The sequence below is a fragment of the Yersinia antarctica genome (assembly GCF_056636475.1).
Window position 1 is genome coordinate 1,725,687 of record NZ_JBSJQF010000001.1, and the last position, 461,373, is coordinate 2,187,059.

Below are 461,373 nucleotides of genomic sequence, written 5' to 3' on the forward strand. Positions count from 1 at the left end.
GTTGAATGCTATCCCACGTTAGTTCGGTATTGAGGAAAGCCTCAGTACGTTCAGTCAGCGATGGCAATACCGGTTTCAGGTAAGTCATCAGTACGCGGAACAGATTGATACCCAAGGAGCAAACCGCTTGTAGGTCGGCATCGCGACCTTCCTCTTTCGCTATCACCCACGGGGCTTGTTCATCAACATAACGATTGGCAATATCAGCCAGTGCCATAATTTCACGGATAGCTTTGCCTGATTCGCGGCTATTATAGGCATCTGCAATGCTGATAGCCGCATCAGTGAAGGTTTTATACAGCACTGGATCTGCCAACTGGTCGGCTAATTTACCGCCAAAGCGTTTATTGATAAAACCTGCATTACGCGAAGCCAGATTCACAACTTTATTGACGATATCGGTATTAACACGCTGGACAAAATCTTCCAGATTTAAATCAATATCATCAATGCGCGAAGAGAGTTTCGCGGCGTAGTAATAACGCAAGCAATCGGCATCAAAGTGTTGCAGGTAGGTGCTGGCTTTAATGAATGTGCCGCGTGATTTCGACATTTTCGCGCCGTTTACCGTGACATAACCATGAACAAAGATATTGGTCGGTTTGCGGAAATTGCTGCCTTCCAACATGGCAGGCCAAAACAGGCTATGGAAGTAAACAATGTCTTTACCAATAAAGTGATAAAGATCGGTTTCAGAACCCTCACGCCAGAACTCATCAAAGTCCAGGTCGCCGCGCTTGTCGCACAGATTCTTAAACGACCCCATATAGCCGATTGGGGCATCCAGCCAGACATAGAAATATTTACCTGGCGCATCCGGTACTTCAAAACCGAAGTAGGGCGCATCACGGGTGATATCCCACTGTTGTAGGCCAGACTCAAACCATTCCTGCATTTTGTTCGCAACTTGCTCTTGCAGCGCGCCAGAACGCGTCCAGGCTTGCAACATATCGCTGAAGGCCGGCAGGTCGAAGAAGAAATGTTCAGATTCGCGCATCACCGGAGTCGCACCAGAAACTGCCGACTTTGGATCGATAAGTTCAGTCGGGCTGTAGGTTGCGCCACACACTTCACAGTTATCGCCATATTGATCTGGCGCTTTACACTTCGGACAGGTGCCTTTGACAAAACGATCGGGCAGGAACATGCCTTTCTCAGGGTCATAGAGCTGAGAAATGGTGCGATTCTTGATATAACCGTTTGCTTTCAGACGGCTGTATATCAGGCTCGACAGTTCACGGTTTTCATCACTGTGAGTGGAGTGATAGTTATCATAACTGATAGCGAAACCGGCGAAATCCTGTTGGTGTTCCTGGCTCATTTCGGCAATCATCTGCTCTGGTTCGATACCCAGTTGCTGAGCTTTCAGCATGATCGGGGTGCCGTGGGCATCATCTGCACAGATAAAATGAACCTGGTTGCCGCGCATTCGCTGGAAACGGACCCAGATATCTGCCTGGATGTGCTCGAGCATGTGGCCGAGATGTATAGAACCGTTAGCGTATGGTAGCGCGGACGTCACCAATATTTTTTTCGCGACTTGAGCCATAGTGGGAAATTGCTTTCTTTATGTCGATTAAAGGGTCTTTGATGTTAACCGATATGCTGGCTTGCCGCTAGGGTAAGGCAACCTGCACTTTGCCTTAAGTCATAATCGGTTTACTTTGGTGACACAGGGGCAACTGAGTTCTGGTACACTATCATTGGTTAATAACGATAAATTCAAGGAGCCGGGATGAGCCCAAAATCCCCCGAGCAGACCACCCCTGACCTGCTGCAATCACAAATTTCAAAGGTTCTTACGGCCTTTACTCACCCAACCTTGCAAAAGGATCTCCATACCCTGCGTGCTATTCACCATTGCGCCTTATTGGACAATGTGTTGCATATCGAGCTGGTGATGCCGTTTGCCTGGCAATATGGTTTTGATGCATTGAAAGAGTCGGTCAGCGGGGAATTGCTGGCAGTGACTGGTGCTAAAGCTATTGATTGGAAACTGTCACATAATATCACCACGCTCAAACGTGCCAATGATCAGCCGGGTATCAAAGGCGTGCGTAATATTGTGGCTGTCAGCTCGGGTAAAGGTGGTGTGGGGAAATCCAGTACCGCCGTTAATCTGGCACTGGCATTGGCGGAAGAGGGGGCCAAAGTCGGCATTCTGGATGCCGATATTTATGGCCCTTCCATTCCCAATATGCTTGGAACCATGAATCAGCGGCCAACGTCCCCTGACGGCAAGCATATGGCACCGATCATGGCTCACGGTCTGGCGACTAACTCGATTGGTTATCTGGTCACTGATGAGAACGCTATGGTGTGGCGCGGCCCAATGGCCAGTAAGGCATTGATGCAGATGCTGCAAGACACCTTATGGCCGGATTTGGATTATTTGGTGATTGATATGCCACCGGGTACCGGTGATATCCAGTTGACGCTGTCGCAAAATATTCCGGTGACGGGAGCATTGGTGGTGACAACGCCACAAGACATTGCCTTAATCGATGCCATGAAAGGCATTGTGATGTTTGAGAAAGTGCATGTGCCAGTGTTGGGTATTATTGAAAATATGAGCATGCATATTTGCAGCAATTGCGGCCATTTGGAGCCTATTTTCGGCACCGGCGGGGCGGAGAAACTGGCGCAGAAGTACCATTGCAAACTGTTGGGCCAAATTCCATTGCATATTTCTTTGCGCGAAGATCTTGATCGCGGCGAACCAACGGTTATTAGCCACCCTGACAGTGAATTTGCTGATATCTATCGCCAACTGGCATCAAATGTGGCGGCAGAGATGTACTGGCAAGGGGAAGCTATCCCAACGGAAATCTCATTCCGCGCGGTGTAACAGCCGCTAACCCCCCTGCGGCGTCAAAGACGCAAAATTATGCCCAAAGTCATTGGCGTTGCAGGTAGGCAGCAAACGAATAAATCCCGATGAGCTGACATAAGTCAGTGATTCGGGTGCGTGAGAGCCGCTAACACCCCTGCGGCGTCAAAGACGCAGGGTATAGTGCTGGCATCAAACCCGCTAACTCCTTATAATTGCCGCGCTCGAAGCACCTAGCGTGCTTTGTCTCCCCTCACACTTCGTAATCAGGTCTTTAATTTTATGACTGACAAAGCACACCAGTGCGTCATTATCGGGATAGCGGGTGCCTCAGCCTCCGGAAAAAGTCTTATCGCCAGCACGCTGTATCGCGAATTACGCGAGCAGGTAGGTGACCAACATATCGGCGTTATCCCTGAGGATGGCTATTACAAAGACCAGAGTCATCTGTCAATGGAAGAGCGGGTCAAAACCAACTATGACCATCCCAGTGCCATGGATCACAACTTATTGCTGGAGCATTTGCAATCGTTGAAAGCAGGCCGGTCGATTGAGCTGCCGCTTTACAGTTACACTGAGCACACCCGCAAAAAAGAGACCGTCCATTTAGAACCCAAAAAAGTGATTATTTTGGAAGGGATCTTGTTGTTGACCGATATCCGTCTGCGTCAGGAGATGAATTTCTCGATCTTTGTTGATACCCCGCTGGATATCTGCCTGATGCGCCGTATGAAGCGTGATGTTAATGAGCGTGGTCGTTCGATGGATTCTGTGATGGCGCAATATCAGAAGACTGTGCGTCCAATGTTTCTGCAATTTATAGAACCGTCCAAACAATATGCTGACATTATCGTTCCTCGCGGTGGTAAGAACCGAATTGCGATCGATATTCTAAAAGCGAAAATCAGTCAGTTCTTTGAGTAATGTTCGTCTGGACCTTTGCTTCTTAATATGGCAGCTTGCGTAGTAGATAAGCTGTAACATGCGAATTTTGATGGAGATTTTAGCAATGAGACTGTGCGATCGTGACATAGAAGCCTGGCTGGACAGCGGTAAATTAGGTATTGATCCTCGCCCACCGGTAGAACGTATCAATGGTGCCACAGTCGATGTTCGCTTAGGCAACCAATTCCGTGTATTCAATGGTCACACGGCGGCATTTATTGACTTAAGCGGCCCGAAGGATGAAGTCAGCGAAGCGCTGGAACGCGTCATGAGCGATGAAATCAATCTGCCGGAAGGGGAGGCATTCTTCCTGCATCCAGGGGAGTTGGCGCTGGCAGTGACACTGGAGTCGGTGACAATCCCTGATGACTTGGTCGGCTGGCTTGATGGTCGTTCCTCATTAGCTCGCCTTGGATTAATGGTGCATGTTACCGCACACCGTATAGATCCGGGTTGGCAAGGCAGGATTGTGCTGGAGTTCTATAATTCAGGTAAGCTGCCATTAGCGCTACGCCCAGGGATGTTAATTGGCGCGCTGAGTTTTGAACCACTCTCCGGCCCGGCAGCGCGCCCTTATAATAGCCGTCAGGACGCAAAATATCGCGGTCAACAAGGCGCTGTAGCCAGTCGTATCGATAAAGATTAGCCATTTCTTGCGGAAAGTTTAGCCTGTTTGGACTTTTTAGCCTGATTAGACAAGAGGATGTCATGAGACGATTACTGACGACGTTAATTATCCTGCTGGTTGTGTTAGTTGCAGGGATGAGCGCATTAGTATTGCTGGTTAATCCTAATGACTTTCGCGCCTACATGGTCAAACAGGTAGAGAGAAAAAGTGGTTATCAGTTGCAACTGGAAGGGGATTTGCGCTGGCATGTCTGGCCCCAGCTTAGCATTATTGCTGGCCGGACCGCGCTGACTGCCCCCGGTGCGGCGGCACCGGTTGTCAGTGCTGAAAATATGCGCCTGGATGTCAAACTTTGGCCTCTATTATCACATCAACTTGAAGTAAAACAGGTGATGTTGAAAGGGGCGGTTATCCGCTTGACGCCCGACAGTGAAGCCCAACAACAGCCTGACGCTCCTGTTGCACCATCCGGTAATGTGCCTGTTAATGAGCACCGTGCCTGGAAGCTCGACATTAATAAAGTACAAATCGCTGATAGCCTGTTGATTTGGCAGCGGGCAGACAATGATCAAGTCAATGTACGTGATATCAATCTTGAACTTCAACAAGATGCCCAACGCCAAGTACATATCTCTCTCTCCAGCCGTGTTAACCGTAACCAACGTGATGTGACTTTCTCAATGGTCGCGGATGCAGACATGCGCCATTATCCACAGCAGTACAGCGCCAATATCAGCCAATTCAGTTATAAATTGGAAGGTGCGGATATTCCTGTTGGCGGCGTGAGCGGCGAAGGGACACTACAAGCCAGTTATCAACACGATATTCAACAATTATTGCTGAACCAACTGAGCTTCTCAGCTAATAACAACCAGTTGACGGGGACCGCCAAGGCCACCTTGGGGAAGGTACCTGATTATGTTATCAATTTGGCTGCCGACAATCTTAATCTGGACTCTATTTTTGGTTGGGAGTCTAAAAGTACGGTTGTCAGCAAAGAAACGGCCAAACAGCTTGCCGTGACAGCGCCGGTGATTGCGATTCAGGCTGAGGATGATGTCGGGCAGGACTTGCAAGCATTACGCGACTTTACCGCCCAAATATCGCTAACGGCGAATAACCTGGTCTATCGGGCGATTAAAATCAGTCAACTCAATCTTCAAGCCTCTAATCAGCGCGGGAATGTAGAGATTAGCCGCTTAACCGGTAGTGCGGTTGAGGGCGATTTTTCGTTGCCAGGCTCACTGGATGTGACGGGCAAGAGGGTTCTGGCTACCGTTAACCCAGTGATAAACCATATGGAATTGGGGCCGGTTCTATTGGCCGCCGGTTTGCCGCCGATGATGACGGGCAAATTTTCCATGAAAGCGCAGTTGTCTGGTGATGGTCTTAATGTTGAGGCATTCAACCACCGTTGGCAGGGGGATGCGCAGTTCGGCATGACTAATGCGCGGCTGGAAGGGCTGAATATTCAACAGCTTATTCAACAGGCGGTGACTCGCAGTTCCAGTGATGTGAAAGGTCAGGATCGTTATGAGCGTTATACTGAGGTTACACAGCTACAAGCGAGCCTGGCTTTGCACCGAGGATCAATGAAAGTCAGTAATCTTAGTGCCGATTCGGCGTTGATTTCCATTAAAGGTAACGGGTCACTTAATTTACCCGAACAGCAATGTGATATGAATCTGGCGGTACGGGTTATGCAAGGCTGGAGCGGGCAAGATAGCCTGGTAAAAATGTTGCAAGGTACTGATATCCCTCTGCGCATTTATGGTCCGTGGACTCAGCTTAGCTATCAATTGAATGTCGAACAGTTGTTGCGTAATGAATTGCAGCAACGAGCTAAAAAAGCACTCAATGACTGGGCTGAGCGTAATCAACAAAACCGTGCTAGCAAAGATCTTAAAAAGCTTATCGATAAGCTTTAATTACCCATTATCTCCGATAGGCATGGCTGTTTATCGGAGATAATGACGGCATACTGTTATCTATTTGTTGTGTAATTGTTCGCCAATCTCGCCATTCAAAACATAAAATCCTCTCTCTTGCTCACAAACTACTATTTGTTTCTAAAATCTCTGCGAATCATTGATAGATGTCATAAACTCGCCGATGGACTTTGGGCAGAGTGCAGAGCCATTTAAGTATTTTAACGATAATAATGCTGAAGCAATATTTAGCAACACACAGCAACAGGCAAGATTCAGAGAGGGTATATGTTAGATCTTTTGATTGGGATAGTCGTGGCCGTAGGTGTAGGCCGTTATATTATTAAAGGCTATTCAGCAACAGGTGTGCTGATGGTCGGTGGCTTACTGCTATTAATTATCAGTGCCTTAATGGGCAAGAATGTATTACCTGCCAGTGCGACCTCAACCGGCTGGCGGGCGACGGACATTGTTGAATATGTCAAAATCTTGCTGATGAGCCGTGGTGGCGATCTTGGCATGATGATCATGATGCTATGTGGCTTTGCGGCTTATATGACCCATATCGGTGCCAATGATGTCGTGGTTAAGATTGCCTCTAAACCACTGCAAATGATCAATTCCCCATACTTACTGATGGTTGCGGCTTATCTTGTGGCCTGCTTGATGTCGTTGGCGGTATCATCGGCAACCGGGTTGGGCGTGTTACTGATGGCGACACTGTTCCCAGTGATGGTTAACGTCGGTATCAGTCGGGGTGCCGCAGCTGCAATCTGTGCATCACCGGCGGCAATTATTCTCGCGCCAACCTCAGGCGATGTGGTACTGGCAGCGAAAGCCTCTGAGATGCCATTAGTCGATTTTGCTTTTAAAACCACCTTACCTATCTCTATTGCCGCGATTGTCTGCATGGCTATCGCTCACTTCTTCTGGCAGCGCTATCTGGATAATAAAAGTCAGGAAAAGCATGAGATGATGGATGTTAATGACATCACCACCAATGCGCCGGGTTTCTACGCCATTTTACCCTTTACCCCGATTATCGGCGTGTTGATATTTGACGGTAAATGGGGGCCGGAACTGCATATTATTACGGTGTTGGTGATTTGTATGCTGATTGCCGCCGTCATTGAATTCTTACGCAGCTTCAGTGCTAAAACGGTATTTACCGGCCTTGAGGTGGCTTATCGTGGCATGGCCGATGCGTTTGCTACTGTAGTAATGCTTTTGGTTGCCGCCGGGGTATTTGCACAAGGATTGAGTACCGTTGGTTTTATCAGTGGTCTGATTGGGCTAGCTCAATCTTTTGGTACCGGTGGCATTATTATGATGCTGGTACTGGTGGTGATTACGATGCTGGCGGCCATGACCACCGGGTCAGGCAATGCGCCGTTCTATGCGTTTGTTGAATTGATTCCAAAACTGGCAGCTCAGATGGGGATAAATCCAGCCTATCTGGTTATTCCGATGCTACAGGCTTCAAATTTGGGGCGTACTTTATCCCCGGTTTCAGGCGTGGTGGTTGCTGTTGCTGGTATGGCAAAAATTTCACCATTTGAAGTGGTGAAACGCACCTCGGTACCGGTTTTAGTCGGGTTGGTGGTGGTGATTGTTGCCACTGAGATTCTGGTGCCTGTGCACTTGTAATCACAATCTATCACGATAAAAAAGCCGGGCGAGTTTACCCGGCTTTTACGCCAAATCACGATGGTTTATTACACTTCATAATCTGGGTCAGGCACTTTCAGCGGTGTTATTTTTACCTTCAAGATACGATGGCTGCTGACTTCCAACGGCTCAAATAGGTAGTCACCAATTTTCATCTGTTCACCGACCTGTGGGATGCGCTGGGTATACTCCATGATTAACCCGGCCAAGGTGTGATATTCACGTTTATCATCGATAGGTAGCGGCAGATAGAGCACCAAATCTTCCAGCGGCATATAGCCATTCGCAATCCAGCAACCATCCTCGGTTTGCTGAATATCATGACGGGCATCCAACTCTTCACCGGCCACGGGCAGATTACCAGCAATGGTTTCCATCACATCGGTCAGGGTAACCACCCCTTCGATGGAACCGAATTCATCCACGACAAAGGCAAAATGCGTCTGTGCCTGACGGAACTGCTCTAATGCCATCAACAGCGAAACCTGCTCGGGGAAAATCAACGGTTGGCGAATCAATGCGCGTAAGTCGAGCTTTTCATCTGCTAACTGTTGCCTTAATAAATCAATGACGTGAATAACGCCCAAGGGTTCATCTGTCGAACTATCTTCAGTAACCACAATTCGGGTATGCAAATTTTTTGTCAGCAACTGAGTCAGTTTCTCTGGCGGATCGTTAAGATCCAGATACTCAACATCATGCCGTGATGTCATGATGCTGCTCACGGTACGTTGCGCCAGCCCCAACACCCGTTCAATCATGCGGCGTTCCTGCTCATTGAACACCTCTTGGCCGACACTGGTATTATCAGCGATCAGGTTAGCAGTATGGTTATCCAGCTCGGCCTCTTCGTGTTTGCCACTTAGCATACGTAACACTGCTTCTGCGGTTCTTTCACGTAACGGTCTAACCGTTGACAAAAAGCGACGGCGATTGAATTGTGCGAATTGATTGAGCGATTCAATAATGACGGAGAAACCAATCGCAGCGTACAGATATCCTTTTGGAATATGGTAACCAAAGCCTTCAGCCACTAAGCTGAAACCGATCATCAGTAAGAAGCTCAGACAGAGTATGACAATGGTTGGATGCGCGTTGACAAAACGGGTTAATGGCTTACTGGCCAACAGCATCAAACCTATGGCAATACAGACCGCAGCCATCATGACCGCGAGGTGGTCTACCATACCGACGGCAGTAATAACCGAATCGAGCGAGAATATGGCATCCAGCACCACAATTTGTGCGACGACCGGCCAAAATCGTGCACCTTTGCGCTGCTGACCTTGATGCTGGTCCTTGCCTTCAAGCCGCTCGTTTAACTCCATGGTGGCTTTAAAGAGCAGGAATACCCCACCGACCAGCATGATTAAGTCACGGGCGCTGAACGGGTGGCCAGATAAGGTGACCAAGGGAGCCGTTAATGTGGCCAGCCATGAAATACTGGCTAACAGCACCAAACGCATCAACAGTGCGCACAGTAAACCGGTAACTCTGGCTTTATCTCGTTGATGACGTGGAAGCTTTTCTGCCAAAATGGCGATAAATATCAGGTTGTCAATGCCTAATACAATTTCGAGCACTACCAGCGTTGCCAGTCCTGCCCAAATAGTAGGATCTGCGATCCATTCCATATATCCAATTTCACCTTTGATTTCTACGGCTTATGCCGCCAAAGTGAATAATGGGCTTATACTTGGGAATTTTCAAATCTAAATATAAAAATTGGATGAGATTGAAAATAAAAAGTATGCTAGAGAACTGCCGTAAACTTACATCTAAATGGTTGAAGTGGATATATTATTATGGTATTCGCATTCTGGTGAACATATAAAAATCACAGATGTTTCCTAGTTAAAGTCAAAGTTAATGCTATATAATAGCCATAAAATAAAATGATTAATTGGGTGTGTTTTCCTTGCTAAAATCATGCATTCTGCAATGCAAGATATGCGTAAACTATGCTGTAAATGTGACCCAATAGCTATTGGTAGCTGAAAAGCCAAGGGCGGTAGCATTGTAAAAACTAATTATTTAATAGCATATTATTTAAAGTGAAATGGTTTTCATTCTCACTTGTTGTGGCGGTACCTCTTTAGTTCAAACTTTATGGTGATTAAGGATATATGATGTTACTTCCCGTGATTATGGCTGGCGGTACGGGCAGCCGCCTGTGGCCGATGTCAAGAGAACTCTATCCAAAGCAATTTTTACGCTTGCACGGGGTGAATTCGATGTTGCAGGAAACTGTAAATCGTTTAGAAGGGATTTCTGTCAGAGAACCGGTTGTCATTTGTAACGAAGAACACCGTTTCCTGGTCGCAGAGCAGTTGCGACAAATTAATAAACTTTCACATAATATAATATTAGAACCCGTTGGCCGCAACACTGCCCCTGCAATTGCTTTAGCCGCATTAAATGCTATCTCTCAAGGCGACGACCCGATAATGTTGGTGTTGGCTGCTGACCATATCATCAATAACTGTAATGCATACCACCAGGCTATTATCGGTGCGATTCCTTTTGCTAAAAAGGATTGCCTGGTAACATTCGGGATTGTTCCGACCGGCCCAGAAACGGGTTATGGTTATATTCAGCGTGGAGAATCGACAGTCAAAGAGGCTTTGGAAGCTTTTAGCGTCAAGCGGTTTGTTGAGAAACCTAATTTAGAAACTGCTGAACAATATATCAATTCTGGTGAATATTATTGGAATAGTGGCATGTTTATGTTTCGGGCCAAACGTTATATTCAAGAGTTAGAGAAATTTAGACCAGACATTCTTGATGCTTGTAAAGCTGCGATGAAGGATTCTGATTCAGACAAAGATTTCATCACTATAGATAAAGATCAGTTCAGTGCCTGCCCTGATGAGTCAATCGATTATGCGGTAATGGAGAAAACAAATAACGCCGTAGTGGTGCCGCTGGATGCGGGGTGGAGTGACGTTGGTTCTTGGTCCGCACTTTGGGATGTGAGTAACAAAGATAAATCAGGTAATGCCACTACAGGTGATACATTCCTGCATGATACACAGAATTGCTATATCAATACTGATGAGAAATTAGTTGCTGCAGTTGGTGTGGATAATTTAGTCATTGTCAGCACTAAAGATGCGGTGCTAGTGGTAGATAAATCTAAAGTACAAGACGTTAAAAAGATCGTTGAATATCTCAAGCAGACGAAACGTAGCGAGTATCGCCGTCACCGAGAAACTTATCGTCCTTGGGGGCGCTGCGATATTGTGGTTAATGAACAGCGTTTTAATGTTAACCGGATTACAGTTAAACCTGGTGGCGCGTTTTCCATGCAGATGCATCATCATCGGGCAGAGCACTGGATTGTGTTATCAGGAACAGCAAAAGTGACGATTGGCGACAAAACATTTTTAATTACTGAAAATCAATCGACATTCATCCCTATTGGTTCACTTCATATGTTGGAAAACCCCGGTAAGATCCCACTTGAGCTTATTGAAGTCCAGTCAGGTTCTTATCTAGGCGATGACGATATTATTCGAGTTAAAGACCATTATGGCCGTTGCTGATTTAGAGGAAACAATGAATACCTTAACTTGTTTTAAAGCTTATGATATCCGTGGTCAATTAGGTCCAGAGTTGAATGAAGATATTGCTTACCGTATTGGTCGAGCTTTTGGTGAATATCTAAAACCAAAAACTATCGTTGTCGGTGGCGATGTTCGTTTAACTAGTGAATCATTGAAAATGGCATTGGCAGAAGGTTTGATGGATGCTGGTAGCGATGTATTAGATATTGGTTTAAGTGGAACAGAAGAAATCTATTTCGCCACATTTTATTTAGGTGTTGATGGTGGAGTCGAAGTAACAGCTAGCCATAATCCGATGAATTATAACGGTATGAAGTTAGTTAGAGAAAATGCTAAACCCATTAGCGGTGATACAGGGTTATGCGATATCCAAAAACTTGCTGAAGAAAATAACTTTACTGTACCAGTTCAAAGTAAAAGAGGGAGTTATAAGAAGGTATCGGTCCTTAATGAATATATTGATCATTTGATGGGCTATATTGACTTTAAAAATTTTACCAAGCCTTTGAAGTTAGTAGTAAATTCCGGTAATGGTGCGGCCGGACATGTTATTGATGATATTGAAAAACGTTTTACTGCAGCTCATCTCCCTATAGAATTTGTAACAGTTCACCATCAGCCTGATGGTAATTTCCCCAATGGAATCCCTAATCCGCTGTTACCTGAATGTCGAGCGGACACTGCAAGAGCTGTTACCGAATCTGGTGCAGATATGGGCATAGCATTTGATGGCGATTTCGACCGCTGTTTCTTCTTCGATGAGAGTGGGCAATTTATTGAAGGTTATTATATTGTTGGTTTATTAGCTGAAGCTTTTTTGAAAAAAGAACCTGGTGCCAAGATTATTCATGATCCGCGTTTGACTTGGAATACTATAGATATAGTAGAAAAAGCTGGTGGCATTCCAATTATGTCAAAAACGGGACATGCCTTTATCAAAGAAAGAATGCGTAAAGAAGATGCAATATATGGTGGAGAAATGAGTGCCCACCACTATTTCCGAAATTTTGCATACTGTGATAGTGGTATGATTCCATGGTTGTTAGTTTCTGAATTGCTTTGCGTCAAAAATATGTCTTTGAGCCAATTTGTGGGTGAGCGAATGAAAGCATTCCCGGCCTCTGGTGAGATTAACCGTAAACTCACTGATGCTCACAAACGTATTGCTCAAATTAGAGCTATTTACGAACCTGGTGCGACCAATATTGATTTAACCGATGGTGTCAATATTGAATACAGCGACTGGCGCTTTAATTTAAGAACGTCGAATACAGAGCCGGTTGTGCGCTTGAATGTTGAGTCTTTAGCTAATATTGAACTAATGAATGATAAGACTCAGGAAATTTTAGAATTACTAGGTAGGGAATAACAGTGAAAGAGATGTTATTGGCAATATATCGCTATCGAGGGTTTATTTTTGGCAGCGTAAAGCGTGATTTTCAATCGCGCTATCAGATGAGTATGCTGGGTATTTCTTGGTTAGTATTACAACCGTTATCCATGATTATCGTCTACACTGTCATTTTTTCTCAATTAATGCAAGCTAGGTTACCACAAACATCTGGATCCTTTTCATACAGTATATATTTGTGTTCAGGCATCTTAACCTGGGGGCTTTTTGCGGAGATTATATCTAGAAGTCAAAATGTATTTACCGATAATGCAAATTTATTAAAAAAATTAAACTTCCCTAGAATATGCTTACCAATTATTATTAGCATTTCATCACTACTTAATTTCATTATAATATTCACTATCTTTATTATATTTTTAATACTAAGTGGGAATTTTCCTGGAGTCGTTATTCTAGCAATGGTCCCTCTTCTTATACTACAGATAGTCTTTTCCATAGGTCTAGGAATGACCGTAGGTGTGATCAATGTTTTCTTCCGAGATGTTGGGCAATTTATTAGTATCTTACTCCAATTTTGGTTTTGGTTTACTCCAATAGTATATATGGTTGGAACACTACCCGAATGGGCGCAAAAATTAATTAGATGGAATCCAATGGCTGGACTGATTAATTCTTATCAGAACATTTTTGTTCATGGTCAATGGCCACAAGTGGGACCACTAAAATTAGTCATTGTATTATCTATTGTCTTTTGTTATCTAGGATTTAAGCTATTTAAAAAACACTCGGCAGACATGGTGGATGAACTATAATGAGTAGTATCATAGTAAATAATGTCGGAAAAGCTTATAAGCAATATCCGAATAAATTTAGTAGGTTTATCGAGTGGATCTCTATTCCGGCTAAAAAAAGACATACTGAAAAATGGATATTAAGAGATATAACCTTTACTATTAATCCTGGGGATTCTATAGGTATTATTGGCGTAAATGGTGCAGGGAAAAGTACGTTACTAAAGATGATCACTGGGACGACGACACCTACAACTGGCTCAATACACACTGAGGGAAGAGTTGCTGCGTTGCTCGAGCTAGGTATGGGCTTTCATCCCGATTTCACAGGACGGCAGAATGCGTATATGGCAGGGCAACTTTTAGGCTTCAGTCAAGAAGAGATCAGTGGCATTATGCCGGAGATTGAAAGCTTTGCCGCCGTGGGAGATTATTTTGATAAGCCAGTAAGAACTTATTCAAGTGGGATGCAGGCAAGAGTAGCATTCTCTGTTGCTACAGCCGTAAAACCTGATATTTTAATTGTCGATGAGGCATTAAGTGTCGGGGATTTGGCATTTCAAGCTAAATGTATGCAGCGAATGAATTCTTTATTAGCGGATAAAGTGACTATTCTTTTCGTAAGTCATTCATTAGCGCAAGTCAGACAATTTTGTAATAGAGCAATCTATATTGCTGATGGAAAGATTAAATCTATTGGTGATGCTGCGACTGTTTGTGATTTTTACCAAAATGATCTTGTTGAAAACAAATCTAGCAATAAAAATTCTAAAAATGTTGAGGTTAATTATACTGAGGTTGCAGCGAACGAGATTAAAGTCGATCCTAATCTACGGGCTAATTCATTACTTATAGACACAGGAACCAAGAGCCTAGAATTTATTAGTTTTGATATTCTAAACTCAGATGAGATTGAAAGTAATACTTTCTATGCCCAGGATGAGGTAGTATTTAAAGCTGTCATTCGTTGCAATGACGCTACCCCAGAAGGAGCCGTTATCGGATTATTAATCGGAGATAAGGCAGGTTTCCCTTTACTCAGCATGAATTCCAATTACTATAATAAGAGACTTCCATTAATGAATAAGGGTATGGTGTCTATTATAACTTGGCGATTTAAAATACCATTTTTTATGGGAGATTACAGAGTAGATATAGGTATAAAAGAGGACCCGTATTCCCCTAACTTTTATGATAGAGTTTTTTGTGCAAAGGTATTTACCGTGAATACCCCTAGTAATCTTTTAAAAAATAATTTTGGAGGGATACTTTATGTTCCAGCAGATGTTGAAATTTTTCAAAAATAATAAAGATACTACTAACGTAGATTATTCTCAGAATACTAGTGAAGTTAGCAATGTATCTGTTGAAGAATACTTAGATGAAACTAAAGATTATTCCCTTTATAGCGGTGAACGGCAGACCTCTAATACAATTGATGGTATTCGGCGTGATCATACGTCAAGATATGAGTTGGCTATAGAGATCATAAGACAGAAAAAACACATCATCATAAATGCGGCAGATATTTTTTGCGGGAATGGATATGGTATTTTTATGTTATCTTCTGAATTCGAACAGGCCAATTTTATTGGCCTTGATGGTTCTTCTGAAGCGATCTTAGAAGCTAATAAAAATTACGTTAAAGAAAATAATATTTTCGCGAATAAACTTTTTCCATTCACATTGCCCGTCAATGTATTTGATGTAATAACCTGCTTTGAGTCACTTGAGCACGTAGATAAAGATGAACAACTTTTTGACGAAATCAAAAAATCATGTAAAAAAGATGGATTGATTATAGTTTCTGTACCCAATCAGGAGAAACACAGTTTAGATCTGAATCCACATAAATTTCATTTTAGACATTACACTCATTTAGATTTTTTATCTAAATTCAGCGATGGTTTAGAATTGCTAACATGGTATGGCCAAGATGTTTATCAATTTGATGAGCATGGAATCAATACACATCAATTGTTGAATGAAAATGCAATGTTGCCTGTTGAAAAGGTTCAAGGCCAGGTAAATATATATGTATTCCAAAAAAGATAATAAATATATATTCTTTTGGTTACCTTATGATGTGAAATATACGCATAAAACTTTTTTAACTAGCTTATATTTAGCACTAGATAGGTTTCCAATCAAAAATGCTATTCATATAGGCCAAAAAAAAATTTTCGAACCTCCATCTGCTGATATACCTGATAATTGGTTAGCATCTTATGATGCTAACATCCCCACAGAAGATTTATTAACATCGATTGATAAAGTTTTAATCAATCCTGAAATATTTGATGAATTGGAGAAAAAATACAAATCAAAAAATATTGTTTGGGGAAAGTTATTAACTGAGCGGTATTTACCTCTTGAGATTTTACTAAATGACATTTTTAATGATTTAGTATCAAAGTATGAAATTTCTGCCATTGTGCTGTGGTGTAATATTCCTAGTGTTGCTTATATTGCTGAGCAGATGAAAATAAAAGTTATACACAATGAGATGGGGCCTCTGCGAGCACCTAATTATGTAGGAACTTGCTATTTTGATTTCAGCGGCGTGAATGGCAATACAGAAGCTAGTAAAAGGTTTACTTCTTTTAGCAAAGAAAAAGATTTTATTGAGATTACTCAGTTTGATAGAAATTACTTATTAAATTTACTTAAAATAGAAGGGCAAGAAAAAGAAAGATTGATTGAAGAAGTATATGATATTGGTGTTCCATTACAAGTAGAAGATGATTCAAATATTATTGCATTTTCAAATGGATTCTCTAATTTTGAGTTGATAAATTATTGTCGCTCTTTATCAAATGATATTTTGATTCGTAAACATCCTTCTGGATATATAAATTACTCTGAGATAACTGCAAATAGTGAGGTGTTAACTCCCCAAGATTTTATAGATAAATGTCGGAATATAGTGACTATAAATTCTAGTGTTGGTCTCGAAGCTATTTTATATGGAAAAAAGACAATAATCTTAGGTGATTCCCCATTCAAGTTATTAAGTGAATGTACGGATAGAGAATATGCTGGTAAATTTCTTGATTTTACTGTTCTAAATTATTTAATTCCATTAGAGTTTCTATATGATAAAAATTATTATGACTGGAGACTCTCAAATCTTAGTGAAAAGGAAATCCGCAATTTTCATCTTAACTATTATTTAGAAAAACTTATGGAGAGGAAAATGCTTTTTAATGAACTTAGAAAGGAAATTAGTGAGTTCACTAGTAAGCTTAATGAACTTAACCAAGAAGTTTGTGAGCTAAATAATAAAGTCAATGAAATTAAGGATGAATTAGATTGCTATAAAAGGGATAGCTCGCGAGAGGAAATTAATATAATAAAATTTTGTAAGAATATGATATCACTGATAGTCAAGCCTATAAAATATTTTATTAATTCAGTCAGAAGTAAAAAAACAAAGGAATGAAGTCATATATCTATAACAAAATGGTTCTTTTTTTTTGAAATGAGTATCCTCATTAAAATAAGTTATTATTTGAAGGTAAATATGAAAAGTAAGGTGCTTTTGTTAAGTACATATCCGTTAGTCAAACCACGGCATGGGGGGCAAATAAGATTAGCTAATATTAAAAAGGTATATGAAAGTAATGGTTTTGACATAATAAATTTTGCTTTATACGAGCCTGAAAACTATCCTAAAAGTGATGTTGATTCTCATGATCTACCTTTTGATTTTAATTCACCTTATAGGAAATTTGATGGAAAATTAGTTCCACTTATTACTGACCTTCAATGTGGCGAATATGTATCTAAAGATAGGGATTTTTTTGATAAACTGATAAAAATAATACCTAAAGATATTGATGTTATACATGTTGAGCAGCCTTGGTTATGGCCTTTGACTGAGCGATTAATTAGTGAATTTTTTGTTAGAAGGCCTATATTAATATATGGTTCACAAAATATTGAATGGATACTTAAAAAAGATATTTTAGAAAGTTATTCAATCATCGAAGCTGAATCTATTATCCAAAAAATAAAAGAATTAGAAATTAGTGCAGCTCAACAAGCTGATATTGTATGTGCTGTAACAGAAAGTGATTCAGATGTATTATCTACTTATGGTGCACAGAATGTAATTCTTGCCAGAAATGGAATTTCAAAATGGACAGCGGCAAAGGATCGACTAGATTATTGGCGAAGTCAATTACCAATGGTCCCTTGGATTTTGTATGTGGCTAGCGGACACCCCCCTAACTTTACGGGTTTTAAAGCCTGTATCGGTGATTCTTTAGCTTGTATACCTCCAGACTCCAAACTTGTCGTTGTTGGCAGTGTGTGCGAAAGTCTTTACGGTCAATTAGTTGATACTGATTACAATAGTATAAATAAAAGTAGGCTTCAGTTACTTTATATGCTCTCAGATGAAGATTTGGCTGCAGTAAAGGAACTTGCAACGGCTTTTCTTTTGCCAATTCCACATGGTGGTGGATCTAATATCAAAACTGCAGAAGCAATTTTTTCGAAAAAATATGTTATTGCCACTGAAACAGCATTAAGAGGCTATGAACGTTATAAAGATCTTGATAAAATAAAAATTTGTCATAATAGTCAGGATTTTACTTCATCTATCAGGTCTATCTTAAACGATAAATCGCAATGCACTACAACTGAAGAGCCGAATAACCTAGATGATTTACTTTGGGAACATTGCCTTCAGATTATTCCACAAACTGTAAAAAAAGTAATTGAGGGAAAATAAATGTCATCTATCTGGATGGACGTTACTACTATTAGTAAATGGAATCGTCCTGCTGTTGGAATAATTAGAGTCGAAGCTGAATGTGCAAAATATGCTATTGGACAAACTGATGATGATATAAAATTCTGTGTATATGATCCTCTCGTCGGGTATTATGAAGTTAGTCGGGATACTGTAAACTCCTATTTTGCTAATTTTTCTAAATATCAAAAAAAATCAATATTAATTGACGATGCATCTAAAATAGGATTTGAACAGAGGCTAAAGACTTTGTTTTTGAAGTATAACTCCAAACTACCTCGTTCTATTTCATCTTCTTTACATTCGTTTCTTGTCAGAAAAAAAAGTGCTTTTGGATATTTTCTTGGTAGTGCAAGGCACCTGAAGGCTGGTCTAAAAGAACTCTTCGCTAAACATGAAAAAAATTCTTCTCATGTAAAAGCTAAAGCCAATAAATTAGAAAGGGATTCTCCTTTTGCAGCGAATGATATTTATTTATCCTTAGGACTGGATTGGGATCAGAAAGACTTAACCTATTTATATTCTCTTAAAAAAGAGTTTTCTTTAAACGTTATATTATTTTGCTATGACGTAATTCCAGTGAAACTGCCTCACCTTTGTGTCGGTAATGTTTCAGCTGCCTTTAGGCATTATTTTTCAAATGTGGCGTGGTGTGCTGATAAAATATTATGTATCTCAGACTGTTCCAGAAAAGATCTCCGTGAACTTTTAGTTGAAATGGGTACACCAATTCCTGAATTAAATGTTATACAATTGGGATGTGATTTCCCTAATTTGAAAAATAATGAAGTAGTGGAATTACCAGCTGATCTTAAACATAGTGAATATATTCTTTTTGTGTCAACAGTTGAAAGAAGAAAAAATCATGAAGTTTTATATAAGGCATATATCAATCTAATAGAGGAAAAGTGTGAGAATTTACCTATACTCGTATTTGTAGGTATGCCCGGTTGGGGAGTTCATGATTTTCTTCAAGATATTGCTCTTGACCCTAGAGTAAAAGATAAAATTAAAATTTTCAATAATATTGAAGATAGCATGCTCTCACTTTTGTATAGAAACAGCCTCTTCAGTGTATATCCGTCGTTGTATGAAGGCTGGGGACTACCTGTATCTGAAAGTCTAGCATATGGAAAATTTTGCTTAGCTTCAAATGCAGCCTCTATACCAGAAGCTGGAGGAGACTTTATTGAGTATATATCTCCTTGGGATGTTGTTGGTTGGACTGAAGCGCTTAAGAAGTATATTTATAACAAAGAATTACTTGTGGATAAAGAGTACAGTATAAGGAATTATTATAAAGTTAACTCTTGGAGTTTATCTGCCGAGACTATTTTTGAACAAGTAAAAGCTATTAATAAATAAAACAGAGGTTAGAATGAAAACTGCAGTAATTACCGGTATTACAGGTCAAGATGGTGCATATCTGGCTGAATTGTTACTTGAAAAAGGCTATAAAGTTTATGGCACTTATCGCCGTACCAGTTCTGTAAACTTCTGGCGTATTGAAGAATTAGGTATCGACAAACATCCTAATCTCCATTTAGTCGAATATGACCTCACTGATCTTTCTGCTAGCATCCGTTTGTTGCAATCAACACAAGCAACGGAAGTTTATAACCTTGCTGCTCAAAGTTTTGTTGGTGTTTCTTTCGATCAACCTGTAACAACGGCGGAAATTACAGGTATTGGTCCACTGAACTTATTAGAAGCCATTCGTATTGTTAATACTAAAATTCGTTTTTATCAGGCATCTACTTCTGAAATGTTCGGAAAAGTTCAAGCTATACCACAAATCGAAGAGACTCCATTCTATCCGCGTAGTCCTTATGGTGTAGCTAAGTTATACGCGCACTGGATGACAATCAACTATCGCGAGAGTTACGGTATTTTTGGTTGTAGTGGTATTCTCTTTAATCATGAGTCTCCTCTGCGTGGACGTGAGTTTGTTACCCGTAAAATTACAGATTCAGTCGCAAAAATTAAATTAGGTAAACTGGATATTCTTGAATTAGGGAATATGGATGCCAAACGTGACTGGGGTTTTGCAAAAGAATATGTAGAAGGCATGTGGCGTATGCTGCAAGCAGATGTTCCTGATACTTTTGTTCTGGCGACCAACCGTACCGAGACTGTACGTGATTTCGTATCTATGGCATTTAAAGCTGCAGGTTTCAATTTGCGATTTGAGGGTAAAGATGACAATGAAGTTGGGATCGACATTGAAACAGGAAATACTTTAGTTAAAGTTAATCCGAAGTTCTACCGCCCTGCTGAAGTTGAATTGTTAATTGGTAACCCTCAAAAAGCCAAGGATATATTTGGTTGGGAGCCTAAAACTACATTAGAAGAACTTTGCCAGATGATGGTGGAAGAAGATCTCCGTCGTAATCAACAAGGTTTCTCATTCTGATGGTAATGAATGGCAAACGTGCCCTGATCACCGGTATTCAGGGATTTACGGGCCATTATATGGCAGCGGAGTTATCCGCTGCCGGCTACCGGGTATTTGGTTTAGGTTCACAGCCTTCAAATGAGCCTGATTATTTTCAAGTGGATTTACTTGATGCTAACGGGCTTACTTCTATTATTGAGCAGGTGAGACCGGATCTTGTTATTCACCTTGCTGCAATTGCATTTGTCGGGCACGGAGATCCTGGCGCTTTTTATGATGTCAATGTTGTTGGTACCAGGAATTTATTGGCCGCATTGAGTAGTGTTGCCGATACTATAGACGCAGTTTTGCTTGCCAGCAGTGCTAATGTTTATGGTAACACCCAAGCTGGTATGTTGAGTGAAACAGCTGTGGTGAATCCTGCTAATGATTATGCCGTCAGCAAGTTAGCCATGGAATATATGGCTAAATTATGGTCTGAAAAATTACCGATTATCATTGTTCGTCCCTTTAACTATACCGGTGTTGGGCAATCAAATAATTTCTTATTGCCTAAAATAGTTTCTCACTTCAAACGTAAAGCCGACGAAATAGAGTTAGGCAATTTAGACGTATGGCGTGACTTTACGGATGTTAGAGCATTAGTAAAAGCATATTTAGGCCTACTAACAGCCAAACCTATTGGCGAGATTGTTAACGTCTGCTCTGGTAGAACCTATTCATTACGTGAAGTAATTAGCATATGCGAAGAAATAACCTCACACAGTCTATCAATTCGCGTTAATCCAGCTTTTATTCGTGCTAATGAAGTAAAAACGTTATGCGGTGATGCGAGCAAATTACAAAGTATTGTTGATGGATGGAATACGCCGCCATTAGAGCAAACACTACGTTGGATGCTGGAAAGAAAATAATGAGAGTGGTTTTTTCTATTGACTCTATTAAATACCCACTGACGGGTATTGGCCGCTACACATATGAGTTAGCCCGAGAGCTGCAAAACAATGACGATATCTCAGATCTGTTGTTTTTACAGGGTAGAAAAATATCTCGGGATTTGCCTGCTGTTAAGGCTGAGTCGAGTGCTACTTCAGGGTTAAAAACTGCGGTAAAAAATAGTGCAATTGCGAGTGAGTTGTATCGGCTTTCTGCTCCGTGGCTAAAAAGTTTGGCATTAAAACCTTACCAGGGTTTTATTTACCATAGCACCAATTTTTATTTACCCCCGCGAGTTGATAATGCTGTCTCAACTTTCCATGATCTTTCGATTTTTAAATGGCCACAGTGCCATCCAGAAAATCGTGTACGATATATGCAAAAAGAATTATTACTCACGATAAAAAGGGCGAAAGTCTTAATTACTGACTCTGAATTTACTCGTAAAGAGTTAGCCGAGTATTTTGATTACCCTATTGAAAAAATAGTTTCAGCGCCGTTAGCCAGTAGTGGTGAATTTTATCCACGAGAGTATGTGTCTCTGCAAAATTTAATGACCCGATTGAACTTGGTTGCAGGACAATACACATTATTTACCGGTACTATCGAACCAAGAAAAAATATTGCAACCTTACTTGATGTTTATGAACGCATGCCTTTGGATCTTCGCTCTCGGTATCCCTTGGTAATATGTGGCTTCTCTGGATGGAACAGTGAGTCATTACATCGCCGTTTTGAATTAGCCACACAACAAGGCTGGTTACTATACCTTGGTTATTTAAGTTCGGATGATCTTCCTTTGCTTTTTTCTGGTGCAAGGACATTTCTATTTCCTTCATTATATGAGGGGTTTGGCTTACCCGTTCTTGAGGCTATGGCATCAGGTATCCCTGTCGTTTGTTCAAATGCGGCATCATTGCCTGAGGTCATAGGTGAGTCGGGTCTAATGTGCGATGCCTTGGATGTTGAGGGGCTGACTACCGCTATCGTTAAAAGTCTGCAGGATGAAGGATGGCGAAATAAGGCGATAGCAGCAGGGCTCGCCAGAGCTAGTACATTCTCCTGGAAACGGTGCACTCAGGAAACAATTAAAGCCTATAAGCAGGTATAATAATATAATGCTAAAAGTACTGCATTTTTATAAAACATATTACCCAGATTCTTTCGGCGGTATTGAACAGGTTATTTTTCAATTATGTGAAGGTGGAGCGAGTAAAGGTATTGATTCTACAGTGCTTTCTTTAAGTAAACGAGGTGGTATTATAAATAAAAAAATAGGAACACATACCGTATATTGTTCACCTGTAAATTTTGAAGCGGCCTCAACTCCTTTTTCTTTTCAAGCGATTAAAGATTTCAAAAAATTGGCGCAGCAGGCTGACATTATTCATTATCATTTTCCGTTTCCTTTTATGGATATGGTTCACTTTATATCTGGTATTAATAAACCAACGGTTGTTAGTTATCATTCTGATATTGTTAAGCAAAAAAATATTTTAAAGATATATACACCATTGATGAATCTATTTCTTGGTAGTGTTTCCCGGATTGTTGCTGCATCGCCAAATTATGTTGCCACAAGTGTAACTTTAAAGAAATTCTCTCGAAAAGTAAGTGTGATACCTTACGGTTTAGATGAGGATTCATATCCAACGCCACTCTCTGAACGCATTGATTTCTGGAAAAATAAATTCGGAACACGTTTTTTTCTGTTTATTGGTGCCTTTCGTTATTATAAAGGTCTTCACATTCTAATCGAAGCAGCTAAAAATTCATCTTATCCGATTGTGATTGTCGGAGCTGGCCCAATTGAATCAGAGTTAAAAAAACAGGCGGAAAAATTAGATATACATAATATCTATTTTCTTGGTGCCGTATCTGACGAAGATAAAGCTTCATTACTATCACTTTGTTATGCCGTAGTCTTTCCATCACATTTGCGTTCTGAGGCTTTTGGCATCACCTTATTAGAGGGCGCGATGTATGGTAAGCCTCTAATTTCGAGTGAGATTGGTACAGGTACGACATTTATAAATATTGATCAACAGACTGGATTAGTTGTTCCCCCATCGGATCCTGTCGCGTTGAGAACTGCGATGGATCAGTTATGGGATGATATTGAGTTATCAGAAAAGTTTGGCCGAAATGCCCGAAATCGCTATTTAGAAAATTTTACCTCCGAGAAAATGGTTTCGAGTTATATAGACTTATATAATGAAATTATCGATAAGTAAGCATTATTGCTAGAAAGTCTAAGACATTATTACTATTTTGATTTGGCTAAGATATTAATCTATAACTTGTTGAAATTATTATTGCTACATTTAAGAATGTAATCAAAGACGTTCTGATGTAAGCTTGTACAAAGTTAAAGGAATAATGAGTAATCATAGATTATTTGACTAATTATTATAGAGTTAATCCTGTAAGTTTTGCTGTCCAAAGTTGAAGAGGTCATAGTAATGAAGTGTTTAAAAGCGGTCATTCCTGTTGCCGGGCTTGGTACCCGAATGCTGCCAGCGACTAAAGCGATCCCAAAGGAAATGCTGCCGGTGGTGGATAAGCCTCTGATCCAATATATCGTTAATGAATGTGTGGCCGCCGGAGTAAAAGAGATAGTGCTGGTCAGCCATTCCTCTAAAAATGCGATAGAAAACCATTTTGATACATCATTTGAGCTGGAAGCTGCACTGGAATCACGTGTTAAGCGGCAGCTATTGCAAGAGATTAAAAATATCTGCCCGCCGGATGTCACTATCATGCAAGTGCGCCAAGGCCATGCCAAGGGCTTGGGGCATGCGGTATTGTGTGCCCAACCGATGGTGGGTGATAACCCATTTATTGTGCTGCTACCAGACGTTTTACTTGATGATTCAACAGCAGATTTATCTAAAGAAAATCTTGCTAGTATGATTAAGCGCTTTGAAGAGACCGGGCGTAGCCAGATCATGGTGGAGCCGGTGCCTAAAGCTGATGTTTCCAAGTACGGTATTGCTGATTGTGATCATGTAGCTTTGTCTCCGGGTGAAAGTACCCTAATGACGGCAGTGGTAGAGAAGCCCTCACTTGCTGATGCGCCTTCTAATCTTGCCGTGGTTGGGCGTTATGTATTGTCAAAAGACATTTGGCCGCTGTTGAAGAAAACGCCACGCGGGGCGGGTGATGAAATTCAGCTTACTGATGCCATTGCGATGTTAATGGAGCAAGAGGATGTAGAGGCTTTTCATATGACCGGTAAATCGCACGACTGCGGGGACAAATTGGGTTATATGAAAGCCTTCGTCACTTATGGCGTGCGCCATAACACCGAGGGCGAGAGCTTTACCGCCTGGCTGAAACAGCAAATTGACTAACTTCAGCTTAGCGGCTGAGTAGGAATAGATTTTAAATTCGCTTCAAGAAATCAGTAGGTTAATTATGACCAAATTGAAAGCAGTGATCCCAGTTGCCGGTTTAGGTATGCGAATGCTTCCCGCGACTAAAGCCATTCCAAAAGAAATGCTGCCTATTGTCGATAAACCATTGATCCAATATGTGGTGAACGAATGTGTTGCTGCTGGTATTAAAGAAATCATTCTGATAACCCATTCTTCGAAAAATGCGGTAGAAAACCATTTCGATACGTCTTATGAGCTGGAAGCCATGCTGGAAGCGCGTGTGAAACGTCAGCTATTGGATGAGGTACAATCTATCTGTCCACCGGGTGTGACTATCATGCATATCCGTCAAGGGCATCCTGAAGGTTTGGGGCATGCGGTGTTATGTGCCAAACCGCTAGTGGGTGACTCACCCTTTGCAGTATTGTTGCCGGATGTCTTGATTGATGACGCCAAGTCGGATTTAACCCGTGATAATTTGGCTCAGTTAGTTAAACGATTTGAAGAATCTGGTACCAGCCAGGTATTGGTGCATGCCGTAGAACCTGAAGCATTATCCAACTACTCGGTTATCTCCTGTGAAGTGTCAGATTTAGCACCTGGTGAAAGTAGCCGGATTAACGCGATGGTTGAGAAACCGCAAAGCCCGGCTGACCTCAAATCCAATCTGTCGGCTGTAGGGCGTTATGTTTTGTCTGCTGATATTTGGCCAATGCTGGAAAAAACCAAGCCTGGTGCTTGGGGTCGTATCCAACTGACTGATGCTATTGATGCATTAGCCGCTGAGAAACAGGTAGATGCCGTCGCTTTAACCGGTCAATCCTATAACTGTGGTGAGAAGCTCGGATATATGCAGGCTTATGTCGCCTACGGTCTGCGCCATCCAAAGCAAGGTGCAGAATTTAAAGCCTGGTTGAAAGAGTTTATGGGTAGCTAGGTTCGGTATCATTGAATGATAATCGAGTAGTCATTGGAAACTGTCTAGTTTAAACATCTTTGAGTATGCTACCTTCTGCAGTCAAAATATTTTTTATCGACACTAATCAATATTTATATTTGGTTGGTGTTTATGACATTATTTATAGCCTTTGAGTTACTTTGAGAAGTTGAAAATATAGAAATAAATCAGTTAAAATATCTATTTAGTTATATTCTGCAAAAGAAGTATTTTGGCTATTGAAGTCGTATTGTTAAATTTATCTAAGTAGTGATGGATGATTAAAATTTTTATTTATGGCAATATTTTAATTAAAATATTAAATTTACACATAAGAAAATTACGATATGATTTTTACCAAGCAATTTTTTATCTATATATCAATTGGTGTCATTTCGGCCTTGGTTGATATAGTAATGCTAAAAATTTCTATGTATTATTACAGCGGTATAATGGAATCAACGCTGATTGGTTATATATCAGGCTTGATAGTTAACTATATACTGCATAGCATTTTTACTTTTAAGACATCAATGGCTATTTCAAAGATTTTGAAATACCTTGTAGTTGTTTTCGTTAACTATTGGATAACAGTGTTTATTATATTTATTTCAGTTTTTTATTTTAGTGATGTTATATATGGAAAAATAATCTCCTTACCTATAATCGCTTTCATTGGTTATATCACAAGTAAGAGATGGATATATGTGTAGTGATCCGAAATTGCATCTGAATTTGAAAGGAAAGGTTGATTTATGATACATGGAAAAAATAAAAACTCAATTATTTTTTTTATTAGTTGTTGTGTGGCAACTATGTTGGTTATTTATCGGGGGCAGATACTTAATGGTTTTACATTTATTTCTGGAGATTCATATGATTATGTGATTTCTTCATCTATACTTGAACATTGGTATAATGTATTTAAAGGGCTATCTCATTGGGCAGAGACTAATTACTATTATCCTTATAAAAATACTATAGCGCAAACTGATGCTTATTTTATCGTGGCCATCTTTTATTCAGTATTTAGGTTCATTGGGATAGAGCCATTCCTTGCTTCAGAGTTATCGAGTGTTACTTTGAGGTTTGTTGGTTTTATATCAATATTTTTCTTTCTTAGAAAAATATTTCATATTCCTGTTGGCTGGGCTTTGCTTGGATCCATTTTATTTACTATAAATAATGCTATGGTAAGTCATAATTCACGGCTTCAATTAGCTACTGTAGCTTTAGCTCCACTGCTCTCGTACCTTATTTATAAAACAATAAATAACTTATTGATAAATAATAATAAGTTATTTAGATGGTATGGTATCTCTTTTGGGATTATGTATGGAGCATGGTGTTTAACCTGTTTTTATATGGCTTGGTTTTGGACATATTTTGTTTTGGTTTTTTTATCTCTCTTTGTAATTTTTAATTACAAAGATGTAATTTATGGTTTATCAAAAATAAAAATTGATAGGAATAAACTCATATCAATTTTTGTTGTTTTTGTTACGTTTATTTTATCAATTATACCTTTTTTATATGTTTTTTATCCTAAATCTCAAGAAGTAAAATTACGAACATATGATATGGTTCTAAACAATACTATACCAGTTTATGATGCTCTGCAGCTTGGGATAAATAATTATTTGTTTGGGAGTGTTTATAATAAAATATTGTTGTTTATTAATCCACAATATACTATATCTAGTGAGTATTATAATACTGGTGTTAGCCCGATACTATTCCTATTATTTTTATTTTCGTCAGCCTATATATTTAAAAATAGAAAAACATCTGTTGTTGGAAAAGTAATTTTTATTCTTTTTTTAACAACAAGTATTACATGGTTATCCGTAATGAATTTTTTCGGTCACAGTCTTTGGTTCTTTGTATATACCATAGTCCCTGGGGCTAAAGCTTTTAATGCTGTATCAACTTATCAGATTTTTTTAGCTTTCCCAATAGTAGTAATTGCCGTGAATTTCTTATCGGTTTTAAAAATTAAAAACATTTATTTATTTTTAATTGCAATGCTAGCTATAGCCTCAGAATTAAGTGCTCAGCATCTTGTATTTAATCGTCAAGAGGAAATTGAAAAAGTTACTGTTGCAACAGCACCTCCTTCTGACTGCCAAGCTTTTTATATCCTTGGCTGGAGTCCTGATAAGATCAGCAAGACATTTCCTGACTGGGTAAATAACATGTATTCACATAATGTTACTGCAATGATGATTGCTGAATTAGTTAATTTGCCTACTGTAAATGGTATCGCATCATTTAATATGCCTGATTGGAATTTTGCTAGTCCTGAGTTTTCTAACTATCCTGAAAGGATTCATGAATATGCTAAGAATCATAACGTAAAAAATCTATGCTCATATAATCCTAATACAAAACAGTGGAAATTAGATTAAATTTAATTAGGTAATTTTATTTTTCTATTTATTCAAATTGGAGTGAACATGATATACACTTCTAAAGTGGCGGTGGTACTTCCTTGTTATAAAGTAAAACAGCATATCCTTTCTGTACTTGATAAAATTGATAATTTAGTTGATAAAATCTATGTTATTGATGATTGTTGCCCAGAAAAATCTGGACAATATGTTGAAGAAAATTCACAAGATATTCGGGTGTCAGTTATTTATAATTCTGCGAATATGGGAGTTGGAGGGGCTGTACTTTCTGGTTATGCTGCCGCGATAAAAGACGGCATAGATATTGTTGTAAAGGTAGATGGTGATGGTCAAATGGACCCGCATCTTATTAAATACTTTATAGCTCCAATATCTAGAGGAGACGCAGATTACACAAAAGGAAATCGTTTTTATGATATTGATACTTTGAAGTCAATGCCGAAAGTTAGAGTTTTTGGGAACGCAGTTCTTTCATTTCTTACTAAATTCTCATCCGGATATTATAATTTATTTGATCCCACTAATGGATATACAGCTATTTCGATAACTGCACTAAAACGTTTGCCATTAGATAAAATTAGTAAGAGATATTTTTTCGAGTCAGATATTCTTTTCAGACTAAATGTAATAAGAGCAAAGGTTGTTGACATACCTATGGATGCAGTTTATGGGAATGAAGTGTCTAATTTAAATATAAAAAAAATAATGTTTCCTTTCCTTAAAGGTAACATAAATAACTTTCTTAAAAGAATTTTCTATAATTATTTTTTAAGAGGTTTTTCTATTGCATCATTAGAGCTGTTTTTTGGTGTGATGTTTTTTTCTTTTGGTGCAATTAATGGTCTTGTTTCTTGGTATAGTTCTTTGGCTACAGGTCAACCAGCCACTAGTGGTACAGTAATGTTAGCAGCATTACCAGTAATGTTAGGTGTTCAATTATTACTGTCTTTTATCCAAGCCGATGTTGAAAATCAACCCCAAATAGCACTGACACGTTTATTAAAAGATGAGCATCTACACTAAATATTCCTTATTACATACATAAAATATAGTATGTATTCTCACTTTACTCTCAGACTAAATATATTCTCTATTTAGTCTGAATTAATAAAAGCTCTCATGTTTTAAATAGAGTCCTAATGTATTTGAGGTTAAAGTAAAACTAATTTTAGATGTTCTAATAGGTGTAGATCTAGAAAAATTGATAACTCGATGTACAATCCTAGAACGGTTTTATTCCAGTTTTTCCTGCTGCGGTAACTAATTTTGAATACACCTATCCATTCTGATTATCTGATAGTTTCACCTGATTAACCATTGCGAACAGCAACTGGTCAGTTGTGCTATCTATCGCACCAATCACTACCCAGCTGACATAATCCTGAGTTAACATGTTTCCCACATCAAAAACCTGTTGGCCTCAAGGCCGGTAACAGGTGTCATCCTTCAGACAGGAGTTTTTTAATGTCCAAACAACAGATTGGCGTTGTCGGTATGGCGGTGATGGGCCGTAACCTGGCGCTCAACATCGAAAGTCGTGGCTATTCCGTTTCTATCTTTAACCGTTCATCAGACAAAACCGACGAAGTGGTTGCCGAGAATCCAGGTAAAAATCTGGTGCCGAGTTATACCGTGGAAGAGTTTGTTGATTCATTGGAAAAACCGCGTCGCATCCTGCTGATGGTGAAAGCGGGTGAAGCCACTGATAAGACTATCGCTTCACTGACTCCACATCTGGATAAAGGTGACATTCTGATTGATGGTGGTAATACTTATTACAAAGACACCATCCGCCGTAACCGCGAACTTTCTGCACAAGGCTTCAACTTTATCGGTACTGGTGTTTCCGGTGGCGAAGAGGGCGCATTGAAAGGCCCATCTATCATGCCAGGTGGCCAGAAAGAAGCCTACGAACTGGTTGCGCCTATCCTTGAGAAGATTGCTGCCCGTGCTGATGACGGTGATGCTTGTGTGGCGTATATCGGTGCCGATGGTGCCGGCCATTACGTTAAAATGGTTCACAACGGCATTGAATACGGTGACATGCAATTGATCGCAGAAGCTTATTCCCTGTTGAAACAGTCTTTAGGTTTAAGCAATGAAGAGCTGGCTAGCACCTTTGCTGAGTGGAACAAGGGAGAGCTGAACAGCTACCTGATTGATATCACCAAAGATATCTTCACCAAAAAAGACGAAGCCGGTAAATATCTGGTCGATGTGATTCTGGATGAAGCGGCGAACAAAGGCACCGGTAAATGGACCAGCCAAAGTTCTCTGGATTTGGGTGAGCCATTAACACTGATCACTGAGTCTGTGTTTGCCCGCTATTTGTCTTCTCTGAAAGATCAGCGCGTAGCTGCCTCTAAAGTACTGACTGGCCCTAAAGTGCAGCCTTTTGCCGGTGATAAAGCTGAATTTATCGAGAAAATCCGTCGTGCGTTGTATCTGGGTAAAATCGTCTCTTATGCTCAGGGCTTCTCTCAACTGAAAGCCGCTTCTGACGAAAATAACTGGGATTTGCATTACGGTGAGATCGCCAAGATTTTCCGTGCGGGTTGTATTATCCGTGCACAGTTCCTGCAAAAAATCACTGATGCATATGCAGAAAATGCAGATATTGCTAATTTGCTGTTGGCACCTTACTTCAAGCAGATCGCTGATGATTACCAGCAAGCACTGCGTGATGTAGTGTCTTATGCAGTTCAAAACGGTATCCCAACACCAACATTCTCTGCGGCGATTAATTATTACGATAGCTACCGTTCAGCCGTACTGCCAGCCAACTTGATTCAGGCGCAGCGCGACTATTTCGGTGCGCATACCTATAAGCGTATTGATAAAGAAGGTGTGTTCCACACTGAGTGGCTTTAAGTTAACGGCTACTGCGCGTTCGTATTTTGATATTGGGCAGTGCTCGTCATCCTCACGTACTGAGTGTACGCTCCGGTGACTGTGCGCTGTCTGCAATCAAACTCCTTTCGCTCGCGACGCCTCAGGTGGATAAGTTATTAAATTAAGTGAGTCGCCGAGGTGACTTTAGGTAGGGTAGGTTGGAGTAACCCGCTCGCTGATTTAAAAAGTTTGTCCTAATAAAAACGCCCTCGATGCTAAGTCGAGGGCGTTTTTATGCCAATAAGAAAGCTAACTCGAAAATTACTTCTCGTGGCGTTCGCGCAGGCGTCCAATCACTTTACTCAGATTCAAATCTTGGTCTTGCAGCAACACCAGTAGGTGATAGATCAAATCCGATGCTTCGTTGGTCAACTCTTCACGGTCATTCACTGTTGCGGCGAGGGCGGTTTCTACCCCTTCTTCCCCCACTTTTTGTGCGATACGCTTAGTGCCGCTGGCATATAGCTTGGCGGTGTAAGAACTCGCTGGATCGGCTGATTTACGTGAGGCCAATAACTGTTCTAACTGGTACAAGAAGCCCCAATCGCTGGCCGCCGGGGAGAAGCAACTGTTATTGCCTAAATGACAGGTTGGGCCAATAGGATTAGCCAGAATGAGCAGGGTATCATTGTCGCAGTCGGGATAGATATTAACTACATTCAGCACGTTACCGGAGCTTTCGCCCTTGGTCCACAAACGTTGTTTGGTGCGAGAGAAAAAGGTTACCTTGCCGGTTTGCTGTGTCACCGTCAGTGCTGCCTGATTCATATACCCCATCATCAGAACTTCACCGGAAATGGCATGCTGAACGATGGCTGGCATCAGATTGTCGACTTTATCCCAATCCAGTTGGGCAATTTGTTGTTCGCTTAACACACTCTTATCTCCACGCCTTGTTCAGACAAATACTTTTTCAATTCGCCGATATTAATGATTTGTTTATGGAACACCGAGGCTGCCAGCGCACCATCGACATCTGTGTCACGGAAAGCCTCAAGGAAGTGTTCTGGGGTACCTGCACCGCCAGAGGCTATCAACGGAACATGGCAGATGGCCCGCATCTGTTTCAACTGACGTAAATCGTAGCCGTTGCGCACACCATCTTGGTTCATCATATTCAGCACAATCTCACCGGCTCCACGTAACTGGACCTCTTTGATCCAATCCTCGGTCTGCCAGGTGGTGGCTTTGGTCCGTTTTTCATCGCCAGTAAATTGATAAACCTGATAACTGTCACTTTCCGCGTCATACCAAGTATCAATACCGACGACAATGCATTGTACGCCATAGCGGTCGGCCAAACGGGTAATTAAGGTCGGATCTGCCAGCGCCGGTGAGTTGATAGAGATTTTATCGGCACCGAAGGTCAGGATCTGACCTGCATCTTCAACGCTTTTAATCCCACCCGCCACGCAGAAAGGAATATCAATCACTTCTGCGACCCGCGATACCCAGCTTTTATCGACCACACGGCCGTCAGATGACGCAGTAATATCGTAAAACACCAGCTCGTCGGCACCTTCTTGTGCATAACGCTGCGCCAGTGGCACGATGTCGCCGATGATTTCGTGATTACGGAACTGGACGCCTTTGACCACTTGGCCGTCTTTCACATCCAGACAAGGGATTATACGTTTTGCCAGCATGCGATCGCCTCCTTCACGTTAAACTTGCCGTCCAATAGCGCGCGGCCCACAATCACACCTTGCACACCACTGCCACGCAGGCGGGCAATATCATCCAGACAACCGATACCACCGGAAGCCTGGAATGCCACTTGTGGGTAGCGCTGGCACACTTCCTGATACAGTTCTACATTGGAACCACTCAGGGTGCCATCGCGGGAAATATCAGTACACAACACATGTTTTAGGCCAAACGGCAGGTATTGCTCGACGATTTGTTCCAGCGTAGCATCTGAGTTTTCCTGCCAACCGCTGATAGCCACCTGTTTGCGGCCCGCCTCATTAATTCGGACATCCAGCGCTAATACGATGGCTTCAGCGCCATAGCGCTCAAACCACTGTTGCACCATTTCTGGCTGCTTAACGGCTGTTGAACCCACGACAACCCGTGTTGCACCGGCTTCCAGCAGTGCGACCACATCTTGTTCGTTACGGATGCCGCCGCCCACCTGCACCGGGACATCTACACCGGCCAGTAACTCGCGCAGCAAGGGGATCTGACGGGCTGCCGGATCTTTGGCCCCGGTAAGATCGACCAGATGTAACACCTGAGCGCCTTGCTGCTGATAATCCTGTAAGCGGGGCAGTGGGTGATTACCGTAATCACGCTGCTGGCCGTAATCGCCTTGATGCAAACGCACTACCTTGCCTTCGATCAAATCCAAAGCGGGAATAATCATGGTGCTCACATCTCCAGAAAGTTTTTCAGCAATTGGGCCCCAGCCGCACCGGAACGCTCCGGATGAAACTGCACGCCAAAGAAGTTGTCTTTTTCTACTGCGGCGGTAAATGGCTCGCCGTAATTGGCCTGGGCGATGGTATCTGGGCATATTGGCATTGCATATCCGTGCACAAAGTAGAAATAGGTCCCATCCGGGATCCCACGAAACAGATGATTACCCGCCTGTGGGGTAATCTGATTCCAGCCCATGTGTGGCAGCGGTAAACCAAAATCCATCATCTGTTTTACCGGCGTATCAATAATACCGAGAGTTTCAATACCGCCACTCTCCTCGCTGCTGGTCGCCAGCAACTGCATTCCCAGGCAGATACCCAATACCGGTTGAGTACAGCTCTTAATCAGTTCGATAAGTTCGCGTTCTTTTAACTGATCCATTGCCGCATGGGCAGTACCGACACCTGGCAGGAAAAGCTTATCTGCACGCAGTACAATCTCAGGGTCACGGCTGATAACTGGCGCGTACCCCAAACGCTGCACCGCATAGGTGACAGAGGAGAGGTTGGCGCACCCCGTATCCAGAATCACCACATTCATTACAGTACTCCTTTGGAACTTGGCAGGGTATTGCCCTCAACACGGATCGCCTGACGTAAAGTACGACCAAACACTTTAAACAGGCTCTCGACCCGGTGGTGATCGTTACGGCCTTTGGTTTTCAAGTGCAGAGTACAGGCCATGGCATAGGAGAGGGAGCGGAAGAAGTGCTCGACCATCTCAGTGCTCAGGTCACCCACGCGCTGGTAGTTAAATTCCGCTTTGTATTCCAGATGCGGGCGGCCAGAAATATCCAGCGCGCAGCGCGCCAGGCACTCGTCCATTGGTAAGACAAAACCAAAACGGCCAATACCGCGTTTGTCACCGAGCGCGTTGTTAATCGCTTCGCCCAGTGCCAGTGCCGTATCTTCTACGGTGTGGTGGTCATCAATGTAGAGATCACCGCTGACCTGAATATCCATACGGAAACCGCCGTGAGTGGCGATTTGATCCAGCATATGGTCGAAGAAGCCCACGCCGGTTTTGATCTTGCTGCCCCCTTCACGATCGAGCCACACATTTACGTCAATGGCCGTCTCTTTGGTGACACGGTTAACATAGGCATGACGGTCTCGCTGGGTTAGCTGCTTGGCAATCTGCGACCAGTTCAAACCATCACGCTGATAACGTAAGCCGCTGATGCCCATATTGTGAGCCAATTGCAGGTCAGTTTCGCGATCGCCGATAACATAGCTATTGGCACTGTTCATCACGCCTTCAGCCAGATAACTTTCTACCAACGCGGTTTTCGGCTTACGGCAAGTACAATTATCCGCAGGCAGATGTGGGCAAATTAGCACTTGCTCGAAATTGACGCCCTGCGAGCTAAATATTTGCATCATCAGGTTATGGGGAGGATCAAACGTTTCCTGTGGGAAACTGTGGGTACCTAAGCCATCTTGATTGGTGATCATCACCAAACGATAATCCGCTTTTTGCAGTGCCAGCAAGGCCGGGATCACTTCTGGCTCCAGCGCCAGTTTGTCCAGCCGGTCAACCTGAAAGTCTTCCGGTGGCTCGGCAATCAAGGTGCCGTCTCTGTCAATAAAAAGAAATTTCTGGCTCATATCGTTTCCTTACGGAGGCTGGAGGTATTAGTGCTATTGGGGCTATCAATACCGGGCAGGGGAGCAAGGGCGGCAATCACTCGCTCACATTCCTGACGGGTGCCTACCGTAATGCGCAGGCAGTTGGATAACCCCGGTTGCTTATTTTGGTCACGCAGAATGATGCCTTGATCCCACAGTGTTTTGAACACGCTGCTGGAGGCGGTAAACCGGGCCAGTAAATAGTTACTTTCACTGGTAAATACCTGCTCAACACAGGCACAGTCTTGCAGCGCGCTTTGTAACCATGCACGGTTAGTTCGTACTTCGTTTACCCGCTGGCGCATTTGCTCAAGACCTTGTGGGCTGAGCGCTTGTGCAGCAATATCGGCCACCGGTGTAGATAACGGATAGGGCGCGATCACTTTAAGCAACAATTGGATAATATCGCTGTTGGCCAAGGTAAAGCCACAACGTAAACCGGCCAATGCAAAAGCTTTCGATAAGGTGCGCAAAATGACTAAATTCGGATAATCTTTTAGCCAACCGCTGACCGAGGCCTGTGGGCAGAACTCGATATAGGCTTCATCGATAGCCACGATAGCGCGACCTTGCGCCAGTTCCAGCACTTCACGCAGAGAGGCTGGGTTGATTAAATTGCCAGTTGGGTTATTTGGGCTGCAAACATAGATCAATTTCACTCGATCCAGGTTTTCTTTAATTGCTGGTAGATCTAACTGCCAGTCCGTGGTGGTTTGCACGGTACGCAGTTCCACACCAAAGGTTTCGGCGCTAACGGCGTACATACCATAGGTTGGCGGGCAGAAGAGTATCGCATCCTTACCTGGTTCACAGAATGCACGGATCAGCAGCTCAATACCTTCATCGGCACCACGGCTGACTAACACTTGATCAGTTTCTAAACCGGCATAGGCGGCATAACGCTCAATCACCTGTTTCGGCTGACATTCTGGATAGCGATTGAAGTTTTGTGTCGTAAGTTGGTATTCGGTTGCTAGCGGGTATTCGTTGGCATTAAGCCATACATCGCCATTACCGCCCAAACGGCGGGCAGACATATAAGGGGTCAGGGCACGGACGTTGGCACGGGCCAAATCGGTGACGTTGGTAGATTGGCTCATGCTTGCTCCTCTTGGGCGGCTGTCAAGGCCGCAACACGTAGGGTAACGGCGTTTTTGTGGGCGGTGAGTTGTTCGGCTTGCGCTAAAATTTCGATAGTCGAAGCCAGACCCAGCAAGCCCTGTGGTGTTAATTGCTGTACTGTCATTCGCTTAACAAAATCGGCCAGACCCAAACTGGAATAAGTTGAGGTATAACCATAAGTCGGTAACACGTGGTTGGTGCCGGAGGCATAATCACCCGCAGATTCCGGCGACCAGTCACCCATAAAGACTGAACCGGCATTATCAATCTGATCGATAATGTCTTCCGGCTGACGGATTTGCAAAATTAAGTGTTCTGGGCCGTATTGGTTACTGATATCAATACATTGTTGCAAATCTTTGGTGACGATCAAGCGGCTGCTTTCCAGGGCCTGACGAGCGATATCAGCGCGCGATAACAATTTAAGTTGCTGCTCTACCTCAACAGCGACTGCTTGGGCAATGGCGGCATCCGGGGTCAGTAATACTACTTGTGAATCCGGCCCGTGCTCCGCTTGAGACAGCAAATCAGAGGCAATAAACGCCGGTGTAGCACCACTGTCGGCAATAACCAACACTTCTGACGGGCCAGCCGGCATGTCAATTGCAGCACCATCCAAACGTTGGCTTACCTGACGCTTCGCTTCAGTGACATACGCGTTGCCGGGGCCAAAAATCTTGTTCACTTTCGGTATTGATTCGCTACCGAATGCCATGGCCGCAATCGCTTGTGCTCCACCAATCTGGAACACTTCTTTAATCCCACACAGTTGCGTGGCATACAGTATTTCATCGGCAATCGGCGGCGGGGAACATAAAATGACCCGCTGGCAACCGGCAATGCGTGCTGGGGTACCGAGCATGAGTACGGTAGACAGCAGCGGGGCGGAACCACCGGGAATATACAAGCCGACGGAGGCAATCGGGCGGGTGATTTGCTGGCAGCGCACGCCCGGCTGAGTTTCAACATCTACCACTGGCATTTTCTGCGCGTTGTGGAAGGTTTCAATATTACGTACCGCTTGCGCCATGGCTTGTTTAATGTCGTCATTCAAGCGCCCGGCAGCGGCAGCTATCTCATCGCTACTGATGCGGATATCGGCAACCTGCGCCGTATCAAAGCGTTGGCTGAAATCACGCAAGGCACTATCACCCTCGGCTTTCACCCGATCAAGGATTTCGCTGACGGTTGCGGTGATTCTGTCAGAGGCATTAATTGCCGGGCGGCTAAGCAGCGCCTTTTGCTGCTCTTCACTGCATTGCTGCCAGTCGATTAGGGTATTGAAATTCGTCGGCTGCATCAGTTACTCCATCATTTTTTCAATCGGTAATACCAGAATGGAGCTGGCACCTAACGCTTTCAGCTTTTCCATTGTTTCCCAGAACAGCGTCTCGCTACTGACCATGTGCATGGCGACACGGCTCTTATCACCGGCCAATGGCAGAATAGTAGGGCGCTCGGCACCGGGTAGCAGCGTAATGATTTCGTCCAAACGTTCACTAGGTGCATGCATCATGATGTATTTGGATTCACGTGCTTGAATCACACCTTGAATACGGGTCATCAGGCGATCAATCAGTTGTTGCTTATCGGCTGGCATTTCGCCATCACGCTGAATCAGGCACGCTTTGGAGCGGTAAATGACTTCAACTTCGCGCAGGCCGTTGGCTTCCAGCGTGGCACCGGTTGACACCAAATCACAGATAACATCCGCCAAACCGGCACGTGGTGCTACTTCAACAGAACCGTTCAATAAACAGGATTTAAAGGTAACCCCTTGTTTGTCTAGGTATTGCTTTAAAATGTGCGGGTAAGAGGTGGCGATGCGCTTATTTTGCAGACATTGCGGGCCGGTATACTCGGTATCCAGTGATGCTGCCAGTGAGAGGCGACAGCCACCGAAATCCAGGCGGCGTAATGTGAAGTAACGGGGATCTTCGCCTTGAGCACGGCGGCTCAGTAACTCTTCTTCCAGCACGTTTTCGCCAATAATCCCTAGATCAACCACCCCATCCATCACCAGTCCTGGGATATCGTCATCACGTACTCGCAGGATATCGATTGGCATATTTTCTGCAAAAGCGATCAGGCGCTGTTGTTGCAAATTGATTTTAATCCCGCAGCGCGATAACAATTCATGGCAATCATCACTCAGGCGGCCTGATTTCTGCATCGCAATGCGTAAACGTGTTTTATCCAGCATGGTAAATCCTCAATCTATTAATTAATCATATAAAATGATGAGCAACAAAAAAGCCCTCGGAAGATAATCTTCCGAGGGCTTTCTCTATTGCGTTCTACCGCCACCTGGAAGATTCGTTAACCGTCTTCCAGCACACATCGGCCTGCAAGACTAGTCAGGATGATGGAGATGATGGTGATTAAATTGAACGCAGTTCATAATAATTTCTCTGTTTGGGCTGTTTTGAGCAAATCAAAATAGCCTTGATGTATACATATAGCCATACGTGGCATAACTTCTGTCAATCAACCTAAACCATCTGCTCGGTAGCGCGCAACCTTTTTTTCGCCTGATGCATTTATTTCACCCTGGAAGGGTGCGGCTTATCAACCAGTAATGGTTTTCTACTTAGTCATTATCACTTTGTTTTATGTCAGTATAAGCATGAAATATTTACCCAGCGTCATTACACCGATTTATAGAAAGAGGCCCATAATAGAGAGTAATTGTTAGGTAACAGTAGTTGGCGTAACTTATGCGTATTACGTGTGTTATCGGTATACACCCGTCATACTTCAAGCTGCATGTGTATTAGCCGCCTTCCTGCAACTCGAATTATTTAGGGTATAGGTTATCGGTATGAATCCGTGGAGAGCAATTGAAATGAAGAAAGTAGCCATTATTGGGTTGGGCTGGCTGGGGATGCCATTGGCGCAATCATTAATCCGTCGTGGAATACAAGTGGTTGGCAGTAAGACTACGTCAGATGGTGTCGATGCCGCCAGAATGAGCGGAGTTGATTGTTTTCAATTGCAACTGACACCAGAACTGATTTGCTCTCCAGACGATCTGGAGCAACTGATGACCGCTGATGCTTTGGTCATTACCTTACCTGCCAGCCGCACCGCCGAACGTGGGGAACAATATCTTCAGGCGGTACAGATGGTGGTCGATAGCGCATTGGCTTTCGGTATGCCGCGCATTATTTTTACCAGTTCTACCTCGGTGTATGGCGAAACCCGTGGCCGAATCAAAGAGAGTTCACCGCTACAACCGGTGACCACTGCCGGTAAAACGCTGATGGAGCTAGAGCTTTGGTTGCATAAGTTACCCAATACCTCGGTGGATATCTTGCGCCTTGCCGGGCTAGTGGGCACCGATCGCCATCCTGGCCGTTTTCTGGCAGGGAAATGCGGTGTGAAAGGCGGCTCATTGGGGGTTAATCTGGTGCATCAGGAAGATGTTATTTCAGCCATCGAGTTGTTGCTTAAGCTGCCAAGGGGCGGCCATATTTATAATTTGTGTGCACCACACCATCCCGCCAAGCGTGATTTCTATCCTGAGTGCGCGCGAGCATTACAATTGACGCCACCGGAGTTTGCTGCCGAGGATATTGAGGAAGCACCACGTGAGATTGATGGCAGCAAAATTTGTAGCGAGCTGGGGTTTGAGTATCAATATCCAGACCCAAATCGAATGCCTTTGAATTAATTATCTTATCGGCTACTGCGCGTTGTCATACTGAGATTGTGCAGTGCTCGTACTCCCCACATACTGCGTGTATGCTCCGGGTACTGCGCGCTGTACGCACTCAGTCTGACTTAGTTCGCTACGCCTTGAATGTATGAGTCGATAAAACATTCGAAATAAACATCAAATATAAGAGGGCCCCTAGGCGCGGCTCACCCTTTCACTCGCCCTATCACCGCTTTTGATGGATATAGGTCAGCGCCAGCGCCATTGCCAATACCAGCCCTTTGATGATATCCATGGCATAATAAGGTACTGACAGCATCACCAGGCCGTTTTGTAATACACCCAGGATCACCGCGCCAATTAAGGTGCCAAAAGCATTAGGCTTGCTAGAACCGGCCAAAGAGAAACCGATATACGCTGCTGCCACGGCATCCATTAGGTAGCCCCCCCCGGCGTTCACCTGCGACGAGCCGATACGTGATGCCAGCAGAATGCCACCCAGTGCCGCTAACAGGGAAGAGAGCACATAGGCCAGCACCCGATAACGCACGGTACGGATACCCGCTAATCGAGCCGCTTCTGGATTGCCCCCAATTGCATACATGCGCCGGCCATGCTTGGTTAGCGACAGATACAACTGCACTACAATTGTCACCGCCAGCATAATCAGCACAATTACCGGCACTTGGCCCAGCGCTGAAAACATCTCAGGAATGACGCCTTCCGCCATATCGCCGCTGGGTAGCAACATATTTTGCGTGATAGACCCGCCATAACTGTAAGTCATCGCCACGCCCTGAATCACAAATAGACTGGCAAGGGTGGCCAGCATGTCAGGGATCTTCAGTACCACGATCAGAAACGCGTTAAACAGGCCGACTAAGGTACAAATCAGTAGCGTTAAAATAATGGCGCCAGTGGTACCAAAACCGTACCAGACAAATAGCGATACCACGATGGCATTGGCCAACGAAGCGGTGGAACCCACCGACAGATCAAAACCACCAATCGACAGCGAAATCGACACTCCAATGGCAATCACCGTCACGATGGCGATAGAGCGCAAAATATTGATAATATTGTTTGGATCGAGGAAGTTATCCGATGCCAAGCCAAATAACGCGATTAGCGCCACAACGGTGAGTAACATCCCCCATTTGTAGAGAAAATCAAAGAGCTGATGACGCCATGGTTGTGCGTCGGCTAGGGGGATTTCTTTGTTCACTGAGGGGTTCCTCCAGTAGAGAATAGTAATAATGTCTCTTCATCAACATCGGCGGCGTTCAGTTCGGCGACAATACGCCCATCCCACAACACACAGATGCGAGAGCATAAACCGACCAATTCTGAGAATTCACCGGATGCATAAATAATGCCTTTCCCACTCTGGGCTAAAGCGTCAATCAGAGTGAACAGGTCTTGCTTGGCTTTGATGTCGACACCTTTAGTCGGTTCATCAAAAATCAGTACCTGCGCATCACCGCGCAACCACTTGCCGATCGCCACTTTCTGCTGATTGCCTCCCGATAGGCGCGCGAGTTTCTGTTGCGGTGAAGAGGTACGTATCCCAAGACGCTGAATTAACTCTTTGGCCCAATTTAGCTCCTGACGGCGGCTAAAAATACTCCAGCGGGAAAAACTGTCATCGGCCGCCACACTGAGATTCATCGCAATCCCTTCGTGGATAAAAATACCTTCTTTGCGCCGCTCTTCCGGTACCAATGCCAATCCTTGTGCGACAGATTGGTCGGGCGAGCGTGGTTTCCAGGCTTTCCCTTGTAATTCGCCACTGTCGACACGGCTGGGTGTTGCGCCAAACAACGCTTTGCACAGTTCGGTTTTCCCCGCACCGGCTAACCCAGCAATACCCAGAATTTCGCCTTCGTGCAGTGTCAGGGAAATATCGCGCAATTTGTGTTGATCATGTAAACCACGTACTGCCAGTAGTGTTTTACGGCTGACCGCCGCTCGTCGAGGGGGGAAAATATCATCCAGCGTATGGCCAAGCATTTTTTCCACAATCTGCTCGCCGCTTAGCTCACCCATGGCATCATGGCTGACACGCCGCCCATCACGTAACACCGTTAATTGATCGCAAATTTCGCGTAATTCATGGATGCGATGTGAAATGAAAACGATTGCCATGCCTTCCGATTGCAAACGGCGGACTACGCGGAACAAACGCGCGCTCTCTTCTTGATCCAGTGGTGCGGTGGGTTCATCTAAAATCAGGAAACGGCATTGGTGGGAAAGGGCGCGGGCTAATAACACCTGTTGTTTCTCTGCCAGCGTGCAGGATTCCAGACGTTGACGCACATTTAATTTAACATCAAGTTGCCCGAGTAGCGCTTCTGCCTGACGGTAAAGCTGCGGCCAGTTAAACAGATGTCCCTGCTCCGCCAGCGTATCCAGCATAATATTTTCCGCCACAGACAGGGTGGGGATCAGCGCGACATCAACCTCTTGCTGAACCACATGGATACCCTGTTGCTTAGCTTGTCGGGGGGAATGAATATCTACCTGTTGGCCATCAATATAGATCTCACCACGATAGTGACTGTGAGCGCCGGAAAGAATAGCCATCAAGGTTGATTTTCCTGCACCATTAGCACCGACCAGTGCATGGGTGGAACCACCTTCTAGTGTAAAATCAACTTGTTGTAGTGCATGGAATCCAGAAAACGAAATAGAGATATTGCGCATCTCAAGGAGGGAGGAACTGATGCTGGACATAAATTTCTGTGACTGCCCTATAAAGTATTTTGGCGACCTACCCCTTTTTGCTATTCAGAAATAGGCTTACGATTTTTCTCAGGTCAATCAACCGGAGAAACAGGCAGTCAATAATGCTGCTGATAGCTTTCTTTTTTAACACAGTTTCTATTATTCGCAACAAACTAAAGTAGTTAAGGTATATCAAAAAATTATTAAACATTGCTAGCTTACCCCTTAAGATGAGAAAAACAGCGATAAGAACGTAATTTAAAAGGAACGCGCGATGAGCACGAATGCAATCCGGGTACAGGTAGGTCCGGCCAACTATTTTTCTTTTCCGGGTGCTATCGACAAACTGAGTGAGTTCTACCCTCCGGCGGCTCTGGATAAGGCACTGTGGATCTTTGGTGAGCGTGCTTTGGCGGCAGCCAGTGATTACTTGCCCGCTGCGTTCCACGGGCCGCAAGCGGTGCGTGCTGCGTTTTCAACCCATTGCAGTGAGTCTACTGTTGCGGATTTGGTGAAAACAGCGGGCAGTGATCGCCAGGTGGTGATCGGTATCGGCGGTGGGGCAGTATTGGATACCGCGAAAGTGGTGGCACGTAAGCTGGGGTTGCCACTGGTCGCTATCCCGACTATCGCCGCAACCTGCGCCGCCTGGACGCCACTCTCCGTCTGGTATAGCGACGCCGGGCAGGCACTGAATTTTGAAATTTTCAAAGATGCTAATCACTTAGTCTTAGTTGAACCGCGCATCATTTTGCAAGCACCGGTGGAATATCTGCTGGCAGGTATTGGCGATACCTTGGCAAAATGGTACGAAGCCGTGGTACTTAGCCCACAGCCGGAAACTTTATCTCTCACCGTTCGCCTCGGATTACAGGCTGCGTTGGATATTCGTAATGTGCTGCTAAAGCAAAGTGAAGCCGCGTTACGAGCGGTTAAGCAAGCTGAACTGACACAGGACTTTCTGGATGTGGTGGATGCGATTATTGCCGGGGGCGGCATGGTCGGTGGGTTGGGGGAGCGTTATACCCGGGTGGCGGCGGCACATGCAGTGCACAATGGCCTGACTCTGTTGCCCCAAACCGAACATTTTCTGCATGGCACCAAAGTGGCCTATGGGATTTTGGTTCAGACAGCCCTGCTGGAGCAGGATGAGGCATTACAGTCATTGATTGTGGCGTTTAAAAAGTTGGGTTTGCCAACCCATTTAGCGGCGCTGGATGTTGATATTAATGATCGTGATGCTATTGAGCGGGTGATTGGTCGAATTATGAAGCCGAGTGAATCAATTCATTATCTGCCTATTGCATTGAATTCAGACAAACTGTGGGCGGCAATTGAGCGAGTAGAAATGGCCGCTCAGCGCTGATAGCACGCGGGAATAGCCGTTTAGATCAAACTGTCATAAGAATATTGTTTCAAGTGCTTTAACATCTTGTTTTTTGCTCTCAACTTAGGGCAGAATACGCGCCATGCAATAACCGACGTTTAAACGCGTCGGTTATTTTTTTGCATTCATGTTTTCACAAATCAAGAGGCCGGACAACGATCCGGATAGATAAACAGGTCCGCGAGCGATTATTCACATACTGAAATCGCCGTTATGAGGAAAGAAAGATGGGGCAATTATTCACACTGGCACCGGTGCCCACCGGTATGCGCTGCACATGCAGCGATTATGGCGCAGCAGGTATGGCAAATACCCGTTACTCCGCTCTTATTTCCCCACTTACGTATCCCAGGCAGATACGAAGTTTCCCCGTCACCTCTAACCTGTGCGCTACACTTGCGAATCGGGTTAAAGGTATGGGGAGGCTGAATCATGACGCATAACGCTACTGTTGCAGTCGGTACTAACCAAACGGGTACCAACAACCGCGTCCAACTCAGAAAAACACTGACACTGGTCCAAGTGGTGATGATGGGTCTGGCTTATTTACAGCCGATGACCATTTTCGATACTTTTGGCATTGTTTCCGGTTTGACCGATGGTCATGTCGCGACCTCTTACGCCATTGCGTTGATTGCGGTGCTGTTCACGGCAATCAGCTATGGCAAACTGGTTAAACGCTTCCCGTCTGCGGGGTCGGCGTATACTTACGCCCAGAAATCCATTAGTCCGAATGTTGGCTTTATGGTGGGTTGGTCATCACTGCTGGACTATCTGTTCATGCCGATGATTAATATTCTGTTGGCAAAAATTTACCTCGAAGCGATTTTCCCTGGTGTGCCATCGTGGATTTTTGTTGGCGCGCTGGTCAGCCTGATGACGCTGTTTAACCTGCGTGGCATCAACGTGGTGGCAAACTTGAACTCGGTTATTGTTGTGGTTCAGGTAGCTATCATGGTGGTCTTTATGGGGCTATTGATTCATGGTGTTTATCAGGGTGAAGGTGCGGGCACATTGGTAAGCCCACGCCCGTTCTATTCTGAAAATGCCCATTTGGTGCCGATGATAACTGGGGCCACGATACTGTGCTTCTCATTCCTGGGTTTCGACGGCATCAGTTCATTGTCTGAAGAAACTCCCAATGCCGGTAAAGTGATCCCGAAAGCGATTTTCTTGACGGCATTGATTGGCGGCGTGATCTTTATTGTGGTGTCTTATTTCTTACAGCTCTATTTCCCGGATATTTCGCGCTTCACTGATCCTGATGCGTCACAGCCGGAAATTATGCTGTTTGTTGCTGGCAAATTCTTCCAGTCAGTTATCTTGTGCTTCTCCTGTGTCACGGTATTGGCATCAGGGATGGCGGCACATGCTGGCGTTTCGCGTCTGCTGTATGTGATGGGCCGCGATGGGGTATTCCCAGAAAAAATATTTGGTTACGTACACCCGAAATGGCGGACTCCGGCAATCAACGTACTGTTGGTTGGTGGCGTGGCATTGTCTGCTATTTCCTTTGATCTGGTGACGGCGACCGCATTGATTAACTTCGGTGCGCTGGTGGCCTTTACCTTCGTGAACCTGTCAGTGATTTCACAGTTCTATATCCGTGAACGCCGTAACAAAACGTTTAAGGATCATTTCAGCTACCTGATTCTGCCAATGATTGGTGCAGGAACGGTGGGGGTGCTGTGGATGAATCTGGAAAGCAGTTCAATGACACTGGGACTAGTGTGGGGCGCGATTGGCCTGGCTTATATGGTCTGGAAAACCCGTGCTTTCCGTCAGGCTCTGCCTCAGTTTAATGGCGAACTGGCACAGTAATCGCATTTAATATTGCGCAATTGCTGACTAAAACGGAGCCTGATGGCTCCGTTTTTTATTGGATAATTTGCTGCCACAGCCCTAGCTCACTAAGCCTCTGGCATACTCAAACAGTGCTTTCAGCAGTGCCAGCTTCTCTTTATCATCTTCATACTGGTTATAGAATTGTTCCAGTTGCAGCACGTAGTCCTGCACTCTTTCAGGATTGAGGGCTTCGCGGCGATGTTCCAGCCAACGCTGTTGCTCACTGTCAGTCAGCGTATTGGGGTAATTACGGGCGCGAAAGCGGAAAAATAGCGCTTCCAGCCGTGGATCTTGAAAGGTCAAATCCAGTGCGGGCAGGTTTTGCGGTTCAGTTTGTAAAATGATCTTCATGGTGGCGCGGTCGGCATCGCTGAAGAAGCCATTATACAGTTGTGCATCGACATCATCGGATACCGCAAAAGGTTCGGCTTCGGCGAACAGTGCCACCACTTTTTCACGTACTTGCGGATTTTGCCGCAATAATTGCAAATTTTGCAGGCAACGTTGGCGATCAATGCCCAAACGATCAGCATTTTCCGGTAATAAAGTTTTAGCGGGAGCCAGTACCGGGCATTTATTGATGTGCACCAGTTTCAGTGGCACCGCTGCATCTTGTGCATTGAGTTTGTCGCGGCGGGTATATAGACGCTCGCGCAGTGTATCGCTATCCAACGCCAGCAATGGCGACATATCACCGGCCAGGTCACACATAATCACCGCATTTTTATTCTCAGGATGCCATGCCAGCGGCGCAACCCAACTGGTATTGCCTCGTGCCGCGCCAAACATGCCGGAGACATGAACCAACGGCGTCATCTCCGCGATATCAATCAGTGCGTTTATTTTATGCTTACTGCGGTGTTGATATAAATAGTCGAATAGGCGGGGTTGCGCCTGTTTGACCAATTTCGCCATCGCAATGGTGGCATGCACATCTGACATCGCATCATGGGCATGCAAATGCTCAACACCATTGGCTTTGGTCAGATGCTCAAGCTTGAAACTCGGCAGGCCATCTTCATTTTCCGGCCAGACAATACCTTCTGGGCGCAGGGCGTAACACGCCCGCATCACATCTAACAGATCCCAGCGGGAATTCCCTCCTTGCCAGCTATAGGCATAGGGATCGTAAAAATTGCGGTAGAAAATATTGCGACTAACTTCATCATCAAAACGAATATTGTTGTAACCGAGGATACAAGTGCCCGGCACATTGAAAGCCTGATGGATTTGGCGGGCAAATTCTGCCTCATTCACGCCATTGGCTAAGGCATGCTGTGGCGTGATACCGGTTATCATCACAGCCTCTGGCTGTGGCAGATAGTCATCGGCGGGAGCACAGTAAATGACCAATGGCTCTTCGATAATGTTGAAATCCAAATCGGTGCGCACCCCGGCAAACTGGGCCGGCCGGTCCAATGCCGGACGCTGACCAAAAGTCTCGTAATCGTGAATGTAGAAAGTAGGTTGCTTATTTTTATCTGACATTATTCGGTTTAACCCTTTTTACTATGGTCATTCTTTAGTGATGGGCCACCGTTTTGGTGGTAAGCCGCAGTGACCAATAACGTTAGTGTTAGAATATCATTTCAGGTGCGCCGAGACGTCAGGATTTATTTCGACATACTTATGTTTTGCCAGAAACATGTCGATCTAATTAGTATTTACCTACCGTTTACTCAGCTATTCATACAATTCGCCTACTAAATGACACGGTAGGACTCATGGTGAAAAAACTTCTGCTAACCGGCGCAACAGGGTTTCTGGGCGGGGCAGTGCTTGAAAAGTTATTGTTGGCAGACGCCGATTTTAATTATTTATTATTAGTACGGGCGACTACGCCGGAACAGGGGCTAAACCGTATCCGTGAAAATCTGGCGAAATTTTATCTCCCCAGTCAGCGGCTGAATAAAATAAATATCAACCATATTTTATTAGGCGATTTGGCAGAGCCGGATAGCTTTATTAATGACCCACGTATTGATGATGTGACCCATGTTATTAACTGTGCTGCTGTCGCGTCATTTGGTAATAATCCCTTAATCTGGAAAGTAAATGTAGACGGCACTCTGGCATTTGGCAAAAGAATGGCAAATGTAGTGGGTTTACAGCGCTTTATCCACGTGGGTACCGCCATGTCGTGCACACCAGATGCCGGAACGGTGGTTAGCGAGCAAGTATTATCAGCGCAAGATGATGCGCATTTAGTGGAATATACCAAGTCCAAATCAGCTATTGAGCGATTGTTGGCAGAGCAATGCCCGAATTTACCGCTGGTATTAGCCCGGCCATCGATTGTCGTTGGGCATACCCGTTTGGGGTGTCAGCCCTCTAGCAGTATTTTCTGGGTATTTCGCATGGCATTAATGCTGCGTAAGTTTATGTGCTCATTGGATGACTATATCGACGTTATCCCGGTCGATTATTGTGCGGATGCTCTGTTGTGTATTTTGTTCCATCCCCACTTGACCGAAAATATTTATCATATTTCTGCCGGAGAAAAAGACAGCGTCAGTTTTGCCGAAATTGATCAAGCCATGTCCTCGGCGGCACGGCAAAAACCGATGGGTACAGATTATTGCCAGGTAGACTACGGTGCTTTGGTGCAGATGCGTAACCAACTAAAAAGCATTTTCGGCCCCTGCAATGAGCGCTTAATGTTGAAAGCCATGCGTTTATATGGCTCTTTTGCCGTGTTAAATGTGCGGTTCAGTAATGAACGCCTGCTCAGTTTGGGTATGCCAAGATCACCACGCTTCACCGATTATATTGCCTGTTGTGTGGAGTCCAGCTATGGAATAACTATCCAGCAACAAATGGCGGTTGATTTTAAGTAAGCATCTCTCCCCGCGTGACGACAGACTGCGGGGAATAACTTTTCCCGTTTATGTCTCGTCACTGATTATTCGCTACTTTTGCTAACTTTTAACTCCGTGCCAGCCGGTTATAACTCAGCTAAACTTAGATTTTAGTGTTTTATTGGACGTAGGTATATTGTGCGCTTGAATAAAAAAATCTCGCCACTGGATAACTTGATTTATAGTCACTATCGCCTTACGCATGCTTTGCGAATTACGCTGGCATTTATCTTAACTTTCCTGATTATTCGCTTATTGGCCATCCCAGAAGGCACCTGGCCGTTGATCACGCTGGTCGTGGTTATGGGGCCGATATCTTACTGGGGAAATGTGTTATCCCGAGCGATGCAACGTATTGGCGGCACGGTGTTTGGCGCGATATCTGGCCTGATTGCCCTCTATCTTGAATCCTATTCGCTGACGTTCATGCTGGTCTGGTGCGGGGTTATCATGTTTCTGTGCGGCTATTTGACGTTGGGTAAACGGCCCTATATGGCACTCTTGATTGGTATCACGCTGGCGGTAGTTTGTGGATCTGCGCCGGGTGATATGAATACCGCACTGTGGCGTAGTGGCGATGTTATTTTTGGTTCCCTGCTGGCGTTAGTCTTTACCAGTGTTTACCCACAACGCGCCTTTACGCATTGGCGCATGCAGATGAGCGATAATCTGCGTGCTATCAGCCAGGTCTATGCCGCTTACCTGTCACCGAATGTGGTCGAACGCCCACGATTAGAACCTAAATTGAAAACCGTCCTGAGTCAGTCGGTTAAAATGCGCACTTTTATTGCTCCTGCCAGTAAAGAATCCCATATTAATAAAGATGTTTTTGAAGCCATCCAAACATTGAGCCGGAATTTAATATGCACACTGGAATTGCTGGTGGATGCTTACTGGTCGTCACGTGAAAGCCATTTTATTATGCTTAATGCTAAAGGGTTACGCAGCACCCAACTGATGACTATTCGCACTCTGAATACGTTGAGTGACAGTTTGCGTGATGGCTCACCAGCACGTGAGCGAGAGGTTGCCGCCGAGTTAAGTGAAATTGCGGCCGAACTGAAATCATTGATGCTGGCGGTAACGCAGGGGCAGCAGGTAGAAACGCCCATTTATGGCTATGTTTGGCTGAGTATGGAGCTAACCAAACAGCTTGAGGAACTCGACGATCTGATTAATATGACGTTGCGCAGGTGATCTCTCGCCGCTAAAGGCAGATGAAATTTCTGTCTGGCGGGTAAAGCAGGTAAGATAAGCCAATGAATCTTGTCACCAGGTACGACAAAGCGGTATGGTGCAGGTAGCCTGGTCACCAGCAATTGAATTTGTGTAAAACTTAAGTGAAGGTGTAAAAATGGATAATGCAATTAAGCCGACTTTCCAGGACGTTTTGGAGTTTGTGCGTATGTTTCGTCGCAAAAACAAGTTGCAACGTGAAATCGTTGATAACGAAAAGAAAATCCGTGATAACCAAAAACGCGTTCTGTTGCTTGATAACCTGAGTGATTACATCAAGCCAGGGATGAGTATTGAAGAAATTCAGGCCATTATCGCGGACATGCGTACTGCTTATGAAGATCGTGTTGATGATTACACCATCAAAAATGCTGATCTGTCTAAAGAACGTCGTGAATTGTCGAAAAAACTGAAAGCGATGGGCGAAGTTAAGTAACTTCACCACGGTTTAATAGCTTATTTTAACGCTATTAAGAGAAAGGCTGGCATCAATTGCCAGCCTTTTCTTTTGGCTAAAACGGCCTTAGCTTGACGGTTTGTTCTGCCGCAAGAAACTAAATGCCGGGATTTTCGCACCTTTGACAAAGATAAACGCCAGCAGTAACGAGCCCCACAGCGCCATAGTGATATAACTACTGACACCCATGATATTCAGCCCGCTTTCCAGCATTTGCAGCAGGAACAGCGCCAGTACAATGCCGAAAACTTTGCCAAATCCACCATCGGGGTTTACCCCACCCAGTACGGTTGCCAAAATTGTGATCAGCAACAGCGACTCACCGTAGGATGCTTTGGCTGAGTTCAGTTTTGACATCATTAGTAAGGCCGCTACCGCACACAGTAAAGATGAAATTACATACACCCAAACCAGTGTGCGGCGCGTGTTAATCCCAGAGAAGAAGGTGGCTTTCTCATTAGAACCGGACAAATAGATTTGGCGGCCCAATGGTGTTTTAGCCAGAATCAGCCAGATGGTCAGTGCTACCGCGACGAACAGATAAAGTGGCACTGGCACACCGAGAAAGTTGCTGCGATCCAGTGCCAGTACATAGTTCGGGAAGTTTGAGATAGCCGAACCTTTGGAGATAAGTACATTCACGCCTTTGAGCAACGTCATGATGCCCAGAGTGGCCAGAATAGGGGATACTCGTACCACCGAGATAAGTATCCCGTTGATAAGCCCCACAACCAATGCTACCGAGGCACCCGCCAGTAACATCAACATCATTGAACTAAAGGTTGGCGCAAGATGGGTACAAACCCATGCCATCACCAGGGCACTGGCATTCGCGGTAGCAATAATCGATAAGTTAATCCCACCGGTCAGCATAGTAATCGCCATTGCCAGAGTTAATACCCCCGCGACAGGGATTTGCGAAGCGATGGATTGGAAGTTAGCCGCCGACCAAAATACCTGTGGAATAAATAGGCTGAATCCTACGCCGACCAGCACCAGCAGGGCAACCAGCCAGCGTTCGGTATGATCACGTTGCGTTGTTTTCGACATAGTTATATCCCTACCTTATGGCGTTGGCCCCAGGCCGTCACACTGATACTGATGACAATTACCAGCCCGATAACCACGGTATGCCAGTACGACGAAATGCTCAGTAAATTCAAACCATTTTGTAATATTGCCAGCAAAATCACCCCCAGCAAGGTACCGGTAAGTGTTCCACGGCCACCCACAATACTGGTACCGCCGAGCACCACGGCTGCCAGCACTGTAAGCTCATAGCCCAGTAATGAATCAGGCGCTACGGTTAATACGGTATAAGACTGTACTACGCCGGCGATGCCGGACAAAAAGCCCATATAGCCATACACGAACAGTTGCAGTTTGAGAATACTGAACCCCATGCGTGACGCCGCTTCCTGATTGCCCCCTAAGGCATAGATTTGCCTGCCAATACTGGTGCGGGTCATCAGTAGAGCGGTAACAATAATGGTAATTAGCAGCGTTAGAATAGGGAGCGACAGGCCGTAGTCATAACCATCGGCAGCGGTAAAGGCGAACAGCATTGGCCCGTGTTCAAACCATTCAGGGTAGCTATACAGCCAAACACCACGGCTGAGATACAACAGTAAGCCATAGAAAATATTCAGTGTGGAAATGGTGATAATGATCGACGGTACGCGTAAGCGGTTAACCAGCAGGGCATTAACCAAGCCCAAAAGTAGGCCGATACCACCAGCCAGCGCAAAAGCTACCGGGAAGTTGCCACCAAACTTCACAATTAATGTCACCATGACATATTGCGAAATAATGGTCATCGCCGGGAATGAAATATCAATACCGCCAGAAATCAATACGATAAATAAGCCACAGGCCAAAATGGTTAACATGGCATAGTTATTTATCAGATCATAAATATTGGCAAGGGTCAGAAAATCCGGGCTGGTGAACGCAAGATAAGTCGAAATAAGCAAAATAGTGAATGCCAGCATCACTTCATGGCGTTTTAGTTGTTCTTTATTGAATAAACCTGTTTTACCTACCGCAGATTTATTAACTGCATGGGGGTTAGCCATTTACTACCTCCGCAATGGCTGCTTCGCTACTGTTACCCGGTAAAAACTCTTGTACCAGTCGCCCGGCCCGCATCACTAAAATACGGTGGCTATTGAAATAAGCTTCATCAATTTCATCGCAGACCATTAACACTGCGATACCGCGAGCTGCCAATGCATTGATAATATTATAGATACCGGCTTTGTTAGCGATATCCACACCTACGGTGGGGGAGTCAAGGATCAAAATTTGCGGATCGGTTGCCAGCCATTTAGCGATAGCAATGCGCTGCGCATTGCCGCCAGACAGCGTATTGACTGGAAGGTCGCTGTTGCCGATTTTGATCGACAGGTGTTTCACCATATCCTCGACCAGCGTATCGACCCGCTCACTACGCATCAGATGGAACACGTTTTTCAGGCGATGCAGAACAGTGGCACTGATATTGTCACGAATGGATTGTTCCATAATCAGCCCGGTGCTCATTCGGTCTTCTGACACATAACCGACCCCCGCCGCAATAGCATCACGGTTACTGCTGAAATACATCGGTTTATCGTTAATTCGGATGGTGCCTGACTCCGGCGAGGTCAAACCGAATAAACTAAGACACAGTTCAGTGCGGCCAGAACCGAGCAGGCCCACCAACGAGACAATTTCCCCCGGATGCAGCGTCAATGAGATGTTGTGATATTCATTACTACGGCAAAGCTCCTCCACGGCCAGCACCGGCGGGTGGGCGGCACTGTAGGGCGGTAGCACCTGAAAATCAAATTTCATGCCGGTCATCAGCCACGCCAGTCGCTGGTTGTCCACTTCGGTGGCCGGGTAAGTGCCAACCCAATCACCATCCTTTAGCACCGTGATGCGGTCTGAAATCTCCAACACTTCACTTAATCGGTGGCTGACAAAGACTACGCAGATATTGCGTGATTTCAGTTCATGTACCACCCGCAGCAAGCCATTAACTTCTTGTCGGGTGAGGGAGGCGGTAGGCTCATCCATCACAATCAACCGGGCATCCTGTGCCAAGGCACGGCAAATAGCCACCAGTTGCTTCTGGGCGATGGGCAAATTCTCAACCAGTTCATCCAGATTGAGATGCGCATCAATGCTGCTGATCACCTGCTCAGCCGTGGCGCGCATCTGGCGTTTGTCCACCCACAGGTGATGGTGATAATGGTTCATGGCGATATTCTCAGCCACAGTCAGGTTCGGGAATAACGACAAATCCTGATAAATTACCTGAATCCCTAAGCGAACGGATTCAATCGGGGTCAGGCTTGAGTAAGTTTTGCCATCAATGGTAATCGTGGCATCAGCATCGGGCTGATAGACACCGGAAATAATCTTGATGAGGGTCGATTTGCCACACCCGTTTTGCCCTGCAAGACAATGTACTTCACCGGGTAACAGGGTCATAGCCACTTTATTTAGCGCTTTGACGCCATAAAAGGTCTTACTAACATTTTCCAGGGTAATAAATGGCTGCATATATCCTGTGTCCTTTTGATTCTTAATTAATTAATTGCGGAACCAGACAGGGCGTCCGGCTCCGCAATAACTTAGTGAATCAATACAGCGAATCCACGTTGTCTTTGGTTACCCGTAATACATTGTGGAACTGGATCAGATGCTTATCTTGGTCAACTTCAGCTTTACCCACGCCAGGAATTTCCATACCTGACTCAATTTTTTCACCTTTCAGCACTTTATCCGCCACTGCGGTCAGTGCATAACCGGCAGAACCTGGGTCATAGGTCACGCCCATTGCGATATCACCGCTTTTAATCAAGGATGCAGCCTGTGAAGGGATCATCATACCGAACACATGGACGTTGTTTTTCGCACGTTTCTCTTTCACGGCACGGCCAGCACCGATCGGACCTTGCGAACCGAAGGCGACAATACCTTTCAGGTCACTGTGCGCTTTCATTAAATCGAGCGTGGTACGGCGTGAATCATCAATACTCTCGGCAACAGGCATGCGGCTGGTCACCTCAAACATATCGGGGTAGTGCTCTTTCTGATATTTAACAAACAGATCGGCCCACAGGTTATGCTGTGGTACCGTCAGGCTGCCGACATAAATCACATAGCCACCTTTACCACCCATGGCTTTTGCCATCTCTTCTACGTTATCTGCGGCAAATTTGGCGTTATCGATGATTTCGATATCCCAGTTGGCGCTGGGTTGCCCTGGAGATTCGTTGGTTAACACCACAATACCGGCCTCACGGGCTTTCTTGAATACCGGTTCCAGTACATCGGCATCGTTGGGCACAATACTGATAGCACTAACTTTTTTCGCGATTAAGTCTTCGATAATTTTAACCTGTTGCGGGGCATCGGTACTGGAAGGGCCGATTTGATAGGCTTTGATAGCCAGATCTTTACCGGCGCGATCCACACCTTCGCCCATGCGGTTAAACCACGGCATACCGGCGATTTTTGAGATATTAACCACTTCGACTTCCTGCGCCAGTGCACTGCCCGAGCACACCATCATGCTGAACAGACTGGCTGCCAACAGGGTTTTCACACTCAATTTTTTCATTTAAGGCTCCCGGAACTCATGTAGGTTGAGGTAATTGTTATTTAAGGTATTGGTGCAATAATCAGCATGCTGTATTACATGAATTTTATTTATGTTTTTAAAAAAATGAAGATTTAACAGGAAACAGATTTTACATCTTCACTACATTTCCTGCTGGTGGGATCTAATACCTTGATAGCAGTTTCCCCCATATACATGAATGCTATTTACATGGACAAAATAGCTGCATTCCCTGTTTGTGACTGAAGTCATGATTTTGAGGGGCAAGACAAACAGAATTACATAAAAATGGTAAGCGGCAGGTTAATAACAGTGAGGTTTACATGGATATTCTGGTTCAGATGATTCTTAATTTTTCGCTATCATGGCCTGATGCTGAATGACGGGCTAACGCACGCCCCCAGGCACCATGGTTAACAGGTGTTGGCGGGGGTAGTGGCGATTGATATTGCGCTGCTGCAATTGCCAGAACACCTGCTCCACGTCATGCCGTTGACGGTCAAGCAATAATCCAACCACACTGCCACTGTGGGCTACGTTCAACCCGTATAAATCCAACTCATCCACTAGCCTCAGCAGGGCGCTAAAGTCAGGTTTTACCAGTAAACGCTGGCTGGCTTGCGCACTCAATGTGGTGGCCTGACCCAGCAGTGAACAATCGTGGCGCTCGGCGGCTTGGATAAACAGTTGCCATGCCCGTTCCAGTGAGGTGGCACTGGCTAACAGCGCCGGTTGACGATCACGGCGGTGGTAATCCTCGGTTTTGAGAATCTGTGGGCTTTCCAGTAACAAAATATCTACCACTGGCTGCCAGTTATAAGAGATTTGTGTTGCGGCAGTTTGGTGGTCAAACAGTGTCAGTTGTTGAAATAGGGAGCTGTCAGTGGGTTCCAGCCTGACGCACAGTGCTGCCAGTGCGGCTTCATTGAGTGTTTCACCGAGATGGCGGGCGGTTGCCAGTGCGGTGGCGGCGATATCGGCGGTACTGCTGGCAAGTCCTTTTGCTACCGGAATGGTGGAATCAAAACTGATGTGCAGGCCATTAGCCATCTGTGCAGGTTGGCCAAAATAGGCCAGTACCGCCGCCAACATCTGGCGCATGCGTGGGCGTTCATTCTTGCCCGGTACGCCATCGGTCACCGAAACCGTACTAAACCAGTTGACCGGGCAGGAGATAAGCTTCTCCCCCCCCAGTATCCAACCCTGAATCAGTTCACCACAAGAGGCCGGGCAACGGGCTTCAGCCATGACCAAAGACCTGCTGTAAGGCACTGATCAGCCGTTGGTTATCTGCCGCGCTTTTAATGGCTACACGATAGTGGTCGCGGGTTAGACCGGGGTAATTAGCACAATGGCGGATCAGAATATGGTGCTTTAATAGCGCGTGTTGCAGATTAAGTTCAGGTTTAAGGCAGCGCAGGAAAATGTAATTGGCGCACCCTTGCCACACCTGCAACGCTGGCAGGGCGGCTAAATGCTGATATAACCAAGGTCGCTGCTGCGCCAGCCATTGATGTGTGGCTTGAATATAAGGTTGGTCGTCGAGAATAATCTCACCCGCCAGTGCGGCAAAAGCATTGATAGTCCAAGGCTCGCGTTGCTGTTTCATTTGCGCCAGCGCCGCCAGATCGCCACTGAGCAGATAACCGAGGCGCAACCCTGGAATGGCAAAGAACTTGGTCAGTGAGCGTAACAAGTATAAGTGTGGGAAATCCGCTAATTGAGGGGTAAGCCCCGGCGCATCTGGCAAGAAATCGATAAAAGCTTCATCGATAATTAAAGCAATATGGTACTGATGGCAACATTGCACAATGGCTTGCAGCAATTTGGCATCAGGCATCAGGCCGGTCGGGTTATTGGGTGTCGCCAGAAATAGGCAGTCTGGGCGCTGTTGGGCTAATAGCGCCAGTAGACGTTCATCGGGCTGATAGCCGTCTGACTCACTCATCTGATAATCATGAATCTGGCAGCCGACCCGTTGCAGGGCGCGGCGGTATTCAGCAAAGCCCGGAGTCAACAGTACCGCAGTGCGGGGTTGCAGATGCTGCACCACTGCGTAAATCAGCTCAGTGGCACCATTGCCTGCCATAATATTCTCTGGCAGGCAGTGGTGAGCACGGGCCAGCGCTGCATGTAATTGGCGATACTCAACATCAGGATAGTGTTCGGCACGGGCCAATTGTTCGATAATCGCCGTTTTCAAGGATTCCGGCATGCCCAGCGGATTAATATTGGCACTGAAGTCAACGATATTGGCTGCATCTGTGCCGATTTTCAGTGCCATTTCCAGCACATTCCCACCATGCTCACTCATTGCTACTCTATTCCCCTATATAGCTTGTGTGTTTAGAGTACCATACCCTTCGTCCTTGATGCTGTAGGGTTGTTCGCTACACTCACGCACCCGAATCACTTACTTGTCGTTGACCCTATATGAATAAGCTCATCGGGATGCGTTTACTTGCTGCCTACCTACAACGCCAATGACTTTGGGTATATCAGCGAGGGAATGGCGTTTAGCGACAATAGCTCCGGCGTGAAGGCGAGCACATCTCGTAGGCGAACCACGTCGCCAATAACAATCAGCGCCGGTGCCGATAAACCCTGCGCGGCAACCTGATCGGCTAATGTAAGCAGTGTGCCGCTGGCAACTTGTTGCTGCTGGTGGCTGGCGTACATCACCACGGCGGCAGGGGTGGTGGGGGCTTTCCCCCCGGCGACCAATTGCTGGCAAATGGTCGTCAGTTGTGTCATTCCCATCAGGATAATCAGCGTACCTTCCAGCTTGGCTAATGTTGCCCAGTCCTGTGGCTCATTGCCTTGGCGCAAATGGCCGGTTATCACATGAAAGCCTGAGGCATAATCACGATGTGTTACCGGAATACCGGCATAAGCCAACCCGCCAATGGCGGAGCTTATCCCTGGAACTACCTCAAACGGAATACCAGCCAACGCCAGTGTTTCAGCCTCTTCACCGCCACGGCCAAAGACATAAGGATCACCACCTTTGAGTCGCACCACATTTAGCCCACGTTGGGCGCAATCAACCAGAATTTGATTGATTTCTGTTTGTGGCACCAAATGGTGGTTGGGGTTTTTGCCCACGTTGATCATTTCACAACCATCAGGGGCTTCTGCCAGTAACTCAGCACACACCAAACGGTCATAGACCAACGCGTCAGCGCGACGAATAACATGTAATCCCTTCACCGTAATCAGCGCGGCATCCCCTGGCCCAGCGCCTACCAACCAAACTTTCCCACTTTCCATATTGCCTCTTATTGTGCGGCGAGGGCCGGTTGTACCGGCAGATTCAGGGCCACGCGAATGACATCACGGGCAATCATTAATTCTTCATTGGTATTGACGATAGCAATCTGTACCGGCGCAGAGTCATGTTGGATAAACGGCTGATTGTTGATATTTTTCTCTTCGTCCAACTCGATACCGAGAAAGGCTAAACCACGGCAGATTTGCTGGCGGGCTGTGCGGGCATTTTCACCGATACCGCCGGTAAATATCAGTGCATCAATTCCGCCCAGTTGCACGATATAGCTGCCAATCACCGCGCGGATACGTTCGGCAAAGAGGTCGAGCGCTACTTTGGCGCGCGGGTTGCCGTTGGCGGCGGCTTGTTCGACATCGCGATAGTCATGTGAGATGCCGGATACGCCCAGTAAACCGGATTGATTGTTAATTAAATGGTTAATTTCACTGGCATTTTTTCCTTCTACTTGCTGAATAAATGGCAGGATGGAGGGGTCAATATCACCGCTCCGGGTGCCCATCATGATACCGGCCTGTGGGGTGAAGCCCATCGAGGTATTCACCGACTGGCCGTTGCCGATAGCACAAATGCTGGAGCCGTTGCCAAGATGGCAGGAGACAATGCGCAGTTCTTCCAAGGGGCGCCCCATTCGTTCGGCGCAAACGGCACTGACATATTTATGACTGGTGCCATGGAAACCATAACGGCGAATACCCAGCTCTTCATAGTAGCGCCACGGTAATGGATACAAATAGGCCGTCTGGCTCAGTGTTTGGTGGAATGCAGTATCAAATACCGCCACCGCGCTGGCATGGGGTAGGGCATGTTGGAACACCCGGATACCGAGCGTATTAACCGGATTATGCAGGGGGGCCAGTGCGCCAAGCTGTTCTATCTTATCCAGCACCTCGGGGGTTATCACGACCGAATCGGCGAATGCTTCACCGCCGTGCGCGACACGATGGCCGACACCGGTAATTTCATCCAGTGAATCAATAATATTGTGTTCAATCAGCGCGTGAAGTAGGTGTTCAGCACCTTGGCGGCAATCGGCGATAGGCAGAATCTCGCGCCATTTCACATCTGTGGCGCGGAGGTTAAATATCGCATCATCCATACCGATACGTTCAATTAATCCCTGACAGATCACTTTTTCATCAGGTAAAGAAAACAACTGAAACTTCAACGAAGAACTGCCGGCGTTAATCGCCATAATCTTACCGGGCATGCGACTCTCCAGAATGATTCAAATAAGTAATAAGGTCGGTTAATCCCTCACCGCTCAGCGCTGAGGTCACAAATAGGTGTTGCGCCCCCGCCTGCGTGAGGCTGTCAGCAGCCCAACGCAATTGGTCTGGCTGGTTAACGGTGTCGGCTTTACTGATAATGCCAATTACCGGCTGGTTGAAAACCTGCGCCAACATCGGGGCAAACCAGCTTTGGGTCGCATCCGCATTTTGTACCAGCCCCACCACATCCGCTTCACAGGCGCTTGCCAGTAACGCACTGTATAAACAGCGGTTTTCCAGGTATTCACCGGGAGTATCAATGGCATTGTCCTGCCAGATAATGGCTTGGGTTTTCTGGTAATTAAGCGCCTCACCCTGCAAACGCTGGATAAGCGAGGTTTTGCCGCACTGGCTAGGGCCAATCAACATGATGCGTTGCATGGCATCAGGTCCGGGTCATCGGGCAGGCGGTAAATTTCATCATGTCGCCGAGGGTGTGGATCACCTGTTTCAGCGCATATTCCACCGCTGACACATCACCGGTAAACACCACCGCACCGGTGAAACGGTCGATAAAACCAATCTCAACCGCACCGGATTTGGTGGCGATATCACTGGCAATAATCGAGGCTTCGCTAGGGGTAATGGTCAGGATGCCAATGGCGCTACTGACATCATTCAGCCCCAGTTTTTTGTAAAGTGCCTTATTAGGATTGGCTATCAGATGTGCCAGGGTTATCTGTTTACCGGGAACATATTCCTGAATTACGCGCTCGGGGGTGCTGCTCTTTTCCATCATGCCTCCTGAACTAACTGACGCCATAGCGCCTCATGGGGCCGTGGGATCACTGAGCTGTAAACCAATAATCCCTTCTCACCGGCACACTGGCTGGCAACGTCCACGGCAGTTTGTACATCAGCAATATCGCCGCTGAGCACTTGATAACATTTGCCGCCGATGCCAAACGCCATATGGATGCGCACCAGCGTGACATTGGCCGCTTTAACCGCACGGTCGGCGGCAGTAATACAGGCCGGCACACTCCAGGTTTCCACCACACCCGCCGCTTGACGATTTTCCACCGTATTCAGGCCGCTGATCGCCGGCAATACGGATGGATGAAGGTTGGGCAGGACGATGCTATCGACCAGCAGATGCCCGCTGTGCCGCTCTCCGTTTTGTACCGACTGGGTGACGGCACCGATATCGCCACCGACCATCAACAGATATTTACCGGGGCACAGAGTTTTGCTCACCAATAGGCTGACGTTAGCGCTTTTCAGCATCAAGTCGCAGACCTCCATGCCCTTGGCGATACTGCTTAATTCAACAATTCCAATGGCTTGTGACATAGCCCTTCCTTTTAATAAACATCAGCCCGTTTAATGGTGATGGCATTTGCGCTGATGGCCGTGACCGTGCCGCTGATACTGGCATGCACCGGTGCGCCTAACGCGTTATTCGGAATTTGGCCAATAAGTTGACCGTGATCGACCCGTTCGCCGACCGTGACCACGGGTTCGGCGGCAGCCCCGATATGCTGGCGCAATGGCAATACCACCTGTTGTGGTCGGTAGCCTTGTTCGCTGAATGGCGCGGCCTGATACCAGTCGGTGAGATCCAGACGGGCAATCAGCCGTGATATCGGTACCATGCGGTAATTAGCCATCGGATCGGCCTCACGTAGCGCCCCTTGATAGCGGGCACCTTGCGCCCGCAACTGCGTTTTCAGCAGGCGGTTTATGCGCATCGGTGAGATATCTACCGGGCAGGCGTAGCTTTCACACAGCCCGCATTCCGAGCAGGTCAGAGCGCTGAGTAAAATGTCTGGTGTGGCAACTTGTTGATAGGTTATCGCGCGCACCAGCAGATGCGGGGGGAGCTCATGGCCAATCAAATGACGCGGGCATAACTCAGTACACATGCGGCACTGCTCACATACGGCACGAGCAATGGCTAACACATCCTGGTCGCTGCGGGCGCGGCGGGTAATCAGTAAGTGATCAGCGGGCAGTACCAACAGGCCGCCGGTAGTTTTGGTTACCGGTTGGTCAAGGTCATGCAGGGCATGGCCCATCATCGGCCCGCCATTGATATAGGCCGGATTGTTGATGGTAGCCCCTCCTGCCAGCGCCAGAACCTCGCGCAGCGGGGTACCCAGCGGTACCGTCAGGGTTAAGGGGTTCGCCACCGCACCATTTACGGTCAGGGTGCGGCGAGTCACCGGCCATTGCTGTTCCACCGCCCGCGCCACATTGAGTAGCGTTTGCACGTTGTTCACCACCACACCGATGCTGACCGGCAGCGCGGCAGGTGGCACCCGGCGACCGGTTGCCAGCCAGATAGTGATAACCTCATCACCGGCGGGATAGACATCGGGCAGAATGTGCAGCCGGATTTGTGATGGTAGCAAGGGGGTTAGTGCGGCAATCGCCTCACTATATTTGGCTTTCAAGGCGATGATGCCTTCGCGTGCGCCGGTGGCTTTCATGCCATACAGCACACCGCGCACCAGTCGGGCTGCCTGGCGCGGCATCAACTGCTGATCCACTTTCAGCATTGGCTCGCACTCAGCCGCATTGACCAGAAAAATCTCGGCCTGCGCTTGTAGCTTCACCGCCGTTGGGAAACCCGCACCTCCGGCACCGACCACACCCGCGTGCTGAACCCGTTGCTGAATAGTCACGGCATCACAATCAGCCAGTTCACCGTAGGCGGGTAGCAAGCAGGTATCCGCACTGTGTAGGTCACTCATAAAGCGCCTCGATAATCCCACGGATATCATTGCCGTCAGCCGCACGCGGGTTAGTGCGCAGTGTCACATCGGCAAGTGCGGCGGTAATTATGTCGGGAATACGTTGCTCTAACTGGCCCTCATTGATTTTCATCGCGGCCAGCGGCTGAGGTAATCCGCATTGGCGTTTGAGTTGTTCAATCTGATGGACCAATTGGTTAACTGCACTGCGCTCATCGCTATTTTCTGCACTGAAATGGCACAGTTTTGCCAATCGCGCATAGCGTTTACATGCCCGCGCATCAAGCGCGTTAAAGCGAATCACCGGCACCAATAGCAAGGCATTCGCCAAACCGTGCGCGATATGAAATTGCCCCCCCCAACTGGTGTGCGATAGCATGATTGATGCCCAGACCAGCCTGGCTGAATGCCATGCCAGCCAGCGTGGAAGCATTGTGCATCTTGCCTCGGGTAATTCGGCAATCGCCTTTGCGGCAAGCGGTGGGCAGATGGCGGAACACCAACTGCACCGCTTTTTCTGCCAGCGCATCAGTAAAGTCACTGGCACGTGGTGAAACATAGGCTTCCAACGCGTGAGTCAACACATCCAACCCGGTATTGGCGGTGATAACTGGCGGTACGGTAACCACCAGAGCCGGGTCCAGAATGGCGATGTCCGGGTAAATCTCATCGTCAAACAGGGGGTATTTAATACTCTTTTCCGGGTCGCTGATTACACAGGCACTGGTCACTTCTGAACCCGTGCCGCTGGTGGTTGGGATAGCAATACAGGTCTCGATCTCTATCCCCTGTTTACGACTAAACCAGACAATGGCTTTCGCCGCATCTAGCGCGGAGCCACCACCAAAACCAATCACCACATCGGGGCGCAAGGCATGCATCTGCTCAATGCCCTTAACCACGGTGTTAATGTTCGGGTCCGGCGTAATGTCGCTGAACAGACTGATTTGGTTATCCTCTGCCAGCACTTGTTTCAAGCGATCCAGCAACGGCGAGGTGGCCAGAAAACCATCGCAGACAATCCAGATTTTGCGCTGATGGAAGCGTTGCAGCACCTTAAGGCTGCCTTCCCCGCTGTAGATACGTGTTTGCAGGAAAAAAGTCTTCATACGTCCTCGCTCAGCGAATGGAAAAACCGTTAGTCAGCACACAGCGACGCTGGCGCGCAAAGGTGCGAGCCGAAGTGGTGCCTTCGCCGGTCGGGGTGGCGATGGTAAAGGTGGTAAAGCCTTCACCGCCGACGCCTATCCCGGCATAGGACGGGCCGTTTTTAACAAAAATAGAGGTTTGTAACAGTCGGGCGGCCAGATTCAGGCGTGAGACATTTTGTGAGTGCATGGTGGCGGTATGGTGCAGGCCACCTTCCACTTGCAGTGCCAGCGTCAGGCCGGCATCAAAATCCTTTACCCGGACCACCGGTAACAGCGGCATCAGTTGTTCGGTAGTGACCAGCGGATCGTCACCAGCCACTTCAACCAGCAGCAAGCGCGGTGCTTTGGCCGGACAAGCGATGCCCGCCGCTTTCAGCAGTTCAAGCGGGCTTTTACCCACCAGATTCTTATTGGCGTGGCCTTGAGGGGTCAGGCAGGCTTTGCGCAGGCTGTCGACCTCTTGCGGATTACTGATAAGTAACGCATCGAAGGCTTGCATCTGTTGCAACAACCGATCGGCAACACTTTCCACCACGATCAGGCTCTTTTCAGCGATACAGGGCAGGTTATTATCGAATGAGGCTCCTGCCACGATATCCTGCGCCGCTTTTACCAATTCAGCCGTTTCATCCACCAGACAAGGTGGGTTACCGGCCCCCGCCCCAATCACTTTTTTGCCGCTCTTCATGCCCATTGCCACAATGGCAGGCCCGCCAGTGATAGCCAGCAAGGCGATTTTGTCGTGCGCCATCATCTGCTGAGTGGCTTCAAAGCTTGGCTCTTTCACGGTCACCACCAGATTGCGAATGCCGCAACTGTTGAAGATGATTTCTTCAATTTGGGCGATTAAATCCAGTGATACCGATTTAGCGCCTGGGTGTGGGCTAAAATAGATGGCATTACCGGCAGCTAACATACTGATGCTGTTATTAATAATGGTTTCGGTTGGGTTGGTGCTAGGGGCAACGGAACCTATCACGCCAAAAGGCGAGTATTCGAATAACACCATGCCGCCATCGCCGGTCAGCGCCGTGGTAGACAAATCTTCAATACCTGGGGTGTTTTCTAACGCAGCTTTGTTTTTCAGCAATTTATCTTCTTTATTCCCCATGCCGGTTTCACTGGCACCGCGTTCTGACAGTGAAGGCAACTGTGCTTTTAGCTGTTCACGCAGGGCGCGGATAATCGCGCTGCGGGTTTTCATCGGGCTTTGTTGATAACGCAAAAATGCGTTATGAGCGGCATTGACAGCTTCATCCACGCTGGCAAAAATGGCGCTGGAGGCAGACGCGGGTGTGGGCGTCAGTTGCTCAATGAGGATAGTGCGAATGAGAGATTCAAGGTCATTGGTATTCATTATTCATTCCTCAGATGTAAAGCCGATATGGCCGCTTCTGCTATGTGCATATCTTGTTCGACGCTACCGCCGCTGATGCCTAACCCCCCCACCAATTGGCCGTTACGCCATAGCGGGTAGCCACCACCAAAGCTCACTACTTTGCCACCAGTACTGGCCTCAAGCTGGAACAGGTCGGCCCCCGGTTGTACGGCATCGCTAAGTTGGTGAGTTGCCGTTTTCATCGCCACAGCGGTCCAGGCTTTTTTCGGTGCCAGTTCGCTGCTGACCAGCAAGGTGTCGGGCATGCGGTAGGTCATAATCATGTTGCCGTGGCGGTCAGCCAGTGCTACGACCACGGCAATTTGTAATTTCATAGCGGCATCGACCGCCAATTTAACTAACTGATGAACATCAGAAAATCCCAGAGAAGCTGCTGTTTGTGGCTGACTTGTGGCTGGGGGGAGTGCTGTTGCCGCCAGATAACGGGCCACCACGGTTTGCGTGGTGTGTTGTAACTGTTGGCGCTGGTCTTCATCACGAGCCAGTGCATACAGGCAATCCGATAAACGGTTTAGGTATTGCAATAACACCGGGCGTACCGGGACTTGTTCAGCCAGTTCAATCAGCCGCCGTTCACAGCGCCGTGCCAGAGTGCGGGCAAAATGCAATCGGCTACCGGCTTCACTGCTACCCGGCAGAATAAAACCCTGTACCGGTGGCAGCCCCGCCATACAGCGGTCTACGGCTTGCTCCAGCGCTTGGATCTCGGGTTCATTAATACTTTTGCGCCCGGCAGGCGGTGTGGCGATACCTTCGCTTGCCAATTCAGCGCTGAAATAAAACAACTGATGTTGTATGGCATCGAGTAATTGACGGTTTTCCTCGCCCTGCGTCACGCGGGCACACAAGCTCAGTGCTGCATTGAGTTCATCCAGCGTGCCGTAAGTTTCCACCCGGGGATGGCTCTTTTTCACACGTTGTCCGGTGAACAGGGCAGTGGTGCCGGCATCGCCGGTTTTGGTATAAATGCTCATAAGGTCCCCGCTCAATCAGTAAGAACATTAATCATCAGTAAGAACATTCATCGACGATGGCGACAATCGCCAAATCGATGGCATCATTCGGCTCGGAAAATACCCGTCTGGCACTGGAACCACCTGACAGCAAGACCAAATCGCCCTGACCGGCACCGACGGAATCGACGGCCACTTCGTCCGGCGTTTTGCTGTCGGGTGGCAGTGAGCCATCACCGGCAACACGGCGTACCAGCAGCAGCTTCCTACCGATCAACGTGGGTGATTTTTGCGTTGAGACCACGGAACCTACCACTCTGGCCAGTTGCATGATTTACTCCTGCCTTAACAGTTGAATGTGACGGGCTGACACGGTGTCCTGCGCCAGCGGTGTAACTAGCGTGTGGCTTGCAATGAGTAGCCAGCCGGGGTCGAGAGCGGCGATATCGCGATAACTTAGAACCTTGCCCGCGTGCACCCGTATAGCAACGCCCTGACTGTCGCTGAAACTGAGCGGCAATGAGTGCAGTGCGGCACAAGGCAACGCAGCCAGCAGTTGGCGATGTAAGCTGATATGCACTTTCATGCCCCACGACCATGCCTCGTTTAGCGCCGCCACCGCAGGGCAGGTGGTATCGAACTGCGCCAGCCGGTGGATAAATGCCAGGTCTGGCAACATCAGATGCAGCGTGGCATGGTGCACGAATACCGATGGATCAAGCCCGGCGCGCAATTGAGGCAGTAGCAGGGCGTGAACCCGGCGTTCGCGCTCAACTAACCGCGTGACAATCTGGCTGACCAGTTGTTCGGTTTGCGCCTGAGTCAGATTCATGGCCGCGTTGTCCCTGATGACGTTAATATCGTGGCAAACGCCGCAGGGTCGTCGGCACCCGCCGCATTGGCCTCGTCGGTATCGATATGCATTTCCAGTTTCATTTGGGGTGAAACGCGGATCGCCACATCATCCAGTATCAGGCGACGGCCACTGCCCTGAATGGCAACTTGTACCCGGTCACCGTGTTTTACCCGATAGATAAGGGCATCCAGCGGCGACATATGAATATGGCGCAGTGCCACAATCACCCCGCGGGGTAACGTCAGCTCAGCGAACGGGCTGACTAACGTGATGGCTGGGGTATCGTCCAGATTGCCAGACATCCGCAGGGGGGCATTGATACCCAGCGTGCGTGCATCGGTACGGGAGATCTCCACCTGGCTGTGGCTACGCAACGGGCCAAGAATACGCACATTTTTCAGGTTGCCTTTCGGCCCGACCAGCGTTACCGTCTGTTCGGCGGCGTACTGGCCGGGCTGGAGCAGCGCTTTCTTTTCAGTAATCGGCTGCTGCGGGAACAGCCGTTGGTAGTCCTGCACCGAAAGATGCAGGTGTCGGTTAGAAACCCCAAGTGGGATCGGACGAAGACGCATTTCGTCGAGGATCTTATTGACAACGGGTTCCAGTAACGCTTTTTCCATCAGACTTTTCCTCGTTTACCCAAGTGGATACAGCGAAAGCGAGGCTCGCCTTTATGGCGTCGGCAAGCCGGATCGAGGCAGAGATTACAGCTCACCCGGGGAGCGATTAGAGCCTCACTTTCCACACTACTTTCTTCGGTGCTGATTTTTTCAGCACTAAAGACAGGTTCAGGTACATCATCTGTGGCGGTCGCCGCAGCGGGCTGAGGCTCTGCGGCTTCCGTCTCCTCGTTAATGGGGGCTGTAGCGACAACTGGCTCTATCGCCACGGCGATTTCGGGGGCCGCGACCTCGACAGTCTCTGTCAGCCAATAGGCCAACAGAGCTTTTGTTGGGCGAGCCAGTACCGCGCGCGACACCAATCCGTGATGCAGTTCGGCAAAGGCGGCACCAGTACTGATTGCCGCCTGCACCGAGGCCACATCACCGGTCAGACGAATTAACATCCAGCCAGAACCATTGGTTTTTTCTATACCTATCAGGTTGATAGATGCTGATTTTGCCATCGCATCCGCCGCACTGATCGCCAGCGCTAGACCGCTAACTTCAAGTAAACCCAGTGACGTTTTCACGCTGTGCTCCTCTTCTTACCCTTAGGCAGAGGTCGGTAAAATGGCTTCTACATCGCTGTGTGGGCGTGGGATCACATGGCAGGATTTCACTTCACCCACCGCGCTGGCAGCCGCAGAACCGGCATCAACAGCGGCTTTTACTGCGCCGACATCGCCACGTACCATCACGGTGACCAGACCGGAGCCGATTTTTTCGTAGCCCACCAGTTGTACGTTGGCGGATTTGACCATGGCATCAGCCGCTTCGATAGCAGCGACCAGACCTTTGGTTTCGACTAAACCTAATGCGTTATTCATGTTTCATTTATCCTTGTTATCAAGTAAGGGCTATCTTGTTTGCCATTTTGAACCAGGGCAGTGCTCGCCATCCTCACAAACCTTGGCTTTTACAACACCAGGTGTACGCTCCGGTGGCTGTGCGCTGGCCAAGTCCAAACTGCCTGCACCGACAACGCCCTGAGATTTGTATGGGGTTACTTAAATGGTAAGCCTTTGACTAACCGGGCCGCGTTATTGCCAAGCTGCCGTAGTTGGTCCTCGTTCTGCCCGCGCCGCTGCCGAAATAGCGGGTTGGCGGGCGGTAAGTTACGAAAATGTACGACTACTTCGTCGCCGGAACAGGCCAGCCCGACCAATAACGGGGAGCGGGTGGCGGCCTGCCAGGCGCGTTGTGCTACATCGCCGTCGTCGTCTTGTTGCCAGCGCCAGGGAATACCTTCCTCCTCAATACCCAGCAGCACCTGATGCCAGACGGCTTCGGGTGTCGGTGTCGTCAGACTGATTACTATTGCGGGGGCGTCATGGGTGAAATTCATCCGTGATTCTCCCGTTGATAGGCCAGAATCAGCCCGGTGGCTACCGCATTACGCGGCCCCTCGCTGGCGCGAATGTTGCCGCGCCCCGCCACCAATTTGTAGTGAGAGAGCGCATCGGTGACCAATTGCGGGATTTCAAAGTCCAGCGACGAGCCGCCAACTAACACCACGAAGGGGATATCGCGGATATTGCCGGTCGGGCTGACTTGACGCAGGGCGCGAAGCGCATTGGTAACAAACACCCGCTCTTTGGCTGAGCGGCGGATATTGCGCACTTTTTCCAGCGCGTAATCCCCCGGCAGTGGCACTAAACCTTCCGGCTTGACTACCACCAGTCGGGCAAAAACCTCTGGTGGCAGCGGTTGTGGGAAGAACTGAACGCTGCCATCTTCATGGCGCAGGTGGAACAAGCTTTCCACTTTTGCCAACGGATACTTTTTGATGTCCTCTGCCAGATAGCGGTCTTGTAAATCTAATTCAGAGGCGATGATCATCGTGACCATATCGCCGGCTCCCGCCAGATGGGTGGCGACGATTTGGCCCTGAGCATTGATGATGGAGGCGTCGGTAGATCCCGCCCCCAAATCGAGGATGGCGAGTGGCCGTTGCGTCCCTGGTGTGGTCAGCGCGCCGAGTATCGCCGCTTCGGCTTCCGCCCCCCCAACCTGAACATCAATATTCAGTGTCTTTTCGATTTCTCTGGCGATATGCGCCATTTGCAGGCGATCAGACTTCACCATGGAGGCGATGCCTACCGCTTGTTCAAGCGAGAATTCGCCCGCCAGACCGCCGGTGACATTGACCGGCACGGCAGTGTCTACTGCCAGCAAGTCTTGAATGAAGATCTCATTGGTTGGTTTATTGGTCAGTTCTGCCATGGTTTGGCGAACGTGTTCGAGCATGCCGCCGATATTGGTTCCTGCTTCACCACTGACATTGTCCAAATGACGGAAGCTGTTGACCGCCGTCATAATGGCTTCACTTCCGGTCGCCACATCCACCCGTACCGTGCGACCGTCGGCAAATAACTCCAGATGACCGGCCGGTATCGAGCGAGCTTTAACATCCCCTTCAGGGGTTTTCACTACCACCGCCGAGCGGGTACCAATCAACGCTCGTGCCACCGGCACAATGTTTTTGGTTTCTTCGGCACTCAGTTCAAATACGGTGGCAATGCCATAGGGGTTAGAGAGGGTTTCAATCACCTGACCCGGCATCGCAACTTCTACCGCCGCCAGCATGCCCATCGGGATGCGGTCGATATGTAGCACCTCATCAACGATCGGTAGCGGGTGCGCCAGCCGATTACTGACCAGCACGCCATCGTCCCGTTGCAAGATAACCGCAGTGATGCGGTAGCCAGCGCCGTTGGCGGCATTTACCACCGCCGCGACATCGGCGAAATCCACCGCTGATGGCACCACCAGAATGTAAGGTTGGGCAGGGTCACGGGTGACCAACTCGTCAATAGTAATGGTCAGTCCAACCCCCAACCCCAGTCCACCGGGGGTTTTCGCGCCAATTCCCAAACGAAATGCAACAAAGTGACCCACCGGTCAGGTACGGATAAAATAGCCGTATTGACCCTGTCGGAGACCCTGTTGCATGAAGGGAAAACATTTGACTCAGCATGAGCGCTTTTACATCGAAAAACGAAAAGCTGAAGGCGTTAATCAGTCCTGCATTGCCAGAGAGCTCGGCGTCTCTCGCTCTACCCTGAGCCGGGAGCTCAGACGTAATACGGACCCCGCCTTCAACGGACTTTACTCCTCCAGACGCGCTGATGCCTTAGCCAGACAACGGCGGGGCGCCACCTCGGCACACAATGCCTGTGTCCCTCTGGGCCAGCAGACACAAGACTTTCTCCGGCAGGCGCTGGCTGTACATACCTCCCCTGAGGTTATCTGTGGGAGACTGAAAATCCAGTTTGATATCGCCGTCAGCAAAAATACCCTCTACCGCTATATCCGTTCGGACAGACAGGCTGGCGGTAAGCTTTACCTTCAGCTCCCTCACCGGGGTAAACGCTATCGCTATGATACGGGTGAGCCCGGACGCACGCCCATCCCGGACAGGGTTGGCATTGAGCACAGGCCTGCTGAGGCTGAACTCAAACAGGTTCCCGGGCATGTTGAAATCGATACGATTTTTGGCAAAGACCAGAAGTCATTCCTGCTGACGGTCGTGGACAAAGCCACAAAGCAGGTCATTATCCGTAAACTCCCCAATAAGTGCGCTGAGAGCGTCGTGGAAGCGTTCAGGGACATCGTGGCGAATACTTTCTGCGAGTTTAAAACCCTGACGGCAGATAACGGACCCGAGTTTGCGAAACATAAGGACATCACTCAGGTAACGGGCGCAAAGGTTTACTTTGCCCGGCCTTATCATTCCTGGGAGCGGGGGTTGAATGAGCATACCAACGGTCTGATACGGCGGTTTTATCCGAAAGGAACCGATTTTAATGGCGTCAGCGATGAAGATATTGCGAGACTGGAGCACATCCTCAACACTCGGGGGCGCAAATCTCTGGAATACAGCTCACCGAATGAGGTATTTTTAGAGTATCTACTCGCTGCATAACGCATGATGGTTTGTTGCGTTTCGTTCGGGAATGGGGCTCGGGTTATGACCGATCATGGTGGATTCGGTGATGATGGTTTCGGTAATTGTCTCCATCGCCACATCACCGATCACCGGTGTGGCCTCGTTAATGCGGATCAGGCTGATATCGCTTAGTGCAATACCGGCCTTTTCCACCAACATATTCAGCGCCTTATTGATGCCGAAAATATTGCGTTGAGTCCCTTTGATACCCGTCGTCTCAGTCAGGGTACTGGTAATAAAGTGCAACTGACCACCAGCCGTGCATTGTGCTAATGCCACTTCTGTTGACGAGTTACCAATATCCACACCGACGATGTAATCCATATCCGATCCTTAAATGACTAATAACTGGATGTCGTGATCAACGGGGCTATCGTACCTAGGGGCGCTCCGGCGGCTTACGCCGCTACGACCCCCACGGCACGCTTCCCCTTGATTGATATCACTGCGTTAATCGTCGCCTTTTAGCTTCTTACGCTGGACATACAAAACGGCAGCTTCACGGACGAATGCCGCACAGATGGTCGCTTTGTAGGTCTGTTCCAGGTCGTCGGCGATAGCGTTCAGCTCCTCTTTGCTGGAGCGGAATGGACGTAGGGCGTTATAGATATCCAACACCTTGTCATCCGGTACTGCCGTCAGCTCGGCTGCACGCTCGAAGTTAATTGCCAACAGTGGACGACCTGCATCACGGGCAATAGATGCCTGAATACGCAGGATTTCCGGTGTAATCCGCAAATCTTGCGAAGTGACACTGCCGTTCAAAACGTTAGCCAGCGTGAGGTCATCCAGCGTTTTGTTAGTGGCCGTTTTGACCCAATCAGGGTGTTTATTTGCCAGCGGATAATCAGAGACTTTGGCATCATTGCGCGAACTGGCTGCTGGTGCCGCACAAGCAGCCGCAGGTGTCTGGCCTTGCAAGCTGTTCATCTTGCTCAGCACATCGCGAACCATGGATTCAATAGCTTCGGAATTCATTGTGTTTTCCTTTGTTAAAGCGCCACCCGGAGTTCCTGAGGATTCTTGCCGGTCACCACATATTTGGTTTCTTTAATATGCAGAATCGCTGATTTGGCCTGATATTTTGGCCGTGCCATTTGGTCGTTCAGGGTAGGAACCGGTTGTGGTGATTCCCGTTTGGCATAACGCGCGGCGTTTTTACCAATTTGGCGATAAGTTTCCAGCGTCAACAGCGGGGCCTGCGGGAACAACTCCAGATTGGAGAGCGGCGGTAAGCCTTGCTGATGAATCACCGTAGTGCCTTTGGATTGAATGCCGATGGAGATACCGGAACCACTCAGGCGGTTACCCTCGACGGCAACAAACGCCACGTCGGAGGATTTAAAGCAGCGGATAACCCGTGCTTTAATGCCTTCTTCTTCAATACCGGCGATCAGTTCGCGCAGAATATTTTTGTGCGGGATACCGACGATGTTAGCCGTTTGCGATAGGCCAAATGCCGGGCCGACGGCAATGATCACTTCATCCTGATTGCTGCCAGGGCGGGCTTCACCCACTTCGGTCAGGAAATTTCCTTCAGCAACAGTAGCCGTAGCCGCTGCGGGTTGGGAATCCTGCTTAAAGGAGACGGTATTTTTGTCTCCCTGCATTTCCTGCAATACGCCTTCGATAATTTGACGTAACAGTTTTTCGTTAATATCCACCATCTCGTGAACCCCTTAACCAAGCTCATTCGGATCAAGCGCGTTTGGAATGTTTTTGATCTCTTCCCAACGTGCACCTTCCAGCCGGTAACCGGTAGCTGGACCCGCGTAGTCATTGACGTCATTCACCGCTGACAGCACTTGGTTGTCACCTTTAATGATCGCCGAGGTATGCAGGTAGTCACCGGCAATTTTGGCTTTCTGGATGTTGAGCATGTCTTGCGCTACATCTTCGAAACCACCTTGTGCCAATGCTTTTACCACTTCCAAACCGGTGCGGTTTTTGCTGATGATTTCCTGAGCGAACTTGATGTCTTCAACGATGTTACGTTCCGGCATATCTTTCGAGCCGTGTGCATATGTCGCCGCAATCACTTCTTCGTCAGTAATGGGTGGCAGGCCCATACCGGCAAATACTGCTTGCAGCGCACGGGCAGCTTTATTACGAATCGCCACCACGTCAGCTTCCAGCACCGGACGCAAGCCACCATCAACTTTCAAGTCGCGCTGCAATACGTTGTAATCGTCAAAGTCTTCGGCATCTTCGTTGGAACCGGCGAACATGTTGTCGTAGTTAGGTACCGCAGAAAAACCAGAGGAGATAAAGTCAGTACCCGGCAGGAACTGCATCAGCAGACGGGCGGTACGGCGCATATCGGAGTGGGTAAAGGTCTGGTCGTTACTGGAGGCGCATTCCAAATCCAGTGCAGAGCAAATCAGGTTTTCTGCCAGGATGGCCCGGATGCCCGATGGCACAGCGGATGGCACACCGACACAACTGACTGAACCATTTTGCAGCCCCTGAACCCCGGCAGCTTTGGTGATATAGATACAGCGAGCTTCCAGATACAGCATGGATTTGCCTTCGGCATAACCCATTTGCACCTCGGAGCCTGAACCAGAGGTAAAACGCATTTTCAAACCGCGTGATGCATAGGACGAGGCGAGGAAGCCTTTGGACCACGGCGTGTCATCACCGTCGGTAAATACCGGCTCAGTACCGTAAACCGAAATGGTTTCGGCATAACAGGTATGGCCCAGCATCCCCAGCTTCAACTCGGTGGCTTCTTCCAGCGAACATTGCGTCAGCACACCAGGGCGACCCACTTGCGAACCGACTAACAGCGCGATGGCATTGAATGGCGCATAACGGGCCACGGCCACAGTAGTTTCCTGCTCATCGAAGCCACGGTATGCGCCTTCGGCGGCATCGGCGGCAATCTGCACTGGGTTATCTTTAACGTTAGTGACGTGAGCCTGTTGTGATGGGGTACGACGTGCGCGCATTTTCTGCATCGACATCATCATTTCCACCACGTTCATATGAGAAACCACCTCGACAATTTTGGCCGGGGTCATCGCTGTAGTGAGTGGCACAATGGTGCGGCGCGATACGTTAGGATCACACAGCATATTGGCCAACTTGATGGAGTCCATCTTCATCACTTCTTCCGCATGCGCCAGATTGATACCGTAGCGGGCGATAAAGTGGTCTATCAGGTCGAAACTGCTTTGTGGCTTACCGTCTAATTCGGTCACCACACCGTTAACAATCTTGATGGAAGGTTTTGGATCATTCGGGCTTTCCATGGCAATAAAGCCTTCCTCGATCCACTCTTTGACAAAGCCGTCCTGATTAACCGGGCGTTTCGCCAATGCTTCAAATCTTTTCGATTTCATGAAACAGCCTCACTGTGGCGTCAGATATAAGAAGGGCGGTCGTTTTTCGGTTCAGAACCCAAGGTCGCTAATACCGTTTTGCCAATCTCACGGGCAGAAATCACTGCCTGACGAACTGCGCCAGAATCACCGGAGATAACCAGAATCACTTCGTTACTGAAGCTGGTGCCATGTGCAGGGGAGCTGTAAGCCACCACGTCAACGTTGGCAGATTTCACGGCGGTATCCGCCATCAAAACACCAATCGACGCCGGTGCACCGACTATCACTCCGCAAGAACGGCCCAATGGCGCGCCAAATGCTTTTTCCAATGCGTGGCTGGCACGTGCGCTGTACTGCAATTCAATGTGACCGGCTTCATTGGCGTAAACATCGCCGAAGGTCCGATCCAGCTCTTTCAGCGCCACTTCGACGGCACGTTTCACATCAGAAACATCATCACCACCGAAGATGATCAGCGAGCCATGACCGGCACCGCCCTTGGTATCGCGGGGTAACTCAATACTGACCACTTCAGTATTAGTGGCTTTGACAGCTTCATCGGCCGCCATGATGTGCGGGCCAGCGCCGGTACGTGCGCCCAAAATACCGATGGAGCGATAGCGTTTTTCCAGCTTCATTGCGTCCAGTAGGGCGCTGTCGACGTTGGCGATCACCAGTCCGACCGTGTCACCGATCGCGGTACCAACAAATTCCGTTAAACTGCAAGTCTTCTCAGCCATAGCCGTATCTCGTTGTTTATAGGAGGGTTGTTTAGAAGACGCCGGAGCGTGTTCGCTGACTTTTGCTATCACCTGCGCCATGATTTGGTCGACCAGGTCATTGCTTTTCATTAGCTATTTCCCTTTGGCAAGAACTTCTCGACATCGGTGTGTGGACGTGGGATGACATGGGTCGATTTCACTTCACCCACTTTCGCAGCCGCACTTGCACCGGCATCAGTGGCTGCTTTAACTGCGCCCACATCACCACGTACGATGACGGTGACCAGACCAGAGCCAATTTTTTCATAGCCGACTAATGTCACATTGGCCGATTTCACCATGGTGTCCGCAGCCTCAATGGCTGCAGTCAACCCTTTGGTTTCCACCATTCCTAGTGCTTCTTGTTGCATAAATACCTCGACGGGGATGTCAGGAACCTGATGTTTGTGCGTTGGAAATGCAGCTATTACGGTTTCAAACGCGCTTCAGGTTCTAAAATAAAAACTGTCGTGTTGGTGCCATTCAGTAAATTTAAAAAAATAAATTCGGTAAGTTTAAAAATAAAGTTGTCAGGTTCGTGCTGAGAACGAATATACAAACAAGCAATGAAAAAGAATGGCTGTATTGAATTTACTGACGGGAATGGTTAGTGAGGAAATAACAAATTATTGTCATGGCTATAACTTAATATTATGTTTTAAAACGTTATTTCGTTGATATTGGGTGGTAATAACTGGCTATTGCATATTCAGAATTACAATTTATTAGGTGACAGTAGGTATTAAATCTGCTAATTGCGCACCCGCCCGATTAATAGTTCGCGTGATCGCGCGCATAAATATAATGATACACCTGAGGGGGGAGTAGCCACAAAAGTGCGAGCTTGATAACAATAACGGAAAGAATAAATGGCAAGAAAGTCATATAGCTGAATAAAGCATAAAAGTGCCTGTTAACACGGTGTTGGCGCTAACTTTTCTGCGCAAATGACAATAATTTGTTATTGAAGGTCTATTTTTTGTTTAATTAATGGCACATCACGACAACACTTTCATTTTTGCTCTCTTTATAGTGGCTGGGTCATGGGCCGTGCATTACTTCATCTATTTTGGATAGATTGATCATAATAATCACAAGCAGGGTAAATCTATGAACGACTCACTAAAAGCGCAGTGTATTGCGGAATTCCTCGGTACCGGGCTGTTTTTGTTTTTTGGTATTAGTTGTTTAGCTGCATTGAAAGTAGCAGGTGCCAGTTTTGGTTTGTGGGAAATCTGTATCGTGTGGGGGCTGGGTATTTCACTGGCGGTCTACCTGACGGCAGGAATTTCCGGTGCTCACCTCAACCCGGCCATTACTATCGCGTTATGGCTATTTGCCTGTTTCCCCGCACGGAAAGTCATCCCGTACAGCATTGCTCAAGTTGCCGGTGCTTTTGGTGGCGCGGCACTGGCCTATATGCTCTATCATAATTTATTTACTGATTTTGAAGCCGCACACCAGATGGTGCGTGGCAGCATGGAAAGTCTGCAATTAGCCAGTATCTTCAGCACCTTCCCATCACCGGCAATCAGCGTATGGCAGGCTGCATTTGTTGAAATTATTATCACCTCGATTCTTATGGGGCTGATTATGGCACTAACTGATGATGGTAACGGTGTGCCACGCGGTGCATTAGGTCCACTATTGATCGGTATTCTGGTGGCGGTTATTGGTGCTTCTACCGCTCCATTAACTGGTTTTGCCATGAATCCAGCACGTGATTTTGGTCCTAAATTATTTACCTTCTTTGCTGGTTGGGGAAAAATCTCAATGACCGGCGGCCGTGATATCCCTTATTTCATTATTCCGATTGTGGCGCCGATTATTGGTGCTTGCCTCGGGGCCGCAGTTTATCGCTTCCTCATTGGCAAAAATCTACCTTGTAATACCTGTAAGTTAGAGGATGAGAAAGTTAATTTATAAAGCAACGTGGATTTCCTCATCTGACACTGGGTGAGGAAATTTCGTGATCCATTCTGGTTAATGGCTCATTAATGGTCCCCTGACGTTTATGACTCTGGTAGAGTAAATTGTTACTTTACCTTTTCAGGGAAATAGATTTTAACCTGGTGAATAGGAATGACTAAATAACAATGTTCTAACATATTACTTATTACAGGGATGCTTTATAACAATAAAATAAAATTTAATAACAATAAATTAACTGAGAGGTTTTATCATGATTTCTGCCAGTTCTCTTAACTCAGAGCTCATAAATAAAATCGCCCAGGATTTTGCCCAAGCCACCGGATTGGCGGTGGTGGTGGTGAATATTCACGGTGAGGAAATCTCTGACCTGTTTAATTTCACCCCATTTTGTCAATTAATGCGTCAAGATCCGGTTAACCATCTGCGCTGTCGGATGAGTGATCGTTGTGGTGGCCTTGAAGCGTCCAAATCCAATGAGCCCTGCATCTACCGCTGCCATGCCGGATTAACTGATTTTTCTATTCCTTTGGTGATTGCCGGCCATCTGGTGGGCTTTGTGTTATGTGGTCAGGTCCGGCTGCATGCAGATGTTTACCTTATTGATATTCTGAATGTCGATAATAACTGGCAGCAGAATCCGGCGCTAATGGATGAGTTCCATAATGTACCGATAATGGATTTTTCTCGAGTAATAGCCTCGGCTGATTTGCTGAAGCTGATTGTTGAGAACTGCCTGAAAAAACACCTCAATTTTGTTGTAATCAATGACAATATGGGGAGTAAAGAGCCGGGCAGAATACGGCCGGTCCACCCGCATGACAGCAAAATGAAGAAAGCACTACGCTATATAGACACGCATTTGTCAGAAGAGCTCCGGTTGGAAGAAGTGGCTGGCAAGGTGTATCTCAGTCCTTACTATTTCAGTAAATTATTTAAAAAATATCAGGGGATCGGCTTCAATGCCTGGGTCAACCAACAACGCATGGCCAATGCCAGAGAGATGTTGCAGCACAGTGATTGGAGCATTGCCAGTATTGCCAAAAATCTTGGATTTTCCCAAACCAACTATTTTTGCAAGGTGTTCCGCCAGACCTATAATGTGACACCGCAGGTATTTCGTTCACTTTCTTCTGAACGCAGTGAAATGGAATGACAGTTATTGATCTAATAACAATTAGTCATGCTCTATGCTCACGTTTATATATTTAAGAACGGTGATGGGTATTAATATATTAAATAAATAATGACAATTTTTTGTTATGCTCTTAAATGCCATTGTCTTTCTAACTGATTGTTTTTAAATTATTTTTAATGATTTGGTGGCAATTATTTGCTGTGTTGACACCAAAAAATAATCCCCAAAAAATGAAATTAACCATTTTTTATTTGTGGAAAAGAGTATATTAACGTCAACCGGATTTAATAAATCAGTTGACGTTACAACTGTGTAAATAAAGAGATAAATTCTATAACGAAATAGAAATAAAATAATCTACTGTATTAGATAAATACATACCCCAACGTAGTTGGCGTTGCAGCAAGGTAGCAAACGAACAAACCCGTGGAGCTGACTAAGGTCAGTGATGCAGGTGCGTGAGAGTTGCTAACAACACTGTAGCTATCAATACGAGGGGAAGTTACTGAAATGGTTATGTCGTGTACGCATTGGCACTTAATACACGACAGGGAAGGGGGTGACAATCCCCCGCAGCCCCCGCTGCTGTGATGCCGACGAACCCGCTGAAACCACTGATCCACCGGATTGGGAAGGTGCGGGAGAGGATGACGCTAAGCCAGAAGACCAGCCAAATCGGTAAAATATATTCAACTCCTTCGGTGGGAAGTGGGTTGTCATTAGATGCGCGCTGCGGTGACGTTGCGCAGACGCACCTTTTTGACACTGCATATCCCGCTCGAAATGGCGGGATTTTTTATGCAACGGTCTGGCAAACAAGCATTTATTATCGCAGGTACCGGCAGTGGATGCGGTAAAACAACCGTGACGTTGGGTATTCTGCGGGCGCTGATGGCACGCGGATTATCTGTGCAGCCGTTTAAGGTCGGGCCAGATTACCTGGATACCGGCTGGCATAGCGCCGTCAGTGGTGTTACCTCGCGTAACCTCGATGCTTTTATGCTACCGGCTGCGACCTTGAATGGGTTATATAACCAGCACATGCGCCATGCTGATGTGGCGGTGATCGAAGGTGTGATGGGCTTGTATGACGGCTACGGCACTGATCCCGATTATTGCAGTAGTGCGGCGATGGCCAAACAACTGGGCTGCCCGGTTATCTTACTGGTGGATGGCAAGGCGGTATCCACCTCGGTTGCGGCTACCGTGCTGGGGTTCTGCCAGTTTGACCCAAATCTCACCATCGCAGGCGTGATTGTTAACCGTGTTAATTCAGAAAACCATTATCAGCTAATCCGCCACGCCATCGAGCATTACTGCGGTATTCCCGTGCTGGGGCGCTTGCCGGTGATGGATGATATCGCGCTGCCATCACGCCATTTAGGGTTGATACCGGTGCAAGAGCAGCGTGAGGGCGTGGCGGGTAGAACCCATCAGCCCGACAGCTCGCCCCGCTGGCAACGGCTGGCACAGCAGGTTGAAGCCTTTATCGATCTCGACCGATTACTGGCACTGACGCATTGTGCGGCACAGCCTGCCGGCACCCCGCCTTCCTTACCTCTGTCTACACTGGCTAACGGCCTGACACTGGCCTTGGCCGAAGATGAAGCATTCAATTTCTATTACCCCGATAACCTTGACCTGCTAGAGCAGGCAGGCGTGCGCATCCAACGTTTCAGCCCACTTCATGACCGCCGGTTACCCGATTGCCAGATGATTTATCTCGGGGGAGGTTATCCCGAAATTCACGTTGCCCGCTTAGCCGCAAATACAGCGATGCATGCAGCGTTACAGCAAGCGCATCGCCAACAGATCCCGCTGTATGCCGAATGCGGTGGCCTGATGTATCTCGGTGATGGCTTAACGGATGAGAGTGGTCAGCGCCACCCGATGGTTGGCATTTTGGCCGGTGAGAGCCGGATGGGGAAACGGCTGACTCGCTTTGGTTACTGTCAGGCACAGGCCCGCAGTGACACCTTATTGGCTGCACAAGGTGAAATTCTGCGTGGTCATGAATTCCATTATTCCGATTTTACTAGCCCATTGACGCCGGTATTTGATAGCAGCAAATGGCGTGATGGTGTCGCTATTCAGCGCTGGCACAGTGGCTATCAACTTCAGCGCACTCAGGCCAGCTATCTGCATATCCATTTTGCCCAGCGCCCCGGTTTGCTTGATGGCTGGCTGACCGCTGCCCGGAGCGTGCTATGACCCTGAGCGCATGGTTTGTTGCTTTCTTGCTTGATAGCTGGCTCGGCGACCCGCCGCACTGGCCGCACCCGGTGCGCTGGATAGGCAACCTGATCTCTGTCATGCAACGTGCTATCCGTGCGGTTTGTCACAGCGAACGGGCACTGAAGTGGGGGGGAGCAGCGCTGTGGTTGGTGGTGGTCGGCGTGACATGGCTGCTGAGTTGGGGGTTCTTATCACTGATGACACACATCAATCCGTGGCTCGGCTGGTTGGCGCAAGTGTGGATGATTTACACCCTCTTAGCCGGACGTTGCCTGAGTGATGCGGCGCTACTGGTATTTGATGCCCTGAAGCACGGTTCGCTGGCACAAAGCCGCGAGAAGCTGTCATGGATTGTCGGGCGTGACACCTCACAACTAGAGAAGCCACAAATCACCCGTGCGGTGGTAGAGACAGTGGCCGAAAACAGCGTTGATGGCGTGATTGCACCGCTGTTCTTTTTGATGTTAGGCGGCGCCCCGCTGGCAATGGCTTACAAAGCAGTCAATACCCTTGATTCGATGGTGGGCTACAAAACGCCAAAATACCGTGCGATTGGTTATGTGTCGGCACGGATGGATGATGTGGCGAATTGGCTCCCAGCCCGCCTGAGCTGGCTATTACTGAGCGCAGCCGCGTGGTTACTACGAGCCGATTACCGTCAGGCATTGCGCATCGGCTGGCGTGATCGTTATCAGCACGCCAGTCCTAACTGTGCCTGGTCTGAAGCCACGGTTGCCGGTGCGCTGGGCGTGCGGCTGGGGGGGCCGAATGATTACTTTGGCGTGCGGGTTGAAAAACCCTGGATCGGTGATGAACGGCGCGAGGTGGCGCTGGATGATATCCCGCGCACTATCCATTTGATGCTGATGGCGTCGTTATTAGCACTATTACTGTTTGCCCTGATTCGTCTGCTGCTGGTCGGCATTTAACAAGGATAACCTGATGAACTATATAAAGAACCCGCAGGAAATAGAGCAAAACAGTTTTGCCATCATCGGTGACATTATTGCCGATGAGCACCCGGACTTTCGCTTTGTCAGTGAGATGCAAGAAGCGGTGATCAAGCGGGTTATCCATACCACGGCGGATTTTGATTGGCTGGATATTCTGCATTTCTCACCGCAGGTACTAACCCATATTGCCGAGGGTATCCGCCGGGGTTGCACCCTTTATACCGATACTACGATGGCGATGTCCGGTATCAACAAAGTGCTGTTAAAGCAGATGGGATGCGAATGCCGTTGCTACATCAGTGACCCACGGGTGGTGGAGAGTGCGCCGCTACAGGGTATTACTCGCTCGATGGCCGCAGTGGATGTTGCTCTGGCAGAGTCAGGAGAAAAGCTGTTTGTCTTTGGTAATGCCCCGACTGCGTTATTCCGCTTGTTGGAACGCCACGCCACACCGATCGCGGTCATTGGTGTACCGGTGGGGTTTGTCGGGGCGGCTGAATCCAAAGATGCCTTGGTTGCCAGTGACCTGCCATGCATTGCAGCACTTGGGCGCAAAGGGGGCAGCAATGTGGCAGCAGCCATCATCAATGCCATCCTCTATCAGTTGCGGGGGGCGCTATGAGTGAGGCTACTGTCAATGACAGTCAGATGCTGCAAAACCAGCAATTAGACAGCATTTGGCATAACGGCAAACAATATCGCAAAGGTTACACCACCGGTTCTTGTGCGACGGCGGCGGCTAAAGTGGCGGCGCTAATGGTGTTGCGCCAGCAAGTGATTGACCAGATTTCAATTGTGACGCCTTCCGGTGTCACGTTATGCCTGAATGTAGAACAACCCCTCATTGAGGGCCAGCAAGCTACGGCGGCCATCCGCAAAGATGGTGGTGATGATGTTGATGCTACCCACGGCATGCTGATTTTTGCTCGCGTCACGCTGCGTGAACAGACGGAAATTACTCTGCGTGGTGGCGAAGGGGTCGGGACAGTGAGCCGTAAAGGTATTGGCCTCCCCGTCGGCAGCTCAGCCATTAATCGTACGCCACGCCAGACCATCGAGGCAGCAGTGCGCGAGGTCATCGGCCCGTTACGCGGTGCTGAAATAGAGATCTTTGCTCCCGAAGGGCAAGAGCGGGCGAAAAAAACCTACAACGGGCGGTTGGGGATCCTCGGTGGCATTTCCATCATCGGCACTACCGGCATTGTGACACCGATGTCGGAAGAGAGCTGGAAACGCTCGCTGGCATTGGAATTGGAGATGAAGCGCGCGGCGGGTGAAGATCGCGTCATTCTGGTACCGGGCAATCATGGCGAGCGCTTTGTTCGCGACCATCTGGGCCTCGACAGCCAGCGGGTGGTGACCATGAGTAATTTCGTCGGTTATATGTTGCAGGAAACCGTGCGACTGGGCTTTCGTCAGGTGCTGCTGGTAGGGCATCCCGGCAAATTAGTGAAAGTGGCCGCCGGTATCTTCCATACCCACAGCCATATCGCGGATGGGCGTATGGAAACATTGGTTGCCCATCTGGCGCTGATGGGGGCGCCGCATGCGCTACTGCTTGAAGTGAACCAGTGCAATACCACTGAAGCGGCGATGGAATTGATTGCTGAGCAGGGGTGGCAGGCGGTCTACAGCCGTATTGCCGAACGTATCTGTGAGCGAATTGCTGAAATGATGCGTTTCTCCGTTAATCCGCCGCAGTGCGATGCGATTTTATTCTCTTTCGATAATCAGGTGTTAGGCAGCAGTCGGCCTCTGGATGAAATTGTGGAGGCATTGCGATGATTACGGTTGTTGGCATCGGCCCAGGTGATATCGACTATCTGACCCCTGAAGCCCAGTGGGCTATCAGCCAGGCTGAGGTATTGGTGGGCGGGAAGCGCCATCTGGCAACATTTAGCAGCAATGTTCGTGAGTCCCGCTTGTTAGATGCGGATCTGCTGGGGTTACTGGAGTGGCTGGATAGCAACAAAACTCGCGCCATTGTGGTACTGGCTTCCGGTGATCCTCTGCTGTATGGCATTGGCAAACTGCTGGCGGCGAACTTCGGCACTGACGAGCTACATATCGTGCCCGGCATCAGCGCTATTCAATATCTGTGTGCCAAAGTGGCGCTGGATATGAATGACCTTTTTCTTACCAGCAGCCACGGGCGGGTACCCGATTTTGACTGGATTTTCCAGCATGACAAGGTGGCGATGGTGACTGACAGTATTATCGGCCCGCGTGCCATCGCCGATGCATTACATCAGCGTGGTCTGTCCCGCACCTTGATTATCGGTGAAAACCTGTCACAACCCAATGAACGTATTCACCGTCTGTCGCAACAACAGGTAGCGGCGCGTTATGACATGAATGTGGTGGTGATCCTCAATGAGAGATGATCTGTTCTTACGTGGGCAAAAAGTCCCGATGACCAAAGAAGCGGTGCGCGCATTGGCACTGGAACGGCTGGAGTTGCCTTGTTATGGCCACCTGATTGATGTGGGCGCCGGGACGGGCAGTGTGGCGTTGGAGGCGGCACTGCGCTTCCCCGATTTGCAGGTCACCGCGATTGAGCGCAACCCAGCGGCACTGGAACTGATTAGCGAAAACCGCCAGCGGCTGGGTTGCCACAACGTGGCGATCATCGCAGGCGTTGCCCCCTTGCCTAATACGGCCGCAGCCGATGCCATTTTTATTGGTGGCAGCGGCGGCCATTTAACCGATCTGATTGATTGGGCGCTGATGACACTTAAGCCCGATGGCCGTTTGGTACTGACCTTTATTTTGCTCAATAACCTTAATGACGCGTTGGCTCACTTACAGCACTGCGCTGTCAGTCAGTTAGATTGCGTGCAATTGCAACTCTCCACCCTGACCCCTTTGGGCAGCGGGCACTATTTTAAACCTAATAATCCTACTTATCTTATTTCCTGCCACAAGGAGGCGCGCAATGTCTGAGCATCCTGATGCTGCATCAACAGCGGTACTACAACCCTGGGATACACAAAAAATCTGGTTTGTCGGTGCAGGGCCGGGCGACAAAGAGTTGATCACCCTGAAAGGCTACCGGTTGTTACAGCAAGCAGAGGTGGTTATCTACGCCGGCTCGCTGATCAATACCGAACTGCTGGAATATTGCTCGCCAGAGGCGCAATGCCACGATAGCGCGGGTTTGAATTTGGAACAGATCATCACACTGATGGTTGATGGTGTGCGGGCTGGCAAGTTGGTGGTGCGATTACAAACCGGTGACCTCTCTTTATATGGTTCGATCCGTGAGCAGGGGGAGGTGTTGAGTGAGCACGGTATTGGTTTTGTGTCGGTACCGGGTGTCAGTGCTTTTCTTGGCGCAGCAGCGCAACTGGGGGTGGAATACACCGTACCGGAAGTGGCGCAGAGCTTGATTATTACCCGAATCGAAGGGCGAACCCCGATGCCGCCGCTGGAGCAACTGGAGGCGTTTGCCGCGCACCAAACGTCGATGGCGATTTTCTTGTCAGTGCAAGAGATGGACCGCGTAGCTGAACGTTTGATTGCTGGCGGATACCCAGCGACGACTCCTGTTGCGGTGGTGTACAAAGCGACATGGGCTGAAAGCCGCACTGTGCGCGGTACGCTGGCTGATATCGCCGAATTGGTTCGCGCCGCTGCTATTCATAAAACTGCACTGATTTTGGTGGGGGCGTTCCTCGGCGATGAATACCACTATTCCAAACTCTATGATGCGGGGTTTAGCCATGAATATCGTCAAGCCTGAATCCATAGCGGTATTTTGCCTGACTCCGGGCGGGGTGCGGTTGGCGCGGCGTTTGCAGACCCACTTGCCGCTGACCTGCTTTACCAGTGAAAAACTGTTGGAACCGGGTTTTCTGCCGTTCAATGGCAGTTTTGGCGACACCCTCCGTGAGGCATTTAAACAGTATTCGGCACTGGTGGTGGTCGGGGCTATCGGCCTGACAGTGCGGGTTATCGCCCCGTTGGTGAATGACAAAATGAGTGATCCGGCGGTGGTGGTGATTGATGAGCGTGGGCAACATGTCATTAGTCTATTGTCTGGTCACGTGGGGGGCGGCAATACCTTAACCCGTTATTTGGCGGGCATTCTCGGGGCCGATCCGGTGATAACCACTGCAACCGACGTTAACCAGATGGCGGCATTGGATACGCTGGCGACCCAACTGGATGGCGAAATGCAGGATTTTCGTCACGCCGTCAAAGTGGTCAATCAAATGTTGGTCAGCGAACAAAAAGTGGGTTTGTGGTGGGATACGCCTCTGCTGGCTGAGCGTGAACGCTGTGACACTCGTGGTTTTGTAGCGGTTGATTCGCTGGATCAATTGCCAAAACTGGATGCGCTAGTTTGTGTCACGTTGCGCGACAGCCTGCCTCCATTACCGTTACCGGTGTACAAACTGGTGCCACGCCGGGTGGTCGCGGGTATCGGTTGCCGCCGGGCCACCTCGCTGCAAACCTTGGTTGAATTGTTACAACAGCAAATGGCCGAGAATCACTTTGACCTCATGGCGCTGCGGGCTATTGGCAGTGTCACTATCAAAAAAGATGAACCCGCGCTACATCAATTGGCTCAGTGCTGGCGAGTACCGTTCGAACTGTTCAGTGTCGGCGAACTGAGCCGCCATGAGCAACGTTTCCCTGCTTCTGATTTTGTCCGCCAAACGGTGGGTGTCGGCAGCGTTTCACAACCGGTCGCCTGGCTGATGAGCGACGGTAAATTGGTTGGCAATACTCTGCGTCAGCAGGGCGTCACCATCACTCTGGGAGTATCGCATTAATGTTAACCGTAATTGGCATCGGGCCGGGCAGTGAATCGATGATGACGCAGGAAGCTATCGCCGCAATCCGCGAGGCGGAAATTATCGTCGGTTATAAAACCTATACCCATCTGGTGAAACCCTTGACCGGGGATAAGCAGGTGATCAAAACCGGCATGTGTAAAGAGATAGAGCGCTGCCAAACCGCCATTGATCTGGCGCTGGCGGGCCATAACGTGGCGCTTATCAGCAGTGGTGATGCCGGGATCTATGGTATGGCGGGCTTGGTGCTGGAGCTGGTAACGCAACAAAAATTGGAGTTGGAGGTGCGGTTGGTGGCGGGGATCACCGCCAGTATTGCTGCTGCCTCGTTACTCGGCGCGCCACTAATGCATGATTTTTGTCATATCAGCCTGAGTGATTTGATGACGCCGTGGGCGGTGATCGAAAAACGCATTGTCGCGGCAGCGCAGGCTGATTTTGTTATCTGTTTCTATAACCCACGTAGCCGTGGCCGTGAAGGGCATCTGGCCCGCGCGTTTGAGTTAATGCAGCCGTGGAAGCGGCCGGAAACGCCAGTCGGGGTAGTGAAAGCCGCCGGGCGTAAAAAACAGGAGAAATGGATCACTACGCTGGGTGAGATGGATTTCGAACCGGTGGATATGACCAGTCTGGTGATCGTCGGTAATCAGGCGACCTATTGCCGTGATGGGCTGATGATCACGCCACGGGGCTATTCATTGTGATGGGCCATCACCCTTATCCACCGATTCATGTCTTTGGCGGTACTAGTGATGCGCGGCTGATTTGCCAATTGCTGGATGCCGCAGAGCAACGCTATAGCCTGTCGGTTGCCACTGATGCCGGTAAACAACTGGCGGGAGATATTGGCGGTGAGGTCATGGTTGGGCGGATGGATGCAGGGCAGATGGCTGATTTTTTGGCGACCAGACAGGTCCAGTGGGTGGTTGATGCCTCGCATCCTTATGCCTGCATGCTCAGTGACAATGTGGTGGCGGCCTGCGAACAGTCAAATGTCACGCTGACCCGTTACCAACGGCCAAGTGAAATTGATGTTCTGAGCCACCCTCTGCTGCACAAGGTCGATAGCGTTGCTGCGGCCTGTGAGGTGGCCAAACGGCTGGGGCCGCGGGTGTTACTCACGACTGGCAGCAAGCAGTTGGCTGAATATCAACGTGGGCTGGTGGGTAAAACCTTACTGGTTCGGGTGCTGCCCACGGCGCAAGTGCTGAACCAATGTGAGGCGCTGGGGCTGGGGGTTGACCACATTATTGCGCTGCGCGGGCCATTCAGCGCGTCTTTCAATCAGGCACTGTATGAGTTTTGCCAGCCGGATGTGGTTATCACTAAAGAGTCCGGTGCCCAGGGGGGATATCAGGAAAAAGTTGCCCCCTGTCTGGCACTGAATATCCCCTGCATTGTGGTGTGTCGCCCCGCCAGCGTGGTATTGGGCGGTATCGGTCAGCAAGTGACGTCATTAGATGAATTTAGCCAACATCTGATCCACTGGCAGCAACAACGAGGACAATAAAATGAAAAAGGCACTGTTGGTGATCAGTTTTGGCACCAGTTATGAACAAACCCGCCAAAAGAATATTGATGCTTGCGAGCAGCAACTGGCGGCAGCTTACAGCGATCGTGATGTTTTTCGCGCGTTTACCTCGGAGATGATCATCCGCAAATTGCGCAAACGCGATGGTTTGCTGATCAACAACCCACGGGAGGCGCTAAAACACCTGGCTGAACAGGGCTATCAGGATGTCGCCATCCAATCGCTGCATGTGATAAACGGCGTTGAATACGAAAAAATTGCCAATGAAGTGCGCACCTTTAGCGACTGTTTCCATCGTCTGGTATTGGGTACGCCGTTGTTAAGCAGTTTTTCCGATTACCAACAACTGCTGGTGGCGTTACAGGCTCAAATGCCGGTGTTGGCCGCTGATGAGCGGGTGGTCTTTATGGGCCACGGTGCCAGCCATTATGCCTTTTCAGCCTATGCCTGTCTGGATCATCTGATGACCTCGCTGCATTTCCCGGCATTGGTGGGCGCGGTAGAAAGTTATCCAGAAATCAGCCATATCATTACCCGATTGCAACAGCAGGGGGTGCGTAAAGTGCACTTAATGCCGCTGATGTTGGTGGCCGGTGATCATGCCATCAACGATATGGCCTCTGATGAGCCGGACTCATGGCAATCGCAACTGGAGGCCGCCGGTATCTGTGCTCACTCCTGGTTACAAGGATTGGGTGAGAACCCATTGATACGTCAAATGTTTGTCGAACATCTGGACCAAGCCTTACAACAAAAACAGCAGGAGGCAGCGTAATGAGCGGCAGACTTTATGCATTGGGTGTTGGCCCAGGTGCTAGTGATTTAATTACTGTACGCGCAGCACGGCTGATAGCCAAACTCGATGTGCTGTATGCGCCTGCCGGGCGCAAAGGTGGCGACAGTCTGGCGCTCTCTATCGTGCGCGAATACCTTTCACCACATACCGAAATCCGCACCTGTCATTTCCCTATGAGCGCTGATGATAGTGAGAAGCAAGCGGTATGGGATGAGGTGGCACAACAGTTGCAATCTGAAGTGGCCAATGGCCGTCAGGTGGGATTTATCACCCTCGGCGATGCCATGTTATTCAGCACGTGGGTGTTTTTATTGGAACGCATCGGGCGGCCTGATTGGTTGGAAATCGTACCGGGCGTAACCTCATTTGCCGCCATTGCCTCGCGTGCGGCGCTACCGCTGGCGATGGAGCAGCAGTCACTGGCCATCATGTCCTGTACCGCGCCGGAGGCCGAATTGGAGCGCGCACTGCGGGATCACGACTGTGTGGTGCTAATGAAAGTCTATGGCCGTTTTGCTCGGATCCAAGCGCTGCTGGCACGGTTGGAGCTGTTCCCACATGCGCTGTTGATGTCGGAAGCCTCATTGCCTGGCGAAGTGTGCTGGCGTCAGCTTGATAGCATCGCCGCTGACCAGACATTGCCCTATTTCTCGACCATTTTAGTGAATAAGCAGCAACGAGTTAATGGATAACAGGTTAGTTAAATAGAGGGTTAATTAATTTTAAATTACTCCCCAAAGTGATTGGAGCAACTAATGGAAATGGAAAAAGAGTTAAAGAAACTGTCTTATAGCGGAGTGGCAATGGCAATCTTGCTCACGCTGGCACCGAATGACGTTTTTGCCATGCACATTATGGAAGGTTTTCTGCCGCCGATGTGGGCGCTGGCTTGGTGGGTATTGTTTCTGCCATGTCTGTTTATGGGGTTGGTGCGCTTAAAGCAGATTGTGGCTGAAGACAGCAATCAGAAAGTGTTATTGGCGCTGTGTGGCGCGTTTATTTTCGTGCTCTCAGCACTGAAAATTCCGTCGGTGACCGGCAGTTGCTCACACCCTACAGGGGTAGGGCTGGCTGTCATCTTGTTTGGGCCGGTGGTGGTGGCGGTGCTGGGGGCGATTGTACTGCTGTTCCAGGCGCTATTGCTGGCACACGGCGGGCTGACAACGCTCGGTGCTAACGGTATGTCGATGGCGGTGATCGGGCCGGTAGTGGGTTATTTGGTGTGGAAATTGGCCTGTAAAGCGGGATTACGCCGCGATGTTGGGGTTTTCCTCTGTGCCATGTTAGCGGATTTAACCACTTATTTTGTCACCTCAGTACAACTTGGCTTGGCGTTCCCCGATCCACAATTTGGTATCAGCGGTTCAGTTATCAAGTTTATGGGGGTGTTCTGTATTACCCAGATCCCGATTGCGATTGCTGAAGGGTTATTGACGGTCATGATTTACGACCAATTGACCAAACGGCGCTTAATTCACGCGGAGAGCCACTAACATGAAAAAGACCCTGATCCTGCTGGCAATGGTGATTGCACTGGTTATTATGCCGTTTTTTATTAATCACGGCGGCGAATACGGTGGCTCGGATGGAGAGGCTGAAGCGCTGATCCAGCAAACGGCACCGCACTATGAGCCCTGGTTCCAGCCATTATATGAACCTGCCAGTGGTGAAATTGAGAGTCTGTTGTTCACGCTGCAAGGTTCCATTGGCGCAGCGGTGATTTTCTATATCTTGGGTTACTACCGGGGGAAACGCGGTGAGCATGCTGGGGATTGATAAACTAAGTTATCAAAGCCGCTGGCGGCAGGTTGACCCAATAGGGAAACTGGTGCTGTATGGCGTTTTCCTGTTGCTGGCGATGCTCAGCCCGCCGCTCTATCAGGCGTTATTGCTGATATTTATCGCCGCGCTGACCTGCTACTTGTTACGCGTTGGCCCGCGCCGTTATCTGCGCTGGCTGGCTATTCCGCTGTCATTCCTGTTGGTGGGGCTGGTGACCATTGTGTTATCCCTTTCTCGTCAACCGGAGAGTATGTGGTGGAGTATACAAATCGGTAATTGGTGGTTCGGTATCGATAAAGTCGGTCTAACCACTGCCAATCAGACCTTGTGGCGTAGCCTGGCTGCATTGGCCGCGACTTTCTGGTTTGTGCTGAATACGCCATTCCCACAGCTTATTCAGATACTTAAACGCTGCCATGCCCCCCGTTTGCTGACTGAGCAAATTTTGCTGACCTGGCGCTTTATTTTTATTTTGGCTGAAGAGGCTGCTGCTATCCATCATGCGCAGTCCCTACGGTTTGGTTATATCTCATTGCGTACTGGCTACCATTCGCTGGCTATGTTGGTGAGTATGCTATTTACCCGCGTGATGATTCGCTATCAACAGATGGTTATCTCGCTGGATATGAAACTTTATCAGGGTGATTTCCACCTGTAAGGCAGGATTTGATGTTAGCCACCAGACAGTTAGGTTTCAGCTATCAGGATGAGCAGGTATTGCACGATCTGACGCTGGATTTCAGTCAGCACGCGGTCACTGGTGTCTTGGGCGCCAATGGCTGTGGCAAATCCACCTTATTTATGAATCTGACCGGTATTTTGCAACCCCAACACGGGACTGTGCTGTGGCAAGGAGAGCCGCTGAGTTATAAAAAGGCCAGCCTGCGAGAGCTACGCCAACGGGTGACAACGGTATTCCAAGACCCGGAACAGCAGATTTTTTATACCGATATCGACAGTGATATCGCGTTCAGCCTGCGTAATCTCGGCGTGGAGGAAACGGTGATCGCCGCGCGAGTGGATCGGGCGTTGACACTGGTTGATGCGCAGGGTTTTCGCCATAAATCTATTCAGCACCTTAGTCACGGTCAGAAAAAGCGGGTGGCAATTGCCGGTGCACTGGTGATGGAAGCAGAGTATCTGTTACTCGATGAGCCGACCGCAGGGCTGGATCCGGCCGGGCGTCAACACATGATTACCATCATTGAACGCATTGTGGCAGAAGGGAAACGGGTTATTCTCTCCAGCCATGATATCGATTTGGTCTACAAGGTTTGTGACTATCTGTATGTCTTATCTCATGGTCGCTTAATGATGGCCGGTGAAACGACCGAGGTGTTTCTGCAACAGGATAAACTGCGCGCTGCCGGGCTTATCCAGCCATGGTTGGTCAAAATGCACTGCGAGCTAGGGTTACCGTTATGCAAAACGGAAGAACAACTTTTCGCGTTGATGCGTCAGCGTGAAACCGAGGAGGCGCAATGAGTTTATCGGTGATGGTGCAAGGTACCGCATCTGATGTAGGTAAGAGCGTATTGGTGGCTGGGCTATGCCGTATTTTTATGCAGGATGGCTATCGTTGTGCTCCGTTTAAATCGCAGAATATGGCGCTCAACTCAGGTATTAGGCCACAGGGTGAGGAGATGGGGCGGGCACAGATTTTTCAGGCAGAAGCCGCAGGCATCACCCCTGATGTGCGCATGAATCCGGTACTACTCAAACCCACCAGTGACCGTAAGGCGCAGGTGGTACTGATGGGTAAAGTTGCCTGCAATATGGATGCGGTGGAATATCATCAATATAAGCCGCAATTGCAGCAACAAATCAGCGAGGTCTACCAAAGTTTAGCCCGTGAATATGACGTCATGGTGCTGGAAGGGGCGGGTAGCCCGGCAGAAATTAACCTGCGTGACCGCGATATCGTCAATATGGGGATGGCGGCAATGGCCGATGCACCGGTGATATTGGTGGCTGATATCGATCGCGGTGGGGTGTTTGCGGCTATTTATGGCACCTTGGCCCTGTTGCATCCGCATGAAAAAGCGCGGGTCAAAGGGGTGATAATCAATAAGTTTCGGGGTGACATTGCGCTGCTTAAACCTGGGTTGGAACAGATTGAAGCGCTGACGGATGTGCCGGTATTAGGGGTAATGCCGTGGCTAGATATTGATTTGGAAGATGAAGATGGTGTGGCATTACAAAATGGCAAATATCAGGATGCGGTGGAAAAAGCGCTGGATATTGCCGTCATTCACTTGCCACACATTGCTAACTTTACCGATTTTAATGCGTTGGCGGCTCAGCCAGATGTGCGCCTGCGCTATGTTTCGCAGCCTTCAGCCTTGGGGCAACCGGATCTGATTATTCTGCCTGGCAGCAAAAATACCTTGGGCGATTTACAGTGGTTGCATCACAGTGGGCTGGCCGCCGCGTTATTGGCACAACATCAACATCAGGTACCGGTGCTGGGTATCTGTGGCGGTTATCAGATGTTGGGAAAACGTATTATTGATGGTGTGGAGTATGGCCTGGAACAGATGGCGGGCCTTGGTTTGCTGGATGTGGAAACGCAGTTTGCACAGGACAAAGTGACCACGCGGGTCAGTGGCTATTGTCTGATGGGCCTGCCGGGGATGCTGGAAAGCTGCGGCGAGCAGCAACTGGAAGGCTATGAAATTCATATGGGTGCATCCCTGCTTGGAACGGCCGCCAAGCCTTTCGCACAATTGACATTGCGTAACGGGCAAGTGGAGCAATGGTTGGAAGGGGCGGTGAACGCCGATGGCAGTGTGCTGGGCAGCTATATTCATGGCCTGTTTGACAGCCACAACTTCACTCGCCCACTGCTGGACAATTTGCGCCAACGTAAAGGGCTGGCGGCGTTTGACGGTGTGACGGTGAATTACGCCGAACATAAGCAGCAACAGTTTGATATTCTGGCAGCACATATGCGACAAAATATTGATATTGAAAGTATTTATAAAATAATGAAAACACATCGACAGGAGAGCGCGCAGTGATTTTGATTACCGGAGGTGCGCGCAGCGGCAAAAGTTCGCTGGCTGAACGGTTGGCGGCACAGGCGGCTGAGCGGGTGTTTTACATTGCCACCTCAGTGGTAACAGATGTGGAAATGGCCGCGCGGGTTGAGTTACATCGCGCCAGTCGCCCGGCACACTGGCGTACCTGGGAAGGTTATCGGGATCTGGGAGCAGTGTTGGATCAGCAAGTGGAACCCGGCGAAGCGGTGATGTTGGAGTGTATTACCACCCTTATCACTAATCTGCTGTTTGAACAGGCCGGTGATACGCCGCCGGAGCAGATGGATTTCACGTTACTTGAAGTGGGGGTTCAGCAACAAATTACCGATCTGCTGGCCGCCTGTGCCCGAAGTTCAGCACCGATTTATTTGGTGACGAATGAACTGGGGATGGGCATTGTGCCTGAAAATCGTTTAGCGCGACATTTTCGCGATATCGCCGGTCGGGTCAATCAGCGCCTGGCTGCTGCCGCTGACCAAGTGTTTCTGGTGGTTTCCGGGATTGAGGTAAAAATTAAATGAGCCTGCGTCTATTTCTCGCCACCTTGCAGTTTATGACCCGGATTCCGGTGCCAGAGCGCTGGACGCAAGGGTTGGCGATGGATCAGTACGAACGCGGCATTATCGGTTTCCCGCTGATCGGGCTGATTGTCGGTATCATCGGCGCGCTGGTCTTTACCCTACTGGTACCTTGGTGTGGCATTCCGTTAGCGGCACTGGGTTATGTGCTGGCACTGGCGCTGGTCACTGGCGCTTTCCACCTTGATGGTTTGGCAGATACCTGCGATGGAGTGTTTTCCGCTCGTAAACGCGAGCAGATGTTGGAGATCATGCGTGATAGCCGCCTTGGGACTAACGGCGGTTTAGCCTTGATTTTTATCGTGGTGGCGAAAGTGCTGGTGGTGAGTGAGCTGGCACTGCGCGATGTACCGATGCTGGCAATACTAATGGCAGCTTCAGTGGCGGGGCGTACGGTGATTGTGTTGTTGATGTACCGCCAGCGTTATGCCCGCGCAGGCAATGGCTTGGGCAATATTTACATCGGTAAAGTTACCGGCCGGCAAACTGCCGTCACATTAGTGGGTGGCGCAATACTTACCCTGTTACTGGGGAAAGGGACTGCGCTGTTGGCACTGGTGATTACCATGGCGGTAGTGCTGCTGTTGGCAACCTATCTGCGTAGCCGTTTAGGCGGTCAAACCGGTGATACGTTGGGCGCGGCTGCCGAAATAGGTGAGTTGGTGTTTTTGCTGGCGCTGTTGTAGCTGTTTTGCAATAACAGCGTTATTTCCTGAATAATCTCAATATTGAGTCATTCTATGCGACTTTTTCTGGTACGCCACGGGCAAACCGAGGCCAATTTGCGTGGCGTTTTTTGCGGCCTGACTGATTTGGCGCTAACGCCACAGGGCGTGGAGCAGGCCGGATGGGTGGCCGATTGGTTAGCGGATGTGGATTTTAGTCAGGGCGTCAGCAGCCAGTTGCTGCGCGCCCGCCATACCGCTGACATCATACTCGCCGGGCACCGGGTGAGTGCCGATAGCGACGGGCAACTAAATGAAATGAATTTTGGTGACTGGGAAATGCGCCATCATCATGATTTACAGCGGGAAGACCCGGATGCATGGGCACAATGGGTGGCCGATTGGCAACAGGCAAGTCCCACCGGAGGAGAGTCATTCCCTCAGTTCTCTGCCCGGGTTGAAAAAGTTATCCAGCCACTGCTGTTAGCGTCGGGTACTTCACCACAAAGTAGTGATAACAATCGGCTACTGGTTGCTCATCAGGGGGTATTAAGCCTGATGTTGGCTCGTTTGCTGGCCATGCCAGCGGCGGCTATGTGGCATTTTCATTTTGATCAGGGGGCATACAGCGTATTAGAGATCCACGATGGATTTGTCACGCTGCGTGCGTTTAACAGTCGGGCTGTTTGGCAGCCTGCAATACGAGGTTAAGTACATGCAAACACTTTCATCGATTCTGCGCACGATTGCGCCGCTGGATAGCAAGGCGATGGCCCGAGCACAGGTGCGGTTGGATGGTTTACTGAAACCACCAGGTAGCTTAGGTCGCCTGGAACAACTGGCGGTTCAACTGGCTGGAATGCGGGGGTTATACGGGCATCAGGTTGAGCGCAAACAAATTATTGTGATGGCAGCAGATCATGGCGTCTACGATGAAGGCGTGGCTATTTCACCTCGAGTGGTCACGCTGGTTCAGGCGTTGAACATGGTGAAGGGGGTAACAGGTGTTTGCGTGCTAGCGGCTAATGCCGGTGTTGAAGTAAAAATTGTCGATGTGGGTATTGATAGCGAGACGCTACCCGGTGTGGTGGATATGAAAGTGGCGCGTGGCAGTGGCAATATCGCCCGTGAAGCGGCAATGACTCGCCAGCAGGCAGAGGATTTACTTTGTGCCAGTGCACTGCTGACATTACGGCAGGCGGCTGAAGGCGTGAAAGTGTTTGGCGTTGGTGAGTTGGGTATGGCGAATACTACGCCAGCAGCGGCGATGGTCAGCGTGTTTACTGACAGCGATCCTGAATTGGTGGTAGGGATTGGGGCGAATTTTCCTAGCGCGCAGTTACATCATAAAGTGGCGGTAGTGCGCCGTGCTATCGAAACCAATCATCCAGATGCCAATGATGGTATTGATGTGTTGGCGAAAGTGGGTGGTTTTGATTTGGTAGGTATGACCGGCGTGATGCTTGGTGCGGCGGCGGCGGGGTTACCAGTGGTGTTGGATGGTTTCCTCTCATATGCTTCTGCGTTAGCGGCTTGCCGTATCGCACCGGGAGTCCGTGATTATTTGATCCCCTCTCATCTATCAGCAGAAAAAGGTGCAGTCATTGCGCTAAGCCATCTGCAACTCGAGCCATACTTGCAAATGGGCATGCGGCTAGGTGAGGGCAGTGGCGCCGCAATTGCCATGCATTTAGTGGATGCAGCCTGTGCCATGTATAATAATATGGGGTTGTTGGCTGAAAGTAATATTGAATTACCCACCCCCCTTCGTCCTTGAAATTACAGGGGTGTTAGCTACGTTCATTCACCCGAATCACTTACATGAGTAAGCTCATCGGGGTTCATTCTCTTGCTGCCTACCTGTAATCACAATGACTTTGGGGGCCTTAGTCCTTGAAATTACAGGGGGTGTTAGCTACGTTCATTACTCGGCCCATCCTTGGGCCTCGTCTCGTTGAGGCCGCCGCAAGCGGCGTTCAAATCGGTTCCTGACCGATTTGTCACCCGAATCACTTACATGAGTAAGCTCATCGGGGTTCATTCTCTTGCTGCCTACCTGTAATCACAATGACTTTGGGGGGCCTTAGTCCTTGAAATTACAGGGGGTGTTCCCTTTATCCTTGACGTTGCAGGGGATTGGCTACATCTACCTGCAACTCGAATGGTTTTGAATTGTTCGGGTGGTTTTTAGTCGTTGAATAATCAGATAGTGTTATTATCAAAAGATAAGTTAGGTTACGCATTAACATAATTGGATAGTGGCATGCAGAAGCTTCTTTTTTCCGGTCGTATCAATTTGAAAATGATCCGCTATTTCTTAGCCGTATCAGAAGAACTGCACTTTGGAAAAGCCGCTGAACGCCTTCATATCTCGCAACCACCGTTAAGCCTGCAAATTAAAGAGTTGGAAGATGCTTTGGGTTTCCCTTTATTTATCCGGGACAGCCGTAATGTGGTATTAACTCTGGCGGGTGAGATGATGCAGGCTGAGATGAAAGAAGTCTTTGAGAATATAGAAAACTCATTAAGCCGTGTGTCTTATATTGCCCGCCATGAGCAAAGCCACCTCAATATAGGCATTATTGGTTCGGCGCTTTGGCACCAATTATTAGAGAAATTCAAACTTTTTAAAACGCTTAACCCTAACACCACGTGGTCTTTGCATGAGTTTCCGCCCAGCAAACAGTATGAAGCGCTATTAAGTAAGAAGCTTGATATCGGCTTCTGGCGTTGTGCTTCCCTAGAGCAAAGCCCGGCGCTGGTCTATCAGTGCGTTGAGAAGCAGCGGGTTGCGGTTGCGGTGTCTAATGAGAGCGTGCTGGCAGATAAAAAAATGCTCACTTTGAAAGAACTCTCCGGCCAGAACCTGATATTCCTCACTTTTGCTAACTCTGGCTACTCCAAAAATTTATATAATAGTTGCCTCGCCGCAGGTTGTAAGCCGCTGACTATTTATCAATTTGATGAACCACAGACCCAACTGGCTTTTGTAAACAGCAATCTTGGCATCGCTCTGGTTCCTGAAAGCATGCAGGAAATCCCATGGCCTAATATTAAATTCATCCCGCTGATAGACAATCTCTCCGCTGATCTGTTTGCCGTTTATCATCCCGGTAGCATGACGCGGCCGCTGGAACGGTTGCTTGCGTTATTTTAATGCCGCTGTCACTTAGCTTTAACCAACATGACCATCGCAATAACCACTAAAGTGACCCCAGCGGCGATCTCCTGCCAATTTATTGCCTGCCCTAGCACCACATTGGTCGCAATAACCGACAGCGGTATCAGATATACATAACCTGATACTTTGGCCGGAGAGAGCACAATGCAAGCTTTTTGAAACAGGAAGAAACTTAACGCGGTGGCAAAGGTTGCAAGATAGAAAACCCCACTCCAGGTTATAACGCTAATATTTCGCCATTCGATTTCTGGCAGTTGATAGGCGACGACTGCGGTTAACAATAGCGTGGCACAGATCAAACTCCAGCCAGTGAGAACCAACGCCAGTTCGCCACGATGTAACTTCTTTACTACGATGGGATTAAGTGCCATTCCTAAGCAGCCGAACAGGAATAAATAATCAGACGGCATAAGCGACAGATGTAAAAGCTGAGATAAATCGCCCTTAAAAATAATAAGCAACGCGCCTAAAATCCCCATTAATAAGGCCACCAGCACTGACCATGTCGATTTCGATTTGAGTAACAGCATGCTCATTATCAGGCTCATTAATGGCACGGTGGTATATAACGCACTCGAATTTAATGCGCTGGTGGTCTGTAGTGAAAATATCATGCAAGCAAAATAGAGTAATGGCGGCAAACTAATTAACGTGTAGCGGCCTAAATCGCGCAATTTAGGTAATTTAAATAACCTCTGACTCACCAGTAACACCATAAAAAGCAAGCTGGCGATAGCATATCTTAACCAAGTGATAACCATGGGGGGCAAGGCATTGCTGATGGTGGTGCTGGCAATAAAAGAACCTCCTAGCAGGGCGGTAAACCCCAGCATTTGCAGATGTGCTTTAACTATTTCTGTTGTCATGTGCATACTTATTACCCTCTTGTGATCGACGATAATTGCGTGGAAATGCACCATGAACCATTACCTTTTCAGTATGGATAAGCGGGATTTTAGTATTGGTTGTGTCATAACCCCCTGCATATGATGGAGAGGAATATCTATCTCGCTACCTATTTATTATTTAGCCGGTTTATTGGATGACCCGTTTATTTGATAAATAAAAAATAATTAAGGGGTTTTATTATGACGACAGTAAATTCAAACAGTAATGCTGATTTCAGTGAATTACCCTTTCAGGCTGCCGCGTATATTCAGAAAATAAAGCCCGGATTTAAGCCTCAGGCGGCGTTTATTTTAGGTTCAGGCTTAGGCGATTTGGTGGCACAAATTACCAATGAAACCACCCTCAGTTATGCCGATATTCCCGGCTTCCCGGTCAGCTCGGTGCACGGGCATGCGGGTGAATTGGTTCTCGGTGAGCTGTTTGGTGTCGCTGTGATGTGTATGAAAGGCCGTGGTCACTTCTATGAAGGGCAAGGCATGAGCATTATGACCAATCCGGTACGCACCTTTAAACTGATGGGATGCGAGTTCTTATTCTGTACTAACGCCGCCGGCTCATTACGGCCAGAAGTATTACCGGGTTCAGTGGTGATGCTTAAAGATCACATCAACACCATGCCAGGAACACCGCTGGTTGGGCCTAATGATGATCGTTTTGGCCCACGTTTCTTTAGCCTGGCGAATGCCTATGATAAAGGCTTGCGTGCCGAGATGGCCAAGATTGCCCAACAGCTTGATATCCCTCTGACCGAAGGGGTGTTTGTCTCCTATCCCGGTCCTTGCTTTGAGACGCCAGCCGAAATCCGCATGATGCAAATTATGGGGGGAGATGTGGTGGGGATGTCGGTGGTGCCAGAGGTCTTGTCTGCGGCCCATTGCGGCTTAAAAGTGATTGCGTTAACGGCAATTACCAATCTGGCAGAAGGCTTGTCTGATGTGGTTCTGTCTCACGAACAAACCTTAAAATGCGCCAAATTGGCCTCGGTTAATTTCACCAAACTAATTGAAGCTTTTTTGAAAAGCAAAGCATCAGCCGTTCGATAAATACACTATCAACCTTTTGGTTAGTCCCCTATTGGCGTCATTGCGGCTCGCAGGCAGTAGGGGATACCGCTGAAGAGGGAAGTACCCTACAGACTCAATAAGCAAATCATATTCCCTCGACACCTTTGTATCACGGAGAATAAAAATGATAATAAAAAAACGGCTTAAAGTTATGTTCTTCCTCCAGTTCTTTATCTGGGGTGCCTGGCTGGTGACCTTGGGTGCCTATATGATGAATACCCTCCATTTTACCGGTGCGCAGGTGGGGCTAGTCTATGGTGCGAAGGGAATTGCCTGTATTTTAATGCCAAGCATTATCGGTATTATTGCCGACCGCTGGATTAAAGCCAATATTCTCTATGCCTGCTGCCACCTATTGGGTGCTGTCGCGCTGCTAATTGCGGCCAATGTTTCCGATCCTAAGATCATGTTCTTAGTGATGCTGTTTAATGCGATGGTTTATATGCCGACAATTGCATTAGCGAATACGATTTCTTATATCTGTCTGGAAAAGGCCGGGCTGGATACGATTAAAGATTTCCCGCCGGTACGTGTTTTTGGCACGGTGGGTTTTATTTTTGCCATGTGGGCTATCAGTTTATCCGGTTTTGAATTGAGCAATATTCAACTCTATATTGCTTCAGGTGCGGCGCTGGTATTGGCTATGTATGCACTCTCATTACCCAGTTGCCCCACCTCTAATGCTAAGAAAGATCGCTCATGGGTTAACCTTTTAGGGCTTGATGCTTTTGTTTTGTTTAAACAAAAGAAGATGGCTATTTTCTTCTTATTCGCCATGTTACTGGGTGCTTCATTACAGATTAGCCATACGTTTAGCAGCCCATTCCTGCACGATTTTGCCAAGAATCCACTTTATCAGGATAGCCTCGTGGTGCAGTACCCGTCGCTCTTGTTATCGATGGCGCAAATTGCCGAAGTCTTTTTCATTCTGACCATTCCCTTCTTTTTATCTCGCTTTGGTATTAAGCGTGTGATGATGATCAGTATGATTGCCTGGACTCTGCGTTTCACCTTGTTTGCCTATGGTGACCCGTCCGCCAGCGGCATTGTTCTATTACTGTTATCCATGGTGGTCTATGGCTGCGCCTTTGACTTCTTTAATATTTCAGGGGCGATTTATGTCGAAAAAGAAGTCGACCACAATATCAGAGGTAGCGCACAAGGCTTGTTTATGACGATGGTAAACGGCGTTGGGGCGTATGTTGGCGCGATAAGCAGCGGGCATGTGGTTGATTACTTTACGGTCGATGGCGTAAAAGATTGGAATAGTATTTGGTTATCTTTTGCTGCTTATACTGTCGTACTGGCGGTTGTTTTTGTCTTTGCTTTTCACTATAAGCATGAACCGACTGAGTTGAATGAACGCCAGCTATCTCATTGATTATATATTATATTTTTACTATTTCTGGCTCTAATTGAGGGGCGTGGCATAGAAACAAAAAAAACCGCCAGGTAGGCGGTTTTTTTGTGCGGGTCAGGTAAGCGGCCTTTCCAGCAGGGCTTTGTTAGCAACGTAACGCAAGCGCGATCTAGTACCGATATTTGGTCTGATTGCTACTCACTGTCAATTTTAGTTCAAGAGAATAATTACTTACTCTTGTTCTGAATACCGCGTGCACCTAAGTTGTTATTATCAACTTGTGGCAGCCCAGTGGTTGCTGAAGAGGATAATAAACCGGTTTCAACATAGTTAAACAGCTTCTCACGGGTGTCGGTGATATCCAGATTACGCATAGTCAACTGACCGATACGATCATCAGGTGAGAATACGGAATCCCCTTTCTCCATGGTCAGGCGCTCTGGTTTGTAGGTCAGATTGTCAGATACAGTATTGAGAATCGAATAGTCATTGCCACGACGCAGTTCCAGTGTCACTTCTCCGGTAATCTCGCTCGCAACCCAACGTTGTGCAGAATCGCGCAGCATCAATGCTTGTGGATCAAACCAACGGCCTTGATACAGCAGACGGCCCAACACCCGGCCATTGGCATGATATTGCTCGATAGTATCTTCGTTATGAATACCGGTCAGCAGGCGCTCATATGCGATATGCAACAACGCCATCCCTGGGGCTTCATAAATGCCACGGCTCTTGGCTTCGATAATACGGTTCTCAATTTGGTCGCTCATCCCCAAACCATGACGGCCACCAATACGGTTGGCTTCCATCATCAGCTCAACACTGTCGTCAAACACTACGCCATTTAGAGCAACCGGATACCCACGTTCAAAACGGATAGAGACTTCTTCCGCTTTCACTACCACGTTTTCATCCCAGAACTTCACGCCCATAATCGGGTTAACGATTTTGACGCTGGAATTAAGGAATTCCAAGTCTTTGGCTTCGTGAGTGGCTCCAAGCATATTGGAGTCAGTGGAATAGGCTTTCTCCGTCGACATTTTATAGTCGAAACCGGACTGAATCATAAACTCGGACATTTCATGACGGCCGCCCAATTCATCAATGAAATCAGTATCCAGCCACGGTTTGTAAATTTTCAACTCAGCATTGGTCAACAAACCATAACGATAGAAACGCTCGATATCGTTACCTTTATAGGTACTACCATCACCCCAGATATTGACACCATCTTCTTTCATCGCGGCAACCAGCATGGTACCGGTGACAGCACGGCCCAGCGGGGTGGTGTTAAAGTAGGTTACACCGGCGGTGGTGTTATGGAATGCACCACATTGAATGGCTGCGATACCCTCAGCAACCAGTTGTTTGCGGCAATCAACCAGACGGGCTTTCTCTGCGCCATACTCCATTGCCTTACGCGGAATTGCATCGTAATCTTCTTCGTCAGGCTGACCCAAATTGGCGGTATATGCATAAGGAATTGCACCCTTTTTCTGCATCCATAACAGTGCTGCGCTGGTGTCCAGGCCACCAGAAAAAGCAATACCAACACGCTGATTAATAGGAAGGTGTTTGAGAATAGTTGTCATCAATTAAATCCTGTATGAATTAGGTCTGTCTGGCAAAGGTTTCAATGCCTACATTGATATCGCAAAACCCCTATTCTAGTCAAAGACATTTTGCATATTTATGTATGTTTCATTGCATAAGTATTTCATCACCACTTTGGTGAAATGATGTTTCACTAAAATTTATTGCATGTTCTATTATGAGATCTGCAAGGGTTTTTTACCGCGGACAAAACGTTAAAATTTAACGCGGGTAATCACCATTGTAAATCAGCGCATCGGGATGTTTCACCATAGTGGTGGAAAGCGTTGATGTATGCAAATGGACGTGATTCCAGGGACTGTTAAGTTGAAAATCTTTCACGCAAGCGCGTGGTATAAAAAGCGAAAATCCTATCGGGTACTGTTTTGGCGTGAGATAACGCCACTGGCTATCCCACTGTTTATTGAAGGGCTTTGTGTGCTGCTGATGGGGGTGTTTAGCACACTGCTGGTGAGTTGGTTGGGTAAAGAGGCCATGGCGGCGGTGGGGCTGGCGGATAGCTTCAATATGTTGATTGTGGCTTTTTTTGCCTCTGTTGCGCTGGGAACATCGGTTGTGGTGTCATTTAGTCTTGGTCAGCGTAAACGCAAACAAGCACAAACGGCAGCGCGTCAATCGATCTCTCTACTGGTGCTCATCTCATTATTTTTGGTGTTACTGGTGCATTTTACCGGTGAGACGATTATTAATCTGATGGCCAGTCAAGCCGATCCCTCCGTTAAGGCGATGGCGCTGACCTATCTGCATCTGACCGTCTGGAATTATCCCGCAATGGCCATCACCTTGGTGGGTTGTGGTGCACTGCGCGGAGCCGGTAATACCCGATTACCCATGGTCATCAATATTATGATGAACATTCTCAATATTGCTATCAGTAGCATATTGATTTACGGCCTATTTAGCTGGCAGGGCTTAGGCTTTATTGGTGCCGGTATCGGTATCACGCTTTCTCGCTATATCGGCGCGTTGGTGGTGGTGCTAATGCTAATTTTTGGTGCCAATCACACTCTGCGCATCCCGTTCAAAGCATATTTTATGCCGTTTACCTCGGCGATTATGTTTGAGGTGTTGAGTATTGGTATTCCCGCGAGTGTTGAATCAGTGATGTTTAGCATTGGTAAGCTGATTACTCAGCGTTTTGTGGCGGGGATGGGGACCGAAGTGATCGCCGGTAATTTCATCGCATTCTCAATTGTTGGGCTGATTAACTTGCCGGGCAACGCGTTGGGCTATACCTCGACGATTATTATCGGCACGCGGTTAGGGAAAGGGCAGATCTTGCAACCGATCCGCCAACTCAAGCATATCTTCTGGTTATCGACGGTTGGGGTGTGTTTTATCGCGCTATTATCGATCCCCAGCGCAGGTTTTTTGGCTTCGTTGTATACCAACGAGCCGGGCGTCATTACTGTCGTTAAACACCTCATCTGGATAAATGCACTGTTTATGCCGATTTGGGCCGCCTCTTGGGTGTTACCATCCGGCCTAAAAGGGGCGAAGGATGCCAGTTACACGATGTGGGTGGCACTGGCCGGGATGTGGGGTTGCCGGATTATCGCCGGTTACATTCTGGGTGTGACGCTAGGATTTGGCGTCATTGGCGTGTGGATGGGCATGTTCCTCGACTGGATAGTGCGTGGTGTGCTGTTTTATCGGCGAATGTCCTCTGGCCGTTGGCTATGGCGCTATCGGCCCACAGCCTGACCACTAAAGTTCATTTGCGCCCGTTTGCGGGCCAGCGCATGGCGACTTTTATCGCATTTCCCAGTGGACGCAGATGGTCGTTAAGTGATGTGCAGCGGCGACGTCAGGCAGTGTTCGGTGCCGCGTTTTTCTCTTAAGTCGAATTATTAAGCATTTTCTCCCACGTGCCGATAACACTATAAGTTCCACCATGGTGAGAATGAGAAAAGGCAATGGACAGACGTGGGACGAGAGGGCACCGTGCGTGCTGTATTTTCATGTTCCCGAATGAAAGGGTGAAGCATTAGTTGCCGCTGAGCAGAATGTTATTCCTTATTTTCCGAATGGCTGATATCGCCTTGTTATTGCACATCAACAATTATTTGCATTGGGGAAAGTATGGATAATTTTCAAAAAGAGATTGAAGAGAGAACAAATCTCACCTCATCAAACCGATTTGAACTTTTGTTGTTCCGACTGGGGGTATCTCAAGAAGAAGAGAGATCCGAGTTATTCGGTATCAACGTGTTCAAACTGCGCGAAATTGTACCCATGCCTACGCTGACCAAAGCCGCGGGTATGGCATCTCCGATGATGGGTATTGCGAATATTCGCGGAGAAATCATTCCGGTGATTGACCTCCCGTCTATCGTCGGTTGCGTGCCAAAAACTGGACTAAATATTCTGCTGGTGACTGAGTACGCCCGGAGTACACAGGCTTTTGCCGTGGAATCCGTTGACGATATCGTGCGCCTTGAATGGAGCCAGGTACTGGCTGCCGACGCGGGTGTTAAGAGCCGCAATATTACCAGTATCGCGCGCTTGGATAACGATCCTACGAGCAACCGATTGGCACTGGTGCTGGATGTTGAACAGATTCTATATGACATTATTCCTGCTAATCGCAATGTTCAAATCGACAGTGAGAAGACCAAGGCATTTGAACTTAAGCCAGGCTCAGTCGCGATTGTGGCTGAAGATTCTAAGGTGGCGCGTTCGATGCTTGAACAGGGTCTGAAGATGATGAATATCCCTGCCGTGATGCATATCACTGGTCTGGAAGCGTGGAATAAGATCAAGAAGATGGCCGATGAAGCGCGGGCCGAAGGGGTACCTATCTCGGATAAAATCGCCTTTGTGTTAACCGATTTAGAAATGCCGGAGATGGATGGTTTTACCTTGACGCTGAATATAAAACGCGATGAGTTCTTAAAAAATATTCCGGTGATAATCCATTCGTCATTATCGGGTAGTGCCAATGAAGACCATGTCCGCAAAGTGGGGGCAGATGCTTATGTGGCAAAATTCGAAGTCAACGAATTGGAAGCCGCCATCCATAGCGCTCTGGATTCAAAGAAAGCGATAAACGCTTAACCACCATGATACCTACGGCCTTTTCCTGCCTGCTCATATGAGCAGGAACGGGCCGACTGATCACTCTTGCCTAAAACCGTTATGGCACTGTGCTATTTAACGACCCGCGATACTTCCCTCTACTCACAATTTTAACTCTCGCACATCTTCTATCATTTTCTCCACATTTCTTTCTTCGCCAGAAATAGCCAATGGCAATAATTTGACCTTCATCACGAAAACAACAAAACAAAATAAAACAACAAAATGCCAATTTGTGATTTTTAATTTCTAATTATCTTAATTTAATGGAATATTGGTTTGATTATATGATTTTTTAATTAAATTATTGGTATTAATCACTGTTGTGTTAGTGGGGTTAATGGATGGTTTTATGTTGTTTAATGTTGCTTTGAATTATTATTTCTGTGATGGTGAATTGCAGTTAAAAACATAATAACACTTTCTAATATTTCTTATCTTTTGAGGCCCGACATGAAAAATGTAGCAATACTCGGAAGCAGCGGGGGAAATCTGTTCAATCTCGGTGGTGCCTACCCCGAAAGACTTCTACAAGAAATCTATACCCAACTCCACTCTGCTGGGTTAGGTGTCAGTGCGGTGCAATTTATTGCAGCGGAAGAGTCGATGGATGTGGCAAAGCCGACCACCGCCGCCGCCGTTTATTCAATAATCGCGGAAGAAGGGGATAAACCACGGATTAGCTTCCAGGGGAAACTCTCCGAGGTGAATGACGCGGTAAAATCATCGGATGCGGCCATTGCGGCACAAATTCGAGCCGGTGATATTGATGGCATCATTATCATGAGTGCCGACCCTGATCGCAGTAATAAAGACGCTATTTTGGCGGCGATAGAAAAGAAAATCCCTATTGTGGGCACTGGCGGCACCTCGATGGCAATTATCACCTCCAAAGGTGCCAATGTGATTGCCACCTCTGGCACAACTGGAACCAATAGCCGCACACGGGCTATCTCTTTTACCGCCTCGCTATGCAAACACTGGCAGATAAAATATACCCCAGTGCTGGGCAGTAGCGAGGCCAACATGCCGGGCAGTGACAAGAGCCTGCTAAAAAGAATCAATATCCGTAGCATCATGACCCCAGCTCTGCCTGGTTTTATCGCCATGGCTATTGTATTGGCGCTAAGCCATATCCCAGGGTTGCAATCACTCAATGCCATTTTTGAACTGTTGTTGAAGGGGTTGCCGGTTATTGTCGCGGTTATTGCGGCTAAACAGGTTTCTGAGCTAGATGAAGTGTCGATTGTGGCGGGGGTTGTCGCCGGGGTGCTGTCGGTAGAAGGTGGCTTAATCGGCGGTATTTTGGGAGGGATCGGCGCCGGTATTATGGTGCGTTACCTGTTCGGGCTCTGTCTGAGATGGCAATTCCCAATGACCACCATCAATATCGTAGCGGGTGGTTTGTCCGGTTTATTCTCCGGTTTAGTGATGTATTACCTGCTTAGCCCATTGGCATTAGCCGCTGGTGACTATATCAAATTGGCTATCGAAGCCACTCTGGCTTTTAGCCCGATTTTAGCCGGATTACTGGCCGGTCTGGTTATTTGGCCAGCTATTCTGGGTGGAGTTTATCACGCAGTTATATTGCCACTGGTATTACTGGAAATGGAAAAGTCCGGTGTCAGCTTCCTCGGCGCGGTCGATATGGTCGGGCTGGTGATGGTGGCAGCCGGTATTAATCTGGCAAACGTGATTGCTCCGCGCGAGAAAAGTGAAGCCGCAGTAGCTGCCCCAGGGTTGTTAATTAACCTCGGTTTTGGGACGTTCGTCGAATCTGCTTACCCGTTCATGTTTTCTAATAAAGTCGTCTTTGCTGGTGCAATATTCTCCGCCGGCGTTGGCGGCATGTTGCTGGGATTATTAAATATTAAAGGCGTGGCATATGTACCTGCATTCGCCTCCCCATTCTTGTCGAATAACGCTTTTTATATGGCGATAGTCATGGCGGTAACACTGGTGTTGACCTGTGTAATCACCCTATTAGCCAACAAGTTTGTCGCAATTAAAAAAGCAGTACCCGAATCACCAACACCAGGGATCTCGGGCTAAGAGTTAACAATTAAAAAAGCCGTTTTATATAAATCAAGTAGAGGTAAATATGTTCAACGCTGATATGAGTAAGAAACGTTCCGTCGCTATGGATAAAGTACGAAATGCAATTTCATTACATGGCGGTCAAACTATTCTCAGTACTGGAATAACCGGAGATGATGCTCGCTTAGCGAAAGCAGTATGCGATTCAGGTGTTAAATTATTGGAACCTAATCACCCGGCGTTGGCACTGGCTCGCGGCCATAATGGCGTGACGAATATGCATGCTGCGGAGCGTATTCGTCATGAGATAACCATCGGCCAAATGGCACAAGCCGTGCGGGGGGTGCGTAATGTGGTGGCTGACGATATTTTTATTACCGTCGGCATCGCCGGGGGCTTTACTGAAACTGTACCTACACCCGTGACAGAACAAGATATTTTATTGATAGCTCAATCAGGGGCTGATGGTTTACATACCCATAAGTCCAGTTTTGAAGATTTAAAGGAACTGGTGGATTTAGCCCATAAATATGGTCTGACGGTGGATGCTTATATTGGTCACCCGAATGACTTGCATACCTTCGGTATTGCCGCTGAAACCCCCGCTGATGTTGCGCAAGTGGCTAAAACGATGGAAGCACTGGGTGTTGATATGATTGGTTTAATGACTGGCATGAGCTACGAAGGTGTCAGTGCGGGTGATATTCCTGATGCTATCAAACAGCGGCTTCTGGCGTTGGTCGGTGCGGTTTCGGTACCAACATTAGCAGAAGGGGGGATCAATCTGGAAAATGCCAAAGCATTTAAAGATACCGGTGTAAATATTCTGGTGGTGGGCACCGCCATTGATAATGTTGTCTGCAACGCGGCAAAGGATGTGGTATCGCGCTTTATTACCCACTGATAGTATAATGTGAGCAAGGAGGGAGAGTATATTAGCAATAATATATTCTCCCTTTTTTATTGGAGTCAACGTATGTATAAGTTATTAGCACTTGATCTTGATGGCACGTTACTCACTCAGTAAAACCAGCAATCATTATTATGAAATAATGAAACATGGCATCAGTAAGGGGTAAGGATTGCATTATTTATCTCAGCACTTAAATATCAGTGCTCAAGCCATGGTCAGTATTGGCGATCAGCAGAATGATATCAGTATGTTTCAGTTTTCTGCTGTGGGTGTGGCAATGGGGGAATGCCAGTGATTTTGTCAAATCTTGTGTGGATAGGGTAAGTCAGGATAATAACCAACACAGGGTCGCTTTTATCATTAATCAACTCTGGCTGGTGTGATTGAATCGCCTTTTGTTTCATAAGATTATTCAGTAGAATGACACTATGTATCGCACAGTTTCGGGCCGCTATTCTTATGAATCAGATCAAACGTAAACAGTTTATTTTAGAAAAGCTGGATAGTCTTGGTGAGGTTTCGGTTATTGGTCTTTCCGAAGAGTTGGGTGTGACGTCTGAAACCATCCGCCGGGATCTTTCCTATTTGGAAAAGAGCGGTGAGGTCACTAAAGTCCATGGCGGTGCGATAAAAGTTCAGAATATACAAGAGGGCAGTTTTGCCCAACGAATGGATTTAAATCGCCAGGAAAAAATGCTAATTGGTCAATATGCTGCATCGTTGGTGACTGAAAACGATACTTTATTTATTGATTCTTGTACCACCACACTTATTTTTGCTTCATTCTTACCATTAGTGAAGTTTACTGTTTTTACTAATTCATCATTAATTGCTGATCAAATTAAAAGTAAAAATAATATGGCTGTCGTGCATGTATTAGGTGGTGAATATAATCATACCTACAAGGCTAACTTAGGCATTCAGACCATTGAACAAATGAACGATATTCATACTGATTTCACTTTCGTCGGAGTTGGCGGAATAGACAGTGATTTTGGCGTGATGGTAAAAAATTTAGATGAAGGGCGTATTGCCAAGAAAATGTTGGCGATGGGCAGACAGAAAGTTATTTTATGTGACACCAGTAAATTTGGCCAAAGTGGGTTAATGAAAATAAGTGACATCAATGATATTGATATTATTGTCACCGATAAAAAGAAGAATATTCATAAACAAGCAATTGAAGCTATCTATTCAGATAAAATCATCTACGCCAATTAATATTATTTTACAACACCCACCGCAATAGCGGGTGTCTTTATATGTATTACCTCAGCATTTTTCAACGTGCATTGCACTACGAATACCCGGTTTGAACCCGTATTGTTGAGCCTGCCAGACAATAATCAACCCAAGGAGTAATAACCCCAACACTGTCCACGGGAAACTTACTGCTCCGGCGCTTTGTAACAACAGGCCACCGATGATCCCGCCCCCTGCAATGGCTAAATTCCAAGCCACCACAATCATTGACTGCGCCACATCGGCATTTTGTCCTGCGGCATCCGCCGACGCGGTTTGCAATAGTGTGGATGCGCCACCAAAACTGAGGCCCCAGAGCAACATGCTGCCATAAATCGCGGAGGGGGATCCCCCGGCGATTGCCAATATCAATGCAGCCAGAATAAAGGTACCAAGACTCAGTAATACCGCGCCACGTAACCATCGATCCACGACTAATCCGGTGAAGCAAGTTCCCGCTAGCGCACTGACACCAAATACCAACAGCACTTTATCGAGCTGTTTTTCCAACCCGACTGGGGTGATAAAAGGGGCAATATAGGTATAAAGAATATTATGTGCCAGCATCCAAAGGACAATAACCGACAAAATGGGGCGTACGCCAGGGGTGGTGAACACTTTGCGCACCGGTTGTTGCTGTTTGGCCGATTGCCCTGGATAATCAGGTATTTTCACGATAACCCAGACAATCAGCAGCAAAGTTAATCCCGACATAATGGCAAATGCATTGCGCCAACTGAGCACCATACCCAGCCATGCCCCCAATGGTACCCCTAGTGCCAGGGCGATAGGGGTGCCGGTCATGGCGATCGCCATTGCGCGCCCTTGTTGATGAGGTTGTACCATACGTCGTGCGTAACCTGCGATAAGCCCCCATGCCAGTCCAGCGGCAGCACCGGCCATAAAACGGGCCAGTAAGGTTAAACTGAACCAAGGCGAAATAGTGGTTAAAGTATTGAATATGAAAAAACCGACAATGGCGCTGAGTAAGGCTTTACGCCGCCCCCAACTGCGGGTCAAAGTAATTAAGGGGATCGCAGCCAGTAACGAACCCAGAGCATAGAGTGTCACCAATTGGCCAGCCAATGCTTGTGAAACCCCCAATCCTTGGCCGATCTGCGGCAACAATCCAGCTGGTAATGTCTCGGTCATGATGGCAATAAAGCCCGTCATCGCGAGAGCCAATAATGCCGAGAGAGGAAAGGGCGCTGCTTTCATTATTGTTTCCCGACGCCATAGATGGCGTCCCGCAGATCGTTGACAAATTGCCCGGACATACCTTCGTATAGGGTATTAGTTAATGCGACTGCGGATATCCCTTGAATCCTATCAACAAACCATGAGTGACCATATGCACCTCCCCAACGCCATGTACCAACGGACTCAGGTGAATCAGCCTCGTGTGGATCGCGCAAGACCGAAAAGCCTAACCCGAAGCCCAAACCGGGAGAGTCAGGTAAGATAAGACCCTGAATTTGGTCTCGGCCCATCTCATCGACTAAAGCCGCTGGAAGCAGTGGTGAGCCACCCCGACGTAGCGTTTCCAGCAAGCTCAACAGGTCGTTGGCACTGCCTATCATCCCCGCACCGCCAGAAGGGAAAGCATGGCGATTGAGTGCACGGGCAGGGGAAAATCGAATACCGATGGTATCGGGGAACGCGGCGACAAGTTCATCTTCCTGCAAGGGGTGTGGCGCAGGTGTATCACTGACATAAGGCGTAGCTAGCCGACTGACATCATGGGTGAAAAAATCCGTGTCCTGCATATGTAGTGGCTCGGTGACCAATGCCCTTACTGCTTGATCTAATGGCCGACCACAAACTTGCTCGATAACTGCACCTAATACATCAATTGCCAATGAATAAGCCCATGCAGTTCCTGGGGCATAATATAGCGGCACATCGGCTAATCGACGTAAGTTCTCGTTGAGTGTGATTGCTGATCGATCCATGCCATCGGAGATCCCCGCGCGAGCATAGGGCCCATCCTCATCAGCTTCACAAAAGCGATAGCTCAAACCGGCGGTATGGCTGAGTAATTGGCGTATCGTAATGGTTGGTAATTCCTCATTTGCCAGCCGGGGTTGAAAGTCAGGTAACCAGCGCCGGATATCGCCATCAAGGTCGAGCTTACCCTGTGCGACTAATACCATTGCTGCTGTAGAAACGATCGGCTTACTGATGGATGCCAAACGAAACAGGGTATTGGAGGTCATCGGTTGTCCGGTTTCGCGATCCGCCCATCCTGCTGCCCGGCTGAAATGTGTCTCGCCGTTAAGCGCCACCATGACCACGGTACCCACCAAGCGCTGTTCGGTGAGCGCCTGATCAATCACTGTATTAATTCTGGCTGCCAGATGCACTGGCTGTATTGGCACTAACGAACTCGCAGACATAGTAATTCCTTAATCTGAATGAAGACTTAACCATAGATGGCCATCTAACAATAGAGAACTACGCAATCAGGAAAAAGTGGGGTAGATTTCCAGTATTAGAGGATATAAATGTCCGCAATCGGAGCCGTGATGGATAGCCTAAGCAGTCTGAGTGTTTTTGTTCAAGTGGCCGAGACCCGTAGTTTTGTGATGGCAGGGCGTATATTGGGTGTTTCCGCTTCGGCGGTTGGTAAGAATATCGCACGGCTCGAGGGGCGGTTAGGCGTGAGATTATTTCACCGCAGCACTCGCAGCATAGCACTGACTTCCGAAGGTGCGCTTTTTCTTGAACGTAGTCGGCGGATTCTTGCTGAGGTAGAGGCCGCAGAGCTTGAGCTGTTACAACTTACCGATAAGCCGCGCGGCAGGTTGCGGGTCAGTTTGCCACTGGTGAGCACATTGTTGTTACCCGTATTGGCCGATTTTATGCTCGCATACCCCGACATTGAGCTAGATCTGGATTTCAGTGATCGGATTGTTGATGTGGTCGAAGAGGGATTTGATGCCGTCGTCCGCACCGGTGAACTGACTGATTCCCGTTTGTCAGCACGTAAGTTGGGGCAGTCCACCATGCTACTGGTGGCATCGCCCGCCTATCTGGAGCAGCATGGTGAGCCTATGCACCCTGTTGAACTGGCGAATCATATCTGCCTGCATTATCGTTTCCCTAACAGCGGAAAATTGGAAACCTGGCCCTTGCCTAATGAGTCTGATTTGCGGATCCCAATCTCGATGGTATGCAACAACATTGAAACCAGAATGTGTTTTGCTTTAAGAGGATTGGGCATCGCCTGCTTACCGGATTTTTCGATGGGAAAGGCAGTAGCGGAAGGCAAATTACGAAGCTTGCTGGATAGTTATGTAAAGCGCACAGTGAGCTTGCATGTGGTGTGGCCTTCCGGGCGTTATATCACGCCTAAATTACGGGTATTTATCGATTTCCTTAGTGACAGGATGTTTGCGGGCAAATAGCCACTTAAGCTATAGGCGAAAAGTTTTTAGCACAGGATGATTGGCACCTTGATAATCCTGCCGTGGGGACATTACTTTTCTTCAGTCAATAAGACTTTTTTGGCTGCTTCAAGAAATTCATCCGACAACTTATCCCCGGCGGTGGCGCGCGCCAGTGTTAATGCACCGGACAACATAGCAAGCTGTGCCAGCGCGTGTTGCCTGCGTTGTTCTTCATTTTCTATATCAGAAACAGACATTAATCTGTCTAGCAGGGATCTCACGCCACTGAGATAAACCTCTCGCACCGGATTCTCATCATTCTCACGTGCCACATCGCTGGCTAGCGCAGTAATTGCACAGCCATCTTCTGCATGGTCACGGTGGGTGGTTGAGAGATAAAGTTCGACTAACGTGCGCAGATTATGATGCTCGGGCTGGCTGCTGATTTGCTGCCAACGGGTGCTGGAATCGTCGAGCGCTTTGCGACTGGCGATAGCCGCCAATTCATCTTTAGAGGTAAAGTGTCCATAGAACCCGCCATGAGTCAATCCGACCGCAGCCATTAAATCGTTGACGCTGACACCATTCAAACCCCGGGCACGGAAGAGTTGTGAAGAGGTCTGTACGATTGACTCGCGATTGAGTGCCATCTGTTGCTTTGATACTCGGGCCATACATTTCTCCTGATTGAACAGGCAGCATCATAAAGTATGCCATGCTAGCACATCAATAGATGTTGCCTCTCATCAATACAGATCTTGATTCATGCCCGCGGTGGTCGGGGGGCGATGATACGCGTACTATCGCCGCCCTGCGCCCGTGCCAGAGTGTTGGCGATTTGTTCGTGTGGCGTTCCCAGAGTAATGGCGCTGACCTTATCAAGACGTGCCACTTGTTCATCACTCAATATCACATCTAATGCTGCCAGTGTGTCATCCAGTTGGGCTTGGGTACGGGAGCCTAAAATAGGGATTAGGCTGGTAGGGGAGTTTGCGGCTTTATGGCGCAACCAGGCAACAGCAATATGTAATGGTTGCACGTGGTGTTCCTGTGCTATTGCGATAACTTCATCGAGTAGCGCAGTATCTTGCTCGGTATGCACCAATCGGCCCGCAAAACCAAGTAGACGACCTTCATCGCTTTGACGATATTTTCCTGTCAGCAATCCTCCCCCCAGAGGTGACCACAGTGTGGCTGCTAAGCCGAGTGCTTCGGCCATCGGCAGTAGTTCACGTTCAGCCGTTCGCTGTACCAAACTGTACTCTACCTGAATACCGGCAATACGTGACCAGCCGCGTAATTCTGCCAAGGTATCTGCCCGTGCAATGCGCCATGCCGGGAAATTGGAAAGCCCTGCATACTGTATTTTGCCTGCACGAGTCAGGTCGTCAAAAGCGCGCACAATTTCTTCAAGAGGCGTTAACTGGTCATCAAAATGGGCCCACAATAAATCAATGCGGTCGGTGTTAAGCCGTTTAAGGCTGCTTTCCACGGAAGCAATCATATTGCGGCGGCTGTTTCCGGTTTGAGCAATCCCCGCATCCGGTTGTGCTCCCAGCGTATATTTTGTTGCGACCACAAAACGATCACGTTCCGCAGCAATGAACTCTCCTACGATCTGTTCAGATTGACCGAATTGGTAAGTATCTGCGGTGTCGATGAAATTACCCCCGGCCTCGGCATAGCGGTCAAATACCTGTTTTGCTTCCTCTTTTTCCGAGCCATATCCCCAGGCAGTACCAAAGTTACCGGTACCCAGTGCCAGTTCGGAAACCCGTAGGCCGCTATTACGACCAAAAGTGGTGTATTTCATATTGATTCCCCATCCCAACAATTATTTATGATGACCAACATCTATTATATATGACATGCATAATCTATTTGTGCAAGTGAATCCTCTTTGACGCTTAGATGATGATTTTGGGGGGCTATTGTTATTATTGTTAGGCGACACATTTTATTAGAATAAACCCATCAATAAATTGTGGATTAATGACAGCGTAATCTTGCGTTACCGACAAGTTAGCCTATTATTTGAACAATTTAGCGTTGTAAGTGCTGCTTTGTCTGGTTTTCCCTCCATCCGACATTTTTTCCATCGATTATCAAAGTTTCCTTCAGAGGACGTCACGCACAACTTCGTATTCAAGCGTGGGGTGGATTTACCGTGGGCATTTGGATACCGAAGGCCAATGTTGAACTTGAATGCGACCTTAGCCAGCTTGAACGAGCTCCAAGCATCATAAAATCAAGATGACCTCCAGTATGAATAATGGGTCCGATCGTCGGTCTGGCACCGGAATTCGGTATATCAATTTATGGCGCGACGAAGACTTTTGTGTTGTTCCTCTCTCAGGGACTGAACCTGGAGTTATAAATAGCGCTAAGAGAATCACATATTTTAATCGGATAAAAGTGTCTGAATCGCCATGGAGCGAATACACTCTTCTACGATGCCGTTTTTTATTTGCATTACGTTCATCATCTAATTGTTGAGTGATATCACTGCCGTCCGAATGACGTTTCCTCTCTCGGGAACGCTCTGGTTTTAGTCGGTGACGATCCTGAGTCGGACTTTCTTTTATAGGCTGTTCGTTCGCGAACGGTCCCTGCATGCAACCAAGGAACGAAAGATGGCCTACGCAACAACCAATCCCTACACCGGCGAAACGATCAAGACGTTTTCTGACGCCACTACTGCCGATGTTGCTCTTGCTCTGGATCAAGGCGATGAGGCATTCAAGCAATGGAAAAATACTACAATCGCCGATCGTGTTGCCGTGCTGCAAAAGGCGGCCGACTTGCTCCGAGCCAAGCATACCGAATACGCCAAGTTGTTGACACTGGAGATGGGTAAGCTACTGGGAGAGGCCGAAGCGGAGGTTGAACTGTCGGCGGCTATCTTTGAGTACTACGTCGAGAATGCGCAGCAGCAACTGGCGCCGGAGAAGCTGCATTCTAAAGACCCTGCGGTAACCGAAGCGTGGCTGGTGCATGAGCCTCTAGGCATCATCCTGGCTATCGAACCGTGGAATTTTCCTTACTACCAGATAGCTCGAATCATCGCGCCGCAGTTAGCGGCCGGGAATGTCGTGATACTCAAGCATGCGTCTAACGTACCGCAATCCGCCGATGTGTTTGAGAAGCTAATGCTTGAAGCCGGCCTGCCGGTAGGCGGATTCAAAAACCTCTACGCTAGCCGTGAGCAACTCGAAACCATCATTAACGATCCGCGTGTACATGGTGTTGCGCTAACGGGTTCGGAGGACGCTGGCGCTGTGGTTGCAGCACAGGCCGGTAAGGCATTGAAGAAGTCAACGATGGAGCTGGGTGGTGCTGACGCCTTTGTGGTGTTGGAAGATGCTGATCTGGACAAGGCCGCTAAGTGGGCGGTGTTTGGCCGCCACTGGAATGCCGGCCAGGTGTGCTGCTCGTCCAAGCGTATTATCGTGGTCGAGGCTATCTACGACGCTTTCCTTGATAAGTACACAGCTGGCGTTGCCCAACTCAAGGCCGGCGATCCGCTGGACCCTGCCACGACTCTGGCGCCGCTGTCCTCACAGGGTGCGGCCGACGATGTGCGTAAACAGGTGAAGGAAGCTGTCGGCCACGGCGCGACCCTGACTGTGATTGGCGCTGAGGTGCCGTCGCAGGGCGCCTTCGTGCAGCCGGTGTTGCTCACCGGCCTGACTAAGGATAACCCGGCGTATTACTGGGAATTCTTTGGCCCGGTATCGCTGGTCTTTAAAGCCAAAGATGAAGCGGAAGCTATCGAGATTGCGAATGACTCGCCTTTCGGCCTTGGCGGTTCGGTGTTCACTCAAGACATCGAACGGGGCCGCAAGGTTGCAGCTCAAATGTCTACCGGCATGGTCTACATCAACCATCCGACTGCGGTGAAGGCTGACCTGCCATTTGGCGGTGTGCGCCGCTCAGGCTATGGCCGCGAGCTGATTGGTCTCGGACTGAAGGAGTTTGTCAATCATAAGCTGATTAGTGTGACGGATATCGATGGCGGCTTCTGATCTGCTCTGCAATTTTTAGTTATTCAGAATAAGATTTTATTAAATTGTTCGGAGATCAATAACGGTGCCGAAGCACCGTTATTGATGAGAGCTAATAACGATTAGAAGTTGTATTTCACCCCTAACATCACTGCAGTATCGCTGTAACCTTTGTCGCCCAATTGCTGGCCGACGTTACCCCAGACATTCAGTTGCTTGTTCAATTGCCCCTCAACACCCACTTTCAGTTCACCGATATTCTTCGCGCCAGCTTGTTTCACTTCAACCGCGTTCATATTGGTGCCAAAATCTTTGGTGTTGTGGATCCAGTTGGCTTCCACAAACGGTTGGAACTCGCGATCCTTGCCATTATCACTTTCGTGGTGGCCTTTCATATAAGAACGCAGCCCCAGACGGGTCTGGATATTACCGTCGCCTTGACCACTCACCTGAGTACCGTTTGCTTCACGGTGCTCGTCAGCCTTCACACCCATCCAGGTGATTTGGGCTTTCGGCTGGATAAAGTACGTTTCGTTCTTAGACTTATTCTCGCCGATTTTAAAGGTGTAGCCGCTCTCGACCGACGCGGTGATCCCTTTCGATTTATACTCTTCCGTCGCCAGACCGTCGCCCTGCACGCTATTGTTAAACCAGCTGTACTGCGCCCAACCGTCAACATACAAGCCCGACTTGTCTTCGTCGTTGGCATACCAGGTGCTGTACACCCCGGCGGTGTAACCATCAACCGAACCACTCGACTTATAGCCCGATTTCGCGTGGGTGTCGCTTTTGCTATTACCGTAACCGGCCATCACACCCAGGTGTAAACGGTCCAGACCATCGTTGCTCCACTGGGCGATATCGCCACCCAATTGCATCACATAGCGGTTGCTTTGGGTTTTCAACTGACCACTGGTGTCACGTGAACGGTTATGTCCGCCTTCGTTACGCAGCCACATGCTGGTCACTTTCTGCTCGCCAGTCAGGGCGTCGATATACTGTGTTTCACCCAAACGATCGTGCAGACGCGTCACAAACATAGTGTTGGCTGCGGCCAGGTTCGCGGTGTAGCTGCCGGCTTCAGGACGTTTAGTTTCCTCGCCTGGACCCACTGGATTTTCTGGATCAACCGGGTTCTCTGGATCAATCGGCAAATTACTCAGGCTGGTCAAATACCAGTTACTGGCGTTTGAACCCACCCCACGTACGAGTGAGTAATCATATGCACCCGCTACGATACGGCCAGGGTTCACAAACTCACCGTCGGATTGACCATTCACCTGAATGAGCTCAATACCGTTTAAGGTTTTAGCGCCCGTACCGCCCGCATTATCCACACTAACATTGGTGGTGCCGCTGGTGTTGCCGTTCACAATCATGCTGTCGGTGGCCGAGTTATCGTCACCCAGCGCGGTGTTGAAGTGCAGCAGACCGTTGTTGCCAATATAGTTACCGTTGACCACTAACTGGTTACCGGTGGTGCCGGAGCCGTCACTGGTCTTGTTACCGATAAATACCGTGCCGCTGTTGGTTAAGTCAGTGCCAACGGTAAAGATATTACTGGCCGGCGCCAGGCGAGCCAGACGGCCCATCGCCGGTACCATCGGTGCCGCTGGGTTGCCCACAAACAGCACGCCCTGGTTATCAACCGCGCCCGCTACGCCACCAAAACCGCCCATAAAGGCACCGCTGGCTATATTCAGCGTCATGGGGTCAGCACTGCTGCCTAACATCAGGCCACCCGCATTGATATCTGTCTGGCCGGTATAGGCCGCCGTTTGAGTCAATGACAGCGTACCGTTGCCGTTTTTAGTCAGGCTGCCACTGCCGCTAATGCTGTTGGCCAGCAACCAGTCACTCGCACTATTGAGCACCAATGCGCCGTCGTTGGTGACCGCCGCCGTCCCCAGATGTTCTGCCTGAGAAGCGGTTAACTGGCTGCCGTTCGTGATAGCAAACAGGCCGCTGAACAGGCTGTTATCACCGCTCAATGTGATGTCGCTGCTATCTTCCAGCACCACACTGCCGGCATCACTGATAGCATTTGCTAACTGGCCCGCAGCCCCTTTCAGTGTCAGCAGACCGGCGTTAACGATATTGCCATCGCCCAGACCCGCTGCATTGTTCAGTAACGCTTGTGCGCCACTGGCAATATTAGTCACCGCGCTCAGGCCAGTATTGGCACCCTTAACGCTCAGCACATTGGCGGCAATTGTCAGCGCGCCACTGCCGGTCAGTTCACCCTCAGACACACCGCCCTGACTCAAGGTTAAGCTGCCACCATTGAGATCAACCGTTGAGCCCGCAGTACTGTTCAGTTCGCCCACGGTTTGGCTGTGACCCTTCATGTCAAAGGCGGTATCTGCTGCCAGTGATAACAGCGAGGTATTCCCCAACACATTATCATTCAGCATCTGCAAGGTGCCGCTGCGTACATCGGTAGAACCGGTGTAATCATTGTCCAGATTGGACAGTGTTACCGTATTTCCTGCACTGGTATCAATCGCCAACTCACCACTGCCCGTCACTTTGGCACTCAAATCCGCCGCAGGACCGGTTTTATTGGTGGCATACAGCGCCAGTGCATCTGCACCGCTGCCCAGCAGTTCAACTTCGGTCAGGCCGTAACCGATATACAAACCGTCGTTACCCGTACCGCTGCTCAGGCGATAATCGTAAGTGCCTTTGGCGACCGTGGTGCCATTCTGTGCAATATCGGCCGTGGTGGCATCGGTAATGACATTACCATTCTGGTCTTTCAGCACCAGATTGCCGCCATTGCCTTGCACGGCCACATCACTCACCGCCAGTTGCAGCAGGGTATTGGCGTCATCCTGCTCCATGATGGGCAGCACAGGATTGACCGGCGTCTGGCTGTTGTCGACGCTGTCGATGTCCACCACCACCGTCCCGGTGCCCAGTAGGTTCATCTCTTTGGTGGTATGGATAGTGCTTTTCGCCACCGTCTCACCCGGAGTGCCGGTGTTAAATTTCACCGTACCGCCGTCAAAGGCCAACCCACCGATAGTTTGCACACCGTCACCGACGGTGGTGATACTGTCCGCGCCCAGTTTCAGGGTGGCATTCACTAATGCTGCCGTGTTATCCGCCGCCAGTTCAAAGGTGGCGTGACCTAATGCCAGTACCCCGTTAAAGGCGTTCTGTGCCGCATTGGCCGTAAAATCAAAGGCATTACCGGCGGTATTAACGGCCATCGTGCCGAGGCCGTTCAACTTGCTGTTAAAGCTCACGGCATTCAGGTTATTAACCTGCAGCAGACTGCCGTCACCCAGATTAAAACCGGTGTTGGCATTGTCATCCTGACTGTCACCCAGCGCCAGCAGCACATTGTCCAGTGTCAGCGTCGAGTTATTGATCAGGTTGATGTATTCCATATTCTGGATAGCATCAGCATCACTCAGGGTATACAGCGAACTGTCCAGCGTCAGCGTATCGCTGCCGGTACCGCCGTTCAGTGAGCTAAACACGCCGGTATCGGCTAATGTCAGCCCTTTCAGAATGAAGGCATCATCGCCGCTGCCGGTGGTGAAGTCAGTGCCGTTACTGCCTTGCATCAGGGTCACAGTGTTGTTGCCGGTTAACAGATTAACCTGACCGACAATGGTGCCGCCCGTCTGGTTGGTAAAGGCCAGACCCGTCCCAGTATTGGTTACGACAGCCTGCTGGGTGGCGCTGTTGGCTTGAATGGTACCGCTGTTGACGAAGCTGGTGACATAACCGTTATTGATGTCCACCACCGGGCTGGTGAGTGATGTTGATATCAGGTTACCGGACTGCTCGACACGGCCGGTAGTGCCTTTGACAATCAGGGCTGCACCGCCTGCGGCATCATTGACGTTTACGCTGGCACCGGTTTTCAGATCCTGACGGGAGTTGGTGACAATCCCTTTGCCCGCGGCTGAATTGACGTTAATCACCAGACCGGCCGAGTCGGACATGTCCAGCGTATTATCGGTGATGGTGTCGCCGGTGTTGGCAAACAGAATACCGGTACCGCTGCCGTTGACATTGATCGTGCCAGAGTTGGTTGCCGCCAGGGAGGCACCGGTACGAATACCAGCACCATTACCCACCGTCAGCGAGGTGTCTTTTAACTGAATACCGGTAATTTCCGCTTTGTTTTCAATCGCATTACCTGTACCGCCCGCCGTCATGGTGATGGTTGCGCCATCCACGGTCAGTGCTGTGGCACCGGTATCAAGCAGTACGCCATGGGCAGTGCCGCCCGCTTTGGTTTCACCGTTACCGGATAAGGTCAGGCTCGCCCCCGCACCCAGCAGATAAGCGGCGGTGCCGTCGGTTGCGTTGACGGTACCGCTGTTATTCACGGTAGAGTTAGCACCCTGAATATTGACCGCAGTCCCATTGACTGTGATGAGGTTTTGGTTGGTCAGAATCCCGCCGTCTACCAGCACGCCAGTACTGCCTGCTTGTGTAAAATCAATGGAGCCATTGTGGATAAGCTCACCGCCATTACGGGCGATATAGCCATAGGCACCAGACGCGGTGTTACCGGTGGTCAATACCGCCGAACTGGTTAAGACAGATTTTCCGGTAGCACCGGTGGCAATACCATCCAGGCCGTAGTAATTGCCATCGACGATCCCGGCAGTAGCCCCATCACCGCTCAATTCCAGGCTGGCATCTGCTGTGATGGTGCCGCTGGCGCCCCCCTCGACTTTTACCCCAGTAGAGCCCTCGCCAGACAGGACCATATCTAACTCGCCGGAGTTAAATGTACTGCCAACACCGGTGACTTGAATAAGAGAAGAATCTTTACCGGTGCGCCAATTCCCAAACGAAATGCAACAAAGTGACCCACCGGTCAGGTACGGATAAAATAGCCGTATTGACCCTGTCGGAGACCCTGTTGCATGAAGGGAAAACATTTGACTCAGCATGAGCGCTTTTACATCGAAAAACGAAAAGCTGAAGGCGTTAATCAGTCCTGCATTGCCAGAGAGCTCGGCGTCTCTCGCTCTACCCTGAGCCGGGAGCTCAGACGTAATACGGACCCCGCCTTCAACGGACTTTACTCCTCCAGACGCGCTGATGCCTTAGCCAGACAACGGCGGGGCGCCACCTCGGCACACAATGCCTGTGTCCCTCTGTGCCAGCAGACACAAGACTTTCTCCGGCAGGCGCTGGCTGTACATACCTCCCCTGAGGTTATCTGTGGGAGACTGAAAATCCAGTTTGATATCGCCGTCAGCAAAAATACCCTCTACCGCTATATCCGTTCGGACAGACAGGCTGGCGGTAAGCTTTACCTTCAGCTCCCTCACCGGGGTAAACGCTATCCCCCCATGTCAGGGTAGTTGTCGCCTCTAACTGAAAACATCCAAGGGGCTGGAGACAACAAGAATGAAAACGTATTCACCTGAGCTTAAAGCCGCTGTGATTGCCAGAATGATGCCACCACACAATCAGCCGGTTGTTCAGATTGCACGCTCTGAGGGGATCCCTGTCAATACGCTTTACACCTGGCGCTCCAAGGCAGGTATTTCGACCGCGAGCACCCACGTTGAGGTAAAAACCCCGCAGCAATGGTCCCGTGAGGCTCGTTTTGCCATCCTGGTTGAAACGGCACCTCTTTCCGCCCATGCTGTTGCTGAGTACTGTCGCCGTAAAGGGCTCTACCCTGAGCAAATTCAGCAGTGGAAGAATGAGATAATGCAGCCAGATCCGCGTGAAGAGAAAGCACTCGTCAAGAAACAGCAAAACGAAATTCATCAGCTTAAGCGTGAAATTGCCCGCAAGGATAAGGCGTTGGCTGAGGCTGCGGCATTGCTGATATTGCAAAAAAAGTTCAAGGCGTTGTTCGTCGAGGAAAACGGGGACGAATGACGCCGACTCCGGACAGGCTGCGATTGATGACAATCGTAAAGGAAGCCGTTGCTGCAGGCGCGAGGCTGAGCGAGGCTTGCCAGTCTATTGGGCTTAGTGAGCGAACATTACAGCGTTGGGGAAAAGGGACGCATGACCGCAGACCCACGGCGTCACGGCCCATCCCGAAGAACAAACTCACTGCCGAAGAGGAACAACAGGTTTTAGCCCTCTGTCATGAACTGCGGTTCGCCAGCCTGCCACCGACGCAAATCGTTCCTTTGTTGGCGGATGAAAAGCGCTATATCGCCAGTGAGTCAACGTTTTATCGGATACTAAGACGTGCTGGCGAAACAACGCACCGTGGTCGGCAGAGGGTAGCGCAAAGCAAGCCGCTATCGACCTGGAGGGCGACGGCACCGAATCAGGTGTGGTCATGGGATATTACCTGGCTGAGGTCGCTGACGGCAGGACACTGGTTCTATCTGTACCTGATAGAAGACGTGTTCAGCCGCAAAATCGTCGGTCACGAGGTTCACTTGGTTGAAAGTGGTGAGCATGCGGCAGAGCTGATGAATCGGACAGTGCTGAGCGAACGCTGTTGGCAGGAGCCGCTGGTACTGCATGCGGATAACGGAGCCCCGATGAAGTCACAGGTGCTGCAGGTAAAGCTTGCGGAACTTAAGATAACCCCGTCGCACAGCCGGCCACGGGTGAGCAACGATAACGCGTATGTTGAATCGCTGTTCAGGACGTTGAAATACGTGCCGAGCTGGCCGGAGAAGGGCTTCGCGACGCTGGAGGATGCGCAGGCGTGGGTAGAAACCTTCGTTGGCTGGTATAACGAAGAACATCGGCACAGTGGTATCCGTTACGTCACACCAGGGCAACGACACAGAGGTGAAGATCGGGCACTACTGGCGCAGCGTAAATCGGTCTATGAAGCGGCGAAAATGCAGAATCCACATCGGTGGTCAGGTTCAACGAGAAACTGGCACCGGCAGGATGAGGTCTGGTTAAATCCGGAACGTGAAACGTTGGCCGCATGAATTAACTGAGGCGACAACTACCTTGACACGCGCCGCTATCGCTATGATACGGGTGAGCCCGGACGCACGCCCATCCCGGACAGGGTTGGCATTGAGCACAGGCCTGCTGAGGCTGAACTCAAACAGGTTCCCGGGCATGTTGAAATCGATACGATTTTTGGCAAAGACCAGAAGTCATTCCTGCTGACGGTCGTGGACAAAGCCACAAAGCAGGTCATTATCCGTAAACTCCCCAATAAGTGCGCTGAGAGCGTCGTGGAAGCGTTCAGGGACATCGTGGCGAATACTTTCTGTGAGTTTAAAACCCTGACGGCAGATAACGGACCCGAGTTTGCGAAACATAAGGACATCACTCAGGTAACGGGCGCAAAGGTTTACTTTGCCCGGCCTTATCATTCCTGGGAGCGGGGGTTGAATGAGCATACCAACGGTCTGATACGGCGGTTTTATCCGAAAGGAACCGATTTTAATGGCGTCAGCGATGAAGATATTGCGAGACTGGAGCACATCCTCAACACTCGGGGGCGCAAATCTCTGGAATACAGCTCACCGAATGAGGTATTTTTAGAGTATCTACTCGCTGCATAACGCATGATGGTTTGTTGCGTTTCGTTCGGGAATGGGGCATCGATTTTGATATCAGAGATGCTCGAACAACCTATGTACCCTCTATTGTCGTCAGCTTGCCTTATTTACTTACTGCAATGGAATTAAAAAGCACCCCAATATTTAAACAGCAAAAAAAACGGATAGATAATATCTATCGGGTACAAGAAATACGGTGGCAAAAAGAACATATATTGACGGCACGTAGTGATTATTTCACCTCAGTTGCGCCATATCACGTTTACGATACGGTGTTCGCTAACGGTTATCATTGGAATACGATTAGCGAAGACGGGCAATTTCATCCTGACCTGGCGTTGGTATCAACCCGTGTAGTTTTTGGCTTATGGGTTTTGTGGAATAGCCCTTATACCGATGCATTAATGCAGTTGACTCAGATGCAGTATGATGAACAACGCGGATGGTATGAGGGGCGTTATGAAAATAATGGTGCCTATAACAAAACAATTAGTCTGACGACAAACGCTATGGTATTGGAAACGCTGCTCTATAAAGCGGCGGGGAGTTTAATTAATAGCGACTCTACCGCGGGATATCTGGATGTGCGCATGAGTGATATTTTTTCACGACCACAATTATGCCTGCCGCAAGAAAGAGTCATCCGTCGACAGGCGGCATCGAAATGAACATTAATTGCTGGTGCAGGGCTTCTATTTTAAGTTTGGGATTTCTTTTACAACTTATCTCGTCGGTTGTTGTTGCTCAGTTGCCATCCACTTTAGATTTGTCCGGTCAGTGGCGAATACGGGATGGCAATCCGCCAGCTTCTGACGCCTGGAGTGACACCCTGGATGACAGCCAGTGGCAACAGTTGAAAGTGCCCGCTAATTGGTACAGTGAGGGCGTCGATCATCAAGGCGTATTATGGTATCGCACCCGGTTTACATTACCGGTTTTAGATACCGATGATATGGCGACCTTGGTATTCGATGGCGTCGATTATCAAACGGATATTTGGCTCAACAGTCAACGAGCGGGGCAACATAAGGGGTATTTTCAGCGGTTCAGTATCGATATCACCGATATAGCCCGAATAGATAATGTGCTGGCTATGCGTGTAGATAGCCCTTACGAGACTCCGGGCAAAATTTGGTCATTTCGTAAGCAACTGATTAAGGGCGTGTTCAACCATCATGATACTCGGCCCGGTGGCGCGTGGTCGGATCACGGACAAGATGCTAATTCAGGCGGTATCTGGGCTCCGGTAACGTCACATATCAGCCGTGGCGCTGTTATAGACAATGTACTGGCCGTGCCTGACTGGTCACGGGGGCTTGCACATCCGATTCTGAAGGTGAGTTTGGATTATCGTGCTAACCACAACCGCCCCGTTGTTATGTTGCTACGCCTGATACCCGATAATTTTATCGGCCAATCTTATCAACTGGAGAAAAGTGTTTCATTGGTTGCCAGTCAGCATAATGCACAAACTCTCACCGCTAATTTTCTGCTTGATAACCCCGCATTGTGGTGGCCGTCTGGTCATGGGAAACAAAATCTTTATCGGCTGGAGGTCAGTTTCTCAGACCGTTTAGGCATGATGGATGTGACTCATGTTCGCACTGGCTTACGGCGAATTGCGATAGACCCCCAACAGCAAAGTTGGTCAATCAATGGCAAGCGACTATTCATAAGGGGGACGAACTATATTGGTAGCCCGTGGCTGGGAAGCCTGACACCGACAGATTATCGCCATGACTTACTCATGATGCAGCTGGCGAACATCAACGCCATAAGAGTACATGCCCATGTGGCTGGGCGGGCGTTGTACGACCTGGCTGATGAGATGGGGATACTGCTCTGGCAAGATTTTCCACTGCAATGGGGATATGACGATTCAGCCTCTTTTGCCAGAGAGGCTGCCAGGCAGGCCGCGGATATGACACAGCAGTTTGGCAGCCATCCAGCGATTGTATTGTGGTCTGGGCACAATGAACCGCCCTGGGATGCCACATGGATGCAATATCGTTATTCAGACTGGCGGCCTGACATCAACCGGGCGTTAACCGCGAGCGTCGCGCAGGTGCTCAGTCAGGACCATAGCCGGATCACTCATGCTTACTCGTCCACTGCTGAACACTACTGGCAAGGGTGGTACTCAGGGCAGAAAAGTGATCATCTTAAACCGGCAACTACCTCAATCATCAGCGAGTTTGGCGCACAAGCCTTACCTGACCTGGCAACGTTAAAAACGATAATTCCGCACGCTGAGCTGTGGCCCAAAACGGCGGATAAACAAGATGAAGGCTGGCGTATCTGGGCATACCATAACTTTCAACCTCATGAGACATTTGAATTAGCTAAAGTGACTCGCGGGCCAAATATCAATACGTTTATCAAGAACAGCCAACAGTATCAGGCAAGTTTAATCCAACTCGCCGCAGAGAGTTATCGACGCCAACGTTATCAACCCGTTGCTGCATTATTTCACTTTATGTTTACTGAAAACTGGCCGTCAATTAACTGGGGCGTGGTGGACTATCTCCGCCATCCTAAGCCGGGTTATTTTGCTTTGCAGCGAGCTTATCAGCCCGTTTTACCCTCTATAGATCCGAAAACAGAAAATTGGGTGCAGGGGCAGAGAGGGCGTATTGATTTATGGGCCATCAACGACCGTTGGTTCAACTATCAAAAGGCATCATTACATTGGAAAATATTGCAAAGTGGTATGATTTTATCTAAAGGATCGCGGAACATAAAATTAATGGCGGATAGCGGTCAAAAGGTGATTGAATTGCAAGTTATACCTCGTAGCGTTCAACCAATGAATGTAATGAGTGACATTATTAACGAACAGGGTGAGATATTAGGCCACAATGAACTACAAATTTACATTCAACCCTAACTAATACTGTTTATTATTAGCAGAGAACACTTAAGCTAGATTTGATTGTGGCCAATACTATCTTAAATTACAGAGTGATCCTATGCTTTAGCCAATAGTGATTATAAGGGTATAGATATTATATGAATCCTTCTCCATTCAATGCCCATACGCAGCAATTGTCCTCATCTTGGCTTTCATTTAAGTTACAACAAAATATTTTACTGCCACTGGTTATTTTCATTATTGGACTGGTTATTTCAGGTGCGGGAGCATGGTGGCTTTATAACGAAATTGAAGCCAATGCAAAAATCGATTTTCAACGTAATGTTGATAGGGTTTCTGGAGAAGTTGAGCGACGTTTCTCTCAGCCAATATATGGGTTGAATGGGATAAGAGGTGTTTATGCTACCAACAGTCATTTAACCCGCGAGCAATTTAATGCTTATGTCGCTTCGCGTAATTTGCCGGTGGAGTTCCCTGGCGTGAGGGGATTTGGTTTTATTCAACGGGTGTCGCGCAGCCAGTTAAATGCGTTTATTACTGATACCCGAGCTGACGGTGCGCCGACGTTTTCTTTGCGGCAACTTCAGGATAAACAGCATGATGATTTGTATATTATTAAATACATTGCACCAGCAGAAAAAAACCAAGGCGCAGAGGGGCTTGATATTGGCTCTGAGTCGGTCAGACGAGAAGCCGCATTGTTGGCAATAAACAGCGGAAAACCCACTCTTTCTGGCACTATTCATCTGGTTCAGTCTAATGTTAAAACTCCCGGCACATTACTTTTTGTCCCGGTTTATAAGTCGGGTACCTATCCTACGACACTTGCTGAACGGCAGGCGTCATTGGTCGGTCTACTCTATTCACCCATTGTGATTGCTGATCTATTACGTGATATTCCCGAGTTTATGAATGGGCGAGTGGATGTTGAATTGTTTGATAGTCTCAATGATTTATCTAATAGAACGATGATCTTCGATGCAGATGGCAGTAAATACGCCAATTTCATACCGGACGAAGAGCATGATGATGAAGCCATAGCTGCCAGAATATTTCACAATACCAGCGTCTTGCCACTACCTGGTCGAAAAATGACACTGCGAATCAGCAGCACACCAGTGTTTGAAGCGCTAACCGAACGTTATGCACCTTGGTTGGTGTTTGCTTTTGGTCTTTTGCTAAGTTCGGCATTGGCTTTACTTATTCGCCAGCAAATCAGTGGACGTAATCGGGCAGAGATGCTGGCGCGGAATATGACCGCAGATCTTGAACGTCTGGCTTTAGTGGCCAAGAACACCTCTAACGCCGTCGTTATTACCGATGTAAAACGTAATATCGTCTGGGTTAACGAGGGCTTTGAACGTATTACCGGATACAGTCAAGCCGAGGCTTTCGGCAAGTCGCCGGGGAAATTACTGCAATGTAGTAATACAGACCAAGGCGTAGCAAGTGAGATGAAAATTGCGTTAGATGCCGGAGAGCCATTTAAAGGTGAAATAGTCAATCGCGCTAAATCGGGGCAAGAATATTGGATTGAGCTGGAGATTCAACCGCGTTATAACGATAAGAGTGAACTTATCGGCTTTATGGCGATTGAGTCGGATATCAGTGAACGTAAAGCGACTTATCAACGTCTTGAAGCGGCCTTACGTGAAAATAATGCCTTACTCAGCACCCTTAATTTACACGGTATTATCTCTACTGCAGACCGGGATGGGATAATCACCGATGTTAATGACGCATTTTGTACTATCAGTGGTTACAGTCGCGAAGAACTTATAGGGCAGACTTACCGCTTAGTTGATTCTCATACACATTCGACTGATTTTTGGCAATCGATGTGGCATAACATTGCTAATGGGATCTCGTGGCGTGGAGAAATCTGTAATAAAGCTAAAGATGGCTCTTTATATTGGGTCGATACCACGATTGCTCCGTTTAACAATAGTACTGGCCAGATTGAGCGATATATTTCCATTCAAGTTGATATTACAACCAATAAAAATCAGCAAGCCAATCTGATTATTGCTCGAAATCAATTAGTCAGAGCGGCGGATGTTGCTGAGTTAGGTATTTGGACCTGGAACATTCCAGAAGGTACGCTTTCTTTCGATGAGCGGATGAATAATATCTATGGGATCCCTGAGGAGTTACACAATGCCGATATCCCGTTGGCGTATTGGTATAGCCTTTTGTATCCAGAGGATATTCCCGACGTTAAAAGTGCAATAAAAGCAGCGTTAGAAAATGAAAGTGTCTATCGTCAGGTTTTGCGTATTGTGGTGAGAAATGAAGTTCACTTTATTCAATCAACTGGAACGGTTGAACGGGATGAAAGTGGCAAAGCAATGTTGATGATGGGGATTAATCGGGATATTACTCAACAACGCGAGGCCGAGAATATCCTGAAAACAGCAAGAGAAGCTGCTGAAGAAGCCAATAAGGCCAAATCTGCATTTTTGGCCAATATGAGTCATGAGCTACGGACCCCGATGAATGCCATCCTTGGCATGCTGACATTGCTACGTAGGACGGGTCTTGATAGGAAACAAGCTGATTATGCGGTTAAAAGTGAAGCCGCCACGCGCACCTTGCTGCGCTTGCTGAACGATATCCTGGACTTCTCCAAAATCGAATCCGGTAAAATGGAACTGGAATGTATCCCGTTTGATATTCATGTGATGTTGCGTGATTTGGCGGTTATCTTATCGAGCAATCTGAAGGTTAAAAAGGTTGAGGTCTTATTTGATATTGACCCTTCACTACCCCAGTTTGTTGAAGGCGATAGCATGCGACTCCAGCAAATATTAACCAATCTGGGGGGCAATGCGCTGAAGTTCACCGAACTTGGTGAGGTGGTGCTTTTCATCAAAGTTATCACACAGGATAGCCATCACGTTACGTTGCATTTTGGGGTGCGCGATACCGGAATTGGCATTGCACCAGAGAATCAAGAAAGTATTTTTAGTGGTTTTACACAAGCAGAAGCCTCGACAACGCGCCGGTTTGGTGGCACGGGCTTAGGGCTAGTGATAAGTCAGCGCTTTGTTGCACTGATGGGCGGGACGCTCACCTTAGAAAGTGAACCGGGTAAAGGGAGCCTATTTCATTTCACCATAACGCTGTCGCTACCTTCTTATACCAATCTGGTTATTAATAATGAAACACCAAACACTTTGGTAAACAGAGCACAGGCATTGAATAATTTACGAGTCTTGGTTGTTGATGATAATCCGACAGCCTGTGACCTGATCAAACAGATGGGGGAATCACTAAAATGGACCGTTGATGTCGCAACCAGTGGCAATGATGCATTGCAATTGATGAGACAGCAGCATGATAGTGGTATTACCTACGGGGCGCTCTTTATTGACTGGCAAATGCCGGGGTTAGATGGTTGGCAGACCAGTAAATGTGTGCGTGAACTGATGCCAGTAGATAACGGCCCTATGATTGTCATGATAACCGCCCATGATCGCGAAATGTTATTACAGCGCAGCGAAGAAGAGCAGGCATTACTGGATGGTTATTTGGTTAAGCCGATCACAGCATCAATGTTGTTGGATTCAGTGATTGATGCATTAAGCGAACGCAAACAACCTGATGTTGCGAAACCGGCAATAACCGAATCTTTACACCGACTGTCTGGTGTAAGGCTATTAATTGTTGAAGATAACTTGAATAACCAGCAAATAGCACGTGAGTTACTTGAGGATGAGGGAGCAGAGGTCAGTATTGCCAATCATGGCAAAGAGGCAATTGAGATATTAGAACATCATCCGTCTTCATTTGATCTGATATTGATGGATTTACAAATGCCGGTCATGGATGGCTACAATGCGACGAAATATATTCGAAAAAGTCTTGGGTTAAAAAACTTACCGATTATAGCCATGACAGCTAATGCGATGGCCTCTGATCGTGATGCCTGCCTTGCTGCTGGAATGAATGACCATATTGGTAAACCCTTTGACTTGAATAATCTAATACACATCATACGGAAATACAGTGGGCAAACTGATGTTGTCGCTACGATTAGCCATATAACTCCTGTTTTGTTATCTGCTGAATTAAAAAATGTCGCGGCAACGGCAGGAATTGACGTTGATACCGCCCTTAATCGATTAGGTGGCGATATTACGCTGTACCAAAAAATGTTATCGCTGCTTAGTGAGGATTTGGCTAATTTCCCTACCCAGTTGGAGACATTATTGACTGAAGGTGACCATCTGTCGGCATCTCGTCTGCTACATACCATCAAAGGACTTGCCGCACAGCTGGGGGCCACTGGCCTTTCTTTGAGTGCGGGGCAGGGGGAGAAGTTATTTAGCCAGGGCGCTATACCTACGGCAGATACGATTAATCAATTACTGAGTGAGATGCGAAATAAAGTATCCGTTATACAATCTGGGATAATGATACTAATCCCAATGCTATCGAAAGATAACACTAGTAATGTTGTGGCAGAGGCAGTTGATATAAAACCTATCGAGTTGGAACTGAATCGTTTGATGCTGTTATTACAAAACTCAGATATGGCTGCGTTAGAGCTGATGAATAAATTGATGATGACTTTTGCTAAGCAACTTAATGGACAATTATCTCCTCTTAATGATGCAGTAAACCAACTAGATTTTGCCAACGCTATCAAGTTATGCCAAGCCTTGATGGTTAATCTTCCTACTCAGAGAGATAAGAAGATATGACTATAATCCATTCTTTTTCGCAAGATTTGACCTTAGATCTACCCGGCACGGGGAAGCCCAAGATCCTTATTGTTGATGATCATCCGATAAATATTCAGATGCTCTATCAAGCATTCTCTTCCGATTATCATGTGTGTATGGCCACCAGTGGTAAACAGGCACTCGACGTCTGTATTAGTCAACATCCAGACTTGATTCTACTGGATATTGAAATGCCCGGTATGAATGGTTTTGAGGTTTGTGCCAGACTCAAGGCATCGCCAGACACTCAGGATATTCCTGTTATCTTTGTCACTGCGCATATTGATGAAGAGACCGAAACTCGCTGCTTTAGCGAAGGTGCCGTAGATTTTATCAGTAAACCTATTAATAGGAACACCGTTCGGGCTAGAGTGAAAACACACTTATTGCTTAAAGCTCAATCCGACTTATTACGCCAACTAGTTTATTTAGATGGATTAACCGAAGTACATAACCGGCGTTACTTTGATAAACAGTTAGAATTGGAGTGGAAACTCTCAAATCGTAACCAGACTCCACTTAGCATGATCATGATTGATGTTGATTTTTTCAAAAAATATAATGATTTATATGGGCATCAGGCAGGGGACGATTGTTTACGGAGTATTGCAAAAGTTATCCGAGAAACTCTCCGACGCCCTGCGGATTTGGTGGCCCGCTATGGTGGTGAAGAATTTGTTTGTCTGCTCCCCGACACCGAGTTAGCCGGAGCAATGGATATGGCAGAAACTATCAGGCTGCAAATTCTTGAACAAAAAATTCCACATTCTGGTTCCACAGTTTACCCCTTTGTCAGCATTAGCCTTGGGGTTTGCTGCAAAGAAAATCAAAGCGTCGGTATGTCAACGGCACTTCTGCGTCAAACTGACCTGCAATTGTATCAGGCAAAGAAAAATGGCCGAAATCAAACTAGTGGTATGCTCTATCAACTGAACGAGGGGTAAATTAAATATATTCTCGGCATTGGATCAGGCACTTAGTGATTCGGCCTGATTATTTATCCATCTGTATTATTAATCAGAATATCGAAAGCAGTAAGGCAACTGGCAGGCTCAAGGGCCACGTTAATCCGATAAGAGATGATGATAAGCACCTTACTGCTAAGCTCTGATCACGTGTTAGTGGAAAGATGATGAGGGTAGAGGCAATAGCCCCAATTCCGTAAATGCAGAGCAGGATAAATCCGGTATTCATGGGGCAATTTTCCTTTTGACCATGTCATTTACTCATTATCGCTGAAAATACGTGTATTTTTGCAAGATAATTCAAATTATAGGGCTGCACTATTGTGGGTCTTCTCCAATATTTTAAAAGGGTATAGGATAATGACTTCTCTGAATTGGGGGATTGATGCTCAAGAAAATTCTAAACAGTAAGCTAGCAGGCTATATCGTGGGCGTTTTTATTGCGATTGGTTTTGGCGAAAGCTTCATCACTACTCACGAAGAAGCTGAGAAATTCGCTAAATAATTCAGGGGGACTGGAACTACAGGGTCTGCTGTTATCAAAGAGTTATCGGTCAGGCTGTTCCAGCCGTCTTATGTTGCGCATGAACGTATGATGCAACATATCCTTCTCGGTTTATATCCAGATAATCCGACCACTACTGCATCATCGCTTTACGGACATCGAGATATTCTGCTTTATGGGTGTAAGCCGCCCGCAGGCTGTTGGGTTCCTGATGACTCATCTGGCGTTCAACTGCATTCTATGACCACAGACCAGATTCTATCAGGGCACTACAGGCCATGGCATGGAATCCGTGGTCAATGGTCCTGATTCGGTTTGATATTTAAGATACCAGAAACGTGAACCGCTTGGATTGACTAAAAGGTATAGACCGTGGGAATCGGAAACTTTGAAAGGTTTTTCAGAAGGCTTGAGACTGCGGATTTTAGTGTCGTTCAGAGACATAGTGTGGTCACTCCATAATCGAACTGAAATGACCCCAAATCAGACCACCAGTCTTGCCCGATGCGGAGGGGGAAATGAAAATGCATCGGGAAGACTTTTCACACTAACTCGTTGAATCTAAATCTTATAAAGATTCGTAAAGATGCATGAAAACACAAATTTGGCTCCTCTGACTGGACTCGAACCAGTGACATACGGATTAACAGTCCGCCGTTCTACCGACTGAACTACAGAGGAATCGTGTGAACGAGGCGAATAATAGCGAGGGTGGTGACGTTTGTCAAAGTAGAAAAACACTAAAAATGTGCGTTTGCTGAGAGAATGAGCTTATTGGCTTGTTTTTCAGCAAACTTGTTTATTTTCCCGTGAGTTATCCCGCCAAATGAGGTTATTTTTAATAAGGCGGAGAGGCGAGTTTGTATTGGGGAAGGTGATTGGCTCGGTAGTGACCGAAAAGCGCACATTACACGCCGAGGTTATGTATTTAACCCCGCTAATCAGTAGGAAAGACACTTTTAGCAGTGTGTTTTAGTGACATAAGCAACATAAGTGGGACATGTGTAAAATATCCCCTAAATTCAATAGGGTAATAATTTCGCGGCGGGTAGCCAGCATTGTCAGAGGAATTACATGAGCGCTGCAATTCCTCTGCGATTACCCGTGAAAATAGCAATTCGTTACAACGTCACTTTTATTAACTGGCTGTTTTTTAGCTGATTACCAGCATCATCAAAATAAACATAGTTCAAGGTTACTTCACCATTGAGTGAGGTAGGCTGCTGTTCAAAATGATATTGGCGCTCAGCAAAGGGTGTGACCATCATGTCCATCTCTTGTGCTATCAGAAAGCGTTGTTGTTGGTTTTCTAGCTGAACCTGACCAAAAGATACATGGTATGGTGTGGGGTTATGGGCAGTGAGAATGTATTCTTTGTTTTTCTTCTTAAGGGTAAAACTGACTTTTTTCATTGCCTCAGCCGGTTTCGGCGTTAGCCCATCAGGCCGGTAGAATATTTTCATTTGGGTATTCATCGCCATAGCAACCTGGGCTTGAGCATCGATGTTGCGCCGGGATTTAGGCGGAATTTCATACAGATTGAGCCAATAAACAGACTCTCGATCTGTCGGCAGATTGTCACCTTTATTGATAATGCGCAGCCCTTGAGCCGCTCCTGCCTGCATTTTAAAAACAGCAGGCAAGACAATGAAAGGCGCTTTGCTCTGATCGGGAGTGCTGTCCACATCGCCATCATCAATCCAGGTCTGCACCACGACCGGATAATCATTGGTATTAGCCAACATCAGGGTGCGCTCACGCGATTCAGGCTGATAAATCATGCGGGTTGAACCTGCCACTAAACCGGCCATGGTGTGTTGGCTGATGCTCAACATCAGTAAAAATAGGCAGAGGAGTCTCATTGTATCTTCACCAAAACGTAAGCGGTCGCATCGACTTTGCCAGCAGTAGGCGTGCCGTTAGGTAATTTTTTCAAGGTGGCGACAAAGTGATGTGAATAGTTATCATAACCAGCACCATTGCTGCCATTAGCGCTGGCACCCGTGAGTACCGGGTACCAACCCGCGTTGGTATTGGCATTGCAATTACTGACACATCCTCCCCAACCAACAAAATTCATTGCCGCACCGCTGCTGTCACTCAGGCTGATTCCCACGCCGGTGGCTATATTTTTGTCAGTACCATAGTGGTCTGATAAAAGATAACTCACGCCGCCGGCTGCGTTTACTAACCCGAGTCCTTGTGCTTTCAGATAACCGGGTAATGAAGTTTGGATGCCCAGCCCCATTCCCGAACGAAACGCAACAAACCATCATGCGTTATGCAGCGAGTAGATACTCTAAAAATACCTCATTCGGTGAGCTGTATTCCAGAGATTTGCGCCCCCGAGTGTTGAGGATGTGCTCCAGTCTCGCAATATCTTCATCGCTGACGCCATTAAAATCGGTTCCTTTCGGATAAAACCGCCGTATCAGACCGTTGGTATGCTCATTCAACCCCCGCTCCCAGGAATGATAAGGCCGGGCAAAGTAAACCTTTGCGCCCGTTACCTGAGTGATGTCCTTATGTTTCGCAAACTCGGGTCCGTTATCTGCCGTCAGGGTTTTAAACTCACAGAAAGTATTCGCCACGATGTCCCTGAACGCTTCCACGACGCTCTCAGCGCACTTATTGGGGAGTTTACGGATAATGACCTGCTTTGTGGCTTTGTCCACGACCGTCAGCAGGAATGACTTCTGGTCTTTGCCAAAAATCGTATCGATTTCAACATGCCCGGGAACCTGTTTGAGTTCAGCCTCAGCAGGCCTGTGCTCAATGCCAACCCTGTCCGGGATGGGCGTGCGTCCGGGCTCACCCGTATCATAGCGATAGCGTTTACCCCGGTGAGGGAGCTGAAGGTAAAGCTTACCGCCAGCCTGTCTGTCCGAACGGATATAGCGGTAGAGGGTATTTTTGCTGACGGCGATATCAAACTGGATTTTCAGTCTCCCAGAGATAACCTCAGGGGAGGTATGTACAGCCAGCGCCTGCCGGAGAAAGTCTTGTGTCTGCTGGCCCAGAGGGACACAGGCATTGTGTGCCGAGGTGGCGCCCCGCCGTTGTCTGGCTAAGGCATCAGCGCGTCTGGAGGAGTAAAGTCCGTTGAAAGCGGGGTCCGTATTACGCCTGAGCTCCCGGCTCAGGGTAGAGCGAGAGACATCCAGTTCTCTGGCAATGCAGGACTGATTAACGCCTTCAGCTTTTCGTTTTTCGATGTAAAAGCGCTCATGCTGAGTCAAATGTTTTCCCTTCATGCAACAGGGTCTCCGACAGGGTCAATACGGCTATTTTATCCGTACCTGACCGGTGGGTCACTTTGTTGCATTTCGTTTGGGAATTGGCGCCAGCGCAGTTTGCCCACTATTAATGCCAGATTCCGTACCCGACTGGCATTCAATATCGACAGTGATATCCGCGCTGCGTGATTGATTATCATTAAGTTCGTTCACGGTGATAATAGGGAAAACCACATAAGGTGTGACGTTACGTACTACGCAGGTATTTTTGCGTGTCAGGACAGAGACCGGAGAGGTATTCATACCAAATGCCATATAGCGGCCACTTCCCCATGTTTGGTAATTGGTTGCTGAGTCATAGCCGGTTTCCGGTACTGGCATGCCAGGCCCTTTGAATACCACGTAACCGTTGGGTTGATTGCAGGAATAGCTACCCGAATAGTTATCAGCCGCAGGACCAGAACATCCCCAACTGGAAGGGCCGGGCGTGCGGTCTACAGAACCTACTTTTTTTAGCTCAGCACGAATTTGGCTGAAATGTTTACCCTTAATTTGAATTTTATTCCCGACTACGTCGTACTTTCTCAACGGGACCTGCTGCCAGATGCGGGTGAATTCGACGCCAGTATCAACATGAGTCAGTTTCAATGCGGTATAGGGGAAGAAAGTCTGAAAATAGTTATCACCCATATTGCTGTAGCCGCCGACATTACTGTCGCCATTAGTCGCAAAAACTTCAAATAAACTGTCTTTATCGGCCACATCACATTCATAGATAACCGCTTCTGGGTCTGACCAGAAACGGGCGGGTACCAAGCTGATAATGCTGGAGGCCAGGATTGAATCGACAGGCTGAATGTAATTACTGGTTATATTGATATTACCTAATTGCAAGGACGCACCGTAGTTATCACCACCGATATTGGCGCCTTTCCAAACACATTGTGCATAACTGGGTAAGCTGGTGCTCAGTAATGCGAGTGAAAAGAATAACCCCATATAGTGTGAGAATAGGGGCTTGTATCGGTATAACCTGGCGTAGTGAGTCGTTATAGGATTCATACTGTTTCTCTGATTCAATGCTGGGTAACGACACACAAGGCATCGAGTTTATATAACTGTTTATCGTTATTGGGCGTGCCTAAGTCATAATTTAACTGGCAGCGTTCATCGGTAGCATCGCCCCATACTAAAATGAGTGTGCCTCGGGTTCCTTCAGCCCGAACATAAGCCTGGCTGGCCTGACCAACCATACCAACCTCGTTCTTTTGCTGCTGAGCACTGTTGTCGCTGTCGGCAGTCGTGCTGTATACCACGGTGCCCATAGGTAACTGACTACCATCAGCCAGCCGGACGGTAATGAGTACCGGGTAACCGCTGAGAGTGCGGAAAGTGACTTTCACTGCTGAGCCGGCAAAGGGGGCAACTTGCCGCTCACCATCCTGAAGCTCTGTATTGAAATCCATGCCATCAGGATTGAGCGTAATGGTGTTGTAGCGATACGGGGTGAGTGTTGGCACCAGTGCATAGCCAAATCTGTCAATACTTGAACCTTGGCCATACATCACTTTGGCACCACTGGCGCCTTTGGCCTCGATCAGGGCAAAAGTATCACTCAGATAAGGTCCCAGTGTGACACCGCCACTATGGAAGGCCACTGCCCCACGGGCGCTGGCTGAACCTTGCCAATAACCAGGGCTGCTGGACGCACTGCCGCTCAGACTAGTGACAGGAAGCCGTTTTTGTAAACTGCCACTAAAGGTGTTTTCTTTCGTTTGTTCACTGCGGGCAAAATCCATACTGTAACTGGAGGATTGGTCCTCGCCCATCACACCGGATAATGAGGTCTGATAGCTGGCGCCACTGAGCTTACTGTTGACAGCACCGGCGGAGATATACGGCGCATGCGCACTACCACCTAATGGGAATGAGACCGACATTTGCACCACAGTCTCGCTGATGCCAAGAATATTTGCACCATTAGCCGCTGGCATGCCGCTACCGGGGTCGACAAAGGAGGTTTCGTTGCTGCCGCCCCCGGTTTTTTGTCGTGAGACCGCAATATTGAAACTGGTATCGCGCCACAGAGTATTGGCATAGCCTAATTGCAACTGTGTATCCCGCTTGCGGTCATTGCGATAATCCTGTGAAGACGCGGTCAAATACAGAGAACCGTAGCTGTTAAAACTCTGATTCATCGATATTTCTGCCCGGCTGCGTTGCCGGTAAGTATCTGAATTCCAGACTTTGCCATTACGGGCTGCACGTACCCCCAAAACATCACTTAAATCGCGATAACCCTCGGTAGAATAGCGGTAACCCGCCACGGATAATGTGGTATTGGTAGCTTCGAACGTGCGGCTGAAGGAGGCTCGCGCCATCCAGCCCTGCTGCCGTTCATCACCATCACTGTTGTCATCCGCTAGCCTGGCATTCGAATAGGTAGCATCCAGCCCTAAGGCACCAATATAGTGGGTAAAGACTCCCCCCAGCATGATGGCCTGATAACCTGATGCCACGCGTAGCCCGGTATTGGCGGTAATGGCGTTACTGACCCCTCGTTGATAAGTCAGTTCACTGAACACTTCATTACTGCTCAGATCCCGCACTTGCCCAGCGGCGAAGCTATAGCGGGAATAACCGGGGCGCAACGACTCCGGCACGGAAGAGAATGGCACCTGAAAGGTGCTTACGCTGCCATCCGCTTCCTGAATTTCTACCGTCAGGTCACCGCCGAAATTGGTGGCTGATAAATCATTAAATTCAAACGGTCCTGGTGACACAGTGGTTTGGTAAATAGACCGATTGTTTTGATAAACCGTGACTTTGGCATTGGTTCTGGCAATCCCTCGCACAATAGGGGCATAGCCGCGTTGCGATTCAGGCAACATGCGGTCATCAGTGGCCAATGCGATGCCGTTAAAACCCAAGCTGGAGAAAAACTGACCAGCGCTGAACGTTTGGCCCAAGGTCACTTCACTGCCTATGGCGGGCAGCGCGCGTTGGCTGTATAGCCGGTTAGAGGTCCAGTCGGCTCCTCGGGTAGGGTCATAGCGCAATGAACCCTGTTGACGCAAGCGCCACATGCCAGCATTGATACCATTAGTTAGGCTGAGATAAGTTGAGTTGGTTGAACGCTTAATTCCATCTTTGTTATAGCCCACGTGATATTGGTTCAAGTTGTAATTGCTGAAACCAATGGTATCCCCCGAGGTTAAATTATGGGGGTCAACATAGCCACGCGGCACTTTTTTAACGAACAGCTGTGGTACCGACAAGTCGAAGCGCAACTTGGCGTAATCAAAGCGATAGTCACTGGCCGGCAAGGTGGTTTTAAAATCCAGACAGTCATCTTTTGGGTCGCTGTTCTTCAGCGCCTCCTCAGTGACGCCGGCTTGTTGCAGTAGTGCGACTGACAAACAGGGAATAACCGCATCATTTTTTGCAATAAATATCATTTCTATACGATCAACAAAATTGTTGTTCATATAGAGATCAACCTGATATTTGCCTTCTTGATAAGAGTCTTTTTTATTAAAGCGGGAGATAGAGCCTAAGCCGAGCGCTGAGCCGCGGACTAACGCATCCTCAAATACATATTCGTCTTGATTACTCTGCTCTGCTGCTGACACGAAATGGCTCGCCAGTAAACCGTGCGTTAGCAAATAGGATAACCAGGGAGCAAACCTCACTGGTTATCTCTATAACTGGGCACCGTCTGGATTATCATCACGGCTGGACTACAAATGATAATTCGTGGAGATGTTGGTGCCATAATCATTAACCACGTTCAGCGTCAGCACTTCGCCCTTTTTGGCCTTAACCCCAGCGGGTAAGGCTAAATCAGTGGTCGAATTGGGCGAGAACATCTCACTGGTGGCGAACGAAATCGTTTTCCCATCACTGACCAATTTGGCATCACGCAGGCTGATATAATAACCCGTCGGGTTACTTATCTTGATTTTATCACCGCTAGTGCCATCCAGAGTAACGCGTATCTTTTCACCTAATGTATCGACATTTTCTTTTAATGCCGCAGGGCGGTAAAAAACTTTCATTCGGTTATTAACGATCAAAACCAGTTTGTTTTCGGTCTGCTTATCTGCTTTTAACGCGGGGATCTGCAAGAAGTTAAGATAGAAAACTGATTCACGATCTTTGGGTAAATGGCGCTCAATATATGACAACCGTACCACTTGCCCACTTTGGGCTTCCATACGGAATATCTGTGGTGTCAGTGTGAAAGGGACATCACTTTTTGATGGTGAAGACTGGTTATTACCGTCGTCCATCCATAATTGGACTAAATTCGGATGGTCATCTTTGTTACTGAGCTGTATTACTTTTTCCCGCGTACCTTCGGGATAAATAATACGAGTACCGGTCATGACAACACTGGCTTGCGTCCATAAGGGTACGCCGCTGAGCAGCAGCAACGAGCAGGCGATCATTCTGTGGGCAATCAGTGTCATAGCAATTACTTATCCTTGATACTTCTGGTTTGTTTCGGCTTCGTTACCGATTGGCAACGTATTCATGATATGGCTTGGATCTCATGAATAGTCAGGGATAGGTGATCGCGTATTGTGCGGAAGCAATAACGCTCCCGGCGGTCGCACGACCTTCTTCCGTAATATATTGAGCCGCCAGATCCTGTGATGCTGAGGTTGCACCGGCGACCAAGGTGATCCCCGGTACTTCAACACTGCCACCAGACATGCGAATTGGGGCACCATTGGTATCAAGTAACTGAATAGCAACATTTTGAGCTGTACCCACATTGCCCAAATTACCCGCCGAAGTGACGTTCATCCCCTGAAAAACCGAACTGATCTTGGTGTCTTGAATGGCGATATTGCAGCCGGTTAGGTTAATCGTAAAATTGGTTTTACCTGCAACTGAATTAACTTGATTCAGGTTGCTGGTCGAAACTGTTGGTAACAAAACTACCGGGGTGTTAGCTGTGCCATTGATATCCACCATGCAAGTCTGTTCGGCTACCTCTCCCTGAAACTTGATAGTGTTATTTGAGGTTGCAGCTAACGCCATACCCGGCAGGGTAAGTAGCACCAACGTCATTAGAGTCTTTCCCATTTAATTCCTACTTAATTTTATAATTTATATTTCGTTGTACGGAGACCTCTAGCATTCATCACAATGAGCGATCATTAAGTTGAATAAAGTCAGCCGCGATTGAGCTGTGCTATTTGGTATCCGGGCCGAGGCTAGTGTAGGGGGAAATAGAGACAGATAAAATGAGAGGCGTCCTTGTTTTATATGTGAAATTTCCCACAAAAGGTGTAGGAACTTAGTCGATTAAAAAAAGTAAAAACTATAAATTATTTTAATTTCAATATCTTATGTTGTTTATTTTAATTAAATATGAAATTGTGTTTTTGCTATCACGCAGGAATGATTACTTGATAAATAAAAAAGCCCACCAAGTATGTACTGGCGGGCTTTAGATGAAAGCACTCTTTAAATATTTATTTAATCGGGGGTATCGCTATCTATTTCGGCATATGAGGCAACCAGCTTAACTAATAACTGATTAGTCTCCGTTAACTGTTTCAGATAGTCTGCTCCAAGTGAAATGACTGCTGGCCTATCATGAGCGAGTAACAGGGATTCGAATTTGATACAACAATCTACCAGATCTTGCGCATCAATCAGTTGTACCGCGCCTTTGATCCGGTGCACCAACGTTGCCATTTCGTTATAAATATCGCTAGCATTCGTACTGCTATCATCCGTTATCAGATGGTCAAACAGTTTCGTTAGCGCGGCAGTATCCTGCACATTGCTTTCCAGCAACGATTGTAATAACTGCAACTCTACCTCAGCTCTGCCACCCGAGAGCGATTTCAATTTATCTTGTGCTGCGACAATAGGGGGCTGTTGCATTTTTGGGGTCTCACTGTTGTCCGCGGCTGAGTTCCTATTTTCCTGATGGCTCATCTCCATCGCATTGGGACCATCGTCGCCGGTAGTGTGATGATAATTCGCCTCGACATCGTTACCGACAATCTGTTGATGGAGCAAAACAGTGCGTAAGGTGTCAATAGTCACCGGTTTAACCATGCAATCATTCATACCAGCATCAGAACAGCGAGTTACGCTCTCTTCCCGCGCATCTGCGGTACAGCCAATGATTATCATCTCCTTCATTGCCGGACTATTGCGGATATGGGCGGCAAGTTCATAGCCATTCATCAGCGGCATGTTGTAATCGGTGATGACGATATCAAAACTGTAATGTTGCAATATTTTCCAGGCTTCTGCGCCATTTTCTGCGCTCATCACCTGTTCGATGCCGATAAAGGCCAATTGCTGCTGAAGTAACTGGCGGTTGGCCGGAAGGTCATCCACCACCAGAACACGTAGATTTTTCAACTGGTCCAACTGCTTTTCATCGGCATGCAGAATAGTCGCATCTGGCGGTAAATCCTCAGCAGTGGCAATCTCCAGTGGTAAAGTAATAAACAAACTGGTGCCTTTGCCGAGCTGGCTTTCCAAGCTGATTTGCCCGCCCATTTTATGAATCAATTGATGGCAGATCCAAAGCCCTAGCCCTGAGCCGCCAAAACGGGGTGATTTACCTTCATTCGCCTGGCTAAAGGGTTGGAACAGCGTGGCCTGTGCCGCTGGAGAAATACCAATACCGGTATCGGTAATATCGATATTCATTACGCCATGCTTATCATCCGTCGGCTCCCAAGTCACATCCACCGAAACACTACCTTGTTCGGTAAATTTCAACGCGTTACCTAACAGATTACCCATCACTTGTCGCACTCTGAGCATATCTGCCATCAGCAGGTGAGGGATTTGGTCATCCAGCCAACCCGAGAATTGAAGCCCACGCTCATCGGCGATGGGTTGATAGATAGTCAGCATCCGTTCCATTTCCTGGCGGAAATCTACCACCGCAGTGTGAACACTCAGTTGGCCGGCTTCAATTTTGGCAGAGTCGATGATGTCATCAAGCAGTAACATCAACGATTGAGCTGATTTGGACACGGTAATCAGTGTATCTTTATCAACCGGCTGGGAGCTGCGGATCTCCAGCTCCAATAAGCCCATAATGGCGTACATTGGCGTTCGCAGTTCATGACTGATTGTGGCAAGGAACGTACTCTTGGTCCGGTTGGCGCTTTCGGCTTCGACACGGGCCGCTTCTAACTCACGCTCAACGGTTTTACGTTGGCTAATGTCCAGCCAGCCGCCCAGTAAACTGCGTTCGGCATTGTCCAGTGGAATAATCCATAGGAAGATATCCCGTAGCTCACCATTGATTTCAAGAGATAAATCCACCATTTGTGGTTTTCTGTCCTGTAATACATAACGACAGTATTTATCTATCTCGCGATCAAGCGGACTGGTCATCGGCCAGTTGGCTTGTTCAATATCCTGATTGAGCAAATCGTGAAGCTTATCTTGGTGAGCCGCAGCAAAGTGGCTGTTATAAACGGCTAACTCGGCATTGGTTGTACGAATAAAGACCGCAAAGGGCAATGCATTGATAATCGATTCTTGCTGTAGCAAACGGGCATGTAGCAACTTGGCCTGGCGGCGCTTATTGAACACCAGATAGCACAGGTATAGACCGAAGACCAACAATAGCCCTGAACTTATTTTCAACGCCATCATCAGCCATTCATTATCTGATGAGTCTTCATCAAAACTTATTGGCTTAGGCTTGAAGGTACTCCATTCACTAATTAAGTTGTCTAACTCTTCTGGTGGAATAGATTCAATTACTTTATCAATAATGGCTTTTAATTCGGGCAGGTCTGGGCGGATGGCAAATGCCATCATCAGCGGTTCTTCACCTGCAACCGCGACCGTTTTTATATTCGGGCTAAAATTCTGAGCTGACAGGTAGTTGGCGGTCATCATATTCTTAACGACAGCATCCACTTTACCTTGCTGCAACCAACGCACCAGTGTCATGGTATCCGGGGCTTGGACAAAGGTAATCTTTTGAGCTAACAGGGGGTTACCAATAATCCCGCCAGAAGCACTACCCGCTTGTATCCCCACGCGCTTTCCTGCTAGATCTGCCACATTGTTGATATCCAGGCGATCTTCGCGCGTCAATATTCCCCATAAGGATTGAGCTACTGGTGAGGAGTAAAGGTTGTTACCATACATACCGTTGCGAACGGCTACAATCGGCAGTAAATCGGTTTTACCGGCGATAAAATCACGCACCCCTTCACCGGTATCTTTGGTATAAACCGGTTCAAATTTAATCCCGGTTCGGCGCGCGATAATATCGATAAGATCGACTGAGAAACCGGCCATTTGTCCGGTTTGACGATCGCGGAATATCAGTGGTGCCAGATCAAGTGGGGCGACATAAGTCACCACCGGATGGTGCTGAATCCAGCTCACCTCTTGTTCGGTCAACAGTAACTTGGCATCAATATTGTAATGATGTTTGCTACCAAACCAGCGTTGCTGAATATCACCGGTCGCGCGGGTCGGTAATAATTCTAAAATCTGATTAATGTAGTCAATCAGCTTTTGATTACTTTCCCTCGCCAGGAATGTGTAAGGGGCAGGGTGATAAGGCGCAAAGTTACGAATTTGCAACGTCAGCAATTGTAACTGATCAATCAGATAGTTAGCTGTTGTGGCATTCGCGACAAAGACATCGGCATTACCATAGGCGACAGCCAACAACCCCTGCAATTGGTTGGGGTAGGCAACAATTTTATCGGCATGATAATTAAATAAAAACTCAGGGGAGAGTGGCTCGTTATTAACGATAGCCACCGTTTCTGGGTGGGTACGTTTGGTCGGGTCCCAATTTTTGCTGCGAACTTCGACATGCCGGTTGGTAAAGAAGGCATGGGAAGCTATCAGCCCCGGCTGAGGGGGCATAGGTGTCCCGGCCATTAAGTCAATCTGGCCATTTTCCAATGCATTCAAAACTAACCCGTAATCGCAATAACCGATCATCTGGAAAGATAATTGGCTGGCATCACTGATTATTTTCAGGTAATCCGCAACAATACCTTCAATGGCATTATCATCACGGTTAACGACAAAAGGAGTATTGGCATCCATGACCACCCCCACTTTCACCGTGCGCCGGCTTGATTGGCGAGTGTCAGTGGAAGGTGTCAGTAATAGGTCTTCACTGTAGCTATTAGCGATACTGTGTATCGTCAATGGCTGCCCAGTATCGCACCCCTGACGACCGGTCATCATTGCGGCATTAAGCTGCCCGCTAAGCAACAGCAAACAGTAAAGAAGAATTCGCAAAGATAACCTACTCGGTAAAGATAAGATTGCCCGTGGTAAACCTGAGCCGCCTGAATTATACCAAATTATGGGTATGCGCATAATCTGCCAGTTCAATTACGGAACTTAGCCCTAATTTGGTCAAGATGCGGGTTTTATAGGTACTGACAGTTTTGTTACTGATAAACATTTCGTCGGCAATCTGTTTATTTGACAAACCATTCACCAGATAACGTAAAACATTAATTTCTCGTTCTGACAACAACCGCGCCCGATTGACAGGATCATGGCTGGAAGGTTGCCCGGCTAATTGGGTCAACGTTTCAGAGGGGAAGAAAGAATACCCACGTAATACGTTCTGTGCAGCAAAAAGAATTTCGCTAATATCTTTATTTTTACTGATGAAACCGTTGGCACCGGCCTGTAATGCCCGTACCGCAAAAACTTGCTCATTCTTGGCGGACAAGAATAATGATTTGCCTGTAAATCCACGTTGCTGTAGTTTTTTCAACAATGAGAAACCATCGAAGTTAGGTAACTCAATATCGATAATAACCAGATCAACAGGGTTGTTTTTTAAAATCTCTAAGGCTTCACTGCCATCAACCGATTCGTAAATGGTTGAAAATTCGTTACTTTGTGATAGTAATGCACGAATGGCGACACGAATAGCCGGGTGGTCATCAACTATCATCACTGATTTTGTCATGTTCTCTCCGTAAATCGTTATATCTTGGGATTCGCAGAGTTAATTCACTGCTCCTCACTCGCACCGATCGACTCCAAATGATTACCCAAGACGAGATAAACAAGAACCACGCTGCCGATGCCCAAAGTACTATTTCGGTGATTCTAATCTCTAATTATAGATTATCAAGAAAAGATTCTTACTCATGTATAGCCCGCTGAAGTCAACTCATCACCGCAACCTTATTCTGCCTAGTGAATTGATTATAAACGAATTAGGAATTTTTTTATTAAATTTAAAATAGATTATTCAGAAAAACAGAGAAGAAATAGTTAATTTATAATTCCAAATGTAAATATATACGACTTTTCAGAGTAGGGTGTAGGAAACTTCTATAATCTATTGTGTGGGTTATTCTAGTATGAATATCAGGGAGATAGGTCCTATCTGATAATGGTTTGCGGATGGTAACCTAATGCAATTAATGATAATACATTAACTATCGCAAAACTGCGGCGGAGCGTGAATCTACAGGATTAAAATAAAAAGCCCGCTTAGTTGCCTAAGCGGGCTTCTTTAATTTGGCTCCTCTGACTGGACTCGAACCAGTGACATACGGATTAACAGTCCGCCGTTCTACCGACTGAACTACAGAGGAATCGTGTGAACGGGGCGAATAATAGCGGGGTATGAGGAACATGTCAAAGGGGAAACAGTAAATTTGGATTGTTTGCTTACAGTTTGCGCAACTTATTGAGAATTTTGGCTTTTAGCTCAATCCTTGCGCAAAAAACGGCCGATTGTTTAACGAAAGAGCGAGCAACGTATTGTTACGCTGCTCGCCAACAAGTCTACTGGGGCGTATCAGCCAGAACAAACATGCCATAGGGATGGATTTGCAAATAATAACTGTCACCGGGGGCGGGTTGCAGTTGTGTGGCATTTACTTGCAATAGCAAAGATTGACCTTGCCAATCCACCAGTACCTCATATTGCGGCCCCATATAAGCCACTTTATTAATAGTACACCGCTGGCTTGGCTCACCTTGCTGACTTAGCGTGATAGCCTCTGGTCGTACACCTACGGTGGACTGTTGCCGTTGGGCGGCAAATCCCTGTGGTTTAGGAATGTGATAACCGAAGATTTCAACGCTACTGCTGTGAATAGTGGCTGGAAAGACGTTAGCGTCACCCATGAAACTGGCCATAAAATGCGAGGCGGGATGGCGATACAGTTCTTGTGGCGCACCAATTTGCATTATTTTACCTTTATTCATCACCAGCACGGTATCAGACACGGCAAAGGCTTCACTTTGGTCGTGGGTAACATACAGCGAGGTAATATTAAACTGCTGCTGCAATTCTCGAATTTTATCACGCATGCTGCGGCGCAAATTAGCATCCAGATTACTGAGCGGTTCATCAAAAAGCAGCACTTTAGGTTTGAGGATTAGTGCCCTTGCCAGCGCAACACGTTGCTGCTGCCCACCGGATATTTGATCCACGAAGCGATCGGCAAAGCCGTCTAAATCTACTAACGCTAAGGCTTCTTGTACACGATCTCGAATCTCATCTTTCGGCAGGCCCAGCATTTTCAGACCATAGCCAATGTTTTCGCCCAGTGACATGTGCGGGAACAAGGCATAGGACTGGAATACCATGCAGATATCCCGTTGCTGGATAGATCGGTCAGTCACATCTTCACCATCGATAAAGATTTGTCCACCGGACGGTTTTTCTAGCCCGGCAACCAGCCGTAATACCGTGGTTTTACCACAACCCGATGGCCCCAGCAGGGTGACCATTTCCCCTTTAGGGATAGCCAGATTGAGACTGTCAATCACGATATTGCTACCAAAACGCTTGGTGACGTGTTTTAGCTCGACGAAATGTTTCTTATCGCCAGTGGCTGTCTTTTGCTCTGACAGATTATTTTGAGTAGATACTGTATTTATAGTAGACATAGCATTCAGCCTTATCAGTACGTCATTATTCAGCATTACTGGCTTTCGAGCGGGCAGTACGCGCTTCGCCAACCAGATAATCAAACAGGAAGATGATGGCGAGCATGACCACAATCAGAATCGAACCATAAGCGATGGCAATACCGTATTCGCCATCTTCCACCCGGTTAAGGATGTAAGAGGTGGCGACCCGTGTATCAGGTGTTACCAGGAAGACGATGGCACTGACGGTAGTCATGGCGCGCACAAAACTGTAAATCAGCGCCGATAGAATCGCCGGGCGTAGCAACGGCAGTAGAATATAAATCACCGTACGCAGCGAACCCGCCCGCAGACTAAGTGATGCCTCATCCAATGATTTATCCAGTTGTCCCAGCCCGGCAATCCCCGCGCGTATCCCTACCGGCACATTACGCATCACCATAGAGATAATAACGATGGCGGCAGTACCGGTCAGGTACACCGGGGCACTGTTAAAGGCCAGAATATAGGACACCCCCGCGACCGTACCCGGTACCGCGAAGCACAACATGGTGCTGAATTCGATGGTTTTTTTACCACGGAACTGTTGGCGCACCACGATATAGGCAATCAGCAGACCAAAGGCGGCGGTGATAGGGGCAGCAATACCCGCATAGAGCAGCGTATCGAGCAGAGAAGGCCATGCGCCGTCACTGAAACCTTGACCAAATAGCTGATTAAAGTTATTCAGCGTCAGGGTGTAATCGACCCCCCAGTTGACGGTGAAACTGCCGTAGAAAATGCTGCCATACAGTAAGACGTTAAAGGCAATCCACACATACAGCATGGCGGTGGTGCCCCACACCAGTGATACCGGTAATGGCTGGACATCGCCCCGAGAAGACTTACCAGAAATGGTGACGTAAGAGCGTTTACCTATCCACATATACTGAATGCAGAAGATAAACAGTGAAAACATCAGCAAGATAACCCCCAGCGTGGAGGCTGCTGGATAGTCAAGTTGTGCACCAGTGATATAGAAGTAGATTTGGGTAGCCAGCACGTCAAAGTTACCACCCAACACTAATGGGTTACTGAAATCAGCCAGTGATTGCACAATGACGATTAGGAATGAGTTGGCCAATGCCGGTTTTAGCAAGGGTAAAAACACCTGCATAAAGGTCTGCCAACGGCTGGCCCGCAAGGTATAAGAGGCTTCCTCCAGCGACGGGTGGATAGTTTTGATTGCGCCATCGAGGATCATAAATGACATCGGCGTAAAGGCTAAAACTTGTGCCAGCCAGATGCCGGTGAAGCCATATAACCAGTTGGTATTGGTCAGTCCGAACCAAGTGACCATCAACTCTGTCACATAGCCGGAGCGGCCCATCATCAAGGTTACACCCAGCCCGACGACAAAGGGTGGGGTAACAATAGGCAGAATTGAGAAGATGCGCCCCAGCAAAGCGGAGCGTTTGGCAATACGCGTGGTATAGATAGCCAGCACCATACCGAAAAAGGTACAACCTATGCCAACCGCCACCGACAGCAGGAACGAATTCCAGATAACTTGCAGGATATGCGCTTGACCGAGGATTGCCATAAACTGCCACGGTGCAAAAGCGCCACTCTCATCGGTAAAGATCGGGATAAAAATGGCAATACTGGGGAACAGAATAAAAACGGTGATCAGGGCAATGATAGTCACCAGTGATCCGAGTACAAAACGGTCACCACCCAGCCATTCAAGGCGCGCCAGCGCCAGAGTAATGATTGCCCCCAGAGCGATAAACAGCCCGATAGTGGCAAATCCTAACCCGCGCCCGAGCCAGGCTGAGCTTACCACCACCAGCAGTGCGCAGAATAAGGCATAGCCTGCATCAAACAGATGGCGGTAGCGATGTTCGCGACCAACGGGTGACAATGGCCTGAAAAGCAGCAGTAACGGCAGGCCAAACCACAGCGTACTGATATTAAGGCCAGACCAACCATAAGAGGCCAGTAGCTCCGAACGACTGGCCTCAAGCAGGCCGTAATCCAGGCTAAACGCGGGCAATAGGGCAAAAGCAGCCACGGCGAAAGCCAGCCAATAGAAAATAGCATCCCGTGTCTGCGGGAGCCGCAGAGCATGTGCATGTGTCATGGTGTTCCCCAGATACCCTTTGTCCCTGGCGTTACAGCAATGTTCGCTTACCTTGCGAACCGGCATAAATGCTATGCAAACCGGTCCCCGACCGATCTGTTATTCATTTGCTGCCTTGCTGCAACGCCAATGACTCGGTTATAGAAATAAATTATTTATATGAGTCGGAGTCCTTTGTGGGCTTTTATTGGCCCATCTTGACGTCGTTGACCCACTTGGTGATCAGCTTCTTACGCATTTCTGTGGCACCATAAGTGTCCATGTCGTAGTTAATCAGCTTCAGATCATCCAACTTGAGCGAGTTAGGTGAGGTTGCCGCCGTGGTATTGGTCAGAATCTGGTAGGACTGGCCCTTCTGCCATGCCAGTTCTTGTGCCTCTTTTGACAACACCCAATCAACAAATAACTTGGCATTATCCAGATTACGAGCGCCCTTTAGGATACTGACTCCGCCGATTTCATAGCCGGAACCCTCACATGGCGAGATCAATTTCAACGGTGCACCTTTCTCTTTTTCCAGCGAGTAGTCGTGCAGGAAGCCAATACCAATTGTGGTTTCGCCACGGGCAGCATTCCGGGCCGGGGCAATACCGGATTTGGTGTATTGCGACACGTTGGCATTCAGTTTTTTCAGGTAATCGAAGGCGGCATCTTCACCCCATAATTGTGAAAAAGTTGCCAACGCGGTGTAGGCGGTACCGGAGCTTTGTGGATCAGCAATCTGAATTTCACCTTTGTAAACTGGGTTGGTCAGGTCTTTCCAACATTTTGGCTCTGGCAGACCTTTTTCTTTCAAGCGGTCGGTATTCACGCCCATGCCTAAAATGCCGATGTAAACCGCTGAAGAGTAGTTACCTTTGCGTTTGGCCGGATCACGGAACTGCGGCATTATTTGCGCCAGATTAGGTGACTGGTAAGGATAGAGCAGGTCCATTTCACCCGCTTGAGATTGTGGATCCAGAGTGCCGCCATACCAAACATCGGCCTGCGGGTTCTTTTTCTCAGCATCCACTTTGGCCAGCGTGCTGCCGGAACCATTACGAATAAAGCTGGTTTTTACATCGTATTTTGCCCCAAAGGCTTTGGCTTCTTCTTCACACATCGCATTGGTGGCACTGCAATAAATCACCAGACGGCCTTCGGCTTTGGCGACAGTAGTCAAGGCGCTCAGGGCGAGGCCGGCGGCAATCAGAACTGAGAGTGGTGCGAGTTTCATAACATTATCCTTTTATCCCTTTTTGTCGCCGATACGGGGTGACAGGTCGGGCTGATGTTGTAGGGTAGAGGTCGTGCTGACTTCACGTAACGTACTGTTTTATTTTCTTTTTTAGGTGCTACTCACCTGCGTTCCATTGCGGGCTAAAGATTATCTTTATCTTGTGGGGCGAATCTCTTTTGCGCGGGTTCCAACCCCGACAAATTCATACCGGTCATTAATAGCGGCATTAATAGCAACCCAACCCCGGCTGATGCCAACGTCAGTAAGGCAAAAAAGCCTTGCCAGCCATAATGTTGCAATACTTGCGCCAGTGGCCATCCCGCGAGTGCTGCACCGAGGTAGGCAAATAATCCGAGAAATCCAGTGACCGTACCGGCGGCGTCTTTATGGGTATATTCCGTTGCCGCCAATCCAATGAGCATTTGCGGCCCGAAAACAAAAAAACCGATACTGAAAAATGTCACTGACAGCAGCGGATAGTTATGTACCGGTGCCAACCACAGCGCGGTCATAGTCAGAAATAACCCCAGCGCGAATAACAAAATCATCGGTGCCCGCTGACCACGAAATAACAGATCTGATCCCCAGCCAGCAAACAGCGCGCCAAATAATCCACCTAACTCAAATAACGACAACGTGGCATTGGCACTGAGCAAATTGACCCCATGGCTCTCCGCCAGCCAGATATTGCCCCAGTCGTTGAGAGCAATGCGGATCAAATAGACCAGCACATAAGAGACCCCCAGCAACCAGATGGTGCGATTACCTAAAATGGCATCACGTAAAATACGCCCCATCGGCATCGGCGGGCTTTGTTGCTCCTGCCATTGATCCTGTGGATCGCGCCGCCATTGGCCGATAGTCGGCAAACCTTGCTGTTGCGGCTTATCGCACAACTGCCAGCACAGCCAAATCCCTAATACGATGCCTATCGCACCCGGTACCAGTAGTGCGGCTTGCCAGCCATAGTGCGAAGCCAGAAAGGCAGACAGCAGAGGCACTGCCGCCCCCCCGATGCTGATAGAGGTATTCCAGCATCCCCACCAGCTACCGCGCTCACTGCGTGAATACCATGTGCTGAGCAATTTGGCGCATGGCGGCCAGCCCCATCCCTGAAAGAAGCCATTCAAGGTCCACACAATTAACAGTGCGGGTAGGGTGTGGCATAGGGTGAACACCACATTCAGCACCCCGGTCATCATCAGGCCGATGCCCATAATCCAGCGGGCTTGAGTCCGGTCGCTGACGATACCGGAGACAAATTTAGAACCGCCGTAAGCCAGGTAAAACAGGGTGCCGAGTAAGCCGATATCCCCTTTGTCCAACCCCAGTTCCAGTTGCATCACTGGCATCGCGTAATTGACACTTTTACGCGTTAAATAAAAGGCGGCGTAACCCATCACCATGGCGGCCATCAGGCGCGGCCGCCAATAGCGATAACGCGCATTCACCTGTTCCGGCGTCAAAGGCTCGGGGGGTAAAGTCTTCGACGACGTGTGCGATGCAGGCATGGATTCCTCCAGTAAGTGAGTTGAGTGTAGGGAAGGTGAAAGTGAAAGAGATGAGACAAGGTTTTAGGCGGCTAGGAATAATGCTTATTTATGAAGACTTTTGATTCAATTTTGTGGGCAGGTTCACAGTGTCATTACTGCGGACGTGAGTGGGTAGATTGACCACCACCCGGGTACCTAGCCGGCGTTGCAGTAACCAGTCTCCCCCCAGTGCGCGCACCCGTTCTTCAATGCCACGCAGGCCAAAACCACCTCCAGGCGGTTGTACCGGAATACCCATGCCATCATCGCGCACGTCCAGCGTGATGATATTGTTACCGATGCGCAGGCTGACGTGAATATTGTGTGCCTTGGCATGCTTATTAATATTGTTCAATAACTCCTGCACCAATCGATACAGGGTGAATATCACTGCATCTTCACCAGGGTTGGGTGGCAGCGCATAATCCAGTTGGAAGTTGATACCTTGCTCGGCAAAAGCAAATTCTTCAGCCAGATGGTGCAGTGCTTGATCCAGCGGCATTTCATCCAGAACTGGCGGACGTAACTGGCGTAACAGTTGGCGCGTGGTTTGATGAATACGTTGCGACAGGGTGCTTATCTGATTTGCTGCGGATTGCGCTGCCGCGGAGGGGGCGCTGCGGTTGACTAACATCGCCTGGATTTGAATTGCAGTGATATTCTGACCAATCTCATCATGCAACTCGCGTGCAATCTCTTTGCGCACATCCTCCTCGGTATGCACCAACCGCTCCATTAGTTTGCGGCGAGTTTGTAATTCTTGTTCTAACTGATTGCGGTAACGGTGCAGATGTTGTGTCAGTTGCTGCTGACGGCTGATAGCTATACCCAGCGTCATCCCCAGCAGGGCTTGGGTCGAGAGGAACAGCTCCAGTTCCGCCAGGTCATGAAACGCGCCACTGGCCTGACGGGTGACTGTTATCATCAGGCTGCCTAATACCGCAGCCAATACCCCCCCTTGCCAACCGAATTTGTAAGCCATAAACACATTGGGCAGAAAAACAAAAATCAGCAACAGGCGCTCCATATTCGGCGTAATAGCAACCTGTATACACACGCCAATGGCAAAAATAAGCGAGCACCAAATCAGTAGCGAGGTACGCAGCGGCGGATCGGGCATCTGTTGGGAAAACAGGTTACGGATGTGCTGCTGCTTTAAATATTCATAGATAAGATAGGTAAAGGGGACTAGCAAAATACCGCCGGTAAAGGTGGCAAGCAGGGTCTGCGTTAACGATAAAGGTAGCCAAAAACCCAGTACGAAGCCGTGCAGTAAGCTGTTGCCCGTCACCGCAGTGAGTAAAAGTAACAGCCGTTGCCAATAAAGGGTGTAGTGATGCCAGAAACGTTGACTCAGCCAGGCGGGCAATAAACTCAGCGCCGATGAAAGCACAATTAAGGCCGTAACTTGTAACTTTTCGCTATACAACCACCACAACATCCCAGATTCGGCCAGCAGCAGTACCGGCCAATAACGGCGAGGTAGCAGAATCATTAAGGCCAGCCGTAGCCCTTGCGGCAGCAGTAAAACGGCGTGTAAACCGTCATTACTGAGATAAAAACTGATGGTCCACAGGGCGAGCCAACTCAGAGAATAGAAGATGGTCAGAAACAGCGATAGCCCCACCGACCGTAGCTGCAACATACTTAGTTACCTGCCAACAACTGATGCTGTAGGGCAAAATGCACTAGTTCGACAGTGGTTTCACAGTTGAGTTTGCCCAGAATATTGGCTCGATGGACGTGGACGGTTTTGTGGCTGAGTGACAATTGCTCGGCAATGGATTTAACACTGATTCCATTGATTAACAATTGGAAAACCTCTTTCTCGCGTGGCGTTAATATTGCCAGTTGTGGCGGATGTTGTGGTATATAACGCAGTGCTCGCAGTGCGTCGGCACACAGATAGAGGCCGCCGCCATTGACCGTCCTCAGCGCCTGAACCAATTCATCCGGCCCACAGCGTTTAGTCAGATAGCCGCTGGCACCCGCATCCATCGCACTTTGCACAAAGGCGGTGGTGTCATAAATACTCAGAATAATTGCGCGAAAATGAGGCATGGTTTGACGCAGACGTTTGAGCAGACTTAGCCCGCTTTCGTCCGGCATCGAAATATCCATAACGGTAACATGCACATCGATATTCGGTAGTTCGGCCCACGCCTGCGCTGCCGAACCATATTCACCAATAATGCGAATATCTTTTTCCAGCGAGAGCAGTTGGGCAAACCCAGAGCGGACGACAATATGGTCATCTATCAATGCAACATTAATCATGATTTTTCTGTATTACGGAACCTAGCCTGCATGATGCTCATCAATCTTTGTTGTAGCAATAATTGTTATCAAAAATGTTAGAGGCTTAACAGATGCAGGAAAAATCTGATTATTAACTAGGCAATTATTATCTGAGAAATGAAGCGCTCCACGTGATTGACGGTGGAACGCCTTTGCTGTCGAGTGGAGAGCCGTGCCAACTACGCTGATTTTTTACTGCGATAAATCCGCTGTGGCCGACCCACCTTGCCATAAATAATTTCTGCCTGTAGGGCCTGATTAGTGGCACAGAACTCCAGATAACGGCGTGCCGTAGTACGGCTTAATCCCAGAACCTGGGCGACAGTTTCTGCGGTGTACTCCGGCGTGTTATCACTGAATAGGGTTTGGATTTTGTCCAATGTCATCTGGTCTATGCCTAATGGTAGCGTCACTTTCTGTTCACCACGGGCATAGGTATTATACATTTCATCGATCTGGCGCTGATTAACCTTGGTACCATCTTGTAATACCTGATGGCGGTGGCTGTAACGGGCTAATGACTGCTCCAACCGCTCATAGGCTACCGGTTTAATCAGGTAATCAAAAACCCCATAACGGATTGCTTCAGATACCGTCTCACTATCGCTGGCAGCAGTGACGAAAATAATGCCACCAGAGAAACCCTGTAAGGTCATCTCACGCAGTAATTCCAGGCCACTACCATCGGGCAGATAGTTATCCAGCAAAATCAAATCAGGCTTGAAACGCGTCACCATGCTGCGGGCTTGTTGCAAGTTACCCGCGAGCCAAACTTCGTGGCAATAGCTGCTTTGTTTGATAAATTCTGCATGCATCTCTGCCAGCGGTGTTTCGTCTTCTACCACTAAAATATTAAGCCATTCCATGGGATCTCCTCATCTTTGAGATCAACGCGTCTTCGGAATAAAGACCGTAAATAAGGTGCCGCGCGGCGGATTTTCTTCTATCGTAATGGTGCCGCCACTTTGCTGAACATAGGTGGCTACCAGGTACAGGCCGATCCCGTGTTCGTCTGAATTTTTAGAGCTGATACCGCGTTCGAATAAGCTATCTTGCAGTTGTGGATCGATACCGCAACCGTGGTCGGCAACCTCCAAAATCAAGTTATCCCCTTCATCAGAGAGGTAAATCTCAACCTGTTTATCGCATTCCGGGTTCTTCAAGCTAGCCTCAAAAGCGTTATCCAGTAAATTCCCCATGATGGCAGCCAATTCGTTCTCCCCGATGGTGGGCGGCAGTATGCCCAACTGGCAACCGGGAATAAAGTTCAAGCTCAGCCCTAACTCCTTGGCCCGGTGGTATTTACCGAAGAGTAAAGCGGCAATTTGCCGGTTACTGAACGCGGTACGTAACATATCAATCAGAGCCTGATGGGATGAAGACTCGGTTTTTACCATCTCAAGCGCCCGATCAAACTCTTTCATCTGCAATAACCCACTGATGGTTGACATCCAGTTCAAGTGTTCATGGCGTACCGTGCGCAGATTCTCGACATATTGCTTAATCTGGCTCAGTTGGACGCTAAGAGTATGAATATCATCCTGGCTACGAAAGCTCACCACCCAGCCTTGAAACACCCCCTCTTCAGACCAAATACCCGCCCGATTGGCGATAGTATTCAAGCCATTAAAGGTACATAGCTCATCCTGACGGTTATCGCCGGTTTGATCGAGGAAGAAATGGTCAGGTGAGACCACTTCACTGACGTTGCAACCTATTAACTGTTGTGGTGTGGCGGAGATGTGCAGCATTTTACGCGCATTTTGATTGATTGCAGTGATCCTTCCCTCAGGATCAACCGCCAGCAGCCCTTCAAATACGGCACCAAACAAGGCTTCTTGTTGGCGCAATACCCGCGCTATCTCTTTCGGCTCCATTCCCATCATTTGTCGGCGGATGTGGTGTGCAAACAGCCATGACAGCAATAGCAATACAATCAGCACCATGATAAACGAGTGAGTGAGTGGCAGCAGATAAATGAGTCGCCAGTGGTCAATCTTGCTGATGAGGTAGCCCAGAGAAACGACCCCGATGATTTGTCCGTGTTCGTCACGGATCGGGGTTTTGGCCCGCATCGCTTCCCCCATCGAGCCTTTACCGAAAATGATATAACTTTCACCTCGTTCCAGCGCACCGGGTTTCGTCCATTGCATCGGATAACCAATCATTTGCGGATTAGGGTGATACAGACGAATCGACTGAGTATCGCCAATCACCAGATAATCAAGATCTGAGGTATCACCTAACCGCCCCACAATTTGTGCTAACTGAGCTTTATCGCGGCGTTTTACTGCATCCACCACCGAATCCATCGCGGCGATAATCTTGGCCTGATTCATCGCGGTTTTACTGACCTGATCCAGTAAATATTGTTCAAAACTGTGGCTCAGAAAACGATCAAGTGTACCAACCAAAATGATCGAGACGGTTAATAGCAGCAAAAATATACGCAGCGGGAAGGCAATATTCTTCAAGCGACTCCATTTCAGGCCGTGCCATTTTAATTTGCGTAATGGGGAAGAACCTGAAGAGGAACTGGGCATGCTACTCACCTTAATTAACATATGGACCATTAGCACAGGCATTAACATAAGTGAATTTAAGCAATAATTAAATAGCTAAGAGAAATAAAAAATAATATTAATAATTAAAGAAATTAAAACCATTAAATAACTTATATTTACTCTCTTATATGTGAAATAGGTCAATTAACCACGCTATTTTTATGTTTAGCATGTGGTCGTAAATTAATTGGAATTAAAAATCAGTTTTTAAATGGTTATTTTATATTGTTGTTTTTATGTGAATTTTTAATTTAAATCGCACGCTTTGACTTGCCTGATTATCGGGAGTTTAACTTGTGTTTTATTTGTTATATAAACGTTATGCTAGAGAGTGAATTATGGATACGGTATTTAGTCAAATTAATCGTTCAGAGCATCAGCAAATTGCAGAAATAACACGTTTCTTGCGTGCAAACGATCTGAATATAGATACCACTGTTGACGTATTTATTACCGTAAGCCGTAATGAACAACTCGTGGCCTGTGGCGGGATTGCCGGCAATATTATCAAATGCGTGGCAATCAGTGAGCAGGTTAGGGGGGAAGGATTGGCGCTGACCCTGGCGACCGAACTGGTCAATTTGGCCTATGAACGTCACCATAGCCATCTGTTTATTTATACCAAGACCAAGAATGAAGACTTATTTAAAACCTGTGGCTTTTATCCGATAGCCAGTGTCCCCGGTATTGTGGTGTTGATGGAAAATAGCGCCTGCCGCTTGCAGCGTTATGCCAAACAACTAAGCCAGTTACGCCAACCGGGACAAAAAATTGGCAGCATTGTAATGAATGCCAATCCGTTTACCCGTGGGCATCAATATTTAGTCCGCCAGGCCGCGGCACAGTGTGATTGGTTGCACCTGTTTTTGGTGAAAGAAGATAACTCGCGTTTCCCTTATGAAGATCGCCTGCAATTAGTGCTCAGTGGCACCGAGGATATTGCCAATCTTACCGTGCATCCTGGCTCGGAATATATGATCTCTCGTGCCACTTTCCCGTGTTATTTCATTAAAGATCAAGGTGTGGCCGATGACTGTTATACCGAAATCGATCTGAAGATATTCCGTCAATATTTGGCCCCGGCATTGGGTGTCACTCACCGCTTTGTTGGTACCGAACCGTTTTGTACCGTGACCGCCAAATATAACCATGACATGAGCTACTGGCTGGAAACCCCGTTATTAGTCTATCCCCCCATCTCACTGGTAGAAATTGAGCGCCTTAAATATCACAACACCGCTATTTCTGCCTCTTGGGTACGCAAATTACTGGCTCAGGGGGATGGCGAAACCATTCGTAAATTGGTCCCCCCCGCCACCTGCCACTATCTACAACGCCTGCTGGCGCAGCGGGCAAAAAAGGTAGCTTCAGCAAAGGATCCAGCCCTGTTTTAGTCGAATAAAGCAGGGCACAAAGATAGGTGCAGATACGTAGATCAGCAATCTCGAATTTGAAGACAAGTTAATCAGGTGAAAAATGAAAATTATCAGAGAGGCCGTCGCCGGAACACTGGAGTCGAGCGACGTGATGGTGCGCATTGCGCCATTAAATCCACCCGAAATAGATCTGCAAATACATAGCAGTGTGGATAAGCAGTTTGGTGAAGCTATTCGTTACAGCGTTTTGGCACTGTTGGAACAGTATCGGCTAAGCGGAGTGCAACTGATTATTGACGATAAAGGCGCACTGGATTGCGTGTTGCAGGCACGGTTGGAAACCGCGCTACTCAGGGCAAGTGACGAAAAAATTCTGCCATGGAGAGTATCGTGATGAAACCTGAAATGAAAAACAGAATGCGTCGCAGCATGTTATTTGTTCCTGGCGCTAATGCTGCAATGGTAAGCAATGCCTTTATTTATCAGGCTGATGCATTGATGTTCGATCTGGAAGACTCGGTTATTCTGCGCGAAAAAGATGCCGCCCGACGTTTGGTCTATCACGCCTTGCAACACCCGCTTTATCAAGATGTGGAAACCATTGTGCGAGTCAATGCGTTGGACTCAGCCTACGGACTGGCCGATTTGGAAGCGGTGGTCCGAGGGGGGGCCGATATTGTACGTCTGCCCAAAACTGACTGTGCGCAAGATGTGACCGATATGGCGCGCGAGATCAGCCGTATCGAGTCGGAATGCGGCCGTGACGTTGGCAGTACAGGTCTGCTGGCCGCGATTGAGTCAGCACAAGGGATTACTCAGGCACTGGCTATTGCACAGGCATCTCCGCGCCTGATGGGGATTGCATTAGGTGCAGAGGACTATGTGCGTAACTTGCGTACCGAGCGCTCACCAGAAGGTATTGAGCTGCTGTTTGCGCGCTGTTCAATTTTGCAGGCGGCCCGCGCTGTTGGAATTCAGGCTTTCGATACCGTCTATTCCGATGCCAACAACGAAGCCGGTTTTTTGCAGGAAGCCGCATTGATCAAACAACTGGGCTTTGATGGCAAATCGCTGATTAACCCACGGCAAATCGAACTGCTACATAACCTCTACGCCCCGACCGAGAAGGAAGTCCACCACGCACAACGCGTGGTCGATGCGGCGGCGGCGGCTGAAGCCGAAGGACGTGGGGTGGTCTCCCTGAACGGCAAGATGGTAGATAGCCCGGTGATTGAACGGGCACGGTTGGTTTTGCAACGTGCGGTCAGTGGCCTGCGTGAGGAATAAAAGATGAATAGGCAACAACGAGTAGAAAGCTTAAGTCGCACTCAGGATAACGGCCCGGCGTACCACCTGTATCAAAACACCTCGAAAGCGAATTTACAGGCGCAGAAACCCCGTGATATCAAAATATGTGACTCACTGGAGACAGTTATCCGCCGTTGCGGGTTGCAAGATGGCATGACTATCTCCTTTCACCATGCTTTTCGTGCTGGTGATTTAACCCTGAATCTGGTGATGGATACCATTGCCGCCATGGGATTCAAAAATCTGCGTCTGGCCTCCAGCTCGCTGAGCGACTGCCATTCACCGCTGGTGGATCATATCCGCAATGGGGTGGTCAGTGAGATCTATACCTCTGGTCTGCGCGGGCCGTTGGCAGAGGAGATCTCTCGTGGGTTACTGGCTAACCCCGTACAGATTCACTCCCACGGTGGCCGGGTTAATCTGATTGAATCCGGCGAACTGACTATCGATATTGCCTTTATCGGCGTACCGGCCTGTGATGAATTTGGTAACGCCAATGGCTTTAGCGGTAATGCCTGTTGTGGCTCGTTGGGCTATGCCAGAGTCGATGCAGAATATGCACACTGTGTGGTATTGCTGACAGAAGCGGTGGTGACCTATCCCCATCATCCAGCCAGTATTACCCAAGATCAAGTTGACCTGATTGTACAGGTTGAAAAGGTCGGTGATGCCGACAAGATCGGTGCTGATACCACCCGAATGACCTCGAATCCTCGTGAGTTACTGATCGCCCGCCGAGCTGCCGAGGTGATTGCCGGTTCTGGCTATTTTATCGATGGATTTTCTTTGCAGACCGGGACCGGCGGGGCATCGCTGGCAGTGACGCGCTTCCTTGAGGATAAAATGCTGCGGCGCAACATTACTGCCGCTTTTGCCCTCGGTGGCATTACTTCAACAATGGTAGAACTGCACGAAAAAGGGCTGATTACCAAGTTGTTGGATGTGCAAAGCTTTGACCGGCAGGCTGCCTCCTCACTGGCCCGTAATCCACGTCACATCGAAATCAGTGCCAATCAATACGCCAATTTTAGTTCGAAAGGTGCGTCAGTCGACCGACTGGATGTGGTGGTGCTCAGTGCTCTGGAGATTGATACCCGTTTTAACGTCAATGTACTGACCGGCTCGGATGGCGTGTTACGCGGTGCCTCTGGCGGCCATTGCGATACGGCGGTCGCCGCCCGACTCTCTATCATCGTCGCTCCCTTGGTTCGTGGCCGGATCCCGACGCTGGTCAATGACGTCACCACCTGTGTGACGCCCGGCTCCAGCGTCGATATTTTAGTGACCGATCATGGTATTGCGGTTAATCCAGCCCGGCCCGAATTGGCAGAACGCTTACAGCAAGCCGGTTTAGCCGTAGTCACCATCGAATGGCTGCATCAGCGCGCGTTACTGCTGACTGGCGTGCCACAACCTATTGCATTTACTGATCGCGTCGTAGCGGTGGTGCGCTATCGCGACGGCTCAGTAATTGACGTTGTGCATCAAATACAGGAGTAGGCGATGAACACTCTCTCTCCTGCGTTAGCGGCCAACCGGCCCATCAGCTTACCGGAGTTACTTACCAGCCGTGAGTCCCGTCAGAGCAGACAACAGGCGTGGCTGGCTCGCCATCAGGTGACGTTGATTTCACTGACGTTGGTGGCACCCGGTGCGGTGAAAGATAACCCATTGACGCGCAAATTATTTGCATTGGCATGGCAGGCGATCACCTCGCTAAGTCAACAGCAGTGTTGGCCAGTGTTGCAACAAGAGATTTTTCCACTGCCGACCGGCTGTGAAGGTTTGATTGCGGTGGATTTACCTGCGGAACAGGTGAAGGACGCCGCGTTGTTACTTGAGCTAAAGCACCCGCAGGGCCGGTTATGGGATATCGATGTGCTTGATGCATCGGGGCAAATCTTATCGCGCCGTGATGTGGGGTTAGCGCCGCGCCGCTGTCTGCTTTGTCACCGTCCAGCCAATGTCTGTGCCCGCGCGCAAACTCACAGTATTGACCAACTATTGGTTCAGATGGAGTTGATGCTCAATGCCACAACTGCAACGCACTGACAACAGGGCGGCTCAATCACCTGTCGCCTCCTCTGACTTTGCCAAAAAATATGGCGCACTGGCGTATCGCGCCATGCTGGCAGAGGTGAATCTGACACCGAAACCGGGCCTGGTGGATCGCTTCAATTGTGGTGCACATAAGGATATGGCGCTGATCGATTTTTATCACAGTGCCGATGCTATTGCGCCGTGGCTCCCGCGCTTTATAGAACAGGGCATCAACCACGCTCAGCTTGGTGGGCAGGCAGCACTGAACAGCCTGCGACCGCTGGGACTGGCGTGTGAAAATAGTATGTTCCACGCCACTGGGGGGGTGAATACCCATAAAGGTAGCGTTTTTTCGCTGGGATTAATTTGCTGTGCGTTGGGGCGGCTGAAAGCGCGAGGTGAATGGATTAGCGCTGATGCTATTTGCCAGGAGGCGGCACGTCTGTGCTCTGGGCTGACAGAGCGTGAGTTGTGTCAATCCAATCCACAACAAACGGCGGGCCAACGGCTGTTCAATCACTATGGCCTGACCGGCGCACGCGGCGAGGCCGAATCTGGCTTCGCTACCGTGTTGAATTATGCCTTGCCGGCTTACCAACGCTTATTAGTTAACGGGGCGGAATCCGACCATGCCTTATTGCACACTTTGCTGATTTTGATGTCCGTCAACAGCGATACCAATGTGGTATCCCGTGGCGGTATGGCCGGGCTGCAATGGCTGCAACAGCAGGCGACAGAGATTCTGGCCTCACTCGCATCGGCAGGGATGGGTTCTCCTCTCAGCCTGAGGCGGGTGCGAATGTTTGATACCCAATGTATCGCCCGCAACCTTAGTCCCGGCGGCAGTGCTGACCTGCTGATCCTAACCTGGTTTCTGGCGCAGTTCCCTCATCATCTCCCTCACAAAAATAATAGCGTTGTTATTGAACCAGTAACAGCTATAGGAGTATCTCTATGTTGAAGTCGCAAGAGAAATTATGGAAAGCGCTCGCGCCTTTTGTGGTGCTGGCTGTTCTGCTGTTGATTCCCACCCCGGAAGGAATGCCACCTCAAGCCTGGCGCTATTTTGCGATTTTTGTCGCCATGATTGTTGGGATGATTTTAGAACCGATTCCAGCCACCGCGATAAGCTTTATCGCCGTGACGATATGTGTACTGAGTTCAGATTGGGTGCTATTTAGTGCGGCTGAAGTGGCTGATGCCAGCTTTAACGGCGGTAAAGAGTCTTTAAAATGGGGGCTGGCCGGGTTCTCCAGTACCACCGTCTGGCTGGTGTTTGGGGCATTTATCTTTGCGCTGGGTTATGAAGCCACCGGACTTGGCCGCCGTATCGCCCTGTTCATGGTGAAATTCATGGGCAAACGTACCCTGACGTTGGGTTATGCCATTGTTATTATAGATATTCTGTTGGCACCCTTTACACCATCAAATACTGCCCGTACCGGGGGAACAGTGTTCCCGGTAGTAAAAAATCTGCCACCCCTGTTTGATTCATTCCCCAATGATCCGTCGTCACGGCGTATCGGGGGGTACCTAATGTGGATGATGGTGATCGGGACCAGTATCAGCTCCTCCATGTTTGTCACTGGCGCGGCACCTAACGTGCTGGGTATCGAGTTTGTCAATAAAATTGCCGGTGTCCATATTGGCTGGATGCAGTGGTTTTTGGCGTTCCTGCCCGTTGGGTTAATTTTACTGATAGTGGCACCCTGGCTCTCTTATGTGTTGTATAAACCCGGCGTGACCAAAAGCGATGAGGTAGCGGCTTGGGCGCAAACAGCACTGACTGAGATGGGGGCGTTAACGCGCAAGGAAGCAATCCTAATTGGTTTGGTGCTGCTGAGCCTGTGCTTATGGGTGTTTGGCGGTAAATTCATTGATGCGACGGCGGTAGGGTTGCTGGCAGTATCCCTGATGTTGGCACTGCATGTGGTGTCGTGGAAAGACATTACTAAATACTCAAGTGCCTGGAACACGCTGGTCAATCTGGCCACACTAGTGGTGATGGCCAATGGCTTAACGCGGTCGGGCTTCATTGATTGGTTCGCCAATACCATGAGTACCCATTTGGATGGTTTCTCGCCGAATATGACGGTGGTCGCGCTAGTATTGGTGTTCTATTTCTCTCATTATCTGTTTGCCAGCTTGTCTGCCCACACGGCAACCATGCTGCCGGTTATTTTGGCGGTCGGTAAAGGTTTAAGTGGTGTGCCGATGGAACATTTATCTATGCTGCTGGTGTTATCCATTGGGATCATGGGTGTCCTGACGCCGTATGCGACTGGCCCTGGTGTGATTATCTATGGCTGTGGTTATGTGAAATCGAAAGATTATTGGCGGCTGGGTGGCATCATGGGGGTGTTCTACATCTCAATGTTGCTGCTGGTGGGCTGGCCAATCATGAGCCTGTGGTATTGATGACAAAGTAACCGTGAGAAGGGCCGGTCAGCGGCCCGACTCATGATTATCGGTTTATCAGCCGGTGTACACGCCAAATACCCTTGGCAGCCACAGTGATATCTCAGGAATATAAGTGACCAACATCAGCACCAGGAACAGTGCGCCGTAGAACGGCAACATCGCTTTCACCACTTGTTCAATCTTCTGTTTACTCACCGCACTGGCGACAAACAGCACCGACCCCACCGGGGGAGTGATCAGACCAATTCCCAAATTGATCAACATAATCATACCGAAATGGACCGGATCAATACCTAATGAATTGGTCACTGGCATCAGTACCGGTGTTAGGATCAAAATCAGCGGTGCCATATCCATCAAGGTGCCAATCAGCAGCAGCATGATATTGATACACATCAGAATCACGTATTTGTTATCAGAAACCGAGGTAAAGAATTCAGTGATACGTTCTGGCAACTGCATGTAGGTCATGATAGCGCCGAAACTGGCGGCAAAACCTATTAAAATCATCACGATAGTGACAGTTTTTACTGTGCGATACATCAGTTTAGGCAATTCGGACCATTTATAGTCGCGATAGATAAACATAGTGACAAAGAATGACCACAAACAGGCAATCGCGGCAGATTCTGTGGCGGTAAATACCCCGGAAAGAATTCCTCCCATGATGATGACCACCGTCATCAACCCCCATAATGTATCGACAAAGATTTTGAGCGCCTGACGGAACGGCACTCGTTCGCCTTTAGGGTAACCTCGCTTATAGGCAAAGCCGACACACATTAGCATCAGGGTAAAACTGAGCAGCAAGCCCGGTAAAATCCCGGCAATAAACAGTGCCGCGATGGATACGGTGCCGCCGGTTGCCAGTGAGTAAATCACCGAATTATGGCTGGGTGGGGTCAATATCGCCTGCACTGAACCACTGGCGGTGACTGCGGCGGCAAAATCACGCGGATAGCCTTTTTTATCCATTTCCGGGATCATTACCGAGCCAATGGAGGCGGTATCTGCCACTGATGATCCTGAAATGGCACCGAAAAATGTTGAAGCCACAATGTTAACTAGCGACAAACCACCACGGATGAAACCAACGAAAATATAGGCGAAACTCACCAGCCGCCGTGCGATGCCACCTTCGGCCATAATGGCCCCCGCCAGAATAAAGAACGGAATGGCCAGTAATGAGAATTTATTGACGCCACTGGTGATTTGAATCATCACCGCTTCCAACGGTAAATCAATCCAAAATGCACCGGCGATGGCACTTAAACCGACGGCATAAGCCACCGGGACACCAATAGCCAGCAAGATTGCCAGCGTAAAAACTAAAATAAATGCGTCCATAAGGCAAAGTTCCCCAAATTATGAATTGCCGATCATCACTACCGGGCGGTGGGTCTGCGGGCCAAAAAATAGCCGCTCGATGATAAACATCAGCGTAATCGCGGAGCCGATTGGCAGAGGAATATAGCTTTGTCCTGCTGTCAGTAATGGGAACTCAGCCACTGGTTGTGACCAAAGCTCGCTACACAGAATGTAGCTATAGACCAAAATAAACAGGCTTATCAGCACCATCAGCAAATCAACCAATAACAGGCATACTTTTTTACCGGTCTCAGAGAGCCGATCAGTGACCATACTGACGGCAATATGTGAACCAGAACGATAACTGCAGGCAGCACCAATAAAAGTAAATGTCACCATACATAATATGGCGACGGGTTCTGGCCAGGATAAGCCATCGTTTTGGACATAACGGGCAAATATCCCCATAGGGATAACCACAACCATAATGATTAAGGCAATACCAGCGACCCAGATTGACAGGCGATATAACGCATCCATCGTTGATAGATAATAGCGAGCCATAGCGGAGACCTCAGTGTACCCAGGGTCATTGGCTACAACCCCCATGACCTTGGGTAAATATCAGTAGTATTAAAATATTTAATACTGTCGGAAAGATGTTATTGCACGGCTGCAATCTGCTTGATCAGTTCTTGATGATCCTTACCGAATTCATCACGAACGGGTTGAGTGGCTTTATAATAATAGTCATGGTCCATTTCATGATATTGCACGCCACCGGCTTTCATTTTGTCATGGGATTGCTGCACATAGGCTTGCCATAATACGCGCTGCTCAGCCTGTGCTTCTTTGGCCAATTTCAGAATAGTTTGTTGATCTTCAGCAGATAATTTATCCCATTTGGTTTTGGAATAAAGGAACAGCTCAGGAATAATAAAATGGCCGCTCAGGGTATAGTTTTTGACAACCGGCAGATAATTGTGGGCGATAAAGGTCGGTTCGTTATTTTCGGTACCATCAATCACCCCGGTTTGCATCCCGCTGAATACCTCGCTTACACCCATACTGAGTGAGTTGGCACCCATGGCCTTAAGGGTAGCCAGTGCAATCGGGCTGCCCTGAACGCGGATTTTCATACCTTTGAGATCTTCTGGTTTAACCACCGGTTCTTTGGTAATCAGATTACGGGTACCCGCATCCATCCAGCCGAGAAATACCAATTTTGAGTTCTTATTTTTAGTGATTTTATCACCGATTTCTTGGCCGATTTGACCATCAATAACTTTATGTAAATGGTCTTCGTCGCGGAACATATAGGGCAGGGTAAAGACACTGATCTCCGGCAGAATAGAGGCAACAGGGGTCATAGAAACACGAATAATATCAATTGCTCCCATTTGAGCCTGTTCTATCATTTGCTTTTCATCACCTAAGACACCACCTGGGAATGTTTTAATTTCCAGGCGACCATCCGTTGCGGTCTTTAGTTTGTCACCCATATTTTTAACAGCAACAACATTAGGATAATCTTTGGGGTGAACATCGGCAGCTTTAATTTGTTGAGCAGAGGCCATTTGACTAAATAATATGGCAGAAATAGCCAGGCACAGTGTGGGCAAAGGCTTTGGGAATTTCATTCAGTGTTCTCCAGAAGTCGCTATACAAAAGATAAAATGGATTATTTTTAATAATGGGATAGGTATATACCCAATAGAATTCAAGCAGCAGGTGCGTATCTGTAACCTGTAACCTGACGGATATATCAATATATAAAAAAAGGTTATTCCTTTATCCCTCTGGTAATTAACCTAGCTGTTTACTTTTTCTTTTAAATTGACCATTGTCACAGAAAAAGAAACGTCAGGAACTGCGTTTCAATAATTGTGAAGTGACATTTCATAATGAATTAAGTCGTATTGGGTTATTTGTTGATGGGATTGGTGTTTTGGCTTTTGGTAGCAACTTGCTTTCACTGATGTGTTTTAGCCATCGGGATAGGTTCGGATATTGTGGTGCTGTGGGTTAACTACTATTATAAAGGCCTATGAATCCAGATGATTAGGATAACGCGTGACGTCGGTATTTATTCGTAACTTTACCTTTGCCGCACTGCCAGCCAGCGGTTTAAATGGCCAACCATTGTTTCACGGCCTGTTGGCAAAATGTGATTTTGATGTCAATGAATACCGGGATGAGCTGTTTGCTGCTTATGGCATTGCGTTTCCCGGCAGTTTACAAAAAGCAGTGGCAAAACGGCGTGCCGAATACCTGGCGGGCCGTTTTGTCGCCCGACAAGTGCTGAATATGCTTGAAGTACGCAATTATCCGTTAGCGAATGGGCTAGATCGCGCGCCACTATGGCCCGCCGGTTTGATTGGTAGCATCAGTCATAACAACCAACGTGCTCTGTGCACTGCGCAAATTATAACGCCGGCTACAGAGTATTCTGATCAAAGTGCCCATGTCCACGGTGTTGGGCTAGATATTGAAAGCCTGATTGCAGTTGAAAGGGCGAATGATCTATGGCCCGGGATCCTTAGTGAGCAGGAGTACCGCGATCTTCAGGAAGGCCCATTAGTATTCAACCATTTACTGACATTGGCTTTTTCAGCCAAAGAGAGTCTATTTAAAGCGGTGTATCCACAGCTAGGGCGTTATTTTGACTTCCTGGAGGCCCGTTTCCTGAGTTATTCCATGGCATCAGGGCGTTTTGAGTTGCAGCTATTACGCGATCTCAGCAGTGACTTCCCAGCAGGCCGCATTTTTACGGGATGTTTCACTGTTAATGACAGTGATATTCAAACATTTATTGCTTACTAAGTTGGGGCTAGTCACTTGTTGTAATAACTTTTTATTTTTTTAAGTTGGAAATTTCAATCGATATAGACTAAATATTTGACTATCAACCATATTTATTTGATAGGACATCATGAAATATATAGTGCTATTCGCTTTTATCTTATGTGTAGTCTATGTGCATTTTCGTGGCAAAGTTCGCTACAAGTTCTGGCGTCAGCTCTCAGATCATTCGACATTTGTTTCACCAATCAATGTGTTTATGTATCTGTTTTCACGGGTACCCACCACGCCCTATTTAAAGCAGGATCTCTTCCCTGAATTGACCGTGCTGCGTGAAAACTGGCAGCAAATCAGGGATGAAGGTAAGGCGCTGATGGAAATCCAGCAAATCAAAGCATCGGATAAATATAATGATGCGGGTTTTAATTCGTTTTTTAAAACTGGCTGGAAACGTTTTTATCTGAAATGGTATGAAGATAGCCATCCCTCGGCGATGACACTTTGCCCCTATACCACCTCGTTATTACGCGGATTACCTTCGGTAAAGGCAGCGATGTTTGCTGAATTACCGCACGGTAGCCGCCTGCCTCGGCATCGTGATCCTTATGCCGGTTCTTTACGTTATCACCTTGGTTTAATCACCCCGAATGATGACCGCTGTTTTATTGATGTTGATGGCACCACTTACAGTTGGCGTGACGGTGAAGGCATTTTATTTGATGAAACTTATATTCATTATGCCGAGAATCAGAGTGGGCAGAATAGGCTGATCCTGTTTTGTGATATTGAGCGGCCAATGCGTTACCGCTGGGCGCAATGGATTAACCACTGGTTGGGGCGCAATTTAATGAGTGCAGCCACAGCCCCCAACGAAGAGGGGGATCGTACCGGTGGTGTCAATCGTATGTTTAAATACATCTATGCAGTGCGCAAGGTGGGGAAACGGTTGAAAGCCTGGAATCGTAGGATCTATTATTTGATTAAATGGATATTATTCGGTGGTATTGCCGTATTGATTTTTTATGCACTGTAAAAGAAAACAGCTCACAGAACAGACTATCAAATAGCGAAAGCCCCGCCCAACCTTAGCTATACGGGGCTTTCTCATCAATTATCTTGATCACTTTTCTTTTTTGACGCCCGCAACCCCGCCACAAATCCAGACTCAGACCAACATCACACCCAAAATTGATACTTAGAGTCGTCAAAAATAAATGAAATATTTTATTCTATTGATGGCTACTTTTGAAATAATATAGTTATCTAAGTCACAAAATTGTAAATTTTTTTGTAATTATAGCGTGAATAACGCATCAGTGCCGTCATCTATTCTAAGTATAATATTACTTATATATCAGTTAGGTAATTGTGTGTTTGATGATGAGGTACCTGTATTACCTGAAATTCCCCTCACCAAAAATGAAATTATAATGCCATGTTGTGATCGATATGGAATTTTAATTTCAATCAAAATGATATGTTGTGTCACAGTGAGTTAACATACTTATCAGTGATAACGCCAGTTGAGGATCGCCAGAAACCGCTAGCGAGCATTCATTGATAGTCTATTTTTGTCTCGTCAGGAGGATATAGATGAAAGAAGTCAGTGTTGGATTGATTGGTGGTGGTTATTGCAGCCAAGCCGTCGGTTGGTTTCAGGCCGCAACCTTTGTTTGTGCTGTCAGCAGAATGAGGGGCTGGGACGTCGGTTGAGGCGGGGTAGCAAAATATAACGTATTACCAGTACCACCATGGTAATCGGTACATTTTAAAAATTGGGAGCGCAAAAGGATCATGCAAAATAAAAACCGTAGCAAGAATCATATAATATCGCACTCTGGAATAAAACTTATTTGTCTTCAATAACTGCATTTATCTTATTAATAAATCAGAGTGTCAAAAAGTTCTTCATCACCTCCATGTTTTAAGGTGGAGAAGGAGTTACTTTTGTTTTTTGAAACCCTTTTTGACATTAAATGGATAATCAAATAAAAAGGTAATGATATGTCGTTAATGATGAATCTCAATGCACAACAGAGAAAACGATTACATCAAATAACATTAGTCGCTACATTTGGTGGCTTGCTCTTTGGTTATGATACCGGTGTTATTAATGGTGCATTTTCTTCATTGAAAGAAAATATGGCCCTGACGCCGACGACAGTGGGCCTGGTAATGAGTGTACTATTGGTCGGTGCCGCCATTGGTAGTGTTTTTGGCGGAAAATTGGCTGACTTTTTTGGTCGAAGAAAATACCTGCTCTATCTCTCCTTCGTTTTTTTCTTTGGTGCGTTATTGTGTGCATTATCACCTAATATCACCACTCTTTTAATTGCCAGATTTTTGCTTGGTTACGCGGTAGGCGGGGCATCGGTTACTGCACCTACATTTATATCCGAGGTTGCACCGACAGAAATGCGGGGCAAACTTACCGGGTTGAATGAAGTTGCCATTGTTATTGGACAATTAGCAGCATTTGCAGTAAATGCGGTAATTGGTATTGCCTGGGGCCATCTACCTGAGGTCTGGCGTTATATGCTATTGGTTCAAACTATCCCTGCTATTTGCTTGTTAGTAGGAATGTGGCGTTCGCCAGAAAGCCCCCGTTGGTTGATCAGTAAAAATAGGCGGGAAGAGGCATTAGTAATTTTAAAACAAATTCGCCCTGAGCCACGGGCTATTAAAGAATTTAATGATATCGTAACGTTGATTGATATCGAAAAAGAAAAGAAATTGTATGCTAAAAATGATTTGGCTATTATTTTTCAAACACCGTGGATCTTAAAATTAATTTTGGTAGGTATTGCCTGGGCAGCTTTACAGCAAACTACCGGTGTTAACGTCATTATGTATTATGGTACGGAAATATTAAAAACTGCCGGATTCTCGGAAAGAATGTCGCTAATCTGCAACGTGTTAAATGGCGTTTTTTCTGTCGGGGGGATGGTTATTGGGGTTATGTTCCTGGTTGATCGTTTTAAACGGAAAACACTGATTGTGTATGGTTTTGCCCTGATGGCAACGCTGCACTTGATTATTGCTGGTGCGGATTATTATCTGGTTGGTGAAATAAAGGCAACTGTTATTTGGTTGCTGGGTGCACTGTTTGTCGGGGTCATGCAGGGTACGATGGGCTTTCTGACTTGGGTCGTATTAGCAGAACTGTTCCCATTAAAGATTCGTGGCCTATCTATGGGGATCTCAGTATTTTTCATGTGGATCATGAATGCCATTGTGAGTTACTTGTTCCCCGTGCTTCAGGCGAAACTTGGCTTGGGTCCGGTCTTCTTGATTTTTGCTCTTATCAACTATCTGGCGATTATCTTTGTGATTACCGCCTTACCAGAAACATCCAATAAATCATTAGAACAACTTGAAGAAGAACTGTCTGCCGGTAATTAATAACATAATTTTTATATGAGATAAAAAAGATCATATCGCAAAGGGGACAGATAATGATAGATAATATTACCGTTGATAACCTACACTTAGGATGTCATGCAAAAAATAAAGCTGAAGTTTTAGCAATGATAGGAAAAGAGTTTAAATTAAAAGGTTATATTAACCAAGACTGTATCTCTTTTCTTAATGAAAGAGAACAACAAGTCTCTACATTCTTAGGGAATGGTATTACCTTACCTCATCTGCCTAAATCAGCCACAAATATCATTGTTAAAACCGGTGTTGAGATTTTTCAATTCCCTGATGGTGTCATCTGGGATAGAAGTAATGTTATGTTTATTGCCATTGGGGTTATTGCTAAAGAAAAGGAGCATATTGATGTGTTAAAAGATGTAGCCTCGATTTTTAGTGATGAAATTATTGCCAATGCGCTCTCATTAATCTCAAATAAACAGGATTTTCTCCGTATCCTTAATCGTAAATAGGGGGAGGGTCGTGTAAGCCTGGAGTTGTAGGGCTTATTAGCAGATTAAATAGTAAAAAGCTCACTTGAGGTTGCTTAAGTGGGCTTTTTTAATTTGGTAGTTGTAAAACCATCTCAATGTGCTGGCTGACGCTTAACAGTAGTGATTTTTATTAACCATTTCGGCATAAAGTTATTAAGGCGATTTGATGCCATTCGCGCATGTTCTCATCCTGAAAGAGAACCTAGGTACTCAGAAAAAGGTTACCAACGACAATAAAGGTATTGGTCCTTTTATTTTGGCAAGCAGTGAAATGAACAGAAGACAATAAAGAATTATTTTCAGTAACACTTTAGGTATTTGAACGCAAAACCAATGCCTAAAGTGGCTTCATTATAATAATCAGCCTTTTATTTATAGTTTTATGAAGTTCATTTTATAGAGTGTTAGACGACGCGGGCATGCCGAATAAACCGGAGTGGCAGGGTATCAACCCACCGGACAGTAACTCTGGAAGATAGCCGCGCACGTCTGGATCAGTTCGGGGAATTGCCGGTAAAGGCTATTCCCCGCAACCGCGGTTAATCTATGAGGGAGATGTATGATGAACGGCAATAACATCAGTAATGTCGATCTCGCCCCTATTAACTTGTGCGACCTTGCGTTCTGTCGCTGAGTTTGATTCTGCCGAGTTGTGTTGAATGGGGTACCAGTTATTCAGCCTATCAACGTAGGCGATGACATTTGTGTGTATTCTGTTGTGACTGAATGACATCTCAGGATGACTTATATCGTTGCCCTGTGTTGCTATCAGGTGTACCACCAAATACATGCATAGGGCTTGCGATACGTTACTGCGATAGTTGTTGTAGCCTTGAGCGTTGGAAAAGGACTGCTGAGCAGGCCCAGACATGTTGTAGTAGTACTCGTCGTTCTCATAATAGATGAAATACGGGGCTAAGCCTGGGCGGCTTATCATGACCTCCATGACCTTCCCACCAAACCAATTGCGTGGTCGGTCTTGCAAGCTGTCTGCCGTCATAACGACTTTCCCTGATTGCGTTATGAGGAGGACCGATGCCCCCATCTGCTCAAGATTAACTGCGATTTGTCTCTGAGTTTGCTCGACCTGAGACTCCCGCTTCCTGGCAGATAAGTCCATTTCGTTGGCATGACTCTCGCGTGATTCAGCTAATAATCCTGCATCCTCGATAAAGAACGTATCTATACCGCGAAGCGGCTGAGAATGCTCTCCGTAGGGTGATTTTGCAATGATATGTCCCACGATAGAGCAACGGGCCATGGCAGCGAGCTTTTCACTTACACCTGACGATCTCATCGCAGCATGTAACTGATTTAGGCCATCAACGATTTGATCCGCGGCTGAATCGGGTTTTAACCGGTTCAAACCCCCTTCGTAGAAGTCCTTGTTTATGCCAGTTCGCTTGACGAATGAATGAACGAAATCAAAATTGCTCATTGTGGCTGTATCCAATTCATAAGCGATAACGTCCACCGTAGCGCCGTATTTTCGGCAAATCACATCATAAAAGCGGGCGGCACAAACCATTATCGAATATATCAGGCTATCCCCAGAATTCGCGTCTTTGGCAAATTTAGCGAGATTATTTGCTCCAAATCCACCTCGATCCGCTGCCTCCAACTGCCAGAGAATAGCTTTGGCTCGAGGATGACCGGCTTCCGCTGCTTTATACCAACAGTCTGCCGCCAGATCGAAATCATAGGGTGTCACACTGCCTGACCCCCAAAGAAGAGAAAGATTGAATAATGCCGAAACGTGACCTCCCCGAGCAGCATTGCCTAAGTGTCTACTTGCAGCGTTGCAATCGCCTGCCCGTAAGGCCTCAACACCACAAACGTATTCGGCTTCCACGTCTTCTGATGTGCTGGTGAAAAACGGATCCTGAAACTCAGCCATATTCATATTCCTTCGCGTCGACTAATATTCATCTCGCACTTTTGTACGGATGTCTCCGTTGCACACAACGTTGTAATTTCCAGGATATCTAACAATTAACATATCAAAATGTCGGCCTGGTACGATAATAGCCGCACAGGATCAATCCAAATATAGGCTGGTGGATAACGGCAAACGAAGCAAAATAACGTATTCCAAACCGCCATTAGCAGTGGTGTAATCTGCTTTTTTTACGGCTAAAAAGCCAGTTTAGTACACTACACTTCTTGTTATTTGTTGAGCAAGGTGAGTTGCAGAAAATTCTGATTACAGGAAGGTTTAGTGGCCCCATTCCCGAACGAAACGCAACAAACCATCATGCGTTATGCAGCGAGTAGATACTCTAAAAATACCTCATTCGGTGAGCTGTATTCCAGAGATTTGCGCCCCCGAGTGTTGAGGATGTGCTCCAGTCTCGCAATATCTTCATCGCTGACGCCATTAAAATCGGTTCCTTTCGGATAAAACCGCCGTATCAGACCGTTGGTATGCTCATTCAACCCCCGCTCCCAGGAATGATAAGGCCGGGCAAAGTAAACCTTTGCGCCCGTTACCTGAGTGATGTCCTTATGTTTCGCAAACTCGGGTCCGTTATCTGCCGTCAGGGTTTTAAACTCGCAGAAAGTATTCGCCACGATGTCCCTGAACGCTTCCACGACGCTCTCAGCGCACTTATTGGGGAGTTTACGGATAATGACCTGCTTTGTGGCTTTGTCCACGACCGTCAGCAGGAATGACTTCTGGTCTTTGCCAAAAATCGTATCGATTTCAACATGCCCGGGAACCTGTTTGAGTTCAGCCTCAGCAGGCCTGTGCTCAATGCCAACCCTGTCCGGGATGGGCGTGCGTCCGGGCTCACCCGTATCATAGCGATAGCGTTTACCCCGGTGAGGGAGCTGAAGGTAAAGCTTACCGCCAGCCTGTCTGTCCGAACGGATATAGCGGTAGAGGGTATTTTTGCTGACGGCGATATCAAACTGGATTTTCAGTCTCCCACAGATAACCTCAGGGGAGGTATGTACAGCCAGCGCCTGCCGGAGAAAGTCTTGTGTCTGCTGGCCCAGAGGGAAACAGGCATTGTGTGCCGAGGTGGCGCCCCGCCGTTGTCTGGCTAAGGCATCAGCGCGTCTGGAGGAGTAAAGTCCGTTGAAAGCGGGGTCCGTATTACGCCTGAGCTCCCGGCTCAGGGTAGAGCGAGAGACGCCGAGCTCTCTGGCAATGCAGGACTGATTAACGCCTTCAGCTTTTCGTTTTTCGATGTAAAAGCGCTCATGCTGAGTCAAATGTTTTCCCTTCATGCAACAGGGTCTCCGACAGGGTCAATACGGCTATTTTATCCGTACCTGACCGGTGGGTCACTTTGTTGCATTTCGTTTGGGAATTGGCGGTGTTTATGGTTGCAGCATCATCGCCACCATTCTCTATTTTTAACCCTCTTTTTTCGGCCAACACTAACGTATTGATTTTATACAGGATTGGTCGAGAGTATTAAAAAAGCCTTTTTTACCCTCGCAGTCTATTTTTCTTTTACCATCAGCAAGTTATGTGTATTTTATAACTGTTCACTGCCGTATCGGCAGGCTTAGAGAAGAGGCTTCGGCCAGTAACACACAAAAACGATCAAAAAAACAAAAGCAAAAAGCCCGCTTAGTTTCCTAAGCGAGCTTTTCTAATTTGGCTCCTCTGACTGGACTCGAACCAGTGACATACGGATTAACAGTCCGCCGTTCTACCGACTGAACTACAGAGGAATCGTGTGAACGGGGCGCATGATATCTAGCATGCCCGATACTGTCAACGCTAAATTAGTACATTGCGATTGACTGCTCAGCATCTGAGCAAAGAGGGTGGATATAGCGGCTAAATAAGGCCAGTCCGCGATTTATTATTAACTATCGACTCTTTACTGCTTCAACGAAGGTATAGGTAATTAACTTAGTGGCTGCATATTATCGGTATTTTGATTATCCGCTAACCCATTTTCCCAACGTTTTAATCTGGCGAGTGGGTCCTGACGATAGAATGCGCAGAAATGCTGATAAACAACAGGAAAACGACTTTCTAATAGTTCAGGCGCACTGAAGAAATACTCTGATAATACCGCAAAACATTCCGCCGGATCACTGGCGGCATACGCATCCATACTGGCAGCCTCGACACCTACCATATCTATCTCATCTTGAATACTGTCCATCGCCTGATGCAGGTCATATTCCCATGCAGCTACATCACGCATAGCAATAGGAGGCACCCCGTTAGAATTGCCACCATTACGCATATCCAGCTTGTGCGCGGCCTCATGAATAACCAGATTAAAGCCTGATAAATCAAAGGAATCTTGAATATCTTGCCAGTTCAAGACAATCGGCCCTTGTTCCCAACTTTGACCCGATTGTACCGTTTGACCAGAGTGCACCAAGCCGAGATCATCTTGCCAGTCGTCGTCAACCACAAAAGGTGAAGGATAAATAAGGACTTCATGAAAGCCATCTAACCATTTGGCGCCGAGTTCCATCACTGGCAGTGCGAATAGCAGACAAAGGCGGGCTTGCATCAGCGGTGTTAGTTCTAACCCCTGCAATGGCACCAGCCGCTTTTGTTGCAGCAAATTACTGGCAACAGAAACCAGCCGCTGCTGCTCCTGCTCATTCAGCGGAGCCAACAGTGGGATGTTCAGTGCTTCCTGCCACTGCGCAAGCATCTCCGCTTGCGGTTGATTTGCTTTCCACAGCCACTTAATCATCAGGTTGCCCACAAAGTGATAATTCGAATATCTAAAGCAGGGAGGTGTTACCATAAACATGCCGTAAAAAGGTGCATGATCGCAACCGTTTCATGGAGAGATACCGGAGCGGCTGAAGAGGTTGCCCCGAAAACGACTGAGAAGATAACCTTTCTAAGGGGAAAACCCCGCTTGCTCCGCCATTATTCAAGCACTTATAGAAAAAAATTCAGCGATCCTTATCACACTAAGTTGGCGTGGCAAGATGATAAATAATAGATCAGGGTTGTTGATTGTTTGCTGCTATTTAGGCCTATATTTAATTATGACATCAGAGAGTTCTGACTGATGAATCCCAAATGCAGGAGAAGGCTATTCGCGGCTTAACCGGTTTCATTGTAATACTGACGGCACTACTGCTGCCGGGCAGTGTTGCCTATGCAGCGATGGCGGGTGATGCCAGCCCGATGTTCATGCCAATATCGAGTCTCCTTACCTCTGACCCGATTCGGGTCGCTCAACACCATTTTGAGCAGATTGAATCCTATCAGGTCATAATTCATTCTCTGTCAGCACAAGGCGAGGCTACGGTGATTCGTTATAGCTATCGTAAGCCGGGATATGTGCGTATGGATTTTACTGAACCCCACAATGGCGCCGCGCTGGTCTATAGCCCTGAGAGTGGCAAAGTTCGATTATGGCCCTTCGGTGTAAACACGCTACCTGTGCTGAGCCTTTTGCCCACCAATACCTTAATACGCGATAAAAATGGCCACCGGGTGGATCAATCAGACATTGGAAGGTTGTTAGACAACATCCAGCGCCTGCAACAAGGTGGAAAGACCGCAATTCTTGGTGAGGAGGTTTTCGCGCAACAACTGGTATTGCACCTCTCAATAACTGGCCCGGCCGGTTTCACTGTGGATAAGGTGCATCGCTGTGACATCTGGCTAGATAATCGATCCCATTTGCCTGTCAAAGTGATCAGTTATGGGGTGGATGAAAGGCAACTGGAAACGGTCATTATGGAGGCAATGATTATCAATTTGCATTTTCCTGAGCGTTTTTTCACCCCTTGATGCGGAGTTCGCTGGTATGGCTGAGTATCGGTTTTCCACCATTTGGCAGGTCAAGGCACCGCTTCAGGCAGTATGGGATATTTTATGCCACCCGGATATGTGGCCGTATTGGTGGAAAAGCCTGGAGCAAATCATTGAGATAGAAAAAGGCGATCTACAGGGTATCGGCGCATTACATCGTTATACCTGGAAAGGTGTACTTCCTTATCGGATAACCTTTGATATTCATGTAGTAACCATTATGCCTTTACATTTGTTAGAGGGGCAGGCGAGTGGTGAAGTTGAAGGGATTGGGCAGTGGTCATTATTTTACAATGGCAGCGACACCATTGTTCGTTACGATTGGCATATTCGAACCAATACGCGCTGGATGAACTGTCTGGCACCAATAGCTGCCCCATTATTTCGCTGGAATCATGATAGCGTTATGCGAGAAGGTGCCAAAGGGTTAGCGCGTAAATTAGGCACACAGGTGGAGATGAGGTGATGCTATCGCTCCATAAGATGGCATTACGTACTGGCTTACAATGATTGGCAGAGTCAAAAAAGATAACAGTAAGTGATAATTATTTCTGTTTATAAGATAATAAAAGTGGCTATTTTTGTTTCTTTTTGTCATGAGATTTGTTGATATTAATTTAATTTTTCGATAAATAGATATTTTTTCACTTAAATATTATAAATAATTTGTAAAGATCATTTTTGGCTAAATTTATGTTTGGCATTTTTTGATGTGTTATATCTAAGAATGGTATTTTTTTAAGATGTCCTCATCTATCAGCGAAAGAAAAGTCCCACAAGCCTGTTTTATATTGTTTTTTTATTTATGAGTCATTCACGTGTTTAATATCGAATATAACTTATTTTTATATGTTATCTATCGATTGTAGGTAATTTCCCACACGGAATGAGATATGTCCTGCCGTGAATTTCCACTCTTCTTTTGTTTGTATTCTGTGATTCTTATTATTTGGTAATGCATTTATAACATCACGTTTTGGACTGGATTGACAATATTTAAAATGCTGAAATAATAGCCGTACGAAATCGGATTTCACTGATTCAGGATATTAATCCTAATTAATATTATTGGCCTAAAACCTTATTTTAAAGCACAGGGAAATAAACATGAAAATTAAAACTAGCAATGCATTAATCGCTGCTATTGCAAGCGTATTTATTGCACAATCAGCATTTGCTGCTGATGGAACTATTACCATTAACGGTCAAATTACAGATACGACTTGTGGTGTCTCTGTCAACAACGGCACTAAAGATGGGACCGTTAACTTACCGACTATTTCTGCAAGCGCACTGAGTTCAGTCAACTCCGTTGCGGGTACCACTCCTTTCAATATCTCGTTGTCTGGTTGTACTGGGGCGACACTGAATAACGCTTATGCTTACGTCGAACCAGGTGCTTTTGTTGAGACCAGCACTGGCCGGTTGAACAACAATAGCGGTACAGCAACTGGTGTTCAGGTTCGTTTGTTAGACAAAAGCAGCACAGCAATCATGGTAGGCGGCGCTAGCCAGGGCGGCGTGGTGGAAGATATTTCCACTGGTGATGCAACATTGGGCTACTACGCACAATATTATGCGAATAGTGGCACTGTTGGTGCTGGTACCGTTGTAACACAAGTCGACTATACTATTGTTTACGATTAATCAAAGCGTGTGATATAGCGTAGCTGGTGGCAAGTGATTGTTATAGCTAATGTTATCTGTTGCCAAATGGGAGCTTAATGCTCCCTGTTTCATTCGCTCTATAATTGGAAACTCTTATGCGCAAAACATACTTTATAGCCTTTGCTTTTGTCACATTACTGGTTGCAGCAACGGTTACCCGTGCTGAAGTCATGATCACGGGTACGCGTGTTATTTATGACGAGAAGCAGCGTGAAGGTGTGGTTAAGGTTTCCAATACCGGTAATATGCCGGTTCTTCTTCAAGCCTGGATTGATAACGGTGATGCGAATGCGCGTCCTGATACCATCAAGGTGCCTTTTAGTGTTACGCCACCAGTAGTGCGTCTGGATCCTAAACGGGATCAGACTATTCGCCTGTTCCGTACTGGCAGCGGCTTAGCAACCGATCGTGAAACGCTTTTTTGGTTTAATTTGCTAGAGATTCCGCCTAAACCCACTAAAGGTGCCACGGGGGAAGATAATAAATTGCAATTGGCTTTTCGTACCCGAATAAAAATGTTCTATCGCCCAGCAGAATTAACGATGCCGATAGAACAGGCTATTACGAATCTGACCTTTTCTAAAAAGGGCAATCAACTGGTTATAAAAAATGCATCACCGTATTATATAACCTTTAGAAAATTGGAGTTACGGGCATCAAAAGAGAGCCCGGCGGTGGCGAACTTGAGTAAAATAAATAATAAGATGATTGCACCTTTTGCTGAGCTTAGCTTACCGGTTAGCGCTAACGGACCAATAAATAATACTACACAAGTTTTTTATTCTGTTATCAATGATCAGGGTGGCGAGACGCAGGGTGTTAAAAAGTTGGCGCAATAAAAACATAAATATAATTAATTAGTCTTTCTCTGCATCCACCGGGTGCATATTTATTAAATGGCCTCGATATAATGTTTAATTATTACATGTATTATCAAAAAAACGAGCGCCCGAAATATTTGTCGGCATTCTCCCTTGTTATTTTTAGCTTGGGCGGCATGCTATTTAATTTACCCGCCTGTGCTGAAGACCCTGAACATGTTGAGTTCAGTGATTCTTTCCTCCGTTTTTCTGTTGATGCCAGCCGCTATAGTGAGGGCAATCCCGTTGCTCCAGGTGAGCGTAGTATTGATATCTATTTGAATGAGCAATGGATCGGGCGTCAGGCGATACGCTTTGAGTTGCCGTCGCCAGAATCTAAAGTGGCTCTTCCGTGTTTTGACTTAAAGTTGTTTGATGAACTCGGAATTGATACCACTAAGCTCACGCCTGATGTACTGAAACAACTGGAAACTGCCAGTGTTTGCTCGTCATCGAGTACTCTGCTGGACGGTGGGAATGCCATTTTTGATGAGAATACCCAGCGGTTGGATATTCAGATCCCACAGGCTTCCTTAATCCGTCAGGCGCGTGGCTATGTTAATCCCAAATATTGGGATGACGGTGTGACGGCGGCAACGCTGAAATATGATTACACCGGTTATCGCAGTAATCAGAGTGATGCCAGTAGCCAGACTTATCAATATCTCGGGCTGCTAGGCGGATTCAACTGGCAAAGTTGGCGTTTATACTATCGTAGCGCATTAAATCGAAGTGACAGTCAGGGATTTGATTATCAAAATCTGGCCACCTACGCGGAGCGTGCGGTGCCATCGTTATATAGCAAAATGACGATTGGTGACTCCAATACTGATGGTCAGGTATTCGACAGTCTCAGCTATCGTGGCATTGAATTAAGCTCGGATGATCGTATGTTCGCTGACTCTCAGCGTGGTTATGCACCCGTAGTGCGCGGCATCGCCCGTACTAACGCCCGTGTCGTGGTGCGTCAACAAGGCCAATCTATTTATGAAACCACGGTGCCACCGGGGCCTTTTACCATCGACGATCTCTACCCTACAGGTCAGGGCGGCAATCTGATTGTCACTATTACTGAAGCTGATGGTAGCGAGCAGTCGTTTACCGTGCCATTTGCATCAATTGCCGAGCTATTGCGGCCGGGAACCACGCGCTATTCTTTAATGGCCGGTGAGTATCGTGATAATTCAATGGCGGAAAAACCGGCTCTCTTGATGGGAACCTTGCGCCATGGCTTATCCAATTTAATCACCGGTAACGGTGGAGTGGTTGCAGCCGAAGGGTATCTATCGGCCTCTGCCGGGCTGGCGTTTAATACCCCCGTAGGCGCGGTGGCATTTAGTTTGACACAAGCACAAACCAGGTTACCCGGTGAGAGTGATCAGAACGGTCAGAGTATGGGCATTACCTATGCGAACTCATTACCGGAAACCAATACCAGCCTGACCATCGCCAGTTACCACTATTCCAGTGACGGTTTTTATACGCCGTCAGAAGCGATGCGCATGCGTGACTATTTGCAACATGGCGAAGTTAATAACACTATTTTCAATTCAAGCCTGCCAGATGGTAATACTCGCTACGATGACAGTTTTAAGTATCGTCGCCGCAATCAGGCGCAAATCAGTATTACTCAAGGTTTGCCAGAGGGTTATGGTTCGTTTTATGCCAATGCGAATGCGCAGGATTATTGGGGCGGGCAGCGTCGCGATATGAATTTCCAACTCGGTTATAATAATAGTTATAAGTCACTGAGTTATAACCTAGTTCTTAATCGGCTGCGCAATATGTCCAGTGGGGATTGGGATAATCAACTGAGCGTCTCTTTCTCCATTCCGTTGGGCAGCAAACGGGGTTCACCGCGGTTGAGCACCAGTTACACCAACACTCGTGACAGCAGTTCAGTTCAAACCGGGGTTTCAGGTTCTGCTGGCGACGATAATCAATTTAACTATGGTGTTTCAGCGGCGAATAACCGTACTGACGTGAACGGTAACTACAACACTGTAGGCGTGACGGGCAGTTGGCTGGCGCCTAAAACGACTATTGGTGGCAGTTATTCGAAAAGTAATGATTACGAGCAGGCCAGTGTCAATATGTCTGGTGGCATCGTCGCCTACGGTGGTGGTGTGGTTTTTGCCTCCTATCTGGGCGATACGGTAGGGATTGTTGAGGCCCCGGATGCTGCCGGAGCCCGTGTGGCCAACTATTCGGGGATGCGTCTCGATAGCAGTGGCCGGGCGGTGGTGCCTTACTTAAGCCCTTACCGACAAAATGATGTAGAACTGGATCCAAAAGGCTTATCGTCGGATGTGGAATTTAAAACTACCAGTCAACGGGTTGCCCCTACTGCCGGTGCGGTGGCACTGGTGAAGTTTGAGACCTCCAGTGGCTATTCGATGTTATTGACCGGACATCGGGCGGATAACACACCACTGCCGTTTGGTGCCGAGGTGAAAGATGCCACTGGTGCCAGTGTGGGCTATATCGCTCAGGGCGGGCAAGCCATGGTGCGGGTGAACCAGCAAGATGGACATCTGCGCGTGATATGGGGTGAGGGCGTTGGTGATAGTTGCGGCTTTGATTATAAATTACCCAGCGGCGCATTGGTTAAGGGTGAATTCCGGCAGTTAGAGGTGATATGCAAATGAGTTCTTATCGGAATATAGCGCAATATTACATGGACAGGTTCTGTGGTGCAGCCAGTGATTCGATAGCGCGCGGCTGCCGTCAACTAAAACAACTTTTACTGTGGTTACTGGTGATGAGTAGTTTAGCGATCAGCCATAATGCTAATGCATTGGGCTCTGCCATGGATTGTGACTATAGCGGTACTTACTATATTTATGGCCCGACAACCACACTGCGAGTTCCGCCCAACACCGCGGTTGGTTCGCCGATTGGTTCATGGATAAGCTTCCCCGCAGGGGGCTGGGTGTGCAAGATATTATCCACCTCAATGAATGACAGTATTAAGGCTGGGGCAGGGCTGTTCTCGCCGTACAGCATCGACCGGACAATCAACATTGATGGCAATAGTCACAGTGTATTTTCTTATACCGGTAAAGCTGGCTTAGGCTATGCACTGCGTTTTCGCGTGACCGGCGCAGGTTTCAGCAGCGACTGGAAGCCGATGAATGGCTTTAGCGCGGCAAATATAGTTTATTCCTCACCGCTGTTAGGCCCTATTCCTTACAACAATGGGGCTAATTTTAACTTGAACGTAGAACTACAAATCAAGTTTGTTAAGATTGCCACGACATTAACCAGTGGATGGGTTGCCGCTTTTGACCCTGCTTATGCCTATAACTATCGCACCTATAACAATGGCGCCAGTAGTTATCTTGAATCAACCCGCTACCGATTATTTGATTTTGCGCCAAATTCCCTGAATATCCAGTTAATGACACAGACCTGCACCACACCGGATGTGATTGTCAATTTACCGGATGTCGCCAGCAATAAATTTACTGGGATTGGCAATATTGAAGGGTTAAGATCATTTAATCTCAATTTTAATAACTGCCCTGGTGGATTGGCGGGTATTAATTATACGTTTGGCGCGGCAACTAATGTGCTGAATGCGGCAAATGGTGTGGTAGCGTTGAATAGCGGATCTACTGCCAGAGGCGTGGGGGTATTATTGCGTAGCCAGACAAATACACCTATCGTGTTGAATACCGAATACACCTTGAGCGGCTATAATTCAGCGAGCACGCAGAGCTACACCGTGCCGATGAACGCCGGGCTTTATCAAACTGAAAGCACCGTGCAAAGTGGTTCCGTCAACGGCGCATTTACTTTTACGTTGATCTATAAATGAAAACGCTATCGTACTGGCTCATGCTGTATATCCGCAGGTTCACGCATCGGTATCACGTGTTTGCGGCGGTGACCCTTGCCTCCTTCTTGCTCAGTACCACAGCGCAGGCGGGTATTGCTATTGGTCTGACCCGAGTGGTGGTTACTGGAGATGATAAATCAGGCAGCGTACAGATCCTCAATAAGGGCAATCGCCCAGCTTTACTGCAACTGTGGGTTGATAACAATATTGCTGAAATGGATAAATCAATTGAGCAGATAAAGGTACCGTTTGTTGTTGATACTCCAGTGTTCCGCCTTGATCCCCAAACCAATAAATCTGTTCGCATTTACTATACCGGTACTGCCGGTCAACTGCCGTCTGATCGCGAATCGATGTTTTGGCTGAATGTATTAGAAGTGCCTCCGAAAAGCGCCTCGTCGCAGACCACCAACAATGAAGTACAAATTGCCTTCCGCTCACGCATCAAACTGTTTTATCGCCCGGCGGGTATTCCAGCCAGTTCAGAGGGGGTGCTTAACCAACTCTCTTTCAGATGGGTTCCAGAGGGCAGTGGCGGGGTTTTTCGTGTCACCAATCCGACGCCATTTAATGTGACATTCCAGACTGTGGAGATTGCGCAAAGTAAAAGTGCCGCGAGAACCCCGGTTAAGTTGGGGAATGACGATATGGTCGCGCCGAAAAGTAGCATCGATGGTGGGCTAGTCGGTAATCAAATTCCGGCTAAGAATATGACGGTATTCTTCTCAATTATTGATGATTTTGGCTCGACAGTGGAAGGTCAACAGCCACTACAATAACCCGTGTTGTTACTCCTTACTGCTGCGGCGAGACTAACGATAGCCCGCAAACAGGCAAACAACGTGGTCATAAGAAAAATCCTACAAATCAAACGGATACAATTCATTCCTGCTTTGCTTTTCCTATTGGTCTCTCCGGCCACAAGTGATACCTTTCTATTATCACGATGATAAACAGGCGTTTCGCACAGAATTTCAGCAGCGATTTATCATTTTGCAACAACTTGCCACAAGGAAAATGCCGTGACTCAAGGAAACCGTATCGCGCAGGAACTGGCGTTTAGCACCAGTGATAATGTTCCGTTATTCTACCGTTGTTGGGTTGGCCTGTTCGGTACAAGATGCTGATGAGTTTGTCCGTTTCGCCGCCATTAACTGACCTGTTCTTAGCGCGTTAAATCCTGAAAAAGCAGGCGGTGTCGCCTGCTTTTTTTTGCGTAAAATTTAGATAGTGGGTTCCTGATTACCTAACTGTGTGACCACCAGTTCTACCTGTTGTTGCTGCAACAGTGCGGCCAGTTGTGACGGGGGGGAAACATTGGTAAACAGCGCTGTAGCTTTGGCAACATTACCAATTTCGACGGCGGCGGAGGCGTGGAACTTGGTATGATCGGCTGCCAATAAGATGTGGCGGGAGTGTGCCATCATCGCTTTCACCACTGTCGCCTCATTAACATCAAACTCCAGCAGGCTGCCGTCGCTATCAATTGCCCCCATGCTGGTAATCAGATAGTCGGCGCGGAAACCTTCAACGAAAGAGACCGCACTGGGGCCAATAATGCCACCATTGTTTGGTCGTAGCGTACCGCCTGGCACCATCACTTCAAAATCGGTATTTTTATATAAAATGTGTGCCACCCTCAGGCTATTAGTAATAATCCGCAGGTGGCTGTGATTTATCAATGCGCGGGCGATATGTTCAACAGTGGTACCAATAGTGATAAACACCGTTGAACGATCGGGAATGTAATCAGCAATCGCCTCAGCAATGGCCATTTTCTCTTTAGTATATGAAAGCTCTCGCTGTTCAAACGCGGTATTCACGACGCTAGACGCTCGCCCGGCCCCACCGTGATGACGGGTAATCAGCCCTTGTTCGCTAAGCTTACGGATATCGCGACGCACGGTTTGAGTCGAAACATCCAGCAATTGTGCCAATTCATCAATATTCATATAGCCACGACTGGCGATCAGTTGAATCAGTTGATCGTGGCGCGGGTTACCGGTTAGTTCGGTCAGACTCATGCTTTGCTCTCTCTCATTCATCATACTATTGTTTATTTTATACAAAATGCGTCAGGAAAGAGTCAGTTTGATCACAATCAGGTATTCCGGCCCGCCCACCGGGGCGGGTACATTTTAATGCCGCCACGGCATTAGCATAGCGCACTGCCGCAGTAATTGTGTGTTGTCGGCCCAGCGTTACCGCTAATGCACCATGAAAAACATCCCCCGCACCGGTAGTATCGACCACGGCTACCTCAAATCCCGCTTGATGTTGCTGTTCGCCGTTCTCCAGCCAATAACAACCTTTTTTACCTCGGGTGACATACACCTGTCCGTTTGTGTCACTGGCGGCTAATAAGAGCGCAGCGTCAGTGTCATTTTTGCCCGTCATTCGCTGTAAACCCGGCTCGGAGAAGACCGCGTGGTCCGCAAGAGCGACCAACGGGCGGATATCTTGCGGCGTGACATCGGCATCAAGTAGGGTGGTGATACCGGTTTGGCGGGCCAGTGTAAATGCGGTTAGCGCCCCCTGATGCCAACGGACATCCGCCAACACGACATCATAGTGGCTGAAATCTATCCCCGTCAGCCATTGGGCATCTTCTGGCAGGTCAGGACTGGGATGGTTAATGATGATGCGCTCCCCATGACGGTCGACTAAGATCGCCGACTGCGATGAACGGGCATTGGCGTAGCGGCGGCTAAGGGCGGTATTTACCCCATAGTGTTCCAGCTCATCGAGCAGAGTATTGCCCGTGGCATCATCACCTACCCGGCCAATAAAATCGACTTGCGCGCCCAGTCGAGCCGCCGCTACCGCTGCTGTTGCCGCCGGGCCTCCACCAATCTCACGATAATCATCCGCCACATATTTACCGCCGCTATCGGGCAGTTTTGTCAGGTAATAGAGGCGGTCCTGCACCGCAATTCCTACACATGCAATCCGGGTCATGGTTTCAGTTCCTTGGTTAGCCAAAAAAGGGCTGTTGATCACGATGTGACCATTTTAATTCGTTCAAATGTTAAAAGAGTGACGGATGTCAATTTTTTGACCATAAATTACAAATACGATCAAAAGAAGACAAAATATTCCAATCAAGTGACGAAAAATGACATCAGGTGACAGGAGAGAATAATGGCACAGGTAGCATTCATCGGGTTAGGGCAAATGGGATCGCCCATGGCGCGTAACCTCATTAAACACGGGCATCAATTGCATGTTTTCGATACCAACCCCGGCGCGGTAGCGGCGTTGGCTGCGCTGGGTGCCACGCCATGTGGTAACGCAGGGCAGGCCGCCGAAGGAGCAGAGTTTGTTATCACCATGCTCCCTAACGGAGAACTGGTGCATGACGTGCTGTTCGGCAACGACGGCGTTTGTAGCCGCTTGTCACCAGATGCACTGGTGATTGATATGTCCACTATCCATCCGTTACAGACTGACCGTTTGGCGCAACAGATGCAGGCCAAAGGGTATGGCTTTATGGATGCGCCGGTGGGGCGTACCTCTGACCATGCACAGGTCGGCACCTTATTGATACTGGCGGGGGGAACGCAAGCGCAGGTTGAGCGGGCAACGCCATTACTGATGGCAATGGGATCTGAACTTATCAATGCGGGCGGGCCGGGGATGGGGATCCGCGTGAAGCTTATCAACAACTACATGAGTATTGCGCTCAATGCGTTGTCGGCGGAGGCCGCCGTACTATGCGAAGCACTGGGACTGTCTTTCGATGTCGCACTGCAAGTGATGAGTGGCACTCCGGCGGGTAAAGGGCATTTCACTACCACGTGGCCAAATAAGGTGCTGAAGGGAGATTTAACGCCAGCGTTCATGATTGATTTAGCACATAAAGATTTAGGTATCGCTCTTGATGTGGCTAACCAATTGCACGTCACCATGCCGATGGGGGCTGCTTCCCGCGAGGTTTACAGTCAGGCCAGAGCCTGCGGGCGCGGGCGCCAGGATTGGAGTGCCATTTTACAACAGGTTCGCAGTCAGTCTGGTCTGCCAACAACCGAATGATTTCCGATTAATTGATGGTTTTTAAAGCGGCTGTTATCAGCACGCAGAGGGAGAGAAAATGTCTTATGTATCCGGTAATACCTTAATTCAACACGCATGGCAGCATGGCTATGCCATCGGCGCTTTTAGTGCCCACAATGCTGAAACAATCCGCGCGATCTTGCTGGCTGCCGAAGAGGAGCAGGCGCCCATCATGCTGCAAATTGGGCAGAAAGTGATTAGCGTCATGGGGTTAAAACCCATGAAAGAAATGGTTGATGCCTTTATGCATGACATTACGGTACCGGTCTGTATCCATCTGGATCACAGCCGTAGTTTTGAGCAGACCATGGCGGCAGTTCAGGCCGGTTTCCAGTCGGTGATGTTCGATGGCTCTCACCTGCCATTCGATGAAAATGTGCGTATTACCCGCGCGGTGGCAGATGTCGCTCATGCCTTGAATATCGGCGTTGAGGGTGAAATTGGTAAAATCGGTGGTACTGAAGATGATATCTCAGTTGACGAAAAAGATGCCCTGATCACCGGTTGCGATGAAGCGCTACAGTTCGCCGAACTGACCACCGTTGATTATCTGGCGGTATCGATTGGTACCGCTCACGGGATGTATAAGCAAGAGCCGAAACTGGCATTTAAGCGCCTGCAAGAAATCCGCGAAATCGTCAAGAAACCTATCGTATTGCATGGCGGCTCTGGGGTGCCGGATGAGCAAATTCGCCGCGCGATTACCTTGGGGGTTGCCAAGGTCAATGTCGATACCGAACTGCGTCAGGCCTTTACCCAAGGGGTTAGCGAAGTATTGAATCAATCACCAGAGGAGTATGTCTTGGCGGTTTCGCTGGGCCACGGGCGTGATGTGATGAAACAAAAAGTGATTGAAAAAATCCGCTTGTTTGGCAGCCAGGGGAAAGCCGCTGCTTTTGCTGGCTAATCCTTTCTATCTATCGTACGGCATGGTGTTTTGCACTTGAACGGGCAGGCGACCAAAGCCGTACGAAATACGAGGTTGAGTGTATGACGACAATTCAACGCCAGCAATTTGGCGAGCATCAGGGGCAGGAAGTTTCGCTGTTTACACTAACTAACCGCAATGGTATGCGGCTCTGCGTGACCGACTACGGTTGTATCATCACCCAACTTTGGGCGCCAGACCGCCACGGGCAACTGGAGGATGTGGTGATGGGGTTTGATGATTTGACCTCCTATCAGGCCGGTCATCCGTTCTTTGGTGCCATTGCCGGTCGCTGTGCCAATCGCATTGCGGGTGGGCGCTTTAACATTGACGGGCAAGAGTATCTGCTGGCAACCAATGAACTGCCGACCGGGCAGCATTTGCACGGAGGCCAGCGTGGCTTTGATAAGTATGTCTGGCAGGCGCAGGAAGAGGGCGATGGTATTATTTTTAGCCGCACGTCGCCCGATGGTGAAGAGGGATATCCGGGGAATTTACAGGTGCGCCACCGTATCGGCCTGACGGATGACAATGTCATGACCTTCAGTTTCGAGGCGCAAACCGATAAGGCAACCATCGTCAATCTGGTGAATCACAGCCATTACAATCTGCGCGGTCACACTCATTTAATTCACGACCAGCAACTGAAAATTGACGCTGACTTTATCACGCCAGTGGATGAAAGCAGCATGCTACCGACCGGCGAGATTGTCCGTGTTGCAGGCACTGCATTTGACTTTCGTAATGCCCGCCGCTTGGGTGATGCGATGCAACAGCGGCCAGCGCAGGATTTTGACATCAACTATGTGCTGAAAAAAAACGATTTATCGCAGAAAAATAGCACCACTCTGCAACCGGCGGCCACGCTGATTTGCCCACATTCAGGTCGGGTGATGGCGGTTCATACCACCCTGCCAGGTATTCAGTTTTATAACGCATTCAAGCTTTCTAACAAGGTATGGAATGGCAAAGCGGGGCATCGCTATCAGGCATTTTCAGGAATATGTCTCGAGACACAGGCCTTCCCTGACAGCATTCATCAGGGGCACTTCCCCGATGTCATTCTGCGACCAAATCAAAATTATTCTAGCTACACCGAACACCGTTTCAGTGTTGTCGCTTGAGCTGCGCCAACCGATAAGTCATTAAATTCACTGGAAGCAATATGATGAATAAAAAAGCAAAAGTGGGCGTGTTGGCCTTGGGCCGTAGTACTTTTGATGTGCCGTATGCGCAGGAAATGCTGGCGCAGGCGTGGAATACCCTGAGAGCAATGGATATCGAGTTGATTGGGGAACCGGCATTACAGTTTGATGCCGAGTCTGCGTTACAAGCGTTGCCCGCGCTGAAGCAGGCCAATCTTGATTTACTGCTAATTTTACAGGTGACGTTTACCGATGCTTCGCTGACCTGTGAAGTGGTGCGTGACTTCCCGGTCCCAACAGCTATGTGGTCCTTCCCGGAGGCTCGTACCGGTGGTCGTTTACGGCTCAACTCCTTCTGCGGGGTTAATTTGGCCTGCCATGCATTGAGCCGCGAAAATATCAAGGTCCAGACTGTTCATGGACTGCCGGATGATGCCCATGTGGTCAGCGAGCTACAACAATTGGCGCAGGCTGCCGCGATCGTCAATCGCTTTAAGTGCGCCAAAGTGATGGTAATAGGCGAACATCCACTGGGGTTCGATGCTTGTAACTACAACCAACAACAACTGACACAACACTTTGGTGTCAGCGTTGATCGCCAACCCGTGTTGGAATTTATCGATGAAGTAAAAGCGCTACCGGACAGTGCCGCCGATGCACCCTATCAGCGCCGCGCTAAAGATTTCCCGAATTTGGCGGAAATGGACCAAAGTGCGACCTGTAAAACGCTGAAAGTCTACTCAGCGTTGCGTGAGAAAGCACAACAGCAGGGTTACTCCGGTATTGCGGTGCGCTGCTGGCCAGACTTTTTTACCGATTATGGGTGCGCTGCCTGTGGCGCATTGGCGCTGATGAATGAAGACCTCGTTCCATGTGGCTGCGAGGCTGACATGTTCGGTGTGCTCTCGTCATTAATGGCGCAGTGGGCCTCTGGTAGTGCCGCGTTCAATACCGACTTGGTCGATATCGACCCGGTGAGCAACAGTGTGGTGTTCTGGCATTGTGGTCAGGCACCGATTGAAATGGCTGATCGCGACGGGCCGGTGCAAGCCACCATCCACTCCAACCGCAAGTTACCCCTGCTATCCGAGTTTGCCCTTAAACCAGGCCGCATCACCCTATGCCGTATTACGCAGGGTGAAGGCAAGTTGCGTCTGATGCTGGCAGGCGGCGAGATGATCAAAGCTCCGCTGGCATTCTCTGGCACTGCCGGGACGGCAAAACTGGATATCGATGCTGATAGCTATCGTCAACGGCTACTGGATGCCGGAATGGAACATCATACCTCGCTGGTCTATGGCGAGCATCGCCCGCTGCTGCGCAAGGTGGCTCGTTTACTCAACCTTGAGGTGATTGAGCTGACCTGATAGGGCAACCATTCTGATAATAGGGGTTCTGATGAATGTTAAGAACCCTAACTAAATCAACAGTATTTATACTTTTTGGGGATTTTTATTATGACTTATCAAGCGGGCAACCTGCCGGGAGTGGTATTGGTTGAGCACGATGGCGGTTTCACTCTTTCATTCCAACAACGTTTGTTACTGCAACACAGCGCACAAACGCCGTGCCTGTGGATTGGCCGGGGTAAAGCGGACATCGATATGTTCCGTGGCAATTTCAGTATCAAAGATTGCTTGAGTGAAAAACTGGCATTGACCGATGCGGTTATCATCCCACAACAGCAGGGGTGGGAGATTCATTTTAGCCGGGGAGAGGTAGCCCAAGCCACATTACATATTACCTACGACGCGGCCGGACGGTTGGAGATGTCCCTGCGCAATGGTGATAAAGAGAATAACCGAATGTGGCTACGGCTCGCCGCGCAATCGGAGGACCATATCTACGGCTGTGGTGAACAGTTCTCCTATTTCGATCTCCGTGGCAAGCCATTCCCACTGTGGACCAGCGAGCAGGGGGTGGGGCGCAACAAGCAAAGTTATGTTACCTGGCAGGCCGACTGTAAAGAGAACGCGGGCGGTGACTATTACTGGACCTTCTTCCCGCAGCCCACTTTTGTTAGCAGCCAAAAATACTACTGTCACGTTGATAACAGTTGCTATATGAATTTCGATTTTTCAGCCCCTGACTATCACGAACTGGCGATTTGGCAAGACGTAGCGGTGCTACGGTTTGACTGTGCTGACAGTTATATCGGTCTGTTGGAGCAATTGACCGCATTATTAGGCCGCCAGCCTGAGTTACCGGATTGGGTATATGACGGCGTGATTCTGGGGATTCAGGGCGGGACCGAGGTGTGCCAGCAAAAGCTGGAGGTGATGCGTGAGCATGGGGTGAAAGTCAGCGGTATTTGGGCGCAGGACTGGGAGGGCCGTCGCATAACATCTTTTGGTAAACGCCTGATGTGGAACTGGCGCTGGGACAGCGACCTCTATCCTGAGCTGGATAAACGGATTGTGCAATGGAAGAAAGAAGGTGTGCGCTTCCTCGGCTATATCAATCCCTATGTGGCGATTGAAAAAGAGCTGTATGCCGAAGCGGCAGAGAAGGGCTATCTGACCAAAGACTACAGCGGCAATGACTACCAGGTGGAGTTTGGTGAGTTCTATGCCGGGGTGGTTGATCTGACCAAACCGGCGGCCTACGACTGGTATAAGGAAGTGATTAAAAAGAATCTGATCGCGTTTGGCCTTGATGGCTGGATGGCCGACTTTGGCGAATACTTGCCGACCGACACCGTGATGGACAATGGTGTCGATGCTGAAATCATGCATAACGCCTGGCCCGCGCTGTGGGCCAAATGTAACTACGACGCCCTGGCCGAAACCGGCAAATTAGGCGAAATATTGTTCTTTATGCGGGCCGGTTATACCGGTAGCCAAAAATACTCGGTGATGATGTGGGCTGGTGACCAGAACGTGGATTGGAGTCTGGATGATGGGTTGGCATCTGTTATACCTGCGGCGTTATCACTGGCAATGACCGGTCATGGTTTGCATCACAGCGATATTGGTGGTTACACCACGTTATTTGAGATGAAACGCAGTAAAGAGTTGTTGATGCGCTGGTGTGAATTCTGCGCCTTTACCCCACTGATGCGTACTCATGAAGGTAACCGCCCGGATGATAACTGGCAGTTTGATAGCGATGTCGAGACTATCCGTCAGTTTGCCCGGATGACCCAAGTCTTTACCACGCTGAAGCCGTATATCAAACAAGCCGTGGCGCTTAACTCACAATCTGGCTTGCCGGTAATGCGCCCACTGTTCCTGCATTACGAGAATGATGCTCACACCTATGGCCTGAAATACCAGTATCTGTTTGGCCGTGATCTGTTAGTTGCACCGGTATATGAAGAGGGGCGCACCGATTGGTCACTCTATTTGCCATCAGACAACTGGATCAATCTGTGGACCGGTGAATCACACTGTGGCGGGGCTGATGTAACTGTCGCGGCACCAATGGGACAACCGCCGGTGTTCTACCGGGCGGGCAGTGAATGGGCTGAATTGTTTGCATCATTACGGGCGTTATAACACAGGCAGAGGCCCGCGGGTGGCGGGCCTCTCAGGAGAGTGACATGAGTGAAATACATCAAGATCCAGTAAAATTGACACTGCCGCTGCGCGAGAAATTCTCCTACGGGATTGGCGATGTGGGTTCAAACCTACTGTTGTGTGTGGGTACATTGTACTTGCTTAAGTTTTATACGGATGTGTTGGAAATCCCCGCCGCTTGGGGAGGATTAATCTTTCTAATCTCGCGTTTCTTTACTGCATTCACCGATATTGGTACCGGTGTCATGCTGGATAACCGCCGCAATATCGGGCCAAAGGGTAAGTTCCGCCCCTTTATCCTCTATGCATCGATGCCGGTGGCCTTGCTGGTGGTGGCTAACTTTATTGGTACCTCATTTAGTATTACCGGTAAAACCATCACGGCCACGTTGATCTTTATGAGCTTTGGCCTGTTCTTTAGCATGATGAACTGCTCATACGGTGCAATGGTTCCCGCCATGACCAAAAACCCACAAGAGCGAGCTCAGCTTGCCGCATGGCGTCAGGGGGGGGCAACCGTCGGACTACTATTGTGTACCGTCGGTTTTGTGCCCATCTTGTCGCTATTTGAAGGGCAGGCGCAGACCGGTTATCTGGTGGCTGCATCCATCTTCGCTTTTGTCGGCATGCTGTGCATGTGGTGGTGTTATTCCGGCGTTAAAGAACGTTATGTCGAACTGCCAAAGCCGGGAGCAGCCAAACCTGGTCTGTTGCAATCATTCAAAGCCATTACTGGCAATAAGCCGTTGTTTGTCCTCTGTATTGCTAATCTGTGCACCTTGGCTGGTTTCAATATAAAACTAGCGATTCAGATCTATTACACCCAATACGTACTCAACGATGTCACGTTACTGTCATATATGGGGTTCTTCAGTATGGGGTGCATCTTACTGGGGGTGCTGCTGGTACCGACGGTGGTGAAACGCTTTGGTAAGAAAAACGTCTATTTGGGTGGGCTGAGCTTGTGGATCTTGGGGGATGCCATGAACTACATGTGGGGCAGCACCTCGACTTTATTTGTCCTGTTCTCTTGTCTGGCTTTCTTCGGCACTGCTTTTGTGAACAGCCTGAACTGGGCGCTGGTTTCTGACACGGTGGAATATGGTGAGTGGAAAACCGGCGTGCGCTCAGAGGGGACGGTATACACCGGTTTCACCTTCTTCCGTAAGATTTCCCAAGGGTTAGCAGGCTTCTTCCCCGGTGTCATGCTGGCGTATATCGGCTATGTGCCTAACGTGGCACAGGGAGAAAGAACGCTGGAGGGGCTAACGCAGCTTATCTTCTTGTACCCATGCGGGTTGGCGATACTTACCGCACTGACTATGGGGTTGTTCTACCATCTGACCGAGAAAAATTACATCAAGATTGTCACCGAGCTGGAAGAGCGCAAACGCGATGTCAGTCCGGCAATCTAGCCTTGATCTGTTTAATCAGATGAATTAACACCACCAAAACCCTACAACCCGCTTATGGCAGGATCCGGTGCGAGTGAGATTTAACCGGAGGTAAGCGGGTTAAAAAATAAAAAGGACCTGTCAGATGCCGAATTCAACTTACCAGGATCCCGTAACACTTCGATTACCGCTGCGGGAAAAAATAGCTTATGGAATGGGCGATTTTGGTTCTAACCTGATGCTGTGCATCGGGACACTTTATTTACTGAAGTTTTATACCGATATTCTGGGGCTCCCGGCTATTTACGGTGGCGTGATTTTTTTGATTGCCAAGTTCTTTACCGCCTTTACCGATATGTTTACCGGCGTACTATTAGATTCTCGCCGTCACATTGGTGTGAAAGGGAAGTTCCGGCCATTTATTCTGTATGCCTCATTACCTGTGGCATTGCTGGCTGTCGCGAACTTTCTCAATACCGGTTTTAGTCTAAATATCAAAACGGTATTGGCAACAGTGCTGTTTATGTTATTCGGTTTATTCTACAGTTTGATGAATTGCTCTTATGGTGCGATGGTCCCGGCAATGACCAAAAACCCAAATGAGCGCGCGCACCTGGCAGCCTGGCGACAGGGTGGGGCGACGGTAGGGCTATTACTGTGCACGGTAGCTTTTATGCCAATTCAACTGCTGTTTACGTCCTCACCTGAGATAGGCTATCTGGTTGCAGCGCTAATATTTGTCACGTTCGGCCTGGTCTGCATGTGGTGGTGTTATTCCGGTGTCAAAGAACGCTATGTGGAACCGGTATCGGTACACCATAAACCGGGTATTTTTAAATCATTTTGCGCCATCTTTAAGAACCCGCCGCTATTAGTGTTATGTATTGCCAATTTGTGCACGTTGGCAGCATTCAATATCAAACTGGCGATTCAGGTTTATTACACTCAGTACGTATTGCAGGATATTCATTTACTGTCCTATATGGGCTTTTTCAGTATGGGCTGTATTTTGATTGGTGTATTGCTGGTCCCCACGGCGGTGAAGTATTTCGGCAAGAAAACCGTCTACCTTAGTGGCTTAATGTTATGGGGCATGGGGGATGTACTGAATTATATCTGGGGCACCAGTTCGGTCAGCTTTGTTGCATTCTCCTGTATGGCCTTTTTCGGTACTGCATTTGTCAACAGCCTGAACTGGGCATTAGTCTCCGATACGGTGGATTATGGTGAATGGAAAACAGGGATTCGCGCAGAAGGGTCGGTGTATACCGGCTATACCTTCTCACGAAAAATTTCTGCCGCACTGGCTGGATTTCTGCCCGGTATCATGCTCACTCAGATTGGTTATATTCCCAATGTTGCCCAATCGACATCAGTATTGGAGGGGTTGCGCCAATTGATTTTTATTTACCCTTGCACTCTGGCAATGATTGCAGCCATAACCATGGGGCTATTTTATAAGCTCAATGAGCAGCGCTTTGTTAAAATTATTGCTGAATTGAATTTACGTAAAATGGCTACTTCGGGGTGATTTCTATTTTTAGTGGTAATAAGAAATGCTATTAAATATAGAGTGATGTGACGTTAAAAACTGGCATGTTGTTATTTTGATTGTGTTATTCCTCTACCGGTTATTTATGGCAGAGGAATAGCCATGATAACTATTCGTCATTTTTCATGATGTAAGAAAAATAATAAACCTTCATTTATTGTTATCAATAGGGATTTGTCATGAATAAATATAATTCAATTATCTTGATTACCTCGTTGGTTTGCTCTGCCAGTGCCTTTGCCGGTCGAGCTTATGTTGAAACCCGTGAAGCATATAATACGGCCTCTGAGCTGCATGAAGTTATCCTGCGCGGTGGGTATAACTTTGATAATGGTTCCGGCCTGATGTTAACGAATGCTTATAACACAGGGAAAATGGATCAATTCAAACATAGCTATAACGAACTGGAGGGTTGGTATCCATTATTTCGCCCGACAGATAAATTCACTATTTCCCCTGGCGGCTTAGTGAACTCCAATAGCTCAGGTTCGGGTGGTTCCGTCTATATGGATTTTAACTACAAATTCTTACCGGTATTTAATTTGACTGCGCGCTATCGTTATAATCACAATAACTATGAATCAAAAGATCTCAATGGTCATTATGCTCACAATGACAGCCATGAGTTTGCTACTTATTGGAATTTCAAACTGACTGATGCGTTGTCATATACTTTTGAACCTCATTACTTTGTGCGCGTCAATGATTTTCACGGTAAAAATGGCAAAAGTTCTCACTGGGAAATAACCAATAAATTCAGTTATAAAATTGACACTCACTGGATGCCCTATTTTGAATTGCAATGGTTGGATCGTTGGAATGAATACAACAGCGAGCAATATCGTTTCCGCTTAGGGTTACGTTACACCTTCTGATCGATAATGAGATTGTTATCACAAAAAAAGACGGCACAGTGATGCGCCGTCTTATTCTATCAATACCCGTCATACTTCAAGCTGCATGTGTGCTGGCTGCGCTCGTTACTCGGTCCATCCTTGGGCCTCGCCTCTGCGAGGCCGCTGCAAGCAGCGTTCAAATCTGCTCCCGACCGATTTGTATCTCGCTTGTCGCCTTCCTGCAACTTGAATTATTTAGGGTATATTCTGACAACTGAAAAGGTTAGCGGTCTTTCTTCTTACCAAAAATCCTCAGTAACGCGCCAACGGCACAACCAATAACCACACCCAATATGACCCATTCAGTAAATGACATAATCAGACCTTTTGATTTGTTTGGTCTGATTATATAAATTATTCCTCACTTGTCCATGTCAGGCCACCTCTGTCCTTACAGCTTTGCCAGCATCTCGCGGGTGACTAATACAATGCCACTCTCTGAACGATAGAAACGACGGGCATCTTCATCTGCATTTTCGCCAATCACCATCCCCTCGGGGATAGTACTGGCACGATCGATTACACAACGGTGTAGACGACAAGAGCGGCCCACATTGACGTCGGGTAGCAATACGCAAGAATCAATATTGCAGAAGGAGTTGACCCGCACTCGGGAAAATAGCACTGAGTTGACCACCACTGAACCGGAGATAAAGCAACCGCCGGAAACTAAGGTATTCATGGTCATCCCGTGACTGCCAGAACGATCCTGAACAAATTTCGCCGGTGGTAAGGGCTCGGCATAGGTACGTATTGGCCAATGAGGGTCATACATATCCAGCTCGGGTGTGATAGCTGCTTGATCGAGGTTAGCCTGCCAGTAGGCATCCAATGTTCCTACATCACGCCAATAATCAGGGGCATCGGGTGACGTTGAGACACAAGACAGTGAGAATGGATGCGCCCAGACATGACCTTGTTCAGTAATTTTCGGCAAAATATCTTTGCCAAAATCATGGCTACTGCCTTTATCTGCGTGATCGCTTTCCAGTAAATTGAACAGGAACTCAGCATTAAAGACATAAATTCCCATACTGGCCAGGCTGCGCTCAGGTTTGCCGGGTAACGTTGGCGGATCCTCCGGTTTTTCCCAAAACATTTTTACTTGTAGATCTTCAGACACTTCCATTACACCGAAGGCACTCGCTTCCTCTTTGGGTACTTCAATACAGGCTACGGTGCAGGCAGCGCCGCTTTCCACGTGATCCAACAGCATGCGGGAGTAGTCCATTTTATATATATGGTCCCCGGCGAGGATCACGACATATTCAGAACGATAACGGCGGATAATATCCAGGTTCTGGAAGACGGCATCAGCGGTGCCGGTATACCAGTGCTCTTGTCCTTGGCGCTGTTGTGCAGGTAACAAATCAACAAACTCGTTCATCTCTTCACTGAGAAACGACCAACCATGCTGAATATGTTGCACCAAGGTATGAGACTGATACTGCGTTATCACGCCGATTCGGCGAATACCTGAATTGAGGCAGTTAGAGAGTGCGAAGTCGATAATGCGGTATTTTCCGCCAAAGTGAACTGCGGGTTTCGCGCGAACGGACGTAAGATCTTTAAGGCGTGAGCCACGGCCTCCTGCAAGAATCAGTGCTACGGCTTTGTTTGGAAGTTGTCTGGCCGACATGACTCTGTCGATATCGCCTGTTTTCCGCATGTCAGACTCCTTATGATGTGTATGTATAGCTGCCGGATTACGGGCTATATTCTCCAATCCTAATGTGCCAAATGCTTTTATGCGCTTAATGCTTTTCGGACAATAGCCGGAATGATAAAGCGGATTTGTACCCTCCCTCCTTTCAATATAAATATTGTTAATGACATAATCGGCTAATTATCGTTCTAACACTGAGAAGCGAATCAAGTTTAGCGCCAATTGACATAATTTTTTGCGCTATAGCACTTATTAGCACTCCTACTGCTTATTGCTTTCGCACATTGTGGGGGCGTCGATCGTCGACCATACTCGTTGAGGCAAAAGTATTCGTAGTTTTAATAAGGATATAAAATTATGACAGTAACAGTAGATAGTCTGCGATTATCCGCACTGGTCTTGATGCTAAGTAGCAGCGCGATTAGTGCCGCACCGGTTGCTATCCCGCCTACCGGTTACACATTGGAGCGCGTGGTTATTTTGAGCCGCCATGGTGTCCGCTCGCCGACCAAACAAACACAGTTAATGAATGATGTAACCCCCGACAAGTGGCCGCAATGGCCGGTCGCCGCAGGATACTTAACCCCCCGAGGTGCACAATTAGTAACATTGATGGGCGGATTCTATGGCGATTACTTCCGTAGCAAAGGGTTACTCGCGCCAGGGTGCCCAACTGATACGGCTATCTATGCGCAGGCCGATATTGATCAACGAACGCGTTTAACCGGGCAGGCATTTCTTGATGGAATAGCACCGGGGTGCGGCCTGAAAGTACATTATCAGGCTGATCTGAAAAAAGTGGATCCGCTATTTCACCCGGTCGATGCGGGGGTGTGTAAGTTAGATTCGACACAGACCCATCAGGCTGTTGAGGAGCGACTGGGTGCGCCATTAAGTGAACTGAGCCAGCGCTATGCTAAACCCTTTGCCCAGATGGGCGAGGTATTGAACTTTGCAGCATCGCCTTACTGTAAATCACTACAACAGCAAGGAAAAACCTGTGATTTTGCCCAATTTGCAGCGAATGAAATCACGGTGAATAATACCGGGACAAAAGTCTCGCTCAGTGGACCATTGGCGCTATCATCAACCTTGGGTGAGATCTTCCTGCTACAGAATTCACAAGCGATGCCCGATGTTGCCTGGCATCGGTTAACGGGAGAAGAAAATTGGATCTCGTTATTATCGTTGCATAATGCGCAATTTGATTTAATGGCCAAAACACCTTATATCGCTCGTCATAAGGGCACTCCATTATTGCAACAGATCGAGACCGCACTCGTCCTTCAGCGCGATGCTCAGGGACAAACACTGCCGTTATCACCACAAACCAAAGTTCTTTTCCTTGGTGGGCATGATACGAATATTGCCAATATTGGCGGAATGTTGGGTGCCAATTGGCAACTACCACAGCAACCCGATAATACACCGCCCGGTGGAGGGTTAGTCTTTGAGCTATGGCAGAACCCAGATAATCATCAACGCTATGTCGCGGTGAAAATGTTCTATCAAACCATGGAGCAATTACGAAATGCTGAGAAACTAGATTTGAAAAACAATCCGGCAGGTAGGATTCCTGTTGCGATTGAAGGTTGTGAAAACAGCGGAGAGGACAAACTTTGTCAGCTTGAGACCTTCCAAAAGAAAGTGGCTCAGGCGATTGAACCGGCTTGTCATATTTAAATAACGCTGATCCGACGGGCGGCCATTAACACCCGCCGGATATATTATTGGGAGTTGATGATAATAAGTATTGGCTAGGATTCCACTCTCTATTGTTATAGTTTATGGCTATCATGGTTGTGTTGTTAAATGCCATAATTATATAAATAGCAAGGTTATATAAAAATGATGGGGCGACCTTTTAATACAGGTGCCCCAGCATATTAGTGCCACTGCTAATAAATTAGCTTTTCAATTTTTGCCAAGAAAGTCGCATGTCTAAATCTATTCATTATATGCACTCACGACTATTAGCCTAGTCTGACTAAATCGAAAGGCACATAACGTTCACCTGTTTGCTGCAATTCAACCACTCTTTCCCGTTCGGCCTGTACTGGGGCCAGCCCGTCGGCATGGATAGCTTTTGCCACGTCAATCTCACCGGTTTGTGCGACCATTACACGTTTTCCCGGGATAATTTGGTTTCTGTTTCTGTCATAGACCTTAACCATATTAACCTCCAATCGCTATCTGATCAGATTCCATGATTATAAGCTATATAATAAAACTGCTATCTAAAATCACAAACAGAGCAATAATATACCCTATATGGATTGTGCTCGATGAGGCTAATCTATTTACCTCAAGTAAAACCATTGCGGAGTTGGCTTACATAACGTGAGAAATTATATTTATTTTTTATCGAGGATCAAGCTTAACAATGATTTTTTTTGCTAATTTACTCGCGATATAACCGGTGCGGTTTGGCAATGATATTTTTAATCACTAATCCGCCGAGTTGGCGGATTAGTGGAATCTCTGTATGGATTATATTAGTGCTTTCTGTGTCAATGATTCCAGTATCTTTAACGGGGATTGCTCAGGGTGTTTCATGCCGGTAACCGGCAATAGGAAAGTTTGTTCTAACATATATTGCCCACCCATTGCGGCATGGGGGGTTTGATCAGAAAAACAGATCCAACTGCTGCCCGATGGGAAATCAATCGCTTGTTGTGAGCCATTCTTCTGATAATCCAAATCGGACTTCATTTTGTCGTGTAACTGAAGCATCAAATGGTCGTAATGGCTGCGACGGCGTTTAGTGATACCCACTTTATTTTGTAGCCAACTACTGATAGGGGAGTAGTCATCCAGTTGCGGTAAATAACGGCTGGCCAACTGGGTGAAATTTTCGCCAACACGCCATGACCGGGGTTCACCCTGAGGGTTGATATTGGTGAAGATACGGATGATACGTTCGCCATAATTGGGGCGTGAAGGGAATGCATCAACATGTAGGCGGCTATCGTCTTTACGCCATGATGTGTTATCACGCCAGGCCGCAACCGGGTGTAAACGTAAACTATTGGTTGGGCTGTGCAGGGCAGATTTATACTCTGGCAATAGTTGATTAATTAAATTTAAGCAACGTTGGTAATAGCGTTCAAGTAACTGACGGGTTAAGGTAATTTTGCTTTCATCAATAACACCCGTTAACGTGCCTTCCACTGGCTTGAAGCTGATATTTTTACGCTTAACATCAACCAATGCAGGGTTGAGCAGTTGTTTCTCCTGTTCACTTAGTGCAAAGGCCAGATGAGGTAAAAATAGCACTTTACCTTGTTCTAGAGCCTCAATAGCGCGGGCATTTTCTGTTTCACTCTGATCCCAACTGCTGTTGGGGAGTGTTAGAATCAATGACTCCGGCACCTGGCTTAGGGTTTCACTGCTCATCAACTATCCATTTTTTGATATCTATCTAATGGTAGGAAGCATAACTCTTTATTATAAATAAAGTGAGCCTGGAGGCACATATTTTAGATTTTTGTGCCCCTGATTGGCTGCATTAATGGGGGTAATCGCCGCATAATAGGGGATGATTTTACGATTGAGGTATGAATTTCGGCGTGTTCAGACCAATGGTCAGTGATGGCATCTAATTGCTCCAATGACTGAAGGTATAGACGGCTAATAAAGCAATCGCCACCGGTTACTTTGTCACACTCAACACATTCTGGTGTCTCCTGGATCATCTTTGCAACGCTATGCAGCATTCCCGTCAAGGGTTTGACCCGGACAATGGCTTGCAAGTTATAACCGAAAGCTCGCGGGTCTAAGTCTAGAGTGTAACTGCGGATGATATTACGTTCTTCAAGACGCCGCAGACGTTCGGATGTACTCGGAGAGGAGAGGTCCACTTGTTGTGACAGATCTTTTAGAGATATCCGAGAATTTTCCGCTAAAATAGCAATCAGTTGTTCATCAATTTTATCCATACCTATTAGCCTCTTTTTATTAGGAGCATTAACCTTATTATAGGCAACATTTTAGCGTATTAACGATATCTGCCTAACAAAACTAATGAGTATGCTGGATAAAAAGGCTACTTTGATATAACGATTAAAGCCCCATACGGGGCATAAGTGTTATGAATACGGGTATTTACTGCCCAATAACTGACGAACTGGCTAACGAGGAGGTGACGTTTGGTTCATTAAACCGTGAGGGCTTTTTTTGTAAATAAGCCAAATCATAGACATCATAAAAATCTATTTCGCCTTTATTATTAATAATATGCTTAAAGCGAAGTTTAAAGTCATCACTGATATTCTTGTTATTTAATATTTCATCAATTGCTTGTGTTGATAACGCACGACTAAAGAACCACTCTCCGTTGTAGCAAACGCGTAAGTCAAGAATGCCAATATCCTCAAACTTAAATACAGGTTTGATTTCCATCATAAGGATGGCTGACATCAGGACAAAGAAAGCGGTAAATGCAATCATGTAGCCTGTGCCAAAGTATGGCGTTAAGTACATCAAAACTAAGACGAAAAAATATGACACTAGCATTGCCAGGCAAAGGTAGGGATGTTTGTAGACAAAATCGCTGTTAAATTTTAACCGGCCATCTCTTTTTTCTTTTTGATTTATTCTTGCGATGTCGTCAATTAATATTTTTTTAATTATGTCCATAATTATGACCTTGTGATTAATGACTCATAAAAATTAAACCATAATGGTTTGTTATAGATTAACATAGAAGATCAAATCTAAAGTATATCAGTTCAATAAATTAGTTAGCTAAACTGTTATAGGCTGACAAGGGATAATAGTGATGTATATTATTTACTCATCCGCAGAAATCAACCCTTGAGTGTCGATTTCTGCGGATGAGTATAAATAATAGCGGTTTTTATCGTTTTGCATTGCTTTAAACGGTCAAAACAATTTTCCCGATATGTGTACTGCCTTCCATCAACTCATGCGCTTTCGATGCTTCTTCCAGTGGGAATGTCTGGCAGATTTGCGGCTTCATATTGCCCTTACCCAGTAAAGGCCAGACTTGCTTTTCCAGTTCTTGGGCGATCAGTGCCTTTTCTGCAACGCTACGAGAGTGCAATGTGGATCCGGTGTGTGTCAGGCGTTTTAGCAACATTAACATCAGGTTAAGATCTTTAGCATTACCATTTTGTGTACCAATTTGAACAATACACCCATTCATGGCCGCAGCTTCATAATTGCGCCCGACATACTCTCCAGCAATTAAATCAACAATAACATCAGCCCCTTTACCGGCAGTAGCGCGTTTAGTTTCAGTGACAAAATCTTGGGTGTGGTAGTTAATAGCAACATCTGCCCCTAACTTCAGGCACGCTTGACGTTTTTCCTCTGAACCCACAGTGACAATCACTGTCTGTGCGCCAAATGCTTTGCTCAGTAATATTGCGGTGGTCCCAATACCCGAAGATCCGCCGTGAATTAAGACTGTTTCGCCGGCGCTAAAATGGCCTCGTTGGAATAGGTTGGTCCATACGGTAAAGAATGTTTCAGGTAATGCCGCTGCTTCAATATCAGTAAGGGGGGAGGGAATAGGTAAGGCATTGGTTTCATGTATGACACAGTATTGCGCATAGCCCCCACCAGCTATCAGCCCACAGACTCTGTCTCCGATCTTAAAACGGCTCACATCAGCCGCAATGGCGACCACTTCGCCGGCAACTTCTAATCCAGGAATATCTGAGGCCCCCGGCGGCGGCGCATACTGACCACGACGTTGCATCACATCAGGGCGGTTAACACCTGCGGCTGAAACTTTAACTAATATTTCGCCCGCAGCAGGCATCGGTGTTGGACGCTGTACGGCTGCTAAGACTTCAGGTCCACCAGACTGAGTGATTTCAATTGCGACCATATTCGCCGGGAGGTGCGTTAACGCTGTCATAATATTCCTCTTGTCGCCTAAAAGTGGTAAGTCCGATGCTATGCCGGTGACTACGAGACTATCTTAGTCTGGTAATGGAAATAATTCATGACGAGAATGTGCTTAAGTGATGACAAAAATAAGCGTCAGAAAACATCAGTGAAGTAGAAAACAAAAAAAGCGCCCAACAGAGTGGGCGCACAAATTTGCAAAGGAGTCGTGCATGTATGGCTTACTTGCAGGGCTACAATCAAGACTAAGAGATGTTTGGAACGCTTTGATTGTATGAACATTACTTTTCTTACGCTATAGGTATAAATCTGAAATTGTGGACCAGGATAACCCGCGGCATACGGTGACGAGATAGCCACCGTACGCCGCGCTAAGCTTAAGCCTAACCCTTATAGTGCCAGCAGACCTGATAGTGATAGCTTTCATCCGTCAGCAAGTGATCAGCGTGAACACTAGGGCTCCATGAGTCGTCACCACCGACCCCCATATGAAAACCATCGATATTCAACCAGGTACCTTGATCGGGTTTTAGTAAGTGCTGGTGGCTGGTTATCATCAGTTGCTGCGTGCTGTAACGGCTGATACCAAAATGGAACCGACCGGTTAATTGCCAGTTTCCGTAACGCAGAGAGTGGGTATTACAGCGTAAGCCATTTTCACTCGGGAAAATGTAGGGTGTGTGCATCTGCTCAAGCGGCTGTGACCACTGACCATATTGTGCTGAAAGCTGCCGGTCAGGATAGTTTTCATGTGGCCCTAACCCTTGCCAGTCAACATATGGAGCGAGATCTGATAGTTGGCAGCACATACCGATTCTGGCCGGAGGGGGAAGTGATGTTGCCACTTCAACCTGAACATCAATGGTCATACGGCCTTGCTGATCAAAACGGTATAACCAATGTGAATGCAATAGCACTTCATTGGCAAACTCATAGCTGTAGTCGGCACAGATTTGTATTGAGTGGGAGAGGCTATCAGCGTGTAATGATAGACAACGTTGTTCCAACTGATACATTCCCGCCTTTTTCCAGCGTTCGACCCAGGCGTTGGGGTCGATACGGGTTGCTTCGCTAATACCGATATCGTTATCCAGTGGCGCCCGAACAAATTGATCACGCAGCGGGCTAAGTAACACCGGTAATTCACCCACCCACCATTGTTCCAGCAAGCCAGTCTGACGATTGAACTGCCAACGCTGTTGCTGGTGAGTCACCATAATCGAGTGCGCATCTTGGATGAGCTGAAGCTCGCTTGGCTCGGTACTATTTAGCTCAGTGCTATTTGGCACAGAGCGGCGGGGTATAGATAGCGCCCGAGGTAAACGCCATTGATGCCAGGCGCTGCGATGGTTGCTGGCTGCCCAAGGTGTTTCTGTTCTCAGCCTGACGTCAACGTTTAACCATAAATGGCCGGGTTTATCTGTCAGGGGTAATTGCTCTGCCAGCCTGTAGTGCTGCGTAGTCTCAGGAGATAAATCAAGAGAAAAGTCACCTTCCTGTATCAATTTGCCGTCTAATTCAATTCGCCAATAGAGCTGTTCATTATCACTGTGTCTGAACAGATATTCACTGGTGACACTTATCACCAGTGGCGTGGTACTCAGTAATGAAAATTGGAAAAACTGCTGCGCGCATTGTGCTTCGTACAAGCTGGGATGAGGGCTGCGGTCAGGGAAAACTAACCCGTTCATACAAAATTGGCGGTCATTGGGGCTATCACCAAAATCACCGCCATAAGCCCAGTAAGGTTCACCATTCTCATCATCGCGGATAAGGCTTTGATCTACCCAATCCCAAATAAAACCACCCTGTAACCGAGGATATTGGCGGAATGCCTGCCAGTAACGGGCAAACCCACCGAAGCTATTACCCATTGCATGAGCGTATTCACACAGAATCAATGGGCGAGATTCATCAGGCAAACCAATCCATTTCTTGATTGCCCACTTGGGCACCGCTGGGAAAGGTTGGTCCTCATCCACGCGAGCATACATTGGGCATACAATATCGGTCGCGAGCGTATTTGCGCCGCCGCCTTCGTATTGTACCGGACGTGTCGGGTCATTGGTTTTAATCCAGCGATAGAGGGCATCATGGGTTGCGCCATGGCCAGATTCGTTGCCCAAAGACCAAATAATGATACAGGCGTGATTACGGTCACGCTGAACCATGCGCGTAACCCGTTCGCTGAAAGCAGAGAACCACTGAGGATCGTCCGCGAGACGCCCCATCGGTTGCATACCGTGTGTTTCAATATTGGCTTCGTCCACAACATACAGACCATAGCGATCACACAGGCGGTACCACAATGGATGGTTTGGATAGTGTGAGCAGCGCACGGCATTAAAGTTATGCTGTTTCATCAGAATGATGTCTTGCCGCATGCTCTCTTCATCGATGGTCTGACCGGTTTGCGGATGATGTTCATGACGGTTCACCCCCCGAATCAATACCGCTTTACCATTAACTTTAAGCAGACCCTGGTGGATGGTAACTTGTCGAAAACCGACATCATAGGCTTCTGAGTCAATCAATTCTTGCTGCTGAGTGAGCAGCGAAATCACGGCGCGATACAGCGTGGGTTGTTCTGCACTCCATAAAGAGGGAGATTCCACCCGCAGCTTAAGATGGGTGCGATCAGTGTATTGCCCGCGTTCATCAATGGCTTGGGTACCTAGCGGTTGCTGCAAACTGCTAATTAACTTATCTGCCAGCCACAATTGTACGCGGACTTGATAAGCCCCAGTTATCTGTGGATCGTTGATGCTGAGTGGAGGAATATTTATCGCTGCCATTACCTCTAAATTGGCAAAGCTGAACTCCGGGGACAAATGTGTGGCGATATGGATATCCCGCAAATGGATCGCTGGTTTGTGAAGCAAACTGACATCACGGAAAATACCGCTCATGCGCCACATATCCTGATCTTCCAGATAACTGCCATCACTCCAACGTAAAACCAGAACGGCGATACGGTTATCACCCGCCTGTAAGTAAGGAGTGAGATCGAACTCAGCAGGCAGGCGACTGTCTTGGGAATAACCCACCCATTTCCCGTTACACCACAGATAAAATGCGGAACTGACACCATCAAAAATAATGCGTGTTTGGCCTGATGAGAGCCAATCTGGCTCTAAAACGAAATTACGCGAATAACAACCGGTCGGGTTCTGTTGTGGTACTCGCGGCGGGTCGACCGGAATAGGGTATTGGACGTTAGTGTAAATCGGGGTGTCGTAACCATGGCGTTGCCAGTTGGCGGGGACTGGCAGTAATCTCGCTCCCGATAAATCGTGCTCAACCCACTCATCTGGTACTCTTTCTGGCTGGTCGAAATAGTTGAATGACCATTGTCCGTTGAGTAAACACCATTGTGGCGAAGGGGTATCATTTTTTGCGCTGTCGCTATCACGCCAACTGTAAAAGGGAGGATGTGCTTCAAGGCGGTGATACTGCGTCACCTGCGGGTTCTCCCAATCTCTGCGTGACAAAATCTGCGATAGGGGCGGTTGAACCTGCTGTTGAACCTTCTGCTGTGACGTCATGATATCAGCCTCATTTCTGCGATGTGCGTGGATACTTTTTGTGCTGGTAAGTGATCAAAGGGTAAAAATGTTATGCGCTCACAATTGTGTTGGGGTAAAGATGAATTCAACGACAGATAAAGTAAATAGTGGTTGGATAAATAGTCGAGAGTGATCGCATTTATTCGTTTTTAAGGATAGAGCGCTTAAAGCGTGCTGTTGTTTGGCGTATTGTCAGTTCAGTGGCTAACAAGAGAGACTCAGAAGGTAGCTCAATTGAGTGGTGCAGCCTGACAATCAGGCGGGAAACGCTCTCTTCTCCTAATTGCTTGAAGTCCTGCCTGACAGTCGTCAGTGGCGGTTGGAAATAGGCGCTGTCTGCGGTGTCATCGTAACCAATGACCGAGACGTGCTCAGGGACATTGATATTATGCTCATGCAGAGCGCGTAATACACCAAGAGCCATTTGATCGTTAGCGACCAAAATGGCGCTAAAAGGGATGTTGCTGGTAATGAGTTGCAGTGTGGTCTGATAGCCGCTTTTGGCATTCCACTCACCGTGATAGACCGCCTGCGGTATTAACGAGGCATCATTGAGTACCTGTAACCAGCCCTGATAACGTAACTGGGCTGAAATGGCATTTTTGGGCCCACAGATAAGGGCAATCTGCTGATGGCCTAAGCTAATTAGGTGTTCAGCCCCCTGAACTGCCCCGACCTTGGCGTCAAACAGAACACTGAAGGCGGTAGATTGTGGATCAACATCCAAGAACAGCACTGGAGTATCAGCACACTGTTGGACAATTTTCTCGCAGCCTTTGGGCTTCAGCGGAATATTCACTAAGATCCCGTCCACCCGTTGAGCTAATAGCTCATTTATGGCTTGCTGGCAGGCTGGGCCAGTTTGATCATCAACCATGGCAATCACTATTGCGTATCCCAACTCGCGGGCTTTGCTTTTTATCGCTGCGGCTATTTGAGAGGGGGCATGCAACGCGAGATCTGCCGTTGCCAGCCCAAGCGTAAGGCTATGTTTCCCCGCTAATTGCTGTGCTACGCGGTTCGGAACATAGTTTAAGTCAGCCATGGCCTGTTCGACCTTGCTGCGGGTTTTTGGCGAGACATGAAGGGCCTGGTTTAAAACACGTGATACGGTTTGATATGACACTCCCGCCTGACGTGCAACATCATCTAAGGTGACAGACTTCGGCCTCATGTGTTCCTCTCAGGGGTAGGTGGCTGCATATTATAGCAAACTCATGAGATAAACTTTCAGTACCCATCGGAAAACATGACGTGAAACAGCCTATTTAATATATTTTGCTCTTTTTATTATCGCCAGCGTTTGGGCAGCAGTAGTTTAGTAACAATAAATTTTATGATTATTCTGCGTAAAAGTGGGCATCAAGAGTATAATTAATAGCTTTTTTGGTTTTATTTTAGCCATGCAAACAAGAATCTGTAGTTTGCCCGCTAAAAAGAGTTGCTATTAAAAGCCGGTCATGAGTTAATGCGTCTCGGCCTGTGGTACAGACCTATTTATGCACGACATCTTGAGTAAAGTGGTTCATATTTAAAGCGTTATCGTTGATAGCTCTTCACTGACGAATTTCCTTCATAGTGCCTCCATAAGTAACGACTGATAACCGGCTATAACACGCCCATGGTGGCAAATTTTTTTAATAAAGGAAATACACATGTCTAACATGATGAAAGGTCAAGTAAAGTGGTTCAACGAGTCTAAAGGCTTCGGTTTCATCACTCCAGCTGATGGCAGCAAAGACGTGTTCGTTCACTTCTCTGCAATCCAAGATCAAGGCTTCAAGACCCTGGCTGAAGGCCAGAATGTACAGTTCTCTATCGAGAACGGTGCTAAAGGTCCGTCTGCAGCAAACGTAACTGCAATCTAATTGGCCTTTGGCTGATTATAAAAAAACCCGCTAAGGCGGGTTTTTTACTTTCAGGCATCCAGCAAGATCCTCTGTTTTATCCCCTCGATTCTGATTAACTCAGCTTCTCTTACTCAGTAAGCCAATACTGTTCTGCCCTCGAATATATTCGCCAAAAGCATACCGTTGTTTATACGTAAACCTTATCATTCTCACCTTATTCTGTACTACACTAGCAGCATTGATTTAATTGAAGGTAATATCATGAAAGTGAATGATCGGGTGACAGTAAAAACCGATGGCGGCCCACGGCGTGAGGGGGTTGTGTTAGAGGTTGAGCAGTTTAGTGAGGGTATTATGTATCTGGTTTCGTTGGAAGATTACCCCGCAGGTGTCTGGTTCTTTAACGAGATTGATAGCCATGATGGCACCTTTGTCGAGCCGCTTCACCCCTAACATTGGTGTTCTGTCTGTTGTGCTGCGAGCGACGCAATAAAAAACCGGAGGAAGGTGAGTACACCTTGCCTCCGGTTTTGCTATCTAAATATCGTCACTATAGTTTGGTTGAACGGTTTCTGGTGTTAACTCAGAACGTTTCCCAGTTTAGTGAGTCGTCACCGGACTTCTTATTCCCGACCGCGCTCTTCTGTTTGGTGGACATAGGTGCCGGAGTTTTCAGTGACGGGGCAGGGTTGCCGCCTTTTAAATGGAATACTGCAACGGCTTGAGTCAAGATTTCAGCTTGTTGTTCCAAAGAGGCCGCCGCCGCTGACGCTTCCTGAACTAAAGAGGCATTCTGTTGCGTGACATTGTCCATTTCTGAAACTGCCTGGGCAACCTGACTAATACCACGACTCTGCTCATCAGAAGCAGAGGCAATTTCACCCATAATATCAGTTACATGACTAACGGCTGTCACGATCTCATTCATCGCTTTACCGGCATCGGACACCAGAATGGATCCATCACCAATCAGGTCAACCGAGGCCTCAATCAACGATTCTATCTCTTTGGCAGCATCGGCACTGCGCTGTGCCAGATTACGGACTTCACTGGCCACTACAGCAAAACCACGGCCTTGTTCACCCGCCCGGGCAGCTTCAACCGCAGCATTCAGAGCCAGAATATTCGTTTGGAACGCGATACTATTAATTACATTGGTAATTTCAGCAATTTTCATTGAACTGAGGGATATCTTATCCATCGTGCTAACAACATCATTAACGATATCGCCACCCTGGGCAGCTTTACCTGATGCGTTGGCTGCGAGCTGGCTCGCATGATGGGCATTCTCCGCATTTTGTTTTACGGTTGCGGTCAGTTGCTCCATGCTGGCGGCGGTCTGTTCAAGTGATGCGGCTTGTTGCTCGGTACGTGCCGAAAGGTCGGTATTACCCAGTGCAATTTCACTCGATCCTTGGTAAATAGATTCAGCACTGCTGCGCACAGCTTCCACAGTTAGGGATAACGAATCCTGCATTTGTTGAATATTGTTACCCAGCACACCAATTTCATTGCGGCCAAATGAGACCGAACTTTGTGTCAAATCCCCCTGAGCAATACGCTGAATACGTGCTACCAGCCAATTAATCGGCTTGATGATGACTTTGCTGATCACTAAAAAAGCAATTAATGTCAGTAAGATGGCCAGAATAAAAGCGCCTCCCATCAGCATATAACCAAGACGGGCTTGTTGTTGGGCGGTCTGATTAATCTGGTTAGCCCGTTCGGTACGATACTTAACTGCTTTCAGCAGTGGTTCATTATAAGCATCATCCAACTGATTAAGTTTTTCAGCTTCAAGGGAAATAACTTCTTCAAAATGACCTTCTTTCGTCGCGTCGAGCATGAGTTTCATTCCCTCGTCGCGATACTGTTCATAGGCTTTTTTCAATGGTGCATCTAATGCGCTATCCGTTTCGGATTTAACCGGACGGATATAGTAGAGATTAAACATTTGCTGCGATTGAGCGATACGGCTCTCAGCGTTTTTTAGCCCCTGCTGATAACCCTCGGTATCACCGATACGTGCCGCTGATGCTGCTTGAATCAGAATAAGGCGTGCAGTACGCAGGTGGTTCGAACTGTTAGACAGACCCAGGCGGATATCTAGTTCTTGCGTTGCCTCTTGCAGTGATTGGTTACTCTGTTTTAAGAAGTAACCTGACGTCCCAATCGCCGCTGCAAATAAAAGCAGTATTCCCGCCAAGATGGCGATAAACAACGTGACCAGACGCATATTATTAATAAACAATACTTTCGTATTTTTATTCTGTTCTGGCGCTATTTTTATATCCAATGGCTGATGCGTACTTCCACGTTTCATTGTTAGTTCCGTTTCTATAGTCGCTCGAGGAAAGGTCCTTGCCTGATGTACCCGGTATGGTTGAAGCTATAGCCTGGTTCGCTGTAACGCCGATTTACGGTGGGTACAGGCATCGCTACTTAAAGTTAATCCACCCCTATATCTAAAAAAATTTCAACAGTCCTTTAAGAACCTATCGGCAACGGAGCTAAAATAGTTAGGGTTATAAATGGGATCACGATCGCAATTTGGATTAAAGATTGATGGGATTTCTGTAATTGCGTCAATGACTTGATGGTAAGGACAGGGGGATGCTCTCAGTTGGTTGAGTTAGGGGGTATAGGTGTCATTGTGCGCGAGTCTTAGCGAAGGTGATTGAGTATGGGCGCCGACGCGGGGAATGGCAGGTAAGAGTGTTTGAGTTGATTCTCTTATCTCTGTTTTATTCTTATATGCCCCTGACGCATGCTCAATGGCTTGAGTAGAGTATGATGTAATTAATCGATATATTATAAATATTAAGTTTATTGTTTAATTCATTGGGGCTGGTTTAGGTTTTGTTTAGAAATATAGACTTTACATAATTATCACACGCAACTATACTCTTGAAAAATTTCGGTGGAGAAAATAATGGATACGCAAAGTAGTAGTCAAATAAGCAAGGCAAGCTAACCTATCTCTCTACAGATTTGTTGCTTGCCGAAAATGGCGGGCAGCACCCTCTCTTATTTCCTGAGTTGTGCATACCCAAGTAGACCCTTATTACTTGACGTTATCGTGGCGCTGGTGGTGTTTATTCACTTGAAGCCCATGTTTTAGTCAGCGCAACGAGATTCATTCAATCGTTGTCTGGTTATAACGCCAATGAATGTGGGTGTAATATTTAACTCGATGTTTAATCATCGAGGGTAATAATTCGGGTTTTTATTATGGTATTTAACAACCACGCACTTTTTCCTCCTGGCAGAAACACAGGCTATTGCTGATTTATACCCTCGGGTTATATATCTCAGCACAATTACCTGTGTGCTAAATAGCACATGATTATTCTACCAATGATTAATTCATGGAGAGAATCATGGCATTAACTCCTTTTGTCGTAAATTTATTACTGGCGATGTGTTTGGGCGCATTAATTGGCGCTGAAAGACAATGGCGCCAGCGTATGGCGGGCTTACGTACTAATGCATTAGTCGCGACCGGTGCTGCAGTATTTATTCTCAGCTCTTATGCCACATCCCCTGATAGCCCTGGTCGTATCGCCGCTCAAGTTGTTTCAGGCATCGGTTTTTTGGGTGCAGGCGTCATTATGCGTGAAGGCATGAATATTCGTGGCCTGAACACCGCAGCTACACTCTGGTGCTCGGCGGGTATTGGTGTGCTTTGTGGCTTGGGACTGTATTGGAATGCAGTAGCCGCCACTGCCGTTATTCTGTGTGCCAATATATTGTTACGGGAGGCGGCGCAACGGATTAATATGCAGCCTCAACAACAAGCCATAGACCTGGAAGTTCGTTACCGGATTCAGGTCACTTGTGGTGCGGAAGATGAGATATTGGTTCGCACCCTTATTTTACAGGCGTTAAATGGTGTGGCATTACGATTACAGTCACTTTGCAGTGCAGATATTGCCAAACCCGGTCAATTGGAAGTGTGTGCAGAAATAATGGCGACACCCGCAGCGCAAAGAGAAATTGAAAGTATTGTTTGCCGTGTCAGTCTGGAGCGGAGCGTCAGTGCTGTCCATTGGCGTATCGCATCTGAATTACCTGCTTAATAATAAAGTAATTTACTCATTAATAAATTGTTCAATTTTTTGCAATAAATAATTAAATACTGACCCATGTGGTAGTAAGGAGTTGTTATGGACGATCACCCCGGAGTTAACCAAATTAGTCGCTGCTAATTAAATATAAATACAAAGTTGGCAGCGCAATAATAGTTCAGCACATTTATCTCTCAATAATTGAGCGGATAAACCCTGTGCGTTTAGAATTAAAAGAGAAGCGTTATGACCCAATTCAAAAAAACAGTTACCAGCCGTAGCAGTAATAAAAAAACTTTTGCTATCGCGCAAGAAGCCAAGAATAGTTTGGATCAAACATTATCCAAGTTGAATGCTAATTTAAATGGGCTGACAGAAGAGGATGCCAGGGAGCGACTGGAATTATACGGCATTAATCAGGTAGCACATGAGAAAGCGCCCCCAGCGTTGCTTCAGTTATTGGCAGCATTTAATAACCCTTTTATTTTTGTTTTGATGGTATTGGCGGCAATCAGTTTCTTTACTGATTATTGGCTGCCATTACAACAGGGTGAGGAGACTGATCTGATTGGTGTCACAATTATTGTGACGATGGTATTGATCAGTGGTTTATTGCGTTTCTGGCAGGAGTACCGCACCAATAAAGCGGCTGAAGCCCTGAAATCGATGGTGCGAACCACCGCCACAGTATTACGCCGTAGTAGCCATAGTGCCCAACCGGCAAAACAAGAAATTGCGATTAAGCAATTAGTGCCGGGGGATATCATTCTGTTATCCGCCGGAGATATGATTCCGGCAGATTTACGGCTCATTAAATCCAGAGATTTGTTTATCAGCCAGGCGATCCTGACCGGAGAAGCTATCCCTATTGAAAAGTACGACGCAATGGGGGCCATCAGCTCAAAATCAGTAGATGCGGATGCCAATAGCGAGAGTGAATTACTTGAATTATCTAATATTTGTCTGATGGGAACTAACGTTGCCAGTGGAACGGCAATGGCTGTGGTTGTGGCTACCGGCGGGCATACTTATTTCGGGTCGCTTGCTAAGTCGATTGTTGGCACTCGCGCACAGACGGCATTTGATCGTGGCGTCAACAGTGTCAGTTGGTTATTGATTCGTTTTATGTTGGTAATGGTACCGATTGTATTGCTAATTAATGGTTTTACAAAAGGTGATTGGACTGAAGCGGCACTATTTGCATTGGCAGTTGCGGTTGGGTTAACCCCTGAAATGTTGCCAATGATTGTCAGTTCTAACCTGGCGAAAGGCGCAATTGCTATGTCACGGCGAAAAGTTGTGGTTAAGCGATTGAATGCAATACAGAACTTTGGTGCTATGGATGTGTTGTGCACAGATAAAACCGGCACATTAACCCAGGACCGCATCATTCTTGAACACCACCTGGATGCCAGTGGCAGCAATGACAATAAAGTGCTGCAATTAGCATGGCTTAATAGTTTCCATCAAAGTGGTATGCGAAATCTGATGGATCAGGCGGTCATAAAATTTAGCCGCGGTAAACCTGAAATAGATGCTTTGCGCGGCTTTAACAAGGTCGATGAATTACCGTTTGATTTTATCCGTCGTCGTCTGTCAATTGTGGTAAAAGATGAGCAGCAGCACCAGCGCTTAATTTGCAAAGGTGCGGTGGAAGAGATGCTGAGTATCTGCACCCAAGTTCGCGAGGGAGATAAGATATACCCACTGGATGAAGCCCGCAGAGCCAAATTACTGGCGTTAGCCACACAATATAATGAAGACGGTTTTCGTGTTTTGTTACTGGCAACCCGTGAATTAGGGACTCAGCTCAGTGAATTACCGTTAAATATTAATGATGAACGTGATTTAGTTGTTCAAGGGCTACTGACTTTCCTCGATCCGCCAAAAGAGAGCGCGGAGGCTGCTATCACCGCACTGCGAGAAAATGGTGTTGCAGTAAAAGTGTTAACGGGCGATAACCCGATTATTACGGCAAAAATCTGCCGCGATGTCGGGTTGGAGCCGGGGGAGCCGCTGAGTGGTCGTGATATTGAAGGTATGGATGATGAAACGTTAGCGCGTGAAGTCGAGTTGCGCACAGTGTTTACCAAACTTACCCCTTTGCAAAAATCACGGGTGCTAAAAATGCTGCAAAGCAATGGGCATACCGTTGGTTTTCTTGGCGATGGCATCAATGATGCACCGGCATTACGCGATGCTGACGTGGGGATATCGGTTGATACTGGCACTGATATCGCTAAAGAGTCGGCAGATATTATTCTGTTAGAAAAGAATCTGATGGTGCTGGAGGAGGGGGTTATTATAGGGCGTGAAACCTTCGGTAATATCATCAAATATCTGAATATGACGGCTAGCTCGAATTTCGGCAATGTGTTCTCAGTGCTGGTTGCCAGTGCATTTATTCCCTTCTTACCCATGCTTGCCATCCACCTGCTGTTACAAAACCTGATGTATGACATTTCCCAGCTCTCCCTGCCGTGGGATAAAATGGACAAAGAATTTTTACGCAAGCCGCGTAAGTGGGATGCTAAGAATATTGGCCGCTTTATGCTATGGATTGGGCCAACTTCCTCAATTTTTGATATTACGACTTATGCACTGATGTGGTTTGTTTTTGCGGCTAACAGTGTTGAGCATCAGGCTTTGTTCCAGTCCGGTTGGTTTATTGAAGGTCTGTTGTCGCAGACGTTGGTTGTCCATATGTTGCGCACACAAAAAATACCGTTTATTCAAAGTACCGCCGCCTTACCAGTGCTATTGACGACCGGATTGATCATGGCAATAGGTATCTATATTCCGTTCTCACCTTTGGGAGCATTAGTCGGATTGCAACCATTACCGTGGCAATATTTCCCTTGGTTGGCAGGTACCTTAGTCAGCTACTGTATTGTTGCGCAAATGATGAAGCAATTTTATATTCGCCGCTTCGGTGAGTGGTTGTAATTGCTTCGATTAATGTCTAGGTTTTATATCCGGCAAGACTATTTGTTGCTATCAGGGCATTGATATAACAGTTTCCGGGGCGAGTTGGCCCCGGAATTATTTCGACTATTCATTACTGACGCGAATCACCAACTTGCCAAAATTCTTGCCTTCCAATAGGCCGATAAAGGCTTGCGGCGCATTTTCTAGTCCGTCGACCAAGTCTTCACGGAACTTGATTTTGCCCTGATCAACCCATTGGGTCATTTGCTGTAGGAAATCACCAAAATGATGGCCATAGTCATCAAAAATGATAAATCCTTGCATCCTAATCCGTTTGCGCAAAATGATGCTTTGTAACAGTGGCAAACGATCCGGGCCGTCCGGTAATTCTGTATCGTTATAGCGTGCTATCAACCCGCATACTGGAATACGGGCGCGTGGGTTCAGCAATGGCAATACCGCGTCAAATACCGCACCACCTACATTTTCATAATAAATATCAATGCCGTCAGAACAGGCTTTTTCCAATTGTTGCGCAAAATCTGTTGCCCGGTGGTCAATACAGGCGTCGAAGCCCAATTCTTCCACCACATAGCGGCATTTCTCCGATCCTCCGGCTATCCCGATAACTTTGCATCCTTTTAGTTTACCGACTTGCCCGACAACTGAACCAACCGCGCCACTGGCAGCGGCAACGACCAGGGTTTCGCCCGCTTTGGGCTGACCAATATCCAATAGTCCCATATAAGCCGTGAAACCAGGCATGCCCAAAACGCCCAGAGAGCGTGAAGGATGGGAGAGTTGTGGCCCCAAATTGCGGATACCAGCACCATCCGATAACGTATAGTCTTGCCAGCCACTGTTGGCCAAAACCCAATCACCCACTTGAAACTCCGGATGATTAGAGGCTTCAACGCGTGAGACGGCCCCGCCTACCATGACGTCACCAATTTCAACCGGCGCGGCATAGGAGGGGGCGTCGCTCATACGGCCACGCATATAGGGGTCAAGCGACAAATAGCGAGTGCGAAGTAGCACCTGACCTGCTGCGGGTTGCGCAATAGGTTGAATATCTAAGGTGAAATTTTCGCTGGTTGGTGTGCCATGTGGGCGTGAAGCCAGCAGAATACGGCGGTTACTGGTTTTATCTTGAGGCATCAAATTCCCTTACTTGGACGGAGTAAAAAGGCCGGTAGTGAACATAGCGAATATTAAAAATAACGCGTGTTGAGAATAATAGTAGAACTCGGCGGGATGATTTCAGCTAATAGTGCGGCAACACAGCGAAAGGCATTACGGTGCTGACAGAACGGTTGTCGCAACGCACAGCTACGGGTTAATTAAAGTGGGACGATCAATACGTCGACACTACTGGTATTAATCAGCTTGGCAGCAGAACAGGAGAGTTTATTCATCAGGCTTGTACTGTGGTTACCGCAGATAACTAAATCAATATGCTGCTGTTGGCAAACGTAAGCCATGCTATCAGCGAATTGCCCGTGCACAATGGATCTATCCTCTATGGGATAATCAGCATTAATCGCTAACTCCTCCATAAATAGTTGCGCTTCTTCTTGCAACACAGAACGCAAGTCTCCCAGCATGGGGGCAGCATAACTGCTGTACATTTCTGGCTCAGTTGTCAGGGTGATTAACGAAACCCTGCCATTATAGGGCCGCACGATAGAAACGGCTTTATTAACCAATTGTTGGCTATCGGGTGAAAGGGCAACTGCGACCAGTACATTTCTGTATCCCATCATTAAGCTCCCATAAGCGCGGCTATAGATTAAAGGTTAGGGGAATACACCTTTGATAAATGGGATGTCAGTCACATTTGGTTACGACCAGCCAATAATGCGAGCCGTGATAGGGCGTTAATTAAAATAGTCGCTAATAAGCAATATTTGAAACTTATGTTTCAAACATTATTAATTATTTTTAATTACATTTTATTCACAAATTCCTTGTGGAAACGCGGATATGAACCGCAGTTGAAACTGCGGCAGAATGAAATGTGTGCAATAGCGTTGAATTGAAACATGCAGTTACCTCTGTTGCCTTTTTTAATACATGTTGTTGGGTTTTTTAACGTTAAAAGGTAAATAGGTTAATAAATGGTCGGTAGGCGGTGTTTTGTGAAATCGCATAAATATTCGTTAAAACAAAATAGTTTCGGAAGGGTACTTATAGGATAACCGAACTATAATCCTCTGCTTTAGTCCTTACTGCTGATAATTTTGGGTTATAACAGATTTATGTTCTGCTATTTTGCTTTAGGAATGCTTTTGTTCGAACTGATCTAAAAACACTAAGAATTGGGCCTATATATCTAGTTTTTTAGCTCTTTTCTGACTTGTGAGTGTTTTTTAACCATGAGTGTGAGTGAAAAGTGAACAATTATGAGTGTAAGAAACAGCTTTATATTTTATTTTTGTGATCTATATCACATTACATTTAAAATGAATCACTAGTCACATTGTATGTGCTAACGATTCGGGAGTAGAGTTGGGCCTCTTTAGGAATAATCCTAATATTTTGTAAGAAAAGTTGCATAGCAAGATGCACTATCAGAGCAGCACAAAATCGAGCTGCCAAGTTTACGACATGTTATTTCATACCAAAATGGTATTTTTGTAATGTAACACCAGTAGGTTTTAATTACTTTTAGTTCTATGGGTTTTAATTAACTGTATAGCGGGAAGGATCCCAGGTCTTGGGTGAAGAATTCTATCATCCAACTTATGTTTTAAAACATAATCAGTCGGGATGTATAAAATGAGTACGTCTGAATTACTCAAACATATTTATGATATTAATTTGTCTTACTTGCTTTTAGCACAACGGTTAATTAACGATGAAAAAGCCTCAGCGATGTTTCGTCTGGGTATTACAGATACTATGGCCGACGCATTAGCGCAGTTAACTTTACCGCAAATGGTTAAATTAGCTGAGACTAACCAATTAGTCTGTCATTTCCGTTTCAGTGACCACAACACTATTCATCATCTGACGAAAGAATCGCGTGTCGATGACTTGCAGCAAATCCACACAGGGATCCTATTGTCGAGTCACTTACTCCACGAGCTATCGTTACAAGACGGTAGTGCGCCTAAAAAAAGAGCATGACTGATGGTTGTGAAAAGTATTGTTCAGGAAGCTAAAGACATTCATTTGGCAATGGAGTTGATCACTTTAGGTGCGCGTTTGCAGATGCTTGAAAGCGAAACGCAACTCAGCCGGGGGCGATTAATTAAGCTCTACAAAGAGCTGAGAGGGAGTCCGCCACCTAAAGGAATGCTGCCGTTTTCGACTGATTGGTTTATGACCTGGGAACAAAACATTCATTCATCGATGTTTTATAACGCTTATAGCTTCCTGCTAAAAAGCGGGCAATGCACCGGTGTTGAGGCCGTTATTAAGGCCTATCGTCTTTATCTGGAACAGTGTCCTGATCAGTCTGGAGTACCGCCATTACTGGCGTTAACTCGTGCCTGGACCCTGGTTCGATTCGTTGACAGTGGTATGTTGCAACTCTCAGGTTGCAGTTGCTGTGGTGGGACTTTTATCACCCATGCGCATCAACCACGAAATAGCTTTGTTTGCAGTCTCTGCCAGCCACCTTCCCGCGCAGTAAAAAAACGTAAACTTTCTCCGCCATCTGCCGATATTACTTCACAACTGCTGGATGAGCAGGTTAGACGCGCAGTTTGAGTCTCTTTGAGTTGTCAGAATTTTTTGGTTACAGCTGCGGTATGGATACCGTTCCTGTAGCCAGTTAATGACAATTCATTGCACTCAAAGGGTGCTAACGCCTCACCTTCCACCCACACACTTTGCTAAGGATGTCGCGTGTTAGTTATTTTGGGTTATATCGTGGTCTTAGGTGCGGTCTTCGGTGGCTACATGATTGTTGGTGGCAACCTTGGCGCACTGTATCAGCCAGCCGAATTTTTAATTATCGGCGGTGCAGGTATCGGTGCATTTATCGTGGGTAACAACGGCAAAGCGATAAAAGCGACAATAAAGGTCATGCCAAAATTGATGCGCCGTTCTAAATATAACAAAGTCCTGTATATGGACTTAATGGCGTTACTTTACCGTTTATTAGCTAAATCCCGTCAACAGGGAATGCTGTCACTGGAACGGGATATAGAAAGTCCGCGGGAAAGTGAAATTTTCTCTAATTATCCTCGGATCTTGGCCGATAAGTTATTAGTGGAATTTATTACTGATTATTTACGGTTAATTGTTAGCGGAAATATGAATGCTTTTGAAATCGAAGCACTGATGGATGAAGAGATAGAAACTCACGAACAAGAATGTGAAGTTCCCGCAGGTAGCTTGGCGATGGTGGGGGATTCGTTACCTGCATTCGGTATTGTTGCTGCGGTTATGGGGGTGGTACATGCCCTGGCTTCCGCCGACCGACCAGCCGCAGAACTTGGGGCACTAATTGCCCATGCGATGGTGGGGACGTTTCTGGGTATTTTGCTGGCATATGGTTTTATTTCACCTTTGGCCACCTTGTTGCGTCAACAGAGTGCAGAAACCACCAAAATGATGCAGTGCATCAAGGTGACACTGCTTTCCAGCCTGAACGGATATGCGCCACAAATTGCCGTGGAGTTTGGTCGTAAAACGCTCTACACCACTGAGCGTCCATCGTTCATTGAGCTGGAAGAGCATGTACGCAGAGTGAAAGCGCCGGCACCGCAAGCGACAGAAGAGGACGCATGAAGCATCAGAACCACCCCGTTATTGTGATTAGAAAGCGAAAAGCTAAGCATGGTGGCGGTCATCATGGCGGGTCATGGAAAATTGCTTACGCTGACTTTATGACAGCGATGATGGCCTTCTTTCTGGTGATGTGGTTGCTATCGGTTTCCAGCCCGCAGCAACTGACGCAAATTGCGGAGTATTTTCGGACACCGTTGAAAATAGTGTTGACCAGCGGTGATAAGAGCAGTGCCAGTACCAGTCCGATTCCAGGGGGCGGTGATGATCCCACCCAGCAAGTGGGCGAGGTACGCAAGCACATCGATTCAGAAGAGAGTCGCAAAGAAGAGTATCGACTGAACAAGTTGCGGGAAAAACTGGATCAATTAATCGAATCTGACCCGAGATTGAGAGCATTACGGCCACATCTGTTGATTAACATGATGGAAGAAGGGTTAAGAATTCAGATTATTGATAGCCAGAATCGGCCGATGTTTAAGATGGGCAGTGCGCAGGTAGAGCCGTATATGCGTGATATTTTACGTGCTATAGCCCCTATCTTGAATGACATACCAAACAAAATCAGTCTGTCGGGGCATACCGATGATCTGCCGTATGCCAATGGCGAACGAGGTTACAGCAACTGGGAGTTGTCGGCTGATCGTGCTAATGCTTCACGGCGTGAATTGCTCGCCGGTGGTTTGGATGAGGGGAAAGTGCTGCGGGTGGTGGGTATGGCCTCGACGATGCGCTTGAAAGAGCAAGCAGCGGATGATCCGGTTAACCGTCGAATCAGTATTTTAGTGCTGAACAAACAGACGCAACATGATATTGAGCATGAGAATTTAGATAACAAAGCGCTGGATATAGAAAAAGCCGCGAGCTTAAAGCAGCTTGAGACCAGTGGGACTGTGCCAACCGCGACGCCTGCTGCTGCGACAGCGCCAACGGGTACGGCAACCTCCACCGGGCAACCCGCGACTGGGGCGGTAACAGTATCGGCGGCGGCAGTACCGGTAACGGCAGCACCTGTGAAAACGATAACGCAGCCTGCAACAGCACCACAAACACAACAATCGAGCACGGGGAGCATCACTCCAGCAACCACTGGGCCAACGACATCGTTGCCAGCGGCACCTGCAAGTAATGCACCGGTCTCTCCGACAAGCCGCGACGCACAGTAGAGGTGACACCGTGAGCATGGATATTACCGCGTTTTATCAGACTTTCTTTGATGAAGCAGATGAACTGTTGGCAGATATGGAACAGCACTTGTTATTGCTGGACCCACTGGCACCAGATAAAGAACAACTCAATGCCATTTTCCGTGCTGCTCATTCGATCAAAGGTGGTGCAGCGACGTTTGGCTTTACGGTATTACAAGAGACAACCCATCTGTTGGAAAACCTGTTGGATGGTGCTCGTCGCGATGAAATGCGGTTGAGCACTGATATCATCAACCTGTTTTTGGAAACGAAAGATATTATGCAGGAACAGTTGGACGCCTATAAAACCTCTCAGGAACCTAATGCGGAAAGCTTTGAGTATATCTGCCACGCATTGCGCCAACTGGCATTAGAGGCTTTAGAACAACAAAGCACAGGTACCAACACATCAGTAGCACAAGGGAATGGCGTTGTGATGACTGACACCAAAGTGGGTGGTAAGTCACCGGCATTGGTTCAGGGGGGAATGCGCATTCGCTTGTCTGGCCTGAAAGAGCAAGAAATCCCACTGATGTTGGAAGAGCTAGGCAATTTGGGTGAAGTGAAAGATCCGCATCAAAGTGCTGATAGCCTGGAAGCCACCCTGATTACGTCTGTCAGTGAAGATGATATCAGCGCCGTGCTCTGTTTTGTGTTGGAACCGGAACAGATCAGTTTTATACCCGCTGAATTGCAACCAGAAGCTACAGCTGAAGTGGCTGTAGTGGCGCCGGTTATCGCAGAATTACCGCCAACGGCGGTGGCCCCAGTGGCTGAAACCAACAGTTCCTCTAAAACGGGTGTTATTGCCGCACCGACCAGCCCGGAACATGTAAAACCAAAAGCGAAAGCCAGTGAGTCAACCAGTATTCGCGTCGCGGTTGAGAAAGTTGACCAGTTGATTAATCTGGTGGGCGAGTTGGTGATTACTCAATCAATGTTGGCACAGCGCTCCAGTACGCTGGATCCCGTCATCAACGGTGATTTGCTCAATAGTATGGGGCAGTTGGAACGCAATGCGCGTGACTTGCAAGAGTCGGTGATGTCGATCCGTATGATGCCGATGGAGTATGTGTTCAGCCGCTTCCCTCGTTTGGTGCGCGATTTAGCCAGTAAACTCAATAAGCAAGTCGAACTGACGCTGCTTGGCAGTTCTACAGAACTGGATAAAAGCCTGATTGAACGCATTATCGATCCCCTGACCCATCTGGTTCGTAACAGTTTGGACCACGGTATTGAAGATGCTGAAACCCGTATTGCTGCCGGTAAATCGCCGGTGGGGAATCTGACGCTGTCCGCAGAGCATCAGGGCGGTAATATCTGTATTGAAGTCTTGGATGATGGCGCAGGGTTAAACCGGCAGAAGATTCTGGCAAAAGCGCAGTCTCAAGGAATGGCCATTAATGAGCATATGAGCGATGAAGATGTTGGGATGCTGATTTTTGCTCCCGGATTCTCCACCGCAGAGCAAGTCACTGATGTTTCCGGCCGCGGTGTCGGTATGGATGTGGTTAAGCGAAATATTCAGGAGATGGGCGGCCATGTGCAAGTCAGTTTCCAGGCCGGTCTTGGCACTTCAATCCGTATTTTATTGCCATTGACGCTAGCTATTCTTGATGGAATGTCAGTAAAAGTCAGTGATGAAGTCTTCATCTTGCCATTGAATGCAGTAATGGAATCACTGCAACCTTTGGCTGAAGATTTACACCCGCTAGCCGGCGGTGAACGGGTATTACAAGTGCGCGGCGAGTATTTACCTTTGGTTGAATTGTACCGGGTATTTGATGTTGAAAACGCCAAAACTGAAGCCACTCAGGGCATCGTTGTGATTCTGCAAAGTGCCGGGCGTCGTTATGCACTCTTGGTAGACCAGTTGATTGGTCAGCATCAGGTGGTGGTGAAAAACCTCGAGAGTAACTATCGCAAAGTGCCAGGTATTTCAGCCGCAACCATATTGGGTGATGGCAGCGTGGCATTAATTGTTGATGTGTCGGCTTTGCAGGCATTAAACCGGGAAAAGCGTGTAACGGCTGATGATGTGGTCGCTGCCTAGCAGGTGGACCAATTGAAGCCTGTATGGAACCCGTATGAAAACAGGTATAGGGCACGGAGTGTTCCGGTCCTGAAAACAAACATAAATTCAACCTATTGATTGAAGGGTAAAAACATGGCAGGACTAGCAACCGTCACGAAGCTGGCTGGCGAAACGGTAGGACAAGAGTTCCTGATTTTTACGCTGGGCGATGAAGAGTACGGGATTGATATTCTGAAAGTACAAGAGATCCGTGGCTACGATCAGGTGACCCGTATCGCTAACACCCCGACGTTCATTAAAGGTGTCACTAACTTACGCGGCGTCATTGTCCCTATTATTGATTTACGGGTTAAGTTTGCACAAAAAGGTGTGAGCTATAACGAAAATACCGTAGTGATCGTACTGAATTTTGATCAGCGCGTGGTGGGTATTGTCGTTGATGGTGTGTCAGATGTGCTGTCATTAACCAATGAGCAAATACGTCCTGCACCAGAGTTTGCCGTCACTCTGGCAACTGAGTATCTAACAGGTTTAGGTTCACTCGGGGAAAGAATGCTGATTTTGGTGGATATCGAAAAGCTGTTGAGCAGTGAAGAGATGTCGTTGATTGACTCTGTCATTAAAGGGTAAGTTTCGGTTAATTTGCCTATCGGGTTTCGGTTGATATTCGTTCAGTGATCAGGTGATCTCCTGTCTCATGTCAACCGAACCAATCACCACGCCGCTCTCCATCGAAACCGTGGTCCGTTCTTGTCCGGCCAAAACCTGATGAGGCCGGTTTTCACCTCGATAATAACAAACTGCTAACACTCATCCTCATCTCGTTAAAATAATGTCTCTCTCCGGTAAAGTTCCCCCTCCCAGTGCCGATAACACAGTTAATTAGACGTCCTATGTTTTGGCGTACCTGTGTTTTGACGTACTTATGAAGGGATAACATGTTTAAGCGTATGAAAGTGGTCACCAGCCTCCTGTTGGTGTTAGTGCTATTTGGTGCCTTACAGTTCGTTTCCGGCGGGCTTTTCTTCAATTCCCTGAAAAATGACAAAGAGAACTTTGCGGTTTTACAGGTTATTCGTCAGCAACAGTCGGTGTTGAATGAAAGTTGGGTAAATCTGCTGCAAACCCGTAATACGCTGAACCGCGCAGGCATCCGCTACATGATGGATGTGAATCATACCGGTAGTGGCCCTACGGTGAATGACCTGTTGGCATCAGCCAAAGGGACATTAGGTGTGGCGGCGGAGCGTTTTAAAAGCTACGAACAGATCCCGTTGGATAGCCAGCAAGACGCCGAATCAGCTAAAAAATTAAAACAGACTTATGACCAATATTTTGGTGCGTTAACCGAACTGATCCAATTGATGGAAGCTGGCAAGATCAATGAGTTCTTCGACCAACCCACCTCTAGCTTCCAAAATGCTTTTGAACAGGATTACAACACTTACCTGACACAAAATGATCGCTTGTATGCCTCCGCAGTGGAAGACAGCAACCAGTCATTTAGCTTCGCGATGGGGGTGATTGTTACCGTACTGATTGTGGTATTCGCGGTAATTATTGTTGTTTGGCTTGGCATGCAACACATCTTGATTAATCCGCTTAAACACTTGATAGAACATATTAAACATATCGCTAACGGTGATTTAACGCAGACTATCGAAGTGCATAGCCGCAACGAAATGGGCACATTGGCCGCCAGCCTGAAACACATGCAATCTGAATTGATTACCACCGTCAGTGATGTGCGTTTAGGTGCCGATGCTATCTATAGCGGTGCCTCAGAAATTTCCGCCGGTAACAACGATCTGTCAGCGCGTACAGAACAACAAGCCGCCTCACTGGAAGAAACCGCCGCCAGTATGGAGCAGTTAACCGCCACAGTGAAACAGAATGCTGAGAATGCTCGTCAAGCTAGCCAACTGGCCTTAAGTGCATCGGAAACGGCACAGAAAGGTGGCAAAGTGGTGGCGAATGTGGTGCAAACCATGCATGAGATTGCCGGTAGTTCACAGAAAATTGCAGATATTACCAGTGTTATCGATGGTATCGCTTTCCAGACCAATATCCTGGCGCTGAACGCCGCCGTTGAAGCAGCCCGTGCCGGTGAGCAGGGTCGTGGTTTTGCCGTTGTTGCCGGTGAAGTACGTAACCTGGCACAACGTAGTGCGCAAGCTGCAAAAGAGATTAAAGGCCTTATCGAAGACTCGGTTAGCCGTGTCGATATGGGGTCAGTACTGGTTGAAAGTGCGGGTGAAACCATGGGAGATATCGTTAATGCGGTAACCCGCGTCACCGACATCATGGGTGAAATCGCTTCTGCTTCCGATGAGCAAAGTCGCGGTATCGATCAAGTGGGTCAGGCGGTCACTGAAATGGACCGGGTAACCCAGCAAAACGCCTCTTTGGTGGAAGAATCAGCCTCTGCCGCCGCCGCACTGGAAGAACAAGCCAGTATGTTAACCCAATTCATGTCTGTATTCGTTCTGCGTATGGATAACGGTAGTACTACAAGAGATGTTAGAAAAATAAAGCAGCCGACACAGGATTTGAGCGGAACTGCTAAAAAAACACTGGGAAGTGACCTGCAAGACAATTGGGAAACTTTCTAGTCCCCTACAACCCTTGATACTTGAAATTGCAGGGGTGTTAGCTGCGCTCACGAACCCGAATCACTTACTTGAGTAAGCTCATCGGGGTTCGTTTGCTGGCTGCCTACCTGCAACTCCAATTATTTTGGGTGAACAAAAATAGATAAAGCTGGCCAATGAGCCGGCTGAGAAGAGGTTACGATGTTTGGCCGAATTCGGATTTCTACCAGCTTTTTCCTGTTACTGATATTAATTTGCTCGATACAGTTAATTTCAAGTGGTCTGTCATTTACTGCTTTTCGCTCAGACTACCAAAATTTGAACCGGGTGGATCTCAGTAGCCAGCAACGGGATGCATTAAGCCTCAGTTGGGTATCCTTGCTTCAGGCGCGTAATACCTTAAACCGGGCGGGGACGCGCTCGGCTCTCAAAGTACCTCAGGAGCAAGTCAACGCATTAATGGGCAATGCGCGCAGCTCATTACAGAAAGCGGACCTCTACTTCAATCAGTTTATTGCGGTGCCACGCCTTGATGAGAGTGATAACGGTGGCGAATTGTTGGATGCCACTAAAAACAGTTATCAGAACTTACGGACGTCGTTACGACAACTAATCGATTTTCTGGAAGCCGGTAATTTACAAGGCTTTATGGACCAACCCACCCAGAAAACACAGGATTTGTTCGAAGCCGATTTTTTACAGTATTTGCAGTATGCCAATGAAGTGATTGCTGAGGCCGGTACCCAAAACCAGCAGGCGTACCATCTCTCCATGTGGATATTTGGTGCGGCGATTGTAATGGTAATAGCCATGGCGATTTCGTCGCTTGTTTGGCTGCGCACCATGTTTGTCAGGCCGCTGAAAATTATGCGCGCGCATTTTGACCGCATCGCACGGGGGGATTTATCAGCGCAGATTCATGTCTCCGGGCGTAATGAAATCAGCGAGATGTTTGCCAGTTTACGCATCATGCAGCAGTCGCTTATCACCACTGTTAGTCATGTCCGAGATGGCACTGAAGCAATGCTAACGGGGATTCAGGAAATTTCTGCGGGTAACAATGATTTGTCAGCAAGAACCGAACAGCAAGCGGCGTCTCTGGAACAAACTGCGGCCAGCATGGAGCAACTGACCGCGACGGTCAAACAGAATGCGGATAATGCTCGTCAGGCAACATTGCTGGCGAAAGACGCATCAGCAACCGCTGCCAAAGGGGGTGAGTTGACGGGCAGTGTGGTGACAACTATGCATGATATCGCCACCAGTTCACAGAAGATTGGTGCCATTACCAGTGTTATTGATGGTATTGCCTTCCAGACCAATATTCTGGCGTTAAATGCTGCTGTTGAGGCTGCTCGCGCTGGTGAGCAGGGGCGCGGTTTTGCTGTCGTCGCCGGTGAAGTTCGTAATCTGGCCCAGCGCAGTGCACAAGCAGCAAAAGAGATTAAAGGGTTGATCGATGAATCGGTCAGCCGTGTTCGCCAGGGCTCCACTCTGGTTGAAAATGCGGGTACTACCATGGAAGAGATTGTTCGCTCAGTGACTCGGGTTACCGACATTATGGGTGAAATCGCTTCCGCCTCGGATGAGCAAAGCCGAGGTATTGAGCAGGTTTCACTGGCAGTAACACAGATGGATCAGGTCACTCAGCAAAACGCCGCATTAGTGGAAGAGGCTGCGGCTGCGGCTAACGCACTCGAAGAGCAGGCAAGTATGCTCTCCGATGCAGTGTCTGTTTTTCGTTTGGAGCAGGATAGCGACAGCGGGGAGGGGCAGGCAGCAGACGGCAGTGGTAAACAACCGGCTGTTAAGGAAATTCCAGATTGTCAAACGGCGTAACGAAGACTTTGTTGTGGGGTGAGGCCGGATGAAACCATCATCGATGAAACAGCCATCGCCCCAAGAGTCTGGGTCGATCCTGACTCAGATGATTCAACGGCTCCCGTTGCCGGATGTTCACTTCCGGCGCATATGCCAACTTATTTATCAACGAGCCGGGATAGTACTGGCCGATCACAAACGGGAAATGGTCTATAACCGCCTGGTCAGGCGGCTGAGATTGCTAGGGATTAACGATTTTGGTCAATACCTTGCTTTGCTAGAGACCGACCCGAACAGTGCAGAGTGGCAGGCATTTGTTAATGCCTTGACCACTAATCTGACGGCATTTTTCCGTGAGGCACACCATTTCCCGATTCTGGCTGAACATGCCCGCCAGCGGCCGGGAAGCTATTCGGTGTGGAGTACGGCGGCATCGACCGGTGAAGAGCCGTACTCTATCGCGATGACACTGTGTGATGTGTTGGGAAATAGAGCGGGTTCGTGTCAGGTGTTAGCCAGCGATATCGATACGCAAGTACTGGAAAAAGCGACCAGTGGTGTATACCGGCAAGATGAATTGCGTTCATTGTCGGCACAACAGATGCAACGCTATTTCTTGCGTGGCACCGGCCCACATCAAGGCATGGTGCGAGTGCGCCCGGAATTGGCCAATATGATCCATTTCCAGCAACTCAATCTGTTGGCACCAGAGTGGGCATTACCCGGGCAGTTTGATGCTATTTTTTGTCGTAATGTGATGATTTATTTTGATAAAGAAACGCAGGAGCGCATTCTGCGTCGCTTTGTCCCTTTGCTAAAACCAGGTGGTCTGATGTTTGCAGGCCACTCGGAGAATTTCAGTCAAATTAGTCGGGAATTCTATTTGCGCGGGCAGACCGTTTATGGGCTGACCAAGGAGAGGTGATGAGTAAAATCAGAGTATTGTGCGTTGATGATTCTGCATTGATGCGCCAACTAATGACCGAGATTATTAATAGTCACCCGGACATGGAAATGGTTGCAACGGCTCCCGATCCGTTGGTTGCCCGTGATTTGATCAAAAAATTCAATCCGCAGGTTTTGACGCTCGATGTCGAAATGCCGCGGATGGATGGTTTGGATTTTCTTGAAAAGCTGATGCGGTTGCGGCCGATGCCGGTGGTGATGGTCTCATCATTAACCGGTAAGAACTCTGAGATAACCATGCGTGCGTTGGAGTTGGGAGCGATTGATTTTGTTACCAAACCTCAGCTTGGGATCAGAGAGGGAATGCTGGCTTACAGTGAGTTGATTGCGGAGAAAATCCGTACGGCTGCTAAAGCTCGCCTGCCGCAGCGCGGCCCAGAAAACGCGCCGGTTATGCTTACGCATACACCACTGCTCAGTAGTGAAAAGTTAATTGCAATTGGTGCCTCTACCGGGGGGACAGAAGCTATCCGTATGGTATTACAGCCGTTGCCACCGACCAGCCCGGCACTGTTAATTACTCAGCATATGCCACCGGGTTTTACCCGTTCATTTGCTGAGCGACTTAATAAGCTGTGTCAAATCACTGTGAAAGAAGCAGAAGACGGTGAGCGGGTCTTACCGGGGCATGCCTATATTGCTCCCGGCGATCGGCATATGGAACTGGCGCGTAGTGGGGCGAACTATCAGGTTCGCATTCATGACGGGCCGGCGGTTAATCGCCATCGTCCCTCGGTTGATGTCCTATTTCGCTCAGTGGCGCAGTATGCCGGGCGTAACGCCGTGGGGGTTATCCTGACGGGGATGGGCAATGATGGTGCGGCCGGGTTGTTGGAGATGTATCGCGCCGGTGCTTATACCATCGCGCAAAACGAGGCCAGTTGTGTGGTTTTCGGCATGCCGCGTGAAGCGATTGGTATGGGGGGCGTTAATGAAGTTCTGGATTTGAACCAGATAAGCCAGCGTATGTTGGCGCAGATTAGCAGTGGTCAAGCCCTGCGAATTTAGTAGACATTTTCCGGTGGAAATCGGGCGTTGATAGTTAATCGCTCAGCGGTGAGCAACAAACCTTAGGAGTTGGTATGGCGGATAAGAATCTCAGATTTTTGGTGGTAGACGATTTTTCGACCATGCGTCGTATTGTCAGAAACCTGCTGAAAGAGCTGGGTTTTAACAATGTGGAAGAGGCCGAAGATGGCGTCGACGCATTGAATAAATTACGTGCGGGTGGCTTTGATTTTGTGGTTTCTGATTGGAATATGCCGAATATGGATGGCCTGGACCTGTTGAAAACTATCCGTGCCGATGGTGCTCTTGGTACTTTGCCGGTTCTGATGGTAACCGCCGAAGCGAAAAAAGAGAATATCATCGCAGCAGCGCAAGCAGGTGCCAGTGGTTATGTAGTGAAACCTTTCACTGCCGCTACCTTGGAAGAGAAGCTCAATAAGATTTTTGAAAAGTTGGGTATGTAAGGAGGCGAGATGAGTAACCATCAAATGCCCGCAACAGATGCGGCATCGGCCAGTGATATAATAAGCCGCATTGGCCAATTGACGCGGATGTTACGCGACAGCCTGCGCGAATTAGGTCTTGATCAGGCGATTGCACAGGCTGCGGAAGCCATTCCAGATGCGCGTGATCGACTGGATTATGTCGTTCATATGACGGCTCAGGCCGCAGAAAGAGCACTGAACTGTGTTGAGGCAGCACAGCCGCGCCAAAATGAGCTGGAGTCATCGGCGAAGGCGCTTAAAGTTCGTTGGGACGAATGGTTTGCTAATCCTGTCGAGCTGTCAGATGCCCGCTCTCTGGTCACTGATACCCGTGAATATCTGGAAGTCGTACCGCAACATACCTCATTTACCAATGCACAATTGTTGGAAATCATGATGGCGCAAGATTTCCAGGACCTTACCGGTCAGGTTATCAAACGCATGATGGATGTGGTGCAAGAGATTGAGAAGCAGCTATTAATGGTACTGATGGAAAATATCCCAGATATGCCATCTAAACCGCAAAAATCTGCTGACAGTCTACTCAATGGGCCACAACTGGATAAGAATGGTGCTGGTGTTATTGCCAACCAGGATCAAGTTGATGATCTGCTAGACAGTTTAGGCTTCTAAGCCGACTGATCGACCATAATAGGCAGGTGAGGGGATATCTCATCTGCCATTATTTCTCGCTGGATTTATCGTCGTGATAATCTCATTTAAAACCGGCTATTCCTGGCGTTGCGGCTGATCGTGTTCTTCATCCCTTTTCCTTCATCTATCACTGGCTGTAGACGTTCCTGGCTATCAAATTTGACGACAGCCAATCCCCCAACAGGCTACTGAGCCTGACATGATGTATTCATCCGAGAAATAACCCCCTAATTGCTGCTTTGTTCCATCCATAACCTTGCTGAATATTTGTCATGCTAGACAGCAATTTTTTATTTCCTAATTATCTGATATGGGAACGCTTACGCTGAACAGGAAAACCTGCTGTGGCTGAAGATAGCGACGCGGAAAAGAGCGAGGAACCCACAGCCCACAAGCTGGAGAAGGCTCGCGAAAAAGGCCAAATACCGCGTTCGCGCGAACTGACCTCGATGCTGATGCTCGGGGCCGGTTTGGCGATCCTGTGGGTATCTGGGGAGTCGATGGCTCGCCAACTGGCGGCGATGATTGCCCAAGGACTGCATTTTGACCATGGCATTATCAGCGATGATAAGCAAATGTTGCGCCAAATAGGGACGCTGCTGAGTCAAACGATGATGGCATTACTGCCCATCTTTGCCGGATTGGTGATCGTGGCGCTAGCAGTACCGATGCTGTTAGGTGGGGTGCTGTTCAGCGGAGAATCCATCAAGTTCGATTTTCAGCGGATGAGTCTGATTGCGGGCTTAAAGCGCATGTTTTCTTCTCAGGCACTGGCCGAATTGCTGAAAGCCATCCTCAAGGCCACGCTGGTCGGTTGGGTCACGGGAATATTCCTCTGGCATAACTGGCCAGATATGATGCGGTTGATGGCAGCCCCGCCAGTGGCGGCTTTAAGTGATGCTGTCCACTTGATTATTTTCTGCGGACTGGTGGTGGTATTAGGCCTGACCCCGATGGTCGGATTCGACGTGTTTTTCCAAATAACCAGCCACATTAAAAAATTACGTATGACCAAACAAGAGATACGTGATGAATTCAAAGATCAAGAAGGTGATCCACATGTGAAAGGGCGCATTCGTCAGCAGCAACGGGCTATGGCTCGTCGCCGAATGATGGCTGATGTCCCTAAAGCTGATGTAATAGTGACCAACCCAACCCACTATGCTGTTGCCTTGCAATACAACGAAGCAAAAATGAGTGCACCCAAGGTGCTGGCGAAAGGTGCTGGCGCAGTGGCACTGCGTATCCGCGAGTTAGGTGCAGAGCATCGTATTCCGTTATTAGAAGCGCCGCCGCTGGCCAGGGCACTGTTTCGGCACAGCGAGGTAGGCCAACATATTCCAGCCACCCTTTATGCCGCGGTGGCAGAAGTTCTTGCCTGGGTATACCAGTTGAAGCGTTGGAAACGGGAAGGCGGGCTAATCCCGAAAAAACCTGAACATCTGCCAGTGCCGGAAGCACTGGATTTTGCAACAGAGAGTGAGACTGACTAATGGCTAATTTGGCCGCCCTGCTACGTTTACCGGGCAATTTTAAAGATACGCAGTGGCAAATCCTTGCCGGGCCAATTCTTATCCTGATGATCTTGTCGATGATGGTGCTGCCGCTGCCGCCCTTCATCCTTGATTTGCTGTTTACCTTTAATATCGCGCTGTCCATTATGGTGCTGTTGGTTGCCATGTTTACCCAACGCACGCTGGATTTTGCCGCCTTCCCAACCATTCTGTTGTTCTCAACGCTGTTGCGTTTATCGCTAAACGTCGCCTCCACCCGTATCATTCTGATGGATGGGCATACCGGTGCGGCGGCTGCGGGCCGTGTGGTGGAAGCGTTTGGTCACTTTCTGGTTGGTGGCAACTTTGCCATCGGCATCGTGGTCTTTATTATTTTGGTCATAATCAACTTTATGGTTATCACCAAAGGGGCGGGGCGTATTGCCGAAGTGGGGGCGCGCTTTGTTCTGGATGGTATGCCCGGTAAGCAGATGGCGATCGATGCCGACTTAAATGCCGGCTTGATTGGTGAAGACGAAGCCAAAAAACGCCGTTCCGATGTTACGCAAGAAGCTGACTTCTACGGTTCAATGGATGGGGCCAGTAAATTTGTTCGTGGTGATGCGGTTGCCGGGTTACTGATCATGGTGATTAACGTGGTCGGCGGCTTACTGGTCGGGGTGCTTCAGCACGACATGGCGGTGGGCCATGCAGCAGAAACCTATACCTTGCTGACGATTGGTGACGGCTTGGTAGCACAAATCCCGGCATTGGTTATCTCGACGGCGGCGGGCGTTATCGTGACCCGCGTCAGTACCGACCAGGATGTTGGCCAGCAAATGGTCACCCAGCTATTTAATAACCCACGCGTGATGGTGCTGAGTGCCAGTGTCCTCGGGTTACTGGGGATGGTGCCTGGCATGCCTAACTTTGTCTTCCTGCTATTCACCAGCGCACTGTTGGCATTAGCCTGGCGCTTACGTGGTAAGCAAATGAAGCAACCGATGGTGGCAGAATCACCGGTGGTGCAAGACCAGCAACAAGCCACTGAAGCGACCTGGTCAGATGTTCAACTGGAAGATCCGCTGGGTATGGAGGTGGGGTATCGCCTGATTCCGATGGTGGATTTCCAGCAAAATGGTGAGCTGTTGGGGCGGATTCGCAGTATTCGTAAAAAGTTTGCTCAAGAGATGGGATACCTGCCACCGGTGGTGCATATCAGAGATAATCTGGAACTGCCGCCAGCAAACTATCGGATATTAATGAAAGGGGTCGAGATTGGCAGTGGCGAAGCTCATCCCGGCCGTTGGTTAGCCATTAACCCCGGCAATGCGGTTGGCTCGTTACCCGGTGAGGCCACCCATGATCCCGCCTTCGGATTGGCGGCGGTTTGGATTGAAAGTGCATTACGTGAGCAGGCGCAGATTCAAGGTTTTACCGTGGTTGAGGCCAGCACCGTCGTGGCGACCCATCTAAACCATCTGATTAGCCAATTTGCTAGCGAACTGTTTGGCCGCCAGGAAACCCAGCAATTGCTGGACAGAGTTGCGCAAGAGATGCCGAAGCTGACGGAAGACTTCATTCCCGGCGTCGTCACCTTAACCACGCTGCATAAAGTACTGCAAAATCTACTAATGGAGCGGGTATCCATTCGCGATATGCGCACCATTATCGAGACACTGGCTGAACATGCGCCAAACCAGACCGACCCTTACGAATTAACAGCGGTAGTTCGAGTGGCGTTAGGGCGCTCCATTGCGCAACAATGGTTCCCAGGAACCGGCGAGATTCAGGTCATCGGGCTGGATGCGGCATTAGAGCGTTTGTTACTACAGGCGCTGCAAGGTGGGGGTGGTCTGGAGCCAGGTCTGGCTGACCGTTTGTTGGATCAATCTAAACAAGCGCTGCAACGTCAGGAGATGCTGGGTGCACCGCCGGTGTTGCTGGTTAACCATGCACTGCGGGCACTTTTAGCCCGTTTCTTGCGCCGCAGTTTGCCGCAGATGGTGGTGCTGTCTAATCTGGAAATTGGCGATAATCGCCAGATCCGTATGACATCAACGATAGGAGCTGCTTGATGCTAACTCGTCTCTCCCTAATGTTGGCTACACTACTTCCGGTATGTGTATTGCCGTTGAATGCTGTCGCTTCAGGCACTTGGGTGGCGGACGATATTGGGGTTACGCAGGGTTTGCGCGGGGTAGCTACCTCGTCGGCGGTACTGCAACCACCGGTAGCGCTGGCGCAGGAAAATGCGCGCATCGTGTCGGTTGGCTGGCGCTACCAATTAATGTCGACAGCGCCAGAGGGGTTACAGGTTAAATTATGCACCCCGACCCGTTGTATGCCACTTGAGGGTGGCAGCGGACAGAGCCGGGGACTGGCGGGAGAGGCGGCAGCAACTCAACTGAGGTTTGTTTACTTTATTGCCGGTAAAGGCCGAGTCAACCCGCCGTTGCAAGTGATCAGCAATCAGGTGCTGGTCAATTATCGCTAAAACCAGACGAAGGGGTAATAGCAAGTCATACAGAAATAGACCGGATGTTCGAGCTGATTGTTGGTCTCAACGGCCTGCACTGCCTGACTCATTGACAGTGCTGCCGCCCCGCAAAAAAAACACCCCAGTAGCAGACTTACATACCTTTTTTTCATATCTCCTCCTTGAAACTAAGCACATTTGCTCAGTTTCAGCAGACTAAAACATCGGAGAAAAACAGGAAAACTCATTTTTTAAGTAGGTAGAAAGCATTGAGGGCACGAGTCAATTAACGCGGAGGAACGGTACGGATATAAGCCTCGACTGAGCGGCGGTTTATATCCGTAGGGATGAGGTTTTAAATACCGATCTTGCGGCCCAGTAGACTGGCACCTTTAGAATGACCATCTGGCCCGTATAGTGACTGGCCGTGGCGGGTATTCAATACTGCCAGCGCCTGAGTATTATGCTCAATATGCTGTTGTAGCAATAATCCATTGTGCAAATTACTGTACTGAAGGTTCTCAGCCAACTGCAAGATACGTTGCCAACGTATTGCCAACTCTTGAATCTCGCTATAAGGCGCCTGTATATTGGCCGCAATTTCGGTGGTGAGCCGGGTTTGATCCAGATAAGCCAAGGTGGCCAGTATTGAACTTTTTTGTTCCGTCACACCTTGCAGCACGACACCTTGAATCCGACCGGAGCAGAGTAATTGCTGCTCTTGTGCTACCACAGTCGTCAGTGACTCGAGAAGTTCCAGTTGCTGGTCCAAATTGGTCTGTAGTCTTTCCACCACCACGTATCCTTTTACGGTTAACGACTGTTTTGCGGTTAACGATTGTTCTAGGGTTAATGACTTTTGTTATGTTTAGCTATTTCTCAGATCATCCGCGACATTCTTTAACAGAGCATCGGCAATTTTACCGGTGTCCATCGTTAGTTGACCTGAACGGATAGCCTGTTTTAAGGTTTCTACACGTTCTACGTTGATGTCCTGGCTGCCCGGTTGCATCAGTTTTGCCTGCGCATCACTTAATTTAACCTCAGTACCACTCACCTGTGCTTTTGTTTGGGCAGAAGGCTTACGCATCTGCTGCGCAATGTCACTGGTTTCCCGTGGCTGCACTTGCGATACCTGTAATAACGGTTGAGTGCGATCAATACTCATGTTGTGTTGCTCCCTCTATAGCGGGATTGACGTTTATCGACCCGCGAGACTTTTATCTTTTAACAAAAAGAAAGGCGGGATTGTCACTGTGCTACCCGCAAATAACTGCATACCAGAGTTATCGGCAAAGGTTAAAAAAACTTTAATCACTATAACATAATCCGAATTGTGCCATCTTCGGCCACGGTGCCACTGACGATTTGGCCAGATGCCATGCGCACCCGAACGTTATCCTGTATGGCGGCGTTGTTCATCGCTTTACCATTGCTGTTAACATTAAATCCTTCTCCCTGTGCCAAAACTTGCACCTCTTGCCCTGCTTTAATGACCCATAATCGACGCAGCATATTGCGCGTCAGCGGCTGGCCGGCACTGATTTGCCGCAAGCTGACGGCACCTTGAGCAAAATGTGAATCCAGCAAGGCGCCGGGGGGGAGGGTATCCAACCGGCCTTGTTTCATCTGAATATCAGACACGGCAATTTTCTCACCAGCTGCCAGTTGGCGGCCAGCCACAGCATATTGTCCACTAACCTGCACTTGTGTCTGAATAAAACGGCGAACCCCCTCACAGCGTACGGACAAACTGATATTGCCCCACGGGCGCGCATTGGCAGGCAGCGTAATTTCTGGCACTTCGCATTGTGGCCATTGGTTCTGTGGCGTTTTGATAACCACCTTAACCTGACTCTCTTTATCCGGGTATTGCTGTTGGAAGAATTGATTTACCTGCGTTGATAAATCTGCCGCCATCGCTGAATGAGTGACGGTCTGACTCAGCAATAGCACCCCCCAAGCCAACTTTATGACGCCATTTTTATTCATTGTCATCAATCTCCTTTCTGCCGGTGTAACCAGGTAATACCAGGGCACACCTCTTTTGCACACTAGTGTACCTGTAGCGCGATGAGGTTAAGGGGACAAATAGCGACGCATTTTGCTCTTATTCTGGCGATAGGCTTTCCTATACGGCGTTTATGCTGTCGACTCCAAATTCTAACCTTGCGGGGGGACTATGCTCGACAAACTGGACGGTGCTCTGCGTTTTCAACAAGAGGCGCTTAACTTGCGTGCGCAACGACAGGAGATCCTGTCGTCCAATATTGCAAATGCGGATACACCCGGCTTTCAGGCACGTGATATTGATTTCTCCAGCCAACTGAAAAAAGTGATGGAGCAAGGCCGTGCCACAGGTACAGGGGTGTCGCTCAGTTTAACGTCAGCCCGTCATATCCCGGCAAGCACCGTTGCGCCACCTGACCTTGACCTTTTATTCCGGGTTCCAGACCAGCCGGCGATGGACGGTAACACGGTTGATATGGATCGTGAACGTACTAATTTTGCCGATAACAGCCTGAAATATCAGACCGATTTGACCGTTCTTGGCGGCCAGATCAAAGGGATGATGTCAGTGTTACAACAAGGATAAGACGTATGTCTTTACTGAATATTTTTGATATTGCCGGTTCGGCATTATCAGCCCAATCGCAACGGTTGAACGTCAGCGCCAGTAACATGGCCAACGCCGATAGCGTTACCGGCCCGGATGGTCAGCCTTATCGTGCCAAGCAAGTGGTGTTTCAGGTAGCGGCTCAACCAGGGCAGGAAACCGGCGGGGTACGTGTATCACAAATCGTTGACGATCCCGCACCGGATCGTTTGGTGTATCAGCCGGGTAATCCGCTGGCTGATGCCAAGGGTTATGTCCGCATGCCCAACGTTGATGTAACAGGGGAAATGATTAACACCATTTCGGCCTCGCGTAGCTATCAAGCCAACGTTGAAGTGCTTAATACCACTAAATCTCTGATGCTCAAGACGCTAACACTGGGTCAATAACAGGAGCTTGTATACATGGCCATTACCAATTCCCTGACCGATAGCGATTACGGTATTACCAGCACTAGCGGGACCAATTCCACCACCGGTAGCGGTAGCACCAGTCAGGATTTGCAGAACAGTTTCCTGACGTTGCTGGTTGCCCAGTTAAAGAATCAGGACCCGACTAACCCAATGCAAAACAACGAGTTGACAACGCAATTGGCGCAAATCAACACCGTAAGCGGCATTGAAAAGTTGAATACTACGCTGGGTTCCATCTCCGGGCAGATTGATAGCAGCCAGTCGCTGCAAGCCAGTAGCCTGATTGGCCACGGCGTGATGATCCCTGGCACCACGGTGTTGGCAGGCAGTAAAGATGGCACCGTCACCACTACGCCATTTGGTGTTGAGTTAGAACGTTCAGCAGACAAAGTGACGGCAACCATCAGCGACAGCAATGGTCTGGCAGTACGCACCATTGAAATCGGTGGCCTGTCAGCAGGTGTCCACTCCTTTACCTGGGATGGTTCACTGGAAGCGGGCGGTAATGCGCCAGATGGTGCTTACACCGTGACGATCGCCGCCAGCAGTGGTAGCGAGTCACTGGTTGCTACTCCGCTGAGCTATGCGGTTGTTAATGGTGTGACCCGTGGCAGTGACGGTTCCAAGCTGGATCTGGGCCTGGCGGGGACTATCACCATGGATAAAGTCCGTCAGATTTTGTAGGTCAGAGATCAGTCTTAAGCAGTAACCAAACAAACACCACGGTGAGTTAACTAATTGAAAAAACTTACCTTAATTTTTAAATAGCGTTTGATATGTCATCAATGCTCAAGGTCTTTAACGGACCCCGAATCTAACGGAGAAGAAAATGGGCTTTTCTCAAGCAGTCAGCGGTTTGAACGCAGCATCCAGCAATCTGGATGTGATCGGTAACAATATTGCCAACTCGGCGACATCAGGTTTTAAAGCCGGCTCAGTTTCTTTTGCCGATATGTTCGCAGGTTCACAGACCGGTATGGGGGTTAAAGTCGCCGGGATTACTCAAGACTTTAACGACGGTACGCCAACCACCACCAACCGCCGTTTGGATTTAGCCATCAGCCAGAGTGGTTTCTTCCGCATGCAAGATAGCAGCGGCGGTGTGTACTTTGCCCGTAACGGCCAGTTCAAACTTGATGAAAACCGTAACATCGTTAACATGCAAGGGCTGAGTCTGACCGGTTATCCGGCAACAGGAACTCCTCCTACCATACAGCAAGGGGCAAACCCGGTACCCCTGTCGATTCCTCAGGATATGATTGCCGCGAAAGCCACCACCTCGGGCAATATGGTCGCTAACCTGACCTCAACCCATGATGTTATTAGCGCAACCTTTGATCCGCAAAAGCCAGATACTTACAGCTTTGTGAATAACATGACCACCTACGATAGCCTGGGTAACCGCCACGTTATCAATGTGTATTATGTGAAAACCGCTGAAGATGCCGTCAATGGTAATAGCTGGAATGTCTATACCAAGGACAGCAGCGGGACATTGGCCGATGCGACTAAACCTTTTGACCCTGCTGACCCTGCTGACCCTGCCGCTGCCTCTCTGCGCGGAACGATGGTATTTGATACCAATGGCGCACTGAAAAGCGTGAAAAATGGCGCGGGTGCTGCCAGTACCACTGACTTCAATCTGACTGTCCCTATGGCGGTGGTGAATGGTGCCCCGGCGCAAACCTTCGCGCTGAATGTTGGGGGTAGCAAACAGCAAAATACCGGTACTGACGGTATTGTGACTCAAAACCAAACCGGCTATGCCGCAGGTGAGTTCACCGGCTTCCAGATCAACAACGATGGCTCGGTTGTCGGCACTTATTCAAACCAGCAGACCCAACTGCTTGGCCAAATTGTGCTGGTTAACTTCTCTAACCCTGAAGGTTTGTCTCCTGAAGGCGATAACGTTTGGAAAGAAACCAAATCTTCCGGTAACCAGATCCTCGGTACCGCCGGTGGTGGTGGTTTCGGCACCTTGACCAGTGGCGCGTTGGAGTCTTCTAACGTGGATTTGAGTAAAGAACTGGTGAATATGATTGTGGCGCAACGTAACTATCAGTCCAATGCGCAGACCATCAAAACTCAGGATCAGATCTTACAAACTCTGGTTAACCTGCGTTAATCGAACTGACGGGATAAGCTCATGGATCACGCAATATATACCGCGATGGGGGCTGCCAGGCAGTCGCTGGAGCAGCAAGCGGTTACGGCTAACAATCTGGCTAACGCCTCGACGCCGGGTTTCCGCGCGCAGTTGTCAGCGATGCGTGCCGTACCTATCGACGGGCCGAGCATGGCAACCCGTACCATGGTGACGGCATCGACCCCCGGTGTGGATATCAGTCAGGGGACGATGAATTATAGCGGCCGCCCATTGGATGTTGCCTTACAGCAAGATGGTTATCTGGCGGTACAACTGCCTGATGGTACCGAGGCTTATACTCGCAATGGGAATATTCAGGTTGCGGCTAACGGTCAAATGACCGTGCAGGGCTACCCGCTGATGGGCGATAACGGCCCGATTGAAGTGCCACCGCAGGCCGCAGTGACTATTGCGGCTGATGGCACCATTTCGGCGCTGAACGCCGGTGACTCAGCGAATACGATTGCTCAGCTCGGCCAAATCAAACGGGTTAGGGCCAATGCGGGTGAAGTGATGCACGGTGATGACGGTTTGTTCCATTTGACTCCCGCGACGCAACAGGCGCGTGGTGCTCAGTTGGCCAATGACCCGCTGATTAAAATTATGCCGGGTGTACTGGAGGGCAGCAACGTGAAAGCGGTTGAAGCCATGACAGACATGATTGCCAATGCCCGCAGTTTCGAAATGCAGATGAAAGTCATTCACAGTGTGGATGAAAATGAACAGCGCGCTAATCAGCTGTTAGCAATGGGCTAAGCGCGCAGGCGCAGAGGAATAAACTGATGATCCGATCATTATGGATTGCCAAAACTGGTTTGGATGCACAGCAGACCAATATGGATGTCATCGCCAACAACCTGGCGAACGTCAGCACCAATGGCTTTAAGCGCCAGCGGGCGGTATTTGAAGATTTGCTCTACCAGACGATGCGCCAGCCGGGTGCGCAATCCTCCGAGCAGACAACCTTGCCATCGGGTTTACAGATTGGTACCGGTGTTCGCCCGGTAGCGACAGAGCGTTTACACAGTCAAGGCAACCTGTCCAAGACCGACAATACCAAAGATATCGCCATTAAAGGTGAAGGGTTCTTTCAGGTGCAAATGCCTGATGGTACCAACGCTTATACTCGCGATGGGTCTTTTCAGGTGGACCAAAACGGCCAGTTAGTAACATCCGGCGGTTTTCAGGTACAACCGGCAATTACCATTCCGGCCAATGCTCTGAGCATGACGGTGGGGCGCGACGGGATAGTCAGTGTCACCTTGCAGGGGCAAACTGCCACGCAGCAAGTCGGGCAACTGACATTGACCACATTTATCAATAACAGTGGCTTGGAAAGTATTGGCGAAAACCTGTATCAGGAGACCGCCAGTTCCGGTGCACCAAACGAAACCACGCCAGGTCTGAACGGCGGGGGCTTGCTGTATCAGGGCTATGTTGAAACCTCTAACGTCAATGTGGCGGAAGAGTTGGTCAATATGATCCAGACGCAACGAGCCTATGAAATCAACAGTAAAGCGGTTTCAACTTCAGACCAGATGTTGCAAAAACTGACCCAATTGTAAATCCGCTTTCAGGGGGTAATTTAGCCCCCTGACTGCAACAGAATAATGAGTAGATGAGGCCGACCGCGTGGCCTCTTACCGGTTACAGGACTGATAATCAGAGATGGACAGAAAGCCGCTGCGCAAATCAGGTGGATTGAAATGGGTCTGTATGCCGTTGACGGCGATGCTGCTCAATGGCTGCGCGTATATTCCGCATAAACCACTGGTGGATGGTACCACCTCGGCACAACCGGCACCGGCCAGTGCGCCGTTGCCGAATGGCTCTATTTTCCAGGCTGCTCAGCCAATGAACTATGGTTATCAACCTTTGTTCGAAGACCGTCGCCCACGTAATGTCGGTGACACGCTGACCATTACCTTGCAGGAAAATGTCAGTGCCAGCAAAAGCTCCTCTGCCAACGCTAGCCGTAATGGTTCAAGCAAATTTGGTGTCGCCACCGCGCCGCGTTATCTGGAAGGATTATTGGGCAATGCGCGGGCTGATATGGATATCTCAGGTGACAATACCTTTGGCGGTAAGGGCGGGGCGAATGCCAACAACACCTTCAGCGGCACGATCACCGTTACCGTCGATCGCGTGCTCGCTAACGGCAACTTGCATGTGGTCGGTGAGAAACAGATTGCAATCAACCAGGGGACTGAATTTATCCGCTTCTCTGGGGTAGTAAACCCACGCACCATCAGCGGCAGCAACACCGTGACCTCAACGCAGGTTGCAGATGCGCGCATCGAGTATGTGGGTAATGGTTATATCAATGAAGCGCAGACCATGGGCTGGTTGCAGCGGTTCTTCCTTAATATCTCACCGTACTAAGAGGCCGTCGATGCGTAAACAGTCACTTGTCACTCTATTTGTTATACAGCTTATTGCGCTGCTCACACTGGTGTCATTACCTGCCACCGCAGAGCGTATCCGTGATTTGGTGACCGTTCAGGGAGTACGTGATAACGCGTTAATCGGTTATGGCCTGGTGGTCGGCCTGGATGGTTCCGGTGACCAGACCATGCAAACGCCGTTTACCACGCAAAGCCTGAGTAACATGCTGTCGCAGTTGGGGATTACCGTACCGCCAGGTACCAATATGCAGCTCAAAAACGTAGCAGCAGTGATGGTCACGGCCAAGTTACCGGCATTCTCCCGTGCCGGGCAAACCATTGATATTGTGGTTTCTTCAATGGGTAATGCCAAAAGTATTCGCGGCGGCACCCTGCTGATGACCCCATTGAAAGGGGTGGATAATCAGGTTTATGCCCTGGCACAAGGTAACGTGCTGGTCGGCGGTGCGGGTGCGGCATCGGGTGGCAGTAGTGTACAGGTCAACCAACTGACTGGTGGGCGAATCAGCAATGGTGCCACTATCGAACGTGAGCTGCCGACGACCTTTGGTACCGATGGTGTGATTAATCTTCAATTGAATACCGAGGATTTCACCATGGCACAACAGGTGAGTGATGCCATTAACCGCCAGCGCGGTTTTGGTTCTGCCACAGCGATTGATGCTCGCACCATTCAGGTTTTGGTCCCGCGCGGCAGCAGCTCGCAAGTGCGTTTCCTGGCAGATATTCAAAATATCCCAGTGAATGTCGATGCGGGTGATGCCAAGGTGATTATCAACTCTCGTACCGGCTCGGTGGTGATGAACCGCAATGTAATGCTGGATTCTTGTGCTGTGGCACAAGGGAATCTATCGGTGGTGATTGATAAGCAAAATACCGTCAGCCAGCCTGATACCCCATTTGGTGGTGGGCAGACCGTAGTTACCCCGAATACTCAGATTTCCGTTCAGCAACAAGGTGGGGTATTGCAACGCGTCAATGCCAGCCCGAATCTGAATAATGTGGTCCGCGCCCTGAACTCGCTGGGGGCAACCCCGATCGATTTGATGTCTATCTTGCAGGCAATGCAAAGTGCTGGCTGCTTGCGGGCTAAATTGGAAATTATCTGATGAGTGATTTGATGGCGATGTCTGGGGCGGCGTATGACGCCCAATCACTGAATACCTTAAAACGTGATGCGGCAAGAGATCCACAGGGTAACTTGAGGCAGGTTGCCCAGCAGGTAGAGGGGATGTTTGTGCAGATGATGCTGAAAAGTATGCGTTCTGCCTTGCCGCAAGATGGCGTGATGAACAGTGATCAGACCCGGCTTTATACCTCGATGTATGACCAACAAGTCGCGCAGCAAATGTCGGTCAAGGGGTTGGGTCTGGCCGATATGATGGTGGAGCAGCTTTCAGGCTCTACCTCGCCAAGTGAAACGGCAGGAACGGTGCCGATGCTGCTGGATAATGAAGTGCTGCAAACATTGCCAGCACAGGCATTGGCACAAATGGTACGTCGCGCCATGCCAACACCGCCAGCCAACAACTCAGCGTCATTGCCACAGGGCACCGGTAATTTCGTGGCGCGGATGTCTATTCCGGCACAAATTGCCAGTCAGCAAAGTGGCATTCCTCATCAGCTGATTGTGGCTCAGGCGGCACTGGAGTCGGGCTGGGGTCAGCGCGAAATTCCGACGGCCGACGGCAAAACCAGTTACAACGTATTTGGCATCAAAGCGGGTAGCAACTGGGATGGTCCAGTCAGTGAAATTACGACTACCGAATATGAGCAAGGTGTGGCGAAGAAAACCAAAGCTCGCTTTCGGGTATATGGCTCATATGTCGAGGCCGTCAGTGATTATGTCAAATTACTGACACAAAACCCGCGCTACGCCAATGTTGCCGCAGCACAAAGCCCTGAGCAGGGGGCACATGCGCTGCAACAAGCCGGTTATGCCACCGACCCGCAATATGCGCAAAAATTAGTCAGCGTGATCCAGCAAATGAAAAATAGCGGCGAACAAGCAGTAAAGGCATACAGCAGCGACCTAAGTCAGTTGTTCTAAATAGGCTATTTTATTTTCCATTTTGGGATTGGACAGTGCTCGGTACCGTTACGTAGCCATAATTTACAAAGTCATGGTGTGCGCTGGCTGCACCCAAACTGTCTGCGACAATAACGCCTATTGGATTGGTGAGGATCGAGATTTACACCCATATTTTGACTCAAGTTTTCCAAAGTCGAGCCGATAATAATCACAGGCTGTGCGGAGGCTTAGGTCTCCTCAGGCAGTATCCCAATATTAATTAATGCAGGCGCTGCGATGCTCGTCGTCTGTGGTAAAAGGATTTCTTCATGTCCAATAGTTTAATGAATACTGCGATGAGTGGTCTGAGCGCAGCGCAATATGCCCTGAGCACCGTCAGTAATAACATCACTAATTTTCAGGTGGCGGGCTATAACCGTCAGAATACTATTTTTGCCCAAAATGGTGGAACCTTAAGTCCCGCCGGCTTTATTGGTAATGGCGTTGCAGTAACCGGTGTTAACCGCGAATATAACTCGTTTATTACCAACCAATTACGTTCTTCACAAACGCAAAGCAGTGGCTTAACTACCTACTATCAGCAAATTTCGCAAATTGATAATTTGCTCTCTAATTCGTCCAATAACCTCTCCAGCACCATGCAGGACTTTTTCAGTAACCTGCAAAATTTGGTGAGTAATGCCGGTGATGATGCGGCCCGTAAAACGGTATTGGGCAAGGCTGAAGGGTTGGTTAACCAGTTCCAGAATGCGGATAAATATCTGCGTGATATGGATACCGGCGTAAACCAGAAGATCACCGAAAGCGTTACGCAAATCAATAACTATGCTGACCAAATTGCCAAGTTAAACGATCAAATTACCCGTTTGCGCGGCAGCAGTGGCAGCGAGCCAAATGCGTTACTCGATCAGCGCGACCAATTGGTCACCGAATTGAACCAGATTGTTGGCGTGACCGTGACCCAGCAAGACGGCGATGCTTACAACGTTTCTTTTGCCAGCGGTCTGCCATTGGTGCAAGGACCGGATTCTTATAAAGTCGAAGCCATACCTTCCAGCAGTGATGCTACCCGATTAACCATTGGCTACAAATATGGTAGTGGCGATGTGCTTGAAGTGGACGAAAGCCGCCTGACCACCGGTAGCCTGGGGGGTACGCTGAAATTCCGCAGTGAGGCACTCGACAGTGCACGTAACCAACTGGGGCAATTGGCCCTGGTCATGGCAGACAGCTTCAATACTCAGCATAAAGCCGGATTTGATACCAGCGGTGATCCGGGCGTTGATTTCTTCAGCTTTGCACAACCAAATGTGTTGAAAAATGCAAGAAATCAGGGTGATGCCAGCTTGACGGTGTCCTACACCGATACTTCAAAAGTCAAAGCCAGTGATTATAGTGTGGAGTTTGATGGAACTGACTGGCAGGTGACACGGCTGTCTGATAACACCAAAGTGCCGGCTAACCCGGTAAAAGACGGCAGTGGTAACACCACTGGGCTGAGCTTTGATGGTGTCGCCGTCAGTGTTGATAACGGCACTGCCGGCGCGCAAGCCAGAGATAAATTCATCGTCAAAACCGTCTCTAACGTGGCTGCTAATTTACAGGTCGATATCACCGACTCAAGTAAGATTGCTGCTGCCGGTACCGCTGATGGTGGCGCGAGTGACAACGTTAACGCCCAGGCATTGTTAGATCTGCAAACCAAAAAACTGGTTGATGGCAAAGCCACGCTGTCTGGTGCTTATGCCGGTTTGGTCAGTAACGTCGGTAACCAAACCAGCACCGCGAAAACCAACAGCACGGCGCAAGCCAATATCGTCAAACAGTTGACCGCCGAGCAGCAGTCTATTTCCGGCGTGAACCTGGATGAAGAGTACGGCGATTTACAGCGTTTCCAGCAATATTATCTGGCGAATGCCCAGGTCATTCAGACGGCTTCGACGCTGTTTAATGCGTTGCTGAGTCTGCGCGGTTGATTTTTTGTCAGCGGCAGAGAGTCCCTGTCGCTACTTATCTTATTTAGCGGTTAGTCAGTATCCCTGTTAAGACAGATTGATTGTTGAAACGGGGTTGGCGGGCTGAACGATTACTAAAAGGAACTGGCATCATGCGCTTAAGTACCAGCATGCTGTATCAGCAAAATATGCAGGGCGTGACTAACGCCCAATCACTGTGGATGCAGTCGGGCCAACAACTCTCCACCGGCAAGCGGGTGGTTAACCCTTCCGATGACCCGATGGCCGCATCTCAAGCGGTGATGGTGTCGCAAGCCCAATCGGAAAATAGCCAATATACTTTAGCGCGCAGTTTCGCTCGCCAAAGTTCTTCGCTGGAAACCACGGTTTTGGCGCAGGCGACCAGTACCATTCAATCAATTCAGACCTTAGTCATTAGCGCGAAGAGCGATATGTTGAGTGATGATGACCGTGCCTCTTACGCCACTCAGTTACAGGGTTTGAAAGACCAACTGGTCAATCAGGCTAACACCACTGATGGCAACGGTCGTTACATCTTTGCTGGCTTCAAAAGTGATAAAGCGCCGTTTGCGGTTAGTGCTACCGGTGATGTGACTTATCAGGGCGGCGATGTCGCTATTGAGCAGAAAGTCGATGCTAACCGTTCGATTACAGTTGGACATACCGGTTCCAGTGTCTTTATGGCATTGACCAGTAATGCGAAACCTGAACCTGATGATGCCGGTGGTAATCCGGTTGCGTCAGAAAGCAATATTTTCAATACCATCGATACCGTGCTGAACTCACTGAAAGTCCCGTTACAAGGGGCGACTGATGCGGTTAAAGATCAAGCTAATGCCGATATGGATAAAGGTATCCGTGGGATGTCCAACTCATTGAATAATGTGTTGTCGGTTCAAGCCGAAATCGGTACCCAACTGCAAGAGCTAGACAACCTGGATAGTTTGGGCAGTGACCGTAATTTGATTAATAAACAGCGTTTGAGTGATTTGCAGGATGTGGATTGGACCGCGGCTATCTCGTCATATGTGATGCAGCAGGCTGCGCTACAGGCTTCATATACCACATTTACCAATATGCAGGGTTTGTCCCTGTTCCAGCTTAATAAGTAATCCGTCTTCTGCCTGTGGGTCTACCCCACAGGTTCCCTCTTAAGTGTACTTAAACCGGGTGCACTTTTTGGTGTGTCATCTTTTCCCACTAAGGTTTGGGGTGACATACCATTTTTTTGCAGCGACTCAGTTTGCCAATCCGCTCAATACACCTGCTAATCGGTCAAAAACTTCCCCGAACAGATGCTCAGCAAAGGGGGGCAATAATGGCATTATCAATCCGATTGAGATGATCCCGACGGTCAAGGTCAGTGGAAAACCGATAACGAACACCGAAAGCTGTGGGGTCATTCGGTTTAGCATGCCTAATGCCATATTCAGAGTTAACAACAGCGTGATCAGCGGCAATGCCAACATCAGCCCATTCATAAAGATTAATGAGCCAGCCTGCGTCAATGCCAGAAAGCCATTACCATTGAGCGGTTCGAACTGAATGGGTAAGGTATGAAAACTGTCGGCCAACAATGAAATCAGCCATAAATGACCATCAAAAGTGAGGAATAACAGCAGGGCCAGCAAGTTAAGTAACCGGGCTAAAACCGGCATATTCGGCCCCCCCGAGGGGTCAAAGAAGGTCGCGAACGATAATCCCATCTGTAAACCAATCACTTCACCGGCCAGCCGGATGGCAGCAAAAGCAAATTGCATGGTCAAGCCGATGGCTACCCCAATCAACACTTGTTGGGCGGCGACCCAGACTGCACCGGTTGAGACTAAGGGAATATTGACCGGGGGCAGCGAAGGGGCAATCAGAAAAGTAATTAACAGCGCCAAACCGACTTTAACTTTGCGGTTTATCTGTTTCTCACTTAACACCGGCGCGGTGGTGATCAGCGCCAGCACCCGAATTAACGGCCAGAAATACTGGCTGACCCAGAGGCTAAGTTGAGTGGTATCGAGGGAAAGCACCGTTAGCCAATCAACGTGGGCAGGCTGGTGAACAGATTACGCATATAGTCCAGTATCAGGTTCAGCATCCATGGGCCTGCGATCACCATCGTGGCGAACACGGCCAGTATTTTTGGGATGAATGACAATGTCATTTCGTTAATTTGCGTTGCTGCCTGCAACAGGCTCACGATCAGGCCGCTTATCAGGGCGGCTAATAACAAGGGAGCAGCCAGAGCAAGTGCAATCTTCATTGCCTCAACGCCGAGGGCCATTACCGATTCAGGTGTCATGATGAGTCTACCTTAGCTATAAAAACTCTGTGCCAGGGAACCCAGTAGTAGCTGCCAACCATCAACCAAGACAAATAGCATCAGCTTGAAGGGCAGTGAGATACTGGCTGGGGGAACCATCATCATCCCCAATGCCATCAGCACACTGGCTACCACCAGATCGATAATCAGGAAGGGAATAAACACGGTAAAACCGATTTGGAAGGCGGTTTTCAGCTCGCTGGTGACATAGGCAGGTAGCAGAATGCGCATCGGTACCACTTCGGGACCTTCCAATGGCGGCAGATTGGCCAGCCGGGCATACAGTGCCAGATCTGATTCTCGGGTTTGGCGCAGCATAAATTCACGTAAAGGTTGTGAGCCTTTATCCATTGCCACTTCCATGCTTATCTTGTCCTGACTGAAAGGCAGATAAGCGTCCTGATACACCTTGTCAAATACCGGCGACATAATAAAAAATGTCAGAAACAGCGCCAGACCCAACATCACCTGATTGGGTGGTGCAGAGGGGGTACCCAATGCGTTGCGCAGCAACCCGAGCACAATAATAATACGGGTAAAACTGGTCATCATCAGTAAGGCGGCAGGCAGGAAACTCAGGGTGGTGATGAAAACCAAGGTCTGAACCGGTAAAGACCAGCTCTGCCCACCATTAGCCAATGGCTGGCTGATGATACCGGGCAGTTGAGCCAGTACCGCCGGAGAGCAGAGTAAGCCTAATAGCAGTAGGGTGGTTTTATTGATGAGTGCAGCCAGAAGACGGCGCAGCAGCAACCGATAAGTGAAATCAGTGTTGGCCGCTGCGGTTGTTACGCTATTTGCTGCGGTAAGCACGGGGCGAAGAGACATCATGCCGATTTTTCCGGGTGTTTCGATTTCTTGTTAAATAGATGGTTGTTCAGTAGCTGGCGAAAATCGGCCGGTTTCGCACGGTCGGGCGACGAAGCCGCTGTGGCTTCATCAATCGCAGGACGTGTCAGAGTGTGGAGTTGTGTCACCTGCTGTGCAGTTACGCCTAACACCAGCCAGGTATTGTCTACTTCAACAATGACCACCCGTTCGCGCTGACCAACCTGACAACTGGCCTTCACATTCAATAATTTGTTGTTACGTGCCTGCGGGGCAAAACCTAAACGGCGTACCAGCCAGGCACCACATAAAATCAGCAGTAAAATACCGCCTAACACGCTGCCAACCTGCGTTAACACCGAGCCGGCAGGTATCGCTGGTGCCGTCTGTTGCACCGCAGTACCAGGGTGGCTGGCCGCAAAGCCAGTAACCGGTGTCGTAACTGTGGATGCGGCAGTATCAACCTGTGCTGCGGTCATTAGCGGCTCAGACGGCGCATACGTTCTGACGGAGTAATGATGTCAGTGATACGTACGCCATATTTATCAGCGACTACCACCACTTCACCCTGCGCAATCAGATAACCGTTAATCAAAATATCCAATGGCTCACCGGCCAGTCCATCAAGGGAGACGACCGAGCCTTGAGACAAGCGCAGTAACTCTTTGATGGTCATTTTGGTGCGACCCAGTTCAACGGTCAGCTTTACCGGGATATCCAGAATTAAATCGATATCCTGTAGGTTACCCAAGGCATCCGGCGCTTCCAGTGATTTAAATACCCCCTCGGTGGTGGCCGCTGGTTTATCCGCTGCCTGCTGCTCATTAAACGCATCAGCCCACAGATCGTCCACGGATTCCTTTCCATCATCAGACGGAAGCTTAGGGTCACTCATTGGGCTGTTCCTCATTCAGAGCATTCAAAATAGGGTTAATCAAATGTTCAACACGTAGGGCATATTGCCCGTTTAATGTCCCGTACTGACTGGTCAGTACCGGTACGCCGTCGACATGCGCAATCAGTCGATCCGGTTTATCTATGGGTAATACATCCCCTGGTTGCAGCTTGAGTATCTGCGATAGTCTCAGCGGGATATCGACAAAATTAGCCACCAGCTCCAGCTCGGAGTGCTGCACTTGCTTCACCAGTGTTTCGCGCCAGTGGCTATCTTCCTGTCGGGAATTTTCCAACGGTGGGTTGGTTAGCAGCTCACGCAATGGCTCGATCATGGCGAAGGGAATACAGATGTTGAACTCACCGCTCAACGCACCGATCTCCACATGGAAAGGGGTGGTGACCACGATATCGTTGGGGGAGGTGGTGATATTGGTGAATTTTACCTGTATTTCAGAACGGACATATTCCACATCAATTTTATAGATAGGTGCCCAGGCATCACGGTAGGCATCCAGTGCCAGCCGTAACATGCGGTTAATCACACGTTGTTCGGTGTGGGTAAACTCGCGACCTTCTACTTTGGTGGGGAAGCGACCATCACCACCGAACAGATTATCAACCGCAATAAAGACCAGGCTCGGGGCGAAAACGAATAGCGCGGTGCCGCGTAGCGGTTTGAGATGAATCAGGTTGAGATTGGTCGGTACCGGCAGATTACGGGCAAAGTCGTGGTATGGCTGAATTTTTATCGGGCCGACGGTGATATCCGGGCTGCGACGTAACAGGTTAAACAGCCCCATACGGAACTGACGAGCAAAACGTTCATTGATGATCTCCAACGCTTGCAGGCGTTCACGCACCACACGTCGCTGGGTCGTCGGATCGTAAGGTTTAACGTCTGTTTCATTACCGACGACAGCAACTGGCTCATCGCCACCGCTGTCACCGTTTAACAGTGCGTCAATCTCTGCTTGTGAAAGAATGCTATCGCCCATAATGATTATCGCAATATAAATGCGGTAAACAGCACATCGCTGACTACCTGATTAGGTTGGCCTTTAACCATTGGCGGGCTAAGTACGTTTTTAATTTCACCGACTAAACGCTGTTTGCCTTCTTCATTTGACAGGCTATCGGCGGACTGCCGAGAAAGTAGCAACAGCAAGCGGCTGCGAACTTCCGGCAGATAGTCATTGAGTTTAGCGCGAGTCGTATCGTCGGGCAGCCTTAACGTTAATCCGATATAAAGCACGCGATCCAGATTGTTATCTGGCGTGATCAGATTGACCGTAAAGGTCTCCAGCGGCATAAACACCGGAATAACAGGAACGGCTTTCGCAGCGGTAGGTTTACTCTTATGGAGTATCCACCAGCTATAACCGCCACCTGCAGATGCTGCCACAGCAATCAGCACTAGCAGGATCACCCAGATCGAACTCTTACGCTTGGCCGGGAAGGTATTATCAGACATGGAGAAGACAAATTCCTGTTTCGGTATCAAACCGGTGAATCACGACAATAACCTGGGGTATCTCATTGCTGGATGGCACAAACCGCTGACCACCGACAAATAACCCCATGCTATCCGAATTATTACTGATGATTATCCCGCGTATCTTTAATGCCAATAGGCAGAATAGGTGGCGAAAAACGGCCTAACTTGTCCGTTTGTCACCTTTTGCTGAAATTAACACCCGTTTTAGGCGAAAATATCAACACCACCATTACCATTAGCCAGTGATTGCAACGCCGCAGGTGTCACTAGCGGTGTGCTGTTCGGTACATCACCCGATGCGCTGCTACCGTAAGCGGGTTGGCCGTGTGATGCGAAACTCTGCTGATTTTGTTGGCTCTGTTGTTGTGCCTGTTGCCACTGTCCTTCACTGCCGACACTGCTTTGGCCCAACTGGATACCACTTTCAGCCAATGCCGAGCGTAAACTTGGCATCGCCGCTTCAATAGCTGCCCGAACCTGGCTGTGAGCTGAAGCAAAGTGCAACTGAGCTTGGTTATCTTCCATTTTCAGGCTGATTTGCAATGCCCCCAACTCTTGCGGATGTAGCCGCAGTTCAGCATTTTGTTGGCCGTTACGGCTGAACATCACCACTTGCTGACCCAGCGATTGTTGCCATTCCTGGCTACCTAACTGAGCACTTAAATGGCCACTGACTGGCACGCTAACCGCACCACTGGCCGTCGCTGGCAGGACCGGGCTGGAAACCGGAGGGAGTGATGGTGTTACCGTGGCTGAACTCACGGCTATTTTATCCACGGCGGCTGTGGCAATAGTTTTGTCAGCCTGTACTGCTACAGGAACTGCTTTCGCGCTGAGACTGCTATCTGCATCCTGTGCTGCTGTTAGGCGCACCAATTTATCTTGAGCTGTGGTGGTTTTTGTCTTACCGGGGGGGGCCGCTGGCAGTGCGTTGTTGCTGGCATTGTCACTTTTCGCAGTGCCGATTGTGCCGCCGATCAATGCCGCCAAACCTTTATCTTGTGAGGTCAGACTGGTCAGAGTGGCTAAGTCCTGCTTAGCGTTGGTTTTGTCGCTGGTCAGGCCATTGCCGTCAGTCAACTGCGTTTTCTGCCCATTGTTGGCGCTGCCCAGCGTGGTAGCAACCTGGTGGGGTAACATGGCTAATAACGACTGCAACGCACTGGATTCGGCCAGCGCGGTGGTTTTATCCAGCGTGCTGTCATCATCTAAGGTGGTTTTCTTCACATTAGCCGCGTCTCCAGTCTGCCCTGCGTGGGTCAGGCCTGCAGGCAACGTGGCACTGATATCACCTAAGGCGGCCAATAACTGATTCAATTTACTGTTACCACTGATTGACTTTCCTCCATCCACATCGGCAGTGATATCAGTGGTTGCAGCCAGCGATGATTTCAGGGTCGAGGCATCCATAACCGTCAGCTCTTTACCCAGTTGGTCACCCAATAATTTGGCAAAATCAGCCGGCAGCCCAGCATCAGTAAATAACGCAGCAATCGATGAAGAGGATGATGCGCCCTCAGTTTCACTGGCAGTTGCAGTGGCAGGCAATAGGGACAGATTCATGAATTAAGACTCCTTTGTGAGGCGCGCTGTGCGAACTCATCCATCAATTTTTGATCCAAACGGCTTTCTTGCAGACGCAGGGTGGTTTCAGCCCGCTCATTCAAGGTTTCAAATGCATTTAACCGCTGCTGCTTTTCTTGCCAATGCTTAACTGCCTGTTCAACTTTGACATTCCACTGAGCCAACTGATTACGATGTTGGTCAATAGCTTGCTCCAGCGTCTGAATAAATTGCTGATAGTTTTGCCAACTGGAGGAGGCCATCCCGTTACTCAGTGTGTCATTCAACCGCACCCGGTATTCATCCTGATAAGTCAGCAACATCGTGAGTTGCTGCTCAGCATTCTGATAGGACAGGCGAACCTGACCCAGTTGCGTGCTTGCCTGTTCGACGGCTTTCTGGGCCAGATCGCGCAGGGTGATGAGAGGTGACTGACTTTTCATCGTATTCCTTATACCCTCCGTACTTGAAGCCGTAGGGTTGTTGGCTACGTTCACTTACCCAAATTACTTGACTGTGTAAGCTCATTGGGGTTAATGAGGCTCATCCTACGGGCTAGCATAAATGCTGTTCAAATCGGTTCCCGACCGATTTGTCATTCACTTGCTGCCTACCTGCCACGCCAATTTCTTTGGGTATACGACAGGGGCGGTGGCTTGAGTCACTGGCTATCAACCCGGAAACAGACTCTTCAGATGCTGGCATGCATCGTCGTAACTGCTGCGTTCGAACATGCCTTGCTGTAAGAAGATTTCCATTTGCGGGTAAAGAGCAATGGCCTTATCCAATAGCGGATCACTACCGGCGGCATAGGCACCCACACTGACCAAGTCTCGGTTACGCTGATAACTGGCAAGTAGTTGTTTAAACTGGCGAACTTGACTGTAATGGTTCTCATCGATCAGTGATGTCATGGCACGACTGATCGATGCTTCAATATCGATGGCCGGATAGTGGCCAGATTCAGCCAGACGGCGTGATAACACCACATGGCCGTCGAGAATGGCGCGTGCCGAGTCTGCAATCGGGTCTTGCTGGTCATCGCCTTCGGTTAATACGGTATAAAATGCAGTAATCGAGCCACCGCCGGTGACACCGTTACCCGCACGCTCCACCAGCGCCGGTAATTTAGCGAATACGGAGGGTGGATAACCCTTGGTTGCCGGTGGTTCGCCGATGGCCAACGCAATTTCACGTTGCGCCATGGCATAGCGAGTCAGCGAGTCCATAATCAGCAATACGTGCTGACCACGGTCACGGAAATCTTCTGCAATGCGAGTTGCATAAGCGGCACCTTGCATACGCAGTAATGGCGATACGTCGGCAGGAGCGGCTATCACTACCGAACGAGCACGGCCTTCCGGCCCTAAAATATTCTCGATAAAGTCTTTTACTTCACGGCCACGTTCGCCAATCAGACCCACCACAATGACATCTGCTTGGGTATAACGCGCCATCATGCCGAGCAGCACACTTTTACCTACCCCAGAGCCGGCGAACAGACCCATACGTTGCCCACGGCCAACGGTCAGTAGGGCATTAATCGTCCGCACACCGACATCGAGTACCTGCACAATCGCGGTACGTTGCAATGGATTGATTGGCGGGGTGATCAGTGGGGCGCGATAACTGGTTTCTGGTGCAGGTAGACCATCAAGCGGTTTGGCACTGCCATCCAATACTCGCCCCAGGAGTTCCGGGCCGAGCGGCAGTTGTTTACTGGCTGAAGCACCACCGGTGGTCACCCGGGCATAGACTCTGGCTCCTGGCACAATGCCTTCGACTTCTTCCAACGGCATCAGAAACAGGCGATGGCCGTTAAAACCGACCACTTCACTTTCAACTTCCTGCACTTCGCCGTTATCGTGGCGCTCAATCAGACAAGTTGCGCCCAATGGCAGTTGTAACCCTGTGGCTTCCAAGACTAAACCGGTGGCGCGAGTCAACCGTCCGTAGCGGCGGATAGTGGTTGACTGGCTGATGCGCTCTTCGAATTTATCTAAAGAGGCGAGCCAACGACCAAGGCGCGCGGTCATCATAATTCTCCCGGCGCGGCGAGGCGGCACAACTCATGCCAGCGGGTCGCCAAACTGGCATCCAGATCACCTTCTTCGGCGCTGACTTTGCAGCCACCCGGATGAATTTGACTATCACCCAGCAAGCGCCAGCCATGCAGACTTAAGGTGCTGCCTAAGCGTTGCTCGACGACAGCCAGATCATCGGGATTAACCCGCAGTTGTGGCTTACCGGTGAACATCGGTTCCTGCTGAATCAGTTGTTGGATTTGGGCCAATAATGCCGTGCCATCGCAGATTGCAGGTTGCCCGAGAATTTGTTTCGCGGCGGCCAGGGCCATTTGCATTAACCGCGAGGCTATCACGCTGTCGAGTGCATCAAGGGTACTTTGGAAGTCGTTCACCATCAGTTGCCAGTGGGCAGTCATCGGGGCCAATTGCTTTTGAGCATCGGCCAGTGCCTGTTGATGACCTTCCTCCAGACCGGTCTGGTAACCTTTATCCAACCCTTCTTGTAACCCTTTAGCGAACCCTTGTTGGCGGCCCTGCTTCTCGGCTTCGAGTTGCAGATTTACCAGCGCTTGCTGCTCACTGACCCCGGTTGATTCACTATCGCTACCCGTATCCGGTTCATCAGTAAACAGCATACTGATATCCGGCGCAGCCACTGGCGGAGTAGTATCCGATGTAGTGGCAAAGTCGTTGAGTGACCAAGGTTGCCAGGGCAGGGCATTTATCCTGTCAGACATAGATATCCTCGCCACCACCAATGACTATCTCGCCGCTTTCCGCCAGACGACGGACGATAAGCAAGATGGCTTTCTGTTCGTTTTCGACCAGTGACATACGTACCGGTCCACGGGTTGCCAGATCGTCGCGCAAGATTTCTGCTGCACGCAATGACATGTTGCTGAGGAAACGCTCGCGCAATGCTTGATCGGCACCTTTCAGGGCGATCAACAGTGATTCGTTGTCTATCTCTTGCAGTAAACGCTGAATGCTGCGGTCGTCGACACTGACCAAATTCTCGAACAGGAACATTTCGTCGATAATTTTTTGAGCCAATTCGCCGTCGTATTCGCGCACTGCATCCATGACCGTCTCTTCCTGTTGTGTTTTCATCAGGTTGATAATCTCGGCCGCTGTGCGGATACCGCCCATTTTGCTGCGTTTGAGGTTCTGGCCATCGAGCAGGTTGTTCAATACTTCGGTCAACTCAGCCAATGCGGCGGGCTGGACACCACCAAAGGTGGCGATACGCAACATCACATCGTTGCGCAGGCGCTCGTCGAACAGCGCCAGTATATCGGCGGCCTGAGCGCGTTTCAGATGGACCAGGATGGTGGCGATAATCTGCGGATGTTCGTCGCGGATCAGGTCGGCCGCCATCTGCGGCTCCATAAAGTTGAGCGTTTCCATGCCACTGGTGGTTTCGCGCGATTCCAGAATATCTTCCAACAAGCTGGATGCGCGCTCTTCCCCCAGGGCTTTTATCAGCACACTGCGCAGGTAATCACTGGCGTTCACGCTCAGTGCGGCATATTGCTCGGCATCGTCTTCAAATTCAGCCAATACATCAATCAGTTGCTGGTGAGAAACCTGACGCATACTGGCCATGGTGGTACTGAGTTGCTGCACTTCGCGCGAGGAGAGGTGTTTAAACACCTCGGCGGCATGGTCTTCACCCAGAGTCATCAGCATGATGGCGCTTTTTTCAGTTCCGGTCAGGCTCATTGGTCATTACTCATCCATTGACGGATAACCAGCGCGACAACACGTGGGTCTTTATCCGCAAGTTCGCGTATACGCTGGGCCTGAACTTCAGCACTCACTCGCTGCTGATTTTTCTTACGTAAGGCCAGCTCTTCTTTACTCTGTTTGGCATTTTCAGACGCTACCGCAGTCTGGACAATGTTATTGACCGATGCCGCAGCCTTATCAGCAACTTGTTTCTTAGCGACCATAGGGCGCACTAATTTGCGCCATAAGATCCATGCCACCAGCAAGATAAGCAGATAACGACCAGCATTTAACATCTGATCAAAGAACGATTGTTGTTGCCAGAAGGGCAGTGTGTTACCGCTGGCATCATCGGTGGCGTTAAATGGTGTATTCACCACATTTAATGTGTCGCCACGATCAGTAGAGAAGCCCATCGCCTCGCGTGTCAGGGATTCCACTTGTGCCAATTGATCTTTGGTCAGCGCAACTGGCTTGCCCGCCTTATCACTGCCGTAATTAACAACAACGGCAACCGAGAGGCGCTGAACCATGCCAGCTTGTTGCTGGGTATGACGGATTGTGCGGTCAACTTCAAAGTTAGTGGTTTGGTCGTGGCGGCTGTTGCTTGATGTCGCTGTCGATTTAGCGGCAGTGGCCGGACGATTAGCCGCGTTGGCATTGTTGGCCGTGGCACCAGCAGCACCAGCAGCACCGGCAGCAGGCGTCGCTGCTGGGGTTTCAATCGGTGCGACCGGTGTGGCAGATGGCTGATTGGATAATGCCCCCGGAACACCACCGACATTGGTTCCCCCTAGTTGTTCACTGGTGCTAACTTGCTGTGAGCGGACCGCGCCTTTGTCGGCGGCCTGATTAGGCTTATACTCTTCATCGGTCTGTTCACGGCTGGCAAAATCAACTTGAGCCGTGACCTGCGCATGCACATTACCGCTACCGACCATCGGGGCGAGTATGGTTTCAATGCGACGTTGGAAGCGATTTTCAACTTCGTTAGTAAATTTGAGTTGTGCGGCGTTTAAATCACGGCCCGCACTGTCGGATTGCGTCAACAAACGGCCGGTTTGGTCAACGACAGTCACGTTACCCGGCGGTAAACCGGCCACGCTACTGGAGACCATATATACGATGGCGTTAATCTGACCATCATCAAGGGCACGACCTGGTTGCAATGCGAGTGTTACAGAGGCGGTGGGAGACTTTTGTTCCCGAACAAAGAGAGAAGGTTTTGGCATTGCCAAGTGAACACGCACATTCATCACTGGCCCGAGGGTGCCAATAGTGCGCGCCAGTTCACCTTCCAATGCCCGTTGATAGTTAACTTGTTCACTGAACTGGCTGATGCCAAATTTTTCCTGGTCCAGCAGTTCAAAACCTACCGCACCGCCTTTAGGCAAGCCTTGTTGGGCCAGACGCAGACGGGTTTCATGCACCTTATCTGCCGGGACCAACAACGCGCCACCATTATCCGCGAAGCGATAAGGGATATTCAGTTGTGTCAGTTGCGTAACGATATCACCACCGTCACGATCATTCAGGTTGCTATAAAGGACGCGATAATCCGGGCTTTTAGCCCATAACATCAGCGCGACAATAATAGCGACGGCCGCAGCCGCAGCAATCAGCAGTGGGATTTTTGGATTCGCGCGTAGGCGTGCCAGTGTTGTCGTAAAAACATTTTCACGATTTTCACCGCCAGTTATCGAGGCATTCATACACGTCCTTGGCCAAGCTGAACAACGTTTGAGTTAGTATTTTTTATGTAACTAATGTGTCGAAACAAAACAGACTCCCAAGTGCTGTGAGCGATAAAGCATCAATAGCTGATCTCCCCTTTTATGGGCATGCCATTATTTGCTGTAAGTGATGAATTCGATGGCTCAATAAGCCGGTATTTTTGTGTCTAATTAGCGGCTTTAGTCCAAAAATGATGTGTTAGGGTGTCATCCTGAAAATAGTGACACGTGGCGAATGGTGAATAACTGCATTTACGGACTCACTTTCCATGTTGTTATTTGACCCATTACATCGTTTGAGGATGAGCATGTCTGTTCAAGGTATTGAAGGGGTTTTACAGCAGTTGCAGGTCACTGCATTGCAGGCATCCGGTTCGGCAAAGATGTTGCCAGCAGAGGCCGGTTTCGCCAGTGAGTTGAAAGCGGCCATCGGCAAAATCAGTGAAAACCAACAGCATGCCCGCACTCAGGCACAGAATTTTGAATTGGGTGTGCCCGGTGTTGGCCTGAATGATGTGATGGTAGATATGCAAAAATCATCAGTATCTTTACAACTGGGCATTCAAGTTCGTAATAAGTTAGTTGCGGCTTATCAAGATGTAATGAATATGGGGGTGTGAGGCTACTTATACCGTCTCATGTGACAGTGCCCATAGATAGAGGGATGCCGTTGTTCCATAGGGTGTGTAACGGCGGCGGTAACGCTCAAAGCGTTCTCGTGGCAGCGTTTTATGGCCATATAGATTCATCATGCCGCGCCGGATCGCTAAATCTCCCCAACTGACGACATCGGGTCGTGCAAGTGAGGAGATCAATAACATTTCTGCGGTCCAGATGCCAACACCGTTGAGGTTTGATAGCTGTGTAATAACGTCGTTATCGGGCAGCAGAGAAATAGCAGATAAATCCAGCGTGCCATTAAGTGCAGCATCTGCAGCACCTTTAATGTATCCCGCTTTCCTCATCGTCATACCACACCCTTGAATAGCCTCTACCGTTGCAGTTGCGACAGTTATTGGCGTCACGACCCCGAGCAATGCGACCAACCGTGAGTTGACCGTTAGTGCCGCCTTGACCGAAATTTGTTGGTCAACGATATTTCTGCTCAATGCAGCAAATAAATCAGGGGATAGCGGGCGAGTTATCATCCCCAGCCGTTCGATGGCTGCGGCCATCTTTTGATCACGCCGTTTGAGATGGTTAATTTCTGTTTCACCGTAATGATAGAACATGCCCGACAGCCCCCTGTTATCTAAGTAATAAAATATATAAGTAGAAAGTTAAAAATCATAGCGCTAATTCTAGCTGCTGCACACTCTGTTTGTTGCTGATGTTTTTTACAATTGAGAATTATCTGACCACTATCACTGCTATATTTATTATTCATCTATTTAAAAAAGAATGCTTCATTTAGGTACATATCACCTATTAGCATAATGAGGATTAGATAATGAGTGAAGAAAATAGAAAGACAAACAGTGATCCCTCATCGAAAACGGGTGAGAAAGCTTTTCCGACAAAGGTAGGTTATATAATCGGGATTGTTATTTTATTTATTGCTGTAAGTTATATGTTTATGTATTGGTAATTAGCTGAAAAAAGAATGGGTTATGCCTTATAAATCTAATGAATTACTACCAGACTCAGTGAGGAGTGTTCTCCCCGCCCATGCGCAAGATATATATCGTGCGGCATTTAACAGTGCATGGGATCAATATCAGGACAGTGATGAACGACGCGGACATGACTCGCATGAAGAGACTGCCCATAAAGTCGCCTGGAGTGCGGTAAAACAAAGCTATCGTAAAAATGAGAGCGGTGAATGGATTAAAAATAACACTCACCACTCAGGAAAATAACACGCCTTGTCGTTATCCTGTCTTTGCCAATGAGATATTCTGGTGGCCAATTTTTTGCAATAATACAGGAATATCAATTGGATCAATTTTATCTGCTTGTAGATAAGCAACGGCATATTCGTGCCAGATACCCGATTGCAGGAACAAAATAAACAGTTCCCGGTCCAGATGATTCTCATTCACCATGTTGACCATGATATTGAGGGCTTCAGACAACAACTTCCCTGGTTTATAAGGTCGATCGGCAGCCGTCAGAGCCTCAAATACGTCAGCTATGGCCATCATCCTCACCGGAATACTCATCTGTTTATAGGTGAGCTGATAAGGATACCCTTTACCGTCCATACGTTCATGATGCCCACCCGCAATCACTGGGACATTTGCCATGGTTCGTGGGAAGGGGAGTTTATTTAACATCACGATGGTCTGCATGATGTGTTCGTTTATTTTATAACGATCCTCGTCTGTCAGGGTGCCACGGCGAATACTGAGGTTATAAATTTCGCCACGGTTATAGAGGAACCTCGGTTCTTGTACTTTGAAATCAAAATATTCCGGGCGTTTATTTTTATTATCACGGAAAATAATATGTTCATCTTTATCCGCCAGCATCGGCTCCTGTACCGGCAGTGGAGCGGCGGGTTGTCTGGCTTTACGCACTCGCTCTTCTTGGGCGATACCTGCATTATCATCTAATGTGCGAGTCCAATGGTAAGCGGCAATTTGCTGGATACGCGCGATAGCTTCGTCAGACATATACTCGCCACCCACATTGCAGTTGGCAATAAAGTAAAAATCTTCATCTAATTGGCGTAATTCCTCAGCTAACAACTGTTGCTCAGCTTCACTGGCGCTCATCGCACCATATTGGCGTAAGAAGGCGATTTCTTTCTCACGTTTTAAGACTTCAAACCGCATGCGTATTTCATGGATGCGATCATAAATTAGCTCCAGTTTTGTTGATTTATCGACTACAAATTCCGGCGTGGTAATCTTGCCACAGTCATGTAACCAGCAGGCTGTATGTAACTCTTCCCACTCATTCTCTGATAACGTAAAGTTGGCGAAAGGCCCCTCTTTAATATTGACTGCGGCACGGGCGAGCATTTTAGTTATTTCAGGTACACGCTGACAATGCCCACCGGTATAGGCACTTTTGGCATCGATAGCTCCGGCAATAAGCTCAATAAATGCGTTGAGCAGGTTTTTTTGTTCTTGCAATAATCGCTGTGTTTCTACTGAAACTGATAAACTGCCCACCAGGGCATTAACTAATTGAATTTTTGAGCGTTCACGCTCAGCATTTAGCTCATAAGGGTTAAATAACAGTAGGAATCCGAGCAATTGGTTATCATGGGTCTTCATCGGTACGGCAACAAAGCGGAGGGGCAAATAAGGTTGTAGGAAGTCATGTAATTGGCTAAAGATATTATCTTTATTGAGCGTTCCTACAATGGTTTTCCCTTCGAGTACCGGCAGGAAAGTCGTGAGATTGTCTTCTTTAATTTGTAATGAGGACATTTCTGCTACCGGGATATTTTCACCATTCCAGCGAAATGCCGTTGGTGTGAAGGTTCCCTCATCTTTATCTGACAGAAAAATAATCCCTCCGGTCATGGCAGCAATTTCTGTGGTTTCACTTAATAGCCCTTGCATCTGCCGGAAGAAATTACTTTCTGCTGTCAGCATATTTCCCATTGAAATAAACTGCTTCAGTGTTGATTTCATTTTTGACATTGATTTGTGGAGTTCGTCAACTTCCTCAATCACAGAGCGTTCTAATTCGCGCTCTTCGAAATGGAGATTGCTGATGGAATCCGCGTCCTGGCGTAGACGAATAAGGGGTTTGGATATTTTTCTGGAGAAATACCAAACTAACGGCAAGCTGAGCATTAACAGAATAAATGCAATAAAGGTTGAGTGATTACGAATAGAATTTGCATCGGCTGTCAGATAGCTGGCGGGTGTCGCAATAATCAACTGATAGGCATTGCCGTTGCTATTAATCTCAACAACTGAGCCGAACCAGCGCTGATTTTGTGCTTCAAACATGATACTACGATTAGCATTGTTTACCGGTGAGTTGCTAGCTGTCTGACTATTCTTTTGACTATTGAGCAAAACTTGCAATACAGGGATTTGCCGGTCTGCATTGGTGTTATCTGCCGCCTTATCTTTAGGTTTTGGCAGGCTAGCGATAACTTCACCATGGGAATTAATAATAATGGCCTGGCTACCTGGCGGTAGATTTTGTTTTATTAAAAATTGCGAAAGTGAAGCTAGGGAAACGTCCAATCCAATGATTGTCTGTTTATTCTCAGCTTGACGGCTATAAGTAAAACCGACTTCTCCGGTGCCTTTAAAAATATAAATAGGAGAGGTGATCAGCATAGGACTTGCGGCGGCCAGAATAAACCAATCCCGCCGCCGTGGATCGTAGTTATCATTTTCACGCGGCATAACAGCAATCACTCGCTGCTGCTTATTAAGATAAATAAAACGTTTCTCCGGTAAACTATCAAGAAAACGATTACTTTGAACCATCCATTCGGCATCTTCAGGGGCATGGAATAATGTACGGTTAGCTTCCGTTAAACGCCGCAGCATAAAAAAATCACCATTAGCATAGGCGCTATACACGGCACTGGCATAACTATTCTGCTTCAGAATTTCAATAAATTTATCGACAAAGGCCATTCGTTGTTCAAGGGTCGATAGTTCTGTGATTTGCATACTGGCAAGAATATTAACCGACATTATCATTGGTCGTGTTACGGCATCCAATTCAGCGGCAATCGCCTCTCCGGTTTTTTGATACTGCCGATTGGTGCTGATTTCAGTCAATTTAGTCAGTTGGCTATGACCAAAAATAATAATGACGGTACCTATTGAGACGATCAACAAGGTGAAGAGAGCGGCAATCTGGATATGCAAAGGATAGCGGTTTTTTAGCCCGAATAGATTACTTAGCATCATAGCCATCCCGGAAGTTTATTATTTAATTACTTATAATCATAGAATGTACTGACATAATCAGCATATTCCCCTATCTTTCAGTAGGTTGTATGTAATTGCATGATTGTAAAAGCTTTGTTTTATATTGCATCGGAATTGTTGGATGAAAAAACCAATCACAGTCAGAAAAAAAATGTTTTAACGTGCAGAATATCTAAAAGCAGTATTTAGCAGCCCGATTTTTAGGCGGTTAAAAGGACTTGATGAGTCGAATGGGATGCAGCGAATTTACTGACCGGCATTAAACAGGCCATATCGGAAATTATTAAAAGTATCACCTCAATAGGCTCATATTGGCCCTAAATCAGACGCATGCAGACCTAAATAGCGATGATAGCTGTCAGGGGGTGGATCATTATCTGTCGGATGTAAGCGATGGTGCCCACGGATGGCGGTAGGGGCAAAGCCAAAACGTTTGCGAAAACGTTCAGCAAAACGTGATGCACTCTCGTAACCCACTTGGCTGGCTATTAATGATATTGGCCAATCAGTACCTTGCAATAAACGCAATGCACTGGTCATGCGGACATCAATCATTAAGTCACGTAATAGTATTTTTTCGGCAGCTAATTTTCGGCGTAATACAACTTCGCTCATCGCCATATGGTCTGCAACTTCTGATGCCGACCATATTTTGTATGGATCTGTCGCCAAACAACGGCGCACTCTCTCACTTAACGAATCACTTTCATTTAATATAAATTTAACGCCACGCTGAGCCAACCAAAGTAACAATTCAAGCATGCGGTGTCTGACGATAGTTGGCGGAATATCACCAATGTCAGATATTGCTTTAAACGTATTGCCGAATGTATTGATGAATTCAGGTGCTAAATTACGTACCGGCATAACGCCTGGAACATACCCAAGACCAGCGGATGCTGGATGATTGGCAAAGGTAGCAATCAAACGGGGATCACAGCGAAGTTGGTGGCTAAAAAATAGTCCGTCGTCAGATAAGCCATTAATTACATCAACTGTTTGACCACTACTCACTGCGACTATTTCACCGGCTTGTATAATACATTCCTGATTATCCCAGCGAATGATTTTGTACCCACGGTTAACCATAATGAGCAATGGATGCTCAATATAGACGGAGGTGAGTAGTAGCTCTGTGTGTTGAATAACATGTGCCGAGCTACCCACACCGGGGCAAAAATTAATTGTACGTTCCATCGATATTCATTTCACAATTTTAGCCTGAGAATATCTTTACGCTTTGAGTGGCAGAGTAGCAACTCATTTTAATAGAAAATTTACAGCAACTGGCTATTTTAGCGAAAAATATTAAGGGTGAGAATAATAGCCAGCTCGATATGAGTGATTGTTACTGTCAATATAATCCCATGTTAAAAACAATGACAATAAAAATTAATTGGCATGTTAATAATTGCAGTGACATGTAATTTCTTTACAACAAAAGGTGTAATCGTTTTCGGCAACTGACCGCTACTGTGTTTCACCCAGCAGCAATGCATGATCAGGGAATTGACCATAAGTATTATTAACAGCTTGCTGTCGGGTTGATTGCCCGACTAATTCACTGAGTGCATCCAGGCGTAACTGTAATAGACGTTTAATTTCTATTTCATTTTCCAAAATAGCTCTCAATTTCTCACGTAACAGCTCTTGCAACACCTGAGATGAGCATGAGGATATAGTGACATTTGCCGTGCTTTCTACCGCTTTAAGGTAAGTCATTTCGAGATCAACCAGCGCATCCCAATTCCCCTCAGTGGCTAATGCAAGCATTTGCTCACTGAGTGTCAGGATTTGTTGATATTCGGACAAAAGGTGCTGGTGACGTTCCATTAAATGGGGTCCTAATCAGGTTGATAATTGGGGCCGATCTGCCGCCAGGCGTCTGCAATATTTTCGAGCAAAGCAGACACTTCATTAATTGCCTGTTCGTCATTATGCAAATTGGCATGCAGCAAGCGCCGCGACATATAGTCATATAAAGCTGACAAATTCTGTGCCAGCTCACCGCCTTTTTCCATATCCAGTCCTGCACTCAGCCCATTATCAATAATATTAATGGCTTTTGACAGTGCAGCACCTTTGGCCGGAATATCTCCCTGACTCATCAAGATGCGAGCACGAACCAGGGCGCTTTGCGCCCCGTCGAAGAGCATCACGATCAATTGATGAGGGCTGGCACTCATTACACCACTTTCGACTCCTACGTTTGCGTAAGCTTGAACCCCTGATCGGCTGTACATGCTCTATCCTTTATGAAGAGAATTGTTGAGTTAAGAAATTACCGGTATTGGTTAATGAACTCACCAATTTGTCCAACTGGGTAAATTGTGCCTTATAGCGTTCAATGGTGGCATTAATGCTATCAGTGGTTGAAGTAACCTGTTTCTCTAATGATTTTAATGTCTTGTTAATACCATCAGTGGCTGTCTTTAATGAGCCTTTGGTGGAATCCAGTGCGGTATTTAGCAGGTTATCCATCTGAGTGGCGAAACCGGTGGTTTTGCCATCGCCGACAAAAAATGCTGTTACGTTATTCGGCTGGTCAGTCAGTGCTTTATCAAGTTTCTTCGAATCAATGACTAATTTTCCATCAAGATCTTGAGTAATACCCATCGCTGCCAGGGTTTTCACATCACCGGCCTGGGCAGAGGCTAATTGGCTCTTCAATTGCGTTTGGATGCTGCGCAATGTGCCATCGCCAACTAATGCGCCATTACTGGTTGATTGATCCTTACCCGCTTCAACCGCAGTATATTTGGTTAAAGAAGCAAACGTGGTTTGTAATGAATTATACGCATCGACAAATGTTTGAATCGCAGCTTTGGTCGCGGTGGAGTCACGTGTAATTGTCAGTTGCTCAGGTTCATCTTTTTTTGTTAAGGCTTTCAGGCTGAGTGTAACGCCTTGTGGTGCATCCGTAATGGTATTGCTTTGACGGGTAATGGATACGCCATTTACTGTCAGTGTTGCATCTTCAGCTTTTACTTTTTGCGTTAAAGCGCCACTACCACCGGTGGTACTTGGGGTGTAGTTCAAAAAGTTGTTTAAAGTATCATCACCAGAAACACTGACTGTCATTTCTGACTTCGTCCCTGTTTCCTTGGAAGTTAATGCGAGGTAGTAAGTATCATCATCCGCTTTCATGATACTGGCGCTGACACTACCTTCTTGTTTATTAATCGCATCGCGAATACCGGTCAACGAGGTCTGCTCACTGGTCAGTTTTACTTCCAGTGGTTTTGCTTGACCGGGTTGAGTGATAGTAATTGTCCGGCTGTCGTTACTATTACCCAGTTTATCTGTGGCGTTCGGCACATCAGAAGAGAGTAATGATTGCGCTTTAGCCAAATTAGTCACTTCAATCGTGTAATTACCTGCTGTCGCACCACTGCTGGTAGTGGCGGCAAAAGCGGTATTGGTGCTGTTAACAGAGGTCGTGGCTAGGGTATCGGCTTTTTTTAGTGCTGCAGATGCCGTTTCGACTTTAGCCAGGGCGCTTTGTAACACACCATAGGCAGTAAGCTTGCCTTTATAACTGGTCTGCTGGTTGGTTAGCGGAGTTAAGCGGGTTTGTTCCCCGGCACTTAACTTATCCAGTAAAGTGCCTAGCTCCAAATTTGAACCGATACCCAGAGAACTGATACTTGCCATGTCTAATCCTTAATATTCAAGTGTCGTTACAGGGGTTATCGGCCAGAGAATTGAAAAGTTTACACATAAAATGGAATTTATGATGGCTGGAATAACGGGGGATAACAGGGCGCTATTTGCCCTATTGAATCGAGTGATAATTAAAGAAGAGAGAAAAAATAATTTTACCTAAATTTAAAATTATTTCACAGAATGGCTAAAGGTTCCTTAAAGAGCGCCGATACAAGTTGTGACGGTGATGAAGCCGTGGGCAGTAAGCCCAAACCATAACCCAACAGCATTTAAGGAATAACATTATGGCGGTAATTAACACTAACATTCTGTCTCTGACGACTCAGAACAACATGAACAAATCCCAGTCAGCTTTAGGTTCCGCCATTGAGCGTTTGTCCTCTGGTCAACGTATCAACAGTGCGAAAGACGATGCTGCGGGTCAGGCAATCGCTAACCGTTTCACTTCTAACATCAAAGGCCTGACTCAGGCTTCCCGTAACGCAAACGACGGTATCTCTCTGGCGCAAACCACTGAAGGTGCGTTGGGCGAAATCAACAACAACTTGCAACGTGTGCGTGAGTTGAGTGTTCAGGCTGCTACCGGTTCTAACTCATCTTCTGACCTGAAATCAATCCAGGACGAAATTAAACAACGTCTGGATGAAATCGACCGTGTATCTGACCAAACTCAGTTCAACGGCGTGAAAGTTCTGGCTGGCAACAGTAGCATGAAAGTTCAGGTTGGCGCTAACGATGGCGAAACTATCAGCATCAATCTGGAAAAAATCGACTCAAAAAGTTTGGGTCTGCAAGGCTTCAACGTTGATGGCGCAAAACAAGCCTCTGTTGATGATTTGACTTCTCAGTTCAAAGCTACTGGGACTAACAACTTTGATGTCGGCGGTGTTGCATATAAAACTGATATCAACAGCGGTGCAGTGACTAAAGCTGGTGTAGCACAATATATTGATGCGGGTACCGGTGCATTCTCCGGCACTGCGACTGCTGCTAACACAGCATCAACTGTTTACACAACTACAGCAGTCGCTGGCGCAGAAGCTACTTCTATCGCTGCCGCGTCTGTTGGTAAAGCAACAGGTGATAAATTCACTGCTCAAGGCATGGAATTTACCGTTAAGACTGCGGCTGACGCGAATGGTAACGGTGTTTTCAGTGCTACAGTTGACGGTAAAAGTGTTGATTTCACAACTTCAGCCAGTACTGCACCTGCCGGTACCGCTGCTGAAGTGAAAACTTCTAGCGCTTTATTCGCCTCTGTTGTTGGTGGTGGTTTAACCACAAAAGCTGCTGAAACCAACCGTGCTGCAACCTTAGCTGATCTGGATTTACAAGGTGCTACCAAAACTGGCAGTACTTTGACTGTTAACGGCACTGCATACACCGCTAACGCCAAAGGTGATGAAATCACCGATGCGGGTGGCAAAGTAATGTACATGTCACGTACTGCTAACGGCAACACCACCCTGATCAATGAAGATGCTGCTGCATCTCAGAAATCAACTGATAACCAACTGGCGACTGTTGATAAAGCGCTGGCACAAGTTGATGCGCTGCGTAGTGGCCTGGGTGCGGTACAAAACCGTTTTGACTCAGCTATCACCAACTTGGGTAACACCATCAATAACCTGACTTCAGCTCGTAGCCGTATCCAGGATGCTGATTACTCTACTGAAGTTTCTAACATGAGCCGTGCTCAAATCCTGCAACAAGCAGGGACTTCAGTATTGGCACAAGCAAACCAAGTACCACAAACTGTGCTGTCTCTGCTGCGTTAATTCGCCAGAAAGACCACATTATGTCAACCCCGCTGCGGCGGGGTTTTTATATTACTCACTGGAAAGAGAAAAGAGCACTTTTTCCAGTGGGAATAAGTTTAAACCAGACGCTAATGGCTTATTTTTAGCGGTTTTCATCTCTATTTATCGCTCTGTTTTTTCAATGACTGCAATAGGTTAACAGTAAAATTAACGGGCATAAGCCAAATAGCCGCCCTTTTATAGGCCTATTCCAGCGATTGTCTGGCTGACCTGACAGGATAATGGTACGACTCTCTTACCCTTAGGTGCCTGTCTAGTGAGTGATCTGTATACCGCCGAAGGCGTGATGGACAAAAATTCCCTCTGGCAACGCTATGTTCCTTTGGTTCGCCATGAGGCACTGCGTTTGCAGGTTCGCCTGCCGGCCAGCGTGGAGTTGGATGATTTGTTGCAGGCTGGAGGTATTGGTCTGCTGAATGCTGTCGAACGTTATGACGCTTTGCAAGGGACTGCGTTTACCACTTATGCGGTACAGCGTATACGGGGTGCCATGCTAGATGAACTGCGTAGCCGAGATTGGGCTCCACGCAGTGTGCGGCGTAATGCACGTGAAGTTGCCAGTGCCATGCAAAAGGTTGAACAACGGGTGGGGCGCCCTGCAACTGAGCAGGAAGTAGCGCAAATTCTTGATATTGATTTGGCGGAATACCGCCAGATTTTGTTGGATACCAACAATAGCCAGCTTTTCTCCTATGACGAATGGCGGGAAGAGCATGGTGAAAGTGTCGAACCCCTGCTGGAAGGGCATGAGGATGCCAATCCATTGCAACATTTGTTGGAAGGAAATCTGCGTCAACGCGTGATTGAAGCGATCGAGGCATTGCCGGAACGCGAAAAGATAGTGCTGACGTTGTATTACCAGGAAGAGCTGAACCTGAAAGAAATCGGAGCGGTGCTTGAGGTCGGGGAGTCCCGCGTCAGCCAGCTTCATAGCCAGGCGATAAAACGCTTACGCGCCCGCCTGAATAACGACTCTTAATTCACTTCCGCTCAGTGATATCACAGTTTCTATTTTATTAATGCAGGTCTTCTTATGCCAGGACTTCAGTTAAAAAAACGGCCACTGAGCCGTTATTTAAAAGATTATAAACACGGCCAAACCCATTGTTCACATTGTCATAAAGAACTTGATCGTATGGCGTTGGTTTTCCGTGGACAAATCATTAATAAAGAAGCTATCTCCGGTATGGATCAGCCCATTGACGATCAAGTATGGTCAAAGCTTCAGCATGAGTTGACTGCATTATGTCGTTTTTGCAGCGAAATATATTGTAATAGCACGCCCGGTTATTTCGATATTATGGCGTTCAAGCAATATTTATTTGAACAAACTGAGATGAGCCATAGTACTGTTCGCGAATATGTTGTGCGCCTACGTCGTCTGGATGAAATGTTGGTTGCCACTAATTATCCGGCCGAAAAGTTTGCCAGTGAGACCATGCATCAGCGCATTATTGATGAGTTGCCTAATGCGGCGCATAACAATTATCGTATTGCCTTGCGTAAATATGATCAGTATCTGGAATGGCAAAAAAATTACTGAGACTGGTACGTGCATTCAGGCAGTTGAGAAAACTCTGTATTTTCGCTAACAGCGTCGCGAGTGTAACGCGAAACCCTTCAGTCATTATTTTACGCCCGGCAAGGTTCCCCGTGCCGGGTTAATACCCTTCATTCTGTACCCTGTAGAGGTGTTAGCTACCCTCGTTCCCTCGAATGACTGACTTGATTAAGCTGAGTAGTGCCGCCCTCTATAGCTTGAAATCGCTGAGTATCGTCTATTTATTCCGCATATTACGTTATTCCCCTGCGCTATCGTCAACGACATCTATAATAAAAATAAGTGATTATTGGTGTTACATCTGATAAATCTATATTTCCTCTTGGTACTTGCAGCCGCAGGGGTTAGTTACATTGACTTATCCGTACCTACCTACACGCCAAGTTCGTTGGGCAACAGTTGACTTATTAATTCCCTGGGGGATCCGTGACGTTTCAACACAAACTGGCGCAATTTCCGCGTCTAGATCTGGTCGGCAATCCGACGCCATTGGAAAAACTATCTCGACTCTCCGATTATCTGGGGCGTGAAATTTATATCAAACGTGATGATGTAACACCTCTGGCATTAGGGGGGAACAAATTGCGTAAGTTAGAGTTTTTGGCAGCAGATGCGTTAAGTCAGGGCGCGGATACGCTGGTTACCGCGGGCGCTATTCAGTCTAATCATGTCCGCCAAACAGCAGCAGTTGCGGCGAAATTGGGGCTGCGTTGTGTCGCATTGCTTGAAAACCCGATTGGCACGGCACAGGAAAATTATCTGACCAACGGTAATCGGTTGCTATTGGATCTATTTAACGTAGAAGTAGTGATGTGCGACGGGTTACATGACCCGAACCAACAATTGGCTGAGCTGGCAACCCGTCTGGAGGCTCAGGGCTTTCGGCCGTATGTGGTGCCGGTTGGTGGTTCTAATGCCTTAGGCGCTTTAGGTTATGTGCAATGTGCATTAGAGATTGCGGCTCAGTCGGCTGGGAATGTCACTTTTAGCTCGGTGGTGGTGGCATCGGGTAGTGCGGGCACCCACGCAGGTCTGGCAGTAGGGTTGCAACAATTATTGCCTGATGCCGAGTTGATTGGGGTGACCGTATCGCGTAAAGCCGATGAGCAACGCCCTAAAGTGGCGCATATTCAGCAAGAGTTAGCTGCGTCCCTGGGGATTACTGGGGAGCAGGCAGAAATTATCTTGTGGGATGATTATTTCGCCCCGCAATATGGCATGCCGAACGATGAAGGGTTGGCAGCTATTGGGCTGTTGGCAAGGCTTGAAGGTGTACTGCTCGATCCGGTGTATACCGGCAAGGCGATGGCGGGTTTACTGGATGGTCTTGCGCAGAAAAAGTTTCGCGATGAGGGTCCAATTCTGTTTATCCACACCGGTGGTGCACCCGCATTGTTTGCTTATCATCCACGGGTGTAACCTTTAGTTATTGCTTATTCCGTTTATAGCTATCGTTATTAGTTTATATTCCTTTATTCCATTAACAGCACTGATAAAGTGCTGAATATCAAAAAATAAACATGACAGTCGGGGTATTTATGGGTTTTTCAATTGTTCGTCGCCGGTTAGTTCTGGGCATGGTGGCAGTCGCACTGGCAACAGGCTTGAATGTGAAGTCTTATGCTGCAGGTGATTTGCTGAGTCAGGTCAAAGATCGAGGAACTCTGATTGTTGGGCTAGAGGGCACTTATCCGCCGTTCAGTTTCCAAGGTGAAGATGGGAAACTCACTGGGTTTGAAGTGGATTTTGCTAATGCATTAGCAGAACACATGGGCGTTAAGGCCAAAATCACCCCGACTAAATGGGATGGCATGTTGGCTTCATTGGAGTCCAAGCGTATTGATGTGGCGATTAACCAAGTCACCATTTCTGAAGAGCGTAAGAAAAAATATGATTTCTCAACGCCTTATACCATTTCTGGTATTCAGGTGCTGACTAAGAAAGGTAACGAAGGTAACTTCACTAAACCTGAAGATTTGCAAGGCAAGAAAGTCGGTGTTGGCTTGGGTAGTAACTACGAACAATGGTTACGTGACAACCTGAAAGGTGTTGATATTCGTACCTATGATGATGACCCAACTAAATATCAGGATCTGCGTGTAGGCCGTACGGACGCCATTTTGGTTGACCGTTTAGCTGCATTGGATCTGGTAAAGAAAACCAATGGTACTCTTGCTGTTGCAGGCCCGGCGTTTGCTCGTCAGGAGTCTGGCGTAGCATTGCGTAAGAACAACCCAGAGTTGTTAGCGGCAATCAATCAGGCGATCACTGAGATGCAAAAAGATGGCACGTTGGCCAAAATCTCTGAGAAATATTTTGGTGCGGACGTAACTAAATAATGCAAGAAAGTATTCAATTGGTGCTGGATTCAGCACCATTTTTATTGAAAGGTGCCTGGTTTACCCTCCAGCTCAGTCTGGGGGGGATGTTTTTTGGTCTGGCATTAGGTTTTATGTTGGCCATGATGCGGTTATCTCGTTTCTTGCCGTTATCACTCCTTTCTCGTTTCTATGTCTCCATTTTCCGTGGTACTCCATTAATAGCTCAGCTATTTATGATCTATTATGGTCTGCCACAGTTCGGCATTGAACTGGATCCGATGCCTGCTGCATTGATCGGTCTATCACTTAATACCGCCGCTTATACATCTGAGACATTGCGTGCTGCTATTTCGTCAATTGAGAAAGGGCAGTGGGAAGCTGCGGCCAGTATCGGTATGACACGTTGGCAGACACTTTATCGGGTGATATTGCCGCAAGCCGGGCGCACCGCATTACCTCCGCTAGGGAACAGTTTTATCGGTCTGGTAAAAGATACCTCTTTGGCGGCGACTATCCAGGTTCCTGAACTTTTCCGTCAGGCGCAATTGGTCACTTCTCGTACATTGGAAGTTTTCACTATGTATCTGGCGGCCTCGTTGATTTATTGGGTCATGGCGACATTGTTGTCAGCATTACAAAATCGGCTGGAAGCCCATGTTAATCGTCAGGATCAGGAGTAGCCATGAGTGCCATAGACATTAAACAACTGACCAAACAGTTTAAAGGTCAGCAGGTGCTGCACGGTATCTCACTTGAAGTAAATAGCGGTGAAGTGGTGGCGATCATCGGGCCGAGTGGATCAGGTAAAACGACTTTATTGCGCAGTATTAATCTACTGGAGGTCCCTGATTCAGGGATTATTCGTGTCGGTGACATTGAGATTGATGGCAGCATCCCTATCAGCAAGCAGCAACGTCAGGTGCGTGCACTGCGCCAACAGGTCGGGTTTGTGTTTCAGAGCTTCAATTTGTTTCCACACCGTTCGGTGCTGGAGAATATTATTGAAGGGCCGGTTATTGTTAAAGGCGAAAAGCGAGCCTCTGCGGAGAAACGTGCTCGTGAACTGCTGGCAAAAGTAGGGCTAAGTGGGAAAGAAGATGCTTACCCACGCCGTTTATCCGGTGGTCAGCAGCAGCGGGTTGCCATAGCACGAGCATTAGCGATGCAACCACAGGTTATTCTGTTTGATGAACCGACGTCAGCGTTAGATCCTGAACTGGTGGGGGAGGTTCTCAACACTATCCGCGCACTGGCTGAGGAAAAACGCACCATGGTGATTGTGACGCATGAAATGAGCTTTGCCCGCGATGTGGCTGACAGGGCTATTTTTATGGATCACGGACGGATTGTTGAGCAAGGTCCAGCAAAAGAGTTATTTGCTCATCCGCAGCATGAGCGTACTCGGTTATTCCTTGATAAGTTCCTGAACAATCACTGAGTCATTTACTGCGAAGCTGATAGCCAAATTCAGCGAAATAGGGGGCACTTTTGGGCCCCCAGTTTTATCAAATCATCTTACAAAAAGGCTTCCAGCTTAAGGCGAAGCGCGGTAGCTTTAACTTCCTTCATCTGCCCATGGCCCGGTAATATTTTTTGTTCGACGGTGACCAACCCTGCTTTTTTCAAAATAGCCACATCGCGGGTGACGGCACTGCGATCCCTTTTTAAACGGGTTGAAAGGGAGGTGATAGAGCCAGAGTGCATTTTTACCGCCCGCAGCAGAACAATGCGCGCAGCACTTAATATCCGCACCATCGCTAATGGGTTTTCAAAGGTAATAGTGTGTTCTTCAGGTAAGGCTTTCCCTGCATCTGCCAGAACCGCGAGTTGTTTGCCTCGTTTGAAAAAATCATCTTCCGTTGCTGTTTTGATGACCAGTTTGTCCATTAACTTCTCCTTAATGAAGTCCAATCCTTCTGAAAGCAATCCTCTATCTGTTCAAAGCTGACAAAATCAACTGCTTCAATGCCACCTAAGTAATGGCGATGGTGAAAACCATGCGCATTGTCGTAACCTATTACGCAACCATTATCACCCAGTGATAAATGGTGATTGATATAGGCTAAATTATAACGGGTGATAGTACCGGCCCGATCAGCCCATATTTCACGGCGTAATTGACCATTACCCCGCCGGTTAGCAATTTGATGAGTCTCATCGACAATCTTTTTATCAGACATGAATATTATTATCACTCCTGAGAAGGGTTGTACATAAGATCTTCACTAAGAAGAAAGCTAGGGGCGTATACAGTTCCGTCATTTGTCTGAATTTATAATGAGTTAATTACCAGGGAAGGCTCAACAGAGTGATGTGAAATATGCGAGAGGCTACCAGAGGAAAATAGTTTCATACCCGTTTTACATCGGGGAATGCGGCACATATCGAATAATAACCCGTCAGTTGCGACCGGAGTCTACGTAAAGAATAAGGTCCCGAAGGACCTTATTGGTGCAGGCACTCTAAGTGCGAAAAAGAGTGAGCTTAGTTAGCTAGCCGATGGTCATCAGGCTGGCATTTCCTCCCGCGGCGGCGGTATTCACACTCAGTGAGTGCTCAATCAGCAGACGTTCCAGCAGTATATTTGTTTCACCACGGGCGAAGCCCTGTACCGAGACAATTGGCCCCTCAATTTGCGCTATCTGCTCACACAAGGTGCGCAATTGATCAGCATCACCGTGATAGATAACGGCATCAAACGGTACGTTGGCGGTTTGCCAGTCATGGGTAAGGGTAATTTGGGATTGCACTACCGCCGGTAGCTGGCGTAACAGATCCTTTTGTATCCCCTGTTCTGGCCATAAGATCTCGCAGCCGATTGCCAGAACGGCTGCCAGTTGTATTAGAGCATCAGTGTCATTATCCGCCAGACAAAGAACACGTTCACGTGGTAGTAGGGTATAACTGTTGCGCTCACCGGTTGGCCCAGGCAATAACTGTATGGTGCCACCTTGCGCCAGTTCGCCATAGCGCTGCGCTAAAGGTACTAATTCAGCATATTGTTGTTTGTCAGCCCATTGTATTAGGGCGCGATGGGCTATTTGTAATGCTTCGCGACCAGCCATATTCTGTGGTTGCTCAATATTTTGATGTGCCAGTGTCTTAAGAACTGCATCTTCTGGGCGGCTGCACAACAGGCGATACAGATACAGTGGACCACCCGCTTTAGGGCCGGTTCCTGACAACCCTTCACCACCAAAAGGTTGTACGCCAACCACTGCCCCAACCATATTGCGGTTAACGTAGAGGTTGCCTACCTTAGCTTTTTCAGTGACTTGGGCGATAGTTTCATCAATACGAGTGTGAATGCCCAAGGTTAAACCATAGCCGGATGCGTTGATTTGATCGACTAAGGCGCCAAGGTTCTGACGCTGGAAACGTACCACATGCAGTACCGGCCCGAAGATCTCTTTTTTCAACTCATCAAAGCTATCCAGCTCTATTAATGTTGGCTTAATAAAGGTACCACGTTGCCACTCAGTTTCGTCCTGACTGTTGGTGCGGGCAGCCTGGTAAACTTTACGCCCTTTGGCGCGCATGGCCTGAATATGGCGCTCAATCCCAGCTTTGGCCTCGGCATCAATCACCGGCCCAATATCTGTAGACAGGCGTTCTGGATTACCCATCCGGCACTCGGCCATCGCGCCACGCAACATTTGCAACGTGTGCTCAGCAACATCATCCTGAATGCAAAGAATACGCAAGGCCGAACAACGTTGGCCCGCGCTGTCAAAGGCTGATGCGACGACATCGGTCACCACCTGTTCCGTCAATGCAGAGGAATCAACAATCATGGCATTGAGGCCACCGGTTTCGGCAATCAGCGGCGTTGGGCGGCCCTGAGGATCAAGGCGGCCTGCGATGCTGCGTTGCAAAATAGCAGCGACTTCGGTTGAGCCGGTAAACATCACGCCGCGCACACGGTTGTCATTGACCAATGTCGCCCCAACGTTGTCGCCTCGTCCTGGTAATAGTTGCAGTACGCCGTGAGGAATACCGGCCTCTAGCAAGATACGTACAGCTTGCGCAGCAATCAGTGGCGTTTGTTCTGCCGGTTTTGCCAAGACACTGTTACCGGCAGCTAATGCTGCGGCAATCTGGCCGGTAAATATTGCCAACGGGAAGTTCCACGGGCTGATACAAACCACAGGGCCAAGAGGGCGGTGGCTATCATTGGAGAAATCGTTTCGTACCATTCCAGCATAATAGTGCAGGAAATCAACAGCTTCACGCACTTCGGCAATGGCATTACTGAAGGTTTTACCCGCCTCTCGTACCAGTATCCCCATCAATGCTTGCATCTGACTTTCCATCAGTTCGGCGGCGCGCACTAAAATAGCCGCACGCTCAGCCGGTGGCGTTGCAAACCAGATAGCCCCCGCGCTGCCAGCCGCATCTAGCGCACGACTGATTTCAGCATCCGTTGTTTCGCGAACGTAACCGACGATATCAGCGGGTTCTGCCGGGTTGATAACGGCTTGCGCTATTAGGTTATCAAGTCCTATACCGTTATCTCTTTCTGCGTCAATCATCGGTTCTGCCCGCCATATCTGGCTGGCACTGGTGAGGAGAGCACTGGAGAGCGAGGCCAAACGGTGTTCGTTGGCCAAATCTAATCCGCTGGAATTGGCTCTATCTTTACCGTAGAGGTCGCGTGGTAACGGGATTCGTGGATGAGGCAAACCAAGTTGCCCTTCACTGGCGGCAATTGCTTCTACAGCACTAACAGGATCAGCGACCAGTTCATCCAATGGCAGAGTGGCATCGGCAATGCGATTGACAAACGATGTGTTGGCCCCGTTTTCCAGCAGGCGGCGCACTAGATACGCCAGTAAGGTTTCGTGGGTACCGACCGGAGCGTAAATACGACATGGGCGATTAAGCTTACCCTCGGCAACTTTCCCGACGACTTGTTCATATAGCGGTTCCCCCATGCCATGCAGGCATTGGAACTCATACTGGCCGGGGTAATAATTTTGCCCTGCAAGATGATAGATAGCGGACAAGGTATGCGCGTTATGAGTGGCAAATTGGGGATAAATCAGATTAGGTACGGCCAGTAATTTACGCGCGCAAGCCAGATAAGAGACATCGGTATACACCTTGCGGGTATAAACCGGATAACCTTCTAACCCATCAACTTGAGCGCGTTTAATCTCGCTGTCCCAGTATGCGCCTTTGACTAAGCGAATCATCAGCCGGCGGCGGCTGCGCTGGGCCATATCTATCACGGCATCAATAGTGGCGGGGCAACGTTTTTGGTATGCCTGAATGACGAAACCGATACCATTCCAGCCTGCCAATTTTGGCTCGAAACAGAGTTTTTCCAGCAGATCGAGGGAGATTTCCAGACGATCAGCCTCTTCTGCATCAATGTTAATGCCAATATCATACTGCCGTGCTTGCAAGGTCAACGATAATAGCCGTGGATACAGCTCATCCATTACTCGTTCATATTGAGCACGGCTATAGCGAGGGTGCAGGGCGGACAGCTTAATTGAGATACCTGGCCCTTCATAAATTCCCCTGCCATTTGAGGCTTTGCCGATAGCATGGATTGCTTGTTGATAGGAGAGCAGATAAGCCTGAGCATCTACCTCTGTCAGTGCTGCCTCACCCAACATATCGTAAGAGTAACGGAATCCTTTATCTTCCAGTTTACGGGCGTTCGCCAATGCCTCGGCAATGGTCTCGCCGGTCACAAATTGCTCGCCCATCAGGCGCATCGCCATATCCACACCTTTGCGGATCAATGGCTCACCACCTTTACCGATAATACGATTTAAGGAGCCGGAGAGCTTAGCCTCATTATGAGTAGAGACCAGATGGCCGGTAAAGAGCAGCCCCCAGGTCGCCGCATTGACAAACATCGACGGGCTGCGCCCCAAATGAGAGTGCCAGTTGCCGTTACTGATTTTATCGCGGATCAGTGCATCACGAGTGGGCTTATCAGGAATACGCAGTAGTGCTTCCGCGAGACACATCAATGCCACACCCTCTTGTGAAGAGAGGGAGAACTCTTGCAGTAAGCTTTGCACGATACCCGCGCGACCATTAGCACTCTTCTGGTTACGCAATTTTTCAGCAATGGAGTAGGCCAGCTTATGGGTTTCTTGCGCTAAATCGGCCGGTAAACGTGCTTGCTCCAATAACATCGGTATGGCTTCAGTTTCGGGACGACGATAGGCCGCAGTGATGGCCGCACGAGTTACTGATTGTGGTAGCACTTGCTCGGCAAAATCTAAAAATGGTTGATGTGCGCTTTCAGTGACTTGCGGCATAATATCGTCCGTTTCCGCGATAGGGGTCACATGGGGTGTTGGCAATTCGGGTAGCTCACTGCCACTTTCCAGTCGTTCCAAATAGTTAAAAATGGCCTGCTTGATCAGCCAGTGTGGCGTGCGGTCAATACGCTGTGCCGCGCCCTTGATACGGTCGCGTGTTGCTTCATCGAGTTTCACGCCCATTGTGGTGCTACCCATGCTGTCCGGCTCCTTTAATAAGGGGGATTATGATTTGATTCCTGATAATATCAGGCATGTTGCAACTTTGTGCAACCGTGTTAAATCACGGCGTGAATGAAGTGTGAATTCAGTCTTGTTTTTAACAATCGAGCGGGGCGTAGGAGGGATCGAATATTATGTTTAACTAAGGCTAATGCTAACAATGGTAGGCTTTGTGAGGGATTAACCTTAGGTATGACTCATTTTGCAATGGAAGGTGTAACCTCTAACATGGCGTAATGTGATGCAGGGTGAATTTTTTGTAAAAAATTTGTTTAATTTGTTGTGAGTAAGGAAACTCCTCCACTAGGATAGCCACCGCGAGATGGCCGTTCGCCAGCGAATAGTTGTGCTGGTAGTTTATTTGAGTTCGAGATTCATCTCTGGTGCTACTGAGTGTCACGTTCCGGCTCTCCAGAGTGAAAACATGACACCGCACTGAGCGGAAAGAACTCAAAATAGCGGGATATATTAAAACGATAATACGCACTATGGAGACGTTGCATGACCATGAATACGCCAATGTTGGTGACTTTTTTAGTTTACATTTTTGGGATGATATTAATTGGCCTCATGGCCTACCGGGCAACCAATAACTTTGATGATTATATTCTGGGTGGGCGAAGTTTAGGCAGTGTGGTCACTGCATTATCTGCCGGTGCTTCCGATATGAGTGGCTGGTTATTAATGGGATTACCGGGGGCAATATTCCTGTCGGGTATTTCCGAGAGCTGGATAGCCATTGGTTTAACGATTGGTGCTTATCTTAACTGGAAGTTGGTCGCAGGCCGTTTGCGGGTTCATACCGAAGCCAATAACAATGCACTGACATTGCCTGATTATTTTACCAGCCGTTTTGAAGATAAGAGTAAATTGCTGCGGGTGATATCAGCGGTAGTTATCTTGGTTTTCTTCACTATTTATTGCGCTTCAGGAATCGTTGCCGGTGCGCGTTTATTCGAAAGTACGTTTGATATGAGCTATGGCACCGCATTATGGGCTGGTGCTGCGGCCACCATCGCCTATACCTTTATTGGCGGTTTCCTCGCAGTAAGCTGGACGGATACAGTACAAGCAACGCTGATGATTTTTGCTCTGATCCTGACCCCGATTATTGTTATTCTGGCGGTGGGAGGTATCGACACTTCCATGATGGTCATTGCTGCGAAAAATCCCGCGAATATCGACATGTTTAAAGGGCTGAATCTGGTTGCCATCCTCTCTCTACTCGGTTGGGGATTGGGTTATTTTGGTCAGCCACATATTCTGGCGCGTTTTATGGCGGCAGACTCTCACCGTACTATTCGTAGTGCACGCCGCATCAGTATGACTTGGATGATCCTCTGTCTGGCAGGGACCATCGCGGTGGGCTTCTTTGGTATTGCTTACTTTGAAAACCATCCTGAACAAGCCGGGAATGTGAGCCAAAATGGCGAACGTGTTTTCATTGAGTTAGCTAAATTACTCTTCAATCCATGGATTGCCGGTATTTTACTGTCCGCTATTCTGGCAGCCGTCATGAGTACCTTAAGCTGCCAATTACTGGTGTGTTCTAGTGCGTTGACGGAAGACCTGTACAAAGCATTCCTGCGTAAAAAGGCCAGCCAGAAAGAGTTAGTGTGGGTCGGCCGTGCCATGGTGTTGCTGGTGGCATTGATAGCTATCGCACTGGCAGCGGACCCGGATAATCGGGTTCTTGGTCTGGTTAGCTATGCATGGGCTGGTTTTGGCGCCGCATTTGGTCCTGTGGTTCTTATCTCGGTGATTTGGCCACGAATGACTCGCAATGGCGCACTGGCAGGGATGTTGCTCGGTGCTATTACGGTTATCGTCTGGAAGCAATATGCCTGGTTGGGCTTGTATGAAATTATACCAGGCTTCCTATTTGCCAGTATCGCCATTGTGGTGGTGAGCTTGTTGGGCAATACGCCAAGTAATACCATTACTGAACGTTTCCGTAATGCTGAAGCGGAGTTTAAAACCATTTAATAGCGCACACATGCAGTTATTAATAGCATTTACTGTTGCTTAACATCGCCTCCTGTACAACAGGAGGCTTTTTTTTGCTGAAAATTGCGCCAGATATCGATAAATAGGCTGAGAGGGCGGTGCGACCTAAAAAAACGTATCTTAATGAATTTATTTGTTATTTAACCTAGCAGAAACAACTTGCCACAGTTTGTTTAACAATATTCTTATTTAGCCTCTTGAATTTCTTTTTGCCAGAATGATAATCACTATCGTTCTTAGTTTTACTTTTCTTTACGAAAATTGACGTTACTCATAATTACATATTTATACCCATATCCAGCGCAGGGGTGCTTAGCATGTTTGTCCCATTTCTAATTATGTTTCGTGAAGGGCTGGAAGCCGCGCTGATTGTTAGCTTGATAGCCAGTTACCTTAAGCGTACTCAACGCGGTCAATGGATGGGGGCAGTGTGGATTGGAGTGGTAACGGCAGCCGCGCTATGCCTTGCTATCGGCATCTTTATTAATGAAACCACGGGTGAGTTTCCGCAAAAACAGCAAGAGCTGTTTGAAGGTATTATTGCGGTGGTCGCAGTTTGCATTTTAACCTATATGGTTTTCTGGATGCGCAAGGTATCCAAGTCAGTCAAAGTCCATCTGGAAGGGGCAATTGATAATGCACTCAACTCAGGCCGCAGTCAGGGCTGGGCATTGGTGGCGATGGTCTTTTTTGCCGTGGCCCGCGAAGGGCTTGAATCGGTATTCTTCTTACTGGCGGCTTTCCAGCAGGATGTCGGGATTGGCGCGCCAATTGGCGCAATACTTGGCCTGACCTGCGCCATTTTGGTGGGGATGGCTATCTACTGGGGCGGCGTTAAGTTGCATCTGGCTAAATTTTTCAAATGGACCAGCCTGTTTATCTTGTTTGTCGCCGCAGGCCTGGCCGCCGGAGCCATCAGAGCTTTCCATGAAGCCGGTCTGTGGAATCATTTTCAGGATATCGCGTTCGATTTGACGAATGTGCTCTCCACTCATTCACTGCTCGGCACCTTCCTTGAAGGGATGTTTGGCTATCAGGAAGCACCAACAATCAGCGAAGTTGCGGTCTACTTTATCTATCTGATTCCGGCACTGATCCTCTTTTTCCTTCCACCACGCACTACGGCGGCCACAATTGCCCCTGCTGCGCGGAAAACTAACCAATAATTCAGGAATTTTCACATGTCTAACCGGTTCTTCCGTCGCACTGCATTGCACGCCGCGTTACTGGCACTACCTGCTGTGGCTATCAACGTACAAGCAGCTGATATTCCACAAATTAAAATTACCGTTAACGATAAGCAGTGTGAGCCGATGGCGCTGTCTATTCCGGCCGGTAAAACTCAATTTATTGTTCATAATGCCAGTCAGAAAGGGTTGGAGTGGGAGATCCTCAAAGGCGTGATGGTGGTTGAGGAACGCGAAAATATTGCCCCGGGCTTTACCCAGAAGATGACGGCTGATCTGGAGCCGGGTGAATACGATATGACCTGTGGCTTACTCAGCAACCCGAAAGGTAAATTGACAGTCACGGCGGCTGGTGATAACGCGGCGGTAAAACCGGACGCGATGGCATTGGTCGGGCCAATTGCTGAATATAAAGTCTATGTAACACAAGAAGTTGCCCAATTAGTCACGCAAACTAAAGCCTTTACTGATGCAATCAAGAAAGGCGATTTGGCTCTGGCGCGCAAGTTGTATGCGCCAACCCGCCAGCATTATGAGCGTATCGAGCCGATTGCTGAACTGTTCTCAGATTTGGATGGCAGTATCGATGCCCGTGAGGACGATTTTGAGCAGAAGGCCGCTGATCCGAAATTTACCGGTTTTCATCGGTTAGAAAAAATCCTGTTTGGTGACAACACCACTAAAGGCGCGGATAAATTCGCCGACCAACTGTACAAGGACACCCTGGAACTGCAACAACGCATCACCGGCCTGACATTTGCGCCAAATAAAGTGGTTGGTGGTGCTGCGGGCTTAATCGAAGAGGTTGCGGCCAGCAAAATCAGTGGTGAAGAAGACCGTTATAGTCGTACTGATCTGTGGGATTTCCAGGCCAACGTTGATGGAGCACAGAAAATTGTTAATCTGCTGCGGCCATTGCTGGAAAAAGCCGACCAGCCGCTGCTGCAAAAAATCGATGCTAACTTCAAAACCGTCGATAGCGTATTGGCGAAATATCGCACGAAAGAGGGTTATGAGTCTTACGAGAAGTTAACTGACGCCGATCGTAATGCTATGAAAGGGCCGATTACGGCACTGGCGGAAGACCTTGCTCAGCTTCGTGGCGTATTGGGTTTGGATTGAGGCATTAAGATGAGTAAGAAAACCGACCCGCAACACGGGTCGTATCAACATGGTAGCGGGGCGGCGTTGCCCTCCCGTCGGCGTTTACTGCTGGGTATGGGCATGATGAGTGGTGCCTTGGCTCTTGGCGGGGCAAAGATAGCCCGAGCGGCAGATTGCCCTGCACCCGAGGCTGCACTTGCGCAAGATGAACGCTGGCAGAAGCAGCCCTTTTATGGTCAGCATCAGTCAGGGGTATTAACCCCACAGCAAGCGGCCATGATGCTGGTAGCATTTGATGTACTGGCCACCGATAAGGCGGCCTTGACCCGATTATTCAAACTGCTGACGGAGCGGCTGGCCTTCCTGACCCGCGGCGGGCATGCACCTTCGGTTAATGCCAAATTGCCACCGCTGGATTCTGGAATTATGGGGCCGGAAATTTACCCGGATAACCTGACCATTACGGTTTCTGTGGGGGATTCCTTGTTTGATGAGCGGTTTGGTTTTCAGGGGCAGAAACCACTGCGGCTACAAAGAATGACGCGCTTCCCCAATGATTCACTGGATGCGGGTTTGTGTCATGGTGATATCTTGCTGCAAATCTGTGCTAATACCAATGAAACGGTGATTCACGCTCTGCGCGATATTATCAAGCACACGCCAGATTTACTCAGTGTGCGGTGGAAGCGTGAAGGTTTTATTTCTGCTCATGCGGCCCGTAGCAAAGGTAAAGAAACGCCGATCAATTTGTTGGGTTTTAAAGATGGGACTGCGAATCCCAAAACCAGTGATAAGCCGCTGATTAATCAAGTGGTATGGGTTCAGGGCAATATCGGCGAGCCCGCATGGGCAGTCGGGGGTAGCTATCAGGCGGCGCGGATTATTCGCTTTAAAGTGGAATTTTGGGATCGCACACCGTTACAAGAACAGCAGACTATCTTTGGCCGTGATAAACATAGCGGTGCCCCCTTGGGGAGCCTACATGAACATGATGAGCCGGATTACACCAAAGATCCCGATGGCAACGTGATTAAGTTAGATGCACATATCCGGCTGGCAAATCCACGTACCGCAGAAACTCAGAATAACCTGATGTTACGCCGTGGCTACAGTTACTCGCTGGGAGTGTCAAATTCAGGGCAACTGGACATGGGCTTGCTGTTTGTCTGCTACCAATCTGATTTGGAAAAGGCGTTCCTGACGGTACAAAAACGGTTGAACGGTGAGGCGTTAGAAGAGTATGTCAAACCGATCGGTGGGGGATATTTCTTCGTGTTACCTGGGGTGGTTGATGCTAACCACTATCTGGCACAAGGGTTGCTTGAAGCCTAACTCCGTTTAATGAGTAAGAAAAAGCACCGCTTTCATGCGGTGCTTTTTTATTGCCAGACAGCAGGGTTGATGCTCAAAGCAGATTTGAACGCTACTTGCCAAGCCCTGATATGGGCTGAATATTGAGCGAAACTAACCCCGCTGCGGTATTAGGTCTGAAGGGCGTTAGCTTACCAGTTTGGCGGTAATTTTTGCCACATGCTCGCCCTGGAAACGGGCGATAGCAAGCTCTTCAGCAGTTGGCTGACGGGAGCCATCACCACCGGCAATGGTTGTTGCACCATATGGGGTACCGCCACGGGTCTGTGAAACATCAAATAACTCTTTGGCCCCATAGCCGATTGGCACGATGATAAAACCGTGGTGGGCTAATGTGGTCCATGTGGAGGTGATGGTGTGCTCTTGTCCGCCGCCAGTACCGGTTGAGGAGAATACACTGGCAACTTTGCCGTACAGTGCACCAGAAGCCCATAGCCCGCCGGTTTGATCGAGGAAGGTACGCATTTGCCCTGCCATATTACCGAAACGGGTTGGGGTACCAAAAATGATGCCATCGTAATCGGCCAGTTCTTGCGGCGTTGCGACCGGGGCTTGCTGGTTGTTTTTGCCGCCGGCATTGGCGAAGGCGTCTGGTGGCATGGTTTCAGGGACCCGTTTGATGGTCACTTCAACACCGTTGACTTTTTGGGCACCTTCGGCAATCGCACCGGCAAGTGTTTCAATATGCCCATACATGGAATAGTAAAGCACTAAAATTTTCGCCATCTCGCTATGCTCCAATCAAATTTATTGAATAATGCTGATGATGTAATCATAGTCGCTGCTAATGACACCTATTAACCATACGCCAATACAATCAGGCTGCAACTTATTAGTCGTGCGCAAAATGAATGGGATATTAGGTAACCTTCTCTTTCTGCTGGTTTTATTAGCGCAATATTGTTACAGATTACGTAACTTCTTTTGCAGGCGTTTTTGCTGCCAGCGCTCGACCCAATTACCCAGCAATAACAGATTTATTGCGCGCAGACACAGCGGGATACTTAGCCCTAGCACTACCCACCAGGCCCACATATAGCCAGGTGAAGTAAACCAATTGATAGCAAACAGCACTGCACACAGAATAACCGCCCGCAGTAACTGACGCAGTAAGGACATTTCATCCTCAACCGCTTTGCGGGCATCAATGACGCGTTGGTCAACAGCTTGCGACGGGGTGCTCTGTTCCTGAGAGACATTTGGGCAATACAGCTCACTGACTTTCAGATCCATGACGGCCGCAATAGCACTCAGTGTTTCCAAGCTGGCTTGTTCACCATTCTCTATGCGTTGAATCGTGCGTACACTCAGACTGCAAAGTTCAGCCAACTGTTCTTGTGACCAGGCCCGGGCCAACCGCAATTCACGAATACGATACATGTTCATACTGATTTTCCTATGAGGTTTGAAGCGATATCAACAAACCTATGCTTAAGCCCTCGTCACTGCCACGACAGCAGCATGACATGTTCCCGACAGCTTTCTGACACGCTTATCACGACTTATTTAACCGCTGTTGCGAGCATTTTACCGCGACGACCCTGCACATGGCGTGACGTCTTGGTTATAAAACGCCTTAACGCTCTTGATTGAGCTTTTTGGCACACTAACAGAGCGTTATGGCACAATGTAAACAAGCCTGTTTGCGTAAGCTACTAACTTACCTCACAGGAGAACCATCATGAAAAAGATAGCACTGTCTCTGGCGATTATCGCAGTGTCATTATCTGCTCAGGCACAAACCTTCAGCGTCAAAAGTAGCGATATGCCTGAAGGTAGACCCTTACAAACCCAGCAGGTTTTTAACGGATTTGGCTGTGATGGCGGGAATCAATCGCCACAGCTTTCATGGCAGGGTGCGCCCGCAGGAACCAAAAGCTTCGCCATTACCGCTTATGATCCTGATGCCCCGACGGGGAGTGGCTGGTGGCATTGGACGGTGGTGAATATCCCCGCCGATGTTCATTCATTGGCAACAAATGCTGGGCAGAGCAAAAATGGCACTTTACCTGTTGGTGCCGTTCAGGGGCGCAATGACTTCGGCTATGCGGGATTCGGAGGGGCTTGCCCACCAGCAGGAGATAAACCTCATCGCTATCAGTTCACTGTGTGGGCATTGAAAACAGATAAATTACCCCTCAATAGTGATGCCAGTGGTGCATTGGTGGGTTTTATGCTCAACAGTAATGTGATTGCGAAAACGCAACTGGTTGCCACTTATGGCCGCTAATTATTAATCCAAGAGCAGGAAGTATGCAGCAGATAAATCATAGCCAGATGACTATCTCCAGCGCTGAAATTGTTGCCCGCCGAGCACATACGTTGCATCGGGTCACGGTGTTTTCACCGGCACTGTGCCATGTCCGTCAGGGCAGTAAATTGGTGCAATGGGGGGCACAGGCTGCCAGTGCGGGGCAATCGTCGCTTATTTTGTTTCCTGCCGGTATCGAAGTCAGTATCGCGAATACCCCGGATCGGGGGCATTATTGTTCTGATATGGTCTATCTGCCGCAAAGTTTATTACGCCAGTTTCGCCACTGGTACGGTGCCTCGGCGGTGACGCCAGTGGCAACTGCATCGCTATGTGTTCCTCTGGATAGCCATACCCGCCTTGCATGGGATAGCTTATTGCTCAACGTGAAGTGTCATGCGCCAGATGCGCTCTTACAGCATGCGGCGATGGGGGTTTTATTGGCGCTGCACTTGGCTGGGCAGGCAGGGACGTTATTAATCGACCGACGAGATAAATGGGCGGAACAGGTACAACAAATTTTACTGCTCGATCCGGCGCGCAACTGGAGCGTGAGTGACGTCGCCCACTCTTTGCATATTGGGGATTCAACTTTGCGGCGCAAACTGATGCAAGAAGATCGTAGTTTTCGCGTGATTCTGGAAGAGGTTCGTATGGGGTGTGCATTAAATGCATTACAAACCACATCACTTTCGATTGGCGAGATCGCTGCACAGCACGGTTATATTTCACCGTCCCGCTTTACTTCACGTTTTCAGCGGCATTTTGGCTTAACGCCACGCCGATTACGCGAAGCAATCACGGCAGCCTAAGTATAACCTTACTCCCGTGCAGGGAGTAAGGTGATGATAATAAAACAACCGCTATAGGTGATGATGATGTCTTACTGATTACGGTTATCGTACAAGTAGCTTCTGCGCTTCTTCAAGATGAGATAGCCAATGGTCAGAATGACAAACCACAGCGGCGTCACTATCAGCGCTTGGCGGGTATCACTTTCCAAGGTTAACAGCACCAGGACAAAGGCAAAGAACGCCATACATACCCACGACATGAAAATACCAGCGGGCATTTTATAGATGGATTTCTTATGTAATGCCGGGCGTCTTTTGCGATACACCAGGTAAGAGCAAAGGATGATGGTCCAGACGAACATAAACAGAATCGCTGAAACTGTGGTGACCAGTGTAAACACCGTCATTACGTTCGGGATTAGGTAAATGAGAACCACACCACCTAGCAAACAGATACAAGAAAATGTCAGGCCGGATGCGGGGACGGAACGGCGCGACAGCTTACCAAATTGCTTTGGTGCATCACCTTCTTTTGCCAAACCGAACAACATACGGCTGGTGGAAAACACGCCACTGTTAGCTGACGAAGCCGCCGAGGTTAGGACCACAAAGTTGATCACACTCGCAGCGGCGGGTAACCCGACCAGAACGAATAACTCAACAAACGGGCTTTTATCGGCAACTACTGAACTCCATGGTGTCACTGACATAATCATAATCAATGAGAAAACATAGAACATGATGATGCGGATAGGGATGGAGTTAATAGCACGCGGTAATACCACTTCAGGATCTTTGGTTTCAGCGGCGGTGGTCCCAACTAACTCAATACCGACAAAAGCAAAAACGGCTATCTGGAAGCCCGCAAAGAATCCACTGATTCCTTTCGGGAACATCCCGCCATCATTCCATAAATGGGTAAATGACGCGGTGGTACCCGAAGGGGACTGATAGCTCATTAACACCATGGTTAAGCCGGCAAAGATCAGTGCCACAATTGCCACAATTTTAATCATGGCAAACCAGAACTCCATTTCACCGAACATTTTCACCGTGGCCAAATTCAGTGATAGCAACAGTAAAACCACTAGCAGTGAGGCAACCCACTGGGAGAAACCGGGGAACCAAAATTGGGCGTAAGCCGTGATGGCAACCACATCAGCGATACCGGTGATGACCCAACAAAACCAGTAGGTCCAGCCGGTGAAAAAACCAGCCCAAGGACCGAGTAAGTCGGCAGCGAAATCACTAAATGATTTATATTTCAGATTCGATAGCAGCAGCTCACCCATGGCCCGCATCACGAAAAACAGCATAAAACCGATTATCATATAAACGAAAATAATCGACGGCCCGGCAAGGCTGATGGTTTTACCCGATCCCATAAACAATCCGGTACCTATAGCCCCGCCAATAGCAATTAGCTGGATATGGCGGTTGGAGAGACTTCGTTGAAGGTGCTCTTCAGGTTCCGGCAACTGTTCTGCCACTATCTTGGATTGGTCTACCATCTTTCCCATTCCCTCTTCCTGTATTTGTGAAGTTGTTGAGCTCTATGTTGGCTCTTTGGTCTTAACCTGTCTGTCTGTCTGTCTGTCTGTCTGTCTGTCTGTCTGTCTGTCTGTCTGTCTGTTAGTTTTTTGCTATGTTTTAAGTACAATTTGCGAATTATTTAATATCTTCGCAACAATAATTGCACAATACGCCTCGTTTTCCAGTGTTTATATTTCACACACTGAATTTTGTTAAGTTCATCACAGCATCTGGAATTACAACATGAAGTCACATAACTAACAATAATCGTAAAGAACAGATGAATAATTAATCTCCAGAGAGGGATATAAACAGTATAAACAGAAAAATCCGATGAAATGTTTGACAGCCAAGGCTAACAGGAGAATAATTATCGCCGTTGGGTCGTTAGCTCAGTTGGTAGAGCAGTTGACTCTTAATCAATTGGTCGCAGGTTCGAACCCTGCACGACCCACCAACAAAATCAATAAGTTACACTAAATTTCATATGTTTTATTTATATTTTCGTGCCATATTTGTATCGGTAATATTTAATATTCCATCTGTTTATTTTATATGCTGGATTAAATTGATAGGTTAACCACGAACAAGCCTTATTAGTATCTCAATATCTTCTCTCAGCCTATTTCTTATGATATATAAATAGTAAATCTCGATTTAAATAATTGACTTTTTTATGTATATCTTAACCAGGAATATGGGTAAAACACGTTAAAACCCGAATGTTAATTGAGTAAATAAAGTTGAATAAACATCAATTATGATTATAGGCTTGCGCTGAATAGTTTTATTTTCTCCGTAGTTGTGATAATCGTAATGCTTTATTCACTAACATTGCACAATAAAAATCTCAATTTTCCATAATATCCAGGGGCCGTGATATGAGAGGTCTGTAAACAGTAAATACCTATGGTGGTCGAAAGCGGAAATCGCTCAAACGTTTGATACTACCTTTCCTGAGAATATTCTTTCGACTTTAGGCTAAACGTCGAGGCGTAATGGCTGTATGACTGCCATGTAGGGTGAGGATCAATGAGTCAAACAATTATTTTTTTGCGTATTAATACGACAATTTATTGTACTTTTTACCCGAGATAAAACAAAAGAGCCGCGCATTAGCGAGACTCTTTTAGTGGTTACTGAAAAATAAAATTGATGGTTCCAGCAACCAGTAGCAGAAATACAGTATATTGTAAGTAGTACGCAGACATTGCTCTCATTTCTTCCTCCTTGCTGTTATGGTCTTTAATCAAGAAATATTTGCGCCATATCTAACTAATTGAAAAATAGTTTATTTTTATTATGGATAACTAAATTAGTGCCCCTATTTAGGGAGTCGGCACCATTTAGGAGCATATCGGGTATATCTCTCCTGGCAGATTTATTGTTTAGGCATTTAGTTTTGATTTGATTAATTATTAACACGACGACTTACTGGTGCTTTGAGAAGTGTAATAACACATGACATTAACTCTTAGAAAAAGGGTTTTTTTTAGTGCGTAGCTCTAATTTATGCATGTACATGGATGAATCGGCGGCGGCGAGTAGTTCATTAATCGGTGTATCTTTCTCTAAATTGCAATTAGCGTACCCCACGCTAAAATCAATATTATAACCACGCAATTCTTGGCTATTGCGTAATTCTAACGCATTCTTAAAGCGGCTTAATATTGCTGGCATATCACTACAACCTGATGCCGTGAGTAATGTGACAAATTCGTCGCCACCCAATCGGGCGACAACATCTGTGTCACGGAAGAAAAACTGTAACTCCTCAGCGAAAGTCACTAATGCCTTATCACCTTCAGCATGACCATAACTGTCATTTATTTCTTTAAAATCATTTAGATCAAAGAAAATCAAAGTGGCAGGAATATTATTATGTGAGCAAAATGTTAATGCATGCTGAGCCAGAATTTCAAAGCCTCGACGGTTGGTTAACTGTGTTAGTTCGTCAATAGTTGCTAATTGAACGGCAGCAATTTCTTGCTCAGCCATTTTCGCTAAGTCACATAAAAGTTGTTGGTCGTATTCATCTAAAGAGCGCGGTTTAAGATCGATAATACAGAGTGTGCCAAGTTTACTGCCATTGGGAACAACCAGCGGACAACCCGCATAAAAACGAATGCCAGGATCGTCGGTAACGAGTGGGTTGTCACTAAAACGAAGGTCGTTAAGGGCATTGGGTACCAAAAGGATATCGTCACCTAAAATCGCATGACCACAAAAAGATATATCCCTGGGGGTTTCGCTGGTTTCCAGTCCGGGATGTGATTTAAACCATTGCCGGTTTACGTCGACGATAGATATAAGCGCTATTGGCACATTAAATAAACGTTTAGCTAAGCGGGTGATACGATCAAAGCGTTCTTCGGGAGAGGTATCGAGAATATTATAAGAGCGTAATGTAGCAATTCTCTTAGCCTCATCTTGAGGTATCGGGGGAGCTTGCATATTCATCGTCTCCTGTTACTTGTCTTATCCACTTAGCGCGAAGTGTCGCTAACAAAGATTAGCAGTAGTGACCAAAGACTACTGCCCCATTCCCGAACGAAACGCAACAAACCATCATGCGTTATGCAGCGAGTAGATACTCTAAAAATACCTCATTCGGTGAGCTGTATTCCAGAGATTTGCGCCCCCGAGTGTTGAGGATGTGCTCCAGTCTCGCAATATCTTCATCGCTGACGCCATTAAAATCGGTTCCTTTCGGATAAAACCGCCGTATCAGACCGTTGGTATGCTCATTCAACCCCCGCTCCCAGGAATGATAAGGCCGGGCAAAGTAAACCTTTGCGCCCGTTACCTGAGTGATGTCCTTATGTTTCGCAAACTCGGGTCCGTTATCTGCCGTCAGGGTTTTAAACTCACAGAAAGTATTCGCCACGATGTCCCTGAACGCTTCCACGACGCTCTCAGCGCACTTATTGGGGAGTTTACGGATAATGACCTGCTTTGTGGCTTTGTCCACGACCGTCAGCAGGAATGACTTCTGGTCTTTGCCAAAAATCGTATCGATTTCAACATGCCCGGGAACCTGTTTGAGTTCAGCCTCAGCAGGCCTGTGCTCAATGCCAACCCTGTCCGGGATGGGCGTGCGTCCGGGCTCACCCGTATCATAGCGATAGCGTTTACCCCGGTGAGGGAGCTGAAGGTAAAGCTTACCGCCAGCCTGTCTGTCCGAACGGATATAGCGGTAGAGGGTATTTTTGCTGACGGCGATATCAAACTGGATTTTCAGTCTCCCACAGATAACCTCAGGGGAGGTATGTACAGCCAGCGCCTGCCGGAGAAAGTCTTGTGTCTGCTGGCCCAGAGGGAAACAGGCATTGTGTGCCGAGGTGGCGCCCCGCCGTTGTCTGGCTAAGGCATCAGCGCGTCTGGAGGAGTAAAGTCCGTTGAAGGCGGGGTCCGTATTACGTCTGAGCTCCCGGCTCAGGGTAGAGCGAGAGACGCCGAGCTCTCTGGCAATGCAGGACTGATTAACGCCTTCAGCTTTTCGTTTTTCGATGTAAAAGCGCTCATGCTGAGTCAAATGTTTTCCCTTCATGCAACAGGGTCTCCGACAGGGTCAATACGGCTATTTTATCCGTACCTGACCGGTGGGTCACTTTGTTGCATTTCGTTTGGGAATTGGCGACTGGGTGTGGCTACAAAACAACATCAAAAATAAATTTAACGCATTGAAAAATAGTTATTTTCTCATCAGTGAGATGACATTTTACAGACGTAAAACTCAATCCAAGAAGCTATTTATCCGTATCACAAATTACCAACTGTGGATCGGGTAGCTTTTATTACCATCAGTCTCAATCCCCAGGCCAAATGATCGCTTGTGCTGCAATTATCGTCTTTTTCTCTGGGTCATAAGCGATTGATTGTGAGCCGTATAATACATAGCCAAGCTTCAATTGATCAGACACTCGGTGACAAAATGATGAATCATCTGGTCCGGTAATCAGCCGGTATATTGGTAATCCATCTGGCGGCACAGTGTTCATATACATCCCCCATTTTGTTGATTAGTCGTGTGTATGCTTTTGTACATTCTCTCTGGCTGCGGCTTTGGCTTCTTCAGCCAACTGTTCAATTTGCTCTTCGGTAAGTTGTTCTGAAGCTTCATGAATTTTAGCCAAACCTTCATTAACTGTTGTTTCTTCGTGATTTTTATTAGACATAATGGATCCCATACAGCGTTGCATTTAATTTATACTATAGGTCATTTAACCCTATTAAGGGGTTTTATAATGAGTTAGTGGTTTTTAGGCTCGCCGAGTCAATATCAAACAGGCGCTGGGGGAGTAAACCTCCCCAAGAGTCACGAGTTGATGCAGGAATTTTTAATAAAAACCATCCCGATTTCTATTCAGGTTTCTTCGCAGAAAGTAAAAATAGCATAGGGCGTTCTTTCTCTTCATCCAATTCAGGATAATCTATAATTTGCTGTGTTGTTGGTCCCCATTCTTCGACATGCGTAATTATAAAACCTTGTTTTATCAAAAAATTAATATAAGTCCCTAATGTCCGATGCTGCTTGATAACGCCTTCTGCCAACCAGTTTGTTATACGTTCCCCTTCCGCCTGATAACTGTTCACCGGCCAGGATTTTTGCCCATTATCGGCAATTAACCAACCAGGTTGCTTTGCTGCGGTAAAGATAGGGTGTTCGGCGGAAAAAACAAAACTGCCCCCAGGAGTTAGTGCTTGATAAATCGTGGCAAACAGTGCTGGCAGTGCTTTTATATAATGCAATGTGAGTGAGCTATAGGCTAATTGGAACAGCTGTGGTGGTAGATGCAAATGTTCCAGGTCTTCCTGACGGTAAATAATGTTTTCGTCAGTGGTCATCTCTTTAGCGTGGTTTAACATTCGCGTTGAAACATCCAGACCTAAAACTTCGCTGGCACCTTGCGAGCGTGCGTAGCGACAAAACCAGCCATAGCCACAACCCAGATCTACAACTTTGCTTCCTGACAGCGACGGCAGCATCTGGCGAATGGCTTCCCATTCTGGCGCGCCAGCCAATCCATCAACTGAACGGGGAAGTTGTGCATACCCTGAAAAAAATGCCTGATTATCATAAATATTCTGAGTCATTTCTCTTCTCCTTTAAATTAACTTTTTACTCCTGAATAAAAAACATCGACAGTTTAGCACTAATGAAAAGATATTGAATATATCAGAGCAGCCGCCAAATGTTATTCCTTTGTTATAAATACAAATGACTGAGATTAGCTAAAGCGATATTGAGATGTAATAACGGATAGTTAAAACTATTTAATATGGAGTGCGGAGTAAATTAATATTATGCGGATTCTGTTATTTATTGAGAAATAGCCTAAACTTTATACAGTACGTGTTGACGGACTTCGTTAACCGTTCGGGAAGGGTCACCTTCTGTTTGGTGTTGCCAAAGACTGATAAAGCGTGAATATACTGCGAGAGCAGGTAGCCACTATGCCAGATTAAGGCACTTTATCCCTGATTAGATGCTTCTCTTGAAGGAGATAGCGATGACTCCCGTACAAATACTGATTATTCTGGTGCTAACACTTTTTGCATTGTACCGCCAGTCGGTCAGCCACGAGGTGTCTTTAGGCCCCGCCCGTTTTAAATGGGCCTGGGTTTACGGGATGGTCGGCCTGGTAGTCGGTGGAACATATATGCCCGCTACGATGACTTCCTGGGTAGTTTTAGGTAGCGGAGTTTTATTTAGTATTGTTGTCGGTGTTTTGCAAGGTCGCCTTATAGAGATTTGGCGTGAACCTGATGGACGTATTTTTTGCAAGGGAACACCACTGACGATAACTTTATTTCTGCTATTGGTTGGTTCTAAATGGATTATAGGGACACTGCAATATCTTTATAATCAACCAACGGAACAAGGCGGGTTTGGTGAAATCCTGATCATGATTGCAGTCATGGCAGCATTTCAGGTCGAGATTGTCAGACGACGTATTCGGGTTTTATACCCGGATAACCCCGTTGATTCATTACCTGAAGGGCAGTAACAACGTTTATTTCAGCTAACAGCCGAGGACTGGCTGCTAGCTGAATATAAAGGACTCATAGACATCTTCGAAAAACGTGATCAGTCGACAATAAAAAGTCTGGCCCCTGAGATTGTAGATGAACGATGTGCTTCGGCGCCATCGGCAACCTGATAACTCATACCTGCCTTCAATATAAAGCTTCGCCCATCGTCCAATTCAGTGCTTAGTTCGCCTTCAAGGCACAGCAATATATGCCCTTTAGAACACCAATGGTCAGCTTTGTATCCAGCGCTGTACTCAACCATACGGACTCTAACACGACCAAAAAGTTGTGTTCGCCAGTAGGCAACCCCTTGCTCCCCCTTATGCTCAGTTGTTTCTATTTCTGACCAATCGGTGATACCGAAGGGGATATCCACTATTTTCATTTAAATTACCTCTTTTTAATGCTGGCCGACCTTACATTAACTCACTATTAAAACGAATACACAGTCTATTACCTTATTGCCAATCCAACTTTTATAAAGTGGGCCATACTGTGAGATATACGGTTAAATGGAGTTATCAAGCCTATGAATAATCCCACAATCTTCCAGTTTTTCCATTGGTACTATCCTGATGGCGGTAAATTATGGCAGGAGGTCTCAGATCAAGCCGCACATATTAGCCAACTTGGAATTAATATCGTTTGGCTTCCCCCCGCATATAAAGGTGCCTCAGGAGGATATTCTGTAGGATATGACACCTATGATTTGTTTGATCTGGGGGAGTTTGATCAGAAGGGGACTCAGTCGACTAAATATGGCGACAAAGAAGGATTACAGAATGCGATTAACCGATTGAAGGAGAATGGCATAAAAGTTCTTTTTGACGTCGTATTCAATCACAAGATGGGGGCGGATGAAAAAGAACAGGTCAGTGTCCGTAAAGTTAATCCTGATAACCGGACTGAAATGGACGATGATATTATCGACGCCCTTGCCTATACCCGTTTTACGTTTTCTGGCCGCAATGAAACTTATTCATCCTTTGTTTGGGATAAACAGTGTTTTACCGGTGTTGATTATATTGAAGAACCCTCAGATGAGGGGGTTTTTAAGATAGTAAACGATTATAGCGATGAGGGATGGAATACAGAGGTTGATGATGAGTTAGGTAATTTTGATTATCTGATGGGGGCGGATATTGATTTCCGTAATCCTGCCGTTATGGATGAGTTAAAATATTGGGGGAAATGGTTACTGGAGTCACTGCCAATTGATGGTTTTAGATTGGATGCAGTAAAACATATCCCGGCATGGTTTTTTAAAGCATGGATAGAATATATACAAAATGAAACAGAACATGATTTACTGATTATTGCGGAGTATTGGTCCCCTGATATCGAAAAATTACAACAATATCTGGCACGGGTAGAAGGCAATGTAATGTTGTTCGACGTTGCTTTACATCACAAGTTTCACGAAGCGTCGAAACAGGGCGAAGATTTTGATTTAACGCAAATATTCAATGGCTCATTAATTGAAGTTGACCCGTCACATACCATTACGTTGGTGGCCAATCACGATACTCAGCCACTTCAGGCCCTGGAAGCACCTGTAGAACCTTGGTTTAAACCTTTGGCTTACGCGTTGATCTTAATACGAGAACAAGGTATTCCCTGTGTTTTTTACCCCGATCTTTTTGGTGCCAATTATGAAGATAACGGTGAAGATGGGGGGACTTATCAGATAGAGATGCCGGTTGTTGCTGAATTGGAGAGGCTAATTCAAGCCAGACAACGCTTCGCTCATGGCGCACAAACCGATTATTTTGATGATAAAAACTGTATTGCTTTTGTTCGTGCTGGTACGGCGGAGGCACCCGGTTGTGTGGTGATTCTTTCGAATGGCGCAGAAAGTGAAAAAACAATCGTCCTTGGTGAAGGTTTTGAAAATAAAGAGTTTGCTGATTACTTAGGTAATCGTCAGGATATTATTACTACAGATGAAGATGGTGGGGCGACATTTCCTGTTAATGGCGGGAGTATTAGCCTTTGGGTACAGAAAGAACTTCTGTAATCCGTATAATGAATATGTTCTTCAGAGAAGATGCCATATCATCTTGAGCTAGGCACTAAGTTGCTATGATTCACACAACTTAGCGCTTAGTCATTATTTCCTTAGCTTAATGATGGCTGATTAATTTGAAAGAAACGGATAATCTGGCGCAACTCCGCGCCTTGCTCCGTTAATGATTGTGCGGCGGCGGCGGCTTGTTCAACCAATGCGGCATTTTGTTGCGTAACTTGATCCATCTGTTCTACAGCGATACCGATCTCTTGAATACCAATGTGTTGCTCGTGTGATGCCGTCGATATCTCGCCAACGATATGAGCAACTTTCCCCACCGAGTCGACTATCTCGCCCATCGCTTGACTGGCATGGTCAGCGCGTTCTGAACCCGCATTAATTTTCTCAACCGTACCAACAATTAATTGCTTTATCTCTTTGGCTGCATTTGCACTTTTCTGTGCCAAAGTGCGTACTTCGCTTGCGACAACGGCAAATCCCTTACCTTCGGTGCCCGCTCGGGCGGCCTCAACTGCAGCATTTAACGCTAATATATTGGTTTGGAAGGCAATGCCTTCAATAACAGCAATAATATCGACGATCTTCCTTGAGCTTTTGGTGATTTCTTGCATACGAAGTAGCATTTCATCAACAATAATTCCGCCTTCTGTGGCGGTTGCTGCTGTATTAACCGCTAACTCACTTGCTTGCCGTGCATTCTCCGCATTCTGACGTACGGTTTGGGTGAGTTCCTGCATATTTGCTGAGGTTTGAATCAGAGAGGATGCTTGTTCCTCGGTACGTTGTGATAAGTCAGCATTACCCTGAGCAATCTGATTCGACGCCACAGAAATTGATTCGCTCCCATGCATGATCTCATTAATCGTTTTCTTCAACTGCCGGTTCATGATATTCAGGGAAGCCAGTAAGCTATTATTATCACCTGGGCGAAGTTTTATTTCAGTGGATAAGTTTCCGGCGGCGATATGGCCCATAATAGCCACAGCATAGGCCGGTTCCCCTCCCAATAAACGAGAAAAGTTGCGGGCAATCATGACAGCAAGCAGTGCAGAAATGAAAACAGCAAAGAGCAATAAAGCGATAAGTACGTTTTTGGCAGTATTAAAGCTTTGTTGACCATCCGTTGCAGCTTGTTCCCCACCTTGAACTTCCAGCACGACTAATTCAGCGAGGTCTTTCATCAACTGTGTGCGATATTTTCTTGATGTATCACCACTAACTTTAGTGGCTTCAGCTAATTGATTATTATTAACCGCATCAATAACGAGACTGTTTGCCTGAGAAAAGTGGTCAAAATCTGACATTATTATCTTGAATAGTTCGGAGTGATTGTAACCTTCGGGTAATTTCAGAAATCTATCTTGCGCGGCACGAAAGTTGTCTACGGCTTGTAATATCTCCAGACGGTGTCCTTCGCGCTCTTTTTCTGTCGATGAGGCGATATACTGAACCTGCTGCAGGCGCAATTCGGCTAAAACGCCTCGCATCTCTAATGCATAGCGAACACCCGGTAACCAACTGTCGCGATAGGCTTCCAGCCTGGCGTTATTACTGCTTAACTGTGATAGTGCCACAGCACCTAGCAATAACATCATAACAATAACAACCGAAAAGCCTGAGAGTAACTTTGTCAAAATGGATAGGTCGGAGAACTTTTTCATGAACATTACGTATATTAAATAAGAGGTGCAATGTATAACGGCAAATAAAATGAATTCTTGATGTAATAAAACTACTTAATTTGATTTTTTAAGCATTTTATTTGAATGTACAAAACACAGGATAATGTTGATTTTTGGAGGGTGTAAATAATTCTGTGTAACTGCCAAGGTTAAATATAATTTTTTAAGCGGTCTTCAAACTCAATCATAAATCGATTCAATGCCGGTTTCCAATCTCTGATCGGCATGGTCCACTTCTTGGACGCATTCTGGATCGCCAAATAGATAACTTTCTTAGCCGAGTCATCGGTTGGGAACAGTTTACGTTTTTTGATCGCTTTGCGGATCACGCTGTTCAGCGATTCAATGGCGTTGGTCGTGTAAATCACTTTCCTGATATCCGTAGGATAGTTGAATAATGTGTTGAGGTTATGCCAGTGCGCCCGCCATGATTTGCTGATCTGTGGGTACTTATCGTCCCAGTGCTCAGCAAATTGGCTCAGGGCTAGCAAGGCTTCTTCTTCGGTGACTGATTGGTATATTTGTTTTAACTCGGCGGTGACGGCCTTGTAGTCCTTCCAGGGCACATATTTGACCGAGTTGCGCACCATGTGAACGATGCAAAGCTGAATTCGAGTCTCAGGGAAGACTGCATTTATGGCATCCGGGAAGCCTTTTAGCCCGTCAACACAAGCAATTAATATATCTTTTACGCCCCGGTTTTGAAGCTCAGTGAGCACGCTAAGCCAGAATTTAGCCCCTTCGTTTTCAGACAGCCATAAGCCTAATAGCTCTTTATGGCCCTCCATATTTACGCCCAGAGCAAGATAAACGGCTTTATTGATCACGTGTTTATCTTGGCGGATTTTAACCACGATGCAGTCCAGATAAACGATCGGGTAAACCGCATCCAGTGGCCGTGACTGCCACTCAACGACTTGTTCAATCACCGCATCAGTGACTTTGGATATGAGGCTTGCAGAAACATCTGCACCGTACATTTCTTTGAAGGTCTCGACAATTTCTCGTGTTGTCATGCCTTGGGCATAGAGAAAAAGGATTTTATCATCCATCGAGGTAAAGCGGGTTTGGTGCTTCTTCACCAGCTGTGGTTCAAAATCCCCTTGTCGGTCACGTGGCGTATCCAGCTCAAACTGGCCCTCTTCAGTGCGCACGGTTTTGCGCGTGACACCATTGCGACTGTTGTCTGAGTTGGACTGCTCATGCTTGCGATAGCCCAAGTGATTATCAAGTTCAGCACTAAGAGCTGCTTCAACCATCACTTTAGTCAGCATAGCTCGCATGTCTGTCAGGTCTTTTTCAGTCTTGATACCTTTTGCCGCTTCGCGTGCAAAGGCTTCTAGGTCTTTTTTATCCATCGTCTGTTCATCCTTCCCGTTAGGGGGCAATGATAAACAGTTACACAGATTTAATTACAGTCTCGATTTTTGAGCTGAATTTATCATGTTTTAGATAAAGTCATAGATGATTTGTCTTATAATTTAGTTATCGCTTTATCTTATGCTATTTAATTGTGGATGTTCAATACGGTTCTTTTTTTAAATTAACTATTTATTAACTTCATTTCTGCTGTTTATGATGTTTTTAGACTGACATTTTATGTTTTCTGCATTCCTTTTTTTCTTGTAAGTGGGTCTTAATGGTTTTTAAGGAGTGTGCTAAGCTCGGACTATCAAAACTTTAGGTGGTTAATCATGGTCTTTGTCATTCTTTGGTTTGCTATTGCAGGATTAAGTGAGTACTTAGTCTGGGGATCTCCACTCTTGGCGGTGTCTCTGGCCTTGCTTTTTGTGGTGCTCGGCGGGTACTGGGTTTACAGAGTCAGAAAAATTCAAGTAAGTGATATACCTTCTGATGAAGTCAGATCAAAATCTATCAGTAATTTGAATCTCACCTTCTCTGTGGCGCTGTTGGCTATTCATGCGCTTGTTTTATTACTATTGCGCTGATAATGGTATGGTTTTCGTTAACTATGCCATTGGTTCCAGGCAGCTATAAGTATCCAGGCGGCGATGGCCCAACATAACACAGCCGCGGTCAATGCGAGTGGTAGGCGTAAATAGTCAATTAAAAAATAAAGCGATATCAAATAGATAAAGTAGGGAATGATAGCCCATAAACCGAATATAATTGTTATGCGCAGTGCTTCGATATTGCGCTCATGGCCAACAATATAGTGTGCGATGAGGGCGAAAGTAGGGAATAACGGGATTAAACCAGCAATATAGTAATTGCGCGTCTTCGATAATAGCCCAATCAATACCACAACTATGGCGCCGATCAGTGCTTTAAGTAACAGTCCCATCGCAATCCCGAAAAATTTAAAAAAGCTGCCAATAGAATATATTTCAATGAAAAACAAAGAAATTCCTATATATGGCAGCGGAGCAAAATAAGACTCTATATCTTGATAAGCTATTGACGATAGCCGTTCTTGATTTGTGCCAGGGTATTGGTGAAAACTTCAGCTTGAGCAGTGTCTTCGATACCGGCAATGGAACGTTCGATATTTAAGATTACTTTCCCAGCATCGGCTTGGCCGATCGCTTTTAGCAATAGAGTCAATGTTGCTTTCAAACATGCAACTTCATTTGCTAAAGTTTCTGGGTCAGCAGAAGTGGTAAAGTCTGGATTACTCATTTTTTTTCCTGAAGTGATAGCTTACCTGTGAACAAAGTGATGTGGGCTAACCCAGTATCGCAGTGAACATTCGCGGCATTATTAAACAGTTATAGCATTATATCATAAACTGATGGTCAGCTTTGATAACATGTGCTTAATCTTTAGTTTGTGGCGCAAAATGTGGTCGAAGGCGAGCAGGGGATAGGTATGTCTGGAAGATGCTTCCTCTGACTATGTAAGTATTATCTTAATTAAGTGAGTTTTGTTCATAAAAATCATACCATTTCTGAATGAGTAATTTTGTGTCAAAAATCACTCATTTTGAGCGTGAATAAGAGATAAACAATAAATAAACAAAACTAAGAATAATTCCTATGCCGCAAAATTAGAACGGAAATAGCCGATCCTGTGTGGTATCAATATGTTGTGCTTTTTCATGTAAAAATAAGTTTCGGGATGTCAGCAATTACTGTTTGCATGAATAGCAGTGTAATGCCAAGAAAACTCTTAAAAAAACTTTTCTTTTTTATCATGTCGTTAATTGATATGTCAGCGATTTTATGTACATAGTCGAAATGATGATAAAAATAATATCTGTCAAACAATATAGATATGAATTTGCAATTATTCTGTATTCATTCTTTGGTCGAAAACAAGTAATATCATTGTCGTAAACAAAGCGTGATTAGGTTACTCCCTTATTTTTGGAGAATTTTCTTTGATTAGCGTTCTTCTTGTTGATGACCACGAACTGGTGCGCGCAGGGATTCGACGCATTCTTGAAGATATCAAGGGTATCAAAGTAGCGGGCGAGATGCAGTGTGGTGAAGATGCGGTAAAATGGTGCCGTAGCCATGTTGTTGATATCGTTTTGATGGATATGAATATGCCCGGTATCGGCGGGTTGGAAGCAACTCGTAAGATTTTGCGTTTTTCTCCAGATACTAAAGTTATCATGCTAACCATCCATACTGAAAATCCGCTGCCCGCAAAAGTCATGCAGGCTGGTGCCGGTGGGTATTTAAGTAAGGGGGCAGCACCTCAGGATGTTGTTACGGCTATCCGTGCGGTTCATTCGGGGCAACGCTACATTGCTTCTGATATTGCGCAGCAGATGGCCTTGGGTCAGTTAGAGCCTCCAGCCGAAACGCCTTTTAGTTGTTTGTCAGAGCGTGAGTTACAAATTATGCTCATGATAACGAAAGGCCAAAAGGTGAACGACATTTCGGAACAACTTCATCTGAGTCCGAAAACGGTGAACAGCTATCGCTACCGGATGTTTAGCAAGCTTAATATAAGTGGTGACGTTGAATTGACCCATCTGGCCATTCGCCACGGTCTGTTTAACGCGGAGACGTTGTCTAATAGTGACTGATTGTTTCGATTCTAAAGAGTTTTTGAAAACTGTCACCAGCCAACCTGGTGTTTACCGTATGTATGATAAGACGGGGACAGTTATTTATGTCGGCAAAGCAAAAGACCTCAAGAAACGTCTGACGAGTTATTTCCGTGCTCAGGTTGCCAGTCGAAAAACAGAGACCTTGGTTAAGAATATTGCTCAAATTGATGTGACCGTGACACATACAGAAACGGAAGCACTGCTGCTTGAGCATAACTATATCAAGCTTTATCAGCCTCGTTACAACGTACTGTTGCGTGATGATAAGTCATATCCTCTTATTTTCTTGAGTGCGGATACTCACCCGCGCTTAGCTATTCATCGCGGTGCTAAGCATGAGAAGGGTGAGTATTTTGGCCCGTTCCCGAACTCTTATGCTGTCCGCGAAACCTTGGCATTATTGCAAAAACTTTTTCCAGTAAGGCAGTGTGAAAACAGTGTCTACCGCAATCGTTCACGGCCTTGTCTGCAATATCAGATTGGCCGTTGTTCAGGCCCTTGTGTTGCAGGTCTTGTGAGCGATGATGAGTACCAACGCCAGGTTGATTATGTGCGTTTGTTCCTCTCGGGCAAAGACCAACAGGTACTGACACAACTGATTTCCCGGATGGAGGAAGCCAGTCAATCGTTGCATTTCGAAGATGCGGCACGTATTCGAGATCAAATACAAGCAGTAAGGCGAGTTACTGAACAGCAGTTCGTTTCGGGCGACAGTGCAGATCTTGATGTTATCGGTGTGGCGTTTGATGCCGGGTTAGCTTGTGTCCATGTGCTATTTATTCGACAAGGGAAAGTGCTGGGAAGCCGGAGTTACTTCCCGAAAGTTCCTGCTGGGACTGAGCTCAGTGAAGTCGTTCAGACCTTTGTTGGGCAGTTTTATTTGCAAGGAAGCCAGGGGCGAACGCTCCCAGGTGAGATCTTGCTGGACTTTACCCTAGAGGAAAAGGATCTGCTGGCTTCCTCTCTTTCTGAGTTGGCCGGAAGAAAAATTCAGATCCAAAGCCGTCCTCGGGGGGATCGAGCGCGTTACCTTAAACTTGCGCGCACAAATGCCTCTACTGCGTTGATTACTCGTTTATCGCAGCAATCAACAATACATCAGCGAATGAAAGAGTTAGCCAAGATTCTTAATCTTGATGAGATCAATCGTATGGAATGTTTTGATATCAGCCATACGATGGGAGAGCAGACTGTCGCGTCTTGTGTCGTATTTGATGCAAATGGTCCTGTACGTTCGGAATATAGACGCTACAATATTAGTGGCATAACGCCCGGTGATGATTATGCGGCGATGTCTCAAGTGCTTAAACGTCGATATGGTAAGTCATTAGATGACAAAAAAATTCCTGATGTTATTTTCATTGACGGAGGGAAAGGCCAACTGTCTCAGGCTTTTGACGTGTTTGCTTCTCTCACCGTTGAGTGGGATAAGCAAAAACCATTATTGGTCGGCGTTGCTAAGGGAAGTGATCGAAAAGCGGGGCTGGAAACATTGTTCCTGGAGGCGCAAGGGGAGGGGTTCTCGTTGCCACCAGATTCACCAGCATTGCATTTGATTCAACATATCCGAGATGACTCGCATAACCATGCTATCACCGGACATAGGCAGCGTCGTGCTAAAGTAAAAAATACCAGTGCATTAGAAACGATAGAGGGAGTTGGCCCTAAACGGCGGCAAATTTTGCTGAAGTATATGGGGGGACTGCAACCTTTACTGAATGCTAGCGTCGAGGAAATTGCAAAAGTGCCGAGTATTTCACAAGCATTGGCAGAAAAAATCTACAATGCATTGAAACACTGAGGCTAATGTTGCACCATACTCATAATATCCACCCCAGCCAGATAGTTATCGTAGCATTATGCAATTGAATATACCGACTTGGCTTACCCTGTTTCGTGTTGTACTCATCCCATTCTTCGTTCTGGCGTTTTATCTGCCATTCGTTTGGGCTCCGATGGTTTGTGCCATCATATTTGTGTTTGCAGCAGCAACCGATTGGTTTGATGGCTTTTTAGCGCGCCGCTGGAAACAAACTACCCGTTTTGGGGCTTTTCTTGACCCTGTGGCGGATAAAGTTATGGTTGCCATCGCATTAGTGTTGGTCGCTGAGCATTATCATGTCTGGTGGATCACTCTACCGGCGGCAACTATGATTGCCCGTGAAATCATCATTTCTTCCCTGCGTGAGTGGATGGCTGAAATCGGTAAGCGCAGCAGTGTTGCGGTGTCATGGATTGGTAAAGTGAAAACCACGGCTCAAATGGGTTCGCTGGTTGGCTTACTTTGGCGCCCAGACCATAATGTTGAGCTCGCCAGCTTTGTTCTTCTCTACATTGCTGCGGTACTGACATTCTGGTCAATGTTTCAATATTTAAACGCCGCCTGGAATGATTTGCTCGAACCTTGATCGAAGCGCCGCAAAAAGCAGCAAACGAACACATTAGTCAGATAATTTTATTGACTCATTGCGTCAGGTAAGTAGAATGCATCGCATCAGACGGCAGCAACGAAATGTCGAAAGATAGCAAAAGAATCAGTAAGTTCTGATGTTGCGGGAATAGCTCAGTTGGTAGAGCACGACCTTGCCAAGGTCGGGGTCGCGAGTTCGAGTCTCGTTTCCCGCTCCAAATTAGTAGGTTGGCTTAAGGCGAACCTCAGCTGTAAAGGCAAAGAAGAATAAGGCGCGTTGGCAGAGTGGCCATGCTACGGATTGCAAATCCGTCTACCTCGGTTCGACTCCGGGACGCGCCTCCAGTTTTCCAGAGCCCGGGTGGTGAAATCGGTAGACACAAGGGATTTAAAATCCCTCGGCTTATGGCTGTGCGGGTTCAAGTCCCGCCCCGGGCACCATGGAAAATATACTAAGTAAAACAAAGTAGTATGAGTATGTCGTTAACCGCCGAGAGGCGGTTTTTTTGTGCCTAAAATCACCTTTCATAATATCTCTTCATAATATTATTTCTGCTTTACTGGTCTCCTACCGCTGGCACTATCGCAATTTTACGATCATATCGTGCTGTTTGAGCTGCATTCTTGTGTCCTGATATCGCCTGTTTGTCACTGAGTGAACCCTCAAGATCAGAAACCCCTTTAGCTTTCAGGTCATGGAAGGTGAAATTAAAATCCAGCTCAGGGTGCGCTTCTTTTGCTGCTTCTTTGGCTTTGCTCCATCGACTATTAAAACCGTCGCGTGTATACCGCAGTCCCGTTCGTTGGCGAATGATGTAGATACTGCTGATACCCGGCTGTAAGGACAGGGACTCAGCCAGCGCGATAGCGTCACGTAATCGCTCCGACCATTCCTTGATTTGTTTTGCCCCTGTCTTACCCTGCCTGATGTATATACCTGACTCTCTGAATTGATCCTTGCGTAATGAAAGCACATCAGCCTGTCTTGCGAGGCACAAGTACGCTACCTGAATTCGTTGGTACCACTTGGGGCGATAGTGGGTTGTATGCCCTAGCTCTTAAGCGTGAGTTGGGGGCGGCTCGATGAGGTTATTAGCTGGCGGCAGAACGCCACCCGGAAGCAATGAAAAAGGATCGGACATTAACGTTATATAAATGGAGTTAATAACTTGTAAATAAAGGCTTGATAGCGTCAGCTTTTAACTGTATAAAAAAACAGGTCATTAATTTATTGTTAAGTACAATACGTTAATAATTAGAAAGATAATTAATTCACAAGGAGTGATTATATGGTAGTTCGCTTATCTGCATTAATTGTTGCTTTGACTGTATCGTTCTCTTCGGTTGCAGCAACTTCACAAGAAGATATCCAAGGAGCTAAGGTAGTGACTATGGCTACCGAAACAATATCCGGCCATCTTAATATTGCAAATGGCCGTAACTGTTTGGATGAGAATACCCAAGGTAAGCCCACCTTGTTAGCCTGTGATAGCGTGGCAAAGGCCAGTTCAGAAAAAAACACCGTCCATTACATCGTGTTGAAAAGTGGGCAGTGTTTGTCAGATGAAGGTGGCTCAACTCCGGTCATGGCAACCTGTGATTATCAGAACACAAAACAACAGTGGAAAGCTCTTCAAGGTGTTGGTTCGGATGTGCGAAATGTGGCGTCAAATAAGTGCCTGACAACTGCAGGGTTGGACAAGTCGGTGACGATGGCTACATGTGCTGGCCTGCCAGCTCAGAATTGGAAATTACCTCAGTAAAGTAGCATTACAGGTGGCATTCCTTGAGTGCCATCGATAATGGTGCGGATATATAAGATTTTCCTTAATTTAATGCCATTACCAATGGAAATAAGAATTATTATTAACAGCGGTTAAACAAACCAACTTATTTGATTGATTAGTGGACTTGATGAATTAATGATTAGGGTGGCTATTGCAGGTTATTAAAAGCAATCGTCGCATCGTCCGTCACTTTAGGCGGCTAATCATGGAGGAAGTTACGATGAAAGATATGTTAAAAGGCTTACTGTTAGTTAGTGTTATGTTGCTATCTGCGGGTGCTATGGCTGAAGAATGTAATCCATCCAGCAAGTGGTGGCCGTATTGTAATGATCCTGCAACGGGGCCTGATGTTGGCACTCCTGAACATGGACACTGTCAAGCTAACGGCGGATGCACTAATAATTAAATAGTTGAAGATTCCCTATATTGGGAGTCACATTTTATGTGTTAAATATTATTATCAAACCGCCTACGGCGGTTTTTTATTGGAGTAAACAAATGACCAAACCAGATTGGGAGGCCATCGAATCGGCGTACCGAGCTGGCTTGATGTCATTGCGTGAAATAGCCTCACAACACAAATGTCTTTGCCAGCGAGGGCGTGAGCGGCTTATCGTTGGCCCACATATGGGCCTCAGCCATGGTGTCAGCCAACATTTGCGTGGTACGGATGTAGTTTTCAAAGGCAAATAGCGGATAATCAGAGCAGGAGCGGGAACCCAAGAGGCGATAGCTATTTTTACGGATCAGGGTGGTAACATTCGTAATGGTGCCGGATTGCTACGCGCGGGGCAGGTGATGGGGGCTGTGTGAGGGATAGCACAAAATAAGGTGGCACTATTACTGATTAAGTAATAGTGCCACTATTTATAGAAACAAATAAGGATGATTACATACTCGGCGCTGCACTTTTGTATTTTGCGTCAGGCGTCGGTTTTGCACCTAATGAACGACGGAACTCGGCAAGAGACATACAGGCACATATATCCCCATTTTTATTGACGCAAGCCACTTGCGCATAATCCGTTACCCCCAGACCACCCGAACTACCAGGATTACCACCTTTTTTAAATGCGATAAATGCTTCGACATAAATAATAAAAGCTCTTATGCCTTTACCATTTTTGATGACCTCATCTAGGGAGACTCCGGTTCTACCAGAGAAATAGGTTTGTGCCCATAGTGAAAATTCACCTGTGTAGAGCATGCCGCCATAAATCAGGAAATGATGACCATCAATTGCGGATAGAGCGCTTTGAGCCTGTTGATAATTAATAAACTTTGTTTTTTCGGATTCTAAGTCGGCCTTACTTCTTTTAAATTCAATTAATACCCATTTATTGCCCTGAGTAAATATATTGTCACCGGCTTTCTCGTGATTGCCATCTAATGGGGCTATAGCAGCTGTGTTACTCAAATATTTAGCCACGAAATAGTATTCAACGGTTTTTTCCCACCATATCATGGTGCCAGCGGTTTTATCTTGCCCGAACATTACAGCTCCTATTGCTGTTATCTGGATGATAAATATAACTATACATCTATTTTGGCAGCGTGTATTAACGGTATTTCTTGTGAGCTATTCTATGACAAGTGGCCAAGTGGAAACGATATAACCTTGATTCACCGCTTCAATCAAAAGCCACTGCGGTAGTTCGGGTAATTCAATCAGCGGCCAGTTTTCCGCTGTCGGCCATGCGCCGAGGCCGACGGCGGCGGGAAGTCATCAGAGAAAATGCCACGCAGCACAAAGGCTGTATCCAGTTCGTCACCGAGGGACAATATCAACACCTACTCACCCTCGGACGGTGCTCACCATGATCGCGATTGACCGGCGCGCAGCGTCAGCCAGTTTAACTAGCCGGTGGTATTGTCTCCTGTCGCCACGCGGCGTAGGACTTGGTCGAGATCGACCGCGGCCACTGTACCAATACGGATCAGGTTGTGCAGCAGGCGCAGAATTTCAGTGATTTGGATTTGAGTTTGCATGGGGGAAGCATGCTATCGGAGATGGTCTTCTTCAATCTGATAGGGTTGTAAGAGCTATAGCACAACAAATTTTGAAATAACTTGCTAATCACTAAATTGATAGTAATTTATTATCGATAAATTTTCAGTATCACATTTTTTATAGCTATCTTTATTTCTGGGACAATATAATAGAAGAAAATGAATTCTTTAGTCATGGGGATGTATGGGTTACAAATGCTTGTTTACGGTAAGCGGTGCCACTTATGCAATGAATGGCGTTACATCAGTTAAAAAATTATAGACAAAGTACTCAAAGGTAGGCTCGGTTATTTTAGCTATTATTGGCGCTCTAGTTACATTTAACACTGGTGGTGAGGTTAGGATTATTGGAATATTAATTTTATTAACTGATGTTTTTTGGTTTAGAAAAATAAAACTAAAATATGTTGTCGTAAGAAAATACGATATTTTGCCATGACAACTCTGCAATAGTATTCACACTTGTTCAGTGGTGGCAATATATTAAAAAACATTTCACTAATGATGTAATAAAGCCTCAAATATTGTTATTGTCAATAAGATAGTGATTAATTTGACTAAATCGGATATTCCCATTGCCTTTAAATCATGAAACGTGAAATCAAAATCCAATTCAGGAAATGTCTTTGCGGCCAGTAATTTTGCATTGCGCCACCGACTATTGAAACCATCTCTTGTGTAGCCATGCCCTGACTTTTGCTGCAGTACATAAATACTGCTCACTCTTAGCGCTATTTCTATTTCATCGGCAATCTTGATGGCCTGCTGTAATCTTTCTGTCCATGCCTTGATCTGTTTCTTGCCTAGAAATGGATCCGGCAATAATGAAGTCAGAAATTTATGATAAAAGTGTCGGTGAGGCCGCAAAAAGTGCATTAGTGTGATAAGAATTGTTTGTGCAGTAGTGCCTAGCCAGCCAAATAAACCTCGCTTCGGTGGGGTTTTGTCGTTTTTGAACTTGGATTGGTGGGCTGAATAATCTGAAAAGTAACCTTGTTGATGGCGTGCTTATAAATTGATGCGTAGAATTCGCTCTGTAACCGCCACTAGCTCAGCTGGATAGAGCCGATAACCATAGTTGTTGTAGGTGCGAGGTTCGAGACCTCGGTGGCGGGCCAAATTTCAGCCCTTAGCTTAACGGTAGGGGCTTTGCCATTTTGTGAGTCATGCCCACTATAAAGTTGGTCATGTTTACTGTTTGTTTATAATTACAATGTAAATTATACGGTGCTGTGATAGTTACCTTGGTGCAAGGATTGCATTATCATTGGTACGGTTACAGGGTCAGCTATCACAGCACCAAATTTAAAGCCTCAGCTAATCGCTGGGGCTTTGTCATTTCTGGAGCTTGATAATGGATAAAAATAACCCCTCGATGTTCTGATATTTCGTCAATGAAGTAGTTTCAGATAACTTGATTAATAATGTTGTATAAAAAAACACCATTTATAAGAATGAGTGTTAGGACGTTATCTGAAAAAACCTACTAGAGAATATGATGAAAGCAAATATCGGTGGCTAGTTTGAGATTTGTGTTGCAGGCATGTATCGGGCACAAAAATTCTATGAAGCGGTCTTTAACACTAAACTAGAGAAACTGGGCGATGGTGAGACGGAGTATTTAATGTTTCCTTATAAAGAGGGGACTGAAGGGATTAGTGGGGCATTGGTAAAATGAAGGGTGTTACACCAGGGCCAGTGGCACGGTAATTTACCTGATATGTGATGATTGCTCGGTGGAAGAAGGTAGAGGAAGTGATTGTCCGGTTTTCAATACAAAAGGCCGCCACTAGCATCTAATTACTTGTAGACATGATGTTTCGTGGCGGAAGCAAGACCTAATCCATAACCTTTTACAGGGTCTCATAGCTTGCTTACAGGTTGACAGACATGAAAGCGCTGTGGATTTGGCACTAAAATGATTGATCAAAAAGTGATCAGTTACAATTGATTTGAAATGACATGCATCACATAACGACAAGTTTGCTCGCTAACCCGCTTATTGATATAACGAGGCCCACACAAGGTATGAGGAAGCAAGTAATATATGCAGAATACTTATTTTAACGTTGGTTTTTCAATGGCTGTTTGGGTGCATAGAAGGATTTCAACCTTCTCTTTAGCACTGCAAGCTGGGGGAGGTTAAATCAGAGCCCCATTCCCGAACGAAACGCAACAAACCATCATGCGTTATGCAGCGAGTAGATACTCTAAAAATACCTCATTCGGTGAGCTGTATTCCAGAGATTTGCGCCCCCGAGTGTTGAGGATGTGCTCCAGTCTCGCAATATCTTCATCGCTGACGCCATTAAAATCGGTTCCTTTCGGATAAAACCGCCGTATCAGACCGTTGGTATGCTCATTCAACCCCCGCTCCCAGGAATGATAAGGCCGGGCAAAGTAAACCTTTGCGCCCGTTACCTGAGTGATGTCCTTATGTTTCGCAAACTCGGGTCCGTTATCTGCCGTCAGGGTTTTAAACTCGCAGAAAGTATTCGCCACGATGTCCCTGAACGCTTCCACGACGCTCTCAGCGCACTTATTGGGGAGTTTACGGATAATGACCTGCTTTGTGGCTTTGTCCACGACCGTCAGCAGGAATGACTTCTGGTCTTTGCCAAAAATCGTATCGATTTCAACATGCCCGGGAACCTGTTTGAGTTCAGCCTCAGCAGGCCTGTGCTCAATGCCAACCCTGTCCGGGATGGGCGTGCGTCCGGGCTCACCCGTATCATAGCGATAGCGTTTACCCCGGTGAGGGAGCTGAAGGTAAAGCTTACCGCCAGCCTGTCTGTCCGAACGGATATAGCGGTAGAGGGTATTTTTGCTGACGGCGATATCAAACTGGATTTTCAGTCTCCCAGAGATAACCTCAGGGGAGGTATGTACAGCCAGCGCCTGCCGGAGAAAGTCTTGTGTCTGCTGGCCCAGAGGGACACAGGCATTGTGTGCCGAGGTGGCGCCCCGCCGTTGTCTGGCTAAGGCATCAGCGCGTCTGGAGGAGTAAAGTCCGTTGAAAGCGGGGTCCGTATTACGCCTGAGCTCCCGGCTCAGGGTAGAGCGAGAGACATCCAGTTCTCTGGCAATGCAGGACTGATTAACGCCTTCAGCTTTTCGTTTTTCGATGTAAAAGCGCTCATGCTGAGTCAAATGTTTTCCCTTCATGCAACAGGGTCTCCGACAGGGTCAATACGGCTATTTTATCCGTACCTGACCGGTGGGTCACTTTGTTGCATTTCGTTTGGGAATTGGCGAGAGGATCATCATTTAATAATCATCCTCAACGTCTTTAGCTGCCGAGCGAAAAATGAGCCAGACTATCACCGCGATGATCACAACAATACCGGCTATTATCAACGTTATCTTCAATTCCAAAATTGCCTTATTCAAAGTGTTATTAATACTCATCGCGGTTGAGTAACTAATAAAATAGCGTATAACGCTCGACATTGCTGGATTGAGCGCTTTCTCCGATCAATTAAGTTATGTGATAGCGCTGGCAGGGATGCTAGCAGATATTAAAAGCATAATCGATATGCAACATAGTAATTAGGAGTATTGTTTAGTGGCGATGGTGAGTGTCAAATTTAATGCACGAAAACAGTGCATATCATCAGTAGATAGCCATTCTGATTAAATAGAAACCTTTATTTTATAAATTATTTGCCATGATAGACAGCTTCAATATTGTAACCATCTGGATCAAGAACAAATGCAGCATAATAGTTTTCATGATAATGAGGACGGTAGCCAGGCTCTCCATTCGATATTGCACCAGCTTCCATGGCAGCATTATAGAATTGATTGACCTCATTTTTGCTTGCAGCACGGAAAGCGATATGGCTTCTTGGGGTATAAGGTTTACCTTCCATTACCCAAAAGTCACCGCCGGGATCATCCCCATTGGCTGAAATTTTTACACCAAAACCACAGGCATCACCAAGGTTTAGACGTATCTCGTAATTGAGAGGTGCAAGCGCTGCACTGTAAAAATCTTTACTTATTAATATATTAGTAGCGTTAATCCCCGTATGGTCTATCACTATTTATCCCTTCTATTAAATGTCAGCCATTAATCTCATTCGAGTATAGCTCACACAGAACATCTTATAATTTGATGCTAATCTCAATCCTTATTAAGACATTGCATTACTTGCAGCCACGCTGTTTCTGTTTCTTTTCCCAGTTGTTGGAATACCTGTCGTAGCAGTTGCATTTGTGTCTCTGTTAATTGAGATTCAAGCTTTTTACCGGCGGGGGAGAGAGATAACTGCCGCACTCTTTGATCATATTCGGCGGTGGTAACCGTGATTAGCTCCATTTTAACTAATTGTTTTAATGGTGCATTAAGCGCTTGTTTGCTGATTTTCAGAATTCCCAGCAAGGCATTGATGGCGATATCAGGATTGTGTCCGACAAAGTACAGGATGCGGTGGTGAACCCGACCTAATCCTCGCTGAGCCAGTAATTTATCCGGTAGTTCAGTAAATGTCCGATAACCAAAATAGAACTGTTCGATGGCTTGATGCAGTCGTTGGTCTTCCTGTTGCGGGACGTTTTTGGAGGTTGCCATCGGATTTTTATCACAAATTAAAAAATAATTAGGTCAATACTATTGACGTAATCAGCCGTCCATTTTACTGTCCATAAAGGTCAAATATGTTGACCTTTATGGAAGGACTGCCATGAATAAGACTGTAGTGGATCAGAATAATCGATTTTCCTCACGGCTGCACGATCTTCACCCCTCGCCTATACGGGAAATACTCTCTGTTATTGAACGGCCTGGGATGATCTCATTTGCTGGCGGCTTGCCTGCGGTTGAAAGTTTCCCGCACTTGCACCTGGAAGGAATGCCGCAATCGATGTTGCAATACGGGGCCAGTGAAGGGGAAACAGAATTGCGCAGGCATATTGCGCAGAATTTATGTAGGCGCGGTTTATCTTGCACTGAGGAGCAGGTCCTGATTATTTCAGGCTCGCAACAAGGAATTGATCTGGTCGCTAAATTATTTATTGATGCAGGAACACCTGTCGCTGTTGAGTCGCCCACTTATTTGGCGGCATTGCAGGTATTTCGGTTCTTCGGGGCACAATTTGTGGCTTATGATTCGGCACAACCTGATATTGATAAACTCAAAACAGAAAAGCCTGCTTTTGCCTACAGCATCCCAACTTTTCAGAATCCAAGTGGTCACTGTCTTGATAGTACGCAGCGGGCCACATTAGCAAAGGCGTGTGATGACCTTATGTTGCCGCTGTTTGAAGATGATCCCTATCATGACCTGGTCTATGATCCGTGTGAGCGAAAGCCGGTATGTGCCTTATTACAGCACGCACCGTGGATTTATCAGGGGTCCTTTTCTAAAAGTTTATCCCCGGCATTGCGGTTAGGCTATCTGGTTGCTTCGTCAGAGTTAATTCCTTATCTGACACGGCTAAAGCAGGCGGCTGATCTACACAGTAGCCGAATCAGCCAATGGCTGGTATTGCAACAGCTAGGTGCCGCCAACCATGCTGAACATATGGACCAACTGGCCACATATTATAAGAGTCGTCGTGATGCATTTGAGATCTCTTTACAACGCCATTTTGGTTCTCTTGCCACTTGGGAGAAACCTGCCGGTGGGTTATTCTTCTGGCTCACACTTAATCATTGTATTGATACTCGTAAACTATTGCCTAAAGCACTCGAAAAAAATATTGCATTTATGCCGGGCGAATCGTTCCTGCCATATCCGTCAGAGGGCTGTGGCCAGTTACGACTTAACTTCAGTCATGCAACAGAAGAACAAGCTGATATTGGTTTACAGACGTTAGCTGCTTTGGTGAGAGAAGATTGTTAATATTCTAAAATAGCTTACAAATAGAATGGCGAGAGCCGCAATAATAGAGAAAATTAATTAATAGGCGGGAGTCTTTCCCGCCAATATATTTTTGTTATTAAATATGTCTATGTGAAAGGATGTTCTTTCTTTAGAATTTTATCAATTATATTTAATACGCCAGAGTCGTTATTTGATTCGGCCTGATACTTTGCTACATTCTTAATGTTGTCTGGAGCATTTGCCATGGCATAACCAAAGCCGGCGTACTGTAACATTTCAATATCATTGCCACCATCGCCAAAAGTTACGACTTGTTGATCAGTTACATCCCACATTTTTTGGAGTAGTTTAATACCATTGGCTTTATGAATGCCGGGTATTATAAGGTCTACAGAACCATGTCCACTTGATACCGGGGTCACTATATCTGCGAGTTCTTGCTCGATAAATTTCATAAAGTCTACCAGTTTCTCATTGGGTAAACTTATCGCAAATTTGAATGCAGACTCTGTTACTTGATCGAAATTATCGATAATTTTAAGGCGATGGTAGTATTTACTCATTGTAGTGTAGAAATAATTATCTGAAGAGCTCAGCATGTAAGCGCCATTTTTGCCACAAACAATGACATCAAGATAGGGTATTGGTAGTAATGTTTTTAGCACTTTATTACAATCTTCATCAGAGATTGAACCGCAGAAAATTTCAGTATTCTTGTTACTGACATAAGCCCCATTTTCAGCAACAAAAGCGATTTCATTGGCAATCTCAGGGAAGAATGAAATTAGCTGATAATATTGATTACCACTGGCAACAACAAATTTTATTCCATTTTCTTTTAGTTGTGAATATTGTGTAATAAACCGTTCCCTATCAAAACTCATCTGATCATTGAGAAAGGTTCCATCCATATCAACAGCAATGATTTTAATGCTCATACAATTTCCCTCTTTAACATCTTGGTTTGATAGAGAATATCTCGGCATAGTATACCTAAAAAAAAGCTAGCATAATTTTGCTAGCAGGTAAAATTACCATACTCAGTCACACTTTTATCTTCAAAAAACAGATTGACCCACTATCCACCGGCTTTATTTATCGGTAGATAAATGTTTAGTCACTGGAATATTTCAGTTTGAATGCCCCAACTGCTATGACAATAAATGTCAGGGCAACCACTGTGAATGCAGCGTAGAGGTCAGTTATATGTGCAATAAAACCGATCAGTGCCGGCCCCCCTAAAATACCGAAATAACCCAGCGTTGCGACCATGGCTACCGACATGTTCACGGGCATTACACTTTCCTGGCCAGCCAGCGTGATAAGTACTGGAACAATATTAGCTGCACCTATTCCTACCAGTGCAAAGCCAAATAACGTAAATTTCCAGTCAGGTATTATGACGGCAATGGCATAGCCGGTCATGGCGATGATACTGCTAAAAATCAGTACATGCTTGCGTCCCAAAATACTGACAACTTTATCACCAGTGAAACGCATTACAGACATGGTGCCACCGAAAATAGCAAACCCCCAACCGGCATGTGCTATGTCAAGGCCACGGTCATTGGTTAGAAATACGCCACTCCAATCTAATACTGCACCTTCCGCCATAAAACAAATCATGCACATAAGTGCCATTAATATGAGCCTGAAGTTTGGGCGTGGTTTTATTTTTGGCTGTTGATTAGGTTCTTTATGATCGCCAAAAGGGATTAATTCCTTGAAAACGACGGAGGTAATTATAGCCATTATCACGACGGCAATCAGCGTTACGGGGAGGGGCATTAAGCCAAGAGTAAATAATATTGCACCGCCGCCAGCACCCGCAATTGAACCAATGCTGAATAAACAGTGGAAACCTGACATCAGTGGTTTATCCGAGGATTGTTCAACCAGAGAGCCTTGGACATTAACCGCAACGTCGACTAAACCAATGCCTGCACCAAAAAAGAACAGACATAGTGCCATCAAAGGGAACTGATCAATAATTGCCAATGTGGGCAGGAAAACAGCGCTAACAACGATACCTAATAGTATTATTCTTCTACAGCCGAAGCGGCCAATCAGTTTGCCAGAGAATAGCATTGCCAGTAGGGAGCCTGTTCCCAAGCAAAGTAATAACATCCCCAAAGAGCCTGCATCAAAATGAAGTCTATTCTGTGCATAGGGCACCAACGATGCCCAAAGGCCCATAGCAAATCCAGCGACAAAGAAGATAGAGCGCGTAGATGTGCGTGTAGCCGGTGTATCCAGAGGGTAGTCGACGACATGGCTAGACATTTAAGCACCTTTCTCTGGTAAGTGGCAGCGAGCAAGTAATAAGTATAAGTCACTTCATAAAAGACTTATATTAAGTTGTGAAATATACAGTGGGTACCTGGCTTGTCAAGAACATTTTTGCCTATCAAGGTGGTTTGCCGACTAGAGAAAAGGGCATACGACGGTTAGGATAGCCTGAAGGTGGGAGAGGGGGCTCTAGAAAAAGTTTCTCATCATAGATACCGCTGAATACTAGATCTCAAATACTCGAAAATTATTATAGGCATCAAGAGTGTATTCTGATATTCCATTGTGATAATCGTACTTAATGTTGTCGCGATAGACAAAATGGGGTATGTGTTTGCAATCAAATTTTTTGAGTAATTGAGCAGATAATTCTGCAATGCAATTTTGACTGATATGTTCTCCTGAGATGGCTATGGTTGCAGGGTTAATCATGGCGATCAACGATGAAGTAATATAAATAAGTCGTTGTTGCACCAGTTCATGGTGAGAATTTATATTAGTCCCTAGATTGTCATAAAATGGCAGTTGCGACACTTCACCTGCAAATTGACTTGCACCACGTAGCATTTTACCTGAAATAACAATGCCACAGCCGGCACAATGTCTTGGTGGCATAAAAATATAGGCGATAGGTTCATTTATATTACGGCAGTGATTACGATAAAAACCAAATGCGGTATAATTCATGTCATTCCCCGCCTGAACAAAAATACCGAATCGGTTACTTAATAATTCAGTGATTGGCAATCCCTCCAGGCGGGTAATATCGCAAGTAAGTATTTTTCCATCCACAATGACACCGGGCAATCCTAGCCCTATTGCTTTGATATTATTGTATTTATCTGAAAATTCTTGAATTTGCGCGAGCAACATATCTTCAGTTAAATCAGAATATATTTTATCGTACTCAACAATGATTTTGCCATCTGCAGACCTTAGGGATGACGATATAACGCCGGAGGTATCGCTCCCTTCAATATAAATACTTAATATGCTAAAGTAATTTGAGTTGTATATATAGCGCTTTGCTGGCCGGCCACCACGTGATTCATCAATAGATTCTTCAATGATTTCGCCCTTTGAACATAATTCATTCAAAATGGTGCCACATGTTGCCAAGCTTAATCCAGTTTGAGCAGATATATCGCCTTTGGTTGCGGATGACAGCGATTTTAATGTGCTTGCAACCAACATAATATTTTTTTGTTTCATCTGCCGGGTGGTATTAAGCGGTACAGTAGTCATTTTCTTCACCAAATATTTAATTGAAATGAATATAACATGTTCGTATTTATGAAGAAATAATTATCATGGCATTTATCCGTATGGTTGTGGTGATTAAACTTTGCTATAAATGAGTACAGTTGTCGAGCTATAACCACCAGTGGTATTTTCTGTTTTCGTGACTCTCGCGTTTCACGATATTGATGCTTTAGAGGCTGCCTTGTAAAGGGACTATTTGATGGAACCATTACTGACGGATCGTTTGCTATTAATACCTTTAACCCTACAGGATGCTGACCAGATACAGCTAAAATTTCCGGTATGGGAAGTGGTGAAGTATTTAGATGCTTCTGCCGTACCTTGGCCTTACCCAGCCGATGGTGCCCTGACCTTTGTCCGTGATATTGCATTACCTAAGATGCAATGTGGTAGCCGTTTTTTCTGGTCAATCAGGCCGAAGGTTTCACCAGAGACCTTGATTGGTGTTATTAATTTGGCCTGTGATACAGACGATCACCGTGGCTTTTGGTTAAGCCCTGTGTGGCAAGGGCAGGGGTTAATAACGGAAGCCAGTGATGCAGTCACTCACTTCTGGTTTACACAATTGGACCAGCCTTATTTACGAGTGACAAAGGCCGCACCGAATAAGGCGTCAGCCGCCATATCACGTAAAAATGGTATGCGTTTGGTTGCAACGCAGGAGCGAGACTACGTTAGTGGGCATTTCCAGACGGAAATATGGGAAATCAGTCGCGAAGAGTGGTTGAGAAATAAGCGCTGAACCATGGCATGCCAGCTTTGAGGTTATTAATGAGACTAACCGAATGAATAAAATCTGTGGTTGGGCGACAGACTCTTGTTGATAGGGTTGCTAACATGGTGCATATACCGCACAAAGGAGGAGTACAACAATGGGAAATCGCATCACTTTAGCGCGTGTTTACGATGTTCAGCCGCCATATCAAGCCAATACCTTTCTGACTGATCGGCTGTGGCCGCGAGGCATTAGCAAAACCCGGCTGTTAGGGGTGGTATGGTTAAAAGAAGTGGCGCCGGAAAATGCATTACGAAAATGGTTTCATCAATGTTTAGATTGGCCAGAGTTTGTGGTGCGTTATCAGGCTCAGCTTGATAGCTCAACGGCCTGGCAACCTTTACTAGACGTACTGAAACAACAGCCAATTACGTTGCTGTATGGCAGTCGCGACACGCAACAGAATCAGGCGGTAGTGTTACGTGATTTTCTGCTTAGCAAGCTATAGTATTTTCTCTTGTAATACCCATACTGCGGCTTCAACCCGCGATTTCAGCTTCATTTTTTTCAACAGATGTTTGACATGAACTTTAACGGTGCTCTCTGCAATCAGCAATTTCCGGGCAATGGTTTTATTCGGTAACCCTTTAGCGATCAGCTTCAATATGTCGCGTTCACGTGGGGTGAGGGTGTTAATATCGCGCTCATTATCAGACCGATTCTCGCGGAGGTTGATTGCCAGTATCGACATCAATGCGTCGCTGAGAACCATTTGTCCTGCTGCTGCATCATACAATGAGACCAGCAAATCTTCAGGGTCCATATCTTTTAGCAGATAACCATCGGCCCCGCGTTTTAAGGCACTGATGACATCATCCTGATGGTCAGAAACGGTAAACACTACAATTCGCCCGGATAGTGGCTGCTGACGCAATCTATCCAGTGTTTCCAACCCATTCATGCCCGGCATGTTTAAATCCAGCATGATCAAATCAGGATCAAGATTGGTGGCGAGAATAATACCTTGAGCACCGTTGCTGGCCTCACCTGCGATGGATAACCCAGGTGCCATGCTGATTAATTGCTTAATACCGTGCCTTAGCATCGGGTGGTCATCAATCAACAGGATGGTCGCGGCGTCTTGTTCACTCATGAATAGTTCCTGTAGCTGAGAGGGTAAATACCTCGAACGGAAGGGTTGATCGATATTCTTCCTCATCCTTGACTATTACCCCATAACCAATAGGGAGTACCCCCTAATAGTCAACGGGTGTATTACTCGGTTTCAAGAAAACATTCACATCGGCAACTAAATGAAAAGAGGCTCTTTTTTGCCAGTAAACCTACTACCCACAAATGATGTATGGGTATTGTTAGCTAAAAGTTAACTTCACATCCTCTTGATGTAAATCAACTTTGAAATAGCCTCTGGTGCCTAGGGTGACGCATTACTTCCCGTTTGTGGTCACCCTGACTGAGGTTTTTATGTCGCACTCTCCGACACCATTAACTAACTCATCATCTTCCGCTATCCCGGCAAAGTTAGCCGGTGGTCAATCAATACCGCAGTGGTACCCGGAAGATCCACAGTTCTGGCAACAGGTAGGGCATAGTGTTGCCCGGCGAAATTTGTGGATTTCAGTACCAGCATTGTTACTGAGTTTCTGTGTCTGGATGCTGTTTAGTGCGGTCGCAGTGAATCTGAATAAAGTGGGCTTTAACTTCACCACCGATCAACTGTTCATGCTGACAGCATTACCCTCAGTATCGGGGGCACTGTTACGTGTTCCATACTCGTTTGTCATACCGGTCTTTGGTGGTCGTCGCTGGACGGCTATTAGCACATTGTTTCTGGTTATCCCCTGCCTCTGGTTAGGTATCGCGGTACAGGACAGCACCACCCAGTATGGAACATTTGTATTGATTTCATTGTTGTGTGGTTTTGCCGGTGCGAACTTTGCCTCTAGCATGGCTAATATCAGTTTTTTCTTCCCGAAAGCCAAGCAGGGGGGGGCGCTGGGCCTCAATGGGGGATTGGGGAATCTTGGCGTCAGTGTGATGCAACTTATCGCCCCTATGGCTATTTCGGTTGGGGTGTTCAGTGCCTTTATGGGCAGTGGCTATCCACAAGCGGATGGTAGCCAGCTCTGGTTGCAAAACGCAGCCTATATCTGGATCCCCTTTTTGCTGATATTCAGTGTGGCGGCCTGGTTTGGTATGAATGACTTGTCTGCTGCAAAAGCGTCGATTATCCAGCAATTACCGGTCCTGAAACGTGGCCATTTGTGGATTTTGGCGGTGTTATATCTGGCAACTTTTGGTTCATTTATCGGTTTCTCAGCCGGATTTGCCATGTTGGCAAAAACACAATTTCCTGATGTTGTCATCCTGCATTACGCTTTCTTCGGCCCGCTATTGGGCGCACTGGCTCGTCCAATGGGCGGTGCGCTCTCTGATCGCTTTGGCGGCATTCGCGTCACCTTCGTCAATTTTATCCTGATGGCAATATTTGCGGCATTACTCTTCCTCACCTTACCGGGAACCAATGTTAATGGCTCCTTCTTTGCCTTTTTTGGCGTATTCATGCTGCTGTTTCTGACGGCGGGACTGGGCAGTGGTTCAACGTTTCAGATGATTGCGGTGATCTTTCGCAAGTTAACGGTCGATCGAGTGACCCTCGCGGGTGGTAGTGATGAACAAGCGCAGCATGATGCCGTCAGAGAGTCAGCGGCGGCACTGGGTTTCATCTCAGCCATTGGCGCTATCGGCGGTTTCTTTATTCCTAAATCCTTTGGTACCTCGCTGGCCCTAACCGGTTCACCGGCCGGCGCGATGAAGCTATTCGTGGTTTTTTATGTGGTTTGCGTATTGATCACCTGGTTTGTCTACGGGCGCAAGCTTAACGCGGGTATGGCGACCAAAAAACCACGTTGACCGGTACGGTCCAATAAATAAGCAACATTGAGCAATGTTAATCCACTTATAAAAATAAATAGGGCCGTTATGTCCCCAATCAGGAGGTCTCCCGATGAGCAAATTTCTTGACCGATTTCGTTATTTTAAACAACTTGCCGAGCCTTTTGCACAAGGCCATGGCCAGACACTGGACACCAATCGTGATTGGGAAGATGGCTATCGTAGCCGCTGGCAGCATGACAAAGTGGTACGTTCAACTCATGGTGTGAATTGTACGGGTTCATGTAGCTGGAAGATTTATGTCAAAAATGGGTTGGTCACTTGGGAAACCCAGCAAACTGACTACCCGCGTACCCGCCCGGATTTACCTAATCATGAACCCCGTGGTTGCCCTCGTGGGGCCAGCTATTCCTGGTATTTGTACAGTGCTAATCGGCTGAAGTACCCGATGATGCGCAAGCATCTGTTGCAATTGTGGCGTGCTGCCAAAGTGCTGCACAGTGATCCGGTGGAGGCATGGGCTTCAATTGTTGGCGATAGCGTACAATCAAAGGATTATAAACAGGCTCGTGGCCGGGGGGGCTTTGTCCGTTCGACCTGGCAGGAAGTGAATGAACTGATTGCCGCCGCTAACGTCTATACCGCCAAACAGTATGGGCCGGATCGGATTATCGGTTTTTCACCGATTCCAGCGATGTCGATGGTTTCCTACGCGGCGGGCGCGCGCTATCTATCACTGATAGGCGGCGTTTGCCTCAGTTTCTATGACTGGTATTGCGATTTGCCTCCGGCATCACCGATGACCTGGGGTGAGCAAACTGACGTGCCAGAATCCGCTGACTGGTACAACTCATCCTATATTATTGCCTGGGGTTCCAATGTTCCGCAGACCCGCACACCCGATGCCCACTTCTTTACCGAAGTCCGTTACAAAGGGACCAAAACTGTAGCGGTGACGCCGGATTATGCAGAGGTCGCTAAACTGTGTGACCAATGGCTGAATCCGAAACAAGGAACAGACAGTGCCATGGCTATGGCAATGGGGCATGTGATCCTCAATGAATTCCATCTACAACGACAAAGCAGCTACTTTGTTGAATACATGCGTCAGTACACCGACATGCCGATGCTGGTATTACTTGAACCTCGTCATAGCGGCGATTATGCCGCCGGGCGGTTACTGCGCGCCGCCGATCTGGTGGATAATCTGGGAGAGGAGAATAACCCAGAATGGAAGACCATTGCCATTGACGCTAACAGCGGGCAGTTGGTAGCGCCGCAAGGGTCTATCGGTTATCGCTGGGGTGAAAAGGGTAAATGGAACCTTGAGCAGCGCGAGGGCAAAACGCAGCAGGAAGTCTCATTACAACTCAGTTTATTAGGTCAACATGATGCTATTGTTAATGTCGGATTTCCCTACTTTGGTGGCGAAATTAGTGAGAATTTTCAAAGTGTTGCGCTAGAGGAAATACTGCAACACAAGTTGCCAGTAAAACGGTTGCCATTAGCCGATGGCAGTGAAGCACTGGTGACCAGTGTTTATGACCTGATGATGGTAAACTATGGCCTGGATCGTGGTTTGGCTGATGACAACTGCGCCAGCAGTTATGACGATATAAAAGCTTACACTCCTGCCTGGGCTGAAAAAATTACTGGCGTTGCACGTCAGGATATTATCCGCATTGCGCGTGAATTTGCAGATAACGCCGAGAAAACCCATGGCCGTTCGATGATTATCGTCGGGGCCGGTATTAATCACTGGTATCACATGGATATGACCTACCGTGCACTGATTAATATGCTGATTTTCTGCGGCTGTGTCGGGCAAAGTGGCGGCGGTTGGGCGCACTATGTGGGGCAGGAAAAACTGCGACCACAAACCGGCTGGTTACCTTTGGCATTTGGCCTCGATTGGCAACGTCCACCGCGCCATATGAACAGTACGTCATTTTTCTATAATCACTCCAGTCAGTGGCGTTATGAGACCGTCAGCACCACCCAATTACTCTCTCCCTTGGCCGACAGTTCGCGCTTTAGCCCAAGTCTGATTGATCTTAATGTGCGCGCTGAACGTATGGGGTGGCTGCCTTCGGCCCCGCAACTGAATTGCAATCCATTGACCCTTGCCGCCAGCGCACAACAAGCCGGTCAAACACCGGTAGAATATACCGTCGATAGCCTTAAAAACGGGTCACTGAGATTTGCCGCTGAACAGCCAGATGACCCACAAAACTTCCCGCGAAACTTGTTTGTCTGGCGTTCCAACCTACTGGGTTCTTCCGGCAAAGGGCATGAATATATGCTCAAGTATTTGTTGGGTACGGAAAATGGTATTCAGGGTAAAGATTTGGGCCAGCAAGGTGGGGTGATGCCGGAAGAGGTTGAATGGCAGGAACAGGGAGGCGAAGGCAAGCTGGATTTAGTCGTGACATTGGATTTCCGCATGTCTAGTACGTGTCTCTATTCAGACATCATTTTACCCACCGCAACCTGGTACGAAAAAGACGACATGAATACCTCGGATATGCATCCGTTTATTCACCCGCTGTCTGCGGCGGTAGATCCTGCCTGGGAGTCTAAAAGCGACTGGGATATCTACAAAGATATTGCCGAAACCTTCTCTCGAGTTTGCGTCGGCCATTTAGGTCAGGAAACCGATGTAGTGACCTTACCCATCCAACATGATTCGCCAGCCGAACTGGCACAGCCATATGGTGTAAAGGACTGGAAAAAAGGTGAATGTGAACTGATACCGGGCCAAACCGCGCCGCACATTGTGGTGGTCGAGCGCGATTACCCAGCAACCTATGCTCGCTTTACTGCCTTGGGTCCCCTATTGGATAAATTAGGTAATGGCGGCAAAGGGATTAACTGGAATACCCAGACTGAAATTGATTTCCTCAAAAAACTTAACCATACCCAGCCTGACGGCCCTGCCGCCGGACGACCAAGAATTGATACTGCTATTGATGCCGCAGAGGTGATTTTATCCTTGGCCCCTGAAACCAACGGTCAGGTGGCGGTAAAAGCCTGGCAGGCTTTGGAACAACTTACCGGTCGCCAACATGCTCACTTAGCTCTGAATAAAGAAGATGAAAAAATTCGTTTTCGCGATATTCAGGCGCAACCACGCAAAATCATTTCCAGTCCAATCTGGTCCGGCTTGGAAGATGAGCATGTTTCCTATAATGCTTGTTACACCAACGTTCATGAGTTGATCCCGTGGCGCACCCTTTCAGGCCGGCAACAACTTTATCAGGATCATGAATGGATGCGTGCTTTTGGTGAGAGTTTGTTGTGCTATCGCCCGCCAATAGATACTCGTGCCGCCCAACCTTTGCTTAATAAGAAGCCGAACGGTAACCCAGAGAAAGCACTTAACTTCCTGACACCCCATCAGAAGTGGGGCATTCACTCAACCTACAGTGACAACCTGTTGATGCTGACACTGTCGAGAGGGGGGCCTATCGTTTGGTTGAGTGAAGATGATGCCAAAGATCTGCTGATAGAAGATAACGACTGGATTGAGGCGTTTAACAGTAATGGCGCATTAACTGCTCGTGCCGTCGTCAGCCAGCGAATTCCGTCAGGCATGACCATGATGTACCACGCACAGGAGCGCATTATTAATATCCCCGGTTCTGAAATTACCGGCCAACGTGGCGGTATTCATAACTCAGTCACCCGTATCAGTCCAAAACCAACCCATATGATTGGCGGATATGCGCAATTAGCCTACGGCTTTAACTACTACGGCACGGTAGGGTCCAATCGCGATGAGTTCGTGGTGGTGCGCAAGATGAATAAGATTGATTGGCTGGATGACGAACAGCAAAACCAGAGCAAAACCGGGGGCAAACTATGAAAATCCGTTCACAAGTCGGCATGGTTCTGAATCTGGACAAATGTATTGGCTGTCATACCTGCTCAGTAACCTGCAAAAATGTTTGGACCAGCCGCGAGGGTATGGAATATGCCTGGTTTAACAACGTGGAAAGCAAACCGGGGCTGGGTTATCCGCACGATTGGGAGAATCAGGATAAATGGAAGGGGGGCTGGATCCGCAAGATTAATGGCAAATTGACCCCCCGTATGGGGAGCCGAGTCGGGGTCCTCGCCAAGATATTTGCTAACCCTGATGTACCAGCATTAGATGATTATTACGAACCCTTCGATTTTGATTACCAGCACTTGCACAACTCACCGGCTGGAAAACATCAGCCGGTAGCTCGCCCACGTTCGCTGATTACCGGTCAACGAATGGAGAAAATCGAGAACGGCCCTAACTGGGAAGAGATTCTGGGCGGTGAGTTTTCTAAGCGATCTAAAGACCAGAACTTCGCCCATATTCAGAAAGAGATGTATGGGCAATTTGAACATACCTTCATGATGTACTTGCCACGTTTATGTGAACACTGCCTTAACCCCGCCTGTGTCGCAACTTGCCCCAGTGGGGCAATTTATAAACGGGCTGAAGACGGTATTGTGCTGATTGATCAGGATAAATGCCGGGGCTGGCGTATGTGTCTGACCGGTTGCCCGTATAAAAAAATCTATTTCAACTGGAAAAGCGGCAAGTCGGAGAAGTGTATTTTCTGCTATCCACGCATTGAGTCCGGTGAACCGACCGTTTGTTCAGAAACCTGTGTGGGGCGCATTCGTTATCTGGGGGTACTACTGTATGACGCGGATGGCATTGAACAAGCCGCGGCTACTACTGATGAGAAAAACCTCTACCAACGGCAAATGGATATTTTCCTCGATCCCCATGATCCGCTGGTGATTGCCGAAGCGCAGAAACAGGGGATTCCCTTAAGTGTCATTGAGGCCGCCCAACGCTCCCCGGTTTACAAAATGGCAGTGGAATGGAAATTGGCACTGCCGTTGCACCCCGAATACCGGACCTTGCCGATGGTATGGTATGTCCCGCCGTTGTCACCGATTCAGTCTGCGGCAGACTCTGGCGCGCTGCCCCACAGCGGGGTGCTACCGGATGTGGAAAGCCTGCGTATCCCGGTTCAGTATTTAGCCAACTTACTGACTGCTGGTGATACTCAACCGGTATTAATGGCACTGAAACGGATGCTGGCAATGCGCCACTATAAACGGGCTGAAACCGTTGAGGGTAAAACTGATCTCAGTGCACTGGAGGCCGTGGGGCTAACAGAGGCGCAAGCGCAAGAGATGTACCGCTATCTGGCGATTGCTAATTATGAAGATCGCTTTGTCATTCCATCCAGCCACCGTGAAATAGCCCGTGACGCTTTCCCGGAAAGTAAGGGGTGCGGCTTCAGTTTCGGCGATGGTTGCCATGGCAGTGACAGTCGTTTCAATTTGTTCAATAGCCGCCGCATTGATGCTGTTGATGTCACACGTAAGACTGACCAGGGGGCCACTCATGATTAGTTTGAGAATCATTTCACGTTTGCTGGAATACCCAGATATTGATCTGTGGCAAAACCGGCAAGAAGTTGTTGAGGCGCTCGACAGCGCCGATGAACTCACGACGGAACAGGTTCATCGGCTCAGGCAATTTATCAATACATTATGTCAGAGCGAATTGCTTGAGTGTCAGGCTAGCTATTGTGGCTTATTTGACCGGGGGCGAGCCACCTCACTGTTGCTATTTGAACATGTGCATGGTGAGTCGCGCGATCGTGGTCAGGCCATGGTGGACCTCATGGCACAGTATCAACGTGCGGGGTTAGTGCTTGACTGTAAAGAGTTGCCTGATTTCCTGCCACTTTATCTTGAGTATCTGGCTAACCAGCCAGTGCAGGATATCACCTTGGGTTTGCAGGATATTGCACCCATTTTGGCGCTGCTGGGGGCACGTTTACATCAGCGGGATAGCGACTATGCCCAGTTGTTTGATCTGCTGTTAGTGCTGTCTGGCAGTGCTATTCGCAGTGAAAATCTTGGCGATAAAGTGGCGGGTGAAAGCCGGGATGACACCGCCAAAGCACTGGATGCGGTATGGGAAGAGGAGCAAGTGAAATTCCTCGGCACGCAGGGGTGTGCATCAGCTCAGCAGGGGATGCCCCCCAAACACCTTGCCGATGCCGTACTACCACAATATCTCAGTATTCAGTCTGCCTCAGAGGGCAAAAAAGTCGTTCAGTCCCATGTGGTGACGGACCGTAAAGGAGCCATCTTATGAGCTTTTTGAATAAATTCTTTTTTGATATTTATCCTTACATGGCAATGGTGATTTTCTTTGTGGGCAGTTGGTTGCGTTACGACTATGGGCAATATAGCTGGCGAGCAGGTTCCAGTCAGATGTTAGATAAGAAAGGTGTATGGCTGGCATCTAATTTATTCCACATCGGTATTCTGGGGATATTCTTCGGCCATGTGCTGGGTATGCTGACGCCACATTGGATGTATGAATCGTTCTTACCGATAGAGATAAAACAAAAAATGGCGATGATTGCTGGCGGTGCCTGCGGTCTGATGATGTTAGTCGGTGGAGTCATGCTGCTACACCGCCGCTTGACTAATTCGAGGATCAGAGCAACCAGTACCCGGGTAGATATCCTGATTCTGATATTGCTGGTGGTACAAGTTAGCTTGGGGCTACTGAGTATTCCGTTTTCTGCTCAACATATGGATGGTAGCGAGATGATGAAATTGGTCGGTTGGGCGCAGTCAATTGCGACTTTCCGCACCGGAGCATCGGCCTATCTGATAGATGTAGCCTTGATTTTCAAGTTGCATATTGTCTTGGGATTGACCCTTTTTGTTTTATTCCCGTTCTCACGCTTGGTACATATCTGGAGCGTACCCATCGAATATTTAACGCGCCGTTATCAACTGGTGCGTAACCGCCACTAAGCGTGTCGATTCAGCCCGTAGGTCTCTCTATCAACCTACGGGCTAACGATGGGCTTTAACCGGTGGAGTTTTGTTCGCGTAACTTAGCCAGAGCCACTTCTGAAGCGTTTATATCTTCCCGCGGGCGCTGTTTGGGCATTGTATCTACCAGTGCGGCAGCTACCTCAGTGGCGCGCTTACGTAAACTAAACCAACCGGCAACCAATAACACGGCCACCACCGGCAATGTGGCGATAGTCCAGGTTCCATTCGGATAGTCGAAAGCCATCATCACTAAAACACCTGCCAGGAAAAACAGTGTCAGCCAGGATGTGACCGGCGCACCGGGCATTTTAAAGGATACGGGTTTTGCTGTTCCCTGCTTTATTGCCTGACGTAATTTCATCTGACAGATAATGATGAATGCCCATGAGCTGATAATACCTAAAGAGGCAATATTAAGAACGATTTCAAATACCTGTGATGGTACCAGATAGTTAAGTAGCACGCCGAAGACATAAATACCCACGGTAACCAATATGCCGGCGTAGGGAACAGATTGTGGGCTCATTTTGGACATGAATTTAGGTGCTGAGCCACCCATGGATAATGAGCGCAGAATACGACCTGTCGAGTAAAGGCCAGAGTTCAAACTGGAAAGTGCGGCAGAAAGTACCACGATATTCATGATGGTCCCGATATAGGGGACGCCTAAGTTACTAAAGAAGGTGACAAAAGGGCTTTGGCCGGCCTGATAGGCATTCCATGGCAGCAGACACACCAGTAGCACCACAGAACCGACGTAGAATAGGCCAATCCGCCAAATCACACTATTAATTGCCTTTGGCAGCATCTTTTCCGGGTCTTTACATTCACCGGCCGCCGTACCAATTAATTCAATACCGGCAAAGGCGAATATCACCCCTTGAACCAATATCAACGCGGGTAACAACCCGTGGGGGAACAATCCGCCATTATCGGTTATCAGGTGTATACCGGTGGGATGCCCGGCAACACTTTGCCCTGTGCCGAGAAAGATCACACCCACGACCAGAAAGATAGCAATGGCTGCGACTTTGATCAGTGCAAACCAAAATTCCATTTCAGCAAACCATTTAACGCCAATCATATTCATGGTGGCAACAATTGAGAGCGCACCCAGTGCAAATAACCACTGCGGAACATCAGAGAACGTCCCCCAATAGTGCATATAAAGGGCCACCGCAGTGATATCGACAATCCCGGTCATGGCCCAATTAAGGAAATACATCCATCCGGCAACATAGGATGCTTTCTCACCGAGGAATTCGCGGGCATAAGAAACAAAGCTGCCACTGGTTGGGCGGTGCATAACTAATTCACCGAGCGCTCTAAGAATAAAAAACGAGAAAATCCCACACACCAGATACACCAAGGCCAGTGCGGGGCCAGCCATTTGCAAGCGGGCGCCGGTGCCTAAAAATAACCCCGTACCAATAGAGCCACCGATAGCGATCATCTGGATATGACGTCGGCCCATACTTTTGTGGTAGCCAGTATCATGAGAGTCTAGCCAGCGTTTTTTGGCGGCGTGATGGGTCTTTGCAGTGTGTTTTCCTGACATCATAGCTTTCCCTATTTTCCTGTCTGTCGTGCAATCATCGTGAATGTATTACAGCAACTGATTGCTAAAGGTTAATGCATAAATAGCGTCTTAGCGCCTTCGATTATTATGGTTTCTATTGCTGCCACTGGATTCTGGGAGGGCATGCTATCGTTTCTATCGTGATGAGGCAAAAAAAATATTCACTTATAAATTATTTTTTTTGTTCTATTACCGGAATCAGTAATTGCAAATGAAAGGTTAAATTATATACAGGAAAAATGTTTTTATGGTAATGTATTACTTATGCTTATAGGGCGAAATATCAGTATTTCTTAACTCATTGTTACATTTATGAAAGTAGAATTTTTTTGGATCGGAGTTATAGATTGGCTGTATATTATTCAACGATAAACCCTTCTTAGATTGAGTGTATTTATTAAGATTATTGCTTCACATAAAATTGCAATTTATCTTATTATAGATAAAAATAATATATTGTTTTTCTAAGTGTTAATTTTAAAATTTATAATTTATTTTTGTGTAGCGCAGTTAATATTTACGATGATATTTATCAAGCAATTAGATTGTTGTATTAACGTGACTTAATCTAATAGGTAAGTTGCAGAAACTCTTATTCGAATAGCCTCGACTTAGTGCTGTGCATAAAGCGTACTGCGTAAGATGCAATATGAGATCTAACACACAGTTTTCCGAGAATGATATTGCATTTTCTCACCTTCAATGATGATACTAATAACGCAATAGTTATATTTATTGCCATAATTTTATTGAGGCGTGTTACTGGTAAAGCAGGCAAGACCAAAATAAAAGTGTCCCCCGTCCGCGGGTGCATTTTTGTTTTGGTCTTTTTTTTTGTTTTTTTTAAGTGATAAATTCAGGGGAATAGCGATGGATTACCAGCAGTTAGGATTGAAGATCTTAGCGTTGATCGGGGGGAAGCGTAATGTCAGTAAGTTAACACATTGCGCCACCCGCTTGCGTTTTGAGTTTAACGATGACACTAAAGTTGATGCTAAACAGATTGAAAAACTGGAGGGTGTGATCAGTGTGGTCGAGCGAGGAGGCCAGTTTCAAATAGTTGTCGGCAACAACGTGCAGCAAACCTATCGGACGATATTGAAAGAGATTGGCAGTGTGCCAACAGCAGAGAAGCAGGGCAATAAAAATAAAACCAAAAATGGTATTTTCAGCCAGATAATCAGTGTGATTTCTACCACCTTTACTCCTGTCATTCCGGCTATTACCGGAGCCGGGATGATTAAGGCGTTGCTGGCAATTTTGAAACTCACCGGTGTGATTACAGCTAGCAGTACCACTTATCAGTTGCTCGATACCATTGCGGATGCGGCATTCTTTTTCCTGCCGGTTCTGCTGGCATATGGTGCCGCGATTAAGTTTGAATGTAATCCTATTTTGGCAATGACGATTGCCGGGGCACTGTTACACCCTAATTTGGCACAAATGTTGGTAAAAGGTGACGCGGTTAGTTTTATCGGTATTCAGGTTAGATTGGCTGATTATGCCGGTTCGGTATTACCGATTATCTTTACCGTTTGGTTGATGTCTTATGTCGAGCGCTTTGCCGAGCGAATTTCGCCCTCGATGATTAAATTTTTTACCAAGCCAATGATTATATTATTGATTACTGCTCCTTTGGCATTAGTCGTGATCGGGCCATTTGGTATCTTTCTTAATGATATGGTGGGCAGTGGTGCTGCCATTATAAACACGAAAGCCAGTTGGCTTATTCCCATGTTAATGGGGGCGCTGCAACCCTTCTTGGTTATTACGGGCACGGCGTGGGCCATGACCCCGATTGCAACCATGCAATTGACTAAGCAAGGCTATGAGATGATCAATGGCCCCGGTATGTTGGCATCCAATATTGCTCAGGGGGCGGCGACACTCTGTGTCGCCTTCAAAACAAAGAATAAGAACTTGAAACAACTGGCATCTTCAGCAGGCTTCACTGCACTTTTGGGGATAACCGAGCCGTCATTATATGGTGTGACCCTGAAGCTGAAACGCCCGCTGGTGGCGGCAATGATCGGCGGGGGCTGCGCTGGTGTTTATGCGGGGTTAAGTGGTGTGGTGCGTTACGCCTTTGTATCACCAGGGCTTGCTGCATTACCGGCGTTTATTGGCGAAAACCCAATGAACATTGTGCACGCATTAATAACCTGCGTTATTGCTATTGTGGTCACTTTCGCCCTGACCTGGGTATTGGGCTTTGAAGACCCGGTAGATGAACAATCGCAAGTTGATGAAAGTGATAACGTTCCCTTGTCTGCCTCTGTGGCGAGAACTACGGGGACAGCGGCTCAGGCAGCAGTCATAAGTAGTCCATTAAGCGGAAAATTAATCCCATTAGGCCAGGTTAACGATGATGTGTTTTCTCTGGGATTGTTGGGGCAGGGGGTGGCTATTATCCCTGATGTGGGTGAAATGCGCGCCCCAGTAACAGGTGAAATTATGACGTTCTTACCCAGTAAACATGCCGTCGGAATTAAATCAGACGACGGGGCTGAGGTTTTGATTCATATCGGTATTGATACCGTCAACTTAAATGGTCAGCACTTCAGTTCGACGCTGCAAGTGGGGGATCGTGTCATGGTGGGCGACCTACTGGTGAGTTTTGATATCACCGCCATTACTCAGGCAGGCTACGATATCGTCACACCGGTATTGATTGTAAACAGTGATGCGTATTCGCAGGTTAGCAGTGTAGCTTGCGGGCCAACTCAGTTTGGTGAGCCGATTATTACTCTGGGTGCACGTGGTTAGGGGGCGGTTATGATTTATCAACAATTACAGAACTTCCCAGCAGGATTTCTCTGGGGCGGTTCCACCTCTGCCTATCAGGTTGAAGGTGCTTGGGATGAAGACGGTAAAAGTCCATCGATCATTGATATGTGCCAGCATCCAGCAGGGACGGCAGATTTTAAAATCGCCAGTGACCACTACCATCACTATAAAGAAGACGTTAAGTTATTTGCCGAATTAGGCTTAAAGGCATACCGATTTTCTGTCGCCTGGACCCGCATTATCCCTGATGGTTCGGGGGCGGTTAATCCTGCGGGGATCGCGTTTTATCAGAATTTGATTGATGAACTTAATCATTACGGCATAGAGCCAGTTGTCACACTTTACCATTTTGATTTGCCCTATTGTCTGGAGCAGCAGGGTGGTTGGGGGCATCGCGCCACGATTGATGCCTTTGTTGAATACGCCAAAGTGCTCTTTAGCCATTTTGGTAGCAAAGTAAAATATTGGCTGACGATTAATGAGCAGAACACCATGATCCTCCATCCTGGGGCAATTGGTACTCCGCCCAATGGTCAATTACCGGATAAAAAATCCTTATATCAGCAGAGTCACCATATGATGTTGGCACAGGCGCAGGTGATGGCGTTGTGTCATCAAATGTGCCCGGAAGGTAAAATTGGTCCGGCGATAAATACCACATCGATGTATCAGGAAACCTGTGCACCACAAGATGCTATCGCAGCCCATAACTGGGAAACATTACGCTGTTGGAGTTTTCTCGATGTGGCGGTGTATGGTCGTTACAATGCGTTGGCGTGGCGTTATTTGCAGGATCGTGGATTAGCGCCCACGGTGGAAAGTGGCGACAGTGAAATCCTGTCACAAGGGCGGCCGGATTTTGTCGCGATTAACTATTATTCGACGGCGACTATTGCTGCCAGCCGGGGAGATGCCTCAGATATCACGGCCCGTGCCGGAGATCAGCAGATCATGTTGGGTGAACCGGGAGTGTATCGCGCAGCAGAAAATCCGTTTGTGGATAAAACCCGCTATGGCTGGGTGGTCGACCCCATTGGTTTACGTCTCACGTTACGTAAGACGTATGAGCGCTACCATCTGCCCATCCTGATTAGCGAAAATGGTATTGGCGCACCGGATTCGCTGCAAAGCGACGATCAGGTTAACGATGACTATCGTATTGATTTTCTGCGTAAACATATAGAGCAAATGCAGTTGGCTATCAGTGATGGCGTAGAGCTAATGGGATACTGCCCGTGGTCTGTTATTGATGTTGTCAGCACGCATCAGGGCTATGGTAAGCGCTATGGCTTTATTTATGTCAATCGGACTGAACATGATTTACTCGACCTAAGGCGTATAAAAAAAGCCAGTTTTACCTGGTATCAACAAGTCATTGCCTCAAATGGTCAGTATCTTTGACCGTTGTTTGATATTCTGGGCGGTAGAGAACCGCCCATGGCACATGAACAGTTGGCATACTAGACAGCCCGGTAGACCGGGCTAATCATGATATAAAGTCATTGCGGCGCAAAGACAGGGGTGGCTAGAAAAATGGATGTCATTAAAGTATTGAATAACAGCCTGGTCTTATCTGTCGATGCCAACAATAATGAAGTTATTGTTATGGGGAAAGGTATTGGATTTAATAGCAAAATTGGTGATGCGATTGATGCTGGGAAAATAGAAAAAGTCTATGTGATACAAAACACTCAAACCAGTAGAGAATATGTTAGGTTGATCGAAAATACGCCAGAAGAGTATATATCTTTGGTGCAGAATATTATGAGTGACGCCAATGCCAGCCTGAAGGGAAAGCTTAGTGAACAGCTATTTTTTACTCTAACGGACCATATTACCTTTGCCATCGAACGTTTTCACAAAGGGATTTCAATCCAAAATAGATTGTTATACGAAGTAAAAAGATTTTATCCGCATGAATTTTCCATTGCGCAACAAGCAGTTAAATACTTAAATGAGAAACTCAATATTCAGTTACCTGAAGAGGAAGCGGGAAATATAGCTTTCCACTTGGTTAATGGTCAAACTGATATTCAGAGTATGGAAAGTACACTGCTCTCAGTTAAGATGTTGAAAGACATATTTAATATTATAAAATACCATTTTAATGTCGTAATTGATCAAGACTCGCTAAATTACCAACGCTTTTTGACGCATATGCAATTTTTTATCCAGCGAATGATTGAACGTAACCAGATAGAAACCAAAGATGACTTTATTTTTGAACAAATGATCCGCGAGTACCCTGGTGAGTACCGTTGCAGTATGTTAATCGGTGAATACATCAAAAACCTGCTCAGTATTACTCTCTCAAATGACGAAATGTTGTACTTAATCATTCATTTAGTTCGTATTGCAGGCTCGTCAATAGATGAAGAGTAGCACCAAATAACAACAGGTGGTATTTCAGTATAGGTTTGTCTGTCAGCGACAAAAAAGTATAACAGACAAATCTCACATCCTTCAGATTATTTAATTACAAAACACCAAGTTAAGTTAATTAAAATAAACTTGACGATAGCCTCGCAATTACAATACATCGTTGCACCTTAACTGTTCTTTTATTTTAAATAGAGTGGTAGTTTGCCATTCTATATTCACATTTGAATTTTTTTGTGTTGTTTTTAACATCAATAATAATTTTTAAGTGCCAGGTTGGTCGATGCCTCATTGAGATACATCAGTCAAAAAATATCAAATCACTATAACCGGCTAAAGCATTAGATCCGTTACCTCCCGTTCCTTAGGTGCTACCCAATAGTAGGTCTAAAATGAAAAAAATAAATCAGGATGTCGTGCTTACCCCCGTCGAACAGATTGACATGTCGGGGAAATCTGCAATCAAGAGAGTTATTACACACTTAAATCAGATGAACATAAATACTATGCCAATGGCATTATTTATGACTATTTCAGCTATTGTATTCATTTCGGCTTATGCCAGTTATTTACCCAAAAATATGATTGGCGGGCTGGCTGTAATCATGACGATGGGTTTTGTTTTATCACATATCGGCCGCCACATACCGGTGTTGAAAGATATCGGTGGGCCAGCAATTTTGTGTTTAATGGTACCCTCGGTTTTGGTTTATTTTGGTATTTTCCAAACCAACACCTTGGATACTGTCCACTTGCTGATGAAAGAGGCGAACTTACTCTATTTTGTTATCGCCAGTCTGGTGGTCGGCAGTATTCTTGGGATGAACCGCGTGGTGCTTATTCAGGGAATGACCCGGATGTTTGTCCCGCTAGTGGTGGGAACCATTACGGCGGTGGTTACGGGGTTGCTGGTGGGTAAATTATTTGGTTTTACTCTTTATCACACCTTCTTCTTTATTATTGTACCTATCATCGGTGGCGGTATTGGTGAGGGCATCTTGCCATTGTCGTTGGCTTACTCGGCTATCCTTGGTCAGGCTCCTGATGTGTATGTGGCCCAACTGGCACCGGCTGCGGTGGTGGGGAATATTTTCGCTATTATTTGTGCCGGGGTGCTGGCTCGTATTGGTCTGCGTCGCAAGGATCTCAATGGCGAGGGGATGTTAATTCGCTCGGCACAAGATAATGCGGTATTTACCGCCCAGGAAGGGCCAAAGCAAGCCGATTTCCAACTGATGGGCGGTGGGTTATTAATGACCTGTGCTTTCTTTATTGTCGGGGGCTTATTTGAAAAGATTGTCCACATTCCCGGCCCGGTGCTAATGATTTTGATTGCGGTGATGTGTAAATATGCGCAGGTTATTCCGTCGAAAATGGAACAAGGTGCGCACAGTTGGTATAAATTCGTCTCCACCACACTGGTATGGCCGCTGATGATTGGATTGGGGATGCTGTATGTTCCACTGGAAAGTGTCGTCGCCGTATTCTCTGTCGGTTATGTGGTGGTGTGTGGTGCGGTGGTGTTGTCGATGGCCGCAGTCAGTTTTATTATCGCACCCTATCTGAATATGTATCCGGTTGAAGCGTCGATCGTCACCAGTTGCCACAGCGGGCTAGGTGGCACCGGTGATGTTGCTATTCTCTCTGCCTCGAACCGAATGTCACTGATGCCATTTGCCCAGATAGCAACCCGTATCGGCGGTGCGTCCACCGTCATTGGGGCTACGTTACTGTTGGGTTGGATTATGTAAATAACTGCCCGATAAGACTGAGGTCATCAGCGGCATCCCTGAGCGGATGCCGCTGGTTTTTTATCAGGACAGTTTCTGTGCGTGCTGGTTGATAAAAACAGCTTCGAGGCAGTGCGGCTCATTACTGGCAATACTGCTTTAAGACTTCTTGCTGGCTGGGTAGCAACTTGTAGAGATAAACTGGCCGACCGGTCGCACCGTAAAGTACCTTAGTGCTTAAAACTTCGGTATCAGAAAGGTAAATCAAATATTTGCGACAAGAAACCCGTGAAATACCAATGGCGTTCGCCATTTGTTCGGTTGAAAATTCCCCATCCTGCATTTCCTGAATCCATTCACACACCGTGCGCAGTGTTTGTGCTGTCAGCCCCTTGGGTAGCTTCTTGCGCTCAGTTGGCGTCGTATTGCTACGCCGCAGTAATGAGTCGACATCTTCCTGAGCACAATATTCACGTTGCCCCAGCAAACTCTGTTTTTCCCGGTAAGTGGAGAGTGCCTCTTCGAAACGCGAAAACTGGAAGGGTTTAATTAAATAGTCCACTACACCGTATTGCAGCGCTTTCTTAATGGTATTCACATCGGTGGCAGATGAAATAACAATCACGTCAGTATGTTCGCTGAATTCACGCAACACTGGCAGCAAATCCAAGCCATTGTCTTGGCGCATAAAAACATCTAATAACACCAGGTCAATGGGGTGTTCTGTTGTCATCAAATGCTCTCTGGCTTGCTGTAAACTGGACACTGTACCGCAGCAGTTAAAGCCTGCCACTTGGCTCAGATAGCACTTGTTCAGCTCAGCTACCATTGCATCATCATCTACTATCAATACATTAATCATGATTTACCGCGCTGATGTTGTTTGAAGGAATGTCATTCGGTGTGATGTCGTAAGGAAGGCTGATAAAGAACTGGGTAAAAACGCCCGCTTCAGAATCAAATTCTATATTGCCACCAATACTCTCTAAACTCTGACGCACCAGGCTCAAACCGATACCGTGCTCATTTCCTTTAGTGGAAAAACCATTATCAAAAATACGGCTTTGCAATTCTGATGCGATACCCGGCCCATCATCGCTGACAACACAATGTAGCCGGCCATTTTGATAGTGGAAGCTGACATTGATCTCCCGTTGACTCAGGCTACCAATGGCGTCCATGGCATTCTCGATTAGATTACCCAACACCGTAATCAAAGTGGTGGTCACTTGCTCATTATCGGTATCGGGGAGCAGGCTTTCGTCACTGATGGATAGGGTTATCCCCAAATCGCGCGCACAGTTAATTTTCCCCAACAGGAAACCGGCTATCACCGGCGATTTTACTTTACGCAACAGCGATCCAATTTCTGCCTGATAATTATTGGAGGTTTTAACGATGTAATCTTCAAGTTGCTGATAATACTTCATATGCAACAGACCCAAAATGACATGAAGTTTATTCATAAATTCATGTGACTGCGCCCGTAACGCGTCGGCATAGTGCACCATACCGGTTAAGCGTTGCATCAGTTGGCTCACTTCAGTTTTATCGCGGAAGGTGGCAATAGCACCGATAATATCGCCTTTTACTATTACCGGCACGGTGTTGGTCAGTAATATGCTGCCATTAAAGTTTATCTCTTCATCACGGCGAGCGATGCCCGTTTCCAATACTTGCTGTAAGTACAAGCGCACCGGCCAATATTTGCTGGCATTACTTAATAATAAGTTCTCCATCGGCCCACTTTGTTTAAATAAGCGCTTTGCTTCATGGTTAACGACGGTAATGCGTGAGTTGGCATCAACCGCAATGACGCCTTCCTTAATGGATTGCAACATGGCGTTACGCTGTTCGAATAAATTAGATATTTCATACGGCTCGAAACCTAGCATAATTCGTTTAAGCGCTTTGACTAAAAACCAGGTGCCCAAGGAGCCAATCAAAGCTCCGAATAATATGGTCCAGGGAATGGTCCAGCGAGTTTCGCTCACTACCGAATCGATACTGGTCAGTGAGATACCAATGGCGACCACCCCTAACTGTTTGCCGTGCGGCTCATAGACCGGAATAAAAATACGTAATGCTTGCTCAAGGACGCCACGGTTTATCGCACTGTTCTCTTTCCCCTCAAGCGCAGGTTGCAGATCATTACCGATAAAGTGTTGACCGATCATTTCAGGATTAGGGTGTGAATAACGGATGCCTTTCATATCGGTAACCACGATGAACAACAGACCATTGGCTTTCTGAACTTCACTGGCATAAGCCTGAATCTGCCGTCCGGCAGCCGGGTCACTCAATCCGTTAATAATCGTGGGCGAGAACGATAATGTACGTGCTACGGCAACGGCCTTGTCTTGCAAACTATCCTGTGCCATTTGACTGAGCTGAATAAAGAACAGAGTGTGAACCACCAACAGCACCGAGACAATGACCCCAGAAACCATCAAGGTAATCGTGGTGCTGAGCCGTAACGGCACTTTTTGCTTTGCTGCCGTTGTTGCGTTGTTCATGTCATGCTCCAGAGACACTGACCAGTGTGATGCATCGACCGCTAGATTGAGGTAATAGGGGTGGGTGAATCAGCGGTAAGCTAAATAAACGGGTAAACTCAATTACCCTATAGTTTACGCCGTTTATTTATTAGGATGCTAAGACTTAGAATTACTTTAACTACATAACGATTTATATAATTATTCAAACTGAATGCTGTCAGGCGGTTGTCCCATTTGCCGCGCAAGGAACCGCTACAAGCGGTTTTATCATCAATTTGCCAAGCGCGGGACGGAGGCGATGATCAATTCAATCTCTTTATCGGCCAACTCGTCATGGGCCGCTGCCGATAAACTGCTATCAGTGATAACCACATCAAAATCAGTTAATGGTAATGCCAGATAGGTGGCTATTTTGCCGTATTTTGACGCATCAGCCAGTAGCACGCGCTTACTGCTGACTTCACAGACTGCCCGTTTGACCACCACCTTATCTTCGTCTGGCGTAGAGATACCCCGCAATCCCCAGCAGGACGCGGAAATAAAAGCGATATCAATGGACAAGTTTCGTAGGGCGCGGGCTGCTGCCTCACCGACACATGAGCGGTTTTCACGACACAGTGTGCCGCCGGAGTGAATCATTCTGCATTGGCAGGATTCAATCAGAAAGTTGGCGATCACAAAGTCATTAGTCACCACCAATAAATCATCTCTGGCTTCCAATTGGCGCGCCAATGCCAGTGTCGTTGTTCCCGCATCAAGATAAATACAGCTATTACGTGGAATATGCAGTGCGGCTGACATGCCAATGGCATTTTTCTGGCTGCTATACATCAGTGTCTTATCCAGATGCGAGGGTTCTGCGGCCAGCCGCTCGGTGGAACGCACCCCACCTGACACTGATAGCACTGCGCCTTGCTCTTCCAGCTTCTGCACGTCACGGCGAATAGTCATGTGTGATACGCCTAAACGATCAGTCAGTTCAGCAATGCTAACCACTCCACGTTCGGCAACCAGTGCCAGTATCTGTTGGTGACGTTCAACCGGTATCACGTTAACTCCTCGCCAAATTCACCCACTTGCGGGCTATAGGATGGTAATTAATGTGATTATACGTCAAGAGTGAAAATTTCTTTCTCATTTTTTAACGTAAATGTTACGCACCGCGGTGAAATGGGTGATGTTACGGGTAAAAAAAGGCGGTAAAAATAGCTAATCGATTAATTTTGCTGCTGAATGCAGGGGTGAGCTACTGAATGGGTAAATGTGAAATGATGTGATTTAATGATTTTTGGTGTTAATTATTGTGATTTCACTCACGATAACAGCCCTTACCTCCGGCTATGCTTAACATAAGAAATCAAATTATCACCAAAATTAACACGGAGAGAATATGACTCACGCAGAAACACTATCAGTATGCGTTATCGGGCTAGGCTCTATGGGAATGGGGGCCGCACAGTCTTGTATTAAAGCCGGGCTACAGACCTACGGCGTTGATCTTAATCCGCTGGCACTGGAAACCTTACGAAAAAATGGCGCGATAAGTGCCCAAGTCAGCGCGGATGATTTTGCCAAAAAATTGGATGCCGTTGTGGTGCTGGTGGTGAATGCTGCCCAAGTAAAACAGATTCTATTGGGCGAGCAGGGGTTGGCGGCCAAATTAAGGCCCGGCACTGCCGTTATGGTGTCGTCAACTATCTCAGCCCAGGATGCCAAATTGATCGAGCAAGGGCTGTTGGCACATAACCTCATTATGTTGGATGCGCCAGTATCGGGCGGCGCAGTTAAAGCTGCTGCGGGTGAAATGACGGTAATGGCCTCCGGTAGTCGTGCTGCTTTCGAAAAGTTACAGCCAGTATTAGACGCGGTAGCCGGGCAGGTTTATCGCATCGGTGATGAAATTGGCCTGGGCGCAACCGTGAAAATTATCCACCAGTTGTTAGCCGGGGTCCATATTGCTGCCGGTGCCGAAGCGATGGCTCTGGCCGCGCGCGCGGGGATCCCGTTGGATACGATGTATGAAGTTGTCACCCATGCTGCGGGTAACTCGTGGATGTTTGAAAACCGTATGCGCCATGTCGTAGATGGTGATTATTCGCCCAAATCGGCGGTAGATATTTTTGTAAAAGATTTAGGGCTGGTGACCGATACCGCCAAAGCGCTGCACTTTCCTCTGCCATTGGCATCAACTGCCTTCAACATGTTTACTTCAGCCAGTAACGCCGGTTTTGGTCAGCAGGATGACAGCGCGGTAATCAAGATTTTCAGTGGTATTACCTTGCCGGAAAAACAGGAGAATATCTGATGCGACTCGGTGTAATTGCGGATGATTTTACTGGTGCGACCGATATCGCCAGTTTTCTGGTGGAAAATGGCATGTCGACGGTGCAAATCAATGGTGTGCCTGATGCCGATTATCATGTGAATGCCGATGCGGCAGTGGTCAGCCTGAAATCACGATCTTGCCCAACGGCAACTGCGGTGGCGGACTCACTGGCGGCCCTGGCATGGTTACAAGCGCAGGGCTGCCAACAATTCTACTTCAAATACTGCTCAACCTTCGACAGCACCGCGCAAGGCAATATTGGCCCGGTCACTGATGCATTACTGGATGCACTGGGTCAGCAACAAACCATCATCTCTCCGGCGCTACCGGTGAATGGAAGGACGGTATATCAGGGCTACCTGTTTGTGATGGGGCAACTGCTGGCGGAGTCGGGAATGCGTAATCACCCAGTGACGCCGATGACAGACAGCAATCTCTTGCGGCTGATGGACGCACAAGCGCGCGGTCGCAGTGGATTAATCAACAGTACAGTGATGGACCAAGGGGTTCAGGCGGTGAGATCACAGCTCGCTCACCTAAAGGAAGAGGGCATACGTTATGTGGTGCTGGATAGTTTAAACGAGAGTCACTTGCTCACGCAGGGTGAAGCAGTACGCGACATGGTACTGGTGACCGGGGGATCCGGCTTGGCCATCGGTCTGGCACGGCAATGGGCTGGTGATGAGTCCCATCAGCCGCAAGCCACATCTGCTGGTGCACCACAAGGCAAACTGTGTGTGGTGCTGTCGGGGTCATGCTCGGCGATGACCAACCGTCAAGTGGCTCGTTATGCACAACAAGCGCCTAGTCAATCGGTAGATATCGCCCGTTGCCTAAATGAACCTGAATCTTATGCTGAAGAGTTATGCGCGTGGGTAATGGAAAATGCGGGCGGTCCGTTGGCACCGTTACTGTATGCCACCGCTGAACCCGAGGTGTTACAAAAAATTCAGCAGCAGTGGGGGGCGGCTGCCAGTAGTGAGGCGGTAGAGCGGCTGTTCGGTACCATTGCACACCGTTTACAACAACTTGGCTTCCAGCGTTTTATCGTGGCTGGTGGCGAAACCTCAGGGATTGTTGCGCAGTCACTGGGTATTCAAGCTTTCCATATCGGCCCGGCAATCTCACCGGGAGTACCTTGGGTAAAATCCACAGATCATCCGGTTTCACTGGCGTTGAAGTCAGGTAATTTTGGTGACGAAAACTTTTTTGCCAGAGCACAAACGGAGTTCGCAGTATGAATGAGCAGCAAGCGCGGGAAGAGATGGTTAAGTTAGGCGCGTCCTTTTTCCAACGGGGCTACGCCACTGGCTCTGCGGGAAATCTGTCAATGAAACTGGCTGATGGCACATTATTGGCCACACCAACAGGTTCCTGTCTGGGTGAACTGCATGCGGAACGGTTATCAAAAGTCAGTTTGGAAGGTGAATGGATCTCAGGTGATAAACCGTCAAAAGAGGTCAGTTTTCATCGCGCAATCTATCTTAATAACCCTGCGTGTGAAGCGGTTGTTCACCTCCATTGCCTCTATCTGACAGCGCTTTCCTGCTTACAAGGGCTGGATAGCCGTAATGCCATCAAGCCCTTTACACCTTATGTGGTGATGCGGGTCGGCGATGTCCCGGTGGTGCCATATTATCGTCCAGGTGACACACGGTTGGGTGAAGAGTTGGCAAAGCTGGCACCCCATTATCGTGCTTTCCTGCTGGCAAATCATGGCCCGGTTGTGGTGGGTAAAAGCCTACGGGAAGCCGCTGATAATATGGAGGAGCTAGAGGAAACCGCTCGTCTGATATTTACGCTGGGTGACCGACCTATTCGCTATTTGACTGATGACGAAATTGCAGAGTTAAGGAGTTAAAGATGCCTAAGTTTGCGGCTAATTTATCAATGATGTTTACCGAGGTTCCTTTCCTGGATCGCTTTAAGGCGGCCAAAGATGCCGGTTTCAGTGCGGTGGAATTTCTATTCCCTTACGACTATCCGGCGGCACTTCTTGCACAGACACTGGCAGAAAACAGTTTGCAGCAAGTGCTGTTTAATACCGCACCTGGAAATACCAGTAGCGGTGAATGGGGGCTGACGGCACTACCTGGCCGGGAGCAAGAGGCGCGCCGCGATATAGATTTGGCGTTGGAATATGCATTAGTGCTGGGGTGCCCGTCAGTCCATGTGATGGCCGGTGTGGTGCCGGTGGGGGCTGATCGTGCAGTTTATCAGCAGACATTTGTTGAAAATATTCGCTATGCGGCTGACCGCTTTGCCGAACATAATATTAAGGTAATGATTGAGGCGTTAAACCCGAAAATAAAACCTAATTATCTTTTTTCCAGTCAGTATCAAACCTTGGAACTGGCTAATGTTATTGACCGCCCTAATGTATTTACCCAATTGGATCTCTTCCATGCGCAAATAGTGGATGGCAACCTCAGTCAGTTAATTACCTCTTTAGCTGGGCGCTATGGCCATATTCAAATTGCCTCGGTACCGAATCGTCATGAGCCAGATGAAGGGGAGATTAACTACCCGTACTTATTCGATCTACTCGATAGTATTAACTATAGCGGCTGGATTGGTTGCGAGTATCAACCACGGGCTAATACGATGGCAGGCTTAGGCTGGATAAAACCTTACCAATCATAGCTGCTGTCATCGAACACTTCACCGGGTTGTTTGAATCACAGAAATAATAATTACAGAGTCGAGAAAACATCGTGATGTCGTTTGGCGGCCGCGCGCTATTTCTTCGTTACTCGCATTAGGCGGGTGTGGCTCAGAATAAGATTAATAGAAAAGTGCCAATAAGCACATAACAAACAACCTATGTAATATTTTTTGTTATCGAGGTTTAAATAATGTCTACCTCCCTACTGCTGACTATTGCTGTTGCCAGCGTTTTACTTTTATTAATATTAGTCATTAAAGCCAAGGTCCATCCCTTTGTTGCGTTATTGGTTGTCAGTCTGTTGGTTGCAATAGCAACAGGTATTCCGGTCAGTAATATCATGAAAGTGATTATGTCCGGTATGGGCGGATTGCTTGGTTCGATAACCATAATTATTGTGCTTGGGTCAATGCTGGGAGGGCTGATTGAAGCCTCCGGTGGTGCGGAATCTCTGGCTCAACGATTTACTGGCTCATTGGGGATCAAGCGCACGGTCATGGCATTAACCCTGACTGCCTTTATTTTGGGGATCCCGGTATTTTTTGAAGTTGGCTTTATCATTGTTATCCCGCTTATTTATGGTTTCGCTAAAGTTGCTAAAGTATCACCCATTAAATTTGGCCTACCTATGGCCGGGGTCATGCTAACAGTACATGTGGCCTTGCCAACTCATCCGGGAGCAGCGGCGGCGGCTGGGCTATTGGGTGCGGATATGGGGCGGCTAATGATGATTGGCATCCTTATCTCTATTCCAGTCGGGCTGATAGGGTATTGGGTCGCGAAGAGTATGAATCGGCGTAACTATGCGCTTTCAATTGACGTTTTGGAGCAGTTGCAGTTGGCAAAACCTGAAACCGGGATTGCTGCTGAACCGGCGAAGGATATTCGTGACCGAATCCCGGGGGCGGGTTTAATTGCTTCACTTATCATTATTCCCATCGCCTTGATCATGCTAGGTTCGTTGGCTGCTACCGAGTTGCCTGAAGAGAGCTTGCTGCGGGAGGTTATTGTGCTTATCGGTACGCCCGCCATTGCATTGTTAATTGCTCTGGGGTTAGCAACCTATCTGTTGGGTATTCGCCGTGGCTGGGGCAAGGACAAAATAGAACAGATTATGGGGGATGCTATTCCAACGTCGGCGGCGGTCATTATGGTTGCTGGCGCTGGTGGCGCTTTTGGTAAGGTTCTGGTTGAGTCTGGTGTTGGCAAAGCATTGGCGGTTTCACTGGAAGCTATCCACTTGCCTTTAATTCCCGCGGCTTTTCTGCTCTCGCTGGCATTACGTGCTTCTCAAGGCTCGGCTACCGTGGCAATCCTGACTACCAGTGGTTTGCTGACCCAAGCGGTTACCGGGCTTGATAGCATGCAGTTAGTATTGGTGACCCTTTCGGCGTGTTTTGGTGGCTTGGGGTTATCCCATGTTAATGATGCTGGATTTTGGGTGGTAACACGTTATCTGGGGCTTTCCGTCGCTGATGGATTAAAAACCTGGACAGTATTGACGACGCTGATGGGGCTAACCGGATTTGCTTTGGTATGGTTGGCATGGGTCTTGGTATAAAGAACAGCAGTCGATAGGAATAAACTAATAATAAGAGTCCGCAGGCCAGGCGGATTCTTATTACATTCACTTTCCCTGTGGCGATTATTCCCCAACACTTTGCCAGTAATCACTCACTATTATGCTAATTTAATGTCAGCTTACCTACTAATCTACTACCGCTAATTAAATCATTCCTACGTCGTTATGCCTATCACATATCGCTAATGTCATGATACTGCAATAGTATCGTTGTTCTCTCGTCTGACCAAAAATAATCAATCTTATTGAAAACAACTGATATACAGCTTTCTAAACCTAAGCTATCTTAGCTTAAGAATTTCATGATTAATTGATAAAACCAAAGGTGAAAGAAGCCAGGATTCATTATTACCATTTTATATAAATTAAAATGTGAAAGTATTACTGTCGCCTAAAATAAGTGGTAGAGGCAAAAAAAAAGACAGAAAAATAAACAAAAGGTAAACGGGAGATAGCGAATATGCCTACAGATGATAGCAAGAATGGAATTATCGACTACGTATCCACCGGGCATCTACCTGACCCAGACACTGTGGTTAAATTGGTGCAAGAAGCTCATAAACGTTTTGGTGCAGATACCGAAGGTGTAGTTTCTAGCGTTTATCCTGCATTGGAACGCGTTTCGCCGAATCTGTTTGGCGTCTGCATGGTTGGCACCAACGGTAAAGTGCATTCTGCCGGTGATGTAGATGTTGAGTTTACCATCATGAGTGTCTCCAAACCCTTTGTGTTTGCGCTGGTTTGTCAGGCTATCGGAGCCAAAGTTGCACGTGAAAAACTGGGCGTGAACAGCACCGGTATGGCATTTAACTCCGTTACTGCGATTGAACGCACGCCAGATGGCCGCACTAACCCGATGGTGAACTCCGGTGCGATTGCCACCACCAGTCTGGTACCTGGATCAACCAGTGATGAGCAGTGGAAATTTATCTATGACGGATTGTGCCGTTTTGCCGGACGCAAGCTGACACTAAACGAAGAAGTGTATCAATCTGCTTGTGAAACCAACTTCCGCAACCGTGGTATCGCTAATGTGCTGCATGGTTATGGCCGTCTGGGGTGCGATCCTCTTATTGCTACCGACTTATATACCCGCCAATGTTCGCTGAATGTCAGCGCCAAAGATCTTGCGGTGATGGGCGCGACACTGGCTGATGGTGGGGTTAACCCACTGACTCGCGAGCGGGTGGTGGACAACGATGTATGCCATTACGCATTAGCGGTAATGGTAACAGCAGGGTTGTACGAAACGTCTGGTGACTGGCTTTATGACATTGGTCTGCCGGGCAAAAGCGGTATTGGTGGTGGAATTGTGACGGTGTCACCTGGAAAGGGGGGGTTAGGGACGTTTGCACCGCTACTCGACAGTGCGGGTAACAGCGTTAAAGGGCAACTGGCTGCCCGGTTCTTATCACGTAGTCTTGGGATGGACATGTTTGTTTCTGAGCCTTACACCGAAAAGAGTTGAGTTACACGATCTGAGCATTGCGCAGACAGTCATATTGTTTCGTGTGCAAGGTTGATTTAAGAACGAGAGCACTTGGTAGACGAAATTATCTCGCAAACCAAAGGGCTCGAAAACAAGAATACATGTCAAAAGGACAGAGAATTTATGGCGAATCAATCAACTCACCGCGCTGGCGCGGAAGTTAAAGAATCCTGGGTGCCGATGATAACCATCGCATTAGCCCAGATTCTGATGTCATTCAACGTTGCTTCCCTACCGGTCGCATTGGGTGGGATGGTAAAAAGTTTTAATGTGCCACCCACCACGATCGCCACCGCGATTGTTATGTACTCATTATCTGTTGCGGGCTTCGTGATGTTGGGCGCCAAACTCAACCAACGTTTTGGGCCGCTGGTGGTATTTCGCAGCACAGTACTGCTGTTTGGTATCGCGCAGGTCATGATGACATTCAGCCCGAATGTTACTGTAATGATCAGTGCGCAAGCATTAAGTGGCTTGGCGGGGGCGGCTTTGGTGCCAGCTCTGGTTGCTTTGATTGCTGAAAACTATCGTGGTACACAACAGGCGACGGCGCTCGGTGCTTTAGGCTCAGCTCGAGCCGGTGCGGGTGTCGCGGCGTTTCTGATTGGTGGTGTCCTGGGTACCTATATCGGCTGGCGTCCAGCGTTCGGTATTTTGATTGTGTTATCGGCCGTGATCTTTGTGCTGAGTTTCCGATTGAAATCTGATAACGGTCGTCCTGAAGTGGGCATCGATGTGTTTGGGGTGGTACTGGCGGCATCGGCGATTATTCTGCTGTCGTTTGGTTTTAATAACCTGAACCGCTGGGGCTTCGGTCTGGTGCGTGATGGTGCGCCCTTTGATTTGTTAGGCTTCTCACCCGCGCCCTTCATGATTGTATTGGGTATTGTGCTGGGTCAGGCGTTTGTGGTTTGGACCCGTCGCCGTCAGGAACAAGGTAAAACACCGTTACTGGCACTGGAAGTGATTACCTCATCTACGGAAAAAGCGGCAGTATTCGCTATGTTTGCTGTGGTCGCACTGGAAGCGATGTTGAACTTCTCAGTGCCGTTGTATATCCAGATAGTGCAGGGCAGTACCCCGATGGCCACAGCGATTGCCATGATGCCATTTAACTTGTCAGTGTTCTTCTCCGCGATGCTGATAGTCCGTTTCTACAAGAAATTGACACCACGCAAAATTGGCCGTTATGGTTTTATCACCTGTACTATCGCCCTGTTGTGGTTGGCATTCGTGGTGCGCAATAACTGGAGTGAGTTCGCGGTACTGTTCGGTCTGGTGGTATTCGGTCTGGCACAGGGCGCATTGGTGACCTTACTGTTTAACGTATTAGTCAGTGCATCACCGAAAGAGTTGGCAGGCGATGTTGGTTCGTTGCGTGGTACGACTAACAACCTGGCAAATGCCATCGGTACTGCGGTTGCCGGTGCTTTGTTGGTCGGTTTGCTCAGTGCTAACGTGCTGCGTGGTGTGGCTGAAACGCCAATTCTGACGCCAGAAATTCAGGCTCAGATCAATATGGACAGCATCAACTTCGTCAGCAATGACCGCCTGCAAGGTGTGTTAGCTCAGACGACGGCGACACCGGAACAAGTTGCCGAAGCGGTGCGAGTCAATGAAGAGGCGCGTTTACGAGCGCTGAAATTTGGCTTACTGATTATGGCGTTGCTATCACTGCTGGCTATCTTCCCAGCAGGCCGCTTGCCTGATTACTTACCGGGTGAATTGCCTGCGGATAATCTGGATCCTAAAGCCCGCAAATAACATGCTGTATTGATAGAAGAAAACGCTAAAAAGAACCTGGCAGTGTGCTGCGAAAACAGCCACTGTCAGTGTTCAACCCGCTTTAAATCCCATCAGCTATAATCTCATCGACAGTGCGCCTTGTGGCGGCGCTGATGACTGATGCTCGTTTTACAACTTCAATATCGTAATCGCCGCGAACTGCAAGTGATGCATAAACTCACGCAGGATAAGCAGGCGTGCGGCAAACACATTATCTGCCGGTATCCCTTCAGAGGCTGCGGGTCTACCCATCATTACCGCCGCCAGCCTGTCAAACACCCGCTCTACCGCCTCAAGTGATAAGTGCATTTCGCTCTGTAAAGGCAAACCCGCGAGCAGAGCTATCTCGGCTATCTCGCTATCGGTGGTGACTAATTGCGAGGTTTTATTCAGCGCAGGGCTAATACGGATAACTTCATCTTCAACCACCATAATGGCGGTTTCCATCTCATCAGCCGTTGGCGGATTATGGCGGAAGTAGCGCTGAGCTGTATGGGTATCACCCACGGTAAGTGGCCATTGAGCACCAGTCGGGTCAATAATTACCGTGCTTGCATCACGACCAATATGCAGCAGGGTGATGACCTGCGCGCTATTACTGAGAGATGCGCGGATAGTTTCATATTCGGTCTGAATGCTATGCATTATCTACCACCTAAAGGGCTAGCGTTACTCAATTAATCCATGTGGAACAACCAAATTACCCCGGAAAACCTGCGGATTTACATGTTTACCCGCGCGGGCATCAATTAAGTCGACCACCTTTCTCGCCAATGTTTCTAATGAATACTCGATTGCTGGCACTGCTGGGATACCGGGTAATTGCACTGAACCATCCAGGCTGAAAACCATCACTTTATCAGGAACGGTATGCTTGAAGACATGCAATAGCGAGATGGCCTTTTGCGCTTCGATTTCATCCATTACCAACAGCGCATTAAATTGTGCGCCGTTATTCAATAGTGTCTGCAACGCCTCTGAAGAGGAGTGAACGTTACCCATCACTAAACTGCGGTTATAGGGAATCAGGTAATTCTCCAACGCCCGTTGATAACCCAGTAGCGTCTGTTCCGCCACCGTGCCAGAGGCATGATTTAACAGCGCAATATGTCGGCGGCCCTGACTGACCAAATAGTGACAGGCAGTTTCTGCTGCGAATGAGTGGTCGAATAAAATACTGTTGGGGGTAGAGGACTCAAGACAATCAATCATGATGATATTTTCATCATGAGATGGCAGCGCAAAGCGTGCGCCGATGATGATAATGGCATCACACAAACCATTGGCGAGCTCAGCGACAGCATTTACTACCCCGATGCTATTGTCGGCAAAACGCAGTAATAAATGCTTTTGATGCTGGCTAAACTGTTTTTCCAAGGCAAACAGATAACTGGTTGTTTGCTGAATGTGTTCAGTAGCGCAAATCACACCGACACACCCGGTTGACTGTGCAGTCAGAAACTGGGCGATGACATTCGGTTTATAATTCAGAGTCTCAACGGCCTTCATCACCGCCAGACGGCTCTCTTCCTTGACGCCGCGTGTACCGCTTAACACCCGGGACACTGTAGCTTTAGATACGTTGGCTAACCGCGATACATCATTAATAGTCGACATAACTTCACTCCACTTTATCTGATCAATGGCCAGAGGGCCTGGTCAGTTCCCTATTTCCTTGGTTCCAGTCTTACTGCATCTATTCTATACCGCGATCATCATAACGGAAACCGTTGTTACCAAGGAGTATCCAATAAAACAGCTCCCAGTGCTTAGCTTTTTGTGACGTCTTTCACAACTGCATATCTTTCAGTGGTTAAATATTTGAGCGCGCTCTCATATCTATTCTGTTTGCATGGAAACCGGTTTCCATTTTGTTTCCAATGAGGCTCAATATGACAAATTACTCTGAGGCGATACGTAATGAAAAAGATAATGTTGTGCTGCTCCGCCGGGATGTCTACCAGCATGTTAGTGAAAAAAATGTTGGCTGAGGCAGCAACGCGCGGACTTGAGGTTCAGATTGATGCTTTCGGTGCCAGTGAATTCAATGAACAGTTCAGCCGCTATCAGGTTGTGCTATTGGGACCACAGGTGAAATATATGCAACGTGATTTGGCGGCAATCGCTGAGCCTTTAGGGATCCCGGTGATGACTATCGACATGATGGATTACGGTATGCAACGCGGTGATAAGGTGCTCGACTTCGCCTTATCTCTTATTAATGCAGTGAAATAAAAGGTATCTGCCATGAGTTCTCTTTACCAAGCAATGGTTGGAATGATAGAGCAAACCATTACGCCACTGGCTGGGCGGCTGGGGCAACAAAAGTACATAATCGCCATTCGTGACGGGTTTACCTCGGCACTGCCGTTTATGATTATTGGTTCATTTATGCTGGTGTTCATTTTTCCGCCGTTTTCTGCGGACACCACATGGGGTTTTGCCCGTGGTTGGTTAAACTTCTCAAGTACCTATCGCGAGCAATTGATGCTGCCTTTCAATCTCAGCATGGGGGTGATGACCTTCTTTATCTCGGTGGGGATTGGTGCCAGCCTTGGGCGGCAATATAAGTTGGACCCAATCATGACCGGTCTGCTGGCATTGATGTCCTTTTTGCTGGTAGCAGCACCTTATGCTGATGGGCACATTTCAACCCAATATTTCTCAGGACAAGGGATTTTCACCGCCATCGTGACCGCGGTGTATTCCACGGAGTTGTATGCATTCCTCAAACGCCACAATATTACTATCCGCCTGCCGAAAGAAGTGCCGACCGGGGTTGCACGATCTTTTGAAATTCTGATCCCCGTAGTGGCAGTGGTTGCGACATTGCATCCACTGAATTTATTTATCGAATCCTCCACAGGAATGATTATTCCAGAAGCGATTATGCACCTGTTGGCACCTTTAGTTTCTGCCTCAGATTCGCTACCTGCCATTTTGTTGTCGGTTCTGTTATGCCAAATTTTGTGGTTTGCCGGTATCCATGGCGCATTGATTGTGACCGGTATCATGAACCCGTTCTGGATGACCAATTTGGCGCTAAATCAAGCGGCTTTAGCTGCCGGAGCGCCGTTACCTCATATCTATTTGCAAGGTTTCTGGGATCACTACCTATTGATCGGTGGTGTGGGTTCGACTTTACCGCTGGCCTTCCTGCTATTACGCAGCAAAGCCATTCATCTGCGTACTATTGGCAAAATGGGGATAGTCCCAAGCTTCTTTAATATTAATGAACCGATTCTGTTTGGTGCCCCCATCATCATGAACCCGGTGTTCTTCCTGCCTTTTATCTTCGTTCCGATGATCAACGCTACATTGGCCTATATCGCGACCAAATTGGGGTGGATAGCGCAAGTTGTGTCATTAACCCCGTGGACGACGCCTGCGCCAATTGGTGCTTCCTGGGCTGCCAATTGGGCGTTTAGTCCAGTAGTTATGTGTCTGTTATGTATGGTATTTTCGGCGGTGATGTACTACCCATTCCTCAAAGCTTATGAGCGCAGCCTGCTGAAAGCCGACCAGGAAAAAGAGCAACAACTGAGTTTTGCTGAGTCAGCTGAAACCCGCTAAGTCGTGATTAGATTAATCTTTACGGAGAGTATGATGAAGTATCAATTTCCACATGATTTTTGGTGGGGCAGTGCCAGTTCAGCCCCGCAAACCGAAGGTGAAAGCTTGAGTGGTGGTAAAAGTGCCACTGTCTGGGACACTTGGTTTGACAAGCAACCGGGGCGTTTTCATCAGCAGATTGGGCCGCAACAGACATCAACGTTTTATCAACATTGGCAGCAAGATATTGCTTTGTTGAAACAGTTAAATCACAACAGTTTCCGTACCTCCATCTCATGGGCGCGACTGATCCCCAACGGACGAGGTGAAGTGAATCCGCAGGCAGTGGATTTTTACAATGGTGTCATTGACGAACTGCTGGCACAGGGGATAACCCCATTTATCAATCTGTTTCATTTTGATATGCCAACAGTCATGCAGGAGTTGGGGGGGTGGGAAAGCCGCTATGTAGTGGACGCCTATGCTGAATATGCCGATACCTGTTTTCGTTTATTTGGTGACCGGGTACAACATTGGTTTACCTTCAACGAACCAATCGTGCCAGTCGAAGGTGGCTATCTCTACGATTTCCATTATCCGAATGTAGTGGATTTCAAACGGGCGGCCACGGTGGCTTATCACACCGTGCTGGCTCATGCTTTGGCGGTGAAAAAATATCGCCAACGTGAGTTAGGTGGTGAGATTGGCATTATTTTAAATCTCACGCCGTCGTATCCGCGTTCTGAAAATCCTGCGGATGTAAAAGCGGCTAATATCGCCGACTTACTTTTTAATCGCAGTTTCCTCGATCCAGTATTACGCGGCGAGTATCCGGCTGAGCTGACGGCATTACTGAAAGATTATGATCAGCTGCCTGCCTGCCAACCTGGAGACAGTGAATTAATTGTTGAGGGTAAAGTAGATTTACTCGGTATCAATTATTATCAGCCACGTAGAATTAAATGCCGCGATAGCCGGGTTAATCCAGAAGCCCCCTTCATGCCAGAATGGCTGTTCGATTATTATCAGATGCCAGGCTGCAAAATGAACCCGCACCGGGGTTGGGAAATTTATGAACCCGGTATTTACGATATCCTAACCAACTTACGAAAAAACTACGGCAATCCGCGCTGTTTTATTTCAGAAAATGGTATGGGTGTCGAAAATGAACAGCGATTCAGCCACAACGGTCAGATAGATGATAGTTATCGTATTGAGTTTGTTTCCGAGCATTTAAAATGGGTTCACCGTGCTTTGGCGCAAGGGAGCCATTGCCTTGGTTATCATATGTGGACGTTTATTGATAACTGGTCATGGTGTAATGCCTATAAGAATCGTTATGGCTTTGTTCAGTTAGATTTGAAAACGCAGCAACGTATCGTGAAAAAAAGTGGCGAATGGTTTGCGGCAACGGCAAATAATCAAGGTTTTGATGAGGTAGAGCGAAATGATTGATTTGGAAGAGGCCGTAATGGAGATTATGGTCAATGCCGGTCAGGCCAGAAGTCTTTGTTTTGAGGCATTGCGAGCCGCCCGTGAAGGTGATTTTGTTCAAGCGCATGCACTGTTATCAGAATCGGATGGCTTTACCAAGGCCGCACATCGGATGCAAACCAAGCTTATCGAACAAGATGCCGGGGAAGCCAAAACACCGATGACACTGATTATGGTCCATGCTCAAGATCATTTAATGACATCGTTATTAGCCCGTGAATTAACCAATGAATTAGTATTATTATATCAGCGAGGATAAATCGCCTTGGGTAAATGAAATTCATTGTGTAAGTCAAAGAGATATTTAAATTAACTATTGCACTGAGGTCAAATATGAATATTTAACCATGGCTGGTTATTTGCCAAAAAGATACTTCTGGGTATAAAAATAAATAAATCATTAACTCTTTAAAAATGGGTGAGCTGAGTATCGCCTTTATTTTGAGAGCCTAATACTTTACTTCACATTATCCTAAATAGAGATGGTTATTATGAATAAGTTTATACTGGTTGGACTTACCAGTCTTTTATCATTGCCTGTATTCGCTGAAGTGTCCTGGGAGACCCCACAAGGGAATCTGAAATTATACGGTGATGTTGAGATTAATATGGATGCTGCCAGTAAAAGTGGGTAGCTCACTTCTCTACGCACCAGTGCAAATAAAGACTGGAAAGCGGGGAGTAGAGAGCAATGGGATATTAATGGCAGAATACTGATCGGTCTGGATGGTTATCGGCGTATGAATAATGGCAATTTCGCAGGTTTCACTGTACAGCCACTGGCTGATATTGGTGGTCATATGAACCTCGATGATGCAGCCTTCTTCTTTGGTCATGAGAAAGATTGGAAGGTGAAAGTCGGTCGCTTTGAAGCCTATGATATGTTCCCACTGAATCAGGATACGTTTGTCCAACACTCAGGTAATACTGCGAATGATCTTTACAGTGATGGCTATGGTTACATCTATATGATGAAAGAAGGCCGTGGGCGCAGCAACAATGGGGGTAACTTCCTGGTCAGTAAAACTCTGGGTAACTGGTATTTTGAAGTTAACACCATTCTAAAAGACGGAACCACGTTATTTGCCAATAATACTTATCATGGTAATACGCTGGAAAATGAAAAAAATGTGGCGTATGTTCGTCCGGTGATTTCGTGGAAACAAGATAGCCTTTCTGCGGCTATAGCAATGGAAAGTAACGTTATCAGTAATGCCTATGGTTATCGTGATGATCAGGGCCAGTTTCAGGACCAATCGAAACGTAATGGCTATGGGGCAACATTCACTTGGAATAATCAGGATAAAGATCCTGACAATGGTATTGTCGCTAATCTGAGCTCAGCTTATATGGATGCAACAAATGAGAAGAACTTCAGTGCCGGGGCTAATATCTTATGGCGAAACTTTGAAATTGGTTATATTTACGCGCACAATGATATCGAATATTTCAACAGTGCAAATGCAGGGATAGTTACCTCGGGGATATTAACCTCGCCTGATAAATATGATGTTCACACGATCCACACCTCCTATAAAATTGCCAATATCATGGATATGAATAACTTTAATTTATATCTTGGTGCTTACTGGTCTAAATTGGAAGTGTCACCTGACAATAAAGTGGTTAATGCTGAAAACGATGACCGCTACGGTGTACGTGCCAGATTTAAATATTTCTTCTAATAGATTACTGGCGACCACATGAATTAAATTAGTTATTTAATATTTTACTCAGATTAAATTTCACTTAAATAAATGCCTGTCTGCGGAATTAGGTTATGCACGCCTGTGGTATTTCCGCAGCAGGCCAGGTTGTTTTCTACTCTTGTCCCCCTCAGAACCAGCGAATAAAAAACCTTCTATTTGAATTATTTTTGCACTTTCCTAAGAGGAAATTGCGTAGTGCGCCGCATTTTTAAACAAAAATTCAAGAAACTAAATATTTTTTGATGCGGATCAAGACACATTTCCTTTGTTTAGTGTTAATGTTAATAAATCTCATTATCAACTTCATGTGCGTTACTCATATTATGCGAACTTGGCACAAACTCTTTCTGCTTTGCTGCTGTTGGTGGCTATCAGCCTCATTAGCCTGGGCTGCGACGGATTACCCGCAGTTGGTTAATGATATCCAATCCCGTCTCGATAAAACGTCTCAGTTGTACCAACAACAGAACAATGATGAAGCCCGTACTACGGTGCAGATGGCGTACTTTGAAGTTTTCGAAAACCTCGAAGGCCCGATTCGTATCAATATCTCTGCCCAGAAGAGTTATCAGATGGAAGCCGCTTTTGGTGAAATCCGGCGCATGATTGGGGAGGGCAAGCCGCAAGCGGAAGTTGATAATAAAATTAATTGGCTTAAAAGTGAACTCACTGCGGTACTGCCTATACTGACCGATGGGCATAAACTTAATGCAGAACAGCAACATGCAGCTTATGAAAACAGTGAAATTGCACTGTACTGGCAGCAGAGTTTCAAGATCATTGATGACTTACTGGCACAAGCCATAAGCGAATATCAAGAAGGGAAGTTCGCCGCGGCCAGCGAAAGCGTGCAACAGGCTCATTATCAGGGTTTTAAAAACTCTGAAATGGAAATGTCAGTGCGGGGCAATCGTTCCGCACAAGCAGCAGCGGCAATTAACCAACAATTTACCGCATTAATCGATCTCACTCGCAAGCCAGACCAAATAACGGAAGTTGCCTATCGTGTCACCGGTTTACTACAAACTATCGAAGACACCCTTCCAGGCTTACCCACAATGCGTGAACAGCAACCCGTCACCGCAGATCAAGCCAACGTTGGGCAATCTTCGGCATCGGCTGCTAGTTCTGACGGACAAGCTAATGCCGATTGGGCGGCTGTTTCCAGTAAGATAAATCAGGCCATCAGCGATGCTATTAGTCAGTACCAAAAGGGGCAGACTACACCGGCAATGATGGCTGTGCAGGATACCTACTTTGATTTGTTCGAAGCCAGTGGCATTGAGAATAAAGTTGGTTCGCGTGATGCTGCATTTAAATCGACGTTAGAGGGGCATTTCACTCGTTTAGTCAGCCTGATGAAAGCCGGTCAGCCAGTCGAACAGTTACAAGCCGAAGCCGTCGCGTTGCAAAAGGATTTGGCCAGTGCTGTAGAGATGCTCGGTGGGGGGGATGAAACCAACTGGAGTCTGTTCATCTATAGCCTGCTGATTATTGTGCGTGAAGGGCTGGAAGCTTTACTGATTGTTGCCGCGATAGTGGCTTATCTGGTGAAAAACAACCATCAGGATAAATTACCGCTCATTCGTCAATCCGTTGTAGTGGCCTTAATCGCCAGCGTGCTAACCGCTTTCGTCTTCCAGTGGTTATTTGCTAATTCAGGGCAAAGTCGTGAGTTATTAGAAGGTTTCACCATGATGATTGCCGTGGTGATGCTGTTCTCAATGAGTTACTGGTTATTGTCGAAGACTGAAGCACGGCAATGGAAAGCTTATCTCGAAGGGAAATTTTCTAAATCACTCAGTAGTGGATCGATGGTCGGGTTATGGCTGACAAGCTTCCTGGCGGTGTATCGCGAAGGTGCTGAAACTGTACTGTTCTATCTGGCCCTGATGGGCGATGCCAGTACCACTAGCGGCCACTTGTCGATTCTGGCAGGTTTTGGCGTTGGCTGTGTATTCTTGCTGGCAGCTTATCTGGTCATGCGCTTTACCGTAGTCAAATTGCCACTCAAACCCTTCTTTATGTTTACCGGTGGCTTTATGTACCTAATGGCGTTTGTATTTGCCGGTAAGAGTGTTCTTGAACTAATTGAAGGTAAATTGTTTGAGCCGACATTGCTACCGGGCGTACCTGAAATCAGTTGGTTGGGGATCTATCCATATCTGGAAACATTGATTCCTCAAGGGATATTACTGATTGCTGCGCTGGTTGCTCTTTGGGTAATGCAACGGCGTGGTCGTACTGTCTCAGCGTAATGGTCCGGCATGATGCCGGTGTGAATAACGACAATGTAATTATCATTTGATACCAGAGGGTGTGCTACATGACCATGAAGAAAACGATTATTGCCAGCAGCATTATCGCCAGCATTTTTGCAGCGCCTGCTGCTTTCGCCTTTAAAGAGTATCCGGCTGGCGAGCCTATCAAGATCAACGATATGGAAATTGCTGCAGTTTACTTGCAGCCAATCGATATGGAACCGCGTGGCATGGGTTTGCCTGCCGCGAAAGCTGACATTCATCTGGAGGCAGATATCCATGCCACCGAAGGCAATAAGAATGGATTTGGTGCCGGTGAGTGGATGCCGTACCTGACTATCGCTTATACCTTGGTGAATACGGATACTGGTACCAAACAAGAAGGCACATTCATGCCGATGGTTGCCAGTGACGGTCCACACTACGGTGCCAATATTAAAATGATGGGTGTAGGTAACTATAAAGTTACTTACCATATCAGTGAGCCATCTAAAGCCGGATTACATCGCCATACTGATAGCGAAACGGGTGTTGGCCGCTGGTGGAAACCGTTTGATGTGAGCTATGACTTTAAATATACCGGTTTGAATTGATAACAATGGCCGCGATGACTAAAACAGTTATCGCGGCTTTTTCTTAATGCTGGATGGTCAGCGCGTTTTTATCCGCGCGATGTAAAAGCTGATCAGTGATAACTGGCAGGTGTTGTGATTATCTTGCCCAAGGTGTGTGCTAATGAGTTATTTTTTTGTTTCCGTGCTACAAGCCTTTTTACCGGTAGCGTTGTTATTGGGGTTAAGTTGGGCATTCAGGCCAGCTCCTGCATTGAACCGGGTGGTATGGATAACGATACTCATGGCTATCTTGGGTATTTGGGCCGGTACCCATTACCCAAAATCGCAGCAATTGCAGTTAGTTCTGGCGGGGGGGCAACTTCTCGCACTGCTGTTATTCTTGTTAAGTCAATTTACGCTCCGCCGATCGTTAGGTTATGTCTGGCAAGCCCTGTTGGTATTGGGCGCGGCATTCAATTGGGGTAATAACCCGAATCTCGGTGCCTTTACCAATACCCATGTCATCAACACCGATTTACTGCTTAATTTGGCGGCTATTGTCGTGGCATTTGGCTGGGTGATTTTCAGTGCCGTATTATTGCTGATGATGGTCAGGCAATTGCCTCGTTGCCGTTGGCCACTATTGATACTGATAACGGTATTACTGATTTTGCCACTCAGTGGCGACGGCATTCTGTTATTAATGAAGTTACAGGTTGTGCCACTGACCAAATCACTACTCAGTTATGTCGCTTTAGTTACCAATGGGCATGCCTGGTTGAGTTACATTTGTGCGCTGCTTCTGGCATTTACGACGCTGTGTTACTTGATACCGTTACGGAATTCCCGCCGGATCGTCGGTGAAAATTCAGACCCGATTGCTCACCGTAAAGCATTAGCTGATTACCGTAATGTACGCCGAATCTTTGTTTTTTCCTTGCTGGCATGGGTAATAGCCGCAGGTGCTCAACTCTACTGGGATAAAGTCGCTTCTCAACCGCCCCAGTTGTCCGAGGCTTTACCCGTGACACTCTCGGCTGATGGTTTAGTCCGTATTCCAGTAGAGCAGGTACGTGATGGTAAGTTGCATCGTTTTGTCTGGGTCGCCGATGATGGTAAAGCAGTACGTTTCTTTATTATTAACCGTTATCCCGATCGTCTGCGCCTGAGTGTGGTTTTCGATGCCTGCTTGTTGTGTGGTGATCAAGGGTATGTCATGGAAGGCAATCAGGTCATTTGCGTTGCCTGCGCCGTGCATATTTTCATTCCGTCGATCGGTAAAGCAGGGGGCTGTAACCCGATACCGTTGGAGGGGTGGAAAAGTGACGATAAAGAGTTAGTCATTCCCAAAGCCTCTTTGGAGGCGGGTGTCAATTACTTCACCACGGTAGTAACGCTTGATGTAATTGATCCGGTTGATAAAACTCTCCTCACCAATCAAAAGGCCGAATATAAGTACAGTTATGGCGAGAAGACCTATTTCTTCTCATCTGAGGCGAATTACAACCGTTTCCGTGAACACCCGGAGCAGTTTGTGACGCCGGTTGCCAGTAGTGAAGACAGTGACACGCAGGAGAATCCATAATTATGTTATGGCGCATGCTCAAGCAGTCTTGGTTCAGGAATGTCCGGCGTAAATCCCTGGCGGTATTTACGGTCTTCCTTGCTGCCGGACTCATCTCGTCATTGTTGGCGGTATCGATAGATATTGGCGATAAAATGTCACGTGAGTTGAAGTCTTATGGTGCCAATATTTTGATTGAACCTGCTGGGCAGGTGGCACTGCCGTCATTATTCGGCGAGCAGAGTAACCCACTTACCGGGCAGGATTTCCTCGATCAAGCTGAGTTACCCAATATCAAAGATATTTTTTGGCGTAACAATATTGTCGGTTTTGCGCCATTACTGAGCGGCGAAACTGATGTTAAGGGGCAAATTATTCCGCTGCTGGGGACCTATTTTAATCAGCCGGTTGATGTACCCGATGAAGAGGACTATCACACTGGTCAGCAAATTATCAGCCCGTATTGGCAGGTTAGTGGTAACTGGCCGCAGGAGCCAGTTAAAGCCGATGCGACAACGGCTGAGGCATTGTTAGGTAAACAACTGGCACAGCAAACTGGTTGGAAAGTCGGTGATGAGTTGCACCTCAACGGTGCCTCTGGCCCACTAACGGTGAAGATAAGTGGGGTGCTGAGTAGTGGTGGTGAAGAAGAGAGCCGCCTGGTATTACCCCTAAGCGCAGTGCAATCACTCCTCGGCTTGCCAGGAAAAATCCAGGCAGTGCGGGTTTCAGCATTGACTGTGCCAGAAAATGAGTTGTCGCGTAAAGCGCGCGAAAACCTTGAAGCCCTTAATGCCGAAGAATATGACCTGTGGTATTGCACTGCTTATGTTTCTTCAATTGCACACCAATTGGAAGAGGCTATTTCTGGCTCCGTAGTGCGGCCAATTTGGCAAGTTGCTGCATCTGAAGGGGTGGTGATTGAAAAGATACAACTGCTGTTGGCGGTGGTTACGCTGGCGGCGTTGATTGCTGCGGCAATGGGGATTGCATCGCTTATGACCAGCACGATTATGGAACGCGCGAAAGAGATTGGTTTGATGAAAGCATTGGGGGCGCGTCAGTGGCAAATTTTGATGCTGTTTTATCTTGAAGCAGCAATCAGTGGCTTGATTGGTGGTCTGGCAGGCTGTTTGGCTGGCTGGGGCTTGGCAAAAACCATTGGCCTGATGTTGTTTGGCGCTCCACTCAGTTTTGCCTGGATGGTGGTGCCCTGTGTGCTGGTGATATCCGTGTTGATTGCCGTCATAGGTACCTGGTTCCCTGCCCGGCGTATTGCCAGTCTCTATCCGGTGGAGGTGCTTTATGGCCGTTAATCATCGGGCAATTCAGCATAAAGGCAGTAATAGTATGTTCTGGCGATTAGTATTACGTGCACTGCGCCTGCGGATGCAACGGGTCAGTGTGGTATTTGCCGCACTCACTGTTGGTGCAGCGATTGTCACCGCAATGTCAGCAGTTTATTTCGATATTAATGCCAAAATGAGTCAGGAGTTACGAACCTTTGGTGCCAATTTCTATATCGGCCCAGGGCATGGTAACTCTTTTGAACAACAGCGATTTCAGCCAATTATAGATGCGGCACCCAAAGGGCTTATCAATGCTTCCAGCCCCTATATTTATGGTATGGCCCGCACCGAATTGGGAAAAGTGGTGCTGATGGGGGTATGGTTTGAATCCCTACAACAGCTCGTTCCCTACTGGCAAGTCACCGGCAACTGGATCGGCGTCAGTTTTGATGATCGCAATGCCATGATTGGTGTCAAACTTGCCGAACGCTTGCACGTCAAAGTAGGCGATACCATTACATTGGTGAATGGAGCGACTCGCCAGCGTCTTCAGGTCAAAGGTATTATTGAAGCGGGTGACGCCACGGATAACATGTTAATCGTCAATCTTGAACTGGCACAAAAATGGCTCAATCAACCGGGGCATATCAGCAATGCGCTCCTTAGTGTCAGTAATGATGTGGGGCAGGTTGAAACATTTGCCAGCCGCCTGCGTGAGCAATATCCCGATCTTGAAATTCGGCCAATCCGTAAGGTTTCGGCTTCTGAAGGACAAGTGCTTGATAAAATAAAAGGGCTGATGGGGCTGGTCTCGGTGGTGATCCTCATTTTGTCATCACTGTGCGTTAACACCACCTTAATGGCGATAGTGGGTGAGCGTTCAAAAGAGTTCGCCTTGCAAAAAGCATTGGGTGCCAGTGGTGCCGATATTATTCGTCAGATGCTGACTGAAACACTGATTATATCGCTGGCTGCCGCAGTCTGTGGTGCTTTGCTTGGGTATGTGTTGGCGCAAGTATTGGGCCAGACGGTGTTCAGTGCGGCAATCGCTTTGCGAGCACCAGTACTGCCATTGACCCTGATATTGTCATTGTTAGTCGCCGCCGTGGCGGCCATTGTTCCCACCCGTCGGGCTATTCATATCGAACCCGCTAAAGTCCTGAAAGGAGAGTAGCAAATGACATCGCCATTAACACGGGTGAAACCTGAATACACCGCGGATGCCGTCATTGAAACCCGACATTTATATAAGCGTTTTGGTCAAGTTACAGCGCTGGAAGACATTAATATTCGCATTAATCGTGGTGAGTTTGTCGCGATTATGGGGGCGTCCGGCTCAGGTAAAACAACATTAATGAATATCCTGACCTGTCTGGATACCGTTAGCGAAGGGCAGGTGTTACTTGACGGTATTGATGCCGCAGGCTTAGACGAAGAAGGCCGCAGGCAGTTTCGGGCTGACAAGATAGGGCTGGTTTTTCAACAATTTCACCTGATTCCTTACCTGACTGCGTTAGAGAACATTATGTTAGCGCAGCATTATCACAGTGTGGTTGATGAAGACGCCGCGCGGCAGGTTTTAGAACAGGTCGGGATGACACCACGTATGGGGCATCTGCCTAGCCAACTCTCTGGTGGTGAGCAACAGCGAGTGTGTATTGCACGTGCGCTTGTTAATCAGCCCCCTATCATTTTTGCTGATGAACCGACCGGCAACCTTGATGAAGAGAATGAACAGCGGGTGCTGGATCTGCTAAACCATATTCATCGTCAGGGTAGAACCATTGTCATGGTTACCCACAATCCAGATTTAGGGTGTGTTGCTGATCGGATAATCCGGCTCCAGCACGGTAAATATCTTAATGAAGAGAGCCGTCATCATGTGGCGTAATCGGTTAAAAGTTATCGGCATGTGTGGTGTGTTATTGCTACTTAGCGCGTGCAAACAAGAAGAGTTGGTGGTGGGTGAAGCGGCCCCGCAATTGGCAGCTTATGACCTAAAAGGCAAGCCGGTGGCACTTGATCAATGGAAAGGTAAGCAGGTGTACCTCAATTTCTGGTCAGCTAGCTGTGGCGGTTGTCTGGCTGAAATGGCGGCACTGGATAAACTGAGTCAGGAATATCGGGATGATATCGTGGTTGTGGCGATTAACACCGATCCTGAACAGGTGGATATCAATCCGGTGTTGGCACAGCGGAATATTAGTTATCCGGTTATTCGTGATCAATTAGGTATCACACAAGAACGCTACCAGGTTATTGGCACCCCGACTTCTTTTCTGATTGACCGCAGTGGTAAAGTGACGCAATTGCATCAGGGCGCGCGTAATGAGCAGGCGCTGGTTACGTTGTTCCAACAATGGGCGGCGGGTGCATAATGAAAGCAGTGCTGTTGTTAAGCGTGGGTGTCCTGCTGCTCAGTGTCACGGCTCAGGCAGCCACTGACGGTGAGCATATTTATAAACAAACCTGTTCAAGTTGCCATGGGCGTTCGGCTGATCGCAAAGGCTTGGATAAGGCACCGCCACTGATATCGTTATCGCGTGATGAAATTGTTGATGGTCTAACTGCTCGCCGCGATGGCAAGATTGTTGGCCGGGGTAATAAGGCCAAAGCACATCTGACGGATGACGATATTCAAAAACTGGCCGACCATATCGAAAACTTAAAAACGATTAAACACACAATGCCTTGATGCAATATTATCTTTTATTTCAATTTGTTGATTGATTTAAATAAACCAAATCTCGTGCCGAATTTGTTTGTTCCGACGGCTTCATTTGATAATGTTAATGCTGTATTATATGTTGCATATTAAATACATCTTTAAGTTATCTGAGGAATATCAGTATGGGAAATGCATCAGCACTGCTGTGTTATAAAGAGTTACCTGTCTGGAATAGTACCGCTGTACCGGCGATGTTCCGGGAAAAACACAATACCAAGGCAGGTACTTGGGCCAAACTGACCATTCTAAACGGGGAGATGGATTTTCTGATCCTCGATGAAGCGGGGAATACTTTGGCGAGGCATAGCTTCTCTTGTGAGCAGCAGCCACCCTTTATAGAACCCCAAGTCTGGCACCGTATTGCCGCATGTTCAGATGACATGCAATGCCAACTCAGTTTCTATTGCACGGCAGAAGATTTTTATCATAAAAAATACAATTTAACCCCGACGCACTCTGAAGTCATTGAAGCCGTGGAAATGGTTAAACCGAGTAAAGCATTAGATTTAGGTTGTGGTTCTGGTCGTAATTCTTTGTATTTGAATTTATTGGGTTTTGATGTCACGGCGGTAGACAAAAATAGCGATAGTATCCATAATTTACAGCAGATTATAGTACAGGAAAATCTGCAAAATATTACCGCCAGCACTTACAATATTAATGAAGCCAGTGTGGACAACCGCTATGATTTTATTTTATCGACTGTGGTCCTGATGTTCCTACAACCGGAAAGAATTCCCTCTATTATTAATAATATGCAGGAGTGTACCTTGTCCGGTGGTTATAATTTGATTATCTCTGCCATGTCTACGGATGACTTCCCTTGTACTGTGCCGTTCTCCTTTACATTAAAGTCGGGTGAGTTAAGCCATTACTATAAAGATTGGGATATTATTAAGTACAACGAAGATGTTGGGCAATTACATAAGACCGACGCCGAAGGTAATCGGATAAAACTGCGCTTTGCGACACTATTGGCGAAAAAACGGTAATTGCACCGTAGGTACCTAACCTGCGACTTAGTTGGGTTTAATACAGCATATTAAATCGCGGGTAATTTAACCGCCGCGGGGGGTAAGTTGGGTTCTTTACGCAAACAACTGACAATATAATCAATAAATACGCGCAGCTTGGGGGGTAAATAGCGGGTTGGCGGGTAGAGTAACCATAAGCCACCGCTGTACGAACTGATAAAGCGCCATTCTGGTAATACCGGTACTATCAGTCCCTGTTGCAATGCTGTTCTGGCCGTAAAATAAGGTAGGCTGCCGATACCTATATGCTGCAAGACAGCATCTAGCCTGACACCGGTATGGTTAGCTGCGTAGCGGCCCCGTACCGCGACAGTTACCGCTTTGCTACCTTGACGGAATTTCCAGCGGGCGTCTCCCGGCGTCTCTCCGAGATAAATACAGCTATGGTGCGCTAAATCATGAGGATGCAGGGGAACCTCATGGGCGGCGAGATATTCGGGTGTGGCGCACAACAAATGTTCGATAGTCATCAATTGCCGGCCAATCATTCCAGCAGGGGGTTGGTCAGTAATACGAATTGCCAAATCGATATTTTCATCAATTAAATCAACGTAGCGGTCATCTAAGATCAGTTGTACATCTATTTTACTGTGGCGGCGCAAGAATTCAGGGATATGCGGGTGAACGACAAAACGGCCAACCGCTTTTGGTACACTGATACGAATAAGCCCTTCCGGTTCCAGATTGTACTGGCCACTGACTTCCATCACTGAATTGGCTGCACTAAGCATCGCATGACAGCGTTTAAAAACCTCTTCGCCACTTTCGCTCAATCGCAATTTACGCGTAGTTCGTTGCAATAAGCGCGTAGCCAGCGCTTTTTCGAGTCGGCTGACGCTACGGCTGATTGCTGAAGGTGAAACGCCTAACTGGCGTGCAACTGCCGAGAAACTGCCGGTTTCTACCACTTTAACGAAAATAGCCATTTCGCTTAGCAGAGTCAGAGGCGTATTTATGCTCACAGCGCAACAGTCCTTTGAGGTTATGACGGATTATCACGATAGACTGACATTAATATAATCATAATGGAAATGATAAAAGGATAATGATTGTGACTACTCGTCTATTTTTTGATAACGATACGCTGGCTACGGATGTAAATGTCCTGAGTTGTACTCCTGATGGTGAGCGATTTGCTTTAATATTGCAGGCTACTATTTTCCATCCACAAGGCGGTGGGCAACCTTGCGATACCGGTATGATTGGCGGCAGCCCGGTATTACATGTGGTGCAGCAGCAACATCAATTAGTTCATTATGTGGCGCTGCCCGTTGCATTAGGGATACAACCTGCGTGTATCGACAGTGACCGGCGTTTTCTGAATGCACGCATGCATTCCGCTGGGCATATCATTGGCAATATTGGCGAAAGTTATGGCTGGTTGCCAATAAAGGCACATCACTGGCCGGGTGAGGGCCGAGTCTCATTTAAACGAACTGAAAATCCGCATCCAATTGATATTAATACTGTTCAGATAGCTTTAGAGCAGTTTATTCATCAGGATTTAGCCCGACAGACGTTGATCCAGGGTGATTTTCGCGAAATCGGATTTGGTGAATTGCCCGCGTATGCCTGTGGCGGAACACATGTTAGTTCGCTGCGCGATGTGGGAAAGGTTGTTGTTCAGTCCATTTCGGAGAAAAAAGGAGTGATGTCGGTGAATTACACGATTGATTAGTCGGTAATAAATTGTCCTGGCTCTGCACCTGCAACTTCAATGACTTTAGGTATATTATTCAGATCACAGATAAAATAAGCCTTGAAGGAAAGTTTGGTGAATAAAGAAAAGATTGCGCATTTAGACGCGGTAAGCCGCAAAGCCCGTACGGCAATGGAGCGAGAAGGGCTTGATGCTCTGGTGGTCACCGTCTGTGATAATTTCTACTATCTCACTGGGTTCGCCAGCTTCTTTATGTATACCTTCCGCCACACTGGTGCGGCGGTGGCGATTATGTTCCGTGATGCAGCAATTCCTTCGCAAATCATCATGAATGAGTTTGAGGCAGCCAGTGCCCACTTTGATATGCCGAATATGGTGCTAAAAACCTTTCCGGTGTGGGTCGATGTCGACTCTCCACGCAATCCCCTTAATCATCAGACCAAGCGTGAGCGGCCGATTGGCCCGCCAGTTGAAGCTGTTTTTAGTTTAGTCAAAGCAGCGCTTGAGGACGCCGGGGTGCTGGGTAAGACCATTGCCATTGAATTACATGCCATGTCTAACGGGGGAAAAGGTGTTCTGGACAAAGTAGCGCCAGGGCTGAAATTGGTTGATTCAACGCCGTTATTTAATGAAATCAGGATGATCAAAAGCCCGTGGGAGATTGAACATCTGCGCAAAAGTGCTGAGATAACCGAGTTTGGTATTGCCCGTGCAGCGAAAGAAATTCGCGTCGGTTGTACTGCGGCACAATTGACGGCGGCATACAAAGCCGCAGTAATGACGTTCCCGGAAACGAACTTCTCCCGTTTCAATCTTATTTCGGTTGGCGATAACTTCTCGCCTAAAATGCTGGCGGATGACACCCCAGCTAAGCCGGGAGACTTAATTAAGTTTGACTGCGGTGTGGATGTTGCAGGTTATGGTGCCGATCTGGCGCGAACTTTTGTTCTGGGGGAGCCGGACCCACTAGCAAAGCAGATATATGACACCATTAGAATCGGTCATGAACATATGCTCTCAAGGGTGGCACCGGGGGTTAAATTAAAAGATGTTTTTGATTCCACCATGGACGTCATTAAAAAATCGGGCTTGCCACATTATAATCGTGGTCATCTAGGGCACGGTGATGGTGTATTTTTGGGATTAGAAGAAGCACCTTTCATCAGTACATTAGCGACTGAAACGTTCCAGCCTGGGATGGTGTTAAGCCTTGAAACACCCTATTACGGTATTGGGATCGGTTCGATTATGTTAGAGGATATGATTCTCATTACTGATAATGGTTATGAGTTTTTAACTAAACTCGATCGCGGCTTACAACGTTGTGACTAATCTGCGCTGAACATCTCACTTTATGTGAATTAAATTCATCTTGGAAAATAGACTCTAGCTATTTTAGCTGAGCCTATTTTTCTTAGGTCAAAATCGTATATGACAAACATTCAAATAGTTATAAAAATTATTCATATAAAATAATGAGTTAAATTGTAGAAGTGTTTTAATAGTTTGGTTACGGGCATTTTGGCAGTAAGACCTGATTTTCAATCAGTTCATTCTTAATGATAACGGTAGTGATAATCTACTATTGCTAATAATAGCGGACTTATTTTCTAGTTATAAGATAAATAATATTTTAGATATTAAAATTAAAAGTAGTAAAAAAAAACAGGCTAAAACAGCCCGAAAATCAAATCGTGCTACCCTTTTGCAGACGACTGTATCGCAGGATTCCCTTAGTGAAAATATTTCGTCGCTAAATTTTGCCTTTTTAAAGAATTTTCTTCTAAGATTAATCTTAATTTCATTAAAACTAACCGCTATAACACATTTTCACCTCTATTAATCGCTGGAATAACAATATTCTATAATAATTCGACAACAGTATTTTCTTTCAACTATCCTATGTAACATGCTGTAATACATTCTAAGGACTTCATTTCATCATAATTCCATAATGAAAAATGGATGTTCGTGAAGTAGCTTTCCTTGATCATCAAACAAGTTGCTGGCTTAAGGGTTATATAATGTATAACGCATTTACAACACTACTGCGCCCGTTGCACCGGCACAGAATAACTTTATTAGCGCTATTAATTTCCGGCCTTTCAGTTAATCCAGTTTTGGCAGATACACAGTATGATTCGTTAATCATCCAAGCCAGATCAGGAGATACCGCGCCGGTCCTTGACTACTTACAAAAAGAATCCAAATCTGGCCCTCTCAATAGTGGGCAGGTAGACGACTGGCTACAAATAGCCGGTTGGGCAGGGCGTGATCAAGAGGTCATTGACGTTTACGAAAGATACCACTCTTCAATGAATCTCTCTTCGCGGGGCTTAGCGTCAGCAGCGCGTGCATATCGCAATGAAAAACGTTGGGATCAGGCGTTGGCATTGTGGCAAAGCAGTTTAAAGAAAGACCCAACCAACCCAGATCTTATCACTGGCATGATAATGACTCAGGCGGATTCCGGGCGCGGTGGTGAAGCTTTACAGCAAGCGAAAGACCTGGCTGCGCGTGACCCTTCTGCAAAAAACTATATGACCCTCTCTTATCTTAATCGGGCAACCAACCGCAATTACGATGCTTTATAGGCCTCGAGTGAGGCGGTACGACTGGCACCGGAATCTGAGGAAGTATTAAAAAATCACCTCGAGATTCTGCAAAGAAACCGTATTGCCGATCCTGCGTTGCAGCTTGCCAAAGAGAATCCAAAATTAGTGACCGCAGAGCAATATCGGCAACTTGAGCGAGATGCTGCAGCGGAACAAGTCCGTATGGCGGTACTACCAACACGCAGCGAGACGGAGCGATTTTATATTGCTGATCAAGCGTTGGCTGATTATCAGGATTTGTTAGCCCGCTGGAGCAAAGATCCCGAAGCGCAGGCCGATTATCAACGTGCTCGTATCGATAGATTAGGCGCGTTATTGGTTCGCCGTAATACCGAACAACTCATTAAAGAATATGAAGGCATGGAAGCCGAAGGCTACAAGATGCCGGATTATGCACGTCGCTGGGCGGCATCTGCTTATATCGATCGCCGGATGCCAGAAAAAGCAGCGCCCATCTTGACCAGTTTGTATTACGCCGATGGCAAAACATTCCGTAATAGCGATGATTTACTTGATGCAGATGATCTCTATTATTCGTTGAATGAAAGTGAACAATTGGATAAAGCACATCAATTCGCTAAAAACTATAGCGAGCAAACGCCGTATCAGGTTGGCGTTTATGGTCTGCCAGGTAAAGAGCCGAATGATGACTGGATGGAAGGGCAGACTCTGCTGGTTCAATCCCTGGTAGCACTCAATGATCTGCCTGCGGCGCAGAAAAAACTGGAAACGCTATCCAGTACTGCTCCTGCTAACCAGAATTTACGTATTGCTCTGGCCGGTATCTATTTGGCAAAAGATTTACCACGTAAATCTGAACAAGAATTGAAAGCAGTAGAGTCATTGGCGCCACGCAGTCTTATTCTGGAACGTGCACAAGCTGAAACTGCGATGGATTTGCAGGAATGGCATCAGATGGAGTTACTCACTGATGATGTGATTACCCGTTCTCCTGAAGATGTTCCCTCTCAGGAGCTCGATCGTCAGCGCAAAGTGCATAACATGTATGAATTGCGTGTAACCGGGAATCGAACTATTTCTTCCAACAGCCCAATCAGTGGTAACAAGGATTTTGGCGTTGAAACCTTGCTGTATAGCCCCCCGATAGCTGAAAACTGGCGGGTATTCGGTGGTGGCAGCTACGACAATGCGCAATTTGAAGAAGGAAAAGGCATTAATCGTGCGACACGGCTAGGGGGCGAGTGGACATCCCGTGACCATTGGGTTGAGGCTGAAGTGAATAATCAGAATTACGGTTTTGGTAACAAAACCGGTGCTCGGTTATCGACTTGGTACGATTTTAATGATCACTGGCGCGTTGGCGGGCAGGTTGAGAGACTGGCCAAAGATACCCCATTGCGGGCATTAAAAAATAATATATCCGCTAACAGTGCGTCAGCATATGTGTTCTGGAAAGCAGATGATCGGCGTGATGCTGAAATTAGCGTGACACCGTCACGTTTCTCTGACGGCAACAACCGTTTGGAATACGAGTTCAACGGACGCCAGCGTGTCTGGACGGGCCCTTACCTGACGGCAGATCTTAGCTTAGGGTTAGCGTCGAGCCATAACACCAAAGAGGATGTGATTTACTATAACCCGAAAAGTGATTTCACTTACGTCCCTGCCATTACCCTAAACCACATTATATATCGCCACTATAAAACCGTCTGGAGCCAACAAATTCAGCTCGGTGTTGGCGGTTATTGGGAGAAAAACTTCGGTAATGGTCTGGTAACCACGGCAGGTTATGGGCAACGCATTCAATGGAATGATGTCGTGGATACTGGGATAGCAGTGACCTACGATAAGCGCCCCTATGATGGTGTCCGTGAGCACGATCTCTCGCTCGCTTTCGATTTGAATTACCGTTTCTAAGGGATCAGCGCCATGGCGAAGATACTATTTTTTATACGAATACTTGTAGTAGGAATGATAACGGTGCTGGCCTCGGTGTGTTATGCAGAGAAACCGGTATTCGTTCCACCCGCTGAGCGGGCATTGCCGCTAAGTGAAAGGCCGTGGCAAAAAAATACCTTTGTGGTTATTGCTTATCACGACGTTGAAGATGAATCCGCAGACCAACGCTATCTGTCAGTAAGAAGCAGCGCATTAAGTGAACAATTGGCCTGGCTAAAGGATAATCGTTACAACGTGGTGTCTGTTGATCAGATTTTAGCGGCCCGTAATGGTGGCGCACCGCTGCCTAATAAAGCCATTTTACTGACCTTTGACGATGGGTACAGTAGTTTTTATAACCGTGTTTACCCATTGTTAGAAGCCAATAATTTGAGTGCAGTACTGGCTCCAGTGGGGACTTGGATCGATACGCCACCGAATAAGAAGGTGGATTTCGGTGGTTTAAGTACTGATCGCGATCGTTTTCTTACCTGGAAACAGATCAGCGAAATGGCTAAATCAAAACTGATTGAAATCGGTGCACATACTTACGCTTCCCATTACGGCGTGATAGCAAACCCGCAGGGGAATACCGAACCGGCAGCAGCCAACTTGATTTATGACCCTAAAACGAAAAAATATGAAACTGAAGCGGCTTTCAAGCAGCGGATGGAAAAAGACGTTACCTTGATAACTCAGCGTCTTATTCAGGCAACGGGCAAGCAACCGAGAGTCTGGGTTTGGCCATACGGTGCAGCCAATGGAACCGTGTTAAATATCTTACGCCAACACGGTTACCAGATGGCTATGACACTGGAGCCCGGTATTGGTAACGTCAATGATCTGATGAATATACCGCGTATCTTGATCAGTAATAATCCGTCGTTGAAAGACTTTGCCCAGTTGGTTGCCCCATTCCCGAACGAAACGCAACAAACCATCATGCGGGTGGCGCATGTTGACTTGGATTATCTCTACGATCCAGACCCGGTACAGGAAAAGGAAAATCTCGACAAACTGGTACAACGGATTTCTGATTTACGCGTCACCACGGTGTTCCTGCAAGCATTTTCTGATCCGAAAGGGGATGGCAATATTCGTCAGGTATACTTCCCTAACCGTTGGATACCAATGCGCCAGGACTTGTTTAACCGCGTTGCCTGGCAACTAGCATCACGCCCTGATGTGGATGTTTATGCCTGGATGCCGGTGTTGGCATTTGAGATGGACCCGTCGTTACCACGGATTAAGCGTATTGACCCAAAAACAGGGAAAACCAGTATCGATCCGGATCAATATCGTCGCCTATCGCCATTTAACCCGGAAGTCAGACAGCGCATCATCGATATTTATCGCGATATGGCCTATAGCGCACCGATTGACGGGATTCTCTATCATGACGACGCGGTAATGTCTGATTTTGAAGATGCATCGCCGGATGCTATCCGTGCATATGAGAAAGCCGGTTTCCCAGGTTCGATTGCTACCATACGCCAAGACCCGGAAACCATGGCCCGCTGGACGCGATATAAGAGTAAATATCTGGTTGATTTTACTAATGAGTTAACACGTCAGGTGCGTGATATCCGTGGTCCACAAGTAAAATCTGCCCGTAATATATTTGCTATGCCGATCTTAGAACCGGAAAGTGAAGCATGGTTTGCGCAGAATCTTGATGATTTCCTGGCTAACTATGATTGGGTTGCCCCGATGGCAATGCCGCTAATGGAGAAGGTGCCGTTATCAGAGTCTAATGAGTGGCTATCGCAATTAGTTAATAAAGTTGCAGAGCGCCCTGGGGCCCTGAATAAAACCGTATTTGAACTGCAATCGAAGGACTGGACCAAGCCTGAGGGCAGCAATGCCATCAGCGGCCCGATACTGGCGGGATGGATGCGCCAGTTGCAGTTAAATGGCGCGCAAAATTTTGGTTACTATCCGGATAACTTTATCACTGGCGAACCACCGCTAAAAGATGTCCGCCCTGTGCTATCTTCTGCCTGGTACCCTTTATATGATCGATAGAATTATTGCGTTACTCATCCTATGCCTAGTACTGAGTATACCTGCGGGTATGATCCTGCTCTTTACTGGTGATGTGTTGCTGAATTTTGTTTTCTTCTATCCGCTCTTTATGTCCGGTATTTGGATAACCGGTGGTGTCTATTTTTGGCTACGCCGAGAAAGACACTGGCCGTGGGGCGATGATGTGCCCGCACCGGAGCTAAAAGGTAATCCGTTAGTGTCTATTTTAATCCCTTGTTTTAATGAGGGAGAGAATGCGCGGGAAACCATTCACGCGGCATTGGCACAGACTTACACCAATATTGAAGTGATCGCCATTAACGATGGCTCCAGTGATGATACTGCACAAGTGCTGGATGGCCTGTTGGCTGAGGACTCGCGGTTGCGTGTTATTCATCTGGCTCATAATCAGGGTAAAGCTATTGCTCTGCGTATGGGAGCAGCAGCGGCACGTAGTGAATATCTGGTATGTATTGATGGTGATGCCCTACTGGACAGCAAAGCGGTGCCTTATTTGGTCGCGCCGCTGATTGCGAATCCACGCACGGGTGCGGTTACCGGTAACCCGCGAATCCGTACGCGCTCAACGTTGGTTGGCCGTGTGCAGGTTGGTGAGTTCTCTTCTATCATCGGGCTGATTAAACGGACACAACGTGTCTATGGTCAAGTTTTCACCGTCTCTGGTGTGGTTGCTGCGTTCCGTCGCCGAGCACTGGCGGATGTGGGCTACTGGAGCCCGGACATGATCACGGAAGACATCGATATCAGTTGGAAATTACAAATCAGGCACTGGTCAGTATTCTTTGAGCCTCGTGGTTTGTGCTGGATTTTGATGCCGGAAACCTTACGTGGTTTATGGAAGCAACGTTTGCGTTGGGCGAAGGGCGGGGCTGAAGTTTTCCTGAAAAATATGTTTAAGCTGTGGCGCTGGCGTAATCGCCGTATGTGGTTACTGTTTCTTGAATATTCACTGTCGATAACCTGGGCGTTCACTTACCTGTTCAGTATTATCCTGTTCCTACTGGGATTGGTTATTACTTTACCGCCAGGTATCCATGTACAAACAGTCTTCCCACCGGCCTTTACCGGGATGGTACTGGCGTTGACTTGCTTGATGCAGTTTGCGATAAGCTTGGTCATTGAACGGCGCTATGAGCCTAAACTGGGTAGTTCACTGTTTTGGATTATCTGGTATCCCATGGTCTACTGGATGCTGAGCTTGTTCACCACAGTGGTTTCGTTCCCCAAAGTCATGCTCAATACCAAGCGTAAACGTGCGCGTTGGGTTAGCCCTGACCGTGGGATCGGGAGGGTTAAACCATGAGTGCACCTCTTATTCACACTGAACAGCGGCTGATACCGCGCTGGATCGACATTATTATCACGGCATTGGCCTGGATAGGTTTTATCTTTCTGTTCGTGAAAGGTTTTCTCGACATGATTGGTAGAGCGCCGAATATGGGGCCGATTCCGTTCAGAATGTATATTATTAGCGGCCTGACAACCTTGGCATTGTATGCGGCGATTGCGGCATTCAATGCCGTGGTAATCATCGTCTGGGCTAAATACAATCAGGTGCGTTTTCAGGTAGAACGTCGTGGGCATCGACCACATCTGAATGATGATGAGTTGGCTAGCAGTATGGAACTTTCAGCGGAGGTGGTGGCTCAGCTTCAAGCGGGTTCCTGTCTCACGTTATATAATGATGAACATGGGCAATTACTGGACGTCAAAGAAGGACTACAGCTTCCCACCGTTGCACCGGTAGTTAATCTACGCCGGGGGTGATGGGCCATCATCTCTGAATACCTGATAGTAAGTTATTCTGTACTTATATCGGGTATTCAGACCCTGCTTGCTATTATTTCAGCTATTTCCCGCCAAAAAACGTCACTTTGTTTTGCCATTCTTGCCTTATATATTGCTATGATTTGGCAGGAATTACCGCGCGTGAAATCATTGAGTATCGTAATAATTGATATTCCTCTGCCAGTTGTGTTTAAAAGGAGCATACAGTGAAGCAAAACCATTTTGGGCAAACTATCGGCACTGAATTACCGCATTGGCAATCAGCGCAGCAACCTCAGCGTGAGATTTTACCCGGCCATTTTTGCTATCTCGCGCCAGTGAATGCAGACAAGCATGAAGCGTCGTTATATCAGGCGTATCACATGGCGAAAGAGGCCGATGACTGGACTTATTTTTATTGTGAACGACCTGAAAATGAAGCTGATTTTCATCTCTATCTGCAAACCCTGATCAAGGCACCGGGGGCTGTCCACTATACGGTTATTGATGCACAGACGGGCCTTGCATTGGGGACGGTAGGCTTACAGCGAATTGATGAGAATAATGGTGTTATCGAGATAGGTTCAGTGAATTGGTCGCCACGTTTAAAACGTAACTCGGCAGGGACGGAGGCAATATATTTACTATTACATTATGTCTTCGATAAATTAGGCTATCGGCGCTGTGAGTGGAAATGCGATTCATTGAATGAACCCTCAAACTCTGCTGCGTCTCGTTTTGGTTTTCAGTATGAGGGCCAATTTCGTCAGGCGATTGTGACTAAAGGGCGCAATAGAGACACCAATTGGTATTCCATAACTGATCGTGAATGGCCATTAATTAAGCAGGCATTTAATGATTGGCTGGCTCTGGAGAACTTTGATAGTGAAGGCCGACAAATAGCACGTTTGCAGGATTTAAGAATCAGCCGTTAGAGAGGATCTGGTTAATTACATTTGAGTTTATTCTATTGTATTAATGATGTTTTTTTATTTTCGTCTTTACTTATAACCCAAATAAAAAAGGTAAAGGCGAAATTACGAAGCTCGTTTGATGCACGGAGTAAAACAGGGCTTAATAGTATAGCGCGATGCAAAAAATAATCAGAGCAAAAAATGAGCAAATAAAAAAATTATATTTTTTTACATTTTGAGATCGCGAAACTTAAGAGTGTCATTATACTGTAATCATCTGGCGGTATTTTTCACACGGTGCATAGCTTAGGCTGTTGTTTATCACTGCGGGGATCGCTAATGCTAGAGTCCATGATTGGGCTGTTAAGACAAGACCACTGTTTTACCCAAGCATCTCGTTGTTACGAGGGCTCCCCCTCCGACTCTCATTTTCCAGCAGTACTGTCATTATCTATCCCTGATATATTTTTGTCTCCAGCGTTATTGTTTCAAGTATTCATGTCACGTAATAACTCCCTTGCGATATCGTTCTCACCCCAGACCTGTTTTTACCCAAGTCATTTTGGGGCCTGGGTGTTGACGCTACTCGCATTTTTCATTGGCTATTATTGGCTGCGAAGGAAGCCAAAAACCTCATCCGTATGTGAAACATATACCCAAAGTAATTCGAGTTGCAGGAAGTCAACACACATGCAGCTTGAAGTATGACGGATATAATCGCGCAGGCAACCGCTGCTGCGGTAGGTGAAACAAACTGTAAGGTGCCACTATGGGAAGACAGAAAGCAGTGATCAAAGCTCGTCGTGAAGCGAAACGCGTAATTAGACGTGATTCACGTAGCCATCGTCAACGTGAGGAAGAAAACGTGACATCGTTAGTGCAAATGGGCGGTGTTGAATCAATAGGTATGGCACGGGATAGCCGTGATACCTCCGTTATTCAGGCGCGTACGGAAGCTCAAGGTCATTACTTATCAGCCATAGACAATAAACTGCTCATCTTTGCGACCGGCGAAGCTGGGTGTGGTAAAACCTTTATCAGCGCGGCTAAGGCCGCAGAAGCACTGATTCACAAAGAAGTTGATCGGATAATTGTGACGCGACCTGTACTACAGGCTGATGAGGATCTGGGGTTCTTACCTGGTGATATCTCTGAGAAGTTCGCGCCTTACTTCCGCCCGGTGTATGACATTCTGCTGCGCCGGCTCGGCTCGTCTTTCATGCAATACTGCCTGCGCCCAGAAATCGGCAAAGTGGAAATTGCGCCTTTCGCCTATATGCGCGGGCGTACCTTTGAGAATGCGGTAGTGATCCTCGATGAGGCACAAAATGTAACCGCCAGCCAAATGAAGATGTTCCTAACCCGTCTCGGTGAAAATGTTACGGTCATCGTTAATGGCGATATCACCCAATGCGACCTTCCGCGTGGTGTGAAATCAGGTCTCAGTGACGCGCTGGAGCGTTTTGCTGAGGATGAAATGATTGGTATCATCCGCTTTGATAAACAGGACTGTGTCCGCTCTGCACTCTGCCAACACACTCTAAATGCCTATTCATAACTCAGTGTTATGAATGGATGACCCGATAAAAAAGGGCAAGCGCGATAAACGCTTGCCCTTTGCTTATCCCTTGGCGGGCATGAAGTTACAGCATGATAGTCATCATATAAGCGGCAAATAGCGCCAGATGGGCGGTACCATTAAGTACGTTGGTTCTGCCGGTGGAAAATGATATTTGCGACAAAATCAACACGCTGACCATCACCACGATATGTGGCGCTTCCAGACCAAAGTTCAACTCTTGCCCGGTGATTACCGCAATCAAGGTAACCGCAGGAACGGTCAGTGAAATGGTTGCCAGCACTGAGCCGAAGAACAGGTTCATCGCACGCTGTACCTGATTAGCCAGCACCGCTTTTAACGCCCCTAATCCTTCAGGGGAGAGGATTAGCAGAGCAATCAGGAAACCGGTAAATTTAGCCGGTGCATTTAACTCAGTAAGCAGTGCTTCTAATGGGTTGGCATCAAATTTGGTAACGGCTATTACTGCTATTAAATGAATTAACAACCAAAATGTGTGCCACAAGCTACTGTGTGAGGATGGCTTACCATGGTGAGGGTCACTCGGGTCGTCACCTTCATCCTCATGTTCATACACAAATAGACTTTGGTGCGTTTTGGTTTGAATCAGCAGAAAAACACCGTACATCGCGGCTGAAATTGCTGCGACAACCAGTGATTGAGCCACGCTAAAGTTGCCGCCGGGCAGGGTACTCGGTAGCACCAACACAATGATAGCCAGCGGGAATATAGCCATCAGATACTGTTTAATGCCTACCAGATTGACATGCTGGGTAGCAAATTTTCGACCGCCGAGCAGCAAGGAAACACCGACCAATCCACCAATCACAATCATGATGATTGAATAGAGCGTATCGCGCATCAGGGCGGGTGCGGCATCACCTGTTGCCATCATGGCTGAGATCAAACTGACCTCAAGCACAACAACCGACAGACTGAGGATTAAAGAGCCATAGGGTTCTCCCAGGCGGTGTGCTAATACGTCGGCATGGCGCACTACGCTAAAAGCACTGCTCAGGATACCCACAAGTGCGATCAGGTTGATAACAATAACAGCAGCAAAATTGCTGGTATCACCCCAGCTATTAAGAATGACCAATGCAATGATCGGCAGGATGAGGGAGTATTCGTGATGGCGAGATTTAGATCGGCCAGGATCATTTTGCGACTTCATTTCGAGAGCGCTCCTAATAACTTTACTGCATTAAACGGGCATTAGAGCCATTTAATGATAATTAAGTGCCATATTGTAGGCTAAGTAGCTTTAAGACTAACAAATAACAGGGAATTGTCGCAGAAAATTTACAAGGTTTTAACTGGAAAGGGTAAAAAAAATAGCTATGAAAACGGACACTACAGGGTAATGTCCATTGATTTTACAGATATTAATTAATCTTACTCGTCAATATTGTCCATAACTTCATGGCGCTTATGGTGATAATCTTCTTCATTCAGCCCTTCGCGCCAGTAGGGTACAGCATAAAGTTGCTGCCGCTCACACCCTTTTTCTCGGCGCAGATAACGGCGCAATTGCACCACCATGCTATCTTCTCCAGCCAGCCAGAATGTTGACTCTTCCATCAGCAGATTCAGCGCACAGAATTGGGTTATCACATCACCTGTTTTTTCCGTACCCCCAATGACCCAACTCAGTTCCAACCCGGCAGGTTTAATCAGATTCAATACATCTTGCGGGCTATCTACACGGATGATGGCATGGCCTTCGGCATTTGCAGGCAGGGTTTCCAGTAAGGCGGCAATAGCGGGCAGTGAGGCGGGGTCACCCACTAGATAGCTGTATGCCGCTGCTGGCAACATAGTTTCCGGTCCACCAGGATTGGTAATCCCTAACCAATCACCGACTTTGGCATTGCGGGCAAAATCGACCGCCGGACCACGGTGATCATGAATAGCAAACTCAATATCCAGCTCACTCAGTTCTGGGCGAGAAGCACGAACAGAATAGGTTCGAACAATCGGACGGACCTCGGCGGCAGGCCAGATTGGACCTTTTTCACCAAGTACTGGCAGTTCCGGCTGAGTTTGGCTCGCCAAAGGTAGGAAGATTTTCAAATGAGCGCCCGCGCAATCAGACGGGTAATTCTGCAATGTCGGGCTATGGAAGGTGATTCGACGTAAATGCGGTGAGGTATCCACTATCTTTTTCACCTGAACCAGACGCGGTGGAACTGGGCGATGCGTGGGTTTTGCTGCGGTTGATCCTGTGGTCACAGTTTATCCTTCTTATCCTATGATGTTTTATTCTTGGTCATCAGCCAGCAGAGGTTGTGGCTTATAAAGGGATAAACTATAACATCAACCAATGTTAATGATAATTATTTGCATAAAAAGAGAGCGATAGGCTGCAACGGCGCATTTGCCCCACAGATATGTAGGGCAAGATGAATTGATTGCTTAATTGATGGGTTTTACAATTGCCGTTCGACGGAAATGCAATCTTAAACGCAACATAGTGACCAGTGCGATAACCATCACGACCATTGCAGCCAGCGGAAGTTGCTGTAATTGCAGACCAAAAGCCAGCAAGGTGCCACCGAACCAGGCGCCCAATGCATTACCTAAATTGAACGCGCTTTGGTTAAAGGTTGATGCCAGATTAGGGGCGTCACGGGCCTGATCCACTACTAATAGTTGTAACATTGGGCACAAGGCAAAAGCCACAATACTCCAGATAAACAATGTCAGTAGTGCCGGTAAATAGAAACCAATGGTGTAATGCAGCGCCAGCAGGATAGCTATCAGTATGGCGATTAGTCGGGTCATGGATCCCACCAGGTTTTTGTCGCCTAAACGACCTCCCATCACGCTGCCGATGGACAACCCAACCCCAAGAATCAATAACACCACAGTAACGCCATGTTCAGAAACTCGCGTCACCTCACGCAATAATGGTGCAATATAAGTGAAAACAGTAAACAGGCTGGCATTGGTTAATACTGATAGCAGTAAGGCGGTTTGCACTTTTTTCTGCATCAGGGTTTTGAATTCCAGCTTAGGACTGATTCTCTTCATCGGAATATTATTCGGTAACCAGGCGATTACCGCGATGATAGCTACAATACCAATAGCACTGACACCCCAGAAAGCGGCTCGCCAACCAAAAGCTTGTCCAACTGCTGTACCTAATGGCACACCAAGTACATTTGCCAGTGTGACACCCATAAAGACTAATGCTATTGCCCGCGCCCGGCGGTTAGGTTGGACCAAATCAGTGGCGACCACCGATGCCAAACCAAAGAAAGTGCCATGGCAGAGCGCTGCAATAATACGGGCAGCCATCAATAAGTTATAGGTTTGTGCCAATGCACACAGGACATTGCCAATAATAAACAGGACAATTAAACCCAAAAGTGTGGATTTACGCGGGATTCGCGCCGTTGCAATAGCCAATAAAGGTGCGCCGATTACCACACCCATGGCATAAACAGAAACCAACATCCCGGTTTTAGGGATACTGACCCCCAAGTCATGGGCAACTTCCGGCAATAACCCCATAATTACAAACTCGCTGGTACCAATGCCAAAGGTAGCAATGGTGAGTGCGATAATAGCCAATGGCATGAGTAACTCCTGAACAGCCTTACATACATAAAAGGCTGAATAACATCAATGTCAACTCACTCCCTGGCATGAATATGAAGGAGATAAAGTCTTGGCAGATGAATTTTATTAAGCGATTTTAGCACCGAGCCAAAAGGGCGTCTAACGGCAAAGTACGATCCTCTGGGTAACTGACGCATCAGTAGGGGAGTCGGCGCTCTACCGGCAATACCAATAGCTCTGGGTATATTAAAAAGTAATTAAATATAGCTGATTTTAATTTCTTCCCCAAAATTAGAAGCCCCTCTATTTCCCCTATCTTTTTGATAATTTGGGTTATTTCAATTTTTACCACCATAGTATAGTGATTTACGTATGCCATAAGCTTTACTTAGCACAAAAAAACATAAGCAACGGTTTTTTTGTATTTGTTGGTGGCCATTTTCCCCCGTAAATCTATCTACCAAATAGAGTGAAATCAAAAGGGGCTAAATGTGAATTTCCAGCAGCTTAAAATTATTCGGGAATCAGCCCGTTGCAACTATAACCTGACCGAAGTGGCTAATACTTTATTTACCTCACAATCGGGTGTTAGCCGGCATATTCGCGAACTAGAAGAAGAATTGGGTATTGAGATCTTCGTTCGACGAGGAAAACGGTTGCTCGGGATGACTGAACCGGGCAAGGAGTTGCTGACAGTAGCCGAACGCATGCTGAATGATGCTAATCAAATCCGCCGTCTGGCTGATGTATTCAGCAATAATGATAGTGGACAGTTGCATATTGCTACCACACACACTCAAGCTCGCTACAGTTTGCCTCGGGTGATTAAAGAATTCCGCCTGTTATACCCGCAAGTTAAGTTAGTTATTAGCCAGGGGAACCCGCAAGAGATTGCAGCCATGCTGCATTCCGGTGAAGCGGATATTGGTATTGCTACTGAACTATTAATGAGTGACGAGTCTGTCGCCACGTTTCCTTATTATCGCTGGCACCACGCTATTGTCGTGCCGGATAATCACCCGCTAACACAAGACCCTAATATCACCCTTGAAACGCTGAGTACGTTGCCATTGATTACCTATCGTCAGGGGATTACTGGCCGCTCACGTTTGGACAATGCCTTCAAAAATGCTGGACTGACACCCGATATTGCACTCAGTGCACAAGATTCTGATGTAATTAAGACCTATGTTGAACTCGGCATGGGGGTCGGCATTCTGGCGGATATGTCCTACGAGGCACATCGTGATAAAGGGTTAGTACGACTAAATGCCGAACACTTGTTTGATGCTAATACTGTTTGGCTAGGGCTAAAACGAGGTCAGTTACAACGTAACTTCATTTGGTTCTTTATACAGCTCTGTAATCCAACACTTTCTTTGCATGATATTAAAGAGAAAGTGTTGGCAGAGGCAGCAGATGAGGTGGTGATTGATTACCAGATCTAGCCACGAAGCGGTAGAGATAGGCCATCTGGACAGAAAGCATCAGTCAAGAGAGTCATTATCTGGAGCAAATCGCACCTGAACTTCTGTTCCGCCATCGTCCCGTTGGCGGATGTTACAGTCACCATTCAGGCTATTTGCCCGATCCTGCATAATGATCAAACCGTAATGATTAGGCCGCTCGCTGGCCTGTCCAATCCCACAGCCGTTATCGCGGATGGACATGATGACATCACCTTGCTCAACAGTAACCCTGACTGTGGCGATACTGGCGTGAGCATGCTTATAAATGTTGTTCAGTGCTTCACGGGCAATGTTAACCATATGAATGGCTTGATGGTCGGGGACACAGTCTGACGGCAAGTTAAACTCGAGGGTAATGGGTAAACTGGCTCGCTCGCTGAATTCATTTACCAAAGTCTGAAGTGCCGCTTGTAATGTTGCCTCATTTAGCTTCAGGCGGAAGGTCGTCAGTAATTCACGTAGCTGGCGGTAGGCGATGTTAAGTTCATCGCGCATTTGCTGTACTAAAAGTTTACTGGGTTCCGGCATGTCGGGCGCTTGCATCTGCAAACAACTGATTTGAATTTTGAGGCAGGAAAGCGACTGGGCGATGGAGTCATGCAGTTCCCGGGCAATGGCTGAACGCTCTTCCATCAATAATAATTGCTGCTGATGCCGGGCTTGGCTTTCCAGTGCCAATGTACTGCTCAGTTGCTCCACCAGCATATTGATCAGTTGCTGCTGATCTGAATTGAGTGATTTATCAGTGGGTAGTTTTGCCAGTAGCAACCCATATTGACCAAGCTTATCACTCAGACTCCAACTCAAAGATTCCCGCAAAACAGCACTACTCACTCCGCCAGATGAGCTGCTAATAGTGAGTTGTGCCGGGCTGTTTTGGGGCGGCAGATATTCGCCATCGGCGTTATCAGCGAGATGATCGCGATAAAGATGATTTTCATATAAACAGATCTGCACATTTTCCAATGGTGTCAGTGTTTGTAGCTGCTCGATAATTGGAACTAAGCGCTCGCTTAATGGTTGGTGGGTATGTAATTGACGGCTACTATGATATAGAAAGGCTAATACTTGATTTTTTTGTTGTAAATCAGCGGTTTTTTGAGTAACTCGTTGCTCCAAGTCACTGTATATCAAAGAAAGTTCCTGCGACATTCGATTCAATGCGGTACCCAGCATTCCCATTTCATCTCGTTGATAAGACAGCGTATAGCGTTTGCTGAAATCACCGCGACCAATCGCATTCGCCATGGAGATTAATTGCAGCCATGGACGCAGTATGCGGCGGCGCAAATAATAGATAGTGGCCAATAGTAAACTCATTGTCAGAACAATGAACACCAGTTGAATCATGGTAACCAATAACAAGCGTTGTTCAGTTTTATGGTCAATGGCTAATACCAGAGCATCTAGCTGGTGGACAAAGTCTGCCACGTTGACGGCAACGTCATCGGGATGTTTAGCTTGTAGCAACTGTGGTTTTAGCGTGGTTTGCCAGTAACGCTCTATTTGTTGATATTGGCTGGTTAACCCTTCTCGCTGTAACGCATGTTGTAAGTCGCTACTGGTTTTATCCTGCTCGAGTGCAACCAGGTAGGGCAAATCACCATTATTTAACGGTACCATTGAAAGCAGCCGGTAGCTTTGCATGCGTAGCGAGCCTGCTTTGTTGATGGCATGCGCGTTACCCTGAATACTTTGCGCCATCCATGACGAGATAGTCATACCGGCAAGGCCCAGTAAACCCAGTAGCATCATCAGTAAAGCTATCTGATTAACCAAGGGGATGAGGTAACGTTTCATAACATAATATTCCTTTGACCAATAAACGTGGCAACCTTACCGTATGTTCATCGTGTCATGTAAGCGTTAATGGGACTTCATGCCGGCCGCAGTCATCATCATACGAAACAACATAGAAACTGCGAATAAAGTCAGTACGCTACCGCACCAAATAAGTAACATCCAGCCGATCTTCTTCCACCAAGGCGATTTTAGCTGTTCAGTTGGCTGAAGGGCTGTTTGTGATTTTATCGTTTTATTTTCAGACATATAAGTCTCATGCATACAAATTCTAATATTCACTATAAGAACATATCAGGGCCAGCGAACTAGCCCATGATTGTCATTATCCACTTGGTACTTAGTGGTAACCTTGATCGTGATGGATTTTCCCTCGGAATACGTAGTAGCTCCAGAAGGTGTAAACCAAAATAATAGGAATAATAAAGAGTGCGCCGACCAGCATAAAACCCAGACTTTGCGGCGGAGCTGCCGCTTGCCACAAAGTAATGGATGGCGGAATAAGATAAGGCCAAATGCTAATACCCAAACCGCTATAGCCAAGGAACACCAGCAATAACGTCAATAGGAAGGGGGCATAATGCCCACCCCGTTTAACTGAGCGCAGTAATACCCAACTAGCCAGGACTACCAATAATGGCACCGGTAAGAACAAAAAAAGATTGGGTAGCGTAAACCAGCGTGCCGCAATTTGTGGATGTGCAAGCGGTGTCCACAGGCTAATGATGGCAATAACGAGCAGCATTACACATGTCAGTGGTGTGGCTAGCTTATGCATGACCTGTTGCACATGTCCTTCGGTTTTCATAATGAGCCAGGTACAGCCGAGTAGTGCATAGGCTATAACCAGACCGAAGCCACAAAACAGAGCAAAAGGTGTCAACCAGTCAAATGGGCCGCCACTATAACTCCGCCCCGTTACCGGGAAGCCGTGAATAAAAGCACCGACCACTATGCCCTGAGTAAAGGTGGCAATCAATGACCCACCGATAAAGGCTTTATCCCAGATATGCTGTTTTTCAGCGCTGGCTTTAAAGCGAAATTCGAAGGCTACGCCACGGAAGATCAAACCCAATAACATTAGGGTAAGAGGAATTGCCAGTGCATCCAGAATAACTGCATATGCCAACGGGAAAGCACCTAATAAGGCTGCCCCTCCAAGAACCAGCCAGGTTTCGTTACCATCCCACACGGGGGCGACGCTGTTCATCATCAAGTCCCGATCACGGCTGTGTTTTACCAGTGGAAACAGGATCCCGATACCCAAATCAAAACCATCCATCACTACATACATCATGGTACTGAAAACGATAATGACAAACCAAATCAGTGGAAGATCGATACCCATAATTAGCTCCTGCTTTGGTGGTTGTCAGAACTAAATGACTCACTTACTGCCGACAGTGGCCGTGATGGCGTATTCGGCTGACCGGGTCCGCCGGGTTGTTGCTGGGTACCTTCATGCGCTTTTGGCCCTTTACGGATAAGCCGCATCATGTAAGCGTAACCAACCCCAAATACCGAACCATAAACCACAATAAAGACCAGCAGGCTGATACTCATATGCATTTCGCCATGAGATGAAACCGCATCACTGGTGCGTTGCAAACCATAGACTATCCACGGTTGGCGGCCGACTTCGGTGGTGAACCAACCGGCCAGAATAGCAATTAAGCCCGAGGGTCCCATCCACAGCACAAAATAGAGGAAAGGGCGCGATTGGTATAAGCTGCCACGCCAGCGTAGCCATAAACTCCAGATACCGGCCAAGATCATCAACATGCCTAATCCGACCATAATACGGAAGGACCAGAAGACAATGGTTGAGTTCGGACGATCTTCCACTGGGAAAGATTTCAATGCTGGGATCTGTTTTTCTAAGCTGTGAGTGAGGATCAAGCTGCCTAAATAAGGAATTTCCAGCGCAAAATGGGTTTTCTCCTGCTTCATGTCTGGCCAACCAAACAGAATGAGTGGCGTGGGTTCTCCGGGCTTGTTTTCCCAGTGCCCTTCAATCGCCGCAATCTTAGCCGGTTGATATTCCAGTGTATTCAAGCCATGGGCATCGCCAATAACCGCCTGTAGTGGGGCAACGATCAACGCCATCCACATTGCCATTGACAGCATTTTCCGCATCGCGGGTGTATCCCGTTTACGCAGTAAATGCCAGGCGGCAGAGGCGCCGACAAAGAATGCCGATGCAAGGAAAGCAGCCGTGGACATATGCAGTAACCGATAGGGGAAGGATGGATTGAATATCACTTTCAACCAATCGACAGGCACCACTTGCCCATTAATAACTTCAAAGCCTTGGGGGGTTTGCATCCAGCTATTGGAGGCGAGTATCCAGAAGGTAGACATCAACGTGCCTAATGCCACCATGCAGGTTGCAAAGAAATGCAAACCCGGCCCAACGCGGTTCCAACCAAAAAGCATCACCCCAAGGAAACCGGCTTCAAGGAAGAACGCGGTCAGTACTTCATATGTCAGCAACGGGCCGGTGATACTGCCGGCAAATTCTGAAAAAAAGCTCCAGTTAGTGCCGAATTGATAGGCCATGACCAAACCAGATACCACACCCATACCAAAGTTAACGGCAAATATTTTTGACCAGAAATGATAGAGGTCGCGGTAATCCTCATTTTTGGTTTTTAACCATAAACCTTCTAACACCGCAAGAAAACTGGCCAACCCAATAGTGATGGCTGGAAAGATGATATGGAATGAGATGGTAAAAGCGAATTGGATTCTGGCCAACTCTAGAGCGGTTAAGCCAAACATAGTGACCTCGCTGCAAACATGGTGCTGCCTCATTAATCTATAAAATGAATCACGCCGGTATTAGTTATCCCGATAACAGGTAGTGACAACAGGCGATTATTTGGCGGAGTAAACTTGGCAGTTAGTTAACCATAAGTTAAAGTGGCTATAATAGTGACAATTAATTCAATCTTACCTATAACAGTTGGCTTATGACTCGATATGAACAGTTAGCTCAGCAAATCCGGGCACAAATACAATCCAAGGTCTGGCAGGCGGGTGACAAGCTGCCTTCGTTGCGGGAAAGTTGTAAACAATCAGGATTAAGTCTGATGACCGTAGTGCAGTCCTATCAGCTATTAGAAAGCCAAGGTTGGATCGTGGCCCGGCCGCAGTCGGGATATTATGTTGCTTCACGGCCGACACAATTACCCCAGCCACAGCGAGGGAAAAAACTGCATCTGGATGAACAGGTAGACATTAATGCCTTTATTTTTGATGTACTACAGGCAGGGAAAGACCCAGCAATAATGCCATTTGGCTCGGCATTTCCCGATCCGAGTTTATTGTTACAACTCCGATTATCACGGGCGCTGGCCAGCGTCGCACGTAAGATATCACCACAAAGCTCAGTGACTAACTTACCACCGGGTAACGAAAGTTTGCGGCGCAATATAGCTCAGCGTTATGCCGCCAGTGGAATGAATGTCTCCCCTGAAGAAATTGTTATCACTGCGGGTGCGATGGAATCACTAAGTCTGAGCTTGCAAGCGGTTACGCAGCCCGGAGATTGGGTAGTGATTGAGTCACCCGCATTTTATGGTGCATTACAGGCGATCGAGCGTTTGCGGCTAAAAGCGATTGCCATTACAACCCACCCACAACAGGGTATGGACCTCGATGCGCTCGAACAGGTGATTAACCAATACCCGATCAAAGCTTGTTGGCTGATGACACATTTTCAAAATCCATTGGGTTGCACGATGTCCTGGCCGCAGAAAGAACGGCTCGTAGCCCTGCTACAGCAGAATAATATCTCGTTGATTGAAGATGATGTTTATGGTGAGTTGTACTTTGGTGCGGAGCGGCCGTTGCCAGCCAAAGCACTCGATCAGCATCGGCAAATTCTGCATTGCTCATCGTTTTCTAAATGCCTGGCGCCGGGATTCCGTGTCGGTTGGGTCGCAGCAGGGGAACATGCGCAGCGAATTCAGCACTTACAACTGATGAGTACGGTTTCGGCCAGTGTGCCGACTCAGTTAGCGATTGCAGATTATCTCAGTCAGGGGGGATATGACATTCATCTGCGCCGCCTGCGCCGCTTAATGGAACAGCGGCTCAATACGCTGCATCAGGCGGTTATTGAGCATTTTCCTAAAAATGTCAAAATCAGCCATCCTGCCGGGGGATATTTCCTTTGGCTGGAGTTGGAACCGCCGTTTAATGCCAGTGAGTTATATCGGCGGGCGTTGGCGCAGGGGGTTAGCATCGCGCCGGGGAGAATGTTTACCACGGGCAGTCAGTTTGATCACTGTTTTCGCCTGAATGCTTCGTTTGCCTGGTCGGAACAGAGCGAACAAGCCATCCGCATACTGGCGCAACTGATTAATCAACTCACCAGCGTCATAGATAATAGCCGCTCGCGTCGATAACCATCTAATTTCCGCTATGAGTATATTTACCTGGCTCCAGAAAATGGAGCTATAACAGCATTATCTTCTGCCGCTATTTCTGCAATATCCCTCATTCCATTATGCATAAACGGAGTAAATCCTTTCGTATCACCGGCCTTGTTAGCAGGAGAAATGCACTTAATTGATGCATTCACTGCCCATTTATAGGGCGTTGGAAAGCTTAATTGTTATTTTTGTGTTGCTGTAATGTGATCTGACAGAGCAAAAATCAAAATTGATGTCAAATGCATATAATTTCTACTCAAACCCACGAAAATGGCTTTTCTCTTCGCTAAAGTTCAGTATGAATGCGAGTGTTTTGCATAACTATGCAATTTAAATTATTGTTTTAATGGAATTTGTACATTTTATTCACATTGTGACTGGTGTGGCATGAAAGCTGCTGTACACTTTATATCAGGTGAATATATTTCATTCTTTATTGTTAACAGAATAAGAGATTTTTGTTGGGGTATGGTGACCTCAAACGATGAGTCTCTCAACCCCATATTTACGCTGATCAAAGAGGCCACTATGGAACACCCAATCCCCGTTACCCGACAGTCTTTTGATGAATGGATCGTGCCAACCTATGCACCAGCAGATTTTATTATCGTGCGAGGGGAAGGCGCGACACTGTGGGATCAGCAGGGCAAATCTTATATCGATTTTGCTGGTGGTATCGCCGTAAATGCCTTGGGACATGGGCATCCGGCAGTAAAAGCAGCACTGATTGAGCAGGCAGAAAAAGTATGGCACTTGGGTAACGGCTATACCAATGAACCGGTACTGCGCCTGGCAAAACAATTGATTGATGCCACTTTCGCCGAGAAAGTTTTCTTTTGTAACTCTGGGGCTGAAGCCAATGAAGCGGCACTGAAACTGGCCCGTAAATATGCGTTGAATAATTTCGGTAATAAGCCAGGGCTTGCCGGCGAAAAGAACCAGATTGTGGCATTCAGGAATGCATTTCATGGCCGGACGCTGTTTACCGTTTCTGCGGGCGGGCAGCCGAAATATTCGCAAGACTTTGCTCCGCTACCGGGGGGGATCAGCCACGGTATTTTCAATGATATCGCCTCAGCGGAGGAACTGATTAATGACCGAACCTGTGCTGTCATTGTGGAACCGATTCAGGGGGAAGGTGGTGTGCTACCCGCTGATAGCGAGTTCTTACATGGCTTGCGAGCTTTGTGTGATCGTCATAACGCATTACTTATTTTTGATGAAGTACAAACCGGGGTTGGCCGTACCGGAGAACTTTATGCCTACATGCATTACGGTGTAACGCCTGATGTGCTGACCAGTGCCAAAGCACTTGGGGGCGGCTTCCCGATTGCGGCAATGTTAACGACGACCAAATATGCCAGCGCACTTAATGTCGGCAGTCATGGTACTACCTACGGCGGTAATCCACTGGCTTGTGCCGTGGCGGGTACTGTTTTGTCTCTTATCAACACACCAGAACTCCTCGCAGGCGTAAAAGAGAGGCATCAGTGGTTCTTGGCTGGATTGGCTGAAATAAACGCCCGCCACAAAGTCTTTTCTGAAATCCGTGGGCGCGGGTTGCTGATTGGCTGTGTGCTTCACAAGGATTATGACGAGAAGGCCAAAGAGATTGTTCAGGCTGCCGCACAGTACGGGCTTATTGCTTTGATTGCGGGTCCGAATGTGGTGCGTTTTGCTCCGTCCCTGATTATTTCTCAACAGGATATTAAAGAGGGCTTAGCCCGGCTTGCCATGGGTATTGAACAGGTTTGTCGACAGGTTAAGTCATAACATTGATGCAGTAAGCAAGGGACCTTGACTATGATGATAGTTCGCCCGGTAGAACGCCGTGATCTGGCCGATATCCTTGAATTGGCAGGTAAAACTGGCGTTGGCATGACTTCACTGCCACAAAATGAAGAACACCTCGCCGCTCGAATTGAGCGCGCGTTAAATACCTGGCAAGGTTCTTTGGCTGCGGGTGAACAGGGCTATTTGTTTGTTCTGGAAGACAGTGAGCGAGAAAAAGTGGTGGGCGTTAGTGCTATTGAGGTGGCTGTTGGTTTGCATGACCCTTGGTATAACTTCCGTGTCGGCACGTTGGTTCATGCATCCAAAACACTCAATGTGTACAAATCGGTACCGACCCTGTTTTTAAGCAATGATCACACTGGGTATAGCGAACTCTGTACCTTGTTTCTCGATCCTGAATACCGTAAAGATAAAAATGGCCCCTTCTTATCAAAAGTACGTTTTCTCTTCATTGCCGCATTCCGCCAGTATTTCTCCCGCAAAGTGATTGCGGAAATGCGTGGCTATACCGATGAACAGGGGCGTTCGCCATTTTGGGAAAATGTGGGGCGGCATTTCTTTGCCATTGAATTTGCTAAAGCTGATTATCTCAGTGGTACTGGGCAGAAAGCGTTTATTGCTGAATTAATGCCAAAACACCCGTTATATGTGGATTTTCTGGCAGAAGAGGCGCGGGCCGTCATTGGGCAGGTCCATCCACATACGGCTCCCGCACGTGCAGTGCTGGAAACCGAAGGCCTGCAATATCAGGGATATGTGGATATCTTTGATGGCGGTCCAACACTGGAGGCCAACACAGATGACGTGCGGGCGGTGCGCGACAGCAGTAAGCGAATCGTGGTTATTGATGACATCGATATTGACCCGAGTGGCACTGCCTATTTAGTGGCTAATGACAGCTATCAATATTTTCGCTCAATATTGATTACTACTCATCTTTCAGACGAGCTACTGCATTTAACGACTAAAAATGCGGCAGCGCTGGGTGTCGTAGCCGGTGATACGGTTCGGATAGTCAGCCTTTTTGCCCCGGAGATTAAAAAATGACTCACCCAGCACTGTTTATTCAAGGGGAATGGCGCACCGGTAACGGCGCGCATTTCGACAAACTTGACCCCATAGATAGGCAATTATTGTGGCAGGCGCGCGCCGCAGACAGCCATGATGTCGCAATGGCTTGTCGTGCGGCACGGCAGGCTTTCCCTGCTTGGGCGCGTACATCGCTGGAACAGCGGGTCGTGGTGATACAGCGTTTTGCTGCATTACTTGAGCAGTATAAACAGCAACTGGCCTGCACTATCAGTTTGGAAACCAGTAAGCCACTCTGGGAAACACTGACAGAGGTGCAAGCAATGATTGGCAAAGTGGCTATCTCGTTGCAAGCCTATCAAAGCCGAACCGGGAGTAGCCAAACACCGATGGCTGATGGTATGTCCGTGTTACGACACCGTCCTCATGGTGTATTAGCAGTATTTGGCCCTTACAACTTCCCAGGGCATCTCCCTAATGGGCATATCGTTCCTGCATTGCTGGCCGGTAACACGGTGGTATTTAAACCCAGTGAGCTAACACCAAAGACGGCAGAAGAAACCGTCAAATTGTGGCAGCAGGCAGGTATGCCTGACGGGGTATTAAACTTAGTACAAGGTGGGCGTGAAACAGGCGAAGCCCTTGCTGCGCAACATGATATTGATGGTTTGTTGTTTACCGGCAGCGCCCATACCGGTTATCACTTGCATCGCCAACTGGCCGGCCAACCGGAAAAAATCCTGGCACTGGAAATGGGTGGCAATAATGCATTGATTGTTGAGCAGATAGCAGACTGTGATGCGGCAGTAAATCTTGCTATTCAGTCGGCTTTTATCTCAGCCGGTCAACGCTGCACTTGTTCGCGCCGTCTACTGGTTAAATCTGGCGCTGAAGGCGATGCATTTTTACAGCGTTTTGTCGCTATTGCCAAAGCCCTGCGTATCGGGCGCTGGGATATGCAGCCAGCACCCTTTATGGGAGCGGTGATTTCATCACAAGCAGCAGAAAAAATGCTGGCAGCGCAACAACATTTGCTGGATTTAGGTGGCAAGCCATTATTAGCCATGACCCGCCCAGATAGCCAAAGTGCAGTGCTGACGCCGGGGATCATTGATATTACTGGTATCAATGTCCCTGACGAAGAGTATTTCGGCCCACTGGTCAGCGTTATTCGCTATGGCGATTTTACGCAAGCATTACACATTGCTAATCAAACCAGGTTCGGTTTGGCGATAGGTCTGGTTTCTGAGGACCGGCAACAATTTGAACAACTGTTATTGGAAGCCCGAGCCGGTATTGTTAACTGGAACAAACCGTTGACCGGCGCATCAAGTGCTGCACCCTTTAGCGGGGTTGGGGCATCAGGTAATCATCGACCAAGTGCCTTCTATGCTGCCGACTATTGTGCCTGGCCAATGGCATCACTCGAAAGCGAAAGTTTGACGCTACCAGCAACATTGTCACCGGGTATCTCTTTCGATTTGCCCGATAGCCATTGAGCCATGAATGGAGAATACGATGGCAGGATATGAGGTTAATTTTGATGGATTGGTTGGGCTGACACATCACTATGCTGGATTGTCATTTGGTAATGAAGCCTCTACTGCGCATCAAAACAGTATTTCCAACCCTCGCCTGGCTGCGCGGCAGGGGTTGCTGAAAATGAAAGCATTAGCCGATTTAGGTTATAAACAAGGTATTTTGCCACCACAGGAGCGACCAGCCATAGGCGTTTTGCGTCAGTTGGGCTTTAGTGGTTCAGATGAACAAGTATTGAGTGAAGTGGCACGTAAATCTCCACGTCTATTATCTGCGGTAAGTTCCGCATCATCAATGTGGACGGCGAATTCGGCGACGGTCTCACCTTCTGCGGATAGCGCGGATGGGCGAGTGCATTTTACTGTGGCCAATTTAAATAACAAATTTCACCGTGCAATTGAGGCCGAAACCACGTCGGCTTTACTCAAAGGCGTTTTTAATAACCATCGTCACTTTGTTCATCACGATGCACTACCTGCTGTGGAATTGTTTGGTGATGAAGGTGCGGCTAATCATAATCGTCTGGGGGGAGAATATGGCTTGCCAGCGGTTCAGGTCTTTGTTTATGGCCGCAACGCACTGGAAAACGGAGTAAATCCTAGCCGATACCCTGCTCGCCAAACGCGAGAGGCCAGCGAAGCAGTGGCTCGACTGCATCAACTGGCACCAGACCGAACTGTTTTTGTGCAACAGAACCCCGCAGTGATCGACCAAGGGGTTTTTCACAATGATGTCATCGCTGTCAGCAATCAGAATGTGTTATTCCATCATCAGCATGCATTCATTCCTGGCATTCAAGCTATGGATGAGATTCGCCGTAAAATGGGTAGCATTGAACAACAGTTGATCAGTATAGAGGTCCCTGACGCGCAGGTGTCGGTTGCTGATGCAGTATCAAGCTATCTGTTTAACAGCCAGTTATTGAGTAAACCGGATGGTAAAATGTTGTTGGTTATTCCGCAGGAGGCACAAGAAAACCCGTTCGTGTGGCGATATCTGTCGGAATTAATCAATAGCGGTGGTCCGATTGACAGTGTCAAAGTATTCGATTTACGCGAGAGCATGCGTAATGGGGGGGGGCCTGCTTGCTTACGCTTGCGTGTTGCCTTGACCGATACAGAGTTACAAGCTGTTAATAGTCGAGTAATGATGACACCGGCGCTGTTTGTGACGCTGAATAATTGGGTCGACCAACATTATCGTGATCATTTGCAATTTAAAGACTTGGCTGATCCGCAGTTATTACAAGAAGGGCGGCAGGCATTGGATGAATTGACACGGATACTTAATATTGGCTCGGTATATCCGTTCCAGCAGAATTAGAAGGAACGATGATGCTAGATTTCCTGGCGATAACACTCTCGGGCCATCCGCCAGAACAGACCCGTGGCGCGACGCTGAGTATCGAGTGGCAATGGCTCGATGACGGGATACTGATGTTGACACCTTCTGGCAATTACACCCAGTCAGTGGTGTTATCTGCCGGTATCCACGGAAATGAAACGGCCCCGATTGAGATTTTGAATCAATTGGTGTCAGATTTGTTAGTGGGTGAATTAACGCTGGCCGTCCGTTTGTTAGTCATATTTGGCAATCCAGCGGCGATAAGCGCCGGCAAACGTTTCCTCTCAGCAGATATCAACCGTATGTTTGGCGGGCGGCACCGGCGTTATCCTCCCAGTAATGAAACCCGACGGGTTGAAATTATTGAGCAAGCTGTGTCGGCGTTTTTCCGAGCAGAGAGTCAACTGACGCGCCAGCATTACGATTTACACACGGCAATTCGTGAATCTCATCATACTCGATTTGGATTGTTGCCTTATCAAACAACACCCTATAGCGCAGTAATGCTACGGTGGTTACAAGATATTCAACTGGATGCATTAGTGATGCATACCTCGGCAGGGGGGACCTTTGCTCATTTTAGTAGTGAGCACTGCCAGGCCGCAAGTTGTACGCTTGAGTTGGGAAAAGCGCTACCATTTGGCGAAAATCAGCTAGCTGAATTTACGCATATAGTCGGGGGATTACGTTCATTAGTTAGTGGGGAACCATTGCCTGTACAACCCTCAGGAGGAATGGTGTTTTATCGCGTGGTGAAATCACTGCTAAAACAACATCCTGATTTTAAACTGTGGGTTGACAATGATACGGTTAATTTTACTCGTTTTAAGCAAGGTACACTGCTGGCGGAGCAATCCGGTGAGTATTACCGTGTTAAACATGAAGATGAGTGGATCTTGTTTCCAAACCCTCAGGTAGCCCTTGGATTACGTGCAGGGATTATGTTGGTACGAATGGATAAGAGTGAGATACCAACGGTATAAATAAGGCCGTGTTACCAATACCGCCATAGATAGTTACTTGAGGTAATATCACCACCAGAACTACAACTTAAGCCAAATTTTAAGTGGTATATTGTTTCTAACCTATAGGAAATGAGCTTTTAGCTATGGAAGTTCATTTTTTATGCATTAAATTAAAGTTTTTCTTATTGCGATTTTTATAAAAAATACACTTCTAATGAAAATACCGATAATTAATAACCAAACAAATTCATACTTTCTATAACCCTATTAACGTCCCTAATGTTTAATTTTTATGTTATTGCACCAAAGGTGACATGACATTACTCTCTATTTGTACTTTAAATAGTCATCTAATTACTTTAGATATATAAAAAATCGCATTGGAACTGTGATATTCGATCCATTTCACAAATATGATATCCGAATAGAAAAAAAAGAAACAAACTGAAATGTTTTCGCACCATTTTGGTGCTTATGCACTATTTTGGTTATATATAATTACCTAAAAATAAATATAATCAATCAGTTACGGAAGGTTCCATTAAACATATTTTGTTACAATTGATTACCTGTTTATACCTATGTTTCTACAAGTTTACCGTTTTAACTTTTTGTGCTTAATGCTAATGTCTCTTCGCTTTACAAGACAGGTAACTATAAAAAATTAAAAACTAACTTTTATGAGGCTGAAAATTTAATTCAGCCCGATGGGTTTGTTTTATTAAAATTTAAAGGAAAATTAATGATGAAGCGCAGTTTACTGGCCTTGGCGGCCACCTTGAGTATCGTTCCTACTCTTTCAAATGCAGCAGAGATTTATAATAAAGACGGCAATAAGCTGGATCTTTATGGCCGCGTAGCCGCTAAATATCTTTTCTCAAACCATAATAACGCTGACGATACCTATGTGCGTTTCGGTTTTAAGGGTGAGACACAGATTAATAGCCAATTGACCGGTTTCGGCCAGTGGGAATATAACGTAGCCGCTAAAAATGCAGAATCACAGGGCGACAAAGGCAATAAAACCCGCTTGGGTTTTGCTGGTCTAAAATTTGCTGAGTTTGGCTCTTTCGATTACGGCCGTAACTATGGTGTAGTTTATGATGCGCTGGCCTATACCGATATGCTGCCAGAGTTCGGTGGCGACTCAATCGCTTATACCGACAACTACATGACAGGTCGTTCTACTGGTTTGGCAACTTACCGTAACTCTGACTTCTTCGGCCTGGTTAAAGGTTTGAATGTTGCAGCTCAGTATCAAGGTCGTAATGACGATGGAGATACCACTAAGAATGAGCGCGCAATCCAGAAGGCTAATGGCGACGGTTTTGGTTTGTCTGTTGATTACCAAGACATCGAAGGCAGCGGTATCGGCTTTGCGGGTGCATACTCTTCTTCCAATCGGACCTTAGGCCAAAAAACATTGGCTGACAGTGCAACAGGGGATAAAGCTCAGGCTTGGGCTACTGCACTGAAATATGATGCAAACCAAGTTTACATCGCAGCAATGTACGGCGAAACGCTGAACATGACGCCATATAAAGCACTGATTGCGAATAAAACCCAGAACGTTGAATTGGTCGCTCAATACCAGTTCGAAAATGGCATTCGCCCGTCCATCGCTTATGTCCAGTCTAAAGGTAAAGAACTGGCAGTTGTTGGCGATGCAGATTTGCTGAAATATGCTGAAATCGGTGTGACTTACTATATTAACAAAAACATGTTTGCCTATGTTGACTACCAGATTAACTTACTGGATGAAGACAACAATCCACTGGGCCTGGGCACTGATGATACTGTTGCAGTTAACTTGACTTACCGTTTCTAAGTTAACTTAGCAGTAATTATTACCCTTTTCTGTGTCGGAAATAGGTGAATTAAAAAGGCGGGATTAACCCCGCCTTTTTTGCATTTATTACCGACTGAAAACTCAGTGAGTGGAATGTTACGTTTCAGCGTTGATAGTGCTGTTCACCCCATGACAACATGATATGAATTAACTGTTCGAGTAACTGCTGCAAATGCGTGGCTCGCTCAGGTCGGTAGTGATAAGGCTCAGTTTCAGACATATAGTTTAACTGGGATAATTCCAGTTGCACGGCGTGTTGCTGATTCTGGGGCAGACCATATGCCCGAGTTATATGACCACCTTTAAAGCGCCCATTCAATATATGGCTGAAGGTGGATTGATGTTGACAACATTCAATTAATTGCTTGCTTAATGATGGGTCACAACTGACACCACTATTGGTACCAAAATTCAAATCGGGTAATTGTCCTTCAAATAATCTCGGAATAACTGATGCAATTGAATGTGCATCTAACAGCAATGCATAGCCAAACTGTGCTTTAAGCCGGTCCAATTCGGATTGAAGTTGCTGATGATAAGGACGCCAGATATGTAACAGGTAAGATTGACGCTCCTGCGGCGACGGTGTTTTGTCTGAGATAAAACAAGGTCGCCCATCGAACAACGTTTCGGGGAATAAGCCAGTTGTTGCTGTGGTATACAGTGGTTGATCGTCCTCTGGGCGATTAAGGTCAACGACTAAGCGAGAGTAATTACCTATTAGTAAGCTGGCCCCCATATTTCGGGCAAAATCATAGAGACGAGGAATATGCCAATCAGTATCTGATAAAGGGCGTGCGGCAGCTGTTAGGCCAGCCTCCACCACGGGGGTTAGTCGGGTGCCAGCATGAGGAATGCTGATTAATAAAGGCAGTTTACCGGAGTGAAAACTTAACGGGTCAGTTAGATTCATGGGCGAACCTCTCCTTGGAAAACGACAGTCGCAGATAATTGGCCACCTAGCCAGTAAGCTAATTCGGCCGGGCGGGATAGTGGCCAATGGACCCAATTTGCCAGTTTGCCAATTTCCAATGTGCCTTGAGTCTCTTGCAGACCAAGTGCCTGAGCGGCATAGCATGTGACACCCGCCAACGCTTCTTCCGGTGTCATACGGAATAAGGTGCAAGCCATATTGAGCATCAGACGCAAAGAGAGTGCAGGGGAGGTTCCTGGGTTGGCATCGCTGGCCAAGGCCATTGGCACACCATACTGGCGAAACAGTTCAATGGGGGGGCATTGTGTTTCACGTAGCAAGTAATAAGCACCTGGTAGCAATACCGCCACAGTACCCGCATGGCACATGGCTTGAACATCTGACTTCGTGGCATATTCAAGATGATCGGCCGACAATGCATTAAATTTTGCTGCAAGAGTACTGCCACCAAGTGCCGACAGTTGCTCGGCATGCAGTTTGACCGGCAAACCGACTTTCTGGGCGGCCAAGAATATGCGCTCGACCTGTGCCGGTGAAAATGCCAGGTGTTCACAAAATGCGTCAACGGCATCGGCCAACCCCTCTTCAGCTACCCGAGGAATGACGGTATTACAAACGAAATCAATGTAGTCGTCTGCTCTGCCGGCAAACTCAGGTGGTAAAGCATGTGCTGCCAAACAGGTTGTTTTAACTGTAATGGGGAGTAATTCACCCAAACGGCGGGCAACCCGCAGCATTTTTATTTCACTTTCAAGACTAAGGCCATAACCGGATTTTATCTCTATGCAAGTCACGCCCTCGGCAAGAAGAGGTTTCAGCCGAAATAAAGCTTGTTCGAGCAATTGTTCTTCACTGGTATTCCGTGTTGCCCTAACCGTCGAGATAATCCCACCACCATTAGCGGCAATCTCTGCATAGCTGACCCCATTAAGGCGTTGCTCAAATTCAGCACTGCGATCACCGCCAAAGACGAGATGTGTATGGCAATCAATTAAACCAGGGGTAATCAGGCCACCTTGAAAGACGATCTCACGTGAGGCATGGAGTGCTGGTAACTCTTTATGTGGCCCAATCCAGACTATTTTACCGCCTGTGACCGCTATTGCTCCTTGCGGTATCAGATGATATTCCCCTCCACACATGGTCACGATATCGGCACCGTACCACAAACTGTCACAGTGAATTACTGACACCATCTCACTCCTTCAAGCTATACCCTTTATACCCGACGCCACAGCGCTATTCACTGATTGAATCACTGGCGTAAGTCAGTGCTCCGAAATTGATTTGTTGCTATAGCGTTAATGATGGCGAGTACACAGAGAAATTAAGTTGTATATACAATCATGGACAACCTAGCGCATAAAGTCACTATCAGCAAGATAGAGATTTAAACAATTGCGTAACACTTCGCAGTTCTCACAGAGAAATAAAATTGATCAGGACGTCACGGTGCCTTGTGGGGTAAAACGACCATAGAGTTGATAGCGTGAGCCTGGATACAGTAATTGCGCCGCAGTGACGACGACTTTTCCATACCAGGTTCTTCGGCGAATCAACAGACAAGGCTCATGCTCATCCAATTGCAGCAGTTGTCGCTCAGTCTGGCTCGGGATCACGGCTTCAACAATATGTTCACCTTCAGTCAGAGGCGCGGCTTGTGTGAGATAGCTGTAAGGAGTTATGTGATTGAAATCCTGCTTCATATAGTCGGGGGCCGTGCTTGGGTTAACACAGCGATTTTCGACTTGAACAGGGAAGTCATTCTCATAATGCACAATTTGCGAGTAGAACAACTGTTGACCGGGCAGGATCCCCAACGCTACCGCTTCTTCAGGGGTTGCCGGGCGAGCTTCTAGTTGCAGAATTTTACTGCTGTGGCGATGACCTCGAGCGGTTATCTCGTCAGCAATGTTATGAACTTCAAGTAAGGCACTGTGCGCTTTTGCTTCAGCAACAAAAGTTCCCACGCCTTGCATACGAATAAGGAAACCTTCATTGGTTAATTCACGTAACGCACGATTGATGGTCATACGGCTGACCCCCAGCTCAGCAACGAGCTCGCTTTCTGAGGGAACGCGTTGATGGGGCTGCCAGACCTCGCTTCTGATCTGGTGGATAATGGCCAACTTAACCCGTTGATAAATTGGCGCAGGAGTATCATCCATTGCGGCACTTAATTGTAAGACTTTTTGTTGTTCCGCCACGGCGTTAACCTCGTCAAATAAAAAGTTTATATGCTAAGTCTACGGTTGAATTTAGCGTATGTATATGTATATACAAGTGAGTGGTTTAATTAATTGACGCCGCTGCTGCTTAGCGCGTTTGACTCTGAACAAAATATTGGGATATCGCTATGCCAGTTTATTTTACCGAGCGTGCTTTCTTACCGAGTGGATGGGCAGATAACGTACAAATTACTGTTGACGAACTGGGGTATATTCAGCGCATTGTGACCGGCAGCAGTGGTACTGGTTGTCAGGTTTTATCCGGCCCAATACTACCAGGCATGCCGAATCTTCACTCCCATGCCTTTCAGCGCATGATGTCTGGATTAGCCGAAATCGCCGGTAACCCACAGGATAGCTTCTGGACTTGGCGAGATCTGATGTATCGACTGGTACAGCAATTAACACCGGAAGATGTTGGTGTGATTGCCCGTCAACTGTATATCGAGATGCTGAAAGGTGGCTATACGCAAGTCGCAGAGTTTCATTATTTACACCACGATCCCGACGGTAATCCATACAATTGCCCAGGTGAAATGACCGCTCAACTGAGTCAGGCCGCGCAAGAGGCGGGTATCGGGATGACATTGTTACCCGTATTGTACAGCTACGCGGGGTTTGGTGCTCAGCCTGCTCAGCAGGGGCAGCGCCGTTTTATTCAGAGCACCGATAGCTATCTCAAACAGCAGCAGGTTATTAGTAAACAATTGGTTAATCAGCCATTACAAAACCAAGGTTTATGTTTTCATTCTTTGCGCGCCGTAGAACTCAGCCAAATGCAGGAGATCCTACAAGCTTCGGATAATCAATTACCGGTACATATTCATATTGCTGAGCAGCAAAAGGAGGTCAACGACTGTCTGGATTGGAGTGGGCAGCGCCCCGTTGCATGGTTGTATAACCATTTGTCAGTCGACAGCCGCTGGTGTCTGATTCATGCGACACATCTTGATAAATCCGAGCTTGTTCGTTTGGCAGAAAGTCAGGCTGTGGCAGGATTATGCCCGACTACCGAGGCTAACCTTGGTGATGGTATTTTCCCTGGGGTCGATTATCTGCATTATCAGGGGCGGTGGGGTATCGGCTCAGATAGCCATGTTTCATTGGATGTGGTGGAAGAATTACGTTGGTTAGAATATGGTCAGCGCCTGCGTGATCAACGCCGCAATCGTCTGACGAGTGAGCAATATCCTGCCGTGGCTGATTTGCTTTATAGCCAAGCTTTAGCGGGAGGACGACAGGCTTGTGCCAGCAAAATTAGTCAGTTAACCGAAGGCTACCGCGCTGACTGGTTAGTATTGGATGGCGATGATCCTTATATTGCTGGTACAAAATCGGCATCTTTGTTGAATCGGTGGTTATTTGCGGGGGGCAAATCGCAAATTCGCGATGTTTATGTGGCAGGCAAAGCGGTAATAGTGGATAGATATCATCCAATGCAACAGCAATCTGCACAGGATTTTCTGACGGTATTGAAAGCCTGTCAACAGGAGGTCTGATGAGCTTTACCCTTTTTGATTTTGCCAGCTTACCCGTTAGCCGTTGGCGAAATGGCGGCGGCGAAACCCGTGAAATAGCATGTTGGCCCGTTGGTGGAGATGATTTTGCCTGGCGTGCCAGCATTGCTACAATCGAACAGGATGGCCCGTTTTCAATGTTTTCGGATATCGATCGGTCAATTACGCTGCTATCAGGTGAAGGGGTTGAACTATCCAGCCCAGGCTGGGAGGCACATACTCTTTCCAAGCCGTTGCAGCCGTTTGCTTTCCCCGGTGATATCCCTATTCATGCGCGTTTATTAGGAGGGAGTAGTCAAGACTTTAATATTATGACGCGGCGCGGTTGCTGGCAGGCATCGGTATCGTCGGTGAGTTCGGCACAAAAACTCCCTGTTTCCCATAGTGGATTGATCTACGTTGTGAAGGGAAACTGGCTTGTTTGCCATACCGAAACACACCAACTTACTGCTTCGCAAGGCTGTTGGTGGTTGCCTGCAATTAAGGGAGGGCAATTACAGCCTCTTACTGCGGATAGCCATTTGCTATGGGTTGATTTATTTCCTTGGCGGTAAAAGGGAATGTTTTTTGTAATTTTCATTACAAACCAAAGTGATGCAATTCTTTGGGGTTACTTTTTCACATGCAAGACTGCTATAACTGATGCTCACATAGATACTGTGGGCATCACCGCTATACCTGTTACAATTTCCCTCTGCCACACAAACTGCAACTAAGAAGATTTCCTCATTGCCAAGGCATGTGCTTGGTTACTCGATAGTGTTCAAATTACCAGCATTTGTTAGATCCATGTCATAGTTTTGTTATTTGCTCTGCGCAAAACACAAATTTCGGTTGTTTGGTGTTAAAAATTTCAATAATCTTAATTATGAAATAAATATTTAAAAAAAGAGGTGATAGATGGAAGAATAGATAATAAAAAACTAACCAATTGTTTTATATTGATTATTTGTGAATTTCAAGCCGGGAATGGGGCGTTTGCATTCACGGAAGTGCATTGAAGTGCCTAAAATAACTATTTTTATCTTCTGCGAGTCATGCAGTTATAAAAAAATATTTTCAATAAGCAGGCGCTGAGATGTTAATGCATTCCACTTTTGAAGGGTATAGTTCATGAAGCTGAAAAAAATCATTATCGCCTCACTCGCTATTTGTCTGTTGCCATTGGGTGCTTATGCTAAAGATCTTAAAATTGGCGTTTCCATGGCTTACTTCGATGATAACTTCCTGACAATATTACGTCAGGCTATGCAAAACAAAATGAAAGAAGAAGGGAATGTCACTGGGCAATTCGAGGATGCAAAAGGGGATATTGCCCAACAAATTCAGCAGGTAGAGAATTTTGTCAGTCAAGGGGTCGATGCCATTATTCTGAATCCGGTAGATACTCAAGGTGTAAAGCCAATGATCAAATTAGCTGAACAGGCGAAGATACCATTGGTTTTTGTGAATCGCCGTCCTGAAATAACGTTACCAGCTGGTATGGCCTATGTGGGATCAGATTCTGAGCTTGCAGGTCGTCTACAGATGGAGGAATTAGCGAAGCTGATGGGGGGGAAAGGTAACGTAATGATCCTGATGGGGGAACTCTCGAGTGAGGCTACTCGTGATAGAACTCGGGGAGTAGAGAAAGTTGCAGCTCAGTATCCAGATATTCATATCATTGATAAGCAAACTGCAAAATTTTTCCGCAAAGAAGCGGTAGACGTTACCACTGATTGGGTTTTGTCTGGGCAACAAATAGATGCCATTGCATCAAATAATGATGAAATGGCCATTGGGGCTATTTTAGCCTTAAAACAAGCGAAGAAAAATGGCGTAGTAATTGGTGGCATTGATGGCACACCCGATGCGCTTGAGTTTATTAAGAAAGGCGATTTGAATGTCAGTATTTTCCAAGATGCTAAAGGTCAAGGAGAAGGCGCTGTAGAAACTGCGATTAAATTAGCCTCCGGCCAGAAAGTTGAAAGCAGTGTTATGATTCCTTATCAACTCATCACTAAAGATAATTACCAAGACTTTGCTAATAAAAATAAAAAGTGAAAACAACCTTTTCCCCTGGCTAATAGTTAATTATAAAAACACAGAAATAAGTTAACTTTTCAAGTCAAATTTTTATACATGAAAAATCAAATATTCATTAAATATATTTTAATGGATAGGTGGTGCCGTATTTATTGTTATCACTTTTTTGATAAGTACGGCGCTTACCCACTGAGCGTATTATGATGACCAAGGAGATGATGATATGTATCCTTACATTCTCGAGGCTGAAGGCATCAGTAAGCAATTCCCTGGTGTCAAGGCATTGAATAAAGTGGGCATTAAAATAAAAGCAGGAAGTGTCCATGCATTAATGGGAGAGAATGGCGCAGGAAAATCGACCCTGATGAAATGTTTGATAGGAATATATCATCCTGATGAAGGCTCAATAAAAGTAAAGGGCGAAACGGTTAGCTTCAGTGATACATTAGATGCACTCCATGCTGGTATTGCAATGATTCATCAAGAGCTAAATTTAGTCCCGCATATGACGGTGGCAGAAAATATTTGGTTGGGGCGAGAGCCCGTTCATTATGGTTTTGTTAACCACGATTTGCTCAACAGCAAAACCAAGGATTTATTAAAGCATTTAAATATAAAATTGAAACCAGATATGCTGGTTGGTGAATTGAATATTGCTAGCCAACAAATGGTAGAGATTGCTAAGGCTGTTTCTTATGATGCAGATGTTTTAATAATGGATGAACCGACATCAGCGCTGACCGAAGGTGAGGTTTTTCATCTGTTTGCGATTATTACTGAGTTAAAAGAGCAAGGGAAAGGCATTATCTATATCAGCCATAAAATGGATGAAATATTCGAAATTACTGATGAGGTAAGTGTTTTCCGCGATGGCATGTTTGTTGCCACAGATAAAACGGAAAACCTGACAAAACAATCATTAATCACCATGATGGTCGGTCGTGAACTTACTCATATGTTCCCAAAATTTAATAATAATATTGGTGAAGAAGTTTTGCGAGTTAATGAGTTACGGCGAGATGGGTTATTTCGCAATATCTCATTTTCCGTAAAACGAGGCGAGATATTGGGTGTTGCTGGTTTGGTTGGCGCAGGTCGTAGTGAGGTTATGGAAAGCTTATTTGGTATGCATCCTGCGGACAGTGGTGAAATTTTTATCGATGGTCTGCCAGTCAATATCGACTCCCCATCAAAGGCTATTGAACAAAGATTGGCTTTTCTTACCGAAGACCGAAAGAAGTCAGGGTTATTCTTAGTCTTGTCTGTGGTTGAGAATATGAGCATCGTAAATCTTTCTGAGTACATTAATACAAAAGGTTTTGTCAGTCATGGACAAATGGCTCAAGACTGCATGGAGCAGATTAAAAAATTAAACATCAAAACACCTACGATGGATCAAATAATTAATAATTTAAGTGGCGGTAATCAACAAAAGGTGCTCATAGCACGCTGGTTATTAGCTCAACCCAAAATACTTATTCTGGATGAACCCACTCGAGGTATTGATGTTGGGGCAAAATCAGAAATTTATCGTTTAATTAGTGAACTGGCGAACCGTGGTGTAGCCATTATTTTAGTTTCCTCTGAGCTACCTGAAATTCTTGGTATGAGTGATAGAGTTATGGTCATGCACAGCGGACACATCACTGGAATATTAGACAAACAAGATGCTAGTCAAGAAAAGATAATGGCCCTGGCCTCAGAATAATTACTGGAAGGTAACGATAATGAGTAATGTTAAATTTGCTAAATCATTAACGGTTGAGTCAACAAAAACACATTCATTCATGTCTGGATTTAAAGGGAAATTACCTAAAGATACCGGTATTTTTATTGTCATGATCGGTATTGCATTGATTTTTGAGTTCCTTGGCTGGTTTATTCGCGACCAATCATTTTTATTGAATCCTAATCGGCTATTATTGATCGTTCTGCAAGTGGCTATTATAGGTATCATTGCCGTCGGAGTGACACAAGTTATTATCACTACCGGCATTGATCTCTCATCCGGCTCTTTAATTGCATTAACGGCTGTTGTCGCGGCGAGTCTGGCACAGACATCAGAAAGTATTTCACCTATGTATCCGCACTTATTGGATTTACCCGCGGCTATCCCTATTATTGCAGGCATAGGGGTCGGGATACTGTGTGGATTTATTAATGGTTTCTTGATAACCCGTACAGGTATTCCTCCCTTTATCGCTACATTAGGAATGATGGTTTCTGCCAGAGGACTTGCCCAATATTACACTAAAGGCAATCCGGTAAGTTTTCTCTCCGATGATTTTACCGCGGTTGGGCAAGGTGCTATGCCCGTTATCATTTTTTTGGTTATTGCGGTGATATTCCATATTGCACTGAAACACACCCGTTATGGTAAATACGTCTATGCCATCGGCGGGAATATGATTTCAGCAAAAGTATCAGGCATTAACGTTAATAAATATCTGGTAACGGTTTATACCATTGCCGGGGGATTAGCTGGCTTGGCGGGCGTGGTTTTGGCCGCCCGGGTGAGTAGCGGGCAATCAAGCATGGGCCAATCTTATGAATTGGATGCGATTGCGGCTGCCGTTATTGGTGGTAGCAGCTTGATGGGTGGGGTCGGTCGTATCACCGGTACAGTAATTGGCGCCGTAATCTTAGGACTGATTAAGAGTGGTTTTACTTTTATTGGTGTGGACTCCTACATTCAGGACATTATCAAAGGCATCATTATTGTCAGTGCCGTCGCCATAGATATGCATCGTAACCGCAAGAAGCGCTAACCGCAGTCGGCGCGATTAAACCAGTAGCACTAACAGCCTATCATTCTGCTGTTGAGTGCTACTGGGGTTTGAGGCCAAATCACGCAGAAAACACACTAATATCGGAGCTAGTTTTTATTTCAGATAATTTTTTATAGGATGATGTATCAGTTTTTACTAATGCATTGGCTTACAGATAGTCACCGTTTAGCGAAAATAATCCAATAAATCAATTAACTCTGTTCTAGAGTATTACAATTCCATTTGTCACTCACGGTGTTGCTTTACTGTAATAAATACGCCTCCACACCCAGCTTAGCATCTTGGCGGTATCACCCGACTCAGGCAATTGGGTAATTTCTGGTGCTGCTGCCCAGTGGCCACTTTCATCTATGCCAGCAATGTCATAGCGGAAAAAATAATCGGGCTCTAACCCCATTCGCAGATCTGCAAGGGTCAGCCGAAGCTCGCCATCCTCACGTCGCTGAGCGTGAGCGGCGATAAACCCATGTGTGAACCACAATAGACGTTTCAACTGCGGTACGGATGTGAACTGCGCCAACGCCTGGTTGTCGCTTTCGTGAAAAGTAAATTGCATCGCTCCCCGATCCGCGACAAGGGATCGGTCACCGAGCCAGTAGCCATCCGGTACCATCACAATCACCCGCCAAGCCAGCGTGTTGAACGGAAACGGTGTAGAAAAACGCGGGGCATTCTGCAAGTTCAGAACAGCCAGGCTTTGCGAGGCTACCCGGTCAACCAAAGATTTGGCGGCAACACTCCAAACCAGGTAGGCCGAGCTCACGAGCAAGCCTGCTACCAACCAATTGTGTGCCGCCCTGTCTCGGCCTGAGCCACTCGTTTGCTGCGCAGTTTTATGTGGTGAAAGCTGCCAGGCAGCCATAACCCCTATCAACAACGGCACTGTATACAACGGATCAATGACGAAGATTGTCGCCCACATGACGGGTGGGGTCTTCATGGGCCATAGCACCTGCGTACCGTAGACGGTAAAGGCATCCAGCAACGGATGTGTTATCAGGGCCAGCCAGATCGCCAACAGCCACCGCAATGGGGCACCTCGAACCAGCGAACTGCGAGACTTGAGCAAGAGCCAAAGCAGCAATCCCAACAACGTTAGCATCAAGAGTGAATGCGATGGACCACGGTGCCAGGTCACTTCTGTAACCACATCACTGCTGAATACTTTGAACCAGAGCACGTCCAGATCGGGCAAAGTACCGAGTACTCCACCCGCCAGTATTGCCTGGCGTCGATGATGTGGGGGGACGACAAGTGCGGCGACACTGCTGCCAAGAACAATCTGAGTTAATGAGTCCATGGCAGATTCCAACGGCTTGGTTTACTGATCTGTTGGGCATCTTGTGCTTTTATCCATCGGTCATGCAGCCATTGTTCCGTTTTGCGGCGAGCGAGCAGGGTTGCCCATTCCAGATCGCGCTCGAACAGCATCGGTTTCTCATCGCTACCGATGATGACCCAGAACCAACGCCTATCAGCCAGATTGCGTGCCTTGAATTTTAAACCGGTGAGTTGGACAGTCTCGTTACGGCCTGGGTGTGATAAGCGAATAGGTTCATCATGGAGAGTAACAGACGCTCTCCCTAGGCTGGTCAGCAAGTCGGGCGCAGCCTTACGCAAGAACTCTGCCGCAATCTGCTCAGCGCGCTCACGAGACGGTAACGGTTTCCCCACCAGGTCGAGCGAGATGTTGGCAAAACCCTTGAGTGTGCCATCGGCGGCGATCACCGTACTAAAGTGTTCTCCCTCCAGGAAGGCATTGCGCTCATCGCGCCTCTCGTAACGGCTGAGTGCGGCGGGTTGACCATCCAGAGTGACCGAACGCTGACTGGTTTGATGATGAGTATCTGGGATGCTGATCGGGTTATCTCCAACCGCACCGGAGGCTGTTTGCAACGCGAAAGCAGACAGAGCAGCGGTAAGCCCTAGACTGATGCGGAACACCAGGATCCAACGGCAGGAAGTCAGAATTGAAGAGAGCGAAGAACGGATAGAATTCATGATTTCCTCGTGGATGAAGCAAGCGATGCACTGCCCGCAACGCAGACAGTGGCCAGTAAAAGTGCCACCGCAAGCCCCACCAATAGCGGGACGAAACCGGGCACCCAGGACACGATAAATGGACCGATGCTGGCTCCGATAAACAGGACAAAACCATTGAGGGCCATGCCCGCTGCGCGGTTAGGTACCGCCAGATCACCAAACTGGGTGATCATTGCCGGAATAGCGAGAGCGACGCCGACCACGAAGACCAGACTCCCAATGGCAATACCGGTCAGCGATTGCGCTAACACAGCCTCTAGGGCCAAGCCCACGGCCGCAACCAGATAACCTGCACCCGCAACGCCCGGCATCCCGATCCGAGCAGCAAGCGGCCCGACCAGCAAGGCGATGAACATCCCTGGCAATCCAACCAAGCGCAGTGCAATGACTGTGGCAGGAGAAAGGTTCAAGCCCGCCAGATGCGGCCCCAACGCCGTATACATCGCAACGAAAGACAGGAGAAGTGTGATGTGTGCAAATGACAGCAGCAGAATGGCAGGCCGCACGGCAATTTTGCCCAATGCTACGAAACGATGGCCCAGATGACCCTCAACGATAGTGCGTGCCGGTTCCTTTATCATCAACGCAATTAATGGAAGCATGACCACAAGACCGCCTCCCGTGGTCAGAAATACCCAGAACCAATCCCATCGTAACGCCACCCAGGCCGCGAATACTTGCCCAAGGATGCCGGCCACGAGGAAAGACGTAGACATGGCCCCGATGGCGGTTGCTCGGTGACGTATCCGCACCGCTTCAGCAAGATAGGCCAGTGCTACCGGGGCAAAACTGGACGCTGCCAGCCCCTGTAACATCCGAAGTCCCGCCAACCATGGCAACGAAGGCACGAAGGCGCAGGCAAGTGTGGCAATCGACAGGGCGCTCAGCCCCATCAGCATCACTGGCCGACGACCATACTGATCCGATAACGGCCCCCAGAGCAGGAACCCGCCAGCATAGGCCAGGCTGAAACAAGTGGCCAGCGCGAACGAGACGGCCCCCGGTGTTGCCGGGCTGAAAGAGTGACCGACGTACGTCAGCAAAGGGATTGCCAGGTAAAGCTGGGTCAGCACCAACAGGGCGACCGCGACCAGTAGAGTGACACCTGGCCCACTCGCGTAATGAGCTGGTCTGAGGTGAGGGGGCTTGCTGGAGGTCTCATCAGCCAAGCCTGAGAATTGCGTATTTTCAGCCATGGAACTCTGCTTCCGATATCGGTACAGCACCCCCAACGATGACGGAATGTACCTGACGTGCAGTATGCAGCTCCCAGAATTGGTCAGCGATGTCCATTGGTGCGACGGTATCACTTTTACCCACACCGCCCGGTGTTCCCTCAACGAAGCCGTTGACGATCACCTCACCGACATGAATGTCATGTGACGCGAGGGTATGCGCCAGAATATGGGTAGTTTTACGTTGAGCTGCAACGCTGATGGCAATCGCAGCATAATCGATGGCGAACGCATTGATTTGTGGGTCATCGAGCGCCATGACGCCGCTGGTAACCAGTACGGTACCTTTTGATGCCGCAAGGTCGTTCCTGCTCTCTTGTACGGCGGTGATGTAGCCAACAACGCGAAGATCGAAACTCTTGCTCAGATCTGCGGGCTGAGTGGACAGCAGGTCACCTTCGATATCGAGAAAAACGTTCCAGTGCAGGATACCTATAGGCCCCATTATCTCATGTACGTCCGTGACGGCATGTCGAATCGCTTTAACATCGCTAAGGTCGGCTGGGAAAGCGCGAGCCTGGATGCCTTCGGCGGTCAATTCCGTTACCGCATCAGCGAGATGCTGAGCATTGCGCGCAATCAAGGCTACGGGATGACCCGCCTTACCAAAACGGCGAGCGACTGCATGGGAAATACCCGGGCCATATCCACAGATGAGGATGGTGTTTTTCATAGTTCAGACTCCGATTATAAAGTAAAATTACAACTCCAACGTTTTAGTTGGAAATAACTATAGTATGATTACGTGACAGCAACAACCTATAAATGAGAGAGAAGAAAAATGGCTTGGGATACTGAAGGGACGAAACGCAAAATTCTGGATGCGGCGATGACCGAATTCGCCCGACTCGGACCCGATGGCACTACCCTTGAGCGGGTTGCCAAGTTGGCCGGGGTAAACAAGGAGCGTGTTTATAATTACTTTGGCGATAAGCGAGCGCTGTTCTCAGCCGTATTACGTAGTGAGTTGGCCAAGGTGGCATCGGCGTTGCCCATTACATCCTTTGCGGTTGAAGATATTGGCGATTACGCTGGCCGTGCCTACGATTATCACCTCGACAATCCTGAACTGAGTCGGCTCATGCGCTGGGAAGGGTTGATATTCAGTGATGAGGTGCCGGACGAAGAACAGCGACGCGAATACTATGGATACAAGATTCAGGCCGTGAGCGATGGGCAGCGCGAGGGAATTGTTACCCAAGCCATTGGAGCAGATCATCTGGCTTTTTTGGTGTTAGCTTTGGCCGGATGGTGGTCTGCCGTTCCACAGGTCGCGCGCATGTTAACGGGACCAGATAGCGCAGAAGAACATGCCAGACGGAGATCCTCTGTCATAGAAGCTGCCCGACGTCTGGCGTCTGCCCCATAAAGTTATTCGAACGCTAGCTTTTGCGTACTGTGGACGAACTCAGAAAGAACTAGAGGCAATGTAAGCCTAAATAGCGGCCTTAACTTTCCTCTCTAAACGGAAATCAGGGGTTCTCGACATCCCGGTTTTGCCATAACCCGCTTTTTTGTTAATAAGAATACTAGCCATGTCTGATTTCATTCGTGGTTTTCGCCCTGACTTAATTTTGGTAGCCATTGCGGCGGCACAACGGCCATTTTCCCTCTCCAGGATACGTCGATGCTCGGCCTCAGCGACGGCAGCTAATATCTGGTGGCCTACTGTACAAGCGCCTATTGATTAGCGTATGTGTAATAGTATAACATTACATTCGTGCTATCCAATAAGGAGCTATAGATGTCTAAAAAATATAACTGCCTATCCATAATTGCATTGAGTGTTTGTGTTTCATTGATCAGTTTTAAATCATTTGCGCATGGTAAACATAGCCACTCACATGAGCACCATCAATCGGATGCTGCACGCACAGCAAGTGAAGGCATCTTTGTAGACAAAGATGTTAAGGATAGGGGGCTGAGTGATTGGGATGGGGTCTGGCAATCGGTTAATCCCTATCTGTTAAAAGGGGATCTGGATTCGGTACTCGTTAATAAAGCGAAAAAAAATAAAGATAAAACGGTTACAGAATACCGAGAGTATTACCGCCGGGGCTATCATTATGATTGGCATAGAGAATAACACTATTGATTTTCACACCTCAGATGCCGTTAATTCATGTAAGTATAGCTACTCTGGCTTTAAAATAATGCACTATGACTCAGGGAAGAAGGGAGTACGCTATTTATTCGAATGTAAAGATGCTAACTCAAAAGCACCAAAATTTGTCCAATTCAGTGACCATATAATAGAACCACAAAAATCCCATCATTTTCATATTTACACGAGCAATGAGTCGCATGAAGCATTGTTTAAAGAAATGGATAACTGGCCAACGTTTTATCCAATCACATTAGGCAAAGATGAAATAGTTCACGAGATGTTGCATCACTAAAGTTAGTGTTGTCGATTATTTCCAGTAAGAGAAGACCATGCATCCGCATGGTCTTTTTGTATGTTATTCAAGCGAGCATTTGGGTCTATAGGCCAAACATTGACCGATTTGATTTTGTATTCGTCGCAGATGAGTGACGCACACAGCTACATACACCCGCTATTCTCATGGTTATCCGGTAGGATGCATGGCGACTAAATCTCAAAATGTGATATTTATAAAACATCTTTTCATTAAAATTGAAATTTTGTTTTTAGAGTGCTATGTTCTGCACAGTCAAGTCTAACTATCACACCCAATGGGCCACAGCTCATTGGCGCAAAGGAGAGAACATAATGAAAATTGCACTGATGATGGAAAACAGTCAGGCAACTAAAAACGCCATCATTCTGAAAGAGCTGAATGCTGTAGCCTCGGAAAAAGCGTACCCGGTATACAACGTGGGCATGAGTGATGAAAACGACCATCACCTGACTTATATTCATCTGGGGATCATGGCCAGCATTCTGCTCAATTCTAAAGCAGTGGATTTTGTGGTTACTGGCTGTGGTACAGGCCAAGGCGCAATGATGTCGTTAAACATCCATCCAGGTGTTGTATGTGGATATTGCATCGATCCTGCTGACGCTTTCCTGTTTGCTCAGATCAATAACGGTAATGCATTGTCACTGCCATTCGCCAAAGGTTTTGGCTGGGGTGCTGAATTAAATGTGCGTTATATCTTTGAAAAAGCGTTTACTGGCGTGAAGGGGGAAGGTTACCCGCTGGATCGTAAAGAGCCGCAGGTACGTAATGCGGGTATTTTGAACCAAGTGAAAGCTGCGGTAGTGAAAGAAAACTATCTCGATACACTGCGCTCTATTGACCGTGAATTAGTGAAAACCGCAGTAAGCGGTGCACGTTTCCAGCAGTGCTTCTTTGATAACTGCCAAGTTGAAGAGATTAAAGCTTTCGTGAAAGAAGTACTGGCGTAACGATAGCCTCGAGTGCTGAAGAATAAAACAAGGCTCCTGAACAGGAGCCTTTTGCTTATTTGATTCCGCTAAAACACTTAACGACTACTTACACCGCGGTCTGCTAACACTTAGGCGCTGCCCCTTGTGGTGGCAGATAGCGTAGTGGATCAAGTGCGGTTGCTCGGTAACGGATTTGGAAATGCAACATTATCGTGTCTGTTCCGGTGCTGCCCATCGTGGCTATTTTTTGTCCCGCTTTCACATCTTGAGCATTGTTCACTAGCATGGTGTCGTTATGGGCATAAGCGGTGATGAAATCCTCACCGTGTTTAATCATTATCAGGTTGCCATAACCACGTAACTGATTCCCGACATACACGACCCGCCCTTTGGCCGACGCGTAGATTGGCTGCCCACGTTTAGCCGTAATATCAATGCCTTTATTACCACCGTCGGCGTTGGAGTAGCGCGATATTATTTGGCCACTGGTCGGCCAGCGCCAGCATCGATTAGCACCCGGTGGTGGTGTCGATGCAGCGAGTACAGTATTTGAGGATTTACGCTTTGTTGATGCCAGTCGCCCGGACGCCGCAGAACTGCTGAGCTGAAGTTTTTGCCCAACCTCAAGTCTATAGGGGGGGCGGAGCCTGTTGATGCGGGCAAGGTCACTCACTTCGCTATCACTGATCCATGCAATAAAATAAAGTGTGTCACCTGACTTAACGGTATACGATTTATCGTTATAACTGCCTTTTGGCAGTTTGGTGTAGTCACGATTGGATTTGTTTGAGCACCCAGCCAATAGCAAGACAACCATTGCGTATACCGCCAACCATGGCCACAACTGCATTCTACTTTTAGTGTTCAAAACTTTTCCTTTATCGCCGTGATATCAAACTCCCTCAGCCAACTATATTAACATTCGAACTATAAGGTTCAAAAGCCTGTGTAAGATTATCGTTTAGGATTGGTGGTAATTGGCAGGCTAAAATGGCTCACAATTTCTTGTGAGACGGGGGAAACCCATAGAATTGCGTAGATTAGTGGTTTCTTACGTATTACTGCTTTCCAATGGAGTGCAGCACTCTGGCAGAGAGTCGCCTTTGCTGCTTACGGTTTACTAGCCATGATAATGATGGGCTGAAAGGCATGTAATATTTATAACTATTAATATACCTAAGCCTACTTATGTCTTTGCTATGAATTATCTGTTTGTTATTAAATTAACTTCATTCAATAAGTATTAATATATCTATAAATCAAAGTGTTTTTTAATTGGCTTTTATTAAACTACATTTTTTAAATGTTGACGATCAATGCGAGAAATATACTGACTTTCTGTGTTGCTTGTCTGGCATGTTTATTCTAGATTTAAACTGAAAACAATATAAGACATGGTGGTTGATTTATATTTAATTATTAGCTGACTTGTTTTTATTCTTTGTGAAAACTACGGTGCTAAATTTAAACTAAATAAATAGGGTGTTTATTATGTCAGATAATATGGATTGTTTGTTTTTAGATTCTCGTTTTGGAACATTACAAGTGAGTTACTCAATTGATAAAAAACAAATTCCGCTTCAATCACATCTAATAGATTGTTTTTAATTATCTTTTAATAATCTAATTATGAGGTGAGTTTATGCAGAACAATAACGTATCAACCAAACGCAGCCCGTCAATAAAAAAACTGGGCATTATGACACTAGTGGTAATGAATATTGTGGCAGTGGTCAGTCTAAGAGGGTTACCTACCGAAGCGGAGTATGGATTAAGTTCTATTTTTTACTATCTGTTTGCTGCTGTATTCTTCTTGATCCCGGTCTGTTTGGTGGCGGCTGAATTGGCAACCGGTTGGCCGGAAAAAGGCGGAGTATTTCGCTGGGTAGGCGAGGCTTTTGGCCCGCGCTGGGCATTTTTAGCCATGTTTATGCTGTGGACTGAGGTGACGGTATGGTTCCCTACTGTCCTGACGTTTGGTGCGGTTTCATTAGCTTTTATTGGCCCCGACCAGACATGGGATCAAGCACTCTCGGCCAATAAATTCTTTGTGCTCGGGATTGTGTTGTGTATTTATTGGTTTGCGACCTTTATTGCCTTTAAGGGGGTGGAAACCTTTGCCAAGGTCTCTAAATGGGGGGGATTGATAGGCACCATCATTCCGGTAATTATCCTGATCATATTAGGTTTTTCATATTTGATTGGTGGAGGTACCTCGCAAATAGAGTTGTCATGGGATAACGTTGTTCCTGACTTTTCTAATTTCGATAATGTGGTTTTAGCCGCCAGTATCTTCCTGTTTTATGCTGGGATGGAGATGAATGCCATCCATGTCAAAGATGTAGAGAACCCGCAGAGAAACTATCCCATCTCTATTATGTTGGCTGCTTTAGGGACTGTACTTATTTTTGTCTTGGGCACGTTAGCCATAGCTTTTGTGATCCCCGAGTCTGATATCAATCTGACGCAAAGTTTGTTAGTGACTTATTACGACCTGTTTAAGTGGGCCGGTATCGAATGGCTAGGGCCGATAGTGGCATGCTGTCTGGCTGTGGGGGTATTAGCAGGTGTAGTGACATGGGTTGCCGGGCCTTCATCCGGGTTATTGGAAGTGGCTAAGGCCGGATACTTACCGCGCTGGTGGCAGAGTATCAATAAAAATGGTATGGCGACGCATATCCTATGTGTTCAAGCACTTATTGTTACCTTGCTATCTATCTTGTTCGTGGTACTTCCCTCAGTTCAATCGGCCTACCAGATATTGAGCCAATTGACCGTCATCCTGTATCTCATTATGTACATGTTGATGTTCAGTGCGGCTATCTACCTGCGCTTTAGTCAACCAAACCGACCACGGCCTTATTGTATATCTGGCGGTAATGCAGGGATGTGGATTATTGGTGGTACAGGGCTACTGAGTTCGTGTATTGCTTTCATCTTTAGCTTCATTCCACCTAGCCAAATTGTGGTGGGTAGCCCCAAGGAGTATGTCGCTATTTTGATCGCATTAGCCTTGTTCTTCTGCATGGTACCTTTGGTGATTTATGCACTGCGCAAACCTCATTGGCGTGATGAAAACTGTGATTTTGCCCCTTTTACCTGGGAGCGAGACCGTGGGCATCCCGGAATCCCGACCACCAGTGCAATTCATACCAGCGATGCAGTAGCAAACAGGTAATACCCATAAATTGGTTATCGGCATTATCAATCAAAATCATAGATCCGTCATATGTCAGTGAGCTTTTCAAAAAAAACATTATGACTGCAATGCCTAACAGGCTAACGTCTTCTATTTATATCAACACCCGCTTTTGGCTGTGAATTCACTCGATGGATGCAACACATTGGTTAAATCGCTTTGCGTTTTCCATGAATTGGCTGAGCATAAAATCTTAATGAAAAGCCCTGAGGGGCTTTTCATACATAAGCATCTGCAAACTGTTAATTACCACATCAAATCATCGGGCACTTTGAAATCGGCATACGGATCTTCTCCATCTTGCTCTTCCTGACTAAGCGCACTATTTAATACAATACTGTTCGCATCTCGCTGCGCAATTTTATCGGCTACGCTCGCGGGGATAATAGCGTATTCACTCTCGCCACTGTTCTCAACAACCAGACGAGCAATGGCGAGACGACCACTAATCAGCTGAGCTTGAGTGAGCTTATCCACAACTATTTTTTTAATTAAATTATTATCTGTGAAGTTAAAACCAATATTGCCTTTTGAAATATCGATTCTGTTCATTTCAATGAGCTGTTTCACCTGAGCTTTATACTCTTTAGATAAAGCCGCTTGTTTTTGTTGTTCGCTTAGTTGTTTATCACGCTCAAGTTGTTCTTTTTTATTTTCATCCACAGCCTCTCTTGCCTCACGAGCCTGAGCTCGTGATTTCTTAGCTGTTCTTTGGACTTTGGCCATTTTTTTGCTGGTCACTAATCCAGCTTTTAGCATCTGCTCTTGTAAGGTGAGTTTTGTCATCTTCGTTCCTAAACCAGTTGAATAATTTGTGGGATTATACCTGTAATTTTTGAGTCTGTTCCAGATTGCAGGACCTGATCACGGTATTACTTGAGTTTGGAGGGGGTTATCAGAGGCTGGTGGGACCTGCTCTCAGGATTCGCCAGTCGGTTTAAAATTCGGTATCATCCGCTCCCACTCTTCATCCGGGTAGCCTGATGTCTAAGATAATCGATACCTTTATTGCCCCGCCGTGTCATGACAAGATAGAGACTCTCTATCAGGACGATCACCTGGTTCTTATCAATAAACCTGCTGGGCTGCTTAGCCTCTCGGGGAAAAATCCGCAAAATCTGGATTCGGTGCATCATCGGTTAGTACAGATACTCCCCGGCTGTACCCTGGTTCATCGCTTGGATTTTGGCACTTCCGGGCTGATGGTGATTGCCCGCAATAAGGCTATAAATGCCGCCCTCTGTCGACAGTTCAGCCAGCGCACCGTGACCAAAGTGTACAGCGCACTGCTCTGCGGACATCTGGATGACAACGAAGGGATGATAGACGCAGCGATTGCCAAAGATCCGGCGCTGTTCCCGCTGATGTCGATTTGCCCAATCCACGGCAAGCCGGCTCGCTCCTACTATCGGGTCGTGGAGTGCTTTTATCATGAGTTGGAAGATGGGACGTTACTGCCATTAACGCGGGTACAGCTAACCCCAGAAACCGGGCGTACTCATCAACTCCGCATCCACTGTCAGCAGTTGGGCCATCCCATTTTGGGTTGTGACCTGTATGGCGGTCGCCTGCTGCCAGGTACCGAACGGACTCCACGGCTGATGCTGCACGCCAGTGAGTTGCATTTTGTTCATCCCATCAGTGAAGAGTGGGTCAAAGCCCATAATTCCAGCCCGTTCTGAAAGCGAAAGTTTCTATTACGATGCCACCCGGAGTATCTCCCCCATCTTATTTAAACGGGTATTACCTGTTGTTCTGGTCACATGTGTGCTGAAAGTACCGCTCCAGCCGAGGCTTTTGCGTCGTTGACGCAACGAGTGCAATGTCATTGGGCCGCATGGATTATCACGACCCGGAAATAGGTGCAGCCGATATCCTGTCAAACTATGGCGCGTTCTGAGCATTTTGACGGTTTGAAAGGGAAGGGGAATAGCATGTTATCTGCGGATTGTTATCCACATACTTATTTTAAACTGCGCTTTCACGAGACAAGATGAGACATTATGAAATGAAAAATCCACGCAAATGCGTGGATTTAATGGTATTTGTTATTTTTCATGAGACTCAGTGAATCCTCATGAAACAACAAAAATGATTTAGACGTTGAACAAGAAGTTCATCACGTCGCCATCTTTTACGATGTAATCTTTACCTTCTGAACGCATTTTGCCGGCTTCTTTCGCGCCTTGCTCACCCTTGTAGGTGATAAAGTCCTCGAAAGCGATAGTTTGTGCGCGGATAAAGCCTTTCTCGAAGTCGGTGTGAATTTTACCGGCAGCTTGTGGTGCAGTTGCACCTATCGGGATGGTCCAGGCACGCACTTCTTTTACACCGGCAGTAAAATAGGTTTGCAGGTTCAGCAATTCATAACCGGCACGGATCACACGGTTCAGACCGGGTTCTTCAATACCTAACTCAGCCATAAATTCAGCGCGGTCTGCATCTTCCAACTCAGCAATATCAGACTCAACTGCGGCACAAACGGCAACTACCACAGAACCTTCCGCCGCAGCGATGGCACGCACCTGATCCAAATATGGATTGTTTTCAAACCCATCTTCATTGACGTTAGCAATGTACATGGTTGGCTTCAGGGTGAGGAAGCTCAGATAACGGATGGCGGCTTTATCTTCAGCACTCAGGTTCAACGCACGCAGCATGCCAGCATTTTCTAAATGTGGCAGACATTTTTCCAGCGCTTCCAGTTCCGCTTTAGCGTCTTTATCACCGCCTTTAGCTTTCTTCTGAACACGATGCATTGCGCGTTCACAGGTTTCCAGATCGGAAAGTGCCAGTTCAGTGTTGATGGTATCAATGTCATCAACGGGATCAACTTTACCGGCAACATGGATGATGTTGTCATTTTCAAAACAACGTACCACATGACCAATTGCTTCAGTTTCACGGATATTGGTCAGGAACTGGTTACCCAGGCCTTCGCCTTTGGATGCACCCTTAACCAGGCCCGCGATATCGACGAATTCCATCGTCGTTGGCAAAATACGCTGAGGTTTAACAATCTCGGCCAGTTGGTCCAGACGCGGGTCCGGCATTGGCACCACACCCGTGTTGGGTTCAATGGTGCAGAACGGGAAATTAGCTGCTTCGATACCCGCTTGTGTCAACGCGTTGAACAGGGTGGATTTACCAACGTTAGGCAGGCCCACAATACCGCATTTGAATCCCATGTTTTATATCACCTTAAATAACTTAAAAATCAACTCGTTAGGGTTAACGTGCTGATGTAATCAAAATTTATGTCGCCATTATACACATTCTGACGATTTATCTCGATCATGCTGTTTCGTCGCCGCAATGGAACATGCTGTGAGAGCGAGTAGGTGATTGATTTTTCTAACTCTGTGTCCGAGATCACGCTTATACCATCTTAAGTTTCCTGATAAATGTCCGATAACTAGTTATTACAGTCCGCATACTGAATTTGGGTAATTCCAATGGAAATGAGTATCTATAAATGGCTGATCGTCATCTTGTTCGGGGGGATGGCGGGTATTGTGGGAATGCGTTTTCTTACCGCAGATGTTGAGCCTGCCGCCCCCTCCTTTGCCGAGTTGGTTGATCAATATGGGGTGGAAATTGAAAGTCACTCGGGCAAGAGCGTTAGATATGTGGGGTACAAAAAAAATACCCTTTATGAAGATTTCGACAGCATCCAGTTGAAATTTACCGCAGTAACCGACAAGTTTGAACGCAGCCACGACTTATCGCGCAACAAAGGAAAGGCATCAGATTGGGATTCGCTTTTTTGTAGCGATAAATTGAGTGATATTGCGGGCGAATATGATGGTAAAAGCAACAATTTTCTCGGGCGGGTGAGGGTGATATTTTCAGGTGTGGTATTGACCGGTGAGGGACAACAGGGGATTAATGCGCTGTGCAACAAAAATGAATAACAACTAATACAGGCACCCCGGCTTATGTTCGTTAGCCGGGGAACCGGGCCAGTATTATACGCCGGCCTTAAAGGAATGCAGGCGATTCATTGCCTTAGTGATGTCTTCTTTTAGCAGTATTTCAGTACAGCGGATAGATTCATCAATGGCCTCGTCAATTAAGGTTTGTTCACTGATTGGTGGCTTACCCAAAACAAAACCGGTGACTTTACTTTTATCACCCGGATGGCCGATGCCGATGCGCAAACGATAGAAGTTAGGGTTATTCCCCAACCTGCTCTGAATATCTTTCAGGCCGTTATGGCCACCGTTACCGCCACCTAGCTTTAATTTAGCCACGCCCGGCGGGATATCCAACTCATCGTGTGCGACTAAAATCTCTTCCGGCAGAATACGGTAAAATCCAGCCATTGCGGCTACGGCCTTGCCACTGAGATTCATAAAGGTAGAGGGTACCAACAAGCGAACGTCTTGGCCTGCCAGATTTAGCCTTGCAGTGTAGCCGAAGAATTTACCCTCTTCTTTCAGTGGTTGATTATGGCGCTGCGCCAATAAATCCACATACCAAGCACCTGCATTGTGGCGAGTTTGGGCATATTCAGCGCCCGGATTTGCCAGCCCAACGATTAATTTAATACTGCTCACGTCGCCATTCGCTATAACTAAAGGAATTAAAGTGCCATAGTTTACCTGTCATAGCGCATAATAACAAAACTGCTAGCATGAATTTATTTAGAGTGAATAGTTCAAGATGTGAATAGTTGCCTGTATGTATAATTCAAATTCAGTGCCAAATGTCTGGATTATGTAAAGATTTGTTGGAATATATTTGCCAGTTGTGATCACAAGCGCAATACCTTCCTCGCAAGCCTGACTATACTTAGTTATTAAGTGGACATGAATAATCGTATTAAGCAAGCAGTTTTAGCGCTCGGCTCAGTGGTTATTTATTGGCAACCTAGGTGGAGGTGGCATATGAAACGTAAAAGCGCAGCAAGGGTCGGTAATGTGCTGATGGGATTAGGTTTGGTTACCATGGTCGTAGGGGTAGGTTACTCAATCCTGACAGAGGTATCCCAACTGGGTCTACCGCAATTCTTTGCCCATGGTGCCGTGATGAGTATTTTTGTCGGCGCACTGTTGTGGTTAGTTGGCGCGCGTATTGGTGGGCGTGAGGAAGTTGCGGATCGTTATTGGTGGATTAAGCACTTTGACAAGCGTTGTAATCGCAACCAGCGTCACTCCTAGCGAGCAAGGCATCATTAGCGACTAATTACAGCGAAGCGGCAAACATAGACCTGTTTTCTTGGCTTTTTAATTGAGCTGATGTGCAGGAGGGGTAAATGACGGCTCAACGAGCGATAAAACAAACACCTATTGATCAAGAACTCAGCGATCGAGAGTAGAAAACCCGTTGTCGCATCTGCTTCAACGGGTTTTTCTTTATCTGCTTCAATTTATGCATTGCATAGTATCAATTCGTTATGAACCCCATTCGTGATGCCCACCAAGTGACCTATCGCGAAAATAGCTTAATGGCTAACTGCGGCCAGATAGCACCGCAGGGATATCCACAACCTAATACTGATTAATGCTCAAACATCGCAGAGATGGACTCTTCATTGCTGATACGGCGGATGGCTTCAGCCAACATGCCTGACAGGGTCAGAGTACGCACATTTTTTAATGCCTTGATTTCAGCTGACAACGGAATCGTGTCACAAACAATCACTTCATCGATAACAGAATGTTTGATGTTTTCAACCGCATTACCAGAGAAGATCGGATGAGTCGCGTAAGCAAATACACGCTTGGCACCACGTTCTTTCAGGGCTTCCGCTGCTTTACACAATGTGCCACCGGTATCGATCATATCGTCAACTAACACGCAGTCACGGCCAGCAACGTCACCGATGATGTGCATCACCTGAGAAACGTTAGCACGTGGGCGGCGTTTGTCGATAATCGCCATATCAGTATCGTTCAGCAGTTTTGCAATGGCTCTGGCGCGAACAACGCCGCCGATGTCTGGAGAGACAACAATTGGGTTTTCCAGATTCTGCTGCAACATATCTTCCAGCAGGATTGGGCTACCAAATACGTTATCAACCGGAACATCAAAAAAGCCTTGGATCTGTTCAGCATGTAGATCCACTGTCAATACGCGGTCAACCCCAACACTTGAGAGAAAATCGGCAACAACTTTGGCAGTGATCGGTACACGGGCAGAACGCACACGGCGATCCTGACGAGCGTAACCGAAGTAAGGAATAACAGCAGTAATACGTCCTGCGGAGGCGCGACGCAGGGCATCAACCATGACAACCAGTTCCATCAGGTTATCGTTCGTGGGTGCGCAGGTGGACTGGATGATGAAAATATCACCACCGCGTACATTTTCGTTGATTTGCACGCTCACTTCGCCGTCGCTAAAACGACCTACAGCGGCGTCACCAAGACTGGTGTACAAACGGTTGGCAATACGTTGTGCTAGTTCCGGGGTGGCGTTACCAGCAAAAAGCTTCATATCAGGCACGAGAAGAACCTCAGGCATGCGTCCAGAGAAGATATTGTCATATCAGTAATCAGGGGCGATTATTCATACTGATTGCAATATACATACGGGTATTTAAAGCCAAAACACGGTGAATAACCGTCATCATTCAAATTACAGGTGTGTCGACTGTTCTCGTTCACCCGCATCACTTACTCATGTAAGGTTATCGGGATTCGCTCGTTTGCCGCTTTCCTGCATCTTGAAATCTATTGGGTACAAAACAGCATTATGAACCGGCTTTCAATCAAATGAGACAGGTATTTTCAGAACCCAAGGTTAGTAGAGCCATTACATCGACCTTACATAACGCTGTAAATCGTTATCTGCACTCACAACTTTCAATTTTCCCAGAGCGCGCACGATGCAGTGGCGAAACATTTACACCACGAGCAACAAAACCATGCAACCACTCCGGGGCAATACTTAACACCTGTCGGGCCGATGCCTCAGTGTCGAATTCTGCAAACACACAAGCACCGGTTCCGGTAAGGCGTGACGGAGCGTATTCTAACAGCCATGAAAGAGCCTGTTCAACCTCGCGAAAACGTTTTCTTGCGATCGGTTCGCAATCATTTGCGTACGGAGTGCTTAAAAGCGCCGCCAGTGGGCGAACTGGCGTATTTCTTTTTAATTCAGGATCAGAAAAAATAATTGGTGTTGGGATGCTTACACCGGGGTGTACCACCAAATACCACTTCTCTGAAGGCTCCGCAGGTTGCAATTTTTCGCCAATTCCCTCAGCAAAGGCAGCATGTCCACGAACGAACACCGGCACATCGGCACCTAATGTTAGGCCAAGAGTGGCCAATTTCTCATCAGAGAAACCACATTGCCACAGTAAATTGAGTGCAACCAGTACCGTGGCGGCATTAGATGAACCACCACCCAGTCCTCCCCCCATTGGTAGGCGTTTATCAATACTGATATCTGCCCCACGAGGTACTTTTACCGTGCCGGGCTGTTGTTGTGGCAATTGTTGTTGTAGAAATTGTTGTTGTAGCAATCGCGCCGCGCGAATTATCAAGTTCTGTTCGTTTTCTACGCCTGCAACTGGCGTTAATAAGCGAATCTGATTGTCATCTCGCGGCACAATAGTTAGCTGGTCGCCATAATCGAGAAACTGAAACAGGGTTTGTAAGTCATGATAACCATCGGCCCGTTGCCCGGTGATATAAAGAAACAGGTTTAATTTGGCCGGTGAGGGCCAGACATGTTGCTGCGTGCTAACCATGTTATTTGACAGTCCAATTATCCATTTTTAGCTTAATTCGCTGCCCGCCCTGGCTCAGTTCCATGCGGCTCGGCAATGCTGGCGTCACTTGAGTGTTGTATTCCTGATAATCAACCACCCACGTCATACCATTTTGTTTATAAGTCACTTGCTTCAAACGGTACTTATCATCAAGGATGAAATCAGTGGTATCACCGGGTAACCCTAAAATCCACTGACGTAAGCTTTCCAATGGAATGGACATCCCCGTCAACTTTTGAATCATTTCCTGTGGGTCATCACTGACATAGCGTTTGCCTTGATTATCGGTCAACTGGGTAACGCCTGGTTGTACCACCAATTCCAGTTCTGTGCTGCCCAATGGGTTGGTCAGCAGTAGGCGATAGCGCTCAGGTGTAGTTTGTTGCCAGAAAAAGCGCGCATAGACTTTTTGTTTTTCAGAAATATACGCAAAGGCACCCCGGGTCTGGAATTGGCTCAATTGCTGTAATTGTTGCTCATGTTGACGCCACTGTGGCGATGTCGGACTGGTCGCCGGACCGGTCGGTGGCGTGGTGCTACAGGCTGATAGCAACAGCGTTGCTAAAGGGAGCAGGCGATAAAAACTGATTTTATACATCGACATATGGCTATAAATCCTATCGGTCGCACGGATATCATTGGCGACGCGTCTTTGATGAGGTCATGTTACCGATAAATAATAATTTTTGATAAAACAAATTATTTGATACCTAGCTAATTGGTATCTGAGGTGCTCACGCTAACGGGCTGAAGGCTGAGCGTCAATATCTTGTTCTATTTTGTACAGGGTTTACGCAATATTGTTGTACAGCAGATAACCAATTTCTGATCATAATTTATGATAATACTTAGGATATTGCACTGTGACTTTTATTGAACCCGCGCATCAAGTAGAATGCGGTTCAGACGAGAATCCATACTAACATCAGTATTACTCGAAGCCGTTCTCATGACTCTGCTTGCATTAGGCATTAATCACAAAACTGCGCCTGTATCTTTACGTGAACGAGTGAACTTTTCACCGGAATCTATCGACCAGGCGCTTGTCAGCTTGCTCCAACAGCCGTTGGTGCAGGGCGGTGTCGTATTGTCTACGTGTAACCGAACTGAGTTGTATCTCAGCGTAGAGCAGCAAGATAATCTGCATGAACAACTTATTGCCTGGCTTTGTACCTATCACAAACTCAGCCCGGACGAAGTGAAAAAAAGCCTGTATTGGCATCATGGTAATGATGCCGTCAGTCATTTGATGCGTGTTGCCAGCGGGTTAGACTCACTGGTATTAGGCGAACCCCAAATTTTGGGGCAGGTGAAAAAGGCCTTTGCTGAATCTCAGCGTGGTCAATCGCTGTCTGGCGAGTTGGAGCGGTTGTTCCAGAAATCTTTCTCGGTTGCCAAACGGGTTCGGACAGAAACAGATATTGGAGCCAGTGCCGTTTCGGTTGCTTTTGCTGCCTGTACTCTGGCACGTCAGATATTTGAGTCGCTTTCTGAACTGAATGTGCTGTTGGTGGGGGCTGGGGAAACCATTGAGCTGGTGGCTCGTCATCTGCGTGAGCATCAAGTCAAGCATATGATTATCGCTAACCGTACCCGTGAGCGAGCTCAAGTGCTGGCGACAGAAGTGGGGGCCGAAGTGATTACTTTGCCGGAAATTGATGCTCGATTGGCCGATGCCGATATTATTATCAGTTCAACGGCCAGCCCATTGCCTATTATTGGTAAGGGAATGGTCGAACGTGCTCTGAAAAGCCGCCGCAATCAGCCAATGCTGTTTGTCGATATCGCCGTACCACGGGATATTGAGCCAGAAGTGGGTAAACTGTCTAATGCCTATTTATACAGTGTTGATGATCTGCACGCGATTATTCAGCACAATATGGCACAGCGTCAGGCCGCTGCGGTGCAGGCCGAATCAATAGTACAGCAGGAAAGCATGAATTTTATGGCCTGGCTACGTGCGCAGGGGGCGGTTGAAACCATTCGTGATTATCGTTCTCAGGCCGAACAGGTTCGTAGTGAGATGACCGCTAAAGCATTGGCCGCCATTGAGCAGGGTGCCAATGTAGAACAAGTGTTGAATGAGTTGGCCCATAAGCTCACTAACCGCCTGATTCATGCTCCTACCAAATCCCTCCAGCAAGCCGCCAGCGATGGCGATATGGAGCGGTTGCAATTATTACGCGACAGCCTTGGGCTGGATCAGCATTAGTTTCCTCTAATTACAGGGTTTAAAACCACGGATGAAGTCTTCTATTGTTGCCAAACTGGAAGCGTTACAAGAGCGTCACGAAGAAGTGCTGGCGTATCTTGGCGATGCCAGCGTTATTGCCGATCAAGACCGTTTCCGCGCGTTGTCACGTGAATATGCGCAATTAACGGATGTCACCCGCTGTTTTAAAGAATGGCGCAGCGTGCAAGATGATCTCGAAGCCGCAGAAATGATGCTGGAAGATCTTGAAATGCGCGAAATGGCTCAGGAAGAACTGAAAGAAGCAAAAGCGCGCAGTGAAGAGCTGGAACAGCAGTTGCAAGTGTTGTTGCTCCCTAAAGACCCTGATGATGAGCGTGATTGTTTTCTCGAGATTCGTGCCGGGACCGGTGGTGATGAAGCGGCTATTTTTGCTGGTGACATGTTCCGTATGTACAGCCGTTATGCCGAAGCACGCCGCTGGAAAGTTGAAATCATGAGCGCCAGTGAGGGCGAGCATGGTGGCTATAAAGAAGTGATTGCCAAGGTCTCTGGTGATGGGGTGTTTGGTCAGTTAAAATTCGAGTCAGGTGGTCACCGTGTGCAACGTGTACCCGAAACCGAATCACAAGGCCGTATTCATACCTCTGCCTGTACCGTCGCGGTAATGCCTGCCATTCCTGAAGCTGAGATGCCGGAAATCAATGCCGGTGATTTGCGTATTGATACTTTCCGCTCGTCTGGTGCCGGTGGTCAGCACGTTAACACCACCGATTCGGCAATCCGTATCACCCATATTCCAACGGGCTTGGTGGTGGAGTGTCAGGATGAGCGCTCACAACATAAGAACAAAGCCAAGGCGATGTCGGTGTTGGGTGCACGTATCCGTGCCGCAGAAATGCAAAAGCGCCAATTGGCAGAAGCTTCCGAGCGCCGTAATCTGCTTGGTTCAGGTGATCGCTCTGATCGTAATCGTACCTATAACTTCCCACAGGGCCGAGTGACCGATCATCGCATTAACCTGACCCTCTATCGCCTAGATGAAGTGATGGAAGGCAAACTGGATATGCTGATTCAGCCGATTGTGCAGGAATATCAAGCCGACCAGCTCTCTGCGTTGTCAGAGCAAGATTAATGGACTATCAGCAGTGGCTGTCGTTAACGGCAGCCCGTTTCAGTCAGAGTGACAGTCCAAAGCGCGATGCCGAGATTCTATTGAGTTTTGTCACTGCAAAGGCGCGTACCTATGTGTTGGCTTTCGGTGAAACTAAGCTGACAGCCGATCAGTTACAGCGATTGGAACAACTGGCAACCCGGCGTGAGCAGGGGGAACCTATTGCTTATCTGGTTGGGGAGCGCGAATTCTGGTCATTGCCGCTCAGTGTTTCCTCCGCCACTCTTATTCCACGCCCTGACACCGAATGTTTGGTTGAACAGGCGTTGGCACATCTGCCAGCCACTCCTTGCCATATTTTGGATTTGGGTACCGGTACCGGTGCTATTGCTTTGGCGTTAGCCAGTGAGCGGCCAGATTGTGCTGTGGTGGGTGTGGACATCCAAGCCGACGCTGTTGCACTGGCTCGCCATAATGCAGAAAAGCTGGCCATAGATAATGTACATTTCCTGCAAAGTAGCTGGTTTGACGCGGTCGACGGACAATTTACGCTGATTGTTAGCAATCCTCCTTATATTGATGCCGATGACCCGCATCTGAACGAAGGTGATGTCCGCTTTGAGCCTCACAGTGCGCTTGTCGCACCTGCCGAAGGGATGGCTTCACTGGACGAGATTATCCGTCGTGCGCCGGCTTATTTAGAGGCGGGAGGCTGGTTAATGTTGGAGCATGGCTGGCAGCAAGCCGATGCAGTACAGAAATTACTTAAAAACGCCGGATTTAGTGCTGTAATGACGTATAAAGATTATGGTAATAATGATCGTGTTACTTTGGGGCAATGGATCGGCTAATCAAGAAAAATCTGATTTTGTGCGGCATTTATTCGGCAACAAATAAAAAAAACGATAAATATTTAACATAGATAAGGAAGCGAGAGTCATGTGGGTTGATTATATCGCCATGAAGTATTTACATTTACTCACAGTAGTTATCAGTATTACGCTGTTTGTATTACGTTTCTTTTGGAAATGTCGCGGTTCGGCTATGATGGATAAGCGCTGGGTAAAAATAACGCCACATATCAATGATACGTTGCTATTTGTCAGCGGTATTGTACTGATTTTTATCACCGGATTTTACCCTTTCAGTCCGCAAGGAACATGGCTGACTGAAAAGCTGTTTGGCGTTATTATCTATATCCTGCTTGGCTATGTCGCATTAGGTAAGCGAACCCGCAGCCAGAATCGTCGCTGGCTTGCTTTCATACTCGCATTGGGTTGCCTGTATTTGATTGTCAAACTGGCAACAACTAAATTACCACTGCTGATGGGATATCTATGAGTAGCATTGCTGATTTCGAATTTAACAACGCGTCCCTGTGTGATGGGGTGTTATTGGTTACCCAGGAGATTCGACAGAATTTTCCACTGGTTGATGTACGCAACCAATTACAACAGCTCGTTGATGATGCCCGGGCTGCGATGCCCGCCAATCTCAATCAGGATCAGCAATTAGAAGTGCTTATTGATCTGTTTTACCGTAAATGGAAATTTGGCGGTGCTGGTGGCGTTTATCGCCTGTCAGACGCTATCTGGCTTGATAAAGTGTTGGATAAACGTCAAGGGACGCCAGTATCGCTGGGCGTCATTTTCCTGCACATCGCCCATCAACTGGATCTACCTTTGATGCCAGTTATCTTTCCAACTCAATTAATTCTTCGGGCTGATTGGTTAGATGAAGAAATGTGGCTGATTAATCCGTTAAACGGTGAAACGCTTAATGAACATATGCTAGAAGTGTGGATTAAGGGCAACCTGGGTTTGAGCGCCGAACTGGAAGATGAAGATCTGGAAGAAGCGGAAAACACCCTGATTGTTCGTAAAATGCTTGATACATTGAAAGCGGCATTAATGGAAGAGAAGCAGATGGAGTTGGCATTGCGCGCCAGTGAAGCGGTATTGGCTTTTGACCCCGATGACCCCTATGAAATCCGCGACCGTGGCTTGATTTATGCCCAACTGGATTGCAACCATATTGCTATCTCTGATTTAAGCTATTTTGTTGAACAGTGCCCGGAAGACCCGATTGCTGAAATGATAAAAATGCAGATCCACTCCATTGAGCAACAGCGGGTGACATTGCACTGATCTCTTTTATACCGCGGTTGTATGGTAGCCATGTCTTGCGGCATAACCGTGGTAATTAATCTCGATTTACCCTTTATAAAGGTATTAGTATGAAACAGAAAGTGGTTAGCATTGGCGATATCAACGTAGCGAACGACCTACCTTTCGTGCTGTTCGGCGGCATGAATGTGCTTGAGTCGCGCGACCTGGCAATGCGCATTTGTGAACATTATGTCACGGTGACCCAAAAGTTGGGCATTCCTTATGTGTTTAAAGCCTCGTTCGACAAAGCCAACCGTTCTTCAATTCATTCTTACCGTGGTCCCGGTTTGGAAGAGGGGATGAAAATCTTCCAAGAGCTGAAACAGCAGTTTGGTGTCAAAATCATCACCGATGTGCATGAAGCCAGCCAGGCAAAACCGGTGTCCGAAGTGGTTGATGTTATTCAATTACCGGCATTTTTGGCGCGTCAAACTGATTTGGTTGAAGCTATGGCCCGCACTGGCGCGGTTATCAACGTGAAAAAACCGCAGTTTGTCAGTCCTGGGCAGATGGGCAATATTGTCGATAAATTTAAAGAAGCCGGTAATGATCAAGTGATCTTGTGTGATCGCGGCAGTAACTTCGGTTATGACAATCTGGTGGTTGATATGTTAGGTATCAACGTTATGGTCCAGGCGACTGGCGGTCATCCAGTTATTTTCGATGTGACTCACGCATTACAATGCCGTGACCCGTTTGGCGCAGCCTCCGGTGGCCGTCGTGCTCAAGTAGCTGAACTGGCGCGTGCTGGCATGGCCGTTGGTTTGGCAGGGTTGTTTATCGAAGCGCACCCAGAGCCGAACAGCGCCAAGTGTGATGGTCCGTCAGCTTTGCCATTAGACAAACTAGAACCGTTCCTGGTGCAGATGAAAGCTATCGATGATTTAGTGAAGAGTTTCCCGGTGCTGGATACCAGCAAGTAAAAAGTGTTCGCCGGTAATATTTGAATAAAGAAAAGGCAGTGTAGGTAACTACACTGCCTTTTTTGAAAACCGTAATACTCATTCAAAGGGACTAACCTCTTACGCGTAAAGCCTCCAGCGCTTCTGGCAGTGACCCATAAAAACTCAACTTGCCTTCAATGGGCTGCACTCTGGCTCTTGCCAGCGTCTTCAGCGGCTGGAAAGGAATATCCGTGATAACGAGCTGTTGTTGCTCGCCCAGCGCCTCTGTGAAGCGTAGGAACGCATTTAGGCCACCGGCATCCAGAACCGGTACTGCATCCCACTGCAAAATAATGGTTTGATAATTCTCACAACGGCTGAGTAACTCATTAAATATCCGCTCTGCGGCAGCGAAAAACAGTGGCCCGTTCACTCGCAATACCAGCGTATGCTCATCAACAGCCGCGGGTATCTCACTCAGGCGCGTCATGCGCGCAATACGCCGCATAAATAGCAGTGAGGCCAACACAATACCCACTGTGATTGCAATCACCATGTCAAATAATACCGTCAGGCTCATGCACAACAACATCACAATAATGTCATCTTTAGGCGCTCGGCGCAGGAGGTCAACGACTTTATGTGCCTCACTCATGTTCCAGGCCACAATCAGTAGCAGAGACGCCATCGCAGCTAAAGGCAGATAAGACAACATCGGTGCCAGTACCAGTAACGCCAGTAAGACCAACAGTGCGTGGATGATGGCTGACACTGGTGAGGTTGCACCTGCGCGAACATTAGCCGCAGAACGAGCAATGGCGGCAGTCGCAGTGATCCCGCCAAAGAATGGCGCAATGATATTCCCCAGTCCCTGACCGACTAACTCACTGTTGGAGTGATGCTTTTGTCCTGTCATACCATCAAGTACGACGGCGCAGAGCAATGACTCAATTGCGCCCAGCATTGCCATAGAAAAGGCTGCGGGCAGTAATGCAGAGAAGGTTGCCCAGTTCAATACAAATGGCTGACTATTGGCGGCAGGTAAATTCCACGGCAAGACAAATTGCGGCAGGATGGGGGGAATACCGTGGCCTTGGGTGCCATCGGCCAGTAAATAGCCAAAGCGCGAGCCGATAGTCGCCACTTGATGATCAAATAGCGATAACACCGCCATGACGGCAGTACCCGCAACCAATGCCGGTAAGTGACCCGGTAACTTTAATTTTAACCGTGGCCAGAGTATTAATACCAGCAGAGTGACGGTTGCAATTAGCGTATCACTGAGGTTGATGGTTGGCATTGCTTGAGCCAACGCGGCAACTTTACCAGCATAATTTTCCGGCACTTCTGTCAGGTGCAGGCCAAAGAAATCTTTCACCTGCATGGTGGCAATGGTGATACCAATACCTGAGGTAAAACCGAGGGTGACGGACAGCGGGATATATTCAATCAATCGGCCAAGTCGCCCTAGGCCCATAAATAATAAAAATATACCGGAGATCAGTGTAGCCAGCAGCAAACCCGCTAAACCAAACTGCTGTGATACCGGATAGAGAATAACCACAAAAGCGGCAGTGGGGCCGGATACGCTATAGCGGGAGCCGCCGGTGACCGCAATAACAATACCGGCAATAGCGGAGGTATATAAGCCGTATTGTGGTGGGACACCACTGGCAATAGCCAGTGCCATCGCCAGTGGGATAGCAATGATACCGACAGTGACACCGGCAATTATATCTTTGAGAAGTCTTTGAAGTGTATAGGTTTCTCGCCAGCAAGCGTCAATAAGCGCGCTGAACGGCCTAATGCCGTTAATTCCGTGCGTTTTCATCTAAGGTGCAAACCAAATAAAGAAAAGACAAAATAAATGGCGGGCCAGTAAGGGTCCGTCTCGAGTAGCAGAACACAACGATACGCCAATTAGGTGACTAAGATCTAGATGTATATCAATCTCAGTCGGAAAATTAGATAACTGTCGGTTTTATAAAGAGGGTTAAATGAACGGATTCATGGTGGACCAGTGCATTCCTCCCCTGAATAAATGAAAAGTGGTTATTATCCCCACTAGCGCCTTCTTTTAGACCCAAGTATCGGAAATTGAAAAATAAGCATCCAAACTAGGGCTGCATCCTGTGTGCGAAATCGAAAGGGGGGTGATTAGGCGACATCTTGTTACATGAATTGAGGGATTGGTCCCATAGTGAAATTATTCAGGAATAAAACCTGTCTCACAGCTAAGATTTGAGTTAGAAACTATGGCTATTAACCATGCTTAATGTTTAGGATTTCCAATGAATATATTCGACGTAAAACGTTACTTAATGTTAGTTGGCAATAAGACAAACCAATGTCAGCCAAAATCCTCGCTGAGAATTCAAAGGATTAATGCTACGCCATGAGCGAATTAGAATCTCTATCGACACTATACCGAGATGCTTGTGTCACCTATGCGACGCTCTCAATCAGTTATTTTGCCTTAAGTAAGAACAGTGCTTTTTCTTACAATGGGGACGTCTGGAAACGTATTCTATTTGGTGTCGCATCGGGACTGGTTTCACTTTATCTGAATCAGGACCAGTGGGTGATTTCAGGTGCGTTTTTCTATAGTTTCGAGTTGATTCCGATTATTTTGGTCACTTTCTATGGTGGTTGGTTAAGTAGCTTGACGGCATTGCTGATTAATTTTGCTTTCACAGGCTGGTTTACCCTCGACAATATTCTTATAACAATAATATTTATTCCGCTCATACTGTCACGAGTCTGGGAGCGAAAAAACAATCGTATTTTTTATACCGCAATCCTCGCTATTGCGATTTATCGTATGGTCGTTGCTGTATTAGTTGCCCCGCATATTTTGACCTGGGCCCAGGTGATAGTATATCAACTGATTTCCGCGCTCTGTTTGGCTATTTGCTACCATGCACTGAATTTTAAAGAGCGTCATATCTCCGCCTATTTTTCGATGAAAAACCGGGCGAATATTGACAAATTAACCCAGCTAAATAACCGGGCAAGTATTGATTATCGATTAACGGCAATTCACAACAGCCGTCAGGCGTGTGGTTTAATGATTCTGGATCTGGACCATTTTAAGTCGGTAAATGACAGCTATGGTCATGACGGTGGTGATTTACTTCTAACAGAAGTGGGGAAGCTGCTGACGTCAATCATTCGCGATGAGGATTTTGTTGGCCGTTATGGCGGTGAAGAGTTTATTGTTATAACCCGCCGCCACGAACCACAAACGATTAAAGCGGTTGCCGAGCGAATTCTCCAACAAGTTGAGAATCTCGCGGTGGTTTTACCTGACGGACGTAAAATAAAGGCCACCATCTCGATTGGTGCGTCTCTTTATTTGCCTGGAATGTCGATGCTAAAAGCATTAAAAATGACGGATGAAGCACTTTATCAGGCGAAGAAACAAGGGCGCAATCAAGTGGTTTACAGCCGATTAATGCCATTTTCCCCATTGGGAGACCGCATAGATAAAGAGGGGCGCCGCCGTAAGTTGTAGAAACACCTTGGCGGGAATCACGAAAAAGGCTCTGACTTTCGTCAGAGCCTTTTGCTCGAATATGGCGGTGAGAGAGGGGTTCGAACCCTCGATACACTTACGCGTATACACACTTTCCAGGCGTGCTCCTTCAGCCACTCAGACACCTCACCGTTTGTTACCGCGCTAAGCACGGCAACGGGGCGGTACTATAGGGACCAGCAGGCAGATGGTCAAGCAGTATTTACCCGTTGCCATTCATCTGGTTATTCTGCATGCATATAGCGTAAATCACCGGCAAATTATAAGCAATCAACGCCAATTTTTCGCCTGCAGTGGTGAATCAACCATCACATAATCGGCACCGAGATCTTTAGCTAGCTGATAATCTTTTGCAGAGTTTATGCCAATCAGCAAAATTTTTGCATCTTCGCTCTGCTTGAAACAGTCCATTGCCTGTTGATTCCAAACCAATTGGGTCCGGGTTGTTCCTTTACCCAGGGTGAATTTCTCGACGACCTTTACCTCGCGTCTTAATTCAAAGGCATAATGTCTATTCTGGTTGCTAATGAATGAATTACCCTTGTTTTTGGCTATTATACATTCATCTGCCATCACCGCAGTAGCTAAAATTTTACGGGTTTTATTACGTGTCTCGAATTTACTTATATAATCAGGTAGCGCATCAAGATATTTTTTCTCAGTAGAATAGAAAACAATGCGGTCAGGTGAGAGAATGCTTTCTCTCATTTCTATTATGGCATTCGCTATTATTTTTGGATCTACATCAGGAGACTTAATATCTATAGTGAATCTTGCTTTTGGGAACGATAATAAAATATGATGTAATGAGGGGATCTTTACCCCCCATCCGCGGAATGTATACTGATCGTCACTTTTAAAGTGATAGGCCGCATCTAATAACTGTAATTCTTGCCAAGAGTGGTCAGAGACCAGGCCGCTGCCGTTAGTCAATTCGCTCAAATCTTTGGGCCGATATAGTACTAAAACACCATCTTTACTAAGTTGAACCGAGACCCAAATAATATCAGCATTATTTGATAACGCTTTACTGATGGCATGTCGAGTGTTCTCTGGGAAATCGGCTGTTCCTGCACGATGAGCAACGATTAACGGCGAGGCTGATAGGGGGTTAACACACAGGGTGAATAATAAAGAAATAAAATAAAATCGCTTATTTTTCATTTGATACCTCGATATGGGTTATTTCGGATTTATAATATTCCTTATCTTGTAACATGTAATATTGAACTGGAAATAAACCAATTAGTAATAGAGGCATTTAATAAAGTGATTATGTTTATACCCGTCATACTTCAAGCTGCATGTGCGTTGGCTACGCTCAATAATCTGAATCACTTACAAATGTAAGCCCGTAGGGTGAGCCTCATCCTTGAGGCTCACCCTACGGGCTAGCATAAATACTGTTCAAATCGGTTTCCGACCGATTTGTATTTCGTTTGCCGTCTTCCTGCAACTCGAATTATTTTGGGTATATATGTCTGAAACGATATTTGGCAGGAAATAAAACTATCTAAAGGCGAAAAAAAACGGCAATCGGGTTAACAGGTTCAGGTATGAAACCAGACATGTTATCGATTGCCGCTTCGTTTGTCGTAGAAACCAAGGTTCATCTACAGACTAAATATGGCGGTGAGGGAGGGGTTCGAACCCTCGATACGCTTACACGTATACACACTTTCCAGGCGTGCTCCTTCAGCCACTCAGACACCTCACCGTGTTACAGCTATCAACTACGCTAAACGCTGTCGACCGGCGTAATGTAGGCAAAAGTGTGCCCAGCGTCAACCCTCTTATATTGGCTTTGTTACTGTTTAGCTAAAGTTACAGCAGTTTGCTGATTTCATCGTCATTTCTTGCGGGTAACACTTGCATCTGACCGTTAATCGCGGAAATCTATCAGGTACTTTCGCAAGGAGTTGGCAAATAATGAATATTATTTTTTATCACCCGTTTTTTGAAGCAAAACAGTGGTTGTCAGGCATACAATCTCGCTTGCCCACGGCGAAAATCAGGCAGTGGCGACGTGGTGATACACAACCAGCGGATTATGCTCTCGTCTGGCAGCCACCACAGGAAATGCTCGCCAGACGTGTTGAACTGAAAGGCATTTTTGCTTTAGGGGCGGGGGTCGATGCTATTTTGGATCAAGAGCGCCGCTCTCCGGGCACATTGCCAACCGGAGTGCCGCTGGTACGATTAGAAGACTCTGGTATGTCATTGCAAATGCAGGAGTATGTGGTAGCCGGTGTATTGCGATATTTCCGCCGAATGGATGAGTATCAACTGCAACAACAGCAGAAAGTGTGGCAACCGCTGGAGCCGCATCAGCATGATAAATTTACCATAGGTATTCTCGGGGCGGGGGTATTAGGTAAAAGCGTGGCCCACAAATTGGCTGAGTTTGGTTTTACCGTGCGTTGTTGGAGCCGTACACCAAAACAGATTGAGGGTATAACCAGTTTTGCCGGCAAAGAGAAACTATCGATTTTCCTGCAAGGGACACAATTATTAATTAATTTGCTGCCCAATACGCCCGAAACTGTCGGTATCTTGAACCAATCGCTGTTTTCACAATTGAATGCTAACGCTTATGTGATCAATATTGCGCGTGGTGCACATTTATTGGAGCGTGATCTATTAACTGCAATGAATGTTGGGAGCGTTGCAGCGGCGACATTGGATGTATTTGCTGAGGAACCCTTACCGTCAATGCATCCTTTCTGGAGTCACCCACGCATCACTATTACACCGCATATTGCAGCGATAACCCTGCCGGAGATAGCGATGGATCAGGTAGTTGCCAATATTCAAGCCATCGAAGCGGGGAGAGTGCCAGCGGGCCTGGTCGATGTGGTACGAGGTTACTGATTTACATACTGACTCGGTTCGATGAGATATAGCGATAGCCCTGCAAGTAAGGGCTTTTAGCGCTGTTGATGAGAAGAATTCCTGCTATCATTAGCAGTCTATGCTTTACCTGCAAAAAAGCCATCCTGCCTTAAAAGACTTTGTGGAGTAGTCATGTATCCTGTTGATTTACATATGCATACCATCGCCAGCACCCATGCTTACAGCACCCTGCACGATTACATTGCCGAAGCTAAGTTAAAAAATATTAAGCTGTTTGCCATTACTGACCATGGCCCGGATATGGCTGATGCCCCGCATTACTGGCACTTTATGAACATGCGTGTCTGGCCACGGTTGGTAGATGGTGTGGGTATTTTGCGCGGTATTGAGGCCAATATTAAGAATTTGGACGGTGATATCGATTGTACCGGCCCGATGCTTGATGCCATCGACCTGCTAATTGCCGGCTTCCATGAGCCTGTATTCCCGCCTCAAGACAAAGCTGCCAATACTCAGGCAATGATTGCGGCCATGGCGCAGGGGAATGTGCACATCATCAGTCATCCCGGTAATCCTAAATATCCTGTTGATATTCCAGCTATTGCTGAGGCAGCGGCAAAATACAATGTGGCGTTGGAGTTGAATAACTCGTCCTTTACGCATTCACGCAAGGGCAGCGAAGCGAACTGCCGGGCGATTGCTGAAGCGGTCCGTGATGCCGGTGGCTGGTTGGCATTAGGTTCTGACTCCCATATTGCCTATTCATTGGGGATTTTCGAACATTGTGAGCGGATTATTGCTGAGGTGAATTTCCCGCCAGACCGTATTTTGAATGTTAGCCCGCGCCGGTTACTGAATTACCTTGAGCAGCGTGGCCGCCCGGTAATCCCTGAGTTGGCTGATTTATAATATAAAGTATGTGACATTGTCACTTGTGGTTTAAATATTCATAAGAAACAGGAAGATGTAAATGAATGATTTCTCTCTGGTGTGCCGGGTTCTTGGGTCACTATTTTATCGCCAACCACAAGATCCGCTACTGGCCCCCCTTTTTGCGCTGATAAGTCAGGGCAAATTAGAGCAGCACTGGCCACTGGAACAAGGTGAGCTGCTGGCGCGTTTGCAACAAGAGTATCAGCCACCGGCGGTGGTCGCTGATTATAACGCGTTGTTCGTCGGCGATGATCGTAGCGTGTCACCTTATGGCAGCGATTATGAGGATGCTTGCCCAGAAGCTGAGGTCAGAGCGTTTTTGCAACAACGAGGGATGCCGCTGGGCGATGGCCCAACTGATCATTTTGGTGGGTTATTATTGGCAGCCTCTTGGTTGGAAGACCAAGCCGCAGAGGATGAGATTGCGGCTCAAACCGCACTGTTTAACGACTATTTACTGCCCTGGTGTGGTCGCTTTCTCGGCAAAGTAGAGGCCCACGCTAACACCGGCTTTTATCGGACGTTGGCTCAGTTGAGCCGCGAAGCGTTACAGGCGATGTGGGATGAGTTGTCTGAAGATACTTTGCCGAATTAAGTAACCCTCTTTGGATTAATGAGCCTCATTCTTTGAGGCTCACCCTGCGAGCCAGCATAAATACGGTTCAAACCGGTTCCCGACCGATTTGTCATTCGTTTACTGCAACGGCAATGACATTTGGTATCAGTGACGATGCAGCAAACGATAGCCTGTAAACCTCGCAGTGCAGCTAGTCAGTCAGTCAGTGGGATGACTAACTGGCCTGGTTTCACTTCTAAACCTTTTGCCAGCTTTTTCGCCATCCCTTCAGCTTTACTCTTTTCACTGTCCAACACATAGACCGGTTGCTGATTAAAGTAGGATTTCAACGACTGATTCAGATAAGGGGTCAGTGCTTTCATCACTGAATCCATTTTTTCTGGCTTAACGGTATAATCAGTCAATTCCATATCTTTTAGGAAGATAGCGCCTTTCTCACGATCGAATGTCGGTTGCGCTTTTAGTGTCAGCGTCATATCCGCACTTTGTGGGCCAAGGATCGAGGTAATGTCTACTTTGGCATTACCGGTTAAGGTCACTTTACCAGGCTCAGTACGGCCAATCTGGCTCTGCAATTGCGTCAAGATAATGTGGGCGTCAACCAGACCGGGTATGCCAATCTGCTTTTCATAGTTATTGTGTTTTTGCAGATATTCATTGATTTCCTGTTCGCTCAATGTGTATTGAGTTAATTGGTTACAGCCGACCAGTGTCGTGGTCACAATCAGCGCAGCAGCGCCCCACATTAATGTCTTCATCAAAACCTCATAGCAATATTTACTAAACAAACAAGATGGCGCATCACATCAAACCAGACAAACAGGCCAATAGTAACCGGTTAATCCACTGTTTTGTATTATTAACCATATTTGTTCAACCAAGGTTCAGTATTGCGGACAATAATGCGGCGGTGGGGGGCATCTGCCAATCGGATAACCCCGAATCAACGTTGGTTTGAAAAGAGAATAAAAAGATGCCAGAGAGGCTTGGCGACTCTGGCGCTAGTGCTAACGACAGAATAGTGCTAACTGCCGCTTAGCATGGCAGACTCGATACGGCGCTGATTAAACTGCCAGTAAAGCCCGGCCAGCGTAATTACCCCAATAACGCCCAGCAGGAACCAGGGTAACTCCGGCATTTCCAGCGTTCGGCCAGTATCGTACATCCAGCCGCCACCGGTATAGCCTAATGCTCCTCCCAACGCCAGCCCCAGACGGCTAAAGCCCATATAGCTGCCACGTGCGCGCGAGTCGGCCAGCGAAGCCCCCAGGGTTTCACGTGCGGGTTCAGCGATAATTGAACCTGTATAGAAGAAGCAAATGAACATAAACAGTGTTTGCAGGTGGGAAATCAAGCCGATCGGAAACAGGCTTAATGTCATGATTAATAGCCCAAACATGAGGCGCTGTTCGAGGCGAAAATGTTTCTCGCTCCAGCGAGCAAGTGGGTAAAGCAATGTCAAAGAAAGCGCGGCCTCAATGGCGTACATCCATTTAACGGCAGCAGGAGACCCCGCAATCTCATTTACCACGATCGGCAGCATGAGCATCACCTGTACCGACAGCATGTAATAGCCTGTTAGCGTCAGGACATAAGTCACAAAGCGGCGATCACGTAGCACCCGCATTAAACCTTCTTTCATTGGCGCACGCACGGTGGAAATGCGATACGCGGGCAGTAACCAAAGGTTCCAGCCTGCCGCCAAAATGAAGATTACCGCGCCAGTCCAACAGACAAAATGGAAGTCGTATTGCAGTAACCAACTGCCGATTAATGCGCCGATCACCGCACCTGCACTGTCTTGCATCATCAGCAGGGAGTAAAAACGGCCACGTTCATGGGGGCGGGTTAATTTGATAACCAAAGCGGTACGCGGCGGATCAAATAGGGTGCCACCTAAGCCAGATAGCGCACAAGCCAGCAGGAGTATCCAAGGTTCATCGGCCATTGCCATAAATGCAAAGCCAGCAGCCCGCATTAGCATGCCGGTAACAATCATTGGCTTGGCACCAAAACGGTCGGCAATGGCACCACCAAAGATGCCTAACCCTTGTTGGACAAGTTGCCTTAGCCCCAAGGCCAGGCCAACGAGCACCGCAGCCCAACCCAGTTGATCGACAAATCGGATAGAGATGAGTGGGAAGACAACGAAAAAACCCAACACAACTAATAAGTTATCAAGCAATAAAAAATACTTACCCAAGCTCCGAGCTTGCGATACCAAGGCCATGCTTCACCGTCAGAAATTAAATAAGGAGGGAATAAAAAACACGCTTATAGTTTGTACCCAAATTGCTAGAAACGATAGAGGGTAGATTGATAATATTTTTTTATCGTCAATACGTTACCTCATCGATTATTCATAATAAAATGCTTATTCACCGCTTTAACTACGTGATTTCATTGTGTCCTCGTGTGCAAAGTTTGCAAGGGCGGTTTTACGCAGGGTATGGGCAACAGGTATATTGAAGTAAAAGATTGTCGCTAAATTAAGTACAGAGTGCAGCCCAAGGGGAGCAGATGTTCGGCTATCATTCAGCAACACCTAAAATACGCCTGACGACGGACCGCATGTCATTGCGGTTGGTTCATGAACGTGATGCCTACCGCATGGCTGAGTATTATGCTGAAAATCAGGTATTTCTCAAACCATGGGAACCCGTGCGCGATCAAAGTCATTGCATGCCTTCCGGTTGGCAGGCGCGGCTGGGTATGATCATGGAGCTACAAAAGCAGGGGAGCGCCTACTACTTTATTCTGCTGGACCCCGAAGAGAAAGAAGTGCGCGGAGTGGCTAACTTTAGCAATGTACTGCGAGGTTCGTTCCATGCCTGTTTTCTGGGTTATTCATTAGGTGAGCGCTGGCAGGGTCAGGGTTTAATGTTTGAAGCGTTGCAGCCGCTGATTCGCTATATGCAGCGGCAGGAACGGATGCACCGTATCATGGCTAATTATATGCCGCACAATCATCGCAGTGGCAACTTACTGGCACGCCTTGGATTTGAGCGTGAAGGTTACGCCAAGGATTATTTACTGATTGATGGTCAGTGGCGCGACCATGTGCTGACTGCTTTGACTAATAAAGAATGGACGCCAACTCGCTGAGGTCAGGATGAAACACAGTTTAAATGCACAGGAAGCCAGAGTTATTGGCTGTTTGCTAGAAAAACAAGTGACAACACCGGAGCAATATCCGATGTCGCTCAATGGCGTGACCGTCGCCTGTAACCAGAAAACCAACCGTGAACCGGTGATGGAGTTATCCGATTCGGAAGTCCAGCAGACACTGGATTTCTTGCTGAAAAAACACCTTATTCGCACCCAGAGCGGTAACCGAGTAATGAAGTACGAGCACCGTTTTTGCAACTCGGAATTTGGCAACCTAAAGTTCTCACCTGCTGAGTTGGCGGTGATTACCACGCTATTATTGCGTGGTGCACAAACACCAGGAGAGCTGCGTACTCGCACTAACCGGATGTATGAGTTTGCCGATGTTACTGAAACAGAAGAGGTATTGAACCAACTGGCAATCCGCGAAGATGGGCCATTTGTGGTGCGTTTAGCCCGTGAACCGGGTAAACGTGAAAGCCGCTTTATGCATCTTTTTAGTGGTGAGGTGGCCCCGGCCTTGGCAATAGCAGAGAGTGCTGAAGGAGAAAGCAGCGCCCTTGAGGAGAGAGTTGCCCAACTTGAACGGCAAGTGGTCGCACTGACACGTCGGTTGGATGAAGTATTGATTCAGTTGGATGATTAATAAGGATCCTATGAAAAAGCTACGTATTGGTATTGTCGGTTTGGGCGGTATTGCACAAAAGGCCTATTTACCTATTTTGACTCAAGCACGGGACTGGCAACTGGTTGGTGCGTTCTCCCCCAATCAAATCAAAGCACAACCTGTGTGTGACAGCTATCGGATGCGCTATTTTTCTCGATTAGATACGTTAGCTGCTGAATGCGATGCTATTTTTGTTCACAGCAGTACTGCCAGCCATTTTAAGGTGGTCAGTGAACTGTTGCAGGCAGGGATTCATGTTTATGTCGATAAGCCGCTGGCCGAAACACTGGAGCAATCCGAACAATTGATAGCACTGGCCGCGAAACGGCACTTGGCACTGATGGTCGGGTTTAACCGACGTTTTGCTCCGCTATACCAACAACTGAAACAACAAGTCATTCACCCGGCATCGCTGCGGATGGAGAAACATCGCCAGAACAGTGTGGGGCCGAATGATCTGCGCTTTACCTTGCTTGATGATTATCTGCATGTGGTGGATACCGCTCTGTGGCTTGGTGGCGAAGCGGCAAAGCTGCTGAGTGGAACGCTTCAGACAAATGCGTTGGGACAGATGCTGTATGCAGAACACCATTTTCAAGCGGGCAATGGTCTGATAACTACCAGTATGCACCGCCACGCAGGGACCCAGCGGGAAAGCGTGCAAGCCGTCAGTACGGCTGCCTGTTATCAGGTTAGTAATATGAGCCACTGGCAGCAGGAGTCGGATGGGCAGGTGATAAGTTTGCCAGTAGCCAGTTGGCAAACCACCTTAGACCTGCGAGGCTTTACCGGTGCAGTGCATCATTTTATTGATGCAGTAAGCAACCAAACGGCACCACAAGTTTCGGGTGATGAAGCTATTTATGCGCAGCGAATGATAGAGCAAATTTTACAGCAGGATACTGTTCAATAAGTCGATAATGCAAAGCAAAATGGCGCAAAAAGCGGGCTAAGTCAGTAATTTGTTACACCTTACGATGGATATTCATCGCCGGATACGTAGACTGGCGGCTGTGTTCACACCGTTTCAGGGGCACCTTAATTTCGGTACCTCAACAATTGGGTAGAAGCGACGCCTGCTAATTGCAGGCGTTGATATTTACGGCGAATTAAAAACAGATCGGAAAACAGATCAGAACCCCATATCAGACAACCTATGAATCTACTGAAATCACTGGCAGCCGTCAGTTCCATGACCATGTTTTCCCGCGTATTAGGCTTTGCCCGTGATGCGATAGTGGCGCGGGTTTTTGGTGCCGGGATGGCAACGGATGCCTTCTTTGTGGCATTTAAATTGCCTAATCTATTGCGGCGAATATTCGCGGAAGGGGCATTCTCACAGGCTTTTGTCCCCATACTGGCCGAATATAAAAGTCAACAGGGCGAGGAGGCAACCCGCACTTTCATTGCTTACGTCTCTGGTCTGTTAACCCTGATACTGGCAGTAGTGACCGTTTTGGGGATGTTGGCCGCGCCTTGGGTGATTTTTATTACGGCTCCCGGCTTTACTGATACACCTGATAAGTTTGCGTTAACCTCCGCGCTGCTGCGAGTGACTTTCCCTTATATTCTGCTAATTTCGCTGGCCTCCTTAGTGGGGGCGATCCTTAATACCTGGAATCGTTTTTCTATTCCTGCTTTTGCGCCCACTTTCCTTAATATCAGCATGATAGGTTTTGCGCTGTTTGCCGCACCCTATTTCAATCCACCAGTCATGGCGCTGGCCTGGGCGGTGGTGGTTGGCGGGGTACTGCAATTAGGCTATCAGCTCCCTCATCTGAAGAAGATTGGCATGTTGGTGCTGCCACGGTTATCACTGCGTGATGCTGGGGTCTGGCGGGTTATGCGCCAAATGGGGCCGGCGATCCTTGGTGTGTCAGTCAGCCAAATATCTTTGATTATTAATACCATTTTTGCTTCATTTTTAGTGTCAGGCTCCGTTTCCTGGATGTATTACGCTGACCGTTTGATGGAGTTTCCGTCGGGGGTGCTGGGTGTGGCGCTTGGCACGATTTTATTGCCCTCACTGGCAAAAAGTTTCTCCAGTGGCAATCATGATGAATATTCCCGACTAATGGATTGGGGACTAAGGTTATGTTTCCTATTGGCGTTGCCAAGTGCTGTTGCATTAGGGATTTTAGCTAAACCGTTGGTGGTGTCATTATTCCAATACGGTAAATTCAGTGCTTTTGATGCGGCAATGACGCAACGGGCGTTAGTGGCCTATTCCATTGGTTTAATGGGGCTGATTGTAGTGAAAGTGTTGGCACCCGGTTTTTACTCGCGTCAGAATATTAAAACGCCGGTGAAAATTGCCATTATCACACTGATATTGACCCAAGTAATGAACCTGATATTCATCGGGCCGCTCAAGCATGCTGGGTTATCACTCTCTATTGGGTTGGGGGCCTGCCTTAATGCCAGCTTGCTATATTGGCAACTGCGTAAACAGAAAATATTCCAGCCACAACCGGGTTGGGCCGTATTTCTAACCAAGCTGGTTATCGGTGTTGTGGTGATGTCGGCCGTGTTACTGGGGCTGCTCTGGGTGATGCCTGCGTGGGATGTGGGGGGGATGGCCTATCGCTTGTTACGGTTGTCTGCTGTCGTTGCCGCAGGGGTGATTGCCTATTTTGCCGCGCTGGCATTACTCGGATTTAAAATTCGGGATTTTGCCCGCAGAACATCCTGAGTCAATCAATCCAAATATAATTATAGATTAAATAAATAATCTAACCAAAGCCCCGATATTTCTCGGGGCTTTTTTTATCTTTTAACGACGCTGTTTTATTGGTTTACATAATAAAAATTTTATTTCTATTAAATAAATGCATCTAAATCGACTAATTATATTGCTAATCATTAAAAAGCATCTCATTAGCTTATCATGTACTTTATTGGGCTTGGGTATTATGTATTTTGAATGGGTGTTGATATGCACATCAATTTAAATAAATTCGTTCATATTGACCTTTCACAGTATGTGATTCAATTCGTCTTTATGTTTATGAAATATTTAAAATGTACACTCAAGGTATTTGATAAATGCTTATTATACGGCTATCTATTTTAATCGCTTTTTTCATTTGTAATATTGCCCAGGCAGATAAGACTGACTTGATCGAAAATGATAAAAGAAAACAGTGCCTGGCAATGTCAGGAATTTTTGTTCAAGGGAATACACTTATTTCATTAAAGGATATAGAACGACTCATTAATATCGAAAATGACTGTATTACAAATAATGATATTAACACTCTGGCTAAAGACATTACCAAAGAGTATATAAAAAAAGGCTATATTGCTGCTCGCGTCAAATTTATACCTATAAATGCGCAGGGACAGCTTGGGCTGCGTGTGACTGAAGGTATTGTTGAAAGAATTGCCGGTGGGGATAAACGAACAGATCACAAAATGCTATTTCCTAGCGTGGTGGGTAAACCACTCCAGGTAGCACAGCTTGATCAAGCCATCGATCAGGCCAATAAATTGCAATCTAACCAAGTCACTCTGGATATATTACCGGGCAGTAACGAAAATGGCTCAATTATTCTGATAAAAAACAAACCGTCTACGTCATGGCACTTATCAGGTTCAGTCGATAATTATGGTTATAAAAATATTGACGAGTGGAAGAAAAAAATATCTTTTACCCTGGATAGCCCACTCGGACTGTCAGATATGATCAGCATTAGCCTGAATAGAACATTAGACAGCCAAAGAGTACGTTATAAAAATGAAACTACACTATTTTATTTAATCCCTTATGGTGCTTTTACATTTAGTGCTTTTATCAACCAAATGCAGTATAGGCGCTATGAAACACTGACTTACAATAGGGTTAAACTTCATGGGGATGTAAGAGACATTAATTTTCGCTCTGAATATACATTTGATCGCAGTAAAAACAAGATAAACACACTCAGTGTGCAGTTAAAAAACAAGAAAATAAATACCCGTTTTAATGATAAGAAAATCGAGGTAAGTAGTTACCAATTGACTACGCTGCAACTTGGTTTAAATCAATTATTCATTATGCCCACAAGTGCAATTAATATTAATTCTTATATGGAAAGAGGTGTGCCATGGTTCACTAATGATAAAGTTCGTGGTCATAAAAAGGTGTTTAAAATAGATAATAGATTCACAAAATGAGGTGTCAATTTTAATTTAAATTACGGCTTTCTGGTCCTTAATTCACGGTATCAACTAAACAGTATTTTATCTGGACAATATAGTCATGGTCAATTGCCTGGCTCGGAGGAATTCAACATAACAGAACGTAATGCTATTCGCGGATTTAGCCGGGGAGCGAGTAAAGGGCAATTAGGTTGGTATACAAAAAATACACTTTCACGACATGTATCGAGGGCCAATTTAACCTTTATACCTCGCGTGGGTATAGATGTTGGGCGGGTATTGCAACGTGATAATAAACAAGGCTGGCAAAGCAACGCCGGTTTGAGTGCCGGAGTCACGCTTTACTACAAGAAGGTAAATCTTGATGTCGAGGTAAGTCGTGGTTGGCTGTTATCAGATAGTTCCGGCCGTAAAGAACCTGTCCAGATATTAGGTCGGCTAAGCTACGCATTTTAATATTAATACAATATTGATTAAAAAATTAATAAGGGTAATAACTCATGAGAAAAAAAGAATTTAAACTTTCACCAGCAGGAAAATTAACCGTTCTATTGGCGATGATGCTAACGCCAATATCTGTTATTCACGCAGCGGAGTCGAGTCTGGCAGCGACAGCAGGGGCGCATGGCCCTGATATCCATGTTGCTACCAATGGGGTGCCAGTGATTAATATCGCCCCACCTTCGGCATCGGGAATGTCTCACAATCAGTATGAGGCGTTCAATGTAGGCCGTGAAGGAGCGGTATTTAATAACTCCTTGGAAAGTGTTAATTCAAATGCGGGGCAACTCGGTGCCAACCCCAATCTGCAAGGCAACGCAGCCAGTTTGATTCTAAATGAAGTGGTTGGTCGTAATGCCTCGCTGTTATTGGGGCGGCAGCAAGTTGTTGGTATGGCCGCTGACTACGTTCTGGCAAATCCGAATGGTATTAGCTGTGATGGGTGTAGCTTTGATCCTAATTTCAATCAGGTAACCCTGGTGGTGGGTCAGTCGGTGGTAAATAACGGGGCATTACAGCAATTTGATACTGCAAACAACACACAAAGAATGACAATAAAGAACACCGCTGCCACCGATCTGGCTAATGTATTGACGTTAATTACCCCGACTATCGATGCTGACAGTGCTATTCGGGCGGCTAAGGATGTTAATGTTATTGTTGGGCAAAACAGGGTTTCTAGCCAAAATGAAGTACTCCAGTCTGATACTACAGAAGCCCACGAGACTATGATTGACGGATATTTCCTTGGCAGCATTGCGGCAAATCGTATTCAACTCATCGATACCCGTAAAGAGAGTGGTTTGACATTGGTGGGGGATATCACTGCCCAAGAGGAACTAAATATCAATGCAGCGGGCACCATCTGGCTACAAAGCGATGTTGTAAAGGGAGAATCTATTGATCTACAAGCCAAGAATATAATCATGGCTAAAGACCCTGTATCCACAAAAGGATCGAATAAAACAGACGAACTTATTTTTGTGGACAGCAGTAATATTAACATTACCGCAAGCGAAAATAACCAATTAACCGGTGTTACATTTAGGGCACATGATGTATTAGTCAAAGGCTCTACCGTAATCATTGAGGGTTTGGCGCGTGAAAAGAAAACCATTATAGATTCAGATAAACAGGGTGATGGCATTGGTGATAAAATTACCGAATATACTCAAAGTGTGAAGAAATTCGACGAGAGTTTAATACTCGGTATCGATAGTTTAAATATTGAGGCTACTGATGGAGATTTGGTTATAAAAGGCACGAATCTAAAAAGTGGCGGTGACACAAAATTGGATGCAAGTCGTGATTTGCTTCTCAGCGGGCATATTGGCAAGGAAACGACTGATAAATTAGTTGTAATGAACGATCTGGGGGGGGATCTAAAAAATGGCAATACAAGAGAATTAATTACATTTGAGACGTTAGGTAAAACAAATATATATGCTAATGGAAATGCTGAGTTGAAGGCTGGGCGGAACATCAATATTGCTGGCGTGAAAGTTAATGTAGATGGCTATCTTAAATTAAATAGTGGTAATAATATTAGCGTAAATCCACAAAAAATTGAAAATTCCAAAGTGAGTTATACGGGCTTTACTCAATGGGACGCGTTAGGAGGCAGTGAAAGAGATTCAGATAAAAAATATACTTATATCAATGAACTGTCAGAGTTATCTAGCAGCAAGGTTTATATCAACGCCAATGAAAATATTTCTATTATTGCTAGTAAAGTTAATGCGTTAAATGATACATCGATTAAAGCGTCAGGCGATCTGATTTTGGCAGGGGTACTTAATAAAACAAGCGAACGCTCTAGCAAAGAAACAGGTGTTGCATTTAATATTATCATAGATTCTAACAACAAGAAGAACAGCAATGAGCGTTTTATTGATACTGAGATAACATCAGGGAACGGCGTTGCTTTAGATTCAAATAATGTCTTTATTGATGGTGCATTGGTTAATACTCGCGGTAAATTAGACATCGATGCCAAGGGTAACTTCGTTGTCACGGCAGCTCGCCAACAACAACAAAGTGATGAACAAGACAGTCGTCTTAGTTGGGAATGGTTTGCTAAGAAACAGAAAGATAAGCAATACCGGGCAGGGTTTGAAATTAAACATGTTAATAACAAAGAAAAAAACAGTAAAACAAAGAGTCATTTTGCCACATTAATGGGAAAGACAATCAATATTAATGCGGATAAAGACATTAGGTTTTACGGTACTGCGATAAAAACAAATCAGGGGGACTTGGCGTTATCGGCTAAAGAAGGGGTCCAATTCCTGGCTGCAATTGATTCCAATATGACGGATAAAGAGCGTACCATTTACTCCGGTGGTGCACATTATGATGGCGGAATAGATAAATTTGGTAGTGGTGTTGAAGGTAAATATAGTAATAATAAGAGCCATGAGCTAACTAATACCAGTATTGGCGCAAAGACTGATATCAATGGAAATATGACGATTACTGCTGGAGAGGATATCACTCATCAGGGCGCTCAGCATCAGGTTAGTGGGAAATATTATGAAAGTGCGAAAAATATCTATCATATGGCCAGCAATGATAAAACTATCAGTAACAGCACTGAAAAAGAAATTAAAGCAGGGCTAGGTTTTAACATTAATTACAGTAAATATACCCGGCAAATAGAAAAAGTCATAAAGGACCCTGCGAATGTACTTCATCATTTAGGCGGCACAGGGAGTATCAAAGGAATTTCAGATCCTAACGTTGGTGTGGATATCTATGCCAGTGGTGGTAAGACGACTAAATCAGGTCTCAGCTCATTGGCTTCAGTAACAGAAATAGCCGCCGCAGATATTACTTTGCTTGCCAGAGAAAATATCATTGATGATGGTACACAGTATCACGCCAAGGGTATTAATAAGCAAGGCGGACTGTTTAGTTTGGATGCAGGCCATCATTTCAGTCATGCAGCAATAAACTCCAGTCAAAATAATATTGAAAATGAGAAGGGGGAAGGCACGATTCGGGTCTCAACCATGACAGGTAAAGACATAAAAGTAGCATTATCAGCCGCAGGCGAGACGTCTGAAAAAGATAGCGCGAGCAGCGTGTTGTTACCCTCATCTATTAAGGCGGGTAGTAATGTGCTGATTAACACAATTGGCAATGCCTATTATCAAGCGACGGAAATCTCTTCTGAGCAAGGGGGGATTCATATTAAATCTGGTGGGGATATACATTTTGATCAGGTCATTGATAACCGCAGTAATAACGCCACAGGCACTCATGGGAAAGGTAAATTAGCCGTAGGCGGTGGTGTGGGGTCTAAAGAGTTGCGCCTTGAATTGGGAGGAGGTTACCAAAAGAGTCATGGACATGAGTCAAATGCTAAAGTGGGTCAAATAAAGGCACGGCATGATGTCACTTTAGATGCGAGTAACATTACTCTCATTGGGACTAAAATAGGTAATGAAAAAGCCAAGGTTGGCAATGTTCAGATGATGGCAGGTCAAAAATTAATATTAGGAGCCTCGCTGTCAGACAGCGCTAATAATGGTCTTAAAGCCGGTGGGAATATCAGAGTCGGAGGTAAGGTCGCCGCTTCTGAGACTGATAGCAGCAAAATGGGTTTCATTGGCGGTGATGGCAATGCAGATAAAGTCAATGAATCCAAAGTGGTCCGTAAAGGAATGAATATATACAGTGCCGGGGTGGTTTCATTGCAGGCGCACAGTGATGATAATCAGGCGATTTATACTCAAGGGCTACAGGTTGATGCAAAAAAAATGGATATCAATACCAATCAAGGGGGCATATTGATGGAGTCTGCGCTAACTGTGTTGCCAAAAGATAATTGGAACTTTGATATTAATGCCGACTTGGTGCTAACCGGTAAGTTTAATAAAGACAGCAATGGCCCCATTCCCGAACGAAACGCAACAAACCATCATGCGTTATGCAGCGAGTAGATACTCTAAAAATACCTCATTCGGTGAGCTGTATTCCAGAGATTTGCGCCCCCGAGTGTTGAGGATGTGCTCCAGTCTCGCAATATCTTCATCGCTGACGCCATTAAAATCGGTTCCTTTCGGATAAAACCGCCGTATCAGACCGTTGGTATGCTCATTCAACCCCCGCTCCCAGGAATGATAAGGCCGGGCAAAGTAAACCTTTGCGCCCGTTACCTGAGTGATGTCCTTATGTTTCGCAAACTCGGGGCCCCATTCCCGAACGAAACGCAACAAACCATCATGCGTTATGCAGCGAGTAGATACTCTAAAAATACCTCATTCGGTGAGCTGTATTCCAGAGATTTGCGCCCCCGAGTGTTGAGGATGTGCTCCAGTCTCGCAATATCTTCATCGCTGACGCCATTAAAATCGGTTCCTTTCGGATAAAACCGCCGTATCAGACCGTTGGTATGCTCATTCAACCCCCGCTCCCAGGAATGATAAGGCCGGGCAAAGTAAACCTTTGCGCCCGTTACCTGAGTGATGTCCTTATGTTTCGCAAACTCGGGGCCCCATTCCCGAACGAAACGCAACAAACCATCATGCGTTATGCAGCGAGTAGATACTCTAAAAATACCTCATTCGGTGAGCTGTATTCCAGAGATTTGCGCCCCCGAGTGTTGAGGATGTGCTCCAGTCTCGCAATATCTTCATCGCTGACGCCATTAAAATCGGTTCCTTTCGGATAAAACCGCCGTATCAGACCGTTGGTATGCTCATTCAACCCCCGCTCCCAGGAATGATAAGGCCGGGCAAAGTAAACCTTTGCGCCCGTTACCTGAGTGATGTCCTTATGTTTCGCAAACTCGGGTCCGTTATCTGCCGTCAGCGGCGCGTGTCAAGGTAGTTGTCGCCTCAGTTAATTCATGCGGCCAACGTTTCACGTTCCGGATTTAACCAGACCTCATCCTGCCGGTGCCAGTTTCTCGTTGAACCTGACCACCGATGTGGATTCTGCATTTTCGCCGCTTCATAGACCGATTTACGCTGCGCCAGTAGTGCCCGATCTTCACCTCTGTGTCGTTGCCCTGGTGTGACGTAACGGATACCACTGTGCCGATGTTCTTCGTTATACCAGCCAACGAAGGTTTCTACCCACGCCTGCGCATCCTCCAGCGTCGCGAAGCCCTTCTCCGGCCAGCTCGGCACGTATTTCAACGTCCTGAACAGCGATTCAACATACGCGTTATCGTTGCTCACCCGTGGCCGGCTGTGCGACGGGGTTATCTTAAGTTCCGCAAGCTTTACCTGCAGCACCTGTGACTTCATCGGGGCTCCGTTATCCGCATGCAGTACCAGCGGCTCCTGCCAACAGCGTTCGCTCAGCACTGTCCGATTCATCAGCTCTGCCGCATGCTCACCACTTTCAACCAAGTGAACCTCGTGACCGACGATTTTGCGGCTGAACACGTCTTCTATCAGGTACAGATAGAACCAGTGTCCTGCCGTCAGCGACCTCAGCCAGGTAATATCCCATGACCACACCTGATTCGGTGCCGTCGCCCTCCAGGTCGATAGCGGCTTGCTTTGCGCTACCCTCTGCCGACCACGGTGCGTTGTTTCGCCAGCACGTCTTAGTATCCGATAAAACGTTGACTCACTGGCGATATAGCGCTTTTCATCCGCCAACAAAGGAACGATTTGCGTCGGTGGCAGGCTGGCGAACCGCAGTTCATGACAGAGGGCTAAAACCTGTTGTTCCTCTTCGGCAGTGAGTTTGTTCTTCGGGATGGGCCGTGACGCCGTGGGTCTGCGGTCATGCGTCCCTTTTCCCCAACGCTGTAATGTTCGCTCACTAAGCCCAATAGACTGGCAAGCCTCGCTCAGCCTCGCGCCTGCAGCAACGGCTTCCTTTACGATTGTCATCAATCGCAGCCTGTCCGGAGTCGGCGTCATTCGTCCCCGTTTTCCTCGACGAACAACGCCTTGAACTTTTTTTGCAATATCAGCAATGCCGCAGCCTCAGCCAACGCCTTATCCTTGCGGGCAATTTCACGCTTAAGCTGATGAATTTCGTTTTGCTGTTTCTTGACGAGTGCTTTCTCTTCACGCGGATCTGGCTGCATTATCTCATTCTTCCACTGCTGAATTTGCTCAGGGTAGAGCCCTTTACGGCGACAGTACTCAGCAACAGCATGGGCGGAAAGAGGTGCCGTTTCAACCAGGATGGCAAAACGAGCCTCACGGGACCATTGCTGCGGGGTTTTTACCTCAACGTGGGTGCTCGCGGTCGAAATACCTGCCTTGGAGCGCCAGGTGTAAAGCGTATTGACAGGGATCCCCTCAGAGCGTGCAATCTGAACAACCGGCTGATTGTGTGGTGGCATCATTCTGGCAATCACAGCGGCTTTAAGCTCAGGTGAATACGTTTTCATTCTTGTTGTCTCCAGCCCCTTGGATGTTTTCAGTTAGAGGCGACAACTACCCTGACATGGGGGGAGGCTGATAATCTTCATACTCCCAAGCAAAGACGCGGGAGAGTTTTTGGGCAATTTCCATCCAGTCCTTACCTTCGCACTGGTCGATATAATCAGTGATAGTTTTGGTAATCTCATCAAGATCATACTTACGAACTAATAGGGTATGACGCATCAACTCAGGCACCCAATGGTATTTGCAGAGCCACTCTGGAGTGCAAATAAACACATCAAAGTTATCTCCTCCTACTGAATCAGCAGAACCGATAGTTAATGTTAATGTTATTGCTGTTTCATCATTCTCGGGCGTATAAGAGTGAAAATCATGGTGAACACAATCAATACTTTTTAATATTGCTTTCATTTTTAATCCGAAATATTTGGCCCAGTGGGAGCGAAGCTGCGATTTGACGACATTTAGCCTCCATCACTGAAATTTCTCAGATGTGATTATAAAATCGCCAACGAAGGTACCCCATGATGAGACCTGCAATGGAGTGATTTTATGGAAAATTGGCAAGATGAGACCGAACAGAGAGATCTTTGGTTATTAAATGCTGAACAATTAGCTCTGTTGCCAGGAATGACTGATAAAGGTCGTATGGGTTTTGCTATGCAACTGAAGTTCATAGAGTTATATGGCCGATTTCCTGAAGATAACATACAAATCAATACCGATATTGCTCAGGCATTAGCCAAACAATTATCTGTTCCCATCGACGCTATTGCTTCATACGATCCCTGTTCCCGCCAGGGACAAAGGCATCGACGGACAATTCGGGATTTTTTAGGATATCGACCATCTACCGGTGCAGATCTGAAACAACTTTTCCATTGGTTATGCCAAGAGGCGTTACCGTTAGATCCCCTGGCCCGCCACGGTCGCGACGTTGCTTTCGACTGGTATCGTACACAGCGCATAGAACCGCCAGCCAGCGATGAACTCGATAAGACTATACGCTCTGCCGTTCGTCATTATGAGGCACTACTACAAACTGATATTTACAACCGGCTGAATATTGACAGTAAAGTTGCTATTAACCACTTGCTCTCTACTGATGATACGGATGAGACCAAAAAAACGTCAGGCAGCAATCTCAGTAAACTCAAAATGGATCCCGGTAAACCCAGTCTGGAAAATGTGCTTGCCGTCATTTATCAGCTAAAGCTTCTTGATAAGGTCGCGTTAAATCCGGATACATTTGAGGGGATCCCTGCTAAATTTATTGAAATATTTCAACAACGTTGCGCGACTGAATCTGTTCGGGAAATACGCCGTCACCCCTCAATAGTACGTTACACGATGGTCGCTATGTTTTGCTGGCGTCGCCGACAACAACTGACTGATGCATTAATCGAAATGCTAATGCTGCTGATCCATAATCTCGGTACGCGGGCAGAAAAAAAGGTCGATAAAAAACAATTCGCGGCGTTTAAAAAAGTAAGAGGCAAGGCCCGCCTGTTGTTTCGCAT

392 protein-coding genes, 10 tRNA genes, 22 pseudogenes, 1 riboswitch and 1 other annotated feature (2 of these 426 running past the window's edge) are annotated in these 461,373 nt (G+C 47.2%); of the genes and pseudogenes, 241 read left to right on the top strand and 183 right to left on the bottom strand.

Features of this window, described 5'->3' with window-relative positions; all coding sequences use genetic code 11:
• A protein-coding gene (gene metG, locus ACWJJO_RS07985) for a methionine--tRNA ligase (protein WP_083159355.1) crosses the window boundary here: on the bottom strand, positions 1-1,549 show its 5' portion. The gene continues 479 nt to the left of window position 1, outside the view; the window shows 1,549 of its 2,028 coding nt (coding positions 1-1,549); the start codon lies at positions 1,547-1,549; its stop codon lies off the left edge, out of view.
• A 186-nt stretch (positions 1,550-1,735) separates the two neighbouring features.
• Between metG and apbC the strand changes: the two genes are divergently transcribed.
• The 5 genes from apbC to dcuC all read left to right on the top strand — a co-directional run bounded on the left by apbC (position 1,736) and on the right by dcuC (position 7,978).
• Complete coding sequence (gene apbC / locus ACWJJO_RS07990) at positions 1,736-2,848, top strand: iron-sulfur cluster carrier protein ApbC (RefSeq protein ID WP_083159354.1); 1,113 nt, start codon at positions 1,736-1,738, stop codon at positions 2,846-2,848.
• Between the two features lie 264 nt (positions 2,849-3,112).
• Positions 3,113-3,754 carry a uridine kinase gene (udk, locus tag ACWJJO_RS07995; protein WP_083159353.1) on the top strand — a complete coding sequence of 214 codons (642 nt, stop codon included), beginning with the start codon at positions 3,113-3,115 and terminating at the stop codon, positions 3,752-3,754.
• Positions 3,755-3,839: 85 nt separating this feature from the next.
• Positions 3,840-4,421 (top strand): dCTP deaminase, encoded by a 582-nt coding sequence (gene dcd, locus ACWJJO_RS08000; protein WP_032906849.1) that lies wholly within the window; start codon positions 3,840-3,842, stop codon positions 4,419-4,421.
• A gap of 62 nt (positions 4,422-4,483) precedes the next feature.
• A complete protein-coding gene (gene asmA, locus ACWJJO_RS08005; RefSeq protein WP_083159352.1) occupies positions 4,484-6,331 on the top strand; it encodes an outer membrane assembly protein AsmA in 1,848 nt (615 codons plus the stop codon).
• A 288-nt stretch (positions 6,332-6,619) separates the two neighbouring features.
• Positions 6,620-7,978 carry an anaerobic C4-dicarboxylate transporter DcuC gene (dcuC, locus tag ACWJJO_RS08010; RefSeq protein ID WP_005187706.1) on the top strand — a complete coding sequence of 453 codons (1,359 nt, stop codon included), beginning with the start codon at positions 6,620-6,622 and terminating at the stop codon, positions 7,976-7,978.
• A gap of 68 nt (positions 7,979-8,046) precedes the next feature.
• Here dcuC and ACWJJO_RS08015 read toward each other — a convergent pair whose 3' ends face one another.
• Positions 8,047-9,633, bottom strand: a complete 1,587-nt coding sequence (locus ACWJJO_RS08015; protein ID WP_083159351.1) for a TerC family protein — start codon at positions 9,631-9,633, stop codon at positions 8,047-8,049.
• Positions 9,634-10,128: 495 nt separating this feature from the next.
• Between ACWJJO_RS08015 and ACWJJO_RS08020 the strand changes: the two genes are divergently transcribed.
• The 18 genes from ACWJJO_RS08020 to gndA all read left to right on the top strand — a co-directional run bounded on the left by ACWJJO_RS08020 (position 10,129) and on the right by gndA (position 31,396).
• Positions 10,129-11,544 (top strand): mannose-1-phosphate guanylyltransferase/mannose-6-phosphate isomerase, encoded by a 1,416-nt coding sequence (locus ACWJJO_RS08020; protein ID WP_083159350.1) that lies wholly within the window; start codon positions 10,129-10,131, stop codon positions 11,542-11,544.
• Between the two features lie 13 nt (positions 11,545-11,557).
• Positions 11,558-12,934: a phosphomannomutase CpsG gene (gene cpsG, locus ACWJJO_RS08025; RefSeq protein WP_481091571.1), complete on the top strand. Its 1,377-nt coding sequence runs from the start codon at positions 11,558-11,560 to the stop codon at positions 12,932-12,934.
• Between the two features lie 11 nt (positions 12,935-12,945).
• Entirely contained in the window at positions 12,946-13,731 is a 786-nt protein-coding gene (locus tag ACWJJO_RS08030) for an ABC transporter permease (protein WP_083163770.1), read from the top strand.
• Positions 13,731-15,017: an ABC transporter ATP-binding protein gene (locus ACWJJO_RS08035; protein ID WP_442847967.1), complete on the top strand. Its 1,287-nt coding sequence runs from the start codon at positions 13,731-13,733 to the stop codon at positions 15,015-15,017. Before ACWJJO_RS08030 ends, ACWJJO_RS08035 begins: the two co-directional genes overlap by 1 nt.
• Entirely contained in the window at positions 14,983-15,765 is a 783-nt protein-coding gene (locus ACWJJO_RS08040) for a class I SAM-dependent methyltransferase (RefSeq protein ID WP_083159348.1), read from the top strand. Before ACWJJO_RS08035 ends, ACWJJO_RS08040 begins: the two co-directional genes overlap by 35 nt.
• Positions 15,746-17,152 (top strand): GT99 family glycosyltransferase N-terminal domain-containing protein, encoded by a 1,407-nt coding sequence (locus tag ACWJJO_RS08045; protein ID WP_481090895.1) that lies wholly within the window; start codon positions 15,746-15,748, stop codon positions 17,150-17,152. The genes ACWJJO_RS08040 and ACWJJO_RS08045 overlap by 20 nt, the downstream gene beginning before the upstream one ends.
• An 81-nt stretch (positions 17,153-17,233) precedes the next feature.
• Positions 17,234-18,448 carry a glycosyltransferase family protein gene (locus ACWJJO_RS08050; RefSeq protein WP_083159346.1) on the top strand — a complete coding sequence of 405 codons (1,215 nt, stop codon included), beginning with the start codon at positions 17,234-17,236 and terminating at the stop codon, positions 18,446-18,448.
• Complete coding sequence (locus ACWJJO_RS08055; protein ID WP_083159345.1) at positions 18,449-19,834, top strand: glycosyltransferase family 4 protein; 1,386 nt, start codon at positions 18,449-18,451, stop codon at positions 19,832-19,834. It abuts the gene before it with no gap.
• A gap of 13 nt (positions 19,835-19,847) precedes the next feature.
• Entirely contained in the window at positions 19,848-20,882 is a 1,035-nt protein-coding gene (gene gmd, locus ACWJJO_RS08060) for a GDP-mannose 4,6-dehydratase (protein WP_481090896.1), read from the top strand.
• A 5-nt stretch (positions 20,883-20,887) separates the two neighbouring features.
• Entirely contained in the window at positions 20,888-21,778 is an 891-nt protein-coding gene (locus ACWJJO_RS08065) for a GDP-mannose 4,6-dehydratase (protein WP_442848348.1), read from the top strand.
• Complete coding sequence (locus ACWJJO_RS08070; RefSeq protein ID WP_083159342.1) at positions 21,778-22,911, top strand: glycosyltransferase family 4 protein; 1,134 nt, start codon at positions 21,778-21,780, stop codon at positions 22,909-22,911. The genes ACWJJO_RS08065 and ACWJJO_RS08070 overlap by 1 nt, the downstream gene beginning before the upstream one ends.
• A 7-nt stretch (positions 22,912-22,918) precedes the next feature.
• Positions 22,919-24,034 carry a glycosyltransferase family 4 protein gene (locus ACWJJO_RS08075; protein ID WP_083159341.1) on the top strand — a complete coding sequence of 372 codons (1,116 nt, stop codon included), beginning with the start codon at positions 22,919-22,921 and terminating at the stop codon, positions 24,032-24,034.
• 228 nt (positions 24,035-24,262) lie between these two features.
• Entirely contained in the window at positions 24,263-25,153 is an 891-nt protein-coding gene (gene galU / locus ACWJJO_RS08080) for a UTP--glucose-1-phosphate uridylyltransferase GalU (RefSeq protein WP_083159340.1), read from the top strand.
• 64 nt (positions 25,154-25,217) lie between these two features.
• Positions 25,218-26,114 carry a UTP--glucose-1-phosphate uridylyltransferase GalU gene (gene galU / locus ACWJJO_RS08085; protein ID WP_083159339.1) on the top strand — a complete coding sequence of 299 codons (897 nt, stop codon included), beginning with the start codon at positions 25,218-25,220 and terminating at the stop codon, positions 26,112-26,114.
• Between the two features lie 347 nt (positions 26,115-26,461).
• Positions 26,462-26,827, top strand: a complete 366-nt coding sequence (locus ACWJJO_RS08090) for a GtrA family protein (protein ID WP_083159338.1) — start codon at positions 26,462-26,464, stop codon at positions 26,825-26,827.
• Between the two features lie 42 nt (positions 26,828-26,869).
• Positions 26,870-28,522, top strand: a complete 1,653-nt coding sequence (locus tag ACWJJO_RS08095) for a hypothetical protein (protein ID WP_481090897.1) — start codon at positions 26,870-26,872, stop codon at positions 28,520-28,522.
• A gap of 48 nt (positions 28,523-28,570) precedes the next feature.
• Entirely contained in the window at positions 28,571-29,548 is a 978-nt protein-coding gene (locus ACWJJO_RS08100) for a glycosyltransferase family 2 protein (protein ID WP_083159336.1), read from the top strand.
• Positions 29,549-29,989: 441 nt separating this feature from the next.
• Positions 29,990-31,396 carry an NADP-dependent phosphogluconate dehydrogenase gene (gene gndA, locus ACWJJO_RS08105; protein WP_083159335.1) on the top strand — a complete coding sequence of 469 codons (1,407 nt, stop codon included), beginning with the start codon at positions 29,990-29,992 and terminating at the stop codon, positions 31,394-31,396.
• 282 nt (positions 31,397-31,678) lie between these two features.
• Here gndA and hisIE read toward each other — a convergent pair whose 3' ends face one another.
• The 9 genes from hisIE to hisL form a co-directional block, all read right to left on the bottom strand.
• Positions 31,679-32,293, bottom strand: coding sequence for a bifunctional phosphoribosyl-AMP cyclohydrolase/phosphoribosyl-ATP diphosphatase HisIE (gene hisIE, locus ACWJJO_RS08110; RefSeq protein ID WP_372568915.1), 615 nt, complete (start codon positions 32,291-32,293; stop codon positions 31,679-31,681).
• Positions 32,287-33,063 carry an imidazole glycerol phosphate synthase subunit HisF gene (hisF, locus tag ACWJJO_RS08115; RefSeq protein WP_083159333.1) on the bottom strand — a complete coding sequence of 259 codons (777 nt, stop codon included), beginning with the start codon at positions 33,061-33,063 and terminating at the stop codon, positions 32,287-32,289. Before hisF ends, hisIE begins: the two co-directional genes overlap by 7 nt.
• Positions 33,045-33,782 (bottom strand): 1-(5-phosphoribosyl)-5-[(5-phosphoribosylamino)methylideneamino]imidazole-4-carboxamide isomerase, encoded by a 738-nt coding sequence (gene hisA, locus ACWJJO_RS08120; RefSeq protein WP_005187731.1) that lies wholly within the window; start codon positions 33,780-33,782, stop codon positions 33,045-33,047. The genes hisF and hisA overlap by 19 nt, the downstream gene beginning before the upstream one ends.
• A gap of 5 nt (positions 33,783-33,787) precedes the next feature.
• Complete coding sequence (gene hisH / locus ACWJJO_RS08125) at positions 33,788-34,378, bottom strand: imidazole glycerol phosphate synthase subunit HisH (RefSeq protein WP_032906852.1); 591 nt, start codon at positions 34,376-34,378, stop codon at positions 33,788-33,790.
• Entirely contained in the window at positions 34,378-35,445 is a 1,068-nt protein-coding gene (hisB, locus tag ACWJJO_RS08130) for a bifunctional histidinol-phosphatase/imidazoleglycerol-phosphate dehydratase HisB (protein WP_032906853.1), read from the bottom strand. Before hisB ends, hisH begins: the two co-directional genes overlap by 1 nt.
• Entirely contained in the window at positions 35,442-36,566 is a 1,125-nt protein-coding gene (gene hisC, locus ACWJJO_RS08135; RefSeq protein ID WP_372568917.1) for a histidinol-phosphate transaminase, read from the bottom strand. The genes hisB and hisC overlap by 4 nt, the downstream gene beginning before the upstream one ends.
• A complete protein-coding gene (hisD, locus tag ACWJJO_RS08140) occupies positions 36,563-37,888 on the bottom strand; it encodes a histidinol dehydrogenase (protein WP_481090898.1) in 1,326 nt (441 codons plus the stop codon). The genes hisC and hisD overlap by 4 nt, the downstream gene beginning before the upstream one ends.
• A gap of 3 nt (positions 37,889-37,891) precedes the next feature.
• The gene (gene hisG / locus ACWJJO_RS08145) at positions 37,892-38,791 is read right to left on the bottom strand and encodes an ATP phosphoribosyltransferase (RefSeq protein WP_004388789.1); all 900 of its coding nucleotides are present in this window, start codon (positions 38,789-38,791) and stop codon (positions 37,892-37,894) included.
• Between the two features lie 44 nt (positions 38,792-38,835).
• Positions 38,836-38,966: a sequence feature (His leader region), on the bottom strand.
• A complete protein-coding gene (gene hisL, locus ACWJJO_RS08150) occupies positions 38,942-38,989 on the bottom strand; it encodes a his operon leader peptide (RefSeq protein ID WP_481091572.1) in 48 nt (15 codons plus the stop codon). (Overlaps the previous feature by 25 nt.)
• A 444-nt stretch (positions 38,990-39,433) precedes the next feature.
• Here hisL and ACWJJO_RS08155 point away from each other — a divergent pair, with 444 nt between their 5' ends.
• A complete protein-coding gene (locus tag ACWJJO_RS08155; RefSeq protein ID WP_083159329.1) occupies positions 39,434-40,261 on the top strand; it encodes an SDR family oxidoreductase in 828 nt (275 codons plus the stop codon).
• A gap of 211 nt (positions 40,262-40,472) precedes the next feature.
• Here ACWJJO_RS08155 and ACWJJO_RS08160 read toward each other — a convergent pair whose 3' ends face one another.
• Positions 40,473-41,471 (bottom strand): ABC transporter permease, encoded by a 999-nt coding sequence (locus ACWJJO_RS08160; protein WP_481090899.1) that lies wholly within the window; start codon positions 41,469-41,471, stop codon positions 40,473-40,475.
• Positions 41,468-42,979, bottom strand: coding sequence for a sugar ABC transporter ATP-binding protein (locus ACWJJO_RS08165; RefSeq protein WP_481090900.1), 1,512 nt, complete (start codon positions 42,977-42,979; stop codon positions 41,468-41,470). The genes ACWJJO_RS08160 and ACWJJO_RS08165 overlap by 4 nt, the downstream gene beginning before the upstream one ends.
• Positions 42,980-43,244: 265 nt before the next feature.
• Between ACWJJO_RS08165 and ACWJJO_RS08170 the strand changes: the two genes are divergently transcribed.
• From ACWJJO_RS08170 to ACWJJO_RS08180, 3 genes are all read left to right on the top strand, one after another.
• Entirely contained in the window at positions 43,245-44,336 is a 1,092-nt protein-coding gene (locus ACWJJO_RS08170) for an oxidoreductase (RefSeq protein WP_481090901.1), read from the top strand.
• A 248-nt stretch (positions 44,337-44,584) separates the two neighbouring features.
• Positions 44,585-44,800, top strand: a complete 216-nt coding sequence (locus tag ACWJJO_RS08175) for a hypothetical protein (RefSeq protein ID WP_032906857.1) — start codon at positions 44,585-44,587, stop codon at positions 44,798-44,800.
• On the top strand, positions 44,790-46,178 hold the full coding sequence (locus ACWJJO_RS08180) for an APC family permease (protein WP_083159326.1): 1,389 nt from the start codon (positions 44,790-44,792) through the stop codon (positions 46,176-46,178). Before ACWJJO_RS08175 ends, ACWJJO_RS08180 begins: the two co-directional genes overlap by 11 nt.
• A gap of 81 nt (positions 46,179-46,259) precedes the next feature.
• Here ACWJJO_RS08180 and sbcB read toward each other — a convergent pair whose 3' ends face one another.
• On the bottom strand, positions 46,260-47,690 hold the full coding sequence (gene sbcB / locus ACWJJO_RS08185) for an exodeoxyribonuclease I (RefSeq protein WP_372568921.1): 1,431 nt from the start codon (positions 47,688-47,690) through the stop codon (positions 46,260-46,262).
• Positions 47,691-47,929: 239 nt separating this feature from the next.
• Between sbcB and ACWJJO_RS08190 the strand changes: the two genes are divergently transcribed.
• The 3 genes from ACWJJO_RS08190 (at position 47,930) to tmaR (ending at position 50,732) form a co-directional block, all read left to right on the top strand.
• Positions 47,930-49,039, top strand: a complete 1,110-nt coding sequence (locus ACWJJO_RS08190; protein ID WP_481091573.1) for an SDR family oxidoreductase — start codon at positions 47,930-47,932, stop codon at positions 49,037-49,039.
• Between the two features lie 159 nt (positions 49,040-49,198).
• The gene (locus tag ACWJJO_RS08195) at positions 49,199-50,257 is read left to right on the top strand and encodes an FUSC family protein (protein ID WP_083159287.1); all 1,059 of its coding nucleotides are present in this window, start codon (positions 49,199-49,201) and stop codon (positions 50,255-50,257) included.
• A 157-nt stretch (positions 50,258-50,414) separates the two neighbouring features.
• Positions 50,415-50,732, top strand: coding sequence for a PTS system regulator TmaR (gene tmaR, locus ACWJJO_RS08200; protein WP_005187773.1), 318 nt, complete (start codon positions 50,415-50,417; stop codon positions 50,730-50,732).
• A gap of 87 nt (positions 50,733-50,819) precedes the next feature.
• On the opposite strand, the gene ACWJJO_RS08205 is transcribed toward tmaR, so the two are convergent.
• The 22 genes and pseudogenes from ACWJJO_RS08205 to ACWJJO_RS08310 form a co-directional block, all read right to left on the bottom strand.
• Positions 50,820-51,803: an ABC transporter permease gene (locus ACWJJO_RS08205; RefSeq protein ID WP_372558478.1), complete on the bottom strand. Its 984-nt coding sequence runs from the start codon at positions 51,801-51,803 to the stop codon at positions 50,820-50,822.
• A 2-nt stretch (positions 51,804-51,805) separates the two neighbouring features.
• A complete protein-coding gene (locus ACWJJO_RS08210) occupies positions 51,806-52,828 on the bottom strand; it encodes an ABC transporter permease (protein ID WP_083159285.1) in 1,023 nt (340 codons plus the stop codon).
• Complete coding sequence (locus ACWJJO_RS08215; RefSeq protein ID WP_193784681.1) at positions 52,821-54,302, bottom strand: sugar ABC transporter ATP-binding protein; 1,482 nt, start codon at positions 54,300-54,302, stop codon at positions 52,821-52,823. The genes ACWJJO_RS08210 and ACWJJO_RS08215 overlap by 8 nt, the downstream gene beginning before the upstream one ends.
• Before the next feature lie 79 nt (positions 54,303-54,381).
• Entirely contained in the window at positions 54,382-55,317 is a 936-nt protein-coding gene (locus tag ACWJJO_RS08220) for an autoinducer 2 ABC transporter substrate-binding protein (protein ID WP_227746594.1), read from the bottom strand.
• Positions 55,318-55,752: 435 nt separating this feature from the next.
• Entirely contained in the window at positions 55,753-56,613 is an 861-nt protein-coding gene (locus ACWJJO_RS08225; protein WP_481090902.1) for a GHMP family kinase ATP-binding protein, read from the bottom strand.
• A complete protein-coding gene (gene cobD / locus ACWJJO_RS08230; RefSeq protein ID WP_083159282.1) occupies positions 56,606-57,679 on the bottom strand; it encodes a threonine-phosphate decarboxylase CobD in 1,074 nt (357 codons plus the stop codon). Before cobD ends, ACWJJO_RS08225 begins: the two co-directional genes overlap by 8 nt.
• 158 nt (positions 57,680-57,837) lie before the next feature.
• On the bottom strand, positions 57,838-58,635 hold the full coding sequence (cobA, locus tag ACWJJO_RS08235; RefSeq protein ID WP_083159281.1) for a uroporphyrinogen-III C-methyltransferase: 798 nt from the start codon (positions 58,633-58,635) through the stop codon (positions 57,838-57,840).
• Between the two features lie 8 nt (positions 58,636-58,643).
• Entirely contained in the window at positions 58,644-59,861 is a 1,218-nt protein-coding gene (locus ACWJJO_RS08240; RefSeq protein WP_481090903.1) for an acetate/propionate family kinase, read from the bottom strand.
• Positions 59,851-60,303, bottom strand: a complete 453-nt coding sequence (locus ACWJJO_RS08245) for a EutP/PduV family microcompartment system protein (protein ID WP_083159279.1) — start codon at positions 60,301-60,303, stop codon at positions 59,851-59,853. The genes ACWJJO_RS08240 and ACWJJO_RS08245 overlap by 11 nt, the downstream gene beginning before the upstream one ends.
• Positions 60,304-60,307: 4 nt before the next feature.
• Positions 60,308-60,658 (bottom strand): propanediol utilization microcompartment protein PduU, encoded by a 351-nt coding sequence (pduU, locus tag ACWJJO_RS08250; protein ID WP_032813079.1) that lies wholly within the window; start codon positions 60,656-60,658, stop codon positions 60,308-60,310.
• Positions 60,658-61,215, bottom strand: a complete 558-nt coding sequence (locus tag ACWJJO_RS08255) for a BMC domain-containing protein (RefSeq protein ID WP_151426504.1) — start codon at positions 61,213-61,215, stop codon at positions 60,658-60,660. The genes pduU and ACWJJO_RS08255 overlap by 1 nt, the downstream gene beginning before the upstream one ends.
• Before the next feature lie 11 nt (positions 61,216-61,226).
• A complete protein-coding gene (locus tag ACWJJO_RS08260) occupies positions 61,227-62,618 on the bottom strand; it encodes a 4Fe-4S dicluster domain-containing protein (protein ID WP_481090904.1) in 1,392 nt (463 codons plus the stop codon).
• Positions 62,611-63,646: pseudogene (locus ACWJJO_RS08265) on the bottom strand (iron-containing alcohol dehydrogenase). The gene ACWJJO_RS08260 and the pseudogene ACWJJO_RS08265 overlap by 8 nt, the downstream one beginning before the upstream one ends.
• Positions 63,647-63,737: 91 nt before the next feature.
• Complete coding sequence (locus ACWJJO_RS08270; RefSeq protein ID WP_083159276.1) at positions 63,738-65,126, bottom strand: aldehyde dehydrogenase family protein; 1,389 nt, start codon at positions 65,124-65,126, stop codon at positions 63,738-63,740.
• The gene (locus tag ACWJJO_RS08275) at positions 65,126-66,142 is read right to left on the bottom strand and encodes a cob(I)yrinic acid a,c-diamide adenosyltransferase (protein ID WP_050882263.1); all 1,017 of its coding nucleotides are present in this window, start codon (positions 66,140-66,142) and stop codon (positions 65,126-65,128) included. The genes ACWJJO_RS08270 and ACWJJO_RS08275 overlap by 1 nt, the downstream gene beginning before the upstream one ends.
• 34 nt (positions 66,143-66,176) lie before the next feature.
• Entirely contained in the window at positions 66,177-66,452 is a 276-nt protein-coding gene (locus ACWJJO_RS08280; protein ID WP_005185294.1) for a EutN/CcmL family microcompartment protein, read from the bottom strand.
• Positions 66,453-66,455: 3 nt separating this feature from the next.
• Positions 66,456-66,953 (bottom strand): microcompartment protein PduM, encoded by a 498-nt coding sequence (gene pduM / locus ACWJJO_RS08285; protein ID WP_442847952.1) that lies wholly within the window; start codon positions 66,951-66,953, stop codon positions 66,456-66,458.
• Complete coding sequence (locus ACWJJO_RS08290; protein ID WP_420072869.1) at positions 66,950-67,597, bottom strand: phosphate propanoyltransferase; 648 nt, start codon at positions 67,595-67,597, stop codon at positions 66,950-66,952. Before ACWJJO_RS08290 ends, pduM begins: the two co-directional genes overlap by 4 nt.
• Positions 67,597-68,169, bottom strand: coding sequence for a BMC domain-containing protein (locus ACWJJO_RS08295; RefSeq protein WP_083159272.1), 573 nt, complete (start codon positions 68,167-68,169; stop codon positions 67,597-67,599). Before ACWJJO_RS08295 ends, ACWJJO_RS08290 begins: the two co-directional genes overlap by 1 nt.
• A 21-nt stretch (positions 68,170-68,190) precedes the next feature.
• Positions 68,191-68,466: a propanediol utilization microcompartment protein PduJ gene (gene pduJ / locus ACWJJO_RS08300; RefSeq protein ID WP_004090424.1), complete on the bottom strand. Its 276-nt coding sequence runs from the start codon at positions 68,464-68,466 to the stop codon at positions 68,191-68,193.
• A 176-nt stretch (positions 68,467-68,642) separates the two neighbouring features.
• A complete protein-coding gene (locus ACWJJO_RS08305) occupies positions 68,643-68,984 on the bottom strand; it encodes a glycerol dehydratase reactivase beta/small subunit family protein (protein ID WP_032906379.1) in 342 nt (113 codons plus the stop codon).
• A pseudogene (locus ACWJJO_RS08310) lies at positions 68,981-70,513 on the bottom strand (diol dehydratase reactivase subunit alpha); the annotation flags it as partial. The pseudogene ACWJJO_RS08310 and the gene ACWJJO_RS08305, both read right to left, overlap by 4 nt.
• A 76-nt stretch (positions 70,514-70,589) precedes the next feature.
• On the opposite strand from ACWJJO_RS08310, the gene ACWJJO_RS08315 reads away from it, so the two are divergent.
• The gene (locus ACWJJO_RS08315; protein ID WP_481090692.1) at positions 70,590-71,564 is read left to right on the top strand and encodes an IS30 family transposase; all 975 of its coding nucleotides are present in this window, start codon (positions 70,590-70,592) and stop codon (positions 71,562-71,564) included.
• A gap of 39 nt (positions 71,565-71,603) precedes the next feature.
• On the opposite strand, the pseudogene ACWJJO_RS08320 reads toward ACWJJO_RS08315, so the two are convergent.
• From ACWJJO_RS08320 to pduA, 6 genes and pseudogenes are all read right to left on the bottom strand, one after another.
• Positions 71,604-71,912: pseudogene (locus ACWJJO_RS08320) on the bottom strand (diol dehydratase reactivase subunit alpha); the annotation flags it as partial.
• 126 nt (positions 71,913-72,038) lie between these two features.
• On the bottom strand, positions 72,039-72,566 hold the full coding sequence (gene pduE, locus ACWJJO_RS08325) for a propanediol dehydratase small subunit PduE (RefSeq protein WP_083159270.1): 528 nt from the start codon (positions 72,564-72,566) through the stop codon (positions 72,039-72,041).
• A gap of 14 nt (positions 72,567-72,580) precedes the next feature.
• Complete coding sequence (locus tag ACWJJO_RS08330) at positions 72,581-73,252, bottom strand: propanediol/glycerol family dehydratase medium subunit (RefSeq protein ID WP_193784826.1); 672 nt, start codon at positions 73,250-73,252, stop codon at positions 72,581-72,583.
• A gap of 15 nt (positions 73,253-73,267) precedes the next feature.
• Positions 73,268-74,932 carry a propanediol dehydratase large subunit PduC gene (pduC, locus tag ACWJJO_RS08335; RefSeq protein ID WP_005185311.1) on the bottom strand — a complete coding sequence of 555 codons (1,665 nt, stop codon included), beginning with the start codon at positions 74,930-74,932 and terminating at the stop codon, positions 73,268-73,270.
• A gap of 20 nt (positions 74,933-74,952) precedes the next feature.
• On the bottom strand, positions 74,953-75,765 hold the full coding sequence (pduB, locus tag ACWJJO_RS08340; protein ID WP_004699354.1) for a propanediol utilization microcompartment protein PduB: 813 nt from the start codon (positions 75,763-75,765) through the stop codon (positions 74,953-74,955).
• Positions 75,765-76,046, bottom strand: coding sequence for a propanediol utilization microcompartment protein PduA (gene pduA / locus ACWJJO_RS08345; protein ID WP_032906380.1), 282 nt, complete (start codon positions 76,044-76,046; stop codon positions 75,765-75,767). The genes pduB and pduA overlap by 1 nt, the downstream gene beginning before the upstream one ends.
• 739 nt (positions 76,047-76,785) lie before the next feature.
• On the opposite strand from pduA, the gene pduF reads away from it, so the two are divergent.
• From pduF to ACWJJO_RS08465, 24 genes are all read left to right on the top strand, one after another.
• Positions 76,786-77,601 (top strand): propanediol diffusion facilitator PduF, encoded by an 816-nt coding sequence (gene pduF / locus ACWJJO_RS08350; RefSeq protein ID WP_083159268.1) that lies wholly within the window; start codon positions 76,786-76,788, stop codon positions 77,599-77,601.
• A gap of 256 nt (positions 77,602-77,857) precedes the next feature.
• Positions 77,858-78,760, top strand: coding sequence for a transcriptional regulator PocR (gene pocR / locus ACWJJO_RS08355; protein WP_481090905.1), 903 nt, complete (start codon positions 77,858-77,860; stop codon positions 78,758-78,760).
• Positions 78,761-79,236: 476 nt separating this feature from the next.
• Positions 79,237-79,431: riboswitch (cobalamin riboswitch) on the top strand.
• A gap of 109 nt (positions 79,432-79,540) precedes the next feature.
• Entirely contained in the window at positions 79,541-80,953 is a 1,413-nt protein-coding gene (locus ACWJJO_RS08360; protein WP_442851045.1) for a cobyrinic acid a,c-diamide synthase CobB, read from the top strand.
• Positions 80,950-81,906: an adenosylcobinamide-phosphate synthase CbiB gene (gene cbiB / locus ACWJJO_RS08365; RefSeq protein WP_481090906.1), complete on the top strand. Its 957-nt coding sequence runs from the start codon at positions 80,950-80,952 to the stop codon at positions 81,904-81,906. Before ACWJJO_RS08360 ends, cbiB begins: the two co-directional genes overlap by 4 nt.
• Positions 81,907-81,919: 13 nt before the next feature.
• The gene (locus ACWJJO_RS08370) at positions 81,920-82,552 is read left to right on the top strand and encodes a cobalt-precorrin-8 methylmutase (protein ID WP_083159265.1); all 633 of its coding nucleotides are present in this window, start codon (positions 81,920-81,922) and stop codon (positions 82,550-82,552) included.
• Complete coding sequence (gene cbiD, locus ACWJJO_RS08375) at positions 82,549-83,715, top strand: cobalt-precorrin-5B (C(1))-methyltransferase CbiD (RefSeq protein WP_083159264.1); 1,167 nt, start codon at positions 82,549-82,551, stop codon at positions 83,713-83,715. The genes ACWJJO_RS08370 and cbiD overlap by 4 nt, the downstream gene beginning before the upstream one ends.
• Positions 83,712-84,314 (top strand): cobalt-precorrin-7 (C(5))-methyltransferase, encoded by a 603-nt coding sequence (locus ACWJJO_RS08380; RefSeq protein ID WP_083159263.1) that lies wholly within the window; start codon positions 83,712-83,714, stop codon positions 84,312-84,314. Before cbiD ends, ACWJJO_RS08380 begins: the two co-directional genes overlap by 4 nt.
• A complete protein-coding gene (locus tag ACWJJO_RS08385) occupies positions 84,304-84,873 on the top strand; it encodes a decarboxylating cobalt-precorrin-6B (C(15))-methyltransferase (protein ID WP_083159262.1) in 570 nt (189 codons plus the stop codon). The genes ACWJJO_RS08380 and ACWJJO_RS08385 overlap by 11 nt, the downstream gene beginning before the upstream one ends.
• Positions 84,866-85,672: a cobalt-precorrin-4 methyltransferase gene (locus ACWJJO_RS08390; RefSeq protein WP_372568933.1), complete on the top strand. Its 807-nt coding sequence runs from the start codon at positions 84,866-84,868 to the stop codon at positions 85,670-85,672. The genes ACWJJO_RS08385 and ACWJJO_RS08390 overlap by 8 nt, the downstream gene beginning before the upstream one ends.
• Positions 85,653-86,708: a cobalt-precorrin 5A hydrolase gene (gene cbiG / locus ACWJJO_RS08395; RefSeq protein WP_481090907.1), complete on the top strand. Its 1,056-nt coding sequence runs from the start codon at positions 85,653-85,655 to the stop codon at positions 86,706-86,708. Before ACWJJO_RS08390 ends, cbiG begins: the two co-directional genes overlap by 20 nt.
• Positions 86,708-87,433: a precorrin-3B C(17)-methyltransferase gene (locus tag ACWJJO_RS08400; protein WP_050084476.1), complete on the top strand. Its 726-nt coding sequence runs from the start codon at positions 86,708-86,710 to the stop codon at positions 87,431-87,433. The genes cbiG and ACWJJO_RS08400 overlap by 1 nt, the downstream gene beginning before the upstream one ends.
• Entirely contained in the window at positions 87,433-88,239 is an 807-nt protein-coding gene (locus tag ACWJJO_RS08405; RefSeq protein ID WP_372569870.1) for a cobalt-precorrin-6A reductase, read from the top strand. Before ACWJJO_RS08400 ends, ACWJJO_RS08405 begins: the two co-directional genes overlap by 1 nt.
• Before the next feature lies 1 nt (position 88,240).
• Positions 88,241-89,035: a sirohydrochlorin cobaltochelatase gene (cbiK, locus tag ACWJJO_RS08410; RefSeq protein ID WP_420073304.1), complete on the top strand. Its 795-nt coding sequence runs from the start codon at positions 88,241-88,243 to the stop codon at positions 89,033-89,035.
• Complete coding sequence (locus ACWJJO_RS08415) at positions 89,035-89,748, top strand: cobalt-factor II C(20)-methyltransferase (protein WP_442821062.1); 714 nt, start codon at positions 89,035-89,037, stop codon at positions 89,746-89,748. Before cbiK ends, ACWJJO_RS08415 begins: the two co-directional genes overlap by 1 nt.
• Before the next feature lie 63 nt (positions 89,749-89,811).
• Positions 89,812-90,549 (top strand): cobalt ECF transporter S component CbiM, encoded by a 738-nt coding sequence (gene cbiM, locus ACWJJO_RS08420; RefSeq protein ID WP_005185360.1) that lies wholly within the window; start codon positions 89,812-89,814, stop codon positions 90,547-90,549.
• Position 90,550: 1 nt separating this feature from the next.
• Positions 90,551-90,832 carry an energy-coupling factor ABC transporter substrate-binding protein gene (locus tag ACWJJO_RS08425; RefSeq protein ID WP_005185363.1) on the top strand — a complete coding sequence of 94 codons (282 nt, stop codon included), beginning with the start codon at positions 90,551-90,553 and terminating at the stop codon, positions 90,830-90,832.
• Positions 90,819-91,496: an energy-coupling factor ABC transporter transmembrane protein gene (locus ACWJJO_RS08430; RefSeq protein WP_032906397.1), complete on the top strand. Its 678-nt coding sequence runs from the start codon at positions 90,819-90,821 to the stop codon at positions 91,494-91,496. Before ACWJJO_RS08425 ends, ACWJJO_RS08430 begins: the two co-directional genes overlap by 14 nt.
• A gap of 11 nt (positions 91,497-91,507) precedes the next feature.
• On the top strand, positions 91,508-92,323 hold the full coding sequence (locus ACWJJO_RS08435; protein WP_083159258.1) for an ATP-binding cassette domain-containing protein: 816 nt from the start codon (positions 91,508-91,510) through the stop codon (positions 92,321-92,323).
• Entirely contained in the window at positions 92,320-93,858 is a 1,539-nt protein-coding gene (locus ACWJJO_RS08440; protein WP_481090908.1) for a cobyric acid synthase, read from the top strand. The genes ACWJJO_RS08435 and ACWJJO_RS08440 overlap by 4 nt, the downstream gene beginning before the upstream one ends.
• Positions 93,855-94,400: a bifunctional adenosylcobinamide kinase/adenosylcobinamide-phosphate guanylyltransferase gene (gene cobU, locus ACWJJO_RS08445; protein ID WP_042569508.1), complete on the top strand. Its 546-nt coding sequence runs from the start codon at positions 93,855-93,857 to the stop codon at positions 94,398-94,400. The genes ACWJJO_RS08440 and cobU overlap by 4 nt, the downstream gene beginning before the upstream one ends.
• Positions 94,397-95,143, top strand: coding sequence for an adenosylcobinamide-GDP ribazoletransferase (gene cobS, locus ACWJJO_RS08450; protein ID WP_442821061.1), 747 nt, complete (start codon positions 94,397-94,399; stop codon positions 95,141-95,143). Before cobU ends, cobS begins: the two co-directional genes overlap by 4 nt.
• A gap of 54 nt (positions 95,144-95,197) precedes the next feature.
• Positions 95,198-95,833 (top strand): adenosylcobalamin/alpha-ribazole phosphatase, encoded by a 636-nt coding sequence (locus ACWJJO_RS08455; RefSeq protein WP_083159255.1) that lies wholly within the window; start codon positions 95,198-95,200, stop codon positions 95,831-95,833.
• Between the two features lie 4 nt (positions 95,834-95,837).
• Positions 95,838-96,899, top strand: a complete 1,062-nt coding sequence (gene cobT, locus ACWJJO_RS08460; protein ID WP_372568937.1) for a nicotinate-nucleotide--dimethylbenzimidazole phosphoribosyltransferase — start codon at positions 95,838-95,840, stop codon at positions 96,897-96,899.
• A 486-nt stretch (positions 96,900-97,385) separates the two neighbouring features.
• A complete protein-coding gene (locus ACWJJO_RS08465) occupies positions 97,386-98,279 on the top strand; it encodes a LysR family transcriptional regulator (protein WP_083159253.1) in 894 nt (297 codons plus the stop codon).
• A gap of 8 nt (positions 98,280-98,287) precedes the next feature.
• On the opposite strand, the gene ACWJJO_RS08470 is transcribed toward ACWJJO_RS08465, so the two are convergent.
• Positions 98,288-99,136, bottom strand: a complete 849-nt coding sequence (locus ACWJJO_RS08470; RefSeq protein WP_442821445.1) for a DMT family transporter — start codon at positions 99,134-99,136, stop codon at positions 98,288-98,290.
• 255 nt (positions 99,137-99,391) lie between these two features.
• Between ACWJJO_RS08470 and xapA the strand changes: the two genes are divergently transcribed.
• Positions 99,392-100,255, top strand: coding sequence for a xanthosine phosphorylase (gene xapA / locus ACWJJO_RS08475; RefSeq protein WP_481090909.1), 864 nt, complete (start codon positions 99,392-99,394; stop codon positions 100,253-100,255).
• Positions 100,256-100,400: 145 nt separating this feature from the next.
• Positions 100,401-101,657, top strand: coding sequence for a nucleoside permease (locus tag ACWJJO_RS08480; protein ID WP_481090910.1), 1,257 nt, complete (start codon positions 100,401-100,403; stop codon positions 101,655-101,657).
• Between the two features lie 206 nt (positions 101,658-101,863).
• On the opposite strand, the gene argG is transcribed toward ACWJJO_RS08480, so the two are convergent.
• Positions 101,864-103,228, bottom strand: a complete 1,365-nt coding sequence (gene argG / locus ACWJJO_RS08485) for an argininosuccinate synthase (protein WP_083159250.1) — start codon at positions 103,226-103,228, stop codon at positions 101,864-101,866.
• Positions 103,229-103,556: 328 nt separating this feature from the next.
• Between argG and ACWJJO_RS08490 the strand changes: the two genes are divergently transcribed.
• The 6 genes and pseudogenes from ACWJJO_RS08490 to ACWJJO_RS08515 all read left to right on the top strand — a co-directional run bounded on the left by ACWJJO_RS08490 (position 103,557) and on the right by ACWJJO_RS08515 (position 110,499).
• Positions 103,557-104,954 (top strand): EmmdR/YeeO family multidrug/toxin efflux MATE transporter, encoded by a 1,398-nt coding sequence (locus tag ACWJJO_RS08490; RefSeq protein ID WP_083163747.1) that lies wholly within the window; start codon positions 103,557-103,559, stop codon positions 104,952-104,954.
• A 378-nt stretch (positions 104,955-105,332) separates the two neighbouring features.
• On the top strand, positions 105,333-106,307 hold the full coding sequence (locus ACWJJO_RS08495) for a chemotaxis protein (RefSeq protein WP_442847946.1): 975 nt from the start codon (positions 105,333-105,335) through the stop codon (positions 106,305-106,307).
• 474 nt (positions 106,308-106,781) lie between these two features.
• Positions 106,782-108,380 (top strand): PTS sugar transporter, encoded by a 1,599-nt coding sequence (locus ACWJJO_RS08500; RefSeq protein ID WP_481090911.1) that lies wholly within the window; start codon positions 106,782-106,784, stop codon positions 108,378-108,380.
• A 49-nt stretch (positions 108,381-108,429) separates the two neighbouring features.
• Complete coding sequence (locus ACWJJO_RS08505; protein WP_481090912.1) at positions 108,430-109,269, top strand: histidine biosynthesis protein; 840 nt, start codon at positions 108,430-108,432, stop codon at positions 109,267-109,269.
• A 106-nt stretch (positions 109,270-109,375) separates the two neighbouring features.
• A pseudogene (locus ACWJJO_RS08510) lies at positions 109,376-109,661 on the top strand (HAD hydrolase family protein); the annotation flags it as partial.
• Between the two features lie 76 nt (positions 109,662-109,737).
• On the top strand, positions 109,738-110,499 hold the full coding sequence (locus ACWJJO_RS08515) for a DeoR/GlpR family DNA-binding transcription regulator (protein WP_083163745.1): 762 nt from the start codon (positions 109,738-109,740) through the stop codon (positions 110,497-110,499).
• A 51-nt stretch (positions 110,500-110,550) separates the two neighbouring features.
• On the opposite strand, the gene ACWJJO_RS08520 is transcribed toward ACWJJO_RS08515, so the two are convergent.
• Positions 110,551-111,738, bottom strand: a complete 1,188-nt coding sequence (locus tag ACWJJO_RS08520; RefSeq protein ID WP_481090913.1) for an MFS transporter — start codon at positions 111,736-111,738, stop codon at positions 110,551-110,553.
• Complete coding sequence (locus ACWJJO_RS08525) at positions 111,738-112,916, bottom strand: serine hydrolase domain-containing protein (RefSeq protein ID WP_083159245.1); 1,179 nt, start codon at positions 112,914-112,916, stop codon at positions 111,738-111,740. Before ACWJJO_RS08525 ends, ACWJJO_RS08520 begins: the two co-directional genes overlap by 1 nt.
• Before the next feature lie 129 nt (positions 112,917-113,045).
• On the opposite strand from ACWJJO_RS08525, the gene ACWJJO_RS08530 reads away from it, so the two are divergent.
• Positions 113,046-113,927: a LysR family transcriptional regulator gene (locus ACWJJO_RS08530; protein ID WP_083159244.1), complete on the top strand. Its 882-nt coding sequence runs from the start codon at positions 113,046-113,048 to the stop codon at positions 113,925-113,927.
• A gap of 71 nt (positions 113,928-113,998) precedes the next feature.
• Here ACWJJO_RS08530 and ACWJJO_RS08535 read toward each other — a convergent pair whose 3' ends face one another.
• Together ACWJJO_RS08535 and ACWJJO_RS08540 are read right to left on the bottom strand one after the other, a co-directional pair.
• Complete coding sequence (locus tag ACWJJO_RS08535) at positions 113,999-114,583, bottom strand: TetR/AcrR family transcriptional regulator (RefSeq protein ID WP_083159243.1); 585 nt, start codon at positions 114,581-114,583, stop codon at positions 113,999-114,001.
• Between the two features lie 89 nt (positions 114,584-114,672).
• Entirely contained in the window at positions 114,673-115,722 is a 1,050-nt protein-coding gene (locus tag ACWJJO_RS08540) for an aldo/keto reductase (RefSeq protein WP_083159242.1), read from the bottom strand.
• Positions 115,723-115,983: 261 nt separating this feature from the next.
• Between ACWJJO_RS08540 and ACWJJO_RS08545 the strand changes: the two are divergent.
• The 3 genes and pseudogenes from ACWJJO_RS08545 to ACWJJO_RS08555 form a co-directional block, all read left to right on the top strand.
• A pseudogene (locus ACWJJO_RS08545) lies at positions 115,984-116,166 on the top strand (pYEATS domain-containing protein); the annotation flags it as partial.
• A 24-nt stretch (positions 116,167-116,190) separates the two neighbouring features.
• A pseudogene (locus tag ACWJJO_RS08550) lies at positions 116,191-116,283 on the top strand (SDR family NAD(P)-dependent oxidoreductase); the annotation flags it as partial.
• A gap of 259 nt (positions 116,284-116,542) precedes the next feature.
• Positions 116,543-117,934 carry an NAD-dependent succinate-semialdehyde dehydrogenase gene (locus tag ACWJJO_RS08555; protein WP_481090914.1) on the top strand — a complete coding sequence of 464 codons (1,392 nt, stop codon included), beginning with the start codon at positions 116,543-116,545 and terminating at the stop codon, positions 117,932-117,934.
• A 101-nt stretch (positions 117,935-118,035) separates the two neighbouring features.
• Here the strand turns inward: ACWJJO_RS08555 and ACWJJO_RS08560 are convergent.
• A pseudogene (locus ACWJJO_RS08560) lies at positions 118,036-122,718 on the bottom strand (autotransporter outer membrane beta-barrel domain-containing protein); the annotation flags it as partial.
• Positions 122,719-122,808: 90 nt separating this feature from the next.
• Here ACWJJO_RS08560 and ACWJJO_RS08565 point away from each other — a divergent pair.
• The 7 genes and pseudogenes from ACWJJO_RS08565 (at position 122,809) to ACWJJO_RS08595 (ending at position 133,937) form a co-directional block, all read left to right on the top strand.
• On the top strand, positions 122,809-123,252 hold the full coding sequence (locus tag ACWJJO_RS08565) for a transposase (RefSeq protein ID WP_481090915.1): 444 nt from the start codon (positions 122,809-122,811) through the stop codon (positions 123,250-123,252).
• A gap of 46 nt (positions 123,253-123,298) precedes the next feature.
• Positions 123,299-124,809 (top strand): IS3 family transposase gene (locus ACWJJO_RS08570; RefSeq protein ID WP_481090522.1). Its coding sequence is split into 2 segments (ribosomal slippage): positions 123,299-123,734 and positions 123,734-124,809, totalling 1,512 coding nucleotides; the frame shifts between segments, so codons are not numbered across the junction.
• A 42-nt stretch (positions 124,810-124,851) separates the two neighbouring features.
• Positions 124,852-125,397, top strand: a pseudogene (locus tag ACWJJO_RS08575) (IS30 family transposase); the annotation flags it as partial.
• 11 nt (positions 125,398-125,408) lie between these two features.
• Complete coding sequence (locus ACWJJO_RS08580) at positions 125,409-126,062, top strand: DUF3131 domain-containing protein (RefSeq protein ID WP_481090916.1); 654 nt, start codon at positions 125,409-125,411, stop codon at positions 126,060-126,062.
• Positions 126,059-128,281, top strand: a complete 2,223-nt coding sequence (locus ACWJJO_RS08585) for a glycosyl hydrolase 2 galactose-binding domain-containing protein (RefSeq protein ID WP_083159232.1) — start codon at positions 126,059-126,061, stop codon at positions 128,279-128,281. Before ACWJJO_RS08580 ends, ACWJJO_RS08585 begins: the two co-directional genes overlap by 4 nt.
• Positions 128,282-128,403: 122 nt before the next feature.
• Complete coding sequence (locus tag ACWJJO_RS08590) at positions 128,404-132,972, top strand: CHASE domain-containing protein (protein WP_481090917.1); 4,569 nt, start codon at positions 128,404-128,406, stop codon at positions 132,970-132,972.
• Positions 132,969-133,937 carry a diguanylate cyclase gene (locus ACWJJO_RS08595; protein WP_083159230.1) on the top strand — a complete coding sequence of 323 codons (969 nt, stop codon included), beginning with the start codon at positions 132,969-132,971 and terminating at the stop codon, positions 133,935-133,937. The genes ACWJJO_RS08590 and ACWJJO_RS08595 overlap by 4 nt, the downstream gene beginning before the upstream one ends.
• Positions 133,938-134,010: 73 nt before the next feature.
• Here ACWJJO_RS08595 and ACWJJO_RS08600 read toward each other — a convergent pair whose 3' ends face one another.
• The 22 genes and pseudogenes from ACWJJO_RS08600 to dpiB all read right to left on the bottom strand — a co-directional run bounded on the left by ACWJJO_RS08600 (position 134,011) and on the right by dpiB (position 159,320).
• A complete protein-coding gene (locus ACWJJO_RS08600; protein ID WP_083159229.1) occupies positions 134,011-134,187 on the bottom strand; it encodes a GhoT/OrtT family toxin in 177 nt (58 codons plus the stop codon).
• A gap of 409 nt (positions 134,188-134,596) precedes the next feature.
• Positions 134,597-134,761, bottom strand: a pseudogene (locus ACWJJO_RS08605) (integrase); the annotation flags it as partial.
• Positions 134,725-134,907, bottom strand: coding sequence for an Arm DNA-binding domain-containing protein (locus tag ACWJJO_RS08610; protein WP_083159228.1), 183 nt, complete (start codon positions 134,905-134,907; stop codon positions 134,725-134,727). The gene ACWJJO_RS08610 and the pseudogene ACWJJO_RS08605, both read right to left, overlap by 37 nt.
• Before the next feature lie 161 nt (positions 134,908-135,068).
• Positions 135,069-135,144 (bottom strand) — tRNA-Asn (locus ACWJJO_RS08615).
• Between the two features lie 440 nt (positions 135,145-135,584).
• Positions 135,585-136,325 carry a fimbrial biogenesis chaperone gene (locus ACWJJO_RS08620; RefSeq protein ID WP_083159227.1) on the bottom strand — a complete coding sequence of 247 codons (741 nt, stop codon included), beginning with the start codon at positions 136,323-136,325 and terminating at the stop codon, positions 135,585-135,587.
• Positions 136,322-136,705, bottom strand: a pseudogene (locus tag ACWJJO_RS08625) (fimbrial protein); the annotation flags it as partial. The pseudogene ACWJJO_RS08625 and the gene ACWJJO_RS08620, both read right to left, overlap by 4 nt.
• A gap of 37 nt (positions 136,706-136,742) precedes the next feature.
• Complete coding sequence (locus ACWJJO_RS08630) at positions 136,743-137,717, bottom strand: IS30 family transposase (RefSeq protein ID WP_481090918.1); 975 nt, start codon at positions 137,715-137,717, stop codon at positions 136,743-136,745.
• 90 nt (positions 137,718-137,807) lie between these two features.
• Positions 137,808-138,761: pseudogene (locus tag ACWJJO_RS08635) on the bottom strand (fimbrial protein); the annotation flags it as partial.
• A 14-nt stretch (positions 138,762-138,775) separates the two neighbouring features.
• Complete coding sequence (locus ACWJJO_RS08640) at positions 138,776-141,391, bottom strand: fimbria/pilus outer membrane usher protein (RefSeq protein ID WP_083159226.1); 2,616 nt, start codon at positions 141,389-141,391, stop codon at positions 138,776-138,778.
• A 48-nt stretch (positions 141,392-141,439) separates the two neighbouring features.
• Complete coding sequence (locus ACWJJO_RS08645) at positions 141,440-142,171, bottom strand: fimbrial biogenesis chaperone (RefSeq protein ID WP_083159225.1); 732 nt, start codon at positions 142,169-142,171, stop codon at positions 141,440-141,442.
• A gap of 91 nt (positions 142,172-142,262) precedes the next feature.
• Positions 142,263-142,793, bottom strand: a complete 531-nt coding sequence (locus tag ACWJJO_RS08650; RefSeq protein WP_083159224.1) for a fimbrial protein — start codon at positions 142,791-142,793, stop codon at positions 142,263-142,265.
• 396 nt (positions 142,794-143,189) lie between these two features.
• On the bottom strand, positions 143,190-146,948 hold the full coding sequence (locus tag ACWJJO_RS08655) for an ATP-binding protein (RefSeq protein ID WP_481091574.1): 3,759 nt from the start codon (positions 146,946-146,948) through the stop codon (positions 143,190-143,192).
• A 79-nt stretch (positions 146,949-147,027) separates the two neighbouring features.
• Positions 147,028-147,660: a response regulator gene (locus ACWJJO_RS08660; RefSeq protein WP_004705218.1), complete on the bottom strand. Its 633-nt coding sequence runs from the start codon at positions 147,658-147,660 to the stop codon at positions 147,028-147,030.
• A gap of 561 nt (positions 147,661-148,221) precedes the next feature.
• Positions 148,222-148,297: transfer RNA gene (locus tag ACWJJO_RS08665), tRNA-Asn, on the bottom strand.
• Between the two features lie 193 nt (positions 148,298-148,490).
• Positions 148,491-149,603 carry a ferric ABC transporter ATP-binding protein gene (fbpC, locus tag ACWJJO_RS08670; protein ID WP_442851032.1) on the bottom strand — a complete coding sequence of 371 codons (1,113 nt, stop codon included), beginning with the start codon at positions 149,601-149,603 and terminating at the stop codon, positions 148,491-148,493.
• A gap of 25 nt (positions 149,604-149,628) precedes the next feature.
• A complete protein-coding gene (locus ACWJJO_RS08675) occupies positions 149,629-151,707 on the bottom strand; it encodes an ABC transporter permease (RefSeq protein WP_083159222.1) in 2,079 nt (692 codons plus the stop codon).
• Between the two features lie 184 nt (positions 151,708-151,891).
• Positions 151,892-152,923, bottom strand: coding sequence for an ABC transporter substrate-binding protein (locus ACWJJO_RS08680; RefSeq protein WP_083159221.1), 1,032 nt, complete (start codon positions 152,921-152,923; stop codon positions 151,892-151,894).
• A 143-nt stretch (positions 152,924-153,066) separates the two neighbouring features.
• Entirely contained in the window at positions 153,067-154,437 is a 1,371-nt protein-coding gene (gene uhpC / locus ACWJJO_RS08685; RefSeq protein ID WP_420072055.1) for an MFS transporter family glucose-6-phosphate receptor UhpC, read from the bottom strand.
• An 88-nt stretch (positions 154,438-154,525) separates the two neighbouring features.
• Positions 154,526-156,103: an MASE1 domain-containing sensor histidine kinase gene (locus ACWJJO_RS08690; protein ID WP_420073674.1), complete on the bottom strand. Its 1,578-nt coding sequence runs from the start codon at positions 156,101-156,103 to the stop codon at positions 154,526-154,528.
• 2 nt (positions 156,104-156,105) lie between these two features.
• Entirely contained in the window at positions 156,106-156,735 is a 630-nt protein-coding gene (locus ACWJJO_RS08695) for a response regulator (protein WP_083159218.1), read from the bottom strand.
• Between the two features lie 200 nt (positions 156,736-156,935).
• Positions 156,936-157,622, bottom strand: a complete 687-nt coding sequence (gene dpiA / locus ACWJJO_RS08700) for a two-component response regulator DpiA (RefSeq protein ID WP_481090919.1) — start codon at positions 157,620-157,622, stop codon at positions 156,936-156,938.
• Positions 157,623-157,643: 21 nt separating this feature from the next.
• Positions 157,644-159,320 (bottom strand): sensor histidine kinase DpiB, encoded by a 1,677-nt coding sequence (gene dpiB, locus ACWJJO_RS08705; RefSeq protein WP_372558563.1) that lies wholly within the window; start codon positions 159,318-159,320, stop codon positions 157,644-157,646.
• A 338-nt stretch (positions 159,321-159,658) separates the two neighbouring features.
• On the opposite strand from dpiB, the gene citC reads away from it, so the two are divergent.
• The 7 genes from citC to ACWJJO_RS08740 all read left to right on the top strand — a co-directional run bounded on the left by citC (position 159,659) and on the right by ACWJJO_RS08740 (position 166,462).
• The gene (gene citC, locus ACWJJO_RS08710) at positions 159,659-160,714 is read left to right on the top strand and encodes a [citrate (pro-3S)-lyase] ligase (RefSeq protein ID WP_083159215.1); all 1,056 of its coding nucleotides are present in this window, start codon (positions 159,659-159,661) and stop codon (positions 160,712-160,714) included.
• A gap of 82 nt (positions 160,715-160,796) precedes the next feature.
• Positions 160,797-161,090 carry a citrate lyase acyl carrier protein gene (gene citD / locus ACWJJO_RS08715; RefSeq protein WP_083159214.1) on the top strand — a complete coding sequence of 98 codons (294 nt, stop codon included), beginning with the start codon at positions 160,797-160,799 and terminating at the stop codon, positions 161,088-161,090.
• Positions 161,090-161,983, top strand: a complete 894-nt coding sequence (gene citE / locus ACWJJO_RS08720) for a citrate (pro-3S)-lyase subunit beta (protein ID WP_083159213.1) — start codon at positions 161,090-161,092, stop codon at positions 161,981-161,983. Before citD ends, citE begins: the two co-directional genes overlap by 1 nt.
• A 3-nt stretch (positions 161,984-161,986) precedes the next feature.
• Entirely contained in the window at positions 161,987-163,504 is a 1,518-nt protein-coding gene (gene citF / locus ACWJJO_RS08725; RefSeq protein ID WP_481090920.1) for a citrate lyase subunit alpha, read from the top strand.
• A 3-nt stretch (positions 163,505-163,507) separates the two neighbouring features.
• Positions 163,508-164,056, top strand: a complete 549-nt coding sequence (citX, locus tag ACWJJO_RS08730) for a citrate lyase holo-[acyl-carrier protein] synthase (RefSeq protein ID WP_005185535.1) — start codon at positions 163,508-163,510, stop codon at positions 164,054-164,056.
• Complete coding sequence (citG, locus tag ACWJJO_RS08735; protein WP_442821048.1) at positions 164,034-165,005, top strand: triphosphoribosyl-dephospho-CoA synthase CitG; 972 nt, start codon at positions 164,034-164,036, stop codon at positions 165,003-165,005. The genes citX and citG overlap by 23 nt, the downstream gene beginning before the upstream one ends.
• A complete protein-coding gene (locus ACWJJO_RS08740; protein ID WP_083159211.1) occupies positions 164,999-166,462 on the top strand; it encodes an anion permease in 1,464 nt (487 codons plus the stop codon). The genes citG and ACWJJO_RS08740 overlap by 7 nt, the downstream gene beginning before the upstream one ends.
• Before the next feature lie 57 nt (positions 166,463-166,519).
• Here ACWJJO_RS08740 and ACWJJO_RS08745 read toward each other — a convergent pair whose 3' ends face one another.
• The 3 genes from ACWJJO_RS08745 to ACWJJO_RS08755 form a co-directional block, all read right to left on the bottom strand.
• Positions 166,520-167,812: a TRAP transporter large permease gene (locus ACWJJO_RS08745; RefSeq protein ID WP_019080904.1), complete on the bottom strand. Its 1,293-nt coding sequence runs from the start codon at positions 167,810-167,812 to the stop codon at positions 166,520-166,522.
• An 18-nt stretch (positions 167,813-167,830) separates the two neighbouring features.
• Positions 167,831-168,337, bottom strand: a complete 507-nt coding sequence (locus tag ACWJJO_RS08750) for a TRAP transporter small permease (RefSeq protein ID WP_481090921.1) — start codon at positions 168,335-168,337, stop codon at positions 167,831-167,833.
• Positions 168,338-168,435: 98 nt separating this feature from the next.
• Positions 168,436-169,413: a TRAP transporter substrate-binding protein gene (locus ACWJJO_RS08755; RefSeq protein WP_481090922.1), complete on the bottom strand. Its 978-nt coding sequence runs from the start codon at positions 169,411-169,413 to the stop codon at positions 168,436-168,438.
• Between the two features lie 433 nt (positions 169,414-169,846).
• On the opposite strand from ACWJJO_RS08755, the gene ACWJJO_RS08760 reads away from it, so the two are divergent.
• From ACWJJO_RS08760 to ACWJJO_RS08775, 4 genes are all read left to right on the top strand, one after another.
• The gene (locus ACWJJO_RS08760; RefSeq protein WP_083159209.1) at positions 169,847-170,596 is read left to right on the top strand and encodes a 4'-phosphopantetheinyl transferase family protein; all 750 of its coding nucleotides are present in this window, start codon (positions 169,847-169,849) and stop codon (positions 170,594-170,596) included.
• A gap of 109 nt (positions 170,597-170,705) precedes the next feature.
• Positions 170,706-171,608 carry a lipid A hydroxylase LpxO gene (gene lpxO, locus ACWJJO_RS08765; protein WP_372568959.1) on the top strand — a complete coding sequence of 301 codons (903 nt, stop codon included), beginning with the start codon at positions 170,706-170,708 and terminating at the stop codon, positions 171,606-171,608.
• A gap of 971 nt (positions 171,609-172,579) precedes the next feature.
• Positions 172,580-173,977 (top strand): sugar porter family MFS transporter, encoded by a 1,398-nt coding sequence (locus ACWJJO_RS08770; protein ID WP_083159207.1) that lies wholly within the window; start codon positions 172,580-172,582, stop codon positions 173,975-173,977.
• A gap of 53 nt (positions 173,978-174,030) precedes the next feature.
• Positions 174,031-174,462, top strand: coding sequence for a PTS mannitol transporter subunit IIA (locus ACWJJO_RS08775; RefSeq protein ID WP_372558574.1), 432 nt, complete (start codon positions 174,031-174,033; stop codon positions 174,460-174,462).
• A 565-nt stretch (positions 174,463-175,027) separates the two neighbouring features.
• Here the strand turns inward: ACWJJO_RS08775 and ACWJJO_RS08780 are convergent.
• From ACWJJO_RS08780 to mtfA, 4 genes are all read right to left on the bottom strand, one after another.
• The gene (locus ACWJJO_RS08780; protein WP_481090923.1) at positions 175,028-176,380 is read right to left on the bottom strand and encodes a hypothetical protein; all 1,353 of its coding nucleotides are present in this window, start codon (positions 176,378-176,380) and stop codon (positions 175,028-175,030) included.
• 362 nt (positions 176,381-176,742) lie between these two features.
• Positions 176,743-177,717 carry an IS30 family transposase gene (locus tag ACWJJO_RS08785; protein WP_481090511.1) on the bottom strand — a complete coding sequence of 325 codons (975 nt, stop codon included), beginning with the start codon at positions 177,715-177,717 and terminating at the stop codon, positions 176,743-176,745.
• A 377-nt stretch (positions 177,718-178,094) separates the two neighbouring features.
• Positions 178,095-178,170 (bottom strand) — tRNA-Asn (locus tag ACWJJO_RS08790).
• Between the two features lie 179 nt (positions 178,171-178,349).
• On the bottom strand, positions 178,350-179,162 hold the full coding sequence (gene mtfA, locus ACWJJO_RS08795; protein WP_083159203.1) for a DgsA anti-repressor MtfA: 813 nt from the start codon (positions 179,160-179,162) through the stop codon (positions 178,350-178,352).
• 338 nt (positions 179,163-179,500) lie between these two features.
• On the opposite strand from mtfA, the gene ACWJJO_RS08800 reads away from it, so the two are divergent.
• The 7 genes from ACWJJO_RS08800 to ACWJJO_RS08830 all read left to right on the top strand — a co-directional run bounded on the left by ACWJJO_RS08800 (position 179,501) and on the right by ACWJJO_RS08830 (position 187,389).
• Positions 179,501-180,220 (top strand): DUF1571 domain-containing protein, encoded by a 720-nt coding sequence (locus ACWJJO_RS08800; RefSeq protein WP_481090924.1) that lies wholly within the window; start codon positions 179,501-179,503, stop codon positions 180,218-180,220.
• A gap of 16 nt (positions 180,221-180,236) precedes the next feature.
• The gene (locus ACWJJO_RS08805; protein WP_083159202.1) at positions 180,237-180,707 is read left to right on the top strand and encodes an SRPBCC family protein; all 471 of its coding nucleotides are present in this window, start codon (positions 180,237-180,239) and stop codon (positions 180,705-180,707) included.
• 641 nt (positions 180,708-181,348) lie between these two features.
• Positions 181,349-181,888 (top strand): fimbrial protein, encoded by a 540-nt coding sequence (locus ACWJJO_RS08810; protein ID WP_481090925.1) that lies wholly within the window; start codon positions 181,349-181,351, stop codon positions 181,886-181,888.
• 104 nt (positions 181,889-181,992) lie between these two features.
• Positions 181,993-182,748, top strand: a complete 756-nt coding sequence (locus ACWJJO_RS08815) for a fimbrial biogenesis chaperone (RefSeq protein WP_481090926.1) — start codon at positions 181,993-181,995, stop codon at positions 182,746-182,748.
• Positions 182,749-182,834: 86 nt separating this feature from the next.
• A complete protein-coding gene (locus ACWJJO_RS08820; protein WP_481090927.1) occupies positions 182,835-185,417 on the top strand; it encodes a fimbria/pilus outer membrane usher protein in 2,583 nt (860 codons plus the stop codon).
• On the top strand, positions 185,414-186,589 hold the full coding sequence (locus ACWJJO_RS08825) for a fimbrial protein (RefSeq protein ID WP_420073339.1): 1,176 nt from the start codon (positions 185,414-185,416) through the stop codon (positions 186,587-186,589). The genes ACWJJO_RS08820 and ACWJJO_RS08825 overlap by 4 nt, the downstream gene beginning before the upstream one ends.
• Entirely contained in the window at positions 186,586-187,389 is an 804-nt protein-coding gene (locus ACWJJO_RS08830; RefSeq protein ID WP_442847925.1) for a fimbrial biogenesis chaperone, read from the top strand. Before ACWJJO_RS08825 ends, ACWJJO_RS08830 begins: the two co-directional genes overlap by 4 nt.
• A gap of 444 nt (positions 187,390-187,833) precedes the next feature.
• On the opposite strand, the gene ACWJJO_RS08835 is transcribed toward ACWJJO_RS08830, so the two are convergent.
• Together ACWJJO_RS08835 and ACWJJO_RS08840 are read right to left on the bottom strand one after the other, a co-directional pair.
• Complete coding sequence (locus tag ACWJJO_RS08835) at positions 187,834-188,634, bottom strand: DeoR/GlpR family DNA-binding transcription regulator (protein WP_083159197.1); 801 nt, start codon at positions 188,632-188,634, stop codon at positions 187,834-187,836.
• Positions 188,635-188,671: 37 nt separating this feature from the next.
• Entirely contained in the window at positions 188,672-189,568 is an 897-nt protein-coding gene (locus ACWJJO_RS08840; RefSeq protein ID WP_372569003.1) for a sugar kinase, read from the bottom strand.
• A 183-nt stretch (positions 189,569-189,751) separates the two neighbouring features.
• On the opposite strand from ACWJJO_RS08840, the gene yihU reads away from it, so the two are divergent.
• The 8 genes from yihU (at position 189,752) to ompL (ending at position 200,075) form a co-directional block, all read left to right on the top strand.
• Positions 189,752-190,642, top strand: coding sequence for a sulfolactaldehyde 3-reductase (gene yihU, locus ACWJJO_RS08845; RefSeq protein ID WP_481090928.1), 891 nt, complete (start codon positions 189,752-189,754; stop codon positions 190,640-190,642).
• Between the two features lie 58 nt (positions 190,643-190,700).
• Positions 190,701-191,570, top strand: coding sequence for a class II fructose-bisphosphate aldolase (locus tag ACWJJO_RS08850; RefSeq protein ID WP_083159194.1), 870 nt, complete (start codon positions 190,701-190,703; stop codon positions 191,568-191,570).
• 83 nt (positions 191,571-191,653) lie between these two features.
• Positions 191,654-192,715 carry an aldose epimerase family protein gene (locus ACWJJO_RS08855; protein WP_420073342.1) on the top strand — a complete coding sequence of 354 codons (1,062 nt, stop codon included), beginning with the start codon at positions 191,654-191,656 and terminating at the stop codon, positions 192,713-192,715.
• A gap of 41 nt (positions 192,716-192,756) precedes the next feature.
• The gene (locus ACWJJO_RS08860; RefSeq protein WP_227746540.1) at positions 192,757-194,103 is read left to right on the top strand and encodes an L-fucose/L-arabinose isomerase family protein; all 1,347 of its coding nucleotides are present in this window, start codon (positions 192,757-192,759) and stop codon (positions 194,101-194,103) included.
• Between the two features lie 90 nt (positions 194,104-194,193).
• Positions 194,194-196,233: an alpha-glucosidase gene (locus ACWJJO_RS08865; RefSeq protein WP_481090929.1), complete on the top strand. Its 2,040-nt coding sequence runs from the start codon at positions 194,194-194,196 to the stop codon at positions 196,231-196,233.
• A gap of 44 nt (positions 196,234-196,277) precedes the next feature.
• Positions 196,278-197,669 carry an MFS transporter gene (locus ACWJJO_RS08870; RefSeq protein ID WP_083159191.1) on the top strand — a complete coding sequence of 464 codons (1,392 nt, stop codon included), beginning with the start codon at positions 196,278-196,280 and terminating at the stop codon, positions 197,667-197,669.
• 124 nt (positions 197,670-197,793) lie between these two features.
• Positions 197,794-199,179 carry an MFS transporter gene (locus tag ACWJJO_RS08875; RefSeq protein ID WP_083159190.1) on the top strand — a complete coding sequence of 462 codons (1,386 nt, stop codon included), beginning with the start codon at positions 197,794-197,796 and terminating at the stop codon, positions 199,177-199,179.
• Between the two features lie 200 nt (positions 199,180-199,379).
• A complete protein-coding gene (ompL, locus tag ACWJJO_RS08880; protein ID WP_083159189.1) occupies positions 199,380-200,075 on the top strand; it encodes a porin OmpL in 696 nt (231 codons plus the stop codon).
• A gap of 412 nt (positions 200,076-200,487) precedes the next feature.
• Here ompL and glgC read toward each other — a convergent pair whose 3' ends face one another.
• A complete protein-coding gene (glgC, locus tag ACWJJO_RS08885; RefSeq protein WP_083159188.1) occupies positions 200,488-201,765 on the bottom strand; it encodes a glucose-1-phosphate adenylyltransferase in 1,278 nt (425 codons plus the stop codon).
• A 354-nt stretch (positions 201,766-202,119) separates the two neighbouring features.
• Here glgC and ACWJJO_RS08890 point away from each other — a divergent pair, with 354 nt between their 5' ends.
• Positions 202,120-203,445 carry an AppA family phytase/histidine-type acid phosphatase gene (locus tag ACWJJO_RS08890; protein WP_442821032.1) on the top strand — a complete coding sequence of 442 codons (1,326 nt, stop codon included), beginning with the start codon at positions 202,120-202,122 and terminating at the stop codon, positions 203,443-203,445.
• Positions 203,446-203,735: 290 nt separating this feature from the next.
• Here the strand turns inward: ACWJJO_RS08890 and ydfZ are convergent, their stop codons facing one another.
• The 7 genes from ydfZ to ACWJJO_RS08925 all read right to left on the bottom strand — a co-directional run bounded on the left by ydfZ (position 203,736) and on the right by ACWJJO_RS08925 (position 212,379).
• On the bottom strand, positions 203,736-203,936 hold the full coding sequence (ydfZ, locus tag ACWJJO_RS08895; protein ID WP_050084375.1) for a putative selenium delivery protein YdfZ: 201 nt from the start codon (positions 203,934-203,936) through the stop codon (positions 203,736-203,738).
• Between the two features lie 316 nt (positions 203,937-204,252).
• Positions 204,253-205,158, bottom strand: a complete 906-nt coding sequence (kdoO, locus tag ACWJJO_RS08900) for a Kdo hydroxylase KdoO (RefSeq protein WP_372569009.1) — start codon at positions 205,156-205,158, stop codon at positions 204,253-204,255.
• Positions 205,159-205,241: 83 nt separating this feature from the next.
• Positions 205,242-205,700 carry an Lrp/AsnC family transcriptional regulator gene (locus tag ACWJJO_RS08905; protein ID WP_481090930.1) on the bottom strand — a complete coding sequence of 153 codons (459 nt, stop codon included), beginning with the start codon at positions 205,698-205,700 and terminating at the stop codon, positions 205,242-205,244.
• Between the two features lie 166 nt (positions 205,701-205,866).
• Positions 205,867-206,400, bottom strand: coding sequence for a YlaC family protein (locus tag ACWJJO_RS08910; RefSeq protein WP_083159184.1), 534 nt, complete (start codon positions 206,398-206,400; stop codon positions 205,867-205,869).
• Positions 206,401-206,638: 238 nt separating this feature from the next.
• Positions 206,639-207,649 carry an NAD(P)H-quinone oxidoreductase gene (locus ACWJJO_RS08915; protein WP_481090931.1) on the bottom strand — a complete coding sequence of 337 codons (1,011 nt, stop codon included), beginning with the start codon at positions 207,647-207,649 and terminating at the stop codon, positions 206,639-206,641.
• Between the two features lie 373 nt (positions 207,650-208,022).
• Positions 208,023-211,184, bottom strand: a complete 3,162-nt coding sequence (locus ACWJJO_RS08920) for a beta-galactosidase (RefSeq protein ID WP_481090932.1) — start codon at positions 211,182-211,184, stop codon at positions 208,023-208,025.
• Between the two features lie 160 nt (positions 211,185-211,344).
• The gene (locus ACWJJO_RS08925; RefSeq protein WP_083159181.1) at positions 211,345-212,379 is read right to left on the bottom strand and encodes a LacI family DNA-binding transcriptional regulator; all 1,035 of its coding nucleotides are present in this window, start codon (positions 212,377-212,379) and stop codon (positions 211,345-211,347) included.
• A gap of 481 nt (positions 212,380-212,860) precedes the next feature.
• On the opposite strand from ACWJJO_RS08925, the gene cspE reads away from it, so the two are divergent.
• Positions 212,861-213,073, top strand: coding sequence for a transcription antiterminator/RNA stability regulator CspE (gene cspE / locus ACWJJO_RS08930; protein ID WP_002210893.1), 213 nt, complete (start codon positions 212,861-212,863; stop codon positions 213,071-213,073).
• Positions 213,074-213,316: 243 nt separating this feature from the next.
• On the top strand, positions 213,317-213,508 hold the full coding sequence (gene dsrB, locus ACWJJO_RS08935; protein ID WP_372558655.1) for a protein DsrB: 192 nt from the start codon (positions 213,317-213,319) through the stop codon (positions 213,506-213,508).
• Positions 213,509-213,638: 130 nt separating this feature from the next.
• Here the strand turns inward: dsrB and ACWJJO_RS08940 are convergent, their stop codons facing one another.
• Complete coding sequence (locus tag ACWJJO_RS08940) at positions 213,639-215,378, bottom strand: methyl-accepting chemotaxis protein (protein WP_481090933.1); 1,740 nt, start codon at positions 215,376-215,378, stop codon at positions 213,639-213,641.
• Between the two features lie 1,057 nt (positions 215,379-216,435).
• Between ACWJJO_RS08940 and ACWJJO_RS08945 the strand changes: the two genes are divergently transcribed.
• Together ACWJJO_RS08945 and mgtA are read left to right on the top strand one after the other, a co-directional pair.
• Positions 216,436-217,134 (top strand): MgtC family protein, encoded by a 699-nt coding sequence (locus ACWJJO_RS08945; RefSeq protein WP_193784678.1) that lies wholly within the window; start codon positions 216,436-216,438, stop codon positions 217,132-217,134.
• Between the two features lie 234 nt (positions 217,135-217,368).
• Complete coding sequence (mgtA, locus tag ACWJJO_RS08950; protein WP_372569015.1) at positions 217,369-220,068, top strand: magnesium-translocating P-type ATPase; 2,700 nt, start codon at positions 217,369-217,371, stop codon at positions 220,066-220,068.
• A 105-nt stretch (positions 220,069-220,173) separates the two neighbouring features.
• On the opposite strand, the gene ACWJJO_RS08955 is transcribed toward mgtA, so the two are convergent.
• On the bottom strand, positions 220,174-221,208 hold the full coding sequence (locus ACWJJO_RS08955) for an NADP-dependent oxidoreductase (protein ID WP_083159177.1): 1,035 nt from the start codon (positions 221,206-221,208) through the stop codon (positions 220,174-220,176).
• Between the two features lie 182 nt (positions 221,209-221,390).
• Positions 221,391-221,810 (bottom strand): universal stress protein UspC, encoded by a 420-nt coding sequence (uspC, locus tag ACWJJO_RS08960; RefSeq protein WP_083163715.1) that lies wholly within the window; start codon positions 221,808-221,810, stop codon positions 221,391-221,393.
• Positions 221,811-222,828: 1,018 nt separating this feature from the next.
• Here uspC and flhD point away from each other — a divergent pair.
• The 15 genes and pseudogenes from flhD to ACWJJO_RS09035 all read left to right on the top strand — a co-directional run bounded on the left by flhD (position 222,829) and on the right by ACWJJO_RS09035 (position 239,524).
• Complete coding sequence (gene flhD, locus ACWJJO_RS08965; protein WP_193784677.1) at positions 222,829-223,179, top strand: flagellar transcriptional regulator FlhD; 351 nt, start codon at positions 222,829-222,831, stop codon at positions 223,177-223,179.
• Between the two features lie 3 nt (positions 223,180-223,182).
• The gene (gene flhC, locus ACWJJO_RS08970; protein WP_083159175.1) at positions 223,183-223,764 is read left to right on the top strand and encodes a flagellar transcriptional regulator FlhC; all 582 of its coding nucleotides are present in this window, start codon (positions 223,183-223,185) and stop codon (positions 223,762-223,764) included.
• Between the two features lie 138 nt (positions 223,765-223,902).
• Positions 223,903-224,790 (top strand): flagellar motor stator protein MotA, encoded by an 888-nt coding sequence (gene motA / locus ACWJJO_RS08975; RefSeq protein WP_083159174.1) that lies wholly within the window; start codon positions 223,903-223,905, stop codon positions 224,788-224,790.
• Positions 224,787-225,953 carry a flagellar motor protein MotB gene (gene motB, locus ACWJJO_RS08980; RefSeq protein WP_481090934.1) on the top strand — a complete coding sequence of 389 codons (1,167 nt, stop codon included), beginning with the start codon at positions 224,787-224,789 and terminating at the stop codon, positions 225,951-225,953. Before motA ends, motB begins: the two co-directional genes overlap by 4 nt.
• Before the next feature lie 16 nt (positions 225,954-225,969).
• Complete coding sequence (gene cheA / locus ACWJJO_RS08985) at positions 225,970-228,027, top strand: chemotaxis protein CheA (RefSeq protein WP_193784823.1); 2,058 nt, start codon at positions 225,970-225,972, stop codon at positions 228,025-228,027.
• A gap of 114 nt (positions 228,028-228,141) precedes the next feature.
• A complete protein-coding gene (gene cheW / locus ACWJJO_RS08990) occupies positions 228,142-228,639 on the top strand; it encodes a chemotaxis protein CheW (RefSeq protein WP_083159171.1) in 498 nt (165 codons plus the stop codon).
• Between the two features lie 308 nt (positions 228,640-228,947).
• Positions 228,948-230,499, top strand: a pseudogene (locus ACWJJO_RS08995) (methyl-accepting chemotaxis protein); the annotation flags it as partial.
• A gap of 302 nt (positions 230,500-230,801) precedes the next feature.
• Positions 230,802-232,439 carry a methyl-accepting chemotaxis protein gene (locus ACWJJO_RS09000; RefSeq protein ID WP_083159169.1) on the top strand — a complete coding sequence of 546 codons (1,638 nt, stop codon included), beginning with the start codon at positions 230,802-230,804 and terminating at the stop codon, positions 232,437-232,439.
• 28 nt (positions 232,440-232,467) lie between these two features.
• Positions 232,468-233,346: a protein-glutamate O-methyltransferase CheR gene (cheR, locus tag ACWJJO_RS09005; RefSeq protein WP_372558662.1), complete on the top strand. Its 879-nt coding sequence runs from the start codon at positions 232,468-232,470 to the stop codon at positions 233,344-233,346.
• Positions 233,346-234,395: a protein-glutamate methylesterase/protein-glutamine glutaminase gene (locus ACWJJO_RS09010; protein ID WP_083159168.1), complete on the top strand. Its 1,050-nt coding sequence runs from the start codon at positions 233,346-233,348 to the stop codon at positions 234,393-234,395. Before cheR ends, ACWJJO_RS09010 begins: the two co-directional genes overlap by 1 nt.
• Before the next feature lie 74 nt (positions 234,396-234,469).
• Positions 234,470-234,859 (top strand): chemotaxis response regulator CheY, encoded by a 390-nt coding sequence (gene cheY, locus ACWJJO_RS09015; RefSeq protein ID WP_049605622.1) that lies wholly within the window; start codon positions 234,470-234,472, stop codon positions 234,857-234,859.
• 9 nt (positions 234,860-234,868) lie between these two features.
• Positions 234,869-235,513: a protein phosphatase CheZ gene (gene cheZ, locus ACWJJO_RS09020; protein WP_083159167.1), complete on the top strand. Its 645-nt coding sequence runs from the start codon at positions 234,869-234,871 to the stop codon at positions 235,511-235,513.
• A 365-nt stretch (positions 235,514-235,878) separates the two neighbouring features.
• The gene (gene flhB / locus ACWJJO_RS09025; RefSeq protein WP_083159166.1) at positions 235,879-237,027 is read left to right on the top strand and encodes a flagellar biosynthesis protein FlhB; all 1,149 of its coding nucleotides are present in this window, start codon (positions 235,879-235,881) and stop codon (positions 237,025-237,027) included.
• The gene (gene flhA, locus ACWJJO_RS09030) at positions 237,027-239,105 is read left to right on the top strand and encodes a flagellar biosynthesis protein FlhA (protein ID WP_083159165.1); all 2,079 of its coding nucleotides are present in this window, start codon (positions 237,027-237,029) and stop codon (positions 239,103-239,105) included. The genes flhB and flhA overlap by 1 nt, the downstream gene beginning before the upstream one ends.
• A complete protein-coding gene (locus ACWJJO_RS09035; protein ID WP_083159164.1) occupies positions 239,105-239,524 on the top strand; it encodes a flagellar protein FlhE in 420 nt (139 codons plus the stop codon). The genes flhA and ACWJJO_RS09035 overlap by 1 nt, the downstream gene beginning before the upstream one ends.
• On the opposite strand, the gene ACWJJO_RS09040 is transcribed toward ACWJJO_RS09035, so the two are convergent.
• From ACWJJO_RS09040 to flgA, 4 genes are all read right to left on the bottom strand, one after another.
• A complete protein-coding gene (locus ACWJJO_RS09040; RefSeq protein WP_193784676.1) occupies positions 239,521-239,679 on the bottom strand; it encodes a hypothetical protein in 159 nt (52 codons plus the stop codon). The genes ACWJJO_RS09035 and ACWJJO_RS09040 overlap by 4 nt on opposite strands.
• Before the next feature lie 182 nt (positions 239,680-239,861).
• Complete coding sequence (locus tag ACWJJO_RS09045) at positions 239,862-240,302, bottom strand: flagella synthesis protein FlgN (RefSeq protein WP_083159163.1); 441 nt, start codon at positions 240,300-240,302, stop codon at positions 239,862-239,864.
• 72 nt (positions 240,303-240,374) lie between these two features.
• Positions 240,375-240,674 carry a flagellar biosynthesis anti-sigma factor FlgM gene (flgM, locus tag ACWJJO_RS09050; protein ID WP_481090935.1) on the bottom strand — a complete coding sequence of 100 codons (300 nt, stop codon included), beginning with the start codon at positions 240,672-240,674 and terminating at the stop codon, positions 240,375-240,377.
• A 149-nt stretch (positions 240,675-240,823) separates the two neighbouring features.
• Positions 240,824-241,504 carry a flagellar basal body P-ring formation chaperone FlgA gene (gene flgA / locus ACWJJO_RS09055; protein WP_083159161.1) on the bottom strand — a complete coding sequence of 227 codons (681 nt, stop codon included), beginning with the start codon at positions 241,502-241,504 and terminating at the stop codon, positions 240,824-240,826.
• Positions 241,505-241,688: 184 nt separating this feature from the next.
• Between flgA and flgB the strand changes: the two genes are divergently transcribed.
• From flgB to flgL, 11 genes are all read left to right on the top strand, one after another.
• Positions 241,689-242,102 carry a flagellar basal body rod protein FlgB gene (gene flgB / locus ACWJJO_RS09060; RefSeq protein ID WP_083159160.1) on the top strand — a complete coding sequence of 138 codons (414 nt, stop codon included), beginning with the start codon at positions 241,689-241,691 and terminating at the stop codon, positions 242,100-242,102.
• Between the two features lie 5 nt (positions 242,103-242,107).
• Positions 242,108-242,512 (top strand): flagellar basal body rod protein FlgC, encoded by a 405-nt coding sequence (flgC, locus tag ACWJJO_RS09065; protein ID WP_005189321.1) that lies wholly within the window; start codon positions 242,108-242,110, stop codon positions 242,510-242,512.
• A 15-nt stretch (positions 242,513-242,527) separates the two neighbouring features.
• Positions 242,528-243,220 (top strand): flagellar hook assembly protein FlgD, encoded by a 693-nt coding sequence (gene flgD, locus ACWJJO_RS09070; RefSeq protein ID WP_083159159.1) that lies wholly within the window; start codon positions 242,528-242,530, stop codon positions 243,218-243,220.
• Between the two features lie 145 nt (positions 243,221-243,365).
• Positions 243,366-244,661 carry a flagellar hook protein FlgE gene (gene flgE, locus ACWJJO_RS09075; RefSeq protein ID WP_481090936.1) on the top strand — a complete coding sequence of 432 codons (1,296 nt, stop codon included), beginning with the start codon at positions 243,366-243,368 and terminating at the stop codon, positions 244,659-244,661.
• A 21-nt stretch (positions 244,662-244,682) separates the two neighbouring features.
• Complete coding sequence (locus ACWJJO_RS09080; RefSeq protein WP_481090937.1) at positions 244,683-245,438, top strand: flagellar basal body rod protein FlgF; 756 nt, start codon at positions 244,683-244,685, stop codon at positions 245,436-245,438.
• A 26-nt stretch (positions 245,439-245,464) separates the two neighbouring features.
• A complete protein-coding gene (gene flgG / locus ACWJJO_RS09085; RefSeq protein WP_005189344.1) occupies positions 245,465-246,247 on the top strand; it encodes a flagellar basal-body rod protein FlgG in 783 nt (260 codons plus the stop codon).
• A 103-nt stretch (positions 246,248-246,350) separates the two neighbouring features.
• Positions 246,351-247,064: a flagellar basal body L-ring protein FlgH gene (gene flgH / locus ACWJJO_RS09090; protein ID WP_102970433.1), complete on the top strand. Its 714-nt coding sequence runs from the start codon at positions 246,351-246,353 to the stop codon at positions 247,062-247,064.
• Positions 247,065-247,074: 10 nt separating this feature from the next.
• Positions 247,075-248,196: a flagellar basal body P-ring protein FlgI gene (locus ACWJJO_RS09095; protein WP_372558672.1), complete on the top strand. Its 1,122-nt coding sequence runs from the start codon at positions 247,075-247,077 to the stop codon at positions 248,194-248,196.
• The gene (gene flgJ, locus ACWJJO_RS09100; protein WP_102970432.1) at positions 248,196-249,137 is read left to right on the top strand and encodes a flagellar assembly peptidoglycan hydrolase FlgJ; all 942 of its coding nucleotides are present in this window, start codon (positions 248,196-248,198) and stop codon (positions 249,135-249,137) included. The genes ACWJJO_RS09095 and flgJ overlap by 1 nt, the downstream gene beginning before the upstream one ends.
• A gap of 290 nt (positions 249,138-249,427) precedes the next feature.
• Positions 249,428-251,095, top strand: a complete 1,668-nt coding sequence (gene flgK, locus ACWJJO_RS09105; protein ID WP_083159156.1) for a flagellar hook-associated protein FlgK — start codon at positions 249,428-249,430, stop codon at positions 251,093-251,095.
• A 131-nt stretch (positions 251,096-251,226) separates the two neighbouring features.
• Entirely contained in the window at positions 251,227-252,207 is a 981-nt protein-coding gene (gene flgL, locus ACWJJO_RS09110; protein WP_083159155.1) for a flagellar hook-associated protein FlgL, read from the top strand.
• Between the two features lie 126 nt (positions 252,208-252,333).
• On the opposite strand, the gene fliR is transcribed toward flgL, so the two are convergent.
• From fliR to fliF, 13 genes are all read right to left on the bottom strand, one after another.
• The gene (fliR, locus tag ACWJJO_RS09115) at positions 252,334-253,116 is read right to left on the bottom strand and encodes a flagellar biosynthetic protein FliR (RefSeq protein ID WP_102970431.1); all 783 of its coding nucleotides are present in this window, start codon (positions 253,114-253,116) and stop codon (positions 252,334-252,336) included.
• 2 nt (positions 253,117-253,118) lie between these two features.
• On the bottom strand, positions 253,119-253,388 hold the full coding sequence (fliQ, locus tag ACWJJO_RS09120) for a flagellar biosynthesis protein FliQ (RefSeq protein ID WP_083159154.1): 270 nt from the start codon (positions 253,386-253,388) through the stop codon (positions 253,119-253,121).
• A gap of 12 nt (positions 253,389-253,400) precedes the next feature.
• Positions 253,401-254,156 (bottom strand): flagellar type III secretion system pore protein FliP, encoded by a 756-nt coding sequence (fliP, locus tag ACWJJO_RS09125; protein WP_372559879.1) that lies wholly within the window; start codon positions 254,154-254,156, stop codon positions 253,401-253,403.
• Positions 254,157-254,236: 80 nt separating this feature from the next.
• A complete protein-coding gene (fliO, locus tag ACWJJO_RS09130; protein WP_083159153.1) occupies positions 254,237-254,716 on the bottom strand; it encodes a flagellar biosynthetic protein FliO in 480 nt (159 codons plus the stop codon).
• Positions 254,716-255,132, bottom strand: a complete 417-nt coding sequence (fliN, locus tag ACWJJO_RS09135) for a flagellar motor switch protein FliN (protein ID WP_025377918.1) — start codon at positions 255,130-255,132, stop codon at positions 254,716-254,718. Before fliN ends, fliO begins: the two co-directional genes overlap by 1 nt.
• Positions 255,125-256,129, bottom strand: a complete 1,005-nt coding sequence (gene fliM / locus ACWJJO_RS09140; protein WP_083159152.1) for a flagellar motor switch protein FliM — start codon at positions 256,127-256,129, stop codon at positions 255,125-255,127. The genes fliN and fliM overlap by 8 nt, the downstream gene beginning before the upstream one ends.
• A gap of 5 nt (positions 256,130-256,134) precedes the next feature.
• Positions 256,135-256,605 carry a flagellar basal body-associated protein FliL gene (gene fliL, locus ACWJJO_RS09145; RefSeq protein WP_083159151.1) on the bottom strand — a complete coding sequence of 157 codons (471 nt, stop codon included), beginning with the start codon at positions 256,603-256,605 and terminating at the stop codon, positions 256,135-256,137.
• 228 nt (positions 256,606-256,833) lie between these two features.
• The gene (locus ACWJJO_RS09150) at positions 256,834-258,192 is read right to left on the bottom strand and encodes a flagellar hook-length control protein FliK (RefSeq protein WP_481090938.1); all 1,359 of its coding nucleotides are present in this window, start codon (positions 258,190-258,192) and stop codon (positions 256,834-256,836) included.
• Positions 258,189-258,635, bottom strand: a complete 447-nt coding sequence (gene fliJ / locus ACWJJO_RS09155) for a flagellar export protein FliJ (RefSeq protein ID WP_372569021.1) — start codon at positions 258,633-258,635, stop codon at positions 258,189-258,191. Before fliJ ends, ACWJJO_RS09150 begins: the two co-directional genes overlap by 4 nt.
• Before the next feature lie 228 nt (positions 258,636-258,863).
• Positions 258,864-260,228 (bottom strand): flagellar protein export ATPase FliI, encoded by a 1,365-nt coding sequence (gene fliI, locus ACWJJO_RS09160; protein WP_083159149.1) that lies wholly within the window; start codon positions 260,226-260,228, stop codon positions 258,864-258,866.
• Positions 260,228-260,956, bottom strand: coding sequence for a flagellar assembly protein FliH (gene fliH / locus ACWJJO_RS09165; RefSeq protein ID WP_372569022.1), 729 nt, complete (start codon positions 260,954-260,956; stop codon positions 260,228-260,230). The genes fliI and fliH overlap by 1 nt, the downstream gene beginning before the upstream one ends.
• Positions 260,949-261,941, bottom strand: coding sequence for a flagellar motor switch protein FliG (gene fliG, locus ACWJJO_RS09170; protein ID WP_083159147.1), 993 nt, complete (start codon positions 261,939-261,941; stop codon positions 260,949-260,951). Before fliG ends, fliH begins: the two co-directional genes overlap by 8 nt.
• Positions 261,938-263,659, bottom strand: a complete 1,722-nt coding sequence (gene fliF, locus ACWJJO_RS09175) for a flagellar basal-body MS-ring/collar protein FliF (RefSeq protein WP_083159146.1) — start codon at positions 263,657-263,659, stop codon at positions 261,938-261,940. Before fliF ends, fliG begins: the two co-directional genes overlap by 4 nt.
• A 329-nt stretch (positions 263,660-263,988) precedes the next feature.
• Here fliF and fliE point away from each other — a divergent pair, with 329 nt between their 5' ends.
• Complete coding sequence (gene fliE / locus ACWJJO_RS09180; protein WP_005189374.1) at positions 263,989-264,300, top strand: flagellar hook-basal body complex protein FliE; 312 nt, start codon at positions 263,989-263,991, stop codon at positions 264,298-264,300.
• A gap of 6 nt (positions 264,301-264,306) precedes the next feature.
• Here fliE and ACWJJO_RS09185 read toward each other — a convergent pair whose 3' ends face one another.
• Positions 264,307-264,912, bottom strand: a complete 606-nt coding sequence (locus ACWJJO_RS09185) for a DNA-3-methyladenine glycosylase family protein (RefSeq protein WP_481090939.1) — start codon at positions 264,910-264,912, stop codon at positions 264,307-264,309.
• A gap of 218 nt (positions 264,913-265,130) precedes the next feature.
• On the opposite strand from ACWJJO_RS09185, the gene ACWJJO_RS09190 reads away from it, so the two are divergent.
• Positions 265,131-265,268, top strand: a complete 138-nt coding sequence (locus ACWJJO_RS09190; protein WP_372569024.1) for a hypothetical protein — start codon at positions 265,131-265,133, stop codon at positions 265,266-265,268.
• 22 nt (positions 265,269-265,290) lie between these two features.
• Entirely contained in the window at positions 265,291-265,539 is a 249-nt protein-coding gene (locus tag ACWJJO_RS09195) for a ChaB family protein (RefSeq protein ID WP_372569025.1), read from the top strand.
• A gap of 12 nt (positions 265,540-265,551) precedes the next feature.
• Here the strand turns inward: ACWJJO_RS09195 and ACWJJO_RS09200 are convergent, their stop codons facing one another.
• The 5 genes from ACWJJO_RS09200 to fliD form a co-directional block, all read right to left on the bottom strand.
• A complete protein-coding gene (locus ACWJJO_RS09200) occupies positions 265,552-268,512 on the bottom strand; it encodes an HD domain-containing phosphohydrolase (RefSeq protein ID WP_083163700.1) in 2,961 nt (986 codons plus the stop codon).
• Positions 268,513-268,842: 330 nt separating this feature from the next.
• On the bottom strand, positions 268,843-269,733 hold the full coding sequence (locus ACWJJO_RS09205; protein WP_442850993.1) for a helix-turn-helix transcriptional regulator: 891 nt from the start codon (positions 269,731-269,733) through the stop codon (positions 268,843-268,845).
• Between the two features lie 273 nt (positions 269,734-270,006).
• Positions 270,007-270,369, bottom strand: a complete 363-nt coding sequence (gene fliT, locus ACWJJO_RS09210) for a flagella biosynthesis regulatory protein FliT (protein ID WP_050084340.1) — start codon at positions 270,367-270,369, stop codon at positions 270,007-270,009.
• 11 nt (positions 270,370-270,380) lie between these two features.
• Complete coding sequence (gene fliS, locus ACWJJO_RS09215) at positions 270,381-270,779, bottom strand: flagellar export chaperone FliS (protein ID WP_050084339.1); 399 nt, start codon at positions 270,777-270,779, stop codon at positions 270,381-270,383.
• Positions 270,780-270,789: 10 nt separating this feature from the next.
• Positions 270,790-272,190: a flagellar filament capping protein FliD gene (gene fliD, locus ACWJJO_RS09220; RefSeq protein WP_083159141.1), complete on the bottom strand. Its 1,401-nt coding sequence runs from the start codon at positions 272,188-272,190 to the stop codon at positions 270,790-270,792.
• Between the two features lie 293 nt (positions 272,191-272,483).
• Between fliD and ACWJJO_RS09225 the strand changes: the two genes are divergently transcribed.
• The 7 genes from ACWJJO_RS09225 to tcyN all read left to right on the top strand — a co-directional run bounded on the left by ACWJJO_RS09225 (position 272,484) and on the right by tcyN (position 279,342).
• Positions 272,484-273,980, top strand: a complete 1,497-nt coding sequence (locus ACWJJO_RS09225; protein WP_133155043.1) for a flagellin N-terminal helical domain-containing protein — start codon at positions 272,484-272,486, stop codon at positions 273,978-273,980.
• 298 nt (positions 273,981-274,278) lie between these two features.
• Positions 274,279-275,001: an RNA polymerase sigma factor FliA gene (locus tag ACWJJO_RS09230; protein WP_481090940.1), complete on the top strand. Its 723-nt coding sequence runs from the start codon at positions 274,279-274,281 to the stop codon at positions 274,999-275,001.
• Between the two features lie 54 nt (positions 275,002-275,055).
• On the top strand, positions 275,056-275,565 hold the full coding sequence (gene fliZ, locus ACWJJO_RS09235; RefSeq protein WP_005189397.1) for a flagella biosynthesis regulatory protein FliZ: 510 nt from the start codon (positions 275,056-275,058) through the stop codon (positions 275,563-275,565).
• Between the two features lie 444 nt (positions 275,566-276,009).
• Positions 276,010-277,002: a D-cysteine desulfhydrase gene (locus ACWJJO_RS09240; RefSeq protein WP_481090941.1), complete on the top strand. Its 993-nt coding sequence runs from the start codon at positions 276,010-276,012 to the stop codon at positions 277,000-277,002.
• Positions 277,003-277,121: 119 nt separating this feature from the next.
• Entirely contained in the window at positions 277,122-277,922 is an 801-nt protein-coding gene (tcyJ, locus tag ACWJJO_RS09245; protein ID WP_083159137.1) for a cystine ABC transporter substrate-binding protein, read from the top strand.
• The gene (gene tcyL, locus ACWJJO_RS09250; protein ID WP_083159136.1) at positions 277,922-278,584 is read left to right on the top strand and encodes a cystine ABC transporter permease; all 663 of its coding nucleotides are present in this window, start codon (positions 277,922-277,924) and stop codon (positions 278,582-278,584) included. The genes tcyJ and tcyL overlap by 1 nt, the downstream gene beginning before the upstream one ends.
• A gap of 2 nt (positions 278,585-278,586) precedes the next feature.
• Entirely contained in the window at positions 278,587-279,342 is a 756-nt protein-coding gene (gene tcyN, locus ACWJJO_RS09255) for an L-cystine ABC transporter ATP-binding protein TcyN (RefSeq protein ID WP_005189402.1), read from the top strand.
• 77 nt (positions 279,343-279,419) lie between these two features.
• Here tcyN and ACWJJO_RS09260 read toward each other — a convergent pair whose 3' ends face one another.
• From ACWJJO_RS09260 to putA, 3 genes are all read right to left on the bottom strand, one after another.
• Positions 279,420-279,791 carry an HVO_A0114 family putative DNA-binding protein gene (locus tag ACWJJO_RS09260; RefSeq protein ID WP_481090942.1) on the bottom strand — a complete coding sequence of 124 codons (372 nt, stop codon included), beginning with the start codon at positions 279,789-279,791 and terminating at the stop codon, positions 279,420-279,422.
• Positions 279,791-280,084 carry a toxin-antitoxin system TumE family protein gene (locus tag ACWJJO_RS09265; protein WP_083159133.1) on the bottom strand — a complete coding sequence of 98 codons (294 nt, stop codon included), beginning with the start codon at positions 280,082-280,084 and terminating at the stop codon, positions 279,791-279,793. The genes ACWJJO_RS09260 and ACWJJO_RS09265 overlap by 1 nt, the downstream gene beginning before the upstream one ends.
• Positions 280,085-280,396: 312 nt before the next feature.
• Positions 280,397-284,386, bottom strand: a complete 3,990-nt coding sequence (putA, locus tag ACWJJO_RS09270) for a trifunctional transcriptional regulator/proline dehydrogenase/L-glutamate gamma-semialdehyde dehydrogenase (protein ID WP_481090943.1) — start codon at positions 284,384-284,386, stop codon at positions 280,397-280,399.
• 525 nt (positions 284,387-284,911) lie between these two features.
• Here putA and putP point away from each other — a divergent pair.
• From putP to efeB, 4 genes are all read left to right on the top strand, one after another.
• Entirely contained in the window at positions 284,912-286,396 is a 1,485-nt protein-coding gene (gene putP / locus ACWJJO_RS09275; RefSeq protein ID WP_083159131.1) for a sodium/proline symporter PutP, read from the top strand.
• A 338-nt stretch (positions 286,397-286,734) separates the two neighbouring features.
• Positions 286,735-287,583, top strand: a complete 849-nt coding sequence (efeU, locus tag ACWJJO_RS09280; RefSeq protein WP_372569044.1) for an iron uptake transporter permease EfeU — start codon at positions 286,735-286,737, stop codon at positions 287,581-287,583.
• Positions 287,584-287,598: 15 nt separating this feature from the next.
• A complete protein-coding gene (gene efeO, locus ACWJJO_RS09285; protein ID WP_481090944.1) occupies positions 287,599-288,726 on the top strand; it encodes an iron uptake system protein EfeO in 1,128 nt (375 codons plus the stop codon).
• A gap of 9 nt (positions 288,727-288,735) precedes the next feature.
• A complete protein-coding gene (gene efeB, locus ACWJJO_RS09290; RefSeq protein ID WP_481090945.1) occupies positions 288,736-290,040 on the top strand; it encodes an iron uptake transporter deferrochelatase/peroxidase subunit in 1,305 nt (434 codons plus the stop codon).
• 165 nt (positions 290,041-290,205) lie between these two features.
• Here efeB and wrbA read toward each other — a convergent pair whose 3' ends face one another.
• Positions 290,206-290,805, bottom strand: coding sequence for an NAD(P)H:quinone oxidoreductase (gene wrbA, locus ACWJJO_RS09295; RefSeq protein ID WP_481090946.1), 600 nt, complete (start codon positions 290,803-290,805; stop codon positions 290,206-290,208).
• Between the two features lie 177 nt (positions 290,806-290,982).
• Positions 290,983-291,465: a helix-turn-helix domain-containing protein gene (locus ACWJJO_RS09300; RefSeq protein ID WP_083159126.1), complete on the bottom strand. Its 483-nt coding sequence runs from the start codon at positions 291,463-291,465 to the stop codon at positions 290,983-290,985.
• Between the two features lie 295 nt (positions 291,466-291,760).
• On the opposite strand from ACWJJO_RS09300, the gene ACWJJO_RS09305 reads away from it, so the two are divergent.
• Both ACWJJO_RS09305 and ACWJJO_RS09310 read left to right on the top strand, forming a co-directional pair.
• Positions 291,761-292,309 (top strand): kinase inhibitor, encoded by a 549-nt coding sequence (locus tag ACWJJO_RS09305; protein WP_083159125.1) that lies wholly within the window; start codon positions 291,761-291,763, stop codon positions 292,307-292,309.
• 23 nt (positions 292,310-292,332) lie between these two features.
• Positions 292,333-293,142 (top strand): helix-turn-helix transcriptional regulator, encoded by an 810-nt coding sequence (locus tag ACWJJO_RS09310; RefSeq protein ID WP_083159124.1) that lies wholly within the window; start codon positions 292,333-292,335, stop codon positions 293,140-293,142.
• A gap of 71 nt (positions 293,143-293,213) precedes the next feature.
• Here the strand turns inward: ACWJJO_RS09310 and cycA are convergent, their stop codons facing one another.
• On the bottom strand, positions 293,214-294,635 hold the full coding sequence (cycA, locus tag ACWJJO_RS09315; RefSeq protein WP_193784822.1) for a D-serine/D-alanine/glycine transporter: 1,422 nt from the start codon (positions 294,633-294,635) through the stop codon (positions 293,214-293,216).
• A 403-nt stretch (positions 294,636-295,038) separates the two neighbouring features.
• Between cycA and ACWJJO_RS09320 the strand changes: the two genes are divergently transcribed.
• Positions 295,039-295,114, top strand: a tRNA-Lys gene (locus ACWJJO_RS09320).
• A 1,010-nt stretch (positions 295,115-296,124) separates the two neighbouring features.
• On the opposite strand, the gene ACWJJO_RS09325 is transcribed toward ACWJJO_RS09320, so the two are convergent.
• The 5 genes from ACWJJO_RS09325 to ACWJJO_RS09345 form a co-directional block, all read right to left on the bottom strand.
• Positions 296,125-297,117, bottom strand: a complete 993-nt coding sequence (locus ACWJJO_RS09325; protein WP_102970429.1) for a sensor domain-containing diguanylate cyclase — start codon at positions 297,115-297,117, stop codon at positions 296,125-296,127.
• A 115-nt stretch (positions 297,118-297,232) separates the two neighbouring features.
• Positions 297,233-298,207: an IS30 family transposase gene (locus ACWJJO_RS09330; RefSeq protein ID WP_481090511.1), complete on the bottom strand. Its 975-nt coding sequence runs from the start codon at positions 298,205-298,207 to the stop codon at positions 297,233-297,235.
• Positions 298,208-298,466: 259 nt separating this feature from the next.
• The gene (locus ACWJJO_RS09335; RefSeq protein WP_481090947.1) at positions 298,467-298,658 is read right to left on the bottom strand and encodes a DUF1737 domain-containing protein; all 192 of its coding nucleotides are present in this window, start codon (positions 298,656-298,658) and stop codon (positions 298,467-298,469) included.
• A gap of 21 nt (positions 298,659-298,679) precedes the next feature.
• Entirely contained in the window at positions 298,680-298,847 is a 168-nt protein-coding gene (locus ACWJJO_RS09340) for a hypothetical protein (protein ID WP_372569050.1), read from the bottom strand.
• Positions 298,848-299,019: 172 nt separating this feature from the next.
• Positions 299,020-299,754: a class I SAM-dependent methyltransferase gene (locus ACWJJO_RS09345; protein WP_083159120.1), complete on the bottom strand. Its 735-nt coding sequence runs from the start codon at positions 299,752-299,754 to the stop codon at positions 299,020-299,022.
• A 416-nt stretch (positions 299,755-300,170) separates the two neighbouring features.
• On the opposite strand from ACWJJO_RS09345, the gene ACWJJO_RS09350 reads away from it, so the two are divergent.
• Positions 300,171-300,668 (top strand): hypothetical protein, encoded by a 498-nt coding sequence (locus tag ACWJJO_RS09350; RefSeq protein WP_083159119.1) that lies wholly within the window; start codon positions 300,171-300,173, stop codon positions 300,666-300,668.
• 80 nt (positions 300,669-300,748) lie between these two features.
• Here ACWJJO_RS09350 and ACWJJO_RS09355 read toward each other — a convergent pair whose 3' ends face one another.
• Positions 300,749-301,078 (bottom strand): DHCW motif cupin fold protein, encoded by a 330-nt coding sequence (locus ACWJJO_RS09355; RefSeq protein ID WP_083159118.1) that lies wholly within the window; start codon positions 301,076-301,078, stop codon positions 300,749-300,751.
• Between the two features lie 144 nt (positions 301,079-301,222).
• Between ACWJJO_RS09355 and amyA the strand changes: the two genes are divergently transcribed.
• A complete protein-coding gene (amyA, locus tag ACWJJO_RS09360; protein WP_083159117.1) occupies positions 301,223-302,710 on the top strand; it encodes an alpha-amylase in 1,488 nt (495 codons plus the stop codon).
• A gap of 101 nt (positions 302,711-302,811) precedes the next feature.
• On the opposite strand, the gene ACWJJO_RS09365 is transcribed toward amyA, so the two are convergent.
• Together ACWJJO_RS09365 and ACWJJO_RS09370 are read right to left on the bottom strand one after the other, a co-directional pair.
• Positions 302,812-304,383 (bottom strand): methyl-accepting chemotaxis protein, encoded by a 1,572-nt coding sequence (locus ACWJJO_RS09365; protein WP_083159116.1) that lies wholly within the window; start codon positions 304,381-304,383, stop codon positions 302,812-302,814.
• Positions 304,384-304,553: 170 nt separating this feature from the next.
• A complete protein-coding gene (locus ACWJJO_RS09370) occupies positions 304,554-305,762 on the bottom strand; it encodes an IS256 family transposase (RefSeq protein WP_481090948.1) in 1,209 nt (402 codons plus the stop codon).
• Between the two features lie 336 nt (positions 305,763-306,098).
• On the opposite strand from ACWJJO_RS09370, the gene ACWJJO_RS09375 reads away from it, so the two are divergent.
• Positions 306,099-306,353, top strand: a complete 255-nt coding sequence (locus ACWJJO_RS09375; RefSeq protein WP_083159115.1) for a hypothetical protein — start codon at positions 306,099-306,101, stop codon at positions 306,351-306,353.
• 17 nt (positions 306,354-306,370) lie between these two features.
• Here ACWJJO_RS09375 and ACWJJO_RS09380 read toward each other — a convergent pair whose 3' ends face one another.
• Both ACWJJO_RS09380 and ACWJJO_RS09385 read right to left on the bottom strand, forming a co-directional pair.
• Positions 306,371-306,709, bottom strand: a complete 339-nt coding sequence (locus ACWJJO_RS09380; protein WP_083163697.1) for a GlpM family protein — start codon at positions 306,707-306,709, stop codon at positions 306,371-306,373.
• Positions 306,710-306,819: 110 nt separating this feature from the next.
• Positions 306,820-307,044 (bottom strand): DUF2594 family protein, encoded by a 225-nt coding sequence (locus ACWJJO_RS09385; RefSeq protein ID WP_083159114.1) that lies wholly within the window; start codon positions 307,042-307,044, stop codon positions 306,820-306,822.
• Positions 307,045-307,744: 700 nt separating this feature from the next.
• On the opposite strand from ACWJJO_RS09385, the gene uvrY reads away from it, so the two are divergent.
• The 6 genes from uvrY (at position 307,745) to ACWJJO_RS09415 (ending at position 311,276) form a co-directional block, all read left to right on the top strand.
• Complete coding sequence (gene uvrY / locus ACWJJO_RS09390; RefSeq protein WP_083159113.1) at positions 307,745-308,401, top strand: UvrY/SirA/GacA family response regulator transcription factor; 657 nt, start codon at positions 307,745-307,747, stop codon at positions 308,399-308,401.
• Positions 308,394-310,226 (top strand): excinuclease ABC subunit UvrC, encoded by a 1,833-nt coding sequence (gene uvrC / locus ACWJJO_RS09395; protein WP_481090949.1) that lies wholly within the window; start codon positions 308,394-308,396, stop codon positions 310,224-310,226. Before uvrY ends, uvrC begins: the two co-directional genes overlap by 8 nt.
• 58 nt (positions 310,227-310,284) lie before the next feature.
• Positions 310,285-310,833 carry a CDP-diacylglycerol--glycerol-3-phosphate 3-phosphatidyltransferase gene (gene pgsA / locus ACWJJO_RS09400; protein ID WP_083159111.1) on the top strand — a complete coding sequence of 183 codons (549 nt, stop codon included), beginning with the start codon at positions 310,285-310,287 and terminating at the stop codon, positions 310,831-310,833.
• A gap of 144 nt (positions 310,834-310,977) precedes the next feature.
• Positions 310,978-311,053, top strand: a tRNA-Gly gene (locus ACWJJO_RS09405).
• A 53-nt stretch (positions 311,054-311,106) separates the two neighbouring features.
• Positions 311,107-311,180 (top strand) — tRNA-Cys (locus tag ACWJJO_RS09410).
• A 10-nt stretch (positions 311,181-311,190) separates the two neighbouring features.
• Positions 311,191-311,276: transfer RNA gene (locus ACWJJO_RS09415), tRNA-Leu, on the top strand.
• 116 nt (positions 311,277-311,392) lie between these two features.
• On the opposite strand, the pseudogene ACWJJO_RS09420 reads toward ACWJJO_RS09415, so the two are convergent.
• Positions 311,393-311,848 (bottom strand): annotated as a pseudogene (locus tag ACWJJO_RS09420) (tyrosine-type recombinase/integrase); the annotation flags it as partial.
• Positions 311,849-312,124: 276 nt separating this feature from the next.
• Between ACWJJO_RS09420 and ACWJJO_RS09425 the strand changes: the two are divergent.
• Positions 312,125-312,598, top strand: coding sequence for a ricin-type beta-trefoil lectin domain protein (locus ACWJJO_RS09425; RefSeq protein ID WP_083159110.1), 474 nt, complete (start codon positions 312,125-312,127; stop codon positions 312,596-312,598).
• Positions 312,599-312,842: 244 nt separating this feature from the next.
• Positions 312,843-313,028, top strand: a complete 186-nt coding sequence (locus tag ACWJJO_RS09430) for a hypothetical protein (protein WP_083159109.1) — start codon at positions 312,843-312,845, stop codon at positions 313,026-313,028.
• 170 nt (positions 313,029-313,198) lie between these two features.
• Here ACWJJO_RS09430 and ACWJJO_RS09435 read toward each other — a convergent pair.
• From ACWJJO_RS09435 to ACWJJO_RS09450, 4 genes and pseudogenes are all read right to left on the bottom strand, one after another.
• Positions 313,199-313,384: pseudogene (locus ACWJJO_RS09435) on the bottom strand (phage tail protein); the annotation flags it as partial.
• A gap of 127 nt (positions 313,385-313,511) precedes the next feature.
• The gene (locus ACWJJO_RS09440; protein WP_481090950.1) at positions 313,512-314,117 is read right to left on the bottom strand and encodes a hypothetical protein; all 606 of its coding nucleotides are present in this window, start codon (positions 314,115-314,117) and stop codon (positions 313,512-313,514) included.
• An 84-nt stretch (positions 314,118-314,201) separates the two neighbouring features.
• A pseudogene (locus ACWJJO_RS09445) lies at positions 314,202-314,321 on the bottom strand (phage tail protein); the annotation flags it as partial.
• Positions 314,315-314,545 (bottom strand): annotated as a pseudogene (locus ACWJJO_RS09450) (phage baseplate assembly protein V); the annotation flags it as partial. The pseudogenes ACWJJO_RS09445 and ACWJJO_RS09450, both read right to left, overlap by 7 nt.
• Between ACWJJO_RS09450 and ACWJJO_RS09455 the strand changes: the two are divergent.
• On the top strand, positions 314,522-314,662 hold the full coding sequence (locus ACWJJO_RS09455) for a hypothetical protein (protein ID WP_481091617.1): 141 nt from the start codon (positions 314,522-314,524) through the stop codon (positions 314,660-314,662). The pseudogene ACWJJO_RS09450 and the gene ACWJJO_RS09455 sit on opposite strands and share 24 nt — an antisense overlap.
• Before the next feature lie 468 nt (positions 314,663-315,130).
• Here ACWJJO_RS09455 and ACWJJO_RS09460 read toward each other — a convergent pair whose 3' ends face one another.
• A complete protein-coding gene (locus ACWJJO_RS09460; RefSeq protein WP_193784672.1) occupies positions 315,131-315,454 on the bottom strand; it encodes a site-specific integrase in 324 nt (107 codons plus the stop codon).
• A 218-nt stretch (positions 315,455-315,672) separates the two neighbouring features.
• Here ACWJJO_RS09460 and ACWJJO_RS09465 point away from each other — a divergent pair.
• A tRNA-OTHER gene (locus ACWJJO_RS09465) sits at positions 315,673-315,750 on the top strand.
• A 1,072-nt stretch (positions 315,751-316,822) separates the two neighbouring features.
• On the opposite strand, the gene ACWJJO_RS09470 is transcribed toward ACWJJO_RS09465, so the two are convergent.
• From ACWJJO_RS09470 to ACWJJO_RS09480, 3 genes are all read right to left on the bottom strand, one after another.
• The gene (locus tag ACWJJO_RS09470) at positions 316,823-317,797 is read right to left on the bottom strand and encodes an IS30 family transposase (protein ID WP_481090918.1); all 975 of its coding nucleotides are present in this window, start codon (positions 317,795-317,797) and stop codon (positions 316,823-316,825) included.
• A 494-nt stretch (positions 317,798-318,291) separates the two neighbouring features.
• Positions 318,292-318,675: a VOC family protein gene (locus ACWJJO_RS09475; RefSeq protein ID WP_442847894.1), complete on the bottom strand. Its 384-nt coding sequence runs from the start codon at positions 318,673-318,675 to the stop codon at positions 318,292-318,294.
• Positions 318,676-318,758: 83 nt separating this feature from the next.
• Complete coding sequence (locus tag ACWJJO_RS09480; RefSeq protein ID WP_083159106.1) at positions 318,759-319,205, bottom strand: MarR family winged helix-turn-helix transcriptional regulator; 447 nt, start codon at positions 319,203-319,205, stop codon at positions 318,759-318,761.
• 112 nt (positions 319,206-319,317) lie between these two features.
• On the opposite strand from ACWJJO_RS09480, the gene ACWJJO_RS09485 reads away from it, so the two are divergent.
• Positions 319,318-320,478, top strand: coding sequence for an aminotransferase-like domain-containing protein (locus ACWJJO_RS09485; protein ID WP_083159105.1), 1,161 nt, complete (start codon positions 319,318-319,320; stop codon positions 320,476-320,478).
• Positions 320,479-320,585: 107 nt separating this feature from the next.
• Here the strand turns inward: ACWJJO_RS09485 and ACWJJO_RS09490 are convergent, their stop codons facing one another.
• The 3 genes from ACWJJO_RS09490 to ACWJJO_RS09500 form a co-directional block, all read right to left on the bottom strand.
• The gene (locus ACWJJO_RS09490) at positions 320,586-321,398 is read right to left on the bottom strand and encodes a Cof-type HAD-IIB family hydrolase (protein WP_481090951.1); all 813 of its coding nucleotides are present in this window, start codon (positions 321,396-321,398) and stop codon (positions 320,586-320,588) included.
• 175 nt (positions 321,399-321,573) lie between these two features.
• On the bottom strand, positions 321,574-322,743 hold the full coding sequence (locus tag ACWJJO_RS09495) for an MFS transporter (protein ID WP_481090952.1): 1,170 nt from the start codon (positions 322,741-322,743) through the stop codon (positions 321,574-321,576).
• A gap of 231 nt (positions 322,744-322,974) precedes the next feature.
• Positions 322,975-323,994, bottom strand: coding sequence for an ROK family protein (locus ACWJJO_RS09500; protein WP_481090953.1), 1,020 nt, complete (start codon positions 323,992-323,994; stop codon positions 322,975-322,977).
• Positions 323,995-324,211: 217 nt separating this feature from the next.
• Here ACWJJO_RS09500 and ACWJJO_RS09505 point away from each other — a divergent pair, with 217 nt between their 5' ends.
• Together ACWJJO_RS09505 and ACWJJO_RS09510 are read left to right on the top strand one after the other, a co-directional pair.
• Positions 324,212-324,754: a GNAT family N-acetyltransferase gene (locus tag ACWJJO_RS09505; protein ID WP_083159101.1), complete on the top strand. Its 543-nt coding sequence runs from the start codon at positions 324,212-324,214 to the stop codon at positions 324,752-324,754.
• 130 nt (positions 324,755-324,884) lie between these two features.
• Positions 324,885-325,235, top strand: a complete 351-nt coding sequence (locus tag ACWJJO_RS09510) for a DUF488 domain-containing protein (RefSeq protein ID WP_083159100.1) — start codon at positions 324,885-324,887, stop codon at positions 325,233-325,235.
• Here ACWJJO_RS09510 and narL read toward each other — a convergent pair.
• On the bottom strand, positions 325,230-325,880 hold the full coding sequence (narL, locus tag ACWJJO_RS09515; protein WP_042569642.1) for a two-component system response regulator NarL: 651 nt from the start codon (positions 325,878-325,880) through the stop codon (positions 325,230-325,232). The genes ACWJJO_RS09510 and narL overlap by 6 nt on opposite strands.
• A 332-nt stretch (positions 325,881-326,212) precedes the next feature.
• Between narL and ACWJJO_RS09520 the strand changes: the two genes are divergently transcribed.
• The 5 genes from ACWJJO_RS09520 to narI all read left to right on the top strand — a co-directional run bounded on the left by ACWJJO_RS09520 (position 326,213) and on the right by narI (position 334,477).
• A complete protein-coding gene (locus tag ACWJJO_RS09520; RefSeq protein WP_227746592.1) occupies positions 326,213-327,661 on the top strand; it encodes a NarK family nitrate/nitrite MFS transporter in 1,449 nt (482 codons plus the stop codon).
• Positions 327,662-327,755: 94 nt separating this feature from the next.
• Positions 327,756-331,508 carry a nitrate reductase subunit alpha gene (locus tag ACWJJO_RS09525; protein WP_481090954.1) on the top strand — a complete coding sequence of 1,251 codons (3,753 nt, stop codon included), beginning with the start codon at positions 327,756-327,758 and terminating at the stop codon, positions 331,506-331,508.
• Complete coding sequence (narH, locus tag ACWJJO_RS09530) at positions 331,505-333,049, top strand: nitrate reductase subunit beta (RefSeq protein ID WP_481090955.1); 1,545 nt, start codon at positions 331,505-331,507, stop codon at positions 333,047-333,049. Before ACWJJO_RS09525 ends, narH begins: the two co-directional genes overlap by 4 nt.
• Positions 333,042-333,803 (top strand): nitrate reductase molybdenum cofactor assembly chaperone, encoded by a 762-nt coding sequence (gene narJ / locus ACWJJO_RS09535; RefSeq protein ID WP_083159098.1) that lies wholly within the window; start codon positions 333,042-333,044, stop codon positions 333,801-333,803. The genes narH and narJ overlap by 8 nt, the downstream gene beginning before the upstream one ends.
• Complete coding sequence (gene narI / locus ACWJJO_RS09540) at positions 333,800-334,477, top strand: respiratory nitrate reductase subunit gamma (RefSeq protein WP_372569086.1); 678 nt, start codon at positions 333,800-333,802, stop codon at positions 334,475-334,477. Before narJ ends, narI begins: the two co-directional genes overlap by 4 nt.
• 55 nt (positions 334,478-334,532) lie before the next feature.
• Here narI and ansP read toward each other — a convergent pair whose 3' ends face one another.
• Positions 334,533-336,062 carry an L-asparagine permease gene (gene ansP, locus ACWJJO_RS09545; protein WP_481090956.1) on the bottom strand — a complete coding sequence of 510 codons (1,530 nt, stop codon included), beginning with the start codon at positions 336,060-336,062 and terminating at the stop codon, positions 334,533-334,535.
• 888 nt (positions 336,063-336,950) lie between these two features.
• Here ansP and ACWJJO_RS09550 point away from each other — a divergent pair.
• The 4 genes from ACWJJO_RS09550 to ACWJJO_RS09565 all read left to right on the top strand — a co-directional run bounded on the left by ACWJJO_RS09550 (position 336,951) and on the right by ACWJJO_RS09565 (position 342,997).
• Positions 336,951-338,846, top strand: coding sequence for a beta-glucoside-specific PTS transporter subunit IIABC (locus ACWJJO_RS09550; RefSeq protein ID WP_372569088.1), 1,896 nt, complete (start codon positions 336,951-336,953; stop codon positions 338,844-338,846).
• Positions 338,847-338,855: 9 nt separating this feature from the next.
• Positions 338,856-340,268 (top strand): glycoside hydrolase family 1 protein, encoded by a 1,413-nt coding sequence (locus ACWJJO_RS09555; RefSeq protein ID WP_083159095.1) that lies wholly within the window; start codon positions 338,856-338,858, stop codon positions 340,266-340,268.
• Positions 340,269-340,400: 132 nt separating this feature from the next.
• Positions 340,401-341,249: a BglG family transcription antiterminator LicT gene (licT, locus tag ACWJJO_RS09560; protein ID WP_372569090.1), complete on the top strand. Its 849-nt coding sequence runs from the start codon at positions 340,401-340,403 to the stop codon at positions 341,247-341,249.
• A 389-nt stretch (positions 341,250-341,638) separates the two neighbouring features.
• Positions 341,639-342,997 (top strand): 2-hydroxycarboxylate transporter family protein, encoded by a 1,359-nt coding sequence (locus tag ACWJJO_RS09565; RefSeq protein WP_083159093.1) that lies wholly within the window; start codon positions 341,639-341,641, stop codon positions 342,995-342,997.
• 121 nt (positions 342,998-343,118) lie between these two features.
• On the opposite strand, the gene dcuR is transcribed toward ACWJJO_RS09565, so the two are convergent.
• The 3 genes from dcuR to ygbI all read right to left on the bottom strand — a co-directional run bounded on the left by dcuR (position 343,119) and on the right by ygbI (position 346,524).
• Positions 343,119-343,838 (bottom strand): two-component system response regulator DcuR, encoded by a 720-nt coding sequence (gene dcuR / locus ACWJJO_RS09570; protein WP_481090957.1) that lies wholly within the window; start codon positions 343,836-343,838, stop codon positions 343,119-343,121.
• Entirely contained in the window at positions 343,831-345,492 is a 1,662-nt protein-coding gene (locus tag ACWJJO_RS09575; RefSeq protein WP_442848709.1) for a sensor histidine kinase, read from the bottom strand. Before ACWJJO_RS09575 ends, dcuR begins: the two co-directional genes overlap by 8 nt.
• Before the next feature lie 252 nt (positions 345,493-345,744).
• Complete coding sequence (ygbI, locus tag ACWJJO_RS09580; protein ID WP_083159090.1) at positions 345,745-346,524, bottom strand: DNA-binding transcriptional repressor YgbI; 780 nt, start codon at positions 346,522-346,524, stop codon at positions 345,745-345,747.
• Between the two features lie 340 nt (positions 346,525-346,864).
• Here ygbI and ltnD point away from each other — a divergent pair, with 340 nt between their 5' ends.
• The 7 genes from ltnD to ACWJJO_RS09615 all read left to right on the top strand — a co-directional run bounded on the left by ltnD (position 346,865) and on the right by ACWJJO_RS09615 (position 355,300).
• Entirely contained in the window at positions 346,865-347,779 is a 915-nt protein-coding gene (gene ltnD, locus ACWJJO_RS09585) for an L-threonate dehydrogenase (RefSeq protein WP_083159089.1), read from the top strand.
• A complete protein-coding gene (gene otnK, locus ACWJJO_RS09590) occupies positions 347,779-349,041 on the top strand; it encodes a 3-oxo-tetronate kinase (protein ID WP_083159088.1) in 1,263 nt (420 codons plus the stop codon). The genes ltnD and otnK overlap by 1 nt, the downstream gene beginning before the upstream one ends.
• Complete coding sequence (otnC, locus tag ACWJJO_RS09595; protein ID WP_372569093.1) at positions 349,038-349,661, top strand: 3-oxo-tetronate 4-phosphate decarboxylase; 624 nt, start codon at positions 349,038-349,040, stop codon at positions 349,659-349,661. The genes otnK and otnC overlap by 4 nt, the downstream gene beginning before the upstream one ends.
• Before the next feature lie 2 nt (positions 349,662-349,663).
• Positions 349,664-350,443, top strand: coding sequence for a 2-oxo-tetronate isomerase (gene otnI / locus ACWJJO_RS09600; RefSeq protein WP_083159086.1), 780 nt, complete (start codon positions 349,664-349,666; stop codon positions 350,441-350,443).
• 212 nt (positions 350,444-350,655) lie between these two features.
• A complete protein-coding gene (locus ACWJJO_RS09605; protein WP_083159085.1) occupies positions 350,656-352,026 on the top strand; it encodes a GntP family transporter in 1,371 nt (456 codons plus the stop codon).
• A gap of 481 nt (positions 352,027-352,507) precedes the next feature.
• Positions 352,508-353,515: a glutaminase A gene (glsA, locus tag ACWJJO_RS09610; protein WP_083159084.1), complete on the top strand. Its 1,008-nt coding sequence runs from the start codon at positions 352,508-352,510 to the stop codon at positions 353,513-353,515.
• Positions 353,516-353,659: 144 nt separating this feature from the next.
• Positions 353,660-355,300 (top strand): MFS transporter, encoded by a 1,641-nt coding sequence (locus ACWJJO_RS09615; RefSeq protein WP_083159083.1) that lies wholly within the window; start codon positions 353,660-353,662, stop codon positions 355,298-355,300.
• Positions 355,301-355,450: 150 nt separating this feature from the next.
• Here the strand turns inward: ACWJJO_RS09615 and ACWJJO_RS09620 are convergent, their stop codons facing one another.
• Positions 355,451-355,966, bottom strand: coding sequence for a hypothetical protein (locus tag ACWJJO_RS09620; protein ID WP_083159082.1), 516 nt, complete (start codon positions 355,964-355,966; stop codon positions 355,451-355,453).
• 24 nt (positions 355,967-355,990) lie between these two features.
• The gene (locus tag ACWJJO_RS09625; protein ID WP_481090958.1) at positions 355,991-356,938 is read right to left on the bottom strand and encodes a LacI family DNA-binding transcriptional regulator; all 948 of its coding nucleotides are present in this window, start codon (positions 356,936-356,938) and stop codon (positions 355,991-355,993) included.
• Positions 356,939-357,241: 303 nt separating this feature from the next.
• Between ACWJJO_RS09625 and ACWJJO_RS09630 the strand changes: the two genes are divergently transcribed.
• The 14 genes and pseudogenes from ACWJJO_RS09630 to tehB all read left to right on the top strand — a co-directional run bounded on the left by ACWJJO_RS09630 (position 357,242) and on the right by tehB (position 371,464).
• A complete protein-coding gene (locus ACWJJO_RS09630) occupies positions 357,242-357,556 on the top strand; it encodes a PTS sugar transporter subunit IIB (protein WP_042569652.1) in 315 nt (104 codons plus the stop codon).
• 12 nt (positions 357,557-357,568) lie between these two features.
• Positions 357,569-358,894 carry a PTS sugar transporter subunit IIC gene (locus tag ACWJJO_RS09635; RefSeq protein WP_083159080.1) on the top strand — a complete coding sequence of 442 codons (1,326 nt, stop codon included), beginning with the start codon at positions 357,569-357,571 and terminating at the stop codon, positions 358,892-358,894.
• Between the two features lie 33 nt (positions 358,895-358,927).
• Positions 358,928-360,328: a glycoside hydrolase family 1 protein gene (locus ACWJJO_RS09640; protein WP_420073727.1), complete on the top strand. Its 1,401-nt coding sequence runs from the start codon at positions 358,928-358,930 to the stop codon at positions 360,326-360,328.
• Positions 360,321-360,626 (top strand): PTS lactose/cellobiose transporter subunit IIA, encoded by a 306-nt coding sequence (locus tag ACWJJO_RS09645; protein ID WP_481090959.1) that lies wholly within the window; start codon positions 360,321-360,323, stop codon positions 360,624-360,626. The genes ACWJJO_RS09640 and ACWJJO_RS09645 overlap by 8 nt, the downstream gene beginning before the upstream one ends.
• Before the next feature lie 223 nt (positions 360,627-360,849).
• Positions 360,850-362,052: pseudogene (locus ACWJJO_RS09650) on the top strand (carbohydrate porin).
• Between the two features lie 347 nt (positions 362,053-362,399).
• Entirely contained in the window at positions 362,400-364,334 is a 1,935-nt protein-coding gene (locus ACWJJO_RS09655) for an FTR1 family iron permease (protein ID WP_481090960.1), read from the top strand.
• A 68-nt stretch (positions 364,335-364,402) separates the two neighbouring features.
• Complete coding sequence (locus tag ACWJJO_RS09660; RefSeq protein WP_083159075.1) at positions 364,403-364,930, top strand: iron transporter; 528 nt, start codon at positions 364,403-364,405, stop codon at positions 364,928-364,930.
• 142 nt (positions 364,931-365,072) lie between these two features.
• The gene (locus tag ACWJJO_RS09665) at positions 365,073-366,476 is read left to right on the top strand and encodes a Fe-S-containing protein (protein ID WP_420073617.1); all 1,404 of its coding nucleotides are present in this window, start codon (positions 365,073-365,075) and stop codon (positions 366,474-366,476) included.
• A 2-nt stretch (positions 366,477-366,478) separates the two neighbouring features.
• Entirely contained in the window at positions 366,479-367,771 is a 1,293-nt protein-coding gene (locus tag ACWJJO_RS09670) for an ABC transporter permease (RefSeq protein ID WP_083159073.1), read from the top strand.
• A 34-nt stretch (positions 367,772-367,805) separates the two neighbouring features.
• Entirely contained in the window at positions 367,806-368,918 is a 1,113-nt protein-coding gene (locus tag ACWJJO_RS09675) for an ABC transporter permease (protein WP_481091575.1), read from the top strand.
• A 3-nt stretch (positions 368,919-368,921) separates the two neighbouring features.
• Positions 368,922-369,635 (top strand): ABC transporter ATP-binding protein, encoded by a 714-nt coding sequence (locus ACWJJO_RS09680; protein ID WP_083159071.1) that lies wholly within the window; start codon positions 368,922-368,924, stop codon positions 369,633-369,635.
• Positions 369,636-369,654: 19 nt separating this feature from the next.
• Positions 369,655-370,122: a TlpA family protein disulfide reductase gene (locus tag ACWJJO_RS09685; protein WP_193784819.1), complete on the top strand. Its 468-nt coding sequence runs from the start codon at positions 369,655-369,657 to the stop codon at positions 370,120-370,122.
• Entirely contained in the window at positions 370,122-370,439 is a 318-nt protein-coding gene (locus ACWJJO_RS09690) for a c-type cytochrome (RefSeq protein WP_083159069.1), read from the top strand. The genes ACWJJO_RS09685 and ACWJJO_RS09690 overlap by 1 nt, the downstream gene beginning before the upstream one ends.
• A gap of 155 nt (positions 370,440-370,594) precedes the next feature.
• Positions 370,595-371,464 (top strand): SAM-dependent methyltransferase TehB, encoded by an 870-nt coding sequence (gene tehB, locus ACWJJO_RS09695; RefSeq protein WP_481090961.1) that lies wholly within the window; start codon positions 370,595-370,597, stop codon positions 371,462-371,464.
• A gap of 50 nt (positions 371,465-371,514) precedes the next feature.
• On the opposite strand, the gene ACWJJO_RS09700 is transcribed toward tehB, so the two are convergent.
• The gene (locus ACWJJO_RS09700) at positions 371,515-372,468 is read right to left on the bottom strand and encodes a LysR family transcriptional regulator (protein WP_372569100.1); all 954 of its coding nucleotides are present in this window, start codon (positions 372,466-372,468) and stop codon (positions 371,515-371,517) included.
• 89 nt (positions 372,469-372,557) lie between these two features.
• On the opposite strand from ACWJJO_RS09700, the gene ACWJJO_RS09705 reads away from it, so the two are divergent.
• From ACWJJO_RS09705 to phoH, 9 genes and pseudogenes are all read left to right on the top strand, one after another.
• The gene (locus ACWJJO_RS09705; protein WP_083163690.1) at positions 372,558-373,184 is read left to right on the top strand and encodes an alanyl-tRNA editing protein; all 627 of its coding nucleotides are present in this window, start codon (positions 372,558-372,560) and stop codon (positions 373,182-373,184) included.
• A 96-nt stretch (positions 373,185-373,280) separates the two neighbouring features.
• A complete protein-coding gene (locus ACWJJO_RS09710; RefSeq protein WP_481090962.1) occupies positions 373,281-374,498 on the top strand; it encodes a M24 family metallopeptidase in 1,218 nt (405 codons plus the stop codon).
• A gap of 692 nt (positions 374,499-375,190) precedes the next feature.
• A pseudogene (gene pgaA, locus ACWJJO_RS09715) lies at positions 375,191-377,659 on the top strand (poly-beta-1,6 N-acetyl-D-glucosamine export porin PgaA).
• Positions 377,660-377,671: 12 nt separating this feature from the next.
• On the top strand, positions 377,672-379,705 hold the full coding sequence (pgaB, locus tag ACWJJO_RS09720; RefSeq protein ID WP_481090963.1) for a poly-beta-1,6-N-acetyl-D-glucosamine N-deacetylase PgaB: 2,034 nt from the start codon (positions 377,672-377,674) through the stop codon (positions 379,703-379,705).
• Positions 379,695-381,029: a poly-beta-1,6-N-acetyl-D-glucosamine synthase gene (gene pgaC, locus ACWJJO_RS09725; RefSeq protein ID WP_481090964.1), complete on the top strand. Its 1,335-nt coding sequence runs from the start codon at positions 379,695-379,697 to the stop codon at positions 381,027-381,029. Before pgaB ends, pgaC begins: the two co-directional genes overlap by 11 nt.
• The gene (pgaD, locus tag ACWJJO_RS09730; RefSeq protein WP_083159062.1) at positions 381,026-381,493 is read left to right on the top strand and encodes a poly-beta-1,6-N-acetyl-D-glucosamine biosynthesis protein PgaD; all 468 of its coding nucleotides are present in this window, start codon (positions 381,026-381,028) and stop codon (positions 381,491-381,493) included. Before pgaC ends, pgaD begins: the two co-directional genes overlap by 4 nt.
• A 227-nt stretch (positions 381,494-381,720) precedes the next feature.
• Complete coding sequence (locus tag ACWJJO_RS09735; RefSeq protein WP_420073787.1) at positions 381,721-382,428, top strand: GNAT family N-acetyltransferase; 708 nt, start codon at positions 381,721-381,723, stop codon at positions 382,426-382,428.
• A gap of 318 nt (positions 382,429-382,746) precedes the next feature.
• Positions 382,747-383,054 (top strand): annotated as a pseudogene (locus tag ACWJJO_RS09740) (hypothetical protein).
• 122 nt (positions 383,055-383,176) lie between these two features.
• Positions 383,177-383,965, top strand: a complete 789-nt coding sequence (phoH, locus tag ACWJJO_RS09745; protein WP_032906294.1) for a phosphate starvation-inducible protein PhoH — start codon at positions 383,177-383,179, stop codon at positions 383,963-383,965.
• 85 nt (positions 383,966-384,050) lie between these two features.
• On the opposite strand, the gene chaA is transcribed toward phoH, so the two are convergent.
• The 3 genes from chaA to ACWJJO_RS09760 form a co-directional block, all read right to left on the bottom strand.
• A complete protein-coding gene (gene chaA, locus ACWJJO_RS09750; protein WP_481090965.1) occupies positions 384,051-385,160 on the bottom strand; it encodes a sodium-potassium/proton antiporter ChaA in 1,110 nt (369 codons plus the stop codon).
• Positions 385,161-385,381: 221 nt separating this feature from the next.
• Entirely contained in the window at positions 385,382-386,218 is an 837-nt protein-coding gene (locus ACWJJO_RS09755; protein WP_442820942.1) for a siderophore-interacting protein, read from the bottom strand.
• A 183-nt stretch (positions 386,219-386,401) separates the two neighbouring features.
• Entirely contained in the window at positions 386,402-387,568 is a 1,167-nt protein-coding gene (locus tag ACWJJO_RS09760; RefSeq protein WP_083159058.1) for an MFS transporter, read from the bottom strand.
• Between the two features lie 473 nt (positions 387,569-388,041).
• On the opposite strand from ACWJJO_RS09760, the gene cbl reads away from it, so the two are divergent.
• On the top strand, positions 388,042-388,998 hold the full coding sequence (gene cbl / locus ACWJJO_RS09765; RefSeq protein WP_083159056.1) for an HTH-type transcriptional regulator Cbl: 957 nt from the start codon (positions 388,042-388,044) through the stop codon (positions 388,996-388,998).
• Between the two features lie 39 nt (positions 388,999-389,037).
• Here cbl and narX read toward each other — a convergent pair whose 3' ends face one another.
• The 4 genes from narX to ACWJJO_RS09785 form a co-directional block, all read right to left on the bottom strand.
• On the bottom strand, positions 389,038-390,819 hold the full coding sequence (gene narX, locus ACWJJO_RS09770; protein WP_481090966.1) for a nitrate/nitrite two-component system sensor histidine kinase NarX: 1,782 nt from the start codon (positions 390,817-390,819) through the stop codon (positions 389,038-389,040).
• 66 nt (positions 390,820-390,885) lie between these two features.
• Positions 390,886-391,068: a DUF2474 domain-containing protein gene (locus tag ACWJJO_RS09775; RefSeq protein ID WP_227746537.1), complete on the bottom strand. Its 183-nt coding sequence runs from the start codon at positions 391,066-391,068 to the stop codon at positions 390,886-390,888.
• A 91-nt stretch (positions 391,069-391,159) separates the two neighbouring features.
• Positions 391,160-392,167, bottom strand: a complete 1,008-nt coding sequence (cydB, locus tag ACWJJO_RS09780) for a cytochrome d ubiquinol oxidase subunit II (RefSeq protein ID WP_442820940.1) — start codon at positions 392,165-392,167, stop codon at positions 391,160-391,162.
• A gap of 2 nt (positions 392,168-392,169) precedes the next feature.
• Positions 392,170-393,600, bottom strand: a complete 1,431-nt coding sequence (locus ACWJJO_RS09785; protein WP_083159052.1) for a cytochrome ubiquinol oxidase subunit I — start codon at positions 393,598-393,600, stop codon at positions 392,170-392,172.
• Between the two features lie 191 nt (positions 393,601-393,791).
• Between ACWJJO_RS09785 and ACWJJO_RS09790 the strand changes: the two genes are divergently transcribed.
• The 7 genes from ACWJJO_RS09790 to ACWJJO_RS09820 all read left to right on the top strand — a co-directional run bounded on the left by ACWJJO_RS09790 (position 393,792) and on the right by ACWJJO_RS09820 (position 403,757).
• Positions 393,792-395,231 carry an aminotransferase-like domain-containing protein gene (locus ACWJJO_RS09790; protein ID WP_481090967.1) on the top strand — a complete coding sequence of 480 codons (1,440 nt, stop codon included), beginning with the start codon at positions 393,792-393,794 and terminating at the stop codon, positions 395,229-395,231.
• A gap of 555 nt (positions 395,232-395,786) precedes the next feature.
• Positions 395,787-397,031, top strand: coding sequence for an aspartate aminotransferase family protein (locus tag ACWJJO_RS09795; RefSeq protein WP_102970427.1), 1,245 nt, complete (start codon positions 395,787-395,789; stop codon positions 397,029-397,031).
• Positions 397,032-397,061: 30 nt separating this feature from the next.
• Entirely contained in the window at positions 397,062-398,099 is a 1,038-nt protein-coding gene (astA, locus tag ACWJJO_RS09800) for an arginine N-succinyltransferase (RefSeq protein WP_481090968.1), read from the top strand.
• Positions 398,096-399,580 carry a succinylglutamate-semialdehyde dehydrogenase gene (astD, locus tag ACWJJO_RS09805; RefSeq protein WP_481090969.1) on the top strand — a complete coding sequence of 495 codons (1,485 nt, stop codon included), beginning with the start codon at positions 398,096-398,098 and terminating at the stop codon, positions 399,578-399,580. Before astA ends, astD begins: the two co-directional genes overlap by 4 nt.
• A gap of 19 nt (positions 399,581-399,599) precedes the next feature.
• The gene (astB, locus tag ACWJJO_RS09810; RefSeq protein WP_372569108.1) at positions 399,600-400,943 is read left to right on the top strand and encodes an N-succinylarginine dihydrolase; all 1,344 of its coding nucleotides are present in this window, start codon (positions 399,600-399,602) and stop codon (positions 400,941-400,943) included.
• An 11-nt stretch (positions 400,944-400,954) separates the two neighbouring features.
• The gene (astE, locus tag ACWJJO_RS09815; RefSeq protein WP_481091576.1) at positions 400,955-401,947 is read left to right on the top strand and encodes a succinylglutamate desuccinylase; all 993 of its coding nucleotides are present in this window, start codon (positions 400,955-400,957) and stop codon (positions 401,945-401,947) included.
• Positions 401,948-402,671: 724 nt separating this feature from the next.
• Complete coding sequence (locus ACWJJO_RS09820; RefSeq protein WP_481090970.1) at positions 402,672-403,757, top strand: porin; 1,086 nt, start codon at positions 402,672-402,674, stop codon at positions 403,755-403,757.
• 124 nt (positions 403,758-403,881) lie between these two features.
• Here ACWJJO_RS09820 and hutG read toward each other — a convergent pair whose 3' ends face one another.
• From hutG to hutC, 3 genes are all read right to left on the bottom strand, one after another.
• The gene (gene hutG, locus ACWJJO_RS09825; protein WP_083159047.1) at positions 403,882-404,691 is read right to left on the bottom strand and encodes an N-formylglutamate deformylase; all 810 of its coding nucleotides are present in this window, start codon (positions 404,689-404,691) and stop codon (positions 403,882-403,884) included.
• Positions 404,688-405,908, bottom strand: coding sequence for an imidazolonepropionase (gene hutI / locus ACWJJO_RS09830; RefSeq protein WP_372569110.1), 1,221 nt, complete (start codon positions 405,906-405,908; stop codon positions 404,688-404,690). The genes hutG and hutI overlap by 4 nt, the downstream gene beginning before the upstream one ends.
• A gap of 243 nt (positions 405,909-406,151) precedes the next feature.
• Complete coding sequence (gene hutC / locus ACWJJO_RS09835) at positions 406,152-406,919, bottom strand: histidine utilization repressor (RefSeq protein WP_083159045.1); 768 nt, start codon at positions 406,917-406,919, stop codon at positions 406,152-406,154.
• A gap of 149 nt (positions 406,920-407,068) precedes the next feature.
• On the opposite strand from hutC, the gene ACWJJO_RS09840 reads away from it, so the two are divergent.
• The 5 genes from ACWJJO_RS09840 (at position 407,069) to ACWJJO_RS09860 (ending at position 413,250) form a co-directional block, all read left to right on the top strand.
• Positions 407,069-408,439: a formimidoylglutamate deiminase gene (locus ACWJJO_RS09840; protein WP_481090971.1), complete on the top strand. Its 1,371-nt coding sequence runs from the start codon at positions 407,069-407,071 to the stop codon at positions 408,437-408,439.
• Positions 408,439-409,011 carry a HutD/Ves family protein gene (locus ACWJJO_RS09845; RefSeq protein ID WP_083159043.1) on the top strand — a complete coding sequence of 191 codons (573 nt, stop codon included), beginning with the start codon at positions 408,439-408,441 and terminating at the stop codon, positions 409,009-409,011. Before ACWJJO_RS09840 ends, ACWJJO_RS09845 begins: the two co-directional genes overlap by 1 nt.
• A gap of 559 nt (positions 409,012-409,570) precedes the next feature.
• Positions 409,571-410,500: a sugar ABC transporter substrate-binding protein gene (locus tag ACWJJO_RS09850; RefSeq protein WP_083159042.1), complete on the top strand. Its 930-nt coding sequence runs from the start codon at positions 409,571-409,573 to the stop codon at positions 410,498-410,500.
• Positions 410,501-410,705: 205 nt separating this feature from the next.
• Positions 410,706-412,190 (top strand): sugar ABC transporter ATP-binding protein, encoded by a 1,485-nt coding sequence (locus ACWJJO_RS09855; RefSeq protein WP_481090972.1) that lies wholly within the window; start codon positions 410,706-410,708, stop codon positions 412,188-412,190.
• 19 nt (positions 412,191-412,209) lie between these two features.
• Entirely contained in the window at positions 412,210-413,250 is a 1,041-nt protein-coding gene (locus tag ACWJJO_RS09860) for an ABC transporter permease (RefSeq protein WP_083159040.1), read from the top strand.
• Between the two features lie 250 nt (positions 413,251-413,500).
• Here the strand turns inward: ACWJJO_RS09860 and ACWJJO_RS09865 are convergent, their stop codons facing one another.
• Genes ACWJJO_RS09865 through ACWJJO_RS09880 form a run of 4 tightly spaced genes read right to left on the bottom strand, consistent with a single transcriptional unit; the run spans position 413,501 to position 417,222 of the window.
• Entirely contained in the window at positions 413,501-414,571 is a 1,071-nt protein-coding gene (locus ACWJJO_RS09865; RefSeq protein ID WP_481090973.1) for a metal-dependent hydrolase, read from the bottom strand.
• Complete coding sequence (locus ACWJJO_RS09870) at positions 414,559-415,272, bottom strand: hypothetical protein (protein ID WP_481090974.1); 714 nt, start codon at positions 415,270-415,272, stop codon at positions 414,559-414,561. The genes ACWJJO_RS09865 and ACWJJO_RS09870 overlap by 13 nt, the downstream gene beginning before the upstream one ends.
• Entirely contained in the window at positions 415,269-416,510 is a 1,242-nt protein-coding gene (locus tag ACWJJO_RS09875) for an MFS transporter (RefSeq protein ID WP_481090975.1), read from the bottom strand. Before ACWJJO_RS09875 ends, ACWJJO_RS09870 begins: the two co-directional genes overlap by 4 nt.
• A complete protein-coding gene (locus ACWJJO_RS09880) occupies positions 416,503-417,222 on the bottom strand; it encodes an SDR family NAD(P)-dependent oxidoreductase (RefSeq protein WP_481090976.1) in 720 nt (239 codons plus the stop codon). The genes ACWJJO_RS09875 and ACWJJO_RS09880 overlap by 8 nt, the downstream gene beginning before the upstream one ends.
• A 108-nt stretch (positions 417,223-417,330) precedes the next feature.
• On the opposite strand from ACWJJO_RS09880, the gene ACWJJO_RS09885 reads away from it, so the two are divergent.
• The 4 genes and pseudogenes from ACWJJO_RS09885 (at position 417,331) to ACWJJO_RS09900 (ending at position 419,922) form a co-directional block, all read left to right on the top strand.
• Positions 417,331-417,918, top strand: a complete 588-nt coding sequence (locus ACWJJO_RS09885; RefSeq protein WP_042569675.1) for a TetR/AcrR family transcriptional regulator — start codon at positions 417,331-417,333, stop codon at positions 417,916-417,918.
• Positions 417,919-418,084: 166 nt separating this feature from the next.
• Positions 418,085-418,240: a hypothetical protein gene (locus ACWJJO_RS09890; RefSeq protein ID WP_193784669.1), complete on the top strand. Its 156-nt coding sequence runs from the start codon at positions 418,085-418,087 to the stop codon at positions 418,238-418,240.
• A gap of 53 nt (positions 418,241-418,293) precedes the next feature.
• A pseudogene (gene zinT, locus ACWJJO_RS09895) lies at positions 418,294-418,948 on the top strand (metal-binding protein ZinT).
• Between the two features lie 335 nt (positions 418,949-419,283).
• The gene (locus tag ACWJJO_RS09900; RefSeq protein WP_005185124.1) at positions 419,284-419,922 is read left to right on the top strand and encodes an RpiB/LacA/LacB family sugar-phosphate isomerase; all 639 of its coding nucleotides are present in this window, start codon (positions 419,284-419,286) and stop codon (positions 419,920-419,922) included.
• Positions 419,923-420,025: 103 nt separating this feature from the next.
• On the opposite strand, the gene actS is transcribed toward ACWJJO_RS09900, so the two are convergent.
• A complete protein-coding gene (actS, locus tag ACWJJO_RS09905; protein WP_193784817.1) occupies positions 420,026-420,754 on the bottom strand; it encodes an amidase activator ActS in 729 nt (242 codons plus the stop codon).
• Between the two features lie 792 nt (positions 420,755-421,546).
• On the opposite strand from actS, the gene gadC reads away from it, so the two are divergent.
• On the top strand, positions 421,547-423,082 hold the full coding sequence (gadC, locus tag ACWJJO_RS09910) for a glutamine/gamma-aminobutyrate antiporter GadC (RefSeq protein ID WP_481090977.1): 1,536 nt from the start codon (positions 421,547-421,549) through the stop codon (positions 423,080-423,082).
• 267 nt (positions 423,083-423,349) lie between these two features.
• On the opposite strand, the gene ACWJJO_RS09915 is transcribed toward gadC, so the two are convergent.
• The gene (locus ACWJJO_RS09915) at positions 423,350-423,889 is read right to left on the bottom strand and encodes a DUF2058 domain-containing protein (RefSeq protein ID WP_083159033.1); all 540 of its coding nucleotides are present in this window, start codon (positions 423,887-423,889) and stop codon (positions 423,350-423,352) included.
• 197 nt (positions 423,890-424,086) lie between these two features.
• Here ACWJJO_RS09915 and ACWJJO_RS09920 point away from each other — a divergent pair, with 197 nt between their 5' ends.
• Positions 424,087-424,785, top strand: a complete 699-nt coding sequence (locus ACWJJO_RS09920; RefSeq protein ID WP_420073106.1) for an RluA family pseudouridine synthase — start codon at positions 424,087-424,089, stop codon at positions 424,783-424,785.
• Positions 424,786-424,824: 39 nt separating this feature from the next.
• On the opposite strand, the pseudogene ACWJJO_RS09925 reads toward ACWJJO_RS09920, so the two are convergent.
• Both ACWJJO_RS09925 and ychF read right to left on the bottom strand, forming a co-directional pair.
• Positions 424,825-425,040 (bottom strand): annotated as a pseudogene (locus tag ACWJJO_RS09925) (tyrosine-type recombinase/integrase); the annotation flags it as partial.
• 159 nt (positions 425,041-425,199) lie between these two features.
• Positions 425,200-426,291, bottom strand: a complete 1,092-nt coding sequence (gene ychF, locus ACWJJO_RS09930) for a redox-regulated ATPase YchF (RefSeq protein WP_083159031.1) — start codon at positions 426,289-426,291, stop codon at positions 425,200-425,202.
• Positions 426,292-426,558: 267 nt separating this feature from the next.
• Here ychF and ACWJJO_RS09935 point away from each other — a divergent pair, with 267 nt between their 5' ends.
• A complete protein-coding gene (locus ACWJJO_RS09935) occupies positions 426,559-427,017 on the top strand; it encodes a hypothetical protein (RefSeq protein ID WP_102970422.1) in 459 nt (152 codons plus the stop codon).
• 54 nt (positions 427,018-427,071) lie between these two features.
• Here the strand turns inward: ACWJJO_RS09935 and pth are convergent, their stop codons facing one another.
• Positions 427,072-427,662 carry an aminoacyl-tRNA hydrolase gene (gene pth / locus ACWJJO_RS09940; RefSeq protein WP_372569118.1) on the bottom strand — a complete coding sequence of 197 codons (591 nt, stop codon included), beginning with the start codon at positions 427,660-427,662 and terminating at the stop codon, positions 427,072-427,074.
• A 330-nt stretch (positions 427,663-427,992) separates the two neighbouring features.
• Between pth and ychH the strand changes: the two genes are divergently transcribed.
• Positions 427,993-428,265 carry a stress-induced protein YchH gene (gene ychH, locus ACWJJO_RS09945; RefSeq protein WP_083159029.1) on the top strand — a complete coding sequence of 91 codons (273 nt, stop codon included), beginning with the start codon at positions 427,993-427,995 and terminating at the stop codon, positions 428,263-428,265.
• A 340-nt stretch (positions 428,266-428,605) separates the two neighbouring features.
• Here the strand turns inward: ychH and prs are convergent, their stop codons facing one another.
• The 3 genes from prs to lolB form a co-directional block, all read right to left on the bottom strand.
• The gene (prs, locus tag ACWJJO_RS09950) at positions 428,606-429,553 is read right to left on the bottom strand and encodes a ribose-phosphate diphosphokinase (protein WP_004390739.1); all 948 of its coding nucleotides are present in this window, start codon (positions 429,551-429,553) and stop codon (positions 428,606-428,608) included.
• A gap of 340 nt (positions 429,554-429,893) precedes the next feature.
• Positions 429,894-430,805, bottom strand: coding sequence for a 4-(cytidine 5'-diphospho)-2-C-methyl-D-erythritol kinase (gene ispE / locus ACWJJO_RS09955; protein ID WP_481090978.1), 912 nt, complete (start codon positions 430,803-430,805; stop codon positions 429,894-429,896).
• A 1-nt stretch (position 430,806) separates the two neighbouring features.
• Complete coding sequence (gene lolB / locus ACWJJO_RS09960) at positions 430,807-431,430, bottom strand: lipoprotein insertase outer membrane protein LolB (RefSeq protein ID WP_481090979.1); 624 nt, start codon at positions 431,428-431,430, stop codon at positions 430,807-430,809.
• 345 nt (positions 431,431-431,775) lie between these two features.
• On the opposite strand from lolB, the gene hemA reads away from it, so the two are divergent.
• From hemA to kdsA, 6 genes are all read left to right on the top strand, one after another.
• Complete coding sequence (gene hemA, locus ACWJJO_RS09965; protein WP_083159026.1) at positions 431,776-433,038, top strand: glutamyl-tRNA reductase; 1,263 nt, start codon at positions 431,776-431,778, stop codon at positions 433,036-433,038.
• A 31-nt stretch (positions 433,039-433,069) separates the two neighbouring features.
• Entirely contained in the window at positions 433,070-434,152 is a 1,083-nt protein-coding gene (prfA, locus tag ACWJJO_RS09970; protein WP_005185162.1) for a peptide chain release factor 1, read from the top strand.
• Complete coding sequence (gene prmC / locus ACWJJO_RS09975; RefSeq protein ID WP_083159025.1) at positions 434,152-434,982, top strand: peptide chain release factor N(5)-glutamine methyltransferase; 831 nt, start codon at positions 434,152-434,154, stop codon at positions 434,980-434,982. Before prfA ends, prmC begins: the two co-directional genes overlap by 1 nt.
• A gap of 88 nt (positions 434,983-435,070) precedes the next feature.
• Positions 435,071-435,472, top strand: a complete 402-nt coding sequence (locus ACWJJO_RS09980) for a SirB2 family protein (protein WP_005185164.1) — start codon at positions 435,071-435,073, stop codon at positions 435,470-435,472.
• Positions 435,469-436,278 (top strand): invasion regulator SirB1, encoded by an 810-nt coding sequence (gene sirB1, locus ACWJJO_RS09985; protein WP_083159024.1) that lies wholly within the window; start codon positions 435,469-435,471, stop codon positions 436,276-436,278. Before ACWJJO_RS09980 ends, sirB1 begins: the two co-directional genes overlap by 4 nt.
• Before the next feature lie 89 nt (positions 436,279-436,367).
• Positions 436,368-437,222: a 3-deoxy-8-phosphooctulonate synthase gene (kdsA, locus tag ACWJJO_RS09990; protein ID WP_005185168.1), complete on the top strand. Its 855-nt coding sequence runs from the start codon at positions 436,368-436,370 to the stop codon at positions 437,220-437,222.
• Between the two features lie 91 nt (positions 437,223-437,313).
• Here the strand turns inward: kdsA and dauA are convergent, their stop codons facing one another.
• Positions 437,314-439,014 carry a C4-dicarboxylic acid transporter DauA gene (gene dauA, locus ACWJJO_RS09995; protein ID WP_083159023.1) on the bottom strand — a complete coding sequence of 567 codons (1,701 nt, stop codon included), beginning with the start codon at positions 439,012-439,014 and terminating at the stop codon, positions 437,314-437,316.
• Positions 439,015-439,578: 564 nt separating this feature from the next.
• On the opposite strand from dauA, the gene ACWJJO_RS10000 reads away from it, so the two are divergent.
• On the top strand, positions 439,579-440,697 hold the full coding sequence (locus ACWJJO_RS10000) for a GGDEF domain-containing protein (RefSeq protein WP_481090980.1): 1,119 nt from the start codon (positions 439,579-439,581) through the stop codon (positions 440,695-440,697).
• A gap of 62 nt (positions 440,698-440,759) precedes the next feature.
• Here ACWJJO_RS10000 and ACWJJO_RS10005 read toward each other — a convergent pair.
• The 3 genes from ACWJJO_RS10005 to ACWJJO_RS10015 all read right to left on the bottom strand — a co-directional run bounded on the left by ACWJJO_RS10005 (position 440,760) and on the right by ACWJJO_RS10015 (position 442,435).
• Positions 440,760-440,849 (bottom strand) — tRNA-Ser (locus ACWJJO_RS10005).
• A 139-nt stretch (positions 440,850-440,988) separates the two neighbouring features.
• Entirely contained in the window at positions 440,989-441,882 is an 894-nt protein-coding gene (locus tag ACWJJO_RS10010) for a glycerophosphodiester phosphodiesterase family protein (protein ID WP_481090981.1), read from the bottom strand.
• A gap of 463 nt (positions 441,883-442,345) precedes the next feature.
• Positions 442,346-442,435, bottom strand: a tRNA-Ser gene (locus tag ACWJJO_RS10015).
• Between the two features lie 212 nt (positions 442,436-442,647).
• Here ACWJJO_RS10015 and ghrA point away from each other — a divergent pair.
• The 3 genes from ghrA to ACWJJO_RS10030 all read left to right on the top strand — a co-directional run bounded on the left by ghrA (position 442,648) and on the right by ACWJJO_RS10030 (position 445,099).
• Positions 442,648-443,589 (top strand): glyoxylate/hydroxypyruvate reductase GhrA, encoded by a 942-nt coding sequence (ghrA, locus tag ACWJJO_RS10020; RefSeq protein WP_481090982.1) that lies wholly within the window; start codon positions 442,648-442,650, stop codon positions 443,587-443,589.
• Positions 443,590-443,742: 153 nt separating this feature from the next.
• Positions 443,743-444,480, top strand: a complete 738-nt coding sequence (locus ACWJJO_RS10025) for a phosphatase (RefSeq protein WP_372569123.1) — start codon at positions 443,743-443,745, stop codon at positions 444,478-444,480.
• A gap of 61 nt (positions 444,481-444,541) precedes the next feature.
• Positions 444,542-445,099 (top strand): TorD/DmsD family molecular chaperone, encoded by a 558-nt coding sequence (locus ACWJJO_RS10030; RefSeq protein WP_083159018.1) that lies wholly within the window; start codon positions 444,542-444,544, stop codon positions 445,097-445,099.
• Positions 445,100-445,275: 176 nt separating this feature from the next.
• Here ACWJJO_RS10030 and ACWJJO_RS10035 read toward each other — a convergent pair whose 3' ends face one another.
• Together ACWJJO_RS10035 and mdtH are read right to left on the bottom strand one after the other, a co-directional pair.
• Complete coding sequence (locus ACWJJO_RS10035; protein ID WP_083159017.1) at positions 445,276-445,839, bottom strand: lipoprotein; 564 nt, start codon at positions 445,837-445,839, stop codon at positions 445,276-445,278.
• 266 nt (positions 445,840-446,105) lie between these two features.
• A complete protein-coding gene (gene mdtH, locus ACWJJO_RS10040; RefSeq protein WP_481090983.1) occupies positions 446,106-447,311 on the bottom strand; it encodes a multidrug efflux MFS transporter MdtH in 1,206 nt (401 codons plus the stop codon).
• Positions 447,312-447,601: 290 nt separating this feature from the next.
• On the opposite strand from mdtH, the gene rimJ reads away from it, so the two are divergent.
• The 6 genes and pseudogenes from rimJ to ACWJJO_RS10070 all read left to right on the top strand — a co-directional run bounded on the left by rimJ (position 447,602) and on the right by ACWJJO_RS10070 (position 457,441).
• Positions 447,602-448,186, top strand: a complete 585-nt coding sequence (gene rimJ / locus ACWJJO_RS10045; protein ID WP_372569124.1) for a ribosomal protein S5-alanine N-acetyltransferase — start codon at positions 447,602-447,604, stop codon at positions 448,184-448,186.
• 7 nt (positions 448,187-448,193) lie between these two features.
• A complete protein-coding gene (locus ACWJJO_RS10050) occupies positions 448,194-448,835 on the top strand; it encodes a YceH family protein (protein WP_083159014.1) in 642 nt (213 codons plus the stop codon).
• The gene (locus ACWJJO_RS10055; RefSeq protein WP_372558911.1) at positions 448,828-449,769 is read left to right on the top strand and encodes a Gfo/Idh/MocA family protein; all 942 of its coding nucleotides are present in this window, start codon (positions 448,828-448,830) and stop codon (positions 449,767-449,769) included. The genes ACWJJO_RS10050 and ACWJJO_RS10055 overlap by 8 nt, the downstream gene beginning before the upstream one ends.
• Positions 449,770-450,012: 243 nt before the next feature.
• Positions 450,013-451,548 carry a murein biosynthesis integral membrane protein MurJ gene (murJ, locus tag ACWJJO_RS10060; protein ID WP_005185199.1) on the top strand — a complete coding sequence of 512 codons (1,536 nt, stop codon included), beginning with the start codon at positions 450,013-450,015 and terminating at the stop codon, positions 451,546-451,548.
• Between the two features lie 461 nt (positions 451,549-452,009).
• Positions 452,010-453,452, top strand: a pseudogene (locus tag ACWJJO_RS10065) (ShlB/FhaC/HecB family hemolysin secretion/activation protein).
• A 44-nt stretch (positions 453,453-453,496) separates the two neighbouring features.
• Complete coding sequence (locus tag ACWJJO_RS10070) at positions 453,497-457,441, top strand: two-partner secretion domain-containing protein (RefSeq protein WP_481090984.1); 3,945 nt, start codon at positions 453,497-453,499, stop codon at positions 457,439-457,441.
• Here ACWJJO_RS10070 and ACWJJO_RS10075 read toward each other — a convergent pair.
• The 5 genes from ACWJJO_RS10075 to ACWJJO_RS10095 form a co-directional block, all read right to left on the bottom strand.
• A complete protein-coding gene (locus ACWJJO_RS10075; RefSeq protein ID WP_481090985.1) occupies positions 457,427-457,717 on the bottom strand; it encodes an IS30 family transposase in 291 nt (96 codons plus the stop codon). The genes ACWJJO_RS10070 and ACWJJO_RS10075 overlap by 15 nt on opposite strands.
• An 11-nt stretch (positions 457,718-457,728) precedes the next feature.
• A complete protein-coding gene (locus ACWJJO_RS10080; protein WP_481090985.1) occupies positions 457,729-458,019 on the bottom strand; it encodes an IS30 family transposase in 291 nt (96 codons plus the stop codon).
• Positions 458,020-458,030: 11 nt separating this feature from the next.
• Positions 458,031-458,312, bottom strand: coding sequence for an IS30 family transposase (locus ACWJJO_RS10085; protein WP_481091577.1), 282 nt, complete (start codon positions 458,310-458,312; stop codon positions 458,031-458,033).
• A 35-nt stretch (positions 458,313-458,347) separates the two neighbouring features.
• Positions 458,348-459,858 (bottom strand): IS3 family transposase gene (locus ACWJJO_RS10090; protein ID WP_481090522.1). Its coding sequence is split into 2 segments (ribosomal slippage): positions 458,348-459,423 and positions 459,423-459,858, totalling 1,512 coding nucleotides; the frame shifts between segments, so codons are not numbered across the junction.
• A gap of 46 nt (positions 459,859-459,904) precedes the next feature.
• A complete protein-coding gene (locus ACWJJO_RS10095) occupies positions 459,905-460,264 on the bottom strand; it encodes an immunity 8 family protein (protein ID WP_481090986.1) in 360 nt (119 codons plus the stop codon).
• A gap of 141 nt (positions 460,265-460,405) precedes the next feature.
• Here ACWJJO_RS10095 and ACWJJO_RS10100 point away from each other — a divergent pair, with 141 nt between their 5' ends.
• Positions 460,406-461,373 carry the start of a Tn3 family transposase gene (locus tag ACWJJO_RS10100; protein ID WP_481090987.1) on the top strand. The gene runs 1,969 nt beyond the window's last position, so only the first 968 of its 2,937 coding nucleotides appear in the window; its start codon is at positions 460,406-460,408; its stop codon lies beyond the right edge, outside the window.

Coding starts and splice junctions, on each gene's coding strand:
- ACWJJO_RS09615 (WP_083159083.1), top strand. CDS start 353,660: ATGGCGAATCAATCAACTCACCGCGCTGGCGCGGAAGTTAAAGAATCC.
- chaA (WP_481090965.1), bottom strand. CDS start 385,160: ATGAAGTCGCAAAATGATCCTGGCCGATCTAAATCTCGCCATCACGAA.
- tcyN (WP_005189402.1), top strand. CDS start 278,587: ATGAGTGCCATAGACATTAAACAACTGACCAAACAGTTTAAAGGTCAG.
- cheR (WP_372558662.1), top strand. CDS start 232,468: ATGAAACCATCATCGATGAAACAGCCATCGCCCCAAGAGTCTGGGTCG.
- apbC (WP_083159354.1), top strand. CDS start 1,736: ATGAGCCCAAAATCCCCCGAGCAGACCACCCCTGACCTGCTGCAATCA.
- cobD (WP_083159282.1), bottom strand. CDS start 57,679: ATGAGTGAGCATGGTGGGAATGTGCTGGAAATGGCACTGAAAATCGGC.
- ACWJJO_RS08915 (WP_481090931.1), bottom strand. CDS start 207,649: ATGACAGCGTTAACGCACCTCCCGGCGAATATGGTCGCAATTGAAATC.
- ACWJJO_RS09620 (WP_083159082.1), bottom strand. CDS start 355,966: ATGCATAGCATTCAGACCGAATATGAAACTATCCGCGCATCTCTCAGT.
- ACWJJO_RS09865 (WP_481090973.1), bottom strand. CDS start 414,571: ATGGACTCATTAACTCAGATTGTTCTTGGCAGCAGTGTCGCCGCACTT.
- cbiM (WP_005185360.1), top strand. CDS start 89,812: ATGGAAATGGAAAAAGAGTTAAAGAAACTGTCTTATAGCGGAGTGGCA.
- ACWJJO_RS08740 (WP_083159211.1), top strand. CDS start 164,999: ATGTTGAAGTCGCAAGAGAAATTATGGAAAGCGCTCGCGCCTTTTGTG.
- fliJ (WP_372569021.1), bottom strand. CDS start 258,635: ATGAAAAGTCAGTCACCTCTCATCACCCTGCGCGATCTGGCCCAGAAA.
- flhC (WP_083159175.1), top strand. CDS start 223,183: ATGGTTGTGAAAAGTATTGTTCAGGAAGCTAAAGACATTCATTTGGCA.
- ACWJJO_RS09000 (WP_083159169.1), top strand. CDS start 230,802: ATGTTTGGCCGAATTCGGATTTCTACCAGCTTTTTCCTGTTACTGATA.
- ACWJJO_RS09010 (WP_083159168.1), top strand. CDS start 233,346: ATGAGTAAAATCAGAGTATTGTGCGTTGATGATTCTGCATTGATGCGC.
- glsA (WP_083159084.1), top strand. CDS start 352,508: ATGCCTACAGATGATAGCAAGAATGGAATTATCGACTACGTATCCACC.
- ACWJJO_RS08920 (WP_481090932.1), bottom strand. CDS start 211,184: ATGACGTCACAGCAGAAGGTTCAACAGCAGGTTCAACCGCCCCTATCG.
- cbiG (WP_481090907.1), top strand. CDS start 85,653: ATGAATATCGTCAAGCCTGAATCCATAGCGGTATTTTGCCTGACTCCG.
- ACWJJO_RS09300 (WP_083159126.1), bottom strand. CDS start 291,465: ATGAACATGTATCGTATTCGTGAATTGCGGTTGGCCCGGGCCTGGTCA.
- ACWJJO_RS08630 (WP_481090918.1), bottom strand. CDS start 137,717: ATGAAGGGAAAACATTTGACTCAGCATGAGCGCTTTTACATCGAAAAA.
- flgL (WP_083159155.1), top strand. CDS start 251,227: ATGCGCTTAAGTACCAGCATGCTGTATCAGCAAAATATGCAGGGCGTG.
- citE (WP_083159213.1), top strand. CDS start 161,090: ATGAAACCTGAAATGAAAAACAGAATGCGTCGCAGCATGTTATTTGTT.
- flgE (WP_481090936.1), top strand. CDS start 243,366: ATGGGCTTTTCTCAAGCAGTCAGCGGTTTGAACGCAGCATCCAGCAAT.
- gmd (WP_481090896.1), top strand. CDS start 19,848: ATGAAAACTGCAGTAATTACCGGTATTACAGGTCAAGATGGTGCATAT.
- fliQ (WP_083159154.1), bottom strand. CDS start 253,388: ATGACACCTGAATCGGTAATGGCCCTCGGCGTTGAGGCAATGAAGATT.
- flgJ (WP_102970432.1), top strand. CDS start 248,196: ATGAGTGATTTGATGGCGATGTCTGGGGCGGCGTATGACGCCCAATCA.
- hemA (WP_083159026.1), top strand. CDS start 431,776: ATGACTCTGCTTGCATTAGGCATTAATCACAAAACTGCGCCTGTATCT.
- motB (WP_481090934.1), top strand. CDS start 224,787: ATGAAGCATCAGAACCACCCCGTTATTGTGATTAGAAAGCGAAAAGCT.
- ACWJJO_RS09355 (WP_083159118.1), bottom strand. CDS start 301,078: ATGAAAATAGTGGATATCCCCTTCGGTATCACCGATTGGTCAGAAATA.
- ACWJJO_RS09265 (WP_083159133.1), bottom strand. CDS start 280,084: ATGTCTGATAAAAAGATTGTCGATGAGACTCATCAAATTGCTAACCGG.
- ACWJJO_RS08260 (WP_481090904.1), bottom strand. CDS start 62,618: ATGAGTGACCTACACAGTGCGGATACCTGCTTGCTACCCGCCTACGGT.
- ACWJJO_RS09790 (WP_481090967.1), top strand. CDS start 393,792: ATGACTCGATATGAACAGTTAGCTCAGCAAATCCGGGCACAAATACAA.
- ACWJJO_RS08435 (WP_083159258.1), top strand. CDS start 91,508: ATGTTAGCCACCAGACAGTTAGGTTTCAGCTATCAGGATGAGCAGGTA.
- wrbA (WP_481090946.1), bottom strand. CDS start 290,805: ATGGCGAAAATTTTAGTGCTTTACTATTCCATGTATGGGCATATTGAA.
- ACWJJO_RS09195 (WP_372569025.1), top strand. CDS start 265,291: ATGCCTTATAAATCTAATGAATTACTACCAGACTCAGTGAGGAGTGTT.
- narH (WP_481090955.1), top strand. CDS start 331,505: ATGAAAATCCGTTCACAAGTCGGCATGGTTCTGAATCTGGACAAATGT.
- ACWJJO_RS09575 (WP_442848709.1), bottom strand. CDS start 345,492: ATGAACAACGCAACAACGGCAGCAAAGCAAAAAGTGCCGTTACGGCTC.
- ACWJJO_RS08095 (WP_481090897.1), top strand. CDS start 26,870: ATGATACATGGAAAAAATAAAAACTCAATTATTTTTTTTATTAGTTGT.
- ACWJJO_RS08225 (WP_481090902.1), bottom strand. CDS start 56,613: ATGGCTGAAGCCCGTTGCCCGGCCTCTTGTGGTGAACTGATTCAGGGT.
- ACWJJO_RS08470 (WP_442821445.1), bottom strand. CDS start 99,136: ATGCTGGGGTTTACCGCCCTGCTAGGAGGTTCTTTTATTGCCAGCACC.
- pduM (WP_442847952.1), bottom strand. CDS start 66,953: ATGAATCTGACTCAGGCGCAAACCGAACAACTGGTCAGCCAGATTGTC.
- asmA (WP_083159352.1), top strand. CDS start 4,484: ATGAGACGATTACTGACGACGTTAATTATCCTGCTGGTTGTGTTAGTT.
- ACWJJO_RS09875 (WP_481090975.1), bottom strand. CDS start 416,510: ATGGCTGAAAATACGCAATTCTCAGGCTTGGCTGATGAGACCTCCAGC.
- flgH (WP_102970433.1), top strand. CDS start 246,351: ATGGACAGAAAGCCGCTGCGCAAATCAGGTGGATTGAAATGGGTCTGT.
- ACWJJO_RS08540 (WP_083159242.1), bottom strand. CDS start 115,722: ATGAAATACACCACTTTTGGTCGTAATAGCGGCCTACGGGTTTCCGAA.
- ACWJJO_RS09425 (WP_083159110.1), top strand. CDS start 312,125: ATGGTAGTTCGCTTATCTGCATTAATTGTTGCTTTGACTGTATCGTTC.
- ACWJJO_RS08775 (WP_372558574.1), top strand. CDS start 174,031: ATGATAGATAATATTACCGTTGATAACCTACACTTAGGATGTCATGCA.
- prmC (WP_083159025.1), top strand. CDS start 434,152: ATGGACTATCAGCAGTGGCTGTCGTTAACGGCAGCCCGTTTCAGTCAG.
- licT (WP_372569090.1), top strand. CDS start 340,401: ATGGATGTCATTAAAGTATTGAATAACAGCCTGGTCTTATCTGTCGAT.
- ACWJJO_RS08255 (WP_151426504.1), bottom strand. CDS start 61,215: ATGTCACAAGCCATTGGAATTGTTGAATTAAGCAGTATCGCCAAGGGC.
- efeU (WP_372569044.1), top strand. CDS start 286,735: ATGTTTGTCCCATTTCTAATTATGTTTCGTGAAGGGCTGGAAGCCGCG.
- ACWJJO_RS09305 (WP_083159125.1), top strand. CDS start 291,761: ATGAAAAAGATAGCACTGTCTCTGGCGATTATCGCAGTGTCATTATCT.
- citG (WP_442821048.1), top strand. CDS start 164,034: ATGCCACAACTGCAACGCACTGACAACAGGGCGGCTCAATCACCTGTC.
- ACWJJO_RS08610 (WP_083159228.1), bottom strand. CDS start 134,907: ATGTCTCTGAACGACACTAAAATCCGCAGTCTCAAGCCTTCTGAAAAA.
- ACWJJO_RS08750 (WP_481090921.1), bottom strand. CDS start 168,337: ATGGCTCGCTATTATCTATCAACGATGGATGCGTTATATCGCCTGTCA.
- ACWJJO_RS09870 (WP_481090974.1), bottom strand. CDS start 415,272: ATGAATTCTATCCGTTCTTCGCTCTCTTCAATTCTGACTTCCTGCCGT.
- ACWJJO_RS08825 (WP_420073339.1), top strand. CDS start 185,414: ATGAGTTCTTATCGGAATATAGCGCAATATTACATGGACAGGTTCTGT.
- ACWJJO_RS09685 (WP_193784819.1), top strand. CDS start 369,655: ATGTGTGGTGTGTTATTGCTACTTAGCGCGTGCAAACAAGAAGAGTTG.
- ACWJJO_RS08820 (WP_481090927.1), top strand. CDS start 182,835: ATGTATTATCAAAAAAACGAGCGCCCGAAATATTTGTCGGCATTCTCC.
- hisA (WP_005187731.1), bottom strand. CDS start 33,782: ATGATTATTCCCGCTTTGGATTTGATCGAAGGCAAGGTAGTGCGTTTG.
- ACWJJO_RS10000 (WP_481090980.1), top strand. CDS start 439,579: ATGAGCGAATTAGAATCTCTATCGACACTATACCGAGATGCTTGTGTC.
- ACWJJO_RS10050 (WP_083159014.1), top strand. CDS start 448,194: ATGAAACACAGTTTAAATGCACAGGAAGCCAGAGTTATTGGCTGTTTG.
- sbcB (WP_372568921.1), bottom strand. CDS start 47,690: ATGTCAGATAAAAATAAGCAACCTACTTTCTACATTCACGATTACGAG.
- ychH (WP_083159029.1), top strand. CDS start 427,993: ATGAAACGTAAAAGCGCAGCAAGGGTCGGTAATGTGCTGATGGGATTA.
- hisH (WP_032906852.1), bottom strand. CDS start 34,378: ATGAATGTGGTGATTCTGGATACGGGGTGCGCCAACCTCTCCTCTGTC.
- ACWJJO_RS08055 (WP_083159345.1), top strand. CDS start 18,449: ATGTCATCTATCTGGATGGACGTTACTACTATTAGTAAATGGAATCGT.
- citX (WP_005185535.1), top strand. CDS start 163,508: ATGAACACTCTCTCTCCTGCGTTAGCGGCCAACCGGCCCATCAGCTTA.
- ACWJJO_RS09840 (WP_481090971.1), top strand. CDS start 407,069: ATGCCAGTTTATTTTACCGAGCGTGCTTTCTTACCGAGTGGATGGGCA.
- hisB (WP_032906853.1), bottom strand. CDS start 35,445: ATGAGCCAGAAATTTCTTTTTATTGACAGAGACGGCACCTTGATTGCC.
- ACWJJO_RS08100 (WP_083159336.1), top strand. CDS start 28,571: ATGATATACACTTCTAAAGTGGCGGTGGTACTTCCTTGTTATAAAGTA.
- ghrA (WP_481090982.1), top strand. CDS start 442,648: ATGAATATTATTTTTTATCACCCGTTTTTTGAAGCAAAACAGTGGTTG.
- galU (WP_083159340.1), top strand. CDS start 24,263: ATGAAGTGTTTAAAAGCGGTCATTCCTGTTGCCGGGCTTGGTACCCGA.
- hisD (WP_481090898.1), bottom strand. CDS start 37,888: ATGCAGCCGACGAATTTCAATACCCTAATCGACTGGCAGCAATGCAGT.
- gndA (WP_083159335.1), top strand. CDS start 29,990: ATGTCCAAACAACAGATTGGCGTTGTCGGTATGGCGGTGATGGGCCGT.
- fliN (WP_025377918.1), bottom strand. CDS start 255,132: ATGAGTGACCCTAAGCTTCCGTCTGATGATGGAAAGGAATCCGTGGAC.
- ACWJJO_RS08030 (WP_083163770.1), top strand. CDS start 12,946: ATGTTATTGGCAATATATCGCTATCGAGGGTTTATTTTTGGCAGCGTA.
- ACWJJO_RS08945 (WP_193784678.1), top strand. CDS start 216,436: ATGGCATTAACTCCTTTTGTCGTAAATTTATTACTGGCGATGTGTTTG.
- ACWJJO_RS09310 (WP_083159124.1), top strand. CDS start 292,333: ATGCAGCAGATAAATCATAGCCAGATGACTATCTCCAGCGCTGAAATT.
- ACWJJO_RS08210 (WP_083159285.1), bottom strand. CDS start 52,828: ATGGCTAACCCCCATGCAGTTAATAAATCTGCGGTAGGTAAAACAGGT.
- ACWJJO_RS09920 (WP_420073106.1), top strand. CDS start 424,087: ATGTCTAAGATAATCGATACCTTTATTGCCCCGCCGTGTCATGACAAG.
- ACWJJO_RS08840 (WP_372569003.1), bottom strand. CDS start 189,568: ATGACCCGGATTGCATGTGTAGGAATTGCGGTGCAGGACCGCCTCTAT.
- ACWJJO_RS09340 (WP_372569050.1), bottom strand. CDS start 298,847: ATGGGATCCATTATGTCTAATAAAAATCACGAAGAAACAACAGTTAAT.
- ydfZ (WP_050084375.1), bottom strand. CDS start 203,936: ATGGTTAAGGTCTATGACAGAAACAGAAACCAAATTATCCCGGGAAAA.
- ACWJJO_RS08585 (WP_083159232.1), top strand. CDS start 126,059: ATGAACATTAATTGCTGGTGCAGGGCTTCTATTTTAAGTTTGGGATTT.
- ACWJJO_RS09505 (WP_083159101.1), top strand. CDS start 324,212: ATGGAACCATTACTGACGGATCGTTTGCTATTAATACCTTTAACCCTA.
- xapA (WP_481090909.1), top strand. CDS start 99,392: ATGACGACAGTAAATTCAAACAGTAATGCTGATTTCAGTGAATTACCC.
- pduC (WP_005185311.1), bottom strand. CDS start 74,932: ATGAAATCGAAAAGATTTGAAGCATTGGCGAAACGCCCGGTTAATCAG.
- ACWJJO_RS08165 (WP_481090900.1), bottom strand. CDS start 42,979: ATGTCCAGCATCAGTTCCTCCCTCCTTGAGATGCGCAATATCTCTATT.
- tmaR (WP_005187773.1), top strand. CDS start 50,415: ATGGATAATGCAATTAAGCCGACTTTCCAGGACGTTTTGGAGTTTGTG.
- kdoO (WP_372569009.1), bottom strand. CDS start 205,158: ATGAGCAGTGAAACCCTAAGCCAGGTGCCGGAGTCATTGATTCTAACA.
- hisC (WP_372568917.1), bottom strand. CDS start 36,566: ATGAGCCAATCTACCAACGTCACCGATTTGGCCCGTGCCAACGTCCGT.
- flhD (WP_193784677.1), top strand. CDS start 222,829: ATGAGTACGTCTGAATTACTCAAACATATTTATGATATTAATTTGTCT.
- mgtA (WP_372569015.1), top strand. CDS start 217,369: ATGACCCAATTCAAAAAAACAGTTACCAGCCGTAGCAGTAATAAAAAA.
- cycA (WP_193784822.1), bottom strand. CDS start 294,635: ATGGTAGACCAATCCAAGATAGTGGCAGAACAGTTGCCGGAACCTGAA.
- ACWJJO_RS09845 (WP_083159043.1), top strand. CDS start 408,439: ATGAGCTTTACCCTTTTTGATTTTGCCAGCTTACCCGTTAGCCGTTGG.
- dsrB (WP_372558655.1), top strand. CDS start 213,317: ATGAAAGTGAATGATCGGGTGACAGTAAAAACCGATGGCGGCCCACGG.
- ACWJJO_RS09860 (WP_083159040.1), top strand. CDS start 412,210: ATGAGTAATGTTAAATTTGCTAAATCATTAACGGTTGAGTCAACAAAA.
- fliH (WP_372569022.1), bottom strand. CDS start 260,956: ATGTCTGACAGGATAAATGCCCTGCCCTGGCAACCTTGGTCACTCAAC.
- ACWJJO_RS08240 (WP_481090903.1), bottom strand. CDS start 59,861: ATGCCCGGTAAGATTATGGCGATTAACGCCGGCAGTTCTTCGTTGAAG.
- cheA (WP_193784823.1), top strand. CDS start 225,970: ATGGATATTACCGCGTTTTATCAGACTTTCTTTGATGAAGCAGATGAA.
- ACWJJO_RS09655 (WP_481090960.1), top strand. CDS start 362,400: ATGCGAACTTGGCACAAACTCTTTCTGCTTTGCTGCTGTTGGTGGCTA.
- ACWJJO_RS08015 (WP_083159351.1), bottom strand. CDS start 9,633: ATGGAATGGATCGCAGATCCTACTATTTGGGCAGGACTGGCAACGCTG.
- ACWJJO_RS08855 (WP_420073342.1), top strand. CDS start 191,654: ATGACGACAATTCAACGCCAGCAATTTGGCGAGCATCAGGGGCAGGAA.
- ACWJJO_RS08275 (WP_050882263.1), bottom strand. CDS start 66,142: ATGAGCATTTATACCAAAACCGGCGATGCCGGCACCACTGCCCTGTTC.
- astA (WP_481090968.1), top strand. CDS start 397,062: ATGATGATAGTTCGCCCGGTAGAACGCCGTGATCTGGCCGATATCCTT.
- pocR (WP_481090905.1), top strand. CDS start 77,858: ATGATTTCTGCCAGTTCTCTTAACTCAGAGCTCATAAATAAAATCGCC.
- ACWJJO_RS08890 (WP_442821032.1), top strand. CDS start 202,120: ATGACAGTAACAGTAGATAGTCTGCGATTATCCGCACTGGTCTTGATG.
- ACWJJO_RS08075 (WP_083159341.1), top strand. CDS start 22,919: ATGCTAAAAGTACTGCATTTTTATAAAACATATTACCCAGATTCTTTC.
- ACWJJO_RS08690 (WP_420073674.1), bottom strand. CDS start 156,103: ATGTTGCAGCTACGGTCGGTGGGGCTATCGCTGTTTCTGACCATCTTC.
- cbiD (WP_083159264.1), top strand. CDS start 82,549: ATGAGTGAGGCTACTGTCAATGACAGTCAGATGCTGCAAAACCAGCAA.
- ACWJJO_RS09185 (WP_481090939.1), bottom strand. CDS start 264,912: ATGTTCTATCATTACGGTGAAACAGAAATTAACCATCTCAAACGGCGT.
- ACWJJO_RS08535 (WP_083159243.1), bottom strand. CDS start 114,583: ATGGCCCGAGTATCAAAGCAACAGATGGCACTCAATCGCGAGTCAATC.
- hutG (WP_083159047.1), bottom strand. CDS start 404,691: ATGAATCTAACTGACCCGTTAAGTTTTCACTCCGGTAAACTGCCTTTA.
- fliO (WP_083159153.1), bottom strand. CDS start 254,716: ATGACCGCAGCACAGGTTGATACTGCCGCATCCACAGTTACGACACCG.
- cheY (WP_049605622.1), top strand. CDS start 234,470: ATGGCGGATAAGAATCTCAGATTTTTGGTGGTAGACGATTTTTCGACC.
- ACWJJO_RS09670 (WP_083159073.1), top strand. CDS start 366,479: ATGTTATGGCGCATGCTCAAGCAGTCTTGGTTCAGGAATGTCCGGCGT.
- ACWJJO_RS09440 (WP_481090950.1), bottom strand. CDS start 314,117: ATGTTCGGGCAAGATAAAACCGCTGGCACCATGATATGGTGGGAAAAA.
- ACWJJO_RS09630 (WP_042569652.1), top strand. CDS start 357,242: ATGAAAAAGATAATGTTGTGCTGCTCCGCCGGGATGTCTACCAGCATG.
- putA (WP_481090943.1), bottom strand. CDS start 284,386: ATGGGTAGCACCACAATGGGCGTGAAACTCGATGAAGCAACACGCGAC.
- ACWJJO_RS09915 (WP_083159033.1), bottom strand. CDS start 423,889: ATGACAAAACTCACCTTACAAGAGCAGATGCTAAAAGCTGGATTAGTG.
- putP (WP_083159131.1), top strand. CDS start 284,912: ATGACCATGAATACGCCAATGTTGGTGACTTTTTTAGTTTACATTTTT.
- cbiB (WP_481090906.1), top strand. CDS start 80,950: ATGACCCTGAGCGCATGGTTTGTTGCTTTCTTGCTTGATAGCTGGCTC.
- pduU (WP_032813079.1), bottom strand. CDS start 60,658: ATGGAAAAGAGCAGCACCCCCGAGCGCGTAATTCAGGAATATGTTCCC.
- ACWJJO_RS08645 (WP_083159225.1), bottom strand. CDS start 142,171: ATGACACTGATTGCCCACAGAATGATCGCCTGCTCGTTGCTGCTGCTC.
- ACWJJO_RS08040 (WP_083159348.1), top strand. CDS start 14,983: ATGTTCCAGCAGATGTTGAAATTTTTCAAAAATAATAAAGATACTACT.
- ACWJJO_RS08045 (WP_481090895.1), top strand. CDS start 15,746: ATGTATTCCAAAAAAGATAATAAATATATATTCTTTTGGTTACCTTAT.
- pgaC (WP_481090964.1), top strand. CDS start 379,695: ATGATCGATAGAATTATTGCGTTACTCATCCTATGCCTAGTACTGAGT.
- ACWJJO_RS09370 (WP_481090948.1), bottom strand. CDS start 305,762: ATGGATAAAAAAGACCTAGAAGCCTTTGCACGCGAAGCGGCAAAAGGT.
- ACWJJO_RS09495 (WP_481090952.1), bottom strand. CDS start 322,743: ATGTCTAGCCATGTCGTCGACTACCCTCTGGATACACCGGCTACACGC.
- flgM (WP_481090935.1), bottom strand. CDS start 240,674: ATGAGTATTGATCGCACTCAACCGTTATTACAGGTATCGCAAGTGCAG.
- pduJ (WP_004090424.1), bottom strand. CDS start 68,466: ATGAATAACGCATTAGGTTTAGTCGAAACCAAAGGTCTGGTCGCTGCT.
- fliM (WP_083159152.1), bottom strand. CDS start 256,129: ATGGGCGATAGCATTCTTTCACAAGCAGAGATTGACGCACTGTTAAAC.
- ACWJJO_RS08835 (WP_083159197.1), bottom strand. CDS start 188,634: ATGAGTCTGACCGAACTAACCGGTAACCCGCGCCACGATCAACTGATT.
- ACWJJO_RS08415 (WP_442821062.1), top strand. CDS start 89,035: ATGAGCGGCAGACTTTATGCATTGGGTGTTGGCCCAGGTGCTAGTGAT.
- astD (WP_481090969.1), top strand. CDS start 398,096: ATGACTCACCCAGCACTGTTTATTCAAGGGGAATGGCGCACCGGTAAC.
- cbiK (WP_420073304.1), top strand. CDS start 88,241: ATGAAAAAGGCACTGTTGGTGATCAGTTTTGGCACCAGTTATGAACAA.
- ACWJJO_RS08065 (WP_442848348.1), top strand. CDS start 20,888: ATGAATGGCAAACGTGCCCTGATCACCGGTATTCAGGGATTTACGGGC.
- ACWJJO_RS08360 (WP_442851045.1), top strand. CDS start 79,541: ATGCAACGGTCTGGCAAACAAGCATTTATTATCGCAGGTACCGGCAGT.
- pgaB (WP_481090963.1), top strand. CDS start 377,672: ATGGCGAAGATACTATTTTTTATACGAATACTTGTAGTAGGAATGATA.
- ACWJJO_RS09935 (WP_102970422.1), top strand. CDS start 426,559: ATGGAAATGAGTATCTATAAATGGCTGATCGTCATCTTGTTCGGGGGG.
- ACWJJO_RS08620 (WP_083159227.1), bottom strand. CDS start 136,325: ATGAGACTCCTCTGCCTATTTTTACTGATGTTGAGCATCAGCCAACAC.
- lpxO (WP_372568959.1), top strand. CDS start 170,706: ATGAAATATATAGTGCTATTCGCTTTTATCTTATGTGTAGTCTATGTG.
- ACWJJO_RS09890 (WP_193784669.1), top strand. CDS start 418,085: ATGTCTGATTTCATTCGTGGTTTTCGCCCTGACTTAATTTTGGTAGCC.
- ACWJJO_RS09380 (WP_083163697.1), bottom strand. CDS start 306,709: ATGGGACTGTTACTTAAAGCACTGATCGGCGCCATAGTTGTGGTATTG.
- cpsG (WP_481091571.1), top strand. CDS start 11,558: ATGAATACCTTAACTTGTTTTAAAGCTTATGATATCCGTGGTCAATTA.
- ACWJJO_RS09095 (WP_372558672.1), top strand. CDS start 247,075: ATGCGTAAACAGTCACTTGTCACTCTATTTGTTATACAGCTTATTGCG.
- ACWJJO_RS09690 (WP_083159069.1), top strand. CDS start 370,122: ATGAAAGCAGTGCTGTTGTTAAGCGTGGGTGTCCTGCTGCTCAGTGTC.
- flgG (WP_005189344.1), top strand. CDS start 245,465: ATGATCCGATCATTATGGATTGCCAAAACTGGTTTGGATGCACAGCAG.
- ACWJJO_RS09625 (WP_481090958.1), bottom strand. CDS start 356,938: ATGTCGACTATTAATGATGTATCGCGGTTAGCCAACGTATCTAAAGCT.
- ACWJJO_RS09850 (WP_083159042.1), top strand. CDS start 409,571: ATGAAGCTGAAAAAAATCATTATCGCCTCACTCGCTATTTGTCTGTTG.
- pduB (WP_004699354.1), bottom strand. CDS start 75,765: ATGAAAAGCAATGACCTGGTCGACCAAATCATGGCGCAGGTGATAGCA.
- prfA (WP_005185162.1), top strand. CDS start 433,070: ATGAAGTCTTCTATTGTTGCCAAACTGGAAGCGTTACAAGAGCGTCAC.
- tcyJ (WP_083159137.1), top strand. CDS start 277,122: ATGGGTTTTTCAATTGTTCGTCGCCGGTTAGTTCTGGGCATGGTGGCA.
- pduE (WP_083159270.1), bottom strand. CDS start 72,566: ATGAATTCCGAAGCTATTGAATCCATGGTTCGCGATGTGCTGAGCAAG.
- ACWJJO_RS08600 (WP_083159229.1), bottom strand. CDS start 134,187: ATGAATACCGGATTTATCCTGCTCTGCATTTACGGAATTGGGGCTATT.
- ACWJJO_RS08870 (WP_083159191.1), top strand. CDS start 196,278: ATGAGTGAAATACATCAAGATCCAGTAAAATTGACACTGCCGCTGCGC.
- flgC (WP_005189321.1), top strand. CDS start 242,108: ATGTCTTTACTGAATATTTTTGATATTGCCGGTTCGGCATTATCAGCC.
- ACWJJO_RS08520 (WP_481090913.1), bottom strand. CDS start 111,738: ATGAAAGCAGCGCCCTTTCCTCTCTCGGCATTATTGGCTCTCGCGATG.
- ACWJJO_RS08205 (WP_372558478.1), bottom strand. CDS start 51,803: ATGTCGAAAACAACGCAACGTGATCATACCGAACGCTGGCTGGTTGCC.
- fliL (WP_083159151.1), bottom strand. CDS start 256,605: ATGTCTGATAATACCTTCCCGGCCAAGCGTAAGAGTTCGATCTGGGTG.
- pduF (WP_083159268.1), top strand. CDS start 76,786: ATGAACGACTCACTAAAAGCGCAGTGTATTGCGGAATTCCTCGGTACC.
- sirB1 (WP_083159024.1), top strand. CDS start 435,469: ATGAGTAGCATTGCTGATTTCGAATTTAACAACGCGTCCCTGTGTGAT.
- kdsA (WP_005185168.1), top strand. CDS start 436,368: ATGAAACAGAAAGTGGTTAGCATTGGCGATATCAACGTAGCGAACGAC.
- glgC (WP_083159188.1), bottom strand. CDS start 201,765: ATGCGGAAAACAGGCGATATCGACAGAGTCATGTCGGCCAGACAACTT.
- ACWJJO_RS09345 (WP_083159120.1), bottom strand. CDS start 299,754: ATGACTCAGAATATTTATGATAATCAGGCATTTTTTTCAGGGTATGCA.
- ACWJJO_RS08785 (WP_481090511.1), bottom strand. CDS start 177,717: ATGAAGGGAAAACATTTGACTCAGCATGAGCGCTTTTACATCGAAAAA.
- mtfA (WP_083159203.1), bottom strand. CDS start 179,162: ATGATTAAGTGGCTGTGGAAAGCAAATCAACCGCAAGCGGAGATGCTT.
- hisF (WP_083159333.1), bottom strand. CDS start 33,063: ATGCTGGCAAAACGTATAATCCCTTGTCTGGATGTGAAAGACGGCCAA.
- ACWJJO_RS08090 (WP_083159338.1), top strand. CDS start 26,462: ATGATTTTTACCAAGCAATTTTTTATCTATATATCAATTGGTGTCATT.
- ACWJJO_RS09605 (WP_083159085.1), top strand. CDS start 350,656: ATGTCTACCTCCCTACTGCTGACTATTGCTGTTGCCAGCGTTTTACTT.
- ACWJJO_RS09520 (WP_227746592.1), top strand. CDS start 326,213: ATGTCGCACTCTCCGACACCATTAACTAACTCATCATCTTCCGCTATC.
- ACWJJO_RS09260 (WP_481090942.1), bottom strand. CDS start 279,791: ATGGACAAACTGGTCATCAAAACAGCAACGGAAGATGATTTTTTCAAA.
- ACWJJO_RS08955 (WP_083159177.1), bottom strand. CDS start 221,208: ATGCCTCAAGATAAAACCAGTAACCGCCGTATTCTGCTGGCTTCACGC.
- ACWJJO_RS09820 (WP_481090970.1), top strand. CDS start 402,672: ATGATGAAGCGCAGTTTACTGGCCTTGGCGGCCACCTTGAGTATCGTT.
- astB (WP_372569108.1), top strand. CDS start 399,600: ATGGCAGGATATGAGGTTAATTTTGATGGATTGGTTGGGCTGACACAT.
- ACWJJO_RS09785 (WP_083159052.1), bottom strand. CDS start 393,600: ATGTTTGGCTTAACCGCTCTAGAGTTGGCCAGAATCCAATTCGCTTTT.
- narX (WP_481090966.1), bottom strand. CDS start 390,819: ATGAAACGTTACCTCATCCCCTTGGTTAATCAGATAGCTTTACTGATG.
- ACWJJO_RS09795 (WP_102970427.1), top strand. CDS start 395,787: ATGGAACACCCAATCCCCGTTACCCGACAGTCTTTTGATGAATGGATC.
- ACWJJO_RS08020 (WP_083159350.1), top strand. CDS start 10,129: ATGTTACTTCCCGTGATTATGGCTGGCGGTACGGGCAGCCGCCTGTGG.
- uspC (WP_083163715.1), bottom strand. CDS start 221,810: ATGGGATACAGAAATGTACTGGTCGCAGTTGCCCTTTCACCCGATAGC.
- ACWJJO_RS08805 (WP_083159202.1), top strand. CDS start 180,237: ATGGCTGAGTATCGGTTTTCCACCATTTGGCAGGTCAAGGCACCGCTT.
- gadC (WP_481090977.1), top strand. CDS start 421,547: ATGCAGAACAATAACGTATCAACCAAACGCAGCCCGTCAATAAAAAAA.
- ACWJJO_RS09150 (WP_481090938.1), bottom strand. CDS start 258,192: ATGAATCTGTCCCTATTGCCTGCCACTGCAACTGCCAGTGAAACTGAG.
- ACWJJO_RS08910 (WP_083159184.1), bottom strand. CDS start 206,400: ATGGACATAATTAAAAAAATATTAATTGACGACATCGCAAGAATAAAT.
- fliG (WP_083159147.1), bottom strand. CDS start 261,941: ATGAGCCTGACCGGAACTGAAAAAAGCGCCATCATGCTGATGACTCTG.
- ACWJJO_RS08315 (WP_481090692.1), top strand. CDS start 70,590: ATGAAGGGAAAACATTTGACTCAGCATGAGCGCTTTTACATCGAAAAA.
- fliI (WP_083159149.1), bottom strand. CDS start 260,228: ATGACCGCGCGCCTTGGTCGTTGGCTCGCCTCTTTAGATAAATTCGAA.
- narI (WP_372569086.1), top strand. CDS start 333,800: ATGAGCTTTTTGAATAAATTCTTTTTTGATATTTATCCTTACATGGCA.
- ACWJJO_RS08440 (WP_481090908.1), top strand. CDS start 92,320: ATGAGTTTATCGGTGATGGTGCAAGGTACCGCATCTGATGTAGGTAAG.
- flgB (WP_083159160.1), top strand. CDS start 241,689: ATGCTCGACAAACTGGACGGTGCTCTGCGTTTTCAACAAGAGGCGCTT.
- ACWJJO_RS08180 (WP_083159326.1), top strand. CDS start 44,790: ATGACGCATAACGCTACTGTTGCAGTCGGTACTAACCAAACGGGTACC.
- ACWJJO_RS08500 (WP_481090911.1), top strand. CDS start 106,782: ATGAAAAATGTAGCAATACTCGGAAGCAGCGGGGGAAATCTGTTCAAT.
- actS (WP_193784817.1), bottom strand. CDS start 420,754: ATGCAGTTGTGGCCATGGTTGGCGGTATACGCAATGGTTGTCTTGCTA.
- ACWJJO_RS08245 (WP_083159279.1), bottom strand. CDS start 60,303: ATGCAACGCATCATGTTGATTGGCCCTAGCCAGTGCGGCAAAACCTCG.
- dpiB (WP_372558563.1), bottom strand. CDS start 159,320: ATGTTAATTAAGGTGAGTAGCATGCCCAGTTCCTCTTCAGGTTCTTCC.
- ACWJJO_RS09205 (WP_442850993.1), bottom strand. CDS start 269,733: ATGGAACGTACAATTAATTTTTGCCCCGGTGTGGGTAGCTCGGCACAT.
- ACWJJO_RS08905 (WP_481090930.1), bottom strand. CDS start 205,700: ATGGATAAAATTGATGAACAACTGATTGCTATTTTAGCGGAAAATTCT.
- flgD (WP_083159159.1), top strand. CDS start 242,528: ATGGCCATTACCAATTCCCTGACCGATAGCGATTACGGTATTACCAGC.
- ACWJJO_RS09335 (WP_481090947.1), bottom strand. CDS start 298,658: ATGAACACTGTGCCGCCAGATGGATTACCAATATACCGGCTGATTACC.
- ACWJJO_RS09080 (WP_481090937.1), top strand. CDS start 244,683: ATGGATCACGCAATATATACCGCGATGGGGGCTGCCAGGCAGTCGCTG.
- ACWJJO_RS08755 (WP_481090922.1), bottom strand. CDS start 169,413: ATGAAATTCCCAAAGCCTTTGCCCACACTGTGCCTGGCTATTTCTGCC.
- ACWJJO_RS08270 (WP_083159276.1), bottom strand. CDS start 65,126: ATGAATACCAATGACCTTGAATCTCTCATTCGCACTATCCTCATTGAG.
- ACWJJO_RS08170 (WP_481090901.1), top strand. CDS start 43,245: ATGAGCACGAATGCAATCCGGGTACAGGTAGGTCCGGCCAACTATTTT.
- fliT (WP_050084340.1), bottom strand. CDS start 270,369: ATGGAACGTCACCAGCACCTTTTGTCCGAATATCAACAAATCCTGACA.
- tcyL (WP_083159136.1), top strand. CDS start 277,922: ATGCAAGAAAGTATTCAATTGGTGCTGGATTCAGCACCATTTTTATTG.
- ACWJJO_RS08425 (WP_005185363.1), top strand. CDS start 90,551: ATGAAAAAGACCCTGATCCTGCTGGCAATGGTGATTGCACTGGTTATT.
- ACWJJO_RS08875 (WP_083159190.1), top strand. CDS start 197,794: ATGCCGAATTCAACTTACCAGGATCCCGTAACACTTCGATTACCGCTG.
- cheW (WP_083159171.1), top strand. CDS start 228,142: ATGGCAGGACTAGCAACCGTCACGAAGCTGGCTGGCGAAACGGTAGGA.
- fliF (WP_083159146.1), bottom strand. CDS start 263,659: ATGAATGCCTCGATAACTGGCGGTGAAAATCGTGAAAATGTTTTTACG.
- otnK (WP_083159088.1), top strand. CDS start 347,779: ATGCGACTCGGTGTAATTGCGGATGATTTTACTGGTGCGACCGATATC.
- hisG (WP_004388789.1), bottom strand. CDS start 38,791: ATGCTGGATAAAACACGTTTACGCATTGCGATGCAGAAATCAGGCCGC.
- ACWJJO_RS08860 (WP_227746540.1), top strand. CDS start 192,757: ATGATGAATAAAAAAGCAAAAGTGGGCGTGTTGGCCTTGGGCCGTAGT.
- cspE (WP_002210893.1), top strand. CDS start 212,861: ATGTCTAACATGATGAAAGGTCAAGTAAAGTGGTTCAACGAGTCTAAA.
- flgA (WP_083159161.1), bottom strand. CDS start 241,504: ATGACAATGAATAAAAATGGCGTCATAAAGTTGGCTTGGGGGGTGCTA.
- ACWJJO_RS08155 (WP_083159329.1), top strand. CDS start 39,434: ATGAAGAAAGTAGCCATTATTGGGTTGGGCTGGCTGGGGATGCCATTG.
- ACWJJO_RS09660 (WP_083159075.1), top strand. CDS start 364,403: ATGACCATGAAGAAAACGATTATTGCCAGCAGCATTATCGCCAGCATT.
- otnI (WP_083159086.1), top strand. CDS start 349,664: ATGCCTAAGTTTGCGGCTAATTTATCAATGATGTTTACCGAGGTTCCT.
- ACWJJO_RS08745 (WP_019080904.1), bottom strand. CDS start 167,812: ATGGACGCATTTATTTTAGTTTTTACGCTGGCAATCTTGCTGGCTATT.
- ACWJJO_RS10070 (WP_481090984.1), top strand. CDS start 453,497: ATGAGAAAAAAAGAATTTAAACTTTCACCAGCAGGAAAATTAACCGTT.
- cydB (WP_442820940.1), bottom strand. CDS start 392,167: ATGGGTATCGATCTTCCACTGATTTGGTTTGTCATTATCGTTTTCAGT.
- ACWJJO_RS09480 (WP_083159106.1), bottom strand. CDS start 319,205: ATGGCAACCTCCAAAAACGTCCCGCAACAGGAAGACCAACGACTGCAT.
- ACWJJO_RS08830 (WP_442847925.1), top strand. CDS start 186,586: ATGAAAACGCTATCGTACTGGCTCATGCTGTATATCCGCAGGTTCACG.
- yihU (WP_481090928.1), top strand. CDS start 189,752: ATGGCACAGGTAGCATTCATCGGGTTAGGGCAAATGGGATCGCCCATG.
- ACWJJO_RS08770 (WP_083159207.1), top strand. CDS start 172,580: ATGTCGTTAATGATGAATCTCAATGCACAACAGAGAAAACGATTACAT.
- ACWJJO_RS08555 (WP_481090914.1), top strand. CDS start 116,543: ATGGCCTACGCAACAACCAATCCCTACACCGGCGAAACGATCAAGACG.
- ACWJJO_RS08465 (WP_083159253.1), top strand. CDS start 97,386: ATGCAGAAGCTTCTTTTTTCCGGTCGTATCAATTTGAAAATGATCCGC.
- ispE (WP_481090978.1), bottom strand. CDS start 430,805: ATGGTTAGCACGCAGCAACATGTCTGGCCCTCACCGGCCAAATTAAAC.
- ACWJJO_RS08380 (WP_083159263.1), top strand. CDS start 83,712: ATGATTACGGTTGTTGGCATCGGCCCAGGTGATATCGACTATCTGACC.
- flhA (WP_083159165.1), top strand. CDS start 237,027: ATGGCTAATTTGGCCGCCCTGCTACGTTTACCGGGCAATTTTAAAGAT.
- ACWJJO_RS09330 (WP_481090511.1), bottom strand. CDS start 298,207: ATGAAGGGAAAACATTTGACTCAGCATGAGCGCTTTTACATCGAAAAA.
- ACWJJO_RS09200 (WP_083163700.1), bottom strand. CDS start 268,512: ATGCTAAGTAATCTATTCGGGCTAAAAAACCGCTATCCTTTGCATATC.
- ACWJJO_RS09485 (WP_083159105.1), top strand. CDS start 319,318: ATGAATAAGACTGTAGTGGATCAGAATAATCGATTTTCCTCACGGCTG.
- ACWJJO_RS08810 (WP_481090925.1), top strand. CDS start 181,349: ATGAAAATTAAAACTAGCAATGCATTAATCGCTGCTATTGCAAGCGTA.
- ACWJJO_RS09375 (WP_083159115.1), top strand. CDS start 306,099: ATGGTCTTTGTCATTCTTTGGTTTGCTATTGCAGGATTAAGTGAGTAC.
- ACWJJO_RS08780 (WP_481090923.1), bottom strand. CDS start 176,380: ATGGCTGAGTTTCAGGATCCGTTTTTCACCAGCACATCAGAAGACGTG.
- fliZ (WP_005189397.1), top strand. CDS start 275,056: ATGCCAGGACTTCAGTTAAAAAAACGGCCACTGAGCCGTTATTTAAAA.
- flgK (WP_083159156.1), top strand. CDS start 249,428: ATGTCCAATAGTTTAATGAATACTGCGATGAGTGGTCTGAGCGCAGCG.
- ACWJJO_RS08800 (WP_481090924.1), top strand. CDS start 179,501: ATGCAGGAGAAGGCTATTCGCGGCTTAACCGGTTTCATTGTAATACTG.
- ACWJJO_RS09900 (WP_005185124.1), top strand. CDS start 419,284: ATGAAAATTGCACTGATGATGGAAAACAGTCAGGCAACTAAAAACGCC.
- ACWJJO_RS09350 (WP_083159119.1), top strand. CDS start 300,171: ATGACTCCCGTACAAATACTGATTATTCTGGTGCTAACACTTTTTGCA.
- astE (WP_481091576.1), top strand. CDS start 400,955: ATGCTAGATTTCCTGGCGATAACACTCTCGGGCCATCCGCCAGAACAG.
- ACWJJO_RS09490 (WP_481090951.1), bottom strand. CDS start 321,398: ATGAGCATTAAAATCATTGCTGTTGATATGGATGGAACCTTTCTCAAT.
- ACWJJO_RS08650 (WP_083159224.1), bottom strand. CDS start 142,793: ATGGGAAAGACTCTAATGACGTTGGTGCTACTTACCCTGCCGGGTATG.
- ACWJJO_RS09980 (WP_005185164.1), top strand. CDS start 435,071: ATGTGGGTTGATTATATCGCCATGAAGTATTTACATTTACTCACAGTA.
- ACWJJO_RS09645 (WP_481090959.1), top strand. CDS start 360,321: ATGATTGATTTGGAAGAGGCCGTAATGGAGATTATGGTCAATGCCGGT.
- dcuR (WP_481090957.1), bottom strand. CDS start 343,838: ATGATTAATGTATTGATAGTAGATGATGATGCAATGGTAGCTGAGCTG.
- ACWJJO_RS08400 (WP_050084476.1), top strand. CDS start 86,708: ATGTTAACCGTAATTGGCATCGGGCCGGGCAGTGAATCGATGATGACG.
- citC (WP_083159215.1), top strand. CDS start 159,659: ATGGATACGGTATTTAGTCAAATTAATCGTTCAGAGCATCAGCAAATT.
- fliE (WP_005189374.1), top strand. CDS start 263,989: ATGTCTGTTCAAGGTATTGAAGGGGTTTTACAGCAGTTGCAGGTCACT.
- udk (WP_083159353.1), top strand. CDS start 3,113: ATGACTGACAAAGCACACCAGTGCGTCATTATCGGGATAGCGGGTGCC.
- pgsA (WP_083159111.1), top strand. CDS start 310,285: ATGCAATTGAATATACCGACTTGGCTTACCCTGTTTCGTGTTGTACTC.
- ACWJJO_RS09555 (WP_083159095.1), top strand. CDS start 338,856: ATGATTTATCAACAATTACAGAACTTCCCAGCAGGATTTCTCTGGGGC.
- ACWJJO_RS09430 (WP_083159109.1), top strand. CDS start 312,843: ATGAAAGATATGTTAAAAGGCTTACTGTTAGTTAGTGTTATGTTGCTA.
- ACWJJO_RS08455 (WP_083159255.1), top strand. CDS start 95,198: ATGCGACTTTTTCTGGTACGCCACGGGCAAACCGAGGCCAATTTGCGT.
- ACWJJO_RS08050 (WP_083159346.1), top strand. CDS start 17,234: ATGAAAAGTAAGGTGCTTTTGTTAAGTACATATCCGTTAGTCAAACCA.
- ACWJJO_RS09500 (WP_481090953.1), bottom strand. CDS start 323,994: ATGACTACTGTACCGCTTAATACCACCCGGCAGATGAAACAAAAAAAT.
- ACWJJO_RS08370 (WP_083159265.1), top strand. CDS start 81,920: ATGAACTATATAAAGAACCCGCAGGAAATAGAGCAAAACAGTTTTGCC.
- ACWJJO_RS09880 (WP_481090976.1), bottom strand. CDS start 417,222: ATGAAAAACACCATCCTCATCTGTGGATATGGCCCGGGTATTTCCCAT.
- efeB (WP_481090945.1), top strand. CDS start 288,736: ATGAGTAAGAAAACCGACCCGCAACACGGGTCGTATCAACATGGTAGC.
- amyA (WP_083159117.1), top strand. CDS start 301,223: ATGAATAATCCCACAATCTTCCAGTTTTTCCATTGGTACTATCCTGAT.
- ACWJJO_RS10095 (WP_481090986.1), bottom strand. CDS start 460,264: ATGAAAGCAATATTAAAAAGTATTGATTGTGTTCACCATGATTTTCAC.
- ACWJJO_RS08480 (WP_481090910.1), top strand. CDS start 100,401: ATGATAATAAAAAAACGGCTTAAAGTTATGTTCTTCCTCCAGTTCTTT.
- ACWJJO_RS08495 (WP_442847946.1), top strand. CDS start 105,333: ATGGATAATTTTCAAAAAGAGATTGAAGAGAGAACAAATCTCACCTCA.
- ACWJJO_RS09365 (WP_083159116.1), bottom strand. CDS start 304,383: ATGAAAAAGTTCTCCGACCTATCCATTTTGACAAAGTTACTCTCAGGC.
- cheZ (WP_083159167.1), top strand. CDS start 234,869: ATGAGTAACCATCAAATGCCCGCAACAGATGCGGCATCGGCCAGTGAT.
- ACWJJO_RS08680 (WP_083159221.1), bottom strand. CDS start 152,923: ATGAAACTCGCACCACTCTCAGTTCTGATTGCCGCCGGCCTCGCCCTG.
- ACWJJO_RS09470 (WP_481090918.1), bottom strand. CDS start 317,797: ATGAAGGGAAAACATTTGACTCAGCATGAGCGCTTTTACATCGAAAAA.
- pgaD (WP_083159062.1), top strand. CDS start 381,026: ATGAGTGCACCTCTTATTCACACTGAACAGCGGCTGATACCGCGCTGG.
- ACWJJO_RS09665 (WP_420073617.1), top strand. CDS start 365,073: ATGAGTTATTTTTTTGTTTCCGTGCTACAAGCCTTTTTACCGGTAGCG.
- ACWJJO_RS08405 (WP_372569870.1), top strand. CDS start 87,433: ATGGGCCATCACCCTTATCCACCGATTCATGTCTTTGGCGGTACTAGT.
- ACWJJO_RS09855 (WP_481090972.1), top strand. CDS start 410,706: ATGTATCCTTACATTCTCGAGGCTGAAGGCATCAGTAAGCAATTCCCT.
- ACWJJO_RS08865 (WP_481090929.1), top strand. CDS start 194,194: ATGACTTATCAAGCGGGCAACCTGCCGGGAGTGGTATTGGTTGAGCAC.
- ACWJJO_RS09040 (WP_193784676.1), bottom strand. CDS start 239,679: ATGAAAAAAAGGTATGTAAGTCTGCTACTGGGGTGTTTTTTTTGCGGG.
- efeO (WP_481090944.1), top strand. CDS start 287,599: ATGTCTAACCGGTTCTTCCGTCGCACTGCATTGCACGCCGCGTTACTG.
- mdtH (WP_481090983.1), bottom strand. CDS start 447,311: ATGGCCTTGGTATCGCAAGCTCGGAGCTTGGGTAAGTATTTTTTATTG.
- tehB (WP_481090961.1), top strand. CDS start 370,595: ATGGGAAATGCATCAGCACTGCTGTGTTATAAAGAGTTACCTGTCTGG.
- ACWJJO_RS09510 (WP_083159100.1), top strand. CDS start 324,885: ATGGGAAATCGCATCACTTTAGCGCGTGTTTACGATGTTCAGCCGCCA.
- ACWJJO_RS08305 (WP_032906379.1), bottom strand. CDS start 68,984: ATGAATTTCACCCATGACGCCCCCGCAATAGTAATCAGTCTGACGACA.
- ACWJJO_RS08220 (WP_227746594.1), bottom strand. CDS start 55,317: ATGATGGTGTGCTCGGGCAGTGCACTGGCGCAGGAAGTCGAAGTGGTT.
- dcd (WP_032906849.1), top strand. CDS start 3,840: ATGAGACTGTGCGATCGTGACATAGAAGCCTGGCTGGACAGCGGTAAA.
- dcuC (WP_005187706.1), top strand. CDS start 6,620: ATGTTAGATCTTTTGATTGGGATAGTCGTGGCCGTAGGTGTAGGCCGT.
- pduA (WP_032906380.1), bottom strand. CDS start 76,046: ATGCAACAAGAAGCACTAGGAATGGTGGAAACCAAAGGGTTGACTGCA.
- ACWJJO_RS10025 (WP_372569123.1), top strand. CDS start 443,743: ATGTATCCTGTTGATTTACATATGCATACCATCGCCAGCACCCATGCT.
- galU (WP_083159339.1), top strand. CDS start 25,218: ATGACCAAATTGAAAGCAGTGATCCCAGTTGCCGGTTTAGGTATGCGA.
- ychF (WP_083159031.1), bottom strand. CDS start 426,291: ATGGGATTCAAATGCGGTATTGTGGGCCTGCCTAACGTTGGTAAATCC.
- ACWJJO_RS09680 (WP_083159071.1), top strand. CDS start 368,922: ATGACATCGCCATTAACACGGGTGAAACCTGAATACACCGCGGATGCC.
- ACWJJO_RS08385 (WP_083159262.1), top strand. CDS start 84,304: ATGAGAGATGATCTGTTCTTACGTGGGCAAAAAGTCCCGATGACCAAA.
- ACWJJO_RS08430 (WP_032906397.1), top strand. CDS start 90,819: ATGCTGGGGATTGATAAACTAAGTTATCAAAGCCGCTGGCGGCAGGTT.
- ltnD (WP_083159089.1), top strand. CDS start 346,865: ATGACTCACGCAGAAACACTATCAGTATGCGTTATCGGGCTAGGCTCT.
- cobA (WP_083159281.1), bottom strand. CDS start 58,635: ATGGAAAGTGGGAAAGTTTGGTTGGTAGGCGCTGGGCCAGGGGATGCC.
- ACWJJO_RS09640 (WP_420073727.1), top strand. CDS start 358,928: ATGAAGTATCAATTTCCACATGATTTTTGGTGGGGCAGTGCCAGTTCA.
- narL (WP_042569642.1), bottom strand. CDS start 325,880: ATGAGTGAACAAGACGCCGCGACCATCCTGTTGATTGATGACCACCCG.
- ACWJJO_RS08675 (WP_083159222.1), bottom strand. CDS start 151,707: ATGACACATGCACATGCTCTGCGGCTCCCGCAGACACGGGATGCTATT.
- ACWJJO_RS08280 (WP_005185294.1), bottom strand. CDS start 66,452: ATGCAACTGGCCAGAGTGGTAGGTTCCGTGGTCTCAACGCAAAAATCA.
- ACWJJO_RS08175 (WP_032906857.1), top strand. CDS start 44,585: ATGGGGCAATTATTCACACTGGCACCGGTGCCCACCGGTATGCGCTGC.
- ACWJJO_RS09035 (WP_083159164.1), top strand. CDS start 239,105: ATGCTAACTCGTCTCTCCCTAATGTTGGCTACACTACTTCCGGTATGT.
- ACWJJO_RS08590 (WP_481090917.1), top strand. CDS start 128,404: ATGAATCCTTCTCCATTCAATGCCCATACGCAGCAATTGTCCTCATCT.
- fliS (WP_050084339.1), bottom strand. CDS start 270,779: ATGTACAGCCGATCAGGGGTTCAAGCTTACGCAAACGTAGGAGTCGAA.
- ACWJJO_RS09565 (WP_083159093.1), top strand. CDS start 341,639: ATGAAAAAAATAAATCAGGATGTCGTGCTTACCCCCGTCGAACAGATT.
- ACWJJO_RS08660 (WP_004705218.1), bottom strand. CDS start 147,660: ATGACAAAATCAGTGATGATAGTTGATGACCACCCGGCTATTCGTGTC.
- ACWJJO_RS09775 (WP_227746537.1), bottom strand. CDS start 391,068: ATGTCTGAAAATAAAACGATAAAATCACAAACAGCCCTTCAGCCAACT.
- ACWJJO_RS08925 (WP_083159181.1), bottom strand. CDS start 212,379: ATGAGGCCGAAGTCTGTCACCTTAGATGATGTTGCACGTCAGGCGGGA.
- ACWJJO_RS08390 (WP_372568933.1), top strand. CDS start 84,866: ATGTCTGAGCATCCTGATGCTGCATCAACAGCGGTACTACAACCCTGG.
- fbpC (WP_442851032.1), bottom strand. CDS start 149,603: ATGTCTACTATAAATACAGTATCTACTCAAAATAATCTGTCAGAGCAA.
- ompL (WP_083159189.1), top strand. CDS start 199,380: ATGAATAAATATAATTCAATTATCTTGATTACCTCGTTGGTTTGCTCT.
- ACWJJO_RS08850 (WP_083159194.1), top strand. CDS start 190,701: ATGTCTTATGTATCCGGTAATACCTTAATTCAACACGCATGGCAGCAT.
- ACWJJO_RS08940 (WP_481090933.1), bottom strand. CDS start 215,378: ATGAAACGTGGAAGTACGCATCAGCCATTGGATATAAAAATAGCGCCA.
- murJ (WP_005185199.1), top strand. CDS start 450,013: ATGAATCTACTGAAATCACTGGCAGCCGTCAGTTCCATGACCATGTTT.
- citD (WP_083159214.1), top strand. CDS start 160,797: ATGAAAATTATCAGAGAGGCCGTCGCCGGAACACTGGAGTCGAGCGAC.
- citF (WP_481090920.1), top strand. CDS start 161,987: ATGAATAGGCAACAACGAGTAGAAAGCTTAAGTCGCACTCAGGATAAC.
- ACWJJO_RS09635 (WP_083159080.1), top strand. CDS start 357,569: ATGAGTTCTCTTTACCAAGCAATGGTTGGAATGATAGAGCAAACCATT.
- ACWJJO_RS10030 (WP_083159018.1), top strand. CDS start 444,542: ATGAATGATTTCTCTCTGGTGTGCCGGGTTCTTGGGTCACTATTTTAT.
- ACWJJO_RS09525 (WP_481090954.1), top strand. CDS start 327,756: ATGAGCAAATTTCTTGACCGATTTCGTTATTTTAAACAACTTGCCGAG.
- ACWJJO_RS10035 (WP_083159017.1), bottom strand. CDS start 445,839: ATGAAGACATTAATGTGGGGCGCTGCTGCGCTGATTGTGACCACGACA.
- ACWJJO_RS08595 (WP_083159230.1), top strand. CDS start 132,969: ATGACTATAATCCATTCTTTTTCGCAAGATTTGACCTTAGATCTACCC.
- ACWJJO_RS10055 (WP_372558911.1), top strand. CDS start 448,828: ATGATTAATAAGGATCCTATGAAAAAGCTACGTATTGGTATTGTCGGT.
- ACWJJO_RS08515 (WP_083163745.1), top strand. CDS start 109,738: ATGAATCAGATCAAACGTAAACAGTTTATTTTAGAAAAGCTGGATAGT.
- ansP (WP_481090956.1), bottom strand. CDS start 336,062: ATGATGTCAGGAAAACACACTGCAAAGACCCATCACGCCGCCAAAAAA.
- ACWJJO_RS08505 (WP_481090912.1), top strand. CDS start 108,430: ATGTTCAACGCTGATATGAGTAAGAAACGTTCCGTCGCTATGGATAAA.
- ACWJJO_RS09675 (WP_481091575.1), top strand. CDS start 367,806: ATGTTCTGGCGATTAGTATTACGTGCACTGCGCCTGCGGATGCAACGG.
- narJ (WP_083159098.1), top strand. CDS start 333,042: ATGATTAGTTTGAGAATCATTTCACGTTTGCTGGAATACCCAGATATT.
- dauA (WP_083159023.1), bottom strand. CDS start 439,014: ATGAAAACGCACGGAATTAACGGCATTAGGCCGTTCAGCGCGCTTATT.
- ACWJJO_RS09385 (WP_083159114.1), bottom strand. CDS start 307,044: ATGAGTAATCCAGACTTTACCACTTCTGCTGACCCAGAAACTTTAGCA.
- rimJ (WP_372569124.1), top strand. CDS start 447,602: ATGTTCGGCTATCATTCAGCAACACCTAAAATACGCCTGACGACGGAC.
- ACWJJO_RS09550 (WP_372569088.1), top strand. CDS start 336,951: ATGGATTACCAGCAGTTAGGATTGAAGATCTTAGCGTTGATCGGGGGG.
- ACWJJO_RS09760 (WP_083159058.1), bottom strand. CDS start 387,568: ATGCCATTGGCTATTATCGCACTCACCATTGCTACCTTTGGCATTGGT.
- hutI (WP_372569110.1), bottom strand. CDS start 405,908: ATGGTGTCAGTAATTCACTGTGACAGTTTGTGGTACGGTGCCGATATC.
- cobT (WP_372568937.1), top strand. CDS start 95,838: ATGCAAACACTTTCATCGATTCTGCGCACGATTGCGCCGCTGGATAGC.
- ACWJJO_RS09885 (WP_042569675.1), top strand. CDS start 417,331: ATGGCTTGGGATACTGAAGGGACGAAACGCAAAATTCTGGATGCGGCG.
- ACWJJO_RS08290 (WP_420072869.1), bottom strand. CDS start 67,597: ATGGAAAAAGCGTTACTGGAACCCGTTGTCAATAAGATCCTCGACGAA.
- ACWJJO_RS09325 (WP_102970429.1), bottom strand. CDS start 297,117: ATGAATATGCAAGCTCCCCCGATACCTCAAGATGAGGCTAAGAGAATT.
- lolB (WP_481090979.1), bottom strand. CDS start 431,430: ATGTCGATGTATAAAATCAGTTTTTATCGCCTGCTCCCTTTAGCAACG.
- cobS (WP_442821061.1), top strand. CDS start 94,397: ATGAGCCTGCGTCTATTTCTCGCCACCTTGCAGTTTATGACCCGGATT.
- fliD (WP_083159141.1), bottom strand. CDS start 272,190: ATGGCAAGTATCAGTTCTCTGGGTATCGGTTCAAATTTGGAGCTAGGC.
- ACWJJO_RS08565 (WP_481090915.1), top strand. CDS start 122,809: ATGAAGGGAAAACATTTGACTCAGCATGAGCGCTTTTACATCGAAAAA.
- dpiA (WP_481090919.1), bottom strand. CDS start 157,622: ATGGAATGGCTTAATATTTTAGTGGTAGAAGACGAAACACCGCTGGCA.
- ACWJJO_RS08530 (WP_083159244.1), top strand. CDS start 113,046: ATGGATAGCCTAAGCAGTCTGAGTGTTTTTGTTCAAGTGGCCGAGACC.
- ACWJJO_RS10010 (WP_481090981.1), bottom strand. CDS start 441,882: ATGAAAAATAAGCGATTTTATTTTATTTCTTTATTATTCACCCTGTGT.
- ACWJJO_RS08215 (WP_193784681.1), bottom strand. CDS start 54,302: ATGCAGCCATTTATTACCCTGGAAAATGTTAGTAAGACCTTTTATGGC.
- ACWJJO_RS08695 (WP_083159218.1), bottom strand. CDS start 156,735: ATGATTAATGTTGCATTGATAGATGACCATATTGTCGTCCGCTCTGGG.
- argG (WP_083159250.1), bottom strand. CDS start 103,228: ATGACAACTATTCTCAAACACCTTCCTATTAATCAGCGTGTTGGTATT.
- uhpC (WP_420072055.1), bottom strand. CDS start 154,437: ATGCCTGCATCGCACACGTCGTCGAAGACTTTACCCCCCGAGCCTTTG.
- ACWJJO_RS08070 (WP_083159342.1), top strand. CDS start 21,778: ATGAGAGTGGTTTTTTCTATTGACTCTATTAAATACCCACTGACGGGT.
- otnC (WP_372569093.1), top strand. CDS start 349,038: ATGAATGAGCAGCAAGCGCGGGAAGAGATGGTTAAGTTAGGCGCGTCC.
- phoH (WP_032906294.1), top strand. CDS start 383,177: ATGGGAAGACAGAAAGCAGTGATCAAAGCTCGTCGTGAAGCGAAACGC.
- ACWJJO_RS08035 (WP_442847967.1), top strand. CDS start 13,731: ATGAGTAGTATCATAGTAAATAATGTCGGAAAAGCTTATAAGCAATAT.
- ACWJJO_RS09190 (WP_372569024.1), top strand. CDS start 265,131: ATGAGTGAAGAAAATAGAAAGACAAACAGTGATCCCTCATCGAAAACG.
- ACWJJO_RS08525 (WP_083159245.1), bottom strand. CDS start 112,916: ATGTCTGCGAGTTCGTTAGTGCCAATACAGCCAGTGCATCTGGCAGCC.